The sequence below is a fragment of the Haloferax sp. AS1 genome (assembly GCF_014530665.1).
Lineage (GTDB): Archaea > Halobacteriota > Halobacteria > Halobacteriales > Haloferacaceae > Haloferax > Haloferax volcanii.
The window spans coordinates 1,053,723-1,493,425 of record NZ_SPSA01000001.1 but is presented as its reverse complement, the minus strand read 5'-3'; the positions used below and the strand labels follow the sequence as shown (position 1 = coordinate 1,493,425).

General features: G+C 67.4%; 468 protein-coding genes, 5 tRNA genes and 2 pseudogenes (2 of these 475 cut by a window edge). 261 read left to right on the top strand and 214 right to left on the bottom strand.

The genetic code is table 11. From position 1 onward, the window contains the following. The 4 genes from ileS to dhaM form a co-directional block, all read left to right on the top strand. A protein-coding gene (ileS, locus tag E4P24_RS08000; protein ID WP_188148332.1) for an isoleucine--tRNA ligase crosses the window boundary here: on the top strand, positions 1–2,523 show its 3' portion. 609 nt of this gene lie to the left of the window's left edge; only the last 2,523 of its 3,132 coding nucleotides appear in the window; the start codon falls outside the window, past its left edge; the stop codon is at positions 2,521–2,523. A 165-nt stretch (positions 2,524–2,688) separates the two neighbouring features. Continuing rightward, positions 2,689–3,687 (top strand): dihydroxyacetone kinase subunit DhaK, encoded by a 999-nt coding sequence (gene dhaK, locus E4P24_RS07995; protein ID WP_188148331.1) that lies wholly within the window; start codon positions 2,689–2,691, stop codon positions 3,685–3,687. 123 nt (positions 3,688–3,810) lie between these two features. Continuing rightward, positions 3,811–4,509, top strand: coding sequence for a dihydroxyacetone kinase subunit DhaL (gene dhaL, locus E4P24_RS07990; protein WP_004041423.1), 699 nt, complete (start codon positions 3,811–3,813; stop codon positions 4,507–4,509). Continuing rightward, positions 4,506–4,892 (top strand): dihydroxyacetone kinase phosphoryl donor subunit DhaM, encoded by a 387-nt coding sequence (gene dhaM / locus E4P24_RS07985; protein ID WP_004063261.1) that lies wholly within the window; start codon positions 4,506–4,508, stop codon positions 4,890–4,892. The genes dhaL and dhaM overlap by 4 nt, the downstream gene beginning before the upstream one ends. 83 nt (positions 4,893–4,975) lie before the next feature. Here the strand turns inward: dhaM and ptsH1 (E4P24_RS07980) are convergent, their stop codons facing one another. The 6 genes from ptsH1 (E4P24_RS07980) to glpA all read right to left on the bottom strand — a co-directional run bounded on the left by ptsH1 (E4P24_RS07980) (position 4,976) and on the right by glpA (position 12,663). Then, positions 4,976–5,251 (bottom strand): phosphocarrier protein HPr, encoded by a 276-nt coding sequence (ptsH1, locus tag E4P24_RS07980; protein WP_004063262.1) that lies wholly within the window; start codon positions 5,249–5,251, stop codon positions 4,976–4,978. A gap of 97 nt (positions 5,252–5,348) precedes the next feature. Next, complete coding sequence (locus tag E4P24_RS07975) at positions 5,349–6,413, bottom strand: hypothetical protein (protein ID WP_004063263.1); 1,065 nt, start codon at positions 6,411–6,413, stop codon at positions 5,349–5,351. A gap of 3 nt (positions 6,414–6,416) precedes the next feature. Next, positions 6,417–7,949: a glycerol kinase GlpK gene (glpK, locus tag E4P24_RS07970; RefSeq protein ID WP_004063264.1), complete on the bottom strand. Its 1,533-nt coding sequence runs from the start codon at positions 7,947–7,949 to the stop codon at positions 6,417–6,419. Positions 7,950–8,313: 364 nt separating this feature from the next. Beyond that, a complete protein-coding gene (locus E4P24_RS07965; protein WP_049896069.1) occupies positions 8,314–9,624 on the bottom strand; it encodes an anaerobic glycerol-3-phosphate dehydrogenase subunit C in 1,311 nt (436 codons plus the stop codon). Next, positions 9,621–10,889 (bottom strand): glycerol-3-phosphate dehydrogenase subunit GlpB, encoded by a 1,269-nt coding sequence (gene glpB, locus E4P24_RS07960; RefSeq protein WP_115802731.1) that lies wholly within the window; start codon positions 10,887–10,889, stop codon positions 9,621–9,623. The genes E4P24_RS07965 and glpB overlap by 4 nt, the downstream gene beginning before the upstream one ends. Beyond that, a complete protein-coding gene (gene glpA / locus E4P24_RS07955; RefSeq protein WP_115859854.1) occupies positions 10,876–12,663 on the bottom strand; it encodes an anaerobic glycerol-3-phosphate dehydrogenase subunit GlpA in 1,788 nt (595 codons plus the stop codon). Before glpA ends, glpB begins: the two co-directional genes overlap by 14 nt. 356 nt (positions 12,664–13,019) lie before the next feature. Here glpA and E4P24_RS07950 point away from each other — a divergent pair, with 356 nt between their 5' ends. After that, positions 13,020–14,222 carry a Cdc6/Cdc18 family protein gene (locus E4P24_RS07950; RefSeq protein WP_188148330.1) on the top strand — a complete coding sequence of 401 codons (1,203 nt, stop codon included), beginning with the start codon at positions 13,020–13,022 and terminating at the stop codon, positions 14,220–14,222. A gap of 108 nt (positions 14,223–14,330) precedes the next feature. Then, entirely contained in the window at positions 14,331–15,011 is a 681-nt protein-coding gene (locus tag E4P24_RS07945) for a phosphoglycolate phosphatase (protein ID WP_188148329.1), read from the top strand. Between the two features lie 29 nt (positions 15,012–15,040). On the opposite strand, the gene E4P24_RS07940 is transcribed toward E4P24_RS07945, so the two are convergent. Further along, positions 15,041–15,229 carry an HEWD family protein gene (locus E4P24_RS07940; protein ID WP_013035288.1) on the bottom strand — a complete coding sequence of 63 codons (189 nt, stop codon included), beginning with the start codon at positions 15,227–15,229 and terminating at the stop codon, positions 15,041–15,043. A 196-nt stretch (positions 15,230–15,425) separates the two neighbouring features. Here E4P24_RS07940 and E4P24_RS07935 point away from each other — a divergent pair, with 196 nt between their 5' ends. Both E4P24_RS07935 and E4P24_RS07930 read left to right on the top strand, forming a co-directional pair. Further along, a complete protein-coding gene (locus tag E4P24_RS07935; protein WP_004041412.1) occupies positions 15,426–15,980 on the top strand; it encodes a class I SAM-dependent methyltransferase in 555 nt (184 codons plus the stop codon). A gap of 167 nt (positions 15,981–16,147) precedes the next feature. Next, the gene (locus E4P24_RS07930) at positions 16,148–16,303 is read left to right on the top strand and encodes a rubrerythrin-like domain-containing protein (protein WP_004041411.1); all 156 of its coding nucleotides are present in this window, start codon (positions 16,148–16,150) and stop codon (positions 16,301–16,303) included. 105 nt (positions 16,304–16,408) lie between these two features. Here E4P24_RS07930 and E4P24_RS07925 read toward each other — a convergent pair whose 3' ends face one another. Beyond that, on the bottom strand, positions 16,409–17,377 hold the full coding sequence (locus E4P24_RS07925; protein ID WP_004063270.1) for a DUF368 domain-containing protein: 969 nt from the start codon (positions 17,375–17,377) through the stop codon (positions 16,409–16,411). A gap of 121 nt (positions 17,378–17,498) precedes the next feature. On the opposite strand from E4P24_RS07925, the gene aglM reads away from it, so the two are divergent. Beyond that, a complete protein-coding gene (gene aglM, locus E4P24_RS07920; protein ID WP_188148328.1) occupies positions 17,499–18,791 on the top strand; it encodes a UDP-glucose 6-dehydrogenase AglM in 1,293 nt (430 codons plus the stop codon). A 157-nt stretch (positions 18,792–18,948) separates the two neighbouring features. Here aglM and E4P24_RS07915 read toward each other — a convergent pair whose 3' ends face one another. Next, entirely contained in the window at positions 18,949–22,113 is a 3,165-nt protein-coding gene (locus E4P24_RS07915; protein WP_188148327.1) for an oligosaccharyl transferase, archaeosortase A system-associated, read from the bottom strand. A gap of 116 nt (positions 22,114–22,229) precedes the next feature. Between E4P24_RS07915 and aglG the strand changes: the two genes are divergently transcribed. Beyond that, the gene (gene aglG, locus E4P24_RS07910) at positions 22,230–23,171 is read left to right on the top strand and encodes a glucosyl-dolichyl phosphate glucuronosyltransferase (RefSeq protein WP_004063273.1); all 942 of its coding nucleotides are present in this window, start codon (positions 22,230–22,232) and stop codon (positions 23,169–23,171) included. Between the two features lie 8 nt (positions 23,172–23,179). Here aglG and aglI read toward each other — a convergent pair whose 3' ends face one another. From aglI to E4P24_RS07895, 3 genes are all read right to left on the bottom strand, one after another. Continuing rightward, a complete protein-coding gene (gene aglI / locus E4P24_RS07905; RefSeq protein ID WP_115859866.1) occupies positions 23,180–24,067 on the bottom strand; it encodes a glycosyltransferase AglI in 888 nt (295 codons plus the stop codon). A gap of 48 nt (positions 24,068–24,115) precedes the next feature. Then, positions 24,116–24,847 (bottom strand): UTP--glucose-1-phosphate uridylyltransferase AglF, encoded by a 732-nt coding sequence (aglF, locus tag E4P24_RS07900; RefSeq protein WP_115859868.1) that lies wholly within the window; start codon positions 24,845–24,847, stop codon positions 24,116–24,118. Between the two features lie 168 nt (positions 24,848–25,015). Beyond that, positions 25,016–26,392, bottom strand: a complete 1,377-nt coding sequence (locus E4P24_RS07895; RefSeq protein ID WP_223173900.1) for a DolP-mannose mannosyltransferase — start codon at positions 26,390–26,392, stop codon at positions 25,016–25,018. A gap of 167 nt (positions 26,393–26,559) precedes the next feature. Here E4P24_RS07895 and E4P24_RS07890 point away from each other — a divergent pair, with 167 nt between their 5' ends. The 5 genes from E4P24_RS07890 to aglJ all read left to right on the top strand — a co-directional run bounded on the left by E4P24_RS07890 (position 26,560) and on the right by aglJ (position 32,185). Further along, on the top strand, positions 26,560–27,990 hold the full coding sequence (locus E4P24_RS07890) for a polysaccharide biosynthesis C-terminal domain-containing protein (RefSeq protein WP_115859870.1): 1,431 nt from the start codon (positions 26,560–26,562) through the stop codon (positions 27,988–27,990). Positions 27,991–28,042: 52 nt separating this feature from the next. After that, positions 28,043–28,957 carry a glycosyltransferase family 2 protein gene (locus tag E4P24_RS07885; protein WP_188148326.1) on the top strand — a complete coding sequence of 305 codons (915 nt, stop codon included), beginning with the start codon at positions 28,043–28,045 and terminating at the stop codon, positions 28,955–28,957. Continuing rightward, complete coding sequence (aglQ, locus tag E4P24_RS07880) at positions 28,954–30,069, top strand: glycoprotein pentasaccharide biosynthesis putative isomerase AglQ (RefSeq protein WP_115859874.1); 1,116 nt, start codon at positions 28,954–28,956, stop codon at positions 30,067–30,069. Before E4P24_RS07885 ends, aglQ begins: the two co-directional genes overlap by 4 nt. Positions 30,070–30,243: 174 nt before the next feature. Further along, positions 30,244–30,891, top strand: a complete 648-nt coding sequence (locus tag E4P24_RS07875; RefSeq protein ID WP_223173899.1) for an FkbM family methyltransferase — start codon at positions 30,244–30,246, stop codon at positions 30,889–30,891. Between the two features lie 382 nt (positions 30,892–31,273). After that, a complete protein-coding gene (gene aglJ, locus E4P24_RS07870) occupies positions 31,274–32,185 on the top strand; it encodes an S-layer glycoprotein N-glycosyltransferase AglJ (protein ID WP_049896072.1) in 912 nt (303 codons plus the stop codon). A gap of 51 nt (positions 32,186–32,236) precedes the next feature. Here aglJ and E4P24_RS07865 read toward each other — a convergent pair whose 3' ends face one another. Then, positions 32,237–32,563: a hypothetical protein gene (locus E4P24_RS07865; RefSeq protein WP_004063281.1), complete on the bottom strand. Its 327-nt coding sequence runs from the start codon at positions 32,561–32,563 to the stop codon at positions 32,237–32,239. Between the two features lie 135 nt (positions 32,564–32,698). Here E4P24_RS07865 and E4P24_RS07860 point away from each other — a divergent pair, with 135 nt between their 5' ends. Further along, positions 32,699–32,911 carry a ribbon-helix-helix domain-containing protein gene (locus E4P24_RS07860; protein ID WP_004063282.1) on the top strand — a complete coding sequence of 71 codons (213 nt, stop codon included), beginning with the start codon at positions 32,699–32,701 and terminating at the stop codon, positions 32,909–32,911. 63 nt (positions 32,912–32,974) lie between these two features. On the opposite strand, the gene E4P24_RS07855 is transcribed toward E4P24_RS07860, so the two are convergent. The 3 genes from E4P24_RS07855 to E4P24_RS07845 form a co-directional block, all read right to left on the bottom strand. Continuing rightward, a complete protein-coding gene (locus tag E4P24_RS07855; RefSeq protein WP_115859878.1) occupies positions 32,975–33,511 on the bottom strand; it encodes a hypothetical protein in 537 nt (178 codons plus the stop codon). Then, on the bottom strand, positions 33,511–34,197 hold the full coding sequence (locus tag E4P24_RS07850; RefSeq protein ID WP_115859880.1) for a hypothetical protein: 687 nt from the start codon (positions 34,195–34,197) through the stop codon (positions 33,511–33,513). The genes E4P24_RS07855 and E4P24_RS07850 overlap by 1 nt, the downstream gene beginning before the upstream one ends. A 168-nt stretch (positions 34,198–34,365) precedes the next feature. Next, a complete protein-coding gene (locus E4P24_RS07845; RefSeq protein ID WP_004063285.1) occupies positions 34,366–34,653 on the bottom strand; it encodes a DUF5779 family protein in 288 nt (95 codons plus the stop codon). A gap of 358 nt (positions 34,654–35,011) precedes the next feature. Here E4P24_RS07845 and E4P24_RS07840 point away from each other — a divergent pair, with 358 nt between their 5' ends. The 17 genes from E4P24_RS07840 (at position 35,012) to E4P24_RS07760 (ending at position 50,920) form a co-directional block, all read left to right on the top strand. Then, positions 35,012–36,256, top strand: coding sequence for a LeuA family protein (locus tag E4P24_RS07840; protein WP_206043199.1), 1,245 nt, complete (start codon positions 35,012–35,014; stop codon positions 36,254–36,256). Between the two features lie 364 nt (positions 36,257–36,620). Beyond that, positions 36,621–38,384, top strand: coding sequence for a biosynthetic-type acetolactate synthase large subunit (ilvB, locus tag E4P24_RS07835; RefSeq protein ID WP_004063286.1), 1,764 nt, complete (start codon positions 36,621–36,623; stop codon positions 38,382–38,384). Continuing rightward, positions 38,381–39,037 (top strand): acetolactate synthase small subunit, encoded by a 657-nt coding sequence (gene ilvN, locus E4P24_RS07830; protein ID WP_004043428.1) that lies wholly within the window; start codon positions 38,381–38,383, stop codon positions 39,035–39,037. Before ilvB ends, ilvN begins: the two co-directional genes overlap by 4 nt. Further along, entirely contained in the window at positions 39,034–40,080 is a 1,047-nt protein-coding gene (ilvC, locus tag E4P24_RS07825; protein ID WP_004043429.1) for a ketol-acid reductoisomerase, read from the top strand. The genes ilvN and ilvC overlap by 4 nt, the downstream gene beginning before the upstream one ends. Positions 40,081–40,091: 11 nt before the next feature. Beyond that, positions 40,092–40,355, top strand: a complete 264-nt coding sequence (locus tag E4P24_RS07820) for a hypothetical protein (protein ID WP_008606250.1) — start codon at positions 40,092–40,094, stop codon at positions 40,353–40,355. Beyond that, positions 40,348–41,769 (top strand): 3-isopropylmalate dehydratase large subunit, encoded by a 1,422-nt coding sequence (gene leuC / locus E4P24_RS07815; protein ID WP_004063288.1) that lies wholly within the window; start codon positions 40,348–40,350, stop codon positions 41,767–41,769. The genes E4P24_RS07820 and leuC overlap by 8 nt, the downstream gene beginning before the upstream one ends. After that, on the top strand, positions 41,766–42,374 hold the full coding sequence (gene leuD / locus E4P24_RS07810; RefSeq protein ID WP_006600282.1) for a 3-isopropylmalate dehydratase small subunit: 609 nt from the start codon (positions 41,766–41,768) through the stop codon (positions 42,372–42,374). Before leuC ends, leuD begins: the two co-directional genes overlap by 4 nt. Beyond that, entirely contained in the window at positions 42,367–43,341 is a 975-nt protein-coding gene (gene leuB, locus E4P24_RS07805; protein ID WP_004063291.1) for a 3-isopropylmalate dehydrogenase, read from the top strand. Before leuD ends, leuB begins: the two co-directional genes overlap by 8 nt. A 203-nt stretch (positions 43,342–43,544) precedes the next feature. Next, entirely contained in the window at positions 43,545–44,312 is a 768-nt protein-coding gene (gene glpR, locus E4P24_RS07800; RefSeq protein ID WP_004043434.1) for an HTH-type transcriptional regulator GlpR, read from the top strand. Beyond that, positions 44,309–45,226: a 1-phosphofructokinase gene (gene pfkB, locus E4P24_RS07795; protein ID WP_188148325.1), complete on the top strand. Its 918-nt coding sequence runs from the start codon at positions 44,309–44,311 to the stop codon at positions 45,224–45,226. Before glpR ends, pfkB begins: the two co-directional genes overlap by 4 nt. Positions 45,227–45,331: 105 nt before the next feature. Next, positions 45,332–46,459, top strand: a complete 1,128-nt coding sequence (ptfC, locus tag E4P24_RS07790; RefSeq protein ID WP_004063295.1) for a fructose PTS transporter subunit IIC — start codon at positions 45,332–45,334, stop codon at positions 46,457–46,459. A 44-nt stretch (positions 46,460–46,503) separates the two neighbouring features. Further along, entirely contained in the window at positions 46,504–46,968 is a 465-nt protein-coding gene (gene ptfA / locus E4P24_RS07785) for a fructose PTS transporter subunit IIA (RefSeq protein WP_004970773.1), read from the top strand. Next, positions 46,968–47,237, top strand: a complete 270-nt coding sequence (gene ptsH1 / locus E4P24_RS07780) for a phosphocarrier protein HPr (RefSeq protein ID WP_004063299.1) — start codon at positions 46,968–46,970, stop codon at positions 47,235–47,237. Before ptfA ends, ptsH1 (E4P24_RS07780) begins: the two co-directional genes overlap by 1 nt. 3 nt (positions 47,238–47,240) lie before the next feature. Beyond that, positions 47,241–48,938 carry a phosphoenolpyruvate--protein phosphotransferase gene (gene ptsP, locus E4P24_RS07775; protein ID WP_008606248.1) on the top strand — a complete coding sequence of 566 codons (1,698 nt, stop codon included), beginning with the start codon at positions 47,241–47,243 and terminating at the stop codon, positions 48,936–48,938. After that, positions 48,935–49,411 carry a fructose PTS transporter subunit IIB gene (gene ptfB, locus E4P24_RS07770; RefSeq protein WP_188148324.1) on the top strand — a complete coding sequence of 159 codons (477 nt, stop codon included), beginning with the start codon at positions 48,935–48,937 and terminating at the stop codon, positions 49,409–49,411. The genes ptsP and ptfB overlap by 4 nt, the downstream gene beginning before the upstream one ends. Before the next feature lie 166 nt (positions 49,412–49,577). Next, positions 49,578–50,570: a class II fructose-bisphosphate aldolase gene (fba, locus tag E4P24_RS07765; RefSeq protein ID WP_004043441.1), complete on the top strand. Its 993-nt coding sequence runs from the start codon at positions 49,578–49,580 to the stop codon at positions 50,568–50,570. 200 nt (positions 50,571–50,770) lie between these two features. Continuing rightward, positions 50,771–50,920, top strand: a complete 150-nt coding sequence (locus tag E4P24_RS07760; protein WP_004043442.1) for a hypothetical protein — start codon at positions 50,771–50,773, stop codon at positions 50,918–50,920. 119 nt (positions 50,921–51,039) lie between these two features. Here E4P24_RS07760 and E4P24_RS07755 read toward each other — a convergent pair whose 3' ends face one another. Beyond that, positions 51,040–51,483, bottom strand: coding sequence for a DUF5799 family protein (locus E4P24_RS07755; protein WP_004063306.1), 444 nt, complete (start codon positions 51,481–51,483; stop codon positions 51,040–51,042). Positions 51,484–51,634: 151 nt separating this feature from the next. Between E4P24_RS07755 and E4P24_RS07750 the strand changes: the two genes are divergently transcribed. Next, complete coding sequence (locus E4P24_RS07750) at positions 51,635–52,861, top strand: HAD family hydrolase (protein WP_188148323.1); 1,227 nt, start codon at positions 51,635–51,637, stop codon at positions 52,859–52,861. Between the two features lie 29 nt (positions 52,862–52,890). Here E4P24_RS07750 and E4P24_RS07745 read toward each other — a convergent pair whose 3' ends face one another. Continuing rightward, positions 52,891–53,571 carry a hypothetical protein gene (locus tag E4P24_RS07745; protein ID WP_188148322.1) on the bottom strand — a complete coding sequence of 227 codons (681 nt, stop codon included), beginning with the start codon at positions 53,569–53,571 and terminating at the stop codon, positions 52,891–52,893. A gap of 413 nt (positions 53,572–53,984) precedes the next feature. On the opposite strand from E4P24_RS07745, the gene E4P24_RS07740 reads away from it, so the two are divergent. Continuing rightward, positions 53,985–54,431, top strand: coding sequence for a luciferase family protein (locus E4P24_RS07740; protein ID WP_188148321.1), 447 nt, complete (start codon positions 53,985–53,987; stop codon positions 54,429–54,431). Between the two features lie 84 nt (positions 54,432–54,515). Beyond that, positions 54,516–55,754 carry a mandelate racemase/muconate lactonizing enzyme family protein gene (locus tag E4P24_RS07735; protein ID WP_004063314.1) on the top strand — a complete coding sequence of 413 codons (1,239 nt, stop codon included), beginning with the start codon at positions 54,516–54,518 and terminating at the stop codon, positions 55,752–55,754. A gap of 235 nt (positions 55,755–55,989) precedes the next feature. Here E4P24_RS07735 and galK read toward each other — a convergent pair whose 3' ends face one another. The 3 genes from galK to E4P24_RS07720 all read right to left on the bottom strand — a co-directional run bounded on the left by galK (position 55,990) and on the right by E4P24_RS07720 (position 58,521). After that, entirely contained in the window at positions 55,990–57,204 is a 1,215-nt protein-coding gene (gene galK / locus E4P24_RS07730; protein ID WP_188148320.1) for a galactokinase, read from the bottom strand. Further along, positions 57,201–57,785, bottom strand: a complete 585-nt coding sequence (locus E4P24_RS07725) for an MOSC domain-containing protein (RefSeq protein WP_188148319.1) — start codon at positions 57,783–57,785, stop codon at positions 57,201–57,203. The genes galK and E4P24_RS07725 overlap by 4 nt, the downstream gene beginning before the upstream one ends. A 100-nt stretch (positions 57,786–57,885) precedes the next feature. Further along, positions 57,886–58,521: a hypothetical protein gene (locus E4P24_RS07720; protein WP_004063320.1), complete on the bottom strand. Its 636-nt coding sequence runs from the start codon at positions 58,519–58,521 to the stop codon at positions 57,886–57,888. Between the two features lie 144 nt (positions 58,522–58,665). Between E4P24_RS07720 and E4P24_RS07715 the strand changes: the two genes are divergently transcribed. After that, positions 58,666–60,429 (top strand): globin-coupled sensor protein, encoded by a 1,764-nt coding sequence (locus E4P24_RS07715; RefSeq protein ID WP_188148318.1) that lies wholly within the window; start codon positions 58,666–58,668, stop codon positions 60,427–60,429. Between the two features lie 78 nt (positions 60,430–60,507). Beyond that, complete coding sequence (locus E4P24_RS07710) at positions 60,508–61,662, top strand: MBL fold metallo-hydrolase (RefSeq protein ID WP_115802589.1); 1,155 nt, start codon at positions 60,508–60,510, stop codon at positions 61,660–61,662. 127 nt (positions 61,663–61,789) lie between these two features. Here E4P24_RS07710 and E4P24_RS07705 read toward each other — a convergent pair whose 3' ends face one another. The 3 genes from E4P24_RS07705 to E4P24_RS07695 all read right to left on the bottom strand — a co-directional run bounded on the left by E4P24_RS07705 (position 61,790) and on the right by E4P24_RS07695 (position 63,037). Beyond that, complete coding sequence (locus E4P24_RS07705) at positions 61,790–62,116, bottom strand: 2Fe-2S iron-sulfur cluster-binding protein (protein WP_004043453.1); 327 nt, start codon at positions 62,114–62,116, stop codon at positions 61,790–61,792. Between the two features lie 107 nt (positions 62,117–62,223). Then, entirely contained in the window at positions 62,224–62,715 is a 492-nt protein-coding gene (locus E4P24_RS07700; RefSeq protein ID WP_115859893.1) for a universal stress protein, read from the bottom strand. A 34-nt stretch (positions 62,716–62,749) separates the two neighbouring features. Then, on the bottom strand, positions 62,750–63,037 hold the full coding sequence (locus E4P24_RS07695; protein WP_115802587.1) for a hypothetical protein: 288 nt from the start codon (positions 63,035–63,037) through the stop codon (positions 62,750–62,752). Between the two features lie 101 nt (positions 63,038–63,138). On the opposite strand from E4P24_RS07695, the gene E4P24_RS07690 reads away from it, so the two are divergent. Continuing rightward, entirely contained in the window at positions 63,139–64,782 is a 1,644-nt protein-coding gene (locus E4P24_RS07690; RefSeq protein ID WP_188148317.1) for a flippase activity-associated protein Agl23, read from the top strand. A 65-nt stretch (positions 64,783–64,847) separates the two neighbouring features. On the opposite strand, the gene E4P24_RS07685 is transcribed toward E4P24_RS07690, so the two are convergent. Further along, positions 64,848–65,801: a transcription initiation factor IIB family protein gene (locus E4P24_RS07685; RefSeq protein WP_188148316.1), complete on the bottom strand. Its 954-nt coding sequence runs from the start codon at positions 65,799–65,801 to the stop codon at positions 64,848–64,850. A gap of 141 nt (positions 65,802–65,942) precedes the next feature. Between E4P24_RS07685 and E4P24_RS07680 the strand changes: the two genes are divergently transcribed. From E4P24_RS07680 to E4P24_RS07670, 3 genes are all read left to right on the top strand, one after another. Beyond that, positions 65,943–66,926, top strand: a complete 984-nt coding sequence (locus tag E4P24_RS07680; RefSeq protein WP_115859895.1) for a lamin tail domain-containing protein — start codon at positions 65,943–65,945, stop codon at positions 66,924–66,926. A 243-nt stretch (positions 66,927–67,169) separates the two neighbouring features. Then, positions 67,170–67,565: a hypothetical protein gene (locus tag E4P24_RS07675; protein ID WP_004043459.1), complete on the top strand. Its 396-nt coding sequence runs from the start codon at positions 67,170–67,172 to the stop codon at positions 67,563–67,565. Next, a complete protein-coding gene (locus E4P24_RS07670; protein WP_115859897.1) occupies positions 67,565–68,191 on the top strand; it encodes an METTL5 family protein in 627 nt (208 codons plus the stop codon). The genes E4P24_RS07675 and E4P24_RS07670 overlap by 1 nt, the downstream gene beginning before the upstream one ends. A 76-nt stretch (positions 68,192–68,267) precedes the next feature. Here the strand turns inward: E4P24_RS07670 and E4P24_RS07665 are convergent, their stop codons facing one another. The 3 genes from E4P24_RS07665 to E4P24_RS07655 all read right to left on the bottom strand — a co-directional run bounded on the left by E4P24_RS07665 (position 68,268) and on the right by E4P24_RS07655 (position 70,610). Beyond that, on the bottom strand, positions 68,268–69,920 hold the full coding sequence (locus E4P24_RS07665) for a rhomboid family intramembrane serine protease (RefSeq protein WP_115802583.1): 1,653 nt from the start codon (positions 69,918–69,920) through the stop codon (positions 68,268–68,270). A gap of 140 nt (positions 69,921–70,060) precedes the next feature. Continuing rightward, positions 70,061–70,339, bottom strand: a complete 279-nt coding sequence (locus E4P24_RS07660) for a UPF0058 family protein (protein WP_004043462.1) — start codon at positions 70,337–70,339, stop codon at positions 70,061–70,063. Positions 70,340–70,397: 58 nt separating this feature from the next. Continuing rightward, entirely contained in the window at positions 70,398–70,610 is a 213-nt protein-coding gene (locus tag E4P24_RS07655; protein WP_004043463.1) for a ribbon-helix-helix domain-containing protein, read from the bottom strand. 182 nt (positions 70,611–70,792) lie between these two features. On the opposite strand from E4P24_RS07655, the gene E4P24_RS07650 reads away from it, so the two are divergent. The 4 genes from E4P24_RS07650 (at position 70,793) to E4P24_RS07635 (ending at position 75,339) form a co-directional block, all read left to right on the top strand. Next, positions 70,793–71,386: a sulfite oxidase-like oxidoreductase gene (locus tag E4P24_RS07650; RefSeq protein WP_004063338.1), complete on the top strand. Its 594-nt coding sequence runs from the start codon at positions 70,793–70,795 to the stop codon at positions 71,384–71,386. 175 nt (positions 71,387–71,561) lie between these two features. After that, positions 71,562–72,893: an isochorismate synthase MenF gene (locus tag E4P24_RS07645; protein ID WP_188148315.1), complete on the top strand. Its 1,332-nt coding sequence runs from the start codon at positions 71,562–71,564 to the stop codon at positions 72,891–72,893. Between the two features lie 87 nt (positions 72,894–72,980). Next, positions 72,981–74,735 (top strand): 2-succinyl-5-enolpyruvyl-6-hydroxy-3-cyclohexene-1-carboxylic-acid synthase, encoded by a 1,755-nt coding sequence (menD, locus tag E4P24_RS07640; RefSeq protein WP_188148314.1) that lies wholly within the window; start codon positions 72,981–72,983, stop codon positions 74,733–74,735. A 79-nt stretch (positions 74,736–74,814) separates the two neighbouring features. Continuing rightward, positions 74,815–75,339: a hypothetical protein gene (locus E4P24_RS07635; protein WP_004063343.1), complete on the top strand. Its 525-nt coding sequence runs from the start codon at positions 74,815–74,817 to the stop codon at positions 75,337–75,339. Positions 75,340–75,347: 8 nt separating this feature from the next. On the opposite strand, the gene E4P24_RS07630 is transcribed toward E4P24_RS07635, so the two are convergent. Continuing rightward, complete coding sequence (locus tag E4P24_RS07630; protein WP_006600293.1) at positions 75,348–75,881, bottom strand: hypothetical protein; 534 nt, start codon at positions 75,879–75,881, stop codon at positions 75,348–75,350. Next, positions 75,874–76,338, bottom strand: coding sequence for a hypothetical protein (locus E4P24_RS07625; RefSeq protein WP_115802578.1), 465 nt, complete (start codon positions 76,336–76,338; stop codon positions 75,874–75,876). The genes E4P24_RS07630 and E4P24_RS07625 overlap by 8 nt, the downstream gene beginning before the upstream one ends. Before the next feature lie 122 nt (positions 76,339–76,460). Between E4P24_RS07625 and E4P24_RS07620 the strand changes: the two genes are divergently transcribed. The 7 genes from E4P24_RS07620 to E4P24_RS07590 all read left to right on the top strand — a co-directional run bounded on the left by E4P24_RS07620 (position 76,461) and on the right by E4P24_RS07590 (position 83,550). Further along, the gene (locus E4P24_RS07620) at positions 76,461–77,378 is read left to right on the top strand and encodes a 1,4-dihydroxy-2-naphthoyl-CoA synthase (RefSeq protein ID WP_004063346.1); all 918 of its coding nucleotides are present in this window, start codon (positions 76,461–76,463) and stop codon (positions 77,376–77,378) included. 123 nt (positions 77,379–77,501) lie between these two features. Beyond that, positions 77,502–78,731, top strand: coding sequence for an ABC transporter substrate-binding protein (locus E4P24_RS07615; protein ID WP_006600295.1), 1,230 nt, complete (start codon positions 77,502–77,504; stop codon positions 78,729–78,731). 1 nt (position 78,732) lies between these two features. Beyond that, positions 78,733–79,707, top strand: coding sequence for an NAD(P)/FAD-dependent oxidoreductase (locus tag E4P24_RS07610; protein ID WP_115859907.1), 975 nt, complete (start codon positions 78,733–78,735; stop codon positions 79,705–79,707). Between the two features lie 214 nt (positions 79,708–79,921). Beyond that, positions 79,922–80,821 (top strand): 1,4-dihydroxy-2-naphthoate polyprenyltransferase, encoded by a 900-nt coding sequence (locus E4P24_RS07605; RefSeq protein ID WP_233506015.1) that lies wholly within the window; start codon positions 79,922–79,924, stop codon positions 80,819–80,821. Positions 80,822–80,823: 2 nt separating this feature from the next. Beyond that, entirely contained in the window at positions 80,824–81,882 is a 1,059-nt protein-coding gene (gene menC, locus E4P24_RS07600) for an o-succinylbenzoate synthase (protein ID WP_188148313.1), read from the top strand. A gap of 65 nt (positions 81,883–81,947) precedes the next feature. Then, positions 81,948–82,757 (top strand): enoyl-CoA hydratase/isomerase family protein, encoded by an 810-nt coding sequence (locus E4P24_RS07595; RefSeq protein ID WP_115802574.1) that lies wholly within the window; start codon positions 81,948–81,950, stop codon positions 82,755–82,757. A 76-nt stretch (positions 82,758–82,833) separates the two neighbouring features. Further along, positions 82,834–83,550, top strand: a complete 717-nt coding sequence (locus E4P24_RS07590; RefSeq protein ID WP_115802573.1) for a ThuA domain-containing protein — start codon at positions 82,834–82,836, stop codon at positions 83,548–83,550. Positions 83,551–83,810: 260 nt separating this feature from the next. Here the strand turns inward: E4P24_RS07590 and E4P24_RS07585 are convergent, their stop codons facing one another. Then, on the bottom strand, positions 83,811–84,686 hold the full coding sequence (locus E4P24_RS07585; RefSeq protein ID WP_115802572.1) for a hypothetical protein: 876 nt from the start codon (positions 84,684–84,686) through the stop codon (positions 83,811–83,813). Between the two features lie 407 nt (positions 84,687–85,093). On the opposite strand from E4P24_RS07585, the gene E4P24_RS07580 reads away from it, so the two are divergent. Next, positions 85,094–86,689 (top strand): ATP-binding protein, encoded by a 1,596-nt coding sequence (locus E4P24_RS07580; RefSeq protein WP_188148665.1) that lies wholly within the window; start codon positions 85,094–85,096, stop codon positions 86,687–86,689. A gap of 5 nt (positions 86,690–86,694) precedes the next feature. Here E4P24_RS07580 and pyrI read toward each other — a convergent pair whose 3' ends face one another. The 5 genes from pyrI to gdhB form a co-directional block, all read right to left on the bottom strand. Beyond that, positions 86,695–87,162 (bottom strand): aspartate carbamoyltransferase regulatory subunit, encoded by a 468-nt coding sequence (gene pyrI / locus E4P24_RS07575; RefSeq protein WP_004043480.1) that lies wholly within the window; start codon positions 87,160–87,162, stop codon positions 86,695–86,697. Next, positions 87,159–88,073: an aspartate carbamoyltransferase gene (gene pyrB, locus E4P24_RS07570; RefSeq protein WP_004043481.1), complete on the bottom strand. Its 915-nt coding sequence runs from the start codon at positions 88,071–88,073 to the stop codon at positions 87,159–87,161. The genes pyrI and pyrB overlap by 4 nt, the downstream gene beginning before the upstream one ends. A 241-nt stretch (positions 88,074–88,314) precedes the next feature. Further along, a complete protein-coding gene (locus tag E4P24_RS07565) occupies positions 88,315–89,568 on the bottom strand; it encodes a Glu/Leu/Phe/Val dehydrogenase (protein WP_115802571.1) in 1,254 nt (417 codons plus the stop codon). 162 nt (positions 89,569–89,730) lie between these two features. After that, positions 89,731–90,570 carry a CoA ester lyase gene (locus tag E4P24_RS07560; protein ID WP_188148312.1) on the bottom strand — a complete coding sequence of 280 codons (840 nt, stop codon included), beginning with the start codon at positions 90,568–90,570 and terminating at the stop codon, positions 89,731–89,733. Positions 90,571–90,621: 51 nt separating this feature from the next. Next, the gene (gene gdhB / locus E4P24_RS07555) at positions 90,622–91,908 is read right to left on the bottom strand and encodes a glutamate dehydrogenase GdhB (RefSeq protein WP_006600300.1); all 1,287 of its coding nucleotides are present in this window, start codon (positions 91,906–91,908) and stop codon (positions 90,622–90,624) included. 208 nt (positions 91,909–92,116) lie between these two features. Here gdhB and E4P24_RS07550 point away from each other — a divergent pair, with 208 nt between their 5' ends. Together E4P24_RS07550 and E4P24_RS07545 are read left to right on the top strand one after the other, a co-directional pair. After that, on the top strand, positions 92,117–92,617 hold the full coding sequence (locus tag E4P24_RS07550) for a MaoC family dehydratase (protein ID WP_345776371.1): 501 nt from the start codon (positions 92,117–92,119) through the stop codon (positions 92,615–92,617). Between the two features lie 85 nt (positions 92,618–92,702). Continuing rightward, on the top strand, positions 92,703–93,158 hold the full coding sequence (locus E4P24_RS07545; RefSeq protein WP_188148311.1) for a DoxX family membrane protein: 456 nt from the start codon (positions 92,703–92,705) through the stop codon (positions 93,156–93,158). On the opposite strand, the gene E4P24_RS07540 is transcribed toward E4P24_RS07545, so the two are convergent. The 5 genes from E4P24_RS07540 to E4P24_RS07525 all read right to left on the bottom strand — a co-directional run bounded on the left by E4P24_RS07540 (position 93,142) and on the right by E4P24_RS07525 (position 97,756). Beyond that, positions 93,142–93,501 carry a DUF5658 family protein gene (locus tag E4P24_RS07540; protein ID WP_006600302.1) on the bottom strand — a complete coding sequence of 120 codons (360 nt, stop codon included), beginning with the start codon at positions 93,499–93,501 and terminating at the stop codon, positions 93,142–93,144. The two genes, E4P24_RS07545 and E4P24_RS07540, sit on opposite strands and share 17 nt — an antisense overlap. 186 nt (positions 93,502–93,687) lie before the next feature. Continuing rightward, positions 93,688–95,433 (bottom strand): acyl-CoA carboxylase subunit beta, encoded by a 1,746-nt coding sequence (locus E4P24_RS07535; protein WP_115859916.1) that lies wholly within the window; start codon positions 95,431–95,433, stop codon positions 93,688–93,690. Positions 95,434–95,592: 159 nt separating this feature from the next. Further along, positions 95,593–96,486, bottom strand: coding sequence for a class 1 fructose-bisphosphatase (locus tag E4P24_RS07530; RefSeq protein WP_115860775.1), 894 nt, complete (start codon positions 96,484–96,486; stop codon positions 95,593–95,595). Continuing rightward, entirely contained in the window at positions 96,486–96,614 is a 129-nt protein-coding gene (locus E4P24_RS19175; RefSeq protein WP_255505186.1) for a hypothetical protein, read from the bottom strand. Before E4P24_RS19175 ends, E4P24_RS07530 begins: the two co-directional genes overlap by 1 nt. Before the next feature lie 176 nt (positions 96,615–96,790). Further along, complete coding sequence (locus tag E4P24_RS07525; RefSeq protein WP_115802567.1) at positions 96,791–97,756, bottom strand: helix-hairpin-helix domain-containing protein; 966 nt, start codon at positions 97,754–97,756, stop codon at positions 96,791–96,793. A gap of 124 nt (positions 97,757–97,880) precedes the next feature. Between E4P24_RS07525 and E4P24_RS07520 the strand changes: the two genes are divergently transcribed. From E4P24_RS07520 to E4P24_RS07495, 6 genes are all read left to right on the top strand, one after another. Next, complete coding sequence (locus tag E4P24_RS07520) at positions 97,881–98,741, top strand: 3-hydroxyacyl-CoA dehydrogenase family protein (RefSeq protein WP_004063385.1); 861 nt, start codon at positions 97,881–97,883, stop codon at positions 98,739–98,741. A gap of 147 nt (positions 98,742–98,888) precedes the next feature. Beyond that, positions 98,889–99,881: an ABC transporter ATP-binding protein gene (locus tag E4P24_RS07515; protein WP_115802566.1), complete on the top strand. Its 993-nt coding sequence runs from the start codon at positions 98,889–98,891 to the stop codon at positions 99,879–99,881. Continuing rightward, entirely contained in the window at positions 99,878–101,749 is a 1,872-nt protein-coding gene (locus tag E4P24_RS07510; RefSeq protein WP_188148310.1) for an ABC transporter permease, read from the top strand. The genes E4P24_RS07515 and E4P24_RS07510 overlap by 4 nt, the downstream gene beginning before the upstream one ends. Then, positions 101,742–102,800, top strand: a complete 1,059-nt coding sequence (locus E4P24_RS07505) for an ABC transporter permease (protein ID WP_004063391.1) — start codon at positions 101,742–101,744, stop codon at positions 102,798–102,800. The genes E4P24_RS07510 and E4P24_RS07505 overlap by 8 nt, the downstream gene beginning before the upstream one ends. 95 nt (positions 102,801–102,895) lie before the next feature. Next, positions 102,896–103,219 carry a DUF5798 family protein gene (locus E4P24_RS07500; protein WP_004043495.1) on the top strand — a complete coding sequence of 108 codons (324 nt, stop codon included), beginning with the start codon at positions 102,896–102,898 and terminating at the stop codon, positions 103,217–103,219. 186 nt (positions 103,220–103,405) lie between these two features. Beyond that, positions 103,406–104,386, top strand: coding sequence for a PLP-dependent cysteine synthase family protein (locus E4P24_RS07495; protein WP_115802564.1), 981 nt, complete (start codon positions 103,406–103,408; stop codon positions 104,384–104,386). Between the two features lie 51 nt (positions 104,387–104,437). On the opposite strand, the gene E4P24_RS07490 is transcribed toward E4P24_RS07495, so the two are convergent. From E4P24_RS07490 to E4P24_RS07480, 3 genes are all read right to left on the bottom strand, one after another. Beyond that, positions 104,438–104,857: a CoA-binding protein gene (locus E4P24_RS07490; RefSeq protein WP_004043497.1), complete on the bottom strand. Its 420-nt coding sequence runs from the start codon at positions 104,855–104,857 to the stop codon at positions 104,438–104,440. Positions 104,858–104,951: 94 nt separating this feature from the next. Continuing rightward, on the bottom strand, positions 104,952–105,563 hold the full coding sequence (locus tag E4P24_RS07485) for a hypothetical protein (RefSeq protein WP_004043498.1): 612 nt from the start codon (positions 105,561–105,563) through the stop codon (positions 104,952–104,954). A gap of 187 nt (positions 105,564–105,750) precedes the next feature. After that, positions 105,751–106,605: a geranylgeranylglycerol-phosphate geranylgeranyltransferase gene (locus tag E4P24_RS07480; protein WP_115802563.1), complete on the bottom strand. Its 855-nt coding sequence runs from the start codon at positions 106,603–106,605 to the stop codon at positions 105,751–105,753. Between the two features lie 94 nt (positions 106,606–106,699). Between E4P24_RS07480 and E4P24_RS07475 the strand changes: the two genes are divergently transcribed. Then, positions 106,700–106,774, top strand: a tRNA-Arg gene (locus tag E4P24_RS07475). A gap of 172 nt (positions 106,775–106,946) precedes the next feature. Here E4P24_RS07475 and E4P24_RS07470 read toward each other — a convergent pair. The 4 genes from E4P24_RS07470 to E4P24_RS07455 form a co-directional block, all read right to left on the bottom strand. Further along, positions 106,947–107,330: a DUF2255 family protein gene (locus E4P24_RS07470; protein WP_115859921.1), complete on the bottom strand. Its 384-nt coding sequence runs from the start codon at positions 107,328–107,330 to the stop codon at positions 106,947–106,949. A 332-nt stretch (positions 107,331–107,662) separates the two neighbouring features. Next, positions 107,663–108,613 carry an NADP-dependent oxidoreductase gene (locus tag E4P24_RS07465; protein ID WP_115859923.1) on the bottom strand — a complete coding sequence of 317 codons (951 nt, stop codon included), beginning with the start codon at positions 108,611–108,613 and terminating at the stop codon, positions 107,663–107,665. 193 nt (positions 108,614–108,806) lie between these two features. After that, a complete protein-coding gene (locus E4P24_RS07460; protein ID WP_115859925.1) occupies positions 108,807–109,211 on the bottom strand; it encodes a cupin domain-containing protein in 405 nt (134 codons plus the stop codon). A 122-nt stretch (positions 109,212–109,333) separates the two neighbouring features. Beyond that, complete coding sequence (locus tag E4P24_RS07455) at positions 109,334–110,011, bottom strand: helix-turn-helix domain-containing protein (RefSeq protein ID WP_115859927.1); 678 nt, start codon at positions 110,009–110,011, stop codon at positions 109,334–109,336. Positions 110,012–110,275: 264 nt separating this feature from the next. Between E4P24_RS07455 and E4P24_RS07450 the strand changes: the two genes are divergently transcribed. Next, complete coding sequence (locus E4P24_RS07450; protein ID WP_004043519.1) at positions 110,276–111,613, top strand: permease; 1,338 nt, start codon at positions 110,276–110,278, stop codon at positions 111,611–111,613. Positions 111,614–111,714: 101 nt separating this feature from the next. Here E4P24_RS07450 and E4P24_RS07445 read toward each other — a convergent pair whose 3' ends face one another. From E4P24_RS07445 to mvaD, 6 genes are all read right to left on the bottom strand, one after another. Further along, positions 111,715–112,023, bottom strand: coding sequence for a non-histone chromosomal MC1 family protein (locus E4P24_RS07445; RefSeq protein ID WP_004063400.1), 309 nt, complete (start codon positions 112,021–112,023; stop codon positions 111,715–111,717). Between the two features lie 107 nt (positions 112,024–112,130). After that, positions 112,131–113,135 (bottom strand): phosphotransferase family protein, encoded by a 1,005-nt coding sequence (locus tag E4P24_RS07440; RefSeq protein WP_115891256.1) that lies wholly within the window; start codon positions 113,133–113,135, stop codon positions 112,131–112,133. A gap of 97 nt (positions 113,136–113,232) precedes the next feature. Further along, positions 113,233–113,925, bottom strand: a complete 693-nt coding sequence (locus E4P24_RS07435) for an HAD family hydrolase (RefSeq protein ID WP_004063412.1) — start codon at positions 113,923–113,925, stop codon at positions 113,233–113,235. Between the two features lie 87 nt (positions 113,926–114,012). After that, positions 114,013–115,722, bottom strand: coding sequence for a histidine kinase N-terminal 7TM domain-containing protein (locus E4P24_RS07430; RefSeq protein WP_115891257.1), 1,710 nt, complete (start codon positions 115,720–115,722; stop codon positions 114,013–114,015). A gap of 165 nt (positions 115,723–115,887) precedes the next feature. Then, positions 115,888–117,021 (bottom strand): NAD(P)/FAD-dependent oxidoreductase, encoded by a 1,134-nt coding sequence (locus tag E4P24_RS07425; RefSeq protein WP_115802559.1) that lies wholly within the window; start codon positions 117,019–117,021, stop codon positions 115,888–115,890. A gap of 75 nt (positions 117,022–117,096) precedes the next feature. Further along, positions 117,097–118,071 (bottom strand): phosphomevalonate decarboxylase MvaD, encoded by a 975-nt coding sequence (gene mvaD / locus E4P24_RS07420; protein ID WP_006600310.1) that lies wholly within the window; start codon positions 118,069–118,071, stop codon positions 117,097–117,099. 554 nt (positions 118,072–118,625) lie between these two features. Here mvaD and E4P24_RS07415 point away from each other — a divergent pair. Then, positions 118,626–119,066 carry an SRPBCC family protein gene (locus E4P24_RS07415; RefSeq protein ID WP_188148309.1) on the top strand — a complete coding sequence of 147 codons (441 nt, stop codon included), beginning with the start codon at positions 118,626–118,628 and terminating at the stop codon, positions 119,064–119,066. Positions 119,067–119,117: 51 nt separating this feature from the next. Here E4P24_RS07415 and E4P24_RS07410 read toward each other — a convergent pair whose 3' ends face one another. The 3 genes from E4P24_RS07410 to E4P24_RS07400 form a co-directional block, all read right to left on the bottom strand. Further along, on the bottom strand, positions 119,118–119,771 hold the full coding sequence (locus tag E4P24_RS07410) for a hypothetical protein (protein WP_115802557.1): 654 nt from the start codon (positions 119,769–119,771) through the stop codon (positions 119,118–119,120). A 110-nt stretch (positions 119,772–119,881) separates the two neighbouring features. Continuing rightward, positions 119,882–120,463: a flavin reductase family protein gene (locus E4P24_RS07405; protein ID WP_188148308.1), complete on the bottom strand. Its 582-nt coding sequence runs from the start codon at positions 120,461–120,463 to the stop codon at positions 119,882–119,884. A 145-nt stretch (positions 120,464–120,608) separates the two neighbouring features. Continuing rightward, positions 120,609–121,040, bottom strand: a complete 432-nt coding sequence (locus E4P24_RS07400) for a DoxX family protein (protein ID WP_004043530.1) — start codon at positions 121,038–121,040, stop codon at positions 120,609–120,611. 368 nt (positions 121,041–121,408) lie between these two features. On the opposite strand from E4P24_RS07400, the gene E4P24_RS07395 reads away from it, so the two are divergent. The 3 genes from E4P24_RS07395 (at position 121,409) to E4P24_RS07385 (ending at position 123,749) form a co-directional block, all read left to right on the top strand. Next, positions 121,409–122,086: a winged helix-turn-helix domain-containing protein gene (locus E4P24_RS07395; protein ID WP_115802555.1), complete on the top strand. Its 678-nt coding sequence runs from the start codon at positions 121,409–121,411 to the stop codon at positions 122,084–122,086. A gap of 40 nt (positions 122,087–122,126) precedes the next feature. Beyond that, on the top strand, positions 122,127–122,960 hold the full coding sequence (locus tag E4P24_RS07390) for a DUF429 domain-containing protein (RefSeq protein ID WP_115802554.1): 834 nt from the start codon (positions 122,127–122,129) through the stop codon (positions 122,958–122,960). A 345-nt stretch (positions 122,961–123,305) separates the two neighbouring features. Beyond that, positions 123,306–123,749 (top strand): hypothetical protein, encoded by a 444-nt coding sequence (locus E4P24_RS07385; protein WP_004043533.1) that lies wholly within the window; start codon positions 123,306–123,308, stop codon positions 123,747–123,749. Between the two features lie 12 nt (positions 123,750–123,761). Here E4P24_RS07385 and E4P24_RS07380 read toward each other — a convergent pair whose 3' ends face one another. Continuing rightward, positions 123,762–124,001: a hypothetical protein gene (locus E4P24_RS07380; protein ID WP_115802553.1), complete on the bottom strand. Its 240-nt coding sequence runs from the start codon at positions 123,999–124,001 to the stop codon at positions 123,762–123,764. A gap of 79 nt (positions 124,002–124,080) precedes the next feature. Continuing rightward, entirely contained in the window at positions 124,081–124,365 is a 285-nt protein-coding gene (locus E4P24_RS07375; protein WP_004043535.1) for an acylphosphatase, read from the bottom strand. Positions 124,366–124,539: 174 nt separating this feature from the next. Between E4P24_RS07375 and E4P24_RS07370 the strand changes: the two genes are divergently transcribed. The 6 genes from E4P24_RS07370 (at position 124,540) to E4P24_RS07345 (ending at position 132,922) form a co-directional block, all read left to right on the top strand. Further along, positions 124,540–125,901 (top strand): phosphopentomutase/phosphoglucosamine mutase, encoded by a 1,362-nt coding sequence (locus E4P24_RS07370; protein ID WP_115859939.1) that lies wholly within the window; start codon positions 124,540–124,542, stop codon positions 125,899–125,901. A gap of 180 nt (positions 125,902–126,081) precedes the next feature. Continuing rightward, on the top strand, positions 126,082–127,218 hold the full coding sequence (locus E4P24_RS07365) for a BMP family protein (RefSeq protein ID WP_004063430.1): 1,137 nt from the start codon (positions 126,082–126,084) through the stop codon (positions 127,216–127,218). A 224-nt stretch (positions 127,219–127,442) separates the two neighbouring features. Further along, positions 127,443–129,002, top strand: a complete 1,560-nt coding sequence (locus E4P24_RS07360; protein ID WP_006600312.1) for an ABC transporter ATP-binding protein — start codon at positions 127,443–127,445, stop codon at positions 129,000–129,002. Further along, positions 128,999–130,267 (top strand): ABC transporter permease, encoded by a 1,269-nt coding sequence (locus tag E4P24_RS07355; RefSeq protein ID WP_004043539.1) that lies wholly within the window; start codon positions 128,999–129,001, stop codon positions 130,265–130,267. The genes E4P24_RS07360 and E4P24_RS07355 overlap by 4 nt, the downstream gene beginning before the upstream one ends. Next, the gene (locus E4P24_RS07350; RefSeq protein WP_188148307.1) at positions 130,264–131,367 is read left to right on the top strand and encodes an ABC transporter permease; all 1,104 of its coding nucleotides are present in this window, start codon (positions 130,264–130,266) and stop codon (positions 131,365–131,367) included. Before E4P24_RS07355 ends, E4P24_RS07350 begins: the two co-directional genes overlap by 4 nt. 139 nt (positions 131,368–131,506) lie before the next feature. Continuing rightward, entirely contained in the window at positions 131,507–132,922 is a 1,416-nt protein-coding gene (locus E4P24_RS07345) for a geranylgeranyl reductase family protein (RefSeq protein ID WP_188148306.1), read from the top strand. Here the strand turns inward: E4P24_RS07345 and E4P24_RS07340 are convergent. Beyond that, a complete protein-coding gene (locus E4P24_RS07340; RefSeq protein WP_188148305.1) occupies positions 132,897–134,093 on the bottom strand; it encodes a HAMP domain-containing sensor histidine kinase in 1,197 nt (398 codons plus the stop codon). The genes E4P24_RS07345 and E4P24_RS07340 overlap by 26 nt on opposite strands. A 129-nt stretch (positions 134,094–134,222) precedes the next feature. Continuing rightward, entirely contained in the window at positions 134,223–135,506 is a 1,284-nt protein-coding gene (locus E4P24_RS07335; RefSeq protein WP_115802549.1) for an amidohydrolase, read from the bottom strand. Positions 135,507–135,634: 128 nt separating this feature from the next. Here E4P24_RS07335 and E4P24_RS07330 point away from each other — a divergent pair, with 128 nt between their 5' ends. Both E4P24_RS07330 and E4P24_RS07325 read left to right on the top strand, forming a co-directional pair. After that, a complete protein-coding gene (locus E4P24_RS07330; RefSeq protein WP_008607038.1) occupies positions 135,635–137,185 on the top strand; it encodes a Na+/H+ antiporter NhaC family protein in 1,551 nt (516 codons plus the stop codon). Then, complete coding sequence (locus E4P24_RS07325; protein ID WP_170076518.1) at positions 137,182–137,445, top strand: hypothetical protein; 264 nt, start codon at positions 137,182–137,184, stop codon at positions 137,443–137,445. Before E4P24_RS07330 ends, E4P24_RS07325 begins: the two co-directional genes overlap by 4 nt. 63 nt (positions 137,446–137,508) lie before the next feature. On the opposite strand, the gene E4P24_RS07320 is transcribed toward E4P24_RS07325, so the two are convergent. Further along, positions 137,509–137,838 (bottom strand): uS10/mL48 family ribosomal protein, encoded by a 330-nt coding sequence (locus tag E4P24_RS07320; protein ID WP_004063449.1) that lies wholly within the window; start codon positions 137,836–137,838, stop codon positions 137,509–137,511. A 158-nt stretch (positions 137,839–137,996) separates the two neighbouring features. On the opposite strand from E4P24_RS07320, the gene E4P24_RS07315 reads away from it, so the two are divergent. From E4P24_RS07315 to E4P24_RS07305, 3 genes are all read left to right on the top strand, one after another. Then, a complete protein-coding gene (locus tag E4P24_RS07315) occupies positions 137,997–138,452 on the top strand; it encodes a bis(5'-nucleosyl)-tetraphosphatase (protein WP_004043548.1) in 456 nt (151 codons plus the stop codon). Between the two features lie 171 nt (positions 138,453–138,623). Further along, positions 138,624–139,616 (top strand): DUF5787 family protein, encoded by a 993-nt coding sequence (locus tag E4P24_RS07310; RefSeq protein ID WP_004063450.1) that lies wholly within the window; start codon positions 138,624–138,626, stop codon positions 139,614–139,616. A 25-nt stretch (positions 139,617–139,641) separates the two neighbouring features. Next, positions 139,642–140,241: a class I SAM-dependent methyltransferase gene (locus E4P24_RS07305; protein WP_006600315.1), complete on the top strand. Its 600-nt coding sequence runs from the start codon at positions 139,642–139,644 to the stop codon at positions 140,239–140,241. Between the two features lie 19 nt (positions 140,242–140,260). On the opposite strand, the gene E4P24_RS07300 is transcribed toward E4P24_RS07305, so the two are convergent. Further along, on the bottom strand, positions 140,261–140,761 hold the full coding sequence (locus E4P24_RS07300; protein WP_004043551.1) for a DUF5797 family protein: 501 nt from the start codon (positions 140,759–140,761) through the stop codon (positions 140,261–140,263). Positions 140,762–140,860: 99 nt separating this feature from the next. Here E4P24_RS07300 and E4P24_RS07295 point away from each other — a divergent pair, with 99 nt between their 5' ends. The 4 genes from E4P24_RS07295 to E4P24_RS07280 all read left to right on the top strand — a co-directional run bounded on the left by E4P24_RS07295 (position 140,861) and on the right by E4P24_RS07280 (position 143,110). After that, positions 140,861–141,634, top strand: coding sequence for an enoyl-CoA hydratase/isomerase family protein (locus tag E4P24_RS07295; RefSeq protein ID WP_115802546.1), 774 nt, complete (start codon positions 140,861–140,863; stop codon positions 141,632–141,634). A 118-nt stretch (positions 141,635–141,752) separates the two neighbouring features. Next, complete coding sequence (locus tag E4P24_RS07290) at positions 141,753–142,010, top strand: hypothetical protein (RefSeq protein WP_188148304.1); 258 nt, start codon at positions 141,753–141,755, stop codon at positions 142,008–142,010. A 94-nt stretch (positions 142,011–142,104) separates the two neighbouring features. Beyond that, the gene (locus tag E4P24_RS07285; protein WP_008574128.1) at positions 142,105–142,425 is read left to right on the top strand and encodes a transcription factor S; all 321 of its coding nucleotides are present in this window, start codon (positions 142,105–142,107) and stop codon (positions 142,423–142,425) included. 40 nt (positions 142,426–142,465) lie between these two features. Beyond that, the gene (locus tag E4P24_RS07280) at positions 142,466–143,110 is read left to right on the top strand and encodes a hypothetical protein (protein ID WP_115859943.1); all 645 of its coding nucleotides are present in this window, start codon (positions 142,466–142,468) and stop codon (positions 143,108–143,110) included. Between the two features lie 51 nt (positions 143,111–143,161). Here E4P24_RS07280 and E4P24_RS07275 read toward each other — a convergent pair whose 3' ends face one another. From E4P24_RS07275 to E4P24_RS07265, 3 genes are all read right to left on the bottom strand, one after another. Then, the gene (locus E4P24_RS07275) at positions 143,162–143,887 is read right to left on the bottom strand and encodes a methyltransferase domain-containing protein (protein ID WP_008574124.1); all 726 of its coding nucleotides are present in this window, start codon (positions 143,885–143,887) and stop codon (positions 143,162–143,164) included. Continuing rightward, on the bottom strand, positions 143,884–144,267 hold the full coding sequence (locus E4P24_RS07270) for a nascent polypeptide-associated complex protein (protein WP_081597039.1): 384 nt from the start codon (positions 144,265–144,267) through the stop codon (positions 143,884–143,886). The genes E4P24_RS07275 and E4P24_RS07270 overlap by 4 nt, the downstream gene beginning before the upstream one ends. An 82-nt stretch (positions 144,268–144,349) precedes the next feature. Continuing rightward, entirely contained in the window at positions 144,350–145,018 is a 669-nt protein-coding gene (locus E4P24_RS07265; RefSeq protein WP_004063464.1) for an O-methyltransferase, read from the bottom strand. A gap of 156 nt (positions 145,019–145,174) precedes the next feature. Between E4P24_RS07265 and E4P24_RS07260 the strand changes: the two genes are divergently transcribed. Together E4P24_RS07260 and E4P24_RS18990 are read left to right on the top strand one after the other, a co-directional pair. After that, a complete protein-coding gene (locus E4P24_RS07260; protein ID WP_004043559.1) occupies positions 145,175–146,851 on the top strand; it encodes a methylmalonyl-CoA mutase in 1,677 nt (558 codons plus the stop codon). A 307-nt stretch (positions 146,852–147,158) separates the two neighbouring features. After that, a complete protein-coding gene (locus tag E4P24_RS18990; protein WP_223173897.1) occupies positions 147,159–147,443 on the top strand; it encodes a hypothetical protein in 285 nt (94 codons plus the stop codon). A gap of 94 nt (positions 147,444–147,537) precedes the next feature. Here the strand turns inward: E4P24_RS18990 and E4P24_RS07250 are convergent, their stop codons facing one another. Further along, positions 147,538–147,918: a hypothetical protein gene (locus E4P24_RS07250; protein ID WP_006600318.1), complete on the bottom strand. Its 381-nt coding sequence runs from the start codon at positions 147,916–147,918 to the stop codon at positions 147,538–147,540. Between the two features lie 7 nt (positions 147,919–147,925). Beyond that, entirely contained in the window at positions 147,926–148,300 is a 375-nt protein-coding gene (locus E4P24_RS07245) for a YbjQ family protein (RefSeq protein WP_006600319.1), read from the bottom strand. Between the two features lie 54 nt (positions 148,301–148,354). Here E4P24_RS07245 and mce point away from each other — a divergent pair, with 54 nt between their 5' ends. The 9 genes from mce (at position 148,355) to E4P24_RS07200 (ending at position 158,501) form a co-directional block, all read left to right on the top strand. Continuing rightward, on the top strand, positions 148,355–148,738 hold the full coding sequence (gene mce, locus E4P24_RS07240) for a methylmalonyl-CoA epimerase (RefSeq protein ID WP_004063472.1): 384 nt from the start codon (positions 148,355–148,357) through the stop codon (positions 148,736–148,738). 3 nt (positions 148,739–148,741) lie between these two features. After that, positions 148,742–150,688 (top strand): o-succinylbenzoate--CoA ligase, encoded by a 1,947-nt coding sequence (gene menE / locus E4P24_RS07235; RefSeq protein WP_188148303.1) that lies wholly within the window; start codon positions 148,742–148,744, stop codon positions 150,686–150,688. Between the two features lie 92 nt (positions 150,689–150,780). After that, complete coding sequence (locus tag E4P24_RS07230) at positions 150,781–152,442, top strand: long-chain fatty acid--CoA ligase (RefSeq protein WP_188148302.1); 1,662 nt, start codon at positions 150,781–150,783, stop codon at positions 152,440–152,442. A 90-nt stretch (positions 152,443–152,532) separates the two neighbouring features. Further along, a complete protein-coding gene (locus E4P24_RS07225; RefSeq protein WP_004063476.1) occupies positions 152,533–153,684 on the top strand; it encodes an acyl-CoA dehydrogenase family protein in 1,152 nt (383 codons plus the stop codon). Positions 153,685–153,789: 105 nt separating this feature from the next. Then, positions 153,790–154,563, top strand: a complete 774-nt coding sequence (gene proC, locus E4P24_RS07220) for a pyrroline-5-carboxylate reductase (protein ID WP_008578258.1) — start codon at positions 153,790–153,792, stop codon at positions 154,561–154,563. Then, positions 154,556–155,443, top strand: a complete 888-nt coding sequence (gene proB, locus E4P24_RS07215) for a glutamate 5-kinase (protein WP_004063480.1) — start codon at positions 154,556–154,558, stop codon at positions 155,441–155,443. Before proC ends, proB begins: the two co-directional genes overlap by 8 nt. Further along, positions 155,436–156,770, top strand: coding sequence for a glutamate-5-semialdehyde dehydrogenase (locus E4P24_RS07210; protein WP_115859950.1), 1,335 nt, complete (start codon positions 155,436–155,438; stop codon positions 156,768–156,770). The genes proB and E4P24_RS07210 overlap by 8 nt, the downstream gene beginning before the upstream one ends. A 105-nt stretch (positions 156,771–156,875) precedes the next feature. Next, complete coding sequence (locus E4P24_RS07205; RefSeq protein WP_188148301.1) at positions 156,876–157,538, top strand: AIM24 family protein; 663 nt, start codon at positions 156,876–156,878, stop codon at positions 157,536–157,538. A gap of 159 nt (positions 157,539–157,697) precedes the next feature. Further along, positions 157,698–158,501 carry an N-acyl homoserine lactonase family protein gene (locus E4P24_RS07200; protein WP_008605341.1) on the top strand — a complete coding sequence of 268 codons (804 nt, stop codon included), beginning with the start codon at positions 157,698–157,700 and terminating at the stop codon, positions 158,499–158,501. Between the two features lie 172 nt (positions 158,502–158,673). On the opposite strand, the gene E4P24_RS07195 is transcribed toward E4P24_RS07200, so the two are convergent. Both E4P24_RS07195 and E4P24_RS07190 read right to left on the bottom strand, forming a co-directional pair. After that, on the bottom strand, positions 158,674–159,255 hold the full coding sequence (locus E4P24_RS07195; protein ID WP_004063485.1) for a DsrE/DsrF/DrsH-like family protein: 582 nt from the start codon (positions 159,253–159,255) through the stop codon (positions 158,674–158,676). After that, on the bottom strand, positions 159,252–159,503 hold the full coding sequence (locus tag E4P24_RS07190) for a sulfurtransferase TusA family protein (protein ID WP_006600323.1): 252 nt from the start codon (positions 159,501–159,503) through the stop codon (positions 159,252–159,254). Before E4P24_RS07190 ends, E4P24_RS07195 begins: the two co-directional genes overlap by 4 nt. Before the next feature lie 267 nt (positions 159,504–159,770). Between E4P24_RS07190 and E4P24_RS07185 the strand changes: the two genes are divergently transcribed. The 8 genes from E4P24_RS07185 to E4P24_RS07150 all read left to right on the top strand — a co-directional run bounded on the left by E4P24_RS07185 (position 159,771) and on the right by E4P24_RS07150 (position 164,952). Continuing rightward, positions 159,771–160,958, top strand: a complete 1,188-nt coding sequence (locus tag E4P24_RS07185) for an MBL fold metallo-hydrolase (RefSeq protein WP_188148300.1) — start codon at positions 159,771–159,773, stop codon at positions 160,956–160,958. Then, positions 160,959–161,450, top strand: a complete 492-nt coding sequence (locus E4P24_RS07180; protein ID WP_004043575.1) for a YeeE/YedE family protein — start codon at positions 160,959–160,961, stop codon at positions 161,448–161,450. Beyond that, on the top strand, positions 161,447–161,911 hold the full coding sequence (locus tag E4P24_RS07175; RefSeq protein WP_115802537.1) for a DUF6691 family protein: 465 nt from the start codon (positions 161,447–161,449) through the stop codon (positions 161,909–161,911). Before E4P24_RS07180 ends, E4P24_RS07175 begins: the two co-directional genes overlap by 4 nt. Positions 161,912–162,438: 527 nt before the next feature. Continuing rightward, complete coding sequence (locus tag E4P24_RS07170) at positions 162,439–162,588, top strand: hypothetical protein (protein WP_004043577.1); 150 nt, start codon at positions 162,439–162,441, stop codon at positions 162,586–162,588. Positions 162,589–162,608: 20 nt separating this feature from the next. Then, positions 162,609–163,628: a sulfite exporter TauE/SafE family protein gene (locus E4P24_RS07165; RefSeq protein ID WP_049896079.1), complete on the top strand. Its 1,020-nt coding sequence runs from the start codon at positions 162,609–162,611 to the stop codon at positions 163,626–163,628. Positions 163,629–163,771: 143 nt separating this feature from the next. Then, entirely contained in the window at positions 163,772–164,152 is a 381-nt protein-coding gene (locus E4P24_RS07160; protein WP_004043579.1) for a helix-turn-helix domain-containing protein, read from the top strand. 109 nt (positions 164,153–164,261) lie between these two features. After that, positions 164,262–164,468: a hypothetical protein gene (locus E4P24_RS07155; RefSeq protein ID WP_004043580.1), complete on the top strand. Its 207-nt coding sequence runs from the start codon at positions 164,262–164,264 to the stop codon at positions 164,466–164,468. A gap of 91 nt (positions 164,469–164,559) precedes the next feature. Then, complete coding sequence (locus E4P24_RS07150) at positions 164,560–164,952, top strand: response regulator transcription factor (protein ID WP_006600324.1); 393 nt, start codon at positions 164,560–164,562, stop codon at positions 164,950–164,952. 29 nt (positions 164,953–164,981) lie between these two features. Here the strand turns inward: E4P24_RS07150 and E4P24_RS07145 are convergent, their stop codons facing one another. Together E4P24_RS07145 and E4P24_RS07140 are read right to left on the bottom strand one after the other, a co-directional pair. Then, positions 164,982–166,730 (bottom strand): bacterio-opsin activator domain-containing protein, encoded by a 1,749-nt coding sequence (locus E4P24_RS07145; RefSeq protein ID WP_115802536.1) that lies wholly within the window; start codon positions 166,728–166,730, stop codon positions 164,982–164,984. Positions 166,731–166,871: 141 nt separating this feature from the next. Beyond that, positions 166,872–168,887: a PAS domain S-box protein gene (locus tag E4P24_RS07140; RefSeq protein WP_188148299.1), complete on the bottom strand. Its 2,016-nt coding sequence runs from the start codon at positions 168,885–168,887 to the stop codon at positions 166,872–166,874. A gap of 405 nt (positions 168,888–169,292) precedes the next feature. Between E4P24_RS07140 and E4P24_RS07135 the strand changes: the two genes are divergently transcribed. Both E4P24_RS07135 and E4P24_RS07130 read left to right on the top strand, forming a co-directional pair. After that, complete coding sequence (locus tag E4P24_RS07135; protein ID WP_188148298.1) at positions 169,293–169,595, top strand: UPF0058 family protein; 303 nt, start codon at positions 169,293–169,295, stop codon at positions 169,593–169,595. An 83-nt stretch (positions 169,596–169,678) separates the two neighbouring features. Further along, the gene (locus tag E4P24_RS07130) at positions 169,679–171,421 is read left to right on the top strand and encodes a DNA mismatch repair protein (protein ID WP_188148297.1); all 1,743 of its coding nucleotides are present in this window, start codon (positions 169,679–169,681) and stop codon (positions 171,419–171,421) included. A 79-nt stretch (positions 171,422–171,500) separates the two neighbouring features. On the opposite strand, the gene E4P24_RS07125 is transcribed toward E4P24_RS07130, so the two are convergent. Beyond that, on the bottom strand, positions 171,501–171,722 hold the full coding sequence (locus tag E4P24_RS07125; RefSeq protein ID WP_049896080.1) for a hypothetical protein: 222 nt from the start codon (positions 171,720–171,722) through the stop codon (positions 171,501–171,503). Positions 171,723–171,971: 249 nt separating this feature from the next. Here E4P24_RS07125 and E4P24_RS07120 point away from each other — a divergent pair, with 249 nt between their 5' ends. Then, on the top strand, positions 171,972–172,160 hold the full coding sequence (locus E4P24_RS07120) for a hypothetical protein (protein ID WP_004063509.1): 189 nt from the start codon (positions 171,972–171,974) through the stop codon (positions 172,158–172,160). A 51-nt stretch (positions 172,161–172,211) separates the two neighbouring features. On the opposite strand, the gene E4P24_RS07115 is transcribed toward E4P24_RS07120, so the two are convergent. The 3 genes from E4P24_RS07115 to E4P24_RS07105 form a co-directional block, all read right to left on the bottom strand. Then, entirely contained in the window at positions 172,212–174,566 is a 2,355-nt protein-coding gene (locus E4P24_RS07115; RefSeq protein WP_115802533.1) for an ATP-dependent DNA helicase, read from the bottom strand. 87 nt (positions 174,567–174,653) lie between these two features. Beyond that, a complete protein-coding gene (locus E4P24_RS07110) occupies positions 174,654–175,040 on the bottom strand; it encodes a winged helix-turn-helix domain-containing protein (protein WP_006600329.1) in 387 nt (128 codons plus the stop codon). 43 nt (positions 175,041–175,083) lie between these two features. Then, on the bottom strand, positions 175,084–176,268 hold the full coding sequence (locus E4P24_RS07105) for an MFS transporter (RefSeq protein WP_115802532.1): 1,185 nt from the start codon (positions 176,266–176,268) through the stop codon (positions 175,084–175,086). Positions 176,269–176,357: 89 nt separating this feature from the next. Between E4P24_RS07105 and E4P24_RS07100 the strand changes: the two genes are divergently transcribed. Both E4P24_RS07100 and moaC read left to right on the top strand, forming a co-directional pair. Further along, complete coding sequence (locus tag E4P24_RS07100) at positions 176,358–177,794, top strand: NAD(P)H-hydrate dehydratase (RefSeq protein WP_255409743.1); 1,437 nt, start codon at positions 176,358–176,360, stop codon at positions 177,792–177,794. Beyond that, positions 177,791–178,318, top strand: a complete 528-nt coding sequence (moaC, locus tag E4P24_RS07095) for a cyclic pyranopterin monophosphate synthase MoaC (RefSeq protein ID WP_115802530.1) — start codon at positions 177,791–177,793, stop codon at positions 178,316–178,318. The genes E4P24_RS07100 and moaC overlap by 4 nt, the downstream gene beginning before the upstream one ends. 47 nt (positions 178,319–178,365) lie before the next feature. Here the strand turns inward: moaC and hflX are convergent, their stop codons facing one another. Next, on the bottom strand, positions 178,366–179,667 hold the full coding sequence (hflX, locus tag E4P24_RS07090; protein WP_188148296.1) for a GTPase HflX: 1,302 nt from the start codon (positions 179,665–179,667) through the stop codon (positions 178,366–178,368). A gap of 240 nt (positions 179,668–179,907) precedes the next feature. On the opposite strand from hflX, the gene E4P24_RS07085 reads away from it, so the two are divergent. Then, complete coding sequence (locus E4P24_RS07085) at positions 179,908–180,237, top strand: FUN14 domain-containing protein (RefSeq protein ID WP_004063524.1); 330 nt, start codon at positions 179,908–179,910, stop codon at positions 180,235–180,237. Positions 180,238–180,268: 31 nt separating this feature from the next. Here the strand turns inward: E4P24_RS07085 and E4P24_RS07080 are convergent, their stop codons facing one another. Beyond that, a complete protein-coding gene (locus E4P24_RS07080) occupies positions 180,269–180,985 on the bottom strand; it encodes a ribosome assembly factor SBDS (RefSeq protein WP_004063525.1) in 717 nt (238 codons plus the stop codon). Positions 180,986–181,094: 109 nt separating this feature from the next. Between E4P24_RS07080 and E4P24_RS07075 the strand changes: the two genes are divergently transcribed. After that, on the top strand, positions 181,095–181,409 hold the full coding sequence (locus E4P24_RS07075; protein ID WP_004063526.1) for a NifU family protein: 315 nt from the start codon (positions 181,095–181,097) through the stop codon (positions 181,407–181,409). Positions 181,410–181,535: 126 nt separating this feature from the next. On the opposite strand, the gene trxA is transcribed toward E4P24_RS07075, so the two are convergent. Next, positions 181,536–181,871, bottom strand: coding sequence for a thioredoxin (gene trxA / locus E4P24_RS07070; RefSeq protein ID WP_004043596.1), 336 nt, complete (start codon positions 181,869–181,871; stop codon positions 181,536–181,538). Positions 181,872–181,999: 128 nt separating this feature from the next. After that, positions 182,000–182,659 carry a 2,5-diamino-6-(ribosylamino)-4(3H)-pyrimidinone 5'-phosphate reductase gene (locus tag E4P24_RS07065; RefSeq protein WP_006600332.1) on the bottom strand — a complete coding sequence of 220 codons (660 nt, stop codon included), beginning with the start codon at positions 182,657–182,659 and terminating at the stop codon, positions 182,000–182,002. A 120-nt stretch (positions 182,660–182,779) separates the two neighbouring features. Here E4P24_RS07065 and E4P24_RS07060 point away from each other — a divergent pair, with 120 nt between their 5' ends. Next, positions 182,780–183,889 (top strand): glycosyltransferase family 4 protein, encoded by a 1,110-nt coding sequence (locus E4P24_RS07060; protein WP_004063528.1) that lies wholly within the window; start codon positions 182,780–182,782, stop codon positions 183,887–183,889. A gap of 59 nt (positions 183,890–183,948) precedes the next feature. Here E4P24_RS07060 and E4P24_RS07055 read toward each other — a convergent pair whose 3' ends face one another. Then, positions 183,949–184,326 carry a hypothetical protein gene (locus tag E4P24_RS07055; protein WP_004043599.1) on the bottom strand — a complete coding sequence of 126 codons (378 nt, stop codon included), beginning with the start codon at positions 184,324–184,326 and terminating at the stop codon, positions 183,949–183,951. Positions 184,327–184,418: 92 nt separating this feature from the next. On the opposite strand from E4P24_RS07055, the gene E4P24_RS07050 reads away from it, so the two are divergent. Genes E4P24_RS07050 through E4P24_RS07040 form a run of 3 tightly spaced genes read left to right on the top strand, consistent with a single transcriptional unit; the run spans position 184,419 to position 188,402 of the window. Further along, complete coding sequence (locus tag E4P24_RS07050) at positions 184,419–185,702, top strand: Single-stranded DNA binding protein (RefSeq protein ID WP_006600333.1); 1,284 nt, start codon at positions 184,419–184,421, stop codon at positions 185,700–185,702. Further along, positions 185,699–187,612 carry a rpa-associated protein gene (locus E4P24_RS07045; protein WP_188148295.1) on the top strand — a complete coding sequence of 638 codons (1,914 nt, stop codon included), beginning with the start codon at positions 185,699–185,701 and terminating at the stop codon, positions 187,610–187,612. The genes E4P24_RS07050 and E4P24_RS07045 overlap by 4 nt, the downstream gene beginning before the upstream one ends. Before the next feature lie 4 nt (positions 187,613–187,616). Then, on the top strand, positions 187,617–188,402 hold the full coding sequence (locus tag E4P24_RS07040) for a metallophosphoesterase (protein WP_188148294.1): 786 nt from the start codon (positions 187,617–187,619) through the stop codon (positions 188,400–188,402). A 49-nt stretch (positions 188,403–188,451) separates the two neighbouring features. Here E4P24_RS07040 and E4P24_RS07035 read toward each other — a convergent pair whose 3' ends face one another. Together E4P24_RS07035 and E4P24_RS07030 are read right to left on the bottom strand one after the other, a co-directional pair. After that, positions 188,452–188,730 carry a hypothetical protein gene (locus E4P24_RS07035; protein WP_115859972.1) on the bottom strand — a complete coding sequence of 93 codons (279 nt, stop codon included), beginning with the start codon at positions 188,728–188,730 and terminating at the stop codon, positions 188,452–188,454. Continuing rightward, positions 188,727–189,005 (bottom strand): hypothetical protein, encoded by a 279-nt coding sequence (locus E4P24_RS07030; protein WP_004063541.1) that lies wholly within the window; start codon positions 189,003–189,005, stop codon positions 188,727–188,729. The genes E4P24_RS07035 and E4P24_RS07030 overlap by 4 nt, the downstream gene beginning before the upstream one ends. A gap of 90 nt (positions 189,006–189,095) precedes the next feature. Between E4P24_RS07030 and E4P24_RS07025 the strand changes: the two genes are divergently transcribed. Beyond that, positions 189,096–191,936, top strand: coding sequence for a DEAD/DEAH box helicase (locus tag E4P24_RS07025; protein ID WP_188148293.1), 2,841 nt, complete (start codon positions 189,096–189,098; stop codon positions 191,934–191,936). Positions 191,937–191,957: 21 nt separating this feature from the next. Here the strand turns inward: E4P24_RS07025 and E4P24_RS07020 are convergent, their stop codons facing one another. Both E4P24_RS07020 and E4P24_RS07015 read right to left on the bottom strand, forming a co-directional pair. Next, complete coding sequence (locus E4P24_RS07020) at positions 191,958–192,347, bottom strand: hypothetical protein (protein ID WP_004043606.1); 390 nt, start codon at positions 192,345–192,347, stop codon at positions 191,958–191,960. 91 nt (positions 192,348–192,438) lie between these two features. Beyond that, entirely contained in the window at positions 192,439–192,840 is a 402-nt protein-coding gene (locus tag E4P24_RS07015; RefSeq protein WP_004977202.1) for a helix-turn-helix transcriptional regulator, read from the bottom strand. Positions 192,841–192,938: 98 nt separating this feature from the next. Here E4P24_RS07015 and E4P24_RS07010 point away from each other — a divergent pair, with 98 nt between their 5' ends. Both E4P24_RS07010 and E4P24_RS07005 read left to right on the top strand, forming a co-directional pair. After that, positions 192,939–193,559 carry a hypothetical protein gene (locus E4P24_RS07010; protein ID WP_188148292.1) on the top strand — a complete coding sequence of 207 codons (621 nt, stop codon included), beginning with the start codon at positions 192,939–192,941 and terminating at the stop codon, positions 193,557–193,559. Positions 193,560–193,663: 104 nt separating this feature from the next. Then, on the top strand, positions 193,664–194,404 hold the full coding sequence (locus E4P24_RS07005; protein WP_115859976.1) for a bifunctional 2-polyprenyl-6-hydroxyphenol methylase/3-demethylubiquinol 3-O-methyltransferase UbiG: 741 nt from the start codon (positions 193,664–193,666) through the stop codon (positions 194,402–194,404). Between the two features lie 68 nt (positions 194,405–194,472). On the opposite strand, the gene E4P24_RS07000 is transcribed toward E4P24_RS07005, so the two are convergent. Both E4P24_RS07000 and E4P24_RS06995 read right to left on the bottom strand, forming a co-directional pair. Then, a complete protein-coding gene (locus E4P24_RS07000) occupies positions 194,473–194,790 on the bottom strand; it encodes a hypothetical protein (RefSeq protein WP_188148291.1) in 318 nt (105 codons plus the stop codon). A 101-nt stretch (positions 194,791–194,891) separates the two neighbouring features. Further along, positions 194,892–197,120: a CDC48 family AAA ATPase gene (locus tag E4P24_RS06995; RefSeq protein WP_188148290.1), complete on the bottom strand. Its 2,229-nt coding sequence runs from the start codon at positions 197,118–197,120 to the stop codon at positions 194,892–194,894. A gap of 78 nt (positions 197,121–197,198) precedes the next feature. On the opposite strand from E4P24_RS06995, the gene E4P24_RS19170 reads away from it, so the two are divergent. After that, a complete protein-coding gene (locus tag E4P24_RS19170) occupies positions 197,199–197,333 on the top strand; it encodes a hypothetical protein (protein WP_004043612.1) in 135 nt (44 codons plus the stop codon). 64 nt (positions 197,334–197,397) lie between these two features. Here E4P24_RS19170 and E4P24_RS06990 read toward each other — a convergent pair whose 3' ends face one another. Continuing rightward, positions 197,398–197,634: a hypothetical protein gene (locus E4P24_RS06990; protein WP_004968096.1), complete on the bottom strand. Its 237-nt coding sequence runs from the start codon at positions 197,632–197,634 to the stop codon at positions 197,398–197,400. Next, the gene (locus E4P24_RS06985; protein ID WP_004043614.1) at positions 197,634–198,062 is read right to left on the bottom strand and encodes a DUF5796 family protein; all 429 of its coding nucleotides are present in this window, start codon (positions 198,060–198,062) and stop codon (positions 197,634–197,636) included. Before E4P24_RS06985 ends, E4P24_RS06990 begins: the two co-directional genes overlap by 1 nt. Before the next feature lie 147 nt (positions 198,063–198,209). Between E4P24_RS06985 and E4P24_RS06980 the strand changes: the two genes are divergently transcribed. From E4P24_RS06980 to E4P24_RS06965, 4 genes are all read left to right on the top strand, one after another. Next, positions 198,210–199,079: a shikimate kinase gene (locus E4P24_RS06980; protein WP_115802520.1), complete on the top strand. Its 870-nt coding sequence runs from the start codon at positions 198,210–198,212 to the stop codon at positions 199,077–199,079. Next, positions 199,076–199,387: a chorismate mutase gene (locus E4P24_RS06975; RefSeq protein ID WP_004063556.1), complete on the top strand. Its 312-nt coding sequence runs from the start codon at positions 199,076–199,078 to the stop codon at positions 199,385–199,387. Before E4P24_RS06980 ends, E4P24_RS06975 begins: the two co-directional genes overlap by 4 nt. 469 nt (positions 199,388–199,856) lie before the next feature. Then, complete coding sequence (locus E4P24_RS19295) at positions 199,857–200,087, top strand: hypothetical protein (protein WP_006600339.1); 231 nt, start codon at positions 199,857–199,859, stop codon at positions 200,085–200,087. Between the two features lie 9 nt (positions 200,088–200,096). After that, the gene (locus E4P24_RS06965) at positions 200,097–200,513 is read left to right on the top strand and encodes a PIN domain-containing protein (protein ID WP_188148289.1); all 417 of its coding nucleotides are present in this window, start codon (positions 200,097–200,099) and stop codon (positions 200,511–200,513) included. A 161-nt stretch (positions 200,514–200,674) separates the two neighbouring features. Here the strand turns inward: E4P24_RS06965 and E4P24_RS06960 are convergent, their stop codons facing one another. Continuing rightward, positions 200,675–201,061: a CopG family ribbon-helix-helix protein gene (locus E4P24_RS06960; RefSeq protein WP_188148288.1), complete on the bottom strand. Its 387-nt coding sequence runs from the start codon at positions 201,059–201,061 to the stop codon at positions 200,675–200,677. A 106-nt stretch (positions 201,062–201,167) separates the two neighbouring features. Between E4P24_RS06960 and E4P24_RS06955 the strand changes: the two genes are divergently transcribed. The 3 genes from E4P24_RS06955 to E4P24_RS06945 all read left to right on the top strand — a co-directional run bounded on the left by E4P24_RS06955 (position 201,168) and on the right by E4P24_RS06945 (position 203,320). Further along, complete coding sequence (locus tag E4P24_RS06955; protein WP_188148287.1) at positions 201,168–202,034, top strand: hypothetical protein; 867 nt, start codon at positions 201,168–201,170, stop codon at positions 202,032–202,034. A 122-nt stretch (positions 202,035–202,156) separates the two neighbouring features. Continuing rightward, complete coding sequence (locus E4P24_RS06950) at positions 202,157–202,798, top strand: LysE family transporter (RefSeq protein WP_186328121.1); 642 nt, start codon at positions 202,157–202,159, stop codon at positions 202,796–202,798. A gap of 96 nt (positions 202,799–202,894) precedes the next feature. Next, positions 202,895–203,320, top strand: a complete 426-nt coding sequence (locus tag E4P24_RS06945) for an OsmC family protein (protein ID WP_004043618.1) — start codon at positions 202,895–202,897, stop codon at positions 203,318–203,320. Positions 203,321–203,383: 63 nt separating this feature from the next. Here the strand turns inward: E4P24_RS06945 and E4P24_RS06940 are convergent, their stop codons facing one another. After that, positions 203,384–204,190, bottom strand: a complete 807-nt coding sequence (locus E4P24_RS06940; RefSeq protein ID WP_188148286.1) for an aminoglycoside N(3)-acetyltransferase — start codon at positions 204,188–204,190, stop codon at positions 203,384–203,386. 84 nt (positions 204,191–204,274) lie between these two features. On the opposite strand from E4P24_RS06940, the gene E4P24_RS06935 reads away from it, so the two are divergent. Next, positions 204,275–204,526: a hypothetical protein gene (locus tag E4P24_RS06935; RefSeq protein ID WP_188148285.1), complete on the top strand. Its 252-nt coding sequence runs from the start codon at positions 204,275–204,277 to the stop codon at positions 204,524–204,526. Between the two features lie 2 nt (positions 204,527–204,528). On the opposite strand, the gene E4P24_RS06930 is transcribed toward E4P24_RS06935, so the two are convergent. The 4 genes from E4P24_RS06930 to E4P24_RS06915 all read right to left on the bottom strand — a co-directional run bounded on the left by E4P24_RS06930 (position 204,529) and on the right by E4P24_RS06915 (position 208,274). Further along, positions 204,529–204,753: a hypothetical protein gene (locus E4P24_RS06930; protein ID WP_004063573.1), complete on the bottom strand. Its 225-nt coding sequence runs from the start codon at positions 204,751–204,753 to the stop codon at positions 204,529–204,531. 314 nt (positions 204,754–205,067) lie between these two features. Beyond that, positions 205,068–205,859: a 5'/3'-nucleotidase SurE gene (surE, locus tag E4P24_RS06925; RefSeq protein ID WP_115859988.1), complete on the bottom strand. Its 792-nt coding sequence runs from the start codon at positions 205,857–205,859 to the stop codon at positions 205,068–205,070. A 105-nt stretch (positions 205,860–205,964) separates the two neighbouring features. Next, on the bottom strand, positions 205,965–207,368 hold the full coding sequence (locus E4P24_RS06920) for a small ribosomal subunit Rsm22 family protein (protein WP_188148664.1): 1,404 nt from the start codon (positions 207,366–207,368) through the stop codon (positions 205,965–205,967). A gap of 87 nt (positions 207,369–207,455) precedes the next feature. Continuing rightward, entirely contained in the window at positions 207,456–208,274 is an 819-nt protein-coding gene (locus E4P24_RS06915; RefSeq protein ID WP_163489030.1) for a prephenate dehydrogenase/arogenate dehydrogenase family protein, read from the bottom strand. A 128-nt stretch (positions 208,275–208,402) separates the two neighbouring features. Between E4P24_RS06915 and E4P24_RS06910 the strand changes: the two genes are divergently transcribed. The 3 genes from E4P24_RS06910 to E4P24_RS06900 all read left to right on the top strand — a co-directional run bounded on the left by E4P24_RS06910 (position 208,403) and on the right by E4P24_RS06900 (position 210,751). Then, entirely contained in the window at positions 208,403–209,104 is a 702-nt protein-coding gene (locus E4P24_RS06910) for a hypothetical protein (protein ID WP_223173894.1), read from the top strand. Positions 209,105–209,218: 114 nt separating this feature from the next. After that, a complete protein-coding gene (locus E4P24_RS06905; protein WP_188148284.1) occupies positions 209,219–210,064 on the top strand; it encodes an NAD(P)-dependent oxidoreductase in 846 nt (281 codons plus the stop codon). 165 nt (positions 210,065–210,229) lie between these two features. After that, positions 210,230–210,751 (top strand): hypothetical protein, encoded by a 522-nt coding sequence (locus E4P24_RS06900; RefSeq protein ID WP_004043626.1) that lies wholly within the window; start codon positions 210,230–210,232, stop codon positions 210,749–210,751. Between the two features lie 33 nt (positions 210,752–210,784). On the opposite strand, the gene E4P24_RS06895 is transcribed toward E4P24_RS06900, so the two are convergent. Beyond that, positions 210,785–211,960, bottom strand: a complete 1,176-nt coding sequence (locus tag E4P24_RS06895) for a Xaa-Pro peptidase family protein (protein ID WP_188148283.1) — start codon at positions 211,958–211,960, stop codon at positions 210,785–210,787. Positions 211,961–212,284: 324 nt separating this feature from the next. On the opposite strand from E4P24_RS06895, the gene aroA reads away from it, so the two are divergent. Beyond that, positions 212,285–213,577, top strand: coding sequence for a 3-phosphoshikimate 1-carboxyvinyltransferase (gene aroA, locus E4P24_RS06890; RefSeq protein WP_188148282.1), 1,293 nt, complete (start codon positions 212,285–212,287; stop codon positions 213,575–213,577). A gap of 66 nt (positions 213,578–213,643) precedes the next feature. Next, the gene (locus E4P24_RS06885) at positions 213,644–213,964 is read left to right on the top strand and encodes a nucleotide pyrophosphatase (protein WP_115802509.1); all 321 of its coding nucleotides are present in this window, start codon (positions 213,644–213,646) and stop codon (positions 213,962–213,964) included. Here E4P24_RS06885 and E4P24_RS06880 read toward each other — a convergent pair. Continuing rightward, positions 213,953–214,483 (bottom strand): DUF6653 family protein, encoded by a 531-nt coding sequence (locus tag E4P24_RS06880; RefSeq protein WP_188148281.1) that lies wholly within the window; start codon positions 214,481–214,483, stop codon positions 213,953–213,955. The two genes, E4P24_RS06885 and E4P24_RS06880, sit on opposite strands and share 12 nt — an antisense overlap. A 106-nt stretch (positions 214,484–214,589) precedes the next feature. Between E4P24_RS06880 and aroC the strand changes: the two genes are divergently transcribed. The 6 genes from aroC to E4P24_RS06850 all read left to right on the top strand — a co-directional run bounded on the left by aroC (position 214,590) and on the right by E4P24_RS06850 (position 222,623). Then, the gene (gene aroC, locus E4P24_RS06875; RefSeq protein ID WP_188148280.1) at positions 214,590–215,747 is read left to right on the top strand and encodes a chorismate synthase; all 1,158 of its coding nucleotides are present in this window, start codon (positions 214,590–214,592) and stop codon (positions 215,745–215,747) included. 199 nt (positions 215,748–215,946) lie between these two features. Beyond that, on the top strand, positions 215,947–217,842 hold the full coding sequence (locus E4P24_RS06870; protein WP_115802507.1) for a 2-oxoacid:acceptor oxidoreductase subunit alpha: 1,896 nt from the start codon (positions 215,947–215,949) through the stop codon (positions 217,840–217,842). A gap of 3 nt (positions 217,843–217,845) precedes the next feature. Continuing rightward, positions 217,846–218,784, top strand: coding sequence for a thiamine pyrophosphate-dependent enzyme (locus E4P24_RS06865; protein ID WP_004043633.1), 939 nt, complete (start codon positions 217,846–217,848; stop codon positions 218,782–218,784). A 117-nt stretch (positions 218,785–218,901) separates the two neighbouring features. Further along, positions 218,902–219,330: an HTH-type transcriptional regulator LrpA1 gene (gene lrpA1 / locus E4P24_RS06860; protein ID WP_004043634.1), complete on the top strand. Its 429-nt coding sequence runs from the start codon at positions 218,902–218,904 to the stop codon at positions 219,328–219,330. 119 nt (positions 219,331–219,449) lie between these two features. Further along, positions 219,450–220,778, top strand: coding sequence for a DNA polymerase IV (dinB, locus tag E4P24_RS06855; RefSeq protein WP_188148279.1), 1,329 nt, complete (start codon positions 219,450–219,452; stop codon positions 220,776–220,778). A gap of 63 nt (positions 220,779–220,841) precedes the next feature. Then, positions 220,842–222,623, top strand: a complete 1,782-nt coding sequence (locus tag E4P24_RS06850; protein ID WP_188148278.1) for a helicase HerA domain-containing protein — start codon at positions 220,842–220,844, stop codon at positions 222,621–222,623. A 45-nt stretch (positions 222,624–222,668) separates the two neighbouring features. On the opposite strand, the gene tpiA is transcribed toward E4P24_RS06850, so the two are convergent. The 11 genes from tpiA to E4P24_RS06795 form a co-directional block, all read right to left on the bottom strand. Then, on the bottom strand, positions 222,669–223,313 hold the full coding sequence (tpiA, locus tag E4P24_RS06845) for a triose-phosphate isomerase (protein WP_004043637.1): 645 nt from the start codon (positions 223,311–223,313) through the stop codon (positions 222,669–222,671). Positions 223,314–223,463: 150 nt separating this feature from the next. After that, positions 223,464–223,985: a multiprotein bridging factor aMBF1 gene (locus E4P24_RS06840; protein WP_081597081.1), complete on the bottom strand. Its 522-nt coding sequence runs from the start codon at positions 223,983–223,985 to the stop codon at positions 223,464–223,466. 75 nt (positions 223,986–224,060) lie between these two features. Then, entirely contained in the window at positions 224,061–225,482 is a 1,422-nt protein-coding gene (locus E4P24_RS06835; protein ID WP_188148277.1) for a PAS domain-containing sensor histidine kinase, read from the bottom strand. Next, positions 225,482–225,667: a hypothetical protein gene (locus E4P24_RS06830; protein WP_115891274.1), complete on the bottom strand. Its 186-nt coding sequence runs from the start codon at positions 225,665–225,667 to the stop codon at positions 225,482–225,484. The genes E4P24_RS06835 and E4P24_RS06830 overlap by 1 nt, the downstream gene beginning before the upstream one ends. A 342-nt stretch (positions 225,668–226,009) precedes the next feature. Next, a complete protein-coding gene (locus tag E4P24_RS06825; RefSeq protein WP_004043642.1) occupies positions 226,010–226,612 on the bottom strand; it encodes a CDP-alcohol phosphatidyltransferase family protein in 603 nt (200 codons plus the stop codon). Continuing rightward, positions 226,609–227,118, bottom strand: coding sequence for an adenylate kinase family protein (locus E4P24_RS06820; RefSeq protein WP_163489021.1), 510 nt, complete (start codon positions 227,116–227,118; stop codon positions 226,609–226,611). Before E4P24_RS06820 ends, E4P24_RS06825 begins: the two co-directional genes overlap by 4 nt. Further along, entirely contained in the window at positions 227,115–228,200 is a 1,086-nt protein-coding gene (gene hisC, locus E4P24_RS06815) for a histidinol-phosphate transaminase (protein WP_115802501.1), read from the bottom strand. Before hisC ends, E4P24_RS06820 begins: the two co-directional genes overlap by 4 nt. Positions 228,201–228,295: 95 nt before the next feature. Beyond that, positions 228,296–229,876, bottom strand: a complete 1,581-nt coding sequence (locus E4P24_RS06810) for a GMC family oxidoreductase (protein WP_188148276.1) — start codon at positions 229,874–229,876, stop codon at positions 228,296–228,298. Beyond that, entirely contained in the window at positions 229,869–230,486 is a 618-nt protein-coding gene (locus E4P24_RS06805) for a gluconate 2-dehydrogenase subunit 3 family protein (RefSeq protein ID WP_004043646.1), read from the bottom strand. Before E4P24_RS06805 ends, E4P24_RS06810 begins: the two co-directional genes overlap by 8 nt. A gap of 41 nt (positions 230,487–230,527) precedes the next feature. Further along, positions 230,528–230,920, bottom strand: a complete 393-nt coding sequence (locus E4P24_RS06800) for a DUF1648 domain-containing protein (RefSeq protein ID WP_004043647.1) — start codon at positions 230,918–230,920, stop codon at positions 230,528–230,530. 48 nt (positions 230,921–230,968) lie between these two features. After that, the gene (locus tag E4P24_RS06795; RefSeq protein WP_115802499.1) at positions 230,969–231,700 is read right to left on the bottom strand and encodes a fumarylacetoacetate hydrolase family protein; all 732 of its coding nucleotides are present in this window, start codon (positions 231,698–231,700) and stop codon (positions 230,969–230,971) included. Positions 231,701–232,007: 307 nt separating this feature from the next. On the opposite strand from E4P24_RS06795, the gene E4P24_RS06790 reads away from it, so the two are divergent. Both E4P24_RS06790 and E4P24_RS06785 read left to right on the top strand, forming a co-directional pair. Further along, a complete protein-coding gene (locus E4P24_RS06790; protein ID WP_115802498.1) occupies positions 232,008–232,724 on the top strand; it encodes a metal-dependent hydrolase in 717 nt (238 codons plus the stop codon). Between the two features lie 100 nt (positions 232,725–232,824). Then, on the top strand, positions 232,825–233,223 hold the full coding sequence (locus tag E4P24_RS06785; protein WP_004063615.1) for an OsmC family protein: 399 nt from the start codon (positions 232,825–232,827) through the stop codon (positions 233,221–233,223). A gap of 111 nt (positions 233,224–233,334) precedes the next feature. On the opposite strand, the gene E4P24_RS19165 is transcribed toward E4P24_RS06785, so the two are convergent. The 3 genes from E4P24_RS19165 to E4P24_RS06775 all read right to left on the bottom strand — a co-directional run bounded on the left by E4P24_RS19165 (position 233,335) and on the right by E4P24_RS06775 (position 235,035). Further along, positions 233,335–233,469 (bottom strand): hypothetical protein, encoded by a 135-nt coding sequence (locus E4P24_RS19165; RefSeq protein WP_004043651.1) that lies wholly within the window; start codon positions 233,467–233,469, stop codon positions 233,335–233,337. A 78-nt stretch (positions 233,470–233,547) separates the two neighbouring features. Continuing rightward, complete coding sequence (locus E4P24_RS06780; RefSeq protein WP_004063616.1) at positions 233,548–234,144, bottom strand: DJ-1/PfpI family protein; 597 nt, start codon at positions 234,142–234,144, stop codon at positions 233,548–233,550. 108 nt (positions 234,145–234,252) lie between these two features. Beyond that, positions 234,253–235,035 (bottom strand): HAD-IIA family hydrolase, encoded by a 783-nt coding sequence (locus tag E4P24_RS06775; protein WP_115802496.1) that lies wholly within the window; start codon positions 235,033–235,035, stop codon positions 234,253–234,255. A 78-nt stretch (positions 235,036–235,113) separates the two neighbouring features. Here E4P24_RS06775 and E4P24_RS06770 point away from each other — a divergent pair, with 78 nt between their 5' ends. From E4P24_RS06770 to E4P24_RS06750, 5 genes are all read left to right on the top strand, one after another. Next, the gene (locus E4P24_RS06770) at positions 235,114–235,368 is read left to right on the top strand and encodes a hypothetical protein (protein WP_115802495.1); all 255 of its coding nucleotides are present in this window, start codon (positions 235,114–235,116) and stop codon (positions 235,366–235,368) included. A gap of 70 nt (positions 235,369–235,438) precedes the next feature. Beyond that, positions 235,439–236,224, top strand: a complete 786-nt coding sequence (locus E4P24_RS06765; protein ID WP_115802494.1) for a GTP cyclohydrolase III — start codon at positions 235,439–235,441, stop codon at positions 236,222–236,224. Positions 236,225–236,227: 3 nt separating this feature from the next. Beyond that, complete coding sequence (locus E4P24_RS06760; protein ID WP_004063621.1) at positions 236,228–237,226, top strand: zinc-binding alcohol dehydrogenase; 999 nt, start codon at positions 236,228–236,230, stop codon at positions 237,224–237,226. Between the two features lie 6 nt (positions 237,227–237,232). Continuing rightward, positions 237,233–237,610 (top strand): 6-carboxytetrahydropterin synthase, encoded by a 378-nt coding sequence (locus E4P24_RS06755; protein WP_004063622.1) that lies wholly within the window; start codon positions 237,233–237,235, stop codon positions 237,608–237,610. A gap of 1 nt (position 237,611) precedes the next feature. Next, positions 237,612–238,685, top strand: coding sequence for a glycosyltransferase family 4 protein (locus E4P24_RS06750; RefSeq protein ID WP_004063624.1), 1,074 nt, complete (start codon positions 237,612–237,614; stop codon positions 238,683–238,685). Positions 238,686–238,739: 54 nt separating this feature from the next. On the opposite strand, the gene E4P24_RS06745 is transcribed toward E4P24_RS06750, so the two are convergent. From E4P24_RS06745 to E4P24_RS06720, 6 genes are all read right to left on the bottom strand, one after another. After that, positions 238,740–240,044, bottom strand: a complete 1,305-nt coding sequence (locus E4P24_RS06745) for an MFS transporter (RefSeq protein ID WP_188148275.1) — start codon at positions 240,042–240,044, stop codon at positions 238,740–238,742. Between the two features lie 111 nt (positions 240,045–240,155). Further along, positions 240,156–240,644, bottom strand: coding sequence for a dihydrofolate reductase HdrA (gene hdrA, locus E4P24_RS06740; protein ID WP_188148274.1), 489 nt, complete (start codon positions 240,642–240,644; stop codon positions 240,156–240,158). Between the two features lie 108 nt (positions 240,645–240,752). After that, positions 240,753–241,133 (bottom strand): hypothetical protein, encoded by a 381-nt coding sequence (locus E4P24_RS06735; RefSeq protein ID WP_004063630.1) that lies wholly within the window; start codon positions 241,131–241,133, stop codon positions 240,753–240,755. A 28-nt stretch (positions 241,134–241,161) separates the two neighbouring features. Then, positions 241,162–241,323: a hypothetical protein gene (locus tag E4P24_RS06730; protein WP_158543162.1), complete on the bottom strand. Its 162-nt coding sequence runs from the start codon at positions 241,321–241,323 to the stop codon at positions 241,162–241,164. A 161-nt stretch (positions 241,324–241,484) separates the two neighbouring features. Next, positions 241,485–242,522, bottom strand: coding sequence for a site-specific integrase (locus tag E4P24_RS06725; RefSeq protein WP_115860016.1), 1,038 nt, complete (start codon positions 242,520–242,522; stop codon positions 241,485–241,487). Next, positions 242,522–242,713: a hypothetical protein gene (locus E4P24_RS06720; protein WP_004968043.1), complete on the bottom strand. Its 192-nt coding sequence runs from the start codon at positions 242,711–242,713 to the stop codon at positions 242,522–242,524. Before E4P24_RS06720 ends, E4P24_RS06725 begins: the two co-directional genes overlap by 1 nt. 590 nt (positions 242,714–243,303) lie before the next feature. Between E4P24_RS06720 and E4P24_RS06715 the strand changes: the two genes are divergently transcribed. Further along, complete coding sequence (locus E4P24_RS06715) at positions 243,304–243,585, top strand: winged helix-turn-helix domain-containing protein (RefSeq protein ID WP_115820371.1); 282 nt, start codon at positions 243,304–243,306, stop codon at positions 243,583–243,585. 113 nt (positions 243,586–243,698) lie between these two features. On the opposite strand, the gene E4P24_RS06710 is transcribed toward E4P24_RS06715, so the two are convergent. The 7 genes from E4P24_RS06710 to E4P24_RS06680 all read right to left on the bottom strand — a co-directional run bounded on the left by E4P24_RS06710 (position 243,699) and on the right by E4P24_RS06680 (position 248,536). After that, positions 243,699–245,345 carry a hypothetical protein gene (locus E4P24_RS06710; protein WP_188148273.1) on the bottom strand — a complete coding sequence of 549 codons (1,647 nt, stop codon included), beginning with the start codon at positions 245,343–245,345 and terminating at the stop codon, positions 243,699–243,701. A 289-nt stretch (positions 245,346–245,634) separates the two neighbouring features. Further along, positions 245,635–246,306, bottom strand: coding sequence for a hypothetical protein (locus E4P24_RS06705; protein ID WP_223173893.1), 672 nt, complete (start codon positions 246,304–246,306; stop codon positions 245,635–245,637). Positions 246,307–246,387: 81 nt separating this feature from the next. Next, positions 246,388–246,564 (bottom strand) — tRNA-Trp (locus E4P24_RS06700). Between the two features lie 56 nt (positions 246,565–246,620). After that, a complete protein-coding gene (locus E4P24_RS06695; protein ID WP_223173892.1) occupies positions 246,621–246,848 on the bottom strand; it encodes a DUF5795 family protein in 228 nt (75 codons plus the stop codon). Positions 246,849–246,943: 95 nt separating this feature from the next. Then, positions 246,944–247,330, bottom strand: coding sequence for a secondary thiamine-phosphate synthase enzyme YjbQ (locus E4P24_RS06690; protein ID WP_115802489.1), 387 nt, complete (start codon positions 247,328–247,330; stop codon positions 246,944–246,946). Positions 247,331–247,372: 42 nt separating this feature from the next. Beyond that, positions 247,373–248,254 (bottom strand): DUF5794 domain-containing protein, encoded by an 882-nt coding sequence (locus E4P24_RS06685; protein ID WP_188148271.1) that lies wholly within the window; start codon positions 248,252–248,254, stop codon positions 247,373–247,375. 84 nt (positions 248,255–248,338) lie between these two features. Continuing rightward, entirely contained in the window at positions 248,339–248,536 is a 198-nt protein-coding gene (locus tag E4P24_RS06680; protein ID WP_013035350.1) for a hypothetical protein, read from the bottom strand. A 397-nt stretch (positions 248,537–248,933) separates the two neighbouring features. Between E4P24_RS06680 and guaB the strand changes: the two genes are divergently transcribed. The 4 genes from guaB to E4P24_RS06660 all read left to right on the top strand — a co-directional run bounded on the left by guaB (position 248,934) and on the right by E4P24_RS06660 (position 252,766). Continuing rightward, positions 248,934–250,430, top strand: a complete 1,497-nt coding sequence (gene guaB, locus E4P24_RS06675) for an IMP dehydrogenase (protein ID WP_115802487.1) — start codon at positions 248,934–248,936, stop codon at positions 250,428–250,430. A gap of 141 nt (positions 250,431–250,571) precedes the next feature. Then, positions 250,572–251,660 (top strand): TrmB family transcriptional regulator, encoded by a 1,089-nt coding sequence (locus tag E4P24_RS06670; RefSeq protein ID WP_006600364.1) that lies wholly within the window; start codon positions 250,572–250,574, stop codon positions 251,658–251,660. A 153-nt stretch (positions 251,661–251,813) separates the two neighbouring features. Next, the gene (locus E4P24_RS06665; protein ID WP_004063642.1) at positions 251,814–252,404 is read left to right on the top strand and encodes a HalX domain-containing protein; all 591 of its coding nucleotides are present in this window, start codon (positions 251,814–251,816) and stop codon (positions 252,402–252,404) included. A 221-nt stretch (positions 252,405–252,625) separates the two neighbouring features. Then, the gene (locus E4P24_RS06660; RefSeq protein ID WP_004043668.1) at positions 252,626–252,766 is read left to right on the top strand and encodes a hypothetical protein; all 141 of its coding nucleotides are present in this window, start codon (positions 252,626–252,628) and stop codon (positions 252,764–252,766) included. Here E4P24_RS06660 and E4P24_RS06655 read toward each other — a convergent pair whose 3' ends face one another. From E4P24_RS06655 to E4P24_RS06635, 5 genes are all read right to left on the bottom strand, one after another. After that, the gene (locus tag E4P24_RS06655) at positions 252,767–254,812 is read right to left on the bottom strand and encodes a hypothetical protein (RefSeq protein WP_188148661.1); all 2,046 of its coding nucleotides are present in this window, start codon (positions 254,810–254,812) and stop codon (positions 252,767–252,769) included. It lies immediately after the preceding gene. A 134-nt stretch (positions 254,813–254,946) separates the two neighbouring features. After that, on the bottom strand, positions 254,947–255,660 hold the full coding sequence (locus E4P24_RS06650) for a hypothetical protein (protein ID WP_004063646.1): 714 nt from the start codon (positions 255,658–255,660) through the stop codon (positions 254,947–254,949). A gap of 157 nt (positions 255,661–255,817) precedes the next feature. Further along, the gene (locus tag E4P24_RS06645) at positions 255,818–256,243 is read right to left on the bottom strand and encodes a universal stress protein (protein WP_004043672.1); all 426 of its coding nucleotides are present in this window, start codon (positions 256,241–256,243) and stop codon (positions 255,818–255,820) included. Between the two features lie 106 nt (positions 256,244–256,349). After that, positions 256,350–257,501 carry a pyridoxal phosphate-dependent aminotransferase gene (locus tag E4P24_RS06640; RefSeq protein WP_115802485.1) on the bottom strand — a complete coding sequence of 384 codons (1,152 nt, stop codon included), beginning with the start codon at positions 257,499–257,501 and terminating at the stop codon, positions 256,350–256,352. Then, positions 257,498–257,983 (bottom strand): Lrp/AsnC family transcriptional regulator, encoded by a 486-nt coding sequence (locus tag E4P24_RS06635; protein WP_004043674.1) that lies wholly within the window; start codon positions 257,981–257,983, stop codon positions 257,498–257,500. The genes E4P24_RS06640 and E4P24_RS06635 overlap by 4 nt, the downstream gene beginning before the upstream one ends. 136 nt (positions 257,984–258,119) lie before the next feature. On the opposite strand from E4P24_RS06635, the gene E4P24_RS06630 reads away from it, so the two are divergent. Together E4P24_RS06630 and E4P24_RS06625 are read left to right on the top strand one after the other, a co-directional pair. Next, positions 258,120–258,773, top strand: a complete 654-nt coding sequence (locus E4P24_RS06630) for a PH domain-containing protein (RefSeq protein ID WP_188148270.1) — start codon at positions 258,120–258,122, stop codon at positions 258,771–258,773. Continuing rightward, positions 258,770–259,366 carry a PH domain-containing protein gene (locus E4P24_RS06625; protein ID WP_115802484.1) on the top strand — a complete coding sequence of 199 codons (597 nt, stop codon included), beginning with the start codon at positions 258,770–258,772 and terminating at the stop codon, positions 259,364–259,366. Before E4P24_RS06630 ends, E4P24_RS06625 begins: the two co-directional genes overlap by 4 nt. 45 nt (positions 259,367–259,411) lie before the next feature. Here E4P24_RS06625 and nhaC read toward each other — a convergent pair whose 3' ends face one another. Beyond that, positions 259,412–260,869 carry a Na+/H+ antiporter NhaC gene (nhaC, locus tag E4P24_RS06620; RefSeq protein WP_188148269.1) on the bottom strand — a complete coding sequence of 486 codons (1,458 nt, stop codon included), beginning with the start codon at positions 260,867–260,869 and terminating at the stop codon, positions 259,412–259,414. 229 nt (positions 260,870–261,098) lie between these two features. Between nhaC and E4P24_RS06615 the strand changes: the two genes are divergently transcribed. The 7 genes from E4P24_RS06615 to E4P24_RS06585 all read left to right on the top strand — a co-directional run bounded on the left by E4P24_RS06615 (position 261,099) and on the right by E4P24_RS06585 (position 270,112). After that, on the top strand, positions 261,099–262,895 hold the full coding sequence (locus tag E4P24_RS06615; RefSeq protein ID WP_188148268.1) for a BatA and WFA domain-containing protein: 1,797 nt from the start codon (positions 261,099–261,101) through the stop codon (positions 262,893–262,895). Then, entirely contained in the window at positions 262,895–265,351 is a 2,457-nt protein-coding gene (locus E4P24_RS06610; RefSeq protein ID WP_115891282.1) for a vWA domain-containing protein, read from the top strand. The genes E4P24_RS06615 and E4P24_RS06610 overlap by 1 nt, the downstream gene beginning before the upstream one ends. After that, positions 265,348–265,971, top strand: a complete 624-nt coding sequence (locus E4P24_RS06605; RefSeq protein ID WP_188148267.1) for a DUF4200 domain-containing protein — start codon at positions 265,348–265,350, stop codon at positions 265,969–265,971. The genes E4P24_RS06610 and E4P24_RS06605 overlap by 4 nt, the downstream gene beginning before the upstream one ends. Further along, entirely contained in the window at positions 265,964–266,884 is a 921-nt protein-coding gene (locus E4P24_RS06600) for a hypothetical protein (RefSeq protein ID WP_188148266.1), read from the top strand. The genes E4P24_RS06605 and E4P24_RS06600 overlap by 8 nt, the downstream gene beginning before the upstream one ends. Continuing rightward, positions 266,877–267,893 (top strand): MoxR family ATPase, encoded by a 1,017-nt coding sequence (locus E4P24_RS06595; protein ID WP_188148265.1) that lies wholly within the window; start codon positions 266,877–266,879, stop codon positions 267,891–267,893. Before E4P24_RS06600 ends, E4P24_RS06595 begins: the two co-directional genes overlap by 8 nt. A gap of 7 nt (positions 267,894–267,900) precedes the next feature. Next, positions 267,901–268,791 carry a DUF58 domain-containing protein gene (locus tag E4P24_RS06590; protein ID WP_115802480.1) on the top strand — a complete coding sequence of 297 codons (891 nt, stop codon included), beginning with the start codon at positions 267,901–267,903 and terminating at the stop codon, positions 268,789–268,791. Between the two features lie 82 nt (positions 268,792–268,873). Then, positions 268,874–270,112, top strand: coding sequence for an MFS transporter (locus E4P24_RS06585; protein ID WP_188148264.1), 1,239 nt, complete (start codon positions 268,874–268,876; stop codon positions 270,110–270,112). A 41-nt stretch (positions 270,113–270,153) separates the two neighbouring features. Here E4P24_RS06585 and E4P24_RS06580 read toward each other — a convergent pair whose 3' ends face one another. Then, on the bottom strand, positions 270,154–270,306 hold the full coding sequence (locus E4P24_RS06580) for a hypothetical protein (RefSeq protein ID WP_188148263.1): 153 nt from the start codon (positions 270,304–270,306) through the stop codon (positions 270,154–270,156). 150 nt (positions 270,307–270,456) lie between these two features. On the opposite strand from E4P24_RS06580, the gene E4P24_RS06575 reads away from it, so the two are divergent. After that, the gene (locus tag E4P24_RS06575; RefSeq protein WP_188148262.1) at positions 270,457–270,903 is read left to right on the top strand and encodes an ester cyclase; all 447 of its coding nucleotides are present in this window, start codon (positions 270,457–270,459) and stop codon (positions 270,901–270,903) included. A 36-nt stretch (positions 270,904–270,939) separates the two neighbouring features. Here the strand turns inward: E4P24_RS06575 and E4P24_RS06570 are convergent, their stop codons facing one another. Continuing rightward, positions 270,940–271,137 (bottom strand): hypothetical protein, encoded by a 198-nt coding sequence (locus E4P24_RS06570; RefSeq protein ID WP_004063678.1) that lies wholly within the window; start codon positions 271,135–271,137, stop codon positions 270,940–270,942. 197 nt (positions 271,138–271,334) lie between these two features. Between E4P24_RS06570 and E4P24_RS06565 the strand changes: the two genes are divergently transcribed. Together E4P24_RS06565 and E4P24_RS06560 are read left to right on the top strand one after the other, a co-directional pair. Beyond that, positions 271,335–271,760, top strand: a complete 426-nt coding sequence (locus tag E4P24_RS06565; RefSeq protein WP_115802477.1) for an EamA family transporter — start codon at positions 271,335–271,337, stop codon at positions 271,758–271,760. A gap of 81 nt (positions 271,761–271,841) precedes the next feature. Next, positions 271,842–272,405, top strand: coding sequence for a thioredoxin family protein (locus E4P24_RS06560; RefSeq protein ID WP_115802476.1), 564 nt, complete (start codon positions 271,842–271,844; stop codon positions 272,403–272,405). 42 nt (positions 272,406–272,447) lie between these two features. Here the strand turns inward: E4P24_RS06560 and E4P24_RS06555 are convergent, their stop codons facing one another. Beyond that, positions 272,448–272,876, bottom strand: coding sequence for an RNA-binding protein (locus E4P24_RS06555; RefSeq protein ID WP_004063682.1), 429 nt, complete (start codon positions 272,874–272,876; stop codon positions 272,448–272,450). 36 nt (positions 272,877–272,912) lie between these two features. Next, positions 272,913–273,122: a hypothetical protein gene (locus E4P24_RS06550; protein WP_004043693.1), complete on the bottom strand. Its 210-nt coding sequence runs from the start codon at positions 273,120–273,122 to the stop codon at positions 272,913–272,915. A gap of 163 nt (positions 273,123–273,285) precedes the next feature. On the opposite strand from E4P24_RS06550, the gene E4P24_RS06545 reads away from it, so the two are divergent. Continuing rightward, entirely contained in the window at positions 273,286–273,864 is a 579-nt protein-coding gene (locus E4P24_RS06545; protein WP_004063685.1) for an NUDIX hydrolase, read from the top strand. A gap of 13 nt (positions 273,865–273,877) precedes the next feature. On the opposite strand, the gene E4P24_RS06540 is transcribed toward E4P24_RS06545, so the two are convergent. Further along, positions 273,878–274,300 (bottom strand): 2Fe-2S iron-sulfur cluster-binding protein, encoded by a 423-nt coding sequence (locus tag E4P24_RS06540; protein ID WP_163488992.1) that lies wholly within the window; start codon positions 274,298–274,300, stop codon positions 273,878–273,880. A gap of 183 nt (positions 274,301–274,483) precedes the next feature. Between E4P24_RS06540 and E4P24_RS06535 the strand changes: the two genes are divergently transcribed. The 3 genes from E4P24_RS06535 to E4P24_RS06525 all read left to right on the top strand — a co-directional run bounded on the left by E4P24_RS06535 (position 274,484) and on the right by E4P24_RS06525 (position 276,597). Further along, positions 274,484–275,167, top strand: a complete 684-nt coding sequence (locus E4P24_RS06535; RefSeq protein WP_115802474.1) for a DsbA family protein — start codon at positions 274,484–274,486, stop codon at positions 275,165–275,167. 147 nt (positions 275,168–275,314) lie between these two features. Further along, a complete protein-coding gene (locus E4P24_RS06530; RefSeq protein ID WP_115802473.1) occupies positions 275,315–275,905 on the top strand; it encodes a TlpA disulfide reductase family protein in 591 nt (196 codons plus the stop codon). Further along, positions 275,905–276,597: a cytochrome c biogenesis CcdA family protein gene (locus E4P24_RS06525; protein WP_004063692.1), complete on the top strand. Its 693-nt coding sequence runs from the start codon at positions 275,905–275,907 to the stop codon at positions 276,595–276,597. Before E4P24_RS06530 ends, E4P24_RS06525 begins: the two co-directional genes overlap by 1 nt. Before the next feature lie 39 nt (positions 276,598–276,636). Here E4P24_RS06525 and E4P24_RS06520 read toward each other — a convergent pair whose 3' ends face one another. Further along, positions 276,637–277,935 carry a twin-arginine translocation signal domain-containing protein gene (locus E4P24_RS06520; RefSeq protein ID WP_188148261.1) on the bottom strand — a complete coding sequence of 433 codons (1,299 nt, stop codon included), beginning with the start codon at positions 277,933–277,935 and terminating at the stop codon, positions 276,637–276,639. Positions 277,936–278,080: 145 nt separating this feature from the next. Here E4P24_RS06520 and E4P24_RS06515 point away from each other — a divergent pair, with 145 nt between their 5' ends. From E4P24_RS06515 to E4P24_RS06505, 3 genes are read left to right on the top strand one after another with little or no spacing between them, the layout of a single operon-like run. Next, positions 278,081–278,752 carry an SCO family protein gene (locus tag E4P24_RS06515; protein WP_004063694.1) on the top strand — a complete coding sequence of 224 codons (672 nt, stop codon included), beginning with the start codon at positions 278,081–278,083 and terminating at the stop codon, positions 278,750–278,752. Continuing rightward, the gene (locus E4P24_RS06510) at positions 278,749–279,810 is read left to right on the top strand and encodes an iron transporter (RefSeq protein ID WP_188148260.1); all 1,062 of its coding nucleotides are present in this window, start codon (positions 278,749–278,751) and stop codon (positions 279,808–279,810) included. The genes E4P24_RS06515 and E4P24_RS06510 overlap by 4 nt, the downstream gene beginning before the upstream one ends. 56 nt (positions 279,811–279,866) lie before the next feature. Continuing rightward, positions 279,867–281,084: an MFS transporter gene (locus E4P24_RS06505; RefSeq protein ID WP_004063698.1), complete on the top strand. Its 1,218-nt coding sequence runs from the start codon at positions 279,867–279,869 to the stop codon at positions 281,082–281,084. Here E4P24_RS06505 and E4P24_RS06500 read toward each other — a convergent pair. Both E4P24_RS06500 and E4P24_RS06495 read right to left on the bottom strand, forming a co-directional pair. Next, on the bottom strand, positions 281,060–281,554 hold the full coding sequence (locus E4P24_RS06500; RefSeq protein WP_004063699.1) for a hypothetical protein: 495 nt from the start codon (positions 281,552–281,554) through the stop codon (positions 281,060–281,062). The two genes, E4P24_RS06505 and E4P24_RS06500, sit on opposite strands and share 25 nt — an antisense overlap. A gap of 43 nt (positions 281,555–281,597) precedes the next feature. After that, positions 281,598–282,572 (bottom strand): aldo/keto reductase, encoded by a 975-nt coding sequence (locus E4P24_RS06495; protein WP_008610958.1) that lies wholly within the window; start codon positions 282,570–282,572, stop codon positions 281,598–281,600. A gap of 219 nt (positions 282,573–282,791) precedes the next feature. Between E4P24_RS06495 and E4P24_RS06490 the strand changes: the two genes are divergently transcribed. The 4 genes from E4P24_RS06490 to E4P24_RS06475 all read left to right on the top strand — a co-directional run bounded on the left by E4P24_RS06490 (position 282,792) and on the right by E4P24_RS06475 (position 287,994). Next, positions 282,792–283,913 carry a polymer-forming cytoskeletal protein gene (locus tag E4P24_RS06490; protein WP_188148259.1) on the top strand — a complete coding sequence of 374 codons (1,122 nt, stop codon included), beginning with the start codon at positions 282,792–282,794 and terminating at the stop codon, positions 283,911–283,913. A 63-nt stretch (positions 283,914–283,976) separates the two neighbouring features. After that, positions 283,977–285,584, top strand: a complete 1,608-nt coding sequence (locus tag E4P24_RS06485) for an acyl-CoA synthetase (protein ID WP_188148258.1) — start codon at positions 283,977–283,979, stop codon at positions 285,582–285,584. A 69-nt stretch (positions 285,585–285,653) separates the two neighbouring features. Continuing rightward, on the top strand, positions 285,654–286,448 hold the full coding sequence (locus tag E4P24_RS06480) for a creatininase family protein (protein ID WP_115860046.1): 795 nt from the start codon (positions 285,654–285,656) through the stop codon (positions 286,446–286,448). Positions 286,449–286,497: 49 nt separating this feature from the next. Then, on the top strand, positions 286,498–287,994 hold the full coding sequence (locus E4P24_RS06475; protein WP_188148257.1) for a cryptochrome/photolyase family protein: 1,497 nt from the start codon (positions 286,498–286,500) through the stop codon (positions 287,992–287,994). Positions 287,995–288,114: 120 nt separating this feature from the next. Here E4P24_RS06475 and E4P24_RS06470 read toward each other — a convergent pair whose 3' ends face one another. The 3 genes from E4P24_RS06470 to E4P24_RS06460 all read right to left on the bottom strand — a co-directional run bounded on the left by E4P24_RS06470 (position 288,115) and on the right by E4P24_RS06460 (position 289,569). Beyond that, complete coding sequence (locus E4P24_RS06470) at positions 288,115–288,309, bottom strand: cold-shock protein (protein WP_004043709.1); 195 nt, start codon at positions 288,307–288,309, stop codon at positions 288,115–288,117. Between the two features lie 85 nt (positions 288,310–288,394). After that, positions 288,395–288,976 carry a peroxidase-related enzyme gene (locus E4P24_RS06465; RefSeq protein ID WP_188148256.1) on the bottom strand — a complete coding sequence of 194 codons (582 nt, stop codon included), beginning with the start codon at positions 288,974–288,976 and terminating at the stop codon, positions 288,395–288,397. A gap of 98 nt (positions 288,977–289,074) precedes the next feature. Further along, entirely contained in the window at positions 289,075–289,569 is a 495-nt protein-coding gene (locus tag E4P24_RS06460; protein WP_004063715.1) for a metal-dependent hydrolase, read from the bottom strand. 96 nt (positions 289,570–289,665) lie between these two features. Here E4P24_RS06460 and E4P24_RS06455 point away from each other — a divergent pair, with 96 nt between their 5' ends. Further along, positions 289,666–290,868 (top strand): mechanosensitive ion channel family protein, encoded by a 1,203-nt coding sequence (locus tag E4P24_RS06455; protein ID WP_188148255.1) that lies wholly within the window; start codon positions 289,666–289,668, stop codon positions 290,866–290,868. A gap of 80 nt (positions 290,869–290,948) precedes the next feature. Beyond that, positions 290,949–291,086, top strand: coding sequence for a hypothetical protein (locus tag E4P24_RS06450; protein ID WP_004043713.1), 138 nt, complete (start codon positions 290,949–290,951; stop codon positions 291,084–291,086). A 2-nt stretch (positions 291,087–291,088) separates the two neighbouring features. Here E4P24_RS06450 and E4P24_RS06445 read toward each other — a convergent pair whose 3' ends face one another. Together E4P24_RS06445 and E4P24_RS06440 are read right to left on the bottom strand one after the other, a co-directional pair. Beyond that, a complete protein-coding gene (locus E4P24_RS06445; protein WP_188148254.1) occupies positions 291,089–293,554 on the bottom strand; it encodes a DUF5059 domain-containing protein in 2,466 nt (821 codons plus the stop codon). A gap of 72 nt (positions 293,555–293,626) precedes the next feature. Then, a complete protein-coding gene (locus E4P24_RS06440; RefSeq protein ID WP_188148253.1) occupies positions 293,627–295,219 on the bottom strand; it encodes a uracil-xanthine permease family protein in 1,593 nt (530 codons plus the stop codon). A 127-nt stretch (positions 295,220–295,346) separates the two neighbouring features. Here E4P24_RS06440 and E4P24_RS06435 point away from each other — a divergent pair, with 127 nt between their 5' ends. Beyond that, a complete protein-coding gene (locus E4P24_RS06435; protein WP_115860055.1) occupies positions 295,347–296,696 on the top strand; it encodes an MFS transporter in 1,350 nt (449 codons plus the stop codon). A gap of 39 nt (positions 296,697–296,735) precedes the next feature. Here E4P24_RS06435 and E4P24_RS06430 read toward each other — a convergent pair whose 3' ends face one another. After that, complete coding sequence (locus E4P24_RS06430; RefSeq protein ID WP_006600388.1) at positions 296,736–297,209, bottom strand: chemotaxis protein CheW; 474 nt, start codon at positions 297,207–297,209, stop codon at positions 296,736–296,738. A 249-nt stretch (positions 297,210–297,458) separates the two neighbouring features. Here E4P24_RS06430 and E4P24_RS06425 point away from each other — a divergent pair, with 249 nt between their 5' ends. From E4P24_RS06425 to E4P24_RS06410, 4 genes are read left to right on the top strand one after another with little or no spacing between them, the layout of a single operon-like run. Further along, on the top strand, positions 297,459–298,559 hold the full coding sequence (locus E4P24_RS06425) for a chemotaxis response regulator protein-glutamate methylesterase (protein ID WP_049896092.1): 1,101 nt from the start codon (positions 297,459–297,461) through the stop codon (positions 298,557–298,559). A gap of 2 nt (positions 298,560–298,561) precedes the next feature. Then, a complete protein-coding gene (locus E4P24_RS06420; protein ID WP_115802460.1) occupies positions 298,562–300,805 on the top strand; it encodes a chemotaxis protein CheA in 2,244 nt (747 codons plus the stop codon). Further along, on the top strand, positions 300,805–301,647 hold the full coding sequence (locus E4P24_RS06415) for a protein-glutamate O-methyltransferase CheR (RefSeq protein WP_004063727.1): 843 nt from the start codon (positions 300,805–300,807) through the stop codon (positions 301,645–301,647). Before E4P24_RS06420 ends, E4P24_RS06415 begins: the two co-directional genes overlap by 1 nt. A gap of 3 nt (positions 301,648–301,650) precedes the next feature. Further along, a complete protein-coding gene (locus E4P24_RS06410) occupies positions 301,651–302,517 on the top strand; it encodes a CheF family chemotaxis protein (protein WP_004043721.1) in 867 nt (288 codons plus the stop codon). Between the two features lie 80 nt (positions 302,518–302,597). On the opposite strand, the pseudogene E4P24_RS19290 reads toward E4P24_RS06410, so the two are convergent. From E4P24_RS19290 to E4P24_RS06375, 8 genes and pseudogenes are all read right to left on the bottom strand, one after another. Then, positions 302,598–302,855, bottom strand: a pseudogene (locus E4P24_RS19290) (hypothetical protein); the annotation flags it as partial. 75 nt (positions 302,856–302,930) lie between these two features. Further along, complete coding sequence (locus E4P24_RS06405; protein ID WP_004063729.1) at positions 302,931–303,944, bottom strand: CheF family chemotaxis protein; 1,014 nt, start codon at positions 303,942–303,944, stop codon at positions 302,931–302,933. Between the two features lie 101 nt (positions 303,945–304,045). After that, positions 304,046–305,788, bottom strand: a complete 1,743-nt coding sequence (gene flaJ / locus E4P24_RS06400) for an archaellar assembly protein FlaJ (protein ID WP_006600393.1) — start codon at positions 305,786–305,788, stop codon at positions 304,046–304,048. Positions 305,789–305,792: 4 nt separating this feature from the next. Next, positions 305,793–307,457 (bottom strand): type II/IV secretion system ATPase subunit, encoded by a 1,665-nt coding sequence (locus E4P24_RS06395; RefSeq protein ID WP_004043725.1) that lies wholly within the window; start codon positions 307,455–307,457, stop codon positions 305,793–305,795. Continuing rightward, the gene (locus E4P24_RS06390; RefSeq protein WP_004063732.1) at positions 307,458–308,207 is read right to left on the bottom strand and encodes an ATPase domain-containing protein; all 750 of its coding nucleotides are present in this window, start codon (positions 308,205–308,207) and stop codon (positions 307,458–307,460) included. After that, complete coding sequence (locus E4P24_RS06385; protein WP_004043727.1) at positions 308,204–308,653, bottom strand: CARDB domain-containing protein; 450 nt, start codon at positions 308,651–308,653, stop codon at positions 308,204–308,206. The genes E4P24_RS06390 and E4P24_RS06385 overlap by 4 nt, the downstream gene beginning before the upstream one ends. Then, positions 308,654–309,091, bottom strand: a complete 438-nt coding sequence (locus E4P24_RS06380) for a fla cluster protein FlaF (protein WP_004043728.1) — start codon at positions 309,089–309,091, stop codon at positions 308,654–308,656. After that, on the bottom strand, positions 309,075–310,520 hold the full coding sequence (locus E4P24_RS06375) for a flagella accessory protein C (RefSeq protein WP_083867098.1): 1,446 nt from the start codon (positions 310,518–310,520) through the stop codon (positions 309,075–309,077). Before E4P24_RS06375 ends, E4P24_RS06380 begins: the two co-directional genes overlap by 17 nt. Positions 310,521–310,814: 294 nt before the next feature. Between E4P24_RS06375 and E4P24_RS06370 the strand changes: the two genes are divergently transcribed. Beyond that, the gene (locus E4P24_RS06370; protein WP_004063737.1) at positions 310,815–311,555 is read left to right on the top strand and encodes an ATPase domain-containing protein; all 741 of its coding nucleotides are present in this window, start codon (positions 310,815–310,817) and stop codon (positions 311,553–311,555) included. 319 nt (positions 311,556–311,874) lie between these two features. Here E4P24_RS06370 and flgA2 read toward each other — a convergent pair whose 3' ends face one another. The 3 genes from flgA2 to E4P24_RS06355 form a co-directional block, all read right to left on the bottom strand. Beyond that, positions 311,875–312,537, bottom strand: a complete 663-nt coding sequence (gene flgA2 / locus E4P24_RS06365) for a flagellin A2 (protein WP_049896094.1) — start codon at positions 312,535–312,537, stop codon at positions 311,875–311,877. A gap of 10 nt (positions 312,538–312,547) precedes the next feature. Continuing rightward, positions 312,548–313,189, bottom strand: a complete 642-nt coding sequence (gene flgA1 / locus E4P24_RS06360) for a flagellin A1 (RefSeq protein ID WP_004063740.1) — start codon at positions 313,187–313,189, stop codon at positions 312,548–312,550. Between the two features lie 213 nt (positions 313,190–313,402). Beyond that, entirely contained in the window at positions 313,403–313,741 is a 339-nt protein-coding gene (locus E4P24_RS06355; RefSeq protein ID WP_004043733.1) for a helix-turn-helix domain-containing protein, read from the bottom strand. Positions 313,742–313,873: 132 nt separating this feature from the next. Between E4P24_RS06355 and E4P24_RS06350 the strand changes: the two genes are divergently transcribed. From E4P24_RS06350 to E4P24_RS06325, 6 genes are all read left to right on the top strand, one after another. Beyond that, positions 313,874–314,536 carry a hypothetical protein gene (locus E4P24_RS06350; RefSeq protein ID WP_115802457.1) on the top strand — a complete coding sequence of 221 codons (663 nt, stop codon included), beginning with the start codon at positions 313,874–313,876 and terminating at the stop codon, positions 314,534–314,536. A gap of 148 nt (positions 314,537–314,684) precedes the next feature. Further along, a complete protein-coding gene (cheY, locus tag E4P24_RS06345) occupies positions 314,685–315,053 on the top strand; it encodes a chemotaxis protein CheY (protein ID WP_004043735.1) in 369 nt (122 codons plus the stop codon). Continuing rightward, positions 315,050–316,237, top strand: a complete 1,188-nt coding sequence (locus E4P24_RS06340) for a chemotaxis protein CheC (protein WP_004043736.1) — start codon at positions 315,050–315,052, stop codon at positions 316,235–316,237. Before cheY ends, E4P24_RS06340 begins: the two co-directional genes overlap by 4 nt. 21 nt (positions 316,238–316,258) lie before the next feature. Then, complete coding sequence (locus E4P24_RS06335; RefSeq protein ID WP_004043737.1) at positions 316,259–316,768, top strand: chemotaxis protein CheD; 510 nt, start codon at positions 316,259–316,261, stop codon at positions 316,766–316,768. 292 nt (positions 316,769–317,060) lie between these two features. Next, on the top strand, positions 317,061–317,591 hold the full coding sequence (locus tag E4P24_RS06330) for a FlaD/FlaE family flagellar protein (protein ID WP_004043738.1): 531 nt from the start codon (positions 317,061–317,063) through the stop codon (positions 317,589–317,591). A gap of 102 nt (positions 317,592–317,693) precedes the next feature. Then, on the top strand, positions 317,694–318,791 hold the full coding sequence (locus E4P24_RS06325; protein WP_188148252.1) for a hypothetical protein: 1,098 nt from the start codon (positions 317,694–317,696) through the stop codon (positions 318,789–318,791). Positions 318,792–318,889: 98 nt separating this feature from the next. Here E4P24_RS06325 and E4P24_RS06320 read toward each other — a convergent pair whose 3' ends face one another. After that, positions 318,890–321,016: a histidine kinase N-terminal 7TM domain-containing protein gene (locus tag E4P24_RS06320; RefSeq protein WP_188148251.1), complete on the bottom strand. Its 2,127-nt coding sequence runs from the start codon at positions 321,014–321,016 to the stop codon at positions 318,890–318,892. Between the two features lie 322 nt (positions 321,017–321,338). On the opposite strand from E4P24_RS06320, the gene E4P24_RS06315 reads away from it, so the two are divergent. After that, positions 321,339–321,794 (top strand): FlaD/FlaE family flagellar protein, encoded by a 456-nt coding sequence (locus E4P24_RS06315; protein ID WP_004043741.1) that lies wholly within the window; start codon positions 321,339–321,341, stop codon positions 321,792–321,794. A gap of 24 nt (positions 321,795–321,818) precedes the next feature. On the opposite strand, the gene E4P24_RS06310 is transcribed toward E4P24_RS06315, so the two are convergent. Further along, a complete protein-coding gene (locus E4P24_RS06310) occupies positions 321,819–322,961 on the bottom strand; it encodes an acyl-CoA dehydrogenase family protein (RefSeq protein WP_115860069.1) in 1,143 nt (380 codons plus the stop codon). 152 nt (positions 322,962–323,113) lie between these two features. Here E4P24_RS06310 and E4P24_RS06305 point away from each other — a divergent pair, with 152 nt between their 5' ends. Together E4P24_RS06305 and E4P24_RS06300 are read left to right on the top strand one after the other, a co-directional pair. Next, a complete protein-coding gene (locus E4P24_RS06305) occupies positions 323,114–323,551 on the top strand; it encodes a universal stress protein (protein WP_004043743.1) in 438 nt (145 codons plus the stop codon). 39 nt (positions 323,552–323,590) lie between these two features. Continuing rightward, complete coding sequence (locus E4P24_RS06300; RefSeq protein WP_115802453.1) at positions 323,591–324,388, top strand: RIO1 family regulatory kinase/ATPase; 798 nt, start codon at positions 323,591–323,593, stop codon at positions 324,386–324,388. 42 nt (positions 324,389–324,430) lie between these two features. Here the strand turns inward: E4P24_RS06300 and E4P24_RS06295 are convergent, their stop codons facing one another. The 5 genes from E4P24_RS06295 to E4P24_RS06275 are packed head-to-tail and all read right to left on the bottom strand — an operon-like array spanning position 324,431 to position 329,402. Continuing rightward, the gene (locus E4P24_RS06295) at positions 324,431–325,168 is read right to left on the bottom strand and encodes an ABC transporter ATP-binding protein (RefSeq protein ID WP_004063753.1); all 738 of its coding nucleotides are present in this window, start codon (positions 325,166–325,168) and stop codon (positions 324,431–324,433) included. Further along, positions 325,165–325,971, bottom strand: a complete 807-nt coding sequence (locus E4P24_RS06290) for an ABC transporter ATP-binding protein (protein WP_115860071.1) — start codon at positions 325,969–325,971, stop codon at positions 325,165–325,167. Before E4P24_RS06290 ends, E4P24_RS06295 begins: the two co-directional genes overlap by 4 nt. Continuing rightward, positions 325,968–327,092, bottom strand: a complete 1,125-nt coding sequence (locus E4P24_RS06285; RefSeq protein ID WP_004063757.1) for a branched-chain amino acid ABC transporter permease — start codon at positions 327,090–327,092, stop codon at positions 325,968–325,970. Before E4P24_RS06285 ends, E4P24_RS06290 begins: the two co-directional genes overlap by 4 nt. Continuing rightward, the gene (locus E4P24_RS06280) at positions 327,089–328,030 is read right to left on the bottom strand and encodes a branched-chain amino acid ABC transporter permease (RefSeq protein WP_188148250.1); all 942 of its coding nucleotides are present in this window, start codon (positions 328,028–328,030) and stop codon (positions 327,089–327,091) included. The genes E4P24_RS06285 and E4P24_RS06280 overlap by 4 nt, the downstream gene beginning before the upstream one ends. Before the next feature lie 52 nt (positions 328,031–328,082). Beyond that, complete coding sequence (locus E4P24_RS06275) at positions 328,083–329,402, bottom strand: ABC transporter substrate-binding protein (RefSeq protein ID WP_188148660.1); 1,320 nt, start codon at positions 329,400–329,402, stop codon at positions 328,083–328,085. A 180-nt stretch (positions 329,403–329,582) separates the two neighbouring features. Here E4P24_RS06275 and E4P24_RS06270 point away from each other — a divergent pair, with 180 nt between their 5' ends. After that, entirely contained in the window at positions 329,583–330,422 is an 840-nt protein-coding gene (locus E4P24_RS06270) for a proline dehydrogenase family protein (RefSeq protein WP_004063764.1), read from the top strand. Positions 330,423–330,450: 28 nt separating this feature from the next. Here E4P24_RS06270 and E4P24_RS06265 read toward each other — a convergent pair whose 3' ends face one another. After that, positions 330,451–331,170, bottom strand: coding sequence for a helix-turn-helix domain-containing protein (locus E4P24_RS06265; RefSeq protein ID WP_004063766.1), 720 nt, complete (start codon positions 331,168–331,170; stop codon positions 330,451–330,453). 132 nt (positions 331,171–331,302) lie between these two features. Between E4P24_RS06265 and E4P24_RS06260 the strand changes: the two genes are divergently transcribed. Next, positions 331,303–332,829: an aldehyde dehydrogenase family protein gene (locus tag E4P24_RS06260; RefSeq protein ID WP_004043752.1), complete on the top strand. Its 1,527-nt coding sequence runs from the start codon at positions 331,303–331,305 to the stop codon at positions 332,827–332,829. A gap of 63 nt (positions 332,830–332,892) precedes the next feature. Here the strand turns inward: E4P24_RS06260 and E4P24_RS06255 are convergent, their stop codons facing one another. The 4 genes from E4P24_RS06255 to E4P24_RS06240 all read right to left on the bottom strand — a co-directional run bounded on the left by E4P24_RS06255 (position 332,893) and on the right by E4P24_RS06240 (position 334,601). Then, a complete protein-coding gene (locus tag E4P24_RS06255; protein WP_004063769.1) occupies positions 332,893–333,210 on the bottom strand; it encodes a hypothetical protein in 318 nt (105 codons plus the stop codon). 441 nt (positions 333,211–333,651) lie between these two features. After that, positions 333,652–334,083, bottom strand: a complete 432-nt coding sequence (locus E4P24_RS06250) for an SRPBCC family protein (protein WP_188148249.1) — start codon at positions 334,081–334,083, stop codon at positions 333,652–333,654. A 43-nt stretch (positions 334,084–334,126) separates the two neighbouring features. Next, positions 334,127–334,351 (bottom strand): hypothetical protein, encoded by a 225-nt coding sequence (locus E4P24_RS06245; protein WP_004043755.1) that lies wholly within the window; start codon positions 334,349–334,351, stop codon positions 334,127–334,129. 67 nt (positions 334,352–334,418) lie between these two features. Then, positions 334,419–334,601, bottom strand: a complete 183-nt coding sequence (locus E4P24_RS06240; protein WP_004043756.1) for a hypothetical protein — start codon at positions 334,599–334,601, stop codon at positions 334,419–334,421. Positions 334,602–334,752: 151 nt separating this feature from the next. On the opposite strand from E4P24_RS06240, the gene E4P24_RS06235 reads away from it, so the two are divergent. Next, entirely contained in the window at positions 334,753–335,910 is a 1,158-nt protein-coding gene (locus tag E4P24_RS06235; protein WP_188148248.1) for an LEA type 2 family protein, read from the top strand. 173 nt (positions 335,911–336,083) lie between these two features. Next, positions 336,084–336,527, top strand: a complete 444-nt coding sequence (locus E4P24_RS06230) for a hypothetical protein (RefSeq protein ID WP_115860075.1) — start codon at positions 336,084–336,086, stop codon at positions 336,525–336,527. Positions 336,528–336,599: 72 nt separating this feature from the next. On the opposite strand, the gene E4P24_RS06225 is transcribed toward E4P24_RS06230, so the two are convergent. Continuing rightward, positions 336,600–337,631, bottom strand: a complete 1,032-nt coding sequence (locus E4P24_RS06225; protein ID WP_004043760.1) for a phosphate uptake regulator PhoU — start codon at positions 337,629–337,631, stop codon at positions 336,600–336,602. A gap of 317 nt (positions 337,632–337,948) precedes the next feature. On the opposite strand from E4P24_RS06225, the gene E4P24_RS06220 reads away from it, so the two are divergent. Further along, positions 337,949–338,323: a carboxymuconolactone decarboxylase family protein gene (locus tag E4P24_RS06220; protein WP_004063775.1), complete on the top strand. Its 375-nt coding sequence runs from the start codon at positions 337,949–337,951 to the stop codon at positions 338,321–338,323. A gap of 84 nt (positions 338,324–338,407) precedes the next feature. On the opposite strand, the gene E4P24_RS06215 is transcribed toward E4P24_RS06220, so the two are convergent. From E4P24_RS06215 to E4P24_RS06190, 6 genes are all read right to left on the bottom strand, one after another. Beyond that, entirely contained in the window at positions 338,408–339,472 is a 1,065-nt protein-coding gene (locus tag E4P24_RS06215) for an ATP-NAD kinase family protein (protein WP_004063777.1), read from the bottom strand. 312 nt (positions 339,473–339,784) lie between these two features. After that, positions 339,785–340,477, bottom strand: a complete 693-nt coding sequence (locus tag E4P24_RS06210; RefSeq protein ID WP_004043764.1) for a molybdopterin-binding protein — start codon at positions 340,475–340,477, stop codon at positions 339,785–339,787. A 102-nt stretch (positions 340,478–340,579) separates the two neighbouring features. Then, a complete protein-coding gene (locus tag E4P24_RS06205) occupies positions 340,580–341,335 on the bottom strand; it encodes a DUF5803 family protein (protein ID WP_004063781.1) in 756 nt (251 codons plus the stop codon). A gap of 4 nt (positions 341,336–341,339) precedes the next feature. Further along, positions 341,340–342,017 (bottom strand): DUF2110 family protein, encoded by a 678-nt coding sequence (locus tag E4P24_RS06200; RefSeq protein WP_004043766.1) that lies wholly within the window; start codon positions 342,015–342,017, stop codon positions 341,340–341,342. Continuing rightward, positions 342,018–342,548: a transcription factor gene (locus tag E4P24_RS06195; RefSeq protein WP_004043767.1), complete on the bottom strand. Its 531-nt coding sequence runs from the start codon at positions 342,546–342,548 to the stop codon at positions 342,018–342,020. Positions 342,549–342,632: 84 nt separating this feature from the next. Further along, on the bottom strand, positions 342,633–343,175 hold the full coding sequence (locus tag E4P24_RS06190; protein WP_115802449.1) for a tRNA (cytidine(56)-2'-O)-methyltransferase: 543 nt from the start codon (positions 343,173–343,175) through the stop codon (positions 342,633–342,635). Between the two features lie 141 nt (positions 343,176–343,316). On the opposite strand from E4P24_RS06190, the gene E4P24_RS06185 reads away from it, so the two are divergent. From E4P24_RS06185 to E4P24_RS06175, 3 genes are all read left to right on the top strand, one after another. Next, complete coding sequence (locus E4P24_RS06185; RefSeq protein WP_188148247.1) at positions 343,317–344,264, top strand: NAD-dependent epimerase/dehydratase family protein; 948 nt, start codon at positions 343,317–343,319, stop codon at positions 344,262–344,264. A 118-nt stretch (positions 344,265–344,382) separates the two neighbouring features. Next, positions 344,383–345,129 carry a DUF2797 domain-containing protein gene (locus E4P24_RS06180; RefSeq protein ID WP_115860077.1) on the top strand — a complete coding sequence of 249 codons (747 nt, stop codon included), beginning with the start codon at positions 344,383–344,385 and terminating at the stop codon, positions 345,127–345,129. A 57-nt stretch (positions 345,130–345,186) separates the two neighbouring features. After that, positions 345,187–345,636 (top strand): hypothetical protein, encoded by a 450-nt coding sequence (locus E4P24_RS06175; protein ID WP_188148246.1) that lies wholly within the window; start codon positions 345,187–345,189, stop codon positions 345,634–345,636. Positions 345,637–345,663: 27 nt separating this feature from the next. Here E4P24_RS06175 and E4P24_RS06170 read toward each other — a convergent pair whose 3' ends face one another. Both E4P24_RS06170 and E4P24_RS06165 read right to left on the bottom strand, forming a co-directional pair. After that, positions 345,664–346,770 (bottom strand): glycosyltransferase family 4 protein, encoded by a 1,107-nt coding sequence (locus E4P24_RS06170; RefSeq protein WP_188148245.1) that lies wholly within the window; start codon positions 346,768–346,770, stop codon positions 345,664–345,666. 99 nt (positions 346,771–346,869) lie between these two features. Continuing rightward, positions 346,870–347,931 carry a glycosyltransferase family 4 protein gene (locus tag E4P24_RS06165; protein WP_115860083.1) on the bottom strand — a complete coding sequence of 354 codons (1,062 nt, stop codon included), beginning with the start codon at positions 347,929–347,931 and terminating at the stop codon, positions 346,870–346,872. Between the two features lie 109 nt (positions 347,932–348,040). On the opposite strand from E4P24_RS06165, the gene E4P24_RS06160 reads away from it, so the two are divergent. The 3 genes from E4P24_RS06160 (at position 348,041) to E4P24_RS06150 (ending at position 349,581) form a co-directional block, all read left to right on the top strand. Continuing rightward, positions 348,041–348,316 carry a ribonuclease P protein component 4 gene (locus tag E4P24_RS06160; RefSeq protein WP_004063795.1) on the top strand — a complete coding sequence of 92 codons (276 nt, stop codon included), beginning with the start codon at positions 348,041–348,043 and terminating at the stop codon, positions 348,314–348,316. A 111-nt stretch (positions 348,317–348,427) separates the two neighbouring features. Then, entirely contained in the window at positions 348,428–348,676 is a 249-nt protein-coding gene (locus E4P24_RS06155) for a YhbY family RNA-binding protein (protein WP_115860085.1), read from the top strand. Beyond that, a complete protein-coding gene (locus E4P24_RS06150) occupies positions 348,673–349,581 on the top strand; it encodes a mechanosensitive ion channel family protein (protein ID WP_004063797.1) in 909 nt (302 codons plus the stop codon). Before E4P24_RS06155 ends, E4P24_RS06150 begins: the two co-directional genes overlap by 4 nt. Before the next feature lie 93 nt (positions 349,582–349,674). Here the strand turns inward: E4P24_RS06150 and E4P24_RS06145 are convergent, their stop codons facing one another. Together E4P24_RS06145 and E4P24_RS06140 are read right to left on the bottom strand one after the other, a co-directional pair. Further along, on the bottom strand, positions 349,675–350,487 hold the full coding sequence (locus E4P24_RS06145) for an HD domain-containing protein (protein WP_004063799.1): 813 nt from the start codon (positions 350,485–350,487) through the stop codon (positions 349,675–349,677). Between the two features lie 81 nt (positions 350,488–350,568). Beyond that, positions 350,569–351,069, bottom strand: a complete 501-nt coding sequence (locus tag E4P24_RS06140; protein WP_004043778.1) for a redoxin domain-containing protein — start codon at positions 351,067–351,069, stop codon at positions 350,569–350,571. 259 nt (positions 351,070–351,328) lie between these two features. Between E4P24_RS06140 and tatAt the strand changes: the two genes are divergently transcribed. From tatAt to E4P24_RS06095, 9 genes are all read left to right on the top strand, one after another. Then, positions 351,329–351,610: a Sec-independent protein translocase protein TatAt gene (gene tatAt, locus E4P24_RS06135; protein WP_004063801.1), complete on the top strand. Its 282-nt coding sequence runs from the start codon at positions 351,329–351,331 to the stop codon at positions 351,608–351,610. Positions 351,611–351,688: 78 nt separating this feature from the next. After that, positions 351,689–351,761, top strand: a tRNA-Arg gene (locus E4P24_RS06130). A 490-nt stretch (positions 351,762–352,251) separates the two neighbouring features. Further along, on the top strand, positions 352,252–355,572 hold the full coding sequence (locus tag E4P24_RS06125; RefSeq protein WP_188148244.1) for a type II/IV secretion system ATPase subunit: 3,321 nt from the start codon (positions 352,252–352,254) through the stop codon (positions 355,570–355,572). Further along, the gene (locus tag E4P24_RS06120) at positions 355,573–357,615 is read left to right on the top strand and encodes a type II secretion system F family protein (RefSeq protein ID WP_115860089.1); all 2,043 of its coding nucleotides are present in this window, start codon (positions 355,573–355,575) and stop codon (positions 357,613–357,615) included. It abuts the gene before it with no gap. After that, positions 357,615–358,115, top strand: a complete 501-nt coding sequence (locus E4P24_RS06115; RefSeq protein ID WP_115802442.1) for a hypothetical protein — start codon at positions 357,615–357,617, stop codon at positions 358,113–358,115. Before E4P24_RS06120 ends, E4P24_RS06115 begins: the two co-directional genes overlap by 1 nt. Beyond that, positions 358,109–358,744: a hypothetical protein gene (locus tag E4P24_RS06110; RefSeq protein ID WP_006600446.1), complete on the top strand. Its 636-nt coding sequence runs from the start codon at positions 358,109–358,111 to the stop codon at positions 358,742–358,744. The genes E4P24_RS06115 and E4P24_RS06110 overlap by 7 nt, the downstream gene beginning before the upstream one ends. Then, positions 358,732–359,724: a hypothetical protein gene (locus E4P24_RS06105; protein WP_188148243.1), complete on the top strand. Its 993-nt coding sequence runs from the start codon at positions 358,732–358,734 to the stop codon at positions 359,722–359,724. The genes E4P24_RS06110 and E4P24_RS06105 overlap by 13 nt, the downstream gene beginning before the upstream one ends. Beyond that, positions 359,721–360,230: a hypothetical protein gene (locus E4P24_RS06100; protein WP_008609211.1), complete on the top strand. Its 510-nt coding sequence runs from the start codon at positions 359,721–359,723 to the stop codon at positions 360,228–360,230. The genes E4P24_RS06105 and E4P24_RS06100 overlap by 4 nt, the downstream gene beginning before the upstream one ends. Next, positions 360,227–360,997 (top strand): hypothetical protein, encoded by a 771-nt coding sequence (locus E4P24_RS06095; protein ID WP_188148242.1) that lies wholly within the window; start codon positions 360,227–360,229, stop codon positions 360,995–360,997. The genes E4P24_RS06100 and E4P24_RS06095 overlap by 4 nt, the downstream gene beginning before the upstream one ends. 53 nt (positions 360,998–361,050) lie before the next feature. Here E4P24_RS06095 and E4P24_RS06090 read toward each other — a convergent pair whose 3' ends face one another. Both E4P24_RS06090 and E4P24_RS06085 read right to left on the bottom strand, forming a co-directional pair. Beyond that, a complete protein-coding gene (locus tag E4P24_RS06090; protein WP_144858696.1) occupies positions 361,051–362,562 on the bottom strand; it encodes a hypothetical protein in 1,512 nt (503 codons plus the stop codon). 463 nt (positions 362,563–363,025) lie between these two features. Then, a tRNA-Ala gene (locus tag E4P24_RS06085) sits at positions 363,026–363,097 on the bottom strand. Between the two features lie 153 nt (positions 363,098–363,250). Here E4P24_RS06085 and E4P24_RS06080 point away from each other — a divergent pair. Beyond that, positions 363,251–363,463 (top strand): hypothetical protein, encoded by a 213-nt coding sequence (locus tag E4P24_RS06080; RefSeq protein ID WP_004063824.1) that lies wholly within the window; start codon positions 363,251–363,253, stop codon positions 363,461–363,463. Between the two features lie 580 nt (positions 363,464–364,043). On the opposite strand, the gene E4P24_RS06075 is transcribed toward E4P24_RS06080, so the two are convergent. Continuing rightward, positions 364,044–364,115, bottom strand: a tRNA-Ala gene (locus E4P24_RS06075). Between the two features lie 244 nt (positions 364,116–364,359). Between E4P24_RS06075 and E4P24_RS06070 the strand changes: the two genes are divergently transcribed. Genes E4P24_RS06070 through E4P24_RS06055 form a run of 4 tightly spaced genes read left to right on the top strand, consistent with a single transcriptional unit; the run spans position 364,360 to position 366,844 of the window. Further along, complete coding sequence (locus E4P24_RS06070; protein ID WP_004043790.1) at positions 364,360–364,827, top strand: 30S ribosomal protein S15; 468 nt, start codon at positions 364,360–364,362, stop codon at positions 364,825–364,827. 4 nt (positions 364,828–364,831) lie between these two features. Then, positions 364,832–365,953, top strand: a complete 1,122-nt coding sequence (locus tag E4P24_RS06065; protein ID WP_188148241.1) for an exonuclease — start codon at positions 364,832–364,834, stop codon at positions 365,951–365,953. After that, positions 365,950–366,192, top strand: a complete 243-nt coding sequence (locus E4P24_RS06060) for a KEOPS complex subunit Pcc1 (RefSeq protein ID WP_115891296.1) — start codon at positions 365,950–365,952, stop codon at positions 366,190–366,192. Before E4P24_RS06065 ends, E4P24_RS06060 begins: the two co-directional genes overlap by 4 nt. Continuing rightward, positions 366,185–366,844 (top strand): 30S ribosomal protein S3ae, encoded by a 660-nt coding sequence (locus E4P24_RS06055; protein WP_115860095.1) that lies wholly within the window; start codon positions 366,185–366,187, stop codon positions 366,842–366,844. Before E4P24_RS06060 ends, E4P24_RS06055 begins: the two co-directional genes overlap by 8 nt. A gap of 129 nt (positions 366,845–366,973) precedes the next feature. Here the strand turns inward: E4P24_RS06055 and E4P24_RS06050 are convergent, their stop codons facing one another. Then, entirely contained in the window at positions 366,974–367,420 is a 447-nt protein-coding gene (locus E4P24_RS06050) for a plastocyanin/azurin family copper-binding protein (RefSeq protein WP_188148240.1), read from the bottom strand. A gap of 166 nt (positions 367,421–367,586) precedes the next feature. Between E4P24_RS06050 and E4P24_RS06045 the strand changes: the two genes are divergently transcribed. Then, positions 367,587–368,258 carry a protein sorting system archaetidylserine synthase gene (locus tag E4P24_RS06045; RefSeq protein ID WP_008605767.1) on the top strand — a complete coding sequence of 224 codons (672 nt, stop codon included), beginning with the start codon at positions 367,587–367,589 and terminating at the stop codon, positions 368,256–368,258. Positions 368,259–368,286: 28 nt separating this feature from the next. On the opposite strand, the gene E4P24_RS06040 is transcribed toward E4P24_RS06045, so the two are convergent. Next, a complete protein-coding gene (locus tag E4P24_RS06040; protein ID WP_115860097.1) occupies positions 368,287–368,562 on the bottom strand; it encodes a hypothetical protein in 276 nt (91 codons plus the stop codon). 140 nt (positions 368,563–368,702) lie between these two features. Here E4P24_RS06040 and E4P24_RS06035 point away from each other — a divergent pair, with 140 nt between their 5' ends. Continuing rightward, a complete protein-coding gene (locus tag E4P24_RS06035; RefSeq protein WP_115802437.1) occupies positions 368,703–369,026 on the top strand; it encodes a DNA-binding protein in 324 nt (107 codons plus the stop codon). Positions 369,027–369,028: 2 nt separating this feature from the next. Here E4P24_RS06035 and E4P24_RS06030 read toward each other — a convergent pair whose 3' ends face one another. Then, positions 369,029–370,171: an acyl-CoA dehydrogenase gene (locus E4P24_RS06030; RefSeq protein ID WP_188148659.1), complete on the bottom strand. Its 1,143-nt coding sequence runs from the start codon at positions 370,169–370,171 to the stop codon at positions 369,029–369,031. Between the two features lie 117 nt (positions 370,172–370,288). Here E4P24_RS06030 and E4P24_RS06025 point away from each other — a divergent pair, with 117 nt between their 5' ends. Beyond that, positions 370,289–371,365, top strand: a complete 1,077-nt coding sequence (locus E4P24_RS06025; RefSeq protein ID WP_049922094.1) for a phytoene/squalene synthase family protein — start codon at positions 370,289–370,291, stop codon at positions 371,363–371,365. A 220-nt stretch (positions 371,366–371,585) separates the two neighbouring features. After that, a complete protein-coding gene (locus tag E4P24_RS06020; RefSeq protein WP_004063857.1) occupies positions 371,586–372,434 on the top strand; it encodes a heme-copper oxidase subunit III in 849 nt (282 codons plus the stop codon). Positions 372,435–372,617: 183 nt separating this feature from the next. Here the strand turns inward: E4P24_RS06020 and E4P24_RS06015 are convergent, their stop codons facing one another. Then, on the bottom strand, positions 372,618–374,276 hold the full coding sequence (locus tag E4P24_RS06015) for a TrkA family potassium uptake protein (RefSeq protein ID WP_188148239.1): 1,659 nt from the start codon (positions 374,274–374,276) through the stop codon (positions 372,618–372,620). Between the two features lie 277 nt (positions 374,277–374,553). Between E4P24_RS06015 and E4P24_RS06010 the strand changes: the two genes are divergently transcribed. Continuing rightward, positions 374,554–375,378: a CDP-alcohol phosphatidyltransferase family protein gene (locus E4P24_RS06010; RefSeq protein ID WP_188148658.1), complete on the top strand. Its 825-nt coding sequence runs from the start codon at positions 374,554–374,556 to the stop codon at positions 375,376–375,378. Here E4P24_RS06010 and E4P24_RS06005 read toward each other — a convergent pair whose 3' ends face one another. Then, positions 375,379–376,284, bottom strand: a complete 906-nt coding sequence (locus E4P24_RS06005; protein WP_004063862.1) for a hypothetical protein — start codon at positions 376,282–376,284, stop codon at positions 375,379–375,381. Between the two features lie 162 nt (positions 376,285–376,446). Here E4P24_RS06005 and E4P24_RS06000 point away from each other — a divergent pair, with 162 nt between their 5' ends. Beyond that, complete coding sequence (locus E4P24_RS06000; protein ID WP_188148238.1) at positions 376,447–378,741, top strand: hypothetical protein; 2,295 nt, start codon at positions 376,447–376,449, stop codon at positions 378,739–378,741. A 265-nt stretch (positions 378,742–379,006) separates the two neighbouring features. Here the strand turns inward: E4P24_RS06000 and E4P24_RS05995 are convergent, their stop codons facing one another. After that, positions 379,007–379,312, bottom strand: a complete 306-nt coding sequence (locus E4P24_RS05995; RefSeq protein ID WP_004043804.1) for a hypothetical protein — start codon at positions 379,310–379,312, stop codon at positions 379,007–379,009. A gap of 233 nt (positions 379,313–379,545) precedes the next feature. Here E4P24_RS05995 and E4P24_RS05990 point away from each other — a divergent pair, with 233 nt between their 5' ends. The 3 genes from E4P24_RS05990 (at position 379,546) to E4P24_RS05980 (ending at position 381,808) form a co-directional block, all read left to right on the top strand. Next, positions 379,546–380,877: an adenylosuccinate synthase gene (locus E4P24_RS05990; protein ID WP_004043805.1), complete on the top strand. Its 1,332-nt coding sequence runs from the start codon at positions 379,546–379,548 to the stop codon at positions 380,875–380,877. Between the two features lie 108 nt (positions 380,878–380,985). After that, positions 380,986–381,171: a methytransferase partner Trm112 gene (locus E4P24_RS05985; protein WP_013035425.1), complete on the top strand. Its 186-nt coding sequence runs from the start codon at positions 380,986–380,988 to the stop codon at positions 381,169–381,171. Between the two features lie 55 nt (positions 381,172–381,226). After that, complete coding sequence (locus E4P24_RS05980; protein WP_008607523.1) at positions 381,227–381,808, top strand: hypothetical protein; 582 nt, start codon at positions 381,227–381,229, stop codon at positions 381,806–381,808. A gap of 57 nt (positions 381,809–381,865) precedes the next feature. On the opposite strand, the gene E4P24_RS05975 is transcribed toward E4P24_RS05980, so the two are convergent. Beyond that, complete coding sequence (locus tag E4P24_RS05975) at positions 381,866–383,032, bottom strand: DR2241 family protein (protein ID WP_115802433.1); 1,167 nt, start codon at positions 383,030–383,032, stop codon at positions 381,866–381,868. Beyond that, entirely contained in the window at positions 383,032–383,910 is an 879-nt protein-coding gene (locus E4P24_RS05970; RefSeq protein WP_115860107.1) for a CbiX/SirB N-terminal domain-containing protein, read from the bottom strand. The genes E4P24_RS05975 and E4P24_RS05970 overlap by 1 nt, the downstream gene beginning before the upstream one ends. A gap of 189 nt (positions 383,911–384,099) precedes the next feature. Between E4P24_RS05970 and E4P24_RS05965 the strand changes: the two genes are divergently transcribed. The 3 genes from E4P24_RS05965 (at position 384,100) to cysS (ending at position 388,040) form a co-directional block, all read left to right on the top strand. Next, a complete protein-coding gene (locus E4P24_RS05965; RefSeq protein ID WP_163488959.1) occupies positions 384,100–384,594 on the top strand; it encodes a hypothetical protein in 495 nt (164 codons plus the stop codon). Between the two features lie 66 nt (positions 384,595–384,660). Continuing rightward, on the top strand, positions 384,661–386,439 hold the full coding sequence (locus E4P24_RS05960; protein WP_006600463.1) for a globin-coupled sensor protein: 1,779 nt from the start codon (positions 384,661–384,663) through the stop codon (positions 386,437–386,439). A 116-nt stretch (positions 386,440–386,555) separates the two neighbouring features. Further along, complete coding sequence (gene cysS, locus E4P24_RS05955; RefSeq protein WP_115802430.1) at positions 386,556–388,040, top strand: cysteine--tRNA ligase; 1,485 nt, start codon at positions 386,556–386,558, stop codon at positions 388,038–388,040. 18 nt (positions 388,041–388,058) lie between these two features. Here cysS and E4P24_RS05950 read toward each other — a convergent pair whose 3' ends face one another. After that, positions 388,059–388,343, bottom strand: coding sequence for a DUF357 domain-containing protein (locus tag E4P24_RS05950; protein ID WP_004043813.1), 285 nt, complete (start codon positions 388,341–388,343; stop codon positions 388,059–388,061). 141 nt (positions 388,344–388,484) lie between these two features. Between E4P24_RS05950 and E4P24_RS05945 the strand changes: the two genes are divergently transcribed. Then, the gene (locus E4P24_RS05945; protein ID WP_004043814.1) at positions 388,485–389,534 is read left to right on the top strand and encodes an NAD(P)/FAD-dependent oxidoreductase; all 1,050 of its coding nucleotides are present in this window, start codon (positions 388,485–388,487) and stop codon (positions 389,532–389,534) included. 66 nt (positions 389,535–389,600) lie between these two features. On the opposite strand, the gene E4P24_RS05940 is transcribed toward E4P24_RS05945, so the two are convergent. The 3 genes from E4P24_RS05940 to E4P24_RS05930 all read right to left on the bottom strand — a co-directional run bounded on the left by E4P24_RS05940 (position 389,601) and on the right by E4P24_RS05930 (position 391,427). Next, positions 389,601–389,786, bottom strand: a complete 186-nt coding sequence (locus tag E4P24_RS05940; RefSeq protein ID WP_004043815.1) for a hypothetical protein — start codon at positions 389,784–389,786, stop codon at positions 389,601–389,603. A gap of 79 nt (positions 389,787–389,865) precedes the next feature. Next, positions 389,866–391,074 (bottom strand): TIGR04347 family pseudo-SAM/SPASM protein, encoded by a 1,209-nt coding sequence (locus tag E4P24_RS05935; protein ID WP_188148237.1) that lies wholly within the window; start codon positions 391,072–391,074, stop codon positions 389,866–389,868. Beyond that, complete coding sequence (locus E4P24_RS05930; RefSeq protein ID WP_004043817.1) at positions 391,071–391,427, bottom strand: Htur_1727 family rSAM-partnered candidate RiPP; 357 nt, start codon at positions 391,425–391,427, stop codon at positions 391,071–391,073. Before E4P24_RS05930 ends, E4P24_RS05935 begins: the two co-directional genes overlap by 4 nt. A gap of 73 nt (positions 391,428–391,500) precedes the next feature. Here E4P24_RS05930 and E4P24_RS05925 point away from each other — a divergent pair, with 73 nt between their 5' ends. Further along, positions 391,501–392,022 carry a halocyanin domain-containing protein gene (locus E4P24_RS05925; RefSeq protein ID WP_008605722.1) on the top strand — a complete coding sequence of 174 codons (522 nt, stop codon included), beginning with the start codon at positions 391,501–391,503 and terminating at the stop codon, positions 392,020–392,022. Positions 392,023–392,055: 33 nt separating this feature from the next. Here the strand turns inward: E4P24_RS05925 and E4P24_RS19160 are convergent, their stop codons facing one another. Together E4P24_RS19160 and E4P24_RS05920 are read right to left on the bottom strand one after the other, a co-directional pair. Then, entirely contained in the window at positions 392,056–392,190 is a 135-nt protein-coding gene (locus E4P24_RS19160) for a hypothetical protein (protein WP_004043819.1), read from the bottom strand. Between the two features lie 94 nt (positions 392,191–392,284). Then, positions 392,285–392,926: a helix-turn-helix domain-containing protein gene (locus E4P24_RS05920; RefSeq protein ID WP_004063904.1), complete on the bottom strand. Its 642-nt coding sequence runs from the start codon at positions 392,924–392,926 to the stop codon at positions 392,285–392,287. Positions 392,927–393,111: 185 nt separating this feature from the next. Here E4P24_RS05920 and E4P24_RS05915 point away from each other — a divergent pair, with 185 nt between their 5' ends. Further along, complete coding sequence (locus E4P24_RS05915) at positions 393,112–393,459, top strand: helix-turn-helix domain-containing protein (RefSeq protein WP_004063905.1); 348 nt, start codon at positions 393,112–393,114, stop codon at positions 393,457–393,459. After that, positions 393,459–393,659, top strand: coding sequence for a hypothetical protein (locus E4P24_RS05910; RefSeq protein WP_008605723.1), 201 nt, complete (start codon positions 393,459–393,461; stop codon positions 393,657–393,659). Before E4P24_RS05915 ends, E4P24_RS05910 begins: the two co-directional genes overlap by 1 nt. Positions 393,660–393,684: 25 nt before the next feature. Here the strand turns inward: E4P24_RS05910 and E4P24_RS05905 are convergent, their stop codons facing one another. The 4 genes from E4P24_RS05905 to btuC all read right to left on the bottom strand — a co-directional run bounded on the left by E4P24_RS05905 (position 393,685) and on the right by btuC (position 398,245). Continuing rightward, on the bottom strand, positions 393,685–394,383 hold the full coding sequence (locus E4P24_RS05905) for an RNA ligase partner protein (protein WP_004063907.1): 699 nt from the start codon (positions 394,381–394,383) through the stop codon (positions 393,685–393,687). Positions 394,384–394,469: 86 nt separating this feature from the next. Continuing rightward, on the bottom strand, positions 394,470–395,639 hold the full coding sequence (cetZ3, locus tag E4P24_RS05900; RefSeq protein WP_004063908.1) for a tubulin-like protein CetZ3: 1,170 nt from the start codon (positions 395,637–395,639) through the stop codon (positions 394,470–394,472). Positions 395,640–395,723: 84 nt separating this feature from the next. After that, the gene (locus E4P24_RS05895; RefSeq protein ID WP_188148236.1) at positions 395,724–397,154 is read right to left on the bottom strand and encodes a heme ABC transporter ATP-binding protein; all 1,431 of its coding nucleotides are present in this window, start codon (positions 397,152–397,154) and stop codon (positions 395,724–395,726) included. Then, complete coding sequence (gene btuC, locus E4P24_RS05890; protein WP_188148235.1) at positions 397,151–398,245, bottom strand: vitamin B12 ABC transporter permease BtuC; 1,095 nt, start codon at positions 398,243–398,245, stop codon at positions 397,151–397,153. Before btuC ends, E4P24_RS05895 begins: the two co-directional genes overlap by 4 nt. A gap of 60 nt (positions 398,246–398,305) precedes the next feature. Between btuC and E4P24_RS05885 the strand changes: the two genes are divergently transcribed. From E4P24_RS05885 to E4P24_RS05870, 4 genes are all read left to right on the top strand, one after another. Continuing rightward, positions 398,306–399,466 carry a PGF-CTERM-anchored ABC transporter substrate-binding protein gene (locus tag E4P24_RS05885; RefSeq protein WP_115802424.1) on the top strand — a complete coding sequence of 387 codons (1,161 nt, stop codon included), beginning with the start codon at positions 398,306–398,308 and terminating at the stop codon, positions 399,464–399,466. Positions 399,467–399,561: 95 nt separating this feature from the next. Further along, entirely contained in the window at positions 399,562–399,840 is a 279-nt protein-coding gene (gene srp19 / locus E4P24_RS05880) for a signal recognition particle subunit SRP19 (protein WP_004043828.1), read from the top strand. Next, positions 399,840–400,064, top strand: a complete 225-nt coding sequence (locus E4P24_RS05875) for an H/ACA ribonucleoprotein complex subunit GAR1 (RefSeq protein ID WP_004043829.1) — start codon at positions 399,840–399,842, stop codon at positions 400,062–400,064. Before srp19 ends, E4P24_RS05875 begins: the two co-directional genes overlap by 1 nt. A 48-nt stretch (positions 400,065–400,112) precedes the next feature. Then, on the top strand, positions 400,113–401,171 hold the full coding sequence (locus E4P24_RS05870) for a presenilin family intramembrane aspartyl protease PSH (RefSeq protein ID WP_188148234.1): 1,059 nt from the start codon (positions 400,113–400,115) through the stop codon (positions 401,169–401,171). 120 nt (positions 401,172–401,291) lie between these two features. Here E4P24_RS05870 and E4P24_RS05865 read toward each other — a convergent pair whose 3' ends face one another. Both E4P24_RS05865 and E4P24_RS05860 read right to left on the bottom strand, forming a co-directional pair. Next, on the bottom strand, positions 401,292–401,885 hold the full coding sequence (locus E4P24_RS05865; RefSeq protein ID WP_223173890.1) for a hypothetical protein: 594 nt from the start codon (positions 401,883–401,885) through the stop codon (positions 401,292–401,294). A 218-nt stretch (positions 401,886–402,103) separates the two neighbouring features. After that, complete coding sequence (locus E4P24_RS05860; protein ID WP_004063920.1) at positions 402,104–402,583, bottom strand: PUA domain-containing protein; 480 nt, start codon at positions 402,581–402,583, stop codon at positions 402,104–402,106. A 119-nt stretch (positions 402,584–402,702) separates the two neighbouring features. Here E4P24_RS05860 and E4P24_RS05855 point away from each other — a divergent pair, with 119 nt between their 5' ends. Further along, positions 402,703–402,870 (top strand): hypothetical protein, encoded by a 168-nt coding sequence (locus E4P24_RS05855; RefSeq protein ID WP_013035237.1) that lies wholly within the window; start codon positions 402,703–402,705, stop codon positions 402,868–402,870. An 87-nt stretch (positions 402,871–402,957) separates the two neighbouring features. Then, positions 402,958–403,878 carry a hypothetical protein gene (locus E4P24_RS05850; RefSeq protein ID WP_188148233.1) on the top strand — a complete coding sequence of 307 codons (921 nt, stop codon included), beginning with the start codon at positions 402,958–402,960 and terminating at the stop codon, positions 403,876–403,878. A 9-nt stretch (positions 403,879–403,887) separates the two neighbouring features. On the opposite strand, the gene E4P24_RS05845 is transcribed toward E4P24_RS05850, so the two are convergent. Then, positions 403,888–404,385 (bottom strand): NYN domain-containing protein, encoded by a 498-nt coding sequence (locus tag E4P24_RS05845; RefSeq protein ID WP_004043836.1) that lies wholly within the window; start codon positions 404,383–404,385, stop codon positions 403,888–403,890. A 390-nt stretch (positions 404,386–404,775) separates the two neighbouring features. Between E4P24_RS05845 and dapA the strand changes: the two genes are divergently transcribed. From dapA to psmA, 11 genes are all read left to right on the top strand, one after another. After that, positions 404,776–405,693 (top strand): 4-hydroxy-tetrahydrodipicolinate synthase, encoded by a 918-nt coding sequence (gene dapA / locus E4P24_RS05840; protein ID WP_115802420.1) that lies wholly within the window; start codon positions 404,776–404,778, stop codon positions 405,691–405,693. After that, positions 405,690–406,496 (top strand): 4-hydroxy-tetrahydrodipicolinate reductase, encoded by an 807-nt coding sequence (gene dapB, locus E4P24_RS05835; protein ID WP_188148232.1) that lies wholly within the window; start codon positions 405,690–405,692, stop codon positions 406,494–406,496. The genes dapA and dapB overlap by 4 nt, the downstream gene beginning before the upstream one ends. Further along, positions 406,493–407,335, top strand: coding sequence for a 2,3,4,5-tetrahydropyridine-2,6-dicarboxylate N-succinyltransferase (locus tag E4P24_RS05830; RefSeq protein WP_004063933.1), 843 nt, complete (start codon positions 406,493–406,495; stop codon positions 407,333–407,335). The genes dapB and E4P24_RS05830 overlap by 4 nt, the downstream gene beginning before the upstream one ends. Further along, the gene (lysA, locus tag E4P24_RS05825; protein ID WP_188148231.1) at positions 407,332–408,579 is read left to right on the top strand and encodes a diaminopimelate decarboxylase; all 1,248 of its coding nucleotides are present in this window, start codon (positions 407,332–407,334) and stop codon (positions 408,577–408,579) included. Before E4P24_RS05830 ends, lysA begins: the two co-directional genes overlap by 4 nt. A gap of 20 nt (positions 408,580–408,599) precedes the next feature. Then, positions 408,600–409,466, top strand: coding sequence for a diaminopimelate epimerase (dapF, locus tag E4P24_RS05820; RefSeq protein ID WP_004063937.1), 867 nt, complete (start codon positions 408,600–408,602; stop codon positions 409,464–409,466). Then, positions 409,463–410,572, top strand: coding sequence for a M20 family metallopeptidase (locus E4P24_RS05815; protein WP_188148230.1), 1,110 nt, complete (start codon positions 409,463–409,465; stop codon positions 410,570–410,572). Before dapF ends, E4P24_RS05815 begins: the two co-directional genes overlap by 4 nt. Positions 410,573–410,622: 50 nt before the next feature. After that, complete coding sequence (locus tag E4P24_RS19250; RefSeq protein WP_115802416.1) at positions 410,623–411,177, top strand: BGTF surface domain-containing protein; 555 nt, start codon at positions 410,623–410,625, stop codon at positions 411,175–411,177. A gap of 138 nt (positions 411,178–411,315) precedes the next feature. Further along, positions 411,316–412,011: an RNase P subunit p30 family protein gene (locus tag E4P24_RS05805; protein ID WP_115802415.1), complete on the top strand. Its 696-nt coding sequence runs from the start codon at positions 411,316–411,318 to the stop codon at positions 412,009–412,011. Beyond that, entirely contained in the window at positions 411,995–412,621 is a 627-nt protein-coding gene (locus E4P24_RS05800) for a class I SAM-dependent methyltransferase (RefSeq protein WP_004063945.1), read from the top strand. Before E4P24_RS05805 ends, E4P24_RS05800 begins: the two co-directional genes overlap by 17 nt. Before the next feature lie 9 nt (positions 412,622–412,630). Further along, complete coding sequence (locus tag E4P24_RS05795) at positions 412,631–413,110, top strand: Rpp14/Pop5 family protein (RefSeq protein WP_004063947.1); 480 nt, start codon at positions 412,631–412,633, stop codon at positions 413,108–413,110. Between the two features lie 6 nt (positions 413,111–413,116). Then, complete coding sequence (gene psmA, locus E4P24_RS05790) at positions 413,117–413,878, top strand: archaeal proteasome endopeptidase complex subunit alpha (RefSeq protein ID WP_008573654.1); 762 nt, start codon at positions 413,117–413,119, stop codon at positions 413,876–413,878. Positions 413,879–414,096: 218 nt separating this feature from the next. Here the strand turns inward: psmA and E4P24_RS05785 are convergent, their stop codons facing one another. The 6 genes from E4P24_RS05785 to purH form a co-directional block, all read right to left on the bottom strand. Continuing rightward, entirely contained in the window at positions 414,097–414,450 is a 354-nt protein-coding gene (locus tag E4P24_RS05785) for a MarR family transcriptional regulator (protein ID WP_115802414.1), read from the bottom strand. Positions 414,451–414,475: 25 nt separating this feature from the next. Next, positions 414,476–415,228, bottom strand: a complete 753-nt coding sequence (locus tag E4P24_RS05780) for an NRDE family protein (protein WP_115860125.1) — start codon at positions 415,226–415,228, stop codon at positions 414,476–414,478. A gap of 66 nt (positions 415,229–415,294) precedes the next feature. Then, a complete protein-coding gene (gene folP, locus E4P24_RS05775; RefSeq protein WP_188148229.1) occupies positions 415,295–417,811 on the bottom strand; it encodes a dihydropteroate synthase in 2,517 nt (838 codons plus the stop codon). Positions 417,812–417,937: 126 nt separating this feature from the next. Continuing rightward, on the bottom strand, positions 417,938–418,363 hold the full coding sequence (locus E4P24_RS05770; protein ID WP_004043851.1) for a universal stress protein: 426 nt from the start codon (positions 418,361–418,363) through the stop codon (positions 417,938–417,940). A 45-nt stretch (positions 418,364–418,408) separates the two neighbouring features. Next, positions 418,409–419,176 (bottom strand): heptaprenylglyceryl phosphate synthase, encoded by a 768-nt coding sequence (locus E4P24_RS05765; RefSeq protein WP_188148228.1) that lies wholly within the window; start codon positions 419,174–419,176, stop codon positions 418,409–418,411. 206 nt (positions 419,177–419,382) lie between these two features. Continuing rightward, on the bottom strand, positions 419,383–421,005 hold the full coding sequence (gene purH, locus E4P24_RS05760; protein ID WP_115860129.1) for a bifunctional phosphoribosylaminoimidazolecarboxamide formyltransferase/IMP cyclohydrolase: 1,623 nt from the start codon (positions 421,003–421,005) through the stop codon (positions 419,383–419,385). 189 nt (positions 421,006–421,194) lie between these two features. Between purH and purB the strand changes: the two genes are divergently transcribed. The 8 genes and pseudogenes from purB (at position 421,195) to E4P24_RS05720 (ending at position 428,771) form a co-directional block, all read left to right on the top strand. Beyond that, the gene (gene purB / locus E4P24_RS05755) at positions 421,195–422,586 is read left to right on the top strand and encodes an adenylosuccinate lyase (RefSeq protein ID WP_115802408.1); all 1,392 of its coding nucleotides are present in this window, start codon (positions 421,195–421,197) and stop codon (positions 422,584–422,586) included. Positions 422,587–422,913: 327 nt separating this feature from the next. Beyond that, on the top strand, positions 422,914–423,987 hold the full coding sequence (locus E4P24_RS05750; RefSeq protein WP_188148227.1) for a glucose 1-dehydrogenase: 1,074 nt from the start codon (positions 422,914–422,916) through the stop codon (positions 423,985–423,987). Continuing rightward, positions 423,984–424,616 carry a transcriptional regulator GfcR gene (gene gfcR / locus E4P24_RS05745; RefSeq protein WP_004043856.1) on the top strand — a complete coding sequence of 211 codons (633 nt, stop codon included), beginning with the start codon at positions 423,984–423,986 and terminating at the stop codon, positions 424,614–424,616. The genes E4P24_RS05750 and gfcR overlap by 4 nt, the downstream gene beginning before the upstream one ends. Positions 424,617–424,700: 84 nt before the next feature. Beyond that, the gene (locus E4P24_RS05740) at positions 424,701–425,045 is read left to right on the top strand and encodes a glutaredoxin (protein WP_004043857.1); all 345 of its coding nucleotides are present in this window, start codon (positions 424,701–424,703) and stop codon (positions 425,043–425,045) included. 168 nt (positions 425,046–425,213) lie between these two features. After that, complete coding sequence (locus E4P24_RS05735) at positions 425,214–425,780, top strand: hypothetical protein (RefSeq protein WP_004043858.1); 567 nt, start codon at positions 425,214–425,216, stop codon at positions 425,778–425,780. Positions 425,781–425,917: 137 nt separating this feature from the next. Continuing rightward, positions 425,918–426,895: a phosphoadenosine phosphosulfate reductase family protein gene (locus E4P24_RS05730; RefSeq protein WP_004043859.1), complete on the top strand. Its 978-nt coding sequence runs from the start codon at positions 425,918–425,920 to the stop codon at positions 426,893–426,895. A 126-nt stretch (positions 426,896–427,021) separates the two neighbouring features. Continuing rightward, positions 427,022–427,974: pseudogene (locus E4P24_RS05725) on the top strand (phosphoadenosine phosphosulfate reductase family protein). 74 nt (positions 427,975–428,048) lie between these two features. Next, positions 428,049–428,771 (top strand): diphthine--ammonia ligase, encoded by a 723-nt coding sequence (locus E4P24_RS05720; RefSeq protein WP_115891305.1) that lies wholly within the window; start codon positions 428,049–428,051, stop codon positions 428,769–428,771. A gap of 40 nt (positions 428,772–428,811) precedes the next feature. Here E4P24_RS05720 and E4P24_RS05715 read toward each other — a convergent pair whose 3' ends face one another. Next, positions 428,812–429,780 (bottom strand): sugar phosphate nucleotidyltransferase, encoded by a 969-nt coding sequence (locus E4P24_RS05715; protein ID WP_188148226.1) that lies wholly within the window; start codon positions 429,778–429,780, stop codon positions 428,812–428,814. A gap of 114 nt (positions 429,781–429,894) precedes the next feature. Here E4P24_RS05715 and E4P24_RS05710 point away from each other — a divergent pair, with 114 nt between their 5' ends. Then, entirely contained in the window at positions 429,895–430,194 is a 300-nt protein-coding gene (locus E4P24_RS05710; protein ID WP_004043863.1) for a transcriptional regulator, read from the top strand. A 9-nt stretch (positions 430,195–430,203) separates the two neighbouring features. Here the strand turns inward: E4P24_RS05710 and E4P24_RS05705 are convergent, their stop codons facing one another. From E4P24_RS05705 to E4P24_RS05685, 5 genes are all read right to left on the bottom strand, one after another. After that, positions 430,204–431,049, bottom strand: a complete 846-nt coding sequence (locus tag E4P24_RS05705) for an HNH endonuclease (RefSeq protein WP_004063971.1) — start codon at positions 431,047–431,049, stop codon at positions 430,204–430,206. An 81-nt stretch (positions 431,050–431,130) separates the two neighbouring features. Continuing rightward, positions 431,131–431,805 carry a type 1 glutamine amidotransferase domain-containing protein gene (locus E4P24_RS05700; protein ID WP_004063973.1) on the bottom strand — a complete coding sequence of 225 codons (675 nt, stop codon included), beginning with the start codon at positions 431,803–431,805 and terminating at the stop codon, positions 431,131–431,133. Between the two features lie 100 nt (positions 431,806–431,905). Beyond that, complete coding sequence (gene hpt, locus E4P24_RS05695) at positions 431,906–432,472, bottom strand: hypoxanthine/guanine phosphoribosyltransferase (protein WP_004043866.1); 567 nt, start codon at positions 432,470–432,472, stop codon at positions 431,906–431,908. 158 nt (positions 432,473–432,630) lie between these two features. Continuing rightward, entirely contained in the window at positions 432,631–433,032 is a 402-nt protein-coding gene (locus E4P24_RS05690) for a hypothetical protein (RefSeq protein WP_004043867.1), read from the bottom strand. 254 nt (positions 433,033–433,286) lie between these two features. Beyond that, positions 433,287–433,625, bottom strand: coding sequence for a winged helix-turn-helix domain-containing protein (locus tag E4P24_RS05685; protein ID WP_115860131.1), 339 nt, complete (start codon positions 433,623–433,625; stop codon positions 433,287–433,289). 478 nt (positions 433,626–434,103) lie between these two features. Between E4P24_RS05685 and mbhE the strand changes: the two genes are divergently transcribed. The 6 genes in view from mbhE to E4P24_RS05655 are tightly spaced (each overlapping or abutting the next) and all read left to right on the top strand, a layout consistent with a single transcriptional unit that may run on beyond the window. Beyond that, positions 434,104–436,509: a hydrogen gas-evolving membrane-bound hydrogenase subunit E gene (mbhE, locus tag E4P24_RS05680; RefSeq protein WP_188148225.1), complete on the top strand. Its 2,406-nt coding sequence runs from the start codon at positions 434,104–434,106 to the stop codon at positions 436,507–436,509. Continuing rightward, complete coding sequence (locus E4P24_RS05675) at positions 436,506–436,979, top strand: MnhB domain-containing protein (protein WP_004043870.1); 474 nt, start codon at positions 436,506–436,508, stop codon at positions 436,977–436,979. Before mbhE ends, E4P24_RS05675 begins: the two co-directional genes overlap by 4 nt. After that, positions 436,976–437,317, top strand: a complete 342-nt coding sequence (locus E4P24_RS05670) for a sodium:proton antiporter (RefSeq protein ID WP_004043872.1) — start codon at positions 436,976–436,978, stop codon at positions 437,315–437,317. The genes E4P24_RS05675 and E4P24_RS05670 overlap by 4 nt, the downstream gene beginning before the upstream one ends. After that, positions 437,314–439,011, top strand: a complete 1,698-nt coding sequence (locus tag E4P24_RS05665; RefSeq protein WP_004063983.1) for a Na+/H+ antiporter subunit D — start codon at positions 437,314–437,316, stop codon at positions 439,009–439,011. Before E4P24_RS05670 ends, E4P24_RS05665 begins: the two co-directional genes overlap by 4 nt. Next, entirely contained in the window at positions 439,011–439,613 is a 603-nt protein-coding gene (locus E4P24_RS05660; RefSeq protein ID WP_188148224.1) for a Na+/H+ antiporter subunit E, read from the top strand. The genes E4P24_RS05665 and E4P24_RS05660 overlap by 1 nt, the downstream gene beginning before the upstream one ends. After that, on the top strand, positions 439,606–439,703 hold the beginning of the coding sequence (locus E4P24_RS05655) for a monovalent cation/H+ antiporter complex subunit F (protein WP_004063987.1). Its footprint extends 196 nt past the window's final position; 98 of the gene's 294 nt are visible here — the first part of the coding sequence; its start codon is at positions 439,606–439,608; its stop codon lies beyond the right edge, outside the window. Before E4P24_RS05660 ends, E4P24_RS05655 begins: the two co-directional genes overlap by 8 nt.

The window sequence follows — 439,703 nt, the reverse complement described above, 5'->3', positions numbered from 1 at the left end:
TACGTCAAGTTCCCCCTGAAGGGCCGCGAGGGCAACCTCGTCATCTGGACGACGACGCCGTGGACCATCCCCGCGAACACGTTCGTCGCCGTCGACGGCGAGATGACGTATCAGGAGGTCCGCGCCGAGAAGGACGGCGAGAGCGAAGTGCTGTACCTCGCCGAACCCTGCGTCGAGGAGGTCCTGAAGAAGGGCCGCTACGAGGACTACGAGGTGCTCTCGGAGGTCACGGGCGAGGAGATGGTCGGCTGGGAGTACGACCACCCGCTCGACGGCGTGGTCGACGAGTACGCCGACTTCGAGGGCGCGGGACAGGTGTACACCGCCGACTACGTCGAGGCCGACCGCACGGGCCTCGTCCACTCCGCGCCCGGCCACGGGCAGGAAGACTTCGCCCGCGGGCAGGAACTCGGCCTCGACGTGTTCGTCCCCGTGGACGACAAAGGCGAGTTCACCGAGCAGGGCGGCGACTACGCGGGCACCTTCGTCCGCGACGCCAACCCGGAGGTCATCGAGGACCTCGACGAACTCGGCCACCTGCTCCACGCCGGCGAGCACGACCACCGCTACGGCCACTGTTGGCGCTGTGACACGGACATCATCTTCCTCGCCACCGACCAGTGGTTCATCACGGTCACCGACGTGAAAGAACAGCTCCTCGACAACATCGAGGTGTCCGAGTGGCACCCGCAGTGGGCCCGCGACAACCGCTTCCGCGACTTCGTGAGCGACGCGCCCGACTGGAACGTCTCCCGGCAGCGCTACTGGGGCATCCCGCTTCCCATCTGGGTTCCGCAGGACGCCGACGCCGAGGACGCACAGGAGATGATTGTCGTCGGCACGCGAGAGGAACTGGCCGAGCGCGCCGACCAGGATATCGACCCCGAGACGGTCGACCTCCACCGGCCCTCGGTCGACCCCATCACCATCACCGAAGACGGCGTCACCTACGAGCGCGTCCCCGACGTGTTCGACGTGTGGATAGACTCCTCGGTCGCCACGTGGGGCACGCTCGACTTCCCCGGCGAGACGGACGCCTACGACGAACTGTGGCCCGCCGACCTCATCATCGAGGCGCACGACCAGACCCGCGGCTGGTTCTGGTCGCAGCTCGGTATGGGCACCGCCGCGACCGGCGAGTCGCCGTACAAGGAGGTCATCATGCACGGCTTCGCCAACGACAAGGACGGCCGCAAGATGTCCAAGTCCGTCGGCAACATCGTGACGCCCGAGGAGGCCATCGACCGCGCCGGCCGCGACCCGCTCCGCGCCTACCTCCTCAGCCACGACCAGCAGGGCGTCGACCTCTCGTTCGAGTGGGACGGCCTCGCGGACACCCAGTCGACGCTCAACATCTTCTGGAACGTCTTCCGCTTCCCGCTTCCGTACATGGACCTCGACGGCTACGACCCCGCCGAGGCCGACCTCTCTGCGGGCGAACTCACCGTCGTCGACGAGTGGGTGCTCTCGCGGCTCCAGACCGTCGAGGCCGAGATGGCCGACGCGTGGGACGATTACGAGGTCTCCACCGCGCTCAACACGCTCCTCGACTTCATCACGAAGGACGTGTCGCGCTTCTACGTGAAGGCCATCCGCGAGCGCATGTGGGACGAGGAGGATTCGGCGTCGAAGCTCGGCGCGTACGCCACGCTCTCGACGGTGCTCTCGGAGTCCATCCGGCTCATCGCGCCCTACGCGCCCTACATGGCCGAGCGGATGTACCAGCGGCTCGACGGCTCGGAGACGACCGTCCACATGCTGTCGTACCCCGAGGCCGACGAGGAGCTCCGAAACGAGGAACTGGAGGCCAACATGGCCGTCCTCCGCGACGTGGAGGAGGCCGCGGCGCACGCCCGCCAACTCGGCGGCCGCAAGCTCCGCTGGCCCGTCTCGCGAATCGTCGTCGAATCCGACGACGAGGACGTCGCCGAGGCGGTCGACGCCCTCTCGGACCTCCTCGCGGAGCGCGTGAACACCCGCGACGTGCAGGTCGTCGAGATCTTCGACGAACTCGTCGAGACGGCCGAGCCGCAGATGAGCGTTATCGGGCCGGAGTTCGGCGCTGAGGCGCAAAAAATCATGGAGGCCGTCGAGGGGCTCTCGCGCGCCGCGGTCGAATCAGGCGTCGAAGTCGACGGCGAGACGTACGACCTCACCGACGAGATGGTCTCGTACCGCGCGGAACCGCCGGAACACGTCAGCGGTGCCGACTTCGAGGGCGGCACGGTCTACGTCGACACCGAACTCACCGACGACATCGAGTCCGAGGGCTACGCCCGCGACGTCATCCGCCGGATTCAGGAGATGCGCAAACAGCTCGACCTCGACGTGGAGGCCGAAATCGACGTGTCGCTCGCCGTCGACGACGAGCGCGTCGCCGGCTTCGTCGAGGAGAACAGCGACCTCATCGCCGAGGAGGTCCGCGCCCGCGAGTTCGACCTCGGAAGCGCCGAGGGCGAGACGGTCGAGACGTGGGACGTCGAAGACGTGTCGGTGACTATCGCGGTCACCCAACTCGACTGAGGCGGTCGCGCGTTTCCGTCCCTCCCCGGTCGCCGCCGGCGTTCGGCCGCCGCCGCGACCCGCGAAATGGAGGGTGCTTACCACCGATTTTTCGCAGACGGCGACCGCCTCGACTTCCGACTGACCAACACTTTTGGCCTCATCGAACGTGAGGGACGGTGAGTCATGAAGAAACTCATCAACGAACCCGGAGCGGTCGTAGACGAGATGCTCGACGGGATGGTCGCGGCGCACCCCGAACTGCGCCGGCTCGACGGCACGAACGTTCTCGTCCGCGACGACGCGCCGGTCGAGGGGAAGGTCGCGGTCGTCTCCGGCGGCGGGTCGGGTCACGAGCCGACGCATGCGGGCTATCTCGGCGACGGAATGCTCGACGGCGCGGCGGCCGGTGAGGTCTTTACCTCCCCGACGGCCGACCAGTTGAACGAGATGATTCAGGCGACGGACGCGGGCGACGGCGTCCTCTGCGTCGTCAAGAACTACGAGGGCGACGTGATGAACTTCGACACCGCCGCCGAGATGGCCGGCATGGAGGGCGTCGACGTCGAGCAGGTCGTCGTCAACGACGACGTGGCCGTCGAGGACTCGCTGTACACCTCGGGTCGCCGCGGCGTCGCGGGCACCATCTTCGTCCACAAGTGCGCGGGCGCGAAGGCCGCCGCGGGCGGCGACCTCGACGAGGTCACGGCGGTCGCGGAGAAGGTCGTCGACAACGTGCGGACGATGGGGATGGCGCTCACCTCCTGTGTCACGCCCGAGAAGGGCGAGCCGACGTTCGACCTCGGCGAGGACGAAATCGAACTCGGCATCGGCATCCACGGCGAGCCGGGCACCGAGCGCGCCGACGTCATGAGCGCCGACGAGATTACCGAACACCTGACCGAGAACGTCCTCGACGACCTCGACCTCGACGAGGGCGAGGAGGTCGTGACGATGGTCAACGGCATGGGCGGCACGCCGCTGTCGGAGCTGTACATCGTCAACCGCAAGCTCCAGTCCATCCTCGACGACCGCGGCGTCGAGACGTGGGACGCGTGGGTCGGCGACTACATGACCTCGCTCGACATGATGGGCTGTTCGGTCTCCGTGCTCCGCGTCGACGACGAGTTGAAGGAACTGCTCGGCGCGCCCGCGGAGACGCCCGGCCTGACCGTCACCGAGTAAGCGACGCGCCGCGTCGTCGGTCGCAGCGAACTCGCGCCGGCGACCCCCGACACGTCACCGATTTTTCGCGGCAGAACAGTCCCGCGGGACAAGGGATTAACCCCCGGCCGACGAAGGTCAGCCATGGCTGACGCAGAGACACAACGCGAAGCGGTGCTGGACGCGCTCGACAACGTCGCGGAGCGCCTCGCCGAGGAGAGGGAGTATCTCACGGACCTCGACTCCGCCATCGGCGACGCCGACCACGGCGCGAACATGGAACGCGGCTTCGGCAAGGCCGCCGACAAGCGCGAGGAGTTCGTCGAGATGGAGCCGAACGAGGTCGTCAAAAACGTCGGGACGACGCTCATCTCGAACGTCGGCGGGGCCTCCGGCCCCCTCTACGGCGGCTCTATCATGTTCGCTAGCCAAGAGCTCGAAGACGGCATCACCGCCGAGTCGTCGGTGGCGTTCGCCGAAGCGTACCTCGACAAGGTCAAGGACCGCGGCGGCGCGCAGGTCGGCGCGAAGACGATGGTCGACGCGCTCGTGCCCGCCGTCCACACCTACAAGAAGTCTATCGAGCAGGACGACCTCCCGCCGCTGGAAGCCCTCGCCAAGGCCGTCGACGCGGCCGAGCGCGGCGTCGCCTTCACCGTCCCCATCAAGGCGATGAAGGGCCGCGCGTCGTTCCTCGACTGGCGCTCGGTCGGCCATCAGGACCCCGGCGCGACGAGCACGCTGTTCATCCTCGAAGAGCTCCTCGAAACGGCCGAGGAGTACCTCGACGGCGAGGTCGACCGCGACGCGCGGGCCGAAGACGCGGTCGGGAGAGGCGAATGATTGGCCTCGTCGTCGTCTCGCACAGCGCGAAGGCGGCCGAGGGAATCGCGGAGGTCGCGGCGCAGATGGGCGGCGGCAACGCCCGCATCGTCCCCGCCGGCGGCGACGAAGACGGCATCGGAACCTCGCCGGACCGCATCCGCGAGGGCATCGAGGAGGCGGACGACGGCGACGGCGTCGTCGTCCTCGTCGACCTCGGCAGCGCCGTGATGAACGCGGAGCTCGCCATCGAGATGGCGATGGACTCCGAGGCGGTCATCGCGGACGCGCCGGTGCTGGAGGGGACGCTCAACGCGGCCGTCGAGACGACGAGCAAGAAGGCGACGCTCGACTCGGTCGTCGAGCGCGCCGAGGACGCCCGCGACTACCGGAAGCTGAACTGATCTGCGCTGAACCGGCCGAACTGAGTCGGTTCGTCGATTCGTGCCGGTAAAACACCGCCGCGGGAGCGGCGGGCCGTCGGTTCTTATTCTTCGTCGCCGGATTCGGGCGTCGAGAGCACTGCTTCGAGCGCGTCGAGCGCGGCCTCCGCGTCGTCGCCGTCGGCGACGAGGCGAATCTCCTCGCCGTGGCCGACGCCGAGGCCGGTGACGGCGAGCATGCTGGCGGCGGGGACGAGGTCGTCCTCGTCGGCCCGGCCGAGTTGGACGTCGGCGTCGAAGGAGTTCGCGGTCTCGACGAACTGGGAGGCGGGACGTGCGTGCAGGCCGTCTTTCGGGACGACGGTGACGATGCGTTCCATACGTCGGGTATCGACCGCGGAGCGTTATCGCTACCGGTTGCGGAACGCAGCGCAGAAAAATCGTGAACGACGGGTGCGGGGCCGGAGGCGTCCGGGTTTAGAGCCCGAGGTACGCCGAGTTCGGGATGACCCCGAGCAGGAACAGCACGCCGATGAGCAGCGAATAGATGGTAATCGACATCGCCGGCGGGTCCACGTGCGTCCCGGAGTGCGCGTAGGCGATACGCTGGGTGAGTTCCCCGAGGAGCGCACCGATGACGCCACCGACCGCGGCGGCGACGATGATGAGCGGTTCGTTACCGCCGACCATCGGCGCGGCGACGCCCGCGAACGCCGACCCACCGAGGGTGATGTGGTGGGTGACGGGAATCTTCTCGACGCCGAGGTTCAAGAACAGCAGGCTGGCCGCCGAGATACCGTAGGCGAGGAAGAAGCTCCCCGTGATGAGCCACGCCCAGCCGCCGAGAATACCGGCCCCGAGGCCGATAACGACGATGTTGACCCACTTGTACTGGTGGGGGAGCCACGGCTCGGTCGCGGGCCGACCGCTACCGTCGCCGCGCATCTCGCCCTTCTCGAACGGCGACATGTCGAGGAGGCCGCTGCCGGCGGGCGAGCCGATGAGCGGGTAGTCGAAGGCGACGCGTGCGATGAGCGCCGTCGTCATGACCGACAGCGCGACGCTGTCGAGCGGGAGGCCGATACCGCCGGCGACCCGGGAGATGAGGAGCCCGAGGACGCCGAACAGGCCGCCGACGGCGAGGATGTCGGGCTTCGTGCCGAAGGCGTACGTGATGTCCTTCCCGAAGTGGTAGCCGCCCTCGCTGGGGTTCATGTCGGCGTACCGCTTGCCCGCGTAGGCGCTGGCGGCGACACCGCCGGCGAAGGCGATGTGCGGGCCGACGAACGGACCGAACCCGATACTGCCGGTGATACCCGTGCCGAGCTCGCCGGCGGTGACGAGGTCGGCACCTTCGAACTGTCGGATGACGATGCCCGCCGTCTCGCCGAGCAGCACGACGAAGCCGGTGAAGATGAACGACGGCAGCGCGCCGAGCGCCGCGCCGAACATGCCGCCCGCGAACGCCGCGAGCAGGAGGACGATGAACCGCTCGGTACTGACGCCGATGACCGGAATCTGGAGTGCGAATGCTTCGAACACGTGTTATTCCTCCCGTGCCCAGTCGAGCGAGCGGTCGACGGCCTCTTTCCAGCGGCCGTAGCGGTGCTCGACGTTCTGTGGGTCTTTCGGCTCGAACTCGCGGTCCACCTGCCAGTTCTCGCGGAGTTCGTCGAGCGTCTCCCAGTAGCCGACGGCGAGGCCGGCGGCGTAGGCCGCGCCGAGGGCGGTCGTCTCGTCGACCTGCGGGCGGACGATTTCCGTGTCGAGGATGTTCGACTGGAGCTGACAGAGGAAGTTGTTCTTGACAGCGCCGCCGTCGACGCGGAGACTGGAGAGGTCGATGTCGCTGTCGGACTCCATCGCCTCGGCCACGTCGCGCGTCTGGAACGCGATGGATTCGAGCGTCGCGCGGACGATGTGCTCACGGCGGGTGCCGCGGGTCATGCCGACGATGGTACCGCGGGCGCGCTGGTCCCAGTGGGGCGCACCGAGGCCCGTGAACGCGGGGACGAAGTAGACGCCGTCGGTGGATTCGACCGACCGAGCGAGCTTCTCGGACTCGGCGGCGTTGTCGATGAGCGTCATGTCTTCGAGCCACTCGATAGCCGCGCCCGTGATGAAGATGGAGCCTTCGAGGGCGTACTGGACCGGCTCACCGGAGCGCTGGAAGCCGACGGTGGTGAGGAGGCCGTGTTCGGACATGACCGCCTCGTCGCCGGTGTTCATCAGCATGAACGAGCCGGTGCCGTAGGTGTTCTTCGCGTCGCCGGCGTCGAAACAGGTCTGGCCGAACAGCGCGGCCTGCTGGTCACCGAGCGCGCCGGCGACGGGGACTTCCGCGCCGAGGAAGCCGTCGGCGTCGGTCGTGCCGTAGTAGTCGTCGTCGGACGACGGGCGGACCTCGGGGAGGAGTTCGCGCGGGACGTTGAACTCGTCGAGGAGTTCGTCGTCCCACTCCATGTCGTGGATGTTGAACAGCATGGTCCGCGACGCGTTCGTCACGTCCGTGATGTGGTTCCCCGTCAGATTGTAGATGAGCCACGTGTCGATGGTCCCGAAGGCGAGTTCGCCGTCGGCGGCGCGGTCTCGGATATCTTCGGGTCGGGAGCGCTGGAGCTTGATGGGGTCGGAGTTGTCCAGCAGCCACTCGGCTTTCGTCGCAGAGAAGTACGCGTCGGGTTCGAGCCCCGTCTTCGCGCGCACGTCGTCGGTCTTGCCCTCCGCTTCGAGCGTCTCGATGCGGTCGGTCGTCCGACGGTCCTGCCAGACGATGGCGTTGTGAATCGGCTGTCCGGTCTCACGGTCCCAGACGAGCGTCGTCTCGCGCTGGTTCGTGATGCCGATGGCTTCTAACTGCTCGGCGTCGAGCCCGGCGCTCGAAAGCGCCGCGTCGATGACCTGCTTCGTGTTGTCCCAAATCTCGTTTGCGTCGTGTTCGACCCAACCGGGCTCCGGGTAGATCTGTTCGTGCTTCTCGTAGGCGTTGGCGACCACCTTGCCGTCGTGGTCGAACACCATGAACCGCGTGCCTGTGGTACCTTGGTCGATGGCACCGACGTAAGTTTCTCCTGACATTTCTAACCAACCTCGATACGAACTCTCGGTGTGAGAGTCCTACCACTACAAACGTGTACAAATTATATGATAAATGTTTCTTTACTACTGCCCCGCATACTGTGGCGTTTGTATTCGGGGTAGAGGGCTTGTACCCACTGTATTCGGGAGTTTTATTTCACACGGGCGCTTTTTTCGACCGTTTTAACCATCGGGTCGGTCCGGCGAACAGAACGACCGCGTCCGCCGATTAACGGGGAAAAACGGCGATTAACCGGCAACACGGTCCTCTAAACCGCCGCCGAACCGGCGCGCGCGCCGAGCGCGACGCGGCCCGAGTGGTGCGGCGCTCGAACGCGTCCCGTCCGTCAGTTGTGCGCGCGAGTCAGACCAGCGCCTCTTCGAGGAGCTGGAGCGGGTGCTTGATGTCGTAGCCCGTGCCGTGTTCCATCTGCATCGAGCAGGTGGGGCACTCGGTCATGCCGACGCTCCCCTGGGCGTGCTCCATGTGGTCGAACATGTCCGCGCCGATCTGCATCGACTTGTCGTACTTCTCTTCCTTCCAGCCGTAGGTGCCGGAGATGCCGGAACAGGAGTCGCCCACGTCCTCGATTTCGACGCCGTCGAGCTGGCGGAACAGCTCGACCGCCTGCCGGTCGAGGCCCTGATTGCGGCCGTGACACGGCGCGTGGTACGCGAACGCCTGGTCGTCGACCGAGGCCTCGCGAACCGCGCCTTCGAGGTCCTCGTGGATACGGAGGTACTCCAGCGCCTCGTAGGTGTGCGCCGAGAGGTCCTCGATACCGTCGATGTCGAACAGTTCGGGGTACTCCTGGCGGAGCGACATCGAACAGGAGGTACACGACGCGATGATGTCGTAGCCCTCGGGGATGAGCCCCGCGAAGTTGTCGACGTTGATGCCGGCGGCGCGCTTGGCGTCGTCGAGCATCCCGTTTGCGAACATCGGCGTCCCGGAACAGCGCTGCTTGGGGACGACGACCTCGTAGCCGAACGACTCGAAGACGCGGACCATCGCCTTGCCCACCTCGGGCGTGTTGTAGTTGGAGTAACAGCCGTGGAAGTAGGCGACGCGCTTTTCCTCGGAGCGGACCTGCGGGCCGCCGCGTTCGTTCCACCACTCGCGGAACGTCTGGGTGGCGAACTCGGGGAAGTCGCGCTCGGCCGTGATGCCGAGCACTTTCTCGTTTATCCGCTGGACGACCGAGTTGCCCATGACGGCGTTCGCCAGCCGCGGGAACATGCTGCCCAACTGGGCGAGCGTGCCGTAGTTGGCGAGGATGCGGTTGCGGATGTACTCCCGCGAGAGCTTGTCCATCTGCTCGTCGACGTACTCGCCGCGGGCCGTGTTGTGCATCTGGCTGAGCGGGACGCCCGAGGGACAGGCGTCGTCACAGCGCATGCAGTTCGAACACGACATGATGGAGTCGTCGACGGCCTCGTCTTCCTTGCGCTTGAGCCGCCACTGCTCCGGTCCCTGGAACTTCGGCCCGGGGAACTCGTCGTCGACTTCCGCGACCGGGCAGGACACGTCGCAGGCGGTGCACTTGTAACAGTTGTCCGCGCCGGGACGGAGGTCCATATCGGTGCTGTCGGGGAACACCTCGACGGCCTCGAAGTCGTCTGTCTGTGCGTCGGGGGTCAAAGTCGGGTTGCCTGGGGATTCTGCGTCACTCATCTGGTTGCCTCCTCGCCCGCGAGTCGGCCGGCGACGGCACCCGTCGCCAAGGAGACGCCGCTCGCGGATTTCTCGCGCGCCACGTCGGCACCGCCGACGACGCCGCCCGCGGCGCGCAGGTTCTCGAAGTGCGGTTCGCCGTCTTCGTCGGTCGGTCGGAGTTCGTCGTCGGGGACGACGCCGAAGCGCGCGAACGCGTGGTCGCCGAACGCCTCGGGGGCGGACCAGTCGTAGCGGTCCTCGGGGTGCGGGACGTGACAGCCGAAGACGGGCTCCGTGACCGATTCGCGGTCGGAGTCGAGGCCCTTGCCGACGAGGCCGCCCGTCGCGAGGACGACCTGGTCGGCCGAGTAGGGCGTCGGTCGGCTCTTCTGGTCGACGACGACGGTCTCGACGCGGCCGGCGTCGGCCTCGAAGTCGACCGCCGGGTTGCCCGCGGAGATGCGGACGCCCGCCTCGTCGAGCGCGTCGAACAGGATGTCTTCGAGCTTGAGTCCGAGCAGGCTCGGCGGCCCGGTCGGCACCTCGAAGACGGGGACGCCGAGTCGGTCGGAAAGCTCCGCGCGGACGTCCTCGTCGTGGTCGTCGCCGAGCATCGCCGGGAAACCGACGCGCGACTCGCCGTCTAACTCGTCGGCGACGGTGTCAGCGAGGACGGAGCGGACCGTGCCGCCGTCCACGTCCTCGTCGCGGTCGAGCGCCTTGGCGAACCGGGTCACCTTCGCGTCGGCGCGGAACCGCTTGGGGAACTCGACGGTGACGCCGCGGGCCGAAAACGGCACGCCGGCGGCCGCGAGGTGGTCGGCCGCGACGGGCGCGTCGAAGTCCGTGAGACCCGCGAAGCCGACGAGCAGCGTGTCGCCCGACGAACTGGCGAGGCCGGGCGCGACCGACGCGGGATACCGAGCGGTCGGCTTCACCGCACCGCCGTGGGTCATCACGAGCGCGTTCGAATCGGTGTGGCCGCCGCGGTAAGCGTCACCGACCGCCTCGTCGAAGATGCGGAGACCGGCGCGGACGCCGTCCTCGCCGACGACGCGGTAGGGGTGGCCCTCCGGGAGCGCGTCGAGGCCGGCGTAGGGGTCCGAGAGGGGACCGTCGCCGCCGGCGTAGCCGAGCACGTCCACGAGGCCGCTTGCCTGTCGGAGCGTACTCTTCTTGTGGGCGAGCAGGCGCACGCGAGCGCCCGTCTCCGCGGCCGAGAGCGCGGCCGTGCAGGCGGCGATGCCGCCGCCGATGACGAGCACGTCGTCAGTTATCGCCATCTGCACCTCCGAGCGCGTCGTCGTCCGCGCGGTCCGCGGCCCGTTCGCGGCCGCCGTCTGCCACCGCGCCGCCGGACGCGACGCCCGAGGCGTCGCCCTCCGACGCGCCGCCGTCGTCGAAGGCGGCGAAGTCGATGTCGGCGTCGGCCGCGGCGGGGTCCTCGTCGCGGTTCATCGTCGCCGCGTGGAGCATGTGCTTCAGCGCGGTCTGGGAGAGCTGCGTGCCCCACATGGCGTGGCGCTCGCCCTTCCAGCGCTCCTGATAGAGGTCGTCGAGGGAGGCGCGGACGGTCTTTTCGTCGTACTCGGGCGCGAGTTCGTTCGCCATCCGGTGACAGCAAATCGCGCCCTGACAGTTGCCCATCGAGGCGCGCGTCTGGATGCGCACGGAGTTGAGGTCCGTGCCCGCGGTGTCGAGGGCGTCCTGAATCTCCGCGCGGGTGACGGCCTCGCACTCGCAGACGACCGGGTTGGGGTCGACGCTGTTGAGGACTTCGTCGGCGCGCGAGCCGAGGCGCTGGGCCGACCGGCGGCCGATGGGCGACCGCAGGCCGAAGTCGTCCATGTAGTCGCGGAGGACGGTGAAGTCCTCGCTGCCCGGTAGCGGCTCGTCGGCGGTGCGGCACTCGGCGTCGACGCCGAGCTTCTCGCAGACGTGGTCAGAAATCTGTTCGGCCATCATCCGGTAGGTCGTGAGCTTGCCGCCGACGATGCTCGTCATGCCCGGCAGGTCGTCGCGGTCGGCGTGGTCCAACAGGAAGAACTCGCGGGTGATGTCCGTCGGGTCCTCCGTGCCGGTGCCCGGCGGCTCGTACAGCGGGCGGACGCCCCAGAAGGAGCGAATCGTCCGCGCGTCGGCCAGCATGGGCACGAGCTCCGAGAGCGTCTCTATCATCAGGTCGACTTCCCAGCCCTCCTCGGGGTAGTCCTCGGGGTCTTCGACTTCCTCGTCGGTCGTCCCGAGGATGCACGTCGTCTCGTGGGGGACGATGATGTCGGCGTCGCCCTTCGGCCGACAGCGGTTGACGACCGTGTCCACCTGCCGGGTGTTCATGATGGTCATGACGCCCTTCGACGGGCGGACCTCCACGTCGACGCCCGCGAGGTCACCGATTTGGCCGGCCCACGCGCCCGTCGCGTTGACGACGTAGTCGGCGCGGATTTCCTCGACCTCGCCGGGTTCGCCGTGGACGTACGGGCCGGTGCCGGTCTGGTGGGTGACCTCGACGCCGACGACCTCGCCGCCCTCGACGAGCACGTCCGTGACCTCGGAGTGCGTCTCGATGCGCGCGCCGTGTTCGACGGCGCTCGCGGCGTTCGCCACGCAGAGGCGGAACGGGTCGACCGCGCCGTCGGGGACCTTGATGGCGCGCTTGATGTCCTTCGCGAGGTACGGCTCTATCTCGCGGGCTTCCTCGGCGGACAGCACTTCGGCCGGAATACCGCACTCGCGGCAGCCCTCCAGTTTCTTCTCGAAGTACTCGTCGGAGTCCTCGGGGCGCTGGACGAACAGCCCGCCCGTCATCTCGACGCAGTGGCCCGCGATACGCCGCAGGACGCGGTTCTCTTCGATACACTCCTTGGCGGACGGCTGGTCCGACACCGCGTACCGGCCCCCGCTGTGGAGGAGTCCGTGCATCCGCCCCGTCGTCCCGTGTGTGAGGTTCCCCTTCTCGACGAGGGTCACGTCCAGCCCGCGCATCGCGAGGTCGCGCGCGATGCCCGTGCCGGTCGACCCCCCGCCAATGACGAGGACGCTCGGCGATTTTTTCATCTGTCTTTCGTGAGGTAGGACCGACGGCACTTTATTTTACCTTCACTCGTCTCGCGCCCCGTTCGTCTCACAGAACGGACCACTTCACAGACCGGAGTGCCATCGTAGTGGTCGTAGAATACCGTATCTCGGCGTTTCTACGCCGAATCAAAACGACGGCAATAATTCAAAATTATTGTTACTATTAGTTACGATTGCTTCGAGCTCGGCGGTCGTCACGAACCTCTCAACTGCCTTTGAAGCGCTCCGAACGGCCGATTTTAGTGTTTCGTGTTCTCATTCCACACGGCGGCTGTCGGTAGTGGTCGGTTTTTAGGCGTGCGCCGGATACCGTCAGCCACGGAACGTTCCACGCCATGCGCCTCGAAGACAGAATCACCAGGCGGCGTCGACGCGGCGGGAAGAGACGGCGGCTCGTCCGAGACCTGAGCGCGCTCGACCCGACGGCTCATCCCCGAGAGCCGACCGGCCGCGGTCCGACGCTCGAACGCATTCTCGACCATCTCGACCCGGTGTTCGACGGCGAGTTGCCGCCCGACGCTCACGTCCACGGGCCGAAGGGCGTCGGGAAGTCGGCGGTCGTCGCGGCGCTGTTCGAGCACCTCGCCAGCGCCCTCCCCGCCCGACGGTCGGTCATCCACACCGCGACGCGGACCGCCGCCACGCCGACGACCTCGTTCGCCTACGTCGACGCTCGGGACGCTCCGACCGAGTTCGCGCTCCTTCACGCGGCGCTCGAAACGCTCTCGAAGGAGCCGGTGCCCTCGCAGGGCGTCGGCGTCGAGGCGCTCCGCGAGCGGCTCACGGCGCGGGTCGCCCACGACGAACACGCGGTCGTCGCCGTCGACCACGTCGGCGAGCCGGAGACCGTCTCCGCGGCGACGGCGGTCGAGACGCTTTCTTCGGTGTCGCCGCACGTCTCGGTGCTCACCGTCGGCCGTGACCCGCGGAGCGACGCGACCGAAGCCGGTGATGACGACGACGTAACCGACGTAACCGACGCGGCGTCCATCGCCGTCTCGGCCTACGAGCGCCACAGCCTCGTCGATATCCTCGTCGCGCGCGCGTCGGACGGCGTCGCCCGCAACGCGCTCCCGCACGAGGCGACGCGCGAGGTGGCCGAGTGGGCCGACGGCGACGCCCACGACGCGCTGTCGGCGCTCTACGGGGCGGCGACGCTCGCCGCGGCCGACGGCGCGGACACAATCGACACCGAGTACGTCTGCGCCGGCATCGACGCCGTCCCCGACGACGGCTGTTCGCTCGGTCGCGTGTTCGCGCTCCCAGAGAGCCGCCGGCGCGTCCTCCGGGCGTTCGTCGCGCTCGACGACGAGGAGACGGCCTCGGTCTCGACGGCAACCGAGCACATCGCCGCGTCGCCGCGGGTGTCGCTGTCGCCGGCGACCGTCCGGCGCGTCCTCTACGAGCTTTCGGACCTCGGCATCGTGCGCCGGGTTTCGGACTCCGACTCCACCGACGGCCCGGGCAGACCGGCGACGCGACCCGTCCCGAACTTCTCGACGCTGGCGTTCCGCGGGCTGGACGACGCCGAGCGCTGAGGCGTCGGCGCTCGCCGCCACGAGTTCGTCGTCGGCGTCGAGAGCGCAGGCCGCGGCGCGGTTCTCCCCGACCGCTGAACCTTTTTCCCCCGTCGCCCAACTCCGGGTATGGTTCCGCCGCTCGTACTCGACATCGACGGGACGCTCACCGACGCGGACGGACATCTCGACCCCCGCGCGTTCGAGGTGCTCCCGGCGTGGGACGCGCCCGTCATCCTCGCCACCGGCAAGGCGTTTCCGTACCCGGTCTCGCTGTGTCACTATCTCGGCCTCCCACAGACCGTCATCGCGGAGAACGGCGGGGTCGTCCTCGCAGACGGCGAGGTGACGTTCACCGGCGACCGCGAGGCCGCGCAGGCCGCCGCCGACGAGTTCGTCGCCCGCGGCGGCGACCTCGGCTGGGACGCCGCGGACACCGCGAACCGCTGGCGCGAGACCGAAATCATCGCCCGTCTCGACGCCGACGAGGCGCTCCTCCGGGCAGTCGCAGACGAGTTCGACGTCGAGGTCATCGACACCGGCTTCGCCTACCACATCAAGACGCCGGGAGTCGAGAAGGGCGTCGGCCTCGAACGCGTCTGCGAGACGATGGACTACGACCCCGAGGACTTCGTCGCCGTCGGCGACAGCGTCAACGACGCCTCGACGTTCCGGGTCGCGGGGCGGTCGTACGCCGTCGCCAACGCGGACGACGTAGCCAAGGAGGCCGCCGACACGGTGCTCGACCGGTCGTACATGGACGGCACGCTGTCGGTGCTCGACTCGCTCCGGGAAGAAGACGCGGCGTAACCGCCGACCGCGCGCCGCTCGTCGGCGTCTCAGGCCGGTTCCTCGAAGGGAGCGAAGCGGCCGTTGATGTCCCACTCGTGGATGCAGTAGGGGCTTCCGACCCGTTTCTCGCCGTCCGTCTCGGCGACGAGCCACGTCGCGGCGTCGTCGTCCCAGCGTTCCACCCGACCGCAGCGCTCGCAGGCGCGTCGCGTCGGCCGTCGAAGTTGGGGTTCCATACCTGTGAGACCGACTGCCGGGCAAAAAAGCCCATCGCCGTCGGCAGTTTCGCGGGCGGTCGCTCGGACTCGCGCCGACTCGCGCCGACCCGCTTCGATCCGGTGGCGGACTGACTCACCGGCGGCTATGCACGAGACAAACACGACTCGGGGAGGAACCGATGGGACTTACGGCTCGGGACGCGGAGTGAATCGCATGGGCTTTCACACCTTCGACGCCGACAGGGCGGCGAAACTGGACGACCCCGCGAGATTCCGGTTCGTCTCGCGGGAGGAACTGCTCTCGCACCTCGGCGTCGCGCCCGAACGCGTCGTCGCCGACCTCGGAAGCGGCACCGGTTTTTTCACCGACGAGGTCGCCCCGCACGTCGGCACGCTCTACGCAGTCGACGTGCAGGCGGTCATGCACGACTACTACCGCGAGAAGGGCGCGCCCGACAACGTCGAGTTCGTCACGGCCGACGTGGCGTCGCTCCCGTTCGACGACGACCACCTCGACGCCGCCTTCTCGACGATGACCTACCACGAGTTCGCCACCGACGAGGCGCTCGCCGAACTCGCTCGCGTCGTCCGTCCCGGCGGCACCGTGGTCGTGGTCGACTGGTCCACATCCGGCTCGGGCGAAGACGGCCCGCCGCGAGACGAGCGATTCGGCCTCGGCGACGCCGTCTCCGCGCTTGAAGCGGCCGGCTTCACCGTCACCCACGGCGAGACCCGACGCGAGACGTTCGTCTGCGTCGCCCGGCGCTGACGCGAACGAACCCGTGAAGTGACCCCGTTAGAATTGAACAGTGAGCCGTGCCGAAGTTGATTCGCTTCTCGTTCGAGTGTCCATACCGGCGTAGAATATTAATGTACTAGAGTAATTTGGTGAATATCAGGACAACGCTTACCACGAAATCCATGGTATAGTATATCATGGTGTTACATAACTCAGTCATCGACGACTATCACCCGACCGAGGGGTATTACGAGTGTCGTTCCTGTCGGACTCGGACCGTCAGCGCGAGCCACCTGTCGGAGTGTCCCGACTGCGGCGGGTCGGTTCGAAACATCGCCGTCGCCCGCGAGTGAGGCGCGAGTCGCGCGATTCCGCACGTCATCGATTCGGACGATGACCGACTTCCTTCTCACGGGGCGTCGGAGCACCCCGCTTCGATGCGCCGCTCCGATGCGCGCTCACGACTCGATGACGTCCGTGTACCGGTCGACGAGTAGGACGACCGCCGCGCCGACGACCGCGGCCACGGCGAACGAGGCGTAGAGCTCCGTCGTCCACGACCGTCCCGCGTCGACGAGCGCGGCGGTGCTCTCCACCACGGGCGCGCGGAGCGCGCCGACGATGAGGCTCACGAGGAACGCCAGCGTCGCCCGGCGGTAGTGTTCGAGCGCCCAGCGGACGACGTGCGCGATGCTGAACAGGCCGACGACGGCTCCGACCATGAACGTGACGACGACCGTCCCCGGTTCGACGACGACCGACAGCGGTGCGCCGCCGGCGACGTCGAGGAGGCTGTCGATGAACGCGTTGAGCGCCGCGTTCATGTACTCGTACTGCCCGAGAATCAACAGGATGAGCGACCCGGAGACGCCGGGGAGAATCATCGCGCTGACGGCGATGCCGCCGGCGACCGCAATCGCGGGCAGCGAGTGTCCGAACGCGCCGCCGCTCCCGCCCGAGGCGACGAACGCGAGGCCGAACCCGGCGACGGCCGCCGCGATTTGACGCGGGCCGTCGAGCGAGACTTGGGCGTACAGCACGACCGCCGACGCGGCGATGAGCCCGAAGAAAAAGCCGTAGGTGGGCACCGGCGCGTCGTTGAGCGCGATGTGGAGCACGCGCATCACGGTCACGATTGCGGTGGCGATACCCGCGCCGAGGGCGAGCAGGAAGCCGACGTCGACTTCGCGCATCGCCGCGACCGCGTCGGCCCGGCGTCCGGGGACGACGACGCCGAGGGCGCGCTTGATTCGGCCGGGTGTGATGGCCGTCACCGCGCTGATGAGCCGCTCGTAGATACCCGTGATAAGCGCGATTGTGCCGCCCGAGACGCCCGGCACGGCGTCGGCGGCACCCATGCAGACGCCCTTCAGGTAGATGAGAAGCCACGAGAGCCGGGGAGCGTCCCCGTCTGAGTTCCTCGACATTTCGTTGTCGGACCCTCTCTCGGGGAGGATATCAGTCCACCGCTACGTGATTCCGGCTGTTTCCTCAGTGAACTACGGGACTCGGAAAGAATCAAACCACCTGGCATTCACAACTCTACCAATGGAACTCAGTATCATCGGGAGTGGGTACGTCGGCACGACTATCGCGGCGTGCTTCGCTGAACTCGGACACGACGTCGTCAACGTGGACATCGACGAAGACGTCGTCGCCTCACTCAACGATGGGCAGGCCCCGATTCACGAGCCCGGACTGGCCGAGCTCGTCGAACGGTACGCGGGAGACCGACTCCGAGCGACGACCGACTACGACGAGATTCTCGACACGGACGCGACGTTCCTCGCCCTGCCGACCCCGTCGAACGACGACGGCAGCATCGACCTCGGCGCGATGACAGCCGCGGCGACCTCGCTCGGTGAGACGCTGGCCCGGAAGGACGATTCGCACCTCGTCGTCACCAAGAGCACGGTCGTTCCGCGGACGACGGTCGACGTCATCGGGCCGCGAATCGAAGAGGCCTCGGGGAAACGCGTCGGCGACGGGTTCGATATCGCGATGAACCCCGAGTTCCTCCGCGAAGGCACCGCCGTCGACGACTTCCTTTCGCCGGACAAAATCGTCCTCGGCGCGCAGACCGACCGGGCGTACGAGACGCTAGCCGAGATTTTCGCCCCGCTCGTCGAACGCGCCGGGAACCCACCCGTCGTCAAGACCGGTATCAGCGAAGCCGAGATGATAAAGTACGCCAACAACGCCTTCCTCGCGTCGAAGATTAGCCTCGCCAACGACCTCGCGAACATCTGCAAGGAGTTCGGCGTCGACTCCGCGGAAGTGTTGGAGAGCATCGGCCTCGACTCCCGTATCGGGTCGGCGTTCCTCGGTGCGGGTCTCGGCTGGGGCGGGTCGTGTTTCCCGAAGGACACGGCCGCCATCATCGCCGCCGCCCGCGCTCAAGGCTACGAACCGCGTCTGTTGCAGGCCGCCGTCGACGTCAACGACGGCCAACCGGAGCGTATGCTCGACCTCCTCCGCGAGCGATTCGACCTCGACGGCAAGCGCGTCGCCGTGCTCGGACTCGCGTTCAAGCCCGGCACCGACGACATCCGGAAATCCCGCGCGATTTTACTCATTCAGGTGCTCCTCGACGCAGGGGCCGACGTCGTCGGCTACGACCCCGTCGCCACCGAGAACATGCGGGAGCGGTTCCCCGACATCGACTACGCCGATTCCGCCGCCGACGCGCTCGCAAACGCCGACGCGGCGCTCGTCGCAACCGACTGGGACGAGTTCGCGGCGCTCGACGACGAGTTCGACGCCATGCGCGAGCGCATCGTCATCGACGGCCGTCGCATCGTCACCCGCCGCGAGGGTCTCGACTACGAGTCGCTCGTCTGAGCCGGAACCGGAGTCGGAGCCGGACCGGAACCGAAGCCGAAGACTGCTTCCGAGCGGCTTTCGCTCGGCACTCGCTTTTCGACCGTCGGCGGTTGTTCTGAACTCCGTGTGGAAAATGAAACTGCGACCGCGAGAGTCGTCGCCGTCTCGGCTCGTGTTACGCGGCGGCCGAGACCGCGCTGGCGTCGACCGACGCCGAGGTCGATGTCGACGCCGACTCGTTCGTCTGCGAGTCGTCGGACGTGCCGTCCTCGGACGAGCTATCCTCGGACGAAGAATCGCCCGGCAGGTCGAGTTCCTGTTCGTTCCGTTCGAGGGTGACCTGCACGGTACCGTCTTCGGCACCGTTGACGAGGCCCTCGTCGACGGCGACGTTCTCCGCCTGGTAGCTGACGATGGTGCTGTTCCCGGTGACCGAGGTCGGCCCGGTGAACGCGTAGCCGCCCGCCGCGCGGACGCTGACGTTCGTGTAGCCGTTGTCCGGGCCGTACTCGTCGTAGCCGGTCGTGGAGTACGGGAGCGTCATCGTGAACTCACCGTCGGCGTCGGTCTGGGCCTGCTGCGTGTAGGTGAAGTTCGTGCCAGTCGTCAGGTCGCGCATCTGGACGCGCGCGGTCACCGTCGTGTTGGCCGGGGCACCGCTGCCGTCGACCGTCGCGCCGGGGACGCGCTCGAACGTCTTGACCCACGCGGGGTTGTTGGGGACGAGCGCCTGCGGCTGGAGGCCGTAGGTGTTGCCCTCGCTGATGAGCGACCGCTGGTAGGGCCCCGAGCGGAGCGCCGAGCTGTTCGAGGACTTCACGAGGCGGTAGTGTTCGAGGGCGGACACGCGCTCCTCGGGGAACGTACCGATACCGCCGATCTGGGAGGTCGGGTCGTTCGCGACGTACTCCTCCGCGGCGCTCATGTTGTCGAACGTCCTGACCGCCTGCCCGTCCGAGGGCGTCACTCTGAACGTGGTCGAGCCGTCGGCGGACGTACGTTCTTCCCAGTCGACGACGATTGGCGACGCCTCGCGGGCGCTGCCGTGGTACGCGTAGAGCCGGACCATCAGGCTCTCGTAGTACCGCTGGTCCTTGAGGCTCGACGCGGCGGCGACAGTCGTTTGCTCGCCCTGTTCTTGCAGGCGGAACATCGGGTTGTAGAAGTCCGACCTGGAGATGTTCGACTCGTCGTAGAAGACGGTCGGCGCGCTGAACTTCGCGTCGGTCGAAGCCATCTGCCAGTCGACCATGACGTAGCGGGTCTGGTCGCCTTCGCCGTCGTCACCCATCGAGGTGAGAACCGACTCAGCCTGCTGTTCATCTTCGGCGAGGAGGTAGTTCGCTGCCTCGGTGGCACCTCCTTGGAACGGGTTCGCGTTCGGGATGCGCTCGCCGAGGACGGTGATCCAGTGACCGTAGTCCCACCAAGACATGACGCCGTACGCACCGTCCGGATAGTCGAAGTCGTCCGTGTACTCGTACGTCCCGTAGTACTCCATCCGGTTCGATTCGCCGCCGAACTCACCTTCTGCGGGTGTGTTGTTCTGCATCCAGGTGAGGCTCCCGTCCCACTGAGTGACCGTTCCTGGACCGGTCTGGGACGCTTGCATGGCGGTCTGAGACACGCCGCCGTTGCCGAGTTGAATCGGGATGATGAGAACGGGCGTGAGGATGAGGAGGACGGCAATCACGACTGCTGCGACCTGCCCATACGAGATGTCGTCGAAGCGCTCGACGTTCGCGAGGCCGACGAAGTCGATTCCGAGGGCCTCTCGGAGGAGATAGGCGTTCATCACCGCGACGACCACCGCGAGGTAGTAGTTGAAACGAACCTGCGTGAACGCTGCCGACGTGATGATGGCTGCCCACACGAGGACGAACAGACGTTCGCTCTCGTAGTCGGCTTGCATCACTGCGCCCACGATGAGTGCGGTGACGATGGTGAGGCTAACGAGCGACGATTCGACGCCCAGGGCACTGCCGATTCCTGCTGGAAGCGCCGGTATCAAGAAGAGTACTCCGATGAGGGCGAGACTCCCGACAGCGTATCCGATCTTCCGCGAGTTTCCACCCTTGACAAGCGGCTTCGCGACGAGCCACACTGCCGCGAGAGCACCTGTGAAGAAGGTGAAGCCGTACTCGGACATGATACGGCCGACAGCAGTCTGACCGTTCGACTGGAGTACGTTTGCTGCGAGGAACGGCTGGGCTTCACTGATGGTTCGGGTCGCAGCGCCGGCGCTGAACCCAACCGTACGGAGGAAGTTGCGTGCGATCGAATCGAAAACACTCGGAAGGACGAGAGAAAACAGCACTATCCCGACAAGCATGGTTCCGCCAACCACCGCAGGATAGTATCGCTCGTCGACGTCGTTCGATTCCCACCACCGGGCGAGTGCGGCGAGGAACACAGCACCGAGGGCGACGCCGAGTGAGAACAGCGGCTGCAAGAAGCCGAAGTCGGTCACCCCGAATCCCGGTTCCTCGATCGGGATGAACATCAGTAAGCCGGTGACCGTCATCGAGATGGCACCGACGAACGCCGTGTGTTCAGGCGACCGACCGCGGACGTAGTCGGAAGCCATCTTCAGGACCAAAAAGAGGCCAAAGATACCGACGAGAAGGATTCCCGGTGGCCACGACCACATGTAGATGGCCGTTGCGACACCGGCGAGAACGGACCACTTCAGGGGTTCACGGAGCGCATCGAGGTCGCGTGCCGCAACGAGTTCCCAGACGGGTTTCTCTCTGTCGGCAACCGTGAGGGCGATCATGATCGCGAGGACGGCAAAGCCCATGAAGAACGGTTCTACGATATTGTGATCTGCAAACCCAACGAGCCCACGTTGGAGGAACGCTCCTGGGAGAAGCATCAGAATAACCGCACCGAAGAGCCCACCGAGACGGCCGCCGAGACGCTTCCCAATAAGGTAGGTTGGGATAACGGTTAACGCACCGAAGACGGCCGGCGCGACCAAAAGCGACTTGGCTACGAGGTCTGATGACGGGCTTCCCAGACCGACGACGAGGGCCGCGGTCGCGACGAGTTGGTCGTAAATTGTCCCGAACTGACCTGCGGTCCGGCCGAACGGGAATTCGGTCCACGGGTCGAACGGCATCGTCGCGGGCCAGTTCCGGACGGTGTATTCCACCTGGCGAAGATGATACCAGGCGTCGTTTCCTGAGAAGAACACTGTGCCCTCTCGAATGAATGCGTCATAACTGCGGAGGCGTATCCACAGCATGACGAGAATAATAGTCGAGAGGACCGGTATGTGATACCAGTCGCGAGCGAGATCCGCTATGGAGGGCGAATACTTTGTTTGCTCGTCACTCATTGTGACCAACAACCGCCAAGCCGTTCATAAGCCTTGTGATAGTCTGTGTCGGTAGAAATAGCTAGTTACAAATCGAAGGACAATGCTTATTCGGGACTCCTCGGTAACTCCGACTTATGAAAGTCTCCGTCGTGGTCTGTACGTACTCGATGGAACGGTACGAGTCATTCTCCGAGACCGTCGAGAGTGTCCTCGCACAGACCTACGAACCCCTCGAACTCGTCATCGTTGTCGATGGAAACGAAGAGGTGTTCGACCGCGTGCAAGACGACTTCGGTGACATCGACGATGTCGTTCTGCACTGTAACGACGAGAACCGCGGTATCTCGTACAGTCGGACCAAAGGTGCTGAGCTCGGAACCGGCGACGTCGTCGCGATGATTGATGACGACGCAACGGCAGAACCCGATTGGATTGAGACGCTCGTCGACACCTATGAAAACAATCCGGATGCGGTCGCTGTCGGCGGTACCGTCGTCCCCGACTGGGTCGCTCGCAAACCAGAGTTCTTTCCAGAAGAATTCTACTGGCTCGTCGGGTGTGACGAACGTGGGTTCGGCGAGCACATGGAGGAGGTTCGGAACACCTACGGCTCGAACATCTCCTTCAAGCGCGACGTTTTTCTCGAAGTGGGCGGCTACGACACGAACACCGGTCGAAAAGGAGACAAACACGTCCAGGCGCACGAAGCACCCGTCTGCATTCGTATCTACGAACAGACGGGCGAGCGCGTCATCTATAACAAACAAGCGCGCGTGAATCACAAACTCTTCGAATATCGAACTGAGTTTGACTGGCTCGTCTTTCGTTCGTTCTGGCAGGGCTACTCGAAGCGCGTGATGGACTTGTTGTATCCACAAGCGTCAGACGATAAAAACGCGTATCTGAAGGACTTGATGCTCGTCTACGTTGTTGACCGACTCAAGAATCTCGTCGAAGACCCGTCGCTGGCGCAGGTCCAACAATTGATCGCTATCTTCGTTTTCACTGCGGCGGTTGGATTTGGATACGTCTACGGTCTGTTGACGCCGAACCTCGTGGAGAAGACGAATAATTAGTTGGCGTTTCAGCGGGTGTTCCCGCGAACGTATCGGACGTACTCACGATAATACCCGAGGGCGCGAACTCCTGTCATCACTACCGAGAGAACGCCGAAGAGCAGTCGCTCGAAATCGAGACCGGACGACTCCTCATCGGGCGATTTCACGCCACTCGGACGTGGCGGAATCCCGGGACGGCCGAACCGCTCGGCGTAGTACTCTTGCCGCTGACACAAGCCGCGGCCGACGCGAAGTTCTTTTTTCACCAGCGACGAGAACGAATCTCGAACTGGGTGGTACAGTGTCGCCGCCGGTGCAAACGCTTGCCTGTACCCGGCGTTTGCGACTCGACTGCCGAACTCCGAGTCACCGCCCGACACGAGACGCTCGTCGAACGGACCGACATCGTCGACGACCTCTCGACTGACGAGGAGCCCGCACGTCGGGGCGTACTGCTGCTGACGAATATACTGCGCTATGGGAAAGGCGGTCTGTGCGTCAAACCTTGCTGCGAGCGTGTCTTCCCCATTGGTAACCAGTTCGACGTCGCACCCGACGTACGCTGCCTCGTCCATCGCGTCAACCGCCGTTTCGAGCCACGACTCGTCCATGTACATGTCGGCGTCGACGAACGCAAATATCTCTCCCGTCGCCTGTTCTATGCCAGCGTTTCGGGCCGCGTACGACCCCTGGATTTCGTCTTCGACGACGAGTGTGACGTTCTCGTGCTCGCGTTCGAACTGACGAATCACGTCGCGCGTCTCGTCTGTCGACCCGTTGTCGATGGGGAGTATGTTTACTCTCTCCGTCGGGTACGTCTGTTTGGTCAGCGCAGTCAGTGTGTCACGTATACCTGTGGGGTCGTTATAAACTGGAACGATTACAGAAACACAAGGAAACGGAGAATCAGCCATTGAAATCAGGTTTACTCCCACTAATAAAAAGCACACGTGATTAGACGTCTACTCGGTCGCCTGTGTCGTTTCCTCTTGTAGTCGTTGTTCTGCTTCGTCACGGTCTTCTGGGTAGCCGATATCCAGCCGCCACCCGTCGATACGAATCGCGTCAATAGTTCGCCCAGAGCGGATGAGAAGGTCGATTGCCTCACTAATTTCGTACTCGCCGCGGTTCGATGGTTGGACGAGATGACACGCGTGGAAGATAGCCGGCGTGAACGTGTAGAACCCGGTCATCACGAGATTCGACGGCGGTTCTTCGGGCTTCTCGATGACTTCTGTGATTTCACCGTAATCGTTGGTTACACAGACACCGTAACGGGAAGCTTCGTCCCAGTTGACTTCTTCCACGAGGAAGGCGGCGTCCGCCCGATCCTCTCGCTGTCGCTTGACGACGTCGCCGAGGTTGGCGTTGAAGATGTTGTCGCCAAGCATCAGCATGAAGTCCTCGTCAATGTGGTCTTCGACGGTGAGGAGGGCGTGTGCTAGACCTTTCTGCTCACGTTGATGCGCGTAGGTAATGGGGACGCCACGATATTCGTCGTCGTAGTGTTGAATGATGATCTCCTTCTTGTAGCCGACAACGACGACAAGTTTCTCCGCACCGAGGTCGACGAGTTGGTCAAAGCAGTGGGTGAGAATCGGTTTTCCGTCGACCTCGACCATTCCTTTCGGCTTGTCTTCAGTGAGTGGTCGAAGACGGGTTCCTTTACCGGCGGCGAGGACAACAGCTTGCATAGTAAGAGAGTCATCGAGGCCAAGTATATAAAATGAGTTGGATATAAAGACTGGTGATAGGCTTTGAGTTTAACGTCTCCTTTGCGATAGTTGTCCACCCTATACCGGTTGTTCACAAGAAAAGTATAAGTTAATATATGGCCAATTTGGGTTGGTGTCCTGCGGTTATCAAGGTAACCTCCATTTTCCACACTTTTCCTCTGTGAATGACTGTTCTGTTAGATTCATCCATTCAAGTTCCATCCCACTAAGTCTGTAATGACATGTCGAGGGGATTGTTGATGTAAAGAACAATTCTTCTATCTTGTCTGGACCATACCTGGATTTGACATTGTATTGTTCATCTGGGGGTGATCCACCTATTGTGTATTCTGTGTATCCAGACAAATGAGCAAACTGTTGAATCCCACTTTCGAGAATGGCTTGATCGGGGCCATCCCCTGAGTAAGAGTATGGGTTCGTAATGACGCCAACGCCACCCAAGGTCACTACCTGCCAAATCAACATGCAAACGACAACGGCTGTTACTATCGAATTAATTCTCTCAGACTCATACTTGGTTGATAGTTTTTCGAATGCAAATCCGATACCCATCGAAACTAGAATAATCCCAAGAAATAAATCGTCTGCACCATCGTAATCCAAGATGAATATTTGGATACAGAACCACAGCAAAAGCCCTACGACCCACCACCTTTCTCGAATGTCGTCTAGAAAGCCTAGTAATATACCGGCCATTCCAAGAAGTGCTATCGGGATCATTAATTTTAGATGAGTGACTCCTTTTACCAACCGATATAAGAATGATTGTGTCTCACCTGCATACAACGGGGCAATTATCACTTCAACAGTCATTGCAACTAGCCCACCCTGTAGATAAATTGGGAGAAGAGAAATAAAAGCAATAATTGTGGCCCCAAAAACATATTTGAGAATCAGATCTTTGCTTTTTTGCCGTGAAATAATCCCGAATGATATGATTGGGAATATAATCGCAAATTGCCACATGCCTGCTGACGCTGCTGCTGCGGCCCCAGATAGTATTGGTTTCGGGTTTCTGGAAAGATAAATACTTCCTAGTCCGAAAAGAAAAACAAAATATTTTGGCTCATACCCAAAGACTGGTGAATAATGAATAACTGGGAATGTAATAAAAACAATGCCACTAAGTAGACCCGCGAACTGATTCCCAGTGATTTCTGAGGTGATGTGGGAGATTAAATATGTTAGCAAGATCCCTGCTACTATTGTACTTACGACAGATAGAGTGTGTTGAAGATGCGGATCCCCATTAGAGATATAAGCGATGATTGTCGCAAGCTCGAGTGTCAGTGGTGGTTTTGGGTCCCATGCATCGATGTAATATCTCTTTCCACTGAAAACCATCCATCCTATATGCTGAAACATTGCTGTATCTGATGAGGTGACTGGCCAATTTCCATTGAGAACAACACGTACAACAGAAATAAGATAAACAAATGTAGAGACTATCGGGGCAGTCAATGAATTTTGACTGAATGCTGCTTTTGCTAATCGTTTCATCATACTTGGCTCTCTATTAGCAACATAGAATAACTCTGCTGTTTCCCCTGTTACTTGATTCCTGCACTGCGAAACTGCAAGCACGCTCAACAGACGAGTGCTAACTCAGGTGATTAACTAGATCTCTGCTAGAAACTATAATTTATCAATTGCAAAGTCACAACTACTCTATGGCCAAATTAGCACGCGCTTCTGCGCTGCAGTTCGGGGCCAACGTTACGCAGACATTCGTTGGAGCAATTATCACAATCTACGTGATCAATGAACTCGGCGTTGGTGCCTTCGGGATTTTTGCGCTCTCTGCAGCTTTGGTGAAATGGGCGTCTATTCCGGCTGTTGGTATCCGTGGTGCGGTAATAACACGAATGAACGAAAGTGACGACATTTCCCCAAGCGAGTATTTCACCACCGCGTCTGTCCTCACGGGAGCAATCATACTAGTTGGACTTCTCGCCCTTTTGGGTTACTCTCCCTTCGTTGAACAGTACCTTGATTACAGCGGTACACAACTGGTGGGTGGTATGTTCGTCTCGAACGTTTCGTTCCGGCTAGTCTTAGGAGGGCTTCGAGGTGAGAACCGAGTCGAGATGTCTAGTCTCTACGAAGCTCTTTGGGGAATCCTATCTTCACTTGTGAAGTTGGCTCTTGTCTACACAGGCGTGGGTGTAGATGCACTTTTCTATGGAGAGATTACCTCTAGCATTGTCATCGGTATTTTTGGTGTATATTCACTCAATATTTCATTTGTGTCTCCCACACGGAGTGCTGCAATAAGCCTCTATTCCTGGGCACGGTATGGATGGTTAGATAATTTGAAACGGATGTCATATTCTTGGTTAGATACCATAATTCTCGGCTTTTTTGTCTCAACATCGTTGGTCGGTATCTACGAAGTAGCATGGCGGATCTCGGCATTATTCGTTCTCCTCCCAACAGCTATCAGTAAATCGACATTCCCAACAATTAGTTCTCTAAGAGATACTGACAAATTAAATAAAGTTCGTCGGATTCTCACCCGTGGGCTTTCAGTGGCTGGTGTACTTGCTATTCCTGGATTAGTGGGTTCAGTTCTTGTAGGAGGTGACGTCCTTGCATTGTATGGTCCGTCAGTCTCCTCTGTTGGTGTTGCTGTATCTGTGTTAGTATTCCTCTCTGTCGTACGACTTGTTGAGTGCTACGAGACGCTAGTAATGCAAGCACTCAATGCTTTAGATCTACCTGACAGGACATTTAGAATAGGAGTTATCTTCATCACGACTAATATTATACTTAACGTATCGTTGATACCGATGTTCGGTGTGATTGGCGCGGCTATCGCTACCCTCCTTTCAATGACTCTAGGTAGCATACTCGCTGTCCGTGCACTACCGAAGGCCGTTCAAACACTGCCCCCAGTATCTGCTATCGGAAGCCAGTTTGTGAGTGCGGGAGCGATGGCTGTTGTACTCTTCACAATTCTCAACTACCGGCCAATTGGTCAACCGATAGAAGTTGTCCTATACGTCCTTGCTGGAGCCACTACGTACGGCTTTGTCCTTCTTAGCCTCTCGTCGAACTTTCGAGAACGAGTTCAACAGTTGCTATCTGAAAGTCTTGGTTGAGGTATGACTAGGTCGCAAGTACTTTCGCTTGGGATACTATCACCTACTACTAATGACTTCGACTCTACCGTTTGTATCTGTCATCATTCCAGTCTATAATGAGGCTGAAAATATTCAAAAATGCCTCAATGCGGTAACATCACAGACGTACCCCAAGTCAAAGTATGAAGTACTCGTCGTAGATAATGGATCACAGGATGGTACGAAAGAGATCGCTCGTCAGTTTAGCACTGCTTACGACAATCTCGAAATTCTGATTGAGGATGAACAACAAGGGTCTTATGCTGCCCGAAATACTGGTATTGAGCAGTCTAGCGGCGCTATTCTTGCTTTTTTAGATGGGGATTGTTCTCCACACCAACAGTGGCTTGAACGCGGCGTGTCTACAATCACCGGTACAGGAGTAGACCTCGTTGGAGGTAACGTGGAATTCACGTATCCAAATGGAGGAACCGCAGCTGAGCGGTACGACTCGTTTACTAATATGCAAATGAAAGAGAGCATATCTAAACGAAACGTGGCGAAGACGGTAAATCTCTTTGTTAGACAGGATGTCGTTGAGGACGTTGGTCCGTTTCCAAACCATCTTATCTCTGGTGGTGATGTCCACTGGACGAAGAGAGCTACAGACGCAGGGTATTCATTAACTTTCGCACACGACGCGATTGGTTGTCATCCTGCTCGACCGTTCGGAGAACTGTTGAAGAAGCAATTCAGAGTTGGCAAAGGTCAGATACAGGTGTGGATGTTAGACAGAATTTCTCTGAGGCGAGTATTTGCGTTGGCATTGTGGATTCTCGTTGGCTTTCTCCCGAAACCTCCACACTATCTCTCCCAAGATTTACGACGGACTGGACAGACAGTGACGAAAGCAATGTTCGTCAGAATACTTGTGGTTGCGTGGTGTTGTCGGCTCGCAGAGAATGCTGGCCGTCTTTCTTATATCCTAAGATCGGAGGAACAATGACCTCTCTTTCTGACATTCTTGCCTCCAGTGCAGAGGCTGGACTCTCACTCCAGCGATCAGATGGTTCAATGCCAGCAGGACACAACGGCCCGTACCATGATCCTGAAACACCTGTTCGAAACACGTCTCACTGGTTAGTAACATTTCTGAAGGCCCACGAACTTACGGATGAAAATAGATTTAGACAAGCTGCTTCAGATGCGGTTTCTTATCTATTGAGTGAAGAGGCACGACCACATGGCCATACGTTTGAACACAGACAAAACGATACGAAGGACCGATGCAATGGCCTGATGGGACAGGCATGGTCACTTGAGGCCCTTGCGCTTGCAGCTAGAGCACTTGACAACGAACGTGCTGCTGCTGTCGCCGCAGATGTGTTCTTATCACACCCATTCTGTGACAAGCTCAAATTGTGGCAACGTGTTGATACCGATGGGACAATATTAGGTTTTGACCGTACGTTCAACCATCAGCTTTGGTTTGCGGCCTCTGGAGGACTTGTTGCACATACTGCTCCCCAGGAGGTTTCTCAACGTGTTCGTGACTTTTTAGATAGTCTTCCTTCAACTATCGATATATACGAAAACGGACTGATCAGACATCCTCTTCGACCATCTATGGATCTGAGCGAACTCGCTGAGTCAGTGACTCATGATGTCCACCGTAGTATGGTTCGAAACCATCTCCTTCATTATCTCCGACCACCCAGAAGCAAACGACGTCTGAGGAACAAAGCTGAGGGCTACCATTCGTTTAACCTCTATGCTCTTGCAATACTCGCAAGAGAATTTCCGTCTCATTCGGTCTGGAGTACTGACCTGCTCTCGGATATCCTTGAGTATACTCTCTCCGAGGAGTTTCGAGAAGCGACTACGGATAACAAGTTCTCGCATCCATACAATCCTCCTGGTTTCGAAGTGCCTGCGGCGATGGAGACATTTAGCGTGGGTTCATATAAGGAACGAGAGATGTGGGTAAATGAACAGATACAGCACTCTTTTGACCCCAATGCCAGCTTGCTAACGAGAGGAACTGATGATAAACAGACCCATGCTGCACGGTTATACGAAGCAACCCGATTAGATGACTACGAGATATATCTTGACTAACAACAAAGAAGACGAACTATTGACAAATGACTCGCAGATTTAATATTTGAGGATGTACGACAGGTATACAGACCAGAGACAATCAGTCTTCATCTTAAATATATGACAATAGTTAAAAAAGTGGCGCGTCTTCGCGACTGGATTGCACTCAAGACAGGTGCCATCAGGTCCCCAATGATTGCCGAAGTTGGTGGATATGCTGCCAGGTTTACTGTTCAAAGTGTGGAAGAAATCTGGAGGATCAGGGATCTTCGAGGAGAGCAAGATGTTATTCGGTTGCTCCTTGAGGAGGCTGAAGAAGACGATGTTCTGTGGGATGTTGGTTCCAATATTGGGACTCACGCATGTATCTGCTCCACAAAAGCCAATGTGTTCGCCTTCGAACCAAACCCAGACACGTTTGATCGTCTAACAGAAAATTCGGACCGTGCTCCAGGAACGGTTATACCACTGAGATATGGATTATCTAGTTCTTCTGGGGATATCTCATTCGAGCCCTCCCCAATTGCAGCGAACGGGACACACAAAGTATCGACTGAAGGATCTATGACTATCAAAACAATCTCTGGAGATGAGTTAGTTGAGAGTGGAGAGGTTCCGAAACCAAATGTTGTGAAAGTTGACGTTGAGGGTCACGAATTAGAGGTTCTGAAAGGTATGACCAATGCATTGCAGTCAGTTAACTTTGTAATAGTTGAGATTCACGCTGGTGTTGACCCGAAAGACGTGACAAAACTACTCTCCGAGGCAAAACTCTCCACAGAGATTACCAAATTAAATCGCGATGAGGATTTTGTTATTGGTCGCAGACAAAATGATTAAATACACTATCTAGTTAGTGACTCCCTCAATCGGCGTTTGTCTAAGTCTCGGCACAGTTGTTGTATGTTATTGTGTTGCGCGCTGATGTGAGTCTTTCGTGGACTGTTGTGTAACTGCCTACGTACGAATTATAGAACAGTCAACCATATTTTGAGAGAAGGATAGTAGGATGTCTGTTTCAATGATGCCTCTGCTCAACGTAATCAACCGATAGTGCAGTCCAAATCGAGAGGTTGTAGTCTGATAATTATAGTTGTCAATGGGACAATCTGATTGTATCTCACCGTGAGTTGATAGACTAATATCAGTCCACATTTGATTATCACCAACTGTGTGGACCAAACGATAGACTATTTTATTCAGCACAATCATATCGAGACTAATGCCCACCCCCGATGCCGTCTGTATCCTCATCCCCACCTACAACGAGGCGGAAACAATCGCTGATGTCATCTCAGATTACCGAGATGAGGGATTCGCCAACGTCCTCGTCATCGACGGCGGCTCCACAGATGGGACACGGGAACTCGCCGAAGACGCCGGTGCTCATGTCGTCGTCCAGTCGGGGTCCGGAAAAGGCCAGGCTGTCAGAGAAGCCGTTGAAGACCACATTCAAGCGCCGTACGTCCTGATGCTCGATGGCGACGGGACCTACGAAGCGACAGACGCCACCAAGATGCTCGACCCGCTCACCGAGGGGTACGACCACGTCATCGGCGACCGATTCGCCGATATGCGGCCGGGCGCGATGACGCGGCTCAACAGAGTCGGAAACCGCATCATCAACCGGGCGTTCGCGTTTATTCACGGTCAGGACTTTCGTGATATCCTCAGCGGCTACCGGGCGTTCACCCGCGAGTCGTTTCTCGACATGACGCTCACTTCCGACGGCTTCGGCATCGAGACGGAGATGGCCGTCGAGTGCGCGAAGCGTGGTATCAAGACGACGGTCGTGCCCACGACCTACTACCCGCGGCCCGACGGCTCGGATACGAATCTCGACCCGATCCGCGACGGTGGTATCATCTTCCTGGAACTGTATCGCCGCGCCAAGACCAACAACCCGCTTTTCTACTTCGGCAGCGTCGGGTTTGCGTCGACCGCGACCGGGCTCGGGCTCGCCCTGTACGTCGCCTACGAGTGGGTCGTTCGCTCGATTTCCCACGAGGTCATCGCCGTCGTCTCTATGGCAGGTATTCTCTTCGGGGTACAACTGCTGATGTTCGGCGTGCTGTCGGATCTCATCCTCTCGCTACACCGCGAGCAGATGAAACGAATCGAAGAACTGGAGTGAGTCGGTTCGAACCGGGCCGTCGGGACTGGAGGACGCCAACCGAGACCGCCTTCAGAACGGGACGAGCGAACGAAGCCGACCCATCAGGCTCTTCGAGGCCTTCGCGCGGAACTCCTCGAACACCGGGTGAAGCGTCTCCAAGAGGTCCCGGCGAGAGTCGAATCGGTCTTTCGGCGCGGCGGCGAGGGCGTCGCTTATCGCGACCGTATTGCCCGCGGCGTCAATCGGCACGGAAACGTCGTCGAGCGCCCGTGTGATCTCGGTCGCGTCTGCCGGGTAGTCGATGTCTGCGGTGTCGACGTCATCGGCGAGCGCGGCGATACCGAATTCGATTGAGTCCGGCTCCGACGTATCGTTCTGCGGCGGTCTCGCGGCCATCGAACGTGTATAGTACGCCCCGCATGGAAAAACCCCCGACCTCCGGCGAAATCGCCAGTGAACGCCGGGAAACCGCGCCGGACGGTCCCGGTCGCCACCGTTGGGGTTAACCTCGCCCGGTGCCACGGTCGACCCATGACCGAGTACACGACGGTCTCGATTCCGAAGGAGTTGGCCGCTCGCGTCGACGACACCATCGAAGGAACCACCTTCTCGAGCACGAGCGATCTCGTCCGGTTCCTCCTGCGCAGCATCGTCATCCAGCACGAGCGCTCCGGCGGCGATCTCTCGGAGGCGGAGTTCCAAGAAATCGCGGAGCAACTGACCGACCTCGGCTACCTGCGGTAGTCGACCGAGGCGAGCGGCCGCCGCGCGCGGGCCGGCAGCGCCGGGCAGCGGAACGCGGTCGGCTCAGTCGAGTTCTTCCTGCGGTGGCTCGGCGTCGAGGACGGCGAGTTCTAACTTCCGACCGGCGCGGTCGAACGCGGCGAGCGTCCGCCGCTCCCACGGGGGGACCGCGAGGAGCACCACGGCCGCGAGGTCGTCGCGCTCCGTGAGTTCGAACGGCCCCTGCGGGTGCGTGAGAAAGCGGGCGCGGCCGCGCCCGGCGGGCGTTCCGAGGTCCATCCCGAAGACGGCGCTCACGGACTGGCCGGCCTCGGCCATGTAGAAGTGTGTGAGCACGGGCGTCTCAGGGTCGAGGCCGAGGTCCGCGTCGAACTCGCCCGCGGGTGTCGGAGCGAGCACGAGGTTCACCGACGACGGCTCGGCGTCTTCGGCCATATCGAGCAGCAGGTCGACGAGTCCGCGCGTGACGTGAACTCGTCGGCGCTCGGGTTCGGCGGTCTCGCTCGGTCGGGGTTCGGCGGTCTCTCCTTCGGTCGTGCGCTCGGGTGTCGCCTCCGCGTCCAGTGGATTCTCGTCGTCGTCGGCCGTCTCGTCGGGCATCAGTTCGAGAGCATCGAGGAGAACGCCCGGACGTAGGCGCTCGGGAGGTTTCGGCGGGCGTTCCCGAGGGCGGTCCGGAGTTCGTCGCCCGCGTCCACCGGCACGCCCGCGCCGTGGCCGACGAGCAGTCGGTCGGGGTCGTACCGGGAGAGTACGCGCCGCGGCGGGAACGGCCGGACCATCGGGTGGACGCCGAGGTGCTCGCCGCGGGCGCAGAAGTAGTCGACGGTGCCGACCGACTCGGGGACGACGAGCAGGTCGTACGCGTCGTGATAGAAGCCGACTTCCTGCCACGGCGGGACGGCGCGGTCGATGATGCGAAACGCCTCGAAGCCGGAATCAGCGAGGTCGGCGCCGAAGCGCTCGACGGGCGCGTCGAGGTCGTCGGCCACGTCGGTCATCCACGAGGCGACGTAGACGGGGACCTCGTGGCGGTTAGCGATGGCGGCCGCGTCGCGTTTGTGCCGGTCGAGTCCGACGACGACGCCGGCCACGTCGCCGAACTCGGCGAACAGGTCGTCGACGCCGTGGGCATCGACGGGGTCGAACACCCACACGTCGCCGTCGATTTCGACGGCGTGGCTGGCGCGCTGCATGGTCTCGTCGGGGTGTGCGAGCCAGCCGACGCCGTGGTCCCATCGGTCGATTTCGCGGAGGTCGGACGTGCCCTGACCTTTCATCGGCATGCCAGTATGCTGGGGCGCGCGGCGCATAAGGACTCTCCCCGCGGCCGATGCGCCCGGTTCTCGCGCCGCTCCTCGCCGGTCGCCGGTCGTCAGTCGCTGGTAGCCGGTAGCCGATTGCCGATTGCCGATTGCTGGCCGGCCGCGACGACCGCAACACGGGCCGCCCGGTCAGAGGTTGTCGGTGTTGATATCGACGCCGGGCGGGGAGACGACGAGGAACTTCCGGAAGTGCATCAACTGGCCGTCCATATCCTTGATATCGCGTGCGAAGCCCGACGCGAGCTTGTTGAGGTCGCCCTCGATGGCGAGAAAGAGGACGTTGCCGCGGGCGACGGACTGGACCCACTCCTCCGGCGGGGTCGAGCCGTCGAGGACGCCGAGGACGACGTCACCCTCGGCGTCGTCCTCGTCGAGGTGTTCTTCGGCCGTCTGCAAGTTGAGATTGAAATCGCCCATACCCGCCCGGTTGTCGAGCGACGAGAAAAGGGTTCGGTCGGGGCATGCGTTCGCCTCCGAGTGCGCAAAGCGATCATTGGTATCACGTTTCACACGACAGTCGCGTTTCGATCCACGTTTGTCCAGTCGTCGGTGCGCGCACCGGGTGCTAAATTTTGTTTCTAAACTCTATTTGGTTGTATTATCGTTCCGTGGCTATCGAACGGTGAGCGCACATATCAAGTCAATATATGTCATGAAATCATATAAGGCCGTTTAGGTACTGCGATTACCCCCGAGAGAGGTTGTCACGTAACACCCACTGAACGTTCGTGATACTGTCGGGGAGAAACGTTTAAATAGGAGTTCGGGCACGTGACTGACACGATGTCTCACAAAGACACGGAGGATTCGTCGGGTTCCCCGGCGGGTCGAGTTCTTCCAGGGCACATTAGCCCAACAATCTGAAATCGAAGACGTACGAATCTTCGACACGACACTCCGCGACGGCGAACAGTCACCGCGAACCTCGTTCAGTTACGAGGAAAAGCGCGACATCGCCGAGACCCTCGACGACATGGGTACCCACGTCATCGAGGCCGGGTTCCCGGTGAACTCGGAGGCGGAGTTCGAAGCAGTCGCAGATATCGCTGCTTCGACGGACGCGACGACGTGCGGGTTGGCCCGCGTCGTCGACAAGGATATCGAAGCCGCGCTGGATTCCGGCGTGGACATGGTGCACACGTTCGTGAGCACCAGCGACGTCCAGTTGGCCGACTCGATGCACGCTTCCCGCGAGGAAGCCGTCGAGCGGGCCGTCCGCAGTGTCGAACACGTCCGCGACGCGGGCGTTGAAGTAATGTTCTCACCGATGGACGCCACCCGGACGGACGAGGACTTCCTCATCGAAGTCGTCGAAGCCGTCTCCGAGGCGGGCGTCGATTGGATCAACCTGCCGGACACCTGCGGCGTGGCGACGCCGACTCGCTTCGCCCGCATGGTGGCGACGGTCAGGGAACACACCGACGCGAGAATCGACGTGCACGCGCACGACGATTTCGGTCTGGCGTCGGCGAACGCGATGGCCGGCTTCGAGGCCGGCGCGGCACAGGCGCAGGTGTCGGTCAACGGCATCGGCGAGCGCGCCGGCAACGCCGCCTACGAGGAGGTCGTCATGGCGGCCGAATCCCTCTACGGCGTCGACACCGGAATCGACACGACGAAGATAACCGAGCTGGCTCGCGTCGTCGAGGCGGCGTCCGACATCCCGGTCCCGGCGAACAAGCCGGTCGTCGGCCGCAACGCCTTCTCTCACGAGAGCGGCATCCACGCCGCCGGCGTCATCGAGAACGCCGACACGTTCGAACCGGGCGTCATGACCCCGGAGATGGTCGGCGCGACCCGCGAGTTCGTACTCGGCAAGCACACGGGGACGCACTCGGTGCGAAAGCGCCTCGCAGACATCGGGTTCGACCCCTCGGACGCCGAGGTCCGGGAGGTCACCCGCCGCGTCAAAGACCACGGCGCGGAGAAAGAACGCGTCGACGATTCGACGCTCGAGGTGTTCGCCCGCGACGTGGGTATCACCCACGAGGACGACACGGAGGAGGAGGTCCGGGCCTGATGGCGCCGGGCTGTGGCCCTACGGGGCGACCGCCCTGCACGCGTCCGACCTCCCGACCGGCGTGCAATCGTTGCCCGCCGCGAAAACATTATTACCGACGGGACGGACGTGTTGCATACGATGACCTCGCACGACGAACACGCGGTTCGCGCGACCCCGGACGCCGGGGCCAGCGCCGCCGCCGTCGCTGCGATTCGGTCGCTCATTATTGTAGGGGCATAGCCCCCTACCACACCATCTCTCCGTCCCGCGTATTCGCACCGTTTTCAGACACGTCCGCAGTCCCTACAATGGCGCACCAGCACCACACGCAGTCACCAGACAGCCCGTATCGACGACCGACCACACACCACGGAGCCCACACATGAGCGAACGAACCGCAGCCACGACCGACCCCGACGCGACCGACGCCGCCGACGACGCGGCCCAGACGCCGACCGAAGTCACCTCGGGTTCGACGGCCGTCGTCCGCGCCCTCGAAAACGCCGGCGTCGAGACCGCCTTCGGCGTGCAGGGCGGGGCGATAATGCCCATCTACGACGCGCTGTACCACTCCGACATCCGTCACGTGACGATGGCCCACGAGCAGGGCGCGGCGCACGCGGCCGACGCGTACGGCGTCGTTCGCGGCGACCCCGGCGTCTGTCTCGCCACGTCCGGTCCGGGCGCGACCAACCTCGTGACCGGCATCGCCGACGCGAACATGGACTCCGACGCGGTGCTCGCGCTCACGGGACAGGTCCCGTCCGACATGGTCGGCTCCGACGCGTTCCAGGAGACCGACACCACGGGCGTCACCGCGCCCATCACGAAGCACAACTACTTCGCCTCGTCGCCCGACACCGTCGGTGACACCGTCGGCGAAGCGTTCGCGCTCGCCGCCGAGGGCCGACCCGGCCCGACGCTCGTCGACCTCCCGAAGGACGTCTCGCTCAACGAGACCGACACCGAGCCGGGGCCGGCACAGCCCCCCGAGACGTGCCGCGCCCGCACCGACCCGGCCGACTCGCAGGTCGAGGCCGCCGCGCGCGCAATCGAGCGCGCGGAGAAGCCCCTCCTGTTGTTCGGCGGCGGCGTCGTCAAGGCCGACGCGACCGAGGTGGCCCGGCAGTTCGCGACCGAGCACCGGATTCCGGTCGTCACCACGATGCCCGGAATCGGCGCGATGCCGGAGGACCACGAACTCTGCCTCTCGTGGGCGGGGATGCACGGCACCGGCTACGCCAACATGGCCATCACGCACACCGACTGCCTCATCGCGGTCGGCACGCGGTTCGACGACCGCCTGACCGGCGGCATCGACACGTTCGCGCCCGAGGCCGAAGTCGTCCACATCGACATCGACCCGGCGGAAATCTCGAAGAACGTCCACGCGGACTACCCGGTCGTCGGCGACGCCGGCCGCGCCATCGAGCGCGTCGACGCCGAACTCGACGAGGGTCCCGACGCGCGCGAGTGGGTCGACCAGTGTCTCGCGTGGAAAGACGACTACCCGATGGACTACGCGGCCCCGGACAACGAGCCGCTGAAGCCGCAGTTCGTCGTCGAGGCGCTCGACGAGGCCACGCCCGACGAGACCATCGTCACGAGCGGCGTCGGTCAACACCAGATGTGGGCCGCCCAGTACTGGACGTTCACCGAGCCGCGGCGGTGGGTTTCGTCCCACGGTCTCGGCACGATGGGCTACGGCCTGCCCGCCGCAATCGGCGCGCGGGTCGCGGCCGACGACGACGAGACGGTCGTCTGCGTCGACGGCGACGCCTCGTTCCTGATGACGATTCAGGAGCTGTCGGTCGCCGTCCGCGAGAACCTCGACATCACGGTCGCCATCCTGAACAACGAGTACATCGGGATGGTCCGCCAGTGGCAGGACGCCTTCTTCGAGGGCCGACGCATGGCCGCCGGCTACGACTGGTGTCCCCAGTTCGACAAGCTCGCCGAGGCGTTCGGCGCGCGCGGCTGGACCGTCGACTCCTACGAGGAGGTTCCCGACGTCATCGAGGAAGCGCTCGCGTACGACGGCCCCTCGGTCATCGACTTCCACGTCGACCCGGCGGAGAACGTCTATCCGATGGTCTCCTCGGGCGGCGCGAACGGCAAATTCGCACTCTCGGAGGACCAGTTATGAGCGACAATCGGACAGGACTGCAAGGCCCCGCGCCCGACGAGCGGCCGCACCCCGACGGCCGCCGCAACGCGCAGGGCATCCGCATCGACCCCGAAGCGGAATCGGAACACGAACCGCGGCGCGCGGTCTTTTCGGCCATCGTCGAGGACGAACCCGGCGTGCTCTCGCGCGTCGCCGGCCTCGCCGCCCGCCGTCAGTTCAACATCGAGAGCCTCACCGTGGGCCCGACGACAGTCGAGGACCACTCCCGCATCACGATGGTCGTCGAGGAGCCCGAACCGGGCATCGACCAGATCGAAAAACAGCTCGCGAAGCTCAAGCCCGTCATCTCCGTCGGCGAGCTGGACGACGACGCCGTCCGCGCGGAACTCGTCCTCCTGAAGGTCCGCGGCGAGGACCCCGACAAGGTCCACGCCATCACGGAGATGTACGACGGCCGCACCCTCGACGCCGGGCCGGAGACCATCACGGTCCAGCTCACCGGCGACGAGCGCAAGATAGACGACGCCGTGGACGCGTTCCGACGGTTCGGTATCATCGAAATCGCCCGGACCGGCCAGACCGCGCTCGCCCACGGCTCGAAGAAGACCGTCCCCGGAGAGGAACCCGGAACCTCCGGCGAACCCACCAAACCCAACACCAACACGCAATGACAGAACTCACCACCGAAGTGTACTACGACGACGACGCCGACCGCTCCCAAATCGACGACAAGACCGTAGCCGTCATCGGCTACGGCAGTCAGGGCCACGCCCACGCGCAGAACCTCGCGGACAGCGGGGTCGACGTGGTCGTCGGCCTGCGCGCGAACTCCTCGTCCCGAAGCGCCGCGGAAGCCGACGGCCTCCGCGTCAAAGAGCCCGCCGCGGCGGCCGCCGAGGGCGACATCGTCTCCGTGCTCGTCCCCGACACCGTCCAGCCGGCGGTGTTCGAGGAGATTCGAGACTCGCTGGACGCCGGCGACACGCTCCAGTTCGCCCACGGATTCAACATCCACTACAACCAGATTCGGCCCCCGGAAGACGTCGACGTGACGATGGTCGCGCCGAAGTCGCCGGGCCACCTCGTCCGCCGCAACTACGAGTCCAACGAGGGGACGCCGGGTCTCATCGCGGTCTACCAGGACGTGACGGGCGACGCCAAGGAGGAGGCGCTGGCCTACGCGCACGGCCTCGGCTGCACCCGCGCGGGCGTCATCGAGACGACGTTCCAGGAGGAGACCGAGACCGACCTGTTCGGCGAGCAGGCCGTCCTCTGCGGCGGCGTCACCTCGCTGGTCAAGCAGGGCTACGAGACGCTCGTCGACGCGGGCTACTCCCCCGAGATGGCCTACTTCGAGTGCCTGAACGAACTGAAGCTCATCGTCGACCTGATGTACGAAGGCGGGCTCGGCGAGATGTGGCACTCCGTCTCCGACACCGCCGAGTTCGGCGGGCTGACCCGCGGCGACCGCGTCGTCGACGAGCACGCCCGCGAGAACATGGAGGAGATTCTGGAGGAGGTCCAGGACGGCACCTTCGCCCGCGAGTGGATTCTGGAGAACCAGGCGGGCCGGCCGTCGTACTCCCAGCTCAAGGACGCAGAGGAGAACCACCACATCGAACAGGTCGGCGCGCCGCTGCGCGACCTGTTCGCGTGGGCCGACGAGGAAGACGAGGCGGACGCGGAGAAAGCCGAAGCGCCGGCGGACGACTGAACACGACACCAATGACACGCGACGACACGACCGACCGAATGCGAGACATCAGCCACACCAACCCCTATACGGGCGAGACGTTCACCACGGTCTACGAGCGCGGCCCGGCCGTCACCGACGGCGGTCGGAGCGACGCGACGCCCGCGACCACGGAGTCGACCGAGACGGAGACGATGGGCGACGTGGACCACACGCCCCGCAACGGCGAGGGCGCGAACCAGGTCTGGGAACGCGGCCGCGACGACCGCGTCGTACCGGGTGACGGACATGAGTGAGGGAACGCTGTACGACAAGGTCTGGGAGGAACACACGGTTTCGGAGCTGCCGACCGGCCAGACGCAGCTGTTCTGCGGCCTGCACCTCATCCACGAGGTGACGAGTCCGCAGGCGTTCGGCATGTTGCAGGAACGCGACCTCGAAGTCGCCTACCCGAACCGGACGCACGCGACGGTCGACCACATCGTCCCCACGTCGGACCAGTCGCGGCCGTTCCGCGACGACGCCGCCGAGGAGATGATGGCCGAACTGGAGCAGAACGTCCGCGAAGCGGGCATCAACTTCTCGGACCCCACGTCGGGCGAGCAGGGTATCGTCCACGTCATCGGGCCCGAGAAGGGACTCACTCAGCCCGGCATGACCATCGTCTGCGGCGACAGCCACACCTCGACCCACGGCGCGTTCGGCGCGCTCGCGTTCGGTATCGGGACGAGCCAGATTCGCGACGTGCTGGCGACCCAGACCGTCGCGATGGAGAAGAAGAAGGTGCGGAAAATCGAGGTCACGGGCGAACTCGGCCCCGGCGTCGAAGCGAAGGACGTCATCCTCGAAATCATCCGTCGCCTCGGCACCGAAGGCGGCGTCGGCTACGTCTACGAGTACGCCGGCGAGGCCATCGAGAACCTCGACATGGAGGGCCGGATGAGCATCTGTAACATGTCCATCGAGGGCGGCGCTCGCGCGGGCTACGTCAACCCCGACGAGACCACCTACGAGTGGCTGAAAGAGACCGAGTACTTCCAGGAGAACCCCGAGCGGTTCGACGAACTCAAGCCGTACTGGGAGTCCATCCGCTCCGACGAGGACGCCGAGTACGACGACGTCGTCACCATCGACGGCTCCGAACTCGAACCCGTCGTGACGTGGGGGACCACGCCCGGACAGGGCGTCGGCATCACCCAGCCGATTCCGGCCCCCGAAGACCTGCCCGAGGAGAAGCAGGACACCGCCCGGATGGCGCAGGAACACATGGGCGTCACGCCCGGCGAGACGATGGAGGGCTACGAAATCGACGTGGCGTTCCTCGGTTCGTGTACGAACGCTCGCCTGCCCGACCTCCGCCGCGCGGCGGGGGTCGTGAAGGGTCGACAGGTCGCGGACAGCGTCCGCGCGATGGTCGTCCCCGGCAGTCAGCGCGTCAAGGCCGCCGCCGAAGCGGAGGGCCTCGACGAGATATTCAAGGACGCCGGCTTCGAGTGGCGCGAGGCGGGCTGTTCGATGTGTCTCGGCATGAACGAGGACCAACTGGAGGGCGACGAGGCCTCCGCGTCCTCGTCGAACCGCAACTTCATCGGCCGGCAGGGGTCGAAAGACGGCCGCACCGTCCTGATGAACCCGCGCATGGTCGCCGCGGCGGCCGTCACCGGGGAAGTGACTGACGTACGCGAACTGAAGGAGGTGACCACGGTATGACCGACGAAATCCCCGAAATCGACTCCGCGTCCGGCACCGGCGTGCCCATCCGCGGCAACGACATCGACACGGACCAGATAATCCCGGCGCGGTTCATGAAGGTCGTCACGTTCGACGGCCTCGGCGAGTTCGCGTTCTTCGACCAGCGCTACGACGAGAACGACGAACCCAAGGACCACCCGATGAACGAGCCGCAGTTCCAGGACGCGTCCATCATGGTCGTCAACGCCAACTTCGGCTGTGGCTCCTCTCGGGAGCACGCCCCGCAGGCGCTCATGCGCTGGGGCATCGACGCCATCGTCGGCGAGTCGTTCGCGGAGATTTTCGCGGGCAACTGCCTCGCGCTCGGCATCCCGACGGTCACCGCGGACCACGAGACGGTCACCGAACTCCAGGACTGGGTCGACGAGCACCCGGACGCCGACATCGACGTGGACGTGGAAAACGAGACGGTCACCTACGGCGACACCACCGTGGACGTGACCGTCGACGACGCACAACGGAAGGCGCTCACCGAGGGCGTCTGGGACACGACGGCGCTCATGAAGTCGAACGCCGACGCGGTCGCCGAGAAAGCCGCCGCCCTGCCCTACGTCGATGACTGAGGAAATCGTCGTCATCCCCGGCGACGGCATCGGCGCGGAGGTCATCCCGGCGGCGGTTGACGTGCTGAAGGCCGTCGGCGATTTCGAGTTCGTCGAGGCCGACGCCGGCGACCACGTCAAAGAAGAGACCGGCGAGGCGCTCCCGCAGGAGACGTACGACCTCGCCGCCGAGGCCGACGCGACGCTGTTCGGCGCGGCCGGCGAGACCGCGGCGGACGTCATCCTGCCGCTTCGGACCGCGGTGGACTCCTTCGTCAACGTCCGCCCGGCGAAGGCCTACCCCGGCGTCGACGCGCTCCGCCCGGAGACGGACCTCGTGTTCCTCCGGGAGAACACCGAAGGCGTCTACTCGGGCCACGAGGACCGCCTCTCCGAGGACCTCTCGACGCTCACGCGCGTCGTCACCACCTCGGCGTCCGAGCGACTCGCCGAGTACGCCTGCGACTACGTCGGCGGCGAGGGCGGCAGCTTCCAGGTCGCCCACAAGGCGAACGTGATGCGCGAGACGGACGGTCGCTTCCGCGACGCCGTCGTCGCCGTCGCCGACGAGCGCGGCGTCGAGACCGAGGAGGTCCTGATGGACGCCTTCGCGACGCGCGTCTGTCTCGACCCCACGCAGTTCGACACCATCGTCTGTCCGAACCTCGCGGGCGACGTGCTGTCCGACCTCGCCGCCGGCCTCGTCGGCGGCCTCGGACTGCTCCCCTCGGCGAACATCGGCCCGGACGCCGCGCTGTTCGAACCGGTCCACGGCTCCGCGCCCGACATCGCCGGCGAGGGCATCGCCAACCCGGCCGCGACGATTCTGTCCGCGGCGATGCTGCTCGACTACCTCGACCACGAGGCCGAAGCCGACCGCGTCCGGTCGGCCGTCGAAGGCGTCCTCGCCGACGGGCCGCGCACGCCCGACCTCGGCGGCGACGCCTCCACGGAGGACGTGACCGCCGCGATTCTCGACCGACTCTGAGCGCCGGCGACCCGCCGAACCGGCGATTCGACGCTCGTTTCGAACACGCTCGTTTTCGTTTCTGATCGTTTTCTCATCGACGAACACCCCGTTTTCGTTCCTGTGTGGGATTCGGCTGTTTCGAGCAGATACGGTCGGAATCCAACATAAACAATTAACACTACTCCCCGACCTACCTTCCTCGTAACGAGGAATCGCCACCGATGTTACCAGCAGAGCGCAAACGCCGCATCGTCGAACTCGTCTCCGACTCGGACGGTCGGTCGGTCGAGTCGCTGTCAGACCATCTCGGCTACTCGAAGGCGACGATACGTCGTGACCTGCGCGAACTCGAAGACCGTGGGCTCATCGAGCGGTCGCACGGCGGGGCCGTCCCCGTGACCTCCGTCGGGCGCGAGCAGACCTACGGGCAGAAGGAAGTACAGAATCTCGAAGGGAAACGCGCAATCGCGGACCGCGCGGTCGAGGAACTGGCCGAGGGGCAGGTCGTGTTCTTCGACGCCGGGACGACCACGATGGAGGTGGCCCGCAAAGTCCCCAAGGACGGGACGATACTCGGCGTCACCAACTCGCCGCGGCTCGCCATCGAACTGAACGAGGAGGACAACGAGGTCAAACTCACGGGCGGGACGCTCCGCCGGCGGACGAAGGCGCTCGTGGGACCGACCGCGGAGTCGTTCATGGAGCGGACGAACTTCGACCTGCTGTTCCTCGGCACGAACGCCTTAGACGTGGAATCCGGCCTCACGACCCCGAACGAGGACGAGGCGCGGATGAAGGAGTTGATGGTCGAGAAGGCCGCGAAGGTCGTCCTCGTCGCGGACCTCTCGAAGCTCGGTCGACGGAGCTTCGTCCAGTTCGCATCGCTCGAAGAGATTGACCTGTTTATCACCGACGGGACGCTCGACGCCGACTCGCGCGAGGAGATAGAGAGCGCGGGCGTCACCGTCGTCGACGGAGTTGCACGATGATTCTCACAGTCACCCCGAACCCAGCAGTCGACCACACGATTCACTTCGACGAACCGCTTCAGACCGGCGTCGTCCACCGGACCGACGACGCGGTGTTCACCGCCGGCGGCAAGGGTATCAACGTCGCCAAGTACGCCTCGGCGCTCGACGCCGACGTGACCGCCTCGGGCTTTCTCGGCGGCCACTTCGGGAAGTTCGTCCGCGACCGACTCGACGCCGACGGCATCGCCTCGGACTTCGTCACCATCGACGCGGACACGCGGCTGAACACGACCGTGCTCGCGGAGGACGGCGAGTACAAACTCAATCACAACGGCCCGCAGATTCGTGCAGCCGACGTGGACGAACTCGTCGAGACCGCGCAGGCGAACGAACCCGACACGCTCCTCGTCGGCGGCAGTCTCCCGCCGGGGATGTCGCTTTCCGACGTGGACAGGCTCGCCCGCGCGGGCGACTGGAAAATCGCGGTGGACATGGGCGGCGAGTACCTCGCGGAACTGGACGCCGACTACTACGTCTGCAAACCCAATCGCTCTGAGCTCGCGGCGGCGACGGGCCGGACCGTCGAGACCGAAGCCGACGCCGTCGAGGCCGCCGAGGAGCTTCACGCGCGCGGATTCGAGTACGTGTTGGCGTCGCTCGGCGCGGACGGCGCGCTCCTCGTCACCGACGACGAGGTGCTCTCCGCGCCCGCGCTCGACGTGGAGGTCGTGGACACGGTCGGCGCGGGCGACGCCGTCATGTCCGGCTTCCTCGCCGCGCGCGAACACGGCCTCTCGGACGCCGACGCGCTCCGAATGGGCGTGCTGACCGCGTCCCGCGTCGTCGGCGTCGCCGGGACCCGCGTCCCGGACCTCGAAGACGTGCTGACGAACGAGACGCACGTCGAGGTGGCGACCGTTCGGACCCGGTGACTCTCGGATGAACGTTTGTTAACGACCGAAACACGCAGTAACGTTCATATTCGAAAGGGTTTTTGAGCACATTTGCGTACGTTCTTTCGTAGGGGTGGCAACACTATGGCAAACGACGCAGAAGACGCAGTTCGGTCCTACCTCACTTCGGTGAAGGAGGACCTGATGACCGGGGTATCGTTCATGATTCCGTTCGTGACCATCGGCGGAATCTTCCTTGCGCTGGGCTACGCGGTAGCCTCGCTTTCGAACAACGTACAAGACGTGTTCAACAGCACGGGGACCGCCGGCTGGTTCCTCGCGCAGATCGGGAGCGCCGGGCTGACGCTCATGGTTCCGGTTCTCGGCGCGTACATCGCGTACGCAATCGCCGACCGACCGGGGCTCGCACCGGGCTTCATCCTGTCGTACATCATCCAGCAGGGCAACGTCCTGCAAGCGGCCGGTGACGTCATCGGTCTCCAGGGCGGCTCCGCCGGCGCGGGCTACCTCGGCGCTATCGTCGCCGGCTTCCTCGCCGGTGTCGTCGCGCGCTGGTTCAAGCAGCGCGACGTGCCCGAGTTCATCGCACCGATGATGCCCGTGCTTCTCATTCCGGTGGCGACGACGGCGGTGCTCACGCCCGTCATGTTGTTCGTGCTGGGCGTTCCGATTTCCATCGCCAACGCGGGGCTCACCGAGTTCCTGAGCAATATGCAGGGCGGCGGACAGGCGATTCTCCTCGGGGGCATCCTCGGGGCGATGATGGCGGCCGACATGGGCGGCCCCGTCAACAAGGTCGCCTACGTGTTCTCCGTCGGCCTCATCTCCGAGGGCGTCACCGCACCGATGGCCGCGGTCATGATTGCGGGGATGGTCCCGCCCATCGGCCTCGCGCTGTCGAACTTCATCGCGCCGCAGAAGTACGCGGCCGAGATGTACGAGAACGCCAAGAGCGGCGTGCTCCTCGGCTTCTCGTTCATTACCGAGGGCGCGATTCCGTACGCGGCCGCCGACCCGGCCCGCGTCATTCCCAGCGTCGTCGCCGGGAGCGCCGTCGCCGGCGCGGCCTCGATGGCGCTCGGCGTGAACATGCCGGCTCCGCACGGCGGCATCTTCGTGGTTCCGCTGTCGAACCAGCCGTTCATGTTCATCGCGTGCATCCTGCTGGGCTCCATCGTGACCGCCGTCATCGCGACGGCCATCAAGCCGAACTTCGACGCCAAGATGGCGGCCCAGAGCTCCGACGACTGACCACACCGAACTAATCTTTCCAGACTCGAACGAAGCACAATACAATGGACGTCACTGACATCAGCACCATCACACCGCTCGAACTGATATCGCTCGAAGAGCCGCCGGCGACGAAGGAGGGGGCCATCGAGTTCCTCCTCGACCTCGCGGTCGACGCCGGTCGCGTCGACGACCGCGACGCCGCGCTCGACGCCCTCCTCGAACGCGAGGAGGAGGCGACGACCGGCGTCGGCTTCGGCATCGGCATCCCGCACGCGAAGACCGACGCCGTCTCGAAGCCGACGGTCGCCTTCGCTCGCTCGACCGAGGGCATCGACTTCGACGCCATGGACGACAAGCCGGCGAAGCTCCTCTTTATGATTCTCGTCCCCGCGGCGGGCGGCGAGGACCACCTGCAGATTCTGAGCGCCCTCTCGCGGTCGCTCATGCACGAGGACGTGCGCGAGAAGCTCCTCGAAGCCGAGAGCAAACAGACCGTCCAGGACGTGCTCGCCGAGGTGGTCGAGTGATGGAGCGAACCGTCACGGTCGTCCCCGAAGACGGGCTGCACGCCCGCCCGGCCTCGCAGTTCGTCGAGACCGCAAACGAGTTCGACGCCGACGTACAGCTCGGCCGCGCCGACGAGGACGACCTCGTCCCCGCCGCCAGCATGCTCGCCGTCACCGGCCTCGGCGTCGGCCACGACGAGTCCGTCCGACTCGTCGCCGAGGGCGACGACGCGGAAGCGGCACTCGACGCCCTAGAGGATATCCTTTCCACGCCTGAAGTCAAACAGTAAGCTATGACCGAACGAACCCTCTCCGGCATCGGCGTGACACCGCTTTCGGGCGTCGGCACCGTCGTCTGGTACCGCCCGGACGCGGACCTCCCCGAGCCGCCGGCCCCGGCAGACGTGGACGCGGAGGCCGAACTGGCCCGCTTCGAGGACGCCCGCGCGGCCGCCGAAGACGAACTCGAAGCCGAGCGCGAGCGGACCGCAGAACGCGTCGGCGAGGAGGAGGCCGCGGTGTTCGACGCGCACGTCCAGTTCCTCAACGACCCGCAGATAACCGACGGCGTCTCCGACGCCATCGAGGGCGGGCTCCCGGCCGAACACGCCGTTCAGGAGACGTTCACCGAGTTCGTCGAGCAGTTCGAGAACATGGGCGGTCGCATGGGCGAGCGCGCCGACGACCTCCGCGACGTGCGCGACCGACTCGTGCGCGTCCTCTCGGACGGCGAGCGCGTCGACCTCTCGTCGCTGCCGGAGGGGAGCGTCGTCGTCGCGGAGCGGCTCACGCCGAGCGACACGGCGCAACTCGACCCGGAGCGCGTCGCCGGCTTCGTCACCGTGACGGGCGGCCGCACCTCCCACGCGGCCATCTTCGCGCGCTCGCTCGCCCTGCCGGCCATCGTCGGCGTGGGCGAGGAGCTCCAGTCCGTCGAGGACGGCACCGAGGTCGTCGTCGACGGCGAGTCGGGCGACCTCGTGGTCGACCCGAGCGACGAGCGCAAGGAGGCCGCCGCGGCCGCCGCCGACGTTGACATCCGACACGAGCCGGTCGAGACCGCAGACGGCGTCGACATCGAGGTCGCCGCCAACATCGGTACGCTGGCGGACCTCGGGCCGGCCGTCGACCGCGGGGCCGACGGCGTCGGCCTGTTCCGCACCGAGTTCCTCTTCCTCGACCGCGAGTCGCCGCCGGACGAAGACGAGCAGTACGAGGCGTACGTCGAGGCGCTCGAATCGTTCGACGGCGGGCGCGTCGTCGTCCGAACCCTCGACATCGGCGGCGACAAGCCGGTCCCGTATCTCGACCTGCCGGACGAGGAGAACCCGTTCCTCGGCGAGCGCGGCATCCGCCGGTCGCTCGGCCCGGACGCGGACCTCTTCGAGACGCAGGTCCGCGCGCTCCTGCGCGCGGCGGCCAGCGCCGACGGCGCGAACCTGTCGGTGATGCTCCCGCTCGTCTCGACGGTCGAGGAGCTTCGCGCCGGCCGCGAGCGGTTCGAGTCGGTCGCCGCCGACCTCGACGCCGAGGGCGTCGCAAACGAACTGCCCGAGTTCGGCATCATGGTCGAGACGCCCGCCGCGGCGTTCATGGCCGACCAGTTCGCGCCGCACGTCGACTTCTTCAGCATCGGGACGAACGACCTCGCGCAGTACGTGATGGCCGCCGAGCGCGGCAACGAGCGCGTTTCTGAGCTCGGAGACTACCGGCAGCCGGCGGTCCTCCGCGCCATCGACGCCACCGTCTCGGCGGCCGAAGGCGAGGACTGCTGGGTCGGCATGTGCGGCGAGATGGCGGGCGACCCGGACCTCACCGAACTGCTCGTCGGGCTCGGCCTCGACGAACTGAGCATGAGCGCCGTGACGGTGCCGCAGGTCAAGGCGGCCGTCGCGGAGACCGACACCGCGGACGCCCGCGACCTCGCGGAGCGCGTCCTCCAGGCCGACACGAAGGCTGAAGTCGCGGAAATCCTTACACTAGACCAATGAAACTCGTCGCAGTCACATCCTGTCCGACCGGAATCGCACACAGCCAGATGGCGGCCGAGAACCTCTTGCAGGCCGGCGAGCGCCTCGGCCACGACATCGACGTCGAGGTTCAGGGCGCGATGGGCACGCAGGACGAACTGGCCTCCGACGCCATCGCCGAGGCGGACGCGGTCATCATCACCTCGGACACGTCTGTCAGCCGCGACCGCTTCGACGGCAAGCTCGTCCTCAAGGGGACGGTCAAAGACGGCGTGAACAACGCCGAGGCCGTCGTGGAGAAGGCCGTCGAACTCGCCGAGGCCGGCAAGACGGGTTCGGTCACGTTCGGGAGCGGCGACGACGGCGAGGACGCCGACGCCGAGTCCGGCACCGACGAGTCGGCCGGCGACGCCGCGGAATCGGACGAACCCGTGCGCCGCGGCGGCGACCCCGAAAAGGGGCTGTTCGCCCGCCTGAAGAAGCTGTTCTCGTAACGCCCGCCGACGGTTTTCCCTTTTTTCTCCCGTCTCCGAGCGGCGGCGCTCGGTCGGTCGATGAAAATTAACTCGAACGCGAACAAACGAAAACGTGCAGAATCGAAACTCGCTTCCCATACATTATTAGTCTCGCAGTCGTTGTCGAAACCGAGGTGAACGCATAATGCCGTTCTACGGCGGGGAGGAACTCGCCACAGTGTACGACGAGGCGCTCGACGAAGGATTCGGCCTCATCGCGAGTAACATCGCGGAGCCGAACATCATGATGGGTCTCATGGAGGGGGCCGACCGGATGGACTCGGACCTCCTGTTGCAGATGAGCGGCGGGGCCTGTCGGTTCGCGGGCGACGGCGACGCCGTCGCGGGTCTGAAGGCCATGGGGAACTACATCGAGACCATCGCCGAGCGGTACGACATCGGCGTCTTCCTCAACATGGACCACCAGACGGACCTCGAGTTCATCGAGCAACAGATCGAACTCGACATCCCGTCGTCCATCATGATCGACGCGTCCCACGAGCCGTTCGACGAGAACGTCGCCACGAGCCGCGAGGTCGTCGAGATGGTCGAGGCCGCGGGCTCCGACGTGCTCATCGAGGCCGAACTCGGCCAGATAAAGGGCGTCGAGGACGAAATCGAGGCCGAGGAGGCGTTCTACACGGACCCCGAACAGGCCGTCGAGTTCGTCGACAAGACGGGCGCGGACCTGCTGGCCATCTCCGTCGGCACGCAGCACGGCGTCGCCAAGGGCAAGGACCTCGAACTCCGTCCGGACCTCGCCAACGACATCCGGCAAGCCCTGCGCGACCACGGCCTCGACACGCCGCTCGTCCTCCACGGCTCCTCGGGGGTCCAGCCCGACCAACTGCAAGAGATGCTCAAACACGGCATCTGCAAGGTCAACAAGGACACCCGCTACCAGTACGAGTACACCCGCACCGCGTACGACCGCTACAACGAGGAACCGAACGCCATCGTCCCGCCCGAGGGCGTCGCGGACGCCCGCGACACGTTCTTCAACGAGACCGACTGGTCGCCGAACAAGGACGTGTTCGACCCCCGCGTCGCCGGTCGCGACATCCGCGAGCGCATCGCCGACGTGCACGCCGACCTGACCGAGGTCTCCGGCAGCGCCGGCCAGTCGCTGTTCAAGTAACGCCGCGCGGACGGTGACTCATTCACCGTCGAGCGCTCGTCGCGTCCGCATCGCGGGCCGACACCGGCCGTCGTCTCCACCCGGCACACCGCCGGTTTTTCGTTTCGTACGTCTCCCCCAGCGGCGACGCTCTCGGGGATGAGGGGGTCGAATCCGACGCCCCCACGTCGCTTAAGGCGTCACGCGGCGTGGGTGTAGGTATGCCGCAGATTCACCTCGACGACGAGACGGTCGCCCGACTCGACGCGCTCCGCGAGGACGACGAGGAGTACGACGACCTCATCAACGAACTGATGAACATCTACGAGGCGAGCGAACGGACGCTGTTCCACGCCGGCGACGAGTACTGAACTCGACTCGGCAGCGACGCTCGGGCGTTTTTCTGGCGGTGTCGCGGTGGCCCGTTACAACCCGAGCCATCGCGCGAGCGCTCCCGCGAGGAGCACCAGTGCGCCGGCGGGGTTCCCCGCTATTCGAGGTAGCTGACCCGGACCTGGTTCCACTTGCCTTTCTTTTCGAGGTGGTCTTGGAGCGCGTCGGCGTACTCTTGGGTGAGTCGTTCCGCGGCCTCCAGTTTCTCCTGTTCGCCTTTCTTGCCGCCGCCGCCCATCCCGAGCGCGCCCTTGATGGAGTCGACGATGCCGCCGTCGGACGACGACTCGCCTCCCCCGCCGCCCATCGCGCCCATCTGACTGCGGATGTTGTCGAGTTCGGGGATAATCTGCGGGACCTTCTCGGTGTCGGCGACGATGCGCGCCGCCTCGGGGTCGTCCGCGTTCTCGATTTCGAACTCCGTCGCCGTCATGATGAGCCCCCACTCCTGACTGTTGAACCGGGAGTTCGTCACCTGCTCGTTGAACTCGCGGTCCACCGTCATCCGGTCGCCGACGATGCTGTCGGTCCAATGTGCCATGTGCACACGTCGTCGGCCGGTCGGTATCAGAGTTGCGGGGCAGACCGACCGCGGACGACCGCGACCGACCGACGACCCCGCCCCGACGAGCCGCCGCGAGGCGACCCGCCTCTCACGCGGCTTTAATGCGGTTGGGTGACGACCCCGAATCATGGAGCGGTACGACCTCCTGTACAGACTGTACGGGAACTTCGACGCGGACGCGGTCCGGGACGCACAGGACTTCGTCGACCTCTTGCCGCCGCTCGGCTCGCCGGTGGCGCTGTCGCACTGGCAGCAGGTCGACGACGAACTCGCGGAGAAGAAAGACCGCATCCGCCGGGCGCTTTCGGACGGCGACCGCTACGCGGAACTCGCCGCGCGTGCGACGCGGGACCAGGCGTTCACCGCCCTCGACCTCTACACGAAGTACGGACGGGCGGTGAACGCGCTCGTCCTCGACGTGGACGAGACGCTGCGCTCTGCGGGCCAGACGGACAACGAGATTCCCCGCGAGGTGCTGCATCTCCTCACGCAGTTCCACGAGCGGGGCGTCCCCATCGTCATCTGCACCGGCCAGACCTTGGAGAACGTCAAGGGCTTCGCAATTCAGGGACTCGGCAACGAACTCGTCCACTCGGGGAACGTGAGCATCGTCTACGAGGCCGGCACCGGCGTCTTCACGCCCGGTCACGGCTCGGACACGAAGCGCCTCCTCTACGAGACGCTCGACGACTCGGTGCAGTCGGTCTTCGAATCGGTCCGCGGACGCGTCATCCGCGACCTCCCCGACGCGCTCCGCGGTGGCGTCCACTTGCAGGGAAACGAGTTCAACGTCACGCTCAAGCCGAACTTCGAGACCGGCAGCGACGACGCCGAGGAAGTCATCGACGGCGCGCTCGTCTACCTGCTGGACCTCCTCGGCGAGGCGCTCACCGACGACCCCGCCGGCTCCGACTGGGCGCGGGCGTACTTCGCGGCGCGCGACCCGGAGATACGCGACGTGCTCGACGCCCGCGACGCGCTTCCCGACTCGGACGCGGAGTCGGAGATTCCGGACCCCGTCGCACAGACGCTCGAACGCGTGACGGTCGCGTACTACCACGCCGACGCCGCGGAGCTCTCGGCGGTCGACCTGAACAAGGCGGCGGGCGTCCGCGCCGCGCTCGACGTGCTCGGGGTGGACGACCCGTTCGTCCTCGTGATGGGCGATTCGAAGTCCGACCTCGACGTGATGCGGTGGGCAGCAGCAAACGACTGCGGGCTCGCGGCGGCTCCCGAGCACTCCTCGCCGGGCGTGCTCGACCACGTCCGCGAGACCGACGAACTGGTGTTTCCCCGCGGCGACGCCGCGTCGGTGCTCCGGACCGCCTACGCCCTCAATCTCCTAGTCGACTGAGGGTGTCGCGTTGCCACGGTGTCCAGAGTTTACACCGTGCACATCCCGATGTCGTCACCCGAGTCGCCACCGCTCGAACCGTCGCCCGAGTCGTCGCCAGTGTCGTCACCGGCGTCGTCGGTCGAGTCGTCCGATGACGAGCCGGTGTCGTCGGTGTTCGAGTCTTCGCCGTTCGAATCATCGGTGTTCGAATCATCGGTGTTCGAATCGTCGTCGCCCGAATCGTCGGTGCTGTCGTCGGTCGAGTCGTCCGAGGACGAGTCGTCGGTGCTGTCGTCAGTCGAGGAGTCGTCGGTCGAATCGTCCGAAGACGAGTCGTCGGACGAGCCGTCGTCACCGTCATTGTAGTCCGAGACGCCGACCGGACTGCCACGCGGTCTGGTCGTCCTCGTCGGCGAGTCGGTGTCGCCGTCGCCGGTCTCGACCGTCTCGAACGTCCCGCTCTCGCTTCCGCTCTCGTTTGCGGTGCCGTCGTCGCCCGCGTCGTCGGCCCCGTCGTCGTCAGCGACGACGGGCTCTTGTTCGGTTCCGGGGTCGGAGTCCTCGGGCGGCGCGTCGTCCGCGTCGGGCTCTGTCACGTCGGCGCCGATGCTTCTGTCGGCGTCGTCGGCCGGGGCGGGCGTCTCGGGCGTGTTCACCCCGCCGGAGAGGAGCGCGAACACGACGATGACGAGGACGACGACGCCGACGCCGAGCTGGCCGAGATTCATCTGTCGGCCTCCCGAGAGTCGGGGTCGATTCCCCGCAGTGGTACATCCGTGGGGGTCAGAGACATGGTTCGAACTGTTGTTCGTCTCCCGAGGGTTTCGTTACGACTCGTCTACCGCTCGCCGCCGGCGTGGACCGACGCGCTCCGCGCGGAACCCAGCACCCGCGGTGCTTGCGCGGTCGGAACCCGTCACGGGATGCGAAAATTCGCGTTCCTAACCCGTGTTAATCCGCGAATATCGCGCCGCTCTGAGGGTCTATTTTCGACGTACTCTCTTGGTGAACTGAATGTCCGGAAAGCCTGTGGTTATCGCCCGGGTACGCGATGTCGAACGACCCCAAATGCCAGTCTCTCGCGGGGGTCTGACCCGCTTCGGCTCTGTCGTTATCTTCTCGGAGCGCGTACAGTCGTCGAATGACCGCCGCAATCGACAGAATCGTCTCGCGCGTCTCGCGTTGGCCCGGCGTCGAGACCGCGCCGCATCGCTTCGGAGGGACGGCGTTCGTCGTCGCTGGCAGGGAACTCGGTCACGTCCACGACGCCGGCGTCGTCGACCTCGCGCTCACGAGGCGCGTCCGCGACGCGCTCCTCACCGACGGCCTCGCGGACCCGCACCGCGTGGTACCCGACTCGGCGTGGGTGACCTACCGCGTCAGAAGCGACGCCGACGTGCCGGACGCGATGCGCCTGCTCAGACTCGCGTATCTCTGGCGACTCCTCGCGGTCCGACGCCGCGGAATCGACCTCGACCCCGAGACGGACCCCGACACCGACCTCCGCCGACTCGAACTCCCCGCCGACCTCGACGCGCTCCTCAGAGCGACGTTCCGCGACTCGCTCGACCGGCGCGCACCGGTCTGACTTCGCGTCCCGTCCCCCCGAGACCCGAGCGGAGAGCTGTCCCGGTCGGGAAAACTTTACTAACGTCCGAGTAAACCACCCTTCATGGGTAAGAACTACGCGGACTTACACGACCCGAACGCGGAGTACACGATGCGAGAGCTGTCGGCGGAGACGATGGGCGTGACGGCGAAGCGCGGCGGCGGCCGCGACGTCGAAATCACCGACGTGCAGACGACGATGGTCGACGGCAACTTCCCGTGGACGCTCGTCCGCATCTACACCGACGCGGGCGTCGTCGGCACCGGCGAGGCCTACTGGGGCGCGGGCGTGCCCGAACTCATCGAGCGCATGAAGCCGTTCGTCATCGGTGAGAACCCCCTCGACATCGACCGCCTGTACGAGCACCTCGTTCAGAAGATGTCCGGCGAGGGCTCCGTCGAGGGCGTCACCGTCACCGCCATCGCCGGCATCGAAGTCGCGCTCCACGACCTCGCGGGCAAGATTCTCGACATCCCCGCCTATCAGCTTCTCGGCGGGAAGTACCGCGACAAGGTGCGGGTCTACTGCGACTGCCACACCGAGGAGGAGGCCGACCCCGAAGCGTGCGCCGACGAGGCCGAGCGCGTGGTCGACGAACTCGGCTACGACGCGCTGAAGTTCGACCTCGACGTGCCCTCGGGCCACGAGAAGGACCGCGCGAACCGCCACCTGCGCCCCGGCGAGATTCGGCACAAGGCCGAAATCGTCGAGAAGGTCACAGAGCGCGTCAAGGACAAGGCGGACGTGGCGTTCGACTGCCACTGGACGTTCTCGGGCGGGAGCGCCAAGCGCCTCGCGGCTGAGTTGGAAGACTACGACGTGTGGTGGCTCGAAGACCCCGTCCCGCCGGAGAACCTCGACGTGCAGGAGGAGGTCACGAAGTCCACGCTCACGCCCATCACGGTCGGTGAGAACCGCTACCGCGTGACGGAGCTTCGCCGCCTCATCGAGAACCAGGCCGTTGACATCGTCGCGCCGGACATGCCGAAGGTCGGCGGGATGCGCGAGACGCAGAAAATCGCGGACGTGGCGAACCAGTACTACGTGCCGGTCGCGATGCACAACGTCTCGTCGCCGGTCGCGACGATGGCGTCGGCGCACGTCGGCACGGCGATTCCGAACTCGCTGGCCGTCGAGTACCACTCCTACGAGCTGGGCTGGTGGGAAGACCTCGTCGAGGAGACGGTCATCGAGGACGGCTACATCGAGATTCCGGAGAAGCCGGGCCTCGGCGTGACGCTGGACATGGACACCGTCGAAGAGCACATGGTCGACGGCGAGACGCTGTTCGACGAGGCGTAAGCCGAAGTCGAATCAGTCGAGCTTCGCTCGACACTATTCGACGAGGAGTGAAACGACTCGTCGAGCCAGCAGCACTCCGTGCTGCGCTGTTCGACGAGGCGTAAGCTTCGGCGAGCCGGTGAATCTCTGATTCACCTCGTTCGACGAGGCGGAAGCCGAAGCAGAATCCAACCCCGAACTCACGGCCCCGCGTTCGATTTTTCACGAGACACCGCGCGGAGCCGTCGGCTCGCGCTCACTCCTCACCGACCAGTCGAACGCCGGCGGAGGGGCGGCAGGCGAACACGTCGGCGTCGGGGCCGACGCGCTCGGGGGCGGCGTCTCGAATCGCGCGCTCGGCTCGGTCGAGCGCGTCGTCATCGACTAACGCGACCGCGCTTCCACCGAAGCCGCCGCCGGTCATCCGCGCGCCGTAGACGCCCGGCGTCTCGGCGGCGAGTTCGACCGCCGCGTCGAGTTCCGGACAGCTCACCTCGTAGTCGTCGCGCAGGCTGTCGTGGGCCGCGAGCATCGCGTCGCCGACGCGGTCGAGGTCGCCCGCGGCGAGCGCGTCGCGGGCGCGACGGACGCGCTCGTTTTCGGTCACGACGTGCCGGACGCGGCGGAAGTGAACCGGGTCCAGCGCGTCGGCGTGGGCGTCGAGGAGGTCGCGGTCCACGTCGCGCAGGGAGTCGAGGTCGCGGTCGGCGTCCTCGCGGAGGGTATCGAGCGCCGCCGCGCACTCGCGGACGCGGTCGTTGTAGCCCGACTCGGTCAGTTCGTGGGAGACGCCGGTGTCGATGACGAGGACGCCGACGCCGTCGCCGAGGGGGACCGGCTCGGTCTCGCGGCTCCGGCAGTCGAGAGAGAGCGCCGAATCGGCCTCGCACAGCGCCGCCGAGAACTGGTCGAGGATGCCGCATTCGACGCCGACGCCCTCGCGCTCGGCCCGCCAGCACGCCAGCGCGAGGTCGGCGGCGGGGAGGTCGCGGCCGGAGACCGCGAGGAGCGCGCGGCCGACGGCAAGTTCGAGCGCGGCCGACGAGGAGAGTCCCGCGCCCGTCGGCACGTCGGATGCGATAGCGAGGTCCGCGCCGCTGATTGGGTCGTCCTCGCGGAGGACGCGCGCGACCGCGGCGACGTAGGCCGCCCAGCCGTCGGGGTCGTCTTCGGGGGCGAGTTCGGCCGTCTCGTCGAAATCGGCGGCGCGGACGCGGAGCAGGTCGTCGCTTCGGGGACGGGCCGCGACCGCGACGTGGCGGTCGACGGCCATCGGGAGGCAGAGGCCGTCGTTGTAGTCGGTGTGCCCGCCGACGAGGTTCACGCGGCCGGGGGCGACGGCGACCGTCGGGGCCGTCGTCGACCGCGAACGCCGACTCGGGGCGTCGCCGTCGGCTCCGAGCGCCGCGAGCGCGGCCTTCGCGCGCTCGACCGGGGTTCCGGCGGCCGTATCGTCGCCGCCGCCGGTCATTCGTTGTCGTCTCCGCGTTCTCCGTGGTTCGCCGCGGCTTCGCCGCCGTCTTCGACTCGCTCGCCGCGGAGTCGCTCGGCTAGCTGGCGGCCCATCTCCCGCGGGTTCGCCTCGGTCACGCGGAGGTCGTCGTCGACGGCGACCCGGCCGGGAGAGAGCACGTCCGCGCAGATGCCGCCCCGGGACTCGCGGAGCGCCTCGCCCACGTCGTCGTCGCCGACGAGGTCCGCGAGATACGCGCACGGCGGCCTGAGCTTCGTCCCGCGGAGTTCGGCCCCGCCGAGTTGGAACGTCGCGTCGAGCAGGGCGTCGATGTCGACGCCGCGGACGACGACGTTACGGCGGTGTTGGCCGTCAGCGAGGTCGAGGCCGTACTCGCGGGCCGCGTCGTCCAGCACCGCGGCGTCGACGAGCGTCACCTGACAGCCGTCGGTCGCCGAGTAGAAGCCGTCGCCGTCGAAGTAGCGGTCGCCTTCGATGCCGCCTCGCGCGACCGAGACGGCCTCGTGGGAGACCATCGGCTCACCCTTCGACGGCGCGGTGTAGAGCGCCTCGACGCGCCCGCGAACCTCGGAAGTCATACCATCGGCTACCACTCGGGGACACGAATAGATTGGGTCGGCGGTGCGGGGCTGGGCTGGGCGGTGCGGGGCAGTGCGGGCCGGGCGTCGCGGCGTCGACTCAGCAGAGCGGCTTCGGGTCGACGCCGAGTTCGGCGAGGCCGTCGGCGTAGTCGTCGTACGCCAGTTGGACGACGTACTCTGCGACCATCCGGGCGCGCTCCCAGTCGTCGTCGGTCGCACAGCGGTCGGCCAAGAGGTCGAGGCCGGTCGCAAGCGTCTCTTCGGTCTCGGCTTTCAGGTCGCGAAAGAGGTCGGCGCGGGGCTCGTCCGCCTCGTTGACGAAGAAGCCGATGACCTGCGTGTGGGTCCGAATCGAGACGAGGCCGCGGCCGACCATGCCGGCGGCGACCCGCTCGATAGCGTCCTCGCGACCGCGGAGGTACGCGTGCATCACGCCGGGTTCGTCGGGAAGGTCGACCGCCTCGTCGAGCGCGCCGAGGACGCGGTCGAGGTGCTCGGCTTCCTGCGCCGCGGCGGCCTCGAACGCGGCGCTCGCTTCCTCGTCCGTCTCGTCTTCGGCCCACGCCGCGAACGTCCCGCGGGCCGCGTGCTCGGAGTACGCGGCGGCGCGGAGCACCGCCGGCTCGGAGAGGTCCGCCTCGGTCAGCGCCAACAGGAGCTTCGACGAGCCGAGCCGGTCGAGTTGGGTTCGCTTCGCCGTCTCGACTGACTCGCGGAACGAATCGGCGTCCATACCGCCTCTCGGTCCGCCAGCGACGTGAACGTTCGGTCCGGCCCACGAGAACGAGATTCTCACGGTTATCCCTCTCTCCCCGCTCTATCATTCGTGATACTCCGCGGAGAGGGTTGAAATACCGGTGTCTGTTGAGAGAGGTATATGACAGACTCCTCGGGGCAAGTCGACGCCAACGCGCGAGCTCGCGTCGACGGAGACGCGCTGCTCTCGCAGTTGGATATCGACGCGGCGGAAATCGACCGCCGGAAATCGTTCGTTCGCCTCTCGGACGCGGACGAGCGCCGCCTGAGCGACCTCGAACCGCTCTTGGACGAGTTCGCGGACGAGTTCGCGGCGGAGTTCTACGACCACCTCGGCGAGCACGCGACGACGAAGTTCTTCGGTCGCTCGACGAAGACCACGGAAATGCTGCGGGCCGACCAGGCGACCTACCTCCGCGAACTCGGTCGCGGCGAGTACGGCGAGGACTACTTCGCGAAGCGGGCGCGTATCGGGAAGCTACACGATATGATAGACCTCGGGCCGAAGTTCTATCTCGGCGCGTATTCGGTCTACTACGAGGGCATTCTCGGTGCCGTCGCGGACGAAGTGAAAGCGGAGTTCACCGGCGGCGACACGGTCGGGAGCGACGCCGACACCGAGTTCGAAGGCGACGCGGCCGGCGATACCGACGCCGATAGCGGCCTGCTCTCGGGACTTCTCGGCGGCGCGTCCGGCGTTTCGAGCGGCCTCCGCGGCGGCGACGACCGGGTCGAAGCCGCCGTCGACGAGGTCGTCGAGCGCTTCCTCCCCGTGTTGAAGCTCCTGTCGCTCGACCAGCAGGTGGCGATGGAGACGTACATCCACTCGTACAGTCAGGCGGCGCGCGAGGCCGCCGAGCGTCGGCGCGCCCTCGCACACGAGGTCGAAGCCGACGTGAGCGACCCCGTCGAGTCGCTCCTGCGGAGTTCCGAGGAGGCCACCGAGCGGACCGACGACATCGAGACCACGGCGCGGGCGCAGGCCGACGACATGGCGACGGTCGCCGCCGAAGTGTCGGAGCTAAGCGCGACCGTCGAGGAGATTGCGGCGACCGCGGAGGAGGTCGAGCGGACCAGCGCCGACGCCGCAACGCGCGCAGCCGAGGGCGAGGACGCAGCCGACGAGGCCATCGACGTGATGCGCGACGTGAGCGAGGCCGCGGAGACGGCTTCGGAGGACGTCCAGCAACTGCACGACCAAATCGCGGAGATAGACGAGGTGCTCGACGCCATCAACGACATCGCGGAGCAGACGAACCTGCTCGCGCTCAACGCCTCCATCGAGGCCGCCCGCGCCGGCGACGCGGGCGAGGGCTTCGCCGTCGTCGCCAGCGAGGTGAAGAATCTCGCCGAGGAGTCGCAGGCCCGCGCCGCCGAGGTCGAAGGCACGGTGGGCGACATCCAGTCCGAGGCCCAGGAGACCATCGACAGCCTCTCGCAGACGACCGAGCGACTCTACGACGGCATCGACCGCGGCGAGGACGTGATGCGGAGTCTCTCGGACATCTCTGCGGCGGTCGAACAGGCCACCGTCGGCGTCGGCGAAGTCGCCTCTGCGACCGACGACCAGGCCGAAAGCGCCGAGCAGATTGCCGGCATGGTCGACGACGCGACGGAGCGCGCGACCACCGTGTCGGACCAAATCGGCGAAATCGCAGACGCGAACCGCTCGCAGACCGAGCAGGTGCTTTCGATTCGCGACGCGGCCGAACGCCTCGGCGGCGAGACGGGCGACGCCACCGGGCCGAACACGCTCCCGGAGACGGGAGCCGACGCCCCGCCCGCCGGCGGCGTCGACGGCCCACCGGAGGGCGTCCTCGGCGACTTCGATTTCGACGAACCGCCCTCGGGCCGACTGAGCAACGACGGCGGAACGACCGAGTAGCGCGGGCCGCTGCTCGGGCCGCTGTTCTCTTTCCGACCCGCGGAGCGTTCTTCCGCCCGGCGCGCGTATCGTGTGCGTATGACTCCCGAGGAACTGGCGACCCGACTCGCCCGCGGCGACCCCACGGCGGTGCTCGACGTGCGCGACCGCGACGAGTTCGCGGCGTGGCGCGTCGACGGCGCGGCCGTGACCGCGACCCAGATTCCGGCGATTCGCTTCACGCAGGCCGAGATTCGCGGGACGGTCGACGAACTCGCCGCCGAGTTCCGAGACGCCCCCTCGCCGGTGGTCGTCGTCTGCGCGGAGGGCCGGTCGAGCGCGCACGTCGCCGGCCTGCTCTCCGAGGCCGGCGTCCCCGCCGAGAACCTCGAAACCGGCATGGACGGCTGGGCGCGCGTCTACCGCGCCCGCGACCTCCCCGTCGGAGACACGGACGGGGACAGGGACGCGACGGTGCTCCAGTACGACCGCCCCTCCAGCGGCTGTCTCGCCTATCTGGCCGTCGTCGGCGACGAGGCCGTGGTCGTTGACCCCCTTCGGGCGTTCGCGGACCGATACGTCGCAGACGCCCGCGAGCGCGGCGCTGAGGTCGTCGCCGCCGTCGACACGCACGTCCACGCCGACCACGTCAGCGGCGTCAGAGCGGTCGCGGAGCGCACCGACGCGACGCCCGTCCTCCCGGCGGGCGCGGCCGACCGCGGCCTCGACTTCGACGCGCGACTCGTCGCTGACGGCGAGACTATCGGCGTCGGCGGCGCGGAACTCGTCGCCGTCCACGCGCCGGGGCACACGACCGAGATGACCGCGTTCCGCCTCGGAGACCTGCTCGTTGCGGGCGACAGCCTCTTTTTAGCGAGCGTCGCCCGCCCGGACCTCGAAGACGGCGACGAGGGGGCGCCCGACGCCGCGAGACGGCTCCACGCGACGCTCACGGAGCGGTACGGCGAGTTCGCGGACGACACGCTGGTCGCGCCCGCCCACTACGGCCCGCGGACGGCCCCGGACGAAACCGGCGCGTACGTCGCGGAACTCGGGGCGCTCCGCGAGCGGCTCGGGGCGCTCTCGATGGACGAGGCGGCGTTCGTCTCGTTCGTCTGCTCGGATATGCCGCCGCGGCCGGCCAACTACGAGCGCATCATCGAGACGAATCTCGGTCGGAACTCGCTGACCGACGAGGAGGCGTTCGAAGTCGAGTTGGGGCCGAACAACTGCGCGGCGACGAGCGAGGCGTGAGGCGCGGTTCGCGGGCAGATTGCGGGTCGAGCGACTACGTCGGGCCAGCGCGTCGGCTCGGCGGCGCGATGCGGAACTGAGAACGTGGGTCGGCGGCCGCGGGGCCGCCCCCGGAGAGTACCCGTCGTCAGTCGTCGTCTGCGGCGGTGCCGGCGGCCGCGGCGTCGTCCTCGATGCTCGGCGGGTAGACGCCGCGGTCGAGTTTGAGGTCGCTCTGCGGGCGGGCCATGCAGGTGAGCGCGAAGCGCTCGGCCTCCTCCTCGGTCAGCCCGCGGGCGGCGGGCTGGGTGACGTCGCCTTCGAGAATCTCGGCGGAGCAGGCGAGGCACATCCCGACGCGGCAGGAGTACTCCTGTGCGATGCCCTCCTCGATGCAGGCCTTGAGAATGGTCTGCTTGTCGGAGACGGTGATGGTCTCGCCCGTGCCGACGAACTCGACGGTGTACTCGGTCATACCGCGGCGTATGCGCGACCGCACCAAAACTGTTTATCAAAGCCGCGGCGACCCCGTCACCGACCGCGCCGGCCGAGGCTGTGTCTTGACTCCCCGAAACTGTCGGCCTACTCCTCGGCGTCGGCGTCGGCGTCCGTCGCTTCGTCCGCGGCGTCCGCCTCGTTTTCTTCGTCGTCGTCCAGTCGGATGGTGAGCACCGGCACCGGTGAGGTGCGGACGACGCGCTCGGTGACGCTCCCGAGCAGGTAGTGGCTCAGGCCCGTGCGCCCGTGGGTACCCATGACGACGAGGTCGATGTCGTGGCCGTCGATGTACTCCCGGATGGAGCGGTAGGCGGTTCCGGTGACGACCTCCGCCTGCACGTCGATGCCGGCTTCCTCGGCGGCTTCGCGGACGTGTCGGGTCGCGGCGTCGCCCTCCCGTTCGAGGGCGTCGATGACCACGTCCGCGCCGGCGTCGAGCGAGGTGTAGATGCTGGTATCGACGACGTACAGCGCGTGAATCCGCGCGCCGTAGGTCTCTGCGAGGTCGAGCGCGTGGTCGATGGCGCGTTCGGCGGCCTTGCTGCCGTCGGTCGGGACGAGGATTTCGCGGTACATGACAAATTATACTTAGTTCGGAACGGGGTTAATACTACTCCTCGTTCCCGTCGTCTCGGAACGACAGAATGGCTTCCTCGCACGCTTGCAGGCCGTCGATTCGCTCGGTCTCGTCGTCGAGTGCGACCGTCTCGACGACCGACCAGCCGGCGCCGTCCTCGTGGGCGATAGCCTTGACCCACCCCTCGGTGGCGACGAGCAGACTGCGGGCGGGGCCGTCGTCCTCGACGGCGACGACGAGGTCGAACGCGTCGGCGCGGTTCAAAGACGTGAGTTCCTGCGGTTCGAGCGGGCGAGCGGGCAGCGACTCGATGAGCGACATATCCGAGTGCTACCGGTCGGCGGGGATGACGCTTTCGAAGGGGCGGGCCGGCGGCCGTCCAAGTCGTAACCTTTCTGCCGCCCGGCGCGCCACGTCACCCCATGATTCCCTCCCGCGCCGGGCGGCGACCCGACCGAACGACGCTCGCCGTCGTCGCGCTCGCCGCCGCGGCACTCGTGGTCCGCCTCGTCGGCCTCGGCGACCGGCCGCTCCACTGGGACGAGGCCCGCGTCGGCTACTGGAGCCTCCGGTCGCTCGAAACCGGCTTCTTCTCGTACCGCCCCGTCGCCGGCGGCCCGCTGGTCTATCACCTCTCGCGGCCGTCGCTCGCGCTCGTCGGCGCGACCGATTTCGCGCTCCGCCTCCCCTTCGCGCTGTTCGGCGCGGCCCTCCCGCTCGCGGCGCTCCTCTTCCGCGGCCGCCTCGCTGACGACGAGGTTCTCGGGCTCGCGGCCGTCCTCGCGGTGAACCCGATTCTCGTCTACTACGGCCGGTTCGCCCGCGGCGACGTGCTCGCGGTCGGCTTCGCGCTCGTCGCCTTCGGCTTCGCGCTCCGCCTCGTCGACGGCGCGGGGCGGCGCAACGCCTACGGACTCGCCGCGGCTCTGGCGCTCGCCGTCGCCTCGTCCGGACTCGGCGTCGTCGCACTCTGCTGTCTCGGCGTCGCCGGGTTCCTCGTGTTCGACCACGCGGCGCTCCTCCCGTCGGCGCGCCCGGCCGCGATGCGCCTCGGTGAGTACGCCGCCCGAGTCCGCGGCGCGGCGACCCCCGCGGCTCGCGCGCTCCTCGTCTTCGTCGCCGTCTACGTCTTCGCGTTCGCGCCGCGGGCGGGCGACACCGACGGCGCGGGCCTCTACACGCCGGGGACGGTGCTCGGCGCAGTCGACGCGGCGCTGTTCGACTCGGTCCGGCGGTTCGTCGGCGTCCGCGTCGTCGACCGCTACCCCGACGGGACCCACGAGTACCTCCCCTATCTCGGTGACCTCCTCGGTGCGCTCGCGCTGGCGGCGCTTCCGGTCGTCCTCCTCGGCGCGGCGGTGTTCCTCGTCGACCGCTACACGGCCGGCGGGCCGCGCTCGGAGGTGTCGGCGGCGGTGTACTGGGCCGGCGCGTCGCTGGTGTTCGTCCCCATGCTGACCGAGGTGTCCGCGCCGTGGCTCGGCGTCTACGTCGTCGTCCCGCTCGCGCTCCCGGCGGGAATCGGCCTCGCGGCGCTCGTCCGCTGGGGGCGGCGCGCCTTCGACGGCCGGGACGCGCCCCGCGTCGCGGCCGCGGTCGTCGTCCTGCTCGCGCTCGTCGTCCAGACCGGGGCGGTGGCGTCGAGCGAGGTGTACGGCCCGAGCGACCGCGACGCCGAACTCGCGCAGTTCGCCCAGCCGTCGGCGGAGTTCTCGTCGTTCCGCGACAACCTCTCTGCGTGGGTCGGGCCGACCGACGACGAGAGGCCGGACGTGCTCTACTACGGGAGTTCGATGTACGTCGCCGACGGCGCGGCCGACTCCCCGCCGGTGCCCGAGTCGTGGGGCGAGCGACTCCCGATGGCGTGGTACGTCGAGCGAATCGGGGCCGACACCGCGTCGGCGGCGACGCCGGAGGCGCTCGAATCGCGGTCGTCGATGCCGCCGGTGGTCATCGCGCCCGCCGACGAGCGCGGGACGGTCGCGCCGCTGCTCGACGGCTACGTCGCACACCAGTACGACACCGGCCTCTGGGGGCGGCCGGTCGTGGTGTTCGTGGAAAACTGAGTGTCGCGGGCGGTCTCAATCGGTGACGGCGAGCCGGGTCGCGGGTCGGGTCTGCGGGCCGACGCTCAGCGGAAGCCCATCGCTTCGATCTGTTCTTGGTAGCGGTTGCGGATGGTGACCTCCGTCACCTGCGCCACGTCCGCGACCTCGCGCTGGGTCTTCCTTTCGTTGCAGAGAAGCGACGCGGCGTAGATGGCGGCGGCGGCGAAGCCGGTCGGCGACTTGCCCGACAGCAGGCCCTGCTCGGCGGACACGTCGATGATTTCGGTCGCCTTCGCCTGGACCTCCTCGGAGAGGTCGAGCGCGGAGGCGAACCGCGGGACGAACTGCTTGGGGTCGACGGGCTTGAGTTCGAGCCCGAGTTCCTGCGAGATGTAGCGGTACGTACGCCCGATTTCCTTCTGCGGGACGCGCGACACTTCCGCGACCTCGTCGAGCGAGCGCGGGATGCCTTCCTGACGGCAAGCGGCGTACAGCGCCGAGGTGGCGACGCCCTCGATGGAGCGGCCGCGAATCAGGTCCTCGTTGAGCGCGCGTCGATAGATGACCGACGCGACCTCGCGGACCGACCGGGGGACGCCGAGCGCCGAGGCCATGCGGTCGATTTCGCTGAGGGCGAACTGGAGGTTGCGCTCGCCGGCGTCCTTGGTCCGGATGCGCTCTTGCCACTTGCGCAGGCGGTGCATCTGCGAGCGTTTCTCGGACGAAAGCGAGCGACCGTAGGCGTCTTTGTCCTTCCAGTCGATGGTCGTCGTCAGCCCCCGGTCGTGCATCGTTTCGGTGATGGGCGCACCGACGCGCGACTTCGACTGCCGCTCGGAGTGGTTGAACGCCCGCCACTCCGGACCGCGGTCAATCTGTCGCTCGTCGAGGACGAGTCCGCAGTCGTCACACACCAGCTCCCCCTGGTCTGCGTCCGTGACGATCTGGTCAGAGCCGCACTCCGGACAGTTGACTTGCTCGTCCTCTTGTGCCGTTGCCTCCTCCTCTCGTTGACGCTGCCGGCTCGGACGTTCCATTAAAAGGTTTCTGGTGGAGCGTGAATTTAAACCTTTGTAACAGAAATATGATACAGGTCGCTGTCTGTCGATTCGCCGCGTTCGGGTTCGGGCAATCGGGACGCACCTACTTATACAGTTCCCTGACTAACGGTGAATCGAATGGTCAGACGTGCTACCGCGACACTCGTTGTCGTCGCGCTCGCGGTCCTCGCGGGCTGTCTCGGCGGGGGCGGCGCGGGGACGGCGACGACGGTCGAATCGACCGCGACGGAGACGGCGGCGACGACGTCGCAGTCGGGGTCGCCGGCGACCGCGGCCGCCGCGGGCGACGTGACAGTCGAGGTGGTCGAGGTGGTCGACGGCGACACCATCAAGGTCGTCATGCCGGACGGCGCGCGCGAGACGGTGCGACTCCTCGGCGTCGACACGCCGGAGGTCCACGCCGAGAACACGCCCGACGAGTTCGAGGGCGTCCCCGAGACGGCGGCCGGGCGGACCTGCCTCCGGGCGGCCGGCGAGGACGCGAGCGCCTACGCGAAATCCCGGCTCGCCGACCGGACCGTCGAACTCCGGTACGACGGGAAGGCGGGCGAGCGCGGCTACTACGGCCGGCTCCTCGCGTACGTCGTCGTCGACGGCGCGGAGTTCAACTACGACCTCATCACCGAGGGCCACGCCCGGCTCTACGAGAGTTCGTTCGAGGAGCGCGAGCGCTACGAGCGCGCCGAGCGCGACGCCAGAGAGCGCGGGGTCGGCCTCTGGGCCTGCGCGACCGAGGGCGCGGCCGCGGGCGGCGCGGACGCGACCACCGACGACGGCCTCTCCCTCTCGATTGTCGCCGACGCGCCGGGCAACGACAACGACAATCTGAACGAGGAGTACGTCACGCTCAGGAACGACGGCGACGCCGCCATCGACCTCTCCGGGTGGACCGTCTCCGACGCGGCGGGCGCGACCTACACGTTCGCCGGGGGGACCGAACTCGACCCCGGCGCGTCGCTGACGCTCCACACGGGGTCGGGAACCGACACCGATGAAGACGTCTACTGGGGTCGCGGCGGCGCGGTGTGGAACAACGGCGGCGACACGGTCACGGTTCGGGACGCCACCGGCGACGAAGTGCTCGCGTACACGTACGAGTAGCCGCTGTTCGGGGAGACACTGTCTAGGTAGAACCTCGTGGGGCCGAGAGAACCGCCCGCGCGGCGTCAAGGGGAATGGGGGTGGAGCGTGCTCCCCCCAACGGCGGTACGACACCTTCCATCATTAGTCTCTAGGTTGTCACGTTCGCGGGGATATCCGCGGGCCACCGGCGAATCCACCCGCTAGATTACTACTGCGCATTTACAAAGATATATACATAACTAGAGAAAATGTATGTGCAACATGAGCACGCACGAATCCTCGTCCGTCGAAGCCGCCGTCGCCGCCGGTCGTCCCGCCGACCTGACTCCCGTCGTCCTCGACGCGTCGTGTCTGGAGTCGACCGCTCCCTCGCACCTCCGCGACCTGAAGGCCGGACTCGCCGAGGAGGGCTACCTCCCGGCCGAACTCACCGTCGAAGCCCGCTTCAGCGACGACGCCCCGCTCGCGGTGCAGTCGGAGTCCGACCGCCTCCGCGAGTACGTGCGCGCCGCCGCGTTCCTCGGCGTCGGGCGCGTCGCCGTCGACGTCGCGGAGTGCTGTCGCCCCGACGACGCCGAGTCGGCGCTCGCGGCGCTGGGCGAGCGCGCCCGGCGCGAGGGTGTCGCTTTTGAGCTTCGAGGTTCCATCGACGGCTGATGGCAACCAAGGCCGCGCTGGAGGCGCAGTTGGCGGTGGTCGCCGGCTTCGAGAACCCGAAGGTCTCGCTCGAACAGTACCCGACGCCGCCGGACCTCGCCGCGCATCTCGTCCATCTCGCGGACCTCCGCGGCGACATCGAGGGCGCGACGGTCCTCGATTTGGGCTCCGGAACCGGGATGCTCGGACTCGGCGCGGCGCTCCGCTCGCCCGCCCGCGTCGTCGGCGTCGAACTCGACGACGACGCGCTCGCCACCGCGACTGACAACGCCCGCCGGGTCGGCGCGAGCGCCCCCATCGACTGGATTCGCGCCGACGCCACCCGCCTGCCGCTCTGTCTCTCCGACGACCGGCAGGTCACGGTGCTCATGAACCCGCCGTTCGGCGCGCAACGGGGCAACGAACACGCCGACCGCGCCTTCCTCGACTCGGTCGCGTCGGTCGCCGACGTGTCCTATTCGGTCCACAACGAGGGGAGCAAGGAGTTCGTCGAGTCGTTCGTCGCCGACGCCGGCGGCGACCTCACCGACGCCTTTCGGGCGACGTTCGACCTCGACCGCCAGTTCGACTTCCACGACGAGGACCGCCGACAGCTCGACGCCGAAGTGTTCCGCATCGAGTGGTGAGCCGGCGGTCGCGCCGCCGACCACTCACCGCGCGAACCGCCCGCCGACACCGCGTGAATCGCCCGCCGACCGCGCCCTAATTGTACGTCTCCTGTCGCGCGATGCGGACTTTCGTCCCCCGGGATTCGGCGAAGACGAGGGAGTTCTCGCGGACGAACCGAATCCCGTCGAGCGTCGTCGTCGTGTTCTCGGTCGGCATCGGCCCCCTGACGGTCCCGCTGTCGGACGACACCTGCACGTCGTAGCCCGTCGGCGTCGGCACGACCGAGACGTTCCGCCGGGCGACGACGGGTTCGGCCCGGACCGGACCGGTCTCGTACGCCAGCCGCGCCTCGCCGTCGGCGACGAGGAACACCCGGTAGGCGACCCCCGCGCCCGTGACGACGTAGCCGTCGCGGACCGCCGTCACCCGGTCGCGCCAGCCGAGACCGCCGACTCTGACCGCGGACTCGCCGTCGAACGCCAGCCGACTCGTCGAGACGGCCGTCGTCCAGATGCCGCGCCGCTCGCTTTTGACGATGACCCCCGAGGTGTTGGTCGTCGTCGACTCGCCGAACAGTTCGACGTCGAAGACGGCGGTCAGCCCGTTCGGCACGTCCTCGGCGTACGTCACCTCGTAGTCCCTGACCGTGACGCTCTCGCCCGGCAAGTCGTCGCCGCTCGCGGTGAACGTGTTGTACAGCATCGCCGGCCCCGACAGCGCCGCGACGACGACGAGGAGCACGGCGAGGCCGGCCTGCCAGCGACGGGCCGAAAACAGCGAGTTGTCGGGTGCGTACGCCCGAAGCGGCTTGTCGGATGCCGCGACCGTCAGCGCGACGATGGTCGCGAGCGCGACGACGAGCGCGAACCCGACCGCGCGGAACAGCACGTAGGTCTCGCCGCCGCGGTACCAGTACACCGCCCACAGCGACTCGCTGACGGCAAACAGGAGGACGCCGGCGAAACTGCGGAACGCGGGCGGGTTCGAACCCCCGCGGCGGTGACTGAGCCACGCACCGAGGAGGACGCCGAACAGGAAGCCGATGGCGTGGCCCTGAATGGCGATTTGGGACCACCACGGCGTCGAGAAGACGGGGCGGGCCGACGAGACGACCTCGGGCGAGAGCATCGCGTTGTAAAACAGGCTGACGACGCGCCCGGAGACGAACGCCAGCACGGTCGCCAGCGGCCGGAAGACGAGCGCGAAGCCGGCGAACGCGAACACGACGCCGGAGAAGCCGACGACCGGGCCGAGCGCGAAGACGGAAGTCAGAAGCCCCACGCCGAAGACGACCGCCGGGAAGACGACGAGCGACCGAACGTAGGGGTTCTCGCGGGCCGACCCGAACGACGTGGACCCGCGGCGCGTCGGGTAGTGGCTCCACGCGTACTCCGCGACGGGGGCGAGGGTGAGCGTGCCGACGAGGTTGCCGACGAGGTGCCCGGGGCTGGAGTGGGCGAACGCGGCGGTCAGCATCCCGGACGGGTAGACGTACGACCACGCCCGGAACGGGATGACGACGGGCCGGTACCACGACGACCAGCCGTCCTGCACCACGAGATAGACGAGGAGGACGCCGCCGGCGCTGGCGAGCGTTCCGAGCGGGAGACCGAACAGGAAGCGCCGCCGAAGCGCCGCCGAGAGCCGACTCGGTCTGTCGACGACGGCGAGCGCGACGGCGGCCGCGAGAAGCGCGAGGAGCGCGGCGAGCCGCTGGAACGGTATCCAGCCCGGTATCTCTAGCATGAGCTACCTGTGTCGTGCGAACGGGTGATAAAGAAACCCGCGGAGAACTGCTTGAGTAGTGCTAGCGAACGACACGAACGCGGCCGTCATCGACGACTCCGCGTCGGTCGGTCAGGAGGCGCGTCGCGGTCGACGGCCGCTCAGATTTTGCCTTCGGCGTCGTCGGCCAACTCCTCCATACGCTTGCCGATACGGCCCGCGCTGGAGAACTCGTCGTCGCTCATCGCGGTCGCGAGAGCGTTGCCGAGCACGAACACGGCGTGTTTGTGTTCGCTTTTCGATTTGTGGACGTGGGAGGGCTCGACCGCAAGCTCGTCGTAGGGGTCGAACAGGCTCGAATCGACGTGGTCGCGGGCCGAGAAGTGGTCCTTGATGATAACCATCTGTTCGTGCAGCTCCAGCAGTTCGTCCTTGTGCATGAGCGTTGGGTAGGTGCGAGGGCGGTTTAAGCGTTATTGGGGGATACTGTCACTCGGCTCAGAAGACGTACTCGTCTTCGTGGCCCATCATTCCGTCGTCTTCGTACGCGCGGTCCTCGTCGGACATCGGACCGCTCGTCTTGTACGCGCGGATACCGGTCGACAGCAGGTCCTCGATGGCCTCGTCGCGGTTGACGAACTCGCCCTGCTCGACGAGTTGGACGATCTGCATCTCCAGGTGTTCCGGCACGGTAATCTCTACTTTGGGCATCTGAACGTCCGTCGCTTTGGAAGGGCCGTATATAACTCTACCGGGGGAATAATCGGGTTTTCCGAAGGTCGTCCGGGCGAACGCGAATTCCCGCTTACGTTCGGTTAGTGCGGTCGTCGCCCCGGTCGCCTGCGGGTGTCCGGAGTCGTTAGTGATAGGTGCGTCGGGCCGAAGCTTCGAGCATGGCCAACGACGTGACCCACCTCTACGAGGAGTTCGGCGACGACCGGCTCCCGCCGGGCCAACGCGAGACCCAGCGGTTTCCCGTCCTCTCCAAGAGCGGCACGCCCTCGTGGGACCCCGAGACGTGGTCGTTCGAGGCGTGGGGCGCGGTCGACACCGAACTCGACCTCTCGTTCGACGAGTTCCGCGACCTCCCCGCCGAGACGCAGGTACAGGACTTCCACTGCGTCACCGGCTGGAGCAAGTTTGACTGCGAGTTCGAGGGCGTCACGTTCCCGACGCTCGCAGACGCGGTCGGCGTCGACGACGACGCGGTCCACGTGATGTTCCACGCGATGGACGGCTACACGACGAACCTGCCGCTCGACCAGTGCATGCGCGACGAGGTCATGTTCGTCTGGGGCTACGACGGCGAGGACCTCCCCGCCGACCACGGCGGCCCCCTCCGGGTCGTCACCCCGCACAAGTACGCCTACAAGGGCGCGAAGTGGGTGTCGGGCGTCGAGTTCCTCACCGAACCCGAACGCGGCTACTGGGAGAAACGCGGCTACTCGAACACGGCGAACCCGTGGAACGAAGAGCGGTACAGCTGAGCTGAGTTTTCGGTCCGCCGACGCTGCGTTTTCGGCGTGTTCGGCGGTCGCTTCGCGTCCCGTCCGCCAGCGTTGTCGCTCGGTGGACAGATGTGCACATCCCACCGGAGTCGCCCGACCGGGGTGCGGGACAGAAGGGAGAGTTTCAAGCGTCCCCGGTCCTGAGCCACGGTCGATGGAACCGTTGCGGACCGACGAGGTGGGGACCCACCTCGTCAGCAGGTCGGTTCGACTGTCTGCGCCGCCCGTGTCGGCGTCGCTCGCGGCGATGCAGCGCCCGCGGGCGCTGTGGACCGCCCCCGACGAGCCAACCGTCGTCGGCGGCGGCGTCGCCGTGGCCGTCGAGGCCGACGGTCCCGAGCGACTCGCGCGCGTCCGCCGGGCGGCCACGGCGCTGTTCGACGGCGCGGACGTGGACGGCCCCGGTATCGCCCGCCCGCGATTCTTCGGCGGCCTCGCCTTCCACGAGGAGGCAACCGGCCGCGACCCGTGGGCCGACTTCCCGGCCGCGCGCTTCGTCGTCCCCGAGGCGCAGGTCGCCTTCGACGGCGACGACGCGTGGCTCACGGTCACCGCCGTCGACGCCGAGGCCGACGCCGAGACCGTCGACGACCGACTCGACGACCTCCGCGAGACGCTCGAATCGCTCGACGACGCGCCCCTCGAGGGGCCGCCGGGCGTCTCGGACCGCCACCGGACGACCTCGGTCGAGGCGTGGCACGAGAGCGTCGACGCCGCGGTCTCGCGCATCCGGGCCGGCGACCTTCGGAAGGTCGTCCTCGCGCAGGCGCTCGAAGTCGAACTCGACCGCCCCGCCGCCGCGCCCGACCTGCTCGCCCGCCTCGGGGGGACGTACCCCGACTGCCACCGCTTCCTCGTCGAGCCGAACGGCGGGGCGAGCTTCCTCGGCGCGACGCCCGAGCGACTCGTCTCGCTCCGCGGCCGCGAGGTCGAGACCGGCGCGCTCGCCGGGACGACCGGCCGCGGCGACACCGACGACGAAGACGAGTGGCTGGCGAACGAACTGCTCGGAAGCGAGAAGGACAACCACGAACACGAACTCGTCGCGGAGACGATTCGGGAACAGCTCGCGCCGCTGTCGGCCGACATCCGCGTCGGTGACCGCGGGGTTCGGAAGCTCGCGACCGTCCAGCACCTCTGGACGCCCATCGACGCGACGCTCGAACGCGACGAGCACGTCCTCTCGCTCGTGGACGCGCTCCACCCGACGCCCGCGGTCGGCGGCCTCCCGCCCGAGGCCGCCCTCGGCGTGATTCGCGACACCGAGCCGTTCGACCGCGGCTGGTACGCCGCGCCCGTCGGCTGGTTCGACGCCGACGGCGACGGCAGTTTCGCGGTCGCCCTCCGCTCGGCAATCGTCGAGGAGACGCTGGCGACGCTGTTCGCGGGCGTCGGCCTCGTCGCCGACTCCGACCCCGACGCCGAGTGGGACGAGGTGCAACTGAAGTACCGTCCCATCCTCGACGAACTCGAACGCGACGACTGAGCTCGGGACCGACGACCGACTCCGATTCGACTCGATTCGACTCGACTCCGATTTGCCCCGACTGGATTCCACGACGACACAGACGAGATGACAGCACCGAACCGAAACGCCCTCTGGGCACGGACCTTCGCCGACGAACTGGCACGCACCGGCATCGACGCGGTGTGCACCGCACCCGGCAGTCGCTCGACGCCCCTCACGGAGGCGTTCGACCGCCACGACGACATCGAGACGTTCTCGCACCTCGACGAGCGCTCGGCGGCCTACTTCGCGCTCGGCCGCGCCCGGCGCACGGGCGAGGTGACGCCCATCGTCTGCACCTCGGGCACCGCCGCGGCCAACTTCCACCCCGCGGTCATCGAGGCGTCGCAGGCCCGCGTGCCGATGCTCGTCCTCACGGCCGACCGCCCGCCGGAACTCCGCGACAGCGGGGCCAACCAGACCGTCGACCAGGAGAAGCTCTACGGCGGCGCCGTCCGCTGGTACAAGGACATGCCCGAACCGGAGGCCACAGACAGGAAACTACGGAGCCTCCGGACGACCGCGGCCCGCGCCGTCTCCGAGGCAACGGGCGTCGACGCCGGCCCCGTCCACCTCAACTTCCCCTTCAGAAAGCCGCTCGAACCGACGTACGTCGAGGGCGACGTGCCCGCCGACCTCGACCCCGAGGCGCTCGACGGCCGGAGCGGGAGCCGCCCCTACGTCAAGACGACCGCGGGCGCGCCGGAACTCTCCGACGACCACCTCCGAAAGCTGGCCGACGACCTCGCGGTCGACCGGGGGCTCGTCGTCGCCGGGCCCGCCGACCCGCCGGGATTCAACGCCGAGGCCGTCGCCGCGTTCGCCCACGCGACCGGCTTCCCCGTCGTCGCCGACCCGCTTTCGGGGCTCCGATTCGGCGGCCACACCCGGACGACGACCGTCCTCGGCGGCTACGACGCCTACCTCGACGAGCGCGTCACCGCCGACTGGGCCGACCCGGAGGTCGTCGTCCGCATCGGCGCGTCCCCGACCTCGAAGGCGCTCCGGAAGTACCTCGCGCGCACCGACGCCCGGCAGTATCTCGTCGACCCGACGGGTCGCTGGCGCGAGGCCGAGTTCGGCGCGACCGACCTCGTGGAGGCCGAGCCGTCGGTGCTGGCGTGGCGGCTCTCGCAACTCATCCGCAACCGCCCCGACGAGTCGTGGAACGCGCTGTGGACCGACGCGGAGGAGGCCTACTGGGACCTCGTCGACGACGAGACCGACACGTTCGAGGGCCGAGTCGCCGCCGACGTAGCCGACCTCGCGCCCGAGCCGTCGACGCTGTTCGTCTCGAACTCGATGCCCGTCCGCGACCTCGACCGCTTCGCGCGCCCCTCGACGAAGTCCCGGACGGTCCTCGGCAACCGCGGCGCGTCCGGCATCGACGGCATCGTCTCCTCGGCGCTCGGAGCCGGCTCCGCGGCGACCGACCACCTGACGCTCCTGACCGGCGACCTCGCGTACTACCACGACATGAACGGCCTGCTCGCGCTCGGTCGCCTCGGCGTGGACGCGACCATCGTCCTCGTCAACAACGACGGCGGCGGCATCTTCCACATGCTCCCCATCGAGGAGTACGAACCGCCGTTTACGGACCAGTTCAAGACGCCCCACGGCCTCGACTTCGCGGCCACCGAGGACCTCTACGACCTCTCGTTCGCGTCCGTCGACCCCGACGACTTCCGCGACGCCTACGCCGAGTCGGTCGCCACCGACGGCACCGACGTCATCGAGGTCCGCACCGACGCCGAGTCGTCTCATCGCGTGCGCGAGCGCATTGCCGACCGCGCCAGAGAGCGACTGTCCGAGTCCGACTAACCGACTGAATGACCGACTGAGCGACTGCCCGAACCGGTCGACCGACTGACTTTTCTCCCGCGCTCCGAATCGTGGCGACATGTCCTCCAGACTCTTCCGCCAGTACCGCGGCAGCGTCTACGCCGTCGCCGGATTCCTCGGCGTCCTCGTGTTCGCCTACGCGGCCGTCGTCGCCTACGAACCGCTCGCCGGGTTCTTCGCCGGCGGCACCGTCGTCTTCGGCGCGGTACTCCTCTCGGATATCGCTGAGCGCGGCTATCCTCCGGCGCTCGGCCGCCGCGGAACGCTCGCGCTCGTTGCAGTCGTGGTCGCGTTTCCCGTCCTCTGGTTCGTCGTCCAGCGCCCGCTCATGGGCCTCGGTCTCGCTCCGCTCGTCGCCGTGGTCGCGTGGGGTCTCGCGCGGTTCAAGGCCACCGGCTACCCCGAGTCGATGGGTCGCCGTCGGTCGCTTGCCACCGCGTTCGTCGGGACCGGACTCGTCGCGTACGGGTCGTTTGCCGGGGGGACCGCCTTCCTCGTCGGCATCGCGGCCGCGGTACTCGTCGGGCTGGCGTCGTGGCTGACGAGTCCGCGCGGGCCGCTTCGGGGCAGACTGACTGACTGACTCCTCACTCATTCCCCGTCGGCGGCCCGCCCCGAGCCGTTCGACTCCGCCCACCGCCCGACCAGCCGGCCGGCCGCCCAGTAACAGCCGGCGTCGAGGACGACCGACAGAGCACCGATGACACCGCCGACGACGCTCGCGGCCGCGACGCCGATGAGCGCGATGAGCGCCAGCGCGACGAGTGGCGCGCCGTTCAGCACCGCGCCGACGAGGACGACGCCGAGGAGGAACGCCGCCCCGATGAGCGCGCCCGCCGCGAACCCGCGGAGGACGAGTCGCCACAGGCCGTTGAGGCCGTTCCGCAGGTCGGCCAGCCCGCCGTCCGCCAGCGCCCACCGGGTCGCGGCCGCGGTGAGGAGCCACAGGTACGCGAAGACGGCGACGCCCGGAAGCGTCCCGAAGTTGGCGAGTTCGCCTTCGAGCGCGCCGCTCGCGTGGGCCGCGAGGAGTCCGACGAGGCTCAGCGCGACGAGGTTGAACGACGAGACGACCCACGTCTCGAAGCGCCCCCGCGGCCCGACGCCGCCGGCGGCCTCACCCATGCGCCAGCACCTCCGCGAGCGCGACGAGGACGAGGAGCGCGGCGGCTGTCGCGCCGTAGCTCTTGGCGAGAAGCGAGCGCCCCAAACCAGTCGGGCCGCTCCGCCGGAGCCTGAACACGACGAGCGTCCGGACGAACGACCCGAGGACGAACGCGGTCACCGCGAGGAGTTTCGCGGTCAGGAGCGACCCCCAGCGCCCGGAGGGTCCGGGCGGGCCGAGCGCGCCGAGGTTGCCGACGCCGGTGACGACCATCGCGCCCATCGCCGCCCAGAAAACCGACTCGTAGAGGGCTGCGAACGGGGTCTGGTCGCCGCCAGAGGCGGTCGAGCCGCCGGCGTCCGCGCGTCCGGGACCGCCGGCTCTGAGCGTCGCCCACGCGAACGCCGCGCCGCCGAGGACGAGCGCCATTCCGACGACGTGGACGAGTCTGACGAGGAGGGTGGTCGCGGCCGACATACGCGAGAGTCGTTCACGCACTGACAAATAGCTCCGGGCCGTGGGGGCGGTCAGGCGGCGGGCCGTCCCCCGAACCGCGGCCGCAAGCGAATCTTTTTGCGCCGCCCGCGCCGCCTCTCGGTATGGTCTCGGAGATTTTCGACCCCGACCGCTGGGAGCCAGTCCCGGGGTCCGACGAGTTCGACGACATCACCTACCACCGCGCCGTCGACGTGCCGGCGGTCCGCATCGCGTTCGACCGCCCCGAGGTCCGAAACGCCTTCCGACCCGGAACCGTGGACGAACTCTACGCCGCGCTCGACGACGCCAGAAAGCGCGCGAACGTCGGGTGCGTCCTGCTCACCGGCAACGGCCCCTCCGAGAAGGACGGCGGCTGGGCGTTCTGCTCCGGCGGCGACCAGTCGGTTCGCGGCGGCTCGGGCTACGAGTACCGCGACGACGACGAGGCCGACGCCTCCGACGACCCGCTCGTCCGCGAGGCGAAGGCCGGTCGCCTGCACATCCTCGAAGTCCAGCGGCTCATCCGATTCATGCCTAAGCCCGTCGTCGCCGTCGTTCCCGGATGGGCCGTCGGCGGCGGCCACTCCCTGCACGTCGTCTGCGACATGACGCTCGCGTCCGAGGAGCACGCGAAGTTCCTCCAGACCGACCCCGACGTGGCCTCCTTCGACGGCGGCTTCGGCTCCGCGTACCTCGCCAAGCAGGTCGGCCAGAAGAAGGCCCGCGAGGTGTTCTTCATGGGGAAGACCTACTCCGCCGAGGAGGCGGTCGACATGGGGATGGCGAACGAGGCGATTCCCCACGAGGACCTCGAAGACGTGGCGCTGGAGTGGGCCGACGAGATGACGAAGAAGTCCCCGACGGCCATGCGGATGCTCAAGTACGCCTTCAACATGACCGACGACGGCATGGTCGGCCAGCAGGTGTTCGCCGGCGAGGCGACCCGACTCGCCTACATGACCGAGGAGGCACAGGAGGGCCGCGACGCCTTCCTCGAAAAGCGCGAACCGCGATTCCGCGACTACCCGTGGCACTACTGAGGCGCTGACGCCGCCGGCGGCGAACCGTCCTCCCGTCGGAGCGCCGAAACACGTCGCTCCGCCAATGTTTAGGCACGCCGAAAAATAGCAACGCTCTTGTGCGTTTAGGGTAGCCTAAATCCTATGGACGACAACTCCACCGGGAACGACGGACTCACGCGACGCAGTTACATTCGGTACGGCGGCACGGCGCTCGGGGCCGGGATGCTCGCCGGCTGTGCGTCGGACTCGTCGGGAAGCGACGAGACGACCGCCGCGGCCGAGACGACGACCGAGGCGGCCGCCGAGACCACCACCGCGGCCGACACCGAGACGGAGACCGACACGGCCGAGGCGGCCGACTCGTACTCGGTGACGATGGAGCCGATGGGCGAGGTCACGTTCGACTCGGTTCCCGAGTCGTGGGCCGCCTACGACGGCGGCTACGCGGACATGGCCGTCGCGCTCGGCGTCGGCGACGGGGTGACCGGCGTCGGCGGCGCGGGTCGGTACTACACCTACGTCTACGACGAACTCCCCGGCGTGAGCGTCGACCGCGAGCAAATCGAGGCGTACCCCGAGGTCAGGACGAAAGAGGAGTTCTACGAACTCGACAACGACGTCCACCTCTACGACCCGAACATGCTCATCAACTGGTTCGACTGGGACCAGGAGGACGTGGACGAAATCGCGGAGAACGTCGCCCCGTTCGTCGGCAACCTCATCTTCCGCCGGTCCGACGGCTGGCACGACTACCGCTACTACACGCTCTACGAGGCGTTCGAGAAGGTCGCGCAGGTGTTCCAGCGCGAGGACCGCTACGAGGCGTTCGCGGCGCTCCACGACGAGTTCATCGCGGAGATACAGTCGCGGCTGCCGCCGGCGGACGAGCGCCCGAACGTCTTTCTCACTTACGAGGGGACGACCGAACCCGAGACGTTCTCGCCGTACCGCCTCAACGACAAGGGCACGAGCAAAAAGCAGTGGAACGACCTCGGCGTCACCGACGCGCTCACCGGGACCGACATCGAGAACCTCAGCACGACCAACCGCGGCGAACTCGACTACGAGAACCTCCTCGAAGTCGACCCCGACGTGATTCTCATCCGCGGCCACGAGCGCAAGACGGCCGCGGAGTTCCGCGACACCGTCCTCGCGTACATGGAAGACCACCCCGTCGGCGGCGAGCTGACGGCCGTCCAGAACGGCCGAGTCTACCGCGGCGGCTACCTCAATCAGGGCCCGATTCACAACCTGTTCCTGACCGAGCGCGCCGCGAAGCAGCTGTTCCCCGACGAGTTCGGTGAGGTGACGGGCGACGCGGAACTGTTCGACCGCCAGCGCGTCGCGGACATCGTCAACGGGGAGTTCTGAGATGGCGGACGCCGGGCGCTCCGAGGAGGCGGAGACCGCGACGGAGCCGCAAGCGGCGGCGTTCGACTACGACGTGGCCATCGTCGGCGGCGGGCCGACGGGCTGCTCGGCGGGCGTCTTCACCGGCCGGTACGGCCTCGACACCGTCGTCTTCGACCGCGGCCGGTCGTCGCTCCAGCGCTGTGCGTATCTGGAGAACTACCTCGGCTTCCCCGGCGGCGTCGACATCGAGACGTTCTACGGACTCATCCACGACCACGCCGAGGCGGCCGGCTGCGACCTCGTTTCGGAGCTCGTCGAGGCGGTCGAACCCGCCGGTGGCGACGGGGGCGACCCGGACGCCGACGACCCCGCCGCCACCCGCCCCGGCTTCGCGGTCACGACGCAGAGCGGCGAGACCGTCACCGCGAGGCGGGTCGTTTCGGCGGCCCGCTACGGCGGCGACTTCCTCGAACCGCTCGGTGACGACGAGATGTTCGTCACCTACGAGCACGACGGCGAGACGCGGACGAAGTTCGACCGCGACTACGCCGACATCGAGGGCCGGACCGCAATCGACGGGCTGTACGTCGCCGCGCCGGTGAGCGAGGTCAACCTTCAGGCCATCATGTCGGCCGGACAGGGCGCGCGAGTCGGCCGGTCGGTCATCACCGACCACCGCCTCGAACGGGGGTATCCCGAAGCCCTCGCGCGCCACTGGGACTGGATACGCCCCGAAGCGGAACTCGCGGGCGACGCGGCCGCCCGCGACGACTGGCGCGAGCGGTTCGACAGCCGGGTTCCCGACGACTGCGACCTCTCCGAAGCGCGACTCCGCGAACTCCGCGAGGCCGACGTGGAGCGCCAACGCGAGATGTACGTCTCCGAGGAGGCGGTCGAAGCGCGCGCCGAACGGGGCCGCGAGCGACTCGCCGCCCGTCTCGGCTTCGACGCCCGGCCCGCCTCTGATTCCGAGTCCGACGCCGGTCCCGAGTAGCGAGGAACCTCCATCCCCGTCGGCCGACGGCGGTGACCACGTCGTCGCTGACGCCGGGGAGCGCCGCGCTGGGTCGCGCCGCGCGCCGGGCCACCGTGTTCTCCCACCCACCGCCTCGGCGTCGCGCGCTTTCGGATAGGAACTTACTCACTGCTCCGGCACTCGTATGCAGACAATGAGCACGCAGGACATCTCTCGCAGGCGGGCGTGGGTGATGGCGTCGCGGCCGCAGACGCTTCCGGCGGCCGCCGCGCCGGTCGTCGTCGGCACCGCGGTCGCCGTCCACGCCGACCTGTTCGCCCCGCTGCCCGCCTTCGCGGCGCTCGTGGGCGCGCTTCTCATCCAAGTCGGGACCAACTTCGCCAACGACTACTACGACGCGGTGCAGGGCGCTGACACCGAGGCCCGAGAGGGCTTCACCCGCGTCACCGCGGGCGGGCTCATCCCTCCGTCAGAGGTCAAGCGGGCGATGTATCTCACCTTCGCCGCCGCCGTCCTCCTCGGCACCTATCTCGTCTACGTCGGCGGCGTGCCCATCCTCGTCGTCGGCCTGCTCTCTGTCGCCTCGGGCATCGCCTACACCGGCGGCCCGTACCCCCTCGGCTACCACGGTCTGGGCGACCTGTTCGTCTTCGTCTTCTTCGGCCTCGTCGCCGTCGTCGGCACGTTCTACGTGCAGGCCGCGAGCGTCCTCGCCGCCCCGCTTTCCGTCGGGATTCCGGCGGGAACCGTCACGCTCGTCGCCGTCCTCGCCAGCCTCCCCATCGCCGCCATCTCCACGAACATCCTCGTCGTGAACAACGTCCGCGACAAGGAGGAAGACGCGACCACGGGCAAGCGGACGCTCGCGGTCCGGTTCGGCTACGGCTTCGCCCGCGCCGAGTACGTCACCATGCTCGCGCTCGCCTACGCCGTCCCCGTCTACCTCTGGACCCGCGCCGGCTTCGACTGGTACGTCCTGCTGCCGGTGTTCTCGATGCCCGTCGCGGCCCGAATCGCGCGGACCGTCGTGACCGAGACGAAAGGCGAGAAGCTCAACCCCGCGCTCGAAGACACGGGGAAACTCCTCGCGCTCTACGCCGTCCTCTTTTCGGTCGGCCTCGTGCTCGCGTGACGATGCGCGTCCGCGAGTTCGCCGTCGACCTCCGAACGCCGCTTTCGACCGCCGCGGACGACATCGAGCGCCGCGAGGGGTTCCTCGTCGCGGTCGACGTCACGGGCGAGACGGGCGTCGGCGAGGCGACGCCGCTTCCGGGCTGGACCGAGTCGCTCGAAGACTGCCGCGACGCGCTCGCCGGTCTCACGGAAGGCGATGCCGAGGGGGCTGCCGCGGGCGACCCCAAATCGGCGCTCGAAGACGGGGCGCTCGCGGACGCGCCCGCCGCGAGACACGCCGTCTCGCTCGCCGTCGCTGACGCCCGCGCTCGCGCCGCCGGCCGGCCGCTCGCCGCGTCCCTAGCCACCGACCCACACACCTCGCTTCCGGTGAACGCGACCCTCGGCGACGACGACCCCGAGGCGACCGTCGAAGCCGCCGAGACCGCCGTCGAATCGGGGTACGACTGCCTCAAACTGAAGGTCGGCGCGCGCGACCCGACCGACGACGTGGCGCGCCTGCGGGCGGTCCGCGAGGCGGTCGGTCCCGGCGTGGCGCTCCGGGCCGACGCGAACGCCGCGTGGGACCGCTGGACCGCCGACCGATTTCTGAACGCGGTCGAGGCGTCGGGCCTCGACCTCGATTACCTCGAACAGCCGCTTCCCGCCGACGAACTCGACGGCCACGCCGTCCTCCGACGACTCCACGACACGCCTATCGCGCTCGACGAGTCGCTTTCGGCGGTCCCGCCGGAGCGGACCATCGCCTCGAACGCGGCGGACGTGCTCGTCTGCAAGCCGATGGCGCTCGGCGGCCCGGACCGCGTCCGCGACCTCGCCGCCCGCGCCCGCGACGCCGGCGTGGCGGTCGTCGTCACGACCACCATCGACGCCGTCGTCGCCCGACTCGGCGCGCTCCACGTCGCGGCGTCGCTCCCCGGCGACCGGGCCCACGGGCTGGCGACCGCCTCGCTCCTCGACGCCGACCTCGCGGCCGACCCGGCTCCCGTGCGCGAGGGCCGGATGCGCGTCCCCGAGAGTCCGGGCCTCGGAATCGACGCGGACGCGCTGTTCCGCTGAGCGCAGTGGCAATCAACTCTCCACGAGGCAAACGTTTTTCACGATTCTGCACGTCGAACCGGGAGATGACCGAGGTCGAACTCGACTCCGACGCGGTACGGCTCTCGCTCGACGACGGCGTGGCGACGGTGACGCTGGACGCCCCGGCGGTTCGGAACGCGCTGACGGTCGAGGTGACCGCGGGCGTGCGCGAGGCGCTGGACTCGCTCCCCGACGCGGCGCGTTGCGTCGTCGTCCGCGGGAGCGACGAGGCGGGCGCGTTCTGCGCCGGCGGCGACGTGAACGCCATGCGTGAGCTCCAGGCCGACGCGATGACGCTCCCCGAGGCGGTCGACCACGTCGTCCGCGACACCGCCGACTGCGTGCGCCGCGTCTACGAGTGCGACCTACCGACGGTCGCGGCCATCGACGGCCCGGCCGTGGGCGCGGGCGCTGCGCTCGCCATCGCCTGCGACCTCCAACTCCTCCGCGAAGACGCCTTCATCAGCTTCGGTTTCCGCCGGGTCGGTCTCGCGGTCGACTCCGGCGTGTCGTATCTCCTTCCCCGGCTCGTCGGGCGCAACGTCGCCATGGAACTCGTCTACACCGGTGAGGAACTCGGTCCCGAGCGGGCGCTGGAACTCGGCGTCGTGAACCGCGTCGCGGACGAAGACGAGTTCGAGGCCGAACTCGCCGCCCTCGCGGAGCGCATCGCCGGCGGCCCGACGAAGGCGCTCACCGCCTCCAAGCGCCTGCTCCGCCGCCCCGACGACTCCATCGAGGCGGCCATCGAACACGAGGCGTCGGCGCAGGCAGTCATATTCGAGACCGACGACCACGCCGAGGGCGTGGCGTCGTTCACGAGTCGGCGGGAACCGGAGTTCGAGGGGACGTAGCCGGGCCGTCGGGCGACCGCCACGGGCCGGCTTCGGGTTCGGTGCATACTTGTCGCCACCCGGCGACGCCGGGAGTATGGTCACCGTCACCGTCTGGAACGAGTACCGACACGAGAAGGAAGACGACGAGGTCGCCGCGGTCTACCCCGACGGCATCCACGCGACGATTGCCGAAGGACTCCGCGAGGCCGGCTACGACGTGCAGACGGCCACGCTGGACGACCCCGAACACGGACTCACCGAGTCGGTCCTCGACGACACCGACGTGCTGGCGTGGTGGGGCCACAAGGCCCACGACGAGGTCGAGGACGCAATCGTTGACCGCGTTGTCGACCGCGTCCGCGACGGGATGGGACTGCTGGTGCTCCACTCGGGGCACTACTCCAAGCCGTTCAAGCGCCTGATGGGGACGACCTGCTCGCTGAAGTGGCGCGAGTCGGGCGAGAAAGAGCGCGTCTGGGTCGTCGAGCCGGGCCACCCCATCGCAGACGGGCTTCCCGAGTCGTTCGAGGTCCCCCGCGCCGAGATGTACGGCGAGCGGTTCGACATCCCCGCGCCGGACGAACTCGTCTTCACGTCGTGGTTCGAGGGCGGCGAAGTGTTCCGCTCGGGCTGTTGTTACACCCGCGGCAAGGGCCGCGTCTTCTACTTCCGGCCGGGCCACGAGACCTACCCAATCTACGAGCAGGCGGAGATTCGGACCGTCCTCGACAACGCCGTCGAGTGGGCGGCCCCCGGCGACGGTCCCGACCCGTACTTCGGCAACGCGGACCCAATCGAAGACTTCGACTGAGACGGGGGTGGACCCCCCAGCGGGACCGACCGGAGCGCCGACTATCATAAGTGGGTGCAGTCCGGAGAACGTCCATGGCACAACCGACGAGCGGGCAGCGGCGACTCATGTTCGCGCTGTTCGCGTTCGCGACGCTCGTCTTCCTCCTCGGCATCGTCGTCATCGGCTACCTCGCCGGCGCGTTCTGAAATCGCTCGGAGGCGGCCGCCCAATCGCCCGATCGCCCGATCGCCCGGTCGCCGCGCCGGTGAGCCCCGCCCTCAGCGGGTCGCGTCGTCGGGGTGGTAGGTCTTCCCGCGCGACCCGTCGGCGGTCATCCGGCGGAGCGTCGCGGCGGCGTTGCTCGCGTCGTAGCCGAACAGCACGTCCTTCGCGTACTCGTCTGCGACCTCGATAGCGTGGATGAGGTCGTCGACGTCAACGTTCACGGCGTACAGTTCGAGCGAGAAGTCGGCGTCGTACGGCTCCAGAAGCGAGACGAAGCCGCGGGCGATGGTTTCGAGCCAGTAGGTCGTCCCGTAGTTGGTGTCGTACAGCGGGACGACGAACTCGTCGACGTGCGCCGAAAGCGCCTCGATGTCGAGGCCGGCGCGGCGATAGAGGTGGCCCGGATAGGGGTCGGGATACAGCGTGAGATACAGGCGGCCGGGGACGCGCTCGGCGGCGTCGGCGACGAAGTCGGTGATGACCTCGGCGCGCCACTCGAACCACGCCTCTTCGTCGTCGGCGTCGCGGCCGCGGTCGTCGGCCCACGCCTCGAACTGCGAGGTACACCGCTCACAGAGGCAGTACTCGTCGCGCGGGAAGCCCACGTCGTCGAGGCGCACGTCGCCGTTGGCCGCGGCGGCGTCTTCGACGATTTCGAGCAGGCCGGCGCGGTACTTCTCGTTCGTCGGGCAGATGTACGCCCAGTCGAAGTACGTGCGGTCGCGCGTCGCCGGGTTCCCCTCGCCGTCGACGGGGACCAACTCGGGGTTCTCGTTGGCGGCGGCGTTGTCACCGAAACACGAAATCATGTTGACGGCGTTCGAAAGCGGTTCGGCCGCCCGGCCGGTGACGTCTTTGACCTCGTAGAACCCGCGGTCGAACTCCGGCCAGTCGACTTCCTCCTCGTTGCGCGTGACGACCCCGTACATGGCTTCGCCTTCGCGCGGGCGTCGGGTAAGTCGTTCGCTCTCGGGCGTGGGGCCCGCTCCGGCGCGGCCGCTGGACGGGCGGGAGTGGGGCTGACTCGGTCGGTGGCGACCGAGCGCCGAAAAGCGGTTACTCTTCGATTTCGACTTCGACGGTCTCTCCGCTGCCGGAGAACACGGTGTAGAGGACCGCGACGAGCGCCAGTACCAGGACCAGTTTGGCCTTCTTGGACATACCGAGGACTTCGACCGCACCGCACTAAGTGATTACGACACCGGGGCATTCGCGGACGCCGACGGGAAACTGGATACACGTTTCCTACTTGCGTTGATTAAGTGATAATTGTCACAGAAACGTTATGGTATCAGAGACCATCCTGTCGGTCGTTCAGTTCGTCCCCTTCCGCCCGATGCAACCCGATTCCTCGATTCGCGTCCTCTCCGCCGACGGCGACCGCGCGATTTCCCGCGCCGTCCAGCGGGCGGTCTCGGAGGCCGTCGTCGATGAAGCCGCGACGCTCGACGCCGGCCGTCGCGCCCTCGACGGCGACGCGTACGACTGTCTCGTCCTCGGCGCAGGATTCTCCGACGGCGACGGCGTCTCGCTGCTCCGCGAGGTTCGCGCGACCGACGACGACCTCCCGGTGGTCGTCCTCGCGCCCGGCGACGCCGACCACGCCGTGACGGAACTGGTCGATTTGGGTATCGACGCCTACCTCGACCGTGCGGCGGTCCTGCGGAGGGCGGCGCGCGCCGACGGTGACGATAGCGACGATAGCGACGACACCGACGACACCGACGACACCGACGACACCGACAGCGACACCCCCGCGGGCGCATCTCCTGACGACGAACTCGGGTCGCGCGTCCGGCGACTCGCCTGCGAACACCGCAAGGCGCGGGTCGCCATCGACGCGCTCAATGGGGACCCCCCGGCCGACGCGAGTTGGTTCATCGAGGACGCGCTCGACGCGCTCGACGACGTGTTCTACGTCTACGACGGCGAGGGACACCTCGTCTCGTGGAACGAGCGGCTCTCGGAGCTCACCGGCCTAACGGACGCCGACCTCGCCGGGATGTCGGCCGACGCGTTCTTCCACGAGGCCGACCGTCCGGCGGTCAAACGCGCCGTCGAGGAGGCCATCCGAACGGGGACGACGGTCGTCGAAGCGCGGTTGCCGACCGACGACGGCATGCTGTTGTTCCAACTCACCGGCCGTCGGCTCACGAAACCGAACGGCGAGGTCGTCGGCTTCTGTGGCGTCGGGCGCGATATTACGACCCACCGACAGCACGAAGAACAGCTCGCACAGCAAAACGAGCGACTGGGCGAGTTCGCGCGAGTTCTCTCGCACGACCTACGAAACCCGCTTTCCGTCGCAATCGGCTTTCTCGACCTCGAACGAGAGACCAACGACTCCGAACATCTCGAACGGGTCGCGACCTCGTTGACCCGCATCAGCGACATCGTCAACGACGTGCTGACCGCGGCCCGCCGCGGAACGGCGGTCGTCGAGTTCACGCCCGTCGCCGTCGAGGCGGTCGCCCGACGCGCGTGGGACACGGTCGAGACGGGCGACGCGGCGCTCGTCGTCGAGTCGACCGCGACGATTCACGCCGACCCCGGTCGGCTCCAGCGACTGTTCGAGAACCTGTTTCGGAATTCCGTGGAACACGGGACTGCGGACGGCCGAACCTCGCCGCTGGCCGTCCGCGTTACCGCGTCGCCGGCAGACGGGACGGTCGCGGTCGAAGACGACGGGACCGGCATCGACGCCGCCATCGTCACGCGGGTGTTCGAACGCGGCTTCACTACCTCGGCCGAGGGGACGGGCTTCGGCCTCGATATCGTCCGGTCGCTGGCGGAGGCCCACGGCTGGTCGGTCTCCGTCGGATCGGCGTCGACAGGCGGCGCGAGATTCGAGTTCGCGGGCGTCGAGTTCGCGGGCGAGGACCACCGCTGTCCGGCGAGCGCCGCGCGAAAAAGCGGGTCGGACGACTCCTAACGCGGTCAGTTCACGTCGAGGTTGGCCGCGACTTCGTCCTCGCGGACGATGGTCTCGCAGTAGTCGCAGCGCACGCCGTCCGAGAGGACCGTAAAGCGGGACTGTATGGGCTCGTCGGCGTTCGAGATGCAGTTTCTGTTCGGACACGAGATGATGCTTGCGACGGCGTCGGGGCGGACGACCCGGTTCTTCTCGACCACGTCGTAGTCGCGGACGATGTTGATGCTCGCGGCGGGCGCGATGAGCGACAGCACGTCCACCTCGGACTGGCTCAGTTCGCGGCCCTCGACCTTCACGATGTCCTTGCGGCCGAGGCGGTCGGAGGGGACGTTCATCCCGACCGAGACCGCCTCTCCGCTGGTGCCGTCGATGCCGAGGATGGCGAGGACGTTGAGCGCCTGCCCCGCGGCGACGTGGTCGATGACGGTGCCGTTTCGAATCTTCGAGACGCGGAGTTGGTGGTCGTCTGTCATCGGTCTTGGGAGAGGAGGATGTCCAGAAGCGCCATCCGGACCGGGATGCCGTTGTGAGCCTGTTCGAAGTACGTCGCGTGGTCGGTGTCGTCGATGTCCGGAGAAATCTCGTCCACGCGGGGGAGCGGGTGCATGATAGTGAGGTCGTCCGCCGCCGCGTCCAGCGTCTCCGAGTCGATTTGGTACTGTCCCGCGACCTTGCGGTACTCGTTTTCGTCGGGGAAGCGCTCGCGCTGGATGCGCGTCACGTAGAGCACGTCGAGTTCGGGGAGCACCTCGTCGAGTTCGGTGTGTTCTCTGACCTGCGCGCCCGAGGCGTGGAGGTCGTAGCGGACGTTTCGGGGGAGTCGCAGGCTCTCGGGGCTGATGAAGTGCTGGCTGGCGTCGAAGTTCGTCAGCGCCTCGGCCAGCGAGTGGACCGTCCGGCCGTACTTCAGGTCGCCCATGATGCCGATGGTGAGGTCGTCGAGGCCGGCGTTCTCCCGGATGGTGTAGAGGTCGAGGAGGGTCTGGCTCGGGTGCTGGCCCGCGCCGTCGCCCGCGTTGACGAGCGGCACGTCGACGAACTCGGCGGCCATCGTGGCCGCGCCCTCGCTCGGGTGGCGGAGCACGAGCGCGTCGGCGTAGCCCTCGACCACGCGGACGGTGTCGGCGAGCGTCTCGCCCTTCTTGACCGACGACGACTCGACCGGTCCCATATCGACGGTCTGGCCGCCGAGGCGTTTCATCGCGGAGTCGAAGCTCATCCGAGTTCGCGTGCTCGGCTCGAAGAAACAGAGCCCGAGAACCTTTCCGGCGTGTCGTTGCCGGAACGCGGCCGGGTCGGCGTCGATGTCGGCCGCGCGGTCGAGCACCGCCTCGATGTCCTCCCGCGAGAGGTGCGACGCGGAGATGAGGTGGTCCTGACGCATCGATGAATGACGCGACCTACACCGACTTGAATCCCCCGGCATCGGACGCTTCGAGTGATATTCACCACCATGCATAGAATCGGCAGCGTCTGCGACCGCGCCGGCGGTCGCGGCGGACACAGAAGCGGGGCGAACCGGTCGAACAACGAGGCGACGAGGCGGCAGGGCGAAACGCGAGACGGCACGACGAAACCGCTGAGACGGCACGACGAAACCGCCGAGGCGACGACCGGCTCCGACGCTACGGCCAGTTGCCGGCTGAGTCGTAGGAGTCCACGACGCGGCGGATGGCGACGACGTAGGCCGCGGTGCGGAAGTTCGGCAGGTCGTGGGTCTCGTAGGCGTCGACGAGTTCCTCGAAGGCGTCGACGATGACGCGCTCCAGTTCGTCGTTGACGCGCTGTTCGGTCCAGTAGAACCGCTGGCGGTTCTGGACCCACTCGAAGTACGAGACGGTGACACCGCCGGCGTTGGCGAGGATGTCGGGGAAGACGTGGACCTCGCGCTCGGTGAGCACGTCGTCGGCGTCGGGCGTGAGCGGGCCGTTGGCGGCCTCGACGATGACGTCCGCCTTCACGTCGTGGGCGAGTTCGCCGTCGATGGCGTTCTCCAGCGCGGCGGGGACGAGCAGGTCCACGTCGAGGGTGAGCAGCTCTTCGTTGGTGATGGCCTCCGTGCCCTCGTAGTCCGAGACGGTGCCCGTCTCGTTTTTGAACTCCTTGACTGCGCGGGTGTCGAGGCCGTCGGGGTCGTAGATGCCGCCGGAGGAGTCGGAGACGGCGACGACCGACGCGCCGAGGTCCTCGACGAGCCTCGCGGCGATGGAGCCGGCGTTCCCGTAGCCCTGGACGGCGACGGTCGCGCCCTCGATGTCGCGGCCGAGGTAGTCGAACGCCTCGCGGGCGGTGAGCATCGTCGAGCGGCCCGTCGCCTCGACGCGGCCCTCGCTCCCGCCGTTCGAGAGCGCCTTGCCGGTGATGACCCCCGGCGCGGTGGTGTTTTCGAGGGTCTCGTAGGTGTCCTTAATCCAGTTCATCTCGCGCTGGCCGGTGTTCACGTCGGGCGCGGGGATGTCGCGGCTCTCGCCGATGAGGGGGCGAAGCTCCTTGGCGAACGACCGGGTGATGCGTTCGAGTTCGGATTCGGAGTACGCCTTGGGGTCGATGACGATACCGCCCTTGCCGCCGCCGTAGGGGATGTCGACGACGGCGCACTTGTACACCATCCAGCCCGAAAGCGCCTTCACCTCGTCTCGGCTGACGTTCGGGTGGTAGCGAATCCCGCCTTTGTACGGGCCGCGGTCGCCGTTGAACTGCGAGCGGTAGGCGCGAAACAGCTCCACGTCGCCGTCGTCCATCTCGACGGCGAGGTTCGTTTCGAGGACCCGCTCGGGGTTCTTCAGCCGCTCGATAACGTCGTCGCGCACGTCGAGGTAGGCGGCCGCGTCGTCGATTTGCTCCTGCAGACTCTCGAAGGGATTCGCCTCTTGTGCCATGCCCTAATACGGTCCGGGCATCCGGTTAAGCGTAGCGGGGATTGTAGCATACCACAGTATTGAGACACACACCCATTGCTAAAAGGTGACAGTCGTCGGGCGTCCGGCCGAGTCGGCATCGGGCCGGGCCGGTCTCGCGCCGGCGCGTCGGTCCGGGTGCGCTCAGTACGACTCGCCGGCGCGGTCGAGGATGTTCTCGGCCTGTTTGACGAGCGGGGCGTCTATCATCTCGCCGTCGACGCCGAAGACGCCCCGACCCTCCCTCGCGGCCTCGTCGCGGGCGCGGAGCACCTTTTTCGCCCACGCCACGTCCTCGTCGTCGGGGGAGAACGCCTCGTTGATGACGGGCACCTGCGCGGGGTGGATGGCGAGTTTCCCGTCGTAGCCGAGTCGCCGGCCGAACGCGGCGTCCTCGCGGAGCCCCGCCTCGTCCCGATAGTCGACGTGGAGCGTGTCGATGGCGTCGACGCCGGCGGCCGCGGCCGCGACGACGACGCGCTCGCGGGCGTACAGCACCTCGGTGCCCTCCTCGGACCGGGTCGCGCCCACGTCGGCGGCGAAGTCCTCCGCGCCGAAGACGACCGCGGCGGCGTCGGGCGCGGCCGCGACCTCGGGGGCGGCGAGGACGCCCGCCGCGCTCTCGACGATGGCGATGACGGGGCAGTCCGCGCCGACCTCGCGAGCCGCGCCGGCGACGCTCGTCACGTCGTCGGCGCTCGTCGCCTTCGGGACGACGAGCGAATCTGGCGGGTGGGCGGCGCAGACGGCGGCGATGTCGTCGCGGCCGGCTTCGCCGGGGTTGACGCGGACCGCGACCTCGGCGTCGGGGTCGAACTCGGGGTCCGAGAGGACCGAAGCGACCGCCTCCCGAGCCTCGGCTTTCCTGTCGGGCGAGACGGCGTCTTCGAGGTCGAAGACGAGCACGTCCGCGCCCGCGCCGGGGGCTTTCCGCAGTAGCTCGGGTCGGTCGCCGGGGGAGAACAGAACGCTGCGTCGGGGCATAGAGTGTGTATCGAGGTGGACGGTGAAATATCGACTCGTCGCCGGCCCGGCTCAGGGCCAGAGACCGCGGTGTTCGTGGGCCTCGGAGACGCGTTCGAGCGCGACCATGTAGGCGGCGTCGCGCCACGTCACGTCGTGTTCCTCGACGCGCTCGCGGACGGCGGTCCACGCGCGGAGCATCTCGGTCTCCAGTTCGTCGTGGACGCGTTCGAGCGACCACGAGCGGTGGTTGAGGTCCTGCAACCACTCGAAGTACGAGACGGTGACGCCGCCGGCGTTGGCGAGGATGTCGGGGACGACGGGAATCTCGCGCGTCTCGAAGACCTCGTCCGCGGCCGACGTGGTCGGGCCGTTCGCGCCCTCGACGACGAGGTCAGCCCGCACGTCGTCGGCGTTCTCGGCGGTCAGGACGTTGCCGACGGCGGCCGGGATGAGCACGTCCACGTCGAGTTCGAGCAGTTCCTCGTTCGAGAGCTTCCGCGGCGCGTCGTACTTCATGACGGCTTCCGGCTCCTCCTCGTGGGTCGGCACGTCGTGCGTGTCGAGGCCGTCGGGGTCGTAGATGGCCCCGTTCACGTCGGAGACGGCGACGACCGTCGCGCCCTCGTCGTCGAGGAGTCGCGCGGCGGGCGCGCCGACCGAGCCGAACCCCTGTACCGCGACGGTGGTGTCTTCGATGTCCCAGCCGAGGTAGTCGATGGCCTCGCGGGCGATGATGGCGACGGAGCGTCCGGGCGCGGTGTCGCGGCCCTCGCTCCCGCCGACGACCGGCGGTTTGCCCGTCACGACGCCCGCCTTCGTCTCGCCTTCCTGCATCGAGTAGGCGTCCATGAACCACGCCATCGTCTGGGCGTCGGTTCCCATGTCGGGCGCGGGGATGTCTTTCGTTGGACCGATGAAGGGGCGAAGCTCCTCTGCGAACCGGCGGGTGAGCCGCTCTTTCTCGTCGGTCGAGAGGTCCTTGGGGTCGACGACGACGCCGCCTTTGCCGCCGCCGAACGGGAGGTCCATCACGGCGCACTTCCACGTCATCCACATCGAAAGGCCGATGCACTCGGCTTCGGTCACGTCGGGATGGAACCGGAGGCCGCCCTTGTAGGGGCCGCGGACGCTGTCGTGTTGGGCGCGGTAGCCGGTGTAGACCGCGGTCGAACCGTCGTCGCGTTCGAGGGGGACCGAGACGCGGTGGACCTGATTCGGGTGTCGGAGCCGCTCGATGACGCCGGGGTCGACGTCGAGGTGCGCCGCCGCGCGTTCGAGCTGTCGGCGGGCCGTCTCGAGGGCTGTCTCTTCGGTCGGTTCGTCGTCCGTCGCGGTGGATGGTGCTGCGGATGCCATGATTGGTCGTGCCGGCCGAGCGCCGGCTGAGCCGAGGGACAGACGCGCCGTCCCGCGCCCGCAGTGACGGCCGAATCACCGACCGAACGGCCGACCGAATCGGCCGTCATCGGGCGCTTTCGCAATCCTCTATTGTGGATAATTATAATGGTTGTTATCTAGTTTCGTTCGGGGCAATAGTTGTCACACGAGGCGGTCGACCGGCACGATTTTATCACGGTCTATCACACGATTCACCATGACCGGTCTGTACTACGAGGAGTTCGAGGTCGGCCGGACCATCGAACACGAAAAACGCCGCACCGTCTCGGAGTCGGACAACCAGCGCTTCTGCGACATGACGATGAACCAGCAACCGCTCCACCTCGACGCCGAGTTCGCGGGCGACTCGCAGTTCGGGGAGCGACTGGTCAACGGCCTCTACACGATGAGCCTCGCGGTCGGGCTCTCGATTCCCGACACGACCGACGGGACCATCGTGGCGAACCTCGGCTACGACGACGTGTCCCACCCGAACCCGGTGTTCCACGGCGACACGCTCCGGGCGCAGACGACCGTCCTCGACAAGCGCGAGACCTCCGACGGCGAGCGCGGCGTGGTGACGATGAAAGTCGAGGTGTTCAACCAGGACGACGACCTCGTCTGCGAGTTCGAGCGGACGGCGCTGTCGCTGAAACGCGAGTTCGCCGCCGACGCTGACGACGCCTGAGCTGGGTCGGGTTGTGCCACGGCGCGTCGCCCCGCGTCTCCGCGCCCACCCGCACCGTTTTCTCCCCGGCGTCGCTAGGCCGGACATGGATTTCGACGGCCTCTCCGCGCGGACCGCGTCGGTCGCTGACCGGGCCGCCGCGGTCGCCGCCCGCGCCCCCGAACCCACGACCGTCGCTCGGGTCGGCCTCGGCGCGATGGTGTTCGCCGCGGGCGTCCACAAGCTTCTGGACCCGCTTTCGTGGTCGGCGTACGTCGTCCCGTGGCTCGCGCCGCTTTTCGTCGTCTCGCCGGTGACGTTCGTGCTCGCAAACGGCGTTCTCGAAGTCGGCTTCGGCGCGGCCATCGTCGCGGACCGCTACACCGCCCCCGCGAGCGCCGTCGCTGCCGTCTCGCTGTCGACGACGTGTCTCTACCTCGCGGTCGTGTTCGTCGTCGAAGGCGGCCTGTTTGGTGACGTGCTCGCCCGCGACATCGGACTGGCGGGGCTCGCGTGGGCCGTGCTTATCGACTCGCTCCGGCGGCCTACCCGAACACCGTAACGAGGATGAGTTGCGTGTTCATCAGCCCGGCGACGCCCCACGGGACGGCCACGCCGATGGGAATCGCCCCGCGGTAGCGACTCGGGAGGACGCGCCACGCGACGACCGCGACCGCGAGGACGACGAGTTTCAACGAGATGAGCGCGCCCACCGGCCCGAACACGGGGATGAGCGCGAGAACGACGGGGTTGAGCTCGGCCAGCCCCCGGCCGAGGCCGTAGAGCGTCGTCAGCACGTCGAGGACGAACGCCAGCATCGTCACGGTCCAGAGGACGTGCTCGTCGCTCACCGCGTGTGCGAGTGCCGCGCGGGGCGTCTCGGGAAGGGGAAGTTCGTGGCTCATGGCGGGCTATCGGCAAGCGACGATTCCCGATGTCGCGGCGAGACGTGACGACGCGATGGGCGGAACGGGCGGGAGTCGGCCGACGATGGGGTCCGTACCACCCCCGCCGTCCTCAGTACGAACCGCTTAGGTCAGTTACCGTGAGATTACCCGCCGGAAAAACGGAGCATTAACCCCCGACTCGGCTCAGATGACGGTCCCGTGCTTCTTGTCGGGGAGCGACTTCTCCACGTCGGCGTAGAACTCGAAGCGGGCCGCAAGCTCGTCGCGGAGGGTCGACGGCGGGACGATTTCGTCGATGACGACCTCGCTCGCCATCCGGTGGGCGTCGATGTCCTCGCGGTACTCCTCGCGGAGTTCGTCTTCCATCCGCGCCCGTTCTTCGGGGTCGTCGACGTCGGCGAGCTTGTTCGCGTACACCGCGTTGATGGCGGCTTCGGGGCCCATGATACCGATTTCGCCCGAGGGGAGCGCGATGACGCTCTCGGGGTCGTAGGCCGGGCCGCCCATGGCGTAGATGCCCGCGCCGTAGGCCTTCCGCACGATGACGGTCTGCTTGGGCACCGTCGCCGACGACGTGGCGTAGATGAACTTCTTGCCCTTCTCCAGGATGGCGTCCTTTTCGACCTGCGACCCGGCCATGAAGCCGGGCGTGTCACAGAGGTAGAGGAGCGGAATCTCGTAGGCGTCGCAGGTCCAGATGAACTCCGCGGCCTTCTCGGCGGCGTCGGGGAAGATGGCTCCCGACCGCTCGGTGGGCTGGTTGGCGACGATGCCGACCGGCCGACCGTCGATGCGGGCGAACGCGGTGACGATTTCCTTCCCGTAGTCGGGCTTCAGTTCGAACACCGATTCGGCGTCGACGACGCGCTCGATGAGGTCGTGGGCGTCGTAGGGGCGGTTCGGTGACTCGGGGATGAGTTCGTCGATGCCGTCGGGGGAGTACCGCGGCGGTTTCGACTCGGCGCGCGGCGGCTTCTCGCCGGCCTTGTCGGGGAGGTAGGTGATGAGCTGAGAGACGAGTTCGCGGGCGTGCGCCTCGTCGCGGGCGACGAGGTCGGCGCTCCCGGACTCCTCGGCGTGCACCCGCGCGCCGCCGAGGTCCTGCATGGAAATCTCCTCGCCGGTGACCATCTTCACCATGCGCGGCGAGGCGATGGCCATCGCGGACATCCCCTCGACCATGACCGTGAAGTCGGCGAAGACGGGCGTGTAGGCCGCGCCGGCGATACACGGCCCGTAGAGGACGCAAATCTGCGGGACGTACCCCGAGAGCATCGAGTGGTTGTAGTAATATTTCCCGATGCCCTCGCGGTTGGCGAAGAAGCCGGTCTGCTGGTCGATGCGGCCGCCCGAGGAGTCCATCAGGTAGAGCACCGGCTTGCCGGTCTTGAGGGCGCGCTGCTGCATGCGGAGGAACTTCTCGACGCCGCGGCGGGCCATCGACCCGGCCTTGACGGTGAAGTCGTTGGCCATGACGTGGAGGTCGCGGCCCTCGAACTCGGCGGCTCCCGTGAGGAGGCCGTCGCCCGGCAGGCGAGTGTTCGGGTCCGCCTCGTCGACCTCGGGAGAGTTCTCGTGCCACGAGTCGAAGTTGGCGAACTTGCCGTCTTCGAACGCCAGCCCGTCGGGGAACCAGAGTTCGAGACGGTCGCGGACGAACAGCTTTCCCGACTCCGGCAGGCGCTGTTTGTACTTCTCGGGGCCGCCGCCGAGGATGTCCGCGATTTCCTCGCGGAGTTGCTCCTCGCGCTCGGTGGGACCCATGTCGTCGTCCAGCGGGAAGGTGTCCGCGGGTGGTTCGGCGTCCGCGACGGCCTCCTCGCCGTCGCCGACGAAGACGTTCACGTCCGTCCCGAGGTGTCGCGCCAGCGCGTTGGCGATGGCCTCGGCCTCGTCGCCGGTCGCGCCGTCACCGATTCTGACCTTCATACTCGGTGATGCACCACCGTATTCAAAATGGTTTTCCATGCACGATTTGCCGGTCGGTCGAACGGGGGCGGCGGCAGTCCGGCCGTCGTCCGTTTGGAGACCGGTCGCTATCGACTGCGGAGTTCGGAGAAAACGAGGTGCCCGGTCGGTTCGGTTCGCTCAGTCCAGCGCGGCTTCGAGTTTCGCCACGAGTTCGGTGTTGCCGACGTACATCGGGGTCCGCGCGTGGAGTTCGTCCTTGTCCACGTCGAGGAGCGACTTCGTGCCGTCGGAGGTCGCGCCGCCGGCCGTCTCGATGACGTAGCCGATGGGGTAGCCCTCGAACTGGACGCGGAGTTTGCCCTCGGGCGCGGACTCCAGCGCCGGATACGCGAAGATGCCGCCGTAGGTGAGAATCTGGTTCACGTCGCCGATCATCGAGCCGCCGTAGCGGAGCTTGCGCGAGGCGTCCTGTTCGACCTCGCGGGCGAACGCCTCGAAGTCGTCGGTCCAGTCGGGGACGCGGCCGCCGAAGCCGTACACCGACCCCTCGTCGGGGAGCGAAACGTCCTCGCGGACGAGTTCGTGGCTCGCGTCGTCGTGGATGACGTACTCGTCGACGGTGCCGTTGCGGGCGACAATCATCGTCATGACGGGGCCGTAGAGGACGTAGCCGGCGGCGACGAGGTCGCGCCCGTGGGCCGGTAGCGGGCCATCGTACACCGCGAAGATGGTCCCCATCGTGTTGTTCGGCTTCAGGTTCGACGAGCCGTCGAGCGGGTCGACAGCGACCGACAGCCGGCCGGTGCCCACGTCCACGGACTCGGGGCGCTCCTCGCTGGCGTACTCGCCGACGCCGTCGAGCGCGCCGATGCGCTCGCAGAGGAGGTCGTCGGCGAACACGTCGGCGGCCATCTGCGTCTCGCCGCTCGGGTTCTCGTCTTCGGCGGTGACGCGGCGACCGGGGAGGCCGGTTCGAATCTCGGGCGCGGTGCTCGCGATGATGTCGACCACGCCGTCGATGGTCCGCACGTCGCGGGCGGTGTCGGCGGTGTTGACGTCGGTCGTCGCCATCAGGCCCATCCCTCCGGGCGTCGGCGGGTCGTCGGCGAGTCGTCGGCGAGTCGAGCGCTGACCCCGAGCGTCGTCGGGGTGGGAGATACCGTCTGCGGGGAGTCGACGGCCGTGTCGGAACCGGGCATCATCTGATTCAAAATGGTGTAACTACCTATATAAAAACTGCGTCTAGAGTGGTTTAGGAGATATTGCTGAATTCAGCCGTTATGAGGGCCGTAACAAAATATTACGGAAAAACACGGTCCGAATAGAAATTACTACTCAGATAGTAAAAATTCGGGCGGCAGTCAGAACCGGCGGTTTACTCCATGGCGTCGCGCGCCTGCCCCTTCCACGCGCTGACGACGGTCGGGTCGATTTGGAGGGCGTCGGCGACGTGTTCCGGGTCGGCGGTGGCGAGTCGCCTGACCGAGCGGACGCCCGCCTCGGCGAGCAGTTCGGCGTCGGCCTCGTCGACCCCGGCGAGCGTCGTGAGCGGTTCGGGCTTCGACCGCTCGCGCCACGCTTCTTCGGCCGCGAGCGCGTCTCCCGAACCGTCGGTCGACGCGTCGGTCGCCCCCCGCCCGGTCGGCGTCCAATCGCCCGACTCCGTGGGCTCCGAGGGGGCGTCCGCTTCGCTCTCCGGTCTCGTAGTCGTCCCCGACTCCGACGGAGTCCAGTCTCCGTCTCGCGCCGGGCCGCTCGTCTCCGTCGCCTCGCCCCGGCCGTCCGGGGTCCAATCGCCGGTGTTGCTGTTTCTGTCGCCGGTGTTGCTGTTTCTGTCGCCGTCGCTGTCGTCGCTGTCGGCATCGTCACTCGCGTCCCAGTCGCCCGAACTCGCGGCGACCCACGCGCGCTCGTCGTCGCCCAGTCCGCGGACCTGCGAGGAGCGGCGGTCGAGGTCGTCGCCGGAGTTGAACGACCACGAAAGCGAGTGCCAGCGCCGAATCTTCGCCGCGACGCCGGGGTTCGTCCCGGCGGCGACGAGGTCCCGGTAACACACCTCGCCGTCGACGATAGCGGCCGCGTCGATGTTCGCCTCGGCGAGACAGTCGGCGGTCGCCGGGCCGACGTATTTCAAGGCCTCTAACTCGGTCGGGACGCCGTCGCTCGCGCGGTCGCCCCGCGGTCTGAGCAGGTGGGTCAGCGCCTCAGCAGGGTTTTTCGGCCCCTCGTCCGGCCCGTTCCCCCGGTTTGCGCCCTCGGCGTCGCTCGGGCGCGCGTCCGAGACGGCTTCCCCTCCGTCCCCGCCCGCGTCGTCTTCGTCGTATCTGCCGGCGTCGTTCACCCCAGTCACCGTTGCATATCCCCATTCTTGCCCCCGACTTGAGTCTTCCCGTGACAGTCACGAGTCTGTCACTATTCCGAACGCATCGGCAAGTTTTACCACCCTCCCTCGCGCAGACCCCGATATGTACGATACCGAAGATATCGACACGGTGGGCGTCGTCGGCGCGGGAACGATGGGCAACGGCATCGCGCAGGTGGCCGCGATGGCCGGCTACGACGTGGTCATGCGCGACCTCGAACCCGAGTACGTCGAGCGCGGCCTGTCGGCCATCGACGACAGCCTCTCGCGGTTCGTTTCGAAGGAGAAACTGACCGCGGACGAGGCCGACGCCGCGAAGGCGCGCGTCGCGGGGACGACCGAGCTCGCGGACCTCGGGGACTGCGACCTCGTGGTCGAGGCGGCCGTCGAGAACATGGACGTGAAACGCGACATCTTTGCCGACCTCGACGACATCGTCCCCGAGGGCGTCGTGCTGGCGACGAACACCAGCACGCTCTCCATCACCACCATCGCGGCCGCGACCGAGCGCCCCGAACTCGTCGTCGGCCTCCACTTCATGAACCCCGTGCCGATTATGAAGGGCGTCGAGGTCGTCCGCGGCGAGAAGACCGACGACGACGTCGTCGCGTTCGCCCACGACTTTTCGGAGGCCCTCGGCAAGGAGACGTGGGAGTCCGACGACAAGCCCGGCTTCGTCACCAACCGCATCCTCATGCCGTGGCTCAACGAGGGCATCCGCGCCTACGACGAGGGCGTCGCCTCCAAGGAGGACATCGACCGCGGCATGACTCTCGGCACGAACGTCCCGATGGGGCCGCTCACCCTCGCGGACCACATCGGCCTCGACATCTGTCTGGACGCCTCCGAGACGCTGTTCGAGGAGCTCGGAGACCGCTACAAACCGGCGTACCTGCTCAAGCGCAAGGTCGCGGCGGGCGACCTCGGCAAGAAGACGGGCAAGGGCTTCTACGAGTACGACTAAGTCGACGAGCGTCGGTTCTCGGCGGCGCGGGCATTCGTTCACTCCCGGCCGCGGGGCGGCGAAACTGTTGCCCCGCGAAGGGGAAGGCTATCAATCCTGAAACCCTGCGCGAACGCTTTTTATGCCGTCCCGCGTGAAACTCTCTCAATGATTACGGTCGAGAACCTCCGGAAGACCTACGGCGACTTCCCCGCCGTCGTGGGAAGCGACTTCTCGGTCGAGTCGGGCGAGGTGTTCGGCATCGTCGGCCCCAACGGCGCGGGGAAGACGACGACGCTGAAGATGCTCGCCGGACTCGTCGAACCGACCGGCGGGTCGGCGTCGGTGCTCGGATACGACCCCGAGGAGCCGGCGATGCGGCGCAAACTCGGCTTTCTCCCCGAGGAGTCGCCGCTGTACGAGGACATGACCGCGCGGTCGTATCTCCGATTCTTCGCCGACCTCTACGACGTGCCCCGCGACGTGGCCGACGAGCGCACCGGCGCGGTGCTCGACCGCCTCGACCTCGAATACCGCGACCGCCGACTCGGGGACATGTCGAAGGGGATGAAGCGCAAGGTCGCCATCGCCCGGTCGCTCGTCAACGACCCCGACCTGCTCATCTACGACGAACCGGCCAGCGGCCTCGACCCGCTGACGACGAACGTCGTCTTGGAGTTCGTCCGCGAACTCCGCGACGAGGACAAGACCGTCGTCTTCAGCGCGCACAACCTCTTTCACGTCGAGTCCATCTGCGACCGCGTGGTCATCATGAACCGCGGGGAAATCATCGCCCGCGGGACGGTCCCCGAGATTCGCGCGGAACACGGCGAGACGACCTACCGCGTGTTCACGACCGTCCCGCTCGCGGAGACCCTGCCCGCCGACGACGAAATCGACGGTGAGGAGCGCCACGTCGCCGTCGTCGACGAGATGTCGGCCGTCGAGTCGCTCCGCGAGCGCGCCGAGGCCGCCGGCGGCCGCGTCGCCGACATCCGAACCGACGAGGCGTCGCTGGAGGACATCTTCCTCCGCCTCGCCCGCGAGGCACCGACGACGAGCGAAGCCGAGGGCGGCCGCGGGCGGGCCGCTGACGGCGAGCGCGAGTACGCCGACGACGAGCGCGAACAGCGCGTCGCCGGAGGTCGCGGGCAGTCGTGACCGACCTCCGAACCCGACTCGTCGCGCACGCCCGGACTATCCTCCGCATCGCCCGCTGGGAGGTGTCGCGCTCGGCGGGGACGCTCGACCGCCGGACCGCCGTCATCGGTCTCGTCGCCGTCCTCGTCGCCGGCGGCATCGCGGCCGGGGCGGCGGGCGGCGGGGTCGCGCTCGACCGCGACCTCTACCGCGTCGGCATCGCCGGCGACAGCCCCTACTACGACGCCGTCGACCAGTCATCCACGCTCGACCCGCGGCCCGTCTCGGACCCGAACGTCGAACTCGTCGTCAGCGAGACGCACGTCTCGGTCGTCGACACGCAGACCGGCCGGGCCGCCTACGCCGCGTTCCGCGACGCGGTCCGGTCGTACAACGAACGACAGATGGCCCGCGAGGAGAACCGGTCGGCCGCGTTCCCGGTCGTCGTGGACCTCCAGTACCGCGAGCGCGACGCGCTCGTCCCGGCCGGAAGCCGCGTCGACGGCGGCGCGGGCGGGGGTGGTGGTGGAGCCGGAACCGGTGACGGCGGCGGAGCCGACGCCGGAACCGGAGCCGGGAGCGGCGCGTCCGGTGCCGGTGACGGTGCGGGCGGGACAGCCGGCGGCGGCCCGGACGCGTCCGACGCCGCGGCGGCCGACGACGGCAGCGTCGACGCCCCGTCGCTCGGCGGGATGGCGGGCCTCTTCGGCGGCGACACCAGCGGGTCGCCGGCGAGCATCAGCCCGCCGTTCCCGTTCGCCTCGCTCGTCCTCGCCTTCGCCTTCCTCGTGCCGATGAACTTCGTGATTCAGGCCTACGGGTCGAGCGTCCTCAACGAGCGCATCAACCGCCGCGGCGAACTGCTCCTCGTCGCGCCCATCTCGCCGGGCGACATCGTCGCCGGCAAGACGCTCCCGTACCTGCTCGGGACGGTCGCGATAACCGTCGCCATCGCGGCGGCGGTCGGCGGCGGCGTCGTCTCGGTGGCCGCGGTCGTCCCCGTCGGCCTCCTGTTCCTCGCGTCGACGTTCGTCGGCGCGATGTTCGCCCGCTCGTTCAAGGAACTCACGTTCGTCACGGTGACGGTGTCGGTGTTCCTGACGACGTACACGTTCGTCCCGGCCATCTTCACGAACGTCACGCCCATCGCGCTCATCTCGCCGCTGACGCTCGTCGTGCGCGACCTCGCGGGCGAGTCGATTCCGCTCGGCGAGTTCCTGTTTTCCGTCGGGCCGATTCTCCTCGCCGCGGCCGTGTTGTTCCTCCTCGGCGTCGGCGTCTACCGCGAGGAGGACATGTTCACCCAGCGACCGGTCCCGCTGAAGTTCCTCGACGCGCTCGACAGTCGCATCTCGCGGGCGCGCTCGGTTGCGACCCTGTCGGCGCTGTCGATTCCGTTCGTCTTCATCGCGGAACTGCTGGCCATCGCCGTGCTGTTCGTCCTCCCGGTGGACCTGACCGTCCCGATGGTGCTCGTCGCGGTCGCGGTCATCGAGGAGTTGGCAAAGAGCCTCCACGTCCTCGCCGCCTTCGAGAAGGCGCGCTTTTCGCGGACGCTCCGGTCGTCGCTCGTCCTCGGCGGGCTCTCCGGCCTCGGCTTCTTCGTCGGCGAGAAGTTCACCGCCATCGCTCAACTCGCCGGGTTGCAGTCGCTCACGCTCGGCCAGACCGCCTTCGCGCCCTCCGGCGTCGGCATCGCCGGCGGCACCGGCGTGAGCGCCCTCGTCGTCCTCGGGCTGTTCCTCGCGCCGCTCGTGCTCCACGCGGTGACCGCCAGCGTGACCGCCTTCGGGGCGAGTCGGGGGCGCTCGGCCTACGGCGTCGCGCTCGTGGGTGCAATCGCCATTCACCTCGGCTACAACCTTCAGGTGGTGAACGCCCTTGGGTAGCCCGCGACTCGCCATCGCCCGGCGCGAACTCGGCAGTCTCCGTAAGGAAAAAACCATCGTGCTGGCGCTGGCTATCCAGCTGTTCGTCGCGGCGTTCTCGTCGTTCCTCGTCGTCGGCCTCGTCTCGCTGTACGACCCCGGCGCGGCGAGCTATCAGGTGGACGTGGCCGTCGCGGGCGACGAGGAGGCCGTCGAGGACCTGCTTCGCGCCGTCGGGACCGAAGACGGGCTCAGCGGGCGACCGTACGCCTCCACGTCGGCCGCGATGACGGCGTTCCACGAGCGGGAGGTCGATGCCGTCTTAGAGGCGTCCGCGGGAGAGGACGGCAGGATACGGGTCGCGGCGGTCGCGCCCGACACGGGCGTGGAGACGACGGCGGTCGTCACCCGCCTCCGCGACGCGCTCCGCGAACTGGAGCGCACCGAGCGCGCGGAACGGCGCGCGTTCCTCGAAACGGACCCGCTTTCCCTCCCGCCGGCGGCGGAGTCGAGCCCGTACTTCGGCTTCACCTACACCGTGCTCGTCCCGCTGTTGTTGTTCCTGCCCGTGTTCATCTCGGGGTCGCTGGTGGTCGACTCGCTCACGGAGGAGGTCGCCCGCGGGACGCTCGAACTCCTCCGAGTCGCGCCCGTGAGCTTCGCGGCCGTCGTGGACGGGAAGCTCCTCGCGGCCGGCGGACTGGCTCCGGTGCAGGCCGTCGCGTGGATGCTGCTCCTCCACCTGAACGGGACGGCCATCGAGAGCGTGCCGTGGCTGTTCGGCATGGTCGCCGGGCTCTCGGCCGTCGTCGTCACCCTCGGCGCGGCGGTGGCGATTACGTCGCCCGACCGCCGGGTCGCACAGCTCCTGTACTCCATCGGCGTGCTCCTCGTCTTCGCGGGCACGTCGTTGCTGCCGCTGAACCCCGCGAACACGGCCGCGCGACTGGCGCTCGGGACCGCAGGCGTCGGCGCGAGAGCCGCCGTCGCGGGGCTCGTCTTCGTCGGCGTCGTCGCGCTCGTCGGCCTCCGGGTCGTCGTCGACCGGGTGGACCCGAACGAACTCGGCTGAGACCCGGTGTCTCCACCCGCTCTCGGTGTTCGTGGCCGGTTTTCTCGCGACACCGCACCGGAAGTCGTACAAGCCCCGAGTCCGAGAGGCGACACATGGCACTCGGAGGCACCGCGAAGAAGCTCCAGAAGGTCGCAGAGATGGCCGAAGACGTGTACAAGAAGCTCAACGAACTGCGCGAGCAGGTCGTCGAGGTCCGCGAGACGGTCAACGAGACGAAGTCGCGCGTCGACCGGCTCGAAGCCGAGAACGCCGAACAGCGGGCGATTCTCGAAGCCATCGCGGAGGAACAGGGCGTCGACCTCGACGCCGCCATCGCGCAGGCGCACATCTCCGAGGCCGAGGACGACGCGGCCGGCGACGAGACCGCCGACGCCGATGCCGACGCGTCGAGTGACGCCACCACCGACGACGCGTAAGCACGCCGACTCTCCGACGCTCCCCGTTTTCTGTCGGTTTCGCACCCAGCCCTAGCCTCGTCTCGGAGTCCCCGAGAGACGACTGTGCTCGACCGACTCGGCTCGACTCACCCACGCACCGACCTCCGACGAAGGGGAGACAACGGGATGAAAACGTTCAGGGTCAGGGGCAACTTTTGCCCGCGTATGACCACGCACCGCGAACCCTTCGACTCGGTGCTCGACACCGTCGGGGAGACGCCGCTCGTCAGGGTCCACGCGTCGCCCGACGAAGTGCCCGTCTACGCGAAGCTCGAATCGTTCAATCCGGGCGCGAGCGTCAAAGACCGCATCGGGAAGTACATGCTCGAACGGATGCTCGAATCCGGCGAACTCCCCGATGGCGGCACCATCGTCGAGCCGACCGCCGGCAACACCGGCATCGGCTTCGCCGTCGCGGCCGGACAGCTCGGCATCCGCGCGGTGTTCGTCGTCCCCGAGCGGTTCAGCGTCGAAAAACAGACGCTCATGCGCGCGCTCGGAGCCGACGTGGTGAACACGCCCACCGAAGACGGGATGGGCGGCGCTATCGACCGCGCCCACAAGCTCGCCGACGAACTCGACGACGCCGTCGTCCCCCAGCAGTTCTCCAACCCGCTCAACCCCGAGGCGCACTACGAGACGACCGCGCCCGAGGTGTACGACGCGCTCGACGGCGAGGTCGGCGCGCTCGTCGCCGGCTGCGGTACCGCGGGCACGCTGATGGGGATGGCGCGCTACGGCCGCGAGCGCAACGAAGACACGTTCGTCACCGCCGTCGAACCCGAGGGGTCGCTCTACGCCCGGCTCCACGGCCGCGACGTGGCGGAGGCGTCGTACAAGACCGAGGGCATCGGCACGCACGACCCCGCGACGAACGAGCTGTTCGACCCCGAGTTGGTGGACGAAATCGTCCAAATCGCCGACCGCGACACTCACGACGAGATGCAGCGCCTCGCCGCCGAGGAAGGCCACCTCGTCGCGTCGAGCGCCGCCGCCAACTCGCTGGCCGCCATCGACGTGGCCGAGCGCGCCGCCGCCGGCGACCTCGACCTCCCGCACGACGCCGTCGTCACGGTCTTCCCCGACTCCTCGGAGCGATATCTCTCGAAGGGCGTCTACGGCGACTTCGAGTCGTGGGAAGGGTAGAACAGGCCGGCCAGAAGCTGACTCCGGTCGAATCGCCGGTTCAGCGGGCGCTCAGGCGAGCCGCGAGTGCTCGACCTTGAAGCACTTGTCCTGAACGAACGAGAGTCCAGCTTCCTCGGCGCGGGCGGCCGCGTCGTCGTCGCGGATGCCGAGTTGGAGCCAGACCGCCTCCACGTCGCCGCGGTCGGCGGCGCGCTCGATTGCGGCGTCGACGATGTCGCCCGCCTCCTCGGACGGTCGGAACACGTCCACGAGGTCGACGTCTTCGTCCACGTCGGCCAGCGAGTCGTACGCCGTCTCGCCGAGGATTTCGTCGTGGAAGGGGTTGACCGGGACGACGCGGTAGCCGTGGCGCTGCATGTACGCCGGGATGTCGTGGGCGGGCTTGCCGGCCGTGGCCGAACAGCCGACGACCGCGATGGTCTCGGCGTCGAACAGCGCGCGGATGTCGTCGTCGCTGGTGATGGGCATACCTACGACGTGGCCGTCTGCGGATAAAAACGTCAGGCGGCTGTGCGGCGCGGCCGCCGTCCCAGTCCCCAGTCCGGCGCGCGCGCCGAACCGGCTAGTGGTCCGCGATGCGGATGTCCGGCGGCGCGTCCTCGTGGGTCGTGATGATGCCGTCGAACAGCTGTTTGATGGTGTTCATCGTCCGGTCGTCGTGAGCGTCGGCGTCGATGGTGAACACGCCGAGGCCGCCCACGCTCTGGATGCGGCCGGTGAACACGTGCAGAAACCGAAAGACGGTCTGGAGGTCGGCGTACATCAGCAGCGTCGAAAGCGAGTGGAGCATGATGCGGTTCTCCGGCAGCCCGCGGTCCTGGTAGTACTCCTGGAGGATTTCCGAGAGCTTGATTCCGATTCCGGTCATGTCGACCGGCGACGACGTGTACCGGATTCGGTCGTCGTCGCGGACCTCGCCGACGCCCTGCTGTTTCGTGACGCAGTCGACGACCGCGACGGGCTTGCCCTCGTAGTCGAGTCGCTTGCCGAAGTCGTTGAGGATGCGGTCCGCGCCGTCTTTGGTCGTGACGATGACCGCCCCTTCACCGCTCCGGGTCCCCTCCGCGAGGATGTCGAGCGCCAGCGAACGCTTGCCGGTCAACGCCGGTCCGACGAGGAGGAGGTTCGTGCCCGGTTCGACCTCGACGTCGAGATCAGCGCCCAGATTATACATACAGGTACCTCGGCTCGATGTCGTCGACTCCGAGGAACGCGCTCGCGTGACGCTTCCGCTCGCCGGGGGTCATCGGATAGTACGATGATACAGTGAGCCGGTAATATTCTTTTTGATTGGAGGATCGAACAGTTCCGGCTCGTCGGGGCGTTCTCCGGGAACTTGCCGATTGTCCGTCCAGGATCACTTATAAGAGACTTCCCGCTGGCGCCGTCGCCCGTCCGAGGATGAACGCGAACGCCGCCAAGAACATCCCGTGTTTGAGTCGGCGCTGGGCCGCGGCCGGATTACCGAACGACTGCGCGGTGGCGGCGAGCATGAGCGCGTCGGCGGGGACGACCACGCCGAGATACGCCAGTCCGAACTCCCCCCGGACGAACGGCACCGCGCTCGCGCCGACGGCGACCACGAGGACGACCGCGCCGAGCCACAGCGACGCCGCCTCGCCGACGACGATGGGGAGTGTCCGAAGCCCCTCTTCTCTGTCGCCCCCGATGTCCTCGACGTCTTTGACGATTTCGCGGGTCAGCGTCGCCAGTGCGGCGAGCACACAGAGGACGGCCGCGCCCAACGGTTCGCCGATGGCCGCGCCGCCGAACAGGAACGTCGAGCCGGTGAGCGCGGCGACGACGACGTTGCCGACGCCCGGGAGACCCTTGAAGAACTCCGTGTACGCGAGGAGCGCGACGAGGTTGACCACGGCGATGGCGATGGCGACGACCGGGAGGACGAGCGCCGAGACGACCGCGCCGCCGAACAGCGCGACGCTGAACCACTTGGCCTCGGGCGCGGTCACCGCGCCGCGGGGAATCGGCCGGTCCGGGCGATTGATGCGGTCGATATCGCGGTCGAAGTAGTCGTTGATGGCGTTGCCCGCGCCCGTGGCGAACACGGTGGCGAGCATCGCCGCGACGACGACGAGCGCGTCGCTCGGTGACGCCCCGGCGACGAACGCCCCGGTGAACGTGAGAACGCCCGCGGCGACCGCGTTTCCCGGCCGGGTGAGTTCCGCGAACCCGCGTGCCCGCGTTCCGAGAGACATACCACGTACTGTTCGGAGACCGCGTATAAATCGCGCGGAGTCGCCGCCCCGAATCAATCCATTTAAAACAGTCCACGACAGACGAAGTCATGTAGGGCGCTTAGCTCAGTCTGGACAGAGTGCTTGGCTTCGGACCAAGTTGCCACGGGTTCAAATCCTGTAGCGCCCATGATTTTTCGAGGAACGAAGTGACGAGCTAAATCTGAGCCGAAGGATTTGAATCGGGAAGCGAACGAAAACGGTAACGCGCTTCGAAGCTCTTCACACGCTCCCGCCACGCGGGGAGCGTCGAGCACCTCGCCGACGGGGGCACATCGCACTGCGACCGAGGGAGGCGACGGTCAGTCGCTGGCTTCCCGCGGAACGACTCTGACCGTGGCCGAGCGCGCGCGGTCGCCAATCATCGCGCTCAGATACGAACTCCCCTCGTACTTCTCTCGGTAGGCGTCGTCGATGTGGTCGTTTATCGGTCCGTCGACCGCCTCGAAGGCGACTTCCTTGGCCTCGTCGTTGACTTCGATTCGCCCCGCGTTCTCTCGGACTGCGGCCTGGTACCAACTGGAGTCCTGGCCGTTGTACGCGCGCACGAACAGGTCGTCGTCGACCCGAACGGACCAGACTCGGGTCGGCGTGCCGTACGTCTCGCCGTCCTCGCGGAACGGCGCGACGTACAGGTCGTTGGAGGCCGCGATTTCGCGCAGTTCGGCCACGTCCCACGCGGTCATCGGCGAACCCCCCCGTCAGTCCCACGGCGGCGGAGCCGAGAACGGCGGGCGCTCGTCCCCCTCGGTCGCTGTTCGCGTGCGGTGCTCGCCTCGCGACAACGGCCGGCGCTCGTTTCAGTGGGTCGGATTGGTCTCGTCGCCATCGGCTAGAATAACGTCGGTCGCTCTCTTGAGCGTAGTGCTGTACGAAAAGCCCGTTTAACTGGTCAGCCGAAGTCAGAAAGCGGTGAACGCCGCCCCATGACCGGTCGCGGCCGTTCTCGCAGAGGCTCACCGCCCACCGTGTGTCCGTGGGCGTCCGAATCGACGCCGGGCGACGTGGAATGCGACGATTAGTTCGATGCGGACTCGTCGTCGCCGGGCGTGAGGATAATCTTCCCGCGGGCGTGTTTCGCCTCGCTCAGCCGGTGGGCCCCCCGCGCTTCGGAGAGCGGCAACACCGTGTCGAGCGTCACCGAGACGGTGCCGTCTGCGAGTAGCTCGGTGATGTCTTCGAACCACTCGCCGTTCCAGCGGACGTTCGTCATTATCGCTTCGACGCCCTGTTCGTTCGCCAGTTCCTGTTGCTCGTCGGTCGGCGGACTCGGGAGCTTGTCGATGGTACCGCCTTCGTTCAAGATTTCGAGGGACCGGTCGAAGGTCTCTCCGCCGACGCCGTCGATAACTCCGTCGACCGGCTCGAGCACCTCTTCGAAGCGCTGTTCGCGGTAGTTGACGAACTCGTCGACGCCGAGCTCTCGGAGATACTCTTCGTTCGACCCCGAGGCGGTGCCGATAACGTGGAGGTCCCGCTCCCGTGCGAACTGGACGGCGAAGTGACCGACGCCGCCGGCCGCGGCGTGGATGAGAACGCGGTCGCCGGCGTCCACGTCAATCGCGTCCAGCGCCTGCCACGCGGTCAGCGCGGCCATCGGGACGCCGGCCGCTTCCTCGAAGCTGAGCGACGCCGGTTTTCGCACGAGCTCGTCTTCCGGCGCGGTGACGGCCTCTGCGTACGTGCCGCCGCCGTACTCGAACTCGACGAGACCGAACACTTCGTCGCCGACCTCCAGGTCGCTCACGTCGGAGCCGACGGCGTCGACGACGCCGGCGGCGTCCCAGCCGACCGTCCACGGGAGTTCGTCTCGCTCGACGAGGCCTTTCCGCGTCATCCAGTCGACCGGGTTCACGCCGGCGGCGCGTACCCGAACGCGCACTTCGTCGGCGGCGGGTTCCGGCTCGTCTACGTCTTCGTACCGAAGTACGTCTGGGCTACCGTACTCGTGAATGCGTACTGCTTTCATGGTCGAGTCGTATCTCAATGGAGGCGTAGAGCCCCCCTGAACTCGGCGCTATCTGCAAAGTATATTTAAGTACTAACGCGTGTCGACCGCCGCCCGTGCGGTCACCGCGCCGCTCCGAGGTAACGACCGCGTCGCAAACGAGTCGGGGTGGCGGATTCGGGCTGGACCGCGTTCGGTACCGTCGGCAGACGGGTTACTCCGACGCCGGGCCGTACTCCTCGTCGGTGACGTGTTCTAACCAGGTGACGGCCTCGCCGTCCTGCTCTTCTTGGATGGCGATGTGGGTCATCGCGTTGTCCGGCGTCGCGCCGTGCCAGTGTTTCTCGCCCGGGGGGAACCAGACAACGTCGCCCGCGCGAATCTGTTTAATCTCTCCGCCTTCGCGCTGCACGAGGCCGCACCCGCTCGTCACGACCAGTCGCTGTCCGAGGGGGTGCGTGTGCCACGCGGTGCGAGCGCCCGGCTCGAACGTGACGCTCGCGGCCGCCGCGCGGGCCTCGCCCTGAGAGTCGAACAGGGGGTCAATTCGGGCGTCTCCCGTGAAGTACTCCTCGGGTCCTTCGACGGACGGGTTCGCACAGCCTTCGGTGATATCCATGGTTGTCTCACCTCTCAGTTGGGTGTCGTATGACTTGGTTTCGATGCTATCTGGAATGGGTGTTTAAATACTGTCGCCGGTTCGGGGTCACGGCCATCGGAACACGAAGCTGGGGTCCGCCGCTATCTGCTGACCGTGTTGACCTGCGACTGCGAGCCGAGCGCGGAGGTGAGAAGCTGGCGCTCGCCGCGGCGGAGGAGACTCGACATGGAGGGTTGCGAGATACCCATCTCCTCGGCGAGTTCCTCGGTCGAGACCTGCCGCGGGCTCTCGTAGTAGCCGCGGGAGATGGCGAGCGTCAGCGCCTCCTGTTGTCGCTCGGTCAGTCCGTACTGCGACGACTCGTCGCGTTCCCGGGGGTTCTGCGTGATAGAAATCAGCTCGATGGAGATACCGTACTCCTCGCAGCGGGTTCGCATCCCGTTGAACGCGTTGTAGTTCTGAAAGAGCTTCTTTTCGTACCAGCCGTCGGGCGTGACGACCGTCCGTTCCACCTGGGTCGCGGTGAACCGCTCGGGGGCGAACGCTTCCGAGACGACGTCGTCCAGTTCGATGGTGGTTTGGAAGACGTCCTTACCGCTCGCGCGCCCGAGCGCGTCGACGGCGACGACTTCGTCGAAGGCCAACAGGTCGGGTTCGGAGATGTCCGCGTCGGGGTCGACGTAGAGCATGAACACCCGAGAGTTCCCCTCGTGGCAGAGGCCGTGTACGCATTCGATCTGGTTCGACGGAACCGATTTCGCGAGACGGACGAACGGCAGCGCAGACGAACGAATAACGATCTCCGTAGTGATAGTCACGGGAGAAACGGAGGTGCTGCTCGAAGTTAACTTTCTGGGTACCCCGAGAGACAGGCCGTATTACGCCTCCTACGGGACTTTGACGCCCGAACGAGTTTCGAGCCGGTGACGCTCGGTCGCTCCGACGGCGCGAGCCGAACGCGACGGCTCACGTTCTGAACTCTCCGCCCCGTCGGAGTTCACAATCAGAACTCGCGTCGCGCCGGAGCCCCGATTCTGCTAGGCACAACCCAGTTAGGTACGGCTCCCCTCATACTCAATCACATGGACCGGAGCGAATACGCGATACTCGCGGTCATCGCAGCCGCGACGGTCGGACTCGGCGTGTTCACGACCACACAACCGCTGGGAACGTTCCTCGTCGAGAGCGCCCGAGAGGCGCTTTCGACCACCGCGGCCATGGCGTGGGTGACGTGGTGGGCGCTCGTCGTCGGCTTCGCCATCGCCGGCGGCGTGGAGGCGTGGACCTCGGGTGAGGAGGTCTCGGAGCTACTGGAGGGCCACGGCCCGCGCGAAATCGGCTACGGCTCGCTGTTCGGCTTCGTCTCCTCGTCGTGTTCGTACAGCGCCATCGCCACCGCGAAGAACCTCTTTAAGAAAGGCGGCTCCGCGGCGGCGACCCTCGGGGCGTTCATGTTCGCCTCGACCAACCTCGTCATCGAAATCGGCGCGGTCATCTGGATTCTGCTCGGCTGGCAGTTCCTCGTGGCCGACATCCTCGGCGGGTTCATCCTCATCGGGCTGATGGCGTTCGGCTTCGTCTACCTCGTGCCCGACGAGGTGGTCGAACAGGCCCGACGGAACGTCCAAGACGAGGGAAGCGAGACCGTCCGCGACCCCGTCTGCGGGATGGAAGTCGACCCCGACGAGACGGAGTACAGCGTCGAACGCGACGGCCGGACGTTCTACTTCTGCTCGAAGTCGTGCAAGGAGAGCTTCGACCCCGAGGAGGCCAACACGACGGTTCGCGAGCGGGCCACGTCGCTGTCGGGGTGGAAGGCGCTGGCCGACAAGCAGTGGAAGGAGTGGGGGATGCTCTGGGACGAAATCGCCATCGGCTTCGTCTTCGCCGGCCTCATCGCCGGCTTCATCCCCGACGCGGTGTGGACCTCGGTGTTCTCGGGGCCGACGTTCGGGCTCCCGGTGTACGTCTTCTGGACCGCGGTCCTCGGGGCCGTCATCGGCGTCGCCACCTTCGTCTGCTCGGTCGGGAACGTCCCGTTCGGGGCGGTGCTGTTTTCGAACGGCCTGCCGTTCGGGAGCGTCCTGAGCTACATCTACGCCGACCTCATCGTCCCGCCCATCGTGGACGCCTACCGCGAGTACTACGGGACGACGTTCGCGGCCGTCCTCTCGGGGATGATATTCGTGGCGGCGGTCCTGACGGGCGTCGTCATCCACTTCGTCTTCCTCGGCGCGGGGCTCATCCCGGCCCCCGAGAGCGTCCAAATCGCGGAGGTGAGCATCGAGGCCGACTACAAACTCGTGTTGAACGTGTTCGCGACCGGCCTGTTCGGCGTCCTCTACTGGCTCCACCGCTCGGAGTCAGTTGGTGATGACGGCCACGGCGGTCACGGCGAGGCGGCGCAGGCCGGCGACTGAGCCGTTGGAGCGCGTGCGCGACGCACGTCCGAAACGCCCGAAAAACCGAAACAGCCCGAAAAACCGAAGCCGGGGTCCACCGGCCCCGCCGAACCCCCGGCTTACGCTTCGAGATGTTCGATGCCCTGCTTCGAGACGTTCGCCCGGGTGACGTGGTCGTCCATCCACTCGGGGGCGTCGTCGTCTTTCTCCTCGGTCCACGCCCAACCCTCGTAGATGTGGACGCGGTCGGTGCCGCGCTCGCGGAGCCTGAGTGTCGCCTTCCCGTCGATGTCGTCGGGGCTGGGTGCGGGATGGAGCCGGCGGGCGGCCTTCAGCGCCGCCTGCCGGGGATACGTTCCGCTGAACACGCTCGTCTCCTCGCCGTCCTCGACGAGGACGAAGTTTCGCTTGCCGTCTTCTCGTACCATGCGTGCCTATACCACGCACTCCGAATTAGTAGTTCGTGTCGCCGCGACGGTCACAGCGCGCCGTCGACGGGGCGGTTCGTCCCGGTCGACGCCACTCCCCCCACGACTCACAACCACGCGTCGAGTCGCGCTCGGTGGAAGTCGACCGCGGCCGCGCCGGTTCGCTCGGGGTAGCCGGGGCGGGTCACCTCGCCCGCCGAATCGACGGCCGAGTGGACGACGGCGGCGACCCGATAGGCGCGCGGGACCGGCGGGAGCGGCCGGACCGACTCGTAGCCCGCGCGGAACGCCCGGCGGAGCGGCGCGCCGTCTTCGACGTACCAGTCAGCGACGAGGTGTTCGACTTTGGCGACGGCGAGTCCCGGCGCGGCGGCCATCGGCTGTCCCCAGTCGAGGACGGCCGAGACCCGGTCGTCCTCGACGAGCGCGTTCCCCGGTCTGAAGTCCCACGGATAGAGCCGCGCCGGCGGGTTCGCGGGGAGCGACGCGGCCGCGACGGCGTCCGCTAACCGCTTTCGACACCCGTCGAACGCGGCCGGGAGCGCGGCGATTCCCTCGCGGGCGTAGGCGGAGAACCACGCCTCCCAATCGCTGTCGTCGGCGCTCGCGGCGTCGAATCCGCGGTTGGTCGCCGGTTCCGATTCGAACCCGGCTCCGCCCGCGGTCGCTTCGCCACCGTCGGCTCGCTGTCCGCCGCGAGGAGAGCCCGCAAGCCGACCGTAGCCGTCGAAAGTGAACTGTTCGTGGAGCTGGCCGAGGCCGACGCCGAACGACCGGGCGACCCGCCGCTGGGCCGTCGCATCGAGCGAGACGAACCGCTCGTGGAGTTCGTCGCCGGCGGCGCGCTCCGTGACGACGTAGCCGGCCCCGTCGAGCGCGCCCGACGCGAGGACGCGGGGGACCGGAATCGACGTGCGCTCGCGGACCGCCCGCGAGAGGGCGGCTTCGACGGCCAGCGCCGCGGCGTCGGCCGCCGTCTGGACGACGACTTCCCCGCCGTCGGCGAACGTCGCGACCGCGGTTTGCTTGTGGTTCCCGTTCGGAACGCGAGCCGTCGCCGCGACGCGTCGCTCGGGGAACTCGCGGGCGAGCACGCCCTCGACGGGGTTCATGGAACCACTCTACGGGTGACGCGAACAAAGGTCCAGCGGACGGCTCGCGGCGGCCGATGGCGATGGCGATGGCGACGGCGACGCCGCGGGAGCCGAGTCACGGCCCGCCGTCGAGAATCGTCGAGAACTCGGTGAGCGACCGGAGGACGTACGCCGGGGCGTACGAGGTCGGGTCCGGGTCGCCTTCGTCGCCCGTCTCGACCGGGCACCACGCGGCGTCGAGACCGGCGCGGTGGGCTCCGTCCACGTCGAACTCCAGCGAGTCGCCGACGTGGAGGCTCGCGTTCGCCTCGGCGTCGAGGTCGGAAAGCGCCCGGTCGAACGGGTCGGGGTGGGGCTTTCGCCGCGGCATGTCGCCCGCGAAGACGACCGCGTCGAACGCGTCGGCGATGCCGAGCGCGTCGAGTTTGACGGCCTGCCGCCGCTCGGGACCGTTGGTGACGAGGCCGACCGACGCGTGGTCGCGGGCGGCGGCGAGCGCGGCCTCGGCACCGGGGCGAAACGAGACCGCCGAGTGGTCGACCGTCTCGACGAATCCGCGGGCCAGCGCCCGAACGTCGACCCCCTCGCGGTCGTGTTTGGCCGCGACGCGCTCGAAGCCGTCGGCGAGGTAGCCCTCGTGGTCGTCGTGGTCCGGCGGGCCGTCGAGGGCGGCCCAGAGGTCCGACGGCTCGCCGAAGCGGTCGAGACCGGCGGCGTCGAACGCGCCGGCGTAGATGGTCTCGCCGCTCTGGTCGTTCGTACAGAGCGTGTTGTCGAGGTCGAAGAGAATCGCGTCGAACGGTGCCACACGCTCTCTTGGAGCGGCGGCGATAAAACCTCGTCCACGAGCGACGCCGACCGCGGCGGCGACGGTCCCCGAGTCGAACGGGGCGGCTCAGTCCGCGGCCTCGACGGTCGCGAGCGGGAGTTCGATGACGAAGACGCTTCCCCGCGGTTCGTTGTCCTCGATGTGGACTGCGCCGCCGAAGTTCGAGACGATGGTGTCGACGAGGTACAGGCCGGTGCCGGTGCCGGGGCTTCCCAGCCCCTTCGCGCCCTTCCCGAAGACGACCGACTTCCGGTCGTCGGCGATGCCGGGGCCGTCGTCGGCGATGCGGACGGTGACGCACTCGTCGTCCGCCGCGCCCGAGACGGCAATCGACGGGCGGTCGCGGTCGCTGTGGACGACCGCGTTCTTCAGGACGTTCGCGAACACGGAGTCGAGCAGGTCGTTGGCGAACACCGTCGCCGGCGGGAGGCTATCGACCGTGAAGGCCGCGTTCGGATAGCCCTCGCGCACGTCGTCGACGGCCTCGCGGAGCGCGTCACCGACGTCGAGGGCGCGGCGGCGCTCGTCGTCGTTCGTCGCGCGCATCAACTGTCCGAGCACGTCGGTGAGGTCCACGGTGTTGAGCGCCCGCCGGAGCGCAGTCTCCAACTGCGACCGCGCCTCGTCGGACAGCGGCTCGTGGTCGAGGACGATGTCGATGTACGCCGTCACGAGCTGCATATCGTTTCGGATGTCGTGGCGGACGATGCGGTTGAGCACCTCCAGTTCGTCGTTTCTCGACTCCAAGGCGAGTTCGTAGCGTTTCCGCGGCGTCACGTCCCGAACCGAAACCACCCACCCGAGCGGGTCGCCGGCGCGGTCCAGCGGGATGCGCGTCAGTTCGACGTAGCGCTCGCCCGCGACGAGCGCGTCGCACGTCGGGGGGTCGCCGGCGAGGTCGTCGTAGTTCGGGAGAGCCTCACTCGCCGGGCGACCGAGGAGCGGATCGTCGGCTCCCAAGAGGGGCCGGACGTGGTCGTTGACGTGGACGACGACCTCGTCGGCGTCGAGGACGACGAGCCCGTCGGTCGAGTGCGCGCCGGCGGCCGCGTAGGCGAGCGGGAGGATGTCGAGGAGCTTGTAGCGGTAGACGGCGATGCCGAACGTCACCGCGGGCACCGCGAGCGAGGCGGGGATGAGGTTGACGCCGCCGGCGAGCGGCGGCGAGTCGGTGAGTTCGAGCGCGGCGACGACCGACGGCACGACCATCCCGACGAGGAGGAGCGTCGCCTGCGTCCGGTAGGGGCGGTCGAGTTCGAGGGCGTACTGGCCGATGACGCCGAGCCCGAGAAACAGGAGCACGAAGGCGTAGACGAGGCCGAACACGCTCACCGGGCCGTCGGTGACGGAGAGCGTCACCCCACCGTCAACGGCCGACAGCTCCCAGCCGGTGTAGCCGAGTTCCAGCGGGTTGGTAAAGAGGACGACGAGGAACACCGCGGGGACGACGTACAGCGCCGCGACGACCTGCCGGTCGAGCAGTTCCCGCCGGTCGGTGTACGCGAGGGCGAAGACGAAAAACGCCGGCGCGGCCGTCATCGCACCGACGTGGAGGAGCTTGTAGGCGAGCAGTTTCGCGCCGGGGGCGACGAGAAACAGCTTGACCGCCGTCGTCGCGGTCCAGAAGGCGACGGCGGCCGTCAGCACGGCGAACGAGACGACCGTCGGGTTCCGCCCCCGGCGGCGGACGGACTGGAGCGCGTAGCCCGAGAGGATGGCGGCGACGACCGCCGCGAACACCATCGGGTAGGCGTACACGCTGTGCTGCCAGTTCATCGAGCGCCTCGCTCGGCGGTCACGTCGCGAATCGCGGCCTCGCCGGCGCAGTCTCGGTCGTTCCCGGTATCGTCGGTGATAGCTGGAGATACTCCGGCATCGGATAAAGAACTTCTCAGGGTCGGGCCGGCGGACCGCGGGAGCGGGTCGCCCGCCGCCGACCCGTCAGGCGTGCAGTTCCTCGTCGACGAGGTCGACCGCCCGCGAAATCGCGCCGACCGAGGTGAGATGGCCCGCCCCGACGGTGGCTTTCATGGCCTTCGCGGCCTTCCCGCGGAAGATGCTCGGGCCGACCTGCGCGACCGCGCCGTCACCGACCGAGACAATCCAGCCGGGGACTTCGAAGCGATACGGGTCGGGCCGCGGGGCGAACTCGTCTTCGTCGCCGCCGGTCTCGAACTCGACCTGCGCGGCGATGTTGCCGGCGACGGTCTTCGCCTCGCGGAGCGCCGCGGAGGCGCTCGCCGGCACGGGCTCGCCGTCGGCGTCGACCGCGCGGGCCGCGTCCCCGACGACGAACGTCCGCCGGTCGAGACGGAGGTCCGCCCTGACGGCGGGGCGCTCGCCGCCCATCGCGTCGTCGCCGGCGATGCCGCCGGTCCAGACGAGCAGGTCGTAGTCGATGTCGCCGGTGTCCGCCTCGACGGTCGCGTCCGTCACCGATTCGACGGTCGTCTCGGTCCGAATCTCGACGCCCCTGTCGAGGAGTTCGTCGCGGACCGCCCGCCGGAACGACGCGTCGAACGACGGCGCGACGGCGTCCAGTTGCTCGACGAGGACGATATCGGCGTGCGCGCCCTCCTCGTCGCGGAGCGCGGCGAGTTCGCCCGCGACCTGCACGCCAGACAGCCCCGCGCCGCCGACGACGACGGTGCCGCCCTCGTCGCAGTCGTCGAAGAAGCGCGTGCGGATGGTTTCGGCGTCCGCGACGCGCTTCAGCGGGACCGAGTGGGCTTCGAGGCCGGGGATGCCGTAGTAGGCGGTCTGCGCGCCCAGACAGACCGCGCAGTAGTCGTAGCCGAGGGCGTCGCCGGCGGCCAGTTCGACGGTTCGCGCGTCGCGGTCGACGCCGGTCACGCGGTCGACGACGACCTCGGCGCGGTCGAGCGCCTCGTCGAGGGGGACCTGAATCGCGTCGGCGACCGCCGGCCGCCGAATCGCGCGGTGGACTTCGTGTTGGACGAGGTGGTGCGGGGAGTCGTTCACCACGGTCAGGTCGGCGTCGGCGGGGAGTCGGCGTTCGAGGTCGCGGGCGAGCGTGAGGCCCGCGTACCCGGCACCGAGAACCAGGACACGCATGGCTGTTCCGTCGGGCGCGAGAGAAAAGAGGGTGACGGCGGTCGCGGGCGCGGTACGCGGCGGTCGGCCGCGCGCTCAGAACAGCGCCTCGGACTCGTCGAGCACCTCGGCGGGGCCGCCGACGCCCCACACGTCGGTCTCGACGCCGCAGTCCGCGACGGCTTCCTCGACGCGGTCGACGTGCTCCTCGGTCGTGTTGATGTAGACGCTCGCGCCGGTGTCGGTCGAGAAGTAGACCGGCACGTCCTCCTCGTTTCGGAGCCTGCGGACGGCGTTGAAGACGGCGATGGTGCGCGGTTGCCAGTACACCCAGCCGGCGGGGCCGGTCATCGTCGTCGCCGCGAGCGACAGCGAGTCGTGCTCCGCGAGTTCGAAGGCGGCGTCGAAGTCGCCGTCGTACAGCGCGTCGCGCATGTCGTCTATCTGGGCGTGGATGTGGGCCATCCGCGCCTGGAACATGTGGCTGTCGGCGGCCTCGGCGTGGGCCTGCTCGGTCTCCTTGTAGGCGGGGACGTGCGCGGCGACGATGCGCAGGTCGTCTTCGAGGTCGGTCTCGATGCGCTCGGAGCGGCAGTCGGTGTCGTTCATTCCCGAGTAGAGGTGCGAGAACGCGCCCGTGACGGCGCGGGCGGCGGACGCCGACCCGCGGCGGGCGATAGTCGAGACTTCGGGGCGCGTCATGTCGAGGTCGGCCGCCTCGGAAAGCGCCATCGCGGCCGCGGCGAACCCGGACGCCGACGACCCGAAGCCGATGTTCGATGGGAAGGAGTTCTCGCTTTCCAGTCGGACCCGGTGGTCGAAGCCGGCCAGCTCGCGGACCCGGTCGACGACGGCTTGGATGCGCTCCGCGCCGCGGCCCTCGACTGCCTCGCCGCCGATGACGTAGACGTCCTCGTCGGCGTCGGGGCGGAACTCGACGGTCGTCTGCGTGTGGCTCGGTGCCGTGCAGACGCTGATGCTGTCGTGGTACGGCATTCGGCGCTCCGTGTCTCGCATCCCGTGATACTTCACGAGGCCCTGAATCGGGTGGGCCTTGGCGGTGGCCTTCATGTTCGAACGCCCGTCGGACTCGGGGTTAAACGTCCCGATAGGCGTCGGCTCCGGCGGCTCACGGTAAAAATCGGTCGGAAATCGAGTGCGCGCCGGCGGGACGGCCGGCGCGGGTCGGTCGCAATCGGTGCGCAGGAAGGTGGCACGGTCTCCCTCTCCCGCGGGAGACGGTCGAGTTCGATGCAGTCGGTCGGTTGTGTGTGTGTCGTCGTATCGTGGTGACGGTATCGTGGTTGAGTAGCTGGATTCGCTCCGATTGGTTGGTTAGTCGGTTCGTTACGATGCAGTCGGTTCGTTACGATGCGGTCGGTTTGTTGCTGTTCGTCGTCGTGCGAGTGGTTCTGCCCGGCTTATTCCGTGGACTCGGATTCGTGTCCTCGCTCCCAGACGTTCGTGACGCTCTCGCCTGTGGGCGGTGTGTGGCTGACGTCTCGCATCGTCGCATTCGGGCGGTCACTTGTGTTGCTCATGTGTTGCCTTGGTAGTTGCTACCACGATTCGTGGATAAAGATTTCGGCGGTGTTATATTACGACTTATTAGCATACTAGGAGATATGAGGGGAGCGTCGAGTCGGACCCGAACGCGCGTGGAGCGAACGCCTGGCGGGCGTCGTCTGGTCGTCTCTCGGCGGATTTCGGCTCCCGCGGCGGCGGCGTGGGACGTGTTGGTGTCGGTCGCAGACTGGCCCGACTGGGGACCGAGCGTCTCGGGCGTCCGCGGCGTCGACGGAGGAATCGAGGCGGGGAGTCGCGGCGAGGTCCGCGTCACCGGCGTCTGGGTCCCGTTCAGCATCGAGACGTGCGACGACGAGTCCCGTCGGTGGACGTGGCGCGTGGCCGGCGTACCGGCGACGGGGCACCGCGTCGACCCGGTCGGTCCCGAACGATGTTCGGTTTCGTTCGAAGTTCCCGTGCTCGCGGGGCCGTACGCCGCGGTCTGTGCGGTCGCGCTGCGCCGAATCGAGCGACTCGCGAAGCGGCGCGCTCGCGGGTGAGGCGGGCCGAGAACACGGGAGCGCGTGAGTTCGAAACCGAGCCAGAGCCACTCAGAACGGGCCGAACAGGACGAGCGCGGCGACGACCGCCACCACGACGACGGCCGCGACGAGGAGCGCGAGCGCCCGACCGGAGCCGGCGTTTTCGGCTTCGTCCGCCTCCGCCGCGGCGCGGGCTTCCTCGGCGTCTATCTCGTCGAGAATCTCCTCGAACTCCGGTTCGTGTGGCTCGTGATACTCGTCGATGACGTCCTCGTCGAGGTCGGCGTCTTCGAGCGCGTCTACGAGGTCGGGAAGCGCCACGAGGTCGATGGGGCGTTCGACCTCGTCTGGGTCGACGAGGAGCGCTCGGTCGCCGTCCTCGTCGGGTTCGTCGAGTTGGTCGTCGGCCGCGAACGCGAGGGCGAGCGTCTCCATGGCCTGCTCCTCGTCGCCGGTCGTCAGGAGCGTCCCGTCGATGCCGCGGTCGGCGCAGCGCTCGGCGAACGTCTCGACGCTCCGGGCGTCGAACGCGGCTTCCACGTCTATCCAGACGACTTCGGTCGGTTGCGACTCGTCTCCGGGGGCCGAAAAGAGGAACGTCCGCCCGTCGCGGTCGCTCCGTTTCGTCCGCTCCCCGCGGGCCGCACGGACTCGCTCGACGACGGTTGCCGCGTCATCAGTATCGAGAAACGAAAGCACGCTCGACAACGACACGTCGCTCATTGGTTCGAAAGACTCCGTATCCCGCGATAAAGCTTCGCGCCCCATTATCAATTCACGATAACGGGCGGGCAGCCGGAGCGGGTTCGTCGGAGCGGGTTCGTCGGAACAGGTCAGTCCGGGCGGACGAGTTCGAACCGGTCGTCCGTCGTCGCGTACTCGTTGCCCGCGAGGCGGCCGACCGTATCGAGTTTCCTCGTGTCGAGTTTGCCGTCGGTCAGCACCTCGTCGGCGACGTGCGCGTGGACGACCTCCCCCAGGACGAGCGTCGAGGAGCCGACCTCCATGCTGTCGTAGAGGGTACACTCGAAGGCGACGTTGGCGTCGGCGACGCGCGGGGCGTCGACGCGGACGGCCTCGGCCTTCTCGATGCCGGCGTGGTCGAACTCGTCGACGCCCGGCGGGACCGTCGCGGCGGTCTCGTTCATCGCTTCCACGAGGTCGCGGGTGACGACGTTGACGACGAACTCGCCGCGCGAGATGGCGTTTCGCGGCGTGTCCTTCAGCGACGGCCCGCGGCCGACCGGCGCGAAGACGAGCACCGGTGGGTCGACGCTGGCGACGGTGGAGAAACTGTACGGCGCGAGGTTGTCGGCGTCGTCGCCGCGGGTGCTCACCCACGCGATGGGCCGCGGGACGACGGCTCCCGAAAGCAGGCGGTACGGGGAGCCGAAGGCGTCGGGCGCGCCGTCCATCAGCGACTCACCTCCGCGGGCGGGCGTGGTCGACTATTCGGCGGGCGACGAGGGCGTGTCGAATCCGGTCTTGGGTCGGTCACGAATGAGTGTGTGGTGGGTTCGGAGGCCGATGAATCTGTGGGACGGCGTCGGCTCGGCCCGGTCAGAACAGCGTCAGGCCGATGGCGTAGGACCACGTCGTTCCGCTGAGCGCGAGGAAGACGAGCGCGCCGCCGAGCATGACGAGGTTCTTCAGGAAGCCGGTCATCTCGGACTCCCGTTGGTCCTCGGGGACCGCCCAGAAGTCGTGGAACACCGGCGTCCCCACGATGAGGAAGACGGCGACGGCACCGGCGGCGAGCGCGGGGAAGACGCCGAGCGCGATTCCGAGGCCGCCGAAGACGAGCATCCCGCCGGAGACGACGACGCCGAGGCGGGGGGCCGGCAGGCCCTTCATCTCCGCGTAGCCGGTCATGTGGTCGAGGTTCAGGAAGTGGTTGAGCCCCATGAACGCGAGCACCGCGCCGAAGAGGACTCGCGCGAGGAGGAACGCGATGTCCGCGCCGGGGGACGCGAACTGGAGCGCGACGCTCATCTCGGCACCTCCGTCGCGTCGGCGGTCGTGCGGCGGTCCGTCGTCCGGAGTACTACTATCATTGCGTTACCTGGTACGAGACCGAACTGATATATGTGTTTGCTGACATACATGTCACCGGGTAACCGCGCAGGTAGCCGGTTACGGCGGCGTCACCCGCGGGCCAAACAGCGCGCTGCGAACCGACGGTGCATTCCGGTCGAGGCACATTCGGGGTTCGGGAGTGTCTGAACGTTCCGTTCTCGGACCGTATATGGTACATATATGGTAGCGTTGTCCGACCCTCGAAAGATATACCCCGCTTGCCATTGCATATCAAAGCGGGACGTGTCAATCATGATGAAAACGACCAGCGGAGAGTCTCGTATATGACCGAGACGTGGGATTCCGCGGGGTATATCGCAAGCTCACGGTACCGACTGGCCGTGTGCCGATATCTCTCGGAGCACGGGTCGGGACTGCCGTCTCGAATCGCGGCGGAGTCCGACCTCGCACAGCCGCACGTGTCTCGGGCGCTCTCCGAACTTCGGGAGCGGGGCATCGTCGAACTGTTGGTTCCCGAGTCGCAACAGAAAGGGCGTCTCTACGGGCTGACGGACCTCGGTGAACTCGCCTACGAGCGGGTCGCCCTCGACCAGGAGGCCGAGATTACCGTCGTCGACGACGGCGAGTTTCCCGCGCCCGAACTGACCTCGGAGTTACAGGAGGCGTACGGGGACGCACTCCGAGCGGTCGCGTGGTGTGAGCCGGTGCAGACGCGGATTCGCTTCTTCGAGCAGTCGCTTCTCGACCGCTACGACGAGGACACCGTCAAGACGCTCGTCGCGACGCTCACGAACGAGGAGGCCATCGACCAACCGCTCGAAGACCTGCCTATCGGCGGGCCGGAGCTCGTCGCGTTCGCCATCGACAACACGCTCATCGTCCGGGTGCCGCTCGAAGACGGCGTGAAACTGCTCGTCTCGCTCGACGCGAGCATCGACGTGACGCTCAACGAACTCCGCGATTCCTGTCGGCAGATGTCGGCCGTGGCGCTCGACTCCTGAACCCAGAGCTTTTCTCTCGCTCCACGACGTAGCTCGGCCCGTGCCACAGCGATGCGTTTCCCCCGCGGTCGGCGTCGACGGCTGTCGGGCCGGCTGGGTGTGCGCCGTCGCCGGCGACGGCCTCAGCGTGCGAGTCGTCGCGGACTTCGACGCCGTCTGGGACCTCGCCCGCGAGCGAGACGCCCGGCGGGTGCTCGTCGATATCCCCATCGGGCTGCCCGAATCCGACCGCCGCGCGTGCGACCGGGCGGCCCGCGAGCGGCTCGGCTCCCGCGCCGCAACCGTCTTCTTCGCGCCCGTTCGGTCCGTCCTCGACGCCGATTCCCACGAGGCGGCCAGCGCGGCCAACCGCGAGCGGACCGAAGCGGGACTGTCGATTCAGGCGTGGCACCTCGTGCCCAAGATTCGCGAGGCCGACGCCGTTCTCCGCGAGGCGCCGCGCGCCCGAAGCCGAGTGTTCGAATCCCATCCCGAACTCGCGTTCGCCGCGTTCGCCGGCGACCCCCTCCCGGAACCGAAGTCGACGCCCGAGGGGCGCGCCCGCCGCCTCGACGTGCTCGGGACGGCGTTCGGCGGATGCGATGGTCGGAACGGTGACGGCGATGGCGACAGCGACGACGGTTCGGAAGCCGACGCGACCGACGACCGGGAGTTCGACGCCGAGCGCGCCTACCGCGAGACGCTGGACCGGACGCTCCGCCGCGACGTGGCCCGCGACGACGTGCTCGACGCGCTCGTCCTCGCCGCCGCGGCCCGACGCCCGCTCGCAACGCTCCCGAGCGACCCGCCGACAGATGCCGTCGGACTGGAGATGGCGATTCGCGTCCCGACGGACGGGCCACCTCCGCGAACAGAGTTTGACAACCATGCATAATTATTCACGATAGCTGGAAGCACACTAGTATATAGTCAACAATAGTGTGTGGTATTCTCGGAGGAGAAGATATTTATGTGCAGTGTTCAATCGAATAGGTGGCGTGGCCGCTGCCGCCACCACAGAATACCCAGCCCAGCCCAATGCGTGATTCAGTGCCAGCACGCAGTCGGTCGCGCCTCCCGCTGCCTCTACTCGGGTTCGACGACCCCGCCCCGGGCTCGAACCCGACCGTTTCCACGTACTGAGCGGCTGCCTCGGTCGGCGCGTCGCCCGTTCCCGCCCGATTTCGAGCCCCGGCTCTCCGGCCCGAAGCTACATCTGCGACCCATCCTAACCCCGCGTATGTACACCGGCAGGACGGACCAGCCCTGCTGTCTCTGCGACGACCCGAAGACCGTCGCTCGCATCGCGGTCCCCCCGCGGGCGGTGACGCTCATGGAGAACGCCGCCCCCATCGCGTGGCGCGACATCGTCGGGGACGTGACGCTCCAGTTCTGCGAGAGCGACTGGGAACTCGTCACCGAGTTGGTGTTGGACCTCGGCATGCACCCCCTCTCGCGGTGTAACGTCGCCCGCGCGGACTTCAGCATCCGCGAGGACTTCGAGGCGCTCCTGAACAGCACCCGCGACGAACCCGACCAGACCGAACAGGAAGACCGTCTGCTCGCCGAGGCCCGCGCCGTCATCGACGACGCCGACGACCCGATGGTCGAGGAACGCGACCTCGTGGAGGCCCACGTCGTGGTTCGGGCGATGGCCGAACTCGGCGTCGATCGACCCGCGTGAGTCGGCCCCCGCTCACGCGCCGGTTCCCACGCCGAACAGCCGCGTCGACCCCCACGTGAGCACGACGATACCGGCGATGAAGACCGCCAGCGCCGCCATCATGGGAAACGGGTCGAGCGACGGGCCGCCGAGGAACGGCCCGCGGACGATGAGAAACGACGTGCCCATCGAGAGGCCGAGGCCGACGCTCGTCACGAGCGTGAAGAACAGTTTTGCGACGCCGAGTCCCCGCGTGTCGGTCCGGAAGCGCATGGGAACACGTCCCCCGAACCCCGCTTGAACGATTTGGCCGTCTCGCTGATGTTATCGCGCGGTTGTCGAGTTCCTCCGGTCAGCGCTCGATGCGAAACCCGGTCTCGCCGTCCGGTTCCTCGAAGGTAACGTCTACGTCCTCGACGGTCGCCATCGGACTCCCCTCGTGGCACCACTCGACCATCGCCTCCACGTCGTCGCGGGGGCCCTCGAAGACGGCCTCGACGCGACCGTCCGAGAGGTTCTTCACCCAGCCGTCGACGCCGCGGTCGCGGGCGGTGTCGCGGGTCGTCGCCCGGTAGTAGACGCCCTGTACGTGTCCCGAGACGTAGACGTGCGCGCGGGTTCGACCGTGTTCGCTCATGGCTCCCGATTCGACGCCCGCCCTCAAAGGCGTGCTGCCTCGGGCGGTCGATTCGGCGGTTCGCCCGGGAGCCGATTTTCGTCTCGGGAGCGCCCCCCGACCGTCCCGTGCGGCCGCCTCGCACGCGTCCCCCGAACCGTCAGCATCTAAGTACGACCCCGTCAACGCTGGACTATGGAACTCTTCGGCACCGCCGGTATCCGCGGGAGCGCGACGGAGCGAGTCACGCCGGAACTCGCCCTCAGCGTCGGCCGCGCCGCCGGCCGCGCCGCGCTCGAATCGGACGCCTCCGCCGAGTTCGTCGTCGGCCGCGACGGACGGACGACCGGACAGGGCCTCGCCGCCGCCGTCGAAGCCGGCCTGCTCTCCGCCGGCGCGGACGTGACCCGGGTGGGCGTCGTCCCGACCCCGGCGCTCGCGTTCGCCTCGCGTGGTCGCCGCGGCGTCATGCTCACCGCCTCCCACAACCCCCCGACGGACAACGGCATCAAGATGTTCGTCGACGGGCAGGAGTACGACCGCGACCTCGAACGCGACATCGAGACGCGGGTCGGGGCGGACGCGCCCCCGACCGACTGGGACGACTGGGGCGCGACGGGGACGAGCGGCGTCCTCGACGCCTACCGCGACGCAATCGTCGAGTTCGCGGGCCAGCACGGGGCGGACCTCGACGGCCTCTCCGTCGCCGTCGACTGCGGCAACGGGATGTCGGCGCTCGGCACGCCGCAGGTCCTCCGCGACCTCGGCGCGCGCGTCGTCACGCTCAACGGGCAGATAGACGGTCACTTCCCCGGGCGCGAGTCGAAGCCGACGCCCGAGACGCTCGCGGACCTCATCGCGTTCGTCGCCGACGGCGACTTCGACTTCGGCATCGGCCACGACGGCGACGCCGACCGCATCGTCATCATCGACGGGGACGGCGAGGTCGTCCACGAGGACACCGTCATCGCCATCGTCGCCGAGCACTACGTCCGCGTCTCCGACGCCGAGGACCCCGTCGTGGTCACGACGCCGAACGCCTCGGGCCGCATCGACGAGCGGGTCCGCGAGGCCGGGGGTCGCGTCGAACGCGTCCGCCTCGGCGCGCTCCACGAGGGCATCGCAAGCGCCCGCGCCGACGGCGGCGACGTGGTGTTCGCGGCCGAACCGTGGAAGCACGTCCACCCGTCGCTCGGCGGTTGGATAGACGGCGTCGCCTCCGCGGCGCTCGTCGCTCGCCTCGCCGCCGAGTCCGGCATGGCCGGCCTGCGCGAACCGGTTACAGAACGCCCGTATCGCAAGGTGAGCGTCCCCTGCCCCGACGAGAACAAGCGGGCGGCGATGGCGGCGCTCGAAACCTCGCTCCCCGAGGCGATGGCCCCCGAGTCGGTCGACACCGAGTACGGCGTCAGACTGGAGTTTGCCGACGCGTCGTGGACGCTGGTTCGCCCGTCCGGCACGGAGCCATACATCCGGGTGTACGCCGAGGCCGACGACGTTGACGCGCTCGTCGACGAGGTGACGGCCGTCGTCGAGGGCGAAATCGAGGCCGCCTGACGGACGCCGAGCGACTTCGGCGCGGTCGACGCCGCCGACAGTCGGGGGCCGACGCCCGCGACCGTGAGCCGACGGTCCTCGACTGGGATGTGCAAACGTGGTGATGCGACGCCGCTGAAACCGCGAAACGACACCTTTATGCAATTTTCGAGGCCCCTGTCTCAATAGGAGTTCATAGATATGGACAGACGTTCTTTTGTTAAAGCGGCAGGGGTCGCGGGTATCGCGGGCCTCGCAGGTTGTACGGGCGGTCCGTCAGAGGGAAGCGAAGAGACGACGACGGCCGAGCAGACGACCGAGGAGTCCGGCGGCGAGGAGACCACCGCGGCCGAGCAGACGACCGAGGAATCCGGTCCGGCGGCCAACGTCGGCATGGTCTACGCGCTCGGCGGTCTCGGTGACAAGTCGTTCAACGACGCCGCGAAGCGCGGCATCGAACAGGCGGAGTCGGAACTCGGCATCGCCTACGACGAGGCACAGCCCTCGGCGGCCGAGGAGTTCCCGCAGTTCCAGCGCCGGTTCGCGCAGTCGTCGAACCCGGACTACGACCTCGTGTCGTGTATCGGCTACGCGCAGCGCTCCGCGCTCTCCGAAACCGCGCCGAGTTTCTCGGACCAGCAGTTCATGATCGTCGACGACGTTGTCGACGAGGACAACGTGGCGAGCTACCTGTTCCGCGAGGAGCAGGGCTCGTTCCAGGTCGGCTACCTCGCCGGTCTCATCACGACCCAGGAGTTCTCTGCTGGCTCCGGTTCGACGACGGCCGACTCGAAGAGCGTCGGCTTCGTCGGCGGCACCGAGACCGACCTCATCCGCAAGTTCCAGGCCGGCTACGAGGCCGGTGTGGCGCACGCGGACGAGGAGATATCCGTGGACGTGGCCTACGTCGGGTCGTTCTCCGACTCCGCGAAGGGGAAGGAAATCGCCACCTCGATGTACGACAACGGCGCGGACGTCGTCTACCACGCGGCCGGCGGCAGCGGCCTCGGCGTCTTCCAGGCGGCGAAAGAGCAGGGTAAGTTCGCCATCGGCGTCGACTCCGACCAGTCGCAGACCGAGCCGAACTACGCCGATGTCATCCTCGCCTCGATGGTCAAGCGCGTCGAGTCGGCGGTGTACACCTCCGTCGAGAACGTCGTCAACGACGAGTTCAACGGTGGTTCCACTACGACCCTCGGCCTCGAAGAGGACGGCGTCGCCGCCGTCTACGGCGCGGAACTCGGGTCCGAGATTCCGCAGGACGTGAAGGATTCGCTCTCGGAGTCCCGCGAAGCCATCATCGCCGGCGACATCGAGATTCCGACGACGACCGAGTAACGCCACGCTCGACACACGCAGTTTTTTCGACGCCGCGCGCCGAGCGACAGGAATCCCGAACTTCGAGGACAATGTTGCCGCTTTCACACCGCAGTCGGTCGAATATGCTCGCGGGTTGAACGGTTCGAACTCCCCGAGAACCGCCGCAACGCTCCGTGTGGACCACTCCCGCGTCGAGTCGAATCCCACGAGTTTAAGCGAACCCCCCCGAAAAAAGGCTCAAGATGAGCACCGCTGTTCATCTCGACGAAATCACAAAACGGTTCCCCGGCGTCGTGGCGAACGACGACGTGGACCTGACCGTCGAGCGCGGCACGGTGCACGCACTTCTGGGAGAAAACGGGGCCGGCAAGACGACGTTGATGAACATCCTCTACGGGCTCTACGAACCCACGGAGGGGACCGTCCACGTGGACGGAAAACCGCGGGACTTCGATTCGCCCGCGGACGCAATCGACGCCGGAATCGGTATGATTCACCAGCACTTCATGCTGGTCGACCCCATGACGGTCGCCGAGAACATCGTCCTCGGCAACGAACCGCGCAAGTGGTTCGGCACGACCGTCGACCGGGAGCGTGCGCGCCAGGAGGTCATCGACCTCTCGAACCGATACGGATTCGACGTGAACCCCGACGACGCCATCGAGGACGTGAGCGTCGGCGTTCAACAGCGCGTCGAAATCTTGAAAGCACTCTATCGCGGGGCCGACATCCTCATTCTGGACGAGCCCACCGCGGTCCTCACCCCGCAGGAGGTCGAAGAGCTGTTCCGCGTCTTCGAGGAGCTGACCGCACAGGGCAAGACGATTATCTTCATCAGCCACAAGCTCGGTGAGGCCATGCACGCCGCCGACGACATCACCGTCCTCCGAAACGGGAAGAACGTCGGCACCGTGAAGGCCGACGAAACGTCGAACGAGGAACTCGCCGAACTGATGGTCGGCCGCGAAGTCCTCCTCGAACCGAAGGCCGAACCGCAGGAGCCGGGCGACGAGGTGCTCTCGGTGCAGCGGCTCTCGGCCACGGACAACCGCGGCGTGCCCGCCGTCTCGGACGTGTCGTTCGATATCCGCGAGGGCGAGGTGTTCGGCATCGCGGGCGTCGACGGCAACGGCCAGTCGCAGTTGGTCGAGGCCATCACCGGCCTGCGGACGCCGACCGAGGGCTCGATTTCCTACAAGGGCCGGGACATCACCGACGCCTCGCGTCGGTCCCGCATCGACGACGGGATGGCGTACGTCCCCGAGGACCGCCACGAACGCGGGCTCGTGATGGACTTCGACCTCGTCCAAAACGGTATCCTCGGCAGCCAGCACAGCCCGCCGTTCGCCGCCGCCGGCCGAATACACTGGTCCGACGCGCGCGAGCACACCGAGCGAATCATCGACGAGTACGACGTTCGACCGCCGCACGCCGACGCCGACGCCGAGTCCTTCTCCGGCGGCAACCAACAGAAGTTCATCGTCGGCCGCGAGTTCGAACGCGACCCGGACTTCGTCGTCGCCACCCACCCGACCCGCGGCGTGGACATCGGCGCGATGGAGTTCATCCACGAGCGGCTCTTGGACCTCCGAGCGGAGGGGAAGGCGATTCTCCTCATCTCCTCGAAGCTCGACGAGGTACAGGGCCTCTCGGACCGCCTCGGCGTCATGCACGACGGCGAACTCATGGACATCGTAGACCCACGCGACACCACCGAAGAAGAGATTGGCCTGCTCATGGCCGGCGAACGCCCCGACGCCGGCGCGACCGATGCGGAACCGCCCGTGGGTGACGCCAAATGAGCGCGGCCGAAACGGCGAAATCCGTCCTCCGGCGGCTGACGGCCGCCTCCGCGACGGAGCGCATCCTCATCAGCTTCGCCGCGCTCGTCATGGCCGTGGTCATCGGCGCTGGCATCATCCTCGTCTCCGGCCGCGTCACGACGTGCCAGACCGCGGCGACGACGCTGTTCGGAACCGGGTTCTGTTACGACCCCGTCGAAGTGTATCTCGTGCTGTTCAACGGGGCGCTCGGCGAGCCGTTCCTCGTGAACAGCCCGGGAGTTCTCAAACCGCTCAACCCCGACTGGAACCCGCTGAACTTCGGGTTCGCGCTCACGCTCAAGGAGACGACGCTCCTCATCTTCACCGGCCTCTCGGTCGCCGTCTCCTTCCGCGCGGGCCTGTTCAACATCGGGACGCAGGGACAACTCGTCCTCGGCGGCCTCGCCACGGCGCTGTTTTCGTTCTTCGTCGCGCCGCTGCTCCCGTCCGGGCTCGTCGGCGGCCTCATCCTGATTCCGCTCGCGGTCATCGTCGGCGCGCTCGTCGGCGGTCTCTACGGGGCGATTCCGGGCGCGCTCAAGGCGTACGCCGACGCCAACGAGGTCATCACGACCATCATGCTGAACTTCATCGCGGCGCAAATCGCGTTCGTCCTCGTCAGCGAGTTCTTCGGCAACCCCGACTCGCAGGTCGTCGAGACGACGCCGCTTCCCGACTGGGCGACGCTCCTCCCGGTGGCGTTCCCGCAGGGCGGCGACTTCTCGCTTCTCGCGCTCGCGTTCGGCCTCGCGCTCGTCGTCGCCGTCTGGTTCCTGCTCGAACAGACCTCGTTCGGGTACGACCTCCGGACGAGCGGCGAACAGCCCGAGGCCGCCGAGTACGGCGGCGTCGACGCCAAGCGGACGACCGTCACGAGCATGTTCCTCTCGGGCGCGCTCGGCGGGATGGGCGGCGCTATCTGGGTGCTCATGGTCATGGGCAAGTGGCAGGCCGGCGTCCCCTCGCTCGGGTTCGACGGCATCACCGTCTCCATCCTCGCGGGGAACAATCCGTTCGGCGTCGTCCCGGCGGCGCTCCTGTTCGGGACGCTCAAGTCCGGCTCCCTCGCGGTCCAGTTCGGGACCGGCGTCCCGAAACAGCTCGTCGGCGTCCTCCGCGGGCTCATCATCCTGTTCGTCGCGATGCCCGAGTTCTTCCGCATGCTCGGCTCCGCCATCGACCTCGAACCGGACCGCGAGACCGTGGCCACGGACGGCGGCCGCCTCGGAGGTGACGACGAATGAGCACGACCACCATCGACCGACTCCGCGACACCGAACTGTCTTACAGAGCGACCCTCGTCGGCGGCGCGGTGAGCGTCTTCCTGCTCATCGCGCTGCTCGGCCTCGCGTTCCCGAGCAGTATCTGGGGTAACTTCCTCGCCATCCTCACGAGTCGGAGCACGCTCTCGTCGGCGCTGCGGCTCTCGGTGCCCATCACGTTCGCCGCGCTCGGCGGTATCTTCTCCGAGAAGGCCGGCGTGGTGAACATCGGACTCGAGGGGCTGCTCATCATCTCGGCGTTCACCGCGGTCATCACGACGGCCATCGTCGGCCCCGAGATGACCGTCGTCGGCCTCCCGGCCATCTGGATCGGCTTCTTCGCCGGCATCCTCTCGTCGGTGCTGTTCTCGGCGCTGTTCGCCGTGGTCTGCATCCGCTTCAAGGCCGACCAAATCATCGCCGGCCTCGCCGTCTGGCTCATCGCGCTCGGCCTCGCGCCGTTCGCGGCGACCGTCTACTACGGCGGCGTCAACACCGACAACCTCGGGACGACGCTCGGGACGTGGACGATTCCCGTCCTCTCGGACATCCCGATTTTCGGCGCGTTCTTCGACGCCGACCCCGCGGTGTACATGATGCTCGTCGCGGTCCCGGCGTCGTGGTACGTCCTGAACCGCACGGCGTTCGGCCGCCACGTCCGCGCGTCCGGCGAGAACCCCAAGGCGCTCGACACCGTCGGCGTCGACGTGAGCCGCGTCCGCTACGCGGGCGTGCTCCTGTCGGGCTTCCTCGCCGGCATCGGCGGCTCCGCGCTGTCGCTCGGCCTCGGCCAGTTCGTCGGCAACAACCAGACGATGGTCAACGGGAAGGGCTTCATCGCCATCGTGGCGTTCCTCTTCGGGAACTACAACCCCGTCGGCGCGTTCGGCGCGTCGTTCCTCTTCGCGGGGCTGGAGGCCGCCCAGATTCGCCTCCAGCAGGTGCCCGGCTACGGCGTTCCCGACTCGCTCATCCAGACGATTCCGTACGTGACGGTGCTCGTCGTCCTCGCGCTCGTCGGCCGCACCCGCATCCCGGCCGCGTCGGGCGAACACTACGACACCGGCGACGACAACCGCTGAGCGACGCTCGACCTCTCGGATTCCCCGTTTTCAACCCCCGTCGAGCGCCGCGTCTCGTCGCGGTCGCCGCCCTCGGACTCGCCGCACGCGGTCGGTGCGGGAGTAAAGAGTTTTCAGCCCGCGATATGGAGGTGATACCATGTCCACAGACGAGAACGACACCGCCGAGGACTCCTCGGCGAGCCCACGGACCCGGTCCGTGGACGTGGTGGTCGTCGGCGCGGGAACCTCCGGCTGTTACGCCGCCGCCACCATCGCAAACGCGGGCTACGACGTGACCATCGTCGAGCGAAAGCCCGAGGAGGAAGCGGGCCACATCGCCTGCGGCGACGCCCTGAAGGGCGCAGACGCCTTCCCCGAGGCGATTCCGAAGTCGAAAATCGAGCCGGCGTTCACCAACACCGAGGTCGACCACGGCCGCTTCGAGATTCCGCAGGAGGACACCGTCCTCGACATCCCGGTCCCCGGCGAACTCGCCGTCATCGACCGCTGGGAGTACGGCCGGCTCATCATCGAGGGCGCGGAGGAAGCCGGTGCTGACCTCCACTACGACACGGTCGTCCAAGACGTGAAACAGGACGACGACGGCACCGTCACCGGCATCGTCGCCAAGCACGACGGCGAGGTCGTCGAGTACGACGCCGACATCGTCATCGACGGCGCGGGCTCGCTGTCGCTCCTCCAGGACAAGGTGGACTTCTCCGACGCCACCTTCGACACGAACGTCTCCTACCAGCACTTCTCGTCGGCGTACCGCGAGGTCGTCGAGGTCCCCGAGCCCGTCGAGTGGTCGGACGCGCTCGTGTTCAAACCCGCCGAGGTCGCCGCGGGCTACGTCTGGTACTTCCCGCGGACCGAGACCGAAATCAACGCCGGTCTCGGCTTCCAGATGACCGAAGAGCCGATGAAGCTCGTCGACGACCTGAAGAGGGACCTCCGGGAGCGCCCCGAGTTCGAGGGCGCGGAGGTCATCGACAAGCTCGGTGCCGCCCTCCCGACCCGCCGCCCCTACGATTCTGCGACCGCGCCGGGCTACATGGCCGTCGGCGACGCCGCGGCCCACGTCAACCCGACGACCGGCGGCGGCATCGCCGGCGCGGCCTACGCCGGCAAGTACGCCGGCGAGCAGGCCGCTATCGCGCTCGACGCGGGCGACGTGAGCGAGGAGCTGCTGTGGCGCTACAACCAGCGCGTCATGGACCACTTCGGCGGTCGCTACGCCAGCCTCGACGTGTACAACATCCTCTCGACCGCCGTCGACGTGGACGACCTGATGGGTCTCATCGCCTCCATCCCCGGCGAGAAACTGGCCGAGGCGCTCTACTCCGGGACGACCTCGTTCGGCCCGGTCCTCCTCGCGCAGACCGCGGCGTCGAGCTACGGTCACTGGAGCCAGATTTACGAGTTCTTCAAAATCAAGCGTCTGGCCGACGAACTGTTGGCCCACTACGGCCGCTATCCGAGCCGGCCGAGCGCCCTCGAAGGGTGGCAAGTCGAGCGGGACCGCATCATGGACGACATCTACGAACTCACGGGCGCGGACCCGAAGTACTGACCTCGGACTCCGCCGCGAACGAGACGCCCCGGAACTCGAACCGCGCGCCCCCGTTTTTGCCGGTCGTCGCCGCCACCTCCCAGCCGTGAGCGTCGGCGACGCCGGCGACGATGGCGAGACCGAGACCGGTCCCCCGCGAGTCGGTGCTGTATCCCGACTCGAAGATGCGGTCTTGTTCTTCCGGCGGGATGCCGGGGCCGTCGTCCTCGACGAAAAAGCCGTCTTCGAGCGGGCCGACGCGGACGTTGACGCCAGGCGTCCCCCCGTCGGCGTCGGCTCTCGCCCGGCGGCCGCTCGCGTCGGCTGCGCTCTTGTCGGCGGCGGGAGACGGGGTCTCGGTCGGAACGTCGCGGCTCGCGGTCTCGTCTGGGGACTCCCGGCGGCTCGTCGAGCCGTGTTCGACCGCGTTCCGAAACAGGTTCTCGAAGACGGCGGTGAGCCGGCCCCGGTCGGCGAGCAGCCTCGCGTCGGCCTCGACGGTGAGTCCGGACGCCCCGAGACTGGTGTTCGTCACCGCGTCGGCGGCCACGGTGGCGAGGCTGACGGGTTCGACCTCGCCGACCTCCTCACCGACGCGGGCGAGTTGGAGCACGTCCTGAATGAGCGCCTCCATCCGGTCGTGGGCGTCAGCGACCGTCGAGAGGTGTTCGGTTCCGTGCCCCTCGCGGGCGAGTTCGAGTCGCATCTGGGCGACGTTCAGCGGGTTCCTGAGGTCGTGGGTGACGACCGACGCGAACTGGTCGAGCCGGTCGTTGCGGCGGCGCAGTTCCGTCTCGCGGGCGTCGCGGTGGGTCGACCACCGGACCGCGCCGACCGCGAGCGCGACCGACCCGACGAGGAGCGTCCCGTCCTCGAAGACGAGCGTGACCGCCTCGGGCTGGGCGACGACCTCGTCGACCGCGTCGCTGACGGCGTAGACGGCGAACAGCGCGGTCCCGGCGTACAGCGGCCGCCAAACCGTCGGCACGTGGCGGACGCCGCCGACGACGAACGCGCCGGCGACGGGAATCGGAATCAAGAGGAGTTCGACTGCGAACCGGAGCCAGTAGACCTCGGAGCTGTGGGGGAAGACGGCGACCTGGACGACCGCGACGCCGACGGCGATGCCGACGACTGCGAGACCCGGACGCAGGTCTGTGTCTTCGGTCGATTCACCGCCGAGGAACCCCATCGCTGCCGGCTATGCACGGGGGGGACAAATAACCGCTGGCGGTTCGTCGCGGGCTGTTCGGCCGGCCGTGCGCCGTTTCCGACGCGGTAACGCGGCCCGAGATGGCTCGAACGACGCGCTCGGACCGTCTTAGGGACGCTCGGTCGCAATTCGGTCGACGCTTGCGGCGAGCACGTCGACGGCGATGCGGATGGTCTCTTCGTCAACGTCGAACGTCCGGGTGTGGTGGCCGCCGGGGTGGTCCGTGCCGACGCCGACGTAGGCCGCCAGCCCGCCGCGGTCCTGGACGTGCTGCATGAGGTAGGTCGCGTCCTCGCTGCCGCCGAGGTCGTCGCGGTCGAGAATCGAGGTGACGCCCTCGACGCCCTCGCTCACGCCGCCGACGATGGCCGCGAGCGCGTCGTCGCTGCGGGCGCTCGGGGCCTTGCCCTCGACCCCGATTTCGACCTCGCAGTCGTGCATCGCGGCGGCCGACTCGATGACCGTGTGAGCGCGGTCTTCCATGTACTCCATGAGCTCCGTCGTCGCGCCGCGCACCTCGCCTTCGATGAACGCCTCCTCGGCGACGATGTTCGTGGCGGTCCCGCCGCCCATCAGGCCGACGTTGACGCGGGTCGCGCCGTCCGAGTGCCGGGAGATACCGTAGAGGTTCTGCGTGGCCGCCGCGGCCGCGAGGTTCGCGTTCTTCCCCTCCTCGGGCTTCGCGCCCGCGTGGGCCGGCGCGCCGGTGAACTCGGCGCGGAAGTGCGAGACCGCGAGGAAGCCGTCGATGCCGCAGACGACCTCGCCGGTCGGGTGGTCGAGACCGACGTGGAGCGCGAGCAGGTAGTCCACGTCGTCGAGGTGGCCGCCCTCGGCGACGGCCTTGCCGCCGGCGACCTGCTCTTCGCTCGGCTGGAAGAACAGCTTGAACGTCCCCTCGAAGTCGGAGTCGATGACGGCGTCGAGGACGCCGAGGCCGATTGTCGCGTGGGCGTCGTGGCCGCAGGCGTGCATGAAGCCCTCGTTCTCGGAGCGGAAGCCCTCGGCGGCCGGGAGGTGGTCGTCGGCCTCGGACTCGGGGATGGGGAGCGCGTCGATGTCGACGCGGAGGCCGACGGTCGGCCCCTCGCCGCGCTCGACGACCGCGACCGCGCCGGTGTAGCCGCCGGCGAGGCGGTCGAGTACGTCCTCGCGCGCGCCGGCCTCGCGGGCCCGCTCGACCCACGCGTCGAGTTCGGCGTCGTCGGGGACGGCCATGCGCTCGTCGGCGTCGAGCGTCTCGGGGCCGACGTAGAGCGCGTCGAGGTCGCGCGTCTCCAGTTCGTCGACGAGGCGGGCGGTGGTGTAGAACTCGCACCACGCGGGTTCGGGGTGGCGGTGCAGGTCGCGTCGAAGCGAGACGAGGTCGTCCATCGTCGCTCGGTGGCTCATGTCTGGACTCTTTTCCCCCGGCGATGATAAACGCTCCCGACGTTTCGTGGGCAAGAAACGCAAGTTTGGAAGAAATAGTTGGAGGAAATTCGTGCCTATTATATATCCCAGTCAAGCTCTGACAAACGATGCCAGAAGAACCGGACATCGAGCTCAGTTTCCGTGGCGGGCGCCTCGTGAGCGCCCTGCCCATCGCCCTGTTCATCGCGTGGGCGATTTTCCAGAGTGGTATCCTCGGTATCGGCGATACGACCGGCCTCGTCGCGGGGATGCTGACAGGACTCATCGCGGGACTGCTGTTCGTCCGGGGAGATTGGAAGGACTACGCGGACGTCATCTTCGCCGGCATGACCCGCCGGGTCGCCGCGACGGCGGTCGTCGCGTGGCTCTGGGCGGGCATGTTCGCAGAGACCATTCAGGTCGGCGGCTTCGTCGACGGCCTCGTCTGGGCGGCCACGGTCCTGAACGTCGGCCCGGGGCTGTTTCCGGCCGTGACGTTCCTGCTCGCGGCGCTCCTGGCGACCGGTATCGGCACCGGCTACGGCACCGCAATCGCCTTCACGAGCCTCGTCTTCCCGGCGGGGCTGCTCCTCGGCGCGAACCCCGTGTTGCTGTTCGGCGCGATTCTCTCCGGCGCGGTGTTCGGGGACAACCTCGCGCCCGTCAGCGACACGACCATCGTCTCCGCGGTCACGCAGGACGCCGACATCGGCGGCGTCGTCGCCTCCCGCGTGAAGTACGCCGTCGTCGCGGCGGCGTTCGCAATCGCGGCGTACCTCGTCGCCGGCTTCGGTATCCCCGGCGTCTGGGGCGGCATGCCGCACGTCGACGTGGCCGGCGAGGTCTCCGCGTCGGTGTCGCCGTGGGGGCTCGTCCACCTGCTCGATATCGCCGTGGTCATCGCCCTCGCCGTCCGCGGGCGGCACATCATCGAGGCCGTCTCGTGGGGGCTGCTCCTCGCGGCGGCGTTCAACGTCGCGCTCGGCGCGGCGAACCTCGTGGACGTGTCGGCCGGGAGCATGCTCCTGTTCAGCGCGCCGCAGAACGGCCTGACGCAGGCGGTCGAGGCGCTGCCGCTCCTCGGTGCCGTCGTCGAGACCGTCCCCGCGGGACAGGTCGGCGTCGGCGGCAGCGTCTACTCCGGCGCGGCCGGCTTCTTCCCGCTTATCGTCCTGACGCTGTTGCTCGTCGCGGGCGCGGAAATCATGCGCGCCGGCGGCGGCTTCGACGCGATTCAGGAACTCGTCATCGACCGCGTCGCCACGACGGTCCGTCGTGCGGAGACCACGATGGTCGTCGGGACGGCGCTCGTCAACGCGACGGTCACCATCAACACGGCGGCCGAAATCGCAATCGCGCCGTACATCGCCACGCTCGGCAAGCGCTTCAACATCAACGGCTACCGCCGCGCCAACATCCTCGACGCCAACACCTCGGCGCTCGGCTACATCTTCCCGTGGGGCGGCGGCCTCCTCGCCGGCTACGGGGCCATGCAGGGTCTCGTCGGCGGCGAGGCGACGCCGTGGTTCACGGCCGAGATGCTCGTGAACCCCGCGTCGGTCTTCCCCTACGTGTTCCACGGCTGGTTCCTCGTGGCGGTGTTCCTGCTCGCCGCGTGGACCGGCTACGGCCGCGAGTACGTCTCCGACCGCACGAGTGAGGAGGTGAGCCGCGTATGAGCCGCCTCGACAAGCTCTTGGCCGGCTGGACGTTCCGCACCGCGACGCCGACGTTCGAACCCGGCGAGGTCATCACGGCCTACGTCAGCGAGCGCAACGGCGACGGCCTCACCGTCCGCATCGGCGACTCGGTCATCCGGGTCGAAGACGGCGAAGGGGCGGCCGTCGAGGACAAGGTTCGGCTGAAGGTCACGTCGTTCGACGCGACCAACCACGTCGGCACTGGCGACGTGGTCGAGGTGCTCGGACCGGACGCCTGAGCGGCCGAAAAACCGGGACGAAAAAACGCAGCCCGCGTCTCTTTTTGCGTGCCGTCGCCGCCGTCAGCGACGGTGGCCCAGCGGCTTTTTCTGTTCGACTTCGATTTCGACGTGGACGCTGTCGGGGAACTCCCTGAGGCCGACTTCGCGGGCAATCTGGTCCGCGCCGTGGATTTCGAGCCGGCGGGTGTAGACGGGGTAGGACCACGACGAGAACTGGTCGCCGGGCTGGAGCGTCCGGTACTGCGGGACGCTCACCTGTTTCGGCTGGTCGGAGTGGGGGCCGCGGCACTCCGCGCCCTTCCGCTCGATGAACTGCTTGAGGTCGTCGACCACTCGGTCGAGGACCGCCTTATCACCGCTTTGAAAGGTGAGTTTCGTGACGAAGGCCATAGCTGGGTACTACTCCTTGTTGCACGCTCCGACGGTAAAAGCGCATCTACACGAACCGGGGACTTCGGGCTCCTCACCCCGAATCCCGAGTGAAAAACCGTGCGAACGCGCTACATCCTCCGATACCCTCTTAAAGGGTGGCACGTTTATTTCGGGTAATGGCAGTCGAAGCGGTCAGCGCTGGAGCCATTCTCTTCCGCGACACCCGCGGCCGGAGGGAGTACTTACTCCTGAAGAGCCGTCCCGGGGACTGGGAGTTCCCGAAGGGCGGGGTCGAAGGGGACGAGGAGCTTCAGCAAACGGCAATCAGGGAGGTCAAAGAGGAGGCGGGAATCCAAGATTTCCGCCTCATCGACGGCTTCCGCGAGGACTACAGCTACGTCTTCGAGGCGAACGGGACGACGATTCACAAGACGGTTCACCTCTTTATCGCGCGGTCGTTCGAGGCGTCCGCGGAGCTCTCGACGGAGCACCGCGACCTCCAGTGGCGCGACTACGAGCAGGCCATCAACACCATCACGCAGGACGGCCCCCGCGAGATATTCGAGCGCGCCCACGAGTTCCTCGACGACCTCGCCGCGAAAAACGAGGGCGAACACAAGTACCTGAAGTAGCGTCGGCCGAACCGGCCGACGCCCGAGACGCGACGCCAGCGAGCGACAGCGCCGCGCGTCGGCGGGGCGGCGCGGGCGGCGACAGCCGCGGTATCATCTGCGTCATCGTCGGGCCGAACGCCGAAGCCCCCCGACCGAAACGCCTTCGGCCTCCCGCCGCAACTCCCGGTCGTGAGCGACGCCGCCGACCGCGACCGCGACCGTGACCCCGAGTTCGCCTTCGAGCTCCGGGTCTGTCGCTGGGCCGAGCGCGCGTGGCATCCCGACGGCCCGCGCCCCGCGTTCGTCGCCCGACAGCTCGGCACCCGACAGCGCCGCTGGGACACCGTCGTCGTCGAGGTCGACCCCGAGGCGTTCGCCGCCCGGCGCGCCCTCTCGACCGACGGCTTCGACTCGGACCTGTTGCGCGTCGTCCGCCACGCGCCCGCCGAGTGGGCGTGGTACAGAGACGCCATCCCCGAACCCGACTTCCCGTGGCGACACGTCGTGCCCGCGGTCCACCGCGCGGCGGGGCTCGGCCTCGTCGAGAAACGCCGCGGCTCGCGGAACCGCGTCGAGTACCGCCGGACCGCACCGTACCCCGACTGGGTCGAGCGCGTCGTCGCCATCGAGAACAAGCCGAACCTCGACGCCAGCGCCGCCCGCGCGCTCGCAGACCAACTCGAACACGACGTGTCGCGGGCGCTCGCCGACGAGGTCTGGGTCGCCACCGAGGTGACGGGCCGGCGGGTCGAACCCGCCCTGCTTGAAGACTTGCCGGTCGAAGTCGGCATCCTCGGCGTCGACGGCGACTCGGCGGAGGTGCTGTGGCACCCGAGCTCGCTCTCGCCCGACTCCGAAGACGCCCGGCGGCGACTCGTCCTCGCCGAGCGCGCCTTCGACCGCGGCTGGCGCAACTACGTGGACACGATGCGACCCGACTGCCGACAGTTCGAACTCGACCGGCGCGGCCGGGCGCTCGTCCCGCGGTGCGCCGCGAAAGACTGCTATCAGAGCCAGCGCGAGTGCGCCCACTCGTGTCCGTCGTTCGAGCCGGAGCCGCCGGCGTGGCGGATGAACGGCTGGCCCATCGAGGGCGGCCCCGGCAAGGGCGTCCGCCGGATTCTGGAGGCGCGGCGCGAGCGCGAACGAGACCGCGCCGAGCGCGGCAGTGAGAACGCCTAACTTCGCGCCCCGCCGACCGAGCGGTATGGAACGATTCCAGAACACGAGCCTGCCGGACTGGGACTGGTGGGGGAAGCTCTGGCCGACGCCGGGCGAGACGCTTCGGGACCTCGGGCTGTCGGCGGGCGACACCGTCGTGGAAATCGGGTGCGGAAACGGCTACTTCGCGCTCCCCGCGGCGCGAATCGTCGCGCCGGCCACGGTGTACGCGGTCGACCTCGACGACGACCTCCTCGCGGAACTCGGCCACCTCGCCGCCCAGCAACGCATCGACAACGTGGTCTCGGTCCGCGGCGACGCCCGCGAGCTTTCGGCGCACGTCTCGGACCCCGTCGACGTGGCGCTGTTCGCCAACGCGTTCCACGGCGTCGACGACCCCGAGGAGTTCCTGACGGAAGTCGAGTCGGTCCTCGACGACGACGGCCGGTTCGTCGTCGTCAACTGGCGGCCGCTCCCCCGAGCGGAGACGACCATCGCTGGCGAACCGCGCGGCCCGCCGACCGACCTGCGGCTCGGCCCGGAGGAGACCGCGGCGATGGTCGAAGAGGCGACCGACCTCGCTGTGACGGCGGAACTCGATATCCCGCCGTACCACTACGCGCTGGTGTTCGAGCGGCGCGAATAACGACCGCGGAGGCGGGCGGTTAGACGACTTCCACGTCGACCTCGTCGCGCTCGACGGCGAGGCGGAACGTGGGGACGGTCCGGTAGACGACTTCGATGACGCCCTTGCGGCGGAGGCTCTGGAGCGCGCGGCGCACGTCGTCAACGTCGGGGTCGATGTCGAACTCGTCGCGGAGCTTGTTGAGGACGCTGACGACGCTCTCGGAGCGCTCGTCGGGGCCGGCGACGACCTCGAAGACGCGGGCTTCGAGCGAGGGGACGCGGATGACGCTCGGCACGGATTCGGCCTCGTCGTCGCCCTCGACGCCGGGTTCGACGCCGACGAGTTCGGCCGCCTCGGCCGTCGCGCGGATGAGGCTGTTGTCGTCGCGGTAGTAGTAGTCTTTCAGCTCGGATTCGAGGTAGCGGTGGACCTCGCTCCCGCTTTCGAGGTCCCAGCGGTTCTGTAACTCCTTGTTCTTCGTCGGCTGGAGCCGGACGATGTCGGCGAGGCGTTCTTCCGCCTCGTCGGAGAGCGTCATATCGGTGGATTCGACGGAGGGGCTATAACGTTGTTCTGGATTCTTCAGCGCGACCGGCGAACGTTAATTATTATCCCTGTGCCTCGCGTCGCCCCGAGTATGAGCTGGGACACCCTCCGACTCGACTGGGACGGCGACGTGGCGACCATCACCATCGACCGCCCCGAGCAGATGAACGCGCTCAACGCGGACACGCTCGACGCGCTCGAAGACGCCCTCGACGAGGCCGAAGCCGACGGCGCTCGGGTGGTCGTCCTCACCGGCGCGGGCGACGAGGCGTTCATCGCGGGCGCGGACATCGGCTACATGAAAGACATCGGAACGCCCGCCGCGCAGAACTACGCCGAGCAGGGCCACCGCATCGCGACGCGCTTGGAGGAGTTCCCCGCGCCGACCGTCGCGGCCATCAACGGCTACGCCTTCGGCGGCGGCATGGAGTTCGCGCTGGCGTGCGACCTCCGGGTCGCCTCCGAGCGCGCGCTCCTCGGGCAGACCGAAATCGACCTCGGCATCATGCCCGGGTGGGGCGGGAGCGTCCGCCTGCCGGCGCTCGTCGGCGACGAGGTCGCCCGCCGGCTCATCTTCTTCGGCGAGCGCATCGACGCCAGCGACGCCCACGAGTACGGCATCGTCGGCGAGGTCGTCGCCCACGACCAACTCGACTCGCACGTCGAAGACCTCGCCGCCGACCTCGCGTCGAAGCCGCGGCACGCCCTCGCGGGCGCGAAAGCCGCCATCAACATGTCCCACGACGCGCCGCGGGACGCCGCGCTCGACTTCGAAGCCCGCGTCTGGAGCGGCCTGTTCGGCACCCACGACCAGCGCGAGGGGATGGAGGCGTTCCTCGACAAGCGCGACCCCGACTTCGAATAGAACCGAGAGAGCTCTTGTTTCCGGTTTATTCGGGCGATTCGAGTCACCGATTCTCCCGCATAGCCGTGCTAGCACGGCTCCGACAACTGCTAATACGCTCTATGTATAATGAATAATCGTGAAAGAATCAATCACGCTCGCCCGCGTCGAATCCCTCCTCGAAGACCTGTCGTACCCGGTCTCGCGCCGGGACGCCGCGACCTCCTTCGACGGTGTGACGGTGCTCATGGCCGACGGGAACGCCGACCTCGGTGAGTTAGTCCGGAACTGCCTCACGAGCGAGTTCACCGACGCGAAGGACCTGTACTACGAACTGAACAACGCGATGCCAATCGAGGCGCTCGGCGAACCGGGGCAGTCCGACGGCGACGCCTGAGTCGCCCGCTCGGCACCGGCTTTTTTCAGCGCTCACCCCGCGAGCGCGGCGCAATCCTGACGCTTAAGTCCCTCAAGCGGTAGGACGTACTATCATGGAGTTTTGCGACGACTGCGGGTCCCTGATGACGCCGCAAGACGGCGTCTGGGTCTGTCCGAACGGCCACGAGAAAGCCCGAGACAGCGAAAAAGAGAAGTCGATGGTCACGACCGAGGGCCAGGAGTCCAGCGAGGTCGTCGACATGTCCGACGTGGACAACGCCGACATCGGCCCGACGACGAAGGCCATCTGCCCGAAGTGCGGCCACGACGTGGCGCGCTACGAGATGAAGCAGATTCGCTCGGCCGACGAGTCCGAGACGCGCTTTTTCACCTGCGTCGAGTGCGACCACAAGTGGCGCGAAGACGACCACTGAGCGACCCGCTTTTTTCAGCCCTCCGTCCGTAACGCGGGGCATGGCCGACGCGCCCGCCCCGCCGACGCTCCCGCCGCTGGAGGGTTGGGTCCGCGTCGACGACGCGACGGACCGCCCGTTCGAACTCGGCCCCGTCAGCGTCGTCGCCCGGACGGTCGTCTACGAGGACGCCGCCATCCGCGAGCGCGTGCCGGCGACCGCCGACGGCCCGTGGCGCTTTCTGTTCGCCAGCCGCCTCGAAATCCGGCCGCACACACCGCCGTCGAAGTCGCTGACGAAACTGGTCGGCAAACGAGCGAGCGCCGGCTTCCGGTCGCGCCTCGAAGCCCGCGGCTTCTCGGACGTTCGGCGCGTCGAGTCGCGGACGCTCCGGGTACGAGTTGGCGGCGGTGGCGACGGCCAGCGCGACGCCGGCCGAGACGACGACACCCGAGGAGACGACGCGACCGAATCCGAGGCCGACGTGATTCGCTACGCCGCGACCGTCGAACTCGCCGGGGTCGAACTCGCCGCGGACGCCTACCTCGCGGTGACGCCGGTCGACGGCGAGTTCCGCCTGACCGGCGGCGCGTACCCCCGCGAGGTCCGCGGTGGCGACGGGGAGACGGCCGCGGCGCTCCGCGAGGCAATCGACCCGGAGCGGTTCAGAGAAGAGCTGTTTCGCGTGATTCGCGGCGTCGGGTGAGGGAACGAAGTCGGGCCGAAAGAGCGGTTGGCCCGCCGGCGTCGGACTCGCTCACTCGTTGCGGGCGAACACGAGGTAGCCGGTGTGGCCGACGCCGGCGGTCGAGGGGCGCGACCCGCGGTCGTTGAAGTCCATCTGTCGCTGAATCGTCTCGAACGTCTCCACGTCCGAGAGCCCCGCCTCTCTGGCGGCTTCGACGGCCGCGCGCGTGCCCTCCACGAACGGGGAGTAGACGGCGACGTAGCCGCCGGTCACGAGCAGGTCGGGCGCGTGGCGGACGACCTCTGGCGCGTTCTCGGTGTCGAGCGTGAGCGCGTCGAACCCCGAGTCCGCGAGGTCGTCGAGTTCGTCGGTGATGTCGCCGGTGCGAACGTCGACGCGCTGTTCGACGCCCGCGAGACGCATGTTCTCGCGAGCCACGTCCGCGAACTCGGCGTCGCGTTCGAACGTCGTCACGTCGACGCCGAGGCGGCCGAGGTACGCCGAGAGGACGCCCGTGCCGGTGCCCGCGTCGAGGACCCGCTCGCCGGCCGCGATACCCGTGTGGCCGACGATGAGGCCGATATCGCGCGGCATCATCGGCGCGCCGGTGCGCTCGAAGTGGTTGAAGAGGTCCGGGCCGCGCGGCTCGCGGACGAGGAACTCCTCGCCGATGTGGGTTTCGAGCGTCTGGCCGGCTTCCACGTCCTCGGGGACGGTGAGCATCCCGAGGTCGGTGTGCAGTTCGTCGCCGGGCGCTCGGAGGTACTCCCGGTCGCCGTGGACGAGGAGTATCACTCCAGTCGCGCGATGGCCGCGGCGAGGTCGCCGTCTTCGGCCTCCAGCGCTTCGCGGGCCTCGTCCTCGGGGACGCCGGCGCGCTGGGCCACGATGGCAACGTCGTCGGCCGGGATGGCGTCGGCGGCCTCGGCGGACTCGACGGACTCGTCGCCGCCGTCGTCGCCGGCACCGAGTTCGCGCGTCTCGGGCTCGCCGACGATTTGATACGTCTCTTGGCCCTGCGCGTCCATGCGCGTGACCTGCGCGTCGCTGAAGACGAGCTCCTCGTCGCCCGTCTTGATGACGACTTCCTCGGCATCGAGCTCCGTCACGTCGATGCCCATCTGCTTCATCATCTGCTTCATCTTTCGCGGGTTCATCCCGCCGCCTCCAAACATACCCGAACGGTCGGGGTGGGCGCTCAAAAGCGTGGCGAACGTCGGTGCGCGGCGGTCGGTGCGCGTCCCGGCGGTCGCGCGCTCACTCGACCCGCGTGCTGACCGCGAGGCCGCTGCCGACCGGGAGGACGATGGTCTCGTACCGCGGGTCGGCCCGGACCGCGTCGAGGAACGCCGCGATGCCGCGGGTGTCGGCGTCGGCTCCGTCGAGGGCCTCGGCCCGGCCTTCGCTCCAGTCGGTGAGCGCGCCGAAATCGACCGGGCCGCGCATCACGTTGTCAGCGACGACGACTCCGCCGACCGCGACGCGGTCGGAGACGAGGTCGAACGCCTCGGCGTAGCGGTGTTTCTGGTGGTCCAACAACACGAGGTCGAACTCGCCGTCGACGCCCTCGAACAGGTCGAGCGCGTCGCCTTCGAGGAACGTCGTCCGGCCGGCGAGGCCGGCCCGGTCGAGAAACTCCCGCGCCATGTCGAGTTCGTGGGCGTCGTGTTCGGTCAGGAAGAGTTCTGCGTCGTCGGCCATCCCCTCCGCGAACCACGTCGCGGAGTAGCCGAAGCCGGAGCCGAACTCGAACAGCCGCGTCGCGTCCGCGAGGTGCGCGAGGACGCGGAGCACGCCGCCCGCCTCGGGGCCGATGATGGGAAAGCCGTGCTCGTCGGCGTAGGCGGCCATCTCGGCCTGCACCGCGTCGTGTTCGGGCGCGGTCGCCGCGAGGAACCGCCGCGTCTCGTCGGTCAGGATGTCCATGGCGAAGCAGGGCGCGCGAGCGACATAAAATCGGTCGCCGCGGCCGCGTTCGCGGGGACACCGTCACACCCTCGGTCGCGCGCTCACGGTCGGAGACAGCGACCGATATCCGCCGACCCGCGTACGCTTAAGTAGGGACAAACCACATCTTCGACCATGTTTGATCCCGACGAGCTCGAAGAGATTCGGGAGGCGAAAGCCGAGTGGGAAGACGAGACGCTGGGGCCGACGCTCGACCGCTTCGGGGAGCGGAAAGAGGAGTTCACGACCGACACGGGCGGCAACGTCGTCAAGCGGCTCTACACCCCGGACGACGCCGACGTGGACTACGACGAGGACGTTGGCTTCCCGGGCGAAAAGCCCTACACGCGCGGGGTGTATCCGACGATGCACCGCGGGCGGCTCTGGACGATGCGGCAGTACGCGGGCTTCGGGACGGCCGCCGAGACCAACGAGCGGTTCCGCTACCTCATCGACAACGGCTCGTCGGGGCTGTCGCTCGCGTTCGACCTGCCGACGCAGATGGGCTACGACTCCGACGCGATGATGGCCGCCGGCGAGGTGGGGAAATCCGGCGTCGCCATCGACAGCCTCCACGACATGGAGACGGTGTTCGACGGCATCGACCTCGGTGAGGTCTCCACGTCGATGACCATCAACGCCCCGGCGGCGGTGTTGCTGGCGATGTACGTCGCCCTCGGTGACAAGCAGGGCGTCCCCCGCGAGGAGCTTCGCGGAACCATCCAAAACGACATCATGAAGGAGTACATCGCGCGGAACCTCTACATCTTCCCGCCGGAGCCGTCGATGCGGCTCATCACGGACATCTTCGAGTTCTGCGCGGCGGAGACGCCGAAGTTCAACACCATCTCCATCTCCGGCTACCACATCCGCGAGGCCGGTTCGACCGCCGCCCAAGAGGTCGCGTTCACCCTCGGCAACGGCATCCAGTACGTCGAGGCCGCGGTCGACGCCGGCCTCGACGTGGACGACTTCGCCCCGCAGTTGTCCTTCTTCTTCAACGCCCACAACAACATCCTCGAAGAGGTGGCGAAGTTCCGCGCCGCCCGGCGGATGTGGGCGAAAATCATGGAAGAGCGCTTCGGCGCGGAGAACCCGAAGTCGATGCAGTTGAAGTTCCACACCCAGACCGGCGGCTCGACGCTCACCGCCCAGCAGGTCGAGAACAACGTCGTCCGCGTCGCCTATCAGGCGCTTGCGGCCGTCCTCGGCGGCACGCAGTCGCTCCACACTAACGGGAAGGACGAGGCGCTGTCACTCCCCACGGAAAAGTCGGTTCGGACGGCGCTCCGCACCCAGCAGATTCTCGCCCACGAGTCGGGCGCGGCCGACACCATCGACCCGCTGGCGGGCAGTTACTACGTCGAGGCGCTGACCGACGACATCGAAGACGAGGCGTTCGACCTGCTCGACGAGGTGGACGAGCGCGGCGGCATGCTCGACGCCGTGAAAAACCAGTGGGTTCAGCGGGAGATTCAGGACGTGGCCTACGAGCGCCAACGCGAGATAGAGGAGGGCGAGCGCGTCATCGTCGGCGTCAACGAGTACCAAGTGGACGAGGAGCCGACCGTCGAGGTCCAAGAGGTCTCCGAGGAAGAAGAGCAAAAGCAGGTCGAGTCGCTCGACGCCCGGAAGGACGACCGCGACGAGGAGGCCGTCGAGGCCGCGTTGGAAGACATCCGCGCCGCCGCGAACGGCGACGAGAACCTCCTCCCGCTCATCGTCACGGCGGTCAAGGCCTACGCGACGGTCGGGGAAATCTGCGGCGTCCTCCGCGAGGAGTTCGGAGAGTACGAACCCGGCATGGCCTGAGCTGCCCCTACACTCCCGAACGACCGGCGCCGGCGACCGCCCCGCACCCCGCGCCCCGTGCCAACGAGTCACTAATTCTATACTTTCACCCGTCCAACAACTTTTATTATCACCCCCCGAGTGGAGACAATCGAGGCTTATGATGCCGCTTATCGCGTTCTAAACCCGTCACACGCCCGGCCGCCGTCTGTCGGCGCGAGGTTCGCGCCACCAGTCGCTCGATTTTCGAGCGGCGGCCGTCGCGTTGCGGGGCTCTTCGACCGGAGAGCCCCCGGTATCGCATCCGATTGTCCCCCTCACCAGACGAATGTCACGACAACGCTCCAGAGACAGTCGTACCGGCTCCGACTACCACCCCTCGAATCACCGACCCGCGCCCTCGTTGGCGACGCAGGCCGCCCTGCTCACCTCGATGGCCGCGGTCGTCGCGGTCGTCACCTACCCCGTGGCGTCGCTCGCGGTCGCCGTCACCGTCGCCGCCATCGTCGCCGTCGCCCGCGTCGTCGTCACCCGGGTCGACCGCTCGATGCTGACGGTCGACGTGCCCGGCGTCCCCGTCGAGGTCACGGTCGCCCGGACCGCCCGCGACTGAGGCCCGACCCGACGCCGTGAGTCACACGCCGACTCGCTCGCTACCTTCGAACTTCACGCCCCTCGCGTCCCGCTCTTGACGCGCGCTCCTGCGCTCATTTTCGTTCCCCACTCTCGACGCGTTTCCCGCTTTCGCGTCGCTCACCGACCCCGACGAGTCGAGTTCGAAGCACTCGCCCGGCCGCCACGAAGACCATTGCCTGGAGGTAGCCGAAGACGGCGAGCGCCGGGTAGAACACCGCCGTCTCGCGAACGCCGAACTCGTTGGCCGCGAGCGTGTCGAAGAAGAAGGCGGCCACCAGCGCGGGGTAATCGACGACCCAGATTTCTCTCGGCACCACGCCGACGAAGCCGACTGCCCACACGGCCGCGAGCGCGGCGAAGACGGCGACTGTGGCCCGGTCCGTGGCGAGTCGGACGACCCCGCGTGCGAGTCGCCGCGGGTCTCGGGTGACCCGCCGAGTCGTCGGCGTCACCGTCGGCTCACGCCACGTCGGCGTTCGACTCGGACGCCGATTCCGCGTCGGCGTCGGGGTCGGTGCCGCCGACGAGCGTGACGGCGGTCCCGTAGGCCAGAATCTCGGCCGCTCCTTGGGCCACCTCGGCGGTCACGTACCGGACGCCGACGACGGCGTCGGCACCCATCGCCTCCGCCTCCGCCACCATCCGGTCTGTCGCCTCGTCGCGCGCCTCGGCCATCAGCCCGGTGTAGGACTTGAGTTCGCCGCCGACGATGTTGCGGAGTCCCTGCGTGATGTCGCGGCCGACGTTGCGGGCGCGAATCGTGTTCCCGCGGACGGCACCCAGCGTCTCCTCGATGTCGCGGCCGACGACCGTCTCCGTTGTCGTTACTATCATGACAGGAGTATCGAACCGTCTGGGTTTATCCGTTGCGCCCGACGAACTGGAGGCATGCATCTCGACCACGTCGGAATCGCCACGCCCGACGCCGCCGGACTGGCCGCGCTGTTCGCGGAGCTGTTCGACGCGCCCGTGGCTCACGAGGAGACGTTCGACGGCATGTCGGTCGTCTTCCTCGAACTCGAAAACGGCTACTTCGAACTGCTCGAACCCCACGAGGAGGGTGCCATCTCGAAGTTCCTCGACAAGCGCGGCGGCGGTATCCACCACGTCGCCGTCGAGACCGACGACATCGAGGCCGCGCTCCGGACCGCCGAGGCCGCCGGCGTCGACCGCATCGACGAGGAGCCGCGCCCCGGCGCGTGGGGCCACGAGGTCGCCTTCTTACATCCCAAGTCCACGGGCGGCGTCCTCGTGGAGTTCGTCTCGCACTGAGCGATGACGGGCGCTCCCGACGACGCGGCCGGTGGCGACGACTCCGAGTCGACCGAGGACGACGCAACCGCCGCCGACGCCCGCGGGTTCGCCGGGCCGATGCGCGACTGGCTCTCCCACCGGGTCGCCGCGACGCCCGACCGACAGGCGCTTATCCACGCCGCGACCGGCGACTCGTGGACCTTCCGCGAACTCGACGCGCTCGTGGACGAGACCGCCGGCCAACTCGCCGCCCTCGGCGTCGAGGCCGGCGACCACCTCGGCGTCGTTCTCGACCCCGGCGTCGACTACGTCCGACTCATCCACGCCGCGACGCGGCTCGGGGCCGTGCTCGTGCCCCTCAGCGACCGACTCACCGCCGACGAAATCGCTCGCAACGTCGAACTCGCGGACGTGACCACGCTCGTCTGCGGCGAGTCCACCGAGTCGACGGCGGTCGAGGCGACGACCGACGTGCCCGTCGTCTCCGTGGACGACCCGCGGTGGGAGGGCGTCATCAACCTCTCGTCTATCGCGCCCAAGCGGGTCGAACCCGCGGGCTGGTCGCTCTCGGAGACGGTGCTCCTGCTTTTCACCTCGGGGACGACCGGGACGCCGAAGGCGGTGCAACTCACGATGGGAAACCTGCTTGCGAACGCCGTCGCCGGGGCGTTCCGACTCGGCGTCTCGCGCGACGACCGGTGGCTCGTCACGCTCTCGTTGCACCACATGGGCGGCATCGGCCCGATTCTCCGCGGCCCGCTGTACGGGACGACGGTCGTCCTCCGCGAGGGGTTCGACGCCGGCGGCGCGGCCGACGACATCGGCAAGTACGACGTGACGGGCGTCTCGCTCGTGCCGACGATGCTCACGCGGATGCTCGACAGCCGGGGGACGCTCTCGGACTCGCTCCGCGTGGTGCTCCTCGGCGGCGCGCCCGCCCCCGACGAACTCATCGAGCGCTGTCGGAACTACTCGGTGCCGGTCCACCCGACCTACGGTATGACCGAGACGGCGTCGCAGGTCGCCACCGCGACCCCGCGGGAGGCGTTCGACGACGTGGGGACCGTCGGGCGGCCGCTCTACTTCACCGACCTCCGGGTCGTCGACGAGGACGGAACCCCCGTCGAACCCGGCGCGCCGGGCGAACTCGTCGTGTCGGGACCGACCGTCTCGCCCGGCTACTACCGGAACCCCGAGGCCACCGCCGACGCCTTCAGCGACGCCGGTCTCCGAACCGGCGACATCGGCTACCGCGACGACGACGGTCTCCTGTACGTCCTGAACCGGAAGGACGACCGCATCATCACCGGCGGCGAGAACGTCGACCCCGGCGAGGTCGCGGCGGTCCTGCGGGACCACCCCGACGTTGACGACGCCACCGTGCTCGGGGTCCCCGACGCCGAGTGGGGCGAGCGCGTCGCCGCCCTCGTCGTTCCCGCGGACCCGGAGAACCCACCGGACGACGAGGACCTCGACGACTTCTGTCGCGAGCGACTCGCCGGGTTCAAATGCCCGCGACTGGTCGCGACCGCGGACGAACTCCCGCGGACCGTCTCGGGGACCGTCGACCGCGAGGCGGTCCGCGAGCGACTGGTCGCGGCCAAGCCCGTCGCGGAGGCCGAACCGGAGCACGCGACCGATTACGACGACACCGACGACGATGCCGGTGACGACGGTGACGACGACGACGACGACGAGTCCGACGACTCCGAGACCGACTCCGGCGAGGCGACGCCCGCGAGCGACGCCGACGAGGCCGCCATCGACGACGCCGAGGGCGACGCGACAGTCGCGGACGCGGAACGCGACGGAGACGAGGCCGAGGACGATAGTGAAGCGAGCGTCGACGGAGCCGAACGCGGCGACGCCGAGCGCGCGGAAGGCGACACCGACAACGGAGACGCCGACGCCGGCGATACCGACGGCGGCGACGGTGGTGATGAGTTCGTTCCCGACCGCGACGAGTGAGTGAACGCGCCCGCGGGTGACGCCGAATCCGCAGCCCGCACCACGCCGAGTCGTTTCCAAACAATCATTACGTTTTACCACAAGAGGACAGTATGGTAGGTGCTACCAACCAGACACTTCGGCCGTTCCTGTGGCGCGCGGGCAAGCTCTATCCGGACCGCGAAATCGTCTCTCGGACCGCCGAAGGGCTGGAACGCTACACGTACGCGGAGTACGAGGGGCGCGTGGCACGGCTCGCGGGGGCGCTTTCGGACGCCGGCATCGGGGACGGCGACCGGGTGGCGACGTTCTGCTGGAACCACAACCGACATTTCGAGACGTACTTCGGGGTCCCCTCGATGGGCGCGCAGCTGCACACCATCAACCCGCTTCTGCCCGACCACCACATCCAGTACATCGTCGAGAACGCGAAGGACCGCATCATCTTCGTGGACCCGTCGCTCGCGCCGAAACTCGCCGGCGCGGTCGACGAGGACGCCTTCGCCTCCGTCGAGCAGTTCGTCGTGATGGCCTCCGAGGTACCGGACGACGTGGGCCTGTCCCCGGTGACGGACTACGAGTCGTTCATCGCTGACCACCCCGACGAGTACGACTGGCCGGACCTCCCGGAGGACCAGCCGGCGGGGATGTGTTACACCTCGGGGACGACGGGCCAGCCGAAAGGCGTCGAGTACTCCCAGCAGATGCTGTGGGCGCACACGATGGCGACGCTCCCCGAATCCGGCCTCGACATCGGCGCGAAAGACGTCATCATGCCGGTCGTCCCGATGTTCCACGTCAACGCGTGGGGCCTGCCGTTTTCGACGACCGCGGCGGGCGCGAAACACGTCTACCCCGGCCCGTCGCCGACGCCCGAGGACCTCGCGACACTCATCGAAGAGGAGGGCGTGACGATGACCGCGGGCGTGCCGACGGTGTGGCTCGGCCTGCTCGACTACCTCGACGAGCACGACGCGGACATCTCGTCGCTCGAACGCATCATCATCGGCGGGTCGGCCGCGCCCAAGTCGGTCATCCGCCGGTTCGACGAGGAACACGACGTGGACGTGCTCCACGCGTGGGGCATGACGGAGATGTCGCCGGTCGGGACCGTCGCCCACCTCAAGCCGGGGATGGAGGACCTCCCCGCCGAAGCGCAGTACGAAAAGCGCGCCAAGCAGGGCCTGCTCGCGCCGGGGCTGGAGATGCGCGTCGTCGACGACGACGGGAACGAGGTCCCGTGGGACGGCGAGGAGTTCGGCGAGCTGTGGGTCCGCGGCCCGTGGGTGACGACCGAGTACTTCGAGCGCCCCGACGCGAACGAGGAGGACTACGAGGATGGCTGGCTGAAGACCGGCGACGTGGTCACGGTGGACGAAGACGGCTACGTCCAAATCGTCGACCGGGCGAAAGACGTTATCAAATCCGGCGGGGAGTGGATTTCGTCGCTCGAACTCGAAAACAGCATCATGGCCCACGACGACGTGGCCGAGGCGACCGTCATTGGCGTCCCCCACGAACGCTGGCAGGAGCGCCCCGTGGCCTTTATCGTCCCGAAGGGCGGCGTCGACGAGGACGCGCTCAAGGCCGACCTCGTCGCGCGCGTCGAAGACGAGTTCCCGAAGTGGTGGGCCCCCGACGAGGTCGTGTTCATCGACGAGGTGCCGAAGACCGCGACCGGCAAGTTCGACAAGAAGGTGCTCCGCGACCGGTACGACGACTCGTCGCTCATCGAGGGCAAGACGCCCGATTCGGAGGCTCCGTCGGACGAATGAGCGTCGGGCAACGGCTATTTTAACAAAAAACAAGTTTGAAGTTTAGACTGGTTCCATGCCTATTTTTACTGTACGATTCCATGGCGTGGTATGGAACTTCTCGACGACTCCATCGTGCCCGAACACGCCCGCGACCTCAAGCAGGAGGCCCGCGAGTTCGCCGAAGCGCACATCGAACCGGTCGCGGCGGACTACTACGAGTCCGGCGAGTACCCCCGCGAGGTGCTCCAAGCGGGGATGGACGCGGGGCTCGTCGCACAGGACATCTCCGAGGAGTACGGCGGCAAGGGTTTCGACCTCCAGCAGATGCTCGCCATCTCCGAGGAGTTCTACCGCGCCGACGCCGGTATCGCGCTGACGCTCCAGCTCGCCTCGTTCGGCTGCGAGATTATGGAGCACTACGGCAGCGAAGAACAGAAAGAGAAGTGGCTCCGCCCGGTCGCGGAAAACGAGCAGCTTTCGGGGCTCGCGGTCTCCGAGCCGCAGACCGGCTCCGACATGGCCGGCATGGAGACGACCGCCGAGAAGACCGACGACGGCTACGTCCTCAACGGCGAGAAGTACTGGGTCGGCAACGCCGTCGAGGCCGACTGGCTGACGGTGTACGCCAAGACCGCCGACACCGACGACCGCTACTCGAACTACTCGATGTTCATCGTGCCGACCGACACGCCCGGCTACGAGGCGGAACACATCCCCGAGAAGATGGGTATGCGCGCCTCCAAGCAGGGCCACATCGTCTTCGACGACTGCGAGGTGCCCGAGGAGAACCTCATCGGCACCGAGGGCGGCGGCTTCTACATGCTCGCGGACTTCTTCAACCACGGCCGCGTCATCGTCGGCGGCCACAGCCTCGGCCTCGCGGCCGCCGCCATCGAGGAGACGTGGGAGTTCGTCCACGACCGGCAAGCGTTCGGGCGCAGCGTCTCGGAGTTCCAAGCGGTCCAGCACATCCTCGCCGATATGCGCATGGAGTTCGAGGCGGCCCGCGCGCTCAACTGGCGCGCCGCCGAGAAGGTCGCGAACGGCGAGGACGCCGGCTTCTGGGCGGCCGCAACGAAGACGAAATCGACCGAGACGGCGGTCGACGTGGCCGAGCGTGGCATGCAGCTCCACGGCGGCCGGTCGGTCCTCAACGAGTACAAGATTTCGCGGGTCTACCGCGACGCGCGCATCCCGGTCATCTACGAGGGCGCAAACGAGATTCAGCGCAACCTCATCTACCGGCAGGGCGGGCTGTGAGCAGGCCCCGGCACGGCCCCCGGAACTGACAACTCGTTTTCCGGTTTGGCATGGCTTGACCGGAACGCAGTTACTATCTGAGCGTCGTACCTTGAGTCAGCACCAATGGTACGCACGAGCGTTATCGGCTGCGGAAACATGGGGAGCGCCCTCCTCACCGGGCTCTGGAAGGCGGGCGGCCACTCGGTCGTCGCCTGCGACCTCGACCCCGACGCCCTCGCCGCGGTCGCCGACTACTGTGAAGAGACGACGGACGACGTGTCGCGCGCGGCCGACGCCGACGTGGTGTTCGTCGCGGTCAAGCCCGACATCGTCGAGGCCGTCCTCTCGGAACTCGATTTGTCTCCCGACCAGACTCTCGTCACCATCGCCGCGGGCGTCCCGACCGCGTTCGTCGAGGCGCACACCGACGCCCGCGTCGTTCGCATCATGCCGAACCTCGCCGCCGAGACCCGCGACATGGCGGCGGCGGCGACCGGCGACCTGACCGACGAGGTCCGCGAACTCCTCTCGGACGTGGGCGAGTTCGTCGAGGTCGAAGAGTCCCAGATGGATATCGCCACCGCGGTCAACGGCAGCGGGCCGGCCTTCGTCTTCTATCTCATCGAGGCCGTCACGCAGGCCGGTATCGCGGGCGGACTCTCCGAGGAAGACGCCGAGATTCTCGCCGCTCAGACGTTCAAGGGCGCGGCCGAGACCGTCGTCCAGGACGACCGCACCGCCGACGAACTCATCGACGCGGTCTGCTCGCCGAACGGGACGACCATCGAGGGGATGGAGGTCCTCTGGGACAGCGACGCCGACGACGCCGTCACCGAGGCGGTCGTCGCGGCCGAGCGTCGGTCGAAGGAACTCGCGGAGGAGTTCGCTGATGAGTGAACTGAGCGAGACGGCGGAGGCGTCCGAGGCGTCCGAGTCGACTGCGGCCGTCGACCCCGATGCGGTCGCCGCCGCCCGCGACGCCGCCGCCGAGGCGGACCGCGTCATCGTCAAGGCCGGCACCAACTCGCTGACCGACGAGGACTCCAACCTCGACGACGACAAACTCGACAAGCTCGTCGACGACATTGAGTCGCTGCTCTCGCGCGGTAAGGAGGTGCTGCTCGTCTCCTCGGGCGCGGTCGGGGCCGGCATCGGACGGCTCGACCACCCCACGGCGGACCGCGACACTCTCGAAGCGTCGCAGGCGCTGTCGACGGTCGGCCAGAGCCTGCTCATGCACCGCTACACCGAGAGCTTCGAGCGCTACGACCGGAAGGTCGCCCAGATACTCATCACCCAGCACGACCTGGAGAACCCCGAGCGCTTCACCAACTTCCGGAACACGGTCGAGACGCTGCTGGAGTGGGGCGTCGTGCCCATCATCAACGAGAACGACGCGGTCGCCACCGAAGAGCTCCAAATCGGAGACAACGACATGATTTCGTCGGACATCGCGGTCGGCATCGGCGTCGACCTGCTCGTGACGCTCACCGACGTGGGCGGCGTCTACACCGGCAATCCGAAGGAGGACTCCGACGCCGAGCGCATCGAAGTCGTCGGCGACAATTACAGCGACGTGGAGGACATCGTCACCGCGAGCTCGACCGGCGGCTTCGGCGGCATCCAGACGAAGGTCCGCGGCGCACGCGACGCCGCCGAGTACGGCATCCCCGCCGTCATCGCGCGGTCGACCGAGCCCGACGTGCTGGCGAAGATAGCCGAGCGCGAATCGGTGGGAACAATGTTCCTCCCCCTCGATGGTGAACTCGATGACTGAGCGAGACACGACCGCGCAGGTCGAACGGGCACAGTCGGCGGCGCTCCGCCTCGCCAACGTCGACGCGGCCGACCGCGACGCCGCGCTCGGAGCCATCGCGGACGCCATCCGCGACAACAGCGAGGCGATTCTCGCGGCCAACCGCGAGGACGTCGAGGAGGCCGAGGCGATGCTCGCCGCCGGCGAGTACACGCAGGCGCTCGTGGACCGCCTCAAACTCGACGAGGCGAAGTTGGACGACATCGCCGGGATGGTCGAGTCCGTCGCCGAGCAGGACGACCCGCTCGGCGAGACGCTGGAAGCGCGCGAACTGGACGAGGACCTCGAACTGTACAAACTCTCGGTCCCCATCGGCGTCGTGGCGACCATCTTCGAGTCGCGGCCCGACGCGCTGGTCCAAATCGCCGCGCTGGCGCTGAAGTCCGGCAACGCCGTCATCCTCAAGGGCGGCAGCGAGGCCAGCGAGTCGAACCGCGTGCTGTACGAGACGATTCTGTCCGCCACCGAGGAGCTGCCCGACGGCTGGGCGACGCTCATCGAAGCCCACGAGGAGGTCGACCGCCTGCTCGAACTCGACGACATGGTCGACCTCGTGATGCCCCGCGGCTCCTCGGAGTTCGTCAGCTACATCCAGGACAACACCCAGATTCCCGTCCTCGGCCACACCGAGGGCATCTGTCACGTCTACGTCGACGAGGCGGCCGACCTCGACATGGCCGCGGACATCGCGCTCGACGCGAAGGTGCAGTACCCCGCGGTCTGCAACGCCGTCGAGACGCTCCTCGTCGACGAGTCGGTCGCCGCCGACTTCCTGCCGACGGTCGTCGAGCGCTACCGCGACGAGGGCGTCGTCCTCCGCGGCGACGAGGCGACCCGCGAACACGTCGATATCGACCCCGCGACCGACGACGACTGGGACACCGAGTACGGCGACCTCGAACTCTCCGTCAAGGTCGTCTCGGACCTGTACGACGCGGTCGACCACATCAACGCCCACGGCTCGAAACACACCGAGTCCATCGTCACCGACGACGCCGAGCGTGCGGAGACGTTCATGACCGGCGTCGACGCCGCCAGCGTCTTCCACAACGCCTCGACCCGCTTCGCCGACGGCTACCGCTACGGCCTCGGCGCCGAGGTGGGCATCTCGACGGGCAAGATTCACGCCCGCGGCCCGGTCGGTCTCGAAGGGCTGACGACCTACAAGTACTACCTCGAAGGCGACGGCCAGTTGGTCGCCACCTACGCCGGCGAGGACGCCGTCCCCTTCACCCACGAGGCGCTCGACGCCGACTGGACCCCCGGCCACCGAAGCCGTCGGGACTGACTGACCACGTCGACCGTTCGGGCCGATTTTTCGCGGCAAACAGAACTATACCCCTGACAGTCGCCTCTCCGGTAGAGTCGCTTTCGGCCGCGACTCGGTGACTCAATGGACTTAGACGAATTCGTCAGCGCGCACGCACCGTCCGAAGGCGGCGACTCCTTCGAACTCGAAAACTCGAAGCTCCTCGACGTGGCCCTCGACGGGAACGTCATGGCGAAAGCCGGGTCGATGGTCGGCTACACCGGCGACATCTCCTTCGAGCGCAAGTCCGCCGGCGGCCTAAAAGGGATGCTCAAGAAGAAGGCCACGGGCGAGGGCGACGTCATGATGCAGGCGACCGGAACCGGCCACCTCTATCTCGCAGACCAAGCCAAGGAGGTCCAGATTCTCGAACTCGACGCGGGCGAGGAACTGAGCGTCAACGGCAACGACGTGCTCGCGTTCGAGTCGAGCGTGAACTGGGACATCAAGATGCTGACGAGCGTCGCCGGCACCTCCTCGGGCGGCCTGTTCAACGTCTTCCTCGAAGGCCCCGGCCACGTCGCCCTCACGACCCACGGCGAACCCATCGTCCTCCAGACGCCGGCGAAGACCGACCCCAACGCGACCGTCGCGTGGAGCGGCAACGTCTCGCCCTCGTCGAACCGCGACATCGACATCAAGGGGCTGCTCGGCCGCTCGTCGGGCGAGTCCTACCAGCTCGAATTCGCGGGCGAGGGCGGCTTCGTCATCGTCCAACCGTTCGAGGAAGTCGGCCCCGGTCAGTAGCGTAGCGACCGTTCGCTCCGGGTTTTCACCGTCGCTCGTCGACCGCGTTCGCCGCGCGGGCCGACACGGCGCGGGCCGGAACGACGCGTATCTCTAGTGCCCGACGAAGATATATTGACTGCCTGAACGGTTATGCCGGCTCCGTCCTAACCCCGGAATATGGGTGATATCAGCGTCCACCTGGTCGACCGCGGCCGCGTCCACGCCGACACCGGCTACGTCCTCGACGGCTACTCCATGGGGAGCGCGTCGAATCCGAACCCCGACCACGAGATGAGCGAGTTCGTCGTCTGGAACGCCGTCGTCGACGGCCCCGACCGGACGGTGCTGTGGGACACCGGCTCGAACCCGGCCGCCGGCGACGGCTACTGGCCCGACCCGTTGTACGAGGCGTTTTCGCACGTCGACGCCGCGGACCACACGCTCGAAGACGACCTCGGCGCGGTCGGCTACGACCCCGCCGACATCGACGCGGTGGTGATGAGCCACCTGCACCTCGACCACGCGGGCGGCCTCGTCGAGTTCGCGGGCACAGACGTGCCGATATACGTCCACGAGGAGGAACTGAAGTTCGCCTACTACTCGGCGAAGACGACAGAGGGCTCCATCGCGTACCTCGCCTCGGACTTCGACCACGACCTGAACTGGCACGTCGTCCACGGCGACGAACACACGCTGTTCGACGGCTTCCGACTCGTTCACCTGCCGGGTCACACCCCCGGCGTGCTGGGCGCGCACATCGAAACGCCCGACGGCGACGTGCTCGTCGCGGGCGACGAGTGCTACGTCGAGGGCAACTACACGGACGAAGTGCCGCTCGGCCCCGGCCTGCTGTGGAGCGAGCGCGACTGGTTCGAGAGCCTCCAGACGGTGAAGGAACTCGAACGCCGGACCGGCGGCGACGTGCTGTTCGGCCACGACCTCGCCCGTTTCGAGTCGTTTGGCGACGGCTGGAACGTCTGAATCGGACGACGGCGCGGTCGACGCGGTCGGCTCTGATTTTCGGACTCACCCGCCGAACAGGTGACAGCGACAGCTCTCGTCGCGTCGAAAAACAAAACGGGAACCGCAGGGGATGGTGGGGTGGAGTGGGTGAAGGAGGGGGATTGGATGGCTGGTGGAGACGACGGCCGGCCTAAATCATGAGTTGCACGTCGGCGTCGGCCATGTGCTGGAGGGCCGTCGCCGCGCCGACGCCGGTGGTGACGCCGTCGTAGAACTCGGCTTCGTCGTAGCCCATCAGCTCGATGGTCATCTGGCAGGCCTGGAGGTCGACGCCCATGTCGAGGGAGGTTTCGATGAGTTCCTCGACGGTCGCGGTCCCGTTTTCCTTGATTTTCTTTTCCATCATGCTCGTGGCGACGTTGTCCATGAACGGCAACGCGGCGACGGCGTTCGGCATCGGCATGCTCGGGTTGCCGACCGCGCTGAGCTTCAGGTTCTTCGACTTCTCCTCGTGGAGGATGTCGAGTCCCCAGAACGTGTGGAAGACCACGACATCCCAGCCGAAGGCGGCCGCCGTGCTGGCGAGGATGAGCGGCGGGTACGCCATGTCGAGGGTGCCTTTGGTCGCGATGATGGTCATCGACTTCTGGCCGTCGTCGTCGGTCGCCTCCCGGAGGTCGGAGACCTCTTCTTGCAGGGCTTGGACCCGCGCTCGGAGGTCTTCGACGGAGGCGGCTCCCGCGTCGACGGGCGCGTCGGCGTCCGAGCTCATTCCTTCTGGATGAAGTGGCGGAAGACCGCGTCGCCGTCTTCCTCGGCCTCTTCCTGGTCGAGCATGGCAACGCCGTCGGTGGCGTCGGCCCAACCCTTCAGGTCGCTCATGCTGCCGGAGTCGGTCGCGACGACCTGCAGAATCTCGCCGCTTTCGAGGTCGTCGACCGCGCCGCGGGTCTTGACGACGGGCATCGGGCAGGACAGTCCTTTCACGTCGAGGGTCTCGGTGGGTTCGTATGTACTCATTTTCGAGGTCACCTATGTTGGGTGTATTCCACAATATAAGGGTGCTTCGTAAAAGTGTGTCGGTTCTTGGGGAGACACCACAATACCTTATCGGAATCGTCGATAGGCGTTGAAACCGGCGTTTCTTGGGTAGTAGAGCCATTGTGTGCTCCCGTAGGTGCGAAATCGCACTAGTCCCGGCCGGTCTCCACGAGATGAATATTGCACGAAATACAAACTACCATCCGAAAGCTTAAGTCGAACCACCCGATAGTGGGTGATGCATACATGACCGTTCCAGACCTGCCGGAACTCGACGTCGACGTGCCAGTCATCGAACCCGAGGCGCTGAAAGCCCGCATCGACGAGGGCGAGGCGCTGACCATCCTCGACAACCGCGTTCCCTCGGAACACGAGGACTGGCGCATCGACGGCGAGAACGTTTCGCACGTCAACATCCCCTACTTCGAGTTCCTCGACGAGGAGCTCGACGAGTCGCTGTTCGAAGAGCTGCCCGAAGACGAGGAGTTCGTCGTCCTCTGTGCGAAGGGCCACTCCTCGGAGTACGTCGCCGGACTGCTCATTCAGGAGGGCTACGACGCCGTGGCGCTCGAACGCGGCATGAACGGCTGGGCGAGCATCTACGAGTACACCGAACTGGAGACCGACGGCGACGCGCTCGTCGCGCAGTACCAGCGCCCCTCCAGCGGCTGTCTGGCGTACCTCGTCGTCGACGGCGACGAGGCCGCCGTCGTCGACCCGCTTCGCTACTTCGCCGACGAGTACGTCGCCGACGCGAAGGCGCTCGGCGCGGAACTGACGTACGCCGTCGACACGCACATCCACGCCGACCACATCAGCGGGGTCCGCACGCTGGTCGAAGACCACGGCGTCACGGGCGTCATCCCCGAGGCCGCCGAAGCCCGCGGCGTCGACTACGACACGCCCTACGAGACCATCGCGGACGGCGAGACGCGCACCGTCGGCGACACCGACATCGAGGCCATCCACACGCCCGGCCACACGACCGGCATGACGACCTACGCGGTCGACAACGTGCTGTTCACGGGCGACGGCCTGTTCATCGAGTCGGTCGCCCGCCCCGACCTCGAAGACGGCGACGAGGGCGCGCCCGACGCGGCCGGGATGCTCTACGACTCGCTTCAGGAGCGCGTCCTCTCGCACGACGACGACGCCATCGTCGCCTCCGCGCACTTCAGCGACGCGGCAATCCCGGCCGACGACGGCAGCTACACCGCCACGCTCGGGGAACTGAAGGAGACGATGAATGCACTGTCGATGCCCAAAGACGAGTTCGTGGAGTTCATCCTCTCGGATATGCCGCCGCGGCCGGCCAACTACGTGGACATCATCGAGACGAACCTCGGCGTGCAGGAGTCGGACGACGACCGCGCCTTCGAGCTCGAACTCGGGCCGAACAACTGCGCGGCCAGCAACGAAGCCCTGACGAACTAAATGTCGGGTCTGACGCCGCTCCTCGTCGACGGGCTCTTCCCGAACGGCATCGCGCACTACGCGCTCGGCGGCCTCCTCATCGGACTCGGGACCGCCGTCATCTACCTCGGGACGGGCGTCATCGCCGGCGCGAGCACCTTCCTCGAATCGACGCTGTCGTACGTCTCCGACCTCCCGCGGTTCAACAAGGCGAAGTACGTCGCCTCGCGGGACTGGCGGGTCGTGTTCACCCTGAGCATCGTCGCCGGGGCCGCGCTCTACACCGTCCTGTTCGGTGACGGCTGGTGGGTCTCCGACGTGCAGCCGTGGCGCTTCGCCGTCGGCGGCGTGCTCGTCGGCGTCGGCACCCGCATCGGGAAGGGGTGTACGTCCGGCCACGGGGTCTGCGGCGTCGGCTCGCGCTCGCGGACCTCGCTCGTCAACGTCGCCACCTTCATGCTCGTCGCCATCGGGGTCGCACAGCTCCTGAGCGCGCTGGGGGTGTCGCCGTGAGCGACGACGAACGCGGACTCGGGTTCATGTTGGTCGTCGTCGCGGGCGGCCTGATATTCGGGTTCGGCCTCGCCGTCAGCAACATGGCCCGCCCGGAGGTCGTCCTCGACTTCCTCCAGTTCGACGACTTCGGCCTCGTCTTCGTGATGGGCGGGGCCGCCGTCGTCACCGGGACCGTCTTCGCGCTCGCCGAGGCGTTCGGTGACCGCGCGCCCCTCACCGGACGCGACTACGGCCGCCGGCTGAAGTCGTTCGACAAGAACGTCGTCGTCGGCGGGGTCGTCTTCGGAGCCGGCTGGGGCATCTCGGGCATCTGCCCCGGCGCGGCCTACGCCAGCCTCGGCGTCGGCAACTACCCAATCTTCATCGCCATCGGCGGGATGTTCGTCGGCGCGTACCTCCAGGGGCTCTGGCGCGCTCGCCGCGCCGACAGCGCGGCGACCGGCACGGCCGCCGACTGAGCCGCCCCCGCCGAATCGGATTTCGCTCGTTTCCTGCTTTCACCTCTCGACCGCGGAGCGACGGCGACGAAGCACCCGACGCCCCCATCGGTGAACCGCTGTCCCGGGCGACGACTCGACTCGACTCGACTCGACTCGACTCGCGCGCGCCGTCGAGCGGTTGGCGTCTGTCGTCGCCAGCCGCGGACCGTTCGACGCTCGCCGTAGCCCCCGAAAACAACGCTGTGAGCGTCTCTCGGGTGTGATATCTCCAATTCGACATTTGAGAAGATAGTATTGTACAATAATCAAATAACTATTTTTGTCATAGATAGCGGACAAATATGTTCGTAACGTCGCCTGATACAAAATATGACTCGGCTGAGTGGTATCTGTGTGTTCACCCTGTAACTTATACGTATGCGATAGCAATATGGTCTTGTATAGTATTCCCAAAAGCGTTATATCCTCACTCCGGTTAGCCAGCCATGTACAAGAAAGTATGATGCGTGCAATACACTCCGGGCGCCCCGAGGGGTGCTGGTAAGATGTTCGGAATCGAGACGCTGGGCGGGAACGCGCAGGCCGCCGCGCTCGTCGGCGTCGTCCTCGTCGAGGCGATGGTGCTGTACGTCGGCTACGGCGCGCTGACCGCGGCGCTCGGCCCGACCGTGCGGAAAGCAATCGGTGGTGAGTGAGCGTGCTGGAGCTATTCGGCATGTCGGCCGGGCTGCTGGCGCTTTTCGTCGCGTTCGGCGTCCTCATCGGCGTCCTGTTCGGCTTCTTCGGCATGGGCGGGTCGTTCCTCGTGACGCCCGCGCTGCTCGTCATGGGCTATCCCTCGCGCGTGGCCGTCGGCTCCGGGCTCGCGTTCGTCTTCGGGACCTCCGTCATCGCGACGCTGAAACACCGCGACCTCGGGCAAGTCGACTACAAACTCGGTATCTCGATGATTATCGGGACCACGGTCGGCCTCGAAGTCGGGAAGGAAATCGTCCTCTACCTCGAAGAACTCGGACTCGCCGGCAACATCATCAGCGTCACGTACGTGCTGCTCCTCGGCGGTATCGGGCTGTTCGTCACCTACGAGGCGCTGAAAGGCGGCGACGGCGGCGGCGTCAGCCACGACGTAGACGGCGACGCCGACGTCGACGCTGACGACATCCCCGAGCTGGCGAAGAAGATTCAGAGCTACTCGCTGCCGCCGATGATAACGCTCCGCGGGGGCGTGCAGGTCTCGCTGTGGATGATTCTGCTCGTCGCGTTCGCCACGGGGCTCCTCTCGGGGTTCCTCGGCGTCGGCGGCGGCTTCATCCGGATGCCCGCCCTGTTCTACCTCATCGGCGTCCCCGTACCCATCGCGGTCGGGACCGACCTGTTCGAAATCATGTTCTCGGGCGGCATCGGCTCGTTCCTCTACGCGCAGTCCGGCGGCGTCGACCTCTCTATCGTCGCGCCGCTGCTCGCCGGCTCCGCGCTCGGCGCGCGCGTCGGCTCCGCGGCGACCTCCATCGTCGACGAGGACGAAATCAAGATTTACTTCGGCCTGATGCTGCTTCTCGGCGCGCTCGCTGTCGCCGTGCGACAGGCCGGGAACTATCTCGGCGTGGGCGTCCTCGACTACGTCAGCCTCGCGCTCATCCTCGGGTCGGCGCTCATGGTCTCCGGCGCGGTGCTTTACAGCGCCGTCAAGTCCATGCGCGCGCCCTCGACTGCCGGGAGTTCGACCGCCGACTGACCGCACCGACTCGAACGCGAACCGCACTCGCATCGAACGCGAATCCGCCACACCGGGTCGCCGTCCCCCACTCGGTGTTGTGCAAACTATACAAACCCTTTTCAGGGCTGACCACGTAGCCCGAACCGACAATGGCTAGCTCGATGGTCGAATACCTGCAATCGGACATGGAGTGTGAGGGACTCCTCGAATGTCTCCACGGACTGAAGCAACTCGACCGACGGTGTTTCGAGGTGCTCGTCGAGACCGACGACCGCCTGACCGTCGACGAGGTCGCCGAAGCGGTCGAACGGGAGCGTTCGACCGCCTACCGCTCCATCCAGCGCCTGTTGCAGGCGGGCCTCATCCAGAAACAACAGGTGAACTACGAACACGGCGGCTACTACCACGTCTACCACCCGACCGACCCCAACGAGGTCGCGGACGATATGCAGCGAATGCTCAACGACTGGTACGCCCAGATGGGCACGCTCATCCAGGAGTTCCGCGACAAGTACGACGAGAAAATCGTCCCCGCGGAGTAGGTCTTCTCGGCCGACGAGCGGCCGCCGCCCCTCGATTGGTCCGCGTCCCAAATCAATTAGGTTCCGTATTCAACCGCATAGGGTCCATAGCTACTGCCACGACCACCGTATGTCGAAGAGTAAAAGCAGTCCCCGAAACAACGAGTTCGTCGAAGAGTGCCCGTCGTGTGAGTCGCGGACGCCGCACGACGTCTCCATCGAAATCAAGACGGAGAGTCGGAAGCGCGAGAACCGTCAGTTCTCCCGCGAGCCGTACCGCGTCACGCGCTGTACGCGCTGTGGCAACACGCAGTCGCAGCGCATGAACGACGCGTGAGCGACACCCGCGCCGCTCGACGACCGCTCTCGACCGACCGCCTCCGAGCCCGCACGACCGCCTCCGAGACACCGTAGCCACGGTCCGAGCCATGACACAGACTCACACTCACGACGCGCCGACCGTCCTCCTCGTCGACGACGAGGCCGCCCTCGCCGACAGCCTCGCGCTGTGGCTCGAACGACGCTACCGCGTCCGGGTCGCCTACACCGGGCGCGAGGCGCTCCAGTCGTTCGACGACGACGTCGACCTCGTCTTTCTCGACCGCAACCTCCCCGGTCTCTCCGGCGAGTCCGTCCTCGAAGAACTCCGCCGCCGAGCCGACCCGGCGTCGTTCGGCGTCGTCATGCTCAGCGCCACGCCCGACGACGAGCTAACCGCCCTCCCGGTCGACGACGTGCTCACGAAACCCGTCACCAAAGGCGACGTGTTCGACGCCGCCGCTCGACTCATCGACGACACGCCCGAAGCAACACTCGACTAACTCTCCTCGGTCGCTCGCTCCCGCCCGCCTCAGTCGTCCGCCGGCGCTGGATTCAGCTCGTCGAAATACGTCTCGATGAGCTTTCGCTCCGCCGTCCGGAGGTGCTCGTGGAGCGTGGGCGGCGAGATACCGAGCGAGTCGGCGACCTCCTCGGCCGTGCTCCCCCGGGGCCACTCGAAGTAGCCGGAGACGAGCGACGTTTCGAGGACCGTCCGCTGCCGGTCGGTCAGCTTCGAGTCGAGCGCCCGCCGGAAGGAGTCGGGCGACTGGACGGACCGCTCGACCTCGCGCTTCGCGACGACTGAGACGCCCGGTGCGGCCGTCGCCACCGCCTCCACGAGCGCGCCGTGGTCGGCGTCGGCCGCGACGCGGAGCGCGAGACTGCCGGTCCCTTCCGAGAGCGTCAGTTGCTCCACGCTCGCGCCGTGGTCGATGGCGGTCGAAAGCGCCGCCTCGGCGTCGGTGCGGAGTTCGACGACGGACTCCCCGTCGCCCTCGGAGACGACGCGGGCCTGCGAGACGCCGTCGGCGTCGACCGCGGCCGCGACCGCGTCGCTGCCCGACGCGCCCGCGACGCTGACGAAGCAAGCGAGACCGTCGTCGAGGCGGGTCACGCCGTCGAGCGAGAGTTGGCAGTCGAGCGCCGCCGAGAGGCGGGCGAGCACGCCGGCGTCGCGGCCGACCTGAAACTCCAGTTCGACGACGCTGTCGCCGTTGAGAAGCCGCTTGCTCTGGGTCGCGTTGATGCCGTTGCCGACGGTCGCCCCGAGGTCGGAAAACAGCCCCGCGGACTCGTCGTCGAAGCCGTCGGTCTCGTCGTAGACGACGAGCGCGCCGTACATCGTCTCGCGGTAGTCGATGGAAACACAGAGCGCCGAGACCGCGTCGAGGTCGTCGGCGTCGTCGCCGAGTACGGCCGCGCGGTGCGCCTCGGAGATATCCTCGAAGACGAAGCCGTCTTCGACCGCCCCGTCGACGCCGAACGCCTCGTCGACGAAGTCGAGGTCGACGCCCGCGGGGTCGAGACCGTGGCCCGCCGCCGCGGTACACCGCAGCGTGCCGGCGGCGGTGCGCCTGAGGACGACGGCGGCCTCGTGCGCGTCCGCGACCACGTCGCAGACGGTCTGTTCGATTTCGTCGCGGGTCCGCGCGTCGATGAGCGCCCGGTCGACGTCGCGGAGCAGTTCGTTCGTTCGGTTCAGGCGGTCGAGCTGCGCCTCGCGGTTTCGAATCGCCGCCTCGTGTTCGGCCCGCACCGCCTCCAAGCGACTGCGGAGGTCCGAAAGCGCCTCCGGCTCGCGAAGCTCCTCTACGTCGCGGCTGTCGAGCGCCGCCTCGGTGGATTCGAGCGCGAAGTACTCGCGGACCCCGGACTCGAACCCCGACCGAACGAGCAGCTCTTCGACCGTCTCTTTGACCTCCGACTCCGAGACGGGCTTGACGAGGTAGGCGTCGAACGGCATCTCGACGATGTCGGTGTCCGGCTCGACCGCGGTCATCATCGCCACGCGGCAGTCGAGGCCGCGCTCGCGAATCTCTTCGAGCACGTCGTCGCCCGTGACGTTCGGCATCCGGCGGTCGAGGAGGACCACGTCGACCGTGTCGTCGAGTCGGCAGAGCGCTTCCGCTCCACCGTAGGCTGTCTCGACGGCGAACCGCTCGCCGTCGAGCCAGTACCGGCAGGTGTCTGCGAGGTCCTCGTCGTCGTCGACGACGAGGACGACCTGCTCGGCGGCCCGCTGGTCGGGGCTCTCGCGCGCCGAGCGTTCGGTGACCATCGTATCGAACACACAGTAACGGCGGACGGTAATATATCTGCCCATCGAAACAGGTGGAATTTAGGCGGTACGGCGACCCGAGTCGGCGGTCTTCGCCGTCGGATTACTCCCCGACTGAAGCGGTCCTGTTCGGGGGCGAACTCACGCCCGCGGGAGCGTGACGACGAACGTGGCTCCGCCGCGGTCGTTGTCCTCGATTTCGACCGTGCCGCCGTAGCTCTCGACGATTTCGCGGACCAGAAACAGCCCGAAGCCGTTGCCCGGGTTCGACAGGTCCTCGATGCGCTGGTCGACGATGCGGTGTTTCTCCTCGTCGGGGACGCCCGGCCCGTTGTCGGAGACGCGGAGTTCGACCGCGTCGTCGCCGGCGGCCACCTCGACTTCGACCGCGGGGTCCGGCTTGTCGTTGTGCTGGACGGCGTTTTTCAGCAGGTGCTCGACGACCTCGTCCAGCAGGTCGTCGGCGACGACCGAGATCTCCGGCAGTCGCCCGACGGCGACGCTCGCGGCGTCGGACTCCCGCCGGAGCGACTCCACGCCGTGGCCGACCGCCTCGTCGATTCGACGCGGGCGGAACTCGTGAGACTCCCGCTCGACGATGACTTTCATGAACGTCCGCATCGTCCCGACGAGTTCGGTCATCTCGCGGACGCGCCCCTGTATCGTGTCGAGGTGGGTCAGCCCCGCGTCGTCCACGAACTCCTCGACGATGTCCGCCCGCGCGCCGACCACGTTCAAGCCGTTGAGGAGGTTGTGGCGGATGATGCGGTTGACGAACTCCAGTCGCTCCTGTTCGCGTCGCAGCTCCCGCTCCCGCTCCTTGCGGGCGGTGATGTCGTGGCCTTCGAGGACCAGAAACGACACCTCGCCCTCGTCGTCGGTGACCGGCGTGACAGAGAAGTCGACGACGACCAGTCGGTCGGTGTTCTCGCGGTCGATTTCGACCTCGTAGCGGACGAACTCCCTGTCCGCCGCGCGGTCGAGGGCGGCCCGGAGGTCGGCGACGCGCTCGTCGTCACCGCGCCACCACGGCGTCTCCCACGCCCGCGTCCCCACCAGGTCGTCGCGGTCGGCGTCGACGAGGTCGAGCGCGGCGTCGTTCACCCGGAGCACCGTGCCGTCTGGCTCGACCAGTCCGATGTACTGGACGGTGCTGTTGAACACCGCGTCGAGCTGTTGCTCGCGGCGCTTCCGCTCGGTCATATCGTGCGTTACCTTGGCGAAACCGATGACCTCGCCGGCGTCGTCGGTCAGGGCGGTGATGGTGACGGACGCCCAAAAGCGGGTGCCGTCGGCCCGGACGCGCCACCCCTCGTTTTCCGCCCGGCCCTCGGTCCGCGCTCGGTCGAGAAGGCGCTCGGGAAGGCCGTCTTCGGCGTCTTCGTCGGTGTAGAACGTCTCGATGTGTTTCCCGAGTATCTCGTCGGCGTCGTAGCCCTTGATGGCCGCCGCGCCGCGGTTCCAGCTCTCGACGCGCCCCGCGGCGTCGAGGCGGAACAGCGCGTACTCCTCGATGTTCTCGACGATGCGCGAAAACGCCTGCTCGCGGCGTTCGAGTTCGCGCTCGCGCTCCCGCCGGACGTGGGTGTCGATGCCGTGGGCGACGGCGTGGCCGAGGTTCGAAATCGGCTCGTCGAGCTCCGCGGTGAACGCCCGCTCGTGTTCGGCGTACATCGTGAGCACGCCGTAGCGGGCGCCGTCGTAGACGAGCGGCACCGACGCCGCCGAGCCGTAGCCGCGTTCGAGCGCCGGCTCTCGGAACGGGCCGAACGCCGGGTCGTCGGGGATGCTGTGGGTCGCCTGCACCGCGTTCGACCGGACCGCGCGGCCGACGGGACCGTTACCCTCGGGCCGGTCCGCCGCCACCGACACGTCTATCTCGTCGAGGTAGCCGTCCTCGTCGCCGGCCCACGCGGTCGGCTCCACGTCGCCGGTCGTCTCGTCGACGACGCCGACCCACGCGAACCGGAGTTCGTCGGTCTGAACGAGTCGCTCGCAGACCTGCCGTTCGATGTCCGCCCGCTCGGCGGCGTCGACGATGGTCTCGTTCACGTCCGCAATCACTTCGTTGAACGTCGCGAGGATGTCGAGCCGCTGGCGCAGTTCGCGCTCGGCCGCCGACGGCTCGTCGACCGACCGCGGAGAGCCGTCTGTCATCCCTCTCGACCCCCCCGCGGACCGGCGTCCCGTCGTGCGTGCATACCCCGACTCTAACCCCCACCGACTTGTGCGTTTCTCGGTCGGCTCGAATCGAGCCTAACCACGTAGGGTTGTGAATTACTACTAACCGTTCCATTCGACTATATGGCCACAGTGACCTGCCCGGGTCACTCGTCGTGCCCGCACGCCCCCACGGCGGAATCGACAACCCACCCCCTCTCTCCGCCCAGGGGACGTGTCCCTGCCCAAACCCCAACTCCCTTTCCGCGGAATCGACCGACGAGCCGCGGGTGTTTCGTTCGTGTCTCCGACAGATACATTCATTTCTAGCCGAGGCAGATACAAGACCGAAAAAACGCTTCACCGCGTCATTTACCCCCGATGAGCACATACGTGCAACCAATGAAGAAAAACGAGCTCATCCACGTCCACTCGCTGCTCGTGGAAATCGCCACGGACTACCGCGACGGCGGGATACTCACGAGCGCCGACCTCGAACCGTACAACCGACTGGGAATCGGCCCGATAGCCCTCCGGGACTGCCGCGCCGACCACGAGCGCGCCGTCCGCACGCTCACGACCACCCTCGCGGTCTGCGCGGCCCGCGACCTCGACCGCGACGCGGAGGCGGTGCCCGGCCGACACCTGCTCCGGTCCGACGAGACGGCCAGCACGGACACCGACCAGCGCGCCCCCTCGTACTGAGTTTTCTTCGCGGCCCGCTCCTCGAACAGCGGCGGCACCGCCCGACGGGTGGACCTAAGAGCGCCCGGTGAGACGCCCCCGGTATGCGACTCGAAGACTACTGGGGCGTCGGCCCGAAGACCTCGGACCGACTGGAATCGGCGCTCGGCAGGGAGGGGGCGGTCGCCGCCATCGAGTCGGCCGACGTGCGGGCGCTCGTCGACGCCGGCGTCACCCGCGGGCGGGCGGTTCGCATCCTCCGCCGCGCCGACGGGCAGGCCGGCATCGACGCGCTGGCGACCCGCGACGCCCGCAACGTGTACGACGACCTGCTGTCGCTGGCGAGCGACCGCGCGCTGACCGAACACGCCGCCGACCGCATCCGCGTGTTGACGCCGCTGCCGACCGTCGAGGCCCGGCGCGACCGCCTCGATCGCATCCTCGCGGCGCGGGAGGCGTGGGCCGACCTCGACGACGACGCCCGCGACGCTATCGAGGCGGCGTTCCGCGACTACGACGAGGCCGGCGAGACCGAACGCGCCGCCGTTCGCGCGGCGCTCGAACTCCGCGAGGCCGGACTCCGCGGCGAGCCGTTCGACGCGCTCGCGGAAGCCGACCCCGACGCCCTCCGCGATGCGCTCGGGGCGCTCGGCTACGTCGACAACGACGGCTCGGTCGCCGCGGGTGCCGACGACCGCCTCGACAGCCTGCGGAGCAGACTCGACACCGCGAAGGAACTCCAATCCGGCTCGTTCGACGTGCTCGAAACCGTCCAGTCGCGGGGCGTCCGCTCGCTGGACGACTTCCGCGCCGCGTTCGTCCAGTACGTCGCCCAAGAGACCGACCTCTCGCGCGGCGAGGTCGAGGCGGTCGCCGCCGAGGACGCCCGCGACGCGACCGACTTCGTGAGCGCGTCGCTCCGGGCGCTCGTCGAGGACCTCGAAGCCGACGCCGCCGCCCGCGAGGAGACCGTCGCGGAGGAGCTCCGCGACCGCATCTGGGCCGCCCGCGACGACGTGGACCTCGCGGTCGAGGCCGTCGACGAGGTCGCGCTGTCGCTGTCGCTCGCGCGGTTCGCGGACGAGTACGACCTGACGCCGCCGGACATCGCCGAGACGGGGCTGGCGGTCTGCGGCGCGCGCAACCTCTTTATCGACGACCCACAGCCGGTCTCCTACGCCGTCGGTGACCACGAACTCGCGTGCGCGTCGGGGCCGACGCCGCCGGTCGGTGACCGCGTGTCGGTCCTCACGGGGGCCAACAGCGGCGGGAAGACGACGCTCTTGGAGACGCTCTCGCAGGTCGCCATCCTCGCGTCGATGGGGCTTCCCGTCCCCGCGGAGTCGGCGGTCGTCGGCCGGTTCGACTCGGTCGTGTTCCACCGCCGGCACGCGAGCTTCAACGCGGGCGTGCTCGAATCGACGCTCAAGTCCATCGTCCCGCCGCTGTCGGGCGACGGGCGGACGCTGATGCTCGTCGACGAGTTCGAGGCCATCACCGAGCCGGGGCGCGCGGCCGACCTGCTCAACGGCCTCGTGAACCTCACCGTCGAGCGCGACGCCTTCGGCGTCTACGTCACGCACCTCGCGGACGAACTGAGCCCGCTGCCGCCGGAGGCGCGCATCGACGGCATCTTCGCCGAGGGGCTGACCGACGAGTTGGAACTGCGCGTGGACTACCAGCCGCGGTTCGGGACGGTCGGCAAGTCCACGCCGGAGTTCATCGTCTCGCGGCTGGTGGCGAACGCCCGCGACCGCGCCGAGCGCGCCGGCTTCGAGGCGCTGGCGGCGGCTGTGGGCGAAGAAGCGGTACAGAAAACGCTGTCCGACGCCGAGTTCGTCGACTGAGCCGACGCGGCGTCGGAGGGGGGCGAGCGTCGGCGGAAACGCTCGTCGGCGGCGCATCGACCGCGTCGGCGTCGACGACTCAGCACATCTCGTCGAGCGAGACGAACGCGTCGGCGTCGGCGGTCAACCACGCCTCCATCCGGTCGCAGCAGCTATCGCGTCGGGGGTAGACGGTGACCTGGTCCGGGCTCCCTCGATAGGAGACGACGACACTATGGAGGAAGCGGTCTCCGGTGGTATCCGCGCCGGCGCGGTCAGCGGTCCCTGCAACCGAGTTCTGAGATGCGGGCAGTTCGGACATTCGCCGTCACGTACACAAACGCGACCGTGATTACATAACCTTCACTAAGTGTGGTAGGCATTGACAATACCGGTGGGTTACAAAACGTTGCACCAAGTGGGAGTACGGAGTGATACATAGCCGTGCACACCGACGCGCAGGTGTGGATTCCACAGTTTCGTTGCGTCGGGCGCGCTGTCTGGCGCGCCGTCGGGCGACTTCTGCCGGCGGAGACGGGTTGAAGTGCCCGGAACCGCCATCTGGGTGTCAATGGTCGATCCCACGTCCGATTTGGAAGCGAACGTAGACCCGGAAGACGCCCCGACCTGCGCGACGTGCGGGGAGCCGATTGCGAACAACCCGACGCATCACGTCGTTACGTGGGTCGAAGACGACGCTGTGCAGGCGCGGCACTTCTGCGACGACGACTGCCGGGACGCGTGGGACGACGAACGCTGACGCTCTCCTGACGACTGTCCGCTCGCCGCCGCGGCGCGACCCCGGCCGCGACTACTCGACCGACGACCAGAACTGGTCGAGGCCGAAGCCGAGCATGTCCGGGCTGACGGGTCTGAACTCCTCGCGCTCCTGTGCCGGTAGGTAGTCGCGGACGCCGTTCCACGAGTCGCGGGCGTACCGAGCGTCGACGAAGACGCGGACGCCGACCTCGTCGGTGCCGCGGATGACGCGCCCGATGGCCTGTCGCGCCTTTCTGACCGCGGGAACGGTCAAGGCCGTCTCGAAGCCGTCTCCGAACTCGCGGTCGTAGGCGGTCTTCACCGCGCGGGTCCGCGGCGACGACGTGTTGATGAGCGGGACGCCGCAGACGACCGCGGCCGAGAGCTTGTCGCCGCTGTAATCGACGCCCTCGGTGAGCGTGCCGCGGAGGCTCGTCACGAGCACTTTCCCCTCGCCGCCGAAGAAGTCGCGCTTGAGTCGCTCCGTCGCACCGTCGTCGGACGACTCGTCGAGGAGGACGGGCTTATCGACGCGGGCTTCGAGCGCGCCCGCCATCCACTCGGCTTCGGCGTAGTTCGGCATCCCGACGAGGACGTTGCCCGGCGACCGCTCGCACACCTCGACCGCGGCGTCGGTGTACGCCAGTCGCGTCTCGTTTTCCTCGCCGGGCGGCCCGCGGTTGCTGTGGGTGAACTTCGGCACGTCGACGGCGAAGCTCGCGCGGTTCGACTCGGGGAAGCCGAGGCCGAACGTCCGCTCGGCCACCGGGCGGCCGTCGTCGGCGAGGGCGTCGAGGCCGGTCACGCGCCGGAACACGTCGATGGGTTCGAGCGTCGCGCTCATGAGGACGCCGCCGCCGAAGTCGCCGAGGCGCTCCGCGATGGCCTCGCCGGGGACGCAGTTGTGGACCGACAGCCGGGCGTTGTACGCGCGCCGCCACGACTCCGGCGGCTCCATCTCGTCCCACGTCCGTTCGAGTTCGATTTCGCGGAAGTGCTTCTCGTGGTCGGCGTAGGCCCACGTCGAAAGCGCCCGCCCCGCCGCGGGGGCGGCCCGGCGCTTGTCGTCCTCTTCGACCGAGTCGAGGATGCGGGCGACCGCCGAGCCGGTCGCCTCGGCGCGGACCCACGTTCCCTCGTCGTGGCCCCTTTCCTCGGCCCACTCGGTGAGTTCGTCGACGCCGGGCTCCTCGGGGTCGCGCAGCGGGAGCTCCTCGTCGTCGAGTTCGGTCGGGTCGGCGCGCCAGCCGCCGTACTCGCGGTCGAGATGGGCGGTCACGCGCCGGTCGAGCTCCTCGCGGAGGTCGCGGATGAAGTCGCGGGTCTCCTCCAGTTCGCGGAGCGTCACGTCGGCCTCCTGAAGCTCCCCGCGGACGAGGTCGGCGTCGACGGTGGACTTGCCGGCGTCGTCGAACTTCACGGGCTGGATGACGCGCGTGAACTCGCTTTCGGCGTCGCGGAGCGTCCGGTCGCCGACGCCGACGGAGACGAGGTCGCGGACGCGGGGTTCGAGCATGTGCGCCTCGTCGCAGATGACGAACGTCGAGTCGTCGACGAGCGCGCCGGTGAACGTGCCGACGGTCGTCGGGTCGAACGCGTGGTAGTAGTTGCCGACGACGACCTCGACGTGGGGCAACAGCGCGCCCATCACGGAGTGCGGACACGACCCCGCGCCCGCGGCCAGCGAGACGAGGTCTTCGGTCCCGACGAGTCCCTTGTCGTCGAAGTCGAAGGGGACGGCCTCGATTGGGTCGCCGTCCTCGGGGAGGTCAGCGAGGAAGTTCGCGTAAAAGGGGCAGTACTCCACGTCCTCGTACTCCGGCATCGACGTCGGGTACGGCGTCGGGTCGCCCGCGGTTTCGAGGTAGTCCGGGCCCGCGGCCGTCGAGCCGGTGTCGAGGAGGCCGGTCTGTTGCTCGCGGGCGTCTTTGGCGAGCGCCTCGGCGCTGGTCCGGCCGCCGTCGCCGACGAGCCCGCGGGTCCGGTCGCGGAGGGCTTCACAGCGGTCGTAGACGGTCGCGTCGTCGATGCCGCCGCAGCCCTCGCGGCTGTAAGGACACACGTCGGACTTGCCGACGAGCGTGAGCCCCGAGACGGGCTTCCAGTCGGTCGGGAGGTTCTCGTTGATGGTTCGGAGGTCGGCCTCGAACTGCCGGAGCTGTTGCTTGACGCTCGTGAGGACGAAGACGCGCTCGTAGTCGGAGTCGGGGTCGCGGACGAGGTCGATGCCGGCGGTGAGCGCGAGCATCGTCTTGCCGGTCCCGCACGCGCCCTCAACGACGGCGAACCCGTCGTCTCGGGCGGTCTGTATCGCGGTTTCGATTCCGTCGGCCTGCTCCGGGTACGCCTCCGGGTGGCCGAACACCTCCTGCCAGGTCACGCTCTGTGGTCCAGTTGCGACGGCCATAGGGGTGTCGGTGACTGGTCGCGGACCCGTACTTGAACGTTCGCGCGAGAGCGAGCCCCCGGCGCACGGGACGCGAGGCGAACCGAGCTATTCGAGGAACGCGGAGACGACCTCAGCGAAGGCCTCGCGGTCGTCCCCGTCGCCGCCGATACAGACGACGAACGGGGCGGCGGCGGCGTACACTTTCATCTCGCGACCCTTCTCTGAGTAGCGGGTGTCGGCGACGCGGACGAGGTCTGCGCCGATGAGGTTCCCGAGATGGTGGCGAGTGTTCTGGACGGAGGTGTCGACCCGCGTCGCGAGTTCGGTCGCCGTCGCGGGCGACTCTTGCAGACACGACAGCAGGTCGCGGGCGGTGTCACAGGAGAGGCTCCCGAGGAGTTGCGCCGTCTCGTCGTCGTCGAGCCAGTGAACCCGGGGGTCTGACTCACCGGTCGTATCGACGCTCCCGTCAGTCGGCCGCGACCCTGACATACAACTGACATCACGGGTGGGGGGAAGTAAATCGTTTCGTCTATCAGTCACTCGATAGGTCGGCCCGGTCGACACCGGGGAGCCGGTTCACCGCGTAGAGGACGGCGAGCGCGGCGACGAACACCGCGAGCCCCCCGGCGAGCGTCCGAAACACCGCCTCGAAGGCGTAGTTCGCCTCGGTCAGGAAGCCGACCGCGCCGCTCCCGTTGGCCTCCAAGAGGAGCGCCGCGCCGCTGAAGACGGCGTAGGCGCTCCCGCGGGCGTCGCTCGGCAGCGACGAGAGCATGAACGTGTCCAGCGCGGGAAACAGGCTGTGGATGACGTAGCCGAGCACCGCGACGACGGCCGCGACGGCGACGAAGCCCTGCGCGTACGTCAGGGCGACGAGCGCGCCGATGAAAGCGACGAGCAGGCCGAAGATGTACGGGACGTGCGGGAGGTTGTCCGCGAGGCGGCCCGACAGCGAGAACGCGGGGACGCCGGCCGCGAAGACGATAGTGAGCATCGTGCTCGCGGTGGCGGCGTCGAACGCCTTCGCCTGCGTCATGTACGACACGAGGAAGTTGAACAGGCCCTGCCAGACGAACCCCGCGGGCGCGATGAGGAGGATGCCCGTGAGGATGAGCTTCCAGTGGCCGAGTGCGGCGGAGAAGTCGCGGTCCGCGCCCGTGCCGGCCCCCGCGCTCCCGTCGCGGGAGACGGCGTAGAGCAGGAGCGTCACGAGCGCGCCGGCGGCCGCCAGCACCCAGAACGTCTCGCGCCACGAGTACGACGCGAGGATGAAGACGACGACGGGCGCGGCGACGACGGCGGCGACCTGACTGGCCGCGCCGTGGATGCCGACCATGCGGCCGACGCGCTCGGGGTACAGTTCGCCGACGAGCGGGGTCGCGGAGACGAAGTACGCGCCCGAGGCGAGGCCGAGGCCGAACGCGCCGATTTGGAGCGTCAGCACCGACGTCGCGCTCGCGGTGAACGCCGCGGCGACGACGAGGAGCGTGCCCGACCCGAGGACGACCTTCGACCGCGAGACGCGCGTGAGGAGGTAGCCGACGGGGATGCGCGGGATGGCGGTGCCGAGCCAGACGAGGCTCGTCACGACGCCGATGGTCGCCGGGCCGACAGAAAACTGGGTCTGGAGCGTCTCGACGAGCGGCGGGAACGCGACGCGGCCGAAGTTGACGAGGAAGACGAGTCCGCAGAGAGTTCCGAAGAGGCGGCGAGTCACTACCTCGAACTCAGTCGCCCCCGAGTCAAACGTTGCGAATCCGACCCGCGACCACATGTGTTAACGCGCCGCCGGGCGAACGGGGGCGTATGATTACGAGTCGACGCATGGCCGCGGTCGACCTGAACGCCGAGGCGCTCGGCGTGCCGCGGAAACAGCTCATGGAGTCGAGCGGGAACGCCGTCGCGCGGGCGTGCCGCGACCTCGCGGACCCCGGCGCGTCGGTCGCAGTCGTCGCCGGCCGCGGCAACAACGGCGGCGACGCGCTCGTCGCCGCGCGGTTCCTGAAGGCGTACGACGTGACCGTCCACCTGCTCGGCCGCCCCGAGACGATTTCGACCGACATCGCCCGCGAGAACTGGGACGCCCTCGTCGCGGGCGAGGCCGACCGCCGGACCGTCACCGACTCGGCCGCCGTCGACCTCGGCGACCCGGACCTCGTCGTGGATGCGATGCTCGGCACCGGCGTCACCGGCGCGCTCCGCGAACCCGAGGCGACGGCCGCGCGCGCCATCAACGAGTCGTCCGCGACCGTCCTCGCGGTGGACGTGCCCTCCGGCGTCGACGCCGACACGGGCGACGCGGCGGGCCTCGTTGTCGATGCGGACCGGGTCGTCACCTTCCACGACGACAAGCCCGGTCTCGGTGACCTCGACTGCGAGGTCGTCGTCGCCGACATCGGCATCCCCGAGGCCGCCGAGTTGTTCACCGGTCCCGGCGACCTCCTCGCGCTCGACCGCGACGCCCAGAGCCACAAGGGCGACCACGGCGACGTGCTCGTCGTCGGCGGCGGTCCGTACACCGGCGCGCCCGCGCTCGCCGCGCAGTCGGCCCTCAGAGCCGGCGCGGACCTCGCCCGCGTCGCCTGCCCCGAGACCGTCGCCCGCGAGGTGCAGGGTTACTCGGAGAACCTCATCGTCCGCGGCTTCTCGGGCGACCGACTCGCGCCCGAACACGTCCCCGACCTGCTCGATTTCGCCGCCGACCGCGACGCCGTCGTCTTCGGCCCCGGCCTCGGCGACGCCGACGAGTCGCTCGCCGCGGTCCGGGAGTTCCTCGCCGCCTACGAGGGGACCGCCGTCGTCGACGCCGACGCGCTTCAGGTCGTCCCCGAGGTCGACACCGAGGCGACGCTCATCTGTACGCCCCATCAGGGAGAGTTGCGGAAGATGGGCGGCGAGACCGACGCCGACTGGGAGACGCGGAGCGACCTCGTCCGCGAGTTCGCCGCCGACCTCGGCCACACGCTCCTCGTGAAGGGCGCGTACGACGTGGTTTCAGACGGCGACGCGGTCCGCGTCAACCGGACCGGGAACCCCGGCATGACCGTCGGCGGCACTGGAGACGTGCTGGCGGGGGCGACCGGCGCGCTCGCGGCCGTCCTGCCCCCGCTCGACGCGGCCGCCGTCGCGGCCTACGCGAACGGCCGTGCGGGCGACCTCGCCGCCGAGGCGTTCGGCAGCGGCCTCGTCGCCACCGACCTGCTCGAACGACTGCCCGCGGCTCTACGAGGTGAGGAAGCATGAGCGACGAGCGCGCCGGTGCGGAGTCGAACGAGTCGGCCGACGGCGACGACCGCGACCTGACGCACGTCGACGAGGAGGGTAACGTCCAGATGGTCGACGTGGGCGCGAAGCCCGACAGCCGCCGCCGGGCGGTCGCCCGCGGGACCATCCACCTCAGCGCCGCGACGGTTCGGGCCATCCGCGACGACGAAATCGGAAAGGGCGACGTGTTGGCGACCGCCCGAATCGGCGCGATTCAGGCCGTCAAACACACGTGGGAGACGATTCCGATGTGCCACCAGATACCCATCACGAACGTCGACACCGAGTTCGAGGTGGGAGACGAGTCGGTCACGCTCTCGGTCACCGTCGGCACGACCGGGAAGACGGGCTGTGAGATGGAGGCGTTAGAGGGCGTGACGACCGGACTCAACGTCGTCTGGGACATGGTGAAGGCCGCGGAGAAAGACGACGACGGCCAGTATCCGGGGACGCGAATCTCGGACGTGGAGGTCGTCACGAAGGAAAAAGAGACGCTCGACTGAGCCGAGCCGAATCGGCGGGTCGGTGGGGCCAGCGTTGGGGACGCGACTCAGGCCGAGTCGGCCGGCACGGAGAGGTCGGACGCCTTCGCCCGCGCCTTCTCGACGATTGCCGGGCGCGCCTCGAACTCGACGTGGACCTGTTCGCCCTCGTACTCCTCGGTCTCGACGTGGGCGTGGTCGTAGAGCCACGAGACGAGGCTCATCGTGTCGTCTGCCATCGGCAACAGGAGGCGCTCGCGCTCCCACGCGGGCAGTTCGTCCTCGACGCGGGCGGCCAGTTCCTCGACGTTCTCGCCGGTCAGCCCCGAGACGGCGACGGGGTTGGGCGCGAGCGCCGACAGCGCCGCGCGCTTTTCGTCGAGTTCCGCCGCGTCGACCTTGTCCACCTTGTTGAACACGGTCACGATGGGCGCTTCGTTGCGCTCGTAGAGCGTGTCGTGGCTGGTGACGAGTTTCTCGCGCATCTCCTCGATGGGCTCGGAGGCGTCCACGACGAGCAACACGAGGTCGGCCCGGTAGACCGAATCGAGCGTGGACTTGAACGACTCCACCAGCCAGTGGGGGAGGTCCGAGACGAACCCGACCGTGTCGGTGAGAAGCACGTCTCGCTTGCCCGTCTCGGCGCGGCGCGTGGTCGTCCCGAGCGTCGTAAACAGCTTGTCTTGGGACTCCGCGGTCGGGTCAAGGTCCGGGTGGAGGTCGTCGTTCTGGCCGACTTCGAGGTCGGCGGCGAGCCGCTGCATCAGCGTCGACTTCCCGGCGTTCGTGTAGCCCGCGAGGGCCACGAGGTCGAAGCCGGATTCGCGGCGCTGTTCGCGCCGGGTCTCCTCTTTGTCCGCGATGGCGTCCAGTTCGTTCTTGATGCGCGAAATCTGGGCCTTGATGTCCTGCTCGCGGCTCTCGTCGTACTCACCGAGGCCCATGAAGCCGGGGCGCTCGTCGCGCTTCGCCAGCGACGCCTTCGCCTCGGCGCGGGGCAGTTCGTAGCGTAGCTCGGCGAGTTCGACCTGCAACTGCGCCTTGCGGGTGTTCGCCCGCTGGCCGAAGATGTCGAGGATGAGCGTGAAGCGGTCGATGACCTCCGCGTCGTCCGGGAGCTTCTGGGCGATGTTGTACGTCTGGTAGGGGCCCAGCCGGTTGTCGAACACGACGGCGGCGGCGTCTTCGCGCGCGACGAGCGACGCTAACTCGCCGACCTTCCCCTCGCCGAAGTGGAACGCGGCGTCCTCTTCGCGGGTCTGCGTGAGTTCACCGACCACCTCGTAGCCCGCCGCGCGGGCGAGGTCGGATATCTCCGTCAGGTCGGCGTCGCCGCGGTCGACGCGCTTCGCGACGATGACGCGACTCATCGCCGCACCTCGATTGTGGGGTACGTAGCCTGCACTGTGTCAGTCGGTACTAGCCGCCGGAGGCACTTAAGCCCCGCTCGGCCGGGGTCACGCGTCGAGATGGCGTCCCGTCACCTCCCGTTCCATGGCCGCGTTTGGTCGCCGGGACTCTTGTAGGTTGCCCGGGCGCGACCTGACAGTTCGATGATGGCGACAGTCTCCTCACAAATCACTTATGCCGACGGGCGGGATGTTCGCCGTATGGACCCCTTACAACTGAGCATCGACCCGCAGCAGCTCGGCATCGAGTTCGGGAGCGGGGCCGTCATCGGCGGCATCATCGGCTTCGCGGCGAAGAAAATCGCCAAGCTCATCGCCGTCATCGTCGGTCTCGAACTCGCCGTGTTCAAATTCCTCGAATCGCGGGGCATCATCACCGTCGACTGGGAGCGCCTCACCGGCGGTCTCGTGAGCGCCACGCAGGACGCCGCGACCGGCGCGCCGCCGGACTGGATTTCGACGATTCTCTCGACGCTGTCCGTCTCCGCCGGCTTCTCCGGCGGCTTCCTCGTCGGCTTCAAGAAAGGATAATCGACGCGTCTCGAAGACGCGCTGTCCCGTCTCAGAGTTCGTCTTCGTCCTTGACGATGCGCGTCTCGGCCGTGCCGCTCGTGATGTTGTTCACCTTGTCGTAGAAGTCGTTTTGCATCCCCGCGGGGAACGTGATGACGCCGACCCACGAGCCGTCGTTCTGCCACTCCTCGCGTTCGAGGTCGCCGTAGCTCCGAATCTGCGCCTGTCCGCTGCCGGCGTACTCGGCGGGGAGTTGGACGGCGACGGTGACCTCGGCGAACTTGATGGGCAACACGGGGCGGAGCGCGTCGAGCGCGTCGTCGACCTGCGACTCGACGGGCTCCATCGGGTCGATTTTGAAGCCGGCCTCTTCGAGCGCGCGCTCGATTCGCTCCGGCGGGTGCGGCGAGTCGTTCATCTGGGGGTTGACCGCGTTGCGGGCGATGCGGTTGATGAGCGACTTGCGCTTCTGTTCTTGCATCTCGCGGCGCTGTTCGGCCGTGATTTGAATCTCTCCCTGTTTGACGACCTCGGGGATGATTTCCAGCGGGTCGGTCGTCCCGAACACCTTCTCGAGGTCGTTCTCGGCGGGGCGGTCGCCGCGGGAGGCGTCCTCGAACACGTCTTCGGCGGCGATGACCTCTTCGAGGTCGCCGTCGAACTCGCCGCGCTTTATCGAGAGCGCCGCGTCCGGGTCGATGAGCACCTCGAACCGCGCGCCGTGAGATTCCAGGCGGGCCGTGACTGCCTCGTCGAGTGAAATCATAGCTTCCGATTCTCTCTCCGTGGTAAAAAGCCCTCGGCGGCGTCACGCAAAATTCGCTGCGGCCCCGTTCGGAGCAATCGTTATGCTCGCCCGCGCCCCACGTCTTCGTATGAGTTCGCAGGCGTCGGAGAAGTCCCTCGAAGAACGGCTCGACCTGTTCATGCGGCGGAACTTCCCCCAAATCGAGATGCACGGCGGCGACGCGGGTATCGAGGCCATCGACGAGGAGACCGGCGAGGTGTGGATTTCCCTCACCGGCGCGTGTTCCGGCTGCGGTATCTCCCCGATGACGATTCAGGCGCTGAAGTCGCGCATGGTCGCCGAGTTCGAGGAGATAGACGCGGTCCACGCCTCGACCGGCGGCTTCTACGACGACGAGCCGGGCGCGGGGTTCGAACCCGACGTGTCCGACGCGCCCTTCTGAGCGGCCTTCTACCATCGCCTTTCGACCGAGCCGACCCCACGAGCGACGACGCTCCGAGCGCGCGCCGCGCCGTCGCTCGCCGTGAGAGATAAACGGAGAATCGGGCCGAACGGAGCTGACGCCCGCTTACGCGGCGGCTTCGATGATGTCGACGAGGTCCTCTTTGCTCTGGACGCCGATGACCTCTTTGACCTGCTCGCCGCCGGCGTAGAACTGGAGGGTCGGGACGCTGCGAATCCCCTGCTCGCGGGCCAGCTCTTGGAGTTCGTCGATGTCGACCTTGGCGACGACGGCGTCGGTCTCCTCCGCGATTTCCTTCACGGTGGGTTCGAGCATCTTACACGGGCCGCACCAGTCGGCGTGGTAGTCCACGAGAACGACCGCGCTGTCGGCGACGAGTTCGTCGAGTTGGTCCGAACTCTCGATATGGATAGGCGCGTCGGTTGTCTTCGGAGTGCTCATATCTCCACGTATCGGCGCGACACTCTTACCCATTGCGCCTGTTTGCGCGGCGACGCACGACCGCGAAACGCCGCATTCGCGGCGAAAACGGTCGGATTCGCGGACGAGGCGGAGGCGGAGGCGCAGACTCAGCAGTCGTAGGTCAGAAGCACCCCGTCGTCGACCCGCTCCACGTCGCGGAGCGACAGCCGGGGGAAGTCGGAAACGAACCCATCGCCGTCGGCGAGCGTCGGCGCGTCGCGGCCGCCGATGACCAGCGAGCCGACGTAGAGCGTGAGTTCGTCGACGAGGCCGGCCTCGAACAGCGAGAAGATGAGTTCGCCGCCGCCCTCGACCATGAGTCGGTCGACGCCGCGCGCTTCGAGCGCGTCGAAGGCGTCGGGGAGCGACACCCGCTCCGCGCCCGCGACGACGAGTTCCGCCCCGGCGGCTTCGAGCGCCTCGCGCCGGCCTCCGGGCGCGGCCTCGGAGACGAGGAGGTAGGTCGCCGCCGCGTCGTCCAGAATCCGGGCGTCGGTCGGGGTTCGGGCGCGCGAGTCAGCAACGACGCGGGCGGGATGCGGCGAGTCGCCGCGGTCCTCGCGGGCGGCGACGAGGCCGGGGTCGTCGAGCGTGAGATGCGGGTCGTCTGCGAGGACGGTTCCGACGCCGACGGCGACGGCGTCGGCGGCCGCGCGAATCTCGTCCACGCGGGCGAAGTCGTCGTCGCCGCTTATCGTCACCTGCTCGCGGCGTCGAGACGAGAGCTTGCCGTCGAGGCTCGCGGCGGCGTTGACGTGGACGTGCATACTCGCGGGTCGTCGCCGCGGCGAAAACGCCTTTCGGTGAGGCGCTCTCACGGTGTTGCCGGACAGGAATTAAATAGGCCTCTGTGGTACATTGTGTCATCTATGACTGCCAAGGTCCTGATGCTGGGGTGGGGGTTTCCGCCGAACGTCAGCGGCGGGCTCGACACGCACGTCGGCGAGATGTTCGAGCGACTCGAAGACCGGGAGGACGTGGACATCGAACTCGTGCTCCCGGCCGAGTACGCGCCGGACCGCGAAGGCATCGTCGGGGTCCCGACGGGCGAGGGCGACATCATCACCCGCATCGGACGGCTGGGGTCGACGTTCGCGGAGCGCGCCGCCGACGCCGACATCGTCCACACGCACGACTGGTTCGGCTACGGACCGGGGTCGCGCGCGAAATCGAACAACGAGGACGTGGAGTGGGTGACCACGTTCCACTCGCTTTCGTCGGACCGCAACATCGACCCGCCGCAGCGGGAAGTCGAAACCGAGCGCCGCATCGCCGAGCGCTGTGACCACCTGCTCGCGGTGAGCGAACTCCTCGCCGACAAGGTCAAACGGGAGTACGGCGGCGACTGCCACGTCATCTACAACGGCTTTTCCGAGTGCGAGACGACGGGTCGCGACCTCAAGGCGGAACTCGGCATCGACGGGAAGATGCTGTTTTTCGTCGGCCGCCACACCGACCAGAAGGGCATCTCGCATCTCGTCTACGCGATGGAGAAACTCGCCCGCGACGACGTGACGCTCGTCATGGGCGGGTCGGGCCACCTCACCGCCCAGCTCAAGCGGTTCGCAGAGCTGCTCGGCGTCGAAGACCGCATCGAGTGGGCCGGCTACGTCCCCGAGGAGGCGCTCGGTGACTACTACGCCTCCGCGGACCTGTTCGTCTCGCCGTCGCTGTCCGAACCGTTCGGCATCACCATCGTCGAGGCGCTCTCGACGGGCACCCGCGTCGTCGCCACGGAAAGCGGCGCAGCCGAGGTCCTCCCGGAGGACTGCGTTATCGAGGTCGAACCCGATTCGCGCTCCATCGCCGACGGCATCGAGTACGGCCTCTCGCTGGAGGGGAAACCGGAGTACGAACCGTACACGTGGGACCGCGTCGTCGACGAGACGGTGGAGTACTACCACAGCATCCTCGACGGGAACGTTGACTCGTCGGCCGGGGCGGACAACGAAGTCGACGCCACCGACGCGGACGCCGCCGAATCGGACGCGAACTGACGCAAAATCGGAGTCGAGGAGTCGGCACTTGGCAATTCGTCCGGCCGGTCGCCCCGCGTTCAGCGGAGGAGGCGCACGTCGGTCACCGGCTCGGGGTGGCGAATCCGGTAGCCGCCGCGGGTGGGCACCATCCCCTCTCGCGGCATCGTCCCGCGGGCGGACTGGTACGGCGAGTCGTCGGTCTGGACCGACTGGTACGGCGAGTCGTACGCCGACTGGTAGGGGCTGTCCGACGACTGGTAGGCGCTGTCGCTTGCGGCCTCGGCGTCGAACCCCTCCGGCGGGAGGTAGATTCGCTCGCCGGACGCCGACTGGACGACGACCGCGGAGTCCTTGTCACCTTCCATCACGATGGTCGTCCAGCCGTCCTCGATGGTCACGGAAAACGAGACCTCCTCGTCGGCGTCGCCGGCGTCCGGCCCCTCGTCGTTCGACATACGAGTCCAACTGGCACGCGAGCACTTAGTGATTCGCCCGCGGCCGGTCGCCCGGCAACACTTTTTATCCGACGGGGGCGAATCCCGACTCGATGGAACTCGACCAGCATGCCGAGGAGCTCGCCTCCGCCCTCGGTGTCGACAAAGAGGAGGTCAAATCCGACCTGCAGAACCTGCTGCAGTACAGCGTCCCGCTCGACGAGGCGAAACAGAGCGTCCGACGGAAACACGGCGGCGGCAGCTCCGGCGGGAGCGACGGCGCGCCCGCGACGAAGCGCATCGCCGACATCGACCCCGACGGCGGCAACGTCTCCGTGACGGTCCGCGTGCTCACCGTGGGCACCCGCTCTATCGTCTATCAGGGCGACGAACAGACCATCCGCGAGGGAGAACTCGCAGACGAGTCCGGCGTCATCTCCTACACCGCGTGGCAGGACTTCGGCTTCGAACCGGGCGACTCCGTCGTCATCGGTAACGCCGGCGTCCGCGAGTGGGACGGCAAGCCCGAACTGAACATCGGCGCGTCCTCGACGGTCGGCGTGGAGTCCGAGACGGTCGAGACGCCCTACGACGACCGCATCGGCGGCGAGGCCGACCTCATCGACCTGCAAGCCGGCGACCGCGGCCGAACCGTCGAGGTCCGCGTCCTCGAAGTCGACTCGCGAACCATCGACGGCCGCAACGGCGAGACGACAATCCTCTCGGGCGTCGTCGCCGACGAAACCGGCCGGCTTCCCTTCACCGACTGGGCTCCCCGCCCAGACGTGGAGGAGGGCGCGAGCCTGCGTCTCTCGGACGTGTACGTCCGCGAGTTCCGCGGCGTGCCGCAGGTGAACCTCTCGGAGTTCACGACGCTCGACGTGCTCGACGACCCCGTTTCCGTGACGGACTCCGCGCCGCGTCTGAAAATCGGTGAGGCCGTCGACGCCGGCGGGATGTTCGACGTGGAACTGCTCGGGAACGTCCTCGAAGTGCGCGACGGCTCCGGGCTCATCGAGCGCTGTCCCAAGTGTAGCCGCGTCGTCCAGAACGGCCAGTGCCGCCAGCACGGCGAGGTCGACGGCGAGGACGACATGCGCGTGAAGGCGATTCTCGACGACGGCACCGGCACGGTGACCGCCATCCTCGACCGCGACCTCACCGAGGAAATCTACGGCGGGACGATGGCCGACGCGATGGAGGCCGCCCGCGAGGCGATGGACAAGGAAGTCGTCGCCGACGACATCGCCGACACGCTCGTCGGCCGCGAGTACCGCGTCCGCGGGAACCTCTCGGTGGACGAGTACGGCGCGAACCTCGAAGCCGACGAGTTCGAGGAGACCGACGACGACCCGGCCGAACGCGCGGCCGCCCTCCTCACGGAGGTGCGCGCATGAGCGCCTCGCCGGTCGTCGGCACGCGGGAAATCGCCTACCGCGTCTTCGCCGCCGAGTTCGACGACGCGTCGCTGTCGTACTCCGAGAGCGACGAGGAGCGCGCGCCCAACTACGTGGTCACGCCCACCGGCGCGCGGCTCAACCGGACGTTCGTCGCGGGCGTGCTCACCGAGGTCGAACACGTCAACGACGAGGTGCTCCGCGGGCGCATCGCGGACCCGACGGGCGCGTTCGTCACCTACGCCGGGCAGTACCAACCGGAGCCGATGGCCTACCTCGACGCGGCGACGCCCCCGGCGTTCGTCTCGCTCGCGGGCAAGGCCCGGACGTACGAACCTGACGACGCCGACGTGGTCTACTCCTCGGTCCGCCCGGAGAGCGTCAACACCGTCGACGCCGACGTGCGCGACCGGTGGATCGTCTCGGCCGCCGAGGCGACGCTCCGCCGCATCGCCGTGTTCGACGAGGCGCTATCGATGCCGTACCGCGGCGACGACCTGACCCGCGCGCTCGAAGCCCGCGGCGTCGATTCGACGCTCGCGGCGGGCGTCCCCCGCGCTATCGACCACTACGGGACGACCCGAACCTACCTCGACGCCCTGCGGGAAGTCGCCGTGCAGGCGCTCGAACTCGTCGCGGGCGACCGCGACCAAGTGGACCCACTCGATGTCGCACCCGGCGACGGCGGCGACGCGGTGCTCGGCCCGCTCCCCGAACTCGACCTCGAACCGGCCGACAGCGTCGATATCGAGGTCGACGAGGCGGACGCGGGCGAGGTAGAAGCCGACGCGGGCGAGTTCGAGGACGAATCCGGTTCCGAACCGGCCGCAACGCTCGATTCGGAGCCGGAATTCGACGACGGTGCCGAATCCGAGGCCGTCGAGCCGGAGTCCGAATCCGAGCCTATCGCAGAACCCGATTCCGAGCCGGAGTCTGCATCCGACCCCGAGCCGGTCGCCGCCGAGACGACGACTTCGACCGAGGGCCATCCGGAGGCGTCCGAGCCGGAACCGGCGTCTGAGCCGTCCGCGACGGTCGATGCCGAACCGGAGCCGGAACCCGCGGCAGAACCCGAATCCGAACCCGCCGCGGAACCCGACCTCACGTCCGAACCCGAACCGGTGACCGACTCGCTCGACACCGAGTCTGAGCCCGACTTCGACGCCGGGACCGACGACGGCGCGCTCGGTGATTTCGAAGACGACGCCCCCGACGCGGGCGCGACCGACGCCGGTTCGCTCGACGACTCGGGAAGCGGAACCCTCGGCGACTTCGACGACGGCTTCGACGACCCCGACCCCGAGGCTGGCGATTCGACCAGTTCGACCGATTCGACCGATTCGACCGACTCAGCGTCCGCCGACGCCGACGCCGACGACTCGGTCGACCCAGACGGGATGTACGAACTCGACGAGGACGAGCGGGCCGAAATCGAATCCGAGTTCGGCACGGAGTTCACCTCCGGCGCGGACGTCGACCCCGCCGGCGAGGCGGACATCGACGTGCCCGACGCGGACGACCTCACAGAGCAACTCGAAGACGAATCCGCCGCGGCCGCCGAACCGGAACCGGAACCCGCGACCGCCGCCGCGGAACCCGAACCAGCGGTCGAATCCGAACCAGAACCCGAACCCGAGCCGACGCCCGACGCGGCGTCGGACGGGGACGAAGACGAGGCCGACGCTGACGCCGACGCCGACGAGTCCGCCGAGGACATCGACCTCGAATCGGTCGTCGTGGACGCCATGGACGACCTCGACGACGGCGACGGCGCGACCCGCGACGAGGTCGTCGCGGCCGTCGTCGACGAGCACGGCGCGGACCCCGGCGCGGTCGAAGACGCCATCCAGGAGGCGCTCCTCGGCGGCCGGTGTTACGAGCCGCAGGACGGCGTGCTGAAGGCCATCTGAGGCCGTGCCGGAACCGCTCGTCGAACCGATTCCCGACCATCCCGCCGCGGTAGCGCGGACGAGCAGGCGCGGATTCCCCGAACGGTCGCTCGTCGTCGCTGACTACCACGCCGGTATCGAGGCCGGCCTGCGGTACGAACGCGGGGTGGAACTCCCGTCGAAGGCCGCGGTCCGCCGCGAGCGCCTGCTGTCGCTTCTCGACCGGACCGACGCCGACCGACTGGTCGTCCTCGGTGACCTCGGCCACCGCATCGGCGACCCGGACGGCGACGAGGCCGAGGAACTCCGCGGCTTCGCGGCCGCCGTGGCCGACCGCGCCGAACTGACGGTCGTCCCCGGCAACCACGACGGCGGCCTCGCGGACTTCTTCGGTGACGACGACGTGGAGGTGACCGACCCCGCGGGCGTCCGCCTCGGCGACGTGGGATTCTGCCACGGCCACACGTGGCCCTCGCGGGAAGTGCTCGCCGCCGACGTGGTCTGCTCGGCCCACGAACACCCGGCAGTCAGGCTGGAAGACGAGGTCGGCGGCGCGCGGAAAGAGCGCGTCTGGCTCCGCGGCGCTCTCGCTCCCGAAGTGTTCGCGGAACACCACGAGGTCGCCCCCGCCGAAGTCGCGCGAGCCGACGCCGAACTCGTGGTGTTCCCGGCGTTCAACGACACCTCGGGCGGGACGTGGGTCAACGTCCCCGGGCAGGGCTTTCTCTCGCCGTTCCTACCCGACGGCCTCGCGGACGGCGAGGCCTACCTGCTCGACGGCACGCGGTTGGGCGACTACCGGAACGTCTGACTCGGGTCGTCGCGGTCGCTAACCGCGGCTTCCCGTTTTTCCGACCCGCCTACGCGAAGACGAACGTGAGCGTACCGAGCACGAACACGGTGACGCTCGCCACGCGGGCGAGTCGCTGCCAGCCGGTCCACTCGCGGAAGAACTCCGGCACACCCTTCTCCCGCTCTCGAACGGCGTAGCCGACGAACCAGAGCGCCGAGAGCACGAGCACCGCGGCGAAGACGAGTTGCCACGCCGCGAGGTCGCCCCGTTGGTTGCCGAGGACGATGAAGAGGTTTCCAGCGGTAAAGCCCGCCTGCGACAGCCAAAAGGACCGTTCGGGCGTCACGTCACCACCGCGTACAGTTGGAAGGCGATGCCGACCGTGTAGAGCCCGGCGGCGGCGACGACGAGGTAGACGAGCGGCCCCCAATCGGACGGAAATCGGGCGCGGTCGGGGTCGCGGAGGGCGACGACCGCCCCATAGATGACGGTGACCGCGCCGGCGGCCGCCGCCGCGGTGCCGATATCGGCGGCTCCCGTTGCGAGGTCGAGCGCGACGCCGACGGCGGCCGAGAGTCCGAAGACGACGAACGCGAACCAGTAGGCTCGTTTCGGGGACACGCCCGAAATTGATTCACGGACGACATGAATCTCCCGGTGGGGACCGCCCCGAGCGGTGCGCTTAATCGCCTCGAACCGTAACCTCGGGCGATGCCAGACGGCGAGGCCGCCGCCGGAATGGACGCCTTCGCGACGCTCTCGTCGCCCGTTCGGAACGCGCTCTCGGAGCGCGGCTTCACGACGCCCACCGAGCCACAGCGCCGGGCGATTCCCCCGCTTTCGGACGGGAAACACGGCCTCATCATCGCGCCCACGGGCACCGGCAAGACCGAGACGGCGATGCTGCCGGTGTTTTCGGCCATCGCCGACGCCGATGACCGATTCGGGATTTCGGCGCTCTACATCACCCCGCTTCGGGCGCTGAACCGCGACATGCGCGAGCGACTCGACTGGTGGGGCGAACGGCTCGACATCGACATCGACGTTCGCCACGGCGACACCACGCAGTACCAGCGCCAGAAGCAGGCGAACGACCCGCCGGACGTGCTGGTGACGACGCCCGAGACGTTGCAGGCGATGCTCACGGGGAAGAAGCTCAGAAAGGCCCTCTCCGACGTCCACCACGTCGTCGTCGACGAGGTCCACGAACTCGCGTCGGCCAAGCGCGGCGCGCAGTTGACAATCGGTTTGGAGCGCCTCCGCGAGTTGGCCGGGGCGTTCCAGCGAATCGGCCTCTCGGCGACGGTCGGGTCGCCCGACGAGGTCGGGAAGTTCCTGACCGGCGACCGCCCGTTCGAGGTCATCGAGGTCGACGTGGACAACCGCGTCGAGTTCGAGGTGGTCCGTCCCGAGGTGACGAACGAGGACGAGGCGCTGGCGGGGAAACTCGCCACCGACCCCGAGATAGCGAGTCACGTCCGGACGATTCGAGATATCGTCCGCGACCACGAGTCGGTGCTCGTCTTCGTCAACACCAGACAGACCGCGGAGGCGCTCGGCTCGCGGTTCAAGTCGCTCGGCGACCCCATCGAGGTCCACCACGGCTCGCTGTCGAAGGACGTGCGCATCGACGTGGAAGACCGCTTCAAGGCCGGCGAGTTGGACGCGCTCATCTGCACGTCGTCGATGGAACTCGGTATCGACGTGGGCCGGGTCGACCACGTCGTCCAGTACAACAGTCCGCGCGAGGTGTCGCGGCTCCTCCAGCGAGTCGGTCGCGCGGGCCACCGCTTGGGCGTCGTCTCCCGCGGGACCGTCGTCACCGACCACCCCGACGACACGCTCGAAGCGCTCGCCATCGCCCGGCGGGCCGTCTCCGGCGAGGTCGAACCCGCCCGCGTCCACCACGGCAGCCTCGACACCGTCGCCAACCAAATCGTCGGCGTCGTCATGGACTACGGCGACGTGTCGGCCCGCCGCGCCTACGAGATTATCACGCGGGCGTACCCCTTCCGCGACCTCGACGAGGACGACTTCCGCGCCGTCGTCCGCGAACTCTCCGGGAACCGCCTCCTCTGGCTCGACGAGGACAAGGACCTCCTCGAAAAGTCCGGCGGCACGTGGCAGTACTTCTACGCCAACCTCTCGATGATTCCCGACGAGGAGACCTACGACGTCCACGACATCTCCTCGCGCCGGCAGATCGGGACGCTCGACGAGAAGTTCGTCCTCAACTTCGCCGCGCCGGGCGCGACGTTCATCCAGCGCGGCGAGATGTGGCGCGTCAACGACGTGGACGACGAGGAGGCGCGGGTGAACGTCTCGCCCATCGAGGACCCCGGCGGCGAGGTGCCGTCGTGGGTCGGCTCGGAGATTCCGGTGCCCGCGCCGGTCGCCGGCGAGGTGGGCGAACTCCGCGACGTGGCCGCGCCGCAGTTCGCGTCCGGGGCCGACCACGAGGCCGTCGCCCGCGACATCGCCATGCGCTACCCGACCGACGAAGCCACGGTCCGGTCGGCGCTCGGCCCCATCGAAAGACAGGTCGAAGCCGACGCGCCGATTCCGACCGCGAACAGGCTCGTCCTCGAAGGCTCGCCCCGGAAGGTGACGCTGAACTCGCCGTACGGCCACCGGGTGAACGAGACGCTCGGCAGGCTCCTGTCGGCGCTCATCGGCCAGCGAACCGGCTCCTCGGTCGGCATGGAGGTCGACCCCTACCGCGTCGAGTTCGACGTGCCGGGGAAGGTCCGCCCGACGACGTTCGCCGAGGTGCTCCGCGGGACCGACCCCGACCACGTCGAGGCGCTGCTCGAACTCGCGCTCAAGCGGTCGGACTCGCTGAAGTTCACGCTCGCGCAGGTGGCCGCGAAGTTCGGCGCGCTCAAGCGCTATCAGGGGAAGGGCCGCTTCGGCGGCGACCGCCTCCTCGCCGCGCTGGAGGACACGCCCGTCTACGACGAGGCCGTCCGCGAGGTGTTCCACACCGACCTCGCCGTCGAGGAGACGGTCGAACTGCTCCGCCGCGTCCGCGACGGCGACGTGGAACTCGCCGTCGCCCGCGAACCGACCGCCATCGGCACCGGCGGCCGCGGGTCGGGGACCGACCTGCTCGTTCCCGAGAACGCCGACGCGAGCGTCATCGAGACGGTCCGCGACCGGATTCAGAACGACCGCGTGCTGTTGGCGTGTCTCCACTGCAAGGATTGGACTCGCAAGACGAAGGTCAAGCGCGTCCGCGAGCCAGTGACGTGCCCCGAGTGCGGCGCGACCCGCGTCGCCGCGCTCAACCCGTGGGACGACGAGACGGTGAAAGCGGTTCGCGCGCCGGAGAAAGACGACGAACAGGAGCGACTGACGAAGCGGGCCTACCGCTCGGCGAGTCTGGTGCAGACCCACGGCGAGCGGGCGGTCGTCGCGCTCGCGGCCCGCGGGGTCGGCCCGCACAACGCAGCGCGCATCATCAACAAGCTCCGCGAGGACGAAGACGACTTCTACCGCGACATCCTCGAACGGGAGCGCGAGTACGCCCGGACGCAGTCGTTCTGGGACTGACAGAGCGGCCGGGTTCGACGCTTACTCCTCGATGGCCCACTCGTCGAGAATCTCGGTCGTCGCGGCCGCCAGCGCCTCGAAGTCCTGCATCGAGATGCCGTCGGTCGTGACGAAGACGCCGAAGTCCTCGACGGTGATGCGGACGAGGTAGCCGTTTTCGAACACGCGAATCGTGTACTCGTAATCGCCGAGTTCGGACCCGCGGTAGGCGTCCTGTGTCATCTTGAAGTCGTGCCACTCGTTGCCGATAAAGGAGTTCAGGTCGGCCTCCTGTTCGAGGTCCTCGCGGAGGTACACCTGCACGTAGTCGAAGCGGTTGAAGTAGGTGAGCGAGCGGAGGCTGTCGCCGACGGCCGTGCGGCAGACGGTGACGAGCTTTTCCTCTGCTTCCTCGGGGAGGAGATTGGACATCGCTTCAGCCTGTGCGAGCGAGTGCCAAATAGGCGGCGGCTTCGGCAGTAGACGGGTGCGGGCTGAGACGCGGCGGTCGCCCGCGACGCTGCTACTCCGACGCGTAGGCGTCCCGATAGTCGCGCTCGCGCCGGATGAGCTCCTCGACGCCGTGTTCGAGGATGTCGGAGCCGAGCGACGTGGCGCGGTAGTACGAAAACAGCCCCTCGTCGTCGGCCTGCGACCGCTTTCGCTTCTCGACCAACCCGGCGTCGACGAGTTTGTTGAGGTGGTAGTGCAGCGTGTTCGCCTGCACGTCGAGCGCCTCGGCCAGCGCTTTCGGACTTCGCTCGCCGAAGTGGACCAGGCGGTACAGCAGGGTAAAGCGCGTCCGGTCGCCGAGTGCGGCCTGCATGTCGAGGTACTCGTCCAGCGTGAGGACGCTCGTCGGCGGCAGCAATTCGGCGGGGTCCTCGGGGAGGCCGTCCGAATCGACCGGGTCGTTCGTCGCCATCTCGGTTCGCTAGACGGAGCGTGTCGGTTTAACAGTTCTTGAGTCGAACTCCGCTGAAAAATCCCGACTTTATATACTACCGCGCGGTACGTGTGTCCATGACGGACGCCATCTCGCGCGACGAGATACGAGCGGCGCTCGGGCGAACGACCTACGACCGGTTTCTCGTCTACGTGATGGGTCCGTACAAGTCGTTCAACCTCAACTACGTCCTCTCGGAGGAGGAACTCGCCGCCAGCGACATCGACGACCTCCCGGGCCCGATTCGAAAGCTGTTCGCCGCGCGGGACGAGGTGGACGACGCGCTCGCGCTCCTCCGGCGGGTGCAAGGAACGCTCCGCGCCGACCCGGGCGTGAACGCTTTTCTCGCCGTCGACGTGGACCTCAGCACCGACGAGGTGGACGCCGCGACGCAGTCGCTCGCGTTCGCCGCAGCGAGCAACGCCACCGTGTTCGTGCTGCCGTTTCTCGGCCACAACTTCGGCGTCGGCGAGGAGGCGGGGTCGATACTCGAACGGCTCTCAGAGACCCACGGCGACAGAATCGTCTTCGTCCACGAAGCGACGGTCACGAGCGAGATGATTCGCGCGGCGCGCGCCCGCTGGGACCTCCGCGTCGAGACCTACGACACCGAAGCGGAACTCCACAAGCGCATCCGACTGTTCGTCGCGGACGTGATGAACCGCGAGCTACACGGGGACTTGGACCGGCTGGACTGACGTTCCTCGCCCTCGTCCTCTCCCTCTCGCCTCCTCTGGCCTTGTTGATTAATACCTCATAACACATTAAATATAATTTACACGAGGGCGACGAACGAGTCGTCATGGCCGACGACGCCCTCGGACTGGCGATGTTGGACCGGGTTCGCGGCAGTCTGCGCGCGCCGTGCGTCTACCGCGCCGGCGACGACGCCCGTGGTACTGCCGGCGACGCGCACGTCTACGAGAACTATCTCGTCCCGTCCGAGCGGTGGTCCGCCGCGAAGCGCGAGTTCGTCGATTCGCTTCGGACCCCAGTCCTCGACGTGGGATGCGGCGCGGGCCAGCACGCCCTCGCCGTACAGGAGCGCGGCGAGGTCGTCGCCTTCGACGTGAGTCCGAACGCGGTTCGCGCGGCCCGCAAGCGCGGCGTCGAGACGGCGGTCGTCGGCGATATGTTCGACCCGCCGGTCGAGGCGAGCCGAGCGGGTTCGTCGGCAGGAGGGTTCGAGACGGTCCTCGCCAACGGGACGCAGGTCGGACTCGCGGGCTCGCTGGATCGACTCGCCGACCTGCTCGCGTCGTTTGCCGACCTCACCTCGCCGTCCGGCGAGGTCGTCGTGGACTCCTACGACCCGACGCGCACCGACCCCGAGCGCTTCTTCGGTTACCGGTCAGACCCGCGAGAGGGCGTCGCTCGACGGACGTTCCGCGTCGAATACGGCGACCTCCACGGACCGATGCTCGACTTCGTTCTCGTCTCGCCCGCACGACTCCGGGCGGTTGCGGCCGAGGCGGGCCTCGACGTGCGCGATGTGACCGTCCCGAATCCCGATTCGAGTTACTATCGGGCGCGACTGGCGTGAGCTGGGTCGGTCGCGGCGGCACTTCGGGAGTGGGGTCGTCGCCGGCCGTCTCGATGACGCGTTACGGCCTACTCCCAGCGGTTGGTCGCTTCGTTGCGCCGCGGGAGGAACGGAAGCAAGAGCGCGACGGCGAAGACGATGCCCGCGATGGCGAGGTACTCGGGCGTCACGAGGACGAGCGCGACCAGCGAGAACACCGAGGCCTCGCCGTCGGCGACGGCCGAGAGGGCGTCCGCGTCGTTGTTCAGCAACACGAGAACCATGAATATCGCCTCGGCGAACGCGACCCGGAGGCCGGCCTTCGTCACCCACCACGTCGCGGACAGCGGGCCGCCGGTCAACGCGTCCCACTCCCGGCGGACCTTCCGCCGCCACGCCGCGTTCACGACACACCTCTGTTGCGAGTGAACATGGGACACAGTACGCGGCGAAACGAGATAATCTCGCAGGTGAGCGGGAACGGGCGTTCCTCGGGGGTCGCCGCCCGTCAGACCCGCGTCGGCGAGACCGATTCCAGCGCCGCATCGAAGTGCGCGCGGGTGATGCGCACCTCGTCGGCGTGCTCGTTCGCCTCGGTGCCCTCGTAGGCGTCGGCCACGTCCTGAATCGCCCGGAGCGCGGCCTCGCGGCAGACCGCGGCCACGTCGGCCCCGGTGTAGCCGTCCATGTGGGCGGCCACGTCGCCGAGGTCCACGTCGGTGCCGAGCGGCTTGTTTCGGACGTGCACGTCGAGGATGGCGCGGCGCGCCTCGATGTCGGGGGCGGGGACCTCGACGTGGGTCTCCAGTCGGCCGGGTCGGAGGAGCGCGGGGTCGAGCGCGTCCCGGCGGTTCGTCGCCGCGAGGACGACGAGGTTCGGGTTGTCGGCGGCGTTGTCCATCTCCGTCAGGAGTTGCGAGACGACGCGCTCGGAGACGCCCGAGTCGGAGCCGGCGCTGTCGCGGTCGGTGGCGATGGCGTCTATCTCGTCGAAGAAGACGATACTCGGCGCGGCCTGTCGGGCGCGGTCGAACACCTCGCGGACGGATTTTTCGGACTCACCGACGTAGCGGTCGAGCAGTTCCGGGCCGGCGACGTGGATGAAGTTGACGCCGCTTTCGGCCGCGATGGCGCGGGCGAGCATCGTCTTGCCGGTGCCCGGCGGGCCGTGGAGGAGCACGCCGGTCGGCGGGTCGGTCGAGGCCGCCTCGAACAGCGGCGCGTAGGTCAGCGGCCACGTCACCGCGCGTTCGAGCGTCCGCTTCACATCGTCGAGGCCGCCGACGCCCTCGAACCCCTCGGTCGGTTGTTCGGCGACGTACTCGCGCATCGCAGAGGGTTCGACCGTCGCCATCGCCGACTCGAAGTCGGCGCGCGTGACGGTCATGTCCGCGACGGCGACGCGTCCCTCCTCGTCTCCGCCCTCGTCTCTGCTTCCGCTTCGGCTTCCGCCCTCCCGGCGGACGCGCCGGAGCGCGGTCATCGCGGCCTCCTTGGCCAGCGATTCGAGGTCGGCACCGACGAAGCCGTGGGTTCGGGAGGCCAGTCGGTCGATGTCCACGTCCTCCGCGAGGGGCATTCGCCGGGTGTGCACGTCGAGAATCTCGCGGCGGCCCGCCTCGTTCGGGACGCCGATTTCGATTTCGCGGTCGAAGCGGCCGCCGCGGCGGAGCGCCGGGTCGAGGCTGTCGACGCGGTTCGTCGCGCCGATGACGACCACGTCGCCGCGGGCGTCCAGCCCGTCCATGAGCGACAGCAGTTGGCCGACGACGCGGTTTTCGAGGTCGCCGCCGTCGTCGCGCTTCGACGCGATGGAGTCGATTTCGTCGAAGAAGATGATGGCCGGCGCGTTCTCGCGGGCCGACTGGAACACCTCTCGCAGCTTCTCCTCGGACTCGCCTTTGTACTTCGAGAGCACCTCGGGCCCGGAGATGGTCGTGAAACTCGCGTCGACCTCGTTGGCGACGGCCTTGGCGATGAGGGTCTTCCCCGTGCCCGGCGGGCCGTGGAGGAGCACGCCCTTCGGCGGCTCGATGCCGAGGTGCGCGAACACCTCGGGCTCGGACAGCGGGAGCTCTATCATCTCGCGGACGAGGTCGAGTTCGTCGTCGAGGCCGCCGATGTCCTCGTAGGTGACGCCCGTCGCTCGGCCGCGGCTCCCGTCGTCGCCGCCGTCGTCGCTACCGGTCATGCTCTTGACGGCGTCGCGGACGGCCTCGCTCGCGTCCTTCGAATTCGCCGCCGTCACGGAGACGGTCGTCGCGTCGGTGACGCGGACCACGCCCTCCGGGGCGGTTTCGCTGACGGCGAGGGCGGCCCCGCCGAGGCGTTCGACGCGGACGCGGTCGCCCTCGCGGACCGGGCGGTTCCGGAGCTCCGCCTTCACGACCTCCTCGATGGTCTCGCGGTCCACGCTGGTCCGCTCGAAGGCGCTGGGGCCGGCGAGCGTCACGGACCGCGCGTCTTCGACGGCTATCTTCCTGACGCGGACGCTGTCACCGATTTTCACGCCGGCGTTGGCCCGCGTGTCGGCGTCGACGAGCATCTCGCCCGCCGCCGCGCCGGGGCGGGCGGGCCACATCTTCGCGACCGTCTCTCTGGAGCCCTCGATGACGACCGTCTCGCCGCTGAGCACGCCGAGTTCCCGGCGGGCGGCCTCGGGGAGGCGGGCGATGCCGCGGCCCGCGTCGCGTTTCTCCGCGGCGCGGACGACGAGCGTCACCCCATCTTCTGACATACCCCCCGGTTCGGTCGCTCGACCCTTGAGGGTTCGCCCGGAGTAACGGTTTTCCGGGACGGCGCGGTAACAGTACGCATGGTCGCCACGACGGAGAAAGACGGTGCGACGTGGTACCGGTGCGAAGAGTGCGGGATGCTGTTCGACGTGCGGTCCGACGCCGAGGCTCACGAGGAGAACTGCGACACGGACAGCCCGTCGTACTTGCAGTAGCGGGGAAGCGAGAGCGTCGGCGGCGACGGCGGCGAGCGCGAGGGTTACGCGGCGAGCGCGAGAGCTACGCCGGGTCGTGTTCGTCCGCGAGTCGCTCGGCGTGGTCCAGCGAGGTCGCGCGCTCCCAGCGGACGCGCTCGGCGTCGCCGTAGGCGAGCGCCTCCTTCAGTTCGTCGCGGAGGACGCCCACGCCGCGGCCGACGAGGTCGCCGTCGGCGTCGCCGAGTTCGTAGTAGCCGTAGGCCTCCGGAGCCTTGCCGACGGTCCGCTTTTCCAGCGGCTCCCAGCGCTTCCGGAGCATCACTCGGCGACGAACTCGTAGGAGTCTTCGCCCCAGTCGTCCTCGACGAAGACGAACACGCGGCCGCGGGCGACCTCGGGGTCGGCCTCGATTTCGAAGCGGTGGCCGGGCACCCGGCGGACGAGGACGCCGGGGAACAGCTCCTCTTCTTCGTCCTCACCGAGGATGACGCGGCCGACGCCGCTCGATTCGAGCACCTCGTCGTGGCTCGTGAGGTCGTTGACGTACATCATGACGCCCTCCGTCTCGGTGGGGTCGGTGACGAGGACGTGGACCTCCTTGCCGGGGGCGGTGGCGAGCGTGCCCGTGACCGCCTGGGGGACGCCCCGGTAGACTGTGGTTCGGTTGTCGAGGTACTCCACTTCGACGCCGTAGTCGTGGAGCTCGACGCCGAGCGTGCTCGGGGCGATGTCGTTGCGGGCGCGCATGGCTCACCGTTGCTCCGGGGACGGCAAAAGCGTCGCGTCTCGGGACGACTCGCGCCGGGCGTCGCTTCCGCCGCCGCGTCCCCGAACCTACGGGCGAAAACGGCACGGACCGCCACACATAACACGGTGTGCCGACCTCCCCGAAGTATGCACGGCCGAGCCACCGCCCTCGGGGCGGGCACCGTCTTGAACGCCCTCGCGACGGCGACCGGCTCCGCGTTCGCCATCGACGCGGAGACCACCGCGTCGGTCGAACTGGACGACTCCGGCGAGGTCCGCGGCAGCATCGCGGAGGCCCCGGACGCCGACGCGCATCTCGTCGAGCGCTGCGTCGAACTCGCCGTCGAGGCGTTCGGTGACGGCGAGGGCGGCACCGTCGAGACCGAAAGCGACCTGCCGATGGCCGCCGGCCTCAAGAGTTCGAGCGCCGCCGCCAACGCGACGGTGTTGGCGACGCTCTCGGCGCTCGGTCGCTCGGTCGGCCCCGGCCCGGACGCCGATATCTCCCGCCTCGACGCCTGCCGGATGGGCGTCCGCGCCGCCCGCGAGGTCGGCGTCACCGCCACCGGGGCGTTCGACGACGCCGCGGCCTCCATGGTCGGGGGCGTCGTCGTCACCGACAACACCGAAGACGGTCTCATCGCCCGCGACGAGGTCGACTGGGACGTGCTCGTGTGGACGCCCCCGGAGCGCGCTTACAGCGCCGACGCCGACGTGAGCCGCTGCGAGAACGTCGCCCCGATGGCCGACCTCGTGGCCGACCTCGCGCTCGAAGGCCGCTACGCCGAGGCGATGACCGTCAACGGCCTCGCCTTCTCGGCCGCGCTCGACTTCCCGACCGACCCCGCCGTCGAGGCGATGCCCATCGCCGACGGCGTCTCGCTGTCCGGGACCGGCCCGAGCGTCGTCGCCGTCGGCGACCGAACCGACCTCGAACGCGTCAAGGAACTGTGGGACGCCCGCGAGGGGGAGACCCGACTGACGACCACCCGAACCGACGGAGCACGAATCCAATGACAGACGACACCGTAGACGCCGCCGCAGAATCGTTTCAGGACATGTCCCTCGACGAACTCCGCGAGGAGATAGAGGATATCGACCGCGGCATCGTCGAACTCATCGCCCGTCGAACCTACGTCGCCGACACGGTGGCGAAGGTCAAAGCCGAGAAGGACCTGCCGACGACCGATGAGTCCCAAGAAGAGCGCGTGATGGAGCGCGCCGGGAAGAACGCGGCCCACTTCGAGGTCGATTCGAACCTCGTGAAGGCGATTTTCAGACTGCTCATCGAGATGAACAAGGCCGAACAGCGGCAGAATCGGTAGAATGCATCGATGTTACGACCTATTTTTGAACAGGACAACACGACTTCCGAGCCCGTATGCGAGAACGGACATCGCACTGGTTCCTAATCCAACGCCGAAGAGAAGCGTCAACAGTTCATAGGGTGACTGAACGACGACTGGCGTACCGGACAAGGTGAAATACACGCGAGAGTGTGTTCTCGAACGTGAACGCGCAAAGGAAGCCACTGAGGCTGCCGAAGCCAACAGCAACAGTCCATCTCATTCGACTTTGCCGTGCAAGTCCACGACGTTTGGCATCGGCGAAGACGATTCCAGCGACGAGAAACGAGATGATTGGCGAGATGAGGAGTGGATTCAAGGCCTACAAAATGTTCGTTCGTCATCACTAAATAATGGACAGGTGGCTCAACGGCAGCAAGACGCGGCAATAGAGACGAAAGTTGCGGCACCGAAAGACACAGTATTCTGTGTCCCCGCAGTTTTCTGTATGCCTACTATCACGGTTAACGTAGACGACACCCTCAAAGAGCAGATGGAGAAGCACCCGGAAATCAACTGGAGCGAGGTCACTCGGCAAGCCATCCGAAGCAAAATCGAGAAACTCGAATTGATGGACGAACTGACCGCCGACAGTGAACTCTCTGATGCGGATGTTGACGAAATTGCCGCCAAAATCAACGAGAGCGCACGGAAGCGCGTCGAAGAAGAGTCTGAGTAATTCTGACGAATGAAGTTGGTCGTCGATGCAAACGTCGTCATTTCGGCACTCATCGCTAACTCGAAAACTCGTGAACTCATCGTCACGCTCGAACCGGAACTCCTGACCCCCGAAGTTGTTCACGACGAAATCGGGAACTACGAAGCTCTCATCGTCGAAAAGTCAGGGATGGATACAGACAGAGTACAGCAGTTCATTGACCTCTTGTTCCAGTACATCGAGACAGTACCTGCCAGCGAATTCTCCCCGTACATCAAGGAGGCGAAAGAGTCGATAGGCGACACCGGCCCCGACGACGTTCTGTACGTGGCCTGCGCACTCGCTCGTGACGCAGGTGTGTGGAGCGACGATTCTGATTTCGATGAACAAGACCTCGTGCCGGTGTTTACTACCAGTGAGGTAATCGAATCCTTCGAGACGGTGTGATTTCTTGACTCAGGAAAGTACAAAAGAACCGGAAAAGTGTGCAGTTTCGTATAATGGATTCTATCTACCTGAACAAGGCCGAACAGCGGCAGAATCGGTAGACTGACAGCTGTTTTCTCCGCCGCCGGGAGCGGGTTCGAGTTCGGAGACCCGCCGTCGCGTCACTCGCGGATGACCATCACCTTCACCCGCCGGACCGCGTCGAAGTCCCGAAGCCGATAGGTCAGCGCGCGGACGCGCGCCGCGGGGCCGCGGCAGAACAGCGATTCGAGACACCACTCGCCCTGATGGGTGTGACTCGTGTTGAGGATGACGTCCTGAAACTCGTGTTGCGTCCCGTGAAGCTCGCGAATCACGTCGTGGTGGCGGTAGTCGAAGCCGACGAGCGCGACGACCTCGCCGGAGACGTCTTCGAGTCGGGCGTGGGACTCGACGAACTCACGCATGGCCTCTCGAACCGCCCGCGACCGGTTTTCGATGCCCTCGTCGCGCCACGCCTGGTCGAACTCGGCGACCAGTTCGTCGGGGATGTTGAAACTCGTCCGCATTACCTCAAACTGACGCGTACAGCTACAAGAGTGCTCGTTATGACGATACCCGCGATTCGGTATTAACAACCCCTATACCCGTCGTTTGCCACGGATACGGTAGCACATGGCCACGAACGAACTGCTCGGCCTCGTCGCCGGCGCGGTACTCCTCGGAGCCGTCCACGGCGTCGAACCGGGTCACGGCTGGCCCGTCGCCGCGTCGTACGCGCTCGACCAAGCGAACAAGTGGGTGTACGGGTTCGCGGCGAGTCTCATCCTCGGGGTCGGCCACCTCGTCAGCAGTATCGCGATGGTGGGCGTGTTCTTCTACGCGAAGGCGTACTTCGACCTCACGCAGGTCAACGAGCCGATTACGGTACTCGGCGGCGTCCAAATCGGCGGCCCGGTCAGTCTCGTCGCCGGCGTCTTGCTCATCGTACTCGGTATCCGAGAGTACACCCACGGGCATTCTCACGGCACGCACGGGCACGACGACGACGACCACGGGGGCCACAGCCACGGCGATGACCACGGCCACTCGCGCGACCACGGCGAGGGCCATGACCACGGCCACGAACACTCGCACGACGGCGACCAGAGCCACTCACGCGACCACGACGGCAACGGGCTGTTTGCCCGCTTGAAGCGTTTCGTCCCCTTCGTCGGCGGACACTCCCACTCGCACGGCGACCTCGACGACGCCGCGGACCGCGGTCTCCTCGGTATCGCGTGGTTCGCGTTCGTCCTCGGCTTCGCCCACGAGGAGGAGTTCGAGATTATCGCGCTCTGCGCCGGGTCGAACTACTGTCTCGAACTGATGAGCGCCTACGCCGTCACCGTCGTCGTCGGCATCGTCGGGCTGACGATGCTGCTGATTGCGGGCTACGAGCAGTACGAAGACGAGGTCGAGAAGTACACGCCGTATCTCCCGGCGTTCTCCGCGGCCGTGTTGGTCCTGATGGGCCTCGGCTTCATCACGGGACTGTTCTGAGCGGGTCCGACCACCCGGCCCCAACGTCGATTGCGACGGCGGTCCGTTCGGCCCCGGCGATAGAGCTATCACCCGGCGACGCATCGGAGCGGTCACGAAGGTGATGTCTATTAACCGCCACAATCGGAATCTTCGTCCGCGGACTCGTTCTCGGCGTCTCGATAGCCGCGCCGGTCGGTCCAATCGGCGTCCTGTGCATCCAGCGAACGCTTTCTAAGGGCCGGCGCTCCGGCTTCGTCAGCGGACTCGGAGCGGCGTCCGCGGACGCGGTCTACGGGGCCATCGCGGGGTTCGGCCTCGCCGCGCTCTCGTCGGTGCTGCTCGGCCACCGCAACGCAATCGCGCTCGCTGGTGGGGCGATTCTCCTGTACATCGGCATCCGGTCGATTCGGGGCGACCCGGCGTCCGTCGAGTCGGCACCGACGACCGAGCAGTCGGCCGTCGTGTCGCCCGACTCGAACGCCCGGACGCTCGCGGCCGACTTCGGGTCGACGTTCCTCCTGACGCTGACGAACCCGGTGACGATACTGGCGTTCGTCGGCATCTTCGCCGGCTTGGGCGTCGGCGTCTCGGGCGACTACCTCGCGGCGGCGGTCCTCGTCGCGGGCGTCTTCGCCGGGTCGGCGCTCTGGTGGTTCGTCCTGAGCGCCGCCGTCGACCGCGTCCGGGAGCGAGTCACCCCGGCGGTCCTCCGCCGGGTGAACCAACTCGCGGGCGTCGTCATCGTCGGGTTCGGCGTCGCGGCGCTCTGGAGCGGCCTGTGACGGGCCACCCGGCACCTCCGCATCCCGCCGGTTCGGTCCCCTCGAACGCTTCGCCGCCGCTATCTCCATATCGCTTGCGACCGTAGTGTGCGTGTCATGCCCACGCACAAGGCGGAGACCACGTGGACCGGCGGCAAAGACGGAAGCGGCGAGTTCTCGACCGAGAGCGGGACCGTCGAGGGGACGTTCACGTTCCCGACGCGGTTCGAAGACGAACTCGGGTCGAACCCCGAGGAGCTCATCGGCGCGGCCCACTCCGGCTGTTTCTCGATGCAGTTGACCGCGTTCCTCGAAGGCGAGGGCTACGCGCCGACGAGCCTCCACACCGCGGCCGACGTGCATCTCGACCCGGCCGACGGCGGCGGCTTCGAAATCTCGCGCATCGACCTGACGCTCGACGCCGACGTGCCCGGCATCGACGAGGAGACGTTCGACGACCTCGCCCAGCGCGCAAAGGAAAACTGCCCGGTGTCGAAGGCGCTCGCCGGGCCGGAACTCACGCTGACCGCGACGCTCGCCTGAGGGCGCGCGTCGCCTGCCGTGTTGTTTTTGTGAGCCGACCGAGTCGGCCGCGACACCCCACTTTCAGCGGTTCGACTCGAACCAGTCTTCGGCGAAATCGACCAGCGCGGGCTGGTCGAAGAGCGTCGCCGTCGCGGCCGCGACCGACCCCTCGGTCGCGCCGACGGTCGTCTCGAACGCCTCGCCGACCGCTTCGAAGTCGTCGGTCTCGACCTCGATGTCGTCGTACTCGACGACGACGCGCTCGCCGTCTCGGAGCAGCGGCGCGCGCTCTCTCGTCCGCGTCTTTTCGAAGTCCGCGCGGTGCTCGGCGAGGTGGAGCGACGTGTTGTTCCCGTGGCCGACGCCGAGTAAGAGCACGTCGCCGCCGCGGTCGTACACCCGCGCCAACGGCGACCCGTCGCCGAGGCCGTAATCGAGTTCGTGGCCACCGACGATTTCCTCGGCGGCCGCGCCCCACGCCGCGAAGGAGACCGTCGGATGCTCGCTGCGGACGACGCCGGGGTAGTTGCGGAAGCACTCGGGCACCGCGCCCATCCCGCGGGTCGGCGTCACGTCGGGGCGGAACGGCGGCATCGACTCGCCGATGGTTTCGACCCAGTCGTCGGGGACCGGCGGGTTCTCCCACACCGACGGGTCGGTGTACTGGCCGGTGTGGGTCGGCATGACCAGCGTCCCGTCGTCGGTCAGCACCGTCTGGAGGGCGTCTACGACCGCCTGCGGGCCGCCGGCGACCCAGCCGAGCGAACTGAGCGACGAGTGGACGAGGAGGGTGTCGCCGGCCGCGGCGCCGAGCGCGCGGAGGTCCGCGGCGAGCGAATCCACGGTTCCGGGTTCGTCCACGCGCTCGACGGCGTCTGCTTCGGACATACGCGTCCGTCGGCCGGCCCGGGATTCAATCTTTGGTGTCGGTCGACCGAAAGGACCACGTTCGCCCCCGGCGACGCGTTCGACATGTCACGCGTCTCCGCCCGTGACGCCCTCCGCTACGCGACCGAAGACGACGCCATCGCGCTGTTCGCCGTCATCGTCGGCGGTTGGGTGTTGCTGACTATCGGCACGTTCGCCCTCGCGGGCTACGGGTTCGGACTGATGTTCGCGCTCGGAATCGTCGCTTCGCTCGCCGGGGCGTTCGCGGTGTTCGCCGGCGTCGTCGGCCTCGCGTACAAACTGCTGGTCGACAGTCGGCGGGCGGCGTCGGAATAACGTCAGTTCACCGCCCGGGAGAAGCCGACGTAGGTCACGTAACAGAGCCCGGCCGTCACGAGAAAGACGAACTGGTAGCCGGTGTTCGAGACGATGTCGAGGACCGACTGCGCCGGTCGGAGCAGTTTCAGCCACAGCACCATGCCCACACCGAGCATCGCGACGAGCCAGAGACCTCCCAAGAGCGGCCGCTGTTTCAGATAGTCGTTGAGTTCGTCGCGGTTCATGTCATTTGAGACATAACTCACTCGTGAAAAGATTGCGATGACTGCTGGGCCGTCGCGTGCGAGGGTGTCCGCGAATCACCGCTAGCGGGTCGCTCCGTCTGTCGGGACCCGGGGTCGCGGCCTCAGAAGAACCGCTCGAACAGCCGACCGAGGAGGAGGATGACGAGCGGGAGGCTGAACAGCACCGCGATAGCGACGAGGAAGCCGGTGACGATTCCCGACCGGCACCCGCGGCCTGAAGAACCGGAGTCATCGGTCTCGTCGGCGCTTCAGGCCCCACCGATATACGTTTTGTTGCCCGCTTCCCGCTTCGCTCACTCCAGATACGTCTCGGCGAGCGCGTCCAGCGCCTCGTGGCGGTGGGTCGTGTGCGGCGCGGTCAGCGGCGAGACCGACACGCGACCCTCGACGACGGCCCGGCGGTCGGTGCCGTCGGGGTCCGGAATATCGCCGGTTTCCATCCGCTCCCAGACGCGGTCGTGGAGCTTCACGGTGCCGTTTTCGAACTCCGCGGTCATGTCGTACAGCTCCGAGGGAACTGTCACCTGCATGTCCGCGGGTCCCCCGTCGGGACCGGACACGGGCGCGTTGACGTTGAGGTAGTCGCACTGCTCGAAGACGCCGGCGGGTTCGGCGTGTTTGACGAGGTACGACGCGGCGTTGGTCGCCTCGCGGAAGTCCCGCGGGTCGGTCGCCTTCTCGTGCCACGGCAGGTCGCCGCCGGCGGGGACGTACAGCGAGAGGGCGATGGCGGGCACGTCGAAGAACGCGGCCTCGACGGCGGCGCTGACGGTCCCCGACCGGCCGAGGACGTACGCGCCGATGTTGGCTCCCTTGTTGATGCCGGAGACGACCATGTCCACGTCGGGACACAGCGCCTCCAACCCGGCGACCGTGCAGTCGGCGGGCGTCCCCTCCAGCGCGTAGCCGAGTTCGTGCTCGGCGACGACCGCGTCGGTGGACATCTTCCGGCCGACCGCGCTCTGGTCCGTCGCGGGCGCGACCGCGGTCACGTCGGCGAACTCCGAGAGGGCGTCGTAGAGCGCGCGGAAGCCCACGCTCTCGATGCCGTCGTCGTTGGTGAGGAGGATGCTGGGTTCGCTCATGGTCCGACTCGGGACGGAGGCCGCAAAAAGCCACCCGTCGGGCGGGGCGCGATAGGGTTGTCAGCGGGCGGGCGAAGTCGGACGGCGGCGGCCGACGCGGGCCGCTCAGGCGACGCGGTCCACGAGCGTCTCGTCGTCGACGACGAGGTTGTACGCCCCCTCGTCGTCGTTCCAGAGCGCGAGGACGTTCTCGAAGACGAGCACGTCGCCGTAGTCGGCGTCGGCCACGTCGGCGTTCAGCACGGTGTCGCGCGTGCGGACGGCGTAGTGGTCGACCGCCTCGCTCCCGTCGCCGATTTTGAACACCTGGTTGTTCCCCTCCGACAGGTCGTGGCTCAGTTTGACCGCCAGCAGGTCGATGCGGTTCGTCACGTGGCGTTCCATCTCGGCCATCTTGGCGAACCGCGCGGGGTTGCCGCGCACGTCGAGGCGGCGCTCGCCGTCGGTGCGGAGGACGCTGTACGAGTACTGCACGTCCACGTTGACGAAGGTGCCCTCGTCCTCGTCGCCCGCGCGCCCCTCGTCGAGGCGGCGCTGGAACCCCGGCACGTCGAGGTCGGGCTGCACGTCGAACGACCAGCCGCGGTCCGAGGGCGCGTAGCCGTCCCAGAGGCGGAGCGCCGGCGAGTACACCGTCACGTCGCCGTCGGCCGGCGCGACCTCGCGTTCGACCTCGCGGAGGCCGATGCTCGTGTTCCGGTCGGCCGGCGCGATGGCGACGACTGCGCCGTCGGCGGCGAGCGCGTCGAGGTACTTGCGGACGACCGCGGCGGGGTCGTCGAGTTCGCTCAGGACGCTGGCGAACAGGACGAGATCGTACTCGCCGTCGGGGGCGAACGCCTCGGCGGTCTCGCGGTGGACGGTCGTCCGGAAGTTCCGGCGCGTCTCGCCGAGCATCCGGTCGAGCACGTCCGCGGAGGCGCTCGGTTCGACCGCGTGGTAGTCCACGACCGAATCGTCGGGGAGGTAGTCGTGCAGACCGAGCGCGGGGCCGCCGGTTCCGGCACCCACGTCGAGCACGCGGGGGTTTCGCGGGAGTAGGCTCCGCTCCGCGAGGTCGGAGAGGACGTAGCCGACGGCCGCGTAGTAGTCCGGGAGGTGGTATATCGCGTAGCCGAGCGCGGCGTCCTCGTCGTACTCGACGGGGGTGCCCCGGTAGTAGTCCTCTTTCAGTTGGCGGACGCGCTCCCGGAGGCGGTCGCCCGACTCACCGACGTGCCAGTTCGCGCCGTAGCGCCCGATGAGCAGGTCTTCGAGGGCAAAGGAGTAGTCGTCGGGGAAGGCCGCGGGCGACCAGTTCCGAACCGGCGCGGGGTCGGCGTTCGCGGGGACGAACGTGCCGTCGTCGCGCTCGAACAGGCCGAGGTCGTGGGCCTCCTCGCGGAGCGTCTGTTTCACCACGGCGGGGTGGGGCGCGCCCTCGATGTAGTCGGCTATCTCGTCGGGGTCGACGGGGCGGACGTTTCTGAGGTACTTCGCGTTGTCGCGGACGGCGTCTCTGTCTATCATCGGTGGGCTGTGGAGCGAGTCGCCGTCGCCCGCGCGGGAGCTGTCGGCCCGCCGCGGGGCGTCGGCGTCGGCGTCTCCCTTCACTCGTCACTCGACAGGGTCGTGCTTGTCGGTCTGGTCGCGGTCGCGACTGCGGTCGTCGGCGACGCGGTCGGCTCCAGCGGCCACACCGGAGTCGCCGCGGGAGACGCGCCGGTAGAGGTCGTCGAACGCCTCGTCGTCGGCCGCCGCGAGTTCGCGGGCCGCGTCGGCGACGCGGTCGGCCCCGTCGCCGAACGAGGACTGGATGTCCGCGTACACGCGCGGGGTGCCGCCGGCCACCGAGGCGACGAGCTCGTCGAGCGCGGCCGAAATCGGCGTGGCGAACTCCTCGCGCACGTCGTCGGCGGCGAGGCCGAACGAGAGGACGGCCGCGTGGGCGGCCGCCTGCACCGTCTCCATCGCCGCGTCGTGTTCCTCGGGCGTCGTCTCGAAGACGCGGTTGCCGGCCGCGTCGAGGTCGGAGAGCAGGGCGTCTGTGTACGCGCCCGGTTCGTCGGCGACGGCGGCGACGTTGCCGGGGGCGTTGTGCGGGGCGAAAAGCGGGTGGAGGCTGAGGCGCTCGCGGTCGGGGAGGTGGTCGCGCATCGCCGCCACCGGGGGTTCCATCGCGCCGGTCACGTCGCACATCGCGGCGTCCGCGCGGTGGGCGTTGCCGGCGACGGCGTCGGCCGCGAGGCGCATCGGGACCGCGAGACAGACCACGTCGAACCGCTCGTCGCCGTCCAGCGGGACCGCCCGCCCGCCCAGCGCGTCCGCTGCGGCGACCGCGCTCTCGGGGTCCGCGTCGGCGAACGCGAGGTCGGCGTCGACGGTGCGGCCGAACCAGCGTCCCATTGCGCCCGCGCCGACGATGAGCACGTCCATCGGTACGGGTGTGGAGGTGCGGCGGGCAAAAGGGAATCGGTGGCGGCGGGTGTGGCGAGACCGGGGTCGGCCGGAGGCGTCCGAACCACCAGTTATTTCGCTGACAGACTGGACGCTAACGAACGACGATGCCCTCCCCCAATTCAGACACCAACGCCGACCGCCGGACTCGAAGACGCGTCCTCGCCGGACTCGGGTCAGCGGCCGTCGTCGGCATCGCCGGTTGTAGCGGGCGAGTGCCCGGACTCGGCCCCGAACGAGTCGGTGCCGAGACGACGGTACGGGACGGAAGCGGTTTGGGGTCTCCCGAAATCCTCTGGCGGTACCCGCGGCGCGAGGGCGACGAAGACGGCATCGGGTACGCGGCCGTGGATGCGAGACGGGTCGACCGCCTCGAAGGCCGCTTCCCGACGCTGTCGCTCCAGTTCAACTCGACCGTCGGCGGACTCGCGGCCGACGAACCCTACGAGGGATACCGTCTCGACTGGTTCCGCTTTCGGTTCGAACCGCCGTCGTCGTACGAGCAGGCGACCAGCTACGCGGCGCGCGTCGAGCCGCCGGGACAAGGAGAAGGGGACGGGTTTTCGACGTATTACGACCGCGAGAGCACCACTAAACGGACCGTCATCGAACTTCGAGACGTGCAGATGCAGGGGACGATTCTCGTCCCGGCCGTGTTCGCCCCGACGACCGAGTCGCTCCCGAAGACGCTGTACTGTCAGTTCACCGTGCAGGCGTCGCGTCCGGGACTCGGTGGCAAGACCGTGCGCGCCAGCGGCGAAGGGAATCTCCCGCTGGACGGTCTCCGTGGATCCTCGACGTCGGACTGAGCGACCTCTGCGCGGAACTCCCGACGAGACGCTCACCCGCGCCCGACCCGCAAACCGCGTTCAACCGACTCCCGGTGTGCGAACCGTCAAGTGGTCGATGGCCGATAGGAAACTATGGCATTCGATGATGTTGATTTCGAGGGTCGGACGGCCTTCATCACGGGAACCAGTCGCGGCATCGGGAAGGCCATCGCGCTCGACCTGGCCGACCGGGGCGCGAACGTCGTCTCGACGGGCAAGACCGTCGACGGGCGCGAGGACCTCCCCGGAACCATCGTCGAGACGACGGAGGAGATACGCGAGCGCGGCGGCAGTTCCATCTGGTGCCAACTCGACGTGCGCGACGACGCTTCCGTGCGGACCGCCATCGACGAGACGGTCGACGCCTTCGGCGGCATCGACTTCGTCGTCAACAACGCGGGCGCGATTCACATGGCCGGCTTCGAGGACACGCCGCCGAAGCGGTTCGACCTCCTCATGGACGTGAACGCCCGCGGGGCGTACGCGACGACGCACGCCGCGCTCCCGCACCTCCGCGAGAGCGACCACGCCCACGTCGTCACGTTCTCGCCGCCGATGCCCGCCCGGCCCGCCCCGGGGAAGGTGGCCTACGCGCTCTCGAAGTACGGCATGACGTTCATCGCGCAGTCGCTCGCGGGCGAACTCGACGCCGACGACGTCGGCGTGAACGCGCTGTGGCCGGTCGCGGCCATCGAGTCCGAGGCGACGCGACACTTCGGGATGGGCACGCCCGAGGACTGGCGCACCCCGCAGATTATGTGCGACGCCGTCGCCGAACTGTTCTCGCGCGACCCGACCGACTGTACCGGCAACGCGTTCTACGACGAGGAACTGCTGTCCGAGGCCGGCATCGACGATTTCTCGCCGTACGCGGTCGTCGAGGGGAGCGAGCCCGGACCGATGTCGGCCCGGCTGTTCGACCCGACCTACGAACGCTGACCCCGATTATCGGCGGTGAGACTCGGATATGGACGTTTATGTTCAATGAACTCGAAATAGCGTGCGATGAGTTCATGCGTCGGCGCTGTGAACCCGGTCTCCCCGACGCGATATTCTACCGAATCGGCAATTAGACTTAACTACCGGTGGGGAATCGCATAGCGCATGGAGTTCCCTCGCCTCCCGACACGCGACACGAGCGGTCAGAAGGTCGTCCTCCCGGACGACCTAGAGGGTGAACAGACGCTCGTGCTCATCAGCTTCGACCGCCGCCAGCAGTCGTTGGTCGGGTCGTGGCGCGGGTTCGCAAAGGAGTTGTGCGAGACGTACGGGCATTTCGAGTACTACGAACTGCTCGTCCTCGGCGGGCGAAGCGGGATGATGCCGCCGATGTCCGGCGGCGGGATGTCTCCGGAGGCGGCCCGGAGCCGAACCCACGACAACGCGCTCATCGCGCGAGTGGACAAGACCGCGCTCCAGCGCCGCCTCGGACTGCTCGGGGAGGGCAACATCTACGCGCTTCTCATCGAAGACGGGACGGTCGTCCGACAGGCCGCCGGCGTGCTCACGCCCGAGACGGGCGACGCGCTGGAGGACCTCTTGAAACAGTGGCGCGAGGCCAACTCCGGGTGGACCGACGCGTCGCCCGCCGGCAGCCCGACCGGCGACAACGCCCTCGACAGCTAAGTTTTCACGCCGGTTTCGCGTCCGTCGCGCCGGCTACTCGACGACGAGTTCGACCGGGTACTCCGTCAGGTTCTCGTAGCCGTCCTCGGTGACGACCACGAGGTCCTCGATTCTGACGCCGCCGATTTCGGGGTCGTACAGCCCCGGTTCGATAGTGATGACGTGTCCGGGCCGAAGCTCCTCGCCGCTCGGACTCAGCGACGGGAGTTCGTGCACGTCGAGGCCGACGCCGTGGCCGGTGCTGTGGATGAAGCCGGTCTCCGCCGAGGGGTCGGCGCGGAGCGTGCTCTCGCCGGCCGCCTCGTACACGTCGCAGACGGCGTCGTGGACGTCTTTGCCGGTCGCGCCGGGTTCGACGGCGTCGAGGGCGGCCTCGAACGCCTCCTCGGTGAGGTCGAACCACTCGCGTATCTCGGGCGACGGCTCGCCTTTCACGAACGTCCGGGTCATGTCGCCGTTGTACTTCGTCTCCTTGTCGCGCGGGAAGATGTCGATGATGACGGCCTCGTCGGCTCGGAGCGGGCCGCTCCCGCGGTCGTGCGGGTCGGCGGCGTCGGCTCCACAGGCGACGATGGTCTCGTCGAGGGCGCAGCCGTGGCGCAGGAGCGTCACCTCGATTTCCTCTCTGACGCGCTCGCTCGTCAGCGGTTCGCCCTCGTAGGTGAGCGTGCCGTCGTCGGCCACGTCGGCGTCGCGGATGAGCCCCTCGGCGGCGCGCATCGCGGCCTCGTTGGCGTCCTGTGCGGCGTGGATACGTTCGACTTCCTCGTCGGCTTTCACCGCGCGGATGTTCGTGAGCACGTCGTCGGTCTCGGCGTCGACCGCGACGCCCTCCTCGCGCAGGGCGTCGGCGGTGCCGAGCGGGAAGTCCGCGGGGGCCGCGAGCGAGTCGACCCCGTGGTCAGCGAGGAACGCCGCGACCGTCTTGGCCTTCCCGACGACCGCGCCGTGTTCGGCGTGGTTGTCGCGGTAGTCGTAGTCCGAGAGTCGAGAGACGGTGTCGGCGCGGCTCTCCTTTTTCGCGCGGCCGAACTCCAGCGTCGAGACGAGGAGGTGGATTCCCGCGGGCGTGTAGAGCGTCACGTACGGGTCCGGCGCGTCGAACCCGGAGAGATACAGCTGGTTGGAGTCGCTGCCGTCGGCCGAGATGAGATAGCCGTCGAACTCGTCGCCGAGGAACTCGGCCAGCGGTGAGAAATCGGGTTCCATACGCCGGAGTTCGCCCGGCCGGTAGTAAAGCTCTCGCGTCGCGGTCGGCGGGTTCCGGTATCGGCACCGCGACACGCCTCTTCGGGCGAGAGACGCGCCGCGGATTGACCGCCGGAACTCGCCGCGACCGCCATGCGAGCGTCGCGTGGCTCGCCGGCACAACGGTCCGCTTCGACGGTGAGGTTCTACCGGACGTACGATACGCTCTCCCGCGATATATGTTTGTTGGCAGACACGAAATCGAGCGACCGCGTCGCCGTCGCCGTCCGGGAGAACGTCGCCGCGTCCGGTACCCTGATACCGGACCCTGCCGACCCCTCGCGTATGGACGCGCACGTCACCCCGTCTCGGGTCGCCGGACGCACCCGAGCGCCGCCGTCGAAGAGTTACACCCACAGAGCCGTCCTCGCCGCGGGTTACAGCGACGAGGCGGTCGTCCGCGACGCGCTCGTCAGCGCCGACACCAAGGCGACCATGCGCGCGGTCGAGGCGTTCGGCGGGTCGGTCGACCGCGACGGCCAGACGGTCGAGGTCGCCGGCTTCGGCGGCCGCCCGGGCACGCCCGACGACGTGGTCAACTGCGAGAACTCGGGGACGACGATGCGCCTCGTCACCGGCTGTGCCGCCCTCGCAGAGGGCCTGACGGTCCTCACGGGCGACGCGTCGCTCCGGTCGCGGCCCCACGGCCCGCTTCTCGACGCCGTCTTCGACCTCGACGGCCGCGCCGAGAGCACGCGCCGCAACGGGCAGGCCCCGCTCGTCGTCGGCGACGGCATGACCGGCGGCACGGTCGAGATTCCCGGCGACGTGTCCTCGCAGTTCATCACGGCGCTCCTCATGGCCGGCGCGGTCACCGAGGAGGGCATCGACGTGGAACTCACGACGGAACTCAAATCCTCGCCGTACGTCGATATCACGCTCGAACTCCTCGCCGACTTCGGCGTGGAAGCGACCCGGACCGACGCCGGCTTTTCGGTCCCCGGCGGCCAGTCGTACGCCCCCGAGGGCGGCGCGTACAGCGTCCCCGGCGACTTCTCGTCTCTCTCCTATCTGCTCGCGGCCGGCGCGGTCGCCGGCGCGGAGGGCGAAGACGTTGTCATCGAGGGCGCGCGGCCGTCCGCGCAGGGCGACAGCGCCATCGTCGACATCGTCCGCGACATGGGCGCGACGGTCGACTGGGACGAGGACGCCGGCGAACTGGTGGTCTCCGCGGCCGACCTCACGGGGACGACCGTGGACGTGGGCGACACGCCCGACCTGCTGCCGACCATCGCGGTCCTCGGCGCTATCGCCGACGGCGACACGGTCATCGAGAACTGCGAGCACGTCCGCTTCAAGGAGACCGACCGCGTGAGCGCGATGGCGGAGGAACTCGCGAAGCTGGGCGCGAACGTCACCGAACAGCGGGACCGTCTCACGATTCACGGCGGCGAGACCGACCTCGTCGGCGCGGCGGTCGACGGCCGCGGCGACCACCGCATCGTCATGTCGCTGGCCGTCGCCGGCCTCGTCGCGGACGGCGAGACGACGATTGCGGGCAGCGAACACGTCGACGTGTCGTTCCCGAACTTCTTCGAGGCGATGCGCGACCTCGGAGCCGAGATGACCGAGCACTGAAGGCGCGACCCCACAGCGACCCGCACGGACGGAACTTTTTTCGCCCGCACGCACGCCGACGGTGGTATGTTCGACGCCGACGCGCAGGCGCTCCGCGAGCGACGGTCGGACGGCGAGTACCTTCTGCCGGCCTACGACGACTGGTGTTTCTCGCGGATTCCGGGGACCGTCGCAGACCTGCTCGGCGCGGACGCCGGGCCGCGACTCCCCGCCGAAGCGACCGACGGCTACGACGGCGTGTCGCGCGTGGTCGTCCACCGCGACCTCGGCGTCTGGTACGGCGACGAGGACGGGGGCAAACTCGACTTCGTCGCCATGCACGGCGACCTCCACCCCGACGAGATGCTGATTCCGTTCGCCACGGCGACGCTCGATTCACTCCGCTGAGTCGGCGTCGGGGCCGCGGCCCGTCACGCCCGTCTCCTTCACGACGGCGTCGACCCACCAGAGTTTGAGGACCATCACGCCGAGCGTGCCGAGGAGCGTGCCGACCGGCCTGCGCCGTATGGCCGAGACGACGGCGTAGAGCGTGACCGGGACGTTGAGCACGTTGAGCACGTTCGGGTAGTCGAGGCCCATCGTCCCCCGCCCGGCGTCGAGCCACGCGCGCTCTGCGAGGACGATTCTGCTGAGGTAGTTGTCGGTGCGCGCGGGGCGCGGGAACAACACCGGGTTGACCGCGGTGAACGCGAGGGCGGCGAGAAAGAGCCGGCGGTCCCGGCGGTAGACGGCGTACATCAACACCGGGGAGACGAGGATGCGCGTGCCGGCGCTCCACGGGTTGGCGTGGCGCTCCCAGAACGCCGCTTCGAAGCGGTCGCGGAGGCCGGAAGCGGAAGGAGACGCGGCGGCGGGGTCGGAGTCGAGAGCGGAGGCGGCGGGGTCGGTGGAGGGCGGTGAATCCATACGCTCGGTTCGTCCGCGTCGAGCATGAACGTGGGGGCGCCGAACCCCCGCCCACGATTGCACCTTTCTACAAACACTAAATGGGCGGCCACCCGAGGGGCGGGTAATGAACGGCAACGAATTCGGTCGTCTCTTTCGGATGACCACCTACGGCGAGAGCCACGGCGACGCGATGGGCGTCACGATATCCGGCTGTCCCGCCGGCGTGGAGCTGTCGGTCGAAGACGTCCAGGCGGAACTGGACCGGCGGAAACCCGGCCAGTCGATGATTACGACGAGCCGCGGCGAACCGGACGCCGTCGTCGTCAACTCCGGCGTGCAGGACGGCTACACGACGGGCACGCCCATCGGGATGGTCGTCCAGAACAAGGACGCCCGCTCGGGCAAGTACGAGCCGTACGTGACCGCGCCGCGGCCCTCCCACGGCGACTTCACGTACTCGGCGAAGTTCGGCACGCGCAACTGGGGCGGCGGCGGGCGCTCCTCGGCGCGCGAGACGGTGAACTGGGTCGCCGCCGGCGCGGTGGCCAAGCAGGTCATCGAGCAGAGCGACCACGACATCGAAATCAAGGCGCACGTGAATCAGATTGGCGACGTGGAAGCGCCGGAGGTCTCCTTCGACGACCTGCGCGAGCACACGGAGGAAAACGACGTTCGCTGCGCGCACCCCGAGACGGCGGCGGAGATGCAGGAGCTCATCGAGGAGTACCAGAAGGAAGGCGACTCCATCGGCGGCTCGATTTACTTCGAGGCGCAGGGCGTCCCGCGCGGCCTCGGCGCGCCCCGGTTCGACTCCTTCTCCGCGCGACTCGGACAGGCGCTCATGTCGGTGCCGGCGGCGACGGCGTTCGAGTTCGGCCTCGGCCGCGAGGCCCGCGAGTGGACCGGCCACGACCGCAACGAGAACTGGGAATTTGATGAAGAGGGCGACCCCCGACCCGTCGGCAACAACCACGGCGGCATCCAGGGCGGCATCACCACCGGCGAGCCTGTGTACGGCGAACTGACGCTCCACGCGCCCACGTCCATCCCGAAGAAACAGCGGACCGTCGACTGGGAGACCGGCGAGGAAAAGGAGATTCAGGTCGTCGGCCGGCACGACCCCGTGCTCCCGCCCCGCGGCGTCCCCGTCGTCGAGGCGATGCTCTACGTGACCGTCCTCGACTTCATGCTCCTCGGCGGACGCATCAACCCCGACCGCCTCGACGGGGGGGCCGGCGAGTACGACACCCCGTACCACCCGTCGAGTCCCGACAACGAGTAGCGAACCCGATTCCGAGTTATCGTTCACTCTATTCCGCGGGCGTGACAGTCCGTTCGTCCACTTTCGACGGTGGGAGAGTGAGTCAGTTTAACAATATTAAGACCTTCATTATCTTTACTTGTTAATCCATAGCAAAGTCTTTAATCGGACCCTCCCCAACTTTTCAGGTAGCGCCCCAGCGGGGCCGTGAGCTCAACATATGACTGACCACGAACTTATCTGGCGTATCGCAGGGGGTTCCGGTGACGGTATCGCCTCGACGAGCCAGAACTTCGCCAAAGCCCTGATGCGAGCGGGGCTACACGTTTTCACGCATCGACACTATCCGTCGCGCATCCGCGGTGGCCACACGTACACGGAAGTGCGCGTCAGCGCCGACCCCGTCAAGTCCCGCGGCGACGGGTACAACTTCCTCCTCGCGCTCGGTGACTCCTTCGCCCGCAACCCGAGCGAGGGTGCCTACTACGGCAACGAGGAGATCAAGCCGCTGTCGGAGAACCTCGACGAACTCGACGAAGGCGGCGTCATCGTCTACGACTCCGGCCTGCTCGACGCCTCCGAAATCGAGGACTTCGACGAGCGCGTCGAAGAGAACGACTGGCACGTCTACGACATCGACCTGCGCACCATCGCCCGCGAGCACGGTCGCGAGGTCATGCGCAACACCGCCGGCGTCGCCGTCACGTGCGCCATCGCCGGCATCGAACCCGACGTCATCAAGAGCCTGATGTCGGACGCGATGCCCGACAAGATTCTCGAACCCAACCTGACCGTCTTCGACGACGCCTACGAGATGGTCCAAGAGGAGTACGACGTCGAGGCTCCCGACGTGTCCGCGCCGACCGGCGAACACGACGAAGAGCAGGTGCTTCTCTCCGGCTCCGACGCCATCGCGTACGGTGCCATCGACGAAGGCTGCCGCTTCATCGCGGGCTACCCGATGACCCCGTGGACGGAAGTCTTCACCATCATGACCCAGAACCTCCCCGAGCTCGGCGGCATCTCCGAGCAGGTGGAGGACGAAATCGCCGCGGCCGCGCTGGCAATCGGTGCCTCTCACGCGGGCGTCAAGGCGATGTCCGGGTCGTCCGGTGGCGGCTTCTCGCTCATGTCCGAGCCGCTCGGTCTCGCGGAAATCACCGAGACGCCGCTCGTGCTCGTCGAGGCCATGCGCGCCGGCCCCTCGACGGGGATGCCGACGAAGCCCGAGCAGTCCGACCTCGAACACGTTCTGTACACCTCGCAGGGCGACTCCCACCGCATCGTCTTCGCGCCCGGGAACGCCGCCGAGGCGTACTACCAGACGCGCAAGGCGTTCCAGATCGCCTACGAGTACCAGATTCCGTCCATCGTCCTTTACGACCAGAAGCTCGGCGGCGAGCTCTCGAACGTCCCGGCGTCGGTCTTCGACGAGGAGCCGAACGCCGACCTCGGCTCGGTCCTGACGGAAGCGGAACTCGAAGACGCGCCGCACGACGACTCCGGCAAGTACCAGCGCTTCCAGCACGACACCGAAAACGGCGTCTCGCCGCGTTCGCTGCCGGGCCAGAAGGGCGGTCGCTACCTCGCAACGGGTAACGAGCACATGCCCGCGGGTCACATCTCGGAGTCCCCCGAGAACCGCGTCGCGCAGATGAACCGCCGCATGCAGAAGGTCGACAACATCCGTGCCGAACTCGACGCAGACGGCGAGTTCAACACGGTCCACGGCGACGAGGACGCCGACCTCGGCCTCATCACCTTCGGCAGCCAGCAGGGCACCGTCGAAGAGGCCGCCGACATCCTCAACGAGAAGGGCCACTCGGTCAAGGTCCTCGGCGTCTCCGAGATGATGCCGTTCCCGAAACAGCAGGTCGCGGAGTTCCTCGACAGCGTCGACGAAGCGCTCGTCGTCGAGATGACCGCCTCCGCCCAGTTCCGCGGACTCATCTCCAAGGAACTCGGCGGCTACGGCGACCAGATGTCGAGTCTCCTCAAGTACAACGGCAACCCGTTCGAGCCCGCCGACATCGTCGAGGGCTTCGAGACGGCGCTCCTCGAAGGCGAGGAGCTCCCAGACAACCGCACGAAGTTCGTCCCCAAGGTGGGTGAATAAATCATGAGTGCATTCAGCGCAATCGGTGAAGAAACGGAGCAGGACCAAAACGAGTTCACCCCCGGACTCGAACCCCAACCGACGTGGTGTCCGGGCTGCGGTGACTTCGGTGTCCTCAAGGCGCTCAAAGGCGCGGCGGCCGAACTCGGCCTCTCGCCCGACGAGATGATGGTGACGACCGGCATCGGCTGTTCCGGCAAGCTCAACAGCTACTTCAACAGCTACGGCTTCCACACCATCCACGGCCGCTCGCTTCCCATCGCCCGCGCCGCCAAGCTGGCGAACCCCGGTCTGACCGTGGTCGCCGCCGGCGGCGACGGTGACGGCTACGGCATCGGTGGCAACCACTTCATGCACACCGCCCGTGAGAACCACGACATCACCTACATCGTGTTCAACAACGAGATCTTCGGCCTCACGAAGGGCCAGACCTCGCCCACGTCGCCGATGGGTCACAAGTCGAAGACCCAGCCCCACGGCTCGGCCAAGACGCCGCTGCGCCCGCTCTCGATGTCCCTGAACGCCGGGGCGTCGTACGTCGCGCGGACCGCGGCCGTCAACCCGAACCAGGCGAAGGACATCATCGTGGAAGCCATCCAGCACGACGGCTTCTCCCACGTCGACTTCCTCACGCAGTGTCCGACGTGGAACAAGGACGCCCGTCAGTACGTCCCGTACATCGACATCAACGACTCCGACGACTACGAGTTCGACAACACGAACCGCTCGGAGGCCTCCGAGATGATGTTCGAGACGGAGAACGCCCTCCACGAGGGCACCGTCCTCACCGGCCGGTACTACGTCGACGAAGACCGCCCGTCCTACCAGCAGGAGAAACAGCGCATCGGCGAGATGCCCGAAGAGCCGCTCGCGGAGCGCTACTTCGACGACTCCTACGAGTGGGAGCGGACGTTCGACAACTTCCTCGACAAGCACAAGTAACGCCGCCGACGCCGTCTCGGCGCTCGGTTTTCGGCCGATAGCCGCGCCGGTTCGATGTGACCGAGAACCCTTTTCGGATTCGCAAGATATTTTTCTCCCGTAGGAAAACCAACGGGCATGGAAACCACGTCCACGGAGGGACGCATCCTCGCGGTCTTGGAGGAAGACGCGAAAGCGTCGTACGCCCAGATTGCAGACCGGGCGGACGTGTCGAAGCCGACGGTTCGGAAGTACATCCGCAAACTCGAAGACGACGGCGTCATCATCGGCTACTCCGCCGACATCGACCCGAAGAAACTCGCCGGACAGTCCATCGCCATGGTCGGCATCGACGCGACCAGCGAGCGCTACGTCGAGGTCACGCGCATCCTCAAGGAACTCGACTCGGTGGAGGCGCTCTACACCTCCTCCGGCGACCATATGCTGATGGCCGAGGTCCGCGCCGTCGACGGCGACTCCCTCGGCGACGTCATCTCCGACGAGATTCTGTCTATCGACGGCGTCACGGCCGCACACCCCTCGTTCCTCCAAGAGCGACTGAAGTAACGCGCCCGGCTCGGCCGAGAAGCCGACGACCGCGACCGACTCGCCGCGTCCGTTCCCTCCCGCTTTACGTTCGCCGCGCTATCTGAAGCTTCAGGTGCGTCGCGCCCGTCCACTCGACCATGGCGGAGGAGACGCTGCCGGGCACGGCCGACGACGACGGTCCCGACAGCATCGTCCTTCACGTCGACATGGACTGCTTTTACGCCGCCTGCGAGCGCCTGCGCGAACCCGAACTCGAAGGCGAGCCGGTGGTCGTCGGCATGGGCTACGAGCCCGGCGAGGGCCACGGCGCGGTCGCCACCGCGAGCTACGAGGCCCGCGAGTTCGGCGTCGAGAGCGCCCAGCCGATTTCGACGGCGCTCGAACGCCTCCCGCGCATCGACGACCTCGGGCCCGACGACGACCCCGCGGCGGCGGGCCACTACCGCACCGTCGACCTCGAATTCTACAAGAGCGTCGCCGCCGACGTGAAGGCGATTCTCCACGACTGCGCCGACGTGGTCCGCGAGGTGAGCATCGACGAGGCCTACCTCGACGTGACCGACCGGACCGCGTGGGACCTCGCGGCCTCGGGCGACCGGACGCTGGCGGAGGGCTTCGCCCGCTACGTGAAACAGCGCATCGCCCGCGAGGTCGGCGTCGCGGCCTCCATCGGCGTCGCGCCGAACATGTCGACCGCGAAAATCGCCTCCGACTTCGACAAACCCGACGGGCTGGTCGTCGTCCGCCCCGGCGAGGTGCGGTCGTTTCTCGCGCCCATCTCGGTCGAGGAAGTCCACGGCGTCGGGCCCGTGACGGCCCGAAAGCTCGGGTCGCTCGGTATCGAGACGGCGGGCGACCTCGCCGACGCCGACGCCGCGGCCCTCGAAGCCGAGTTCGGCTCCCGCGGTCGCGAACTCCACGAGCGGGCGCGCGGCTACGACGACCGGGCGGTCACGCCGACGGGCCGGCCCAAGAGCCTCTCGCGGGAGTCGGCGTTCACCGACCCGACGGACGACATCGAAGACAAACGGGAGGTCGTCCGCGCCCTCGCGGCCGACGTGGCCGACCGCGCGCGCTCTCGCGGGGCGATGTACCGGACCATCGGCATCAAGGTGGTCGTCCCGCCGTTCGACATCAACACGCGAGCCACGTCGCTTTCCGGGCCCGTCGACGACCCCGAACTCGTCGAGTCGGTCGCGCTCGACCTGCTCGACGCCGAGTTCGCGGAGACGACCGTCCGAAAGCTCGGCGTCCGCGTCTCGAAGCTCTCCTTCGCGGACGCCGACCAGTCGAGCCTCGACGGCTGGGAGTCCGCGGAGGCGGGCGAGACGGGCGGCGACGGCGACGAGCGTGTGAGCGACGAGCCCGAAGCGACCGCCGGTGACGACGGTGACGACGAGCCCCCGAACACCGGCGGCGAGGCCCCCTCGCGGGGCGGCCAGTCGTCGCTCGTCGAGTTCGACTGACTCCGCGGGACCGACGGGGCGAGGGGGAGGAACTATGGCGTCCGAGGGAGTCCACCAAACCGGATGACGGATTCGGAGACGGAAACCATCTCGGTCGCCGAGATCAGCGACGGTCCAGGGGGAGAGGGAACCGAAGAGCCGGGGACGACGGTCGACCTGCCGGTGGTCGACATCCTCACCGGCCGGGGGTTCGTCACGGGCAAGTCGGGGTCGGGCAAGTCGAACACGGCGTCGGTCATCATCGAGAACCTGCTGTCGGCGAACTTCCCGGTGCTCATCGTCGACACCGACGGCGAGTACTACGGCCTCAAACAGGAGTTCGAACTGCTCCACGCCGGGGCCGACGACGAGTGCGATATCCAGGTGAGTCCCGAACACGCCGAGCGACTCGCCACGCTCGCGCTCGAACAGAACGTGCCCATCATCCTCGACGTGTCCGGCTACCTCGACGACGCGGCCTCCGACGAACTGGTGACGGAGGTCGCAAAACACCTCTTCGCGAAGGAAAAGAAGCTCAAGAAACCGTTTTTGATGCTCATCGAGGAGTGCCACGAGTACATCCCCGAGAAGGGCGGGATGGACGAGGCGGGCAAGATGCTCATCAAAATCGGAAAGCGCGGCCGCAAACACGGCCTCGGCGTCGTCGGCATCTCCCAGCGCCCCGCCGACGTGAAAAAGGACTTCATCACCCAGTGCGACTGGCTCGTCTGGCACCGCCTCACGTGGCGCAACGACACCAAAGTCGTCGGGCGCATCCTCGGCTCGGAGTACGCCGACGCCATCGAGGACATGGGCAACGGCGAGGGCTTCCTCGTCACCGACTGGTCCGAGTCGATTCGGCGCGTGCAGTTCCACAAGAAAGAGACGTTCGACGCGGGCGCGACCCCCGGCCTCGACGACTTCGAGCGCCCCGACCTGAAGTCCGTCGACGGCGACCTCGTGTCGGACCTCAAGGAGATTTCCGACGAGAAGGCGAGACAGGAGAGCCGCATCGCAGACCTCAGACAGGAAATCGACAAGAAGGACGCGCGGATTCGACAGCTCGAACGGGAGTTAGAGGAGGCGCGGGACCTCTCGCGGATGGCCGACCAGTTCGCGCAGGCGATGTTCCAGAAGGCCGAAGCGCCCTACCGCGGCGGCGACGGTCGCAACCTCAACCGCCCCGCCGACAAGCAGGCCGCCCTCGGCGAGTACGACGGAAGTGCCGACGGCGACGTGGCGGACGCGGCTGCCGACGCCGCGACCGACGCCGGTTCCGGCGACGACGGGGCCGCAGACGCGGACGCGCCACCCCGACAGCCGCTCGAAGCCCCTTCCGGGCCGCCGTGGCCGACCCACGGACTGCTCTCCGAGCGCGACGAGGCGGCGGCCGACGGCACGGGCGGGCCGAGCGGCGCGGGCGCGGCGAGCGAGGCGGCCCCGTCGGCCGGCGACGAGTCGTGGCTGGCGGACGCCGAGATGGGCGACTTCCAACCGGCCGAACTCCATCCCGCGCCGGGCGCGGAGAGCCGCCGCGATGTCGTCGACCGCATGACGGCCATCATCGACGCGTTGGGCGACGCCCACCACGGGATGCTCGCGCACTACCGCGAGCGCGGCGTCTCCGACCCGTTGGCGGCCCACGTCGCCGCGGGCGAGACCGGCGACCAGCACCTCGCTTACGGGCGAAATCGGTCGCTTCGTCGGGCGGGATTCATCCGGCACGCCGGCCGCGGGAAATACGAGTACGCGCTCCCCGACCTCGTGAGCGACGAGTACGCGGACCTCTTGGGCGACGACGAACTTCGGGAGACGGTCGCGGCTATCGAGGCGTCGTTCGTCGAAGAAGAAGCCGACGGCGAGTAGTCCAGCCGTCGTTCGGTCCCGGCGGTTTTCGACGCGCGTTACAGTTTACAGCCCGGAGACGAGGTCTTCGAGCGCCGCGCGCGGGTCGTCGGCCTTGGCGACGCCGGAGGCCAGCAGGATGCCGGACGCGCCGAGTTCCTCGGCGGTCACCACGTCGTCGCCGGTCGAGATGCCAGCGCCGCAGTAGACCTCCACGTCCTCGTCCACGTTGGCCGCGGCGTCGACGGCGTCGGTGACGATGCCGGGGTCGGCCGTCGCGACGGAGACGTCGCCGCCGATGAGCTCCGGCGGCTCGACGGCGACCGAGTCGGGGCCGAGCGCGGAGACCGCACCGATTTGGGCGGGGTTGTTGGCGCAGACGCAGGTTTCGAGGCCCGCTCGCTCGGCGGCTTGGACGGAGCCGTCGATGTCTGCGAGCTTCAGGCGCTTTTCGGAGTGGTTGATGAGCGTGCCGACCGCGCCGGCCTCGGCGACGGCCTCGGCGAGGGTGCTGCCGGTGTGGCTGCCGTGGCCGTTCGGGTCGACGTGCTGGGCCCACGTCTCGACGCCGGTGTCTGCGACGCGGGAGATGTCGGCCGCCTGCGGGGAGACGGCGATGCGGACGCCGGACGCCTCGGCCACGTCGCGCGCGGCGGTGGCGACTTCGATGGGGTCACACGGGTACGCCTTGAGGTTGACTAGGATGAACACAATCGAACTCGCGTCCGGCGAGACTAATAGATTGGTTTTCGTGGGCGCGATTGCCACGAGACGGCGTCTCGCGGGCGGAAAATCGTGATAGACGAATCGAAGGGTTCGGTCGCGCGGGTCCCGCGACGGGTCGGCGTCGGGCGCTTCCGATTAGTCCTTCCGTTTGACCACGTCGCCGAGGGTGGTCGTCGTGGAGCCGCCGCCGGACCACTCGGAGTCGTCGTCGCTCTCGCCTTCGACCAGCGAGATGTCGAGCTTGCGCTCGATTTTCTTCCGGACGGAGTCCGGCGGCATGATGTCGCCGCGTTCGAGCTTGCGGATGAGGCTCGCCTTCTCGTTGAGCGACTGGGCGAGCTCTTCTTGGCTCAGCCCGCGCGACTCCCGCGCCTGCCGGATGCGGTCGTCGTAGTCGGTCGCGATTTCGTCCATGTCGTCGAACATGTCGCGGCGGCGCGTCTTCGACGACGAGGAGGAAGACGACCCCGAGGAGCGAGAGGAGTTCGAGCCCGACGAGGAGGAGGTGGAGTACTTCGTGCTCGCGCTGGAAGTCGACTCGGTGCGGACCTCCGTGCCGAACTCGGCGCAGTCGTCACACAGCTGCAGTTCTGCGCCTTCGACCTTCACAGTCTTCAGAGAGGCTTGGTCGGAGCCGCACATCTCGCACTGAGGCATACACTCACGTACCCGCCCGCCGCGTATAAAAGGCACGCCACCGGCCACCGAATCGCTCGGGACGCGACGAGGTCGCTACCGACTCCCGTCCGCCAGCGGGAGCGTCAGTTGGACGGTGCTCCACCCGTCGCGTCGGTCGTAATCGACGCGGCCGCCCGCGGATTCGACCACCCACTTGACGACCCACAGCCCCAGCCCGGAGCCGTGGCTGAGTTGCGTGATGTCCTCGTCACCGAAGACGGCCGCCCACTCGATTTCGGGGATACCGTCGCCGTCGTCGCTGACGCGGAGCGTCGCGTCGTTCTCGCAGCGCTTCGCCTCGATGCGGACCGTCACGTCCTCGGGCGTGTGTTCGAGCGCGTTCTCCACGACGTTGGCGAGCGCCTGCGCGAGTTTCGGCCCGACCGACACCGGGAGCGACGGCGGGAGGTCGAGGTCGAACGTCGCGGCGGGGAACCGAGTCCGCCGCGGCTCGACGACGGCGCGGACCGTCTCGGTCGCATCGACCACCTCGTCGGGACGCTGGTCGTCGAGGACCGCCGCGGCGGTCCGGGCCTTCTCGCTGACTCGGAGGAGCGTCTCCGTGTGCGCGGCGATTCGTGCGGCCGCGTGGTCGACGCGGGAGTCAGCCGTCGCCTCGCGTATCTCCTCGGCCATCCCGAGGACGACGTTCATCTCGTTTCTGAGGTTGTGCCGGAGGACGCGCTGGAGCACCTGTAAGTGCTCTCTGGCCCGGCGCTGGCTGGTGATGTCGGAGTAGATGGAAAAGCCGTACTGCTTCCCGTCGCCGCGACTGTACGGGATGCCGCGGTAGAGGAACTCGCGTCTGCCCCACGCGGTCTGCCGGGTGACGACGGCGTGGTTTGCCTTCCCGTCGGCCGTCCGCTGGTCGAAGTCGACCGCCTCGTCGTCGGCGTCCGGCGGGACGATGAAGTCGTTGAGCGACTCGCCGCGCACCTCGTCGGCGTCGTAGCCGAAGACGGTCTCGAACCCCGGGTTGACCGCCCGAACGACCGGCTCGATGCCGACGATTTCGAACTCGATGACCGCGTCGTCGATGAGGTCGAACAGGTGGTCGAAGCGGTCGCGCTCGGTGTGCAGCCGCGCGGTCGTCGGTTCGGACGGCTCTCGGCAGACCGCGCCGACGACCCGGTTCGCGTCGGAGTCGGAGTCGAAGCGGTCGCCGTCCCCGTCCCCATAACCACCGCCGTCGCCGCCGCGGTACGGGGCGAACTCGAGTTCGATGTCGATTTCGGCTGGCGCGTCCCCGACCGCCGGCCCGTCGTCACCCGCCGAGAGCCGACAGCGGCACCGACGGCTCTCCCACCCGCTCGCCCTTCGCACGGCGTCGAGCGTCCCGCGAACGTCCGGCCAGTCCCCGTCGCCGACGAAGTCGGAAAGCGGTCGCCCACGGAGCGCCGCGGCGTCCGCACCGAGCTGCGCCGCGAACTCGTCGCTCGCGTGGATTACGGTTCCCGCCGCGTCGACGACGAACATCAGTCGCTGAGCGTCGCGTACGGCGGTCGGTCCCGCGTTCGGGGCCGGCGAGTCGCCACCGAGACGCCCGCCGGTTCGGTCACGAACTCGACGGACTGTGCCGCGCCGTCGCGGGCGGTATCGGCCCCGCCGGCGCGTCTCGGGCCGCACCCCACGTCGAGAACGCCGTCGTGCGAGCGCGTCACGGCCGAACACGCTCCAGATTCAAAACTGAAGATAACCGAATCGAACGCCGGTATCGTCCCCGATACAGACGGTGTGTAGTATAATTCAGAATCATTTGAGGACGGTAACTGGTGATAATCTCAATCATATAAATCTGGTTTAGCGGGCAACATCCACACCCGACGCGGGGCGGTCCAACCTGGTTACGGGAGCGAAACGGATGCTAGAGCGGACCGAAAGAGCGCGCCGCGGCGACCGTGTCGGCTCGGGGTCGCGTCGCCCCGCGCCGAACCGAGTCGATTCGAGCGTGGGGCGTGGTTGGCTGAGTCGAAGTTTGACGGGGTGGGGAAGGTCAGGTCAGGTCAGGTCAGGTCGCCCCACGCGCCCCAGAAGCGCTGGACCGCGGTGAGGTGGCCGACGACGGCGAAGAACACGAGGAGCCAGCCGGCGAGCGTCAGCCCGCCGACGGCGTCGGGGTAGACGGCGGACGCGAGGCCGACGAGGCCCATGAGCGCCAGTCGGTCGGCGCGCCCGACGAGGCCGCCGTAGGCGCGCCCGAGGCCGACCGCCTGAATCTGCGTGCCGAGGTAGGAGGTCATGAGGACGCCCGTGACGGCCGCGAGGCCCAGCGCGAACGAGTCGATGCCGGCGGCGAGGCCGACGAGGACGACGATGTCGGCGTAGCGGTCCAGCACGTGGTCGAGCAGGTCGCCGGCCTTCGAGGAGACGCCCTGCTCGCGGGCGAGCGCGCCGTCCACGAGGTCGAGCCAGCCGTTACAGAAGACGAACACCGCGCCGAGGCCGTACCAAAGCGGGTCGGCGAGGCCGAAGGCGACGCCGGCGGCGACGGCGAACCCGAAGGCGACGACGCTCACGCCGTTCGGTGAGAGACCGACCGCGTCGGCGACGGAGACGAACGGGGCGAGCAGCTTGTCGGCGGTGTCGCGGTACTGGTCGAGCGTCATAGGTAGTCGATGAAGTCGACGGTTCCCGCCGAGGGTTCGCGCTCGCCCGAGACGACCGCCGCGATGTCGTCGGCGACGGCGTCGGGGTCGCGCTCGGTCGTGTCGATTTCGTACACCGACTCCTCGCCGTGGAACTCGACGGCCTCGCCGAGAATCACGTCCAGCGCCTCGGACTCGCGGTTCTCGCGCGCCTTCGCCTCGGCCTCGCCGCGGTCGAGGAGACGCTGTTCGAGTACGTCGGGCCGACAGCGAAGCACGACCACGCGGTCGGCCTCGAAGTGGTGTGCGAGGTGGCTCTCGACGATGCCGTCCCAGTCGCCGAGCTCGTCGCGGGCGGCGTCGAGGTCCACGACGAGCGTGTCGCGCTCGTCGTCGCGCTCGGTCCAGAGACCCTCGTCTTTCACGAGTCGGTTGAGGTGGACCACGTCGAGGTCGAGGTCGGCGGCGACGCGCTCGGTCGCCGTGGTCTTTCCGGTGCCGGGCGTGCCGGTGACGACGACTCTCACGCCGTCGGCACCTCCGAGACGATGCGGTTGAGCACGTCCACGGCGCGCTTGGTCTGGGTTTCCGTGCCGCAGGAGACGCGGATGCACTCCGGCAGGCCGAAGCTCCCGCAGTCGCGGACGATGACGCCCTCGCGCTGGGCGGCCTCGGTGACGGCCGTGGCGTCGCCGACCTCGACGAGGACGAAGTTGCCCTCGCTTTCCCACGTCGGCGCGTCGAGGTGTTCGCGGAGATAGTCGCGGGACCACCGGGCCGACTCGACGGATTTCTCGACGTGTTCCTCGTCGTCGAGCGCGGCGAGCGCGGCGCGGCAGGCGACCTCGCTGGCGGCGAACGGCGTGTTCACGCGGGCGTAGGCGTCGGCCCACGCCTCGGGCACGCAGGCGTAGCCGATGCGGAGACCGGCCAGCCCGTACGCCTTCGAGAACGTCCGCAGGACCGCGACGTTGTCGTACTCCGACAAGAGGTCGATGGCCGACGGCTCCTCGGCGAACTCGCCGTAGGCCTCGTCGACGACGAGGAGCGTGTGCTCTTCGACCGACTCGGCCAGTTCGACGAGTTCCTCCCGCGGGAGCACGGAACCGGTGGGGTTGTGCGGCGTCGTGAGGTAGACCATGCGCTCGCCGTCGTAGGCGTCGAGGACGAGGTCGGCGGTCTGTTCGAAGTCGTCGTCCTTCGACACCTCGTACTGGACGGCGTCGCCGTGGTGGTAGCGGGCGCTCATCGAGTAGTACGAAAAGCCGGGCGCGGGTTCGAGAATCCGGTCGTCCGGTTCGAGCACCGCGCGGGTCAGGTAGTCGATAGAGCCGTCCGCGCCGGGAGACACCCACACCTGTTCGGGTGCGAGGCCCCACTTGTCGGCGAGGCGTTCGGTCAGGTCCGTGTGGGCGGTCTTCGGGTAGACGCTCACGGTCGGCGCGGCGTCTTCGATGGCGGCGACCGCCTTCGGACTCGGGCCGTGGGGGTTCTCGTTCGAGGAGAGTTTCGTCAGGTCCTCGGGGTCCATTCCGAGTTCGCGGGCGACCTCCTCTGTCCCGCGGCCGGGTACGTAGGGAGCGTGCGCGGAGAGGTCCCGTGGTTGCATGGTCGGAAAATGCGGGTCGCGGTTCTTAAGCGTGCGTACTCCGGGTCGGACGTGGCGGTAGGGGAGTCGGGTTGGGGACGCGACACCGACGGCCGTCAGCCGAGCGCCGCCCGAAGCGACTCGGCGAGTCGCACGGAGAGCGCCGCGATGGTGAGCGTCGGGTTCATCGCGCCGCCGGTCGGGAAGACGCTCGACCCCGAAATCCAGAGGTTGTCGAGGTCGTGCGCGCGGCACTCGGCGTCGACGACGCTCTCGTCGGGGTCGTCGCCCATCCGCGTCGTCCCCATGTGGTGGTACGCGGGGCCGGTCTCGTCGGGGCCGACGGTCCAGCGGTCCTCGACGCCGAGTTCGTCCAGCACCCGCGTCTGAATCTCGTTGGCCCGCGAGAGCGCGGCCTCCGTCTGCTCGTCGACCGACCAGTGTATCTCGGGGACGGGGTCGCCGAGGTCGTCGGACGTCTCGCGGTCGAGGCCGACGTAGTTGTCCTCGCGGGGGAGCTGTTCGACCAGCGCGCCCATCGAGATGTGCGTGCCGTAGCTCTCGTCCAACTGGTCGCGCAGGTCGTCGCCCCACGTGTCGGCGTGGAGGGCCTCGATGACCGGCGACGGGCCGGCGTAGTTGAGAAACTCCAGTTTGAGGCCGTTGACCGGCTCGGCGTCGTCGTAGAACTGGTGGCACTCGCTGGTGTTGAAGCCGACGTGATTCTGTCGCGTGGGGCGGTCGAGGCGGCCGCCCGCCCCGGCGAACAGGTGGTCCATGAAGTACCGACCGACCGCCCCCGAGGAGTTGGCGAGGCCGTCGGGGTAGCGGTCGGAGTCGGAGAGCAGGAGCAGTCGGACGTTCTCGACGCCGCCGCAGGCGAGGACGAACTGGGTCGCTTCCTGTCTGTGGGTCTCGCCGTCGGGCGTCGTGTAGGCGGCGGCGACGACGCGCTCGCCCGTCTCGTCGTGGTCGAGTCGCCGGACTCGCGCCCGGTCGATGACCCGCGCGCCCGCGGCTTCGGCCTTCTCGACGTGTGACTCGGCGGTGTACTTCGCGCCGGAGGGACAGACCGGCTTGCACGTCCCGTAGCCGACGCAGGACGACCGGCCGTCGTAGGGTTCGGAGTTGCGGGCGTTGCCCACCGAGTGCATGTCGATGCCGAGGCGCTCGCAGGCCGCAGCGAAGATAGAGTCGGAGTGCGACGGGCGGAAGGCGGGAAGGGGGTGGGGCTCCTCCCGCGGCGGCGCGTAGGGGTTGTCGGCCGCGCCGGCGACGCCCAACTCGCGCTCCGCGGCGGCGTAGTACGGCCGGAGGTCGTCGTAGCCGATGGGCCAGTCGGCCCCGACGCCGTGTCTGGAGTCGAGTTCGAAATCGCGCTCGTGGAGGCGCATCACCATCCCCTGCCAGTGGAGCGTCGACCCGCCGACGCCCTTCACGCGGGCGGTGTTCAGCGGGTAAAACGAGTCGCCGGAGGAGGAAAACGCGTCCCGCGGGCCGCCCATCTCCCACGGGCCGCCGAGGCCGGGGCGGATGTGCTGTTCCAGCTGTTCCCGCCTGTCGCCGTCGAACCGCGGCCCGGCTTCGAGGACGACGACCGACGCCCCCGACTCGGCGAGTCGGTGAGCCACGATACCGCCGGCGGGCCCGGCACCGACGACGCACACGTCGGCGTCTGAGACGGGCGACCTATCCATCGTGCTCACCGCCCGAGTCGGGCAGTTCGCCGGGGGCGTCCATCGTCGCCCGCCGGTAGCTTTCGGTCCCGCCGGGGTGGCCGATGGGGTTTTCGATGCCGACGAGACGGCCGCCGGTCGGTGAGGCGTAGAAGGCGTACAACAGTTCGTTCACGACGTGAAACCGGAGGCGCTCGGAGAGCGTCCCATCCTGAACCGGGTCGGCGGTGTCGACGCCGAGTTCGCGCAGGAGGCGGTCGCGGTCGCCCGCCGGGAGGTCGGCGAAGGCCGCGCCCTCCCAGTCGCGGGCCACGTCGTCTAACTCGGTCGCGGCGTCGACCATCGCATCCCGGCGCGCGTCGTCTCTCGCGCGGCCGACGACGTAGGTCTCGACGAACTCCGAGACGCCCTCGGCCGCGCTCGGAAAGACCACCTCGCCCGCGGCGACCATCGTCTCGCGCACCGCGGTCGGCGGGGCGTCGTCGCCGTCCGCGCCGTCCTCTCCGGACGAATCGCCCCTCTCATCGGTCGACTCGGCGGTCGGCGGGTCGAACCGGGTCAGCGACACGGCCCCGCCGGTGACGCCGAGACCGGCGAGCACGGCCAGCGCGTCCCGTCGCGTCAGTCGCATTCGGCGGGAATTAGGCCAGCCTAATCTTAGGGCTTGCCTTCTCAGCCCGCGCGGTCGAGGACGACGGCGACGACGCCGAACGTGACGACGGCGGGAACGACCGCGACGACCATGTTGAACCGCGCGCCGAGGTTGTACGCGAGGACGAGCGCCTGCACGTACGCGAGAAACGTCGCCAGTATCGCGTCGAAGACGGGCGGCGCGCCGGTTCCGATGCCCGAGGCGTCCGCGAGACGGGTGATGAGAAGCGCGCCGACGCCGATTGCCGGAACGAGAAGCACGCCCAGCGGGGCGGCGACGAAGGAGTCGGGGTCGCCGCCGACGCCGAAGTGAATCGCGACCGAGGATGGGAGCGCGGGAAGGAGGGCGACGCCGGCGACGGCGCTCAGTGCGAGAATCGCAATGCCGACGAGTGTCAACCGAGGGACTCGCATACGGTCGGATTGCGACTCGGTGACGAAAAAACGGGGTGTCGGTCGCGCTCAGGCCTGTCGGACTCGGTGTTCGAGGACGCCGACGCCCTCGACTTCGACTTCGACGGTGTCGCCGTCTGCCAGCGGGCCGACGCCCTCGGGCGTTCCGGTCGAGATGACGTCGCCGGCTTCGAGCGTCATGTAGGTCGTGATTTCGGCGACGAGGTCGGGAATCGAGAAGATGAGGTGTTCGATGCTTGAGTCCTGTCGCGTCTCGCCGTTCACGCGAAGCGAGATGCTCGCGTCGTCGGGGAGGTGGTCGGGGTCAGCGAGAACCGGCCCGAGCGGGGCCGAGCCGTCGAACGCCTTCCCGCGGACCCAGTTCGTCTCGATGTCTTGGTCGTCGCGGTTGGACACGTCGTTCATGACGGTGTAGCCCGCGATGACCTCCGCGGCGTCCTCGGGCGCGACGTTCCGGCACTGCTCCCCGATGACCACCGCGAGCTCGGCCTCGTGTTCGACGTCTTCCTTGCCCGCGGGGAGCGTCACGGTGTCGCCGTGGCCGGCGACCGCGTTCGGCGGCTTGAGGAACAGAAGCGGACGGTCGGGGACCTCCTCGTCGCGCTCCTCGGCGTGCTTGGCGTAGTTGCGGCCGATGCAGACGATTTTTGACGGCTCGCACGGGGGGAGCACGTCGACCTCGTCGAGGTCGTAGCGCTCGCCGCCGAAGGAGACCGAATCGCCGTGCCACTCGCCGGTTCGAACCGCGCCCGCGGGGTCGCGGAATCGGACGTGATGCATGCCCCACGCGTCGGCGGGTGGCGTGATAGGCTTTTACATCGCGCGAGTCGCCCGGTGACGCGGGACAGTGTTGCACGATTCTCATCGCTTTTGTGGCCGTGGGATGACGGACGCGTATCGGCCGTCCCGGACAGTTCGTTCGAGTGGACTCGGGCGGCCGATTCTGCTGTCGAACTCGACGCGAGAGCGCCGGGGCTGTGCCGTCGAACGACGCCGAGAGAGCCCGACGAGCGGCACCGCCGAAAAGCGGTCACACCACCCCCTGCGAATAGCTTTTTGTGTATTTCGCCTGTAACAACCGAGTGCTATGGAACTCACCTGGCACGGTCACTCGACGTGGTACGTCACGGTCGGAGACACCTCGCTTCTCATCGACCCGTTTTTCGACAACCCCGCCACGTCTCTCGACCCGAGCGACGTGGAGACGCCGGACTACGTGCTTCTCACTCACGGGCACGCGGACCACATCGCCCACGCAGGCGAGTTCGACGGCGCGACGGTCGTCGGCACGCCCGAACTCACCGGCTACGTCGAAGCCGAGATGGGCGTCGACGACACCATCGGGATGAACATCGGCGGGACGGTCGAACTCGGCGACGCGTTCGTCACGATGGTCCGCGCCGACCACACGAACGGCATCAACACCGGCTACGAGCACGAGGCCGGGATGCCGGGCGGCTACATGATTAGCGACGCGGTGCCGACACAGGAGTCCGACGCCGACTCCACGACGTTCTACCACGCCGGCGACACGGGGCTCATGACCGACATGCGCGAGATTTTCGGCGCGTACTTCGAGCCCGACGCGGCGGCGCTCCCGGTGGGTGACCACTTCACGATGGGGCCGTGGCAGGGCGCTGTCGCCGCCGATTGGCTCGGCGTCGACCACGCCTTCCCGATGCACTACAACACGTTCCCGGCCATCGAAATCGACGTGCGCGACTTCGAGCGCGAGGTCAAGGCCGCCGGCAGTCACGCCGAGGTCCACGCGCTCGACGGCGACGAGTCATTCACGCTCGAATAACCCCGCTCGGTCGGCGGCGACCCGTTTGGGGTGGGCGCTTGTGCACACCGTTGTCCTATTGAGGAACTTTTAGGGTCGGTCGCTTCTTTCTTCGGAGTGAATGTCCGACATCCAGACCTCTACTGTCAGCGAGGACGGTTTCGCATGCACGAGCCAGGTCGGCGACTTCGACCTCCAAATCGACGCCACCGACGAGACGGGTCCGAACCCGAACGCCGCGCTCGTCGCGACGTACGCCTCCTGTTTCCTCCCCGCCTTCCGCGTCGGCGGGCAGAAGACGGGCTTCGACGACCTCGGTAAGGTCCAGATCGACGCCGACGCCGACCTCGACGACGGCGACGACCTCGAACGCATCAGCTTCGACGTCTACGTGGAGTCCGACCTCTCGGACGACGAGTTCGCTGAAATCACGGAACTCGCCGAGGACATCTGCCACGTCCACGACGCGCTCCGCGACGAGTTGCAGGCCGACGTGACCGTCGTCGGCGACGCGTTCTAAGCGTCGCTCGCGGCTGCGCCGACACGTACTCATTCTTTTCGCAGAAACCGACGCCGCCAGCGACGAGTGTCGCCGCAGGCTCGGATTCGGGTTCCGAGACGCCCCGCCGGGTCAGTCGCGGCGTTTCTTATAGCTTCGAAGACTCATCGCCTCGCCTTCCACGATGATAACCTCGCGGTCTTGGGGGTCCGATTCGACGACGTCGTCGACCTGTTCGCGGAAGTACGGGCTGTTCGGCTCTTCCATACCTCTCCCTTCGTCGCCCCTAATAAAAATCTTTGTCAGACATTCTCACACGCGATATCGTGTGAGCGGCTCGACGAATCAGTCGTCCGCGGCCGCTGCGGCCGGTTCGTGGCTGATTTCGGTGCCGAGCACGTCGAGGAACGCCGCCAGCCACTCGGGGTGGTCCGGCCACGCTTGGCCGGTAACGAGGTTGCCGTCGACGGTCACTTCGTCGACCCACGAGCAGCCCGCGCGCTCGACTTCCGCGCGGACGGCGGGGTAGGCGGTCATCTCGTAGCCGTCGAGGACGCCCGCGGCGGCGAGAATCTGCGGGCCGTGGCAGATTGCGGCGACCGGCTTGCCCTCGTCGAAGAAGTGCCGGACGGCGTCGAGCACCTCGTCGTAGCCGCGGAGATACTCCGGCGCGCGGCCGCCGGGGACGACGAGCGCGTCGTAGTCCGCGGGGTCGATGTCCGCGAACGTCGCGTTCAGCGCGAAGTCGTGGCCGCGGGTCTCCAGATACGTCTGGTCGCCGCGGAAGTCGTGGACGGCGGTCTTACACCGGTCGCCGTCCTCCTTTTCGGGACACACCGCGTGGACCTCGTGCCCCACCATCTGGAGCGCCTGGAACGGTACCATAATCTCGTAGTCCTCGACGAAGTCGCCGGCGAGGAGCAGAATCTTCTTTCCGGACATGGGCATCACCCAGTCAGTAGTTGTCGCGTCAGAACGATAATGATTGTGTAGGCAGGACCGGCGACGACGCGGAACTCGATGCTCGACTGCTCTCGTGGGCGAACCGTGCTACTCCGAGACGAGACGCCCGACCTCGCCGAGGCCGTCGAGGACGTGGTCGGGTTCGTACTCGCTGGCCGCGAGAGCCGCGTCGTCGGTCACGCCGGTTCGGACGAGCGCGGTGCCCATGCCCGCGTCGAGGCCGAACGCGATGTCGGTATCGAGGCGGTCACCGACGATGAGGACTTCTTCGGGAGGCAGGCCGAGTCTGTCGAGGACATCCTCCTGGGCGACCTTCGAGGGCTTGCCGAGAATCGCGTCGGGGTCGCGCTCGGCGACGCCCGCGACGGCGTTGATAATCGCGCCCGACCCGGGGATGTCGCCGTCGGCGGTCGGGATGATGACGTCCGGGTCGGTACCGTAGAAGGCGGCCCCGGCCCGGAGCGCGCGGTTGGCGTCGCGGAGGTCGTCGTAGTGGAACTCGCGGTCGATGGCGACGACGACGACCTCGGGGTCGTCCTCGGGACCGACGAGTTCGAGGCCTGCGTCGCGGAGTTGATCGCGGAAGCCCGACTCTCCGATGGCGAACGTCCGCGCGCCGGGATGCCGGTCTGCGAGGTACGCCGTCGTCGTCGTGCCGGAGGTGACGACCTCGTCGGCGGTCGCCTCGATGCCGGCTCGGCGGAGCCGCGCCTCGTAGGCGACGGGCGCTTTCGTCGGGTTGTTCGAGACGAACAGTCGGTCGAGTCCGGCGGCGTCGACGGCGGCGAGCCCGTCGAGCGCGCCCGGAATCGCTTCGTCACCGCGGACGACGGTCCCGTCGACGTCGAACACGACACCTCGGTAGTCCATCGTCCTCGGTAGGGAGCCGGGGCTGTTGAACGTTCGCCCGAGAGAACCATTATGTTCGTTGGTGACATATGTCGTCGCATGGATGTCTCTTCGAAGCGATTGACCGGGTGGCTTCGCGGCCCGGCGACCGGCAACAGCCCCATCGGTGTCTACGGGCTGGTGACCGCGATGGTCGCGGTGTTTCTGACGTACTCCATCGTGGCCACGGTCTCCGTCGTCGGCCCGCTTCTGTCGACGACGGCTATCGCCCTCCTGTCGGTCGGCGTGTGGCTGGCGACGTGGGCGGTCCTCGACGTGGTCGCCAGCCGGACGATCCGGGAGTCGGGCGGCTGAGCGACTCGGGGTTGCGGCGGGACCGTCACAGAACCAAAGACCAATATGCGCGACGCCCTACTCGTCTACCGTGACGAATACGCAGCTGACACTCGTCCAAATCGACAACTACGGGCCGTGGACGGTCACTCCGGACCCGCGGCGGGAGATGGACCTCCAGACGCTCCAGTCGCGGCTCTTCGCCGACTTGGCCCAGTTCGTCGGCTCTCGCGACGGGTACGCGTTTTTCACCCGATTCGACAACATGGTCGCGGTCACGAACGGTCTCGACCGCGACGACCACGAACTGCTGCAGGAGTCTATCGCGAACCGCTATCCCGTGACGCTCAGTCTCGGCATCGGCGTCGACCGGTCGCCCGCAGTCGCGCTCGAACGCGCCACCGACCGCATCCAGCGCGTCGGGAGCGCACAGGACGGCGACCGCCGCGAAGTGCTCTCCGGGGAGACCCTCGCGGACGCCGACCGCACGGGAACCGACCTCCAAATCGCGCACTTCGACGTGAACGACGCGACGGGCAAGTACACCGACCGCCTCAACGAGTTCGACACGTTCATCCACATCGAACAGGGCTACGCGTCGCTCATGCGCCACCTGCGCGAGGAACACGGCGCGCTGTCGTTCTTCGTCGGCGGCGACAACATCATCTCGGTCACGCCCGACCTCACAGAAGACCAGTACCGCGACGCCATCGACCACGTCGAGGCCGAGGCGGACGTGGAACTCAAAGTCGGCGTCGGCGCGGCGTCGAACGCTCACGAGGCCGGCTTCGCGGCCAAACACGCGCTCGAAGACTGTCGCCACCGCGGCACGACCGTCGAGTACGCCGACGCCGCCGTCGAGACCGCAGACGACTGAGCGATGGAGGGTCGCGCGGTCTACTTCGTGGCCCCCGAACGCGTCGAGGTCCGCGACCGCGACGTGCCAGCGCCCGGTCCCGAGGAGGTCCGCGTCCGCACCCTGACCTCCGCGGTGAGCTCCGGGACCGAGCGACTCGTCTACCGCGGCGAGGCCCCGACCGACCTCGCCGCCGACGAGTCAATCGCGGCGCTGGAGGGCGACCTCTCGTTTCCGCTCCGCTACGGCTACGCCGCCGTCGGAGAAATCGAGGCCGTCGGTGACGGCGTGCCCGACTCGCGGCTCGGCAGTCGCGTCTTCGCGTTCAACCCCCACGAGAGCCGCTTTCTCGCGTCCCCCTCGGAACTCATCGCCGTCCCCGACGACGTGACCGACGAGCGCGCCGCGCTCCTGCCGACGATGGAGACCGCGCTCAACTTCGTGATGGACGGTCGGCCGCTCATCGGTGAGCACGCCGTCGTCTTCGGACAGGGCGTCGTCGGGCTCGTGACGACCGCGCTCCTCGCGCAGTTCCCGCTCGGGAGTCTGACCGCGGTCGACTGCGTGGCCGAGCGCCGGGCCATCGCCGAGGCCCTCGGCGCCGACGAGGCCGTCCATCCCGAGTCGCTTGACGCCCCCGCCGACGGGGCCGACCTGACGCTCGAACTCTCGGGCGACCCCGACGCGCTCGACGACGCGCTGTCGGTGACGCGGTACGACGGCCGGGTCGTCGTCGGGTCGTGGTACGGCACCAAGCCAGCCACCCTCGACCTCGGCGGGCGGTTCCACCGCTCGCGCATCAGCGTCGAGAGCAGTCAGGTCAGCACCATCGACCCCGACCTTCGCGGCCGCTGGGACGCCGACCGCCGCTTTTCGCTGGCGTGGGACCACCTCGAAGACCTCCCGCTGGACCCGCTCGTGACCCACCGAATCGGCGTCGAGTCCGCCGCTCGCGCCTACCGACTCCTCGAAGACGCGCCCGACGAGGCCGTCCAAATCCTCTTTACGTACCGGAACTGTTGACAGTTCATGTACCGCGTCTCGGTTCGCAGGGACCTCATCGCCCAGCACTACCTGACGGTTCCGAACCCCGGCCCGGAGGGTGAGTTACACTCTCACGCGTTCACCGTCGAGGTCGAACTGTCGGGACCGGAGCTCGACGAGCACGGCTACCTCGTCGACATCGACGACGTGAAGGCCGCGCTGGACGCGACGCTGTCTCGCTATCGCGACGAGACGATGAACGAACTCGTGGAGTTCTCGGGGCAGAACCCGAGCGTCGAGCGGTTCGCCCGCGAGGTGTGCGAGCGGTTCGTCGAGGCGGCCTCGCTCGACGCGCCCCAGCACGTCTCCGTCCGCGTTTGGGAGGACGACGTGGCGAGCGCGACCTACGAGACTCCGCTCTGACGTGCGTGTCGGCCTCGTCGTCTACGGCCCGCTCGACGACCGCTCCGGCGGCTATCGCTACGACTCCGAACTCGTCGGCGGACTCCGCGCCGCCGGCGACGACGTGACCGTCGTCTCGCTCCCCGAACGGCCGTACCGGAAGCGACTCCGGGACAACGTCACCGCCGTCCGCCGCCTCCGCGCCCTCGACGTGGACGTGCTCTTGCAGGACGAACTGTGTCACCCCTCGCTCGTCGGCGCGAACGCCCTGCTCGACGACGAGACCCCGGTCGTCTCCGTCGTCCACCACCTCAACTCGCTGGAGCGGTTCCGGGCGTGGCGACGACACGCCAGACGCGCCGTCGAGACCCGGTATCTCCGTTCTGCGGACGCGTTCGTCTTCAACAGCGAGACGACGAAACGGACGGTCGCGGCCGTCACCGACCCCGACCCGAGCGTCGTGGCGCACCCCGCCGGCGACCGCTTTGCGTCGTTCGGCGCGCCCCTCGACGACGACGAGATACGGGCGCGCGCCGCCGATGGGCCGCTCCGCGTCGTCACCGTCTGCAACCTCGAACCGCGGAAGAACGTCGACGGCCTGCTCCGCGGTCTCGCTCGCGTCCGCGACGACTGGAAGCTAACCGTCGTCGGCGCGGCGGTCGACGCCGACTACGCCGACTCGCTTTCGGCCCTCGCGGTCGCCCGCGGCATCGACGACCGCGTGACGTTCGCGGGCCGGCTCTCGGACGCCGACCTCGCCGCGACGCTCCGGGAGTCACACCTGTTCGCGCTCCCCTCCCACTACGAGGGGTTCGGCATCGCCGCGGTCGAGGCGATGGGGTTCGGCCTCCCGGCGCTCGTCTCGTCGGCCGGCGGCGCGAGCGAACTCGTCACGCACCGCGAAGACGGCTTCCTCGTCGACCCGACCGACCCGGCCGAACTCACCGACGCCGTGGCCCCGTTGTGTCGGAATCGCCGGCGGTTGCAGTCGCTCGCTATCTCGGCCCGCGACCGCTTTCTCGCGCACCCGACGTGGGACGAGACGGCGGCGACGGTTCGCTCGTTTTTGCTCGATATCGTCGGTGGCGCCGACTGACGCCGACGCCGACGCGGACCGGGCGTCGACGTCGACCGCGGCGTCGACGCGGCGCTAATCGCCGCGGGCGGGCGAGGGACTGCCGCCGCCACCGCCGCCGACCTCGACGGTTTCTCCGACCTGCGTGTAGACGAGGAGCAGGCCGACCGCGCCCAGCGCGGTCGCGGCCACGAAGGGGACGGCGAAGCCGAAGCCGACGAGGACGCCCGAGAACAGCGCGCCGATGGCGACGCCGAGGCCGAACCCCATCGTGAGAAGCGAGAGCGTCGACCCCGACTGCCCCGCCTTGGCGATGTCGCCGGCGAGGGCGAGCGAGGGAGCGAAGACGGCCGCGACCGCGACGCCTTGCAGGAACCGCGCGAGAATCATCAGCGCCGGCGTCTGGACGAACCCCTGTGCGAGCGTCGTCGGGAGCAGGAGGACGAAGCCGCCGACGAGGAACGGCCGCCGCCCGTAGCGGTCGCTCAGCCGGCCGATGGGGTACTGGAAGACGACGTTGGCGAGGACGGTCGCGCCGAACTGCACCGAAAACAGGAACGTCCCCTGGTCGAGGCGCTCGTTGATGACGTTTGCGAGCGGGGCGTACATGGCGATGCTCAGCGCCATCACGACGGTCGCGACGCCGAGGGCGAACACGGGGTCGAGGCCGGGGCCGTCGGGGTTCCGAACCGAAATCGAGATGTCGTCGGCCGCCTCGCTGTCGGTCCGTTCTGGGTCCTCGATGAGCAGCGCGATGAGGACGAAACTGACCGCCGCGCCGACGACCGCGACGAGGAACGCGGCGTCGAAGCCGGAGAGCGCGACGCCGGCGAGCGAGTAGGGGCCGGCGGTGACGACGCCGCCGGCGACGAGCGGGCCGGTCCCGAAGCCGAGCAGTCGGAAGGTGTTGAACAGGCCGAAGTTGCCGCCGCGTTCGTCCTCGTCGGAGAGTTCGTTCACGAGCGCCACCGTGACCGGGATGGTGAACGCCGCGCCGAGACCCTGGAGCGCACGCATGACGAGTATCGAGCCGTAGTCCGTGAACACGAGGTAGCCGGCGCTCCCGACGGCGACGAGCGCGAGGCCGGTCAAAAGAAAGACTCGGCGGCGGCCCGTGCGGTCCGACAGCGACCCCGTAAACGGCTGGCTGAAGCTGTTGAGAAACCCGAACAGCGAGAGCACGACGCCGATGAGGAGTTCGGTCGAGAGGGGTACCTCGACGACCCCGAGAGAAAGCGTCGTCCCGACGAACGACGGCATCGACACCAGTTGGCTCCCGATGTACAGCGGGAGGACGACGACCAGAAACGAGTTGGCGAGGGCGTCGACCATCCGAGCCAGCGCGAGCGCGAGAATCCGCGTGTCGACGTTCGGGCGCATCGTCGCCCGCTACGGCCCTCCGGCGTATCAAGCTACGCGCCCCAGCGGGCCTCGCCGGAGTCGCCGGGGTCGCCGGAGCCGCCGGAGCCGAGCGAGTCTGGGGACCGCCGACTATCTGGACGACGCCGACCGGACCCACTCTTGGAGCGTAAAGCCCTCGTAGTCGGTCTCGGCGTCGAGTTCCCACTCGGCGGCGTCCCACTCGGGGTAGTACGTGTCGCCTTCGTACTCGCCGGGGACGCGGCTCAGCACCATCCGGTTGAGGTGGGGTTGGAACAGCGCGTAGATGGCGGCACCACCGATGACGTAGGCCGTCTCCGCGTCCAGCGACGCCGCGATGTCGACCGCCTCTTCGACGCTCGCCGCGCGGTGGGCGGTGTCGACCGAAAACGACCGTTCGCTTCGGCTCATGACGATTTGGGCGCTCCCCGGCAGGTCGTCGCGCATCGACTCGAACGTCGTCCGGCCGAGGACGACCGGGTCGTCGGCGATGCGGTTTCGGTACTGCTTTTTGTCGGCGGGGATGCTCGGCCACGGGAGTTCGCCCTCGCGGCCGATGACGCGGTTCTCGGCGAGCGCGGCGACAGAGACGAGTTCCATCACTCCCACGTCGGGCGCACGAGAGAAAATCGTTGTGCAGCGGCGGCGTCGCCTCCCGTCGTCAGCGCCCGGCATCGACCCCACCCCCGCCCGCGACCGCCCCGGCGCTCAGTTCTCCCGGTCGACGATGCGCCGGCAGTCCTCGATGAACCGCAGGAGGTCAGTCCCGACGCCGGTTCCGATGCTGATGATGATTTGCTCCGCCTCGGAGAAGGGAAACTGCAGGACGAACGCGTTCTCGTAGTAGTAGACGACCGCGCGGCGTTCGCCGGCAGGAGACGAGTCGCTACTGGGAGACGAAAACGACGTTTCGACCTGGAGGTCGGTGACGGCCGCCGTCAGCGTCCGTTCGGTGTACCGCTCCGAGAGGTCGTCGCGGATGTATTCCAGTTCGTAGCCGCCGTCGGCGGCGATGACGACCGTCCGAAGCCCGTCGCCGATGCGCCTGCTCAGATACTCGGCGAGTCGGTGCGCTGTGTCCCGTACCATACCGCCCCGTCACCCCCGGCGACTATAATCAGTTGGTATTTTTGTGGTAATTTCTTCCGACCGAACACCACTCCTTTTCAAACGAGTGATAGAGGCTCGGCGCATAGAGAAACAGCCGCGGGACCGCCGCCGCGACGGCGCGTTGGTTCTCGCCGTCGCTGTCGCTCTTCTCTGGTGGAGAATTGCTCACGAAGAACGCACCTCCTGAGTGGGTGAGAACCCACGCGAGAGCGTCGCTACTCCGTGATAAAACCCTGCGAAAGGATTAAGGTTAGAGTGGGGCCGGAGGGTTGAGTAAAATCGGCAGACAGCGGCACGGTGCCCCGTGAAACTGCCGAACTCTCGCATCCCTCAGTCATGGTTCTGGATGTCGAGAGATGCGCTCAGTTCACGACGCCGCTCACGGAACCGCTCGTGCACGTCCGCCTTATCGTAGTACCGCCGAATCGTCGAAGGCGTCGCGTTCACACGCTCGGCCACGAGTTCAATCGGAACCCCGCGGTCGAGTTGCCACGTAATCGACCCCGTCCGAATCGCGTGCGGCGACCGAGAAGACGGGCACTTGCTTCCAGCGCCGCGAGTCGTGTACGAACACGCGTGACGCTCCCGACCGTGCGGGCAATCTCTGTACAAGCACGGTTGCGTCCCGAGGTACGACCACGACCGAATCGTCGTCCGCGACGGTCGCCCCTGCCGGCAGGAGAACAGCGGTTGACGCCCGTACTCGTCGCGCTTGTCCGACCGCTCACGAGCGACGTACTCGTCGAGAGCATCGACCACCGGCTCAGGGAGGCCGACGACACGCTCGCCGTCCTCCTTGTTCTTCAGCGGCGTCTCAGTCTCCGGCTGGTGACGGAACTCCAGCGAGCGTTCTTCCCTATCGAAATCACCGAGGTCGAGCGCGCGGATGCCACCCATCCGAGCGCCCGTGTGCCACGTCACCTCCAGAAACGCGTGCCACGCCGTTCCGTAGAGCCGACGAGACTCACGGTACATCGACAGCAGGTTCAGCGCGTCCTCAGCGGCCAGCGTCTCGTCGCTGGTCTGCTGAGCCTTCGACAGCTTCGGCACCTTGATTTTGTCCAGCAGGTCCGGGTCCACGGCCTCGATGCGGTGGCAGTACTTCACCAGTTGCCGCAGTGCGACAACCGCACCCTTCACCGTCGACGGCGACATTCCCTGTCTCTCACGGTACGCCTGATACTCGTCGACGAGCCAGCCGTTCAGGTCCGCCATCGACTCCACGTTCTCCGACTCGCACCAGTGAACGAACGCGTTCAGCCGATTCCGGTACGACCGAATCGTCGCTTTCGCCTGTGTCTGCGCCCGTCGAGCAAGGAACCGCTCACGCGCTTCACGCGGTGAGAGGTCCCGCAGTTCGTCGCTCATCACAGCACCTCCCGCGTCACCCGCCGGGTGTTCACCTCGGCGTCGAGGAAGTCGGCCAGTCTCTCCGCGTCGATCTCCTCCGGCGTCACGAAGATGATCGACTCGTCGAAACCGAAGGTCGCGCTTCGACCATCGGCGAGGGCTTCCCGCTGTTCCTCGGACAGCTGAAGCACGGTGAGTTCCTTACTCATCGTGCCGAGCCTCCGGTTCGGCTACACTCCAGTCGCTACGCTTACGGTGTGGGCTTTCGTAGGGTGTCATGGGTTCCTGGTCTTGGTTCCGAGGCTCCGAACTCCCGGATTCCTGATTTCTGGGTTCTATGGCTTCGGTATCGGGACCGATACGCGCGGGGAGAGTCCTGTCAGACTCGTTCTCCCCGTGCCGGACCTTCAACCGAGAGAGACGTTGGTGGGTAGACGTATAAACCCCGAATCCACTCCCCGGAGTGAAAGTGAAGGTTTTAGCGAAAGTGAAACTCGGACGTGCCGTCGAGGTCGATTCTGCCGGGATTCGTAGGGGTTCAAGGCCCCTCGGATTGTTGTTGAACATGCTGCCGTAGCCTGTTTACGGGAGCCACCGCGGGCCAGTGTTGGTGCACTGGGTCCGCTTTGATTCTGAATGGACCCGACCACGGTCAGGTCCGCGTGTAGCTTCCGTTAGGGTACAGTACGACAGATATCACTTATATCTTGGCAAGAAATCTACTCACAGACGATAGATTTCTTTTCATACCATCGCCTACCAGTTGCAATTATACCCTCTTGTTACAACGTGTGCTACCATGCGGCCACGCGTCTCTTGGATGACGGGAAACGACGACACGATTCTCGAATACTTCCAAGAGCACGACGTTGCACTTCCACCCAAGGGTCTGGAAATCAATCTCGAACGAGAGGGATTTTCAGTTTCGTACTCGACCATCCACAGACGGCTAAAGAAGCTCGAACAGACGGGCTTAGTCGACCGTGTCCGGCAACGAGAGGCGTACTACGCAATTACAGATAAGGGTCGAGCGTACCTCTCTGGTGACCTTGACGCTAGCGAACTCACTTTAGACGAGTGAGCACCCACCACCCTGACCCGTAAAGGGGGCGGGTGGATGGGTGGCGAAACCGGTGGTTTCGCTGGTGATGCGTCTCGTTCTGCTTGTGCATTCACGTCTCCTGATAAGTGACCTTATCCTGAGTCGTGCCGCTCTGCTGGGTGGCGCATACACTCCCTGTCTTCGTCGTAGTAGTCATCTACCACCAGTACATGGTCCGCACTCTCCGGGTCCGTGATACCGTGCTCCCCGACGAAGTGACGTGCGTGCATCGTCCCGTCGTCGTGGTACGCGAAGTTACACTTCGAGCACCGCCACATCTCACCACGTCCGAGACTGTGCCGTAGTCTCGTCTCGTCGAGGATGCGCTGTACCGGGAGCTTCAGCGGGGCCATATCGACACCGCCGCCGTTCGGCGCGTGCTCCTCGCCGTCGCGGTCGACGATGGCCTCTAGGTGCCACTCGGAATCGAGCGACGCCCGGCGGAACGATTCCGGTTCGGAGTCGTCCTCGCCGTTCATCACCGATTCGACGAACTCGGCGTACTTCAGCGGAATCTCGTGGATATTCCGCCCAATCATTGCGTGTACCGACGGTACATCGTCACAGTACTTCAACTCCGTTTCGACGCGCTTCCGTATTCGAGTCTTCGTGGTCGACTCTCCGACGCTCGCCGCCGCGGTCGCGGTCGGCCAGCGTTCGGCCAGCGTCAGCTCGCGCCCAGTCTCGTCCGACTCTCCTTCGGCGCCGAGGGCGTCGCTCAGGTCGTCGTCGGAGACTGGTGCGTCGAGCCGTGACTGGTCTATCGCCCATCCAGAACCACAGCACTCGCAGACGACATCAGGGCCACGGCCGTCGTCCCACACGACCGCGTCGCCGTGCGCGTCGGTCTGGTTCGACTCGTCGGACTCAGCCCGCTGTTCGCAGGCGTCCGCGGCAATCGCTTCGGTGAGCACCTTCGAGCGTGAGGTACGACGGCGCGCCGCCGACCAGTAAATCGAGCCCCACGCGAGGTACTCGATTGGCTTCTCTAGGAGTTCTTCGGTGTATCCGCCCATGTACGCCGCGAGGTACGAACCCATGTTCTCCACGCTTGCGTTCAGGGAGATACAGCCGTTCGACTCCTCTACGTAGTCGGTTATCGTATCGTAGTCGTGTGCCGACCGACCGGCGTACTCGCACACTTCGACGTGTTTGTCGATGACCCGCTCGAACTCGGTGCCGACGCTGTGCAGGTCGTCGTCGAGTCCCAGCGGTTCCGTATCGAAGTACACGCCGACGTGGAGGTGCGTGTAGCACGCGTTCATCCCGCTCCCGTCGCCGTCCATTCCGTGCGGCTCTGCCTGTAACCAGTAGCCCCACTGGTCGGCGTCGAGCCCGAGATGATACTCCATCGTGTTGCGGAGTGTGTCGCGTACGCCGTCGTACGAGAACGAGTCGTGTACGGCGTCAGCATGTTCTACCGGCGGTACCCGAGTCCCGTCAGGAACCGACGACGCGGTGAGGGTGAGCATCGCGGTCGCGGGCGAGTCCCACGCCGCGATTGATTCACCGCCACTCGGTCGGTCGCCGCCGGCCATCTGCCGCTGGAGCGCCATCGCCCGGGCGTACTGTTTCTTCGAGTACTCTTCTCCCCACGCATCTACCAGCGGTATCTCGAACTCGTCGCCCTGCTCGTTGGCGAACCGGGCGCGGAGTCCGTCGTACCGTGCGTGCGCGGTGAGGAAGGCACTCAGAGCGTCCGCCCACGTCGAGGCTTCCCGTTTCGCTAACTCCGTCACTTGGAACGCGTTTTCGGTGGGCTGTTCTGGTTCGACCCACTGGTCTCGCCAGTCCGCTTCCGTGACGATGCGTCTCAGCTTGCGCCCGTGTGTTTCGCACAGGGGCGTCTCGGCCAGTTCCGGGTACTTCTGCGCGAACTCTAGAACTCGTTCGTGTACGAGTTCGTCGGGTTCGCTAGAGTCCCGTGAACGCTCGCGTTGAGCCTTTACAGAGTTAGTCTCCTTGGAGGGCCAAGGCTCAGCCCCCGGTTGAGTCCCTTCGACTCCTCCGGTGGGCTGGTCGCCATCGCTACTCACGCTCCCCGCCGTCCGCGACTACGTAATCGCTCAGACGCCGCTGGGGCTTTTCACGTTCCTCGGGGTCGGGGACCCCTCGGTGCGGCCCGGCTTCCGGGTCGAGGGGCAAGCCCTCGCTTCCGGCGGGCTCCTCCCTCCCGCGCCTCGGGGCGCTCGGCGCGGGCAGGACGGTCGTCGCCTCACCGGACCTTGCGGTGGAATCTCGGGCGGCCATGTGCGCCCACAACAGACTGGTGAGACGGTGGTCTCTCACCTTGTCGTCGAGCGCGGGAACCCGCGCGCAGTCCCTACACTGCCGGAGCTTCACGGCGCGCTCGGCGTGGTCGACGAGGCACCGCTTCTTACAGCTTCCACAGTTGTAGCGGATGAGCCGCCAGCTGTCCTCCTTCGCGGGTGGTTCCCGGTAGGAGCCGTCGATGACGTGATTCTTTGGCTCGTACGGTGGGTCTGGGTCCGTCCAGTAGTTATCGTAGCGTCCCGACCCGCGCGACGCCTCTAGGGGTAGTGCGTTGAACGCGACTTTCCTCCCGTGCTCTGTCGGCACGGGTGAGAGTCCATCGAGTCGTTTCTTCCCCAGCTCCGACTCGTCGACTTCGGCGTCGTACCAGAGGTCGCCGTCCCCGTCGTCGAGGTCGTCACTCTCCTGTTTTGGAGAGTCAGACACGGAGAAACACCCCCGTGTCACAGGGTCGATTACAGCGCTTCTGCTCCTTGTTAAAACCCTGCGAAAGGATTAAGGTTAGAGTGGGGCCGGAGGGATTTGAACCCCCGATCGACTGATATCTCCGGTGGGCACCTCGGAACTCCAGAGGGTCGTCAACACGACCGATGATCAGTCGGTCGCTCAGTATATCAGCTGGAGTGTCGTCCCGGGCGCCAAGCCTCTGGAGTCAGTCGCCATGCCGGGCTTGGCCACAGCCCCGATTCGTTCTGTCTGCACTCTCTCGTATGGCGATTTTTCTTAAAGGGGTTTCGATTCTACTCGTCGCGGTCGTCGTCGTCCCAGTCGCACTCCTGACATTTGTAGGCCGTCACGAACTCCGTCACGCTCGGCATGTAGCCCACCTGGATGACGTTCTCGCCGCACTCCGGGCAGTCGAAGTCGGCGTCCTGAATCGGCTCGGCGTCCATCGGGCGCTCGCCCTCAACGAGTTCGGCGAGCGTCTCGGGCGTGACCATCCGTCCTTGTACGACGCGATTGCTCATACCCGTGCAACCGTCCCGAAGTAAGTAAGCCCTCCGCCAGCGGTCGGGGAGGTGCCGGGGACCTGGCTGTCAGCGAGGCCGCGCCCCGAGTCGATTCAGGGCGTCGCAACCGTCACGGTCCGCGTGCGCGGGCCGTCGCACTCCACGAGGAGGACGGACTGCCACCGACCGAAGTCGAGAGAACCGTCCGCGACCGGTATCGAGACGCCGTTGCCGACGAGGAGCGCGCGGAGGTGCGAGTCGGCGTTGCCGTCGAGTTCGTCGTGGTCCCAGCCGTCGTCGGGGACCGCCTCGGCGAGCATCGATTCGATGTCGCCGAGCAGCCGCGATTCGGACTCGTTGACGCAGACGCCGGTCGTGGTGTGTTTCGAGAAAACGGTACAGACGCCGTCGTATCCCCGTGGAAGCGCCGCCTCGACTTCGTCGGTCACGTCGACGACCTGAAGCCGGCACTCGGTTCGGATATCGAAAGTCCGTCGCACGCGACGTGGTTCGTCGGCCGGGAGAAAAAGTCGCCCGGCGGGTTACAGCCAGGGGGCGCGCGACTCTTCTTCGCCGGGATAGCCGTACCCCGGTTCGGAGTCGTCGTCGGTCTCGTTCGCGTCGTCGACCAGCGCGTCGTAGTCGGCCGGGTCGGCGTCGTCGCCGCCGTCTGCGACCGCCCCGTTGGCGTTCGCGTTAGGCGTGGCCGACTCGGCGGAGGCGTCGTCGACGAACTCGTCGAGGTCCGCGTCGTCGGAGCCGGGGTCGAACGCGAACAGCGCGGTGACGGCGAGGACGCCGAGGGCGACGGGGGCCTGCGTCGGCATCAGGCCGAGCACTTCGAGCGCCAGCATGCCGAGGGCGACCGAGCTCCCGAAGCGGAAGAGGTCGATGTCGACGTTGCCGCGGAGTTGCGGGGCGAACAGCGCGACCGCCCCGGCGAAGCCGACGCCCGTGCCGGCCGCCGCGCCGGCGCTGAGCAGGCGCATCGGGTCGGGGGTGACGATGAGTTCGAACCCGGCGGGCTCGAAACTCGCGACGAGGCCGAGACCGATGATGATGCTCGGCGAGGGGAGGTACTCACCGACCTTCGAGGAGGCCGTCTTCGCCGCCACGGCCAGAATGACGAGGCCGGCGAAGCGGTGGAACACCTCGAAGTTCAGGAGCGTCTCGATGGTCTCTGCGACGGCGGCCTCGGCGACCGCGACCGGGATGAGCAGCACGCCGAGCAGGAGGATGGACGTGATCTGCTCGCGGCGCGTACCGTCCATCTCGGCGAGGATGACCGCGACCGTCGCGGAGCCGCCGAAGATGAGCAGGCCGGTCTGGAGGATGCCCGCAATCGAGGGGTCGCCCGCGGCGGTCGTCATCGCCCCCGCGATGATGAGCGCGGGGAAGATGCCGTCGATGAGGGGCAACCCCATGACGGTTGCGAGCAGTCGGGTGGCACCCCCTACCTGTTGCTCGAGGCGAAGGGCGACTGGGTGGCGTGAGACACTCATTCGATGTTACTGGCCGTCACCATGGCCCAAGCGGCGATACGAACGCAATTCGGACAGGGGCGTGCTGGCGCTCTGCACGCGAAGCCCATTTCGTCCGAAATTGAACTCCCGTTTAAATGTCTGCCACATCGCTGTAAAGAGAATGCCGGAGTCGGAGGTCGTTTGACCGGCAATGCGCGATGCGGCGGGACACGTGGAGTCCATACGAGATTACAATAGGACAGGAGTATTAAACGTTGTGTGGGATACGCCCGCACGGGACACGAGTATTTCTGCCTTTATTATAAAAAGCACTGACGATTCGTCGGCTATAATTTGAAATATCGAAAATCTCGCGGTACACGTTCGTGAATATGGTGATTATTCACGATGGTCTTGCGATTCGGTACACCGTGACGAGGGGACGAACACCCCGGCGTATCGGGGGGTCGGCGGCGTCCGTCGTTCACGGGCGTCGTCACGTGCTTCGGTGGTCGTCTCGGTCGACCGGCGATGCAGAGAATGCTCACGTATGTGGGTATATCGACGGTCGGGTTTGCGATACATCGACACGCCCGTGCTATCTCGCAACCCTTTTGTCGTCGCCGCAACCACGCTTGATATGGCGAACGACGTTCCTGACCGAGAACCCTTCACCGAGAAGCTACGGGTACCCGAATCCCTCACATTCGACGACGTGCTGCTCCGCCCGATGGAGAGCCGCGTCGAACCCGACGACGCCGACGTGTCGACGCGCGTCTCGAAGAACGTCGAACTCAACATTCCCATCCTCTCGGCGGCGATGGACACCGTCACCGAAAGCGGGATGGCCATCGGGATGGCCCGCGAGGGCGGCCTCGGCGTGCTCCACCGCAACATGAACGCCGAGCAGATGGTCCGCGAAATCGAGCGCGTCAAACGCGCCGACGAGCTCGTCATCCGTCGCGAAGACGTGGTCACGGCCAACCCCGGCCAGACCATAAGCGAGGTCGACGAGATGATGGAGCGCGCCGGCGTCTCCGGCGCACCCGTCGTCGACGACGACGACGTGGTCCTCGGCATCATCTCCGGCACCGACATCCGCCCGTACCTCGAAGTCGGTGAGTCCGACGAGGTGGGCGAGGCCATGACGGACGAGGTCATCACGGCCGAACGCGACGTGACCGCCCGCGACGCGCTCGAACTCATGTACGACCACAAGATAGAGCGCGTCCCCATCGTCGACGACGACAGCCGCCTCGCCGGCCTCGTCACGATGCAGGGCATCCTCCAGCGCCGCGAACACGAGAACGCCGCCCGCGACGACGACGGCCGCCTCGTCTGCGGCGTCGCCGTCGGCCCGTTCGACGACGAGCGCGCGCAGATGGCCGACGACGCCGGCGCGGACGTCATCTTCATCGACTGCGCCCACGCGCACAACCTCAACGTCATCGACACCGCCCGCGACATCAAGGAGTCCGTCGAGGCGGACGTGGTCGTCGGGAACGTCGGCACGCGCGAGGCCGCGGCCGAACTCGTCGACTTCGCGGACGGCATCAAGGTCGGCATCGGCCCCGGCTCCATCTGTACGACCCGCGTCGTCTCCGGCTCCGGCATGCCCCAGATTTCGGCCGTCGCGGAAGTCGCTGACGTCGCCGCCGACTACGACATCCCCGTCATCGCCGACGGCGGCATCCGCTACTCCGGCGACGCCATCAAGGCGGTCGCCGCCGGTGCCGACGCCGTCATGCTCGGCTCCTACTTCGCCGGCACCGACGAGGCCCCCGGCCGCGTCATCACGATGAACGGCAAGAAGTACAAGCAGTACCGCGGCATGGGCTCCGTCGGCGCGATGCAGTCCGGCGGTGCCGACCGCTACCTCAAGGAGGACAACGAGGACGAGGAGTACGTCCCCGAGGGCGTCGAGGCCGCGACGCCGTACAAGGGCTCGCTCGCGTCCGAGCTTCACCAGCTCGTCGGCGGCATGCAGTCCGGCATGGGCTACGTCGGTGCCGAGACCATCCCCGAGGTCAAAGAGCGCGCCCGCTTCGTCCGCGTCTCCGCCGCCGGCCAGACCGAGGGCCACCCCCACGACGTGATGATTACCGACGAAGCGCCGAATTACAGCCCGAGCGAGTAACGCGCACCCGACCGTTTCGTTTTCCCGCTGTTTCCGTCTCCTCACTGTTCTTTCTCCCCGCTCTCGGCTCGACGCCCGGAGCGAACGCGGGGTGAGAACATACGATAATTAATAGGGATGTATGTCGTGCATCTACAAGCGATGAATACCGCGGAGCTACGCACCGCACTCCGGAACGCCGGGTTGTCTCAGTATCAGGCCGAGGCGTACGTCGCGCTGCTGCAACTCGGCGCGGCGAGTGCGACCGAACTCGCCGACGCCTGCGCCGTGCCGACCGCCCGTATCTACGATGTTCTCCGCGACCTCGAAGCGAAGGGCTACATCGAGACCTACGAGCAAGACAGTCTTCACGCGCGGGCGTGCGACCCGCAATCGGTGATGGAGGACCTCAAGAGCCGCGCCGTCCAACTGGACGACGCGGCAGAGGAAATCGAGGCGCGCTGGCAACAGCCCGCGGTCGACCGGCACATGCTGAGCATCGTCAAGCGCTTCGAGACGGTGTTCAATCGGGCCGAAGAGATGATTCGAGGGGCCGACGGCGAGGTCCAACTGTCGGTCACTCCCGAGCAGTTCGACGAGCTCAAGCCGGCGCTGTCGGAGGCGTACGAGAACGGCGCGTTGGTGAAGGTCGTGCTCCACCCCGAGCGGACCGACGAACTCGAACCACCCGCCGAACGGGAGTACCGCGGGGTCGCCACGGAGGTCAGACACCGAACCCTTCCGACGCCGTTCGTCGCCATCGTCGACCGGACGGGCGCGTGTTTCGCGCCGCACGACAACTCGGTGAACCAGTACGGCGTCCTCGTCGACGACTACACGCTGGCGTACGTCTTCCACTGGTACTTCCAGACGGCGCTGTGGGAGGTCTGGGAGGTCGTCTACGACGCGCAGACCGACGAGCCGCCGATAGTGTACTCGGACATCAGACACTTCGTACAGGACGTAGAGCCGCTCGTCCGCGACGGGAACCGAATCACCGCCCACATCGAGGGCTACGAGACCGACGAGCGCGACCCAATCGAGTTCACCGGCGAAGTGACTGACGTGTACTACACGGCGGTCTCCGCGCCGACGGACGCGTTGTCGTTTTCGGAACTCGCGGGGCAGGTCTGCCTGACCGTCGAGACCGACGGTGAGACCTACACCGTCGGCGGGTGGGGCGCGGTGTTAGAGGATGTCGAGGCGAACCGCATCACCGTCGAGTCGATTTCGGGGACATCCGACAGTTAGTATCTGTTCGGTTCGCCGGAATGTATAACAACTCCGGGGGGCAATTAGTGCCCACAAGCGCGGTTTCGGACGGCGTTAGACAAGAGGTATTTTGATATACCACTGCACGACATTGAGTTTCGTGAGCGTCTCCGGAACACCACTCCACTACCAATGAGCGCAGAACAGCCACTGGTGCTCATCGTTGAAGATGAGCCTGACCTCGCCGATCTGTACGCAACCTGGCTTAGGAACGACTACGGCGTTCGTGTCGCCTACGGCGGCCGCGAGGCGCTCGATAAGCTCGACGACGAGGTTGACGTTGTTCTCCTCGACCGTCGGATGCCCGACCTCTCGGGCGACGAGGCGCTCTCGGAGATTCGAGACCGTGGCTTCGAGTGCCGCGTCGCCATGGTGACCGCAGTCGAACCTGACTTCGACATCATCGCGATGGGCTTCGACGACTACCTCGTCAAACCCGTCTCGCGCGAAGCGCTGACCGAGACCGTCTCTAACCTCATCTTGCGAAACGCCTACGACGTGGGTATCCAAGACCTGTTTTCCCTCGCGTCGAAGAAGGCGTTGTTAGAGTCGGAGAAAGACGAGGCGGCGCTCGAAGAAAACGAGGAGTACCAGCGGCTCACCGCCCGCCTGACCGAGCTCCGGCGCGAACTCGACGAGACGCTCGGGCAGCTCGACGAAACCGAAGGAATCTCCGCGGTGTACCGAGACATCGGCGGCGAGGCCGACATCGACAACTCCTGACCAGACCGGGCAACCGTTTCGGACGCCGACCGTCTTCTCTCGTCTCCGTTCTCGTAGCCGACGCGTAGTCCGTGCAGCGTACGGGTAGTTTGCACGCCGTTACGGGAACCGTTCGCCAGACTGACGGTTACTTGCGACACCCGCTCCGTTAATTAAGTTAATTTCATATCAGATATACACGAAAAATTATAATTTCTGCACGCGCCTTGGGGTAAGTGCACATGTCCGACGACAGCAACCAGATGGTAACGTACCTCCGTCAGAACCCCCGCATGATGGGCGTCCTGTTCACGCTCACGCTCCTGCTCTCGCAGGCCGGCAGCGTGGCGGCCGGAAACACGGGAATCATCTACGGGCCGTAACTACGCGAGGAATTCGCAATCCCAGTAGACGGTATCGTCGTAGATAACCGGAATTTGTTCTAGCGCGAGGAAGTCTCGTAGCTCCTGAGTCGATAGGTTAACCTTCGAGAGCGGTTGCGACGAGAGAAAGTACTCGGTGTTCCCCGGTAGATCAGGGATTATCAACGAACCCAGTCCGCTCCGTGATGTCGGGTACGCATTATACGCCAATTCGTAAGTGTCGCTATCGAGGGATTCGACCTCGCAGAGCACCGCGACCCCACTCTCTGCCTGGACAACTGACAGCCCGCCGTCCCCGACGACGCCGTACTGGTGTGCGACATCGCTGTCGATTCGGACCACGTCGAGCGACGCTTGGAGCGGGAACCCGCCGTTGAGCAGTCGGGCCAGCGTGCGACCCACGCCGACCGCCTGACTGTTGATGACCTCGCTGAACGTGACGATACCGCCGATAGCGCCGGCCTCGACGAGCGCGAGTCCTTGGTCGTACGACTGGCACGCGTTGAGGAAGAACGCGCCCGTTCCGACGTGGTCGAGCGTCTCCGCGTCGACCCTGCCGTCGCGGCACTGGAAGCCGTCGTCGTCGATGTGGCCGATGTAGTGGAGGAAGTCGGTCGGCTCCGCGAGCGTCTGCCGAAGCTCCGCCCCGCTGAGGTCGTAGTGGGCGTCGACGTCGAACGACAGTCCGTCGCGCGAGCCGTACACCTCGTCGACGATGTCGGTCTCGTCGAGCATCTCGGGGTCGTTACAGACGACCGTGATACCGATATCACCCTGCGCCGGTTCGCGCTGGAGGCGGTTCCGATAGGCGGCGGGCGTGGTCTTGCTCGCGCCGACGGGCGTTCCGTCGCTAATCCACGCCTGCTCGACCGAGTCGGTCGAACTGGGCTTGACGTACGTCTCGCTCGGCGTCGTCGCGCCGGCGCTCCTGACGGTCTCGGCGTCGATGTCCTCGGCGTCGGCGTCGTCTCGGAGGAAATCGTCGACGACGGCCGCCTGCACCTCCGAGTGCGGGACTTCGGTCCCGGACGGGGTCCGGACGACCGCGAGGTCGTTCGTGACGAAGGGGAGCAGTTCGACGTTGTCGGTCTGCGGCGCGACGTGCGTCGTCAGCTTCCACTCCGGGACGAGGTCGGCAATCTGGTCGTACGGAAGCTCGAAGTACGCCGCGAGCCGTTCGTGGAGCGGCGCGTCGTACAGCCCCTCGGCGTCGATATCCGTCCGCGACTCGACGGTCTGGCGCTCGTGGAGCGGCACGTCGTAGATGCCCTCCGTCCGAACGACGCAGTCGAGGAAGAACGTGCGCTTGAGCGCGCGCGCGACCGCCTCCTCGAACCCGTGTGGGCCGTCGAAGTCGTGGACGAACCCCCCTTCGGTGACGAGTCGGGGCGAGTCGCCGGGGACGAGCCTCGCGCCGAGATAGTACGCCAGCGGCGTCGCCACGAAGACGTGACTCAGCGTCGGCGGGAGTTCGATTCGGACGCCGGTGTCGGGGACGCGGAGTTCCGCCGGGATGTCGAGTTCGTCGCCCAGTTCGAGAAGCGGCGGGTGGCCCCGGAGCGTCGGGTACGACCGCTCGACGCTCGTGGTCTTGAGCGCGGAGCTGAACGCCGAGACGGCCTCCATCACGTCGAGCGGGTCGTCGGTCGTCGTAATCGTCGCCGCGGGGCTCTCGTGGGACGACCGCGCGCCGACGAACACCGTCTGGGACTCCTCGAACGAGAGCACGGTTTCGAGCGGCTGCGCGTCGACGGTCACTGCCCCGTCGACTCGGAGATACGTCTTGACCGCGCCGAAAAGCTCGATGCTGTACGTCGCCGCGTCGAGTTCCTCGCGACCCTGCTGGTCGACCTGTGCGAGCATCGACCCCGCCTCGTCGCGGACGCAGACGACCGTGTTCGCGGCCAACCCGATACGGTCGGTCTCGATGCGGACCGCGGCGTCCGTCGGGAGCGAGAACCGGCGTCGGTCGGTCGGCTCCGGCGCGACTGACGACGGCGTTCGAAGCATGAACTGGTGGCGTTCGATGTTGTCTCGAACGACCAACCCCGTGCCATCTGAAGGGAGCGAAAAACCGACTTCCAACGCGGAAGACGCGTCAGCCCGCTGGTCCTGCCCGGACGGTTCCATTGTGTCTACGTGACACGATTAAGGTGAAAAGCGTACTGGTCGTGCGAGATTCACGACTCCAACGGAAACCAGCCGGAGGAGGCGTCTCGCCGCCGGAGATGCCAGCGCTGGCGAGCCTCCGTGCCCTCGACGTCGAGTTCGACGACGGCGTCGAACAGCGGTTCGAGCAGCCGGGTGCGCTCGTCTTCGCGGTCCCCGGGCGACCAGACGTGGACCATCCCGTTTCGGGCGCGGACGTGGTTGGTCATGACGTGGAGGAACCGAAACACCTGGTCTCGCTGGTACCGCGAGAGGAGTGACGGCAGGCAGTCGAACGCGACGCGGAGTTCGGCCGGGGAGAGCCCGCCGGAGAGGCTGTCGAACTCGGTCACGTCGTTGGCGAGTTCCGCACCGAGCTGACCGAGACCGCCGCCAACCCGGCGCTCGTAGGTGTCCGCAGCGGTCGGCACGGCGTCGGGAGACGACGATGCCGCCGCGCTCCGTTCGAGCGTCGAGTACCGAACCACGCGCGTCCACTCTTTGGTGCGCTGGATGTCGTCGTCGAGTCGGTCGGCGAGCGGCGTCGAGTCGTTGAGAACTAACAGACGGCGTCGCGGCTCGTCGGGGGCACCGAGCATCTGTTTGGACGCGCGCGAGTAGAGTTCAGTCGGGACCGACCCGACGACCAGAAGCGCGCTCCCTCGCCGCTTGAGGTCGTCCAGTCCGAGTTGAAACGTGGACGCGTCCTCGGTCACGGCGATGTCCGTGTCACCTCCCGAATCCATTCGTATTGCACGACGAAAGCGCATTTAATAATACTTTGCGTGTTGGTCTCTCGAACCGTCCCAACGGTGGCCAGCGTCGATGACGCGCTCGGTCAGCGATATCGCGGTGTGTTTCGGCCGGTCGAGCCGTCGTGGCCGCTTCGCCCCGACGACCCGACTACTCGGCTGCGCGGACCGTCAACACGGGAACCGGCGCGGCCCGGACGACGCGCTCCGTCACGCTCCCGAGCAGCACGCGCTCGACGCCCGTCCGTCCGTGCGTCGCCATCACGATGACCTCGACGCCGTGTTCGGTCGCGTAGTCGAGGATTGCGTCGTGCGGTGCGCCCCGCCGGACGACGCCGTGCGTCTCGATACCGCGGCGTTCGCCGCGTGCTTCGACCTCGTCGACGACGCGTCGGCCCTCCCGTTCGAGCGTGTCGAGGACCGTGCCGCCGACAACACCCGCGCTGTCCCGCGTCGTGTTCACGACGAACAACACGTGTACCGTCGCGTCGAACCGCTCCGCGAGGTCGAACACGTGCGGCATCGCCTGTTCGGCCGCCGGACTCCCGTCGACGGGGAGCAGGATTTCGTCGTACATCACTGACCGTACGCGCCCCACCCGTGTGAATGCTTCGCATACTCATGGTGGCGCTCGTTCGGAAAAAAGCGGGTGACGGGGTCGAGTCGGGTTTCGCCCGGTCGATTCAGTCGCTGACGTACGCCTCGATGCGGTCCATCGCCTCGCGGAGTTCGCGCATCCCCGTCGCGTAGGAGACGCGGAGGTGGCCCGCGCCGCCCTCACCGAAGACGCTTCCCGGGACGAGCGCGACGTTCTGTTCTTCGAGGAGGCCCTCGGCGAACGCCTCGTCGTCGCCGTCGGGGGCCTCGGGGAAGACGTAGAACGCGCCTTTCGCCTCGAAGCAGTCGAGTCCCATCTCCTCGAAGCGGGCGAGGACGAACCGCCGGCGGCGGTCGTACTCGCGGCGCATCTCCTCGACGGAGTCGTCGCAGGACCGCAGCGCTTCGAGCGCCGCGTACTGCGCCGTCGTGGGCGCGGAAAGCATCGCGTACTGGTGGACCTTGTTCATCGCGTCGATGGCCCCCGCCGGAGCCATGGCGTAGCCGAGGCGCAGTCCGGTCATCGCGTAGGCCTTCGAGAAGCCGTTGAACACGATGGTCCGCTCGCGCATGCCGGGGTGGGTGGCGATGGAGGCGTGGTCGTCCTCGTACCGGAGGTCCGAGTAGATTTCGTCGGAGAGCACGACGAGGTCGTGGTCCCTGACGAACGAGGCCACGTCGGCGAGTTCGTCGTCGGTCATCACCGCGCCGGTCGGGTTGTTCGGGTAGCAGAGCACCAGCACGTCGGCCTCGTCGGCCCCGGCGGCTTCGAGCGCCTCGGGCGTGAGTTTGAACTCGTCTTCGGCGCGCGTGGGGACCGGAAGCGGTTCGCCGCCGGCGAAGATGGCCCCCGGCGTGTACGAGATGTACGATGGCTGGGGAATCGCCACCACGTCGCCGGGGTTGACGAACGCCCGGAACGCGAGGTCGACGGCCTCGCTCGCGCCCGTCGTGACGATAATCTCGTCTTCGGGGTCGTACTCCTGCCCGTAGCGGGTGACGCGCTCCGAGATGGCCTCGCGGAGTTCGCGCATCCCGCGGTTCGACGTGTAGGAGGTCTTGCCGCGTTCGAGCGAGTCGATGGCGGCCGTCCGGGCGGCCCACGGCGCGGAGAAGTCGGGTTCGCCGACGCCGAGAGAGATGACGTCGTCGACCTCCTCGGCGAGTTCGAAGAACTTCCGAATGCCCGACGGCGGCACCTGTTCGACGCGGTCCGAAAGCTGGTCGCCGAGCGTCATGGCGACACTGAGAGCCGGTCGTCGTCGTCGCCGTCGCCGAGTTCGATGCCCTCCTCCTTGTAGGAGTCCATCACGAAGTGCGTGACCGTCTTCGTGACCTCGGGGATGGGGGCGATGCGCTCGGAGACGAAGTTCGAGACGGCGTGCATCGACGCGCCTTCGACCTCGATGAAGAAGTCGTAGTCGCCGGAGACGAGTCGCAGCGTGGCGACCTCGGGGAACCGCGCGATGCGGCGGGCAATCTCCTCGTAGCCCGTCTCGCGGTCGAGTTCGACGTCGACTTCGACCTGCGCGCGAACGTGTTCCTCGTCGACGCTGTTCCAGTCGACGACCGCCTGGTAGCCGCGGATGACCCCGTCGTCTTCGAGTTCTTCGAGCGCTGCTGCCACTGCTTCGGCGTCTGCGCCCAGCTGGCGGGCGATGTCATCTACGCTCTCGCGAGCGTCGTGACGCAGCAAGTCGAGCAGTGACTGCTTGTCCATGGACAGTCCGTTGCAGGCATCGGTAAAATGGTTTGCCCAACCGGGTGGAATTGTCATGTTGGTTGATACCGTTACTCACTGGCGGCGGCCGCAGCCGGCGGAACACTATTCCATCGCCGGGGAAAACGTGTCAGCGATGGATACCGAGTTCGATTGGATTACCCTCGACGACGACGAAGAGGTTCTCTGGGCCGACACCCCGCACCCGTACAGCCTCGTGTCCTCCTTCATCGTCGGCGTCCCGCTGTCGTTCGTCCTCGTGGGCATCCCGCTCCTCGTCGGGTCGTATCTCTCGCACAAGAACACGAACTACGTCGTCACCTCAGACGCGCTCTACCGGAAGACGGGCGTCCTCTCCCGGAACGTCCAGCGCATCGAGTTCGACAAGGTGCAGGACACCTCTTACAGCCAGACGTTCCTCGGCGGACAGTTCGGCTACGGCTCCGTCGACATCAGCACCGCCGGCGGAAGCGGCATCGAGATGAGCTTCCAGAACGTCGCCGACCCGCAGTCGCTCCAGACGCTCGTCAACGAGCGAATCAAGCGCCGCTCCGGGTCGGAAACCGACGCAGAGGGGAAGGCGGCCGTCCTCGACGACATCCTGACCGAACTCCGCGCGATTCGGCAGGCCGTCGACGGCGAGGGCGGCGTCGCGGGCGATGATGCGGGCGACGACGCGACCGACCGAGCGGGCGACGAACCCGACGCCGTCCCCGACCCCGACGCCGCAGGCGACGACGCGCTCGAACCGAGCGACTTCGAGTTCGACGCGACGACCGACGAGCGATGACGGGCGGCGATTCGAGCAACGGGGGCTCGACTGTGGCCGAATCGTCCGAGGAAACCGTCGCGGCCATCGACGACTGGCTGGCACGCGGCGACGACGAGACCGTCCGCTGGGAGGGTCGGCCGCGGATACAGACCGTCATCCCCGCGGCCGTCGTCGGGCTCGCCGTCGTCGTCGTCGCGGCCGTCGCGGCCGCCGCGAACGACGCGCCCGAACTCGCGGTCGTGGGCCTCGTCGGCCCGCTCCTGCCCGCGTGGTCGTACCTCCGGGTCACCAACACGCGCTACGTCGTCACCGACCGGGCGCTCTACCGGAAGACGGGCGTCCTCTCTCGGACGGTCCAGCGCGTCTCGCTCGACCGCGTCCAGAACAGCGCGCTCTCGCAGGGCGTCACGGGGTCGTGGTTCGGCTACGGGACCGTCTCGGTCGAGGCCGCGGGCGGCGGCGCAATCCGGTTCGAGGACGTGGACGACCCCGGCGCTCTCCGCGACCGAATCGAGGGCCACGACGACCGCGACGAACTCCCCGGCACGGTCGAGCAGTGGGCCGCCGTCCGCGACGAGGTGCGGGCGCTCAGAGCGGCGGTAGAGCGGTAAAAAAGCGCAGGTCGGTTCGATACCGCGGCGCGAGTTTTCGTCGCGTCAGTCGTCGTCCGCCGCCGGAGCGGCGGGACCGGGCTGTGCCGCGCTGTTGCCCGAGAAGCCGACGCCCGCGAGGACGAAGGCGAACAGCACGAGCGGCGAGAGGTAGCCGAAGAAGTAGTACTGGGCGTACTGGAGCGTCGAGACGCCGAGGACGCCGGCCATGTACGCGCCGCCGGCGTGCCACGGGAGGAGCGCGCCGGTCGGCGTCCCGGCGGACTCGATGGCCTGCGAGAGGTCCGAACTGTCGAGGCCGAACTCGTCGTAGGTGTCGCGGAGCGTCATGCCTGGGACGACGATGCTCATGTACTGCTGGGCGGTGAGCGCGTTGGTCAGCATCGCTGAGATGCCGGTCGAAGCGACGAGCAGACGCGGGCTCTGGATGCCTCGCTGAAGTCGGTGAGCGAGGACGGCGAGGACGCCCGTCTGTTCGAGTAGACCGCCGAGCGTCAGCGCCGCGACGACGATGGCGATGGTCCACGCGGAGCCGGAGACGCCGCCGGACGCGAGCAGGCTGTTGACGAGTTCGGAGCCGGTTTCCGGGCCGGTGCCGCTCATGAACGTCTGCCACGCCGTGACGAACGACGCGCCCTGCACGAGGATGCTCGTGAACGCGCCGGCGAACGCGCCGGCGAGGAGGACGGTCAGCGCGGGGTAGCCAGCCGCGGCGAGGCCGAAGGTGACCGCGAGCGGCAGGAACGCGAGGAGCGTGGTGTCGTAGGTGGAGGCGAGCGCAGTCTGAATCTCGGCGATTTGGCCGGCCGGAATCGTCCCGGTGATGCCGAGGCTGAGGATGACGAAGCCGACGAGCGAGAGGCCGAACGCGACGGCCGTTCCGTTTCGCATCGCGCGGATGTGGTCGTAGAGGTCGGTGTTCGTGACGGCGGCGGCGAGGTTCGTCGTGTCCGACAGCGGCGACTGCTTGTCGCCCGCGTACGCGCCGGTGAGAATCGCGCCGGCCGTCATCGGTTCGGGGACGCCGAGCCCCGAGCCGATGCCGATGAAGGCGACGCCGAGCGTGCCGACCGCGGTCCACGACGAACCGATGGCGAAGGTGGCGATGCCGACGAGGAGCGCCGTCGCGGGCAGGAACACCTGCGGCGACAGCAGGTCGAGGCCGTAGTACATCAGCGTCGGAATCGTCCCCGCGGCGACCCACGTCGAGACGACGCCGTAGATGGTAAACAGGATGAGAATCGCCTGTAACCCCATCGCCAGACTGCGTTCGATGCCCTCGTAGAGGTCCTCCCAGGTGTAGCCCCAGACGAACCGACCGAGGAGGCCGACCAGCGCGATACTCCAGATGAGCGGGATGTGCGGGTCGAGCCCCAGCCACGCCGACCCGAGACCGAGGAAGGCGACGAGTCCGAGCACCGGAACGAGCGCCTGTTTCAGCGACGGACGCTGGTCCGGGGCGATGTCGTCGTACGACCGCGGTGTGTACCTATCAGTTCCCATCGTAGCTCAACAAATAACTTTAGAGCATAAAATTGTGTCGTGTTATGATTCAAGTGCATTGTTATGCAATGACGTACTTTTAGTTGACAATATAATATCCGACAGTAATTATTCGGAGGGTGGTCACGGGCGGTTGCGCCGAACAGTCGCGCATTCCGATAGGTCGATAATACGGAACGTGTCAACGAGTAGGGAAACAGCCATACCGGAGGCGCGCCACGGGTCGGGCATGGCCCTCACCGAGTTCTTCTTGTTCCCCCTCGGGTTGGTCGCCCTCCTGGGGGCAGTCCCGCTCGTCATCCTCTATCTGCTCCGGCCGGAACCGGTCCGGCGCACCCTCCCGACCTTCCGGTTCCTCGCGGACGCGGCGGGGCGAAGCGCTTCGAACCCCATCTTCGACCGGTTGCTTCGGAGCCTGCTCCTCCTCATCCAACTGGTCGCGCTCGTCGCGCTCGTCGGCTCGCTGGCGACGCCGTACGTGCTGGTTCCCGAGTCGGAGACGGTCCAAGAGACCGTCCTCGTCGTGGACACGAGCGCGAGCATGGGCGTCCGCGACGGCGGCGGGACGCGATTCGACAGCGCCCTCGCCGCGGCGCGAGACGAGGTGTCCGGCACGACCTCGGTCGTTGCGGCGGGCGCGAACGCGGACGTAGTGCTCCGCCGGGGGAGCGCGACCGACGCCCGCGCCGCCCTCGACGGCCTGCAAGCGAGCGACGCGCCGGGTGACCTGCGCTCCGCGATTACCGCCGCCGCCTCCGTCGCCGGCGAGGACGCCCGCGTCGTCGTTCTGAGCGACTTCGCGGACGACTCGCCGTGGAGCGACGCGGTCCGCGAAGCCCGCGCCCGCGGCCTCGTGGTCGAACTCCAGCAGTTCGCGGGCGGCGGCGCGGGCAACGTCGGCATCGTCGACCGGCGCTTCTCCGGCGCGAACGTCACCGTGACGGTGAAAAACTACGGCGACTCGGCGGCGACGCGGACGCTCTCGCTCGCCGGAGCCACCCGAGAGGTCCGCATGGACCCCGGTGACGTGGCGACCGCGACGCTCCCGGTCCCCGCGGGCGGCGGGCGCGTCGAACTCTCGCCGGGCGACGCCTTCCCGACCGACGACGCGCTGTACGTCGCGGCCCCCGGGGACGCCTCGGTGGACGTGCTCGTCCTCACGAACGACGAGAACCGATATCTGACGGCCGCGCTGTCGGTCATCCCCGAGGTGTCTTTGACCGTGGACAACCCGCCGACGGCCGTCTCGACGAACTACGACGTGGTTATTTACAGCAACGTCAACCCCGGTCGGCTGCTCGCGGGCAACGTCGAGGCCGGCCGCGAAATCGTCGCCGACGGCGGCGGCGTGGCGATTCAGGCCCAAGAGGAATCGCCGAGCTACGGCGACCTGCGGCTCGTCTCGCAGGGAAGCGTCGAGACGAATCCGACCATCGGGACCGTCGAGAGCCACCCGATAACCCGCGATATCACCTTCCCGCCGCCGACCGAGTACGTCGCGGGCGACCTCCGGTCCGGCCAGTCGCTCGTGAACACGACCGACGGCACCTCGCTCGTCGCCGTCGAGCGCCGCGGGGCCGGCCGCGTCCTCTACTACGGCTTCATGGAGGACAGCTCGGCGTTCAAGTACAACTACCAGTACCCCGTGTTCTGGAAGCGCTCGGTGTTCTACCTCGCCGGGCGCTCGACGCTCTCCGAGTTGAACCGGGCGACCGGCGGGTCGCTCGCGGCGGGCGCGAACCGGACGGTCGAGACGCCCGCGGGCGAGGCGACCGGCCCGGAGGTCCGCCTCGACGACGCCGGCTTCTACCGCGTCGGCGACGAGCGGTTCTCGGCGTCGCTCCTCAGCGAGGCCGAGTCCGACGTGGCCGCCGCGCCGCTTGACGGCGAGTCGGCCCCCTCGGACTACCCGACGCGGGTCGAAGAGCGCGAGGTTCCGGACCCGCTCACCGAGTGGGCCGCGCTGGTCGCGCTCGCGGCGACGATGGTCGAGTTGGCCTACCTGCGCCGGCGGGGTGACCTCTGATGGCGGCGCTCGGGTCGGCGTCGGCCGTCCTGCCCGCGCTCGACGCTGTCGCCGCCACGACTCCCGCCGCCGCGACGACGCCCCTCGCGTGGACGGTCGAGGCCGCCGGGCGGACGCTCGGCCTCCAGCGCCCGCTGTTCCTCGTCGCGCTCCCGGTGGCCGCGCTCCTCGCGTGGGCGCTCATCTTCCGCGGGGCCGACGGGACCGCAGGCGGGCGCTCCCGGCGGCTCCTGTTTGCGTCCCGGCTTCTCGTCGTCGTCCTCTTGGTCGTCGCGGCCGCGGGACCGTACACCGTCGCGACCCGGATGACCGACGGCGACCCGCAGGTGACGCTCCTCGTCGACGACTCCGACAGCATGGCCGTCACCGAGGACGTGGCGTCGCAGCTCGCGTCGGACATCGAGGACGAAGGCGTCCCCGTCACCACCTCGACCGTTGCCCGCGGCGGGTCGTCGCCCATCGGTGACGCCGTCGCGGCAAACCTCAGGCCGAACGGGACGGTCGTCCTCGTCTCCGACGGGCAGGTCACCTCGGGGCGGAGCCTCGCGTCCGCGACGACGCTCGCCCGCGACCTCAACGCGACCGTGAGCGCGGTCGGGGTCGAACCGACCGAGACCGAACAGTACGTCACCGTCAGCGGCCCGTCGAAGACTAGCGTCGGCGTCGAGAACTCCTTCCTCGCGCAGGTCGACGGGGTCGTCCCCGACGACGTCGAGACCGCGACCGTCGAACTCGTCGTGGACGTCGACGGCGAGGAGGTCGCCCGCGAGACGGTCACCACCACAGACGGCATCGAGTTCTCCCGGACGTTCGAGACCACCGGCACCCACCGCGTCACCGCCCGCATCGACGGCGACGACCGCTTCGAGACGAACGACGTGTTCCGCAAGACGGTCCGCGTGGTCGAGCCCCCGCGGGTGCTGTACGTCTCCCGCGGCGACTACCCGTTCCGCGACTACCTCTCGCAGCTGTACGACGTGGAGACCGCCGAGACCGTCCCCGCGGACCTCTCGTCGTACCACGCCGTCGTCCTCCAAGACCTCCGCGCCGAGGACGTGGGCAACACCGACTCGCTCCAGCGGTTCGTCATCGACGGCGGCGGCCTGCTGACCGTCGGCGGGCGCAACGCGTTCGAAAACGGCGGCTACGACGGGTCGAGCCTCGCGTCGATGCTGCCGGTCACGACCGGCGAGGGCGCGTCCCAGCAGACGAACCTCGTCTTCGCCATCGACGTCTCCGGCAGCGCGGAAAGCGGGATGCGCGTCCAGAAATCGGTCGCGCTCGACGCGCTCGACCAACTCGGCGACGAGAACCGGGTCGGCATCGTCGGCTTCAACTACCGCGCCTACGACGTCGCGCCGCTCCGCCCGCTCGGGCCGAACCGCGAGTCGACCGCCGACCTCATCCGTCGCCTCGAGTCCGGCGGCGCGACCGACATCGCCGTCGGCCTCGACGGCGCGGCTCAGCAGCTCGGCGACAGGCGCGGGACGATTATCCTCATCAGCGACGGGCACGACCGGTTCCAAGACGCCGCGACGCTCGCGGACCAACTCGGTCGCGACGGGGTCAGCGTCATCACCATCGGGACCGGGCCGAACCCGAACGAACGGACCCTCCGAGCCATCGCGCGGGCGTCCGGCGGGAACTACCTCAGAGCCGACGAGACCGACCGGCTCCGCATCCTCTTCGGCGGGTCGAACCGCCAGTACGCCGGCGACGGCCTCACGGTCGTCGACCAGAACGACTTCGTCACCGCCGGGGTGGAGCTGACCGCGAACCCCGGCAGCGTCAACGACGTGTCGGTCAGGAGCGGCGCGAACTTCCTCGTCGCGGCCGACGACGGCACTCCCGCGGTCGCGTCGTGGCGCTACGGGCTCGGTCGCGTCGCCACCGTCACCACTTACGCGGGCGACGGCACGCTCGACGGCCTGCTCCAAAGTCCCGACTCGCTCCTGCTCACCAAGTCCACGAACTACGTCATCGGTGACCCCGAGCGGAAGGCGTCCGGCGTCGCCGAGGTGTCGGACACCCGGGTCGACCAGTCGACGACCGTCGTCTACCGCGGCGGCGAGCGCCCGCAGGGCGTCGAGGGACTGCGCTTTTCGGCGGTCAGCCCCGGCGTCTACGAGGCGACGGTCGTCCCCACCGAGACGGGCTATCGGGACGTGCTCGACACCGCCTTCGCCGTGAACTACCCCGTCGAGCACGCCGGGTTCGGCCGGTCGGCCGCGCTCGAAGCCGCCGTCTCCGACAGCGGCGGGACGATGTACGGCCCCAACGACGCGGCCGAAATCGCGGCCTCAGCCCGCGACAACGCCGCCGGCGTCCAACCCGTGCGCGACGACTGGGCGGTCGCGTTCGTCGCCGCCGCGTTCCTCCTGTATCTCATCGAGGTACTCGCCCGGCGTCTTCAAGTGTATCGGGGTCGAACGCAAAGTGAAGGTGGTCTGATATGAGTGCCCTGGGTCGGTCCCTGAACCTCGGTCTCGTCGTCATCGTCGTCCTCCTCACCGCCGGAACCGTCGGCGCGACGATGTTCTACCAGTACTCGGTCGATTCGCTCGACCAACAGAACGAGCAGTTGCGCGAGCGAAACGCGGCGCTCGAAGAGAACCTTTCGCAAACCCGACAGAACCTGTCGGCGACGCAGACGGAGCTACGGGAGCTGAACGACAGCCTCGAACGCACCCGAGGTGACGTGTCGCAGGTCTCCGACAGCCTCGAAGACACGGAGTCACAGCTGTCGTCGACGCAAAACGAGCTGTCGTCGACGCGGGACGAACTCCAAGAGACCGAAAGCAACCTCGAAGACGCCCGGAGCCGAATCAGCGAACTCACGGCGACGCTCGACGACCTCGAAGAACAGCGCAACCGCCTCGAAAACCAGATTGACGACCTCGAAACGGATAACGAGGAGCTCGAAGCGACGAACGACCGACTGGAGAACCAGATTGATTCGCTTCAGTCGGAGGTCTCCCGCCTCGAAGACCGGGTCGACGAACTCCGGGCCGAACTCCGGCAAGCCTGTGCCGGCTACCAAGACGGCAACCAACCGGCGGTGTGTAGCGATGTCTGAAACGACCCCCGACGCCGCCGCCGACGAGAGAGGTTCGCCCGACGACGCGGGAGCCGCTCGCCGCGAGGAGATGGCCGACGCCGTGAGCGAGGTTCGCCGGGAGGCCGCGAAGGCCGCCGTCGTTTCCAGCGTCGTCGACGCCGCGGTGGCGACGCTGTTGGCGAACATCGCGTTCCGGGTCGTCGAACTCCCCGTCCGGTCGTCGGTGTCGCTCGGCTTCCTTCCGCGGGTGGACCCGGCCGTCTCGGTCCACGTCGCCGTCCCGCTCGCCCTCGCGGTGGGCCTCCTCGTCGGCGTCGCGGAGTACCTCATCCTGATGCGGGTGCCGGCGGTCGAGCAGTTCGAGGAAGTGAACCCGTCGGTCGCCGAGGCGCTGCGGACCGCCCGCGACCTCGTCGCCGACGACGGGAACCCGAACCGCGACTCGCGCATGTCGGTCGCGCTCTACGACGACGTGCTGGCCCGCCTTCGGGAGTCGTCGTCGGTGGAACTGCTGCCGACCCGCCGCATCGTCGGCGCGCTGCTCGTCGCGTTGCTCCTCTCGGCGGGGAGCATCCAGGTCGCCATCTCGGACATCCAGTTCGAGGGACTCGCCGGCGAGACCACCCCGTCGGGCGACCTCCCCGACGCGTCCGACGACGAGACGCAGCTTCAAAACGGCAGTTCCATCCTCGGTGACCCCGAGGACGTGGCCGCCGGGTCGGAGCAGTTGAACGCCACCGTCGCCGGAACCGGCGGCAGCGGCGACGGCGACGGACCGGAGTCGGCGGCCGCGGCCTACGACTCGACCGGCTACGGCGGCGACAGCGCCGTCGAGAGCCAGCGCGCCGGCTATCTCGCCGACGACACGCTCGAAGAGGCCGACCTGATTCGCGACTACACCTTAGAGATACGAGAGAACGAAGATGAGTGACAACCCAGACCGATTCGGAGACGACGGACAGCGAACCGCGGTCGACGGCGACGCCGCGGTCCCGACGGACGACGACCTCAGCATCGAGGAACTCCAAGCGAGCGTCGGCGCGGTCAGAGACGAGGTCGGAAAGCGCATCATCGGCCAGCACGACGTGGTCGAGCGACTCCTCGTCTGCGTCCTCTGCGACGGCAACGCGCTGCTCGAATCGAACCCCGGACTGGGGAAGACGACGCTCGTGCGAGCCCTCTCGGACGCGACGGACCTGGGGTTCTCGCGCGTGCAGAACACGCCCGACCTGATGCCCTCGGACATCACGGGCACCGAGATCATCCGCGAGACGCCGGAGGGCCGCGACTTCGTGTTCGAGCGCGGCCCCATCTTCGCCAACGTCGTCCTCGCCGACGAGATAAACCGCGCGACGCCGAAGACGCAGGCCGCGCTCCTCGAAGCCATGCAGGAAAAGCAGGTGACCGCCGCGGGCGAGACCTACGAGCTTCCGGACCCGTTTTTCGTCCTCGCCACGCAGAACCCAATCGACCAGGGCGGCACCTACCCGCTGCCGGAGGCGCAGACCGACCGCTTCCTGATGAAGATTCTCGTCGACTACCCCGAGTTCGACGAGGAGCGGACCATCGTCAAGCAGTACGCCGAGGGCGGCGAGTCGCCCGAGGTCAAGCGCGTCCTGCCGCGGACGCACCTGCTCGCCGCGCAGCAACTCGTCCGGCAGGTACCCATCTCCGACGACATCCGCAACCGGACTATCGAACTGGTCCGCAGCACCCGCGAGGACGAGCAGGTCGAGTTCGGCGCGAGCCCCCGCGCGAGCATGGCGCTCGTGCTCGCCGCGAAGGCGCGGGCGTTCGTCCACGGGCGCACTCACGTCTCGTGGGAGGACGTGGTCGAGATGGCCCCGCCGGTCATCAGACACCGCATCATCCTCGACTTCCGGGCGGAGCGCGAGGGACTCGACCCCGACGACGTGATTCAACGGCTGTTGAACGAGTGACCGAGCGATGATAGACCCCGGCTTCCTCGACGAACTCGACCGCTTCGACACCTCGCTGAAGCGCGTCTCGAACGCCCAGCGGCAGGGCGAACAGGAGTCGCCGGACGTGGGCGAGGGGCTCACGTTCAGCGACCACCGCCGGTACGCCGCCGGCGACGACCCGCGGCTCATCGACTGGAAGGTGTACGCCCGGACCGAGGAGCTGTTCATCAAGCGGTTCGAAGCCGAGCGGAACCTGACGGTCCACGTCCTCCTCGACGCCTCGGCCTCGATGGACTTCGGCGAGGCCGACGCGAACAAGTTCGAGTACGGCGCGAAGCTCGGCCTCGGCTTCTGCCACCTGACGGCCGAGGAGAACAACGACTTCCGGTTTTCGCTCCTCGGAGATTTGCCCGACCGCATCGACACTGACGCGTCGAGCCGCGGCGAGGTGCTCCGACTGGTCGAACGGCTCAACGAGACGACGCCCGGGGGCGACGGCGACATCACGGCCGCGCTGTCGACGTACGCCGAGACCATCCACTCGCGGTCGCTCGTGGTCGTCGTGAGCGACCTGCTTTTCGACCCCGACGACGTGGCTTCCGGCCTCGCCGCGCTCGCGCGAAACGACGTGCTCGTCGCGCAGGTGCTCACCCCGGACGAACTCGACCCCGAGGCGACGGGCGACGCCATCTTCGAGGACCCCGAGTCCGAGGCGACGCGCCGGACCTACTTCGGCGGGTCGGCGGCGCGACAGTACACAGACCGGCTCCAGCGCCACCTCGCGGCGGTCGACGAGCGGTGTCAGGCGCTCGGCATCGAGCGCGAACTCGTCGACACCGGCGCGGAGTTCTTCGACACGTTCGCCGACCTCTGGCTCGGCGCGCGACTCGGCGGGGAACGGCGCGGTGGCGGCTGACCGCGGTGACAGCTGACCCACGCGCCGGACCACCGTCGCCGCGGACCGCGGGCTTTTCACGAATCACCCCCCATTGACCGGTGTGACGGAGACACAGGAGCGCCGCGTGGTCGGTCTCGTCGCCGGCTCGCACGTCGTCAACCACGCCTATCTGGTCGCGCTCGCGCCCGTCATCGGCCTCGTCGCCGACGACTTCGGCGTGAGTATCGCCGCCGTCGGCCTCGCCATCGGCGTCCAAGGCGGCGTCGTGACGCTCCTGCAACTCCCCTTCGGCTACCTCTCCGACGCGCGAAGCCGGACGCTCGTCCTCGCCATCTCGCTCGGGTTCGGCGCGGCTGGCATCGTCGCCACCGCGCTCGCGCCCTCGTACCCGTGGCTCCTGGCCTCGCAGGCGCTCCTCGGCGTCGGCATCGCGGGCCACCACCCCGCGCACTACCCGCTGTTAGCGACCGCCTCCTCGGAGACGAACCGCGGGCGGGCGTACTCGCTGCACGCCCTCGGCGGGTCGCTCGGCTTCGCCGTCTCGTACGCCATCGCCGCCGGCGTCGGCGCGCTCGGGTTCGGCTGGCGCTGGACCGTCGCGGGCATCGCCGTCTTCGGCGCGGCGTTCGCGCTCGTCGCGCTCCCGGTCGCCCGCGGCTTCCCCGAGCGAATCCGGAAACCGGCGGCGGAAGACCGCCCGTCGTCGCGCCCCACGCTCGCGGGGATTCGGCGGGGCGCGTCGGAACTCCTCTCGTCGTCGGGGCTGATGGGGCTCGCGCTCCTCTCGTTTCTCACTTCGGCGGCCGCGTGGTGCATCCGGACGTACTCGCCGCAGTTGCTCACCGCCGGCTACGGCCTCGCGCCGGGGACGGCGAACCTCCTCGTCTCGGCGATGCTCGTCGTCGGCGCGGGGACGATTCTCGTCGGCGGCGCGCTCACCGACCGGGTCGGCCCCGGCACCGTCGCCCTCGGCGGGTACGCCGCGCTCGCCGGGCTGGCGGCGCTCCTTGCGACCGGGTCGCTCCCGCTCGCGCTCGTCGCGTCGATTCTCCCCTTCAGCGGGACCATCAGCGTCTCCCGGCCCGCGCGCTCGACGCTCGCGGACCGCCTCTCGGAGCGCGCCGACCTCGGGAAGAACTTCGCCGTCGTCACCGTCGGCATCTCGCTCGGCGGGGCCGTCGCGCCCCCGGCGTTCGGGGCGCTCATCGACCTCGCCGGCGTGCGCGTCACCTTCGGCGTCGTCGCCGTCCTCGGCCTGCTGTCGTTCGGGCTGACCCGGTGGCTCCTCGGCCGGGTCGACGGGTCGGCGCGACGGCCGCAGGCGACCCCGAGCGACTGAGAGCGGCGCGTTCGTGCGCGGCGGTCCCCCGGGCGTCGCGCTCAGTACTCCTCTCCTCGTCCCACGAGCACCCCGAGCGCGATGCCGACGACCGCGCCGAAGCCGGCACCGAACGGCCCCAGAAACGCGAACCCCGCGCCGCCGAAGACGAGTCCCGGAACGAACACCGCAATCGGGGAGACGCGAGTCGTCATACGACGGGGGTTCTGACGCCGAGCCCATAATCTCATTGACGCTTCGAACTCGTCGGTGGTCGGGTCGTCATTCCCTTCCCCGGCGACGTTCGTGAGAGCAAGAATCCATAACTAAGCCGCTGTCGGCCGTCTCTCCGGACGGTGGTGGAAATGGCAGCAACATCCGAGCGAGAACAACAGCACCGAGACTCGTTCATGCGCGTGGCGGACGAACTGTGGAACAAACGCGACTACGAGGTCATCAGAGAGGAGTACGACCCGCTGGTCGAGGTACACGCCTTTTCGGACCCCGAGGGCATCATCGGGACCGACGCGGTCGAAGAGTGGGCGCGGCGGTACCACGACGCCTTCTCCGACTTCCACGTGGAACTGTTCGACGTGACGGCGCGGGACGACCGCGTCTACGGTCGGTATCGGCTGACCGGCACCCACGACGGGACGCTCCGGAGCGCCCGCGGCGACATCCCGGCGACCCACCGCACGATGGACACGTGGGGCATCGTGGAAGCGCGCTACGAGGGCGGACTGTGCGTCGAGGAGTGGAACAGCACCGACAGCATGTCCATGCTGTCACAGCTCGGCGTCGCGCCCGAGTGAACCGACTGCACCGCGAAAAACAACCGTTTTTGGTCGCTATCCGGACCACTCGCCGCGGACGTCGTCGGCGACCGCATCGCGCCACATGCCGAACCCCTGTTGACAGATGGGGCTCTCTTCGAGGTGGTCCATGAACCCCTCTCCTTCGCTCTCCAGTTCGTCGAGGCAGAACGGACACCGAGTCGGGTCGTCCCACGTGTGCGCGATGACCGAGGGTTGTACTTCCTGAGACATACGCACCAATACGCGATAATAATTGATAAAAATTTGGTCGATGGCGCTATCTAGTCTCATTTGTCTATCTCTGGGGAGAATACATACTCGATTCTAAATCGAGTGATATCGGGCCGTCACCGTGTTATCGCGGTTCACTCCCGTCGGCTTGCGGTCGAATCGTAACCCTATACACGACTCGGGGCGGCGTTCTACCCGTGAACTATCTCTCGTGGGCGGTCGTCGCGCTCGGGGCCTACTCGCTCGTCGCGCCGCTGATGAAAGTGGCGACGACCGGCCAGGCCAAAATCCCGAGCGACGTGGCCGCACTGGTCGCTAACGGCGTGCTCGTCGTGGGAACCGTCGGGGTCATCGTCGTCTCCGGGCAGAGCGTCACGGACTCGGTCATCAGCCCGAAACTTCCCTACGTTCTCGCCGCCGGTGCCTGCCTCGCGGTCGGCATCCTCTCGTACTACCGGGCGCTGGCGCTCGGCCCCGTCTCTATCGTCGCTCCCATCTTCGGGATGTTCCTCGCGATTTCGTCGGTCGTCGGCATCGTCGCGCTCGGCGAACCGCTGACGGTTCGCAAGGTGGCCGGCATCGGCTTCGCGGTCCTCGCAATCGCCCTCGTCTCCATCGACTGAGGGGCGTCTCGGAGCCGCCGAAGGCGACGCGGAACTGCCGCGGGCCAACCGCTTTTCATGTTCGCGGGCCAACGTGGCGACATGGTACTGCTCGAATCCGACTCCGAACTCGAACGCGGCGACGCCGCCCCCGACTTCGAACTCCCCGGCACCGACGGCGAGACGTACTCCCTCTCGTCGTTCGCTGACTACGACGCGCTCCTCGTCGTCTTCACCTGCAACCACTGTCCGTACGCGAAGGCGAAGTTCGAGGAGCTGAACCACCTCGCCAGCGCCTACGACGACCTCGCGGTCGTCGGCATCAACCCCAACGACGCCGAGGACCGCCCCGAGGACTCCTTCGAACGAATGCAGGAACTCGTCGCGGACGGCACGATTGGGTACACCGCCTACCTCCGCGACGAGTCGCAGACGGTCGCCGCGGAGTACGGCGCGGTCTGCACGCCCGACCCGTTCCTCTTCGAGAACACCGGCGACGGCTTCGAACTCGCGTTCCACTCCCGCATCGACGACGCGATGAGCCCCGACGACGAGGTGTCCGACTACGAGATGCGGACGGCCGTCGAGGCGCTGCTCGCCGGCGACGACATCCCCGTCGAGGAGTACCCCTCGCAGGGCTGTTCCATCAAGTGGAAAGACGAGTAACACAGCGAAATCGGAAGCGATTCGACCGGCTCGCGGACGACCCTACTCGTCGCCGAGGAGGGCGTCGCGGGCGTTCTCCACCGCGGCTTCCTTCTTCGCCGGGTAGGCCTCGACTTTCGCGCGAAGGGTGAGCCCCCCGCCGCGGCGGGCCTCGCCCTTGAACGCGGCCTGTTTGTCCAGCCGCAGGAAGAACTCCGTGTTGTCCGTGACGCGCTGGTCGAGTTCGTCGAGGAGCGTCTCGAAGTCGGGGAGGTCGCGTATCTTGTCGAGGACGTGCCGCACGTCGTTGGCGCGCTCGACGCGCGCGGAGAAGACGATGATGCGGTCGCCGTGGTGGCCGGTGCTCTCGACGCGGTCGACGTCGAACTCGTCGGGGAGGAACGTCCGAAGCGCCTCCTCGACCCGTTTTTCGTCTTCCGTCTCGTAGCAGAACGTTCGGAGGTCGATGTAGTGGAACGGAACGCGTGGCATGGTGGGTCTGAGAGGCGTCGGTCGGTCGTCGGTCGCTTACTCTTCGTCGGCTTCGTCCGCGTCGTCGCCGTCGGCGGCTTCGAGCTGGTCCTGCGCGATGCCGACCTCCTGGCCCTCGTCGAAGCTGATGGTGTAGGTCGGCTCGCCGAACATGCTCTCGATGACCTGCGTGACCGTGCCGGTCTCGCCGTCGAACTCGCTGTGCTTGTCGTTCAGGACGACCTTGTCGTCTTTCTCGAAGCTCATACCCACAGGTTCCGCGTCACCGGATAAAAGGGCGATGATTGGACGCGAAGTCGCCGGCTCCGCCGCTCGCGACGACGCGTGTCGAAGCCGATTTGTGGAGCCGCGCCGAACCGTGCGGTATGCCGAGTCGCCCGCTCGCACATCGACCGCCGGCCGCGCGCCGATGACGGTCGACGACCTGTGGTTCCTCGCGGACGAGGCGCGACAGCGCGCCGAGCAGGCGTACCACCGCCTGCGCCGGAACCACGCCGACGCCGACTACCTCGAACCGGTTCACACCCGCCGCGTCTCCCGCCCGCGGTTCCGCACGCTCGCCTCCCGCGTGAAGTCCACGGGGACGCCCTACGGCGTCCACACCGTCGTCCGCCGCCGCGACGACGAGATACTGCTCGTCCGCCACGAGGGCGTCGACCTCTGGGTCCTCCCCGGCGGCGGCGTCGACAGCGACGACGAGGGCTTCACCGAGGCCGCCCGGCGCGAACTCGCTGAAGAGGCCGGTATCACCGCCGACTACGGCGGCCTCGCGATGGCCACCCGAATCGACATCCGCTGCGACGGCCACCAGACGTGGGGGGTGATGCCCGTCTACCGCGCCCGCGTCGACGGGGCCGCGGAACTCAGCGTGAACGACCCCGACGAAGAAATCTCGGCCGCGCGGTGGTTCCGCGTCTCGGAGCTCCCGGCGGACACCCGCGACCGCGACGACCTGCTGTCGTGGTACGACCACGTCGCCGGCGACTGACCGACCCGCCGGCTCAGTCGGTCGCTTCGCGCCGTTCTCGGGTGTCCGGTGTGTCCCCCGTGTCCTGCGCGCCCTCCGCGTCGCCGGCGTCGCCGGCTTCGTCCGCGTCGCTCTCCGCGTCGTCGACGTGTTGGCCCCAGAATCCGGGGTACTTCTCCACCCGGAGGTCGCCGAGGACGACCGTCTGGCACGCGAGTCGGAGCCCCGAGTCGGGGTCGTGCGGGGGGAATCGGAGCCGGCGGCGCTCCTTTTTCGTCCGGTAGGTCACGGGACCGCGAACCCGGACGGCGCAGGTGCCGCAGGAGCCGCCGCCGCGGCAGTTGAACCACGACGAGTGGCCGTTGTGCGGCGATTCGCCGGCCGCTCGGAGCACGTCGCGGAGGACGTCCCCGCGGTCGCACTCGATTTCCCGGCCGCGGAAGTGGACGGTTGGCACGTGTTGGGTGACGCCACAGGAGGCTTAATCAGTGTCGTTTGTGAGACGACTGAAATCGCGGTCGTCGGCCGTGAGTCGCCGGAGTTCCGCGTTCCCGAATCGAACCACGAAAAGCGGCAACGCCCTCCGAAACCCCGCGATTCGCCTCGGAGAATCTAAGTTCGTCCGTCCCCGACCCCGACCATGCGCAACACACGACGCGCGTACCTCGCCGCCACGGCGGGTGCGTTGACGCTGGGCACCGCCGGGTGCCTCGGCGGCGGAAGCGGCGGGTCCGGAAACGACGCCGTCGCCGCCATCGGTTGTGAGGTCCCCGAACGCGACACGGTCAGTTCGCTCCCCACGCCCGTCATCGGGTCCGAGGACGCGAGCGTCGTCGTCGACGTCTGGGAGGACTTCGCCTGCCCTCACTGCGCGACGTTCGCGGTCGACGTCGCCCCGCAGCTCCGGTCCGAGTACGTCTCGGAGGGAATCGTCCGCTACCGCCACCACGACTTCCCGATTCCGGTGGACGAATGGTGGTCGTGGAAGGGGGCCTCGGCGGCCCGCGCCGTCCAGGACGAGGCCGACGACGAGACCTTCTTCGACTTCGCCCACACGCTCTACGAGAACCAATCGGAGTTCGGCGGCGGCGACGCCGAGGGGTCGCTGTCGACGCTCCAGTCGCTCGCCGACGACGCCGACCTCGACGGCTGTTCGGTCGCCGCGGCGGCCTCGCGCGAACGCTACCGCCCGCTCGTCGACGCCGAGCGGACCGAGGCCGTCGACGAGCGCGGCTTCCAGGGGACGCCGACGGTTCTCGTCGACGGCGAGCAGGTCGCGCCGCGATGGTCCGACCTCCAGCGCGCCGTCGAGAACGCCCGGTAATCGGACGCGAGTCGCGTGGTTCGACGTCCACACCACCTCTCGCGCGGGATTCGCGCACGACACCAGCGACGCTTTACGACGGGATTCACTAGCCACGAGTATGCACACGACGCGACCGCGCTCCCGACCCCGACGAGGTGACGCCCGGTGAGACGACGCGCCCTCCTCTCGCTGCTCGCGGGCGCGGGCGTCGCCAGCCTCGCGGGCTGTCTCGGCGACGGGTCCGCACCCGCCGAAGCGGGCGACGCCGCCGAGACGACGAGCGACGCCGCCGACCCCGCCTCCGCCACCGCGTCGTCGGGGTCCGGTTCCGGCGACCTCCCGCTCGTCGTCGACACCGTCGACGCGCAGGGGTCGTCGGCCGGCGGGGTTCGAATCCCCGCCGAGGGCGCGCCGACCGTCCTCGACCTCTTCGCGACGTGGTGTGCGCCCTGCGTCGCCCAGATGGAGTCGCTGCGGACGCTCCACGAGGAGTTCGGTGACGACGTGGCGTTCGTCTCGGTGACGAACGAGCGCCTCGGCGGCGGCCTCACGATGGACGACATCCGCGACTGGTGGGCCGAACACGACGGGAACTGGACGGTCGGCCACGACCCCGACAGTAGCCTGATGCGCGCGGTCCGCGCGAACGGCCTCCCGTATCTCGTCGTCTTCGACGCCGACGGCGAGGCGACGTGGACCCACCGCGGACTCGCCAGCGAGGAGAATCTCCGCGCGGCCGTCGAGGACGTCGCCTGATGCCCGGGTTCGGTCTCGGCCCCGCGCTGGGGTTCGATTCCGCCTTCGCCGGCACGCTCGCGTTCGCCGTCAGCGCCGGCGTCGCCACCTTCTTCGCGCCCTGCGCCTACCCGCTTCTCCCGGGCTACGTCGGCTACTACCTCTCCAGCGAGGAGGCCGACCTCGGCGGCGCGGTCGTCCGCGGGGCGGTCGCGTCGCTCGCCGCGCTGGTCGTCCTCGGCGCTATCGGGAGCGCGCTCGCGGTCGTCGGCGGCCGCATCGCCTCGCACCTCGCGCTCCTCGAACCGCTCGTCGGCGCGGCGCTCGTCGGCTTCGGCGTCCTCATGTTCACCGGGCGCGCGCCGAGCCTCCACGTCGTCCTCCCGGAGTACCGGTCGTCCGTGACCGGTTTCGCCGTCTTCGGCGGGGTGTACGGCCTCGCGGCGGCCGGCTGCGTCGTCCCGATTTTCCTCGGCGTCGTCACGCAATCGCTCGCGCTCCCGACCGCGCAGGCGGTCGTCTCGCTGGGGGCTTACGCCGCCGCCGCGGCGCTCCCGCTTTCGGTCGTCACCGTCGCGGCCGCGCTCGGCGGCGACCGAATCCGGTCGCTGTCTGGCTACGTTGGCTCGGTCCAGAAAGCCGCCGCGGTCGTGATGGTGCTGGCCGGCCTCTGGCAGATTTGGCTGGCGCTGTCGTTCTTGGGACACGTCTGAGGGCGCGGCCGACCGGACACGTAAGCGGAAGCGCTCGATTCAGTCGGCTAGTCCCGGCACCTCGCCGGTCGGCGTCGGCAACGCGCGGATCTCCCGCGGCGGCACGAGGAAGTTGCCGCGGCGCTTGACGAAGATGTACTCTAAAATCCCGTTGTTGACGCGCTGGCGGACGGTCGGCACGTCGGTCAGGTCGGTGCCGTTCATCGCCTCGCGGACCTCCTCGAACGCCGAGATACCGCGCTGGAGCGACGGGAAGTGCAGGCTCGCCACGCCGTCGTCGGCCGACTCGAAGTGTCTGCGGAGGAGTCTGACGTTGCCCTCCTCGTCGCGGTTGGCGCGGGCGGCCTTCTGGGCGTGGCCGACGTGGCCGAACTCGAAGGCGTCGTCGCGGAGGCGGTCGAGCATCGCGTCGATACCGCTGTCGTCGCCGAGGTTGTCGCCGACGCCGTCGACGAGATTCTGTTCGGCGTGCGCGGGCGAAAACAGCTTCATGACCCGGTGGTAGCGGTCTTCCTCGTCGTACCAGTCCGAGAGGCGCTGGCGGATGTTCGCCACGTGCTTCGTGGTCGCGCCCGCGAACGGCCCCTCGTCGATGGTGACGTACTCTTCTGTGGCCTGATTCCCTGCGAATCCCGCTTTGAACCCCATGAACAGCGGCGACGCCTCGGGGACGGGGTTCCCGTCGGGGATGCCGTTCAGGTCGGACTGGTGCTCGGCGGGGAGTCCGGCCCCGACGAAGCCCGTCCGCCGGGACGCGACCGAAAAGACGCCCGAGAGGTCGGCGTCGACGGCGACGCCGTTGGCCTCGTCCGCCTCGCCGAGGAGGGCTTGTTCGGCTTCGAGAACCGCGTCGGCGCGGTCGGACGCGAGGTGGACGAGCGCGTCCTGCCGGTCGAAGTCGGGCGTCTCGAACGGCGACAGCGCCCGCGGTTCGGGCAGGTCCACGCTGTCGGGAAGCGGGTCGTCGAAGCGGTCGAAGTACCGCGGCGAGTAGGCGACCGACCAGATGACGCCCTCGTGGCTCCGCTCGTAGGCGCGGTCGAGGGCGCGGAAGGCGTTCTCGACGGTCGCGCGGGCGGCCTCGTCGGGCGGTCCCTCGCCGTCGAGGTCGAGATAGAGGAGCACCTGATGGCGGGGCATCTCGACGTTGCCGTGGTCGTCTCCCCGACAGAACTCGTTCCACGCGTGCTGCCGGCTCGGGAGCGCCTCGAACGCGTCGGTCCCCGCCGGAACGGGGTCGTCCGGTGCCCTGTCGAGGCAGGCGGAGAGCGCCGCCGCGCCGCCGGCGGCGACCGCGGCCTTCAGGAACTCCCGGCGGGACGGAGACCCGTCGAACATACGCCCGGCTAGGGACCTCGCGGGGAAGTCCGTTCTGGTGTGTGCGTCGAAGATTTCGCCTCCGGCGTGCGGGACGAGAACACGCGCGCTACCGTTCGAAACGCACACCAAACGGCATTTGAGTGCCGGGGCGCTAGCGAGGGTAATGAAACGACGAACGTATCTCCGCGCCGCCGGGGCGGGCGCGGCCGTCGGGCTTGCGGGCTGTCTCGGCGGGGGCGACGCCAACCCGAACGTGTCGCTGTCGAAGCCGGACCGCGAGAACGACGTGTCTAGCGAGGACCTCCCGTATCCGGCGTGGGGCCAGCAGGTCCCCGACGTGACGCTCACCGACCCCATCGCGGGGAGCGAGGTGTCGGTGCGCGACATCGACGTGCCGCACTTCCACACGTACTTTTTCACCAACTGCATGACCGTCTGTCCGGTGCTCATCAGCGCGCTCCGCGAGGTCCAGATTCACTCGGTCAGCGAGGGCTACGCCGACGAGGTGTCGTTCTACCCCATCACGTTCGACCCCGCCCGCGACGACGCCGACGCCTTCCGCGCGGAGGCCGACCAGATGAACGTCGACATGGACGCGGGCAACTGGCAGTTCCTCCGGCCCGCCGACGAGGCCGAGGCGAAGTCGGTCGTCGAAGACCAGTTCGGCGTCTTCTTCGAGAAAAACGAGCCGGACGACGAGGGCAACTACATGTTCACCCACCTCGGGCTCATCTCGCTGGTCAACGGCGACGGCTACGTCGAGCGGACCTACCGCGGTAACCAGCCGGACGAACAGTCGCTCATCGACGACCTCACCGCGCTCCGGGAGGCATGACGAGTCGGCGTCGGTTCCTCGCGGCGAGCGGAGCCGTCGCGGCCACGGGTCTCTCCGGCTGTCTCGCCGAACTCGGTCGGCTCTACACGTCGAACGAGCCGCCGGTCGTCTCGAACCGCCCGGACGAGGTGTACGTCCCGACCCACACCGAGGGGATGCGCATGGTCGGGAGCGCGGACGCCGGCGACCTCCGCGTGGGCGTCTTTTACAGCTACCCCCACCGCTTTTGGGTGATGGCCGACGAGGGCGACGGCTTCGGCACGTCGAAGATGTCGGTCGAGGCCGGCGACGACGTGCATCTCATGGCGACCGTCTGGGACCCCGAGACGGGCGTCGTCGTCCCCGACACGGGCCTCTCTCTCGAAATCGCCCGCGACGGCGACCTCGTGAGCGAGGAGGTCGTCTACGCGATGCTCTCCCAGCGGATGGGCTTTCACTACGGCTCGAACTTCGGTCTCGACGGCGACGGCACCTACGAGGTGACGGTGGACGTGGGCGCGCCCTCGCTGCGCCTCTTCGGTGACCTCGTCGGCCGGTTCGACTCCCCCGCGAGCGCGACGCTCGACTTCGAGTACAGCGCCGGCGACCGCGACGACATCCCGTACACGATGCTCGACGACCAGCAGGGCGACCCCGGCGCGGTCAGGCCGATGGAGATGGACGGGCTTCCGCTCGGCCGCGGCCCCGAGACGCTTCCGGGGACGGCGCTGGGGGGCGCGACGACTGGGAGCCTCCGACTCGTCGGTACCGCCCTCGACGCCGACCGCTTCGGCGACGACCCGTACCTCGCCGTCTTCCCGCTGACGCCCTACAACCGCCTTCTCGTCCCGCGGCTGGGCCTCACCGCGACCGTCGAATCCGGCGGGTCGACCCGCTTCGACGGCCGCCTCGAACCCGGCCTCGACGCCGACCTCGGCTTCCACTACGGCGCGTCGGTTCCGGGGCTCGCCGGCGACGACGCGACCGCGGACCTCGCGGTGGACGTGCCGCCGCAGGTCGCCCGCCACGAGGGGTACGAGACGGCCTTCCTCGAATTCGACCCCGTCCGCCTCGGGTAACGGCAATCGAATCGAACAAGGACAGGGCTATTTCCGTCCGGGCCGACCGACCCCGTATGGACTCGACGCGCCGCGAACGCGCGACACTCGCGCTCGCCGTCTGGGGCGTCCTCGTCTCGCAGGTGCTCCTCTATCCCGGCGTCTCCGACCTCGTGACCGCCCTCGGCGGCGGGCAAGGGGAGTACGACCTCTCGGCCGGGATGCTGTTTCTCGTCGCCGAGTTCGCCTCGTTCGTCGCCTTCTCGAGCGTCTGGGGCGCGCTCTCGGACGCGCTCGGCCGGCGGACGTGGCTCATCGTCGCGGGCGCGCTCGGCGGCGCGGCCAGCTACGTCGCGCTCCTCGCGCTCGCCACGCTCCCGTGGCTCGACGCCACGTTCGGCGCGGTCCTCATCGTCCGCCTCCTCGGCGGCGCGATGACCATCGGCGCGTTCTCGCTGTCGATTACGATGCTCGCGGACCTCTCGGGGGGCAACGGCCGGAACATGGGCGCGGCGGGCATCGCCATCGGCCTCGGCGCGGCGCTCGGCTCGGTCGTCGGCGGCCAACTCACGACCATCGACCCCCTCGCGCCGCTGTACGCGTCGGCCGCGTCGCTCACCGCCGTCGCGCTGCTCGTCACGACCGTCACCGACAGGACGCCCGATTCGACCCGCGTCGGCGTCGGCGTCGTCCTCAAGAAACTGGCCGCGCGCCCGGCGTTCGCGGTCCCGTACGCCTTCGGCTTCATCGACCGCATGACCGCCGGCTTCTTCGCCCTCGTCGGGGTGTACTACTTCCGCGAGGCGTTCGGCGTGAACGCCGCCGTCGCCGGCGGGGTGCTCGCGCTCTTTTTCGTCCCCTTCGCGCTCTTGCAGTACCCCCTCGGCTCGCTGTCCGACCGCGTCGGTCGGTTCGTCCCCGTCGTCGCGGGGTCGATGCTCTACGGCGTGTCAATCGTCGCCGTCGGCGTCGCCCCGGTCTTCGAACTCGCGGCCGCTCTCATGGTCGTCGTCGGCGTCTTCGGCGCGCTCGTCGCGCCCGCGACGATGGCGCTCGTGACCGACCTCGCCGAGTCGGGCGAGCGCGGGGCGGCCCTCGGCGGCTTCAACGTCTTCGGCAGCCTCGGCTTCCTCGCCGGCTTCCTCATCGGGGGCGTCGTCGCCGACGTGGTCGGCTACCTCCCGTCGTTTCTCGTCGTCGGCTTCGCAGAGGTCGCTATCGCCGTCGTCGCGCTCCGGGCGGTGAAGCGACTCGACGGCATCGGCGCGGCTCAGACGCCGTCGAGCGCCGACTGAAGTTCGGCGTTCACGACGAGCCACATTCCGCGGAGACAGACGACGACGGCGAGGCCGACGCCCGCGAGGACGAACGCCAGGAACAGCCCGACGAAGACGCCGCCGCCCCGCGGGTCGGGGACGGTCGGCGCGAACTCACCGAGTTGGACCGCGAAGGCGACGATACCGGCGACGAGGAACGCGAGCATCAGTTCGAGCAGCCGCCAGAACGTCTCGATTCGCAGGCCGCCGCGGCCGGTGAGCAGGAGGGCGATTCGCCGCGACGCGGCCACAAGCGAGACGGCCGTGAGAAGGAGCGTGGCGGCCGCCGCGAGCGTGAACCCGACGTGGGCGAGCGGGAGCGTCGGCGCGAGCGACGAGACGAGCGTCAGCGCGACGCCGAGGAGGACGCCGGCCGCGAGCAGCGACTCGACGCCGAGAATCGCCGTCTCCGGCTCGTCGCGGGCGAGTCGTGCGAGGGTCCCGTACACGGTCGTCCCTCACTGCGGGCGCTGAAGGCTGTTTCCCTTGGGCTTAGTCGTGGCCGGAGACGCGGACCGGCTGGTAGGGCTCTTCGAGGTAGTCGATGTCGGAGTCCGAGAGCGTGATGTCGAGGGCCTCCACCGCGTCTTCGAGATGTTCGATACTGCTCGTGCCGACGATGGGCGCGTCAACCCAGTCCTTGTGGAGCACCCACGAGAGGGCCAGTTGCGCCATCTTGACGCCCTTCTCGTCGGCGAGTTCCTCGACGCGCTCGTTCACCTCGCGGCCGCCGCCCTCGAAGTACGGGTGGCCCTTGGCGTGTTCGTCGGTCCGGCCGCGGGTCGTCGCCTCGAACTCCTCGTGGGGGCGGGTGAGGTAGCCGCGGGCGAGCGGCGACCACGGCATGACGCCGACGCCCTGCTTCTCGCAGAGGGGGAGCATCTCGCGTTCCTCCTCGCGGTACAGCAGGTTGTAGTGATTCTGCATCGTGGCGAAGCGGTCCAGTCCGAGCGAGTCGGCGGTGTACTGCGCCTCCGCGAACTGGTGGGCCCACATCGACGACGCGCCGACGTAGCGCGTCTTGCCGCGCCGAACCGCGTCGTCGAGCGCGCGCATCGTCGTCTCGATGGGGGTGTCGTAATCGTAGCGGTGAATCTGGAGCAGGTCGAGCGCGTCCATCCCGAGGCGGTCGAGCGAGTTGTCGAGCTCCTGTTCGATGGCCTTCCGCGAGAGACCGCCGGAGTTCGGGTCGTCGTCGTCCATCTGGAAGTACACCTTCGAGGCGACGACCGCCTCGTCGCGGCGGCCCTCCAGCGCCTTCCCGAGGACGCGCTCGGACTCGCCGTTCGAGTACATGTTGGCGGTGTCGAAGAAGTTGATACCGAGTTCGATGGCGCGGTCGACCAGTTCGAGCCCCGCCTCCTCGTCTAACACCCACTCGCGCCACTCCGGCGTGCCGAAGCTCATACAGCCGAGACAGATGCGGGAGACCTCCATGCCGGTGTCTCCGAGCGTCGTGTACTCCATGTGCGGACATCCCCGCGAGTCGGCAAAAAGATGGACCAAGCGGTAGCCGTGGCGGGGGACCGGCCGACCGTCCGGGCAGGGCCCGCGCAACTACCCGGCCGGTCCTCGGGCCGAGACAGTCATCAGAAAACGGCGTTTCCCGGGGTTTGAAACCGTCTCTCTCGGTTTATGCTCTCCGGAGTCGTATCAGTAACCCGAGGCGTAGCCTCGGTGATTCCGATGTTCACAACGAAACAACTGGTCGCGCTCCTCGTGAGCCTCCTCGTGGTGGGGTCGCTCGCGGGCGTCGCGGCCGCACAACAGGGACCGTCCGCCGGCGGGGCCGTCGTCGTCGACGAGGGCGAGACCGTCGACGGCGACCTCGACGCGGTCGGCGGCACGGTCGTCGTCGCCGGGACGGTAACCGGCGACGTGTCCGCGACGGCAGGGACCGTCCTCCTGACTGAGACCGGAACCGTCGACGGGAACCTCGACGCGGTCGCGGGCTCCGCGACCCTCGAAGGCACCGTCGGCGGCGACGTGAGCCTCGCGGGCGGCGCGGTGTTCGTCCGCGACACCGCCGACATCGGCGGGTCGGTAGACGCCGCCGGCGGCACCGTCCGACTCGACGGCGCGGTCGACGGGAACGTCCGCGTCGGTGCGGAAGAACTCACTGTCGGCCCGACCGCTCGGGTCGGCGGCTCGCTCGAATACGACGCGGCGACCGCGACCGTCGACGCCGCGGCCGTCGTCGACGGCGGCGTGCGGCAGGTGGACGACCTCGCGGTCGCCGCGCCCGTCGTCGCCGGGACGCCGTTCCAGTTCGGCCAGTTCGAAGGCCCGGTCATCCCCGGCTGGGTGGTCTCGGGCTACTGGCTCCTCGCCAACTTCGTCGTCGGCGCGATTATCGTCCTCGTCGCCCCCGGCTTCGCCCGCCGCGTGACGGGCCTCGGGACCAAGAAGGCCGTGCGGAGCGGCGGCGTCGGCCTGCTCGCCATCGTGGCGGTGCCCATCGTCCTGCTGCTCCTGCTCCTGACCATCGTGGGCATCCCGCTCTCGCTGGCCGGCGGGGTCGGCTTCCTGCTCGTCCTCTGGGTCGCGGGCGTCTACGGCGCGCTCGTCCTCGGGACGTGGCTCCTGTCGCTCGCGGACTACGACAACCGCTGGGTCGCGCTGTTCGCCGGCCTGTTCGTGCTGGCCGTCCTCGACTTCGTCCCGCTCGGGGGCGTTCTCGAATTCGTCGTCCTGCTCGTCGGGCTCGGCGCGTTCGCGCTGGCGCTCCGCGGGGAGTCCGCCGACGACGGCGACGAGAGCGTGAGCGCGCCCGACGAAGGCCCGCGAGAGGGCTCGCCGATGGCCTGACTGCGCGCCTCTCACGCGGGAACCGGACGAACAATTATTATGGTCTGTTCTGTCTGTCGAGCCATGGCAGTCGACTACGCGGCCGAGTCGGAATCGTTCGAGTGGGACATCCCCGAGCACTACAACATCCCCGCAGTCATCGAGTCGCACGCCGACGCCTTCGGCGACCGCGTCGCCCTCCGGTTCCGCGACGCCGACGGCGGCCGCGAGGAGCGGACTTACGGCGACCTCCGCGACGACATGAACCGCTTCGCCAACGCGCTCGAATCCATGGGCGTCGGGAAGGGCGACCGGCTCATCCACCTCCTCCCCCGCGACCCCGACGTGTTCGCCGTCCAACTCGGCGCGCTCAAACGCGGCGCGCTGCTCGTCCCGAGTTCGTCGATGCTCAAGCCCAAGGACATCGCGTTCCGCGCGAACGACTGTAAGGCGACGACGGCCGTCGTCCACGAGTCGCTCGTCGGCATGGTCGACGAGGTGCGCGACGAGACGCCGCTTTCGAACTTCGTCGTCCTCGGCGGCGACGCCGACGGCTGGACCTCGTTTTCGGACCTCGTCGCCGACGCATCCACCGAACACGACGGCCCCGCCCTCCGGGCCGAAGACCCGATGTCCATCAACTACACGTCGGGGACGACCGGCCAGCCCAAGCCGGTCCGCCACCGCCACCGCTGGATGCGGTGTTTCGAACTCGTCAACGCCCCCTACTGGTGGGGCGTCACGGCCGACGACGACCTCTCCGACGAACTGCTCTGGGCGACGACCGGCACCGGCTGGGCCAAGTGGTTCTGGAGCCCCGTCGGCGTCGGTCTGACGACCGGCGCGACCCAGTTCGTCTACCGCGGCGACTTCGAACCGGACGCGTTCCTCGACATCATGGAAGAGGAGGGCGTCACCCGCCTCTGCGCCGTCCCGACCCAGTACCGGATGTTCGCCCAGCGCGACCTCGGCTCGTACGACCTGCGGCTGAAAGAGGCGCTGTCGGCGGGCGAACCGCTCAACCGCGAACCCATCGAGGCGTTCCGCGAGGCGTTCGGCGTCACCCCGCGGGACGGCTACGGCCAGACCGAGACGGTCGCGCTCCTGACGAACTACCCCGGCATCGACGTGAAACCCGGCAGCATGGGCAAGCCGACGCCCGGCCTCGGCACGACCATCATCGACGAAAACGAGGAGGAAGTCGGCGTCGACGAAATCGGTGAAATCGCCGTCCCGGTCGGCTGCCCCGGCATCTTCGACGGCTACTACGAGAAGCCGAACCTCGACGAGAAGACGTTCTCCGGCGACTACTACCGCACCGGCGACCTCGCCTCCCGCGACGAGGACGGCTACTTCTTCTTCGAGGGCCGCGCCGACGACATCATCATCTCGGCGGGCTACCGCATCGGCCCCTTCGAGGTCGAAGACGCGCTCGTCTCCCACGAGGCGGTCGCGGAGGCCGCCGCGGTCGCCAGCCCCCACGAGGAACGCGGCAGCATCGTCAAGGCGTTCGTCGTCCTCACCGACGGCTACGAGGGCTCCGACGACCTCGTGGACGAACTCCAGTCATTCATGAAAGCGCAGACGGCCCCGTACAAGTACCCGCGCGAAATCGAGTTCGTCGCGGAGCTACCGAAGACCTCCTCGGGGAAGATTCGCCGCATCGAACTGCGGTCCCGAGAGCAGGACTGAGTCGGCGCGCTCCGGGAGTCCATTTCCCCTTTGGCACCTTTCTTTAGGCGTCGTCGCTTGGTGACGCCCATGTACATCGCGGACCAGACGTGGCCCGAACTCGGAGACTACGTGGCCGAATCGTCGCTCGCGGTCGTCCCCCTCGGCTCGACGGAACAGCACGGCCCGCACCTCCCGCTCGCCACCGACCACCTCATCGCGGAGGCGTTGGCCCGCGAGGCGGCCGACCGGACCGGCTACCTCTGTACCCCGACCGTCAACGTCGGCGTCAGTCCCCACCACCGCCAGTTCCACGGGACGATGTGGGTCGACCCGCCGCAGTTCCGCGACTACGTGGAGTCGCTGACGCGCAACCTCGCGTACCACGGCATCGACCGGGTCGTGTTCGTCAACGCCCACGGCGGCAACGTCCAGCACCTCCGGGAGGTCGGTCGCCGCCTCCGCGACGACGGCACCATGTACGCCATCGAGTGGATGTGGGACGAGTCGATTCCGGACCTCGTCACCGACCTGTTCGACCACCCCGGTCCCCACGGCGGGCCGAAGGAGACCTCGATGATTATGCACATCGCCCGCGACCTCGTCCGCGAGGGCGAACTCGACTCGGCCCGCGACGGCGGCGTCGTCGACCTGGGCGACGACCACCTCCGAGAACACGGCGCGCGGACGTTCTACGACGCCATCGAGAACTCCGGAAACGGCGTCTTCGGTGACCAGACCGACGCGTCGCCCGAGGCCGGCGAAGAGCTGTTCGAGGCCGCGACCGACCAGCTCGTTCGCCTGCTGTCGTGGCTCGACGGCCAGCCGATAGACGACCTGCTCGCACCCGCGCACGTCGACCCCCAGCCGGGGTCGCGTCGCTGACCCCTCGGCTGGCCGACACGCTCTTTTCTCCGCCGCCGAAGGGACGCCTATGACCGTCTGGGTCCTCGGCGACCAACTCGACCCGTCGGCCGCGCCGCTCCAGTCCGACGACCGCGTGCTGATGATCGAGGCGCACGCCTTCGGCGACCGACTGCCGTACCACCCCCAGAAGCTCGCGCTCGTCTTTGCGGCGATGCGGCACTTCCGCGACGACCTCCGCGAGCGCGGCTACGAGGTGACGTACCTCCAAACCGAGACGTTCGGTGAAGGGCTCGACCGCTACTTCGACGCCGCGCCCGGCGACGACCTCGTCGTGATGGACCCCCCGAGCCACGGCGCGGGCGAGCGGCTTCGGGAACTCGTCGCCGCCCGCGGCGGGTCGCTCACGCTCGTCGAGAACGACCTGTTTCTCACGACGCCCGCCGACTTCGACGACTGGGCCGGCGACACCGACAGCTACCGACAGGAACACTGGTACCGACACGCCCGCCGGCAGACGGGCGTCCTGATGGACGGCGACGACCCCGTCGGCGGCGAGTGGAACTACGACGACCAGAACCGCGAGACGCCGCCGGAGGGGTGGACGCCGCCCGAAGCGCCGCGGTTCGACCCGGACGAGACGACGCGCGAGGTCATCGAGTTCGTCTGCGAGCGCTACCCCGACGCGTGGGGGTCACCCGAACCGTTCGTCTGGCCGGTGACGCGCGAGGCGGCGAGACAGGCGCTGTCGCACTTCGTCGAGGTCCGCCTCCCCGAGTTCGGCCCGTATCAGGACGCGATGGTCGACGGCGAGTGGTCGCTCTGTCACTCGCTTCTGTCGGCGGCCATCAACCTCGGCCTGCTGCACCCGCGCGAGGCGGTCGAGGCCGTCGAAGAAGCCTACGAACGGGGCGACGCCCCGCTCAACAGCGCCGAGGGGTTCGTGCGGCAGGTCCTCGGCTGGCGGGAGTTCGTGCGGCACGTCTACCGGCGGTCGATGCCCGAGTTGGCCGAAGCGAACCAACTCGACCAGACCGAACCGCTCCCGGAGGCGTACTGGACCGGCGAGACCGACATGAACTGTCTGTCCGAGGCCGTGGGCCACGTCCGCGACCGCGGCTACGCCCACCACATCGAGCGCCTGATGGTGCTTTCGAACTTCGCGCTGGTCTACGGCGTCGACCCGGCGGAACTCGACCGCTGGTTCCATCTCGGCTTCGTCGACGCGTTCCACTGGGTGACGACGCCGAACGTGGTCGCCATGGGGTCGTTCGCCACCGACGTGCTCTCGTCGAAGCCCTACGCCTCGTCGGGCAACTACGTGAACGAGATGTCCGACTACTGCTCGTCGTGTCCCTACGCGGTGTCGAAGACGACCGGCGAGAACGCCTGCCCGTTCAACGCGCTCTACTGGGACTTCCTGAAGGAGAACGAAGCACGCCTCCGCGGGACGGGTCGGATGGGACTCATGTACTCTCACGTCGACCGCAAGGACGACGAGGAGTGGGAAGCTATCCGGGCGCGGGCCGACGAGATTCGGCGGATGGGCCGGGCGGGGACGCTCTGAGGCGGGCGACGGCCGACCTCCACGGCCGACGGCCACGACCCGCGAGCGCCGCGGCTAGCGGCCTGAAAATGCGGAACTCTGCTTCGCTGTCGAGTCGCCGTCGGTCGGAACGCGTCGGACTCAGAGCCGCGTGACGTTCGTCGCCCGCGGGCCTTTGTCGGCCTCCTCGATGTCGAACTCCACTTCCTGACCCTCTTCGAGGTCGGGACCCTCGATGTCCTCCATGTGGAAGAACACGTCGTCGTCGTGGTCGTCGGTCTCGATGAAGCCGTAGCCGCCGGAGGACTTGAAGAACGCAACCTTACCTTTCGCCATTGCGTGTCGAAACTCATCGGTTGGCGGCATAAGGATTCCGCCGATTGCTATCAATGACCGTGGTACTCGTTTACTCACCTTCGAGTCAGTCGTCGCGCGGCTCTCGGCCGAGGCTGTGAAACTCCTCGTTCGGCCGCATATCCGCGAACATCGCCATGCGGTTGCTGAGGTTGAAGAAGGCGGTAACCGCGCCGATGTCCCATATCGCCTCCTCGGAGAAGTCGGCGTCGCGGAGTCGCTGGAGGTCGTCTCCGCCGACCTCGACGGGCGACTCGGTGAGTTTGACCGCCACGTCGAGCATCGTCTTGTGTTTCTCGGGGATGTCGGCGGTGCGGTAGTTGGCGACCAGTTGGTCCGCGAGCAGCGGGTCTTTCGCGTAGATGCGGACCAGCGCTCCGTGGGCGACGTTGCAGTAGTAACAGTGGTTGACGCCGGAGACGGCCACGATAATCATCTCCACCTCGTGGCGTTCGAGGTCGGTGTCCTCGACGAGCGCGTCGTGGTACTCGAAGAAGGGTCGGAAGTGCGAGGGTTTGTACGCGAACGCGGCGAAGACGTTCGGCGTGAAGCCGGCGCGCTCGGTCTCGTCGTCGATGCGCTCGCGCAGGTCGTCCGGGAGGTCGTCGCGGTCGGGCACCGGAAAGCGGCGCATGGCGTCGTCGTCCATGCGTCTCCGGTCTCCCGGACAGACCTTAACGATTCCTCATATCCGAGGGGCGCTCGCCGTCCCGAGTCCGGGGTGTTCGACTCCGAGTTTCAGGGCGTTCAGAGCGCGACCGAGAGGTACGCCGCCGCGGCCACGGCGAACACGCCGACGGCGAACAGGCCGTAGTTGGCGACGGTGTTGTCCGCGGTCCACAGCGAGAGCGTGAACTTCCGGGACGAAAGCGGCCACAGGGGGCGGATGCCGGCGGGCGTCAGCACGTCGGCCGCGAGGTGCGCGAGGATGGTGAGCGCGCCCACGGCGAAGCCGAACGCGCCGAGGGTCGTCGCCGCAGCCTCGGGTTGGCCCGCGTTGCTGGCGAGGAGGTACGCCCCGCCGCCGCCGACGCCGCCGACGAGGGCGGCGAAGAGGACGGTGTGGGTCGGCCCGCGGTGGGAGATGCCGGGGACGCGCATGTCGTAGTCGGGGAGCATCGCCAGCCAGCACATCGCCGCGCCGGCGACGAAGGCGAGTTCGGGGCGGCCGGCCTGCACGAGCGCGAAGCCGAGCGGAGCGAACACGAGGAGCGAGACGCCCCAGTGACCGAATCGGTACATCTGGTGTGCCCTCGCTCCCGCGGCGAACAAAACCTTTCGGCCGCCGCGACCGTCAGCGGAGCAATCGTTATCTCCGGTGGCCGCGACTTTCGCGGCATGAGCCAACACCTCTCGTCGTTCCTCTCGGGTCTGTCGGCGCTTGAGGTGACGGCCCTCGTCTTACTCATCTCGGTCGGCGGCGCGTTCGTCATGGAGACGGTGGTCATCCGCCTCCTGTTTCGATACACCAGCCGAACCGAGACCTCCCTCGACAACATCGTCGTCCAAGAGCTTCGGTGGCCCATCGTCGTCACCGTCTCGCTGACGGGCGTCTTCCTGTTTTCCAGAGCCCCGGCGGTCGCGGAGGCGTTCGTCGTCGACGCGGCGACGCTCAACGACTTCTTCGGCCTACCGTCGCTGTCGGTCGGCATCGTCGTCTGGGCGTGGGCGCTCAACCGCCTCGTCAACCGCCTCGTCGACGCGGTCAAGGACAAGGGCAGTCGCTACGACTTCGCGCCCGTCTTCTCGAACGTCTGGACCATCGTCATCTCGGTCGGCACTATCGGCGCGCTCCTGTACATCTGGGGCATCGAAATCACGCCGCTTTTCGCCGGCGCGGGTATCGCCGGCATCGCCGTCGGATTCGCCGCCAAGGACACCGTCGCCAACTTCTTCGGCGGCATCGCGCTGTACTTCGACGACACCTACAAAATCGGTGACTACGTCGTCCTCGACTCCGGCGAGGCCGGCACGGTCGTCAAGGTCGGCATCCGCTCGACCACGCTTCTCACCCGCGACGAACTGCTCGTGACGGTGCCGAACTCGGTGCTCAACGCCGCCAAAATCATCAACGAGTCCGCGCCGAACCGCCGCCGCCGGCTGAAAGTCCCGGTCGGCGTCGCCTACGGTACCGACGTGGACGCGTTCGAGGAACTCCTGACCGACATCGCCCTCGACGAGCCGCTGGTCCTCGACAGCCCCCGACCCCGGCCGCGGTTCCGCCGGTTCGGCCCCGACGCGCTGGAGTACGAACTCGTCTGCTGGGTCAACAGTCCGCTCAAGCGCGGGAAGGCGACGCACAACCTCAACCGCGAGATATACAAGCGCCTGAACGACGCGGGCATCGGCATCCCGTTCCCCCAGCGGGACGTGCACGTCCACTCGGCGGACGCCGAGGCGACCCGGCAGTCGCCCGCGGCCGGGCTCCCGAACGGCGGCGTCCGGAAGCCGACGCGCGGCCGAGAGGCGGCCGACGAAGTGGTGGCCGGCGATGTCGCGGACGCGGACGCGGACGAAGACGACAGCGCCTACGACGAGTGAGCGCCCGGAGTACCCCGCCGTGGACACTCCGGGGCGACTCTCGCCGGGAACGTTAACCGCGATGCGGCCGTGGCTCGGATATGCTCCAACTCGGTCCCGTGGACGGGCTCATCGAGACGTTCGGCCCCTTCGCGATTCCGGTCCTGCTGTTCGCCGCCGGGTTCGTCGGCTACCTCGTGCTCGTCGCGCTCGGGCGGACCGGGCGCGACGGGAGTTGACTCTACTCCTCGACGACGATGGTACCCGTCATGCCCGCGGCCTCGTGGGGCACGCAGTAGTACGCGTGCTCGCCGGCCGTCTCGAAGGTGTGGACGTAGGACTGGCCAGACTGGACCGCGCCCTTCCCTTCGCTCCAGCCGGTCTCGGCCGCTTCTTGGGACTCGAAGCCGCCTGAGGCCCAGTACGCCGCTCCCTCGGGGAGTTCGTCGCCGTAGGCCGTGACCGAGTGGGCCTCGCCGCCGACGTGCTCGAACGCGACGGTGTCGCCGGCCGATACCGTCAGTTCCGCCGGCTCGAACGCGACGGCGGACATCTCTACGACGTGGTCGGCGTCCTCGGGGACGCCCTCGACGACGTTCGGCCCGCCGGACAGCGCCGCGTCGGCGGAACCGCCGTCTTCGGAGCCGCCCGCCTCGGGGGCCTTGCCGACTTCACCGACGACGGCGAACTGGGCGCGGGCGGTCGCCGTCGCGTACGCTTCTGCGGCGGCGTCGACTTCGCTTCCGTCCGCTAACGCGTCGACGTAGTCGGACAGCGCCGCCTCGAAGCCCTCGTAGGCGTCGCGGTCGCCCCCTTCTAAGGCCTCGTGGACGCGGGCCTCCTCGAACGTCTGGAAGACGCCGGTCATGCGCTCCGAGGCGGCGGCTCCGAGGCCGGCGTCCGCGGCCGCGGTGGCGACGACGGCGTACATCGAATCGACAGCCCGCTGGCCGTAGGTCTTGGCCGCGCCGTAGGCGTCGCCGCCCTCCTCGGCCGCGGTTCGGACCGACCCGAGCGCGCCCTCGAACGACTCGTAGAGGTCGTGGTCGGCCTCTTCCAAGGTCTCGTGATAGCCGCCCGCGCCGCTCTCGAAGAAGGCGAAGGTGGACTGGACGACCGAGCCGGCGCGGGCCGACGCGCCGACCTGCGCGAGCGCGGCGGCGTCGAATCCGCGGGCACCGAAGAACGCGGCCTCCGCGGCCGACACTTCGGCGGTCGCGCCGACGGCCGCCTCGAACTCGAACAGCGCGTCCATCGCGCCCTCGGCGTGGGCCGCGGCGGCGTCGGCGTTGCCGGCGGCCGCGTCCTCGACGAGGCCGGCGAGATGCTCCTCTTCGAAGCGGTGATAGAGCTCTTCGGACTCCTCTTCGACGGACTCGTGGAGGTTCGCCTCGTTCTCTTCGAACCGGGCGAAGAGGGATTCACCGATGGCGGCGGCGCGGTCCGTCTCGCCGACGGCGACCAGCTCGCGGGCGTCGCCGAGGCGGGCGCGGAAGAACGCCGCTTCGAGCACCGTCGCGGCCTCGCCGCCGACGAGCGCCGAGATTCCCGCGAGCAGGTTCTCGTCGACCGTCGCCACCGCCTCCTCGGCCGCCGCACCGTCGCCCGATTCGGCGGCCTCGGTCAGCGATTCCAGCCCGCCCTCGAAGCCCTCGTAGGCGTCGTGGTCGGCCTCCTCTAACGCCTCGTGCGCTCGCGCGCCTTCGAAGTGGGCGAACACGTCGCTCGCGACAGTCGCGGCGAAGTCGGCCTCGCCCGCGGCGACCAGTCGTGGCACGTCGGCGGCGCGGGCGCGGTAGAGCGACAGCGCGGCCGCGTGGGCGAACTCGTCGCCGGGACCGCCGAGCCCGGCGAGCACCTCGGCGTCGAAGCCGACCGCCTGCATGAGCGCGAGGTGACCCGCCCCCGCGACCGCCTCGGGAGCGAGTTCGTAGCTCGCGTCGACCGTCGCGTCGGCGGCGGTCCGGGCCGAGGCGGCGATGGTCTCGGCGTCGCCAGCGTCGGCCGCGCCCTCGACGGCCGCCTCGAACGTCTCGTACAGTTCGCCCGAGGCGGACTCCAGCGACGAGTGGGCGGGCGCGTCCTCGAAGTCCTCGTACACCGCGTTCGCCAGTTCGGCCGCGGCGTCGACCTCGCCGGCCGCGGCGAGCAGACCGGCGTCGCGGGCGCGAGCGCCGAACAGCAGGACCTCCAGCGCGTCGACCACGGCGGCGTCGACGCGGCCGCGCTGGGCCGCAAGCAGGTTGTCGGCCGCCTGCACCGCGAGGTCCGACCCGCGCTCGGCGTCGCCGGCGGCGTACGCCTCTCTCGCGCCGCCGAGGTGCGATTCGAACGTCTCGTAGTTCTGTTCGTTCGTCGCCTCCAACTGCTCGTGTGCGCCCCACTCGCCCGATGACTGCTCGAAGCGGGCGAACACGTCGCCGGTGACGCGGGCGGCGGTGCCCAGTCGCCCCGCGGCGGCCAGCGCGACGGTGTCGTAGAGGCGGGCGCGCATCGCGTTCCACTCGGCCGCGACGGCGACGGCGGCGTCGATGCTCACCGACGACTCGGCGTCCTCGGTGGTCGTTTCGGCCGCGGTCTCCGTCTCCGAATCGGTCTCGGCGGCGGTGGTCGTCTCATCGCTCGATTGGCCGTTGCAGCCCGCGAGCCCCGCGGTCGCGACTGCGAGCCCCGTCGTCTGCAAGAGACGTCGTCTGCTGTATTCCATGGTTTTAGGCACACCTAATAGTAGAAAAACGCGTCGATTTTTAGGCAGGCCGAAAAATCCTCGTCGTCCGGGTCAGTCGGCCGTCGCGGACTCGTCGCCGCGGAAGCGGTCCAGCGCCGACTCGAAATCGTCGTCGTCTTCGACGGTGTCTTCCCACTCTTCGAGGCCGCGTTCGGCGCGGGTCCCCGCGATGGTGTTGTCGAAGAAGAAGGCGATGAGGCCGCCGACTGCCATGCCGGTCGAACCGATGACGAAGACGGTGTCGGCGACGAGTTGGGTCCCGAGGACGGGGCCGACGAGCGCGACCTGTCGCATCCCCTCGCGGAACGCCGCCGCGCTTCCGACGTTCCCCATGTAGGCGGGGACGGCGAGACCGGCGAACATGGCGACGCCGACGATGAACACGTTCCGGGAGGAGTCGAGGTCGACGTACTTCAGGTTCGAGAGGCCGACGGCGACGATTTGGCCGAACATGGCGACGTAGAGGCCGCCGACGATGGGGTCGGGAATCGTCGCGATAAGCTGGCCGAAGTAGCCGACGAAGCCCATGACGAGCATCACGACCGCCCCGACCTGCACGACGTAGCGGGAGGCCACGCCCGTCAGGCCGATTGCGCCGATGTTCTCGGAGTAGGAGGTCGAGCCGCTGCCGCCCATGACGGCCGAGAAGACGTTCATCGCACCCTCCATGCCGATGCCGTGATTGATGCGGCGCTCGGAGGGCGCGCCGACGCCCGAGAGCCGGGCGACGGCGTGGTAGTCACCGAACGATTCGACCATCGAGGCCGCGACGCCGGCGAGCATCCCGATGATAAAGGAGGTCGTGAACTGCGGGATGCCGAAGGCGACCGACCCCACGACGGGGAGCGAGACGGTCGTCGTCCCCGCGCCGCCCGCGAAGCCCCACTGAAGCGGGTAGATGGGCATGAGCGCCGGGGCCTCGATGACCGTCTGGAGGTTCACGTAACCCGCCGCGCCGGGCGCGATGACGCCCGCGACCGAGAGGCCGGCGGCGACGACGTACGAGACGATGACGCCGAGCAGCACCGGGAACAGCTTGAACGCCGGGTGCGCGGTGTCGAGATACTGCGAGAACAGGACGATGAGCGCGAGCGTCAGGCCGAGGAGCCACCAGTTGTTCGTGGCGGACGCGACCTGCGGGGCGTTGAAAAGCGACAGTCCGATGAGCGCGATGGTCGGCGCGATGACGACCGGCGAGATGAACTTCCGGACGCGTCCGAGCAGGCCGAAGTAGCCGACGAACACCTCGACCACGGCCGCGACGATAATCGCGCCCTGGAGTTGCAAGAGCGCGCTCTGCCACGCGACGCCCGACTGGTCGGCCGCCGTCGCCACGCCGATGACGGCGAGCGCCGGCGCGAGCATCGAGAAGGGCGCGCCCTGCACGATGGGGTAGCGGTTCCCGAACGTCGTCTGCATCAGCGTCGCGATGCCGGAGACGACGAAGAACGTCCCGACGAACCGCGGAATCACGTCGGCGGGCATGCCGAGGGCTCCGGCGAGGATGAGGGGGACGGCGATGTTCGCGCCCACCATGGTGAGGTAGTGTTGGGCGCCGAGAAGGAGAGCGGTCGGAAGAGGCGGTTTGTCGTCGATACCGTACTGCACGAACGAGGAGGGAGAGGAGTCGTCCGTCACGACCATCCCCCCGTATGTGGCGGTTCGCTCCCGAGCATAGTTGTCCGAGGATTTTGTTCAGACTATATATGTCCTGCTTTTCGCGCGCGTTCGGGGAGTAACGACTTTGTTTCACCGGTTTCATTCGTGACGTGTGACCGACCGACACGGCGCTTCGGCGGCGGGGAACCGCGACCGATGGCTGTTCGGCTGGGCGCTGGGCTACGCCGCGGTGGGCGCGTCGTCGCTCGTCGTCCCGCTGTACGCCATCGAACTGGGGGCGAGCGCGCTGTTCGTCGGCCTCATCGCCGCGACCGCCGCCTTCGCCGGCGCGCCGGGCGCGGTACTCTGGGGCAGACTGGCCGCCCGCGCGAAGCGCCGACGGCCCTTCATCCTCGTCGCGCTCGCGGCGACCGCGGGCGCGCTGGCTCTCACCGCCGTCGCCGCATCGCCGGTCGCGGTCCTCGTCGCCAACGCCCTCCTGTGGTTCGCCGTCGCCGCGGCCGCACCGGTGTTGAACCTCATCGTCGTCGAGGGCGTCCCCTCGAAGGAGTGGGACCGCCGCTTCGGCGTCCTCAACCACTATCAGGGCTACGGCTGGCTCGGCGGCCTCGTCGTCGGCGCGGTCTGGTCGGCGCTGGCCCCGCGGCTGTTCGGCCTCGACGCGCTGTCGGTCCAGCGGCGGTTCCTCGTCGCGGCCGCGGTCGCCGCCGCCCTCGGGGCCGTCCTCGTCCGCGTCTGGTACCCCGAGCGCTCGACGGTGTCGACGCGACGGTTCGCCCGCGTCTCGGCCAGTATCCGTCGACAAAGCGGCCTCGTCGGGCGCTCCGTCCGCGCGGTCCCGTACGGTCCCTCGCGGCTCTACTGGGCGCTCCAGAGCCTCGACCTCGACGACCTCCGAGCGCGGATGAGCCCCGACCTCCTCCGGTATCTCGCGGCCGCGACGCTGTTTTTCGTCGGCTTCTCGGTGTTCTTCGGGCCGTTGCCCGCGTACCTCGTCGACTCCGGGCGGACCGCCGACGAGGTGTTCGCCCTGTTCGTCCTGTCGAGTCTCGGGTCGGCGGCGAGCTACGCGAAGGTCGGCGCGTTCGCCGCGCGACACGACCCCCGTCGCCTCCAGGCCGGCGCGCTGGCGACCCGCGGCCTCGCCTTCCCGGCGGTCGCCGTCGTCGGCACGCAGTTGGCCGCGTTCGCCGCGCTCGTCACGCTCGGCGCGACGTTCCTCGTCATCGGCGTCACGTGGGCGGTCATCGCGGTGACCGCGACGGGGCTGGTGACGCGGCTCGCGCCCGACCGGATTCGCGGGGAGGCCCTCGGCGCGTACACGGCGCTTTCGAGCCTCGGCGGCGGGGTCGGCTCGGCGCTCGGCGGCCTCGTCGCGGACGCCGCCGGCTACGTCGCGGCGTTCGGGCTCGCGGGCGTCGTCGTGGGCTGTGCGCTCGTCGTGGTGTTGCTCACCGGCGGTCGGGGCGTCGCGGCGGGAGAGCAGTCGCTCGCCGATTAGGGTCTCGAAAACGAAAGCGGGGCCGGTCGTCGAACCGCCTTACTCGATGGCGTGCACCGGCGAAATCCAGACGACGAGGTCGCCGTCGCGCTTGATGACGCCCTCGATGGAGTCGTCTTTTTCCAGCGGCGGGTCCTCCACGTCGTCCATCGAGACGCGCACGACCTGGTACACCTCGTCGACGAGCCAGCCGGTCGCCGCCTCGTCTTCGAACTTGTTCGGGTCGAAGATGACGATGCGCTTCGACTCGCCCCCGGCGTCGATGCTGAGAAGCGACTTCGGATTGATGATGGACGTGGTCCGCCCGCGGAGGTCCATCACGCCCTCGACGTAGTCCGGCGCGTTCGGCACCGCCGTGAGCTGGCCCTTGTCGACGATTTCGCTCACGTACTCGATGTCGACGCAGTACGTCTCCGGTCCGAGTTGGAATTCCAGCACCTGTACTTCTTCGGCGGAGTCCTCCGCGTCGGTCTCGTCCGCGCTCATCTCGGTCGTGATTGCATCTTGTCGCATGGTCAACCCCGGCGGCGACATCCGCCGCCACCTGTCTGCTTCAGAGTGGTGAGATTCAGCGTATAAAGATACGTACTCGATTATCAGCCGTGATTATCCCCGCCGAGTGTTTATATACCCGATTTCCGAACCACGGAGGTAGATGAGCGGTCAACGAAACGGCACACTAACGAAGCCACCGAGCCCTCGGCGGGGGACCCACTCGACGACTCAGCGGGACCGTCGTCTCGGCACCAACGGGTGGGGGCGATGAGTTCGACCGCCGGCGCGGGACCGACGCGAGCGGTCGTCGTCGACGACTCGCGGTTCATGCGGACGCTGATTCGCACGCTCCTCGAAGACGCAGACGTCGAGGTCGTCGCCGAGGCGGCCGACGGCCGCGAGGCGATTTCGGTGGTCGAGGAGAACCGACCGGACGTGGTGACGATGGACATCGAGATGCCCGAGATGAACGGCCTCGACGCGGTCGAGGCCATCATGGAGGAGTGTCCGACGCCCGTCCTCATGCTCTCGGCGCACGCCGAGGAGGACGCCGACGTGACGTTCGAAGCGCTCGACCGGGGGGCGGTCGACTTCGTGACGAAACCGGGCGGCGAAGTCACCTCCGAGATGCCCCGCGTCAAACGGGAACTGGTCGAGAAGATTCAGTCCGCCGCGGCGGTCGACCTCTCGGCGACGCGCCGGGGCTCTCGCCCACCGAAAGCGGAGTCGAAGTCGCCGGCGACCGCGGGGTCGACATCGGCGGCGTCGGAGACGACCGAGTCGCTCCCGACCGAGGGCTCGACGCTGATTATCGGCGCGTCCACGGGCGGGCCGAACGTCGTCGAACGAGTGCTCGCGGCGCTCCCCGCGGAGGCCGGCCTCCGCGTGCTGGTCGTCCAGCACATGCCGGCCGGCTTCACGAAGCGCTTCGCGGCGCGGCTCGACGGCCGCTGTGACTACGAGGTCCGCGAGGCCGAAGACGGCGAGCGAATCGGCCCCGGACAGATTCGAATCGCACCGGGCGGCTCGCACCTCCTCGTGACCGGCGACCGCGCGGGACGCCTCCGGCTCGAACTCTCCGACGACGAGCCGCTGCACGGCGTCAAACCGGCTATCGACCTCACGATGGCGTCGGCCGCGGAGGCGGTCGACGCGCCGCTGGCCGGCGTCCTGCTCACGGGTATGGGCCGCGACGGCGTCGAGGGGATGACCCGAATCGAGCGGGCGGGCGGCCACACGGTCGCACAAGACGAAGCTACCTCCGCAATCTTCGGAATGCCGAAGCGGGCCATCGAGGCCGGCTGTGTCGACACCGTCGCGGCCGACGGGCGAATCGCGGACGAAGCACTCAGCGGGCTCACTACCTGACCATGGACGAAGAACTCTACCAAGCATTCATCACCGAGAGCGAAGAGAGCATCACGCAGTTGAACAACTCGCTTCTGTCGCTGGAGTCGAACCCGGACGACACCGAGGCCATCGACGACATCTTCCGGCAAGCCCACACGCTGAAGGGGAACTTCGGCGCGATGGGCTTCGACAACGCCGCGACCGTCGCCCACGCCGTCGAGGACCTCCTCGACGAGATTCGCCACGAGCGACTCGACGTGACGGCCGAGCGGATGGACCTCGTCTTCGACGGGATGGACCTCATCGTGGACATCCTCCACGACATCGAGGAGAACGGCGAGTCAACCATCGACCCGAGCGACACGGTCGAGGAGATTCGCGCGGCCGTCGAGGACGGCGGTGACGCGGGAAACTCGAATCCGGCGGCGTCTGACGAGGCCGACCGCGAGTCGGTCGACCTCGGCTCTCTCGCCGCCGACTGCGTCGACGCGGACGCGTTGGACGCGACCACACTCACCCACGCCCACGTCGAACTCGACGCCGGCCAGATGAAGGGCGTCGACGCCGGCATCTTCCTCAGCAGCATTCCCGAGGACCTCGACGTGGTCGGAGCGAACCCGCCCCGCGACGCCATCGAAGACGGCGAGTACGGCGACGGCTTCGACCTGTTCGTCGCGGAGCGCGACGCCGCCGTCGTCGAGAGCGAACTCGACGGCCTCTGGAAGGTTTCCGCGGTCGAGACGACCGACGTATCCGACGCGCTCGCCGCCGGGGACGCGACCGCGACTGCAAGCGACGCGCCGGCCGCCGACTCCGACGCGGACGCCGAGAGAGACGCCTCGGCGCCGGACGAGACCGAGCCGAGCGCCGACGCCGACGCTGACGCTGCCGGCGACACCGGCGCGGACGCGGCCACCGACGAACAGGCGGGCGACGACGGCTCCGAGGGAGACGCCGACGGAGCCGAATCGACCGACGGCGACGGCGAAGACGACGCGGACGACGCGGACGAGGGCGACGGCGCGGAGCAGAAAAAGGAGGCACGCTCCATCTCGGCGGTCAAGTCCGTCCGCGTGGACGTCGACCAACTCGACGAACTCCACGAACTCGTCGAGCAGTTGGTCACGAGCCGAATCAAGCTCAGAAACGCCATCGACGTGGGTCAGACGACGGCGCTCGACACGCTCGACGAACTGGACAAAATCTCGTCGAACCTCCAGAACACCGTGATGGACATGCGGCTCATCCCGCTGAAGAAGGTGTTCGACAAGTTCCCCCGACTCGTGCGCGACCTCGCCCGCGAGCAGGACAAGCGCGTCTCGTTCAAAGTCGAGGGCGCGGACATCGAACTCGACCGAACCATCCTCGACGAGATTTCCGACCCGCTGATGCACGTCCTCCGGAACGCCGTCGACCACGGCATCGAAGCCCCCGACGTTCGCGAGGCGAACGGCAAGTCCCGCACGGGGACCATCCGGCTCTCCGCGCGCCGCCAACACGACACCGTCATCGTGACCGTCGAGGACGACGGGAGCGGCATCGACGCCGACGCCGTCCGCGAGAAGGCAATCGACAAGGGCGTTGCGACCCGCGAGGAACTGGACCAGATGCCCGACAGCGAGGTGTACGACTACATCTTCCATCCCGGCTTCTCGACCAACGACGAAATCACCGACGTGTCCGGCCGCGGCGTCGGCATGGACGTGGTGAAGACGACCGTCGAATCGCTCGACGGCTCGGTGTCGGTCGAGAGCGACCCCGGCGAGGGGAGCACGTTCAACATCCGGCTGCCGGTGTCGGTCGCCATCATCAAGGTGCTTTTCGTCCAGGTCGAAGACCGCGAGTTCGGCGTCCCCATCAAGTACATCGACGAGATTAGCCGCCGCGACCGCGTCCAGACGGTCAACGGCGCGGAGGTCATCGTCCACGAGGAGACCATCTTCCCCCTGATTCGGCTCCGCGAGGCGCTGGAAATCGACTCGCCCGAGCCCGACGACGGGATGGTGGTCCGCATCCGCCCCGACGACAGGCAGGTCGCGCTCCACTGCGACGGCGTGACGAAACAGGAGGAGGTCGTCGTGACGCCCCTCCAAGGGCCGCTGTCGGGCGTCGGCGGGCTGTCGGGGACGGCCGTCATCGGCGACGGGAACGTCATCCCGATTCTCGACGTGTCGACGCTTCAACTTCCCGCCGACGGCGAGCAGGCGATGCGCGAGTTCGACCCGAGCCAGCTCCCCGACACCGCCGAGGAGGCGGCCGACTGATGCCGTCGTCGGCGACCGACGACCCGGCGTTCGACCGGCTCTTGGACTACATCGAAGACTCCCTGCAGTTCCAGACGAGTTCGTACAACGACGCCTACCTCGACCGCCGAATCTCCGCCCGGATGCGGCGACGACGCGTCGACGACTACGGGTCGTACCACGACCTCCTCACCGACGACGAAGAAGAACAGCAGGCGCTCCTCGACGCGCTGTCGGTCAACGTGACGAGCTTCTTCCGCAACCCCGAGGTGTGGGAGGCGCTCCGGGAGGTGCTCCGCGACCTGAGTTCGCGGGGGAGCCGCCACGACCCAATCAAGATATGGAGCGCGGCCTGCTCGGACGGCCGCGAGGCCTACTCGCTGGCGATGCTCGCCCACGACGACGACCGAGTCGACGAGCGCCGCATCGAAATCGTCGGCACGGACATCAAACGCGAGATTCTGCGCGCCGCCAGAGCCGGCGAGTACCGCGCCTCCGAGACGAACGACGTGGCCGAACAGCTCGACCCCATCGGCCGCTGGGAGCGCTTCGTCGACCGCGACGACGACACCTTCCGGGTGAAAGACGCCGTCACCGACATGGTCCGCTTCGAGCGGCGGGACCTCATCCGCGAGGAGCCGCCGGGGACGTTCGACCTCGTCGTCTGCCGGAACCTGTTCATCTACATCAACGCCGAGTCGAAGCGCGCCGTCTTCGAGACGCTCGGCTCCGCGCTGAACCCGGACGGCTACCTCACCATCGGCATGACCGAAACCATCCCGCCGACGTGCAGACAGCAGTTCGACCCCGTCGAGAAACGACTCCGCATCTACCGCGCGAGCGACGCCGCGGTCGGGAGGTGAGCGATGAAACCCGGTGAGCAAAAGCTCGGGGACACGCGCGGGCGGTTCCTCCAAGTCGTCAAGAACGGCCGGGAGATGCACGACGTGGACTGGACGAGCGGCCGCATCCTGCTTTCGAACCGGCGGCTCATCCTCGCGGGCACGGGCGGCAAGCGGACGATTCAGCTCTCGAAGATACAGGAGTTCGGCGGCCGGTACGACGTGAACCAACGCATCGCGACCGTCTCCGACTACTTCAGCGTCCACATCCCGTCGGGCGTCGTCCTGCTCGCGCCCGTCGACTACGACGAGTTCGAGACGGACTTCTTCGGCGCGCTCCTCAACACCGAACAGTTCCTCGCGCGACACCCCGCCGTCGCCGGCGGCGTCGTCCAGAACACCGAGTGGGAGAAATCCCGGCTCAAAGTCGAGACGGAGGCCGTGAGCATGGCGACCGTCGGCGGCAAGTTCGTCGAGATACGGCTCGACGACATCGGCGACGTGAAGACCGGCGAGCGGACCATCGTCGACGAACACCGCAGCGTCATCGAGGTCGAACACTCCGACGACGAGGGGACGAGCCTCCAGACGTACATCTCCGGCTCCGACCGCGCCGTCAGTTTCCTCTACACGCTCCTCCGCGAGGGCGAGGAGCTTTCGGAGACCTCCATCGAACTGAGCGAGACGGACAAACAGGTCCTCACGGCGCTGTACTCCGGCGTCTCGCCGTTCGACATCCCGAACTTCCTCGGCCTCGACGTGGACGAGGTCGAGGAACTCTTTCAGCGACTCATCGACCACAACGTCGTCGAGGAGATTCGCGTGCGCCACGAGGTGCAACTCAACGCCCGCGGCCGCAGTATCGCGTCGGACGCCATCAACGAGCAGTAGCCAGCATTCGGTTTTTCGCGGCGCAGTCGTCGAACCGAGAGCGACGCGTCGCGCTCGTCAGTCGTCGCTCGCGCGCTGAGAGGCCCGTTGCCCAGGCCATGAATCGCGAGGATTGGTAAAAGAGCGCTCATGACGCCGACTATGCTGTACCAGAAGTGGTCGTTCGGCCCGGACCATCGCCAGCGGTACGCGGGAAAGGCAACGAATCCGAAGCCCACAATTGTGTACGTGAGAAGCAGGGTGACGCCGACCAACGCGTCGCCGTGTCGGAAGCCGAAGGAGTAGCTGACCACGCTTCCGATTGCCAGGCCCACGAGCGACGAAGTCCGCGTCCGCATGGTGTCTGATTAGTTGACCAGTTGATGGTTCTTCGCAACCACCCGACGGAACCGATTCCGCCAGAAAAAACAGCGTCAGACGTTCACGTCTTCGATTTCCTCGTTGACGACGAACCGCCCTTGCGGCGTCAGCGAGGTCGGCAGTTCGTCGTCGCCGATGAGTTCCTCCTCGTGGAGCGTCTCCAGTTCCGCTTCGAGGACTTCCTCTTCGACGCCGAGGAGTTCGCTGAAGTCGACCTCGGCGGCCATCTCGCCGGCGGAGTACAGCCCGACGAGGACTTCGAGGCCCTGTTCGGTGATTTCGACGTCGCGGACGCCCGACTTTATCCAGTGGTAGACGAGTCTGAGGTAGCGCCCGAGGATGTTCATCTTCCGCCGCGAGTCGAGCGTTATCTCGGAGGTGACCGTCTGGCCCTGTTTGACGTGCTGGACCGAAAGCACCAGTCGCGTTTCGCCGTCGACGGTCCGTTCGAGCACCTCGAAGAAGATGACGCTCGCGAGGTCGATGTGGAACGGCTCGCCGTTCTCCGTGAGCGGGCCGTCGTCGTCGGGGAACGTGACGGCCTCGTAGTCGAGATGCAGGCCCGAGGGTCGGCGCTCCGTGTCGAGGACGCGGCCGCCGATGCGGGCCGGGTGGGTAACCTGCGCGCGCGAGCCGTTGAGCGCCGCGCGGAACAACAGCAGCGAGAACTTCTCGATGGTCTCGCGGTCGCCGCCGATGACGGTCGTCCGTCGCTGGCGGCCGATGATGTAGCCCACCATCACGGTGTAGTCGAAGAACTCCTCGACCTCCGGGGGGACCTGCCCGACGGCGATATCGAAGATGGAGGTGATGGGGATGACGGTCTTGGCCTTCGAGGTGGCGAGGATGAGCCGCCGTTGGCTCATCAGGACGCGCCCCTTGACGGGTTCGAACGAGGCGTTTCCGCCGGCGACGAAGTTGGCGACGAAGTCGACGACGATGGATTCGCCGTCGCTGGTCCGTTTTTCCGTCTGCTTCTTCGAGCGCTCCCGCTCTTGTTCCTCGCGTTCGTCCGACGGTTCGGACTTCTTCCGGCGGTACGCCTGCAGGAGATCGCTTTTCGCCACGTCGCCCCCCTCGGGCGCGCGGGAACGGGCCTCCTGTGCGGTCTGTTCGCCACCTGTGTCTGGCATCGTATCTCGGGTCTGTCTCTGTGGTCCGTCGTCAGTCATACACTAATCAGCGCTCCTGCGAGCGACGAGGTCGCGACCGCCATCAGGGAGCCAACCCAGACGAGCATCACGAAGTGGAGGTACGCGTTCGCCTTGTGCCCCCCGTCGACCATCCGAATCATGAGCGACGACAGGAGGGCGTTGAACAGGATGATGAGCGTCAGCATGTACTCGATAAAGGGCACGTCGTAGACGCCGGCGTAGATGAGCGTCCCGAACTGGAGGCTGTCGAGGTTCATCTCCGTCGAAAACGACGCGAGAATCTCGACGACTTCCAGCCCGATGAAGAAGGCGAACGACGCGGAGGCCGTGATGCCGTAGAGGACGCCGATGAGCGTGACGGTCGACTGCTTCCGCTGGCGACGGAGCTTGATAATCTCGTTCATGTTGCGGCTGATGAGTTCGCCGAGAAGCTTCGGCTTGCCACCCATCGACCGGCCGACGTTGTACATCTCGGAGAACTTCTGGACGAGGTAGGAGTTCGTCTCCGCGGTGAAGAAGAACCACGAGCGGTCGGGGTCGAGTCGCATCCGAAGCCGCGTGTACAGCCGGGCGATTTCACGCGAGAGGACGCCGAAGTCCTTCGTCTTGAGCGTCTTCAGGACGGCCGTCGTCGTGCTCTGTTTCGCCGTCTCCGAGGCCCCGAGCGCGCGGATGAAGCCGGGGTACTCCTCGTCGCGCTCGCCGATGCGTTTCTCGTGGCGGCGCGCGACGATACCGGGGACCGCGAGCGGCGTCAGCGGGGTCGAGATGAGAAGCGGAATCGGGAGCTCAATCATGATGGGCCGAACCGTCGCGCCGACGGGAGTCAGATTGAACGTGCCCAACGCGAGCACGAGCACCATCGTGATAGAGAGGCCGACCGCGCCGTACAGCGTGATGTCTATCTGCCGGTTCGCCTTCGTCCGGTACTCCCGCTGGTGGTACCACAGCGGGTCGTGCGGCGACATCGTCCGGATGACGAAGTAAAAGCCCAACTGCACGAAGACGAACAGCACGATGACCGCGCCGATGGTCATCGTCGCGTCGGTCCCCGTCAGGATGGGGAGCACGATGGCGTTGATGATGGCGAACGTCATCGACAGAATCATCGAGAGGTAGAGGTCCTTCATGACCTCCAGGTTCCCGAGGGCGCTCTCGTAGACGGTGATGTACTTCTGAATCATCGCGTTCTGCTCGCCGAGGAGGAAGTCGTCGATGCTCTGCCCCGCGTTGATGGAGTACGCGAGCCGGTCGAGGAAGTCGGCGAGCGGCTTCGACGGGACCTCCCGCGCCCGGCGCTGACAGGCGTCGTCGAGCGACTGGTTCCACGCGTCGACGAGCTGGACGATGCGGTTCATCTCGGTCGCCAACTCGCCGTACTCCTCTTCGCGCGCGAGCGTTCGGAACACGGCGACGCGGTCGATGTTCGTCGTCGAGAGCACGGTCATGTGCGTGATAAGCAGGTGCAGTTGGTTCTCCAAGCTGCGGCGCGTCTGTTCGACGAGGAGCCGCGGGTAGAGGACGGCCCCGCCCAAGAGCAACACGCCGAGGAGGAACACGGGGATGCGGACGAGGAGGGGAAGGGGAAGCGCGATGGCACCGGCCACAGAGAGGAAGAAAAACACGATGGCAGGGCCGAGCACCGCGAGCAGGTACCGCGGCAGCTCCATCGGCATCTGCTCGTACGACTCGATGATGTCGCTGATGAAGTCCCGGACCTGCACCGCCTGCATCGACGTGCTCTGTTCCCCTGCCATCTCGTTACACCCTCGCCATGTCGAACGGCAGTCCTTCGACGCCGTCGCGCTGGTAGTCCTCGATGAGCTCGTTCACCTCGTGGTAGCCGAGGACGTTCTCCTGAATCGCCCGGCGGACGAGTTCGGCGCGGAACTGGATGTCGTCGTAGATTTTCCGCGTGTCGTCGTAGCCGAGGAGCGTCGCCACCTTCTGTTCCATGATGAAGGAGTTGTTCATCCCCTGGAAGACGATCTCGTCTTGGACGGGGTCCCAGTAGAACGCCTCGCGGGTGACGACGCCGCCCATCTCCTTCGAGTAGCCCTCGATTTCTTGGACGCTCGTCACCCGGCGGAGGATGTCGTTGCCCCGGCGGACGCGGTTCTGGAACAGCGCGATGTCGCAGTTGTCCATGAACGTCTCGGGGACGTTGATGGGGTCGCCGGTGAAACGCTGAATCATCGAGACGATGTCGGACGCGTGGAACGTCAGCATCACCGGGTGGCCGGTCTGGGCCGCCTGGAACGCCATGCGCCCCTCCTCGCCACGGACCTCCCCGACGATGATGTAGTCGGGGCGAGAGCGGAGCGCGGCCGCGACGAGGTCGAACATGTCGACTTCGGAGTCGGAGCCGCGGCCCTCGCGGGTGAGCAGTTGCTGCCACGTGTCGTGCGGCGGGAGCACCTCGGCGGTGTCCTCCGCCGTGTAAATCTTCGAGTCCTGCGGGATGAACGAGAGGATGGCGTTGAGCGTCGTGGTCTTGCCCGACGCCGTCTCCCCGACCACGAAGATGGTTCGTTCGTTCTCCAGCGCGATCCAGAGGTACGCGGCCAACTCCGGCGAGAGCGTTCCCCACTTCGTAATCTGGAAGATCGAAAGCGGCACGTCGTCGCCCTGACGGATGGTGAGCGACGACCCCTTCAGCGACACGTCGTCGGAGTAGATGATGTTGATACGCGAGCCGTCGGGGAGCGTGGAGTCCACGATGGGGTGGGCGTCGGAGACGGGGTCACCGATTCGTTCGCCCATGTTGCGGAGCCAGTTGTCGAACTGCTCCGTGCTGTCGAACTCGACGCTCGTCTCCAGGAGGCCGAACGTGCCGTGGTCGACGTCGACCTGGGCGGGACCGATGACGTGAATGTCCTCGTTCTCCGGGTCGCGCATGATGGGTTCGAGCGGCCCGAGGCCGACGATGTCGCGGACGAGCCGGTACTGTATCTTGTCGTACGTCGTCTGCGAGACTTCGATGCCGGCCACGTCGAGTCGCTTGGCCACGGAGCCGAGCGGCCCGCGGTCGTCGCCCTCGATGTGGACGATTTCGGAGAGCAACTCCTCGATGCGCTCCTCGTAGTCGGCGCTTTCTTCGGGTGCCGGCTTCGAGACGCTGCGTTCGAGGAGTTTGTCCTTGACCCGGCCGAACACCTCGAGTTCGTCGTCGTCCATCTCGGGTTCGATGGTGTAGTACTTCGTCGTCTCGCCGAAGTTGCCGTATATCTGGCAGAACACGGGGCCGCCCAGCGGGTAGATGATGTTCGGACGCCGGGACTCGTAGTCGCCCGGCTCGTCGACGAGCATCGGGAACTCGCCGGTAATCTGCCGGAACCGCTTGAGGTGGTCCCGCAGGTGCGGCCACTGCATCGCGAGGCGCTTGAGGTCGTCCGACAGCCTGGCGGAGCCGTGTTCGGTCGCCATCTACGCCACGCTCCTCGACTCGATGACGAGCCCGATACCCGACCGGACCGAGAAGCCGACGCGGTCTCCGACCTGCTGGCCCATCCCCGCGAAGCGCTTCACGAAGATGTTCCGGCGAACGTCGTTGCCGACCTCCACCATCTCCAGTTCGAAGTAGACGTCGGCGATAGAGCGGAACGGGCCGATAGAGCCCTCGTCGACCGACGACGGGTCGACGGTGATGATGATGGTCTTGCCCTTCGTCGTCAGCTCGCGGAAAAACGAGATGATTTCGAGGGCGGCCTGCCGCTCGTCGTTCTGCCGGACCAGCGCCTCGAACTGCGGGTCGTTGCGCAGGATGGCGTCGAACGTGTCGATGATGATGACGTCGGCGTCCCAGAGCGTCTCGGCGTCCATCAGCCGCCGGAGGAGCTGTTTGCGCTCCTCTTGGCTGCTCCCGCCGGAGAGCGCGCCGCTGCTGTCGATTTCGGCCTGAAGGAACAGAATCTGCTCGTCGAGCAGATGCTTGACGATGTCGTACGAAAGCGAGTGCATCTGGTCGAGGAAGCCGCGGACGCCCAGCTCGGTCGAGACGAGCGTCACCACCGTTTCCTCGTCGCAGAGGCCGTAGCTGAATCGCTGCGACAGCACGCTTTTGCCGGCGCCGTAGTCCCCTTCGATGAGGACGATGGCACCCTTGGGGATGCCGCCGCCGAGTTCCTTTTCGAGACGGTCGTGCCCGGATAGCCCGAGAGAGAATTGACTGCTCATGGTACGCGGAATTCGAACACCTCTTCGTCACCGTCGACGACGATTGTCATCCGGTAGTCGCCCGAACTCAGCGCGATGTCCGTCACCGTGAGTTCGATGACGTTGCTCGGCCGCCACTCGGTGCCGTCGACGACGTTCACCGTGACGTTGGTCTGATACTGTCCGCCGACGATGATATCGAAGCCGCCGCTGGCCGCCGGGAGCGTCCTGAGGCCGGTGTTCTTGACGTATATCGAGAGGTTGTCGCTCCCGCCGTCGTAGACGCCCGCCTGCGGGTCGCTTATGACTTCGATGTCTGTTCTGATCTCTGTGCTCACGTCGCCGCCGCGCTCGTCGAGCGAACTGCTGATACCGGTCACGGTGTCGATGAGGACGCCCGAGACGCCGGCGGCGACGACGATGCTGGCGATGAATAGGATGAGGCTCGGAACGGAGATGTCGGCCATCTAGCTCACCGCCTCCGTGGCTGCGACGCCGCTTCCGGTAACGACTTTCACCCGTTCGGGGGTTGGGTCGGCGTCCACGACGAACGAGAGGTTCTCGCCGGCGTACCAGAGGTCGGTTCCGGCGTCGCCGTCGACGCTCGCGTTGGCCGACGGCACGTCGACGTAGGCGTTGTCGACGAGCAACGTGGTCTCGCTCACCGAGAGCGTCTCCGAACCGACGTTCGTCAGGTTCACCGTGAGGCTCGTGTTGTTCGTGTCGTAGGTCGCGTTCGTGACGGCGATGTCCGTGTTCGTCCGTTCGAGCGCCCGCTCCGCGTCGGCGTCCTGCGCTTCGAGTACGTTCTCCGACGCGTTGGATGTCGCCGTGTACAGCGTTCCCGTGGCGATGAGGACGCCGAGGAAGATGATGGCGGTCGAGCCGCTAACACCGAATCCCATCGAATCTCCCCCCGTAGGCGACCAACTCCTCGTACAGCTGTCCCCGCGGAACGTCCTCCGCAAGCCGGCAGACGTACGCGAGGCTCGTCTGGTGGTCGTCGATGCGGAGTTCGTGGTCGTCGGCGTCTTCGACCGACGGCGCTATCTGTCCGACGTGGGCGTTCAGCTCGCTCTCGACGGCGCGCGATATCCAGTCCTGCTCCCGATACTGGCGGAGCGCACGCGACGCGCCGAGCGCGCCGCCGACCGTGACGAGGTGTTCGGCCCACTCGAGGACGAGCACCTCGGAGACGTAGTTCGACGGGAGCGTCGCCAGGTAGGCGTCGGACTCCTCGACCGACGCGGACGACTCGGGTTCCGCGACCGCGCCGTCCTCGTCGTCGTCCGACAGTTCGTCTTTGGTTCCCGCCGCAGTGGCGTACTCGGCCTCCAGTTCGTCGAGCGTCTTGCGGACGTCGCCGTCGGCGTCCTGCTCGCCGTCCTCAATCTCGGGGGCCGGGTCGGTCTCGGATTCGTCGGACATCTCGTCGCCCGGTTCGTCGTCTTCCTCCGCGTCGTCCGCCGTCTCGGAGTCGAGCGGGTCGGCGTCGTCGAGCGCGTCGTCGTCCTCGTCTTCGAGGTCGACCGCCGCGTCGTCGAGGTCCGTTTCGGCGTCGTCCGCCGCCGCGTCGTCCTCGTCGTCCCAGCCGTCGCCCTCCTCGTACTGTTCTTTGAGGTCGTCGAAGCTCGCGCCGCCCGCACCGCCCGCGTCGTCGGTCTCGTCGGCTTCGTCGGCTTCTCCGTCCTCGTCGTCGAGCACGTCCGCGGGGCTCTCGCGCTCCGCTTCCGCGAGTTCGTCCTCCGCGGCGAGCTCCGCTTCTTTCGCGCCCTCCTCGGCGTCGAGTTCGCCGAAGTCGTCGTCGAAGAACGACTCGGCGTCGGCGTTCGCCACCTCGGGGTCGAGATGCTCTTCGTCCTCGGCTTCCGCCTCGAAGAGGCCGAACGCGCCGCCGCCGTCGAGGCCGCCCATCTCGCGGGCGTCGTCGACGAACGGGTTGATGCCGCGGGTGACCATCTCGTAGATGTCGAGCAGTTTGCGAATCGTGTCGTCGAGCTCTTCGACGGTCTCTCCGATCTGTTTGTTCTCTTCGCGGACGGTGTTCATCCCCGACGAGATGGCGCTTACTTCGTTCTCGAGTTCGCCGACGCGATCTTCGAGCTCTGCGAGTTCCTCGCTGTTGTCGTCACCGAATCCGCCGAATTCGTCGTCGTCGAATCCGTCGTCGAGGTCGTCGCCGAAGTCACCAAACTCGTCGGAGAGGTCGTCGATTCCCTCCTCGAATCCAAGTCCATCGTCTGATGACATATGTTGTTCTTCCGTGTCCGTTTCGTCCCCGGTGTCGGCCGTGTCTTCGTCGTTCTGCCACTCCATCATGCTCGCGGCGAGCACCTCCGCACCGCCTGCGGGGCGATTCGTTCGAGCGACGGCCTGTCACCCGGCCGAGCGGCGAACCGGCCGGGGAGGTCCGACGCACTCGGGGGAGCAGGTAACATTGGTGCAAGGTACGTAAGTCGGTACAAGAAAGTTCCCGTCCCGTTATCAGTCCCGATATTTTCGCGGTTATGAATTTCTGTGCGACGATCGTGTAATAAAAGTCAGACGACGGCGTAGCGGCGGTAAGAAGAATTATCCGGCGTCGGCACGGACATTCCTCCGACAGCCAACACCCGTTTCAACACAACCATGACAGAACTAGTCAAGACCGGTGTCGAAGGACTCGATTCCATCCTGAACGGCGGTATCGTCAAGAACGCCGCGGTGCTCATCAGCGGCAACCCGGGGACAGGGAAGAGTATCCTCGGCCTCCAGTATCTCTACAACGGCGTCGACCAGTTCGATGAGGGTGGCCTGTATCTCACCTTCGAAGAGACGGAAGACGACATCCGCGAGGCGGCCGAGTCCATCGGCTTCGACCGCTGGCACGAGTACGTCGAGTCCGGCGAGATCAAGGTCTACGACAAGCGGACGCTCCTCCGCGACGGCGACTTCTCGACGACGCTCGACCGCATCCTCGGCGACCTCCAGGACACCAACTACGACCGGCTCGTCCTCGACTCGCTGACGATGTTCCAGCTGTTTTTCGACGACGAGAAAGAACAGCGCCAGTATCTGTTGAAGTTCATCGACATCCTGAAAGACAGCGGTCTCACCTCGCTTCTGACGACCGAGCAGTCGGCCATCTTCCCCGAGACCGACATCGGCCTCGAGAACTTCCTGACCGACGGGAACATCTACCTCATCCAGAGTCCCGCGGGCGCGACGAGCAACCGCTACATCTGGGTCGCGAAAATGCGCAAGCAGAGCATCAAGAACTCCATGTTCCCGCTGGAAATCGCACAGGGGGGTATCAAGATATACGAGCAGGCGGCCGGGTTCTCCATGGTCGGGGAGTCGCCGCCGTGGTTCGGCGAAGAGACCGAGTAACGGGTCGGTCCTGAAGGCCGGTGGCCCCGGTCTCGCTGCGCTCTTTCTGTTTTCGCCGTCGGCTCTTTCGACTCGCTCGCACACGAGAACGCGCCCGACTCGTCGATTTGTTCGTGTTCGTCTCACCAGCTACTGTCTCCTCGCAGTTCGTCTCGGCTCACCGTCGCGACTCGGCTGCGGCGTTGCCCGTCACGTGAGCGGCGCGACCGACAGCGTCACTCGGTCGAGTCGCGCTGTGGGCCGTGCACTCCGAACAAACGACAGCGCTGCCGCTCGGCAGTCGGCGTCGATAAAATGAAAGGAAAGTTTCGGTTCCGGGTTACAGTTCGACGGGTTCGCCCTGCGTCTTGCCGGCGAGCTGCTGGGGCATCGTCAGGATGACCTGCGTCGTCCCGCCCGTGCGAGAGGTGATTTCGAGAGTGACCTGCTCGCCCGTCGAGAGACCGCCGGTGAGGTTAGTGTCGTCACCGTCGCTGGTTTCGATTGCGGCCGTGTCGATGGTGACCTCGTAGCGGTCGTTCATGCTGTTGAGGACGCCGAACGAGCCGTCGTCGTCGGTGACTTCGGAGAGGCCGAACTCGTCGCTGTCTGCGACGCCTTCCGCGGAGTCGTTCGTCGCGGAGTTCGCTCCGGACGTCACCGTCTGGTTGGTCAGGGTGACGACGCTGTCGCCGCTGAGGTACTTAATCGAGGTCTCGTTCATGTCCACCGCGTCGGAACCGGCGGCGAGACGAACGGTGAGCGTGATGTTGTCGATGTCCTCTTCGCCGCCGACCGTGCCGTGCGTGTTGAGAACTTCGACGCGGTTGGTGACCTTGTTCACGGACTGCTCTCCGGCGTCTTCGGCAGTCGCCTGCAGGAAGCCGGCCGTGTTCACGAGGACGCCCGCCGCGATTGCGGCGACCAGAACCATCGCGATGAAGACGATGAGCGTACCGATACCGACCTGACCGCGGTCGTCGTCAGTGATGTTGTTGAACATTTGAATCTCCTCAGAGCGCAATGGGGTCGTTGTTGTCCTTGCCGGCGAGCTGCTGGGGCATCGTCAGGATGACCTGCGTCGTGCCACCGTTGCGGCTGGTGATGTCGAGCTTGACGGTCTGACCCGTGGCCGTCCCGGTGGTGTTGGCACCCTCGACCGTGGAGGTGTTGATGACGATCTCCGCGCGGTCGGACTGCTCGTTGAGAACCTCGAACGAGTCGTCCCCGTCTTCGAGGACGCCCGCGGTGAAGTTGTTCCCAGTCGTCAGGTTAGCCGGGTCTGCCGTGTCGGAGCCGGTGACGGTGTCGTTGTAGGTGAGGGTTCGCGCGGTCGTCTCACTCAGGTACTTGACCGTCGTATCTTCGAGAGAGACACTCCCCGAACCGGCCGCGAGGCGGACCGTCAGGAAAATCTGGTCGACGGTGCGTTCCTCGCCGGTCTTGTTAACCAAGCCGTGGGCGTTGACGACGTCGACGCGGTTGGTGACCTTGTTCACAGATTGCTGTCCGGCGTCCTCGGCGGTGGCTTGCAGGAAGCCAGCCGTGTTCACGAGGACGCCCGCCGCGATTGCGGCGACCAGAACCATCGCGATGAAGACGATGAGGGTCCCGATACCGACCTGACCCCGGTCTTCGTTGATGTTTTCGAACATAGATTTCGTGGGTTTGGTCCCACACTCGGTGGGGAGCGGGGAACCGTCACTCGTCAACTTGGAGAGGTCCTACATAACGCTACGGCCCTCACTATCAAGACTGATATCGAAGGGTCGGTGCGTCAATACGTAAAATTCTCCGCACGCTCACGCGGGCGATCAGCGAGCACTCGTCTCAGAAAACGTAAGAAAAGAGTCCGGAGTCGGAGCGGTTCAGTCCTGCGTAATCTTCCGCCACACGTCGTCGAGTTTGTTCTTCACCTCCGGGCGTTCGGTCACGCTGACCGTGTAGTCGTCGCCCTCGAACCGAACGACGATTTCGTCGACTTCACGGCGGTAGACGTTCGTTCGTCGGTGCTCGTCGGAGAGAACCCGGTCGTGCAGTTCGAGGAGGCCCGCCGCCGTCAACTCCTCGATCCGGCGATAACAGGTCGCGATGGGGATGTCCAACATCTCGCTGAACTCCTGTGCCGAGTGGGGTTCGTCCGCGGCACGGAGGATGTCAGGGTTGTATTCGTTTCCCAGTGCGGAGAGGGTCCTGTCAGACTCCATAGATGGAGATTTATCAGGACGCGCGGCTTGTCAATGTGTTGGTTGGCTATCTGCCACGTTCTCAGTCATAGTAGTGAGTCCGCCACGGACGGTGACGATGGGATTATATGCCACGGCACCGAGCATTCGCCGATGGACGACGAGGACGAACGTCCCCCCACTCACCAGCGAGAACAGGGGGTCGTCGGGACGGACGAACTCGATATCAGCCGCGACGAGCACGTCGCGGCGCTCGACACGGGCCGGTACGTCATCTCGACCGGGGAGGCCAAGCCGCCGGCCGCCGACGCGGCAGACGACGAGAGCCAGCCCTCCGATTCGGGTGAGAGCACAGGGTCCGATACGGAGACCTCCGGCGAGGGCGACGAGCACGACGAGCGCGGCGAGGACGCCGCGGCTCCCGAACTCGTCCTCCCGAAAGACCCGAAAAAACGGGCCGTGCTCGCTCGACGCCTGCTCGCAGAGCGCGTCGGAGCGGTCCGCGCGGACCACGCGCTCGTCACCACCGCGCTCGTCGACGGCAACGTCGCTCGCCACGAGACCGTCTCCGACGACGTGACCGAAGTCGTCAACTCCTTTCTCTCGTGGTACGCCGACGCCGTCGGCAACGCCGACACCCCGCGCGACGAGGTGCTCGGCATCCTGCTTTTAGCCTCGGAGGTGCGGGTTACCTATCCCGTTCGTGCCGTCGAGGCGCTCGCGACCGCCAACGGACTCGACCGAGACGACAGCATCGGAGACCTCCTCGACGCCGTCGAAGACACCGGCGCGTCGTTCCCGCCGCGCCGACGCTGATGCGTCGGTGACGCGGCTCGGGTGGGCGTTGGAACCCGATTGCTGCGGTCTGCACGACGCGACGCGGGTGGTTCGTCCTCGACATACCATATCAGCCTTGATAATGGGGAGGAAGGGTTTATGGTGTGATTTTCGGAAATCTGGAGGTATGGCAAGCAAGGTACTGGTCGTGGACGACTCTGCGTTCATGCGGAATCTCCTCAAACAGCTCCTCGAGGGTGAACACGAAGTCGTCGGCGAGGCCGAAAACGGGGTCGAAGCGGTGGAACTCTACCGCGAACTCGAACCCGATGTCGTCACGATGGACGTCGTGATGCCGATTCGAAACGGCATCGAAGCGACGTCCGAGATCAAGTCGCTCGACGCCGGCGCATCGGTTATCATGTGCACGTCGGTCGGACAGGAAGAAAAGATGCGCGAAGCGGTCGAGGCGGGGGCGGACGGCTACATCACGAAGCCGTTCCAGAAGCCGAACGTGCTCCAGGCTATCGCCGACGTGATTCAGGCAGAGGCATGAATCTCGACGTCCGGTCGCTCCGCACGTTCAGTCGGCTCGCCCACTCGGGCGCGGAGAAAGCCGCCGGTTCGCTGACCACGCTCGCGGGCATCGACACGTACGTCAACGTCACCAAGGTCGAACTCGGGACGAAGTCGGACGTGGAAAACGAGTTCGCCGAGCGCGACCTCGTGAGCGTCCACATCGGCTTTTCGGGCGGCTTAGACGGCCACACCGTGTTGGCGTTCTCGCCCGAGTCCGCAGAGCGGTTGGTCGACGCGTTGATGCCGGGCATCGACGCCACCGACGCCGACGGCGAACTCGCTGAGAGTAGCCTCAAAGAGGTCGCGAACATCATGCTCGGCGGTTTCATCGACGGCTGGGCCGACTACCTCGACACCACCGTCGACATCACGACACCGACCTACGTCGACGACGAGAACGACGGCCCGCTCGACCGCGTCGACGCCGAGGGGTTCGAAAACGGCGGCGACGACGAGCACGTCCTCGTCTTCCGCAACCAGTTGGAGGCCGCGGACAACGCCATCGAGTTCGACCTGTACATGGTGCCGACCGCCTCGTCCATCGGGACCATCGTCGAGGCGAGCGGCGACGACGGCGCGCTCCCGGTCGAGTCGTTCGCCGCCTTCTCCGAGATGATAAACGACGGCGCGACCCAGGCGTCCGAGGACATCACCGCGATGACGGGCATCGACACGACCGTCGAGGTGAGTCGGCTGAGCTTCGTCCCCATCGAGGGCGTGCCGATGTCGCTGACCGACGCGGTTCGACGCGGCGTCGTCTTGGAGTTCAGCGGGACGCCGAGCGGCTACATCGCCATCCTCTTCGACGAGCCGTCGGCCGAGAACATCGCCAGCAGCCTCCTGCCGGGCATGGAGGGCGACGAGGCGATGCGCCAGAGCGCGATTCAGGAAATCGGGAACATCACGACCTCCGGCTTCCTCGACGGCTGGGCGAACGCGCTCGAAACGACCATCGACATCTCGCCGCCGAAGCACGTCCACGACATCGGGTCGGCCATCATCGACCCGCTCGCGACCGACCTCGCGCAGTCCCAAGAGTACGCGTTCCTCATCGACTCGACTATTCGAACGGACGACGACGAGTTCACCTGCGATATCTACGCGCTCCCCGACGAGACGGAACTGCGCAAGGCGCTCAAGCAACTCTCGCCCGCCGCGTGACCCCTCCGTAGAGGAATCTCAATGCAAGTTTACACCACGGACACGCCCGCGGCCCGCTCCGGCCGAATCAAGGTCGGAATCGCCGACTTCGCCGTCTCCAGCGACGAGAGCACGCTGACGACGAGCGGCCTCGGTTCCTGTATCGGCGTCGCGCTGTACGACCCCGAGACCGGCGTCTCGGGGCTCGCACACGCGATGCTTCCGGAGGCGGACGACGGCAGCGAGCCGGCGAAGTTCGTCGACACCGGCGTCGAACTCCTGATCGCAGAGATGCAGGCAGTCGGCGCGGACACCGACCGAATCGTCGCCAAAATCGCCGGGGGAAGCACGATGTTCGACTTCACCTCGGCCGACGGCGACGGCAGTATCGGCGACCGAAACGTCGCCGCGACGCGAACGACGCTCGACGGGTTCGGCATCGACGTCGTCGCCGAGGACGTCGGCGGCTCCCACGGCCGTTCGCTGGAACTCGACAGCGAGACCGGCGACCTCCGCGTGCGAAGCGCGAAGAGCGGCACCCACGTTCTCTGAGCGGCTCGGCTCTTTGTCCCTCGGTCTCGGTGCGACGGTGTCGGCACGAACCCACACTCATCGTTTGGTGACCGACGACACCGACTGTCGAATGACGACGACCGAGCTCGAGCGCCCGCACATCGAGATATCACGAGTGATAATGTCTCGAATAGATTTATGTCGCCTCCTTCGAATGCTTTCACCGACACGGTACGATATCGCGTGTGACATCGCGGACAGCGCGCTGCGCGCTCCGCCGCCCCGAGTCGGGGGACTCAGGGGATTCGTGCCGTCCTGAACGAGGTGACCCATGTACCTGGACCCGGACGAATACGACCCAGACGAACTTCGACGTATCGCGCGTGACGCACCACGAGCCAGACGGAACGGCGACGGTAGATTCGACGACGGCCGATTCGACGACGGCCGGTTCGACGACCGCGGACCGTTCCGGTTCGATAACCCGCTTTTCGACCGGAGCCGACAGGAGGCGTCCGAGGCGCTCCGGTCGAGCCAACTCGAACACCTGCTCGTCCACCAGTCCCGCGGCGAGGAAGACGGCGTCGAAAAGCCGTATCTCCGCTCGCTGCCGGACAAGTACGGCGCGGAGCGCGTCGTCTTCGACTGGCTGGAGTTCCTCGTCCTCAAAAGCGGGTTCAAGCGGGCGATGGACGCCCTCCGGTACTACCAGACGGTCGGCTGGGTCACGCCGGACGTCGAGGAGACGCTCCGGGACTATCTCCTCGGCTTCTCCGCCGACGTCGACGAACCGACCGACCTCGACGTCGACGACCACCTGCTGAGCCTGGTCTACGTCGCCCGCCTCTCCTCGATGGTGTGACGCCGACCCCCGGGTCTCGAACACGGTCTCTCCTTCCGACAACCGAGTGTATCCCATGACTGCGCGAACCACCCCGCCGAGTCCGAATCGAGTTGATACCGTATGACGAACGACGCAGCCACGGCCAACGGCACTGACGCGACGCCCGAGTCCGGCGAGCGCGACGCTCCGACCGCCGTCGGCGTCAAGTTCGGGAGCGCCCGAACGACGCTCGTCTTCGACGGCGGCGACGCGGCGACGACCGTTCAGGTCCCTTCGTGTCTGGTCGACGGCGAAGACGCGCTCCCCGGCGACGAACGCGTCAGCGACGACGAGGGGGCGGTCCGGCGGTCCGGTGACCGAGCGGAGTTCATGCTTCGCTCGGGCGTGCCCGCGACCGCCCGCGACGCCGAGTTGTTCGAGCGGTTCGTCCGCGAACTCTGCGAGCGACACGACCTCCCGGCCGAAAGCGCCGTCGTCTACGCGATGCCGACCGTCGACGACAGGGTCGGCCTCGCGAACTTCGGCACCGCAGTCGGTGAGTGCGGCCTCGGGGGGACGCTCACGCGAGGGCTCCCGGAATCGCTGTGCGCGTCGATTCCGGCGCTCGGCGACGGAATCGAGGCGGTCGACGAGGTGTTCGTCGCTCTCGACCTCGGCGCGACGAACCTCGAAGCGTGCGCGTACCGACACGGAACGCGGTTGCTCCCGTTCGTCTCCGCGGCGGTGTCCGGCGACCGCGTCGACCGGCGCATCGCCGAGGCGGTCGAAGCCGAGACCGACGGGCGCGCGACCATCGACCCCGACACCGCCCGCGAGTACAAGGAAACCCACGCCGACTTCGGCGGGTTCGAACCCTTCACCGACGCGGTCGAACGCGGGGACGGAGACGGCGGCGACGGCGTCCACGAGTTCACCGTCGAACGGGGCGTGATGGAGCCGCTGGACGACTACCTCGACGACGCGGTCGCAGAGCTCAGCGACTTCTTCTCGCGGCTGGCGAGTTCGCACATGAAGACCTATCAGCTCGCTCGCGCACGCCCGCTGGTCGTCACCGGCGGGATGGCGTGCATCCCCGGCTTGGTCGCAGAACTCGAATCACGCCTCGCCGCGGAGCTCGACCGTCCCGTAGACGTGGTCGTCCCCGACGACCCGACGACCGCCGCGGCCGCGGGCGCACACAGGCTCGCGGTGCGGCTCCGGGACCGAAACGCGACCTGAACACGCTCGGCTCTCGGGTCGGCTCGTTGTCTCGTTCTCTGTTTCGGCTTTGACACGTCGATTATGCGACTCGATTACTGCGCGGCTCAGCCCGTCTCTCAGTCCGTCTCCGACTCGCCCGTTATCGTGCCGCCGTCGCTGGCGGAGGCTGCTCGGTCGGCGCTCCGGAGGCCGACGATGGCGACGGACCCCCGCGGCTCGTTCTCCGTGAACCGGAGCCGACCGTTCGAGCGGTCGATTATCCACTGGACCAGCCAGAGGCCGAGTCCGCTGATGTGCTGGAGCGGCGTCTCGGTCCCCGATTCGAGGACGGAGAGTTCGGCGTCGGGGACGCCCGGCCCGTTGTCGGCGATTCGAATCTCGACGTAGTCGTTCGAGGTCGCGCTCCGCTCGACGGTGACGCCGACCTCCGGGATGACGCGGTCGTTGTGTTCGAGCGCGTTGTCGATGAGGTGTTTGAGTGCCGATTCGATGAGGTCGTCCGCGGTGACCCACATCTCGTCGGGGAGGTTCCGGTGGACGATTGCCTCGGGGTAGTCGGACTCGATGTCGTCTAACTGCGCCTCGATGCGCTCGACCACCTCGACGGGTTCGAGTCCGGACGGCCCGCGGGTGAGCGTCGTGTCGATGTGCCGGGTCTGCTCGCCGAGTTCGACGAGCGACGACGCCTTCCGCTTTATCGTCCGGGCGTGGTCCTTCGACTCGGCGGGGATGCGTTCGTCGAGGAGGAGGTCGGCGTGGCCGAGGATGACGTTCATGTCGTTTCTGAGGTCGTGCCGGAGGACGCGATTCAACACTCGGAGGCGCTGTTCGTAGCGATGGCGACTCGTCACGTCCCGCGAGTTCAACACGACGCCGCCGACGGCGGGGTCATCGAGGAGGTTGACGCCAACCGTCTCGAACCGCCGCCACGTACCGTTTTTGTGGCGGACTCTGAACTCGGCGCGCACGGGCGGGTCGCCGGAGACCACCTCGTCGAAGCAGTCAGCGACCCGGTCTCTGTCATCGGGGTGGACGAGGTCGAGCACCGGTTCACCGACGAGCGCGTCGGTCTGATAGCCGAGCACCTCGGTCATCGAGGGACTCGTGTAGGTCCGTTCGCCGTCCTCGTTGAGGACGGTGATGACGTCCCGCGAGTTCTCGATGAGCGCGCGGAACTCCTCTTCGGTGCGGCGGCGTTCCGTCACGTCGTAGAAGACGAGCAAGCGCGTCCGGTCGCGTGTCTGGTCGCCGAGCGGTTCGGAGCGGACCTCGAAATAGCGGTTGGTCCCGTCGTCTTCGACGACCGCTTGCGCCCTGTCTCGACCCGCTAACACCGCCTGAACCTCGGACGGCACGCGAACGCTTTCGAGGACGGGCTCGCCGACGCACTCGGAGACCGGCCGCGCTAACAGTTCCGAGGCGGCCCCGTTCGATTCGACGATTCGGTCCTGTTCGTCGAGGACGACGACGGCGTCGCGCATCTCCGAGAGAATCGCGTCGCGGGCGATGGGCGTGATATCGAACAGTTGGTGTCTGAAGAGCGCCCAGAGCACGACGACCGAGCTAACGCCGATAGAGACGGGGACCGGATTGATGCGGAACGGGAAGAAGAACTCGCCGCCGAGCGCGGCGAGCGGAATCGCCCCGGCGACGAAGAGAAACCCGGCCTGTCGCCGGTGGATGTTCGAGCTTTTGAGGTACGTTCTCGCGATGACGCTCACCCCGGTGACCGCGACGCCGAACCCGTAAACGACGTGTGCGACGAGGACGAGGTCCGGGCCGAGCGGGCCGAGGAAGTCCGCACCGGGGGCGCCGAACCGGTCCGGCTGCATGGCCCGCCAGGGGCCGAGCGACGACCCGAGCAGCCCGTGGGAGGCGTTCGTCAACTTGAGGGCGATAGCGACGGCGGGCTCGACGGCCAGAAAGCCGAGCATCTGCGTGGAGAGGAGCTGGTCTTCGCCGGCGTAGACGAGCGCAAAGACGAGCCAGACCGTCGGGATGACGGCCGCGCCGGCCCACGCCAACTGCGCGTAGAACAGTTCTGCGCTGGGCGTCATCGGGAGGAAGAGGAACCCGTACGCCGTGGCCCAGATGCTCCCGGAGAGCGTCAACAGCGCAAACGGGAGGCGGACGCGCCGCGAGTAGCGTCGGAACCGGCCGAGAACAACGAGTGTGACGACCCCCGCAAGGATGCCCGCGGCGAACAGCGCGTACGCGTGTGGGTACTGCCCGACGCTGGTCATATGTGGGTCGTGGCTCGCATCTGTGACTCTCTCGGAACTGTTCTTTCCGATGAGTGTCACATCGGAGCGATATCAAACGTGTAGCTGGTACGGAACTTAAGCGATTCGCCCCACATATCAAAGTTGATAGCAAACGGAACGAAGAGAGAAATCACGCCACGCCGAGTGACACGCCCGTCAAATCAGCTTTCGACTCGTAGTCTCGTTCGGAGTTATCAACTCTACCGTTCACCCACTCTCTCGGATTGAACGTTCGTGTGGCTGTCATGTGTCGGACGTTCGCCCGAACGCTTAATTCGGATGGACGCACACGCAGGGATAGATGCCGCGCGAGTCACGTCACCCGACTGACGCCGACGGCCCGACCGGGCCCGGACTCAGACGGAACTCCGGCGCTCGGTCGTTCGACTGGGTCGACGCACCGACGAACCGGGCGTGGAGCGACGTGGCTCACGAGCGCCTCCTCGCGACGACCGCGGCTGTCACCTCGGACGGCGAGCCGTTCCTCGACGAGATTCCGCGGACGCCGCGGGCCGAGCGCGTGCTGCTCGACTGGTGTGTCCACCTCGTCGAGCGACTCGGCGGTCGCGGCGCGCTGGAGATGGCGTCGTACTACCGCGATATCGGCTGGATAGGCGACGAGCCGCACGACACGATTCGCGAGCGCGTCGTCTCCTTTACCGTCCCCGCCGACTTCGAGGACGCGCCGACAGAAGAGGACCACGTCCGCAGTTTCTCCTACGTCGCTCGGCTGTCGGCGATGGCCGAGTCGGAGTGAGTCACCGCCGGCTTCGACGGCCGCTCAGAGGCCGAGTTCGCGGCCGATGATGAGGTGTTGAATCTCGCTCGTCCCCTCCCCGATTTCCATGAGCTTCGCGTCGCGGTAGAACCGCTGAGGGGCGAAATCGGTCGTGTAGCCGTAGCCGCCGAGCACCTGCACCGCGTCTTCTGCGACCTCGCGGGCGGCCTCCGAGGCGTCGAGTTTCGCCAGCGCGGACTCTCGGCTGACCCGCTTTCCGGCGTCGTACCGCGTCGCGGCCTTGTGGGTGAGGAGTCGCGCGCGCTCGGTCTTGCGGTGCATCGAGACGAGTTTGTCGCGGATGGCGTCGAACTTCGAAATCGGCCGGTCGAACTGCTCGCGCTCTTGGGCGTACGATTTGGCGTGGCCGTACGCGCCCTCGGCCAGCCCGACCGAGAGCGCCGCGATGGAGATGCGGCCGCCGTCGAGCGTCTTCATCGTCTGCTTCCAGCCGTCGCCCTCCTCGCCGAGGAGGCGGTCTTCGGGCACCCAACAGTCGTCGAAGGAGAGCTCGCAGGTCGGCGAGGAGTTGAGCCCCATCTTGTCCCACTCGGTCGTTACCTCGAAGCCGTCGTCGTTCTCGGGGTCGACGATGAACGTCGAGATGCCGTCGTAGCCCGCGCCGGGGTCCGTGACGGCCTTCACGAGGACCGAGCCGGCGACGTTCGCGTTCGTGATGAACTGCTTCGTGCCGTCGATGACGTAGCCGTCGTCGTCCCGCTCTGCGACCGTGTCCATGTCGCTGGCGTCGCTCCCGGACCCGGGCTCGGTGAGCGCCCAGCCGCCGAGGTGCTCGCCGGTCGCCAGCGGCGTAAGCCAGCGTTCCTTCTGCTCGTCGGTGCCGAACAGTTCGATAGGCTTCGACGCGAGGCTGACGTGGGCGGCGTACGACAGGCCGATGCCGCCCGAGACGCGACCGAGTTCCTCCACGACGAGCGCGTACATCAACTGGTCGCCGCCGAGGCCGCCGTACGCCTCGTCGATGGGGACGCCCATCACGTCCAACTCGGCCAACTGGTCGAATATCTCCGCGGGGAACCGGTGTTCGTCCTCGATGTCCTGCGCGATGGGCGCGATTTCTTCCTCGCAGAACTCGCGGACGGTGTCCCGAATCATCCGGTGTTCGGCCGGGATGTCGAAGTCCATGCGACCAACTATCGCCGTGCCGGACATAAACTAATCGAACGACCATGAAAGATATGCGTCGCGGCCGGCGAAGGCGGCAGCCCACGTCGGGTACTCCCATCGCGTGGGAATAGGCATCCGGGTCTTTTTGCGCCGCGGCCCGACGTTCTCGTATGTACTCCCACATCCTCTTTCCGACCGACGGCAGCGACTGCGCGGACGCCGCGTTGGACCACGCCATCGAACACGCCCGCACCTACGACGCGACGCTCGTGGCGCTCTACGTCGCGGACGTGCGCGAGGTCGGCTACGCCGCGCCCGCGCTCTCGCTCGAACGGGTCCGCGAGGCGCTCCTCGAAAGCGGCGAGCAGGTGCTAGACCGCGTCGCTCAGGCGGCCCGCGAGGCCGGCGTCGAGGTCGAGACCGTCGTCACGGAGGGCACGCCCGCGAGCGAGATTATCCGCCACGCCGACGAACGGGAGGTGGACCTCGTCGTGATGGGAACTCACGGCCGCAGCGGCATCGACCGCTACCTCATCGGGAGCGTCGCCGAGCGCGTCGTCCGCGGCTCCGACGCGCCCGTGTTGACGGTCCGACAGGAATCGTCGTAGGCCCACGAGGTTAAGCCGCCCCTCGTCTTACGGGGGTGCATGGACCTCCGTCGGCTCGTCCGCGGCCGCCTCGGGTGGCCGCGTCTGGAGACGGTCGCCCGCGAACTCGCCCGGCGATACGACCGCGACACCCTCCACATCCGATTTCTCGAGGCGGACAACTGGCTTTCGACCCCGATGGTCGTCGACGACGAGTGGTTCGTGAAGGTCATCTCCAAACAGAACTCGCTCGTCCACGCCGTCTTCACCACCGGGCGAAACCTCGGCGCGTTCTCCAGCGGGACGGAGGGCTTTTTCGGGCATTTCGGGACGCCGCTGGAGATGGCCGAACACGAACTCGAAGCGACGAAGCGACTCCGCGACATCGGCCTGCAAGCGCCCGCGCCGGTCGAGGCGTTCGAGGTGGACGGTCTCGGCGTGCTCGTCCTCGAATACCTGCCGAACTTCCACACCCTCGACACCGCCCCGCGAGCGGAGGTCGAACGGCTCGCCCCCGAACTGTTCGCGGCGCTCGCGGCGATGCACGACAACCACCTCGCTCACGGCGACCTCAGAGCCGAGAACGTCCTCGTCCGCGAGGACGGCATCTACTTCATCGACGCGACGAACGTCAACGACGAGGGGATGCGCGACGCCCGCGCGTACGACCTCGCCTGCGGGCTGGCCGCACTCGAACCGCTCGTCGGTCCCAAGAAGGCCGTCACCGCGGCGCTCGACTCCTACGACGCGGACGCGCTGTTGGACGCCGTCGACTTCCTCGACTTCGTCAACATCCGGCCCGACCACGACTTCGACGCCGCGTCGCTCAAAGGCGAAATCGAAAAGCACGCGGCGTAGCACGCGGTCGGAAAAAGCCGCGAACGCGGGGCGAGTCGCGCGTTACTCGCCCTCGACGCCCTCGTAGTCCGCGCCGCCCATGTAGAGCCGCGAGACTTCGGGGTCGTCGAGGAGGCCGTCGGCGTCGCCCTCGTAGGCGACTGTCCCCTGGTCGAGGACGTAGCCGCGGTCGGAGATGCCGAGCCCCTCGCGGGCGTTCTGCTCGACCATCAGGACCGCCGTCCCGAGTTCGTTCACCTTCTTCACGTCCTCGAACACCGACTGGACGATGTTGGGCGCGAGGCCCGCCGACGGCTCGTCGATGAGGAGCACTTCGGGCTCCATCACGAGCGCGCGGGCGAACGCGAGCACCTGCCGCTGGCCGCCCGAGAGCGTCCGAGCCTTCGCAGAGCGCTTCTCGTCGAGAATCGAGAACTGGTCGTACAGTTCGTCGATTCGCGCCTGCAAGCCCTCCGAGCGGGCGACCCCGCCCATCCTGAGGTTCTCGTCGATGGTGAGCGAGGAAAAGACGTTGTCCACCTGCGGGACGTAGCCCATCCCGACGCGGACGAGGTCCTCCGGCTCCTCGCCGGTGATATCTCGCCCACTCAGTTCGACCGAGCCGGTCCACGGCTTGAGGAGGCCGAACACCGTCTTGAGGACGGTCGACTTCCCCGCGCCGTTCGGTCCGATGATGCAGACGATTTCGTCCGATTCGAGGTGGAGCGTCAGGTCGCGGAGCACCTGCACCTCGCCGTAGCCGCTGTCGACGCCGCTGACGTCGAGGGCGCGCTCGGTCACGGGCCGGCCCCCCCGAGGTACGCCTCGATGACGCGGTCGTCGGAGCGGACTTCGTCCGGCGAGCCCTCCATGAGCACCTTCCCTTGGTCGAGAACGATGATGGGGTCTGCGAGGTCCATGATAAACGGCATGTCGTGTTCGATGATGAGGAAGGTCTGTCCCTCCTTGTTGAGTTCGCGGATGAACCGTTTGATGTCGTTCGCGAGCGTCGGATTGACGCCAGCGACCGGCTCGTCCAAAAGCAGGATGTCGGGGTTCGTCGTGAACGCCCGCGCGAGCTCGACGAGCTTCATCTGCCCGCCGGAGAGGTCGGTCGACGGCTGGTCGATGAGATGCCCGATTTCGAACCGTTCGAGCAGCTCGCGCGTCTGTTCGATGTTCGCCCGCTCCTCTTCTGTCACGTCGGAGCCGGAGAAGAAAAGCGAGAAAATCGACTCGCCTTTCTGCGGGCCGGGACCGACGAGCATCGCTTCGCGGACGGACATCCCCTCCAGCCGCCGGGGCGTCTGGAAGGTCCGAACGAGTCCCTTTCGGGCGCGCTCGTGCGGTTCGAGGTCGGTCACGTCCTCGCCGTTGACGGTGACGTGGCCGGCGTCGTTCTCGTAGAAGCCGGAGATGAGGTTGAACAGCGTGGACTTGCCCGCGCCGTTCGGTCCGATCATCCCGGTGATGGTCCCGCGTTCGACCTCGATGGAGACGTCGTCGGTGGCGACGAGGCCGCCGAACGCCTTCTCCAAGCCGGTCGTCTTCAGGACGACGTCGTCCTTGTCGAGGCGCGCGCCCTCGTACGCGTCGTCGTTCATCGGTCGTCACCCCCGTTCGAGGCGGTCCCGCCGTCGGAGGCGGCACCGGAGGGAGACGCGCCGCCGGCACCGCTTCCGTCGCGCGCCGCCGGCCAGATGAGTTCGTCCTTCGGCGGCAGGAGCCCGTCCTGCCGGAACCGCATGATGAGGATGATGAGCCCGCCGACGAACAGCAGTCGGAGCGGGGCCAAGTCGACTCCGAGCGTCTGGATGAACCCGATGTCGTTGAGGAAGCGGGTCCCCTCGCGGATGGCGATGACGACGGCCGCGCCGACGACCGCCCCGCGGTTCGACCCGGTCCCGCCGAGGATGACGGCGATCCAGATGTAGAACGTCGTCAGGGGAACGAGGTCGGAGGGGTCGATGTAGAGGTTCAGGTGGGCGTAGAACGCCCCGGCGACGGCCATGATGACCGAGCCGAGGACGAACGCCTGCATCTTGAACCGGTAGGTGTTCTTCCCGAGCGCCTTCGCGAGGTCCTCGTCGGACCGGATGGTCCGGAGGACGCGCCCCCACGGCGACCGGTGGACGCGCCGGAGGAACAGGTAGACGACGGCGATGAGGACGACCACGACGGCGGCCGTCGTCGCGGAGTCGGTCAGCGGGAGCCACGACAGGAGGTTCGGGATGCCGCTGATACCTCTCGACCCGGCGGTCCACTGGTCTTCGTTGAGGATGATGGTGCGGATGACCTCGGCGAGTCCGAGACTGGCGATGGCGAGGTAGTCCTCGCGCAGGCGGAGCGTCGGGATGCCGATGAGCACCGCGATGAGCGCGCTCACGACGATTGCCCCGAGGAACCCGAACACCGGGTGGAGTCCGAGTCCGAGCGGGGAGTTCGGCGCGGTCAACAGCGCGGCGCAGTACGCGCCGATTCCCCAGAAGGCGGCGACGGAGAAGTTGATGAGTCCGGCGTAGCCCCACTGGACGTTGAGTCCGAGCGACAGCAGGGCGTACATCCCGACGAGCGCGATTTGGAACAGGAGGAAGCGCAGTCCGACGACGCCGGTGAGGACGCCGACGACGAGCAACACGGTGATGAGTCCGAGCACCGCGAAGATGCGCCGCTCGGTCGCGTCGCGGACGAGCGTCTCGGTCACCCACGAGGTGACGGCGCTCATCCGCTTTCACCCGCGATTCCGCTCGGGCGAACGAGCAAGATAGCGACCATGATGACGAACGCGACGGCCGCGGCGTACCGCGACCTGACCGGGATGATGCCCCACTGGTAGAACAGCGGAACGAGCTCGTGGACCATCCCGATGACGAGGCCACCGAGCATCGCGCCGTAGACGGAGCCGATGCCGCCGAGGATGACCGCGGCGAAGACGATAAGCAGGATGTCGAAGCCCATCCGCGGGCGGACGAGTTCCTCCAGTCCGAGGAAGACGCCGCCGGCCGCGGCGAGCGCGCCGCCGATGAGCCACATGGCGAAGATGACCTCGCCGGTCCGAATCCCGCTGACCCGCGCGAGGTCCGCGTTGTCGGCGGTCGCGCGCATCTTCCGACCGAGCGTCGTCCGCGTCAGCGTCAGGTGCAACGCCGTCACGAGGACGACGGTGAGCGCCACGACGACGAGGTTGCGCGGCGTGACCGCGATGCCGAGCGTCTCGCGGACCCACGGAATCGGGCCCTGTCGGGACACGCCGTAGCGCTCGGGCTCGGTTCCGAACGACAGGAAGACGAGCGCGCGATAGACGAGTGCGACGCCGATGCTGGAGATGAGAAGCCCGATGGAGCCGCTGTCCTTCACCGGGCGGTAGACGACGCGGTTGGTGAGGACGGCGATGACCGCCGCCGCCCCCATGCCGAACGCGAGCGCGAGGAAGAACCAAAGCGGCAGGCCGAACACGCCCGCGTCGCCCAGCATCGGTCGGAAGAAGCCGACCGAGAACAGCGCGGAGAACGCCCCCACGGTCATGAGGTCGCCGTGGGCGAAGTTCGCGAAGTCCGCGATGCTGTACACGAGCGACAGCCCGATGGCCGCGAGGACGATGATGCTCGAAAACACCACGCCGTTGGCGACGTACTGGAAGGGGCTGATTTGGAGCGGTATCACGGCTCCGGGGCCCTCCCGAGGGTCGTTCGCCGTCCGTTCCGTGCGTGCATAGTTAGCTCGTGATGTAGTCACCGAAGACGTACTCGTGGTCCTCGACGCTGTAAATCTGGTAGTAGCCCGGCGGGTCGCCGTTCTCGTCGAGGTCGACCGGGCCGCTGACGCCCTGATAGTTGATGTCGCCCGGCGAACCGCCGTCGCGGAGGACGGCCGCGGCCTCCTCGAAGTTGAAGACCTCCTCGCCCTCGGGGCGGGTCACGTCGCGGACGACCGACGCGAGCGCCTCGCCGGTGAACTCGTCTGCCGCCTCGATGGCGATGGCCGCGACCGTCACGGCGTCGTAGGCGTACGCCGACCAGACCGTCGGCGTCCCGTCGTAGTTCTCCTCGAACGCGGCGACGAAGTTCTGGTAGTTCTCCTGGTCCTGCGGGGCGCTCTCGGTGATGCCCGTCATCCCGTCCATGCTGCCTTCGGGCGTGTTTTCGATGATGGAGTCGGCGACGGTGGACTCCGCGCCGTAGTAGTCCACGGACGTGTTGTAGCCCTGGTCGAAGCCCTCGTTGACCATGACCGTGTACTCGTTCGCGTACGTGAGGAAAATCCACGCCGAGGCGTCGGTCGATGCCATCTCGGTGAGGACGCCGCTGTACGACGACTGACCCTGGTCGTGCGGTTCGTTGTAGGCGACGGTGCCGTCGAACTCGGACTCGAACGTCTCGGCGAACACCTCGGACAGCCCCGTCCCGTAGTCGTTGTTGATCCACGTGACGGCGACCGTGTCGTGGCCGTCGTCGTTGACGAGGCTGGCGAGCGCCTGTCCCTTCGCGGAACCGGAGGGGCTCATCCGAAGCAGCTCCGGCCGCGTCGTGAGTTCGGGACTCGTACTGTTCTGGCTGATTTGGACGACGCCGGCGTCTCTCGTGACGCTGTCGTGGATGGCGATGGAGACGCCGGAGCCCACGGAGCCGATGAGAAGCGGGACGCCGTCTTGGTTGACGAGCACCTGTGCGCCGTTGACTCCGCCTTGGTTCGTACTCTCGTCGTCCTCGACGGAGATGTTCAGCGACGCCCCTTCGGAGCCGATACCGACCTCGTTGATGGCCGCGAGCGCGAGTTCGCGGCCGCGAGTGTTGCGCTCGCCGTACGGCGCGAGCGACCCGGTGAGCGAGTCGACCATCCCGATGGTGTACGACGATTCGTCGTCGCCGCTTTCCTCGGAGGCCGTGGTGGTCGTCTCGTCGTCGCCGCCGCCACCGCCGCCGCCGCTTTCCTCGGTGGTCGTTGCCGCGGGGGTCTCTTCTTCCCCTTCGAGACAGCCGGCGGTCGCCCCGACGAGCGAGAGCCCCGACAGCTTCAGCAGCGTTCTGCGGTCCATGTCGTGTGGTGACATAACAAGCAATGCTCTCCAGCTATCGTAAATATACCTGTGACCGCCCATGGTCGGGACCCCGGACCCCGTCGGACGAAACGAGCGTTCCGTGATTATTTCAGGAATATTTTCCAGAATGATTTGGTAGGGTCTCTCTTTAGGGTACGTGTCTCACAATAGCGGGTCGTGATACCCCCCATCGCGAACAACTTCGTGGCGGGCGAGACGGCCGACGGAGCGGTCTCGCACGTCGAGTCGCTGAACCGCGACGGCATCGCGGGGATACTGAACCTGCTCGGCGAGCACTACACCGACCGGACGGCCGCCGACGCCGACGCCGACGCGTACGTCGACCTCGTCCGCCAACTGGGCGCGACGGACCTCGATGGCTGCGTCTCGGTGAAGCCTTCGCAGATCGGTCTCGACATCAGCGACCGCGCGTTCCGGGAGAACCTCGACCGCATCGTCGACGCCGCGGACGCCGAAGGCGTGTTCGTCTGGGTCGACATGGAGGACCACGAGACGACCGACGTGACCCTCGACGCCGTCGACGACTTGGGCCACCGGACGGGCGGGAACGTCGGCGTCTGCGTGCAGGCGAACCTGAAACGCACGCGCGACGACCTCGAACGTCTCGCGGAGGTCCCCGGCAAGGTCCGCCTCGTCAAGGGCGCGTACAACGAGCCGGCGTCCATCGCGTACAAGGAGAAGTCGAAGGTGGACGAGGTGTACAGGGACCTCCTCGAACAGATGTTCACCGAGTTCGACGACGGCATCGCGGTCGGCAGCCACGACCCGCACATGATTGCGCACGCCCGCCGCCTCCACGAACAGTACGGGACGCCCTACGAGGTGCAGATGCTCATGGGCGTGCGCGAGGACGGTCAGCGCGACCTCGCGGACGCCGGCATCGAGACGTGGCAGTACGTCCCCTACGGGGACAAATGGTTCTCCTACTTCTACCGGCGCGTCCGCGAGCGGAAGTCGAACGCGCTGTTCGCGCTCCGCGCCGTCGCCGGTATCTGAGCCGGGACGGACACCCAATCGTCCCGCGCTACTGCGGGTCGAGCAGTTTCGACTCCGCTTTGCGCAGGTGTTCGAGCAGCGTCGTCTTCGAGATGTCCATCTCGGCGGCGAGTTCGCGGGTCGACACCTCGCGAGGCCAGCGGTAGTAGCCTTCTTCGCGCGCGAGTTCGAACGCCTCCCGCTGGCTCCGGGTGAGGGTGTCGAGCCGCCGACTGCGCTCCGGTTCCGCGCCCTCGGACGTGGAGATGGAGGCGACGCGAATCTCCGCGCCGGTCTCGTCCATGACGGTCTCGATGCGGGGCTGTATCTCCTCGCGCGCGCCGGCGAACCAGACTTCCCACCGCTCGCGGCCGTTTTCTATCTGCGTGGGGGCGCTGTGGACGAAGCCCTGCTTGAGCAGCTCCGGACACATCATGTCGCTCGGGTCGTACTCCAAGAAGAACTCGCGGGCGACCGGGCCGGGCGCGACGTGCTTCCCGCGGGAGTCGAACCGCTCTTGCAGTTCCAACACCTCGCCCGTGAGCTCCGAGTCGGCGATGGCGTCGAGGAGCGTCTCGACCTCGTCGAGCGACTCGCCGTAGGCGGTGAACAGCCCGTTCGACCGCTCGACGCCCGCGGCGGGAGCGTCGTAGATGGCGTGTGCGAGGATGCCGCCGTCGTATTCGCTCGTCGATTCTATCGCCCAGCAGTTCGGATGCCACAGGTCGAGCGTAAGGCGCGTGCCTTCACCTGCCGTGCGCTCGCTCATACACCGGGTAATACGTCGTTACGTAAGATGTTATCTGTGGTCACTCGGCGTCGCGGTGATGCGTCGGTTCGGGCGCGCCCCTTCCATGGGAGGGTCCGGGGTTATTAATCCTAGTTGTGAGTCTAGAGTCATATGGCGCAGGACGAATATCAGCACTACATCGACGGCGAGTGGACGGACGGCACCGGCGACGAGACGTTCGAGAGCGCGAATCCCGCGACGGGCGAGTCGCTGGGGACGTTCCGACGCGGCACGCCCGAGGACATCGACGCGGCGGCCGCCGCGGCCGACGAGGCGTACGAGGAGTGGCGCGAACTCTCCCACATCGACCGCGCGGAGTACCTCTGGGACATCTACCACGAACTGCGCGACCGCACGGAGGAACTCGCGGAAATCGTCACCAAAGAGTGCGGCAAAGAGATTTCCGAGGGCCGCGCCGACGTCATCGAGGCGTACCACATGGTCGAGTGGGCCGCGGGCGACGCCCGCCACCCCAAAGGCGACGTGGTCCCCTCCGAGATTCCCGCGAAGGACGCCTACATGCGCCGCAAGCCCCGCGGCGTCGTCGGCTGTATCACCCCGTGGAACTTCCCCGTCGCCATCCCCTTCTGGCACATGGCCGTCGCGCTCGTCGAGGGCAACACCGTCGTCTGGAAGCCCGCCGAGCAGACGCCGTGGTGCGGGCAGATTATCGCCGAGATGTTCGAGGACGCCGGCATCCCCGACGGCGTGTTCAACATGGTACAGGGCTTCGGTGACGCCGGCGCGAGCATCGTCGACGACGAGCGCGTCGACTCCGTGCTGTTCACGGGCTCCGCCGAGGTCGGCCACGAGGTCGCGAGCAAGGTCGCCCAACAGCCCGGCAAACTCGCCGCGTGCGAGATGGGCGGCAAGAACAACATCGTCATCACGGAGAAGGCGGACCTCGACATCGCGGTCCACTCCGCGACGATGTCGTCGTTCAAGACCACCGGCCAGCGCTGTGTCTCCTCCGAGCGCATCGTCGTCCACGAGGACGTGTACGACGAGTTCAAGGAGCGCTTCGTCGAGAACGCGAAGAACGTCTCCGTGGGCGACCCGCTCCGCGAGGACACGTTCATGGGCCCCCTCATCGAGGAGGGCCACAAGGAGAAGGTCACGAACTACAACGAACTCGCGGAGACGGAGGGCGTGAACGTCCTCGTCGACCGCACCGAACTCGACGCCGACGAGATTCCCGAGGGCCACGAAGACGGCCACTGGGTCGGGCCGTTCGTCTACGAGGCCGACCCCCACGACGACCTCCGCTGCACCCACGAGGAGGTGTTCGGCCCCCACGTCGCCCTGCTGAAGTACTCCGGCGACATCGAGGATGCAGTCGAGATTCAGAACGACACCGACTACGGGTTGGCCGGTGCCGTCATCTCCGAGGACTACCGCCAGATAAACTACTTCCGCGACCACGCCGAGGTCGGCCTCGCCTACGGCAACCTCCCGTGTATCGGCGCGGAGGTCCACCTCCCGTTCGGCGGCGTGAAGAAGTCCGGCAACGGCTACCCCTCGGCCCGCGAAATCATCGAGGCCGTCACCGAGCGCACCGCGTGGACGCTCAACAACTCCAAAGAGATTCGCATGGCACAGGGCCTCTCGGCGGACATCAAGACCAAGCAAGACGACTGAAGTCGTCCGGCCGGTCACCGCGTCACGGCCCCGCAGCAGTCCTGCTTTTTCCGTCCGCTGTTTTCAGTGTCCGTCGGTCGATTCAGCCTCCCCGTGAGCGCCGGCCGCGACGTAGACGCCGGGCATCCCCGTCTCCTCGACGGTCAGCGCCACTTCCTCATCCTCCTCGGCGGGGCGGTCGGTCACGACGGTCACGGCCTCGATTGGGTCGCGGCGGACGAACGCCCAGACGAGGTCGAGCATCGAGGGATGGCCGCCCTTCCGAACGACGAGTACGTGACGCGAGTCGGCCAGCGCCCGGAGTTCGGGCGACAGGTCCTCGTCGTCGAGTTCGTCCGGTGGAATGGCGTGCAGCACGTCGCCTCGAATCGTCTCGGTCATGGTGGCTCCACGAGGGCCGGGGGAAAGAAGCGTGCGCTCTCGGACTGTCGGGCGGTCGGGGGGTCGCCGCCGAGGCGCGGCGACGCCGTGGCTCGGAGCGAAGCGGTCGTCAAAAGGCGGAGGCGAATGCGCCTCCCGCCGAATCTCGCGTCACCAGTTGGCGAAGTGAGACGAGGGGAGTTGCCCCCACCGGGCTTGGGGGCGGGAAACGACGTGGCCACGTCGTTTCGGATGCCGCAACGGACCCCGAAACGTTGCGGCGGGTGCGGCGGATGTGGAGTCGCCGACGACTGGCGAGAAAAGCGCCTATTGCGTCGGCGACTTTCGCTTAGGAGCCACGATGTATAAAGCCACCGCAACAGCCGTTCTCATACCCCGTGAGCGCACGGCTCTCGCGGTTTCTCGCCCTGTCTCACCGAGCGTCGACGGTCGTCGCCGGCGTTACGCGGTCGCTTCGAACTCGCGTCGGAGCTCCGTTTCGAGGTTGTCGAGTTCGCGGTCGAGGTTGCGCTCGAAGAACGCCTCGACGCCCGGCAGTCGGCCGTCGACGGTGAACTCGTTGACGAGGCGGCTGCCGCCGTCGTGTTCCTCGATAGTGTGTTCGCCCGTCACCCGCATCACCCGCGACTTACCGACGAACTTGACGTGGGTCGGCTCGTCGACTTCGATGTCTTCCGTCTCGACTGTCACCGTCGAACGGACGAGCGGAATCGGGAGTTCGAGATACCACGTCGCGTGGCGGCCGTCGTCGGACACGTCGAAGCGGTCGACGACGCTGATAGCCTCCGCTCGCTTGGCCGGGTCGGCGATGAACTCCCAGACGCGCTCGCCGGGAGCGTCGAACTCGAACGTTCGTTTCACGCGGACGGTCATGAGATACCATCACACCTCCACAGTAAAAATCCGTGGAATCGCCTCAGCTTCGGGTGACGCGCCACGTCGTCGAGCGGGCGCGTCCCCACTTCTCGATTTCGACGTCTTCGGACTTCTCGGCCAGCCGCGGCAGACGGGACCCGACCTGCTTCGCGGTGAGACCGATGGCTTCGGCGATGTTCTTCGCCCGGAAGTAGCCCTCGCCGCGGCTGACGCTGTCGCGGAGATAGGCGAGAATGCGTTGTTCCTCGTCGGTGTACTCAGTCATCCTCGGACCGTCTAGGGAATGGGCGTTATTAACGGTTACCCGTGTTCCTCAGCGTTGATACTCAACGTTACTGGAACAGGTGCGCGCCGCAGACCGCCAGCGAGGCCGCGATAATCGCGACCATGAACCCGAGCGCCTTCGTCAACTGGTCCGGTCCGGCGACCATCAGCCCTGCGCCGACGAGCGTGAGTACGCCGAACAACGCCGCAAAGCCGATGGACTTGTCGGATTGCACCGTCTTGGTTTCCATGTTTCCGACCTTCGCGGGTGCGCACTTAGTTCATTCGACACCGCCTGCCGTGGGGCGACGTGTCGGGGTCGAGGCGTGCGGGACGGTCCCGCGAACCGCCGTCGCGCTCGGCCGTTCGACATATGTACCACCAGTCTCGTGTGTCCACAAGATGGGACTGACATCCGCGCTGTTCGGCGGTAAACTCCGTATCGCGCTCGTCGCGCTGGTGCTCGTCGCGGCCGTCGTCGGCGCGGCGTTCGCGGCCGGAATAATCGGCGCGCCGAGCGTCGACCGAGTCGACAACCGGTTCGGCGGCGTCAACGAGACGGCGACGGTCATCGAGACCGACCTGTACGTCTCGAACCCGAACCCGCTTTCAGCGAACCTCTCCGGGCTCGCCGTCGACTACGGCGTCGAGATGAACGGGATTCGGATGGCGACCGGCGAGAAGGAAGGCGTCTCTGTCGGGCAGGGGACCACGGCAGTCCCGCTTCGGACGACGCTCGAAAACGAGCGCATCCCCGAGTGGTGGGTCTCGCACGTCCAGAACGGCGAGCACACCGACCTCGCCGTGAACGCCACCGTCTCCTCGGAGACGCTCGGCCGGACCTTCGAAGCGCCCGAGATTACCCGGAGCATCGACACCGACCTCCTGTCGGCGTTCAACTCCACGGAGACCCGCGAGATAAACGCGGAGTCGCCGGTCGTCTCCGACCCCGTGTTGTACGTCAACGAGACGAGAGCCGAGTGGGGCGAATCCACGGACGAGCGCACGGCGCTCGAACTCACGTTCGTCGTCCACAACCCCAAGCCGTACCCGATTGCGGTCTCCGAACTCGGCTACGACATCTCCATGAACGACGTGGCCGTGGGCGAGGGGACCACGAACTCCGAGTACGTCATCTCTCCGCGGTCGACGGAGACCATCGAGGCGACGACCCACATCCAGAACGACAGGCTCGACGAGTGGTGGGTCACGCATCTCGAACGCGACCAGACGACCGACCTGCGCATCGACTTCTACGCGAACCTCGACGCCGGCGGCACGACGCTTCGCGTCCCCCTCGACCCGCTGACCTACGAGAAGACGTTCGAGACGGACATCTTCGGGAACAAGGCGGCGTCTGACGGAAGCGAGACGACGGCCGAACCCACGGCGACGGAGACGGCCGAGACAACCGAGGCGACCGAGACGGCCGAGTCCGAGACCGCGACTTCGACGGCAACCACGACTTCGACAGCAACCACGACTTCGACAGCAACCACGACCGCGACGACGCCCTCGTCGGACGACGGGACCACGACCACCGACGACGGCCTCCTGTAACAGTCCCGCGTCAGACGCGGCGTCGGAGGCCGTTCGACCGCCGGCGTCTATCGAAGAATCGTCGGTGAATCCTGACTCAGCCGATAACTCTTTACCGTCGGCTACGATAGTCGATGATATGACACGGAGTACCCACGCTCCTGATCGAGTTCTTCTCCCGTAATGAGAACCCTGTGTCCGTCGAGAGCGACGACGAAACCATCGTCGTCTCCTTTGGCGACCAGTCCTGTGAACTGTCCCGAGACGCCGCCGCCGACTTGCAGGAGGCCATCGGCTCGGCGCTGACCGAGAAACGGGAGTTCTTCCGCACGGCCGGCGAGTATCGCCGGGACGGAAGCTACGTCGTCTCCCGCCGCGGCGCGGACTCCACCGGCAACGCGAAGGTGTTCACCAGTTTCGACGAACTGCGCCGCCTGTACGACCGCCTCCCCGAGCGCTTTACCGCCGAGGACATCGGTCGCACCGGCATCACCGGGTCGCGCCGCCACATGATTCTCCGGCACTTCGGCGAGCATCCCGGGTTCGACTGCCGCATCGCCAGTCGGAACCCGCTGACGGGCGAAAAAGTATCGTCCGAGACCGAAAACGGCGAGGCGATGGAAGTCATCGCCGACTGAGCGCGGCGGTACGACGGCGCGCCGGTGCGCCGACCGCGACCCGCCTTCTCTCCCGACTTCGGTTCCGCAGCCTCAGTCTATCGTGACGTGGTCCGACTCCTCGTTGAGCGCGAGGTTCGACGCGATTTCGGCGTTCCGCATCGCGTACTGCGCGGTCTGCTGGAGGCTCACCAGCACCTCGCGAATCTGGAGGAGCTTCTGGTTTTCCATCTCCGGGAGGTCGTTGAGGATGTCGCGCTCGCGGTCGCTAATCTCGCGGAACAGCTCTCGGCACTCGATTGTGAGGTCGTAGTCGCGCTCGACGACGGCCCGCACCGCGGTCGTCGTAATCTCGTCGACGTGGTCCGTGAACTCGCGGATGCGCCGCATCGTCGACTGGTCGACGTCGATGGTGTGGCCCTCGGCGTCCATGACGATGTTGGCGATGTCCTCGGCGTTGTCGGCGGTCAGTTCGAGGTTCTTCGCCACCGAGCGGTAGCCGATGAGCGGGAAGCCCGAATCGAGGCCGACCGCCCGCGCGAGGTTGGGGTTCTGGTAGGACGTGAAGATGAGCCGGAGCAGGAGGACGAAAATCTTGTTCGCCTGCCGCTCGCGGTTGAGCGCCCGCTGGGCGAGGTCGGGGTTGCCGTGGGCGAGCGCCTTGACGGCCTCGCCGCGCATCGTGCTGCCCGTGTTTTCGAGGCGTTCGAGCAGGTTGTTGAGGGTGAAGTCCTCCGCATCGACCGAACAGCGAATCGCGATTCGCTCGGGGGTCTCCTCGATGACGCCGAGGCCCATGAGCTGGGTCTCGGCTTTGTAGACGGCGTTGATGTGGTCCGAGTCGAGCGCGCCCTCGCTTTTCTCGATGTGGATGACGCGTCGCCCGAGGACGTACTGCGCCACGATGGCGCGTTCGAGCGCCTCCGCGTTCAGACTGTCGGCGCGAATCGTCGCCTTCGAATCTTCGGTGTTGACCGATTCGGGGAGAACCGTCAGCGTTCCCTTGCCGCTCGTTCGAATCGTCACCTCGTCGCCCTTCTCGACGTTGTGTTCCTTGGCCCACTCCGCTGGAAGCGTCATCGCCAGCGTGGAGGGACCGAGACGCTGGACTTTCCGGGTTTCCATGCCAGTCAGAACCCATCCAATGACCTTAAATCTCACTATATTACACCCCGTGTGAATAATGGGTAGTGGTTCCCATTGCACACGATTCCGAATATTAAATCATCTACGTCGAGCGGCCGGGATGGAAATGGCTGACCGTCCCGTGCACCGGCGTATTAACCCCGAATTTCCCCGGAACGTCGTCGATACGGGCAGATTATGATTTTCCAGACTGTTCATAACTTTACTGCTCCGGAACCTCGTAATAAGCGCCTCCATAGCGACGGGACTGCGGAGGTACGGGAAGAGAGATGGTATCGAAAGCCACACGACAAGAGATGGAGGGAATGCTCGGTCAGGTCCCGAGTTGGATGGAGGACTTGGCAGAACCGGCGAGCGAACACAGTTGGGGGCTCTTCCGCGACCTCAATCTGGGAGAAGACACCGAACTGTCCGGGCGGGAGAAGGCGCTCATCGGCGTCGGCGTCGCGGCCGCGGTTAACTGTCCGTACTGTATCTACTTCCACACCGAGGAAGCGCGGTTGAGCGGCGTCACGGACGAGGAACTCAGGGAGGCAGTCAACCTCGCCGCCGACACGAAGTACTTCTCGACGGTGCTCCACGGGAACGAGACCGACCTCGACGGGTTCAAGGCCGAAACGGACGAAATCGTCGAGTACATCACGAAACAACAGGCACCGGCGGACGACTGACGAGACGGCCGACTGGAGCGGCCTCTCCTCGATTTTTCTGTGGTGACGCGTCGCGCCGAGTCGGCCGCATCCGACGTGCGCCGCTCACTCGATTTTCATCATCCGGCGCTCGACGCGACCCACGCGGACTTTCGTCCACCCGCGGAGGTCCGCGTCGAGGTCGGGGTCGTCGGTGTCGACCCGGAGGACGGGAATCCCGTCGAGTTTCGACCGCGAGGCGACGACCGACACGTCACAGCGTCGAATCACGGCCGGCGAGAGTTGGGGGTTGCCGCGACCGAAGACGAATCCCTGCCCGCCGATGGGCGTGACGACGATGACGTTCTCCGCGCCGAGGTTCGCCAGAATCTCGGCCTCCGTCGCGTCGCGGGCGAGCACCTCGCCGTCGCGGTAGACGTCGACGCCGAGCGGCGAGCCGTCGATTCCCAACTCGGCTTTCACCGCGCCGACGGTGCTTCCGGGACCGAGGACGTAGGTGACGCCTTCGGTCGAGCGGATGTCGTCAGCGACGCCCGCGGCGAGCGACTCGACGGTGCCGCCGCCGGTCTGTTTCGACGACTGGAGGTCCTCCGCGACGGGGACGTGCGCGACCGCCCGAAGCTCCGGCCTGACCTCGCCGTCGCGGTAGTCGTCCTCGTCGATGTCCATGACCTCGCGGGCCTCGGTCCGCTCGAACGAGGTGACGACGTGGGCGGCGTCCTCGGGCGAGACGGCGAACACGGAGGAGTAGACTTTCACGCCCGCGGGGACGCCCAGCATCGGCACGTCGGTCCCGTCGAGCGCCTCGGCCACGTCCGCCGCGGTGCCGTCGCCGCCGACGAACAACACGAGGTCCGCGTCGGCGTCGACGAACGCCTCGGCGGCGGCGACGGTGTCGGCCGCGCTCGTCTCGTCGCCGGACGGCTCGCCGAGCACCTCGGGGTCGAAGCCGGCGTCTCGGGCGGCGGCCGCGCCCATCTCGCCGCCCCACGCGAGCAGTTCCGCCTCGGGGGCGGCCTCGAAGAGCCGAGAGAGCGCCCGTCGCGCCCGCTCGGGCGACCGCGGCTCCGCGCCGCGCGCTCTGGCCTCCGCGACTTTCCCGTCGGTTCCCTTCAGGCCGACCCGGCCGCCCATCCCCGCGACGGGGTTGACGACGACACCGATTCGCATGACTGAACGAACCCGCGCCCCGGGGAAAAGCGACGCGGTAGCCGACGAGAGAGGAGCCGGCGAGAGGGGAGCCGGCGAGAGGCGACTGGGTCGCGCCCCCACGGGTTCGCTGACGCTCACGCCGCGACAACTGTCGCCAGAACCTCACCGTTTAAGAACCGGACGTGGGAACTGTCACCTATGATTCCGCTATCAGCCAGCGAGCAGGTGTTGCCGACCTCGGAGACGGCCGCGACCGTGCTTCTCGTGGGTATCCTCATGACCGCCGGGTGGCTCTGGTACCTCCAGCGCTGACCCGTCGGCCGGCCGACCCTACTCTTCGTACAGGTCGACTCGCGCTTCGAGCCACGCGGCCGCCGATTCGACCGTCTCCTCGTCGGCTCCGGCGAGTTTGATTCTGACGTGGTCGCCGGGGTAGCTCCCGACGGTCACGTCGAACGCCGATTGGACGGCCTCGAACCGCTCGATGAGCGAGCTTTCGGGCTCCGAGGTGTGGACGAACCGGACGTGGGTCCGCTCGCCGGCGAACTCGTCGGCGACGCGGGCGAACATGGCTTTCATCTCGCCGGGGACGCCGGGGAGCACGTACACCGAGCCGACGACCGCGCCGGGCGCGACGCCCTCGTCGTTCGGGAGCATCCGCGACCCCGCGGGGAGGTCGGTCGTCCCCTCCACGAGGTCCGCCGCGGAGTAGCCGCCGTTGGTCTCCAGCCACTCCTCGGCGTCGGCGTTCCGCTCCAGCGAGCGCCCGAACGCGGCCGCGACGCTCTCCATCGTCACGTCGTCGTGCGTCGGCCCCAGTCCGCCGGTGACGACGACGGCGTCGTACTCGGCGTGGTACTCGTTGACGACGCGGGCGATGTCGGCGACGCGGTCGGGGACCGTCGTCACGCGCTCGACGGAGACGCCTCGCGCCGTCAGTTCCTCGCAGAGCCACGCGGCGTTCGTGTTGACGGTGTCGCCGGCGAGGAGTTCGTCCCCGACGGTGACCACGGCGACTTGCATACCCCGAGGTAGCGCGCTGCGAGGCAAAAAAGCGTTCACACCGGCGAACCGGGTCGGCCGGGCGATACCGCGGCTCAGTCGTCCGTCGGCGGTCGTCGTTCGTCAGCGGTCGTCGTCTTCCACGTCCAAGCCGAGTTCCTGTCTGCGGTCGCGGAGCGCCCGAATCTGCCGGCGGTAGTAGAGTATCCCCGCGCCGCCGACCAGCACCGAGACGGCCGCGACGGCCGCGAAGATACCGAGGTCGCGCTGGAGGTAGAACTGCACGACGACGTTCCCATCGGTCACTTCGTCCCACCGGATGTGAAGCCGGTCGTCGACGACTTCGGTGTCGTAGCCCGACGGCCGGACCGACCCGAATATCGGGAAGTCGACGCGGCGGTCCGCGGGCAGGACGACCTCGTAGCTCCCCTCGACGAAGACGGGCAGCGAGAACCGCTTCGGCGTCGAGGACGAGCTAAACGCGAGCTTTCCGTCGCGTCCGGCGTCCTCGGGGAGCGTGACGTTCGTGATGCGGTCGTTCTGCGTCACGTCGCCGCCGCGGGCCTTCAGTTCGGTCCCGTTGAGGACGGTCCCGTTGTCGTAGCGGTAGCGGACCGCCTCGACCGAAAGCGGCGTCCGACTGCCGAAGCCGTCGAACCGGTAGAGCTCGACCGAGGAGCTGTTGACCTCGTAGACCGCGCGGAACCGGCCGTTGTCCTGCACCGTGATGTGCGCATCAGTCTCGGCGGTCCACGCGTAGTCGCCGTCGGGCGCGGCGTCGAGCCGGTCGTTCGAGACGCTGGAGGTGCCGCCGAGACACCCGGCGGTCACGAGGAGGAGGGCGAGCGCGGCGATACCGACGAGGAGTCGCCTGTTCATCGTCTTACTGGCCGATGACGCACTTCAGCTCCGCCGGCAGGTACGAGCCGATGCTGGCAAGGAGCCCCGGCGGGTCGGTCTCGTCCCGGCAGACGATGCTCTGTTCGAGCAGGCCGAGGCGCTCGACGGTCACGATGTCCTTCGCGTGGCCGGCGCGGTTGACCGTCGCGCGGACCTCGCCGCGGGTCGCGCTGTTGACGTTGACGCGACCGCTCCCGCGGGTCCAGTCGTAGAGGCGGTCGACCTGCTCGTCGGCCAGCCGCGAGGGCCCCTCGTCGCCGCCGTAGACGAACGTCAGCGGCATGTGCTGGACGAGGCCGAAGCGGTCGCGAATCTGGGTCGCGGAGCCGCGGCCGAGGCCGAGTTCCTCGGTCGGGATGCGCACCTCGATGCCCGCGTCGAGGACGAAGCCGTCGTCGTCCCAGTGTTCGAGGGTGCCGACGTAGGTCTCGCCGGCCGACAGATGCGGCGTGACCTCGCCCCACTCCTCGCGGAGGACGTTCCGCGCGACCGTCTCGTCGTCGCCGGAGACCGTCACGGAGATAAAGCCGTCGTCGCGGACGCCGATGTCGTACGTCACGTCGAGGTCGCCGATGTCGTTGGCGACGAGCGACGTGAGGCTGTCGAGCGCCCGCTCGCGGGCGTCACCGTCGATGTAGCACTTCGTTGCGAGAACGACCATTCAGTTCGTCCCCGTCACTTCGACGTTGAGCTCGTCGCGAAGCTCCTCGATGCGTCGCTCCATCGCGTCGACGAGGTCGTCGTTGTCCATCGGTTCGAGCTGCGCGCCCGTCTCGGGGCACTGGAAGCCGTGTTCCATCGCCTCGGAGAACTCGAAGCGGATGCCGGCGGGTTCCGAGAGGTAGAACTCGTGGTTGCGCTCGTAGTCGAGGCGCTCTTCGAGCGCGTCGAGGAGGCGGTACATCTCCTCTTCGAGGTTCTCGGGGATGTTCTCGTAGTGGAAGGTCCAGAGGTAGGTGAGCCAGCCGGAGTCCTCGTCGCGGACGCGGCGGTACGACGCGAGGTCGTTCTCGTAGAGAATAAACAGCGCGCGGCGCACGTCGTTGAGTTCGAGCCGCAGTTCCTCGGCGAGTTCCTCGTCGGTGACCTCGCCGTCCGGGGGTGCCGCCGCGACCGGCATCCCGGTTGGCCCGACCAACTCGTGGAGGTACTTCTGGATAACAGGGTCGTTCAGTAACTCCTCAAAAGCCATTGTGCGAAATGGCGTCAGGAACGCCATTAAGTCTTATTACTCCCGGGCAGCGGAGAACCGCAAGCGGGCGCGCCGACGCTCCGATTACTCCTCGTCGGCCGGGACGACTTTCTTGCCCGTCGCCATCGGAACCACCCGGTTTTCTGCGTCCTCCCACTCGCGGTCGAGTTCGCGCCCGTCGAACAGGCGGTCGAGGAACACCGCGAGGCCCGCGACCTCCGAGTGCGGCTGGTTCGTGACGCCGACGTTCCAGTCCGCCCCCTCGTACACCTCGAAGGGGACTTTCTCCCCGCCGACGACGACGAGGAGCGGTTCCTCGGCGTGCGCCTCGCGGATGTCGGCTTCAACGTCCTGAACGCGCTCGCCGTACATCGTGAGATGGACGACCGTTCCCTCCCAGTTGCGGATGACGCCGTTGAGCGCCTCGGTGAGTTCGACCTCGAAGGGGCCGCCGAACCGGCCCGTGATGTCCTCGACCGTCTCCATCGAATGGCCGGCGTTGTCCGGGAGGATGACCCGGTCAGCACCGAGCGCGCGGGCCGTCAGGCCGACGTGCGTCGTCATCCGGTCGTCGCGCCCCGGTCGGTGTCCGTACCGGAGGACGGCGACCTCGGGTTCGTTGTGCATGTCTCTCCGAAGACGGCGGGGGAAAGTGGTGCTTTCGGAACGCGGGCGGCGGTCGCCGGGGACGGGTTGATGGGCGTCACCGACGCCCGCTCGCGGCCCGGAGGGGAAACGGACTTATCACTCGGCCGAATCATCTGTGCCATGTCGCTGGAACTCTCCGACAAGCGCGTCCTCGTGACCGGGGGCGCGGGACTCGTCGGCTCTCACCTCGCCGCACACCTCTCCGAGGACAACCACGTCGTCGTCGCCGACGACCTCTCGAAAGGCGCTCGGGAGCGGGTCCCCGACGGCGTCGAGTTCGTACAGGCCGACATGACCGACCCGGATGACGTCTCCGAGGCCGTCACCGAGGACCTCGATATCGTCTTCCACTTCGCGGCCTACACGGACACGAACTACGGCAACCCCCGACAGCTGTTCGAGGAGAACACCGAGATGACGTACAACGTCCTCGAACGGATGCAGGAGGTCGGCGTGTCGGATATCGCCTTCACCTCCTCGTCGACCATCTACGGCGAGGCCCCGCGACCGACGCCCGAGGACTACGCCCCCCTCGAACCCATCAGCATCTACGGCTCCTCCAAGCTCGCCGACGAGGGCCTGCTTTCGACGTTCGCCCACTCCTACGACTTCACGGTCTACATGTACCGCTTCGCCAACATCGTCGGCCCGAACCAGCGCGGCAACGTCATCCCCGACTTCATCGAGAAGCTCCTCGAAGACCCCGAGACGCTCGAAATCCTCGGCGACGGCCGACAGGAGAAGTCCTACCTCCACGTCGAGGACTGCATCGACGCGATGTGTCACGTCGTCGAACACGCCGACCGCGACTACAACGTCTACAACCTCGGCACGCGGACGACGACCTCCGTGACGACCATCGCCAACATCGTCGCCGACGTGCTGGACCTCGACCCCGAGTTCGAGTACACCGGCGGCGACCGCGGCTGGACCGGCGACGTGCCGAAGATGCGCCTCTCTATCGAGAAACTCTCGGCGCTCGGCTGGGAGCCCGACGGGTCGAGCGACCAAGCCGTCCGCCGCGCCGCCGAGGAACTCGCAGCAGAGCTTCGCGCCGAATACGAATAACGGCTGCCGACGCTCACAGCCGCGACCGACACCGACAATCGCGGCCGACGCCCGGGGCGACCCCGAAACCCGCCCCCGGAGCGAGCCACCTTTCTACCGCGACTCCCTACCCCGGAGCGTGCAGGTCGTCGGCTACGATACCGGAACCCCCGCGCTGCTCGTGAGCGCGAGCGACGGCATCGACTCGGTCGCGCTCGCCCCCGGCACCGAACTCGACTACCGCCTCGGCGACCGCCACTGCGCGGGCACCATCCACGACGACCGCCACGTCGCCTGCGACAATACTCGTGCGCCGTACTGTTCTGACCACCGCCACACGTGGGTCTGCGCGAAGTGTACGGGGACGTGTCTGAAAGACGAGATGGACTGCTACGAGGACCACGCGGTCTACCTCGCGGCGTTCGCCCCCGACACGTTCAAGGTCGGCGTCACCCGCGAGTGGCGGCTCGACACCCGCCTGCGCGAGCAGGGGGCGGACCGCGCGGCCCACGTCCGGACGTTCTCGGACGGCCGGGTCGCCCGCGAGTACGAGGCCGAACTGGCGACCGAGATTCCCGACCGCATCCGCGTCCCGACCAAAATCGAGGGGTTCGGCCGGTCGGTCGACGCCGCGGCGTGGGACGACCTCCTCGCCCAGTTCGACCCCATCGAGACGTTCGCGTTCGACTACGGCCTCGACCTCGACGACTCGCCGGTCGCAGAAACCGTCGCCACGGGGACCGTCCGCGGCGTGAAGGGGCGCGTGCTCGTCCTCGACCACCGCGGGACGGCCTACGCGGTGGACCTGCGCGACCTCGTCGGCCACGAACTCGACGACGGCGGGACGGACCGCGACCTCCAGTCGAGCCTCGGCGCGTTCGGGTGAGCGGTGCGGTTCTCAGAGACCGTCAGCACTTTCCGGGAGGACGGCCAATTCGCTCTCATGGCTGACGACGAACCCGCAGACGAGACGCAGACGCCCGACGAGGGCGACGACGGCGAAGAGGAGAAGTCGTTCCGCGAGCGGGTCGAAGAGATTCGACAGCGCCGCGAGGAAGAGCGCGAAGAGGGCGAGCGCCCCGACCCCGAAGAGATGATGGGCGGCGGCGGTCCCGGCGGCATGGGCGGCGGCGGCAACCCCTTCGCGCAGATGATGAGCGGCATGATGGGCGGCGGCGGCCCCGGCGGCATGGGCGGCGGCGGCATGGGCGGCGGCGGCATGGGCGGCGGTCCCGGCGGTATGGGCGGCGGCCAGAGCGGCCCGCGCGACCCGGAAAAGGGAAGCGGAAGCGACGAACAGCTCGTCCGCGAGGTCCGACAGCTCCGCGACGAGGTCCGTGACGTGAACCGCGAACTGCGACGCATCGCCGACGCGCTCGAAGACCGCGACTGACGCGGTTTCGCAGTCGGTCTCGCTGTTTTATTTCGACGCCAATCGGTCGTAGAGCGCCGCGAGTCGGTCGACAGAGCGGTCGACGCTCACCTCGTCGCGGCGGTCGAGACAGCGCGCGCTGAGTGCCTTCCGCTCCGCCAGCGCCCGCCGAATCCCGCGGCGGAAATCCTCCAAATCCCCGGACTCGTAGTGATAGCCGGTCACGCCGTCGAGGACGGTGTCCTCCAGCGCGCCCTCGTTGACGCCGACGACGGGCGTCCCGCAGGCGTTGGCCTCCAGCGCGACGAGCCCCTGCGTCTCGACCGGGCTCGGGAAGCAGAACACGTCGAGCGCGGAGTAGAACGCCGGCAGCTCCTCGCGGTCGAGGAAGCCGAGGAAACGAGCGTCCACGCCGAGGTCGTCGGCGAGGGAGGATAGCTCGTCGCGTGCGGGCCCGTCGCCGCCGAAGACGAGCGTCGCGTCGAGGTCGGCCGCGGCCCGGACGAGTTCGTCGAGGCGCTTCTCGTAGCCGTGCCGACCCGTGTAGCCGATGAGCGGGCCGTCACCGAGGTCGTAGCGGCGGCGAAAGTCGCCGCCCTCGACGGGTTCGAACCGCTCTACGTCGATGCCGTTCGAGAGGACGACGATTTCGGCCTCGACGCCGACCTCGTCGACCAGGCGGCGCTCGGCGTCCTCGCTCGGGACGATGACCGCGTCGGCGCGGTCGAAGAACCACCGCTCGTAGCGTTCGGCGGTGCGCTCGACGCCGCGCTCGATAGCGCCGACGGAACTGAGGTACTCGGCGTACTCGCCGGTCGGGGTGTGGTAGGTCGCCACGAGCGGGAGGTCGCGCCGGCGGGCGAGTCGGAGGCCGGCCAGTCCGAGGCCGAACGGGGTGTGGGCGTGGACGACATCCACGTCGTCGACGGCTCCCGGAATCCGCGGCGCGCCGATTCGAATCCCCTCGTAGAACGGGAAGGGAAGGCTCCGGACGCCGTACTCGCCCGGTTCCGGGTCGTAGTCGTCGTCCGCCGGGAACACCACGTCCATGCGGCCGCCGCGGCGGTGCCACCGCTCGCGCCACGTCTGAATCGTGTAGGTGACGCCGTTGACGGTCGGCAGGTACGTGTCCGTGAACGCGGCGACCGACTGCATGGCCGTTCGTGCGACTCCGACGGGATAAACCGTTGTGACTTCCCGCTGGACTGTCGTGTGTTAGCGTGCCAGCTTCCAGATGGTCGAGTATCTCGCCGGTCAGCCTTCGAGTCGCCCGGCCAGCGCGTCCTCGTACGTCTCGACGAGCCTGTCGCCGACGCGGTCGAGGCTGTGTTCGGCGGCGGTCTCGCGGGCGTTCTCGCCGAGCCGTCGCCGGAGGTCGGGGTCGCGGGCGAGGAGGTCGAGCGCCCGGCGGAACTCCGCGTCGGTCGAACACTTCAGGCAGTCGTGGCCGTGGGTGTAGAACTCCTCGAACACCGGGATGTCGCGGAGGACGACCGCCTTCCCGCAGGCCATCGCTTCGAGGACCGCGATGCCCTGATTTTCGTTTTTCGTCGCGAACAGATAGACGTCGCCCGCGCCGAACGCGCCGCGGATATCGTCTATCCAGCCGGTGAACGTGACGTTCTCGGGAGCGTTTTCGACCCAGTACCGCACCGTCTTCGAGGCGTGCGGGCCGGTGTCGTAGGGGCCGAACCACGCGAAGTCGTAGTCGGTCTCCTGCGCGAGCGTGCAGAACGTCGTGAGCCCCTTGCGCTCGAAGACGTTGCCGACGGTGAACACGGTCATCCCGTCGAGGTCGTACTCCGCTCGGTACTCGTCGCGGAGGTCTTCGAAGCCGTCGAGCGCGTCGGTGTCGACGCCGTTCGAGACGGGGCGAATCGGCGCGTCGACCGGGTAGGATTCGAGGGTTCGCTTCGTGTACTCGGAGGGACAGAGCACCACGTCGGCCTGCGAGTAGAACCACTTGAGGTACTTCCCGAGGGCGGGGGCGACCGCGGTCGACCCGCGGAAGCTCTCGGCGAAGTCCTCGCGGGTGACGTGCGAGTGGAGGACGAGCGGGATGTCGTTGCGTTTGGCGTGTCTGGCCACGGCGAGCGAGCCGGGGCCGATGAGGTTGCAGTGGGCCACGTCGTAGTCGCGGACGACCCCGTCGCCCCGCAGGAGGCCCGCGGCACCCGCGGCGACCGACTCGGGCCACGGGGAGGTGACGACCTCCACGTCGGTCGTGGCGAGGGCCGCCCGCTGCTGGTCGGTGGCGGTGCCGATGCCGCTACGGTCGAGTTGCGAGGCGAACTCGAGGTAGTTCAGGACGCGCACAGTCGCCGTTTTTCCGGCCGGGGTATCACAGTATCGGCTTCGGTTCCTCGGTGTCGGTCCCGCGTCGCGGTTCGGAACGTCTTTGTTCGGGCCGCTCGCCCGAACGTGTATGAACATCGCGGAGGAGCGCATCGACCGACTCCACGCCCTCGCCCGCGAGGCGGCGAGCGACCGCGACCACGACCGCGCCCGGGAGTACGTCCGCCTCGCCCGTCGCGTCGCGGAGCGGAACCGCTGCGGCCTCCCCAGAGCGTTCCGCCGGTTCACCTGCGACGACTGCGACGCCTACCTCCGCCCCGGCGTCAACGCCCGCGTCCGGACCCGCGCCGGCGGCCACGTCGTCGTCAGGTGCGACTGCGGGGCGACGAAGCGCTATCCCTACTGACCGCCCGACGGCGATTTCGGTAGAATCGCCCCGTTCCCGCGTGTGTACGACAACCAAACGGCCGCCAAAGCCTTACTATTGAAGCCCTCTGGCACATAGTGGAGGCCACACATGAACACGCAGGAGCTGCGGAAGGAGGCCCACGACCTCGACGTGACCGTCTGGGTGGGTAAGAGCGGCATCGAATCGGTGGTCGGCGAACTCAACGACCAGCTGGCAGACCGGAACCTCGTGAAAGCGAAGTTCCTCCGGGCGGCGCTCGGGGGCACGACGGTCGACGAGGTCGCCGCTGATCTCGCGGAGCGCGTGAACGCGGACCTGATAGAGACCCGGGGGAAGACAGCGGTCTACCACCGATGAACGCGCTCGCAGTCCCGCTCCAACTGCAGGGTGACGGCGGTGCTGTCGGCCGGATTCTCACCCAGCAGAACGTCCCGTACGCCGAGACGCTCGGGACGCTCTTGGGTCTCGTTCTCGGCTTCGCCGTCGTCTACATCGTCGGCAAGGCCGTCGTGTCGTCCGCGCTCAACCGCGTCCTCGACCGGCGCGGCGCGGACGAACACGCGAAAAAGCCCCTGATGAAAATCGCGACCCTCGTCGTGGCGTTCGTCGCCCTCGGCGCTGGGTTCGCGTTCGCCGGCCTCGGCAACATCCTGCAGTCGCTCGCCACCATCGGCGCGGCCGCGACGCTCGCAATCGGCTTCGCCATGCAGGACGTCATCGCCAACTTCGTCGCCGGCATCTTCATCTTCACCGACAAGCCGTTCCGCATCAACGACTGGATTGAATGGGACGGCAACTCCGGTATCGTCGAAGACATCTCCTTCCGCGTGACGCGGGTTCGCACGTTCGACAACGAACTGCTCACCGTGCCGAACTCGCAGCTCACCGACGGCGTCATCAAAAACCCCGTCGCGAAGGACAAACTCCGCTTGCAGGTGCCGTTCGGCATCGGCTACGACGACGACATCCAGCAGGCGACAGACATCATCCTCGACGAGGCCGAAGCGCACGACGGCATCATGACGACGCCCGAGCCGTCGGTCAGGCTGACCGAACTCGGTGACTCGTCGGTCACGCTCAAGTCGCGCATCTGGATTTCCCAGCCCAGCCGCGCCGACTTCGTCAAGACCCGCGGCGAGTACGTCACCGCCGTCAAAGAGCGGTTCGACGAGGAGGGCATCGACATCCCCTACCCGAACCGCACCCTCAGCGGCGAACTCTCGGTCGGCGGCGCAGAGCGCCTCGCGCAGTCCAACGACTGAGGCACACGACCGACCGCGGGGGACCGCCCCGCCCGGTTCACACGCCGACTCGCCTTTTTCACACCCGATTCGACAGCGCCGCGACAGCGCCGGTTAGAGTTCGATGCGCTCGACGAGCCGGTCGTCGGACTTCGTGTTGACCGCGACGATGCGGACGTGGTCTTCGAGGCCCGAGCCGTCGAGTTTCGCCTTCAGGAGGTTGTCGACCTGATAGACGCCGGCGGCGTTGAGCATCTCGATTTCGACGAGGACCGCCGACTCCTCGCCGGGCTTGAGGACGACGTCCTTGATGGCGCGACTGGAGAGCGTGTTGATGCCGCGGCCGCCCTTCTCGTAGGGGATGCGCGACCGGCCGCGCTCCATGTCAAGCGCGTCGGCGACGCGGATGACGCCGGCTTCGAGCGTGAGCGGGTCCTCCTCGCGGTGGTGACAGAGGATGGCGTGGAGGACTTCGGCCTTGATGCGGACCGCGTCGGCGAGGTCGTAGAACTCGGGGAGGAAGCGGTCGAGGACGTCCGACGCGAGCGGAATCGAGTAGTAGGCGTGGTTGTCGCGGTGGACGACGTGGCCGATGTCGTGCAGTTGCGCCGCGAGAGCGATGATGACCGGCTCGTCGGCCTCGTCGAGCCCCTGTTCGGCCGCGCCGTTGAACTCGCAGCCGCCGGCCTTGAGCAGGTCGTACAGTCGGAGTGCGCGGTTGAGGACGATTTCGATGTGCTTCGGGCCGTGGTCGTTGTAGCCCTTGCGCGTCACCGCGTTGACGTTCTGCGCTTCGAGGAGCGTCGTCACCTCTTCGTCGTCGAGGAGCACGGGGAGCACCTCGTTGAGCTTCTCGTCGGGGAAGGCGTGGTCCGCCTCGGGGTCGTAGACGCGGCCGCCGTTCAGGGTGTCTTCGGTATCGCTCATGACCCGCAAGGTAGTCGCACGGAGAGAAAAGGACTTGGGCTCCGAATCAGGTGCGCTACCGCGTCACGCTGTGTCTCGGTCCTACGCGGCCTCGCTCGGCGCTTCGAGTTTTCCGGCGGCGGCCTCGACCGCCTCGTAGTCGGGTTCGACGCCGGGGTCGTCGCTGACCCACGCGTAGGTGACCTCGCCGTCGCCGTCCACGACGAACACCGCGCGCTTCGCCACGCGGTTGACGCCGAGGTCCGCGAAGTCCATCGCCACGTCGTAGGCGTCGACGAGTTCGCGGTTCGTGTCGCTGATGAGGCCGAAGTTGAGGCCGTTCTGCTCGGCGAACTCCGTCAGCGTGAACGGCGTGTCGATGCTGATACCGTACACCGTCGCGCCGACGTCCTCGAAGTTCGCCATCTGGTCGCGGAACGTGCACATCTCGGTGGTGCACGTCCCGGTGAAGGCCGCGGGGAAGAACGCGAGGACGATGGGCGCGTCGTCGAGATTCTCGGAGAGCGTGAACGACTCGATGTCGCCGTCGATGTCGGTGAGCGGTGCGGTGAAGTCCGGGGCGGCGTCGCCGACTGATACCATACGAGGGTGTTCGACTCCGCCCACATTATTTCACCGTCGGCGGAAATTCAGGGGTACCGCCGACGGCGGGCTCGCTGGCCGCCCCCGCAGCGGCCGACCGACTGCGCTCGACACACCGGCCACAAGCTTTTCGTAGGAGTGACGCGCCGAGACGTGTCGATTCGGCGGATGCGGGCGTTCCGACGCGCCGATATTCCGTCTTTCCAGAACCCGTAGAAGGCAAAAAGCCTATAATTGCCACTAGGTAACGCAGAAATAGATGTTCGAGACCATCACCCCACTGTTCCCGGGACTCCCGGGCGGGCCCGAGCTGCTCGTCGTGCTGCTCATCGTCGTCTTGCTGTTCGGCGCGAACAAGATTCCGAAGCTCGCTCGGTCCTCCGGGCAGGCCATCGGCGAGTTCCAGCGCGGCCGCGAAGAGATCGAAGACGAACTGCAGGACATGACGGGCGACGACGACGAAGACGAAGACGACGCGACCAGCGAGAGTTCCGCCGACTCGGTTTCGACCGACTCGGTTTCGACGGAATCGTCGAACTGACCACAGCTCACTGTCTCTCTTCTGTCCGCCCAGCGCGAACCACGCGATTTTTGACCGATCCTGAGAGACAGCGCCGTGGGGCGTGTGGCCTAGTGGACAGGGCGAGAGGTTCCTAACCTCTCGATCGCGGGTTCGAATCCCGTCACGCCCGCTTCTCTCACTGCGTTCGTTCAGCGGGCGTTCCTGAGTCCCACTTCACTTCGCTCGAGGGACTCCCGTCACGCCCGTGGTCGTGACGGCGGAGCGAGTCCGATAACGCACCATGCGGGATTCGTAATCCTACGAGACGAGCGAAGTGAGTCTCGGTCCGGTTCGAATCCCGCCGCGCCGACCTCTCTCACTTCGTTTGTTCGGGCGACGCCGCGTACATCGCAACCGCTCCGCGTGTGCTCAATCCCGTCACGCCAGACGCTCTCACGTCGTTCCTGACGCTGCCGTTCCTGCGTTCCACTCGCTTCGCTCGCGGGACTCACGCCATACGCCGACCCTGCTGGAGATAAATCCCTACTTTAACGGTGCGCTCGGCCGGGGAGTCGATACCGACCCTACATAAATGAGTATAAAAATAGAACTTAAACAGACCTTAAATTGTGAGTTAATTGGGAAAAAGACTTTTCCATCGGCCCGAATACCCGGTGACAATGGCAACCGACGACGCCGACGGAGGAGACCAACAGGCGTTATCCGGCGATGTGACGTCGCCGGCGGAGAGTGACGCCGCTCCGAAGCAGGCGTCGAACGCGCGCGTCGGGTCGTACACGTGGGCCGACTTTCTCGACGAGTACGGGAGCGACGGCGATGTCGAATCCCTCTACGGGAGCGACCCGCGGACGCAACGCGACGCGCCCGGTACGTCCCGGTGGGAAGACGACGACGGGTCGGCGTCGACGCCGACCCGGGCCGACTGGGACCGCGTCGGCCTCGACCCCGAGGAGTATCTCGACTGTCACCCGGTCGACGTGGCGGCGTTCGTGGGCGACCGCGGCGCGCACGCGAAGAACCTCAATGAGCAGTTCGAAGCCTTCTGCGACCCCGAGACGACGCCCGTCGTCAAGGGCGTCTGGCTGTGGGAACACTACAAACGCGAGTACTACTACGAGGACGACGGCGCTCGCCCGCGGGATTCGGCGGGCGAAATCGTCCCCTTCGACGGCGAGGCGGCGCTGGGCTTCGACCCCGACCACATCGAGAACGCGGTCGCGCGGGCCGGCCAGCGCGCCGAGGAACTGGCCGCTGTCGTCGACGAGCGAACGGTCGACGTCGACCCCGAGTTCGACGAGGACGCGTTTTTCTCCAGCGTCGACGGCACGACCACGCTGGCGAACCGCTACGACCTCGAAAAGGCCGTCCCGGTGGAGAAGAAGACGCACTTCCGCGAGGTCGAACGGTACTGGGTGAACAAACCCTACGCGTTCGTCATCATCTTCCACTCCGTCAAGGAGAACGAAAAGAAGTACTACGTCGTCGAACCGCACCTGAACCGCATCGAAGACGACCTGACGGAGTTCCTCACCAACAAGCTTCGGACCGCCATCAAGTACGGCGACGACAGCGTCGTCGAGGGCGGCCGCGACAACCGCGGGCGGGTCATCGAGGCCGAGACCTACGAACTGCTCTCGCGGTACGACCTCTACGACCCGCCGGCGTCGGCGTCTGCGGCCGCGGCGGCCGGAGACGACGGTTCGACCGCCGACGCGGCCGCTGACGCTGACGGCGCGGCGGAGTCGTCGGGCCTCGCGTCCCGGCTCGGACTGGGCGGTCTCTTCGGCGGCGGCAACGGCTCGTCGGCCGACGGTTCGACGACCGCCGCGACCTCCGGGCGGTTCGGCGGTCTCGGTTCTCGGTTGGGGCTGAACGCAGTCTTCGGCGGTCGCGCACGAACCGCCGACGAGGACGAACCGCTCGGCGGCATCGACGGCATCGCGGCCCGACCCGAGTCCGCGGTCCTCGCCGACGACGCCGACGTCCTGAACGACTACCAGGTGCGGAAGCTCCAGTACTACCTCCGCCGCGACTTCATCGGCTACGAGCGCATCGACGGCATCAAACACGACATCAACGTCGAGGACATCTCCTGCGACGGCTACAACTCGCCGGTGTTCGTCTACCACTCCGACTACGAGCAGATCATCTCGAACGTCTACCACGGCGAGGGCGAACTCGACGACTTCGTCGTGAAACTCGCCCAGCGCTCGGGGAAGGGCATCTCGAAGCGCCGCCCGCAGGTGGACGCGACGCTCCCCGACGGGTCGCGCGCACAGCTCACGCTCGGCCGCGAGGTGTCGGACCACGGGACGAACTACACCATCCGCCAGTTCAAGGACGTTCCCTTCACGCCAATCGACCTCATCAACTGGTCGACGTTCTCGCTGGAGGAGATGGCGTTCCTCTGGCTCTGCATCGAAAACGACAAGAGTCTCATCTTCGCCGGCGGCACGGCATCGGGGAAGACCACCTCGCTCAACGCCGTCTCGCTTTTCATCCCGTCGAACACGAAAATCGTCTCCATCGAGGACACCCGCGAGGTCGAACTGCCCCAGCGCAACTGGATTGCCTCCGTCACCCGGCCGTCGTTCGCGGACGACGACAAAGGCGACGTGGACGAGTTCGACCTGCTCGAAGCCGCCCTCCGCCAGCGCCCCGACTACATCGTCATGGGCGAGATTCGCGGCGAGGAGGGGCGGACGCTGTTCCAGGTCATGTCCACGGGTCACACCACGTACACGACGTTCCACGCGGACTCGGTCGGGGAGGTGCTCAAGCGGTTTACGACCGCGCCCATCAACGTCTCGAAGACGATGTTCACCGCCCTCGACCTCGTGTCCATCCAGACCTCGACGCGGGTCGGCGGCAACAAGGTGCGCCGGAACAAATCGCTCACCGAAATCAACCACTACGACCCCGAAAACGACGAGATTAACGTCCAAGACGTCTACCAGTGGCAGGCCGAGACCGACGAGTTCCTCCAGATGGGCTCGTCGAACACGCTCGAAGAGATAAAGTTCGACCGCGGCTGGAATCAGGAGACGGTCGAACTGGAGATATTCAAGCGACAGGTCATCCTCGCGTACCTCATCGACCGCGGGCTCAACACCTACACGCAGGTCGCAGCGACGTTCCAGGCGTTCATCAACGACCAGGACACCATCCTCGGGCTGATGGCGACCGACGACCTCGAACGCAGCCTCGAAGACCTCCGGGAGATGGAATCGGTGCACATCAACATCGACCCCGACAGCGAGGCGATGGTCCCCCGGCCCGACCCGCCCGAACACGTCCGGCAGTTGGCGAAGGATATCCTCCGCCGGGCCGAAGACGAACTGTTCCCCGACTACCGCGACCGCGACGTGGGCGAGGTCGCGGAGGCGCTCAACCACATGCGCGACGCCCCGGACGTGGAGGCGACCCCCGGCGAGCGGGACGAACTCGACTCGCTCGACGCGTCGAGCGGCGACCCAGAACTCGACGAGGGGCGCGACCGAGCCGAACTGGACGCGGGCGACGACACGCCCGAAATCGACGGCGACCGCGGCCCCTCGTCGCTCGACGGCGAGAGCGAGACGCCGGCGCTGGACGCGGGACGCGACGCCGACGAGGGCGACACCGACGACACCGCCCCTGACGACACCGACGCCGACGACGAACCGGGCGGTTTCGGAGACGACGACGGCCCGTTCGGGTTCAACGACGACGGCGTCTCGTTTTCCGACCCCAACGACGGCGCAGACCTCGACGACTTCTTCGGCGCGTTCGGTATCGAGGGGGAATCGGAGTCGGGAGCGGAACCGGGGTCGGAATCGGGGTCGGAGTCGGGGTCGCCCGCGGACCCGGACGACGAACCGAGCCGAAGCGACGAGGGCGGCCACGAAGACGAGACGTGGGGCGGATTCGAGGCGGTCGATGCCGACGACCCCCCGGACGACGCGGGCGAGCGCGGCTCCGACTCCGGCGAGGGAGCGTAGATGAGCAATCTCGACTCGAAGACCTCGGGCGGGCTCGACCGCAGTACCGACACCCTCGGCGACGCGTTCTACCCGCTGTTTCAGCTCCTCTTCGACGAGGACGGAGAGTTCGTCTCCGACATCGAAACGAAACTCCAGCAGGCCCGGATGCCCGACACCGTCGAACTCTACCTCTCGCGAGCGCTCGCGGTCGGCGTGCTCGTCGGGCTCGTGTCGTGGCTCGTCGGGATGCTCGTCGGTTACGGCGTCTTCGCGCTCGGGCTCGTCTCGGCGGACTCGGTGAGCCTCGGGATTCCGGTCGGGAGCGAGGCCACGGCGGACACGCTTCGGTCGCTCGCGATGCCCGCGGCGGTCGTCGTCTCGGGGCTCGTCTTCGGGTCGCTCGGCTTCGCCGGCGGGTTCGGGACGCTCGTCGCCATCCCGTACTCGACGGCGTCCGCCCGCAAACGCGAGATAAACATGCTCCTGTCGGACGCCGTCTCGTTCATGTACGCCCTCTCGGTGGGCGGGCTGAACCAACTGGAGATTCTGGAGGCGATGGCCCGTGCCGAAGACACCTACGGCGAGGTCTCTCGGGAGTTCCAGAGCATCGTCCAGGAGACGGAGTACTTCGGGACCGACTACCGCAACGCCATCCGCCAGCAGGCGCTTTTGACCCCCTCCGACGAGCTCTCGCAGTTCCTGACGGACATGCTCTCTATCGTCAACTCCGGCGGCGACATGCAGGGCTTCCTCGACGACAAGAAGGACAAGCACCTCCGAACCGCGAAACAACAGCAGGAACAGACGCTGGAGACGATGGAGCTGTTCGGCGAGATGTACATGACGCTGTCGCTGTTCCCGCTGCTTCTCATCATCATCCTCGTCATCATGAGCATGCTCGGGGAGGCCCAGTCGAGGCTGCTGTACGCGACCGTCTACGGGCTCATCCCGCTGACCGGCGTCGGCTTTCTCGTCCTCGTCTCGACGGTCAAACAGGACGAAATCGGCGACGGCTTTCTCAGCCCCGACGACGAGAGCGACCGCCTGCAAGGCCAACAGCGCGAGGGCCTCGTCCACATGGGGCTCGTCGAGAGCTACGTCGGCGAGTTCAGCCTCTTTTCGCGCATCAAGTCCCGCGAGGGGACGTTCAAGACGAAAGAGCTCCTGCGCCGCCCGCACCTGTTTTTCAAGCGGCATCCGCTTTTCACCCTCGCGTTGACGGTCCCGGCGGCGCTCGCGCTCCTCGGCGTCTCCGTCGCCGGCGGGGCCGCCCCGACGACGTGGGACGGGATGATTGCCAACCCCGTCTGGGGGACGTTCATCTGGTTTTACGTCCCGGTCTACCTCGTCGCGGTGCCGCTGACCGCCTTCCACGAGTGGAACGTCCACTCGCGGGCGGCCATCACCGGAAAGCTCTCCGACAACCTCCGCAAGCTGTCGAGCGCGAACGACACCGGCCAGACGCTCCTCGAATCCATCAAGACCGTCTCCGACACCTCCTCGGGGAAGCTCGCCGACGAGTTCGAGGTGATGCACGCGAAGGTCCACTACGGGATGAGCCTCAAGGAGGCGCTCGTCGAGTTCAACAACAAATACCACATCCCGCGGCTCGCCCGGACGGTCAAACTCATCACGAAGGCACAGGAGGCGTCGAGCCAGATTACCGAGGTGCTGACGACCGCCGCCCAAGCCTCCGAGAACCAAGACGACATCGAGCGCGAGCGCATCTCGCGGACCCGGATGCAGGTCGCCATCATCCTCATGACGTACGTGACGCTGCTCGCGGTGATGGCCATCCTGAAGACGCAGTTCCTCGACGTGATGGCCGGGCTCTCGTCGCAGGCGTCGAGTTCCGGCGGCGCGACGACCGGCGGCCCGAGCTTCGGCGGCGGCATCGACCCCGACCTGCTGTCGCTTCTGTTCTTCCACGGCGTCACCATCCAGGCGATGCTGTCCGGGTTCATCAGCGGCTACATCCGCAACGCGGACCTTCTGTCGGGGGTCAAGTTCGTCGTCATCCTCCAGACGCTGTCGCTCGCGGTGTGGATGGTGGTCGGCTGATGCGGCGACGCGGCGGCGACGACGCCCGCGAGACGAGCGGTCGGAGCGCCCGCGCCCAGACGACCATCGACTTCGCCGTCGGCGTCGGCATCTTCCTCCTCGCGGTCGCGTGGGTCGTCGGCACCATCCCGCAGATTCTCGACCCCTTCGAGGCCGAACAGGACCGCCCGCTCGTCGCCAACCGCGCCGCCGACTCGCTCACCCAGCGCCTGCTCGTCGACGACGAGAACCCCGACGTGCTCGACCCGGTCTGTACCGCGGCGTTCTTCGACGGGGACTCGCCCGACGAGCCCCCCGGCGACTGCGACTACGGCAGCGCCGACCCCAACGCCGCGACCGGCATCGGCGCGTCCTACGGGCTCAACGTCACGCTCTCACAGAACAGAAGCGTCGTCGAGACGACCGGCGAGCCGGTCCCGACCACCCGGAGCGTCGTCACCGCCCGGCGGGCCGTTCTCCTCGACGGCGACCTCCACGAGCTATCGGTGAGGGTGTGGTGACCGTGTCCCGCGCACAGGCCCACGCGCTCGAAGCCATCGTCGCCGCGATGGTGCTTCTCGCCAGCGTCACGTTCGCGCTGCAAGTGACCGCGGTGACGCCCCTGACCGCGAGCACGTCGAGCCAACACATCGAAAACCAGCAGGCCGCCGTCGCCGACGGCGTCCTGACGGCGGCCGCCGAGACCGGCGCGCTGAAGCGAACGGTGCTGTTCACGAACCCCGAAAACGGGAGCTTCTACGATATCGACGCGCGCGGCTACTACGTCGACGGCGGCCCGCCGACCGCCTTCGGGGAGATGCTCGACGAGTCCTTCTTGGACCGCGGCATCGCGTTCAACGTCTACCTGCACTACTTGCGCGACCGGGAGGTCAGGCGGACGACTCGCCTCGTGTACATGGGCGAGCCGAGCGACCACGCCGTCTCGCGGACCCGACTCGTGACGCTCGCTGACGACGACGCGCTGACCGAACCGGGCACGTCGCCGGGCGGCGACCCCCGCGCGGTCGAGACGACGAAGACGCTCGAATCGGTCGCCGCCGAGACCGACGAGACGTACTTCATACAGGACGGGAGCGCGGGACCGCTCTACGCCGTCGTCGACGTGGAGGTGGTCGTATGGCGGATGTGACCGACGCGTTCGAGCGCGCGAGCGACGCGGCTGACGACCTCCCACGTCTCGGCGGCGACGACCGCGGCCAGCTGATGCTCGTCGCCGCGCTCGCAATCGCGGTGCTCCTCGTCGGCCTCGCGCTGACGCTCAACACCGCGATTTACACCGAAAACCTCGCCACGCGCACGACCGACACGAACCTCGACGGCGCGGTGAATCACGGCGGCGCAGTCGAGGCGGGAGCGGGGACGCTCCTCGACGAGGTCAACCGCGAGGGCGGCACGTACGGCGAACTCGCCGGTTCGTTCGACGAAGCGTTCGGCAACTGGAGCGACGCGGCCGCGACGCTCGCCGCGGTCAGGGGGGCCGCGACGGACGCCGAGCGCGTCAGCCACGTCCGAGGCACGCGAATCTCCCAGTCCGACGCGGCGCGGAACTTCACGGACAGGAACGAGACGGCCGACTGGACGCTCGCGAGCGACGTCGGCGTTCGCGGCGTCCGGTTCAACGTCTCGCGCGACTCGCTTTCGACGTCGAACGCGTCGTCGTTCCACCTCGTCGTCGACGACGAGACGAACGCGGTCGAAACCGCGGTCTACCGGGACTCGTCTCGGGTCTTCGTGGCCGTCGAGGACGCCGGTGGCGTGGAGACGACTTGTAGCGTCGCGGCCGACGCGGGTGACTACGTCACGATTGACGTCGCCGACGGCCGACTCAACGGGACCGCCTGCGACCCGCTCGACGCGGTCCACACCGACCTCGACGGCTCGGTCACGGTCTCGTATCGGAACGCGTCGGAGGCCGAGGGGACCTACGAACTGTACGTGAACGAGACGAACGCCACGGTCTTCGACGCGACGAAGTACGAACCCGCGGGAAGCGGGTCGTCGCCGGTCGCACAGGAGGCGCTGTACGCCGTCACCGTCTCGTACGTCTACGAGTCGGGCGAGACGTACGTCTCCCGAGAGCTTCGGGTCGCGCCGGGTGAGATTGCGTGACGCCGCCGACGCTTCCGGGCGACCGGGGTGACCGTGCTCGGCGCGAGAGGCGCGTGAGCCGCGCTCGGCCCCGCTCGACCGACCGCGGCGTCTCGACGGCGCTCGGCTACGTCCTCACGCTCACCATCACGGTCGTCCTCATCTCGGGGTTGATGGTCGCCGCCGGCGGGTTCGTCTCCGACGAACGCGAGCGAGTCACGGAGACGGAACTCGACGTCGTCGGCAACCGGCTCGCGGCCGGCATCGAATCGGTCGACCGAATCGGGGCCGCCCCCGGCGAGTCGCGGGTCGAGGCGAGGGTTCGGCTGCCGCCGCGAGTCGCCGGCACGACATACACCATCGAGGTGCTGCCGGCGTCGAACGAACTCGTACTTACCTCGACCGACCCCGAGGTGACAGTCCGCGTTTCCGTGGAGACGGAGACCTCGCTGGCCGCGAGCCGGGTCGACGGCGGCGACGTGACCATCACCTACGACCCATCGTCGGGCGTGGAGGTGGCGTCGTGAGCAATCGCGCCGTGAGCGACACGCTCGGGTTCGTCTTCGTCTTCGCCATCGTCCTCTCGATGGTCGGCCTCGTCACCGCCGTCGGGATGACCGGCCTCCAAGACGCCCGCGACGTCGAGCGCGTCAACAACGCCGAACGCGCCCTCGACATCCTCGGGGACAACATGGAGGACATCGCCGACCGCGGCGCGCCGAGTCGGGCGACCGAGGTGAAGCTTCAGGACGCCAGCCTGACGCTCGACCGGCCCGTCGAGTTCGTCGTCTCCGGCGAGCGGACGGGAGACCCGTCGGTCAACTTCACCAACACCTACGAGGTGTCGCCAATCGTCTACGAGAGCGACGCCAGCGACGAGCGAGTCGTCTACGCGTTCGACGCGCTCTTCCGGACTCGCGGCGACACCGGGACGTTCGTCCGGCGACCCTCGCTTGTGCTCACCGACGAGCGGGTGTTGATTCCGGCGTTCGTGACGCGGCCCGACGAGGAGGCGACGACCGCCGTCGGCGGGTCGGGAACGTTCCTCATCCGCGCCGACAAGGCCGCGAGCGACGTGTTGGCCGCGCGGACCGAGGGCTCGTACGACGTGAACCTGACCGTTCGCTCCCCGCGCGCGGCGCTCTGGGAACGAGAGCTATCGAGCCGCCCCGACGTGACCTGCGACGATGTGGTTGAGCCGCCGGACGCGTACCCGAGCGTCTCGTGTTACGTGAACGAGACGGCCCGCGTTCACGTCGTCTCGACGTCGGTCGACATGACGTTCGCCGACTGAGTCGAACCGGACCCGACTCGGACCGCGACCGTCGGGTGGGCGGGCGGACCCGCTCACTCGACGTCGACTTCGACCTCGTTTTCCGTGACGTGCAGGAAGGTGATGAACTGGCCGCCCTCGGCCTGGTCGTAGTCGAGTTCGCCGCGCGAGCCGGACTCGTCGACGCTCTGGCTGTTGCCCGGCCCGTCAGTGACGGTCAGTTCGAACTGCGGGGCGGCGAGCGAGAAGTAGTGGTTGACGACGAACGCCATCGAGGCGGTGTCGCCGTCGGCTTTCGAGAACGTCTGGCCGCTGTCGGCGGCGTGCTCGTCGAAGGTGACGCTGTCGTAGGCCTCGCCGTCCGTGATTTCGGGGGCGAACTGCCACTTGTTCTGGTTACCGAAGCCCTTGTCCGACTGAATGTCGCCGTAGGTCATCGTCTCCGAACTGGTGAAGTCGACGCTGAGTTCGGGGTTGCTCGCAGAGCAGTCGATGCTCACCGCGTCGCTCGTGTCCGGGTCGAGGTCGGTCGCCTGCCAGCCGTGGTACTTGCCGTCTTCGGTGGCGTAGTAGAGCGTCAGGTCGAACGTGCCGTCGTAGCTACCGCCCTTGCACTTGTCGTCCGCCTGCACGTGGAGTTCGAGGTCGCGCTGGTCGCCGTCGTAGTACATCCCCCACTCCATGTTCTGGAGGTGTTGGTCGTTCGAGAGCGTGAGCGTGAACGCCGAGACGTTGTGATTCCCGGCCATTCCGCGCACGTCGACCGAGGTGCCCTCGTTCGGCATCTGGAACTCGCCGACGAGGCCGAGTGTCTCCAGTTCCACGCTCGCGGTCTGGTTGGCGTCGTCGACCGTCACGGTCCCCTCGCTCCGCGACTCGAAGAACGCCGCCCACCCTCGGTAGTGGTCGCTGTGGACCGTCACGACGATTGTGCCGTTGCTGACCGGGTTGTCGTAACTGCCCGCTGTCTCGTTGTACGCCGCCGTCTCGTTCGGATAGATGCTCCGGGCACGTTTGGTCGCCGCGACCCGCGCCGACACGTCTCCTGACGACGACCCGTCGCCGGAGACACGGACGACCGGGAGCGTCAGCGTCGCCCCGCGGTAGTGGAACTCCGGCGGCGAGACCATCGTCGTGCCGCCGTCCTGCGTGCGCCAGACGCCGCCGCCCTCGTAGGCGATGCGGGCGTCGCCGTTGCGGTACTCGACGCTCCCGAGCGACTCGTTGTAAAGCGGTTGGTCGTCGCCGTCGTCGGTGTAGTTCTTGTGCGTGATGCTCAGCCAGCCGCTGTCGTCGTCGACGATGTAGGAACCGCCGCCGGTGCCGCTGAGGTCGACGTACTGCGTTTCGCCCTCGCCGAGCGCGGAGATGGCGACTCGCGAGTCGAACAGCGTCATCGAGTGCTCGGCGCGCGTCAGTTGGGACGCCTGTTTCGTCTCGTCGAGGGCGGGGCCGCCGAGCGCGACGACGGCAGTCGTCCCGGCGACCGTAATCGCTAACAGAAGCACCACGGCAATCGGCGAGGTCTGCGCCGTCCGGTCTCTGACGACGCGATAGACCAGTGGAACCCGGGGGCGACCGCTCATTACCTACCTGAAGGAGATGCGGGGTGAAAACCTCGCGGGGTACCTGACAGTCAGGTAAGTAGACCCGTCCGATAGGTATCTTCTCAGCGACGCCGAGATAGTTCCGGGACCGCGGGTGTGTAGGTCGCCGGACGCGGACTCCGAGACTGACGAGAGCCCACCGTAACAGGGTCTGGTCCCAGAACGTGGCGGACTCGCCGGGAGTCACGTGAGTGAAACGAACGTGACGTCGGCGAGTCCACGAACGGCTGACGGAGCGAAGCGACGGAAGAAAGTGAGTGGACTCGCCGGGACTGAGCAAACCGGAGGTTTGCGAAGGTCGTGAACGGAGTTCACGGGATTTGAACCCGGAACCAGACGTGCTCGCTCACTTCGTTCGCTGTGCGCGACTGGTAGGGCTTCAAATCCACGCGCTCGCAACGGCGAGCGCTCGGCTCGTCAATTTCTTCACTTCGTTCAGAAATGGACTCGCCGGGATTTGAACCCGGGGCCTCTCCCATGCCAAGGGAGTGATCTACCCCTGATCTACGAGCCCTCAAACGCAATCGTTCATTCCCCGGTCGAATAAATAAGGGCTTCGAATCGTTCGACGGCTGTGGGGGGAACCGCGTGGGCGGGCGAGCACTCCAGAACACGACGGCGGCGACGAACCGACTCGTTTTTTCCGTCGCTGGCGGAACCACTCGGTATGACCGACGACGACGCTCCCGACGTTCCGGTGGTGTGCGAGGCCTGCGACACGACCACTCGCGTTCCGCTTTCGGAGGTCGCGGACGCCATCGAGCGCCACAACGAACAGGTCCACGACGGCGACGACATCGCGCAGGTCGACCCCGAAATCGTCAAGCACGTGACCGACCTCGCGGCGAAGGACATGAGCGTGTTCGAAGACGAGGGGTGAGGTTTCAGACGGGGGCTAACGCCCTGTCTCGATACGTTTCAGCCACAACGATTCGGTTGCGGGAGCTCGCTACGGCGAGCGCTCGTCTCGTCATTTCTTCACTTCGTTCAGAAATGGACTCGCCGGGACTGAGCAAACCGGTGGTTTGCGAAGGTCGTGAACGAAGTTCACGGGATTTGAACTCACTCGCAAATCGAAGATTTGCTCGCTGCTCAAATCCCGCCTCGAACAGACACGAATTTACTCTGGCTTCGCGACTCGCTCCGCTCGTCGGAAGTCCAGAGAGAAGTGAGTGGACTCGCCGGGAGTCCCGCGAGCAGAGCGAGACGGAAACGCCGTCTCGCATGCCATGCGGGCGACTTGCGGGTCGCCCGCAGACGAAGCGAGTGGGACGTCAGCGAGTCCACGAACGACTGACGGAGCGAAGCGACGGAAGAAAGTGAGTGGACTCGCCGGGATTTGAACCCGGAGGAAGACGTGCTCGCTCACGATGTTCGCTCCGCGCGACTGCCAGGGCTTCAAATCCACGCGCTCGCTACGGCGAGCGCTCGTCTCGTCATTTCTTCACTTCGTTCAGAAATGGACTCGCCGGGATTTGAACCCGGGGCCTCTCCCATGCCAAGGGAGTGATCTACCCCTGATCTACGAGCCCGCATCCTCCGATAGCCGTCGCCCGTTTAGAAGCCCTTCGATTCCGACCGGACCGAGTCGCGGTCAATTCGGAGCCGAGTCGAAACGGTTTAACCCGGCGCGCGTGGACAACCCGATGGGAATCCAGCACGGCCGCAAATCTGACTCGCCCAGTTTGGGCTTGGGATTGCGGTAGTGCCCCGGTAGTCGGTGATACGACTGCGGGGTACTCGTTTCTGCGGTCAGTGCGGTTCCAACCCGCAACAATGGCACGAATGCACACCCGCCGCCGTGGCTCGTCCAGCTCGGACAAGCCGGTGGCAGACGAAGCACCGGAGTGGAGCGACGTCGACGCGGCTGACATCGAAGCCCGCGTCGTCGAACTGGCAGAACAGGGCAAGGACCCGAGCCAAATCGGCCTGTCCCTGCGCGACGAAGGCGTCAAGGGCGTTCCCGTCCCCGACGTCAAGCTCGCCACGGGCAAGAAGGTCACCACCATCCTCGAGGAGAACGACGCCGCAGGCGACCTCCCCGAGGACCTCCGCAACCTCATGGAGCGCGCCATCCGCCTCCGCGAGCACATGGAGGAGAACCAGCAGGACAAGTCCAACCGTCGCGCGCTCCAGAACACGGAGTCGAAGATTCGCCGCCTCGTCTCGTACTACCGCGGCGACAAGCTCGACGACGACTTCACGTACAGCTACGACGTCGCTGTCGAACTCCTCGAAGAATAACTGAATGTCCGTGAGCCCCGCCGAACAGACACCCGCCGCCGACGCCGCCGCGACCCTGCGCGAGGCGACGTTCGTTCGCCTCCGCGTCCACGGGAGCGGTGCCGCCGTCGCAGCCGCGGGTGTCGTCGGACGGGCGCTCAGGACACTCGACGTCCCCTTCCGCATCCGCGCGACCGACGCCCCGGACACTGTCGCACACGACGACGTTGTGGCAGTCGTCGGGCTGTCGGACGCCGATGCGGACCTCGAACTCGACCCGAACGACGCCGTTTCGGTCGTCCGCGAACTCGGGGTCGACCCCGACCCGGCGGTCGCGCTGGCCGGCTTCCACGCCGCCGGCACGACACCGAAGGACGACACCGACCTCGCGGACGCCGCGGCCGACGCGGGCGTCGAAGTCGGACCCGGCGTGGCCGTCCCCACGGGCGACCTCGCAGACGGGCTGGCGCATTCGACGCTCGTCCACGCGCCGTTTTCGGCCGACAGGGAGCGCGCGCAGGCGGACCTCGCCGAACTGTCGCTCCCGGCCGAACTCGACGCCGACGCCCGTAGGCGCGTCGCTTCCCTCGTCGCCATCGACGCGACGAGCGGCGAGGCGACCGCTCGCGCGGCGACCGCCGTCGAGCGCGTTTTGGGCCCGGAGACGACCCCGAACGGGCCGTTCGAAACCGTCGGCGGCTTCGCCGACGTGCTCGACGCGACCGTCCGGGAGTCGCCCGGGACCGCCGTCGCGCTGGCGCTCGGACACGACGTTCGCGACGCCGCGCTCGACGCGTGGCGCGACCACGCGCAGGCGACCCACGCCGCGCTCCGCGGAGCGACGACGGGCCGCTACGAGAGCCTCTACGCGCTCTCCTGTGACCTGTCCTCGCCGGGGCGACTCGCCACGGTGGCGAGACTCGCCCGCGACTTCCGCTCGCCCGAGCCGACCGTTCTCGCGGTCGGCGTCGGTGCCGCGGCCCTCGTCTCGACCGGCCCCGCCGGACTCGACGAGGACCTCGCCGCGGCCGCGAGCGACCTGCCGGCCGCGTCCGCGATCGGGTCGCCGTCGGAGGCGACGATGACGTTCGACTCCGCGGCGGAGCCGAGCGATGTCGTCGCGGCCGTCAGGGAGGTGCGCCGATGACCCGGCGTGCGACCCTGCGGACGACCCACGACGACGCCGACATCGTCGCCGGCGCGCTCGAGCCGGACAACACGGAGTCGATGCACAGCCGAGTCGAGGGGGACGAACTCGTCACCACAATCGAACGCGATTCGACCGGCGGCCTGCACGCCACGGTCGATGACTACGTCGTCAACGTGACGGTCGCCGAGACCGTCATCGAAGCCACACGAACGCACACAGACACTAACCATGAGTGAACGATCCGTCTCCAAGCAGAAGCGCGGAAAGCGATGGTACACCGTCATCGCTCCCGAGAATTTCGACCGTAAGGAACTCGGTTCGACCTTCGCGGACGAACCCGAGAAAATCAGCGGTCGCACCGTCGAGTCCACCCTCGGCGAACTCAACGACGACCAGGGCGCGAACAACGTCAAGCTCACGTTCAAGATTACCGACGTGGGCAGCGACGCCGCCTACACCGAGTTCATCCAGCAGGAGCTCACCCGAGACTACCTCCGCAGCCTCGTCCGCCGCGGCGCGTCCAAAATCGAAGCCAACGTCACGGCCATCACCAAGGACGACTACCGCGTCCAGCTCCAGCCCGTCGCCTTCACGACGAAGAAGGCCGACCGGAGCCAGGAACACGAGATTCGTCGCATCATGACGGAACTCACCCGCGAGGCCATCACGGGCCACACCTACGACGCGCTCACCGAGAGCGTCGTCGAGGGTCGCCTGTCGTCGGCCATCTACGGCGACGCGAAGGTCATCTACCCCCTGCGCCGCGTCGAGGTCAAGAAGTTCTCCCTCGAAGCCCGTCCCGAAGAGGTCGAGGCCGAAGAGGAAGCCGCCGTCAGCGTCGACGAAGGCGACGTCGCAGTCGACGTCGACGACGAGACCGAAGCGTAAGCCGTCTCGTCGGCGGCTCGACTTCGAACTTCGACTTTTTATGCGACCGCGCTTCGAGCGGGAGCCACGCCGCGCTCCGGTCAGGTGCTACCTCCCGGAGTCCACGCTGTGCGACGCTGCGCGCCGGGGCTACTCTTCGACGACGATGGTACCGACCATGCCGGCCTGCTCGTGGGGGATACAGAGATACTCGTACTCGCCGGGCACGTCGAAGCTGTACGTGTAGGTCTCGCCGCTGCCGATGAGCCCGCCGAGCGAGTTGGAGTAGGCGTCGCGGGCGGCCTGCTCGGTCTCGTAGTCCCCGCTGGCGAAGAACGCGGCTCCCTCGGGGAGGGTGCCCTCGTAGGCGGTGACGGTGTGACCGCGGGAGCTCGTGTTGCGCCAGACGACCTCGTCGCCGGCCTCGACGGTCAGCGTCGGCGGGTCGAACGCGACCGCGGTCATCCCGATGTCGAAGTCGTCGCCGGACGCCGTCAGGGTCGCACAGCCCGCGAGGCCGGCGGTCGCCGCCGAACCGGTCGCCGCGAGGAACTGACGCCGCGTCCGACCGCCGTTCGAAGACCCGTGGTCTCGCATGGTCGCCTCTCGGGACGCGACCGATAAATGTCGCATGGTTCGCCCGGCGAACCGCCGAGCGGGGCGAGACGCGCCGATTCCGACCGGGGCGGGCGGTAACGACGCGGAGCCGCGGGCTGACGGACGGAACGTAAGAGGGAAAGGGCAGGTACGCAATCGCATCGGTATGAGACCCCGATTCGTCGGTCGGTTGGGCCCCGCCGACGTGGTCACCGCCGGGAACGCGGCGCTGGGATTCGTCGCCGCGGTGTTAACCGCGGTCGACGTGCACCTCGCGGCCAAGGTCATCCTGCTCGCCGCGATGGCCGACGGCCTCGACGGCGTGGTCGCCCGACGCTACGGTGGGACCGACGCCGGGCCGTACCTCGACTCCCTCGCGGACGTGGCCTCCTTCGGCGTCGCCCCGGCGCTGCTCGTCGTCGCCGTCGTCCGCGAGATGTGGGGCTTCGACCGGGTCCGGGTCGTCGCCGGCGTCGGCGTCGCCGCGCTGTTCGTCGCGGCCGCGGTCGTCAGACTGGCGCTCTACACCGCCTACGACAGCGGGTCCGACGAGACGGTCGGGGTGCCGACGACGCTCGCCGCGACGATTCTGTCTGCGGGCGTCCTCGTCGGCTTCGTCGAGCCGATGTTGCTCGTCGGCCTCTCGGCGGTTATGGCCGCGCTGATGCTCTCGGACGTGACCTACCCCGACCTCCACGCGCAGGACGCGCTCGTCATGGGTGTGGTGCAGGGCCTCGCAATCGTCTGCTCGGGGACGCTCGGTGAGGGCTTCTCGTTCGGCCTGCTGTTCTTGGCGCTCGGCTACCTGTTTCTCGGGCCGCGCTTCTACTGGGCGTGACCGGGGCGGCGGAACGGAACGCGCCCGCTTACATCCCCATGTCAGCCGCGTCCTCCGGGACGGGCAGGTCGTGCGGCGACACGCCGAGGAGTTCCGCGGCGTGGTCCAGCGCCATGTCGAAGCCGTAGTAGCGTTCGAGTTCGTCGCCCTCGGCGGTTGGGCGGACCTTCAACATCGCGTAGCCGTCGATGTTCTGGGCCACGGCGGCGGTCCGGCCGTCGCGGTCGAATTCGAGGACGCGCTCGGCGTCGGTGACGTAGTACCGCGCGGTGACGCCGTTCGCCTCTGCGGTTGCGTCGGTCATGCGAGGCGCTAGGGAGCACGGGCTGTCTAAACTATCGGTTCCGGCGGACTGGCGTGGGAGAGCGTGGCTGGACGTGACGGAGCAGACCGGCGGGCCGGCGGAACGAAAGTGACGTGTGTCTCTCCCACGAGACGGGAGCCATGTGGTTTCAGAGCGGCCGTCGGCGCGACCTGTGTGCCGTCCTCTACGACGCGGGCGAACTCCGCGGGCAGAAGCTGAAGACCCGGTTGGAACGCTACTACGACCTCCGAATCGACCCGCAGTCGTTCTACGGGACGCTCGACGCGCTCGTGGAGGCGGGCCACCTCCGACGGCGGACCGAGGGCATCTACGACGTGTACGGCCTCACCGACACGGGCGCAGAGCGGGTCGAGTCGTACCACGCGTGGCTCGCGGAGCGAGTCGCAAACGGGGCGCGGGGCGCGGAGGACGCGGAGGGGACGAACGAATCGGTCGTCGACTGACGTTACTTCTGGAGCCAGTCGCCGATGGTGTTGCGGAGAATCTCGCTCGTCCCCTCGTAAATCTCGTTGAGCTTCGCGTCGCGGTAGTAGCGCTCGGCGGCGAAGTCCTTGGTGTAGCCGTAGCCGCCGTGAATCTGGATGCCCTCGTTGGCCACCTCGCGGCTGATTTCGCTGGCGTAGAGCTTCGCCTGCGCGGCCTCCTTGATGAACGTCTCGTCGCGCATCTTCAGGTCCGCGGCCTTGTGCATGAGGAGCGTCGCGGCCTGCACCTTCGTGTCCATGTCAGCCAGTTTGTGTTTGATGGCCTGGAAGTCCCCGATGGGCTGGTCGAACTGCTCGCGCTCGCCAGCGTACGTCACGGCGTCGTCGAGGGCGGCGCGGGCGATGCCGATAGAGCGCGCCGCGATGGTGATGCGGCCGCCGTTGAGCGTCTTCAGCGCCTGCACGAAGCCGTCGCCCTCGCCGCCGAGGAGTCGGTCTTCGGGGATGCGCATGTCGTCGAAGCGGAGTTCGGCGGTCGGACAGCCCTTGTCTCCGAGTTTGTGCTCCGTGCCCTCGACGACGAAGCCGTCGTCAACCTCGGGCCGGACGACGAACGACGAGATGCCCTTGTTACCCGCGTCGGGGTCGGTCTTGGCGAAGACGACGACCGTATCGGCGACGGAGCCGTTCGAAATCCAGAGCTTGCCGCCGTCGACGACGTACTCGTCGCCGTCTTTCTTCGCCGTCGTCTCCATGGCCGGCACGTCGCTTCCCGCACCGGGTTCGGAGAGCGCGAACGCGCCGATGTCGGTGCCCTCGTTGAGCGGCGTCAGGTAGGTCTGTTTTTGCTCCTCGTTGCCGAACTCGTAGAGCATGTTGCCGGCGAGGCTCGTGTGCGCGGCGACGATGGTGCCGAGGCCGCCGGAGCCGCGGGAAATCTCTTCGAGGCCGATGGCGTAGGAGTGGTAGTCGAGGCCGGCACCGCCGTACTCCTCGGGGAAGGGCATGCCCATCAAGCCGAGTTGCCCCATCTCGGCCACGAGGTCGGCGGGGAACTCGTCGGTCTCGTCGATTTCCGCCGCGCGAGGTTTGACTTCCTCGTCGACGAACTCCGAGACCATCTCCTTGATTTGCTTCTGCTCCGCAGTGAGCGCGAAGTCCATGTCTGAATCTTTCATCGACTATGCTTATGGTTTTCTCCTGCGCCGTCTCGGCCGTCCGCGGATGCGGCCCCCCACGAGACTTTTTATCCCCCCTTCCGTAATACGGGTACGCTTCGAATGTCTCGACACGCCGATGCCCGGCCACCGGCAACTGATGACGACCTCGATTGGTGTCACGATGCAGTTCAGGGGGTCTCTCGGACCTTCGCCCTCACGGTCGACGTCCTCGACGAACCGATGGCGTCGCACATCTGTATCGGATATCTCCTCTGTCGAATCGCCGACACCGTGGAGGATTCGTCTTCAATCGCGCCCGACGAGCAGGCACACCTCCTTCGACTCTACGACCGCGCGCTCGACCCCGACGACGACACGACCGTCGACGAGTTCGTGGCCGCCGTACAGCCGCACCTCCCCCCGGAGGGCGAACAGTCCGACGACTGGATGGTCGTCGCCAACACCGCTCGGGTCTTCCGGACGTTCGAGGCGCTGCCGGAGGACGTGCGGGAGGCGGTCACGCCGCCGGTCCGCGAACTCGTCTCGGGCATGGCGATGTTCGTCGAACGCTACTCCCAGACCGGCGGGCTCCGCATCCAGTCCCGCGAGGAGCTAGAGGAGTACTGCTACTACGCCGCCGGCACCGTCGGCAACCTCATCACGAATCTCGTGACCCGCGGCAACGTCGACAGCGAGCGCCGCTCGCGGCTCTACGACACCGCCGAGGAGTTCGGCCTGCTCCTCCAGCTCGTGAACATCGCGAAGGACGTGCACGACGACTACACCTCCGAGAACAACGTCTACCTCCCCGCCGACTGGCTCGACGACGCGGGCGTCCCGCAGGAGGAGGTCGTCGACCCCGAGCACAACGACCGCACGGCCTCGGTGGTCGCGCGGACCGCCGACCACGCGAAGTCGTTCCTCGACGACGCGCAGACCTACCTGGAGACGGTGCCGCTCCGCGAGGGCAACACGCTCGCCGCGTGGGCGATTCCGTTCCTCCTCGCGGTCGGGACGCTCCGCGAACTCGTCGCCAACCCCGAACACGCGGTGACGGGCGAGGGCGTCAAAATCTCCCGACAGGAGGTGTTCGCCGTCGTCTCCGAGATGAACGGTGCGAGCTCCGAGTCGCTCGCCGAGATGCGCGAGATCATCTCGCGCCAGCCGTTCCACCGAGCGACGACGAACCTCGACTGAAGACGACGCCGCGCCGTCGGTCGGGCCTCGGTTCCGTTTTCGCGTCTCTTCTCCGTCCGTTCGCTTCGAGCGCCGCCGAACGCGGCGGTTAGTTCCTCTCCCGCGAACGCCACGCTTCGCACCCGCCGCGACCCCGGCGGAACCGAATTCGAGGGCCATGCGGTCCCGTGACGAACGCAGTTTGGGAGGATTTTTAGTAACCCAAGCATAACGGGCGTCTATGAGTACCGAAGAAGCACACGACGACCACGGCCATCACCTGCCGGCGGTTCAGGACTGGCCGCGCGGCTTCGGCGAGGCGAGCTGGTGGCCGTTCGTCACCGCCGTCGGGGGCGCGGGCATCTACGCCGGTGCCGGGCTGTACGTCATGGGACAGGACGGAATCGTCGGCCAGACGGCGGGTCCCGCCGTGTTCATCGGCAGTATCTTCCTCTTCCTGGCCGGACTCTACGGCTGGTTGTACCACGCGTTCGTGAGCCACTTCTGGTCGCGCGACGCGAGCCAGAAGAGCGCATCGAAGCTCCGCTGGGGGATGATTGCCTTCCTCGGCTCCGAACTCGGGACGTTCGGCGCGCTGTTCGCGTACTACTTCTTCATCCGCGCGGGGACGTGGCCACCGCAGGAACTCCCGCATCTCACGGGGTCGTTAGTGTTAGCGAACACCGCCATCCTCATCGTGTCCAGTCTCACGCTCCACTGGGCCCACGTCGCCATCCGCGAGGAGAACCACCGTAACTTCGTCCTCGGGCTCGCGGTCACGCTCCTGCTCGGCGTGATATTCATCGGCGGGCAGGTGTACGAGTACTACGAGTTCATCGTCCACTCGAACTTCTCGATTACCGACGGCATCTTCGGGTCGGCGTTCTACGGCCTCACCGGCCTGCACGGCCTCCACGTCAGCCTCGGCGCGGTGCTTCTCGGTATCGTCTTCGTCCGCGCGCTCCGCGGGCAGTACTCCGCCGAGCGCCACGTCTCCGTCAGCACGGCCTCGATGTACTGGCACTTCGTGGACGTCGTCTGGATCTTCCTCGTCGTCGTCCTCTACGTCGGCGCGGAAGTCGGCGCGTAACCGAACCGAACCGGACCCGCCTGTCGCCGCGTCGCGGCGGCACAGATTTTTCCGCTGATTTCTCCGAGAGCGACGGACGCCGATACGACCGAGCGACGGCCGAACGACGACCCAACGACGACCGTACAGGGCCGAGCGACGACCGACAGCCGGGCCGGCCCACCCGTGACCGCCCTCGGCCGCTCACCCGAACTGCTCGTTGAAGCGGTAGATGTCTTCGTCCACGCCGGCGACGACGAGGTCGTCGTCGGCTTCGACCCGGAACTCCGGGCCGACCTCGGTGACGAGCGCGCCGTTTCGCTCGACGGCGATGACGGTGCAGTTCGTTCGGGCGCGAACGTCGGCCCCGGCGAGGGTCCGCCCCACGAGGCCGGGGGCGTTCGTCCGGACGATTTCTATCTGCGACTGCGGCGCGATGACCTCCTCGTCGAGCACCGTCGAGGCGAGCATCCGGCCGGCGACCGTCGAGAGCGCGAGGACGTAATCCGCGCCGGCGCGGTAGAGCTTGGCGATGCTTTCGGTCTCGTTGGCGCGGGCGATGACCTCCGTCTCCTCGGAGACGCGCTCGGAGACGAGCGTGGCGAAGACGGCCGTGGTGTCGTTGTCGAGCGCGAGGAGGACGCCGCGAGCCTCGGAGACGTTCGCCTCGGAGAGCGTCTGCGGGTCGGTGATGTCGCCGACGAGGTCGACGCCGGGCTTGTCCTGCTTGTCGACGACGAGGTGCGGGACGCCGGCGCTCGCCAACTTCTCGGCCGCGGTGGAACCGACCTCGCCGTATCCGGCGACGATGACGGTCCCGCGGCGGAAGCGCCGCGCCGACGACAGCGTCAGCGCGCGGAGTTCTTCGAGCTGCTTCTCGCGGCCGACGACGAGCAGGATTGTGTGTTCGTCGATGACGGCGTGGGGGGCCGGCGGGGAGACGAACTCCCCGGTGAACCACGCGCCGATGACGTTGACGCCGGTGACGTCCCCGATGCCGCTCTCGGCGATGGTCCGACCCTCGGCGGGGCTGCCGCGCTGGACGAGCAGCTCCGCGACCTCGAAGTCCTCGCCGATTTCGATGGCGTCGCCGAGTTCCGAGGAGATGGACGTGGTCGCCTTGCCCGCGAGGCTCTCGCCGAGGAGCCGGCGCGGCGAGACGACCCGGTCGGCCCCGGCGTAGCGGTGGTAGTCAGCGACGTCGGGGTCCTCGATGAGGCTGACGACGCGGGCGTCCGGCGCGGCCTGCTTCGCGGCGAGGATGATGCTCGCGTTCGTCTCGTCGTCGTCGTCGGCGACGATGGCGAGCGCCTCGGCCGCGTTCGCCGCCTCCAACGACTCGACGTCCTCGGGGTCGCCGTGGACGACGTCGTAGCCCGTGCCGTGTAGCTCCTCGGCGCGGTCGCGGTCGGCTTCGAGAATCACGTAGGGCACGTCCATCGAATCGAGTTCGTCCACGAGGGCGTCGCCGCGAGGGGTGAACGTGCAGATAACGACGTGGTCCGAGCGCGTCGACGCCGTCGGCGGCGCGGTCCGCAGGGCGTCTTCGACGAGCGGGACGAGAAACAGCGGGAGCGTGAGGAAGACGGTCGTGACGCCCGTGAGTTGCATCAGAATCGACAGCGCGAGCAGCGGCGGATGGTCGACCCAAAATCGGGTCTGTTCGCCGTAGCCCGTCGTCGTGAACGTCTCGACGACGACGTGGACCGCCTGCAAGAAGGTGATGTCCTCGCCGGCGAAAAAGCCCGCCGCCCACTGGTACGCGATGGAGAACGTGAGCATCAACAGCCCGGCACCCGCGAGATAGCGGCCGAGTCGTCGCTTCGCCTTCGACAACCCGGGGCCGTCGCCCGAAATAGACATACACCCGCTATGGCCGCCGGTGGCTAAAAGCGTCCTGACGCGGGAGGCGTTCCATGAGCCGCCGTCGAGACGCCGCGTTCGCGGGGGGCTCTCCTCGCCGCCGATGATTCGTCGCGCGGCCCTGACCTGTTACGCGAGGAATACTTAACAGCCGCCCGTCCCCCTGTACGGGTATGTGTAGCACACCGTCCGACCGCCGAGGCGACAGTCGGCGGCCGTGACGCTCTCGGGAGACGGCGCGGCGACGCCGCGGACGACACGTCGGACGAGACGGCGGGTGCTCGAAACCGGCGGCGCGGCGGCCGCGGCCACGCTGGTGGTCGGCGGACTGCTCGCGGTCGAGTGGCTCTGGCTCGTCTCGCGGGCCGCGCCCTCGCCCGAGACCGCCGCGGCGACGTGGGCCGCCGGGACCCTGCTCGTCGTCGTCGGGCTCTGCGCGTACGCCTACGCGAACGCGGACGAGAACGTCGCGCCCGGAAACGCCGGAACGGCCGAATCCGCGGCGGAATCGGCCCGCGCCTACGACGACCTCGGGGTCCCGACCACCGTCACGCTCGTCCGCGGGTTTCTCGTCGCGGGCGTCGCGGGCATCGTCGGCGTGGCGCTCCACGGGTCGCTGAGTCCGTCGTGGGCGTGGACCGCCGCCGGCGGCTACGGGGTCGCCGCCGCGCTCGACGCGCTCGACGGGGCGCTCGCCCGCCGACTCGACCGCGTCAGCCGCCTCGGCGCGCGACTCGACACCGCGGTCGACGCCTTCGGCCTCCTCGTCGCCCCACTCGCGGGCGTCCTCCTCGGCGAACTCGCGTGGTGGTACCTCTCGGTCGGGGCGGCGCGGTACGTCTTTCTCGTCGGCCGCCGCCTCCGCGAGCGAGCGGGGCGACCGACGTTCGACCTCCCGCCCCGCGCCTCGCGGCGCGTCCTCGCCGGCGTCCAGATGGTCGTCGTCCCGCTGGCGCTCGCGCCCGGCGTCTTCGACTCGTGGATGCCGCTCGTGACCGGCGTCGCGGCCGCGGCGCTCCTCGTCGGCTTCGCTCGGGACTGGGGCTACGTCTCGGGCCGCCTCGGAAACGAGGGCGACGGAGACGCGCCAGTCGCGGAGTAATCAGTCGAGTTCGGCCAACACGTCGAGGTTGTGAGCGACGTACGCGAGTTCGTCGCCCGCGAGGGCGTCGTGTCGGGCGTCGAGCCACCCGTCGAGCGTCGCGCGGTCGACCGCGGCCGACTCGCCGACGGATTCCTCGACGAAGCCGAGGATGCGGTCGAGGAAGATTCGCGCCTCGTCGTCGTGCGGCGGGTGGACGACCCAATCCGAGCCGCCGGCCGCGACGACCGGCGCGCCGAGTTCCCGCAGGGTCGACAGGAGGTCGGAGCCGGTGTTCGGTCCCGCGCGGTCGCCGCCGCGCATCGTCTCGTGGTACGCGCCGAGCACCGCGTCGTCGTCGGGGTGGCTCGGGCGGAACGCGGTTCGACCGTCGAACGTGATGGGCGCGTAAAAGAGGCCGTCGTCGGTGAGCCGCGAGAGGAGCGCGTCGACCGCCCGTCGGAGCGGGAGCACGTCGAGGACCGCGTGGGCGACCACGAGGTCGATCGCCTTCGGGAGGACCGTCATCGCCTCGAAGAGGTCGCTCGTCACGTAGGTCAGCGAGACGCTGCGGCCGTGGCGTTCGATGCGGAAGCCGTCGGGCGTCGGCTCGGCGGTCCAGCCGGCGGCGCGCGCCCACTCAGCGAACGCCGCGGCCGCGTTGTCCGCCATCCCGCGCGTGCGGTCGACCATGACGTACTTGATTTCGTCGTGCGCGTCGAAGACGCCCCACGAGAGGAGCCGTCGACACATCGCGCCCGTCCCCGCCCCGACCGAGACGACGCGGAGCGGCTCTCCCGACCGCGACTCGGCGCGCGCCTCCAGCCGGTCGATGAGGCTCGCGAGCGTCGGTCGGTGGAGCGCGCGGTCGTCCACGGGCTCCTTCGCGCGGAGGTAGTGGACGAACCGGTCGTCGTGGCTGGTCACGACCGACCCGTCTCGGCGGACTCGTATAACCGTTCTCCCGGCTCGGTTCCGACCGCGGCGAGCGAATCGGTCACAGCAAGCACGCTGAAGTGTGAACTGAGCTAAACATTCGCTCGATTCGCCCGGAAAGTATTTGATTCGGTTCCGGTGATGTAACCCCAAATGGATAGCGAGATTATTGACGCGGTGACCGGGTGGGACTCCGCGCCCGCCGAACGAGGCTACGGTGGCCTCCGGTCGCTCGCGGACGACGGCTTCACAGGAGCCGTCGTCGCTGGCATGACGTGGGGATTCATGCTCAACGGCCGTCTCCTCGGCGTTTTCGACGGGGCGGTTGCAGATTTCGAGGGTGAATCGTTCGAGGCGCACCGCGCACCGGACCCAGCGCTGCCGCTTCTGTACGCGATGCAGGAGACCGGCGGCGACGTCCGCGCGCAGTACTACACGGAGGAGACGCCGCTGCAAGACGCAAACGGAACGCTCTCGTCGGGCGGCTTCACCGGCTACGTCGAACTGTCCGAAAACGTGCTCTCGGGCGACTACTTCGTCGTCTACCACGGGGGGAAGTCGATGAGCGCCGCCTTCGTCGGCAACAGCAAGCGGCTCATCACCGGCGACGAGGCGTTCGAGCGCGCGAGCGACGAGGTTGGCATCTACAAGGTTTACGACGTGGACATCGACCTCGTCGACATTCCCGAAGCCGACTCCGACGAGGAAGCCGACGATGCGACGGGAGCCGCCGCGGGCGGCGTCGCTCCGGCGGACGACGAGACCGACGCGACAGACCCGTCCGAGGAGCCGGAGCCCGAACCGGCGGTCCCTGACGAGTCGGGGACGACAACCGCTGTCGACGAGACCGCACCCGAACCCGCCGACGGTGACGGCGATGACGATGAAGACGAAGACGACGGCGAATCCGTCGACAGCGAGCCGGCGATGGCCGACGCTCCGGCCGACGAAGAACCGGACCCCGCGGCGGCCGCGGCTGACGCGACCGCGGCTGACGCGACCGCGGACGACGCCGAGCCGGCAGCGTCGACGAGCCCCGACGACGAGTTGACCGAGACGGGGTCCGGACCGTCTGTGACTCCGGGCGGGTCGCGGTCTCCGGAGTCAACCGAGGCGGCCGCGTCGACCACGAGCCGGCCCGTGCCGGAGGAGTCGCGGCCGCCGACAGGCGAGGGACCGGTCGTCACCGACGCCCCACAGAAGAACGGCGAGGCGGCGTCTCCGGACCCGAACCCGGACCCGGACCCGGAGGGCGGCGCGACCGGCGACGACGTGTTCTCCGCCGAGGCGCAGTGGCGAAACGCCCGGTCGATTCCGTCGCTCGACCCCCGCGACGCCGAGGGGGAGTCCGTCGACGGCCGCCCCGGGACGCCTCGAAGCCACCAGCGGAACACGACGCAGGCGACGCATCGCCGGCAGTCACAGGGCGAATCGCGGGCGTCGCCGCAAGACCAGAGCCAGCGGCCGAACCAGCGGCAGGCCCAGCCGGCCGACGGGACGCCGGACGAGCCCGCCGTCGACCCGGCGGAAGCCGAGTCGCTGAAAGAGCAGGTCGAGGCGCTGGAGTCGGAGCGCGACCGGCTCGAATCCGAGTGCGACTCACTCCGCGAGGAGCGCGACGAACACCGCTCGCGCGCCGAGGAGCTGGCAGACCGCGTCGCCGAACTCGAATCCGAGGTCGAACGGCTTCGGGGACAGCTCGACGAGGCGGGGCTTCGGTCGACCGACCGCTCGATGTCGGCCGACGAGGCGCTCCGCGGGACGAACCTGTTCGTCCGCTACGCCCGTAAGGGCGAGGCGACGCTGGAGAAAGCCCACGACGGGCAGGCCTCCCGCGAGGAGGTCGTCGAGAACCTCCGGCTCGAACACCACACCACGTTCGACACGGAGGGGCTCGGCATCGACGGCCAGCCCTACGAGGAGTTCCTCCACGAGACGCCCGAGTACGGCTTCGCCAAGTGGGTCGTCACCGACCTGCTCTACGAAATCGGCGAGACGGGCAACCGGTCGAGCCTCGCGGGCGTCTTCGACTCGATTCCGAAGGCCGACCGAATCGAACTGTACGGGAGCGTCTCGATACCCCTCGGCGACGGCGAAGCCGAGTCCCGGCAGTTCGACATCATCGTCCGCGACCAGATGGGCGAGCCGCTGTTCGTGGCGAACCTGAACGACTCGCGGGACCCGGCGACCCGTCCGATGGTCACCCAACTCATCAAGGACTCGAAGGGCGTCGCCAACGCGAAGGAGACGCTCGGCTCGGCGTTCATGGTCACGAAGAGCTTCTTCGAGCCGGGGGCGCTGGAGGCCGCGACCGAGGAGACCGGCGGCGGTCTCCTGAGTCGGTCGAAACGCAAGAGCTTCGTGAAGCTCTCGCGGAAACAGGGCTACCATCTCTGTCTGGTCGAAGCGCGGGGTGGCGAGTTCCACCTGAACGTGCCCGACCTCTGAGTCGGCCCCGATTCGACCGTCGTCGCGGTCGCTGTCGCTGTGTTAGTTTGTCTCCGCGGTTCGCCGCGGCTGTCGGCGGTACGAAGCGATAGTGAAACGACCGCGGGGCTCGGAGAGCGTCCGCGGCGAGTGTCCGTGGTGTCGGGTCGGTACCGTTCGGTTCCGACCGCGTCGAAGCGTCGCTAACGCGGTCGGTCCGATGTCGTGCCCGGAGAGACTCGTCGGACGAAACAGGATAGAACGACCGCGTGCGCCTGAAGTGTGGTTAGTTCTCGATTTCGGCCGCTTCCTCGATTTTCATCGATTCGAGCTTGCCGACGATTTCGTCGAGCTTGTCGTCGAGTTCGTCGACGAACTCCTGGGTGCGCTCGGTGGTGATTGCGCCCTGGCTGGAGGGCTCGATGAGGTTCTCTTCTTCGAGAACGCGGAGGGAGTAGCGAACCTTGTGGTGCGGGTAGCCCGTCTCGTTGGACATCTTCACGATGCCGATCGGCTCACTTTCGATAACCATCTTCAGGACCTGGAGATGGCGCTCCAACATATCGACTTCCTTCTCAAGTCGGTCTATCATGCCATTTGTTAACTCTTCTTGGGAGGCTTTAAGCCTTGCCCTCCGAGCCGGCGAAAAAATGAGATAACGCGACCTTAACGAGGACACTAATTAACCGTTGTGTTATCCGCCGCCACGCCAATGCGTGTTCATGGCGTATTCCTCGATGGTTCTGCGATAATTAGACACGAACGTGCATTGCTCGTCGGCCGCGACCGTAATCTGTTTAGTCCGGCGCGGGGAACGGCCGACGTATGACTGTTACCATCGTCGGTTCGCAACTCGGCGACGAGGGCAAAGGCGCGCTCGTCGACCTGTGGGGCGGCGACGCTGATATCGTCGTCCGCTATCAGGGCGGCGACAACGCCGGCCACACCGTCGTCGAAGACGGCGAGGAGTACAAGCTGTCGCTCGTCCCGAGCGGGGCCGTCCGCGACAAAATCGGCGTGCTCGGAAACGGCTGCGTCATCAACCCGCGGACGCTGTTCTCCGAAATCGACGACCTCCGCGAGCGCGGCCTCGACCCCGACGTGCGCCTCGCCAAGCGCGCGCACGTCATCATGCCGTACCACCGCCGCCTCGACAACATCGAAGAGGAAGCGAAGGCCGACTCGGACCTCACCGTCGGCACGACTGGCCGCGGCATCGGCCCCACCTACGAGGACAAGGCGGGCCGCCGCGGCATCCGCGTCGGCGACCTGCTCGACCCCGACGTGCTCCGCCAGCGACTGGAGTACGTCGTTCCCCAGAAGAAAGCGCTCATCGAGGACGTGTACGGCCTCGAAGCCGGCGAGGAGTGCGACGTGGAAGCGCTCGTCGAGGAGTACACCGAAATCGGCCGCCGCCTCCGCGAGGACGACATGGCCGTCAACTGCGGCGACTTCCTCGCCGAGCGCCGCGAGGCCGGCGACAACGTGATGTTCGAGGGCGCGCAGGGCACGCTCATCGACATCGACCACGGGAGCTACCCGTACGTGACCTCCTCGAACCCGACCGCGGGCGGCGCGGCCACCGGCACCGGCGTCGGTCCGACCGTCGTCGGACAGGGCGAGGTCGTCGGCATCGTCAAATCGTATCTCTCCCGCGTGGGCGAGGGCCCGATGCCGACCGAGCTGAAAGGCGACGACCGCGACGAGGAGCTCGCGGAGTTCATCCGCGAGAAGGGCGGCGAGTTCGGCACCGTCACCGGCCGCCCGCGCCGCATCGGCTGGCTCGACATGCCGATGCTCCGCCACGCCGCCCGCGTCAGCGGCTTCACCGGCATCGCCGTCAACCACCTCGACGTGCTCGCCGGCCTCGACGAGGTCAAGGTCGGCCACGCCTACGAACTGGAGGGCGAGGAACGCCTGACGATGCCCGCGACGACCGAGCGCTGGGGCGAGTGCGAACCCGTCCTCAAGGAGTTCGACACGTGGCCGGAAGTCGACTGGGCGGCCGTCGCCGAGGAGGGCTACGACGCCATCCCCGACGCCGCACAGGACTACCTCGAATACCTCTCGGACGAACTCGACGTGCCGATTTACGCCGTCGGCGTCGGCCCCGGCCGCGAGCAGACGGTCCACATCGAAAACCCGTTCGACGACTGAGCGCCGCGCTGTCGGCCGACCGATGACGGCCCGCCGCCGTCCACCGACCACCGCGGCGACGGCGGCGAACCCGTACGCTTTTACTTCGCGCAATCCACCGTCACGACGATGAAAGAATCCCTGATGGACATCCTCTGTGACCCCCTCGACAAGAGCGAACTCGAGCTGGAAGTCGACGAGCGCGACGGCGACGAAATCATCGAGGGGCGGCTCATCGGTACGGTCACCGGCGAGGTGTACCCCATCGAGGACGGCATCCCGAACCTCCTACCGCCGGACATGCGCGACGACTGAGGGGACACCTCATCGGACCTGAACGTTTTTCTATTCTCGTCTCGACGGTGAAGCCGTGTCGAACGCGCCGCTCACCGTCACGCTGAACGACGAGCGCCCGCACGACCTCTCGGTAGCGCCGTCGTTCTCGACGAACGGGCCGTTCTCGGTCGAACTCGCGAACGAGGGGCAGGCGGTGCACGTCCACCTGCACATCGACGACGAACTCTCGCGCGCGGCGAGCCTGTCCGAAGGGAACCACTTCGTCGACGGCGACCAGACCAAGACCGTCGAGGTGTTCGTCACCCAGCCGTCCGAGCCGGTGTCGGGGAAGCTCAAAATCGTCTCGGGCCACGGCTCGGAGACGAGATACGTCGACGTGACCGTCGAACCCGGCTCCGGAGGCAAACCGCCGGTCGACGTGGACGAGACGCTGTCGAAGCCGAAACAGCCCGAACCCGAGCCGAGCGTGACCGAGAGCATCGCCGACGTGTTCCCGAGCGTCGACCCGCGGGCCGCCCCGCTTTTCGGCCTCGCGCTCGTCGCGCTCGTCCTCGCGGTGGCGCTCGCCTCGGTGTTCGAGAGCTTCGCCATCACCCTCGGGGCCGGCGTCGTCGTCGGCGGCGTCCTCGCGGCGCTGGTGCTGACGATGCGGTGACGCTAACGATGCGGTGACGGCATCGGAAAACGAAACGCAGAGCGCTCGCGGCGCGGCCTACTCGTCGTCGGGCGCGTCGGTCGGGACGCCGCCGAGGTTGCCGTCGTCGTCGAACAGTTTCGCGCGCAGGAACCGCGCCCGGTAACGATTCGCGCCCTCGTACACGTCGGCCTCGCGGATGTCGTCGATGCGGCCGTCCGCGACGGCGTCGATGATGTCTTCGACCTGTTGTTTCTCCGAGGGCGTGAGTTCGAACTCGTAGGTCTGGGTCTCCTCGCCCTCCAGCCGCGTCCACTTGCGGGACGCCGCGATGACGACGGAACACGGCTCGCGGCACGGGAACGCGCCGTCGCCGCCGTCGACGTCGAGGTCGGTGTCGTCGTCGTACTGCCACTCGCGGCGCTTGACGCACTGGCTGTCGGCGCAGCAGGCCTCCGCGACCCAGTCGACGTGTTCGTGGCCGTCGCCGCGGTTCCACGTCTTCACGACGCTGTACATCCCGGTCTGACGGCCGATGGCGTCCTCCCAGTGGGTCACGTCGAGTTCGCCCCGGCGCTCGCGGTACCAGTTCGGAACCGACGCGGGGTAGAACGTCTCGACGGTCTCCACGAGGTCGCGGCCGTCGAGGGCGGGGAACAGCCAGCCGCCGGCGAGGTTGCTGCCGGACTTCAGCGGGCGGTACCGCCCCTTCTCGTCGTAGGTCGCCAACTGGCGGGCCGCGAGCGGTTCGTGGTAGGCGTCGAGGTCGTCGCGGTCGGCGGCGGCCTCGTCGGCGTGGCGGAGTTCGTAGGAGCGCTCGCCGTGGTCGTCGACGGTGACCGTGACGAGCAGTTGGCCCCACTCGCGGCTGACGCCGTCTCGGAGGGCGTCGTAGCGCTCGGGGACCGAAGCGGCGTCGGCGTCAGCGTCGGCGTCGCTGGCGCTGTCGCTTCCGTTTCCGTCGCCGCCCGTATCGACCGGCGCACCCTCGACCCAGCGGAGGAACGCCCGTCGCTGCGGGCTGGACTCGCCGACGACCTCGGACCAGAAGTACCAGTTCGTCGCGTAGTCGTCGCAGTCGTCGAGAGCCTCGCGGAGTCCGTCTTCGGTGAGCCCCGAGAGCGTCGCGTCGGGCGTTTCGAGGCGGAACCCGCCGTCGCCGTCGGGGGCGACGGTGAGCCCGTCGAGCGAGACGCCGTCGCCGGTCGCCGCGGCGTCGACGAGGGCGTCGCGGTGGTGCCCCATCAGTTCGCCTCCTGCGGCGTCTTCCGGGTGCGTTCGCGCACGACTTCGAGGCTGTTACCGATGTCGGCACCCGCGTCGGCGGCGCGTTCGAGTACCACGTCGGCCATGAGGCCCTCGGTGCCGACCGCGCCGGCGTACCAGATTCGGTGGCCCTCGACCTCGGCGGGCACGTCGTAGCCCGTTCGGTAGTCGTCGGTCAGGCCCATGTCCTCCGGGATGTCCTCCTGGGTGTGGAAGCCGTCGGCGATAAACAGCGGGACGACGACCACGTCCTCGGAGTCGAAGTAGTCGGTCACGTCGTCGACCTCGGGTTCCTCGTCCATGTAGAGCGCCTGCACCTCGTCGAAGCGGTCCATCTCGCGGATGCGGTCGGCGTGGTACTCGATGGCCTTCGCGGAGTTCTCGTTGCGCTCGGTCCCGTGGCCGACGACGGCGAGGCCGAAGCCCTCACCGACGTTCGGGTCGCCGGTGACCGTCTCGGCCCGGCGGACCAACACCTCGGTCATCGCCGCGTGCGTCCCGACCGGCCCGCAGTAGTGAATCGTCTTCTCGGGCACGTCGCTCGCGGTGAGGGTGACGTGCGACGCCGACAGGCCGTCGGAGTCCCAGTCGGCCACGTCCCACCCGTCGAGGCGGAGTTCCCGCGGGATGACCTGCTCCGTGAAGTAGCCCTCGCTGATGAAAAGCGGGACGACGTACACCTCGTCGGCCTCGACGGTCCGGAGCACCTCGCGGATAGACGGCTCTTCCTTCCAGAAGCCGGTCCGTACCTCGTCGAACGCGCCCACCTCGCGGACCGTGTCCGCGTGGTCGTAGGTGGGGGCGCTCGAATCCGGGTTCAGGTGCGACCCGTGCGCCACGATGACCAGAGCTTGCATGTCCGGGGGTTACGAGGGGAGTGTCTTATGAACTTCGCATCGGAGAAAGGAATCTTCGGGTTCGGCCAACTCGCGTTCACTACTCGTTCAGGCGGCGCGACGCGGTGGGGCGGGGAGTCGCCTCCGAGACGGCCGCGACAGCGCCCGACGAGCGGCGCTTTTTTGCGCGCGCCCGACCACGGCTGAGGCATGTCCCTCGCCGCCGACGCGCGCGACGCAGTCCGCGAACGACCGTACCTCCTCACCGCGCTCCGCGCGGGCGTCGTCAACTACGCCGCCGCCGCGGCCGAACTCGACCTCGGCGACGACGAGGCGGTCGCGGCCGCGCTCCGCCGGTTCGCCGCCGACCTCCCGTCGCTGGAAGCCGACCCCCGAGACGCGTCCGTGACGATGCGGAGCGGCGTCGGCCTCGTCGGCGAGGACGTCGAGGAGACCGACGACGACCCCGTGCTCTCGGTCGCCGGCGTCGACCTCGCAAGCGGCGGCCCGCTCACGGCTATCATCGCTGAGGGCGAGGTCGACCCGACCGTCCTCGCCGCCGTCCTCTCCCGGCTCGACGCCGAGTCCGTCGTCGTCGACGCCGCCGGCGTCGCGGGCGACGCGCTCGCCGTGGTCGTGCCGCGCCGACAGGGGGCCGCCGCCCTCCGCGTCGTCGAAGCGGCCGTCAGCGATTTATACGTCTGATTCCCGGCTATCAACCGTGATAGCCGACGGCCGGCGCTTATTACCTCGGAGTCGGTGAGTTCCTCAATGGTTTCGCCCAGCCCTCGCGACGACGCCGGCAACATCTCGCTTTCATCCACGGAACTCCTCGCCGAACTCGACCTCGACGGCGACGAGTTGGGCTGGCGGCAGTCGTTCGTCGGCTTCGACGACGAGGACGCCGCGCGTCTCGCGGACCTCCGAGCTGTCGTCGAGGCCCGCGACGAGGCGCTCGTCGACGGCTTCGTCGAGCCGATTCTCGCCAACGAGCGGACGACGGACGTCATCGACCGCTCGAAGACAGACGTCGACGGCCTCCGCGCGGTCGTCTCCGGCTACTACCGCTCGTTCACCGACGGGAACTACGACCAGAACCACTACGCGGCGCGCACCCGAATCGGCCTGCTCCACGACAAACTCGACATGCCGCTGCACTACTTCGGCGGGATGTTCGCCAACGTCACCGGCATCTTCGCGGACGAACTCCGCGGGCGCGCCGTCGCCGACGCCACCGAGTCGCTGTCGGGCGAGGACGCCGACCGCGTCGAAGACGCCGTCGACGAGGCGTTCGCGGACATGATGGCGGTCGTCCGCGGGCTCAACCTCGACCGACAGGTCGTCAACGCCACCTACCTCTACTCGTACTCGCTGGACGTCCGCGAGGAGGTCCGCCGGGCCAGAGAGAGCCGCGGGGACCTGGAGTCGGTCGCGTCCCAACTTCACGAGGAGACCGCGGGCACGAGCCAGAGCATCGCGGAAATCGAGGGGTTGGCGGCCCGGCAGGCCGACATGACCGAGGAAATCGCCGCCGAGCTGTCGAACCTCAGCGCGACCGTCGAGGAGGTCGCGGCCACCGCCGACGACGTGTCTTCCCGAAGCGACGAGGCCACCACGCGGGCCGAGGAGGGCCGCGCCGAGGCCGGCGAGGCAATCGACGCGATGCGGCAGGTCGGCGACGACCGCGACGAGATAACCGTGAACGTCGAGGCGCTCGTGGCCGCCATCGACGAGATTCAGGACATCGTCGAGGTCATCGACGAGGTGGCCGACCGGACGAACCTGCTCGCGCTCAACGCCTCTATCGAGGCCGCTCGCGCCGGCGAGGCCGGTTCCGGCTTCGCCGTCGTCGCGGACGAGGTGAAGTCGCTCGCGAACGAGTCGAAGTCGCAGGCCGAGCGCATCGGCCAGATGATAGAGGACGTGACAGACCACATCGAGGACACCGCCGAGGCGCTGTCGTCGGCCGACGAGAACATCGACCACGGCATCGAGCGGGTCGAATCGACCGTCGAGAGCCTCGACGAGATAACCGACTCGGTCGCCGACGTGACCGACGGCATCGACGAGGTGGCGCGGGCGACCGACGAGCAGGCGACGCTCACCTCCGACATCGCCACCTTCGTCGACGACGCGGCGACGCAGGTCGACGAGGTGACCGCCGAGATAGACCGCATCTCCGAGAGCGTCTCCGAGCAGGCCGAACAGGCCGCCGACCTCGACACGGCCGTCGAGGAGTTGGACCGCGAGGCCGACCTCGAATCGTTCCGCCGGCGCGCCGAGACGACGACCGACGGCGGCGTCGCCACCAGAGGCGGCCACTACGCGCTCGCGTCGGCGGCGAACGCCGACCGCGCGGTCAGCAGAGAGATGGGAGCGACGGGCCCGGCGGGCGACCGAGTCGGCGGCGCGGCGTCCACCCCGACCGGCGACGATGCGACCGCCGACCCGACCGACCGGATTCCGGCGTTCGTCAAGCGACTGCTCTCGGAGGAGACGGTGGCGAAGATTCGCCGCGGCGAGGCCGACCGCCCGGAGTGGACGAAGTAACCGCTGCGATGAGGTGACGACGGCGCGGCGGTCGCCTCGGCGGGCGACCGCGTATCGACGCCGACCCGGCCGCGCTTCCGACGGGTTGAAAGTGGTCCCGGAAGTAGCCGAGTGTGATGACCCTGTCCGTGACCAACACCCTGACGGGAGAGCGCGAGGAGTTCGAGTCGCACGGCGACGAAGTGTTGCTCTACGTCTGTGGACTGACGGTCTCGGACCACGCGCACCTCGGCCACGCCCGCCTGTGGATGCACGCCGACCTGATGCACCGCTGGCTGGACTACGAGGGTTACGACGTGCGCCACGTCGAGAACTTCACCGACGTGAACGAGAAGATAGCCGCCCGCATCGGCGAGGACGACCTCGGCGACGACGAGGCGGGCGTCGCCGAGCACTTCGTCGGCGACGTGATTCGCGACATGCGCGGGCTGAACCTGAAGCGCGCCGAGGTCTACCCGCGCGTCTCCGAGCACATCCCCGAGATTATCGACCTCGTGCAGACGCTCGTCGACCGCGGCCACGCCTACGAGTCCAACGGCTCCGTCTACTTCGACGTGTCCACGTTCGACGACTACGGGAAGCTCTCGAACCAGAAGCTCGAAGAGCTGGAGTCGCGGGCGACGAAAGACGAGCGCTCCGAGAAGCGCAACCCGACCGACTTCGCGCTCTGGAAGGCCGGCGCGGTCGACCCCAAGACGGCCGCCGAACACCGCGACCCCGACCTCGACCCGCTCCACGAACCCTGCGGCGAGACGTGGGAGTCGCCGTGGGGTGAGGGCCGCCCCGGCTGGCACATCGAGTGCTCCGCGATGTCGATGACGCACCTCGGAGACACCCTCGACATCCACGTCGGCGGCCGCGACCTCGTGTTCCCGCACCACGAAAACGAAATCGCCCAGTCTGAGGCGGCGACCGGCCAGCAGTTCGCCCGCTACTGGCTCCACGTCGGCCTGCTCCAGACGGAGGGCGACAAGATGAGTTCGAGCCTCGGCAACTTCTTCACCGTCGGCGACGCCCTCGACGAGTTCGGCGCGGACGTGATTCGGACGTTCTACCTCTCGACGGCCTACGGCTCCGAGCAGACGTACTCCGCCGAGACCATCGCCGAGGCCGAAGAGCGCTGGGAGCGCCTCGAACGCGCCTACGAGGCCGCCGTCGACGCGGTCGACAGCCCCGACGCCCGGACGAAAGTCGAGGCGACCGACCTCCGCGACACCGTGACCGAGACCCGCGAGAACTTCCGCGAGGCGATGAACGACGACTTCAACGTCCGCGAGGCGATGGCCGAACTGCTCGGCCTCGCCGGCGCGGTCAACCGCCACGTCGCCGACGCCGACGAGTACGACTACCGCGCGCTCCGCCGGGCCGTCGAGGCGTTCGAGGACCTCGGCGGCGAGGTGTTCGGCCTCTCGTTCGGTGACGCGGGCGAGGGCGGCGACGTGTCGGTCGCGGAGGACCTCGTCCAACTCGTCTTGGACGTGCGCGAGGCCGAGCGCGAGGCCGGCAACTACGAGCGCGCCGACGACCTGCGCGACGACCTGACGGCGCTCGGCGTCGACGTCGAAGACGGCCCCGACGGCGCGACGTTCCGGTTCGAGTAATCCTCCCGGCTCCCCGGCTCACATCGTAAACAGGTGCGAGTCGTCCGGAATATCGAACAGCCCCATTCTGACGCCCGCATCCAGCCAGCCGTAGCCGTACGAAAAGGACGCCAGCGCGTTCACCCAGTCGTCGTCGGCTTTGAAGTGCCGGCCGTCGTCGAGGTAGGACTCTGCCATCTCCAGACAGTCGGCGGCGGCGGCGCCGAGGTGCGTCTCGTCGGGGACGGCCTGCACCGCCTCGTCAAGCGCGTCGGCGAGCATTCCCTCGTAGCGGTTCGTCTTCTCCTGTAAGTCGGCGGCCATGCGGAGTCGTGCGTCCGCGACGGATACCGGTCTTTCGCTCCGCGCGCCGCGAGAGCCGTGGCATGCGTTGTCGTGTCGGTGGTGTAGCGCGCCTCGCAATACAGCGAAACCTTAAGACGCCGGTGTAGCGAACTATCGGCTATGACAGAGGACGCCGATTCGTTCGTGGAACACAGGAAACTCATCATCGCCGGCTCGGGTATCTCCGGGCTCTCGTCTGCCATCTACGCGGCCCGCTCGAACAACGAGCCGCTGGTGCTGGAGGGCGACGAACCGGGCGGACAGCTCACGCTCACGACCGAGGTCGACAACTACCCCGGTTTCCCCGAGGGCATCTCCGGCCCGGAGCTCATCAACAACATGAAAGAGCAGGCCGAGCGCTTCGGCACGGAGATTCGCCACGGCATCATCGAGGACGTGGACGCCTCGGAACGCCCGTTCACGGTCACGCTCAAGAACGGCGACGTGTACACCGCCGACGCCCTCATCGCGGCGTCGGGCGCGTCGGCCCGCACCCTCGGCATCCCCGGCGAGGAGAACCTGATGGGCTACGGGCTGTCGACGTGTGCGACCTGCGACGGCGCGTTCTTCCGCGACGAGAAAATCATGGTCATCGGCGGGGGCGACGCCGCCGTCGAGGAGGCCAACTTCCTCACCAAGTTCGCCTCGACGGTGTACCTCGTCCACCGCCGCGAGGAGTTCCGCGCCGAGGACTACTGGGTCGACCGCCTGATGGAGAAGGTCGACGAGGGCGAAATCGAACTCATGCTCAACACCGAGGCGACCGAGCTGCACGGCTCGCCCGAGGAGGGCGTCGACCACGTGACGCTCGTCCGCAACCCCGAGGGCCACCCGAGCGACAAGCTCGACGACCCCGAGACCGAGGAGTTCGACTTCGACGTGGGCGCGGTGTTCTACGCCATCGGCCACACGCCGAACGCCGACTACCTCGACGGCACGGGCGTCCAGCGCGACGACGACGGCTACATCGTCGCTAAAGGCGGCTCCGGCGGCGGCCAGACCGCGACCGACGTGCCCGGCATCTTCGCCGCTGGCGACGTGGTCGACTACCACTACCAGCAGGCCGCGACCGCCGGCGGCATGGGCGTGAAGGCCGCCCTCGACGCCGACGACTACCTCGAAGAGCTCGAACGCGAGGAGAAGCAGGCGGCCGCGGGCGCGGCCGAATAGGCGGTCTCGCGCGCTCGCGCTCGGCGTTCGTCTCTCGGGTTTCTCTCGACTTTCGTTCGGTGCGCCCTACGTCAAAGACCGCAACAGCCACGCGAGAACGAAGCTAATCGCCACGAAAATCAGGTAGACGCCGGGCGAAAAGCGCGCGTCCACGACGCCGACCGCGTCCGCGACAGCCACGGCGAAGATGACGAGACCGACGCCGACGAGCCCGTTCCCGAGGATGTTCGGAACTCCCCGTTTGGTTTCCATAGCCGCGGTTGGAGTCGACGAAAAATAAGCGTACGGAGCGTTCCCAGCGGGTGAAAGGAGACGGCGGGGTCGGCGGCGCTCAGTCGGCCGCGCCCGGACTCGCGTCGGCACCCGCGCCGCGCTCGTCGGGCGTCAGGTAACACTGCGGGTCGGGCCCGAACAGTTCGCCCGTCGCCGCGAGCGACCGAAGCCGCGAGGAGCCGCGACACACGTCCTGATACTGGCAGGTCGCGCACTTGCCGGTGAGGTGTTCTTCCCGCTCGCGGAGTTTGGCGAGAAGCGGGTTCGACTCGTCGTCCCAGATGTCACCGAACGGGCGGTCCCGGACGTTGCCGAGGCTGTACCTCTGCCAGAACTGCGTGAGGTGCACGTCGCCGCGGTAGTCCACGTCGGCGACGCGCTCGCCGGTCGGGTCGCCGCCGTTGACGCGGAGATACCGGTGAATCCGCTCGGCGTGGTCGCGTCCGAGCTCCTCCTCAGCGTACTCGACCACGTAGGCGGAATCGGCGTAGTTGCCGACCAAGAGCGTCTCTATCTCCTCGCCCTCGGCGTGGTACTCGCGGGTCATGTCGAACAGCCGGCGGACGGCGCGGCGCTGGGCCTCGTCGTCGAGGTCGGCGTCGGCGATGTCGCCGCCGCGGCCGCCGTAGTCGAGGTGGTAGAAACAGAAGCGGTCGACGCCCACGTCGTACAGCAGGTCCACCACGTCCTCCATGTCGGCGGCGTTGTGCTCGGTGATGGTGTACCGGAGGCCGGTCTTGAGCCCCACCGAGAGGCAGTTTTCGATGCCGCGGACGGCGGCGTCGAACGCGCCGTCTTTCCCGCGGAAGCGGTCGTTGCGTTCCTCCAAGCCGTCGACGGAGACGCCGGCGTACGAGAGGCCGGCGTCGCGGAGCGCCCGGGCTTTCTCCTCGGTGATGAGCGTCCCGTTGGTCGAAAGCACCGCCCGGATGCCGGCGTCGGTCGCGTAGTCGACGAGTTCGACGAGGTCCTCGCGGACGAGCGGTTCGCCCCCCGAAAACAGGAGCACCGGCACGTCGTAGGCCGCGAGGTCGTCGATGAGCCCCTTCGCCTCGGCGGTCGAGAGTTCCCCCTGCGCGGGGTCGAGGTCGGCCCCGGCGTAGCAGTGTTCGCAGTAGAGGTTACAGCGCCGCGTCGTGTTCCAGACGACGACCGGACGTTTCTGTTTCTCCTCGCGTATCTGCTCGATGTCGGCGTCGGGGTCGTCGTAGCGGAGACCGTCGCCCTCGGCTCCCTGCCCGCAGAGGAGCTTGCTGATGGAAATCACTCGGCGGACACCCCGTTTTCGGCACCGCGGGCGTCCCCCGCACCGTCGTGCTCCATCCCGCCGTGTTCCGTCCCGTCGGTCGACTCCTCGCCCTTCGCGGCGAGGTCGTTCCCGCCGAGTCGGAGGAACTCGTCGGCCGGCGCGAGCCAGAGGTCCGCGTCGCCGCCGCCGAACAGCGTCCGCGCCTGCTCGGTCGCGAGGTCCTCGGAGGGCGCGCTCACGCTGCCGACGTGGCGCATCGGCTCGGTCGGCACGTCGCGGTAGAACACTTCCCACTGGCGGCTGCCGTCGATTCGCGGTCGTCGCCTCGGGTCGTCGTCGTCCATGCCGTCGCCTTCGGGCGGGACGGTCACGCTCGTTTCGCCCGTTTTCAGCGCGTGGGAATCGAAGCTTTCGACTTGTTCGGCCGCTCACTAGAGCCAGCTAATGACGCAACGGGTTTCCCGGCGGTCGTTTCTCCACGCAACGGCGGCTTCGACTGGTATCGCGCTGCTTGCGGGCTGTTCGAGTTCGTCCGGCGACGGCTCCGGCGGCGCGGGCGACGGGGACGGAGCCGGCGGCGACACGTCCGGCGGGGACGACACGGCCGACCACGAGATGCGGGACTTCGACGGCTGGTTCGACCGGACGCAAAACTACGACGGCGTCCACGACCTGACGGGACAGGACAGCGTGACGGTCGCGGTCGGCGCGGCAGGCAACGGCGGCGGCTACGCGTTCGCCCCCGCCGCGGTGCAGGTCTCGCCGGGAACGACGGTCGTCTGGGAGTGGACCGGAAACGGCGGGACGCACAACGTCGTCAACCGCGAAGACGGCCTGTTCGAGTCGGAACTCACCGTCTCCGAGGGCCACACCTTCGAGTACACGTTCGAGGAGTCCGGCGAGTACAAGTACGTCTGCGTCCCCCACGAGACGCTCGGCATGGTTGGCGTCGTCGTCGTCGAGTAAGCGTAAGCGGCCGCGGCGTTGGCGGCGTCGGCGTCACGCTGACTTCGCGGCGTCGTTCAGCGGCGCGGTACAGAGGACGCAGCCGGTCTCCCGGAGCGTCCGCATCATCGGCTCGTTGACCCGGTAGCGCTCGCCGCACTCGGGACAGGTCACGTCGAACTCGCGCATCGTTGCTCACCGGCTAGTGGTACGCCGCGGGGCCCCGAGGTGGCGCACCCTGCATTCACGGGGGACTGATACCCCGGCGACACGTCTCATCCCGTCACTCCTGGAGAATGGCACCCATGAGCTTCTTCTGCGCCATGGCGAGGTGCTCGGAGAACGTCGAGGTCGTGATGCCGAGTTCGGCCGCGACCTCGCCTTTGTTCGCGCGCCGCGGGTGGTCGAAGTAGCCCATCTCGTGGGCCGTCTCCAGCACCTCGCGCTGGCGGTCGGTGAGCTGGCCGCGCTCGACCAACACGAGGTCCCGCGACTCGTCGGTCGACGACTGGAGCAGCCGGCGCACGTCCACCGACCCCGACGACTCTCGGAGGGCGGCGACCACGTCGCGGAGCGTCTCCACGTCCGGCGCGTGGAACGTCAGAAACAGCGCGCCGTCGCGCGTCTGCACGTCCACGACCGGACAGTCGAACGCCTCGACGCGCTCGCAGGGACAGCCGACGCCGCCCTCGCGGTCGAACCGATAGACGCTGCCGTCGCCGTACTCGAACAGCCGTTCCATCTCCTCGGGAACCTCGTCGTCGTCGTCGAAGACGAACTCCTCGACGACCGACCCGCGCTCGTTGGGAGCCATGCTCCGCGAGAGCGCGTAGCCCGAGGTGTCGCCCTCGGAGACCGTCGCGACGGGACAGCCGTCCGGTCCCGTCACCTTCAACTCCGCTCTGATGCCCGCTGCGCTCGTCATAAGAGTACGAAGTCGCCCCAGCCCCTGATATAAACACCCCCGATACACCGGGCCTTTATATCGTGGTTCGTGTCACCGACGCCACCGTCGACAGGCGGGCTGCGGCCGGTCGGTGGGGGCTATAAAGCGCCCCGCATATTCGGGGTGCTCTTCGACGGACGACGCGGCCGAACGTACGAGTGAGCATGCAGACCGGCCTCAGACGCACGCCGACCGGACCGAAGCCCGCCGAGTTGGAGGCGGAACAGGTGCTGGAAGCGCTCTCGGACCGCGCGTGCCGGCAGATTCTCACGACCCTGCAAGGCGCGACCGAGCCGATGACCGCACAGGACCTCTCGGAGGCGTGCGACGTGCCGCTGTCGACGACCTACCGGAAGGTCGAACAGCTCTCGGAGGCGGCGTTGCTCGACGAGACGCTCCAACTGCGGGCGAACGGGACGCATACCCACCAGTACCGGTCGAACGTCGAGTCGGTCACGGTCTCGCTGAACGACGACCGAGGACTCGAAGTCGCCCTCGGCGGGGACCGCTGATGGGCTCGGAGCCGGTACACCCGCCGGAGTCGGGGAACGAAAACCACACTCGCCCGCGGCTCGCGTCTCGGCTGACCACCCATCCCGACGGGCGCGAGGAGTGCACGATTTACCCGGCCGATGCGACGCCCGAGACCCAACTGACGCGGTGGATTTCGGCGTTCGAGGGGAGCTTCGTCGACCTCGATGCGATGGAGTAGGCGGCGGGTGAGAGCGACCGGAGGGTTACAGTCGGTCGGGGTCGACGCCGTCGTCGCCCTTGGTCCACGGGCGCGGGCTGTCGAGCGCCACGAGGTACTCTTCTAAGAGGGTCGGAAACGCCCGCCCGCGGAGGTTCCGCAGGCCGAAGTCGGCGGCCCAACTGATGATGCCGGTGTCTTCGGTGACGACGCCGGCGTTCAGTTCGCGCGCGAGGATGAGGAGGTCGAAGTCCTCCCGAGAGTCGAGAACCCCCTGTCTGAGCGCGCCGCGGTAGTCCTCGCGGAGGTCGGAGATGACCTTGTCAACGTCGGAGAGCTTCGACCCGCCGTTGGAGCGCTGTTTCGACTCCTCGGCCTTACGGACGGCCTTCTCGGAGACGCGGAGGCCGCGGTTGACCCGGTCCGACATCTCGTCGATGAAGCGGTAGACGACTTCGGCGGGGATGTACACCTCGTAGCGGTCGGGGTGTTTCTTGATGACCCACGTGTCGAGTTTGCCGAGCACGTCCTCCGAGACGCCGCGCTCGCGGAGGATGTGTTCCAACTCCGCGGCGATAGACGGCGGCATGTAACACGAGATGTTCAGGTCCAGTCGCGCGGCGGCGATGGTGTCGAGGAGCCGTTCGATGCCCTCCTCGAACGTCTCGTCGTCGTCTCGAATCTCCTCGGAGAGAAACAGCGAGGTGTCGAGCACGAAGCGTTGTTTCAGCGGGTACTCGGCCATCGTTCGTCAGTTGGTACCGCGGCACTATGACCCTTCCCCGCGGTCGAGGGTGAGCGGTGCCGGTGAGAGAACCCGGACGAAGACGGTCAGAACAGCGGTTCGATGCGGTCGTCGCCGGTCGAGATGAGGTCGTCGAGCGACGCCGCGCTCGACTCGCGCTTGGCGAGCATATCGCGTTGGGTCTCGATGGCGACCGCCTGTAACTCCTTGACCCGCGGCACGTCGTAGACGCCCGACAGGAGCACGACCGCGGCGACGAAGTTCGAGTCGATGGGGTAGTCGCCGCCGCGAATCTCCATCGTCCCGGTCTCGTCTTCGAGCCACGTCCGCGCGCGCTCGATGCCGCGGCGCGACAGCACGTCCGACGGGCCGGCGACGACGACGAGGCCGCGTTCCGCGCCGGAAATCTCGCAGGGCAGCGTGAGCCGCCCGAGCGCGGCGCGGCGCACGAGGCTGGTGATTCGGTTCGTCGAATCGCCGCCGTCGTCGGCCTCGGCCTTCCCGCCGGAGAGCCGAGACAGGAGGCCGCGCTTCGGGCGGTCGAGTTCGACGGCGGCGTAGCCGATAGTCGAGACGCCGCCGCTCCCGAGCGTGTTGATTATCTCGGAGGCGTCCACGACGGACTCCGCCACCGCGCCGGAGCCGTCGCCCTCGCCGGCGCTGAACAGCACGCCGAGCCGGCGGGCGAGTTCGGCGTTGAGACTGCCGTAGCCGGCTTCGAGCGACTCGCCGGTCTTCCGCCAGGCGTCGTTGTCGAACACGATGAGGTTGTCGACCTCGCGGACGAACGTCTGGAAGGAGCGCGCGGCGTTGAGCGTGTAGATGCCGCCTTCGTCCCGCGCGGGGAGGATGCCGAGCCCGTAGACGGGTTCGGTGTAGATGTGCTTCAGTTCCCGCGCGATGACGGGCGCGCCGCCCGAGCCGGTGCCGCCGCCGAGGCCGGCGACGACGAGAAAGGCGTCTATCTCGTGGACCGGGAGGTCGTCAATCATCGAGAGCACCTCGCCGACGTCCTCCGCGATGACTTCCGCGCCGAGTTCGTTGTCCGCGCCGACGCCGTGGCCCTTCACGCGCGTCAGGCCGACGAGCACCTGCCGCGACTCGGGGACGGTTCGGAGTCCCCGAAGGTCCGCGCGGGCCGAGTTGACCGCGATTGCGTCGACGACGAACCCCGTCTTCGTCCGTCGCTCGTAGTCGACGAGGGCGTCGACGACTTTGCCGCCTGCCTGTCCGATACCGATGAGTGCGAGTTTCATGTCCGTCTTCCTCTCAGAAATCCGACCGACTAGACGCGCGCTCAGATATTGAATATGCTGTGCGTAGGGCCGCGCAACGACAGTTTAACTGGAAAATAAGCCCGACACTCTGTCGTCGCTGACAGCGTCGGCGTCGGTCGATTCGGCGTCGGTCGCGCCGGACTCGTCGGCGGTCGCTCCCGTCTCGCCGCCGGCAGCGTCGGCCGCGCCGTCGTCGCGCGCTGCGAACGCGTCGCAGGCGAGTTCACCGACGGCCGACAGGAGGTCGCCCGGTTCGACGACGCGGCCGCGCTCCCGCAGGCGCTCGTAGACCGCGAAGCCGTCGTCGCCGGCGTAGTTCCGCTCCGAGAACGGTCGCTGTTCGACGAGGACGAGCCGGTCGGCCTCGGCCGCCGCGTCGAGGTTGGCGAGGTTCCCGTCTCCGACCTCCACGTCGGCGACGACGGTCACGTCGGCGGCGTCGACTCGGGATTCGACCGCGGCCCGCGCCGCGTCGTCGACCGGCGAGTACGGCGGCACGGTCACGAGGTCCGCGCCGACCCGGCGGGCCGCCTCGGCGTCGGTGTCGCCCTCGTTGAGCGCGCCGGCGGACAGCGCGTAGCCGGCCGCCGACAGCAGGTGGAGCGCTCGCGCGCCGGTGCCGCCCCCGCCGACGACGTGGACCTGGCCGTTGGCGTCGTCCGACGACGGCGGGAGGGCGGTCACGTACACCGAACCGGTGACGGGATGCCGCGAGACGACCGCCTCGGCGTCGAACGCCTCGCGTAAGTTCCCCTCGGTGAGCACCGTCTCGGGGTCGCCCGCCGAGAGGACGCGCCCGCCCGACAGGAGCACGAGCGCGTCGCAGTAGTGGGCCGCGAGGTTGAGGTCGTGGATGGCCGCGACCGCGGTCGTCCCGTCGGCGACGAGGTCGGAGACGAGTTCGAGCGTGCGCACTTGGTGGTTGATGTCGAGGCTGGCGGTCGGTTCGTCGAGGAGCAGGACGGGCGTCTCCTGTGCAAGCGCGCGAGCGATGAGGACGCGCTGGCGCTCGCCGCCGCTGACTTCCGTGACGGGCCGGTCGGCGAGCGACTCGACGGCGGTCCGGCGCATGGCTGACTCGACGGCCTCGTCGTCGCGCTCGCGCCAGCCCTCGAAGCGCCCGCGGTGGGGCGTGCGGCCCATCCTGACGACCTCGCGGACGGGGAAGTCGAAGGTGACGCTCGTGGTCTGCGGGACCGTCGCCACGAGCCTGCTCGTCGCCTTCGACGACAGGGCGTGGACATCCTCCCCGACGACGCGGACCGCGCCCTCGTCGGGCGCGAGCGCGCCGTTGAGCGTCCGAAGCAACGTCGTCTTCCCCGCGCCGTTGGGGCCGATGAGTCCGACGAAGGTTCCGTCGCCGACGTCGACCGAGACGGAGTCGAGAATCCGGGTGTTTCCGAGCGAGAGCGAGACGCCGTCGAGCCGAATCGCCGGGTCGGCGTCGCTGAAGGGGCCGGACCCGGAGTCGGAGTTAGAGTCGGAATCGCTCACGGCGAGCGCACCTCCCGCGTGCGGAGCAGGTAGAGGAAGAAGGGCGCGCCCACGGCGGCGGTGACGACGCCGACCGGAATCTCCGCGCCGCCGGAGCGGGCGACGGTGTCGGTGGCGACGAGGAACGACGCGCCGGCCAGCGCCGACGCCGGGAGCAACACCCGGTGGTCGGGACCGACGAGGAGCCGAAGCATGTGGGGGACGACGAGGCCGACGAAGCCGATGACGCCGGAGACCGAGACGGCCACGGCGGTGACGACGCTCGCGGTGGCGAGAAGCAGCTGTTTCGTCCGCTCGACTTCGATGCCGAGGGCGTGGGCGTCCTCCTCGCCGAGCAGCAGGACGTTCAGGTCGCGGGCGTGGACGACGAGGAGGAGAAACGGGAGCGGCAGGACGAGGGAGAGCATCCCGACCTCGCTCCACGTCGCGCCCGCGAGGTGGCCCATGAGCCAGAAGACGACCTGCCGGAGGCTTTCGCCGCTCTGGAGGAGGAGAAACGAGATAATCGCGCCGAGAAACGTCTGGATGGCGACGCCCGCGAGAAGCAGGGTCGCGACCGGGGTTCGGCCGTCCTCGCTGGCGAGCAGGTAGACGACGAACGCGGTGACGACGGCGCTGACGAAGGCCGCGCCCTCCAGCCCGAACGGAATCGAAAGCGACAGCACGATAGTCGCCACCGCGCCGACGGCGGCCCCGGAGGAGACGCCGACGATAGAGGGGTCGGCCATCGGATTGCGGAAAAAGCCCTGCATCACGGTTCCCGCCGCCGCGAGCGCGAAGCCGACGAGCGCCGCGAGAAGGATGCGAGGCAGGCGGACCGAGAGCACGATGATGCGGGCGGGTCTGGGGACGGCGAACTCGAACGGCGAGACGAACTCCAGCGTCGGCGTCGGAACCGACCCGACGACGGGGAGGGCCGTCGCGCCGCCGAGCGAGACGCCGACGGGGACGGACATCGCGTCCGCGAGGATGGCGGCGACGGTCCGCGGCGGGATGGTCACGGCCCCGATACCGGCGCTCACGACGACGACGAAAAACAGGAGCCCGGCGAGGCCGAGCGACCACGTGGTCGCCCGCGTTCGAACGCTCATTGGGCACAACCGCGCTTTCAGTAGGTAAATATTTATTGAACAGCCGCTGAGGCCACTACCGTGAACCGACAACTCGTCGTCGCCCTACTCGCGTTCGCGACCGTTCTCGCCGGGGTTCCGGCACCGGCCGCGGCCGCGGTAGGTCAGGCGGCACCGCAGCAGACCGCGGCCTGTACGTTCCCGGTGACCGTCACCGACGCGACGGGGACCGAGGTCACGATCACCGACGACCCGGAGCGGGTCGTCACGACCAACCCGAGCGCCGCCCAGACCATGTGGGAACTCGGCGCGCGCGACGAGGTCGTCGGCGTCTCGCAGTACGCCATGTACCTCGACGGCGCGGCCGACAAGGGGAACGTCTCCGGCTCCGGCGGCCTCAACGTCGAGGCGGTCATCGGCCTCGAACCCGACCTCGTGCTCGTGCCGAACTCCTCGTACAACGCCGAGCCCGACCGCATCGAACAGCTTCGGTCGGCGGACATCCCGGTCGTCGTCTTCGAGTCCGGCGAGTCGCTCGCCGCCGTCGCCGACAAGACCGAGCGCGTCGGCCGCATGACGGGCAACTGCGAGGCCGGCGTCGAGCGCGCCGCGGAGATGCGCGACTCGATGGCTAACATGGAGCAGGCCCTCGACGGCGCGGAGCGCCCGGTCGGCCTCAACTCCTTTTTCGGCTACTCCTCCGGGTCGGGCACGTTCATCTCCGACATCATGACGACCGCGGGGCTGCGAAACGGCGCGGCGGAGGCGAACCTCACCGGCTTCGCCCAGATTAACGAGGAGCTCGTCGTCGAGATGAACCCCGAGTACATCGTCGTCCCCGACCACGCGCCCGTGCCGAGCAGTCCGGCGTACAACAGCACGACGGCGATGCAGGAGGGCAACGTCATCGTCATCGAGGCGCACAAGCTCCAACAGCCCGCCCCGCGAGCCATCGAGGCGAGCGAGGCGATTCTCGAAGCGGTCCACCCCGACGCCTACGAGCGCTACCAGCAGCTCGAAACCGAGTCGGCGACGGCGTCGACCGAAAGCGCGACCGAGACGACCACGGCCGCGGACGCGACTGCAACTGACGCGACTGAAACCGAATCGGCCGAATCGACCGAAGCGACGACGACGACCGAGTCGTCGGACTCGACCACCGAGAGCGACGCGCCCGGGTTCGGCGTCGTCGCCGGCCTCGCCGCCATCGGCGCGGCGGTCCTGCTCGCGCGCCGCCGATAACCATACAGACACCCACGCCGGCTCCGTTTCTCCGCCGCACGCCTCGGCTCCGTGAGACCACAACCGTATTACCGTCGGGTGGCGGACACACGGGTATGGTCGAGAACGTCATCTACCCCGCCTACCTCGACGCCTCTCTCTCGCGCAGCGAGGGTCGGCGGGTCGCCCAGTCCGCGGCGGTCGAAGCGCCGACCGTCGACGAGATTGCGAAGGCCGTCCAGCAGGTCGGCTACGACGCCGTCATCGAACGGGACAAGCGATACTCCCGCGAGTTCGAAACCCGCGGGCGCGTCCTCGTGAACAACGCCGACGACGCCACGAAAAACGACATCGTGCAGGCGGTCGCCGCCTACGTCGGAATCCTCCGCGACTGATGCGGCGAATCGGCACGGTCTCCCGGACGGCGCAGGGCCTCGCCATCGTCCGCCTCGACGACGACGACACGCCGGACATCGGTACGATGGTCCTCGACGAGTCGCTGTCGACGGTGGGTCGCATCGTCGACGTGTTCGGCCCGGTCGACCGCCCCTACGTCGCGGTCACGGCCGACAGCGGCTCGCCCGCCCGCCTCGTCGGCAGCAAACTGTACGCTCGCTGACGACGCCAGAGCGCAACCCCCATACTCCTCGGGTGGGAACGCCCCTCTATGTCACGCCGCGCCTATCGAGGGGTCGCCCTCGCCGCCCTCATCTTCCTCGTCGTGCAGGTGGGTGCGCTCGCCCTCGTGCCGACGTTCTTCGAACAGGGGTACCAGACGGTCGAAGACCCCTCCGACCCGACGAACAGCCTCCTCTACATCGGCGCGATTATCGCCATGACCGCGTTCATGCTCGCGGCGTTCAAGTACGACCTCGACCAGCTCATCCGCCTCGTCATCGTCTTCACGAGCGGCCTGCTCGCGTGGTACGTCTTCGCCGCGCTCGTTCCCAGCGCGCTCGTCGCCGTCGGCCTCTCGGCGGCCGTCGCGCTCGCGCTGCTCGTCTACCCCGAGTGGTACGTCATCGACGCCGCTGGGGTACTCATGGGTGCGGGCGCGGCCGCCCTGTTCGGCATCAGCTTCGGCCTGTTGCCCGCCATCGTGCTCCTCTCGGTCCTCGCTATCTACGACGCCATCAGCGTCTACAAGACGAAACACATGCTCGACCTCGCGGAGGGCGTGATGGACCTCCGCATCCCGGTCGTGCTCGTCATCCCGACGACGCTGTCGTACTCGATTCTCGGCGACGAGTTCGCCAGCGACGCCGACGAGGTCAGCGACGGCGGGAACGAGACCGACGGGGGCGAACCGGCGGCCGCGGCCGGGAGCGATACCGAGGCTGAGACGGCCGACACCGCGGCGACCGACGCGGAGGCCCGCGACGACGCCGACGCCGACGCCGACGACTCCGACCCCGGCGACCGCGACGCCTTCTTCATCGGTCTCGGCGACGCGGTCATGCCGACCGTGATGGTCGCCTCGGGCGCGTTCTTCTCCGAAGCCCCGTCGCTCGGTTTCGGCGCGCTCCCGGCGCTCAACCTCCCGGCGCTCCTCGCCATGGTCGGGACCTTCGCCGGGTTCAGCGGGCTGATGTGGGCCGTGATGAAGGGCCGGGCGCACGCCGGCCTGCCGCTTCTCAACGGCGGCGCAATCGGCGGCTACCTCGTCGGCTCGGTCGTCGCCGGCGTCCCGCTTGTCTCCGCGCTCGGACTCGCGCCGTACCTCTGAAAACCGACTCCGTCGAAGTTCTCGTCCGGTGCTGGTTTGTTTAGGCTGTGCTGACTGGCGGCCGCGAGTCGGTCATGGGAACTTGCCGGGCTTCGGCCGTTCGAATCAGTAGACAGAGAGCTATTCTTCAATCGTGAGTGTATACCTCCACTCAAACTCTTCCCATGTCGTCTCCGCTCTCACTTTCGGCGCAAATGATTCGGTAAAGCGGTGTTTACCTGCGGGAAGACAGCTCATATCTTCGGGCCGATTGCTCACCCACTTGTCCATCGTGGCCTCCAATATCTCCTGCTCCGGATAATGCAGTACAGTATAATCGGTCTGAATGCACTCCCCCGCATCGAGTGACTGCCATCTAAGCACGTCAGGAAGAACGAAGTGAACAAGATTCGCCTGCCAGCAACCATCGACCGGGCGGTCCGGAATAATCTGTTCGTCTGTTCCGAAGGCGAGTTTCTGTACCTGACGGTCACTCGGAATGAGAACGAGCCATCCGTGGCCTTCACTCCAAATACTGGAGTACGGCTGGATTGAGCCGAAGCCAACTGTTTGCTCTTCAGAGGAAAGATTCTCAAACGAACCCCGAATCTGAGCAGGTGCATCGGATGAGAAATCGCGTAGCTTCTCCATACTGAGCTGGAAGGGTTTCTTGATGGGTTGGGGCCTTCTGTAACCGTGATACGAGGGTAGCGCCCAGAAGCCATAGAGAATCACGACTCCCCAATCAGGTAACATTATTGAACCGATGTGGGCGAAACCAGTACGCTAAGACGGTAGTTGATACGGACCCAATTGAACGAGAGGTTTAGAACGTTGTCTGTGGGTAGAGCCTCTTTGTCGTGCTGAACTCACCCTCTACGTCTCGCACGCCATCTCTCTCACCTCTCTAGAATCCCAACAGCGACGTATCGCCCGAGTTCCCCGACTTCACCTCACTCTTCGTCCGCGCCCTCGCGGACGCGAACCGCCATCCCCGCGTCGAAATCGAGCATCGCGTCCGCGGAGAGTTCCGCGCGACCGACGCCCAGCAGGTCGCCGTCGGGGCCGACGACGCACACCTCGTCGCCCGAGCGAACCGCCGGGTCGGCGTCGGTGACGAACTTGGCGAAGGCGTTCTTGCCGTCGCGGACGAACGGAACCGACTCGTCGCCGACGCGGACGACGTAGGCGTCGCCGTCGAGACTGTCGTAGAGGCGGCGACCGCCGGCGACGCCGAGGGTGAACCGGCCGTCGGTGCCGTAGGAAGTGACGCGGTCGCCCTCGACGTACACCTGTCGCGGGCGGCCGCTCCGCGAGCGGGAGAGTTCGATGTCCGCGTCGGCCGGGAACAGCGCGTCGCCCGCACCGGCCCCGAACTGGTAGTCGGCAACGACCCGGAGGTCGTCCAAATCGGTCGCGTGGCCTTCGGTCATACCCCGCCGTTCGCCCCGCCGGCTAAAGTGGGTCGCGGTCCCGGCCGACCGCGTGCGCCAAGCTACCACGCCCGTTCGAGACGAAAAGTCCTAAGTACGGGACTGACCGCCCTCAGAGTATGTCTGTGGACGTTCGACTCGCCGCCGTGGGAACCGTGCTGCTGCTCGCGAGCAGCGTGCTTCTCACGCAGACGGCGCTCGACTGGCGGCTCCCGACGGTGCTCGCCGCCATCGCGGCGCTCGGCGCGGTTGCGACCGTCGCTCGGCTGGCGACGCCGACGGCCTGATATCCCACTCGCGGGCCGGCCGCGCCCCGACCACGCCGGCGTCTCGACCCTCCCGTTTTACGTATTGTCGCATCGACAGGTCGAACTATGGCTGCGATTAGCTCCCTCCAGACCGCCCTCCGAGGCATCCGGTCGAACCCGGTGTTGTTCCTCGGCAGTCTCGCCTTGGGTCTCATCACGCTCCCGCAACTCGCCACGCAGTTGGCGCAGATACCGTTCGTTCCGACCATCCTCATGGCGGTGACGTTCTTCGTCACGCCGTTCGTCGCCGCCGGTCTCTACGGCATGGCCGACGAGGCGGTCGGCCGCGGGGGCAGTGGCTCGACCTCGCTGTCGACGCTCACGGCCGTCGGCCGCGAGAAGTACGTCTCGGTGCTCCTGGCGAACTTCGTCCAACTCGGCATCGTCCTCGCCTTCGGCATCGTGTTCGTCATCATCGTGGTCGCCGTGGCCGTCTCGCTCGGTCTCGGCGGTCTCGCAGCCAGCGGTGGCGACGTCTCCAATCTCGCCCTCGGCGGCGGCTTCCTGGTCGGCATCGCCGTCCTGGGCCTCCTCGGACTGGTGTACCTCGTCGTCAGCTTCCTCATTCAGTTCTACCCGGTCGCGGTCGTCGTCGGCGACAAGGGCCCCGTCGAGTCGTTCGGCGAGAGCTATCGGCTCGTCCGGCACAACGTCGTCCCCACGCTCGGCTACTCCGTCATCCGGTTCGTGGTCGGTCTCGTCGTCAGCATCCCCGCCACGGGCGTCATCCTCTTTGTGTCGTTCCAGAGCGTCCAGCAGGTCCAAGACGCGGCGAACCCGGCGGCGGCGCAGGCCGGGGTCGGCTTCGCGCCGATGGAAATCGCCGCTATCGCCGCCCTCTCGATAGCGACGCAGACGATTCTCGCGGCGTTCCAGTACACCTACGCGGTCGCCTTCTTCGAGGCTCACGACGCGGGGACCGACGGACCGACCGGGACGGCCGGCCCCGACATCGACGGCGACGCGGCGATTCCGCAGTTCGAGTAGTCGGCGGAATTACAGCAGGAACGTCTCTTTTCGCTCCGACAGGTCGATGAACGTGTCCGCCGCCGCGACGAGTTCCTCGGCGGTGGACTCCTTGAACGCCATCACCTCGACGCGGACGCCCTCGTGGCGGAGGTGCGTACAGAGTCGTTCGAAGTCGCCGTCGCCCGAACAGAGGACGACCGTGTCCACGTGGTCGGCGAGGCTGACCGCGTCGAGCGCGATGCCGAGGTCCCAGTCGGCCTTCTTCGAGCCGTCACCGAACGTCTTGATATCCTTGATTTTCGTCTCGAAACCGATGTCGACGAGTGCATCGAAAAAGCTCACCTCGTCGGGCGAATCCGCCCGGATGACGTAGGCGATGGCGCGGGTGAGCGCGCGGCCCGCCGTCCCCTTCTGGAGGAGCGACGAGTAGTCGATGTTCCGCGAGTAGAGGCTCTGTGCCGTGTGGTAGAGGTTCTGCGCGTCTGCGAGGATGGCGACGCGTTGGTCGGGGTGAATCTCAGTCATTCGTACGACGCTTGGGCGGCGCGGGCTAATAACCGTCCGGGGAGACGGGGGCGCGGCGGACGGGCGTCCACCGTCGCGGTCGGAAACCGGACGGAGAGCGCCGCGATTCGTGCCTCAGCCCGCCCGTCGGGTCCGGCAGGTCCTGCAGACGACGCAAGTTATATTACGTTTCCAGCACCTGCATCCGGTGTGAACGACGCGACGCGGCCCTCGCAGGTCACCACACCTTCGACAGCGTCGCGTGCCGCTTTTTTTTCGAAAAAACGTGCGTACTGAATCGCTCGTTGCGGGAGTAGCGACCCCGTCTCGGGCGGCCTTCGGCTGACGCACGTTCCGGTCACACGACCGTATCAACGCTCCCGCGACCGTCACCACATCCACCAACGACACATGACATCATTCGACTTCCGCGGCGTCTATCCCGCGATGACCACGCCGTTCCACGAGGACGGCAGTATCGACTTCGAACAGTTCCAGGCCGACGTGCGACGCCTCGAAGAAGCCGGCGTCGACGGCGTCGTGCCCGTCGGCTCGACCGGCGAGTCCGCGACGCTCACTCACGACGAACACGTCGAGGTCGTCGAAGCCGCCGTCGAGGCCGTCGAGGAGGTGCCCGTCATCGCCGGCTCCGGGTCGAACTCGACCCGCGAGGCGCTGGAACTCTCCCGGCGCTCCGCCGACGCCGGGGCCGACGCGCTGCTCCTCATCTCGCCGTACTACAACAAGCCCGAGCAGGCCGGACTCGTCGACCACTACCGGACCATCGCCGACGAAATCGACCTGCCGCAAATCGTCTACAACGTCCCCGGCCGCACCGGGAGCAACATCCTGCCCGAGACGGCCGCGACGCTCGCAGAGCACCCGAACATCACCGGCTACAAGGCCGCAAGCGGCGACCTCGGCCAGATTTCGGAGGTCGTCGAGCGGACCCGCGACGAGCAGTTCGCGGTGCTGTCGGGCGACGACGCGCTCACGCTCCCGACGCTCTCTGTCGGCGGCGTCGGGGCCATCTCGGTCACGGCGAACGTCGAACCCGCGCGCGTCGGCGCGATGGTCCACTCGGCGCTACAAGGCGACTACGAGCGCGCCCGCGACATCCACCACGACCTCGCCCCGCTGAACCGTCACCTGTTCTCCGAGACGAACCCCATCCCGGTCAAGGAAGCCATGGAGATTCGGGGTTACGGCCCGGCGCGTCTGCGCCCGCCGCTCACCCGACTCACGGAGGACAACACCGAGGAACTGCGTCGCCTGCTGTCTGACCTCGAAGCGGAGCAGGCGATTCCGGACGGGGGGAGCGACGAGTGACGGTCTCCATCGGCGTCACCGGCGCGACCGGCCGCATGGGCGGGGAAGTCCTCGCCGCGGCCGCCGACCGCGACGACCTCTCCGTCGCCTTCGCGGTCAGTCGCTCGCCCGGCGAGTCAGTCGAAGGGGTCGCCGTCGAAGACGCGGCCGACTTCGCGGACCTGCTCGCCTCGCACGACCCCGACGTCGTCGTGGACTTCACCGGCCCGGCGTCCTGCATCGAGTACGCGTCAGCCTGCGCGGCGGCGGGCGTCGCCTTCGTCACCGGCACGACCGGACTGAGCGAGGGCGGCTTCGACGCGCTCCGCGAGGCCGCGTCCGAGGCCCCGGTGCTGTACGCCTCGAACTTCTCGCGCGGCATCGCGGCGCTCCGGCGGGCCGTCCGCGAGGCGGTTCCGGCCCTCGACGGCTACGACATCGAACTCACCGAGACGCACCACAACGCCAAGCGCGACGCCCCGAGTGGGACGGCGCTGACCCTCTTGGACGACATCGACGAAGCACGTTCGTCGGTCCGTCAGACGCGGTCTGACGACATCGACGGCGTGCGCGGCGAGTCCGAGCGCGTCCACGGCCGCGAGGGCGACGCGCCCCGGTCCGAAGGCGAAGTCGGCGTCCACGCTCGCCGGGCGGGGGATATTGCCGGTGAGCACGAAGTATTACTGGCTGGAAATCACGAGTCTCTTTCACTCACGCACCGCGCGGGGTCGCGGGGGGTCTTCGCCGCTGGCGCACTCGACGCCGCGGCGTGGCTCGCCGACCGCGACGCCGGGTGGTACGACTTCACCGAGGTACTCGAATGAATCTGGAATCCGACGTACGAGACCTGTGGCAGCGATACGACGACGGCGACGTCGACGCCGAATCAGCTACCGTCGACGAACTCGACACGCTGGACGCGTTCCTCGACGCCCTCGAGGCGGGCGAGGTGCGCGCCGCCGAGAAGACCGGCTCCGACGTGACCTCGTGGGAGGCCAACGAGTGGGTCAAGCGGGGCATCCTGCTCAACTTCGGCCTGCGCGAGACGCTCGCCCGCGAGTACGGCGACGTCCGCTACCACGACGTGCTCCCCCTGCGCGACACCGAGGACCTCGGCGACCGCGGCACGCGCAACACCCCGGACGGGACCGCCATCCGCCGCGGCGCGTACCTCGGCTCCGACTGCATCATGATGAGCCCCTCGTTCGTGAACGTCGGCGCGCACGTCGGCGACGGCACGCTCGTGGACTCCTGCGACACCGTCGGCTCCTGCGCGCAAATCGGCGCGAACGTCAAGCTCGGCGCGAACACGCTCATCGGCGGCGTGCTCGAACCCGTCGAGGACGCCCCGGTCGTCGTCGAAGACGGCGCGGCGCTCGGCGCGGGCTGTCGAGTCACCTCCGGCTTCGTCGTCGGCGAGAACTCCATCGTCGGCGAGAACACGCTTCTGACGCCCCGTATACCCGTCTACGACCTCGTCGACGAGGAGATTTACTACGGCCACCTGCCCGCGAACCGCCGCGCCTTCACGCGCTTCGTGGAGTCGTCGCTCGGTGACCACGACCTCTTTGCCGGCGGCGCGTACAAGCCCGCGGTCGTCGCCCTCGACATCGAGGACGACACCCTCGACGCGACCCGTCGGGAGGAGGCGCTGCGCGAATGAGCGGCGGCGGGCCGGCCGTCCGGCGGCTCTCGGACTGGGACCGCGAGCACCTGCTGTCGCTCGCCGACGAGTTCGGGTCGCCGCTGTACGTGACCGACCTCCGTCGCGTCCGCGAGAACTGTCTCCGACTCCGCGAGGCGTTCCCCGAAGCGCACGTCAGCTACGCCGTCAAGGCCCACGCCGGGCGGGCGGTGCTCGAAACCGTCCGCGAGGCCGGCGTCGACGCCGAGTGCGCCTCCGCGGGCGAGGTCGAACGCGCCCTCGACGCCGGCTTCCCCGGCGAGCGCGTCCGCTACACGGCGGTCAACCCGCCGGACGCCGACCTCGACCACGTCGTCTCGCGCTGGGAGTCGAACCCCGAGATGACCGTCACGGTCGGCGCGGCCGACACCATCGACCGCCTGCGCGAGCGCGGCTTCGACGGTCGACTCTGCCTCCGGGCGAACCCCGGCGTCGGCGCGGGCCACCACGAGAAGGTCACGACCGGCGGGCACGCGAAGTTCGGCATCCCCATCGACCGCGTTCCCGACCTCGCCGCCGACGTGCGCGAGGAGTTCGACCTCGTCGGCGTCCACGCCCACGCGGGAAGCGGTATCTCCGGCGACGACCTCTCGGCGCACCGCGAGTTGGTCCGCCGGATGGGCGACCTCGCCCGCGAGGTCGGCGGCCTCGAATTCGTGGACGTGGGCGGCGGCTTCGGCGTCCCCTACCGCGAGGACGAACCGCCGCTCGACCTCGCCGCCGTCGCCGACGCCACCCGCGAGGCGCTCGGCGAGGTGGACGCACAACTCGCAGTCGAACCCGGCCGCTACGTCGTCGCCGACGCCGGCGTGCTCCTCTCGCGGGTCAACACCGTGAAGGAGGTCCCCGAGACGACCGTCGTCGGCATCGACGCCGGCATGACGACGCTGCTCCGACCGGCGATGTACGACGCGTACCACGCGATTTCGAATCTCTCTCGGCCCGACGCCGACCCGGTTTCGACCATCGTCGCGGGCCCCGTCTGCGAGACGAGCGACGTGTTCGCGGACGGTCGCGACCTCCCCGACCCCGAGCGCGGCGACTGTCTCGCGCTCGGCAACGCGGGGGCGTACGGCTACGAGATGGCGAGCACCTACAACTCTCGTCCGCGCCCCCCGGAAGTCGTCCTCGACGCCGACGGCCCCCGACTGGCCCGCCGGCGCGAGACCCTCGACGACGTCACCGCACTCGAACGAACCGCATCCGAGCACATCCCCAACTGACCAAGCACCCACACAGAACCATGAGCGTACTCAACACCGTTCCCTTCGAAAAGTTCCACGGCACTGGAAACGACTTCTTCGTCGTCGACGCAGACGACCCGGTCCCGGACCGCCCCGCCTTCGCGCGCACCCACTGCGACCGCGAGGCCGGAATCACCCTGAGCGAGAGCGAGCGACGCGGCGCTGACGGCGTCCTGTTTCTCGCGCTCGAATCGCGCTACGACCCGCCGCGGGTCGTCATGACGCTCGTCCAGCCCGACGGCTCCGTCGCCGCCATGTGCGGCAACGGCGCTCGCGTCGCGGCCGCGTGGGCCGCCGAGCGGACCGGCACGAACGAAGTCATGATAGACACGCCCGCCGGCACCCGCCGCGCGAGCCTCGACGGCACCGACGTGACCGTCGAGATGGGCGCGCCCTCGTTTGCGCCCCGCGACGTGCCGCTCGCGGCCGACGACGAACTCGTCGACACCGAGGTCGAAGGCCTGACGGTCACGGCCGTCAACACGGGCGTCCCCCACGCGGTCGCCTTCGTCGACGACGTGGACGACGTGGACCTCGAATCGGTCGCGCCGCCGGTCCGCCACGCGTCGGTGTTCCCGGAGGGCGCGAACGTCACGCTCGCCTCTCCCGACGGCGAGGGCGGCTTCCGCCAGCGCACCTTCGAGCGCGGCGTCGAGGGCGAGACGCAGTCCTGCGGCACCGGCGCGGTCGCGGTCGTCGCGGCCGCGAAGCGCCTCGGGCGCGTCTCCGGCGACGACCCCGTGACCGTCACCCCGCCGGGCGGCGCGCTCTCCGTGACCGTCCCCGACGAGGGCGCGGCGCTCCTCGGCGGCCCGGCCGTCTACGAGGGCGACGGCGAAGCCGACATCGTCTTCCGCGAGCGATGAGCGGCGACGCCGACGGGTTCGACCCCGTGGTGTTCCTCGAACGGGCCGTCCCCGTCGCGTCGAACGACGACGTGGCCGCGATGCGCGACCTGCTGGTCGAGACGCTCGAAGCCGAGGGCGTCGACCCGACCGTGGACGACGCCGGCAACACCGTCGCCTCGAAGGGAGCGGCGGAGCCGACGACGCACCTCGTCCTCAACACGCACATCGACACCGTCTCGCCGCACGTCCCGTACGAACGCGACGAGGGCGTCATCCGCGGCCGCGGCTCCTGCGACGCCAAAGGACCGCTCGCGGCCCTGCTGGCGGCGTTTTTCGCCGTCGACCCCGGTCCCGACAGCCGAGTCACGCTGGCCGTCACGCCCGACGAGGAACTCCTCTCGACGGGCGCGGCCGCCCTCGACCTCGACGGCGATATGTACATCGTCGGTGAGCCGACCGGCCTCGACGTGTGTACGGCCGCGAAAGGCCGGTTCGAGGGGACGGTGTCGCTGTCGGGCGTCGCCGCGCACGCCGCGGAACCCCAATCGGGCGTCAACGCCGTGGACGCGCTCGCCCCGGTGCTCGACGCCCTCCGGTCGTTCGACGACGACCGCGAGGTCCACCCCGAACTCGGGCCGGCGACGCTGACGCCCACGATGGTCGACGGCGGCGCGAACTCGAATCAGGTGCCGGCCGACTGCCGACTCGTGGTCGACCGCCGGAGCGTCCCCCCGGAGACGGCCGACGGCTTCCGCGAGGAACTCCGGTCGACGCTCCGGGCCGCGGTGTCGGACGGCGTGTCCGACGACGTGAGCATCGACTTCGCGCTCACGGAGCGCCCGACGCCGTTCCTCGAAGCGTTCGCGACCGACCCCGACCACGAACTCGTGACGACGCTCGCCGCGGCCTCCCGAGACGCCGGCGGCCGGGCGGACGTTCGGCCCTTCACCGCCGCGACCGAGGCCTCCTACTTCTCTCCCGCGCCCGTCGTCGTCTTCGGTCCCGGCCACCTCGCCGACGACGAGGGCGCGGTCGCGCACGCCGACAGGGAGTACGTCCGGACCGACGACGTGCGGGTCGCGGCCGCCGCACTCCGCGCCGCGGTCGCCGCGCTCGCCGCCTAAGTGTCGATTAATCACAACGTACTTGTTATCCGAACGATACGTTTCGGACGATGCGCCCTCCACATCTCATCGTCACCCTCGCTGTCGTGGTCGCGCTGTCGCTGTCGGGCGTCGTCGCGGCCGACAGCGGCACCGCTATCGACCACGCGGGCGACGAACTCACGCTCGACGCGGTCGACGGCGAGCACGTCCACGGGACGACCCCGTTCGCGCCCGGGACGCTCATCGGCGTCCGCGTGAAATCCGTCGGTGATACCCATCCGTTTCTCGTCTCGAAGGCCGTCCGCGTCGGAGAAAACGGCAGCTTCGACGTAACGTTCGACCTCTCGGAGATGGCCCAACTCCGCGGCGGGCCGGTGCAGGTCTCGGTTCGCCGGGACCAACAGCCGATCTACGAGGAGAACGCCACGCTCGTGACGTACGATATGCCCGAGAACTCGACGCTCACGCCCGACATCCGCGACGCCGCGACGGCCGAAACGACGTCCGCGTCGACCGCGACGACGGCCGATTCGTCGTCCGGAATCGACGTCCCCGGCTTCGGCGCGGGCGTCGGCGTCGCCGCGCTCCTCGTCGCGTCGTTCGTCGCCGCCCGCGGCCTCTAAGCGCACGGTCCCGCGTTCGCCAGTTCACCCGCTCGCTCACCCGCGCCGACCGCCCCGCCGCGCCGACCGCCCCACCGTTCTGCCGCCCCGTCGCTCCGGAACGCAACGCCCTTTTCCCACCCGCACCTGAGTCGGCGTATGTACGAGGCGGTCTACGCACACCCCGACGGCGAGAGCACGGTCAGTCGCGTCGCCGTCGCCGCCGGTCGGTACGACTACGACGGGGTCGTCGTCCGCGCGCTCGACGCCCGCCCCGACTACGACCGCCTCCGCGAGGCGATCGACGTGGACGTCGTCGACGCCGTCGAAATCGACGCGTCCAACCCGGAACGAGCCAGCGGCGCGGTCGGCAACTACCGCCCGCAGCGCGAACTGCTCATCGTCCGCGGGGGGACGAACGCGCTCAACCGATTCGCCGTCGAACAGCCGCGAGTGGACGTGCTCTCGCGGCCCATGGAGGGCGAAGGCAACTTCAACCACGTCCTCGCCAAGGCCGCCCGCGACAACGGCGTCCGCGTCGAGTTCGACTTCGGGCCGGTGCTCCGAAGCGACGGGGGAACCCGCGTGCAGGCCATCTCGGCGCTCCGGAAACTCCGCGAACTCGTCGAGTACTACGACGCCCCCTACGTCGTCTCCGCGACCCCGTCGTCGCATCTCCAACTGCGGAGCCCCCGCGAGTTGGCGGGACTGGGCGAGGTCGTCGGCTTCGACCGCGAGCAGGTGCTCGACGGCCTCCGCGAGTGGGGTCACCTCGCGGCGCGCAACCGCGAGCGCACGTCCGAGTCGTTCATAGCCCCCGGCGTCAAACGGGGACGATATGAAGAAGACGATTGAGGAACACGCCGCCCGCTTTTCCCACATCGCCGCGGAGTACGACGACTCCCAAGACAGCGACGAGTACCGCGCGTGCGTCTCGCTCGTCGTCCACTACGCCGACCCCTCCCCCGAGGACGTGGTGCTCGACCTCGGTACCGGCACGGGCGCTATCGCCCTCGCGCTCGCCCCCGACGCGAAGCGCGTCGTCGGCCGCGACATCAGCGAGGGGATGCTCGAACAGGCCCGAACCAAGGCCGCCGAAGTCGGCATCGAGAACGTCGAGTTCGACGAGGGCCGGTTCCGAGACCCGAACGTGGGCGACGACGAGCAGATCGACATCGTGGTGACGAACTTCGCCATGCACCACCTCTCCGACGAGGAGAAACGCGAGGCCATCGGCGTCATCGCCGCCCTCGAACCGCGGCGGTTCGTCCTCGGCGACGTGATGTTCTTCGGCACGCCCGACCCCGACGAGCCGTTCTACTCGCCCGAAGTGGACGACCCCGCGACCGTCGGCTTCCTCGCCGACGCGCTCACGGACGCCGGGTTCGTCCTCACGGCCGTCGAATCGGTCCACGAGCAGGTGGGCGTCCTCGTCGCCGAGCGAGCGCCGACCGCCGACGAGTGAACTGACCCGATGAAACACCTGCCCAAACACCTCCGGCCGCGACGACGATATCTCGCCGTCGAGGTCGAGACGTGGCCCGACGCCGACCTCGCCCGCGGGCCGTTCCAGCGCGAACTCTGGTACGCCGCACAGAACCTCTACGGCGACGCCGGGAGCGCCGACGCCGACCTGACCGTCCTCGGGTTCGACTACGCCGACGGCGTCGCCGAGACCGTCGTCCGCGCCCGGCGCGGCCACGTCGAAGACGCCCGGGCCGCACTCGCCTGCATCGACGCCGTCGGCGGCGACCCGGTCGGGGTGAGAGTGCGAGGCGTCTCGGGGACAGTGCGTGCCTGTTCGGAAAGGTATTTACACGGCCGGGCCGGAATTTCCGAGGAGAGAACCGTCGTGTTCGAGAACGACTCCCGAACCGCCGTCGTCCGCGACTCCCTCTTCGACGTTCGCGGTTCGGACGGGTTCACGGGCGCGACGCAACTCGATTTCGAGTGATATTCCATGCAGGGACAAGCGCAACAACAGGCGTACGACCGCGGGATTACGATCTTCTCGCCGGATGGTCGACTCTATCAGGTCGAATACGCTCGTGAGGCCGTCAAGCGCGGCACCGCGAGCATCGGCGTGCGAACGCCCGAGGGCGTCGTCCTCGCGGCGGACAAGCGCTCTCGCTCGCCGCTGATGGAACCGACGAGCGTCGAGAAGATTCACAAGGCGGACGACCACATCGGCATCGCGAGCGCCGGCCACGTCGCCGACGCCCGCCAGCTCATCGACTTCGCCCGCCGCCAGTCGCAGGTCAACCGCCTCCGCTACGGCGAACCCATCGGCATCGAGACGCTGACCAAGGAAGTCACCGACCACATCCAGCAGTACACGCAGGTCGGCGGCGCGCGCCCCTTCGGCGTCGCGCTCCTCATCGGCGGCGTCGAAAACGGCACGCCCCGCCTCTACGAGACCGACCCCTCGGGGACCCCCTACGAGTGGAAGGCCGTCTCCATCGGGGCCGACCGCGGCGACCACCAGGAGCACCTCGAAGAGAACTTCCGCGACGACCTGACCCTCGACGAGGGTATCGAACTCGCGCTGGAGGCCATCGCCTCGACCAGCGACGAGGGCACCGCGCCCGACGGCGTCGACGTGGCGACCGTCTCCGCCGAGTCCGAGCGCTTCGTCGAGCTATCCAACGACGAAATCGAGGACTACCTCGAAGCCAACGACCTGTTGGCGACCGAGGACGACGACGAACAGTCCGACGAGTAAGCCGCGTCCCGCGGTTCTCGTTTCTCGTTCCCGGTTCCGGTTCCCGCGCGGTCTTCTTCGACTCCCGCCCGGTGAGCGACCGCGCCGGCGTCTCGGACGCGACGGGGAGCGGTGGCGTCGCTCACGGCCGGAACACGAGGCGGGAACAGAACACGAAAACCGAAACAGAACCGGAAACGCGGTCGTCTAGCGGGCCACGGAGAGCGACCCCGGGCGGCTCAGTACTCCTCGTAGGCGAGGTTCATGAGCCACTGCGAGAAGGCGTTGCTGTTGGCGTTAATCTCCTCTTCGCCGATGAGCGGCGAGAGCATGTCGCCGGCCATCAGCATCGAGAAGTCGAGGTCGCGCGCGGCGGGTTCGAGATAGTAGGTGGTGTGGCCGTTGTAGACGGTCTCGGTCCGCTTGATGAGACCGAGCGACTCCAGCACCTCGGCGATGCGGCTCCCCTTCCGGGAGGAGATGTCGAGGTCTTTCCAGAAGTCGCTCTGGTGGATGCCGCCCGACTCGCGGATGAGTTCCAGTCCCGCGCGCTCGTCGGAAGAAAGGTCTTGCTCGGCTTCGCTCGCGCTCATACCATCTACACGTCGTGCGAGCGGTTTAATCCTGACGTTCGACCGGTTCGAAGGCGGTCTGACACGGCGGGCCGTCGGCGAATTCGTACGCGAACTCCGCCTCGCCGAGCGCGATGACCGACGACGAGCGCGTGCCGAACCGACCCTCCGGGTCGTGGACGCAGACGCCGAAGTCGTGGTCGCCCAGCGCCGCCTTCGCCCGCTCGCACCACGCTTCCACCGACTCGCTCGGCTCGGGCTGAAGGGCCTCCTCCAGCCGCCGGGCGTTGTCGGCCTGCCGCTTCCCCACCTCGGGGCGTCGCTCGGGGACGAACCACGACTCGGGCGTGCCGACGTTGACGACGACGCGGACGCCGGGGTCGACGTTCCGCACCGACAGGCCGCCGTCCCACTCGAAGAACAGCGCGGCGTTCTCGTCGGCGACGACGAGGTTGAAGCCGTCGTACGTGTGGTCCTCGACCGCGTGCTCGACGAACCGGGCCGCGTCCTCGGCGGTCTCGCGGCGGAGCGCGTCGCGGACGAGATGGCCCCGGGAGCGTTCGCCGCCGCCCTCGACCTCGACCCAGCGGTTGGTGATGCCGACGAAGACGCCGGCGTCGTTGTAGCCGACCCACGTTCCGCCGGCCTCGGCGTCCCGCGGGGCGACGATTGCGGGGCCGTCGCCGTTTTCCCACCGCCGGGGCGGTTCGGCGGGCCGACCGAGTTGCTCGTCGCGGTTGGCGGCGACGACGACCGGCGCGTCCTCGAACACCTGCCACGCGAGGATGAGTGTGCACACGAGGAAAGCGTAGGCACTCGGCGCAGAAAAACGTCGGTTTCGACCCGACGCGCCGGCGCTCGTCCCTCAGTCTTCGCGCTCGGCGTCGGCTTCGAACCGGCTCGGGTCCCGGGAGGCGAGCGCGACGTTCACGGCCGCGACGTTCTCCGGCACGTCGTGGACGCGGACGATGTCGGCCCCGCGGTCGGCGGCGATGGCCGTGCCCGCGACGGTCGCCGCGAGGTTGTCGCCGGGCTCCTCGCCGACGAGCGAGAACATCGACTTGTGGGAGTGGCCGACGAGAATCGGACAGCCGAGCGCGGCGAACTCGTCGGTGCGCCCGAGAAGTTCGAAGTTCTCGGCCTTCGACTTCCCGAAGCCGAGACCGGGGTCGACGATGAGGTTCCGCCGCGGGATGCCCGCCTTCTCGGCGAGCAACACCAGCTCGGTCAGTTCGTCGATGACGTCCTCGACCACGTCGTCGTAGTCGACTTCGCGAGACGGGTCGACCGGGGCGTCGATGCTGTGCATCACGATGACCGGCGCGTCGCGCTCGGCCGCGAGGAAGCGCATCTCGGGGTCTTCGAGGCCGGTCACGTCGTTGAGGATGTCCGCGCCGGCGTCGAGGGCGGCCGCGCCGACCGCGGCCTTGCGGGTGTCCACGGACACGAGCACGTCGAGGTCGGCAATGGCCTCGATGACGGGCGCGACGCGGCGAATCTCCTCGTCGACCGGGACCTCGTCCGCGCCGGGGCGGGTGCTCTCGCCGCCCACGTCGATGATGTCGACGCCGGCGTCGACCATCGCCCGCGCCTGCTCGACGGCGTCGTCGATGTCGTAGAACTCCCCGCCGTCGTGGAAGCTGTTCGGCGTCACGTTCAGGATGCCCATGACGGCCGTGCCGTCGTCCCACGGGTAGTCGTCGTGGCCGGCGTCGCTCGCGTCGCCCGCGCCACGCTCGTCGTCTTCGCCGGCGTCAGCCGCCTCGATGTCGAGCGTCTCGCGAATCTCGGCTGCGACCCCCGCGAGCGCGTACGGTCGGTCTTCGAGGGCCGCCGTCAGGCGCTCGAACTGGTCGAGCGTCCCGGTCAGGACCACGTCGACGAGTTCGCCGCCGAACTCGTGGCCCGAGACGGCGCAGTCGCCGCCGACGGACAGCAGTTCCTCGCGGAGCACCCGCGCCTGCCGGCGCTGGACGCGCGTGTGGACCGTTCTGTTGACCGCCCGCTTCGCGCGTTCGCTCCGTTCGGCGGCGTCAGCGACGTTCGCGCGGTCGAGGGTCCGTCGGGCGTCGTCGGGTGTGCGGTGAGTCTTCGGGACGACCGCCCGCGTCCACGTGGTCCGCGCCTCGGCGACGACGTACAGCGAGCCGACGACGAGCACGCAGTCGTCGGGGTCGGCGCGGGCGCGCGCCCGGTCGAGCGCCGCGGCGACCGCGCCGCCGGTCTCGACTGCGGGGCCGTCGAGTCGCTCGAAGACGGACGACAGTATCTCGGGGTCCTCGCCCCGCGAGATGTCCGCCTTGCAGGTGACGACGGACGCCACCTCCGGGAGCGCCCCGACCATCTCGCGGTGGTCCTTGTCGTGCATCGCGCCGTAGACGAGGTGGAGGTCGTCGTAGTCGAACTCGTCGAGGACGGTGGCGACCTGCGCGCAGGCGTCGGGGTTGTGCGCGCCGTCGAGGACGACCGTCGGCTCCGTGCCCATGACCTCGAACCGACCCGGCCAGTGGGCGTTTCGGAGGCCGCGGTGAATCGCCTCCGCGTCGACATCCGGGCGAACCTGCCGGGCGAGCGAGACGGCGATGCCGGCGTTTCGCGCCTGATACGCGCCCAAAAGCGGGATGCGAACGTCGAGCGTCTCGGCGTCGGTCTCGACGGAGACGGCGGCCTCCTGGTGGTTGACGCGGCCGCCGTAGGAGACGCGAACGTCCGCGTCCGAGTCGGCGTCGGCGTCCCCGACGGTCAACACGTCGCCGGCCTCCTCGCGGATGACCGACAGCGCCTCGCCGGTCGTCCCGGTCACGAGCGGCGCGTCGGCGGGCGCGACGGCGGCTTTCGTCTTCGCGATTTCCGCGACCGTGTCGCCGAGGACCGCGGTGTGTTCGAGCGAGACGTTGGTGACGGCGCTTGCGACCGGGTCGACGGCGCTCGTCGCGTCGAGTTCGCCGCCCATCCCGACTTCGAGCACCGCCACGTCGACGCCCGCGCGGTCGAAGTACCACAGCGCGAGTGCGGTCACGGTCTCGAAGAAGGTCAGCGGCTCGCCGTCGGCGGCGCGCTCGACGAGGTACGGCTTGGCTTCGGCCACGAACGACGACAGCGCGGACTTCGGAATCTTCCGGCCGTCGACGCGGATTCGCTCCCGCACGTCGTCGAAGTGCGGCGAGGTGTAGAGGCCGACGTGCGCGCCCGACTCGCGCAGCATCGCGTCGACCATCCGGGCGGTGCTTCCCTTTCCGTTCGACCCCGCGACCTGCACGAACGACACGCCTTCGTGGGGGTCGCCGAGGTGAGAGAGCAACCGCCGAATCGACTCGGTCCCCGGCTTGACCTGAAACCGCCGGAGGTCGAAAAGGAAGTTCACCGCCTCGTGGTACTCCATACGCGTGAGAAACCGGACGGTGGGCTTAGGCCTAACGCTCCACGTCACTCCTGCGACACGACGCCGGACGGGGTCGCCCACGGGGGCCGCCGCCGACGCACCGATACCCGCTCGATAGCGCCGCGCTCAGTCGATGTGGACGACGAGCACCGGGCGCTTCGCGTTCTCGATGACGCGCTCGGTGACGCTCCCGAGCGACGTGAGCTTGTCGCGACCGGTCCGCCCGTGGGTCCCCATCACGACCACGTCGGCGCCGTGTTCGTCGGCGTAGTCGAGGATGACTCGATGGGGCACGCCGTCTCGAATCGCCGTCGTCGTCGACGCCTTCCCCTCGCACTTCTCGGCGCACCGCTCGACCGCATCGACCGCGTCGTCGCGGAGCGACTGGATGACGGCGTCCTGCTGGTCGCCGCCCGCGGCGAGGTACACCCGCTGGTCGACGACCGACAGCACGTGGACTGTCGACTCGTCCCCCGCGAGTTCGAGCGCGTGCTCGATTGCCTGCATCGTCCCTTCGCTCCCGTCGGTCGGCACGAGGATGTGTTCGTACATACCTCTGTGTTCGCCTCGCCGACACTTGAAGGGACACCGTCGGTGTTAGGTCGTGGGAACGGTCTCCAAGAAGCGCTCCGTATCCTCGTGGAAGCAGTCTCCCACCACGACGGCGTCGGCACCGGCGTCGAGTATCTCATCGGTCTGTGCCCTGCTCCCGATGCCGCCGCCGTAGAGTAACGCCGTCTCGTCGAGAAATGGAGCCGCGGCCGACACGTCTTCCGGGCCGCCGTAGCGTCCGGAGTACTCGATGTAGAATATCGGGAAGCCGTAGAACGACTCCGTCGCCAGCGCGGCACCTGCAACCTGTTCGGGGGTGTAGTGTTCCTCGACGTTCGTCAGTCCGGCGACCTTCGAGTCGGGGTTCTGGACGACGTAGCCCTCACCGACAACACCGTTGGCGAGTTCGGCGACGAGTTCGCGACCCTTCGAGGCGAGCACGCTCCCGACGAACGGAAGCCCCGACCCAGTCACGTCCTCTGATTTCCGCGCGAGTTCGGTGAAGAAACCGACGTGTTTCTCGACGAAATTCGTCTTGTCGCCGTTGTAGACCGCCGGGACGAAGACGGCGTCGGCAACTTCGACGGTTCGCTTCGAAACGTGGGCCGAGCGGTACGGTTCCTGAACTAACGGAAGGTCGGGAAACTCGGCGCGGAGTCGCTCGAACACCGCAAGCGAGTTCTCCTCCGTGACGCCGTCGGAACCGCCGACGATAACGGCGTCCGTGTGGCGGAGGACATCGATGGACTCGGGGAGCCGTTTTGCCGGGTCGACTTTCGTGACGTGCTCGAATTTACTCCAATCAAATGACATCACATCCAACGTCAGGAAAGTCGGTTATCAATCTCTCGGTGGATTATCGTGTCAGAAGTTATGCGAGGATCGCGTTGCTCAGTCGTGTCTAAAATCGCGTGAGACGAACGAAGTGAGTCTCACTGACTTCCGTCACTAATCGTGACGGAAACACCGGTGCACTCGCGTTGCTCGCGCACCGAGCTTTAGACCCTCCCTCGCTTCGCTCAGTCGTGTCTAAAGCACCGCTGGCCGGTGAAGACCATCGCAACCCCGCGCTCGTCGCAGGCCTCGATGACCTCCTCGTCGTTCACCGACCCGCCGGGCTGGATGACCGCCTCGATGCCCGCGTCAGCCGCCTTCTCCACGCCGTCCGGGAACGGGAAGAACGCGTCGGAGGCCATGACGGCACCCTGCGCGTCCTTGCCCTCGGCGTGTTCCTCGGCCTTCATGGCGGCGAGTTCGACCGCGTCGACGCGGGAGACCTGCCCCATGCCGACGCCGACCGTCTCGGTGCCCTTGGCGAAGAGAATCCCGTTGGACTTCACGTGCTTCAGGACCTTCCACGCGAACAGCATCGTCTCCAGCTGCTCGTCCGTGGGTTCGGTCTCGGTGACGACTTCGAGGTCGTCGAGCGTCGGCGTCCAGAGGTCGCGCTCCTGGACGAGTCGCCCGCCGACGAGCGCCTTTTCGGTGTACGTCTCGGTGCGCTCGCCGAGTTCGCCCACGTCGCCAGACTGCGTCTGGCTGCCCGGCAGATGTAATCTGCCGACGTCGAGGACGCGGAGGTTCTTCTTCTCGGTCAGCACGTCGAGCGCGTCGTCGGTGTAGCCGGGCGCGACGACGACTTCCTTGAACGAGTCGATGATGAGTTCGGCCGTCTCGGCGTCGCACTCGCGGTTGAGCGCGACGATGCCGCCGAAGGCGCTCATGGGGTCCGTGGCGAGGGCGTCGGCGTAGGCCTCCGCGAGGGTGTCGGCGGTGGCGCAGCCGGCGGGGTTCGTGTGCTTGATGACCGCCGCGGCGGGCTCGTCGAACTCCTTGATGAGGTTGAGCGCGCCGTCGGCGTCGTTGTAGTTGTTGTACGACAGCCCCTTCGCACCCTCGTTGAGCTGGGGCGCGCCGACGACCGACGCCTCGTCGCACGTCTCGTCAACGTAGACGGCGGCGTCCTGATGCGGGTTCTCGCCGTACCGGAGTTCGTCGTAGCGGTCCTCGGAGATGACGCGGCGCTCGGGGAGGCCGGCGTCGACGTCGCCCTCGACGGTGACGGAGTCGTCTTCGACCGTCACGCGGCCCTCGGCAAACCAGCGGACTGCGCGCGGGTAGGCCTTGAACTCGGCGTCGTAGAGGACGCGCGATTTGAGGTCGTCGGCGTCGTCGTCGGTGTACACCGGGACGGCCTCCTGCGTGACGATGGGACCGGCGTCGACCTCCTCGTTGACGACGTGAACCGTACAGCCGGTCGTCTTGACGCCGGCGTCGAGGACCTGTTCGTGGGCGTCCATGCCGGGGAACGCGGGGAGCAGCGATGGGTGGACGTTGAGCGTCGTCGGCGCGGCGTCGAGGAACGTCGAGGTGAGCACGCGCATGTAGCCGTCGAGACAGACGAGGTCGAAGTCGTAGTCCGCGAGGGCGTCGAGGATGCGCTCCTCGTGGGACTCGCGGGCCTCGTCGTCGCCGCGTTCGACGACTTCGCTGGGGATGCCGTGTTCGTCAGCCCAATCGACGACGGGCGCGTCGGCGCGGTTCGAGACGACGACGCCGAGTTCCGCCCCGCCGGGGGCGCGGTCGGAGATGTTGCGCAGGTTTCGTCCACGGTTGCTCGCGAGACCGGCGATGGTGACCATGTGAGGATGGCGACTCGCGGTCCTCAAAGTGGTTGCGGTCCTCGACGCCGAGGTGTACTCGATTGTGTATATGTCTCTCCCACCGAGACCGAAGATGGGGGCAGAGTACGCACACTCGTGCGTACTCGTCGCTTCCGCGGCGGCGACGAACCCCCGGCGTTTAACCTCCCCCATCGTGACGACTCAGACATGACCGACGCCGACCGGCACGACCCGCTGTACGCGGTGTCCCCGCTCGACGGGCGATACGCCTCCCGAACCGCACCCCTCGCGCCGCACGTGAGCGAGGCCGCGCTCATGCGCGCCCGCGTCGAAGTCGAAGTGGAGTACCTCCTCGCGCTCGCCGGCCTCGACGCGACGCCGCTTTCGTTCTCCGAGGCCGAGCGCGCCGACCTCCGCGCGCTCTACGAGGCGTTCGACGCCGACGACGCCGACCTCGTGAAGCGGCTCGAAGTCGAGGGCGCGGCGGGCTTCTCGGCGACGAATCACGACGTGAAGGCCGTCGAGTACTTCATCCGCACCGAGACCGACGAGTCGGTCCACCCGTGGATTCACTTCGGCCTCACCTCCGAGGACGTGAACAACCTCGCCCAGCGCCTCATGGTGAAAGGCGCGGTCGAGGAGGTCATCGTGCCCGAACTCCGCGACACCCGCGACGAACTCGTCTCGCTCGCGCGGGAGTTCCGCGACGTGCCCATGCTCGCGCGGACCCACGGCCAGCCCGCGACGCCGACGACGTTCGGCAAGGAGATGGCCGTCTACGCCGCCCGCCTCGGTCGGACGCTCGCCCGCGTCGAGGCCGCGACCGACGACCTCGCCGGCAAGCTCGCGGGCGCGTCGGGCGTCTACGCGGCCCACGTCGCCGCCTACCCCGACGTTGACTGGCGGGCGTTCTCCCGCGAGTTCGTCGAGTCGCTCGGCCTCGAACACACCGCGCTCGCCACGCAAGTCAACCCCTGCGACGACCTCGCGGCGCTGTTCGACGCCGTCCGCGGCGTCAACAACGTCCTCGTCGACCTCGACCGCGACGCGTGGCTGTACGTCTCCGACCGCTACCTCGGACAGGAGGCCGTCGAGGGCGAGACCGGCTCGTCGACGATGCCGCACAAGGTCAACCCCATCGACTTCGAGAACTCCGAGGGCAACCTCTCGAAGGCAAACGCCGACCTGACGTTCCTCGCCGACTACGTGACGACCTCGCGCCTCCAGCGTGACCTCTCGGACTCCACGGTCAAGCGCAACGTCGGCGCGGCGTTCGCTCACTGTCTCATCGGCTACAAGAAGACCCAGACCGGCCTCGGCAAGGTCGTCCCGAACGAGCAGGTCATGCGCGACGAACTCGACGACACGCCGGCCATCATCGGCGAGGCCGTCCAGACGATTCTCCGCCGCGAGGGCGACACGCAGGCCTACGAGCGGGTGAAGGAGCTCACCCGCGGCCGCGAGGTGACCCTCGACGACTTCCACGACCTGTTTGCGGACCTCGACGTGGACGAAGAAACCCGAGAGGAACTGCTCGCGCTCACGCCCGCGACGTACGTCGGGCTCGCGGACGAACTCGTCGACGACATCGACAACTGAACCGAGGGTCGAGTCGTCGGGTCGGCAGGCGGCGGCCCGACGAAGCGACGCGCTCTTTTTCCCCGGTCGGTCGAACGCGCCGCTGAGTCGAGCGAGCGTCAGGAGAAAACCGAAACCGCCTCAGAGGCCGACGGGCACGGGATATCGGCCTCGGCGCGGTTCGGGCACGGGTTCGGCGGCGAGCGCCGGCACGGGTGGGCTGGACAGGCTGGTCCGCGCAGTGCGGTTCGTCATGGGCTGGTACGACGACGCAGGGCGCTCACCGTGGCCGAATTATTTACTCATCATAGAATAAGTCTTTTGGTGGGGTGGTGCGTTGGTGGAGGTATGAAAGCAATCGCCGTCGAGCGCGGGGAAGATAAGCCGGTCGTCATCGAGAAGCCGCGACCGGAACCCGACGCCGGGGAGGCGCTGGTCCGAACGCTTCGGGTCGGCGTGGACGGGACGGACCACGAGGTCATCGCCGGCGGCCACGGCGGATTCCCCGAGGGCGAAGACCACCTCGTGCTCGGCCACGAGGCGGTCGGCGTCGTCGTCGACCCGAACGACACCGAACTGGAGGAAGGCGACATCGTCGTGCCGACGGTCCGCCGCCCGCCGGCGTCGGGGACGAACGAGTACTTCGAGAAGAACCAACCCGACATGGCCCCCGACGGGATGTACGCCGAGCGCGGCATCGTCGGCGCGCACGGCTTCATGTCCGAGTACTTCACGAGTCCGTCGGACTACCTCGTCCGCATCCCGCGCTCGCAGGCCGAACTCGGCTTCCTCATCGAGCCCATCTCAATCACCGAGAAGGCGCGGGAGCACGCCTACGCGAGCCGGTCGGCGTTCGACTGGAACCCCTCGTCGGCGCTCGTCCTCGGCAACGGGAGCCTCGGACTCCTGACGCTCGCCATGTTGAGAGCCGACGACAAGGGCTACGAGGAGCTCTACTGCCTCGGTCGGCGCGACCGACCGGACCCGACTATCGACATCATCGAGAAGCTCGGCGCGACCTACGTCGACTCCCGCGAGACGCCGGTCGAAGAGATTCCGGGCGCACACGAGGACATGGACTTCATCTACGAGGCGACCGGCTTCCCCAAACACGCCATCCAGTCGGTGCAGGCGCTCGCGCCGAACGGCGTGGCCGCGCTCCTCGGCGTCCCGAGCGACTGGGAGTTCGAGGTCGACGCCGGCGCGTTCCACCGCGAGATGGTGCTCCACAACAAGGCGCTCGTCGGCAGCGTCAACTCCCACGTCAAGCACTTCGAGGCCGCGACCGTGACGTTCACCAAGCTTCCGCGGTGGTTCCTCCGCGAGTTGGTCACGGGCGTCCATCCGCTTTCGGAGTTCGAAGCAGCATTCGAAGACGACGACACCACTATAAAAACCGCCATCGAATTCGGTACTGTATGAAGAACGTCGACGACCTCATCGCCAGCGCGGCTGAGCTCGCGGACCGCGGCCTCTCGAAAGGCGAGATTGCCGACGAACTGAACGTCTCCCGCGAGACCGCCAGCTGGCTGGTCGAACGAAGCGGCGCGGCGACCGAACCCGAACCCCGTGCGGAGCCCGAAGGCCCCGACGATATCCACGTCGACTGGAACGCCATCGGGAGCGGCGGCAAGCGCCTCACCTACGTCGGGCGCGCGCTCGCCGACCTCCTCATGGAGACGAACGGCGAGGCCGACGTGACCGTCGGCATCGAGAAAGCGGGCGTCCCGCTTGCGACCTCCGTCTCGCGCGAACTCGAAACGACGCTCGGCGCGTACTCGCCCGCGAAACACCAGTGGGACGAAGGCGACCTCGAAGACCTCGGCGGCGGCTTCTCCCGGAACTTCTCGCCCGTCGAGGGCCGCGACTGCTTCATCGTCGACGACACGGTGACGAGCGGCACGACCCTCCGCGAGACCATCGACGCCATCCGCTCGGAGGGCGGCGAACCCCTCGCGTGCGTGGTCATCGTCGACAAGCAGGGCGTCGAAGAGATAGACGGCGTCCCCGTCCACTCCCTCATCAACGTCGTCCGCGTCGGCGAGCAGTAAGCCACCGTCTCGGTCGGGACGGTTCGTCGGTTCCGGATTGACCGCGACGCAACTCCTTTGTCCGCCCGGCCGTTATCTGGGTGCATGACGTTCCAACCGGAGAGTTTGGACCCCGAAGAAGTGCAGACCCGCGTCGACGAGGCCGTCGCTGACAACCGCGTCGTCCTGTTCATGAAGGGCAACCGCCTGATGCCGCAGTGCGGCTACTCTGCGAAGGCGGTCGACCTCATCTCCCAGTACGTCGACGAGTTCGAAACCGTCGACGTGCTGCCCGCGCTCCCGCACTACCGCGAGGCGCTCAAGGAGAAAAGCGACTGGGAGACCATCCCCCAGACGTTCGTCGACGGCGAGTTCGTCGGCGGCAGCGACATCCTCGAAGAACTCGACGAGCGCGGCGACCTCGAAGCGACGCTGACCGGCGCGAACTGACCCCGGGAGCGACCCCCGACAGACCGCCGAACAGCGGCCCGACGCCGACTTTGTTGCTCTCGCCTACCGAGAAGGGGAGGCCATATAAGCCTCGAACTCGTACACGAACACAGGTATCGCCATCCGGGTGCGCTCGCACCGTGGCTCTCGTCGATACCGAAGCCAACAATGTCAGGCCGCGTATATCGACTCCATTCGACGTTGGAACTGCCACTCGAAGACGTGATGGACTACTTCGAAAACGACCCAGAACTGCCGCCTGAGGTCGAGAACGTAGACATCACCCGCCGAAACAACACTCTCATCATCAAAGCCGTCTCCGCCGACGACAACCTCAGCAAGTACACGCCGACGGCCCAGTTGAAAGCGAGCGTGACGGAAAATCGCGTCTACGAAGAAGAGCCGCCCCGAGCGGGCGCGCCCAACTGGGGAGACGAAGAAGAAGAGGAGATTCCCTCCGAACTCGTCGAGTTCGCCTGCTTCAAAGGCGACCTCGAAACCGTGCTCCAGAACACGGCGCTTCAGTACCCGATGTTCCTCGTCCTCCGCGAGATTGCGATGCTCTCGGAGAAGGGGACGCTGACCGCCATCACCGAGGAAAGCGACGAACTGCAAGCGACGCGCATCGTCGAAGGCGAGGTGCGTGCCGCCTCCGTCGAAGTCGTCGAGAACCCCCAGCAGAACGGTTCCTCGGACAGCGGAATCAACTGGCGCGACAACAAGTTCATCTCCTAAACGCGTCGTATCTCCTCATCCCGTCACCGCCGAACCGCGTGAGCTAGCGGCCCAAATCGTGCTCGGCGGTATCACGCGTCACACTACGCCTCGGGCAAAAAGCATTTACACCGCCTAATTAGATGTAATTACACATCATGTCGGAAGCCGAATCCTTCCCGGACTACCTCGACGTCGACTACACCGACGGCGAAGGTGAGACGCCGGAGGACTACCCGAGTATCGAGGACAAAATCGAGAAGGCCATCGAGGTCACGAAGCAGGGTCTCGAACAGTACGAGAACCCCGCGGTGATGTGGACCGGCGGGAAGGACTCGACGCTCACGCTCTACTTCATCAAGGAGGTCGCAGAGCGCTACGACCTCGAAGTGCCGCCGGCGGTGTTCATCGACCACTACCAGCACTTCGACGAAATCATGGACTTCGTCGAGCACTGGGCCGAGGAGTGGGACCTCGACGTCATCTGGGCGCGCAACGAGGACGTCGGCGCGTACGTCGACGAGAACGGCCTCGAACCCGGCGACGACATCCCGGTGTCCGAACTCTCCGAGCACAACCAGCACCACGTCCGCGAGATTCTCGAATACGAGGAAGACACGTTCCCCTTCCTGCTCGACACCTACGTCGGCAACCACCTGCTGAAAACCGTCGCGCTCAACGACACCCTCGAAGAACACGACATCGACGGCGTCATCTCCGGCGTCCGCTGGGACGAACAGGAGGCCCGCGCCGACGAGACGTTCTTCAGCCCCCGTCACGACCCCGACATCTACCCCCCGCACGACCGCATTCAACCCATCCTCCAGTTCGAAGAGAGCGCCGTCTGGGACGCCTTCTGGTACTTCGCGGTCCCGGACACCGTCGAGAACTACCCCGAGGACGGCTACGTCCCGACGAGCGACACCGACCTCCCCGAGGGCGTCACCCAGGAGGACGTACCCGTCTCGCCGAAGTACTTCGCCGGCTTCCGGAGTCTCGGCAGCGAGGTCTCGACCGACAAGTCCGCCGAGGAACCGGCGTGGCTGCAGGACATGGAGAACACGACCGAGCGCGCGGGCCGCGCCCAGGACAAAGAGGACCTGATGGAGCGCCTGCGCGACCTCGGCTACATGTGACGACGGCCGACGCCTGACGCGAACGCCGCGTCACGGCCACCTTTTTCGCGGCCCCCGCTTCGAGAGCGACTGCGACCGTGTCCCACAGCGGAAACAGCGATAGTCTCCGCGGCCGAGTCTTGCTGTATGGCTCACACGTTCCCAGACTACCTCGACCTCGACTACGACGACGGCCGCGAGGCGACCGCCGCGGACTACCCGACGCTGGCGGACAAACTCGAAAAGGCAGCGACAGTGGCCGCGACCGCCTTCGAACAGTACGAGCGCCCGGCCGTCATGTGGACCGGCGGGAAGGACTCCACGCTCGTCCTCTCCGTCGTCCGCGAGGTCGCCGCCGACACGGGCGTTCCCGTGCCGCCGGTCGTCTTCATCGATCACTTCGAACATTTCGACGAGACCGAGGCGTTCGTCCGCGAGTGGGCCGACCGCTGGGGTCTCGACCTCGTCGTCGCCCGCAACGAGGACTTCGCGCGCCTCGGCGCGTCGCCCGGCGACGAGATTCCCCTCGCGGACCTCGACGACGACACCCGCCGCGAACTCGCTCGCCTCGGCCACGAGGGCGAGACCGTCGTCCTCGAGCCGACAGCTTCGAGGGCAACCACCTCTTGAAGACCGTCGCACTCAACGACACGCTCGAAGCCCGCGGCTTCGACGGCGTCTTCTCGGGCGTCCGCTGGGACGAACAGGAGTCCCGCGCCGACGAGACGTTCTTCAGCCCCCGCCACGACTCCGAGAAGTACCCGCCGCACGACCGCGTTCACCCCATCCTCCAGTTCGAGGAGACCGACGTGTGGGCGGCGTTCTGGGAGTACATCGTCCCCGACTCGGTCGAGGGCTACCCTGTCGACCACGTCCCCGAAACGTCCGACGACCTGCCCGACGGCGTCGAACCCGCGGACCTGCCCGTCTCGCCGAAGTACTTCGAGGGCTACCGCTCGCTCGGTACCGAATCCGGGTCCGCGAAGTCCGACGACCGCCCCGCGTGGGCGCAGGACCTCGGCGCGAGCGCGGAACGCGAGGGGCGCGCGCAGGACAAAGAGGACCTGATGGGTCGGCTCCGCGGTTTGGGCTATATGTAGTCCGGAGGTCTATCGAAACGAGTCCGCGGCGTGCACACCGTAGCGCCTAACTCCTCCAACGCGCTATCGCCTCCATGACATCCGAGTGGGTCAGTCTCTTTTCCGGCGGCAAGGACTCCTCGTGGGCGCTCTACCGCGCGCTCGAAGAGGGGTTGAACGTCACCCGCCTCCTGACCGTCCACCCGAGCGACGACTCGTACATGTACCACGTGCCGGCGACCGACCTCGCCGCGCTCGCCGCCGAGAGCACCGGCATCGAACTCGTCGAGGTCCATCCCGGCGACCTCGAAGCGACCGCCGCCGCCGACTCCGGCGCGCAGGGCGACGCCGAACTCGAACCCCTCGAAGCGGCGCTGTCGGACCTCCAAGCCGAGATGGACCTCGCGGGCGTCACCGCCGGAGCCATCGAAAGCGAGTTCCAGACCGACCGGATTCAGGCGATGTGCGACCGCCTCGACATCGACCTGTTCGCCCCGCTGTGGCAGGAAAACCCCCGCGAACTGGGTAACGCGATGCTGGCGGCGGGCTTCGAAATCACCATCATCCAGGTCGCGGCTCACGGCCTCGACGAGTCGTGGCTCGGCCGGACGCTCGACGCCGACGCGCTCGACGAACTGGCGGCGCTCAACGACCAGTACGGCGTCCACATCCTCGGCGAAGGCGGCGAGTTCGAGACGCTCGTCACCGACGGGCCGCACATGGACCGCCCCATCGAACTGGAGTACGAGACGGAGTGGGAGGGGACCCACGGCCGCCTCCGCATCACCGACGCGTTCCTCGGGGAAGAATCAGGATAAGAACTCGCGGCCGGGTTGCGGGTTCGGCCCGCGGACCGCGTTACTGCCCGTTCGTCAACCGCGAGTGCGCCCCGATGAGGGCGTTCGAGAGGTCGAGGCTCTCGATGTGCGTCTCCTCGTCGACGATGGAGCTTTTGAGCTCCGCGTTTCGGATGACCGCGCCGGGGAACACCACGGACTCTTCGAGGACGGAGTCTTCGACCACCGCGTCGGCCATGACGTGGACGTTGGTGCCGACCTCGGTGTTCGTGAGCGTCGCCGACTCGTGGACGAAGTTCTCGCCGTCGAGATACCACGCCACGGCGTCGAGGTAGCTCTGGGGCGTTCCGATGTCGAACCACGCCTCGTCGAACGTGTAGGCGAACAGGTCGCCCGTCTGTTGGAGCCACTGCATGAACCAGCCGGGCTCGTCGGGGTTGTTGTCGCCGGAGAGATACTCGTCGAACTTGGGCAGGTCGTCCGCCGGGATGGCGTAGCAGGCGATGGAGACGAGCGTGCTCTTGGGGTCCTCGGGCTTCTCCTGGAAGTTGATGACGCGGTCGCCGTCGAGTTCGACGAGGCCGTACGCCTTCGCGCGCTCTTTGTCACCCACGTCGTAGGCGGCGAGACACGGCTCGTTTTTCTCGTAGAAGAAGTCCACGAAGTCGCCCACGTCGAAGCTGATGAGGTTGTCGCCCGCGATGACGACGAGGTCCTCGTCGACCTCCTCGCGGTCGATGAGTTGGGCGAGCGCGCCGACGACGCCGAACTTCTCGTCTTCCTCGCTCGTGTCTTCGACCGACAGCGTCGGCTTGTCGAACGGCGACTCGTCGATGTACTCCTCGAACGCGCCGGCGAAACGCTCGTTCGTGCTCACGAACACCTCCGAGACCCGGTCGTCGGCTTCCAGGTCTTCGAAGATGGTGTCGATGACCGTCTGGTCACCGACGGGTAAGAACATCTTGGGTCGGTGTTTGGTAATCGGCCACAGACGCGTCGCGTACCCACCGGCAAGGACGACTGCCTTCATACACCCCACGTCCAGCCACGTGGACAAGGCCTTTTTGCATCCTCTCTATCTTGCTGACATTTCTCGGCCGCCGGCGGCGCAAGGGATTTTCCCTTCGACTCCCAATCGAGCGATATGACAGCCCGGGAGTCCGACACGACGGCCCGCCAGCGCATCGCCGACGCCCTCCGCGACGACCCCGCGACAGCCTCCGAACTCTCGGCGAGCGTCGGCGTCTCGGTGTCGTCGGTGTACGGCCACCTCCAGCACGTCGCCCGAACGGTCCACGGAGAGGACGGCGAACAGTTCCTCGTCGCGCCGCCGGAGTGCAAACACTGCGGCTTCACCGCCTTCGACGACCCCGTGAACTACCCCTCGCGGTGTCCGGAGTGCCGAAGCGAGGGCATCGAAGAAGCCGTGTTCAAAATCGAGTAGCGAGCGCGGTTAAAACGACGCGATGGTTCGGTTGTGGTAGTCGAGAAACGCGGCATCGAGGTCGTGGTCCTCGCGGACAGAAAGTGAAGCCCCGTCTAACTCGCGTTCGTAGGCGTGGGCGATGGTGTACGTCTCGGGGTCGACGGCTATCATTCCGTAGTCGAAGTCCGCGTGGTGGTCGGGGCAGAGAACGAGCAGGTTCGCCTTGACGTCCGGGCCATCGTGGGGCCGCCCGAGCGGTTTGAGATGGTGCGCCTCGGCGTACCCGTCGTGAACCCCCCGGCGACGACGCTCCCCACAGACTTGGCACGTGTGGGAGTACCGCGCTTTCAACTCGGCCGCAAGTGTCGTGTTCCGAATGATTCGGCTCCGCGTCGTCTCGGTGCGTTCCGCGGGCGCGAGGTCTGCGGCGGCTTCCTCGTCGTCGACTCGCTCCCGCGTTTCGTGACGGCGGCGGAGCACGAATCGATAGACGTCCCTGCCGTCGCCTTCGAACGGTCCGCACGCGTAATCGACGACCTCGACTTGGCCCTGATACTCCCAGTCGGCCTCTCCCGACTCGCGGTGGAAGAAGAATATCGGTAACGGGTGGCGTTTCGCCCGCGCCAGAAACTTGTTCCCGCCGGTGAGCGTCTGGTCACCGGTCCGTCCTTCTCCGACGTACGTGAACTCGCCGCCGGTCACGTCGTCACCGTACGGCCCGGTGTCGCTCGAAAAGAGACGGAGATACCGTTGGTCGTCGTCGTCGTAACAGATTTCGATGCCTCGCCCCGTCATGCCGCGGTCGAACCGGGAGCTGAGTTCTGACCCGCTCAACCGTTCGCCGGGTTCGAGCGAGAGCGCTGCGAGTTCCACAGCAGTTTCGACGACCGACCGACGAAAAAACGTTCTCCTGCGGCGGGCGGTGTCCCCGGGTGGGACCGACTCGTCCGCGGCTTACAGTTCGTCCAACAGCGTCTGGGCCGCCGCGGCCGACGAACCGGGGCCGCGCGCGGTGATGAGGTCGCCGTCCACGGTGACGCTGGTGTCGCTGTCGAGTTCGGCGTCCCAGACGCCGCCGGCGGCCTTCACCTCGTCTTCGACCCAGTACGGGAGCTTCCGGCCGTCGGGCATCAGGTCGTCGTCGTCGACGATACCCTCTTCCCACTCGTTGGGGAAGCCGGTGACCTCGCGCCCCTCGACGAGGAACGAGCCGTCGGCCTCGCGGGTGAATCCGAGGATGCCGACCGCGTGGCAGACGACGAGCGCCTTCGAGTCGTCGCCGGCGACCGCCTGCAAGAGCGCCTGTCGGGCGTGTCGGTCCTGATTGACGTCCCACGCGGTCCCGTGACCGCCGGGGAACACCACGGCGTCGTACTCGTCGGCGTCGACCTGTGCAATCGGCTTCGGGTTCTGGAGTCGCTCGTCGTTCTCGTGGACCTCGACGACGCGCTCTGCGAGTTCCTCGCCGACCTCCTCGGGGTCGACAGAGCGCTCGTCGACGACCGGGACGCCGCCCGTCGGCGTCGCAACGGTTACGTCCACGCCGGCGTCGGTCAGAGTCGTAAGCGGCTCGATGCATTCCTCTCCCCAGTAGCCGTCTTCGCTGACGATGAAAAGCGCCGATGTCATCGCTCCCGAGTACGGCCCGGGCACAAAAAGGCCCCGCGGAGGCGGAAATCCGCGGGCGAAAGTGACGCGGCTCTGACGCCGCGGCCGTGTCGGTGTCGGGTCAGTCGTCGCCGTGCTCGTCGACGATGACGACCTCGCCGTCTTCGACGGTCACGTTGATGAGCGTCTTGACGTGGTGGTCCGAGTCGTCGAGTTCGTTCGGGCCGGCCTTCTTGATGATGGCGACGGTGTCGACGACGTCCGCGCCGATGTGGTCGAGCGCGTCGAGGACGGCCTTCATCGTGCCGCCGGTCGACAGCACGTCGTCGAGTACGAGCACGCGGTCGCCCTCGTTGACGTCGTTGATGAACATGTCGCCCTCGGAGTAGCCTGTCTGCTGGTGGAGCGACACCTCGCCGTCGAGGCCGTACTCGCGCTTGCGGATGACGACGAGCGGGATGTCCGTCATCAGCGAGACGGCCGTCGAGATGTGGATGCCCATCGCCGCCGGCGTGACGATTTTGTCGACGTTTTCGAGGTTCGCCTTGCGGATGATTTTGATGACGATTTCGCGGAGGAGCCCCGGTTCCAGCATCGGAACACCGTCGCTGATGGGGTGGACGAAGTACTCGTAATCTCCTTTTTCGATGATCGGCGCGTCGAGAAGGGACTGCCGCAACTGGTCCATGGCGCTCGTTCCGCCGGTCGGGCATAAAATGTGGCGGTTCGGAGGCTCTCGGACACGCCGACCCACGCCGTACGGTATCGCGTCTCGCGGTCGAACGCAGTCGAGCGCAACCGCTCACGACCGTGTTCGCGACTCGGAGCGCGAGGCTCCGAGGGCGGTTACATCCCGCCGAGAAGCTGTGACGCGGTCTTCACCAGCGGCTCGACGCTCTCGTCGGGGTCGACGAAAAGCAACATCCCGCGGCCGCCGCAGTAGACCTGTAACACGCCGTAGCCGTCGCGTTCCTCGAAGCGGTACTCGACGCTGTTTTGCACCGGGCTCAGCCCGGAAAACAGCCCGCGTTCCATGAACTCGCGCCGAGTCTCCTCGGCGAGCGAACTCAGGTGCGCCACGAGCTCGTCGCGACTCCGAAAGTCCTCACGGACGGTCTCGCCGACGTGGAACAGGTCGAACGCCGTCGCACCGTAGACGGCGACCAGCGAGACTGCCCCCTTCGCAGTCCCCCGGAGCGCCTCCATCGCGACCTCGCTATCGGGTCCCGGTCCGTTGACGGATGCCATCCGTGACGGGTCGATTATCATTCGTTTCCCCCCTTGCCCTGACGCCGCGCGTCTCCCTGCCCGGAGCGCGCGCCTGGACGTATCATGAATCTCAGATAGTCAGTTGTTGCTATAAATGTGGAGGTGGAATTTCGCTCGTTGAAAAACAGCGCGCTACGCGGGGTATGAAGGCTGTTTTCGGCCACCTACGTCGAGCGTGTTCCGACGCGACACCGGATATAGTGAGGAACCATGATTGATTCGACCCCGCGTCGTCAGTTGTTCTCTGACTCGACTTGATCGCCCGATACCGGGAGTGTCGAGCGGGATTCGGTCCGGAACCCCTCGTCCGAAAGGGAGACGACCGTCTCGTCGAAGTCGCACTCGTAGCGGCGGCAGTGGGTCCCGTCGTCGCGAACCTCGGTCGTCGAGGTGACGAGGCCGCACTCGCACAGCCGGTCGAGCCGTCGGTACACGGTCGGAAGCGAGAGGTCGAGCGTCTCACCGAGTTCCTTGGCGGTGCGAGAGTCGCGGCGGAGCGCCACGAGCAGCGCCCGGGACTCGGTGTCTCCGAGTATATCGAGGAGTTCGTCGCTCGACACACGTCCGTCCATCCTGATGAAAGCCTCCGAATGAGCGTACAAAGTAGTTGCGCCCCTGCGACCGTGACCGCCTTCGGTGCGAACAGGCGGGGTGAGAGAGGGCCGAACCGGGGACTCCGCGACTATGACAAACGATACTGCTTACGTAACACCTCGCGTGCGGACGAAGACGGTTGACAACGGGACCGCCTCCCTCGCGAACGACGCGGTGGGGTCGCGCGCGGCCGTCGGTGAGAGGACCGCCGCGACGCGTGAGTACAGCGCCGGCCGAGTCGCGCGCGGACGAATCCCGCCGGCGCGACAAATATTCTCGAACGGACGAATGTACTCTGAGACGTAGTATGGTCGGCTGAGGATATAAATTTCGCCCTCCAAAGAAAATCATGAAAATCAGAAAAACGTAGAAGAAATCGACCGACCGTCAGATTTCGACGCCGAACAGCCAACGGGTTTGACAACACCTAAGTCGGCGGTCCCCGCAATTTCCCCCGTGCAACCCACACCGGAAGTCGTCCTCGCGGTCGTCTTCTTGCCGTTTCTCGCCGCGGCGTTCACCCCGATAGTCTACCGGCTCTTCGGTGAGCGCACGGCGTACTTCGCGGCCGCCGTCGCGTTGGTCACGCTCGGCCTCGTGACGGACCTGTATCTCGCGGGGGCGCACGGAACCGTGCCGCTCGAATGGATTCCCTCGCTCGGAATCTCGCTGGCGTTTCACGTCGACGGGTTGGCGCTTCTCATCGCCTTCCTCGCCAGCGGCGTCGGCGTGCTCATCCTCACGTACTCCGGAGGATACATGCACGGCGAACCGGGCCAGGCGAAATACTACGCGACCCTGTTGGCGTTCATGGGCTCGATGCTCGGCGTCGCCCTCGCGGGCGACCTCGTCGCCCTGTTCGTCTTCTGGGAGCTGACGAGCCTCTCGTCGTTCATCCTCATCGGCCACTACACCGGGGAGAAGGCCTCCCAGTACGCCGCCCGGAAGTCGATGCTCATCACCGTCTCCGGCGGCCTGTTCATGCTGGTCGGCTTCCTGCTTCTCGTCTGGGCGTCCGGCCAGACGGGAGCCATCGAGGGAACGACGTACAGCATCCCGGTTTTGGTCGAACACGCGGACGCGATTCGCGAGGTCCTGACGGCCTCCGGCCTGCTCGTCCCCGTGCTCGTCCTCGTCGGCCTCGGCGCGGCGACGAAGTCCGCGCAGGTCCCGTTCCACGTCTGGCTTCCCAACGCGATGGAGGCACCGACGCCGGTCTCGGCGTTCCTCCACTCCGCGACGATGGTCAAAGCCGGCGTCTACCTCGTCGGCCGATTCCGCCCGCTTTTCCTCCCCGAGGACGCGGCGGTGCTCGGTGAATGGACGCTCATCTTCGCCGTGCTCGGCCTGTTGACGATGACCGTCGCGGCCATGCTCGCGGTGAGCGCGACCGACATCAAGGAACTGCTCGCGTACTCGACGGCCTCGCACCTCGGCCTCATCATCGCCGCCTTCGGCTTCGCCAACAGCTACGGCGCGGAGGCCGGCGCGTTCCACATCCTGAACCACGCGAGCTTCAAGGCCGCGCTGTTCATGGTCGCGGGCATCATCGCCCACGAGGCCGGAACCCGGAACATCGACCGCCTCGGCGGGCTCCGAAAACACCTGCCCGTGACGGCCGTCATCGCGGTCGTCGCGTCGCTGTCGATGGCCGGCTTCCCGCCGTTCAACGGCTTCTACTCGAAGGAACTGCTGTTCGAGTCGACGTACTACGCCGCCGAACACATGGGCGGCGTCGCGTGGGTCTTCCCCGTCGTCGCGGTGTTCGGGAGCGTCTTCACGTTCCTCTACTCCATCAAGTTCGCCTCGCTGTTCTTCGGCGACGAACCCGACGGCCTGGGTCACGTCCACCGCCCGCCCGCGGCGATGCTCGTCCCGCCGGCGATTCTCGGCGCGCTCGTCCTCGCCATCTCGGCCCAGCCGAACCTCTTTATCGAGGGGCTCATCGGCGACGTATACGGCAGCGTCGTGCCCGGCGAGGCCCACTCCTTTTCGGTCCACTTCCCGACCGAACTCACCCCGTACGTGATTATGAGTCTCATCACCATCGTCGTCGGTGCGGCCGCCTTCCCGTTCTACGACCGCATCCACGACGCCATCAACGCGGCCCTGCGCGGCCCCGTCCGCGCGAACTGGTGGTACGACAACTTCGTCGAGGGGCTGACCACGACGAGCGTCGCCGTCACGCCGAAGATTCAGACCGGCCTCCTGCGCACCTACGCGACGTGGGGCCTCTTCGGCTTCGTCGCGCTCGCGCTCGGCGGCTACGCGGCCGCCGGCGTCTCCATGCCCGGATTCAGTACACTCAGCGTCTCGATTCCCATCGTCCTCGTGCTCCTCGTCGCGCTCGTCGCCGCCTTCGCGGTCGACGTCGCGCCGTCGCACGTGGCGGGCGTCCTGACGCTGTCTATCGTCGGCTTCATGGTCGCCATCTTCTACATCCTCGCGGACGCGCCCGACCTCGCGTTGACCCAACTGGTCGTCGAGACGCTCGTGTTGGTCATCTTCCTGCTCGTCTTGGACCGCCTGCCGGCGTTCTACGGCGACGCGCCGGACCGACTCGTCTCCGTCCGCGACGGTCTGCTGTCGCTGGCCGTCGGCGGCACGGTGTTCCTCACCGTGCTGCTGTCGACGGACGCCTCGCCCGACCCGCTCTTACAGGAGTTCTTCGTGGCACGGGCGGGCGTTCCGGCGGAACACGGGCCGTTCTTCGCGGACTACGGCGGCGGCTCGAACATCGTCAACGTCATCCTCGTCGACTTCCGTGGCATCGACACCATGGGCGAGATTTCGGTCGTCGTGATGGCGTCGCTCGCCATCCTGACGCTGATTCGCATGCGAACGCGGGGTGAGACCCAATGAACGGCTCGTCCGGCCGGACGACCGTCATTTCGCGGACCGTCGCGCGCATCGTCGTCCCCATCATCTTGGTGACGGCTATCGCGCTGCTGTTCCGCGGGCACAACCTCCCCGGCGGCGGCTTCATCGGGGCCGTCCTCGCGGCCGCCGCCTTCGCGCTCGTCTACATCATCTTCGGGCTGGAGTTCATCCAGCGCGAGGTGCTCGCCATCAAACCCGACGGCTCGGAGCAACACCGACTCGTCGAGACCTACCGCTGGATGGCCTCCCTCGGCCTCGCAATCGCCGTGGGGTCCAGCCTCGCCCCGCTCGCGTTCGGCGCGCCGTTCCTGACGCAGGGCGTGCTCTTCTTGGAGCACCTGCCCCTCTACGGCGAGCTCGAGGTCGCGAGCGCGTTCGCCTTCGACCTCGGCGTCTTCTTCGCCGTCGTCGGCGGCCTGCTCACCATCGTCGCGGAGGTCGGTAACGAATGACCCAGTTCTTCCTCGCCGCCACGCTCGGCGTCCTGTTCAGCATCGGCACGTACCTCGTGCTCCGACGCGACGTGGTTCGCGTCGTCTGGGGTATCAGCATCATCAGCCAATCGGCCAACGTCTACCTCGTCACCATGGGCGGATTCGACGGCCTCGCGCCCATCCTCTCGGGCCACGGCGCGAGCGGGCCCGCGCCCTCGGACCCCATCGTGCAGGCGCTCGTCCTCACCGCCATCGTCATCGGCTTCGGGACGACCGCGCTCGCGCTCGTGTTGACCTACCGGGTGTACGAGGAACACGGAACAATCGATATGTACGAACTCGGAGGGAGCAGATGAGCACGCTCGTCATCGCACCGCTCCTCGTGGCGCTCGTGACGGCGATTCTGACGCTGCTCACGCGCCCGAGCGACATACTCCAACGGACGGTCAGCCTGCTCGGCGGCGTCGCCTATCTCGTCGCCGTCGCCGCCCTGTTCGACGCCGTGGTCCTGCCGCTCGGCGGCGAGTCGACCACGCTCGTCTATCAGGTGTCGAACTGGGCCGCGCCGTTCGGCATCACGCTCGTCGCCGACGCCCTGTCGGCGTTCCTGTTGGCGCTCACCGGCTTCGTGTCGCTCCTGACGCTCGGCTACTCCGTCGCGTCGGTCGGCTCGTTCGGCCAGCGCCTCAGCTACCACACGCTGTTCCACTTCATGGTGGTCGGCGTCACCGGCTCGTTCCTCACCGGCGACATCTTCAACCTGTTCGTCTGGTTCGAGGTGATGCTCATGTCGAGCTACATCCTCGTGCTGTTTTACTCCGGTCGCGAGCACACCCGCGCGGCGCTCAACTACGTCGTGCTCAACCTCATCGGGAGCGCGGTGATGCTCGTCGCCATCGGCGGTCTATACAGCACGACCGGGACGCTCAACATGGCCGATATCGCCCGGCGACTGGCCGAACCCGCCGCCTACGACATCGAACTCCTGCCGACGCTCGGCCTGTCGGCGGTGCTGTTTTCGGTGTTCGCGCTGAAGGCCGGCCTCGCGCCCTTCCAGTTCTGGGTTCCCGCGGCCTACCGCGCCGCGCCGTCGCCGGTGACCGCGATGCTCGCCGGCGTCGTGAAGAAGGTCGGCGTCTACGCCATCGTTCGGCTCTACTTCACCATCTTCGCCGCGGCGTCCATCGACATCGGCTTCCTCGGCATCACCGGGGAGTCGTTCCTCGGCTTCTTCGGCCCGGTCATGTTCGTCATGGCCGCGGTCAGCATCGTCCTCGGCGGCATCGGCGCGGTCGGCCGCGACGACGTGGACGGCATCCTCGCGTACTCCTCCATCAGTCAGGTGGGCTTTATCGTCCTCCCGCTGGCGGTGGCCGCCACCGCGCCGTCCGAGGCGGTTCGCGTGCTCGGCGTGACCGCCGCGCTGGTCTACGCGTTCAACCACGGTCTCGCCAAGAGCCTGCTGTTCCTCGCGAGCGGCACGCTCAAAGACGTCGTCGGCAGCGACCGCCTGTCCGACCTCGGCGGCCTCGCCGACAGGGCGCCGGTGCTCGCGGCGGGCTTCCTGCTCGGCGCGCTGACGCTCATCGGCGTCCCGCCGCTGTCGGGCTTCTTCGGGAAGTATCTCGTCTTCCAGGCGGCCGCGGAGTCGTTCGCCGCGGGCGGGGCCGGCGCGGGACTCGCGCTCGCCGTCGCGCTCGCCGGCGCAATTCTGACTATCGCCTACTACACCCGCGCGTGGAACGCGGTGTTCTGGGGTCGCCCGAGCGACCTCGTCGACGCCGCGCTCCCCGAGCGCTGGTCGGTCGGCTCCGGCGACGTGGCGATGACCGACGGCGGTGACGACGGCCTCAAACGGCTCGAACTCACCACGCAGGTGACCGTCGTCGTCGCGCTCGCCGTCGCCGCCATCGGCTTCGGTATCGGCTTCGAGGCGCTGTTCGGCGCGGCCGACGCCGCGGCCCGCGCCGCCGTCGACACGAACGGCTACGTCGACGCCGTGCTGCACGGTCCGGGCGTCGGCTTCGAATCCGGCGGGGGTGGCCACTGATGAGCCGCCGCTGGCCGGTTTCGGGGCTCGTCATGGCCGTCCTCTGGCTGTTCGTCCGCGGCGTCGAACTGACGCCGCAGCGCCTGCTGGAGGAGTTCATCATCGGCCTCGGTGTCGGGATGGGCACCGCCTTCTTCTTCCGGCGGTTCTACGGGGACGAAGCACCCATCACGCGGAGCCTCCGCGTCGCGCCCTACGCGGCGCTGTACCTCGCGACGTTCCTCTGGGAACTCCTCACGGCCAACGTCGACGTGGCGGTGCGGACGCTGTCGCCGTCGATGCCCATCGACCCCGCCGTGGTCGAGGTGCCGCTCCGCGTGCGGACGCCGCTCGCCATCACGACTATCGCGAACAGTATCACCCTCACTCCGGGGACGCTGACCATGGACTACGACGACGAAACCAACTCGCTGTACGTGCACAGCATCGACGGGAGCGACCCCGACGGCATCCTCGAACCCATCCGCCGCTGGGAGGACTACGCGCTCGTCATCTTCGACGAAGAACTGAAACCGGGCGACCCCGCGCCGCAAGTCGAGGGGGGCCCCGCGGACGGCGGCGACGCGCCCGCCGCCGCGACGGGAGGTGAGCAACATGGCTGAGCCCGCGTACCTCGCGTGGATGGACTCCGTGCTCTTCGCCGGCCTCGCGCTCGCCGCGGGGCTGACGCTCCTCGTGAGCTACCGCGTCAT

Excerpts from the sequence above, each read along its gene's own strand:
- dhaK (WP_188148331.1), top strand. The coding sequence starts at position 2,689 with ATGAAGAAACTCATCAACGAACCCGGAGCGGTCGTAGACGAGATGCTC.
- dhaL (WP_004041423.1), top strand. The coding sequence starts at position 3,811 with ATGGCTGACGCAGAGACACAACGCGAAGCGGTGCTGGACGCGCTCGAC.
- dhaM (WP_004063261.1), top strand. The coding sequence starts at position 4,506 with ATGATTGGCCTCGTCGTCGTCTCGCACAGCGCGAAGGCGGCCGAGGGA.
- ptsH1 (WP_004063262.1), bottom strand. The coding sequence starts at position 5,251 with ATGGAACGCATCGTCACCGTCGTCCCGAAAGACGGCCTGCACGCACGT.
- glpK (WP_004063264.1), bottom strand. The coding sequence starts at position 7,949 with ATGTCAGGAGAAACTTACGTCGGTGCCATCGACCAAGGTACCACAGGC.
- E4P24_RS07965 (WP_049896069.1), bottom strand. The coding sequence starts at position 9,624 with ATGAGTGACGCAGAATCCCCAGGCAACCCGACTTTGACCCCCGACGCA.
- glpB (WP_115802731.1), bottom strand. The coding sequence starts at position 10,889 with ATGGCGATAACTGACGACGTGCTCGTCATCGGCGGCGGCATCGCCGCC.
- glpA (WP_115859854.1), bottom strand. The coding sequence starts at position 12,663 with ATGAAAAAATCGCCGAGCGTCCTCGTCATTGGCGGGGGGTCGACCGGC.
- E4P24_RS07950 (WP_188148330.1), top strand. The coding sequence starts at position 13,020 with ATGCGCCTCGAAGACAGAATCACCAGGCGGCGTCGACGCGGCGGGAAG.
- E4P24_RS07945 (WP_188148329.1), top strand. The coding sequence starts at position 14,331 with ATGGTTCCGCCGCTCGTACTCGACATCGACGGGACGCTCACCGACGCG.
- E4P24_RS07940 (WP_013035288.1), bottom strand. The coding sequence starts at position 15,229 with ATGGAACCCCAACTTCGACGGCCGACGCGACGCGCCTGCGAGCGCTGC.
- E4P24_RS07935 (WP_004041412.1), top strand. The coding sequence starts at position 15,426 with ATGGGCTTTCACACCTTCGACGCCGACAGGGCGGCGAAACTGGACGAC.
- E4P24_RS07930 (WP_004041411.1), top strand. The coding sequence starts at position 16,148 with ATGGTGTTACATAACTCAGTCATCGACGACTATCACCCGACCGAGGGG.
- E4P24_RS07925 (WP_004063270.1), bottom strand. The coding sequence starts at position 17,377 with ATGTCGAGGAACTCAGACGGGGACGCTCCCCGGCTCTCGTGGCTTCTC.
- aglM (WP_188148328.1), top strand. The coding sequence starts at position 17,499 with ATGGAACTCAGTATCATCGGGAGTGGGTACGTCGGCACGACTATCGCG.
- E4P24_RS07915 (WP_188148327.1), bottom strand. The coding sequence starts at position 22,113 with ATGAGTGACGAGCAAACAAAGTATTCGCCCTCCATAGCGGATCTCGCT.
- aglG (WP_004063273.1), top strand. The coding sequence starts at position 22,230 with ATGAAAGTCTCCGTCGTGGTCTGTACGTACTCGATGGAACGGTACGAG.
- aglI (WP_115859866.1), bottom strand. The coding sequence starts at position 24,067 with ATGGCTGATTCTCCGTTTCCTTGTGTTTCTGTAATCGTTCCAGTTTAT.
- aglF (WP_115859868.1), bottom strand. The coding sequence starts at position 24,847 with ATGCAAGCTGTTGTCCTCGCCGCCGGTAAAGGAACCCGTCTTCGACCA.
- E4P24_RS07895 (WP_223173900.1), bottom strand. The coding sequence starts at position 26,392 with ATGATGAAACGATTAGCAAAAGCAGCATTCAGTCAAAATTCATTGACT.
- E4P24_RS07890 (WP_115859870.1), top strand. The coding sequence starts at position 26,560 with ATGGCCAAATTAGCACGCGCTTCTGCGCTGCAGTTCGGGGCCAACGTT.
- E4P24_RS07885 (WP_188148326.1), top strand. The coding sequence starts at position 28,043 with ATGACTTCGACTCTACCGTTTGTATCTGTCATCATTCCAGTCTATAAT.
- aglQ (WP_115859874.1), top strand. The coding sequence starts at position 28,954 with ATGACCTCTCTTTCTGACATTCTTGCCTCCAGTGCAGAGGCTGGACTC.
- E4P24_RS07875 (WP_223173899.1), top strand. The coding sequence starts at position 30,244 with ATGATTGCCGAAGTTGGTGGATATGCTGCCAGGTTTACTGTTCAAAGT.
- aglJ (WP_049896072.1), top strand. The coding sequence starts at position 31,274 with ATGCCCACCCCCGATGCCGTCTGTATCCTCATCCCCACCTACAACGAG.
- E4P24_RS07865 (WP_004063281.1), bottom strand. The coding sequence starts at position 32,563 with ATGGCCGCGAGACCGCCGCAGAACGATACGTCGGAGCCGGACTCAATC.
- E4P24_RS07860 (WP_004063282.1), top strand. The coding sequence starts at position 32,699 with ATGACCGAGTACACGACGGTCTCGATTCCGAAGGAGTTGGCCGCTCGC.
- E4P24_RS07855 (WP_115859878.1), bottom strand. The coding sequence starts at position 33,511 with ATGCCCGACGAGACGGCCGACGACGACGAGAATCCACTGGACGCGGAG.
- E4P24_RS07850 (WP_115859880.1), bottom strand. The coding sequence starts at position 34,197 with ATGCCGATGAAAGGTCAGGGCACGTCCGACCTCCGCGAAATCGACCGA.
- E4P24_RS07845 (WP_004063285.1), bottom strand. The coding sequence starts at position 34,653 with ATGGGCGATTTCAATCTCAACTTGCAGACGGCCGAAGAACACCTCGAC.
- ilvB (WP_004063286.1), top strand. The coding sequence starts at position 36,621 with ATGAGCGAACGAACCGCAGCCACGACCGACCCCGACGCGACCGACGCC.
- ilvN (WP_004043428.1), top strand. The coding sequence starts at position 38,381 with ATGAGCGACAATCGGACAGGACTGCAAGGCCCCGCGCCCGACGAGCGG.
- ilvC (WP_004043429.1), top strand. The coding sequence starts at position 39,034 with ATGACAGAACTCACCACCGAAGTGTACTACGACGACGACGCCGACCGC.
- E4P24_RS07820 (WP_008606250.1), top strand. The coding sequence starts at position 40,092 with ATGACACGCGACGACACGACCGACCGAATGCGAGACATCAGCCACACC.
- leuC (WP_004063288.1), top strand. The coding sequence starts at position 40,348 with ATGAGTGAGGGAACGCTGTACGACAAGGTCTGGGAGGAACACACGGTT.
- leuD (WP_006600282.1), top strand. The coding sequence starts at position 41,766 with ATGACCGACGAAATCCCCGAAATCGACTCCGCGTCCGGCACCGGCGTG.
- leuB (WP_004063291.1), top strand. The coding sequence starts at position 42,367 with ATGACTGAGGAAATCGTCGTCATCCCCGGCGACGGCATCGGCGCGGAG.
- glpR (WP_004043434.1), top strand. The coding sequence starts at position 43,545 with ATGTTACCAGCAGAGCGCAAACGCCGCATCGTCGAACTCGTCTCCGAC.
- pfkB (WP_188148325.1), top strand. The coding sequence starts at position 44,309 with ATGATTCTCACAGTCACCCCGAACCCAGCAGTCGACCACACGATTCAC.
- ptfC (WP_004063295.1), top strand. The coding sequence starts at position 45,332 with ATGGCAAACGACGCAGAAGACGCAGTTCGGTCCTACCTCACTTCGGTG.
- ptfA (WP_004970773.1), top strand. The coding sequence starts at position 46,504 with ATGGACGTCACTGACATCAGCACCATCACACCGCTCGAACTGATATCG.
- ptsH1 (WP_004063299.1), top strand. The coding sequence starts at position 46,968 with ATGGAGCGAACCGTCACGGTCGTCCCCGAAGACGGGCTGCACGCCCGC.
- ptsP (WP_008606248.1), top strand. The coding sequence starts at position 47,241 with ATGACCGAACGAACCCTCTCCGGCATCGGCGTGACACCGCTTTCGGGC.
- ptfB (WP_188148324.1), top strand. The coding sequence starts at position 48,935 with ATGAAACTCGTCGCAGTCACATCCTGTCCGACCGGAATCGCACACAGC.
- fba (WP_004043441.1), top strand. The coding sequence starts at position 49,578 with ATGCCGTTCTACGGCGGGGAGGAACTCGCCACAGTGTACGACGAGGCG.
- E4P24_RS07760 (WP_004043442.1), top strand. The coding sequence starts at position 50,771 with ATGCCGCAGATTCACCTCGACGACGAGACGGTCGCCCGACTCGACGCG.
- E4P24_RS07755 (WP_004063306.1), bottom strand. The coding sequence starts at position 51,483 with ATGGCACATTGGACCGACAGCATCGTCGGCGACCGGATGACGGTGGAC.
- E4P24_RS07750 (WP_188148323.1), top strand. The coding sequence starts at position 51,635 with ATGGAGCGGTACGACCTCCTGTACAGACTGTACGGGAACTTCGACGCG.
- E4P24_RS07745 (WP_188148322.1), bottom strand. The coding sequence starts at position 53,571 with ATGAATCTCGGCCAGCTCGGCGTCGGCGTCGTCGTCCTCGTCATCGTC.
- E4P24_RS07740 (WP_188148321.1), top strand. The coding sequence starts at position 53,985 with ATGACCGCCGCAATCGACAGAATCGTCTCGCGCGTCTCGCGTTGGCCC.
- E4P24_RS07735 (WP_004063314.1), top strand. The coding sequence starts at position 54,516 with ATGGGTAAGAACTACGCGGACTTACACGACCCGAACGCGGAGTACACG.
- galK (WP_188148320.1), bottom strand. The coding sequence starts at position 57,204 with ATGACCGGCGGCGGCGACGATACGGCCGCCGGAACCCCGGTCGAGCGC.
- E4P24_RS07725 (WP_188148319.1), bottom strand. The coding sequence starts at position 57,785 with ATGACTTCCGAGGTTCGCGGGCGCGTCGAGGCGCTCTACACCGCGCCG.
- E4P24_RS07720 (WP_004063320.1), bottom strand. The coding sequence starts at position 58,521 with ATGGACGCCGATTCGTTCCGCGAGTCAGTCGAGACGGCGAAGCGAACC.
- E4P24_RS07715 (WP_188148318.1), top strand. The coding sequence starts at position 58,666 with ATGACAGACTCCTCGGGGCAAGTCGACGCCAACGCGCGAGCTCGCGTC.
- E4P24_RS07710 (WP_115802589.1), top strand. The coding sequence starts at position 60,508 with ATGACTCCCGAGGAACTGGCGACCCGACTCGCCCGCGGCGACCCCACG.
- E4P24_RS07705 (WP_004043453.1), bottom strand. The coding sequence starts at position 62,116 with ATGACCGAGTACACCGTCGAGTTCGTCGGCACGGGCGAGACCATCACC.
- E4P24_RS07700 (WP_115859893.1), bottom strand. The coding sequence starts at position 62,715 with ATGTACCGCGAAATCCTCGTCCCGACCGACGGCAGCAAGGCCGCCGAA.
- E4P24_RS07695 (WP_115802587.1), bottom strand. The coding sequence starts at position 63,037 with ATGTCGCTCATCGAGTCGCTGCCCGCTCGCCCGCTCGAACCGCAGGAA.
- E4P24_RS07690 (WP_188148317.1), top strand. The coding sequence starts at position 63,139 with ATGATTCCCTCCCGCGCCGGGCGGCGACCCGACCGAACGACGCTCGCC.
- E4P24_RS07685 (WP_188148316.1), bottom strand. The coding sequence starts at position 65,801 with ATGGAACGTCCGAGCCGGCAGCGTCAACGAGAGGAGGAGGCAACGGCA.
- E4P24_RS07680 (WP_115859895.1), top strand. The coding sequence starts at position 65,943 with ATGGTCAGACGTGCTACCGCGACACTCGTTGTCGTCGCGCTCGCGGTC.
- E4P24_RS07675 (WP_004043459.1), top strand. The coding sequence starts at position 67,170 with ATGAGCACGCACGAATCCTCGTCCGTCGAAGCCGCCGTCGCCGCCGGT.
- E4P24_RS07670 (WP_115859897.1), top strand. The coding sequence starts at position 67,565 with ATGGCAACCAAGGCCGCGCTGGAGGCGCAGTTGGCGGTGGTCGCCGGC.
- E4P24_RS07665 (WP_115802583.1), bottom strand. The coding sequence starts at position 69,920 with ATGCTAGAGATACCGGGCTGGATACCGTTCCAGCGGCTCGCCGCGCTC.
- E4P24_RS07660 (WP_004043462.1), bottom strand. The coding sequence starts at position 70,339 with ATGCACAAGGACGAACTGCTGGAGCTGCACGAACAGATGGTTATCATC.
- E4P24_RS07655 (WP_004043463.1), bottom strand. The coding sequence starts at position 70,610 with ATGCCCAAAGTAGAGATTACCGTGCCGGAACACCTGGAGATGCAGATC.
- E4P24_RS07650 (WP_004063338.1), top strand. The coding sequence starts at position 70,793 with ATGGCCAACGACGTGACCCACCTCTACGAGGAGTTCGGCGACGACCGG.
- E4P24_RS07645 (WP_188148315.1), top strand. The coding sequence starts at position 71,562 with ATGGAACCGTTGCGGACCGACGAGGTGGGGACCCACCTCGTCAGCAGG.
- menD (WP_188148314.1), top strand. The coding sequence starts at position 72,981 with ATGACAGCACCGAACCGAAACGCCCTCTGGGCACGGACCTTCGCCGAC.
- E4P24_RS07635 (WP_004063343.1), top strand. The coding sequence starts at position 74,815 with ATGTCCTCCAGACTCTTCCGCCAGTACCGCGGCAGCGTCTACGCCGTC.
- E4P24_RS07630 (WP_006600293.1), bottom strand. The coding sequence starts at position 75,881 with ATGGGTGAGGCCGCCGGCGGCGTCGGGCCGCGGGGGCGCTTCGAGACG.
- E4P24_RS07625 (WP_115802578.1), bottom strand. The coding sequence starts at position 76,338 with ATGTCGGCCGCGACCACCCTCCTCGTCAGACTCGTCCACGTCGTCGGA.
- E4P24_RS07620 (WP_004063346.1), top strand. The coding sequence starts at position 76,461 with ATGGTCTCGGAGATTTTCGACCCCGACCGCTGGGAGCCAGTCCCGGGG.
- E4P24_RS07615 (WP_006600295.1), top strand. The coding sequence starts at position 77,502 with ATGGACGACAACTCCACCGGGAACGACGGACTCACGCGACGCAGTTAC.
- E4P24_RS07610 (WP_115859907.1), top strand. The coding sequence starts at position 78,733 with ATGGCGGACGCCGGGCGCTCCGAGGAGGCGGAGACCGCGACGGAGCCG.
- E4P24_RS07605 (WP_233506015.1), top strand. The coding sequence starts at position 79,922 with ATGGCGTCGCGGCCGCAGACGCTTCCGGCGGCCGCCGCGCCGGTCGTC.
- menC (WP_188148313.1), top strand. The coding sequence starts at position 80,824 with ATGCGCGTCCGCGAGTTCGCCGTCGACCTCCGAACGCCGCTTTCGACC.
- E4P24_RS07595 (WP_115802574.1), top strand. The coding sequence starts at position 81,948 with ATGACCGAGGTCGAACTCGACTCCGACGCGGTACGGCTCTCGCTCGAC.
- E4P24_RS07590 (WP_115802573.1), top strand. The coding sequence starts at position 82,834 with ATGGTCACCGTCACCGTCTGGAACGAGTACCGACACGAGAAGGAAGAC.
- E4P24_RS07585 (WP_115802572.1), bottom strand. The coding sequence starts at position 84,686 with ATGTACGGGGTCGTCACGCGCAACGAGGAGGAAGTCGACTGGCCGGAG.
- E4P24_RS07580 (WP_188148665.1), top strand. The coding sequence starts at position 85,094 with ATGCAACCCGATTCCTCGATTCGCGTCCTCTCCGCCGACGGCGACCGC.
- pyrI (WP_004043480.1), bottom strand. The coding sequence starts at position 87,162 with ATGACAGACGACCACCAACTCCGCGTCTCGAAGATTCGAAACGGCACC.
- pyrB (WP_004043481.1), bottom strand. The coding sequence starts at position 88,073 with ATGCGTCAGGACCACCTCATCTCCGCGTCGCACCTCTCGCGGGAGGAC.
- E4P24_RS07565 (WP_115802571.1), bottom strand. The coding sequence starts at position 89,568 with ATGGCACAAGAGGCGAATCCCTTCGAGAGTCTGCAGGAGCAAATCGAC.
- E4P24_RS07560 (WP_188148312.1), bottom strand. The coding sequence starts at position 90,570 with ATGCCCCGACGCAGCGTTCTGTTCTCCCCCGGCGACCGACCCGAGCTA.
- gdhB (WP_006600300.1), bottom strand. The coding sequence starts at position 91,908 with ATGGCATCCGCAGCACCATCCACCGCGACGGACGACGAACCGACCGAA.
- E4P24_RS07545 (WP_188148311.1), top strand. The coding sequence starts at position 92,703 with ATGGATTTCGACGGCCTCTCCGCGCGGACCGCGTCGGTCGCTGACCGG.
- E4P24_RS07540 (WP_006600302.1), bottom strand. The coding sequence starts at position 93,501 with ATGAGCCACGAACTTCCCCTTCCCGAGACGCCCCGCGCGGCACTCGCA.
- E4P24_RS07535 (WP_115859916.1), bottom strand. The coding sequence starts at position 95,433 with ATGAAGGTCAGAATCGGTGACGGCGCGACCGGCGACGAGGCCGAGGCC.
- E4P24_RS07530 (WP_115860775.1), bottom strand. The coding sequence starts at position 96,486 with ATGGCGACGACCGACGTCAACACCGCCGACACCGCCCGCGACGTGCGG.
- E4P24_RS19175 (WP_255505186.1), bottom strand. The coding sequence starts at position 96,614 with ATGCCCGGTTCCGACACGGCCGTCGACTCCCCGCAGACGGTATCTCCC.
- E4P24_RS07520 (WP_004063385.1), top strand. The coding sequence starts at position 97,881 with ATGTACGATACCGAAGATATCGACACGGTGGGCGTCGTCGGCGCGGGA.
- E4P24_RS07515 (WP_115802566.1), top strand. The coding sequence starts at position 98,889 with ATGATTACGGTCGAGAACCTCCGGAAGACCTACGGCGACTTCCCCGCC.
- E4P24_RS07500 (WP_004043495.1), top strand. The coding sequence starts at position 102,896 with ATGGCACTCGGAGGCACCGCGAAGAAGCTCCAGAAGGTCGCAGAGATG.
- E4P24_RS07495 (WP_115802564.1), top strand. The coding sequence starts at position 103,406 with ATGACCACGCACCGCGAACCCTTCGACTCGGTGCTCGACACCGTCGGG.
- E4P24_RS07490 (WP_004043497.1), bottom strand. The coding sequence starts at position 104,857 with ATGCCCATCACCAGCGACGACGACATCCGCGCGCTGTTCGACGCCGAG.
- E4P24_RS07485 (WP_004043498.1), bottom strand. The coding sequence starts at position 105,563 with ATGTATAATCTGGGCGCTGATCTCGACGTCGAGGTCGAACCGGGCACG.
- E4P24_RS07480 (WP_115802563.1), bottom strand. The coding sequence starts at position 106,605 with ATGTCTCTCGGAACGCGGGCACGCGGGTTCGCGGAACTCACCCGGCCG.
- E4P24_RS07470 (WP_115859921.1), bottom strand. The coding sequence starts at position 107,330 with ATGACCGCGTGGGACGTGGCCGAACTGCGCGAAATCGCGGCCTCCAAC.
- E4P24_RS07465 (WP_115859923.1), bottom strand. The coding sequence starts at position 108,613 with ATGAAAGCAGTACGCATTCACGAGTACGGTAGCCCAGACGTACTTCGG.
- E4P24_RS07460 (WP_115859925.1), bottom strand. The coding sequence starts at position 109,211 with ATGGATATCACCGAAGGCTGTGCGAACCCGTCCGTCGAAGGACCCGAG.
- E4P24_RS07450 (WP_004043519.1), top strand. The coding sequence starts at position 110,276 with ATGGACCGGAGCGAATACGCGATACTCGCGGTCATCGCAGCCGCGACG.
- E4P24_RS07445 (WP_004063400.1), bottom strand. The coding sequence starts at position 112,023 with ATGGTACGAGAAGACGGCAAGCGAAACTTCGTCCTCGTCGAGGACGGC.
- E4P24_RS07440 (WP_115891256.1), bottom strand. The coding sequence starts at position 113,135 with ATGAACCCCGTCGAGGGCGTGCTCGCCCGCGAGTTCCCCGAGCGACGC.
- E4P24_RS07430 (WP_115891257.1), bottom strand. The coding sequence starts at position 115,722 with ATGAACTGGCAGCACAGCGTGTACGCCTACCCGATGGTGTTCGCGGCG.
- E4P24_RS07425 (WP_115802559.1), bottom strand. The coding sequence starts at position 117,021 with ATGCGTGTCCTGGTTCTCGGTGCCGGGTACGCGGGCCTCACGCTCGCC.
- mvaD (WP_006600310.1), bottom strand. The coding sequence starts at position 118,071 with ATGAAGGCCACCGCCAAGGCCCACCCGATTCAGGGCCTCGTGAAGTAT.
- E4P24_RS07415 (WP_188148309.1), top strand. The coding sequence starts at position 118,626 with ATGAGGGGAGCGTCGAGTCGGACCCGAACGCGCGTGGAGCGAACGCCT.
- E4P24_RS07410 (WP_115802557.1), bottom strand. The coding sequence starts at position 119,771 with ATGAGCGACGTGTCGTTGTCGAGCGTGCTTTCGTTTCTCGATACTGAT.
- E4P24_RS07405 (WP_188148308.1), bottom strand. The coding sequence starts at position 120,463 with ATGGACGGCGCGCCCGACGCCTTCGGCTCCCCGTACCGCCTGCTTTCG.
- E4P24_RS07400 (WP_004043530.1), bottom strand. The coding sequence starts at position 121,040 with ATGAGCGTCGCGCTCCAGTTCGCGTCCCCCGGCGCGGACATCGCGTTC.
- E4P24_RS07395 (WP_115802555.1), top strand. The coding sequence starts at position 121,409 with ATGACCGAGACGTGGGATTCCGCGGGGTATATCGCAAGCTCACGGTAC.
- E4P24_RS07385 (WP_004043533.1), top strand. The coding sequence starts at position 123,306 with ATGTACACCGGCAGGACGGACCAGCCCTGCTGTCTCTGCGACGACCCG.
- E4P24_RS07380 (WP_115802553.1), bottom strand. The coding sequence starts at position 124,001 with ATGCGCTTCCGGACCGACACGCGGGGACTCGGCGTCGCAAAACTGTTC.
- E4P24_RS07375 (WP_004043535.1), bottom strand. The coding sequence starts at position 124,365 with ATGAGCGAACACGGTCGAACCCGCGCGCACGTCTACGTCTCGGGACAC.
- E4P24_RS07370 (WP_115859939.1), top strand. The coding sequence starts at position 124,540 with ATGGAACTCTTCGGCACCGCCGGTATCCGCGGGAGCGCGACGGAGCGA.
- E4P24_RS07365 (WP_004063430.1), top strand. The coding sequence starts at position 126,082 with ATGGACAGACGTTCTTTTGTTAAAGCGGCAGGGGTCGCGGGTATCGCG.
- E4P24_RS07360 (WP_006600312.1), top strand. The coding sequence starts at position 127,443 with ATGAGCACCGCTGTTCATCTCGACGAAATCACAAAACGGTTCCCCGGC.
- E4P24_RS07355 (WP_004043539.1), top strand. The coding sequence starts at position 128,999 with ATGAGCGCGGCCGAAACGGCGAAATCCGTCCTCCGGCGGCTGACGGCC.
- E4P24_RS07350 (WP_188148307.1), top strand. The coding sequence starts at position 130,264 with ATGAGCACGACCACCATCGACCGACTCCGCGACACCGAACTGTCTTAC.
- E4P24_RS07345 (WP_188148306.1), top strand. The coding sequence starts at position 131,507 with ATGTCCACAGACGAGAACGACACCGCCGAGGACTCCTCGGCGAGCCCA.
- E4P24_RS07340 (WP_188148305.1), bottom strand. The coding sequence starts at position 134,093 with ATGGGGTTCCTCGGCGGTGAATCGACCGAAGACACAGACCTGCGTCCG.
- E4P24_RS07335 (WP_115802549.1), bottom strand. The coding sequence starts at position 135,506 with ATGAGCCACCGAGCGACGATGGACGACCTCGTCTCGCTTCGACGCGAC.
- E4P24_RS07330 (WP_008607038.1), top strand. The coding sequence starts at position 135,635 with ATGCCAGAAGAACCGGACATCGAGCTCAGTTTCCGTGGCGGGCGCCTC.
- E4P24_RS07325 (WP_170076518.1), top strand. The coding sequence starts at position 137,182 with ATGAGCCGCCTCGACAAGCTCTTGGCCGGCTGGACGTTCCGCACCGCG.
- E4P24_RS07320 (WP_004063449.1), bottom strand. The coding sequence starts at position 137,838 with ATGGCCTTCGTCACGAAACTCACCTTTCAAAGCGGTGATAAGGCGGTC.
- E4P24_RS07315 (WP_004043548.1), top strand. The coding sequence starts at position 137,997 with ATGGCAGTCGAAGCGGTCAGCGCTGGAGCCATTCTCTTCCGCGACACC.
- E4P24_RS07305 (WP_006600315.1), top strand. The coding sequence starts at position 139,642 with ATGGAACGATTCCAGAACACGAGCCTGCCGGACTGGGACTGGTGGGGG.
- E4P24_RS07300 (WP_004043551.1), bottom strand. The coding sequence starts at position 140,761 with ATGACGCTCTCCGACGAGGCGGAAGAACGCCTCGCCGACATCGTCCGG.
- E4P24_RS07295 (WP_115802546.1), top strand. The coding sequence starts at position 140,861 with ATGAGCTGGGACACCCTCCGACTCGACTGGGACGGCGACGTGGCGACC.
- E4P24_RS07285 (WP_008574128.1), top strand. The coding sequence starts at position 142,105 with ATGGAGTTTTGCGACGACTGCGGGTCCCTGATGACGCCGCAAGACGGC.
- E4P24_RS07280 (WP_115859943.1), top strand. The coding sequence starts at position 142,466 with ATGGCCGACGCGCCCGCCCCGCCGACGCTCCCGCCGCTGGAGGGTTGG.
- E4P24_RS07270 (WP_081597039.1), bottom strand. The coding sequence starts at position 144,267 with ATGTTTGGAGGCGGCGGGATGAACCCGCGAAAGATGAAGCAGATGATG.
- E4P24_RS07265 (WP_004063464.1), bottom strand. The coding sequence starts at position 145,018 with ATGGACATCCTGACCGACGAGACGCGGCGGTTCCTCGCGGCGACCGCG.
- E4P24_RS07260 (WP_004043559.1), top strand. The coding sequence starts at position 145,175 with ATGTTTGATCCCGACGAGCTCGAAGAGATTCGGGAGGCGAAAGCCGAG.
- E4P24_RS18990 (WP_223173897.1), top strand. The coding sequence starts at position 147,159 with ATGTCACGACAACGCTCCAGAGACAGTCGTACCGGCTCCGACTACCAC.
- E4P24_RS07245 (WP_006600319.1), bottom strand. The coding sequence starts at position 148,300 with ATGATAGTAACGACAACGGAGACGGTCGTCGGCCGCGACATCGAGGAG.
- mce (WP_004063472.1), top strand. The coding sequence starts at position 148,355 with ATGCATCTCGACCACGTCGGAATCGCCACGCCCGACGCCGCCGGACTG.
- menE (WP_188148303.1), top strand. The coding sequence starts at position 148,742 with ATGACGGGCGCTCCCGACGACGCGGCCGGTGGCGACGACTCCGAGTCG.
- E4P24_RS07230 (WP_188148302.1), top strand. The coding sequence starts at position 150,781 with ATGGTAGGTGCTACCAACCAGACACTTCGGCCGTTCCTGTGGCGCGCG.
- E4P24_RS07225 (WP_004063476.1), top strand. The coding sequence starts at position 152,533 with ATGGAACTTCTCGACGACTCCATCGTGCCCGAACACGCCCGCGACCTC.
- proC (WP_008578258.1), top strand. The coding sequence starts at position 153,790 with ATGGTACGCACGAGCGTTATCGGCTGCGGAAACATGGGGAGCGCCCTC.
- proB (WP_004063480.1), top strand. The coding sequence starts at position 154,556 with ATGAGTGAACTGAGCGAGACGGCGGAGGCGTCCGAGGCGTCCGAGTCG.
- E4P24_RS07210 (WP_115859950.1), top strand. The coding sequence starts at position 155,436 with ATGACTGAGCGAGACACGACCGCGCAGGTCGAACGGGCACAGTCGGCG.
- E4P24_RS07205 (WP_188148301.1), top strand. The coding sequence starts at position 156,876 with ATGGACTTAGACGAATTCGTCAGCGCGCACGCACCGTCCGAAGGCGGC.
- E4P24_RS07200 (WP_008605341.1), top strand. The coding sequence starts at position 157,698 with ATGGGTGATATCAGCGTCCACCTGGTCGACCGCGGCCGCGTCCACGCC.
- E4P24_RS07195 (WP_004063485.1), bottom strand. The coding sequence starts at position 159,255 with ATGAGCTCGGACGCCGACGCGCCCGTCGACGCGGGAGCCGCCTCCGTC.
- E4P24_RS07190 (WP_006600323.1), bottom strand. The coding sequence starts at position 159,503 with ATGAGTACATACGAACCCACCGAGACCCTCGACGTGAAAGGACTGTCC.
- E4P24_RS07185 (WP_188148300.1), top strand. The coding sequence starts at position 159,771 with ATGACCGTTCCAGACCTGCCGGAACTCGACGTCGACGTGCCAGTCATC.
- E4P24_RS07180 (WP_004043575.1), top strand. The coding sequence starts at position 160,959 with ATGTCGGGTCTGACGCCGCTCCTCGTCGACGGGCTCTTCCCGAACGGC.
- E4P24_RS07170 (WP_004043577.1), top strand. The coding sequence starts at position 162,439 with ATGTTCGGAATCGAGACGCTGGGCGGGAACGCGCAGGCCGCCGCGCTC.
- E4P24_RS07165 (WP_049896079.1), top strand. The coding sequence starts at position 162,609 with ATGTCGGCCGGGCTGCTGGCGCTTTTCGTCGCGTTCGGCGTCCTCATC.
- E4P24_RS07160 (WP_004043579.1), top strand. The coding sequence starts at position 163,772 with ATGGTCGAATACCTGCAATCGGACATGGAGTGTGAGGGACTCCTCGAA.
- E4P24_RS07155 (WP_004043580.1), top strand. The coding sequence starts at position 164,262 with ATGTCGAAGAGTAAAAGCAGTCCCCGAAACAACGAGTTCGTCGAAGAG.
- E4P24_RS07150 (WP_006600324.1), top strand. The coding sequence starts at position 164,560 with ATGACACAGACTCACACTCACGACGCGCCGACCGTCCTCCTCGTCGAC.
- E4P24_RS07145 (WP_115802536.1), bottom strand. The coding sequence starts at position 166,730 with ATGGTCACCGAACGCTCGGCGCGCGAGAGCCCCGACCAGCGGGCCGCC.
- E4P24_RS07140 (WP_188148299.1), bottom strand. The coding sequence starts at position 168,887 with ATGACAGACGGCTCTCCGCGGTCGGTCGACGAGCCGTCGGCGGCCGAG.
- E4P24_RS07135 (WP_188148298.1), top strand. The coding sequence starts at position 169,293 with ATGAAGAAAAACGAGCTCATCCACGTCCACTCGCTGCTCGTGGAAATC.
- E4P24_RS07130 (WP_188148297.1), top strand. The coding sequence starts at position 169,679 with ATGCGACTCGAAGACTACTGGGGCGTCGGCCCGAAGACCTCGGACCGA.
- E4P24_RS07125 (WP_049896080.1), bottom strand. The coding sequence starts at position 171,722 with ATGTCCGAACTGCCCGCATCTCAGAACTCGGTTGCAGGGACCGCTGAC.
- E4P24_RS07120 (WP_004063509.1), top strand. The coding sequence starts at position 171,972 with ATGGTCGATCCCACGTCCGATTTGGAAGCGAACGTAGACCCGGAAGAC.
- E4P24_RS07115 (WP_115802533.1), bottom strand. The coding sequence starts at position 174,566 with ATGGCCGTCGCAACTGGACCACAGAGCGTGACCTGGCAGGAGGTGTTC.
- E4P24_RS07110 (WP_006600329.1), bottom strand. The coding sequence starts at position 175,040 with ATGTCAGGGTCGCGGCCGACTGACGGGAGCGTCGATACGACCGGTGAG.
- E4P24_RS07100 (WP_255409743.1), top strand. The coding sequence starts at position 176,358 with ATGATTACGAGTCGACGCATGGCCGCGGTCGACCTGAACGCCGAGGCG.
- moaC (WP_115802530.1), top strand. The coding sequence starts at position 177,791 with ATGAGCGACGAGCGCGCCGGTGCGGAGTCGAACGAGTCGGCCGACGGC.
- hflX (WP_188148296.1), bottom strand. The coding sequence starts at position 179,667 with ATGAGTCGCGTCATCGTCGCGAAGCGCGTCGACCGCGGCGACGCCGAC.
- E4P24_RS07085 (WP_004063524.1), top strand. The coding sequence starts at position 179,908 with ATGGACCCCTTACAACTGAGCATCGACCCGCAGCAGCTCGGCATCGAG.
- E4P24_RS07080 (WP_004063525.1), bottom strand. The coding sequence starts at position 180,985 with ATGATTTCACTCGACGAGGCAGTCACGGCCCGCCTGGAATCTCACGGC.
- E4P24_RS07075 (WP_004063526.1), top strand. The coding sequence starts at position 181,095 with ATGAGTTCGCAGGCGTCGGAGAAGTCCCTCGAAGAACGGCTCGACCTG.
- trxA (WP_004043596.1), bottom strand. The coding sequence starts at position 181,871 with ATGAGCACTCCGAAGACAACCGACGCGCCTATCCATATCGAGAGTTCG.
- E4P24_RS07065 (WP_006600332.1), bottom strand. The coding sequence starts at position 182,659 with ATGCACGTCCACGTCAACGCCGCCGCGAGCCTCGACGGCAAGCTCTCG.
- E4P24_RS07060 (WP_004063528.1), top strand. The coding sequence starts at position 182,780 with ATGCTGGGGTGGGGGTTTCCGCCGAACGTCAGCGGCGGGCTCGACACG.
- E4P24_RS07055 (WP_004043599.1), bottom strand. The coding sequence starts at position 184,326 with ATGTCGAACGACGAGGGGCCGGACGCCGGCGACGCCGACGAGGAGGTC.
- E4P24_RS07050 (WP_006600333.1), top strand. The coding sequence starts at position 184,419 with ATGGAACTCGACCAGCATGCCGAGGAGCTCGCCTCCGCCCTCGGTGTC.
- E4P24_RS07045 (WP_188148295.1), top strand. The coding sequence starts at position 185,699 with ATGAGCGCCTCGCCGGTCGTCGGCACGCGGGAAATCGCCTACCGCGTC.
- E4P24_RS07025 (WP_188148293.1), top strand. The coding sequence starts at position 189,096 with ATGCCAGACGGCGAGGCCGCCGCCGGAATGGACGCCTTCGCGACGCTC.
- E4P24_RS07020 (WP_004043606.1), bottom strand. The coding sequence starts at position 192,347 with ATGTCCAATCTCCTCCCCGAGGAAGCAGAGGAAAAGCTCGTCACCGTC.
- E4P24_RS07015 (WP_004977202.1), bottom strand. The coding sequence starts at position 192,840 with ATGGCGACGAACGACCCGGTCGATTCGGACGGCCTCCCCGAGGACCCC.
- E4P24_RS07010 (WP_188148292.1), top strand. The coding sequence starts at position 192,939 with ATGACGGACGCCATCTCGCGCGACGAGATACGAGCGGCGCTCGGGCGA.
- E4P24_RS07005 (WP_115859976.1), top strand. The coding sequence starts at position 193,664 with ATGGCCGACGACGCCCTCGGACTGGCGATGTTGGACCGGGTTCGCGGC.
- E4P24_RS06995 (WP_188148290.1), bottom strand. The coding sequence starts at position 197,120 with ATGTCAGAAGATGGGGTGACGCTCGTCGTCCGCGCCGCGGAGAAACGC.
- E4P24_RS19170 (WP_004043612.1), top strand. The coding sequence starts at position 197,199 with ATGGTCGCCACGACGGAGAAAGACGGTGCGACGTGGTACCGGTGCGAA.
- E4P24_RS06990 (WP_004968096.1), bottom strand. The coding sequence starts at position 197,634 with ATGCTCCGGAAGCGCTGGGAGCCGCTGGAAAAGCGGACCGTCGGCAAG.
- E4P24_RS06985 (WP_004043614.1), bottom strand. The coding sequence starts at position 198,062 with ATGCGCGCCCGCAACGACATCGCCCCGAGCACGCTCGGCGTCGAGCTC.
- E4P24_RS06980 (WP_115802520.1), top strand. The coding sequence starts at position 198,210 with ATGCACGGCCGAGCCACCGCCCTCGGGGCGGGCACCGTCTTGAACGCC.
- E4P24_RS06975 (WP_004063556.1), top strand. The coding sequence starts at position 199,076 with ATGACAGACGACACCGTAGACGCCGCCGCAGAATCGTTTCAGGACATG.
- E4P24_RS19295 (WP_006600339.1), top strand. The coding sequence starts at position 199,857 with ATGCCTACTATCACGGTTAACGTAGACGACACCCTCAAAGAGCAGATG.
- E4P24_RS06965 (WP_188148289.1), top strand. The coding sequence starts at position 200,097 with ATGAAGTTGGTCGTCGATGCAAACGTCGTCATTTCGGCACTCATCGCT.
- E4P24_RS06960 (WP_188148288.1), bottom strand. The coding sequence starts at position 201,061 with ATGCGGACGAGTTTCAACATCCCCGACGAACTGGTCGCCGAGTTCGAC.
- E4P24_RS06955 (WP_188148287.1), top strand. The coding sequence starts at position 201,168 with ATGGCCACGAACGAACTGCTCGGCCTCGTCGCCGGCGCGGTACTCCTC.
- E4P24_RS06945 (WP_004043618.1), top strand. The coding sequence starts at position 202,895 with ATGCCCACGCACAAGGCGGAGACCACGTGGACCGGCGGCAAAGACGGA.
- E4P24_RS06940 (WP_188148286.1), bottom strand. The coding sequence starts at position 204,190 with ATGTCCGAAGCAGACGCCGTCGAGCGCGTGGACGAACCCGGAACCGTG.
- E4P24_RS06935 (WP_188148285.1), top strand. The coding sequence starts at position 204,275 with ATGTCACGCGTCTCCGCCCGTGACGCCCTCCGCTACGCGACCGAAGAC.
- E4P24_RS06930 (WP_004063573.1), bottom strand. The coding sequence starts at position 204,753 with ATGAACCGCGACGAACTCAACGACTATCTGAAACAGCGGCCGCTCTTG.
- surE (WP_115859988.1), bottom strand. The coding sequence starts at position 205,859 with ATGAGCGAACCCAGCATCCTCCTCACCAACGACGACGGCATCGAGAGC.
- E4P24_RS06920 (WP_188148664.1), bottom strand. The coding sequence starts at position 207,368 with ATGATAGACAGAGACGCCGTCCGCGACAACGCGAAGTACCTCAGAAAC.
- E4P24_RS06915 (WP_163489030.1), bottom strand. The coding sequence starts at position 208,274 with ATGGACGTGCTCATCGTCGGCGCGGGCGCAATGGGACGCTGGTTCGGC.
- E4P24_RS06910 (WP_223173894.1), top strand. The coding sequence starts at position 208,403 with ATGCCCTCCCCCAATTCAGACACCAACGCCGACCGCCGGACTCGAAGA.
- E4P24_RS06905 (WP_188148284.1), top strand. The coding sequence starts at position 209,219 with ATGGCATTCGATGATGTTGATTTCGAGGGTCGGACGGCCTTCATCACG.
- E4P24_RS06900 (WP_004043626.1), top strand. The coding sequence starts at position 210,230 with ATGGAGTTCCCTCGCCTCCCGACACGCGACACGAGCGGTCAGAAGGTC.
- E4P24_RS06895 (WP_188148283.1), bottom strand. The coding sequence starts at position 211,960 with ATGGAACCCGATTTCTCACCGCTGGCCGAGTTCCTCGGCGACGAGTTC.
- aroA (WP_188148282.1), top strand. The coding sequence starts at position 212,285 with ATGGACGCGCACGTCACCCCGTCTCGGGTCGCCGGACGCACCCGAGCG.
- E4P24_RS06885 (WP_115802509.1), top strand. The coding sequence starts at position 213,644 with ATGTTCGACGCCGACGCGCAGGCGCTCCGCGAGCGACGGTCGGACGGC.
- E4P24_RS06880 (WP_188148281.1), bottom strand. The coding sequence starts at position 214,483 with ATGGATTCACCGCCCTCCACCGACCCCGCCGCCTCCGCTCTCGACTCC.
- aroC (WP_188148280.1), top strand. The coding sequence starts at position 214,590 with ATGAACGGCAACGAATTCGGTCGTCTCTTTCGGATGACCACCTACGGC.
- E4P24_RS06870 (WP_115802507.1), top strand. The coding sequence starts at position 215,947 with ATGACTGACCACGAACTTATCTGGCGTATCGCAGGGGGTTCCGGTGAC.
- E4P24_RS06865 (WP_004043633.1), top strand. The coding sequence starts at position 217,846 with ATGAGTGCATTCAGCGCAATCGGTGAAGAAACGGAGCAGGACCAAAAC.
- lrpA1 (WP_004043634.1), top strand. The coding sequence starts at position 218,902 with ATGGAAACCACGTCCACGGAGGGACGCATCCTCGCGGTCTTGGAGGAA.
- dinB (WP_188148279.1), top strand. The coding sequence starts at position 219,450 with ATGGCGGAGGAGACGCTGCCGGGCACGGCCGACGACGACGGTCCCGAC.
- E4P24_RS06850 (WP_188148278.1), top strand. The coding sequence starts at position 220,842 with ATGACGGATTCGGAGACGGAAACCATCTCGGTCGCCGAGATCAGCGAC.
- E4P24_RS06840 (WP_081597081.1), bottom strand. The coding sequence starts at position 223,985 with ATGCCTCAGTGCGAGATGTGCGGCTCCGACCAAGCCTCTCTGAAGACT.
- E4P24_RS06835 (WP_188148277.1), bottom strand. The coding sequence starts at position 225,482 with ATGTTCGTCGTCGACGCGGCGGGAACCGTAATCCACGCGAGCGACGAG.
- E4P24_RS06825 (WP_004043642.1), bottom strand. The coding sequence starts at position 226,612 with ATGACGCTCGACCAGTACCGCGACACCGCCGACAAGCTGCTCGCCCCG.
- hisC (WP_115802501.1), bottom strand. The coding sequence starts at position 228,200 with ATGCAACCACGGGACCTCTCCGCGCACGCTCCCTACGTACCCGGCCGC.
- E4P24_RS06810 (WP_188148276.1), bottom strand. The coding sequence starts at position 229,876 with ATGGATAGGTCGCCCGTCTCAGACGCCGACGTGTGCGTCGTCGGTGCC.
- E4P24_RS06805 (WP_004043646.1), bottom strand. The coding sequence starts at position 230,486 with ATGCGACTGACGCGACGGGACGCGCTGGCCGTGCTCGCCGGTCTCGGC.
- E4P24_RS06800 (WP_004043647.1), bottom strand. The coding sequence starts at position 230,920 with ATGCGAGTCCCTCGGTTGACACTCGTCGGCATTGCGATTCTCGCACTG.
- E4P24_RS06795 (WP_115802499.1), bottom strand. The coding sequence starts at position 231,700 with ATGCATCACGTCCGATTCCGCGACCCCGCGGGCGCGGTTCGAACCGGC.
- E4P24_RS06790 (WP_115802498.1), top strand. The coding sequence starts at position 232,008 with ATGGAACTCACCTGGCACGGTCACTCGACGTGGTACGTCACGGTCGGA.
- E4P24_RS06785 (WP_004063615.1), top strand. The coding sequence starts at position 232,825 with ATGTCCGACATCCAGACCTCTACTGTCAGCGAGGACGGTTTCGCATGC.
- E4P24_RS19165 (WP_004043651.1), bottom strand. The coding sequence starts at position 233,469 with ATGGAAGAGCCGAACAGCCCGTACTTCCGCGAACAGGTCGACGACGTC.
- E4P24_RS06780 (WP_004063616.1), bottom strand. The coding sequence starts at position 234,144 with ATGTCCGGAAAGAAGATTCTGCTCCTCGCCGGCGACTTCGTCGAGGAC.
- E4P24_RS06775 (WP_115802496.1), bottom strand. The coding sequence starts at position 235,035 with ATGGACTACCGAGGTGTCGTGTTCGACGTCGACGGGACCGTCGTCCGC.
- E4P24_RS06770 (WP_115802495.1), top strand. The coding sequence starts at position 235,114 with ATGGATGTCTCTTCGAAGCGATTGACCGGGTGGCTTCGCGGCCCGGCG.
- E4P24_RS06760 (WP_004063621.1), top strand. The coding sequence starts at position 236,228 with ATGGAGGGTCGCGCGGTCTACTTCGTGGCCCCCGAACGCGTCGAGGTC.
- E4P24_RS06755 (WP_004063622.1), top strand. The coding sequence starts at position 237,233 with ATGTACCGCGTCTCGGTTCGCAGGGACCTCATCGCCCAGCACTACCTG.
- E4P24_RS06745 (WP_188148275.1), bottom strand. The coding sequence starts at position 240,044 with ATGCGCCCGAACGTCGACACGCGGATTCTCGCGCTCGCGCTGGCTCGG.
- hdrA (WP_188148274.1), bottom strand. The coding sequence starts at position 240,644 with ATGGAACTCGTCTCTGTCGCCGCGCTCGCCGAGAACCGCGTCATCGGC.
- E4P24_RS06735 (WP_004063630.1), bottom strand. The coding sequence starts at position 241,133 with ATGGTACGGGACACAGCGCACCGACTCGCCGAGTATCTGAGCAGGCGC.
- E4P24_RS06725 (WP_115860016.1), bottom strand. The coding sequence starts at position 242,522 with ATGAGCGACGAACTGCGGGACCTCTCACCGCGTGAAGCGCGTGAGCGG.
- E4P24_RS06720 (WP_004968043.1), bottom strand. The coding sequence starts at position 242,713 with ATGAGTAAGGAACTCACCGTGCTTCAGCTGTCCGAGGAACAGCGGGAA.
- E4P24_RS06715 (WP_115820371.1), top strand. The coding sequence starts at position 243,304 with ATGCGGCCACGCGTCTCTTGGATGACGGGAAACGACGACACGATTCTC.
- E4P24_RS06695 (WP_223173892.1), bottom strand. The coding sequence starts at position 246,848 with ATGAGCAATCGCGTCGTACAAGGACGGATGGTCACGCCCGAGACGCTC.
- E4P24_RS06685 (WP_188148271.1), bottom strand. The coding sequence starts at position 248,254 with ATGGGGTTGCCCCTCATCGACGGCATCTTCCCCGCGCTCATCATCGCG.
- E4P24_RS06680 (WP_013035350.1), bottom strand. The coding sequence starts at position 248,536 with ATGGACTCCACGTGTCCCGCCGCATCGCGCATTGCCGGTCAAACGACC.
- guaB (WP_115802487.1), top strand. The coding sequence starts at position 248,934 with ATGGCGAACGACGTTCCTGACCGAGAACCCTTCACCGAGAAGCTACGG.
- E4P24_RS06670 (WP_006600364.1), top strand. The coding sequence starts at position 250,572 with ATGAATACCGCGGAGCTACGCACCGCACTCCGGAACGCCGGGTTGTCT.
- E4P24_RS06665 (WP_004063642.1), top strand. The coding sequence starts at position 251,814 with ATGAGCGCAGAACAGCCACTGGTGCTCATCGTTGAAGATGAGCCTGAC.
- E4P24_RS06660 (WP_004043668.1), top strand. The coding sequence starts at position 252,626 with ATGTCCGACGACAGCAACCAGATGGTAACGTACCTCCGTCAGAACCCC.
- E4P24_RS06650 (WP_004063646.1), bottom strand. The coding sequence starts at position 255,660 with ATGGATTCGGGAGGTGACACGGACATCGCCGTGACCGAGGACGCGTCC.
- E4P24_RS06645 (WP_004043672.1), bottom strand. The coding sequence starts at position 256,243 with ATGTACGACGAAATCCTGCTCCCCGTCGACGGGAGTCCGGCGGCCGAA.
- E4P24_RS06640 (WP_115802485.1), bottom strand. The coding sequence starts at position 257,501 with ATGACGCTCGGCGACCAGCTTTCGGACCGCGTCGAACAGGTGCCGCCG.
- E4P24_RS06635 (WP_004043674.1), bottom strand. The coding sequence starts at position 257,983 with ATGGACAAGCAGTCACTGCTCGACTTGCTGCGTCACGACGCTCGCGAG.
- E4P24_RS06630 (WP_188148270.1), top strand. The coding sequence starts at position 258,120 with ATGGATACCGAGTTCGATTGGATTACCCTCGACGACGACGAAGAGGTT.
- E4P24_RS06625 (WP_115802484.1), top strand. The coding sequence starts at position 258,770 with ATGACGGGCGGCGATTCGAGCAACGGGGGCTCGACTGTGGCCGAATCG.
- nhaC (WP_188148269.1), bottom strand. The coding sequence starts at position 260,869 with ATGGGAACTGATAGGTACACACCGCGGTCGTACGACGACATCGCCCCG.
- E4P24_RS06615 (WP_188148268.1), top strand. The coding sequence starts at position 261,099 with ATGGCCCTCACCGAGTTCTTCTTGTTCCCCCTCGGGTTGGTCGCCCTC.
- E4P24_RS06610 (WP_115891282.1), top strand. The coding sequence starts at position 262,895 with ATGGCGGCGCTCGGGTCGGCGTCGGCCGTCCTGCCCGCGCTCGACGCT.
- E4P24_RS06605 (WP_188148267.1), top strand. The coding sequence starts at position 265,348 with ATGAGTGCCCTGGGTCGGTCCCTGAACCTCGGTCTCGTCGTCATCGTC.
- E4P24_RS06600 (WP_188148266.1), top strand. The coding sequence starts at position 265,964 with ATGTCTGAAACGACCCCCGACGCCGCCGCCGACGAGAGAGGTTCGCCC.
- E4P24_RS06595 (WP_188148265.1), top strand. The coding sequence starts at position 266,877 with ATGAGTGACAACCCAGACCGATTCGGAGACGACGGACAGCGAACCGCG.
- E4P24_RS06590 (WP_115802480.1), top strand. The coding sequence starts at position 267,901 with ATGATAGACCCCGGCTTCCTCGACGAACTCGACCGCTTCGACACCTCG.
- E4P24_RS06580 (WP_188148263.1), bottom strand. The coding sequence starts at position 270,306 with ATGACGACTCGCGTCTCCCCGATTGCGGTGTTCGTTCCGGGACTCGTC.
- E4P24_RS06575 (WP_188148262.1), top strand. The coding sequence starts at position 270,457 with ATGGCAGCAACATCCGAGCGAGAACAACAGCACCGAGACTCGTTCATG.
- E4P24_RS06570 (WP_004063678.1), bottom strand. The coding sequence starts at position 271,137 with ATGTCTCAGGAAGTACAACCCTCGGTCATCGCGCACACGTGGGACGAC.
- E4P24_RS06560 (WP_115802476.1), top strand. The coding sequence starts at position 271,842 with ATGGTACTGCTCGAATCCGACTCCGAACTCGAACGCGGCGACGCCGCC.
- E4P24_RS06555 (WP_004063682.1), bottom strand. The coding sequence starts at position 272,876 with ATGCCACGCGTTCCGTTCCACTACATCGACCTCCGAACGTTCTGCTAC.
- E4P24_RS06550 (WP_004043693.1), bottom strand. The coding sequence starts at position 273,122 with ATGAGCTTCGAGAAAGACGACAAGGTCGTCCTGAACGACAAGCACAGC.
- E4P24_RS06545 (WP_004063685.1), top strand. The coding sequence starts at position 273,286 with ATGACGGTCGACGACCTGTGGTTCCTCGCGGACGAGGCGCGACAGCGC.
- E4P24_RS06535 (WP_115802474.1), top strand. The coding sequence starts at position 274,484 with ATGCGCAACACACGACGCGCGTACCTCGCCGCCACGGCGGGTGCGTTG.
- E4P24_RS06525 (WP_004063692.1), top strand. The coding sequence starts at position 275,905 with ATGCCCGGGTTCGGTCTCGGCCCCGCGCTGGGGTTCGATTCCGCCTTC.
- E4P24_RS06520 (WP_188148261.1), bottom strand. The coding sequence starts at position 277,935 with ATGTTCGACGGGTCTCCGTCCCGCCGGGAGTTCCTGAAGGCCGCGGTC.
- E4P24_RS06515 (WP_004063694.1), top strand. The coding sequence starts at position 278,081 with ATGAAACGACGAACGTATCTCCGCGCCGCCGGGGCGGGCGCGGCCGTC.
- E4P24_RS06510 (WP_188148260.1), top strand. The coding sequence starts at position 278,749 with ATGACGAGTCGGCGTCGGTTCCTCGCGGCGAGCGGAGCCGTCGCGGCC.
- E4P24_RS06505 (WP_004063698.1), top strand. The coding sequence starts at position 279,867 with ATGGACTCGACGCGCCGCGAACGCGCGACACTCGCGCTCGCCGTCTGG.
- E4P24_RS06495 (WP_008610958.1), bottom strand. The coding sequence starts at position 282,572 with ATGGAGTACACGACGCTCGGAGACACCGGCATGGAGGTCTCCCGCATC.
- E4P24_RS06490 (WP_188148259.1), top strand. The coding sequence starts at position 282,792 with ATGTTCACAACGAAACAACTGGTCGCGCTCCTCGTGAGCCTCCTCGTG.
- E4P24_RS06485 (WP_188148258.1), top strand. The coding sequence starts at position 283,977 with ATGGCAGTCGACTACGCGGCCGAGTCGGAATCGTTCGAGTGGGACATC.
- E4P24_RS06480 (WP_115860046.1), top strand. The coding sequence starts at position 285,654 with ATGTACATCGCGGACCAGACGTGGCCCGAACTCGGAGACTACGTGGCC.
- E4P24_RS06475 (WP_188148257.1), top strand. The coding sequence starts at position 286,498 with ATGACCGTCTGGGTCCTCGGCGACCAACTCGACCCGTCGGCCGCGCCG.
- E4P24_RS06470 (WP_004043709.1), bottom strand. The coding sequence starts at position 288,309 with ATGGCGAAAGGTAAGGTTGCGTTCTTCAAGTCCTCCGGCGGCTACGGC.
- E4P24_RS06465 (WP_188148256.1), bottom strand. The coding sequence starts at position 288,976 with ATGGACGACGACGCCATGCGCCGCTTTCCGGTGCCCGACCGCGACGAC.
- E4P24_RS06460 (WP_004063715.1), bottom strand. The coding sequence starts at position 289,569 with ATGTACCGATTCGGTCACTGGGGCGTCTCGCTCCTCGTGTTCGCTCCG.
- E4P24_RS06455 (WP_188148255.1), top strand. The coding sequence starts at position 289,666 with ATGAGCCAACACCTCTCGTCGTTCCTCTCGGGTCTGTCGGCGCTTGAG.
- E4P24_RS06450 (WP_004043713.1), top strand. The coding sequence starts at position 290,949 with ATGCTCCAACTCGGTCCCGTGGACGGGCTCATCGAGACGTTCGGCCCC.
- E4P24_RS06445 (WP_188148254.1), bottom strand. The coding sequence starts at position 293,554 with ATGGAATACAGCAGACGACGTCTCTTGCAGACGACGGGGCTCGCAGTC.
- E4P24_RS06440 (WP_188148253.1), bottom strand. The coding sequence starts at position 295,219 with ATGGTCGTGACGGACGACTCCTCTCCCTCCTCGTTCGTGCAGTACGGT.
- E4P24_RS06430 (WP_006600388.1), bottom strand. The coding sequence starts at position 297,209 with ATGCGACAAGATGCAATCACGACCGAGATGAGCGCGGACGAGACCGAC.
- E4P24_RS06425 (WP_049896092.1), top strand. The coding sequence starts at position 297,459 with ATGAGTTCGACCGCCGGCGCGGGACCGACGCGAGCGGTCGTCGTCGAC.
- E4P24_RS06420 (WP_115802460.1), top strand. The coding sequence starts at position 298,562 with ATGGACGAAGAACTCTACCAAGCATTCATCACCGAGAGCGAAGAGAGC.
- E4P24_RS06415 (WP_004063727.1), top strand. The coding sequence starts at position 300,805 with ATGCCGTCGTCGGCGACCGACGACCCGGCGTTCGACCGGCTCTTGGAC.
- E4P24_RS06410 (WP_004043721.1), top strand. The coding sequence starts at position 301,651 with ATGAAACCCGGTGAGCAAAAGCTCGGGGACACGCGCGGGCGGTTCCTC.
- flaJ (WP_006600393.1), bottom strand. The coding sequence starts at position 305,788 with ATGGCAGGGGAACAGAGCACGTCGATGCAGGCGGTGCAGGTCCGGGAC.
- E4P24_RS06395 (WP_004043725.1), bottom strand. The coding sequence starts at position 307,457 with ATGGCGACCGAACACGGCTCCGCCAGGCTGTCGGACGACCTCAAGCGC.
- E4P24_RS06390 (WP_004063732.1), bottom strand. The coding sequence starts at position 308,207 with ATGAGCAGTCAATTCTCTCTCGGGCTATCCGGGCACGACCGTCTCGAA.
- E4P24_RS06385 (WP_004043727.1), bottom strand. The coding sequence starts at position 308,653 with ATGGCCGACATCTCCGTTCCGAGCCTCATCCTATTCATCGCCAGCATC.
- E4P24_RS06380 (WP_004043728.1), bottom strand. The coding sequence starts at position 309,091 with ATGGGATTCGGTGTTAGCGGCTCGACCGCCATCATCTTCCTCGGCGTC.
- E4P24_RS06370 (WP_004063737.1), top strand. The coding sequence starts at position 310,815 with ATGACAGAACTAGTCAAGACCGGTGTCGAAGGACTCGATTCCATCCTG.
- flgA2 (WP_049896094.1), bottom strand. The coding sequence starts at position 312,537 with ATGTTCAACAACATCACTGACGACGACCGCGGTCAGGTCGGTATCGGT.
- flgA1 (WP_004063740.1), bottom strand. The coding sequence starts at position 313,189 with ATGTTCGAAAACATCAACGAAGACCGGGGTCAGGTCGGTATCGGGACC.
- E4P24_RS06355 (WP_004043733.1), bottom strand. The coding sequence starts at position 313,741 with ATGGAGTCTGACAGGACCCTCTCCGCACTGGGAAACGAATACAACCCT.
- E4P24_RS06350 (WP_115802457.1), top strand. The coding sequence starts at position 313,874 with ATGGACGACGAGGACGAACGTCCCCCCACTCACCAGCGAGAACAGGGG.
- cheY (WP_004043735.1), top strand. The coding sequence starts at position 314,685 with ATGGCAAGCAAGGTACTGGTCGTGGACGACTCTGCGTTCATGCGGAAT.
- E4P24_RS06340 (WP_004043736.1), top strand. The coding sequence starts at position 315,050 with ATGAATCTCGACGTCCGGTCGCTCCGCACGTTCAGTCGGCTCGCCCAC.
- E4P24_RS06335 (WP_004043737.1), top strand. The coding sequence starts at position 316,259 with ATGCAAGTTTACACCACGGACACGCCCGCGGCCCGCTCCGGCCGAATC.
- E4P24_RS06330 (WP_004043738.1), top strand. The coding sequence starts at position 317,061 with ATGTACCTGGACCCGGACGAATACGACCCAGACGAACTTCGACGTATC.
- E4P24_RS06325 (WP_188148252.1), top strand. The coding sequence starts at position 317,694 with ATGACGAACGACGCAGCCACGGCCAACGGCACTGACGCGACGCCCGAG.
- E4P24_RS06320 (WP_188148251.1), bottom strand. The coding sequence starts at position 321,016 with ATGACCAGCGTCGGGCAGTACCCACACGCGTACGCGCTGTTCGCCGCG.
- E4P24_RS06315 (WP_004043741.1), top strand. The coding sequence starts at position 321,339 with ATGCCGCGCGAGTCACGTCACCCGACTGACGCCGACGGCCCGACCGGG.
- E4P24_RS06310 (WP_115860069.1), bottom strand. The coding sequence starts at position 322,961 with ATGGACTTCGACATCCCGGCCGAACACCGGATGATTCGGGACACCGTC.
- E4P24_RS06305 (WP_004043743.1), top strand. The coding sequence starts at position 323,114 with ATGTACTCCCACATCCTCTTTCCGACCGACGGCAGCGACTGCGCGGAC.
- E4P24_RS06300 (WP_115802453.1), top strand. The coding sequence starts at position 323,591 with ATGGACCTCCGTCGGCTCGTCCGCGGCCGCCTCGGGTGGCCGCGTCTG.
- E4P24_RS06290 (WP_115860071.1), bottom strand. The coding sequence starts at position 325,971 with ATGAACGACGACGCGTACGAGGGCGCGCGCCTCGACAAGGACGACGTC.
- E4P24_RS06285 (WP_004063757.1), bottom strand. The coding sequence starts at position 327,092 with ATGAGCGCCGTCACCTCGTGGGTGACCGAGACGCTCGTCCGCGACGCG.
- E4P24_RS06275 (WP_188148660.1), bottom strand. The coding sequence starts at position 329,402 with ATGGACCGCAGAACGCTGCTGAAGCTGTCGGGGCTCTCGCTCGTCGGG.
- E4P24_RS06265 (WP_004063766.1), bottom strand. The coding sequence starts at position 331,170 with ATGAGCGAGCGCACGGCAGGTGAAGGCACGCGCCTTACGCTCGACCTG.
- E4P24_RS06260 (WP_004043752.1), top strand. The coding sequence starts at position 331,303 with ATGGCGCAGGACGAATATCAGCACTACATCGACGGCGAGTGGACGGAC.
- E4P24_RS06255 (WP_004063769.1), bottom strand. The coding sequence starts at position 333,210 with ATGACCGAGACGATTCGAGGCGACGTGCTGCACGCCATTCCACCGGAC.
- E4P24_RS06250 (WP_188148249.1), bottom strand. The coding sequence starts at position 334,083 with ATGACCGTCCGCGTGAAACGAACGTTCGAGTTCGACGCTCCCGGCGAG.
- E4P24_RS06245 (WP_004043755.1), bottom strand. The coding sequence starts at position 334,351 with ATGACTGAGTACACCGACGAGGAACAACGCATTCTCGCCTATCTCCGC.
- E4P24_RS06240 (WP_004043756.1), bottom strand. The coding sequence starts at position 334,601 with ATGGAAACCAAGACGGTGCAATCCGACAAGTCCATCGGCTTTGCGGCG.
- E4P24_RS06235 (WP_188148248.1), top strand. The coding sequence starts at position 334,753 with ATGGGACTGACATCCGCGCTGTTCGGCGGTAAACTCCGTATCGCGCTC.
- E4P24_RS06225 (WP_004043760.1), bottom strand. The coding sequence starts at position 337,631 with ATGGAAACCCGGAAAGTCCAGCGTCTCGGTCCCTCCACGCTGGCGATG.
- E4P24_RS06220 (WP_004063775.1), top strand. The coding sequence starts at position 337,949 with ATGGAGGGAATGCTCGGTCAGGTCCCGAGTTGGATGGAGGACTTGGCA.
- E4P24_RS06215 (WP_004063777.1), bottom strand. The coding sequence starts at position 339,472 with ATGCGAATCGGTGTCGTCGTCAACCCCGTCGCGGGGATGGGCGGCCGG.
- E4P24_RS06210 (WP_004043764.1), bottom strand. The coding sequence starts at position 340,477 with ATGCAAGTCGCCGTGGTCACCGTCGGGGACGAACTCCTCGCCGGCGAC.
- E4P24_RS06205 (WP_004063781.1), bottom strand. The coding sequence starts at position 341,335 with ATGAACAGGCGACTCCTCGTCGGTATCGCCGCGCTCGCCCTCCTCCTC.
- E4P24_RS06200 (WP_004043766.1), bottom strand. The coding sequence starts at position 342,017 with ATGGTCGTTCTCGCAACGAAGTGCTACATCGACGGTGACGCCCGCGAG.
- E4P24_RS06195 (WP_004043767.1), bottom strand. The coding sequence starts at position 342,548 with ATGGCTTTTGAGGAGTTACTGAACGACCCTGTTATCCAGAAGTACCTC.
- E4P24_RS06190 (WP_115802449.1), bottom strand. The coding sequence starts at position 343,175 with ATGCACAACGAACCCGAGGTCGCCGTCCTCCGGTACGGACACCGACCG.
- E4P24_RS06185 (WP_188148247.1), top strand. The coding sequence starts at position 343,317 with ATGTCGCTGGAACTCTCCGACAAGCGCGTCCTCGTGACCGGGGGCGCG.
- E4P24_RS06175 (WP_188148246.1), top strand. The coding sequence starts at position 345,187 with ATGGCTGACGACGAACCCGCAGACGAGACGCAGACGCCCGACGAGGGC.
- E4P24_RS06170 (WP_188148245.1), bottom strand. The coding sequence starts at position 346,770 with ATGCAGTCGGTCGCCGCGTTCACGGACACGTACCTGCCGACCGTCAAC.
- E4P24_RS06160 (WP_004063795.1), top strand. The coding sequence starts at position 348,041 with ATGAACATCGCGGAGGAGCGCATCGACCGACTCCACGCCCTCGCCCGC.
- E4P24_RS06155 (WP_115860085.1), top strand. The coding sequence starts at position 348,428 with ATGAACACGCAGGAGCTGCGGAAGGAGGCCCACGACCTCGACGTGACC.
- E4P24_RS06150 (WP_004063797.1), top strand. The coding sequence starts at position 348,673 with ATGAACGCGCTCGCAGTCCCGCTCCAACTGCAGGGTGACGGCGGTGCT.
- E4P24_RS06145 (WP_004063799.1), bottom strand. The coding sequence starts at position 350,487 with ATGAGCGATACCGAAGACACCCTGAACGGCGGCCGCGTCTACGACCCC.
- E4P24_RS06140 (WP_004043778.1), bottom strand. The coding sequence starts at position 351,069 with ATGGTATCAGTCGGCGACGCCGCCCCGGACTTCACCGCACCGCTCACC.
- tatAt (WP_004063801.1), top strand. The coding sequence starts at position 351,329 with ATGTTCGAGACCATCACCCCACTGTTCCCGGGACTCCCGGGCGGGCCC.
- E4P24_RS06125 (WP_188148244.1), top strand. The coding sequence starts at position 352,252 with ATGGCAACCGACGACGCCGACGGAGGAGACCAACAGGCGTTATCCGGC.
- E4P24_RS06120 (WP_115860089.1), top strand. The coding sequence starts at position 355,573 with ATGAGCAATCTCGACTCGAAGACCTCGGGCGGGCTCGACCGCAGTACC.
- E4P24_RS06115 (WP_115802442.1), top strand. The coding sequence starts at position 357,615 with ATGCGGCGACGCGGCGGCGACGACGCCCGCGAGACGAGCGGTCGGAGC.
- E4P24_RS06105 (WP_188148243.1), top strand. The coding sequence starts at position 358,732 with ATGGCGGATGTGACCGACGCGTTCGAGCGCGCGAGCGACGCGGCTGAC.
- E4P24_RS06090 (WP_144858696.1), bottom strand. The coding sequence starts at position 362,562 with ATGAGCGGTCGCCCCCGGGTTCCACTGGTCTATCGCGTCGTCAGAGAC.
- E4P24_RS06080 (WP_004063824.1), top strand. The coding sequence starts at position 363,251 with ATGACCGACGACGACGCTCCCGACGTTCCGGTGGTGTGCGAGGCCTGC.
- E4P24_RS06070 (WP_004043790.1), top strand. The coding sequence starts at position 364,360 with ATGGCACGAATGCACACCCGCCGCCGTGGCTCGTCCAGCTCGGACAAG.
- E4P24_RS06065 (WP_188148241.1), top strand. The coding sequence starts at position 364,832 with ATGTCCGTGAGCCCCGCCGAACAGACACCCGCCGCCGACGCCGCCGCG.
- E4P24_RS06060 (WP_115891296.1), top strand. The coding sequence starts at position 365,950 with ATGACCCGGCGTGCGACCCTGCGGACGACCCACGACGACGCCGACATC.
- E4P24_RS06055 (WP_115860095.1), top strand. The coding sequence starts at position 366,185 with ATGAGTGAACGATCCGTCTCCAAGCAGAAGCGCGGAAAGCGATGGTAC.
- E4P24_RS06050 (WP_188148240.1), bottom strand. The coding sequence starts at position 367,420 with ATGCGAGACCACGGGTCTTCGAACGGCGGTCGGACGCGGCGTCAGTTC.
- E4P24_RS06045 (WP_008605767.1), top strand. The coding sequence starts at position 367,587 with ATGAGACCCCGATTCGTCGGTCGGTTGGGCCCCGCCGACGTGGTCACC.
- E4P24_RS06040 (WP_115860097.1), bottom strand. The coding sequence starts at position 368,562 with ATGACCGACGCAACCGCAGAGGCGAACGGCGTCACCGCGCGGTACTAC.
- E4P24_RS06035 (WP_115802437.1), top strand. The coding sequence starts at position 368,703 with ATGTGGTTTCAGAGCGGCCGTCGGCGCGACCTGTGTGCCGTCCTCTAC.
- E4P24_RS06030 (WP_188148659.1), bottom strand. The coding sequence starts at position 370,171 with ATGGACTTCGCGCTCACTGCGGAGCAGAAGCAAATCAAGGAGATGGTC.
- E4P24_RS06025 (WP_049922094.1), top strand. The coding sequence starts at position 370,289 with ATGTCTCGACACGCCGATGCCCGGCCACCGGCAACTGATGACGACCTC.
- E4P24_RS06020 (WP_004063857.1), top strand. The coding sequence starts at position 371,586 with ATGAGTACCGAAGAAGCACACGACGACCACGGCCATCACCTGCCGGCG.
- E4P24_RS06015 (WP_188148239.1), bottom strand. The coding sequence starts at position 374,276 with ATGTCTATTTCGGGCGACGGCCCCGGGTTGTCGAAGGCGAAGCGACGA.
- E4P24_RS06000 (WP_188148238.1), top strand. The coding sequence starts at position 376,447 with ATGGATAGCGAGATTATTGACGCGGTGACCGGGTGGGACTCCGCGCCC.
- E4P24_RS05995 (WP_004043804.1), bottom strand. The coding sequence starts at position 379,312 with ATGATAGACCGACTTGAGAAGGAAGTCGATATGTTGGAGCGCCATCTC.
- E4P24_RS05990 (WP_004043805.1), top strand. The coding sequence starts at position 379,546 with ATGACTGTTACCATCGTCGGTTCGCAACTCGGCGACGAGGGCAAAGGC.
- E4P24_RS05985 (WP_013035425.1), top strand. The coding sequence starts at position 380,986 with ATGAAAGAATCCCTGATGGACATCCTCTGTGACCCCCTCGACAAGAGC.
- E4P24_RS05975 (WP_115802433.1), bottom strand. The coding sequence starts at position 383,032 with ATGGGGCACCACCGCGACGCCCTCGTCGACGCCGCGGCGACCGGCGAC.
- E4P24_RS05970 (WP_115860107.1), bottom strand. The coding sequence starts at position 383,910 with ATGCAAGCTCTGGTCATCGTGGCGCACGGGTCGCACCTGAACCCGGAT.
- E4P24_RS05965 (WP_163488959.1), top strand. The coding sequence starts at position 384,100 with ATGTCCCTCGCCGCCGACGCGCGCGACGCAGTCCGCGAACGACCGTAC.
- E4P24_RS05960 (WP_006600463.1), top strand. The coding sequence starts at position 384,661 with ATGGTTTCGCCCAGCCCTCGCGACGACGCCGGCAACATCTCGCTTTCA.
- cysS (WP_115802430.1), top strand. The coding sequence starts at position 386,556 with ATGACCCTGTCCGTGACCAACACCCTGACGGGAGAGCGCGAGGAGTTC.
- E4P24_RS05950 (WP_004043813.1), bottom strand. The coding sequence starts at position 388,343 with ATGGCCGCCGACTTACAGGAGAAGACGAACCGCTACGAGGGAATGCTC.
- E4P24_RS05945 (WP_004043814.1), top strand. The coding sequence starts at position 388,485 with ATGACAGAGGACGCCGATTCGTTCGTGGAACACAGGAAACTCATCATC.
- E4P24_RS05940 (WP_004043815.1), bottom strand. The coding sequence starts at position 389,786 with ATGGAAACCAAACGGGGAGTTCCGAACATCCTCGGGAACGGGCTCGTC.
- E4P24_RS05925 (WP_008605722.1), top strand. The coding sequence starts at position 391,501 with ATGACGCAACGGGTTTCCCGGCGGTCGTTTCTCCACGCAACGGCGGCT.
- E4P24_RS19160 (WP_004043819.1), bottom strand. The coding sequence starts at position 392,190 with ATGCGCGAGTTCGACGTGACCTGTCCCGAGTGCGGCGAGCGCTACCGG.
- E4P24_RS05920 (WP_004063904.1), bottom strand. The coding sequence starts at position 392,926 with ATGACGAGCGCAGCGGGCATCAGAGCGGAGTTGAAGGTGACGGGACCG.
- E4P24_RS05915 (WP_004063905.1), top strand. The coding sequence starts at position 393,112 with ATGCAGACCGGCCTCAGACGCACGCCGACCGGACCGAAGCCCGCCGAG.
- E4P24_RS05910 (WP_008605723.1), top strand. The coding sequence starts at position 393,459 with ATGGGCTCGGAGCCGGTACACCCGCCGGAGTCGGGGAACGAAAACCAC.
- E4P24_RS05905 (WP_004063907.1), bottom strand. The coding sequence starts at position 394,383 with ATGGCCGAGTACCCGCTGAAACAACGCTTCGTGCTCGACACCTCGCTG.
- cetZ3 (WP_004063908.1), bottom strand. The coding sequence starts at position 395,639 with ATGAAACTCGCACTCATCGGTATCGGACAGGCAGGCGGCAAAGTCGTC.
- btuC (WP_188148235.1), bottom strand. The coding sequence starts at position 398,245 with ATGAGCGTTCGAACGCGGGCGACCACGTGGTCGCTCGGCCTCGCCGGG.
- srp19 (WP_004043828.1), top strand. The coding sequence starts at position 399,562 with ATGGTCGAGAACGTCATCTACCCCGCCTACCTCGACGCCTCTCTCTCG.
- E4P24_RS05875 (WP_004043829.1), top strand. The coding sequence starts at position 399,840 with ATGCGGCGAATCGGCACGGTCTCCCGGACGGCGCAGGGCCTCGCCATC.
- E4P24_RS05870 (WP_188148234.1), top strand. The coding sequence starts at position 400,113 with ATGTCACGCCGCGCCTATCGAGGGGTCGCCCTCGCCGCCCTCATCTTC.
- E4P24_RS05860 (WP_004063920.1), bottom strand. The coding sequence starts at position 402,583 with ATGACCGAAGGCCACGCGACCGATTTGGACGACCTCCGGGTCGTTGCC.
- E4P24_RS05855 (WP_013035237.1), top strand. The coding sequence starts at position 402,703 with ATGTCTGTGGACGTTCGACTCGCCGCCGTGGGAACCGTGCTGCTGCTC.
- E4P24_RS05850 (WP_188148233.1), top strand. The coding sequence starts at position 402,958 with ATGGCTGCGATTAGCTCCCTCCAGACCGCCCTCCGAGGCATCCGGTCG.
- E4P24_RS05845 (WP_004043836.1), bottom strand. The coding sequence starts at position 404,385 with ATGACTGAGATTCACCCCGACCAACGCGTCGCCATCCTCGCAGACGCG.
- dapA (WP_115802420.1), top strand. The coding sequence starts at position 404,776 with ATGACATCATTCGACTTCCGCGGCGTCTATCCCGCGATGACCACGCCG.
- E4P24_RS05830 (WP_004063933.1), top strand. The coding sequence starts at position 406,493 with ATGAATCTGGAATCCGACGTACGAGACCTGTGGCAGCGATACGACGAC.
- lysA (WP_188148231.1), top strand. The coding sequence starts at position 407,332 with ATGAGCGGCGGCGGGCCGGCCGTCCGGCGGCTCTCGGACTGGGACCGC.
- dapF (WP_004063937.1), top strand. The coding sequence starts at position 408,600 with ATGAGCGTACTCAACACCGTTCCCTTCGAAAAGTTCCACGGCACTGGA.
- E4P24_RS05815 (WP_188148230.1), top strand. The coding sequence starts at position 409,463 with ATGAGCGGCGACGCCGACGGGTTCGACCCCGTGGTGTTCCTCGAACGG.
- E4P24_RS19250 (WP_115802416.1), top strand. The coding sequence starts at position 410,623 with ATGCGCCCTCCACATCTCATCGTCACCCTCGCTGTCGTGGTCGCGCTG.
- E4P24_RS05805 (WP_115802415.1), top strand. The coding sequence starts at position 411,316 with ATGTACGAGGCGGTCTACGCACACCCCGACGGCGAGAGCACGGTCAGT.
- E4P24_RS05800 (WP_004063945.1), top strand. The coding sequence starts at position 411,995 with ATGAAGAAGACGATTGAGGAACACGCCGCCCGCTTTTCCCACATCGCC.
- E4P24_RS05795 (WP_004063947.1), top strand. The coding sequence starts at position 412,631 with ATGAAACACCTGCCCAAACACCTCCGGCCGCGACGACGATATCTCGCC.
- psmA (WP_008573654.1), top strand. The coding sequence starts at position 413,117 with ATGCAGGGACAAGCGCAACAACAGGCGTACGACCGCGGGATTACGATC.
- E4P24_RS05785 (WP_115802414.1), bottom strand. The coding sequence starts at position 414,450 with ATGAGCGCGAGCGAAGCCGAGCAAGACCTTTCTTCCGACGAGCGCGCG.
- folP (WP_188148229.1), bottom strand. The coding sequence starts at position 417,811 with ATGGAGTACCACGAGGCGGTGAACTTCCTTTTCGACCTCCGGCGGTTT.
- E4P24_RS05770 (WP_004043851.1), bottom strand. The coding sequence starts at position 418,363 with ATGTACGAACACATCCTCGTGCCGACCGACGGGAGCGAAGGGACGATG.
- E4P24_RS05765 (WP_188148228.1), bottom strand. The coding sequence starts at position 419,176 with ATGTCATTTGATTGGAGTAAATTCGAGCACGTCACGAAAGTCGACCCG.
- purH (WP_115860129.1), bottom strand. The coding sequence starts at position 421,005 with ATGGTCACCATCGCCGGTCTCGCGAGCAACCGTGGACGAAACCTGCGC.
- purB (WP_115802408.1), top strand. The coding sequence starts at position 421,195 with ATGACCGACGCCGACCGGCACGACCCGCTGTACGCGGTGTCCCCGCTC.
- E4P24_RS05750 (WP_188148227.1), top strand. The coding sequence starts at position 422,914 with ATGAAAGCAATCGCCGTCGAGCGCGGGGAAGATAAGCCGGTCGTCATC.
- gfcR (WP_004043856.1), top strand. The coding sequence starts at position 423,984 with ATGAAGAACGTCGACGACCTCATCGCCAGCGCGGCTGAGCTCGCGGAC.
- E4P24_RS05740 (WP_004043857.1), top strand. The coding sequence starts at position 424,701 with ATGACGTTCCAACCGGAGAGTTTGGACCCCGAAGAAGTGCAGACCCGC.
- E4P24_RS05735 (WP_004043858.1), top strand. The coding sequence starts at position 425,214 with ATGTCAGGCCGCGTATATCGACTCCATTCGACGTTGGAACTGCCACTC.
- E4P24_RS05730 (WP_004043859.1), top strand. The coding sequence starts at position 425,918 with ATGTCGGAAGCCGAATCCTTCCCGGACTACCTCGACGTCGACTACACC.
- E4P24_RS05720 (WP_115891305.1), top strand. The coding sequence starts at position 428,049 with ATGACATCCGAGTGGGTCAGTCTCTTTTCCGGCGGCAAGGACTCCTCG.
- E4P24_RS05715 (WP_188148226.1), bottom strand. The coding sequence starts at position 429,780 with ATGAAGGCAGTCGTCCTTGCCGGTGGGTACGCGACGCGTCTGTGGCCG.
- E4P24_RS05710 (WP_004043863.1), top strand. The coding sequence starts at position 429,895 with ATGACAGCCCGGGAGTCCGACACGACGGCCCGCCAGCGCATCGCCGAC.
- E4P24_RS05700 (WP_004063973.1), bottom strand. The coding sequence starts at position 431,805 with ATGACATCGGCGCTTTTCATCGTCAGCGAAGACGGCTACTGGGGAGAG.
- hpt (WP_004043866.1), bottom strand. The coding sequence starts at position 432,472 with ATGGACCAGTTGCGGCAGTCCCTTCTCGACGCGCCGATCATCGAAAAA.
- E4P24_RS05690 (WP_004043867.1), bottom strand. The coding sequence starts at position 433,032 with ATGGCATCCGTCAACGGACCGGGACCCGATAGCGAGGTCGCGATGGAG.
- E4P24_RS05685 (WP_115860131.1), bottom strand. The coding sequence starts at position 433,625 with ATGGACGGACGTGTGTCGAGCGACGAACTCCTCGATATACTCGGAGAC.
- E4P24_RS05675 (WP_004043870.1), top strand. The coding sequence starts at position 436,506 with ATGAACGGCTCGTCCGGCCGGACGACCGTCATTTCGCGGACCGTCGCG.
- E4P24_RS05670 (WP_004043872.1), top strand. The coding sequence starts at position 436,976 with ATGACCCAGTTCTTCCTCGCCGCCACGCTCGGCGTCCTGTTCAGCATC.
- E4P24_RS05665 (WP_004063983.1), top strand. The coding sequence starts at position 437,314 with ATGAGCACGCTCGTCATCGCACCGCTCCTCGTGGCGCTCGTGACGGCG.
- E4P24_RS05660 (WP_188148224.1), top strand. The coding sequence starts at position 439,011 with ATGAGCCGCCGCTGGCCGGTTTCGGGGCTCGTCATGGCCGTCCTCTGG.